Raw genomic sequence first — 461,373 nt, 5'->3', positions numbered from 1 at the left:
GCACGTCGTTTGTATGAAGAGCGGCAGAAGTATTTGCATGATGAAGCTTCGATGATTGAATGGGCTACGGAAAAGAGAATAGCTCAAGGAATAGAAAAGGGATTAGTAGAAGGGAAAATACGATTGAAATAGCAAGAAACATGCTTTCTCTAGGCATTGAAGTTTCTGTTATTGCAAAGGCAAGTGGCTTGCCGGAGTCTGAGGTAGAGTCGTTAAAAGATTAAAGTGAAGTTATAAGGTGTAGTAGGTTCACCAGATGAATTGTTACGGGTACACTAGCGTGATATGAGTGTGTCGGTTGTGAACAAAAGTATAAAGCAATCGTTTGTCCAAACATGGATGAACGGTTGTTTTTATTTTAATGAAGAAGCTTCAAACGATTTACAGTAAAACGCGGTTGCTCATTCGGGGCTGGGCCGTTAAACTAAAGGGAGCGGCGTTTGCTTGACGGACAAGTCATGAGAACGCCATTTTGTTGTCAAGGATGCGGCATATGAGCCGCTTTCGGATGTCAGAATCGGATCGGACCAAGCTGGTGGAAGAACACCGGTGATAAGTAAGGAGTCTTTACATGAGTGTGCAAACACCAACATTAGAAGAAGCGCAGGGTCTCCTGCAAAAATATTATGGCTACCCCGACTTCCGTGAGGGACAGAAAAAGATAGTAGCCAGCCTGCTCGAACGTGAAGATACGCTCGGAATTATGCCAACCGGGGGCGGTAAGTCGATCTGTTATCAGATCCCCGCCCTGTTATATTCGGGTCTGACACTTGTTGTCTCCCCGTTGATCTCATTGATGAAGGACCAGGTCGATGCGTTGACGACCGCCGGAATTGCTGCCGCGTATATTAATAGTACACTTAGCGGCAAAGAAGTGAATGATCGCATCCGCGCGGCGCAGCGCGGTGAGCTGAAGTTGCTCTATGTCGCGCCTGAGCGACTGGAGCTGGATTGGTTCCGCGAGGAGATGGGCTATTTGCCGATCTCTTGCGTTGCTGTGGATGAGGCCCACTGTGTATCGCAGTGGGGGCATGATTTTCGGACAAGCTACCTTGCGGTAGCGCCGTTTGTGGACAGTTTGCCGGAGCGGCCGGTGGTTGCGGCCTTCACGGCAACAGCGACGCCCGAGGTCATGGGCGATATTCTGCGGCTGCTGCGTTTGCAGGACCCGCAGACGTATGTGACCGGACTTGGGCGTGATAATTTGGCGTTTAGCGTGCTGCGCGGCGAGAGCAAGAAGGACTTTGTCCTTAATTATGCGCGCGAGCATGCCAGCGAGCCTGGGATTGTGTATGCCGCGACCCGTAAGGACGTGGACGATCTGCATCAGCGTTTGTTACAGGCGGGATTGCCCGCTGGGCGCTACCATGCCGGCATGACGGACGATGAACGGTCCCAGAGCCAGGAAGCTTTTTTGTACGATGATATCCGAGTGATGGTGGCAACGAATGCGTTCGGGATGGGGATTGATAAATCGAACGTGCGTTACGTTATTCATAACAGCATGCCGAAGAACATGGAGGCATATGTACAGGAAGCCGGACGTGCAGGCCGGGACGGAGAACCCAGTCAGTGCATTCTGCTATTCGGAGCACAGGACATTATCACCCAGAAGTTCCTGATCGAGCAGAATCCGATGGAGGGCGACCGCAAACAGAATGATTACCGGAAGCTGCAACAGATGGTGGATTACTGTTACACGACCCGCTGTCTGCGAAGTGCACAGCTGGACTATTTCGGTGAGGTTCATGACGATACACCTTGCGGTATTTGCAGTTCCTGTACGGACGACCGTGAGTTGGTAGACATGACGATTGATGCACAGAAAATATTCAGCTGCATTCACCGGATGCGTGAACGGTATGGTGTATCGCTGGTCGCTTCGGTGCTCAAAGGCTCCCGTGCCAAAAAGGTACTTGATTACGGCTTCAACTCTCTGCCAACCTACGGCGTGATGGGCAATCGGACAGAGCGCGAGATATCGGAGATCATCAACGTGATGGTATCCGAAGGATATTTGATGCTGTCTGAGGGACAGTATCCGGTTGTGCGTTTGCAGCCACTGGCGGTGGAAGTGCTGAAAGGTCAACGAGAAGTGATGCAACGTGTCGTTCGCAAAACAGCTGCAACGGCTTCGGGTACGAATTATGGCGGACGCCGCGGACGCGATGCAATGCCATCTGCGGTTAATGAGACGGTATTTGAACAGCTTCGTCTGATTCGGCGCGACTTGGCGGCGAAAGAGCATGTACCATCGTACATTATTTTCAATGATGCGACCCTGCGTGAGATGAGTGTGGTATGTCCACAGACAGAACGTGACATGCTGGATATCAAAGGGGTCGGTGAGGTCAAGTATCGCAAGTACGGACTGCCGTTCCTGGAGTTTTTCCAGAAGCAATCCGGCGAAGAAGTGGATACGGATGATGATGCGTTTTACGAGTATGAGTAAGTGTGAAATGAGTATGAGTAAATGTGAATTGAGTATGAATTGTTAATTTTCACTTCCGAATCTTTGAAGTTGGTTATGTCTCTGTAGAGTGGACAAATGGTGGCAAATTGTCTTTCAAAGGGTGGACATTGGCGTTAGGAATGGCTCACCTTATCGTATACAGCATGTAGTTTTATTATGTGTGTTTCATACTGTATGTTGTGGTTTGGGTTTGGCGAGGTGTATATGTCTTTTTGAAAAGAGTGTCCACTCTTTGAAAGACAAACGTTGGATATGTCCATGAGAGATGGAATGGCTAGTTCAAAAGAGGTTTAGATGAACAGCGTCCGGGGCAGGATGGCTGTGGAGCTTTACTTTTCCCAAAAAATATATGGTCTGGGTGTCCAGGCAAAGGTTGTGAACCATGAAGGTTATTCTTTCTACATTAAATGCAAAGTACATCCATACCTCCTTGGCCTTGCGTTGTCTGAAGGCGTACAGTGAGAAGGATTTTGATATTGACCTGGCGGAGTATACGATCAAGGATCCGGTGATGAACATTGTGTCTGATCTGTACCAGCGCGGGGCGGACGTGATTGGTTTCTCGTGTTACATCTGGAACATTGAAGAGACGATCAAGGTCATTGATAATCTGAAAAAGGTTATGCCTGACGTGAAAATTTTGCTGGGCGGGCCGGAGGTGTCCTACGACACGGAATATTGGATGAACCGGATTCCCAATGTCGATTTTATCGTGATGGGTGAAGGGGAAGAGACGCTTCATCAGCTGTTGACGGAGCTGGAAGGAAGCAAGAAGTTCCACTTTGTCTATGGACTGGCGTATCGCAAAGGGGAAGAGGTCATTCTCATGCCAGGTCGGCCAAAAGCAGATCTGAACGATCTGCCGTCACCGCACCGTTTTGAAGAGGATATCCCGGAGCTTGGGAAACGGGTTGTTTATTTTGAGACCAGCCGTGGCTGTCCGTTCAGTTGTCAGTTCTGTTTGTCCAGTATTGAGGTCGGTGTGCGGTATTACGATATTGAGCGGACGAAGTCGGACATTCTGTACCTGATTGAGAAGGGCGCGAAGCTGATCAAGTTCGTGGACCGGACGTTCAACATCAAGCGGGATTATGCGCTCGAAATGTTCAAATTCCTGATCGAGAATCATCAGGGGACGGTGTTCCAGTTTGAAATTACGGCAGACATTATGCGTCCCGAGGTACTTGATTATCTGGCAGAGAATGCGCCGCCGGGCACGTTCCGATTCGAGATCGGGGTTCAGTCCACGAATGATCCGACAAATGAACTAGTTAAACGCCGCCAGAACTTTACCAAGCTGAGCCGTACCGTGAACAAGGTGAAAGCCAGCGGTAAAATCGATCAGCATCTGGATCTCATCGCCGGACTGCCAGAGGAAGATTACAATACGTTCCGCAAGACGTTTAACGATGTATTTGCACTGGGGCCGGAAGAGCTTCAGCTCGGATTCCTCAAAATGCTGCGTGGTACAGGTCTGCGTCTGGATGCGGAAAAGTACAACTATACGTACATGGATCATGCGCCGTATGAGATTCTGGGCAGTGACGTGCTGCCGTTCAGTGACATCGTACGCTTGAAGCGGTTGGAAGATGTGTTGGAGAAGTACTGGAACGCACACCGGATGGACCATACGCTGAAGTATCTGATGGAGCAAGAGTTCAATTCGCCATTTGATTTCTTCCAGGCGTTCGGGGATTATTGGGAAGGTCAGGGCTGGCAAAAAATCGGTCACCAACTGGAGGATCTGTTTACTCGTCTGCACAGCTTCCTGGAGTCGCGGAATACGCCGCATATGGATATCGTGCTAGGTTTGATGAAGCTGGACTATTTCCTTGGCCACAAATACAAACCACGCAAAATCTGGTGGGAAGATCCGCTCCAGAAAGACCAGTGGGCGGGTTATATGAAAACGTTGGCTGAACGTCCGGAAGACGTTCGTCTGCCACGCGTTGCCGGCGCCGCAGGCACGGCATGGCTCGAAAGCAGCGGCACGGGTCCGAGTGCCGCTGTGGCAAGCTCGGCTGCTGCCGGGGAGAACTCTGCCGCAGATGCGGCGGGTGTGATCGGCAGCGATGCCGGGGGTGAAGCGTCGCTCACTTCGGGCGACGCAACAGGGTCCGCCGCGGATGGATCGGCGGACATGGTGGACGGCAACGCTACGCGTGCGTTGCCGATGACCTCGGCCATGACCGCACAGACGGTCATGGGTGCCCGTGCTTTCGCCGACCTTGGTCTCGGCGAAAAGGAACTGCAGAAGCACACCGTATTGGATGTGCTTCCGTTCCGGCTTGAGCGTGTGCTAGCTGGCGCCAGCCCGCTTGCCGCGAAAGGCCGGACGCTGCTGGTCGTAGTGTACCAGCAGCATGAAGGGCAGCAGGCGCAGTATTACACGCTGCCGCTGGGAGAAGAAGCCGCTGCCATGTAAATGCAGCAGCCTGAGAAAGCACCGCGATCATTGACGCGGTGCAACCCAGGGAAGTGCTGCACCCAGTGGGCGCAGCACCTCACACCCTTAACGCGGCTTGCCAATGTACAAGCCGCGTTAAGTTCCACCTTTTACAACGTCAGATATGTCCGAAAGCATCGGAAGGTCCTCTGATTCCCTATTTGGGATGAAGAAGGGCCTTCCATTTTTGTTTTTCAAAGTCACGCCAGAAGAACTGGAAGAAGTCAAACAAGAAATCAAGGCTCAGATGACCTACTACAACCACTACAGATACCAATGGAACTTAAAAAGGATGACCCCTGTAAAGTACAGGGCACTGAAAAAGTCCCCAGTTCAATTAAGCGAGCCCTACCTCGATAAATTAAGGTAGGGCTCGGTGTTTTTATTTTATAATAATTGTGGGAATTTATAGCAAAAAAATGCTTTTTTACATAGAGCATTGACATTTTGATATGACTATCATTATATTTAATTTATGGTAATAAAATCCACTTTTTTAAGGGGTGTTTACATGAAACATGTTAAGAAAGCATTATTACTATGCGGTCTAGCAGGAATGTTGTTTAGTAACTTACAAGCTTATGCGACTCCAGTAACGGGTTACTCTTGGGGAAGCAGAAACATAACTTATCAAAACAATGGAACCAATAATGTCTACACCAATATATGGACACATGCTAGAGATGAGTGGAATCTATCTACTGATGTCTTTCTAAAAGCTGGTACCAATTCTAAATTTACTGCAGGCAATAAATCTGACAGTAGTGTTACTTGGGACGGATTTGCACAGTGGACCACTAGTATTATAACCGGAAATTATTCCACCATGAAGACATGGGTTAATACATACTATACAGCACAAAGTCATTACACTACAGATCATGTAAAGGGCATCGCAACTCATGAATTTGGCCATGCTCTTGGGCTCGATCACGCTCCATTTGGTAACCCTACCGTTATGACTCCCAATACATTTGAACGTAATTCTTCTGGAACTTTAATTGACGGACGTCCAAACAAGTCGCCAACTTCATGGGACATTAATACCATTAATGCTATCTATAACTATAACTTTGCTAGCGTTCAGAGTGATGAACCTGTGTTAGATGTTCCCGATAATATTTTGGAAAAGGCTCAAACCACACAAAAAGAATTGAAAATAAATCATTATTCCTGGGCTATCGGCTATAGCAACCTTGAAGCTCGTGCACATGATGCCGATGTTATTGTGAGTGGAATTGTTAAAAACAAACTTAGTCCTCTCATCAAAAATGATGGTGAAACAGAAGAAGCATTTTACCAATCGGAGGTAGTTATAGAAAATGTCATCAAAGGAGAAGTTTTAGAGGGAGATCTAATTAATTTACGACAAATTGGTGGAGAAACGGATACGTCTATTATTTATCATGAGCATTCTACCGAACTCGAAGAAGGTACAGAAGTATTATTGTATCTAAAAAAGATTGATGATAATGTATTCATTCCTATTAACGAGGATGAAAGTATCTTTATTAAACAGGATGAAAAATCGTTTAGAGTGGATGAAAGCTCGTATAAAAACCTTTACGATAATCGTTTAGTTACTCTTGACGACGTTTCAACTTCAGCCTTAGGTAAATAAAAGTTCAAGGTCAAGGCCCTATTGGAACAGGGGCCTTAGTCTATCTTCTATGGAGGTAATATGAAAAGGAAATTGCTATTTATACCTGTCATTTCTTTGATTTTACTTTTGTTCGGGTGTTCATCGTCCTCTGGAAGTTTTGCTTCAGATAAAATGATAAAATTAAAGGAAGAAGTCTATATTACAAGCAATGACACTATTACAGAGGATGAATTAGATGAACAAATAGGTGAGATAGAAATATCCTCAACGAATGAGAGTGATCATGATGATGAGAACATTATAAGTTCCAACACATACAAAGTAGGTACAAAACTATTTAAAATTAAACACGAAAACAGTACTGATATGATTGCTGTAGAAGATTCTTCAACGAGATATCTCATCGCCTATAATAACAAGTATACAAAAAAATAGTATATTTGATAAACTGAAGGGCCCTGTAGTCTGAGATAAATAACACCTCCGAGAGAGTGCAACCCTATCGTAAGATGTGGAGCCTAATTTTGGAGGTGTTTTTACTTGTTAGAGGGTGAAGTAGGAAGAGTTTATCACAGGGGGAGCTATGGTTAATTTACGGATGATTTGTGCGGTATATGAGAACGGCGGAGTTAGTGAAGTAACTTCCGTCGCTTGAAATCACGATCAAAACATTTGCTATCGTCGCTTAGTTACACGATGCTTTATGGGGTTTATACTGAGCGCTCTTGTAATCGGAAATTAGCCCCTGCTCTTTCATAATTTTCCCAATGCGACGTCTGGAGACGGCGTCTCCTTGTTTGTGGATTGATCTTTACGGGGGCAATAGGCTTTACGATTATTGTAGAAAATTCGATAACCGCTAATACGGTTAGTTCATCCGATTTCGTTTGATTCTTACCCTCATAGGAGTAGGGTACTTTTTACAACAGCATATATGTTCCGAAAGCATCGGAAGGTCATCTGATTCCCTAGGGGATGAAGAAGGGCCTTCCTTTTATTTTTCCGAATTTGGTTCAACAACATAACCTTTCCAAATGAAGGAGAATTTCCTATGAGTAAATATGCTACTACTGAAAAGACGATTACCATAACTAAAGGTTCCGCTGAGTTACTACACCTCCATATCCCATATAACCCAGCATATATTGAACGGATTCGTCGGATTAAGGGCAGAACGTGGGAAGCCAAACAAAAAGTGTGGATCATCCCTTACACCGTAGCTGCTCTTCAGGAGTTCATGAATCAATTTGATCCTGCTGACGTTCTGATTACCCCAGAGTTGTGGGTGGAAAATGAGCATTTACAGCAATGGAAAGCTAGTAAGGGAAACCATCCATGGAGCAAAGAGCCGTTACAGAAGGCACTAAAGTTACGAGGATACAGCCGCAAAACGATTAAAGCGTATTGTAATCAGGTGGAACGTTTTCTGAGTAGCTTTCCCCTTAAAGATAATGAGGTGACTACTTCCAAAGTTCAGACGTATTGTTTGGGCTTACTTGAGCGGGGGATTTCCCATTCAAGCGTGAATCAGACCATTAGTGCTATCCGTTTCTATTGCAAACATGTACTCCATCACCCTACGGAAATCCAGTATATTCGTCCAAAGAAGCAAACTAAGCTGCCGCAAGTATTGTCCGAAAAGGAAGTCACTCAATTGCTCAAATCCGTAACCAACTCTAAACATAAGGCCATTTTGTTTCTAACCTATTCTGCTGGACTTCGTGTAAGTGAAGTTGTTCGTCTACAGTGCAGGGATCTGGATATTGAAAGGCAAACACTCATCGTGAGACAGGGGAAGGGGCAAAAGGATCGGAGAACGATCCTACCGAGCCTAGCGTGGGATATGGTGCAAAAATACATCACTGAATATAGGCCAAATCGTTGGCTCTTTCCAGGGCAATCTTCTGATCGGCATCTTACGGAGCGGAGTGTGCAGAAGGTTTTCGAAGAAGCTAGACAACGGGCAGGCATTGTGAAAAAGGTGAGTATTCATGTATTGAGACACTCTTTTGCTACTCATTTGTTGGAAAACGGAACAGACCTGCGCTATATTCAGGAGCTCCTTGGTCATACGAGTGCATGAACAACTCAGCGATATACGCATGTTAGTACGAAAAATATTCAGCGTATTCAGAGCCCGCTGGATCGTTTGGATCTTGGAGATTGAGTACTCCTATAAATCTACCTTTTTCACCAAATTCTTCTTCGCAAATACTACAGCATCGGTTATCATATACGTAGTTTACATATCAGAGAGGATCTGTGGTATTTACGAAGTGCATAAATAAGATGTTATCTGAAAGATCGGTAGACCTTTAAAAAGAGAAGAATTAAAAAAGGGGATAATAAAAATGGATGAAATCTACTTTTTAAGACATTACCTTTCGTCTCTCAAGTATCGATTTTCAAAAGCAATTTTAAATGCTCCAAGTAATTACCCGAATTATGAGCTCGGTAACGGTGTAAGAACTCCAATTGAAATTTTGGCACACATGTCTGATGTCATAAGATATGCCCAATCCGTTTTTGATGACCAAGTACAACTTAAGAAAGAATCAGGAAACTGGAATGACGAAGTACATACATTTTTTAATGAGCTGCATAACTTAGACAATTTAATGAAATCAAATGGAATACCCAACAAAGATAGAATTATTGAAAAACTGATTCAAGGACCATTATCAGATGCAATGACACATGTTGGTCAATTGTCAATGATAAGAAGAATGGCTGGAGATTCAATACCTGGAGAGAATTTCTTTATTGCTGAAGTAAATGTTGAATAGTGATTGATAGTAGTTCAAGCAGACCGATCCTTCAGATAACACAATATTCACGCTTCGGGCCATTCGGCCCTCGGTCCGCCAGAAGTTAGATGTGGATTCGGGGAGGCAATTGCAATAGCGGGGAAGCCTATTCAGCCGGACACATCCGCACCGACTAAGCGCATCGCGCCCGGCGACTTCGTCGCCTTAAGTCGGTGGGACGTCGTGAACACATTAACGTTATGAGAAAGGACTTGCATAGTGAATCTTAAAAAATACGAAAAACAATTATTAAACTCACTAGATAAATTCTTAGAGAAAGGGACAATGATAGTAAAATATTATGGAGTTCAAGATCCCCATGGGGATCACATAAACGATTTTGTTTATTTCTGTTTTTCGAAATCAACAAAATCGTTAAAATCAATAATTCTTTTAATTAGGAATGATCTACACGAAGATGCAATGAGCATAGTTAGAACAATCTATGAGAATTATTTATATGCAAAATATTGTTTGCAGTTCCCTCAATCTATAAATAATTTTGTTGTTTACTCATTAGGCAAGGACGCCGGAGTCTATTTTAGACCAAGTCGAGGGAAATTGCTTGATAGAGATGGACAACAAATAATGGACTATGTTGAGTTAACTGTGTCTGAGATGGCAAAGCAGTTAGGTGAAGGTTCGATACACACAAAAGTCTATAACTATTTAAGTGATTTTACTCATCCTAATTTTGTGTTGATTGATGCCTTTCTGGAGAATGGTATGTTTACAATTAACAAGGATTCTTACAAATACGATGTACTAATATACTCATTATATTGTTATCTTAAATTAACAGAAGTTGTAATGATATTAGAGGATTACGAAGAGGTAGCATTAACCAGATGGCTTCCATGGTTAATAAGTAAAACTAAAAAGCAGTTAATTGAAATTGTAAATACTGAAATAGCAAATATAGAACATGATATCTTACATACTTCTGATAAAGATGAAATGAAACACTATGAGGAAGTAATAACCTATTATTCAGATCTTATAAAGAACATAATCGAGCCAAATCAATGAAGGCAAGTCCCATCTCATAACATAATATTCACGCTACGGACATTCGTCCTTGGTCCGGCATTCGCCGGACACTCGACATGCGTCGAGTCGTGAATACAGGAACGTTAGGCGAAATCGTGAAGAGAAAGGAAGAAACTTTATGGAAAAGCATGTTAAAGAGCTTTTTACCTGGAAAGTGCTTAATGAGGCGGCTCAAAAGTTTAATATTGTTGAATCAAGTCTTAAAGACTTAGAAGGATTCCAAAACTTTGTTTATTTTGGGAAGTCAAATGAAACAAGTGTTGTCCTCCGGGTAACACATAAATCACATCGAAGTGAAGAAGAGATTTTATCTGAAATTGATTTTATTAATTACTTGTCTAAAAATAATGTATCTGTTTCAAAAGCTGTGATCTCTATTGATGGGGAATTTGTAGAGAAAATAGATAATGGGGAATTTTATGCAACTTCTTTTGAGTTTTCTAGTGGACGAAAGGCTAGAATCGCTGAAGAAAGCAATTTGTTCTATCAAAGAGTTGGTAATTATACAGGAAGAACGCATAAACTTTCAAAGAATTTAAATCCAATAGATGATTTAAACAGGAGACAATGGCATGAAAAAGAGTTCCTTATCAATATGAAAAAGTATTTACCTGCGGAACTTTCTTATGTAATTGACAAATACGAAATTCTAAAAAATGAACTCAGCCGGCTTCCAAAGAATACTGATTCGTATGGAATTATCCATGGAGATTTAAATCATGGGAATTATTTGAACGTAGACGATGATGTAGTCTTTATTGATTTTGATGAAGCCGAATACAGTTGGTTTGTTAGTGATATTGCTATTCCTTTATTCTATGAAATTCCGATCCCCTGGGTAGTAGATGGAAAACAAAGGTTAGAGATAACCAAGAGGTATTATTATAATTTCATGGATGGGTATGTAAAAGAAAATACAATTGATCATGCATGGTTAAAATTAATACCTGATTTTATTAATCTTAGACAGTTTGGAGTAGTTTCAGCGATTTATAGAAGTTATAATTTTCATAATTATGACAACTGGAGTGATTGGGACAAAGAAGCGTTGAAATTTTATTTGAACAATATCGAGAATGATATCCCTTATATTGAAATGGATTTTTGTAGGTAATTCAATGCGGCATCGCCTAACATTATATTCATGCTTCGGGGCTTACGCCCCTTGGTCGTCCAGATGTACAATCATAGGAGATAACTCGGACGACACACGAGCCGACCTAAGATAAGAGCTATCTAAGGTCGGCTCGCGTCGTGAATACAGAAACGTTATGTGAAACCAGCGAAAACTCTGATAAAGGAGTTTTATAATGAGTGAATACAACCTTATTACAACAAAGAATAGTGTTAAGCCGAATTATGATATTAGCAATAAAGATTTTTATTTTGAGATATATGTTAGCCCTGGTGAAGAAGTATGCCTATTGGGAAAAATAGATAATAACTATATTTGCTGGTGTTCGATAACCAAGGTCACACAATTAAATACTAATGAAGAAATAATCAATCACTTGCTATCACAATCCACTGAGCGACTGTATTCAAGCCACTATCAAGTGTTGGGATCTCGTTATGAAGAAATTCGAAAGTGGCACTCTTTTATTGTTACAAAGCATTGGCAAAAAGGTCAGTACTGGTATAGGTCTCCTGTAAGTAATTGCTTTTTCGGTACTCCTCCCTATAATAATGGTTCGTTTTTGGCGAGAGAAATACAGAAATTCTTCCTGATGGAGCTCAGTAAGTGTCAATATCGACTTATTGATAATGTTTATATAAAGGTACTTAGTAGATATAAAGATATCTTAATGAAGGAGAATAGCCCGGAATATTATCTTGAGATGTTACCCATCAAAGAGATCATAAATTCAGAAAGTTATCTAAAGTTATGCTCTAATGATGAAATCAGAATTTTATATCTGGAATGTTTTGACCAATGTACTAATTTATATAATTTGTATATGACTGCTTCACGTTAAACCCATAAGTAATTCGAGGAAGTCGTTGGAATCACATAACAACATGTTCACGCATCGGGGCATTCGCCCCTCGGTCCGGCAGATGTAGTTGGCAGGGAAGCAGTGGCAGCCGGACACACTCGACTTCGTCGAGTGTCGTGAATACGAGAACGTTAGGTGAAATTCCAGTGAGAGTTATAGGCTATGAGATGGTATAATATAAGCATCAAACAGAGGAGGGACAATGATGAAATGGCAAGAAGTTCAACAAATTTTTCCGAATCAATTCGTCAAATTCGAAGTTCTTCATTCTGAAGAAACCGACAATCAAGAGATCATTGATGATGTGGCTGTGATTGGCCCGATCAGTGATGAAGAAGCGACTCGTGAATTATTGAACAGTAGAGACAAGACTTTGGTTTATCATACTTCCAAAGATCAAATCGTTGTGAAAGTACGGAAAAATATAGGATTAAGGAGAAATCTTTAAATGAATATTGAATATAGAGACGGACTGTTATTTACGGAAATAACAGTCCATTTTAATAAGCAAAAGAAAGTAATATCGAACATTGTGATCGATACAGGAGCCAGTCACAGCTTGATTTCACAGGATGAAGTAGATGAGATTGGGATACAAGTGAGTATGGACGATGAAATCATAACCAGCTACGGGATTGGAGGTAAAGAGCATTCCTTCAGTAAGCGAATCGAGGAAATACAGGTAGGGGATTTTATTTTAAAGGATGTATACATAGATTTTACTTCATTTAAATATCACAACATTAACGGACTTTTGGGACTCGATATACTGACGGAAGGAGAATTTGCTATTGATCTAAAGGAATTTAAATTACTTCGTTCATAAGAGATAAAAGACGTATTGAATCTGAATCTATAAGAACGTTTACACTAGAAAGGAAGCCTGTACAATCATCAAGCCTCTAGGAGGCATTCGACCTTCTTCAAGGAAATTCACCACCATCATATCCACAAGATAAACGGGAATGAGCTGTAGACTAAGGGCCTTTTATTCCGTGCTACAGAAGTTCGTCGGTATTCTCAGTAACTTTGCGAATTACTTCTTGTGTAATATACTTAGTATATTAATATTATGATGTCAGGGTGGTTTTGTGGAATTGCATTTATACGAGCAGATATATAGCTATATTGTACAAGAGATTAAAGAAGGTCGTTTAAAAGAAGGTGACCGGGTCTCTTCTGAAAAAGAGTTGGCTGAACAATTTGGCGTCAGTCGTATTACATCTAAAAAGGCTCTGGAGAAATTGGCGGATTCTGGGGTTATTAAACGAATACAAGGAAAAGGTTCATATGTGGCCGATGGTATCATTGGAGGACAAGAACCGAAGCATTATTCAGAGGTAAGAACAACTTTGGTTCCTGAGGACGATAAGCGGTTGATCGGATTTATTATACCGAATTTTTCTGACGAGTTTGGCCTGCAACTTCTTAGATCGATGGAAAAGCGGAGTGCTGAGCATAATTATCAACTCATTATCAAGCGAACTTGCGGGGATCGGGATGAGGAAAAACGTGCGATTGACTTATTTATTGGTTTAGGCATCAAAGGATTAATCGTGACCCCCATTCATGGTCAACACTATAATTCTGAACTGCTTCGACTTGTATTAGATCGGTTTCCAATTGTTTTGGCCGATAGATATCTAAAAGGAATTCCGGTTTGTTCGGTATATACAGATAATAAGAAAGCAGCCATGGATCTTACGCGTCATCTGATTAGCAAAGGTCATAAAAAAATTGCCTTTTTATCTCCGCCGGAAGAGAACACTTCAACATTGGAGGAAAGGCTGCTCGGATATACGTTTGCCTTCACCCAGGAAGGAATGAATTTGAACAAAAACTATGTATTGACGAACTTGAAGGGCACCCTTCCCAAGAACATAAATGGAACAGCGATTGAAAGTGATAAAGAAACAGTAAAGCACTTTTTGAAGCAGCACCCTGATGTAAAGGCGTTTGTCGCATCGGAATTTCTAATAGCTACCATGCTGGCTCAAGTCATCAACTCGATGGGGAAATCTCTGGAGGAATTCGAAATCGTTTGTTTCGACTCCCTGAACGATTACCTGGGTCAACCCATCTTCACTCATATTAAGCAGGATGAGAAGCAGATGGGTGAATTGGCAGTGGATATGTTAATCTCTCAATTGCATGGAACAGCAGTTCCCGAGCTGAACATTATTAAACATCGTATGGTCGTGAAAAATAACGGGTAGGGTTTATACAAGTGCAGCTAAACAAAAGCAAGGATATTGTTCAAAGTGTCGAGAAGTCCCGAGGGGCTTATCGGCACTTTTTTTGATATCAGAAATATAAACTTCGAAGCAGGGGACCTTCCTGACCTGATATCCCAAGAAGACCCTCTTTTAGACGCGATCTGTCTTCTATGAAGTATGTCGATAGGCGGTTTTCTTATGGTAAAGCCTGTTTCACATCAGGGAATTGGTTAGGAGACCGGAGATTAACCAACCTTGAAACGCGATTTCTATATCTAAATTATAGCCATACATCATGAATAGTGATGTCGTAATATTGCAATTGACATGTTTTATGATGTCATATTAATATACTTAGTATAACTAGTGGGTTCTTATAACAAATTCACGGTGTTCATCATTTTCTGATTTTAATAGTTCATATCACCAGAGTTGTTAGCGCTTACATAAGTTGTGGATGATCAGAAAATGAAGTGGATCCTATAGGAATTCAAGTTAAACGAATTCATTTAACTTAAGGGGGACTTTGAATGAGGAGATCCAAAAGATTCGCATTTCCAATTCTTGTTTGCTTTCTGGTTATGTTACTACTTGTAACGGCTTGTTCAACGAAGGGAGGCTCTAGCGATCAGGCCGGAGAGGGGATTACAACGGTTACGATGTGGCATGGTCTTACCTCAATTGATTTAGATAATATGAATAAAGTCGTGAAGGCATTTGAAGAGAAAAACCCTACCATCAAAATGAATTTGGTTTATACAGAATCCAACGAGGGATCCGATCAGAAGCTGCTGACTGCAGTCGCAGGCGGCAATCCTCCTGACGTTGCACTTTTCGACCGTTTTAAGGTCGGTACTTGGGCTGCGCAAGGTTCTCTGACTGACTTATCCTCGATGGCAGCAGAATCCGGAATTCGTAAGGAAATGTATTATCCATTTGCATGGGAGGAGTCCAGTTATCAAGGAAAGCTTTATGCAATGCCGATGGATACGGACTCTCGCCTGCTATTTTACAATAAGGATCATTTCAAAGAAGTAGGGTTGGATCCCAACAAACCACCGCAAACGATCGCCGAGCTTGAAGCGGCCGCCGATAAGTTAACCATCAAGGAAGGTAAACGTTTCAAACGGATCGGGTTCATCCCATGGTATTCGCAAGGCTGGCTGTATACTTGGGGATGGGCATTTGGAGGAGAATTCCAGGATGCTGCCACCGGCAAAATTACCGCAAATGATCCTAAAGTCGTTGAAGCATTACAATGGATGACCGACTTCGGCCAAAAATACAATGTCGAGGATATTGCCGGATTCACAAGCGCAGCTGGCTCGGAGGAAATGGATCCGTTCATTTCAGGTCAAGTCAGCATGAAGATAAGTGGAAACTTCACGGTGAAGGGTATCGAAAAATTTAAGCCGGATTTAAACTACGGTGTTGCACCCATACCGACCCCAACAGGTACTAATTTTACGACATGGTCGGGAGGCGGGTCCGCTATTATCCCTAAAGGCGCCAAGAACGTCGCTGCTGCTTGGGAATTCCTCGAATTCTTAGGGAAAGAAGAGGGGCAAACGTTATTAAACGCTGACTCTCAAATTTCCGTTATCGATTCGGTTAACGACAAATACGGTTACAAGGACGATCCGATTATGAAGGAATTTATTAATATTTTGCCCAATTCACATAACCGCCCGGTTATTCCTGAAGGACAACTGCTGTGGAATGAGTTAGCTTCCGCTACGGAAAAGGCTACCCGCGGTAACGGTACTCCGAAAGAGAACCTGGATAGAGTAACAGAGACTGTTAATAAGGCTTTAGAAAAATACGACAAATAGGGTGCTCGGTAGGCAGGGAGCGAACTCTCTCCTTGCCTATTCATGAATGACAATTGGAAGGAGAATGTACATGGCGAAACTGGCCGATCCAGTTCAAGTAAAAGCAATTCCATCGGCAAGGAAACGAGCACTCCACAGAACTAACGTGATTGGGTGGCTGTTTGCTTCACCTTGGGCTATAGGGCTGCTATGCTTTTATGCAATTCCCATGCTAATGTCCATCTACTTCAGCTTCACTACTTACAGCATTCTGCAGCCTGGTGAATTTGTCGGAATGAATAATTATAAAGAGCTTTTTCATGATCCTTTGTTTTGGAAATCCATATACAACACGATTTATTTTACGGTATTTTTTGTTCCATTAAGTATATTTTTCGGTGTGGCACTCGCTATGATGTTGAATATGAAGGTCAAGGGAATGGCTATATTCAGAACGATCTTTTTCTTGCCTACTCTCGTGCCACAAGTGGCTCTGGCTGTTCTGTGGATGTGGCTGTTACATCCAAACTTCGGATTGGTGAACGGGATGTTAGCGAATATCGGTATCGATGGGCCCGCTTGGCTTGGTGGTGAGTCGTGGTCCAAGCCTTCTCTCATTCTGATGTCGCTTTGGGGTATTGGGCAAGCTGTCGTTATCTACCTTGCTGGATTAGGAGACATCCCTGAGGAGTACTATGAAGCGGCGCAAATCGATGGAGCTAACTGGTTTCAGAAAACGAGAAAGGTAACCCTGCCTTTGCTCACTCCCGTTATTTTCTACAACCTTGTCATGGGAATGATTGGTGCATTCCAACAGTTTACTCTTCCCTATACGTTGACCAAAGGGCAAGGAACTCCTGCAAATTCCATGACTTTTTACGTCATGTATTTATATGAGAACGGCTTTAGGTATTTCAAAATGGGTTATGCCTCCGCAATGGCCTGGATCTTATTTATTATCGTTATGGCATTAACCGGAATTATTTTTATTACGTCTAAACGCTGGGTTCATTATCAAGGGAAATAAGGAGGAAGTAAGGGATGAATCCTACCGCTATCAAAAGAATCAATCGTGCGTTAGCCTATGTATGTCTAATTGTTGCTTCTGCATTTTTCATGATTCCGTTCATTTGGCTGCTTTCGACTTCTCTTAAACCACTCACACAAATCTTTACATTCCCACCAGAGTGGATTCCGCGTCCAATTCTGTGGAGTAATTATTCCCGTGCTGTTGAGTACATCCCTTTCTGGACATATCTGAAAAACACGGCGATTATAACAATCGTTAGTACGCTTGGTGTAATCATATCCTGTCCCTTGGTTGCATATAGTTTTGCCAAGTTAGAGTACCGTGGGAGAGGTTTACTTTTCTTTGTTACCCTTGCTGTTATGATGATTCCCGGACAGGTGACCATGATTCCTCTATTCCTGTTGTTTACTAAATTAGGTTGGGTAGGAACACCTCTTCCACTGATTGTACCCCAATTTTTTGGAGTGCCCATTTACATTTTTCTGTTGCGGCAGTTTTTCATGGGACTGCCTGATGCCCTGCGCGAAGCGGCCCGCTTAGACGGCGCTAGTGAGTTCCGCATATATTTACAGATCATGTTTCCACTAGCCAAATCCGCCGTCTTAGCCGTGGCATTGTTTCAATTTATGGGGAGCTGGACTGATTTCATGGGCCCCTTGCTTTATTTAACCAATGAACCATCTTACACGGTTTCGCTCGGATTGCAGCAATTTCAGAGTCAAAAGGGATCCGAATGGGGCCTATTAATGGCCGTATCCACCTTAATGACATTACCTATTATTGTTTTGTTCTTTTTTCTTCAAAAGACGTTTATTAGCGGCATTACATTTAGCGGTATAAAGGGTTGAACAATCATTTGTATGAATTAAGCCCCAGCGAAGCGGAACCCCGGGGATGTTAGGACGGACCATTCCGCGACATGGATCGGCTGTTATGGACCCACAGGCATCAATGGCATTATTGATCAGATCGCTCAGGCTCTGTTGGCTTGAGAGGCAGCTTTTAGATGAGGAGAAACATCCAGCTCGTGGTCTGTTCCCTAAGTCGTAAATGATTAGCATAGCCCCATTGTTAAAATTGTAAAATCGAAAGAAAACGTTATGCTGCACCTATGGGACGCAGCAGCGTAACACAAGCTGCATGGCCGATTGGCATCATGCAGCAGGAGGAAGCGCCACGACGATGAGGTCGCGGCGCTTTTTTCGTGCATCACGGCGTAGCTATCGTGATGCACCAAGTGTTGCCATCATGGAAGTGTGCTCGTGATGGCAGCATGAGCACCGCGCTAATGCACGCGGTGCAACCCGATGAGGTGCTGCCCATTGGGCGCAGCACCTCATCCTGACGAGGCGTGCCATTGCACAAGCCGCGCGCCGTTTACCTTTTACCACATTAAAAGCATCATTTAAATCGGAGAAAGCAACATGATATAATCAAAGTAAAACGGATCAAGGCAGGAGAGTTAGAGAGCATGGATGATTTTACGAAGAAACGCATTCAAAAGATTATGGACCATTACACCAAGAATGCTGTACCCGAGCATGTGAAAAGTCAGATTAAGATTAGTTATAAAATCAGAGGGAAAAATGTGACGTTAATGGAAGAAAGACAAGCCTTTCAAAGTGATCAATGGGTACAGATGCCGGTAGCACAGTTCAGATTGGATGAGAAGAAATGGAAAGTGTATTGGCAGGACAGTAAAGGCAAATGGCATTTCATCGATGATATCGAACCGAACGAAAATTTTGAAACACAACTCAAGATCGTTGAACAAGGTCATAACGGAATGTTCTGGGGTTAATTTTTCATATGTCAAATCGGCAACTATTGAAGAGACGGAGGCCACAGAATGGACCCGAAGACATACCTGGCAGAGAATTTTCCAAACCTGACCCTAGAACCGCCCCTTTTTTATAATTGGGATGTTGCAATACGATTCGAACTTGGCGATCCTCTGATGTTTGGAATAAATGAAGAGCATTATATGGAACGAGTTTATCATCGATCGCTTGAATTATTTAAGGCTCTCCATGATCAAGAAGATGAAGTCCTATTCATAACTCAAGCTTATTTTGCAGATAAGCCTAAACACCAAGTGAAGAAGTTGAACCTATATAGTAAATATATCAAGAAGAAAGAGCCGATTAGAGCCTTGAGACTTGAGATATTTCCAGGTTTGGATTGTGAACCGGCTGAGCTCCCAGATCCAAGGAACAACATGTATAGGTACTGGACTAAATGTAGAATTGAGGACTTAAAATATTGTGAGTTAATCAAAGCCATATGTAATCATGATGTTGGAATAAAGCCAATGATTTATCATAGGGTGTATTTCATTAATATAAGTAAGAAAACGATATTTCATATCTATGATGATAGAGGCTGCGATGTTATTTCAGCATCAAGAGAAGAGCTAATGGATATTTATAAAGAATTTAATGATTGGATTTTAGATTATGATCGAGACAGAATTAACAATGTATTTCTAGGATAATGCAGGAAAACCTGAAATTAAATTGATCATAATCCCGAATGGAATGGATGATTGATGATCCCAGACAATTTTCTGATGTTGATCGAGCAGGGATAACGTATTATTTGAAACACTGGTTTGAAAAGAATTTTAAGAGTGTTCCGATGTAAGGAGTACGGATTATGGATAAAAAAGAAAAGAAGTTTATCATTGCTATGATTGTACTTGCTGTAGTTGTATTAGGAGTTATATGGTACCTAAAAGTAGGCTATCTATTAAAGAAACCGGAGATGCCCGAAGCAAATATTGCAATTCAGACCCAAATGGTCAATGGTGGTGCGATCAGTTTACGAAATGCTGATTACACGGAAAATCAAATCAAGATTGGATATGAGGTGAAAGGATTCAGTTTGGAGGAATATAATATTGCTTGTGAGCTTTATCATGACGGACATTTGATTTCAACTTCTGGCTCAGCAGGTGGGGGTTTGATAGAACTGGACGAAAAGCATTATTACTTCATCGGTTATGAGAATATAACTGAAATGATACTGCCTGAATCTATACATCTAGATGTGAAGATTAACGTGATACCCAATGATTTTAGACAAAAATCGATAACTTCATCCTTTGACGTAAGCCTTGATAAAGTCGTGCAATAGATTAAAGAGGGCAGCTATGTCCCACAAGGTCACCGTTGTTTGATGAAAACCTTAATTCAAATGGTACTTCTCCATAACGGAGTCACGGAAAGTTTCGTATTCTGATAACTCTTGTACAGTGGAGGATTGAGGTACACTATATTGAGTTATCCCTTCAAGGCTGAATTTGCCTAAGTTATCATTGATTAATCCATAATCACCAAAGGAGTTTTTCATCAAAAAGAGCACACTTGTATCACCCTTCTGCAATTCTACATAGTCATCAGCTGTATATTTAACGTCTCCTTCCAGGCTGACGGGCTCGATGATTGTTAATTCGTTCTGATCTGAAGGGAAATCGTCGGGTTTCTTTAATATCTTTTCAATCTTGATGTTTGTGTTGGTGTGAAAGGATTGCATGGTCCCATCCTCAAATGCAGTAATAACATGCTCTCGATCTCTGAAATCTTCTGTTGCATAACCAATAACGATCAGTTCAGCAAACGCATCCAGCTTATCTATTTCATGAAATATTAAAGAGTTGGCTGAAAGGTTGACGACTTTATGAATGGGCACGTCCGATTTCGATTGACCATTTACGTAAGCGATTGCACTAGCAGAGATAGCCAATATGAATAATATAGAGACTAGTACAACCTTCCTTTTGAAAAAAGACATGATCTCATCCTCTACGTTAGATTTAACTTCTTCTTTTAAAAGCATCTTGCTTCATTTCTACTATACACATATCTGAAAATTATTGTAAATTAAATGTCTAGCAGAATATCAATTCTGAATTCAGAATCTAAAATAAGCGTGACCATAAATTTTGATAGAAGAAATTCAAGGAGGGTCCTATGAAGACCATCGTTTATATGGTTAGACATGCGGAGTCACCGTATACAGAAGGAACGGAAAGAACGAGGGGGCTTACCCTGCAGGGCAAGATGAATGCAGAACGAATAACGGAAATATTAACGAATGAAGGAATACATTCCATCATCTCAAGTCCTTATGCCAGGGCTATTCTGACCTTAGAGGGTGTGGCAGCAGCGTTAGAATTAGATATTCAGATCATGGAGGATCTCCGAGAAAGACATTTTTCAGATGATATGATTGCGGATGAAGAGTTCGAGCCTGCTTCGAAGAAGATGTTTGATGACCCGGATTATGCATTGCCAGGAGGCGAGTCGAACACAGTTTGCCAGAATAGAGCAGTGGGCGTGTTGAAACAGATTTTAGAAGAATACAAGGGTAAAAAAGTGGCGATCGGCACACACGGACATGTAATGACGTTGATGATGAATTACTTTGATTCGAGTTACGGATTGGATTTTATGAATCAAACCAAGAAACCGGACATTTATCGATTACAATTTGAAGAGATAGAATTAGAGAACGTGACAAGGCTATGGGGCGAATAGGGTGAAAGTGAATAGGCGAGAACGCTTGTTCATAATTTTGGTTACAGGTAAAATACAGACATCATTATATATGGAAGGGATTGATTCTATTGACGTTACAAAACTTGTTTCATGAAAAACCAACGAAACTATGGAACGAGAGAATGGTTAAACACGGAGATGAGCTTTTCACAGAAGAGAGATTACTCATGTCTGATCAAGCCCTGGATACATACTTGCACCAATTAATAGCATTACAAGAAACGAAAGATTCTGAGCGCATGATGAAGGCTGTAGAAGAAGTTGTGGTTAGGTTTAATGAAATGAATGAGGCCAATGGTTACTTTATTGAAACGATGGAACGTGAAGAATTGGCTGATTTTATAGACAAGGCGGCTAGGCTGACTGGATTAGACATTGAAGAGGATGAAGATATTACGGAAGAATGGAGAGAATGGTAAACGGTGTAACAGAAGAGGAGATGGTACCGATTGAATCAACAGGAATATGGCCGCTATTTATTAGCGATGGGTGGAGAAGAATTCAAGCCAGCGGATGATGCTGAAGTTGAAGCAGACCATCTTTACGGATTTTTTCAGTGGTTTATGCCATCGGGAGCAGGCATTGAACGTGTGTTTGAGACTATTCCAGACGGTCAGCGTTTTTTGGATAGAATACGTCCGATCTATGAGATGTTGAATCCTGAGGACTTCGCCGGCGAATATGTGCCAGGATATTTCAACGGTGGAAATGAGCCTGCTTCTGAGGCAATGTTGCGTGGTCTGGGGGAGAAGCTGGTTCAAAATTTGAAGAGTCTTTTCTCCATGGTTCCGGAAGATGACGAAGCGGCTGACGTAGCAAATGAAGCATTACAAGATTTGGCAAGTCTTACGGAGGTCGTTGTATTACCTACAAGCGAAATTAACAAGCTGGAGCAAAGATTGATTCAAGGCACGGATGAAGAAGATGGAGAGGTCGTTTACGAAGCACTCGGAGAACTCCTCAGTTCGCGCAGTGATTATGATGAAACCATCGAGCTATTAAGCGAAGCGTACTATTCCATCGCTTGCGATTATTGGATATCCTACTACTTGCAGTGGCCCCGCTATCAAGGTCTACAGGAGGCGGAAGACTGCCTGCATCCTTACTTTGAGCTATACCGTTATGGCTATAATCTTCATTGGACTCAAAATAAGCTATTCATCGGCAGACGCTAAAGAATGTTGGGGTTTGAAACTAGTAGTCAAACAGTCATTAGTCAACAAGAGGACAAGGATAAGAAGAATGAAAGAGGAGTAGAAGAAGCAGAACTCCTGGGTAGACATTAGTTAAACGGAGAAATTCTAAGCGCTTAAGGTCAATTTGAATATTCTACCCAACAAGGAGTTACTGGTATGAAGATAGAACCGAATAAAGAGTTTGCTTGTAAGATGGGTATTATGCTCGATAGTAAATTAATCTGGTACAAACACTTTCATCCTTTTTGTAATGACATTATCCTTGAGTACACGAACCCGCCGTTCTGGATCATAGAACTAGCCACGGTGCGTTATCAAGGCAGCGCTATTGAAATCGTTAACAAATATATTCACTCAGAACCTTGTATTACTTACTACAATAGTAAACTTTTCGATCAATACATTGCTTGTTTGTACATAAAGTACGACAGAAGAGAAATATCCTGGGCCAGCTTTCTGCTGGAGTCTGGCCAGTATGCTGACAGTTGTGAAGCTGTGAAAGAGCCTTGTGAATATTTCTTTGAATTATTGACTGAATATGAAGCCGAAGAATTTAACATTGAGGTTGAACATAAACAAAGAGAAGAAATATGGGGTAAGTTTCGGGGCGAAATTCATGAAATGCAGGAGCTCTATGATGTGTTTAGGGAGTATTTTAAACAATATACTATGAAGGAAAGAGAAGCATCAAAATAAAATTTGCATTATGATTTCGTTGAAAAAGTGATTCATCGGACACGTAAATCACTGACAAGGAAGAAATAGAGACCTATTTATTCGATTTTGCTTCTAGGATGTATAACAGCTTATAAGGGAAGGCCTCATGACATGGGATCAAATGAGTTGAAATTTTTATTGTTATGTGATCTGAATTGCAGCACTAATTTTAATGATAAGGGTGATCGATATGGAACGAGGACTCATTATATTTTTAAACGGAACATCAAGTTCGGGGAAGACAAGCATTGCGATGGAAATGAAAAATCAGGGAGATATTCCATTTCATCATCTATCGGTAGATCAATTTTTGCATAATTATGATCAGTTTATCGACAATACATATCCAGATATGAAACCAACAAGAGAAGTGGAACACCATGTGATGACCGATATCCTGTTCGACCCCATCAATTCGTTGTACTGTGCAACCATTAAACTGTTTTCGGAGATGGGTCTGAATGTCATCGTGGATACGGTCATCAGCAATGACAAGTGGTTTAACGATTTTTATGAGTTACTATCGGATTATCCGATACTGTTTGTAGGCGTGCAGTGCTCGAAAGAAGAACTCACCAGAAGAGAGCAGAGCAGGGGAGATCGCGAGATTGGACTTGCCCATTCCCAGTTCGACTACATCTACTCTTATGATGAATATGATCTGGAAGTGAATACGGAAGAGCTTAGCTCAGCTGCATGTGCGGAAAAGATATTAAGCTATATGAAATCCGATCAGGAATACTCCGCATTTAAGAAATTAAGCAGAAGAGACTGAAGCTGATTGTGTCAGATCATATGATATCCATTCTAATGAAAGTTAGGCGTCCGGCCAAATCTTTTTCTTAGAGTTGCCAGGACCTAATAAGTAGATTTCATCAACATTCCCATAAGTATTAGAAAATGAAATTGTGAAGTCTTTACTACCACCGATAGGAAGTTTACTGCCTTTAATCTGAATGTAAAGTGAATTGTTATGATGTGAAAGGTAGTAGCCATGATATCTGCTAATACTGTCTGCAAATCCACCTTGTATAGTAATAAGCTCAGGAGAAACTTCAGTTCTCGTAACCATTGTCTCGTCAGGATCGATAACCTTGTTCAACATATAAAATCCAATGATAATAGGAACAAAGACAATAATAACTGCGCTAACAATAATGCCATACTTCATGCTTGGTCGCATACTCGTTATTCACCTCCATAATTAGAGGATAGGAATCGATGTCTCAATACTCAATGGGCATCGATTCCTTGTGTTCGATAAGAACAGAATTCTACGTTTAGCAATAGGAGGCTCATTTGAATAATATACTAATTCATTTTTTTGTATAGAGATAGGGGGAGGTTACGGATGGAAACTAAAGCTATGAATCCAGAAGACCATATCCAACATATGTTGCAGGTGATCATCGAAAAAACACAATCCATCATTAAGGATAGCAATAAACAATCCTTCGGCTCACTGGAATATTTCCTGGGACATATTGTAGACTATCGCGATGTAAAGCAATACCTGACAGATGAGTGGCATATCCGTACACCGCGCTGGTTAGGGGAGTATGGCAATACGCCAGAGGAAGAAGAGCTCCTTTCAGACATTTACCGACTGCAAGCATACATCACCGAAACATTAAAGGGTGGATAAGCGCTCATAATGTCGCATTAGTCCGGTTCAAATGTCGCAAAAGTACATGGTAACCCGATACGGAGATCGTATATACTCTCTTTATGTTTCGATAATGAAAATCATTATCAGTAATATACATAAGGGGGATTCATCATGAATCAAGGAACAAAGGGGCAAGTGGCTGGAAGTAAGGGCTATGCAGCTCACAAATCACGATTACTTATGGGCTTGATGCTGGCCCTTATTCTTGTATTGACGGCTTGCGGTGCCGCAACAGGTACAGATAGCGGTAAGCAATCTGCGGTAACACCAGCGGAGACACCTGCGAATGCGGAAACGCAGACGGACGGAGCTTTTCCTGTAACGATCAAGGGTATGAAGGGTGACATTACTCTAAACGAAAAACCACAGAAAATTGCAGTGCTTGATGTTAAGTTTCTGGATCAAATGTTAGCCGTTGGCGTGAAGCCGGCAGGCAGTGTTATCGCTGGAGGTAATACGGATTTTCCAGAATATTTAGGAGACCAACCGAATGGCGTAGAAGTTCTGGGTACACGGGACGAGCCTAACCTGGAAGCCATTGTTGCACTCGACCCGGATCTGATCATCATGACCGACTTTCAAGAGAAACAGTATGAGAGTGTAAGTAAAATTGCTCCTACCTTAGTACTTGATTTCTACGAAGACTGGCGTGATACGTTAGCTACGGTGGCCCAAGTTACAGACAAGCAGGACGAGGCAGAGAACGTGCGCACAGCGTATGAAGACAAAATTGCCGGGCTGAAAACAAAATTGTCAGAGAAGCTGGGCGATGAAACAGTGGCGATCATTCGTCCTCGAAAAGAAGGCATTCGTGTGCACGGAATTGAGCACCGCATTGGCGGTATTATGTATAATGACTTGGGACTGAAGATGCCTGCTTTGGTGCAGGAGATTAATGAAGATGGTTCCGTAGAAATTTCCATGGAGAAAGTTCCTGAGATTGGGGCAGATCGTTATTTTGTCCTGTCGGATGAGCTGTTTGCAGCAGAAGCAGAGGCTATGTTGACTAATCCAGTGTGGAAGTCCCTCGATGCTGTAAAAAATAACCTTACGTATGACATGAACTCAACACTTTGGATCGCTTATTATGGCCCGCTTGCGATTAATCTGATTGTAGATCAGGCAGCGGAAGCCTTGCTCGGATCGAACTAATATGAACCCATATCTCTCGACAGACTTATGGAAAGAGACGGTAGAGGATCATTCGATTTTGCTTGGTGAGCCGCCTGAACATAGTGTCCGTACCATTGCTTTGAGTGAGTTGCATGACGAAGATGCGTGTCGAGAGTATATCCGCTGGTTTCAGAACTATATCGATGCACCAGACATGAAAGTCGCAGCTTCTATGTTAGCCAAGCGGCTTGGCTATCTATGGACGACTCCGCTCGTGACCGCGATGACGTTTCATCATCAGCATGTTACTTTTCAGCTGGAAAACAGCTTTCTCTATCATCCGAAGCTCGAAGAGCATGAGGGCGGTACACGTTTTCCTTTTCTAGCGGTGAACGGGCTTCAGGCTGAAGAACTGTCTGGAGACAGGAACGTATGGCGGGAAAAAGCGGTCCAGGAGATGTTTGCAGTACAGCTGACACCTCTGTTAAAGGCTCTTGCTGCGATTGCACCTCTTTCAATGAGTATTCTCTGGGAGAATATCATGGTACGGATTGGCCGATTATTCGCTCCTGATGAAGGCGAGACGGAGCAGGAACGTAAGATCATTCGAGAGGACTTCTCCTATCTGACGCAGGTGGCATCCGGACAAGTGTTTGGTGAGAGGAAGAATCCGTTGACCCGCTTCACCGAGTGTAAGGACAATGTGCATGTTGCCAAAAGTGAGCGGATCACCTGTTGTTTCTATTACCAGATGTCAGGGGAATATTGTCTCAAATGTCCGAAAATTGACAATGAGAAAGAATCTCAATTAAAATGACAACAGCAACAATTTTACCATTGCTATTGTCAGGAGATGAGAGAAATGCCGCTGCAAGAACAGACAAGTCTATGGAGTGATACGACGATCAAGATGCTTGACGGGTATAGCGGTACTTTGCAGACAAGCAGTGTTCTTAGCGAAACCGAATTAACCTCGAATGTATTGCTGCTGGCAGTAGGCGGGGAAGGGGAGCTTGCAATGAATGGTGAAGTTTGCCACATTGGAGCTTCTTTTGCTTGTCATGTGTCGAAGGGAACATCCGTTACGCTGACGGCCAGATCAGACGAACTTTATTATATCGTGATTAGGTATAAGGCTTCTTCCATGGAAGGAGCCTCCCATGCGTTGCCCTCGTATCGCAAACACCCGCTGCAAACGTCGTTTATTCAGAACCCCGTTACGCAAGCGGAATGGATTCAGAATGCGGAAAAAATCGTTGCCAAATGGCGTCGCGGTGAAGGGCTGGAACGTTTTCATGCCAATGCATTGCTCCAGGGGATGATCTACGAACTGATCATGGAGTATGAACGTGGTCAAGGCGGAGCAGAGTCCGACATGGTGGATGTTGTCGTGTCCTATATATCATCGCATTATCGCCAGAATCTGGAGCTGAAAGAGCTGGCAGCCCTCGCTGGATGCAGCGTAAGGCAGTTGCAGCGACGTTTCAAACAAGAGAAACAGCTCGGGCCGATGGAGTACGTCATCCAGTTGCGGATGGAGAATGCATCGCGAATGCTGCATCATACGGATGCCTCCATTGGGGAGATTGCTGACAAAATGGGCTATCGCGACATGTATTATTTCAGCAGGGCGTTTAAGAAATATTATGGCGTTCCTCCGCTGCGTTATCGACTTGCTGCCGCTTCAGAATTAGATGAAAACTATGCTCAAGCCTTACTGCGGAATCGCACAGCTTCTTCGTACGAGTCGGCCCAAGGTCCGGTGATCTGCCATATGCGAGGTGAATATCAAGTTACTGAATCGCCACAACGTATCGCCGTATTGGATGTTCAATATGCCGACCATTTGCTCGCGCTTGGATTATCTCCAGCAGGAAGTGTAGGATCGGGAAGTGCGGTGGTTAATTTCCCTCAATACATCCGGGCAGGACTTCAAGGTACCGAATTACTTGGGACGTATGAGTACCCTGATCTGCTTGCTGTAGAACGATTGTCGCCGGATCTGATTATCTGTACCGAGGTACATGATCAACATGTTGAACGGTTAAGCCGAATTGCTCCAGTAATCATGTTTAAACGTAATGAGAGCTGGCAGACTATTCTGAGTCTGTTCGGTGAACTGACAGGCAAGCGAGAAGAGGCCAAGCGTATACTTGCGGATTATCATCGACGTACTGCGTTGCTGTCCGATGAACTGGCTCAGGTACTGGCAGGTAAAAGTGTGGCACTGATCCGTCCGCTGGACTCTCTCGTTCGTGTACATTCTGCCGCTCATCGTACAGGCGCTGTGCTGTACCGTGATCTGGGTCTGCCGGTTCCACTATTTGTAGCAGATACCGACGACACAGCCTATCATATCTCTGTTGATAGATTACCAGCTGTCCAAGCCAGCCACTACTTTCTGCTTAGCAATGAACTCATGCAGGAGGGAATATCCACGACAGAGCAACGTATTCGGGGGATGCTTGATAAGGATGAGCGACAGCAAATACATTCGGTAGATGCCGCGACATGGATCGGCTGTTATGGGCCGACAGGTATTAATGGGATTGTGGATCAGATTGAACAGGCGTTGTTGGCTTGAGCAGGTGGTTGCCGGCGCTAGCCCATTTGCAGCGAAAGACGGTACGCTCTACCTTTCAAAAAGTTGATATGTTCTGAAAGTATCGAAGGTCGTCTGATTCCCTATGGGATGAAGAAGGACCTTTTTGTTTGATTACTATAATAAAGGGTTCCACTGAATATTCGCGTCCTGTACAACCCTGCATATATTCAGCGTATTCAAAGCCCATTGGATCGATTGGATAAGGGTTTGAGAAAACTAATAAATCTCCCTTATTCGTCAATTTCCTTTCGCAATTGTAACAATATGGGTTATCATATACGTAGTTCAGGCACTATTAGGATGGAGTATGTTGTATGTGAGAAATACAAAAATTAATCATTGTATGAATTCAATTATAAGATTACGAGGTGATTCAATGAGAAAAAATACTGCAATAATCGTATTAATAGTTGGATTGATAATAAGCATGTACTTCAACTATCAATTCAAAGCGTACAAAGACAATCAAGAAGTGGATTACACGGTTAAACTGAATCATGGAACCGAAATTGGTATAAAAGAATCAATCTACAATTTAGATAATGTGATCAAAAGCTTAGAGGACAATTCTTCGAAGGAAACAGTCATACACGCATTAGGAAATGTGGCCGTATCTTTGAAAGTGGGTGAAGAATCATTCATCTTTTTGGATTCCGACTTCAGGGAAGATCAGTTATCGTCAACCAATTTAATCTATAATGTGTTTAGAGATATGTATACGTATATAAGTGTAGAAATCACAGACGACATTTTATCGAATAAGATATCGCTAGAAAAAGAATCGAGAAATCAACTGATTAAGGATATAGGAGTGTTTAAACAAGATTTGGAGTATATCGATAGTCAATTTAACGAGGATATTCTGAAAGAACAAAGTCCTAAGTGGATTGAAAATAAATGGAAAGAGTTAATTGGAGAGATTGTAAATCGAAATACGGATTCTAAGTTATATGAAAGAATTAAAATGAAATATAATCTATAAGTACTGATGAAAAGTATTAAAAAAACTTGGAGTATGCTAACCGTTAAGTGAAAGACTATAAGGAGGGATATAATGAAGCTTTTTCGTGGAAAAGAAGCTTTAATTCAAGATACTGATCTTATAAAACCTTCAATATATACGCCTCTTGGAACAATTGAACTTTCACTTGCTGTCACCAGCGAATTTTATCTTCCTACTCACTGTTCTCAGCTCAAACATGGCGGATCACTATACCAGTATTACTACGACTCGTTTGATTGCGAGTTAGTGCTCTGTAATCTGAACCATAATCTTTCTTCACCTCAGGAAGTAGAGGAATGCTGGGGAGCCGTATTTAGAATCAAACCCAATACACATCATCGAATAAGCACATGTAGCTTTTCTGCTTCGTGGAAAGAGGGATACAGCTGGGAAGATTACGGATCTGACACGGGAGAAAATCTTGAAGCTGTCGAATATGAGAATGAACAGTACCACTTACACATAGGAACCCAAGATGCACCCCTGATAATGGGGAAAAGAAACCAAAGCGATATGATTCCTAAATCTCTAGATTTAGACTCTGATTCTGAGAAGTATAGTTTTGTCTTACATTCTGATCAAGGCATTGAAGTATCTATGACAGAGATTGATTCCCACCAGATATGCCAAGTACATTTTTTAATAGCGTGGAAGAGAAAAATAGAAGAGGATATTTCTACTTGGTTAGCTGTAGACCAGCCCACCAAAGAAATCTTAAAGGAAGAAGATATTTGGTAAACTATAAACGAAAATAGTATATAAAGAACAAGAGATACATCCTTGATCAAGTATTGGGAGAAGTGTGGTACTTTACCTATATATATAGGGTATTTTTGATATACGTCCAAGGTAAAAGGAGAGAATGTAAATGAACAACATAAATTCTCATAATTGCAACCTAAATATAAGTTATGACCTGCCTGATGAGGTGTGGGATAAAGTTTCTAAAGTATATGAGTGTATGCCAGGGTGGATGGGTTATAAAAGTGGAATTCCATATTGGTTCGGGTCTGAAGAGGATGATGTTTTTATTGAAGCATCCGTTGAGCCTAGTGGATTATCATTTTATGCACAGATGAATAACGATGATTGGATATCTTGGATAGAGACATTTAAGTTGGAAGCGTCAAAAGTGTTGGGTTTTGATGTTGGTGAACCTGAAGATGGATATGTGTGATGAAAGAAGGAGGATCTAATGATGAGTGATTATGGTACATTACATGAGTCAAACGGTCGTTATGCTTTGAGGTTTGAACGATTTCTTCATCAAAATCCAGAAGATGTTTTCCTTGTGATCACGAAGTCTAGTTCCTTCGCCCGATGGTATCCTTTCGCAACAGGAGAGATGGATCTGAGAATTGGTGGCAGGATTGCCTTCGATGATGGTGAAGGAACGACATATGAGGGGACCATTACAGAGTTAGAAAAGCCATATGTATTTGGTTTCCGTGAAGTTGATGATCTGATTAACATTTCATTGCAGGCAGAAGATAAAGGGTGTCGAATGATCTTTACCCATACGTTTAACGATGATTCATGGGCAGTGAATACTGCCGCAGGATGGCATAGGTGTCTGGATGTATTGGTGCAAATCATCAATGGTAAACCCATTCAGTGGCATGATAACTCCACTAAGCTGCGTGAAATCTATAGTGAAGCATTTAATATGGAAGGTTAACAGAAGTGTGAATGTGGTGTAGTAACTTTCATTCTACACGAATCCGGCCTTAGGCGCTTTTTTATTTATTTACAGTAGGTGTCGCACTTCATAGTACAATCCGTCAGATCATAAAATCCCCTCCAAATAGTCTTAAAGGGGATAATAGTGAACTTTTCTATTTTTCATTACTAATTAGACCAGAGTTCTTTAATCTGCTCTACCAAGTTATTTAACGTTTTACCATCTGTTTGATTTGTGAAATTTTTCATTTCTTCAGATTTCCCTTGGTACGCAGACAAAACATAATCATCATCAACAACATAATAAGTGGCATACCTAGTGAAAGAATAACTGCCTTGTTGCTCTGGCGCTGTTCCTTTTTTCACTGAAGCAACAATCTTCATACCTGGTTCTAAATCTGGTTCAACCCCTATGAAATCAGCATTGTAGAACAAGTTAGTAGTTTCATCAACCTCTTCCCCCACAATCACCTCATCCACTTTTACTTCATATGAAACAAAAGTAGGTTTATACGGCTCAATACCTTGAGCTTTATCTTTCTCTGCGGCATCACCCTCTGGTGTTCCTGGTTCTGCAGTTAAGGTAGATTGAAAACTAGGGTTTTGCTTAACAACTTCAGCAATAATTACTGCATCTGACATTTCTAATATTTGTTCAAAGGGAACATCAACGGATTGGGCTAAACTAGCATTACCTTCTGAAAGAGGATATTCTTTGCGAAGTTCTAGAATTCTTTCATCCGAAAGACTTGAGGTAATTGGTTTATTACTTGAGCAACCCATTACAACTAATACTACACTTAAAAATAATATAGTTATCAAGATTTTCCTCATCTTAATCTCCTCCATCTTAGTATTTGTTGTTAATATCATTTAAATCGTGTTGTCTAGGTACATAATAACCCTCATATTGGCCACCAGATCTCATGATTGACTCAACACTTGTAGGATAGTAACTAACATTGGGATGACCTAAACCCAGAACATGGCCTATTTCATGGACTATAGTAGCAACCTTGTGATTGCCTGGGTTAGAACTGCTATAGTTAGCGACATATGGTGACATATATATTTGAGCTGACGAAATCCTTTTCGAAGATTGTTGCACAGTTGATGAATCTATAACAATTCCGTCTGTTGTCTTCAGATCTGCTATTCCTAGTGTCCCGGCTCCACCCACACCAAATCTATCTGACCAATATGCCTTTGTTCCTGTGGCGATGTCAACGTTTGAAGAGCCATAACCGACTTTATCAATTACAATCTTCTGAGAATATGTTGACCATAACGTAGCTGCTGTTGTGTAGGCGCTTGTATAGTCGGAGTTTAATCGATCTCCGTTCACCTTAAGATAAGGTTTCCCATTACTTAAGTTATTCCATTTAACAGGGATTGCTGTCCAATTTGGAGCTGACCCGGAATAATACATTTCATGGGCACTTAGACTCGGACTAATAGAGAATACTGAGATTACAGCAATTAGAAAGAACGCCATATACTTTTTCTTGAAATTCACAACCCTACACCTCTCTTTTATGGGATAGTTTTCTAGTCTTAGAGGTTTACGATACAATATGATAGATAATATGTCAATTATTGGTTTACCATATGACATATTGTAAAAAAAAAGTGCGACAGTTCCTCTGTAAAAAATTCGTGAGTCGTAGGAATAAACGAACCCTAAGGCTCATCAATATCGTATAACAAAGTGTTAATGATGTGGGAGGTTTCCTTTTTGCTGTAAATAGTGGTGTTTCCTTAAAGGAGGATTTTAAATAATGAGAAAAAGGCATTCTATTGATAAAGCGGAGTGGTCAGAAACAAGAGAGAACCAGTATCACAAAGAATGCAAGGGTATTGTATTTGCATATGGCGATAGACTCATCGAAGTGGATGGCACGGTTTATTTGAAGGGAAAATAAATCCAAATTAAGGTAATTAAACCTCTTAAACGAAAAACATTTTGGTATGAAACATGGCTGAAGATCAAAGAAATTTACAATGCATAGTCTAATATGAAATTTAACATGATCACTTAAGAGCAAATGAAGGTTGATTAATCATTTTATGAGTCATATCAGGAGGTAATATATTTCAATGACGATAATTTGTCTCGAAGGTGCCAGTTCTGTAGGTAAAAGTACGACTTGTCAGCAGTTCGCTACACAATATGATGCATTTATTGTTCCAGAAACAGGGATTCTTTTTGAAACTCCTCATCTTGAAGGTAAGGAACTTATGATGTGGTTGCTGGAGAGACAAATTGAAAGATGGCATATAGCATATGAGAAGAATCAACAACATGAGTATGTGATTTTGGATGGCGATATATTTAAGATTTGGTACAGCTGGATATATGGTTATGAGCACCTATCTTTAGATGAAACAGCAAACTTCTTTAGAAAGAAGTTATTGGAAAATGAAATATCATTACCGGATGCTTATGTACTATTCTGGGCTGAAGAAGATGAGCTGCGCAAGCGAAAGGAGATGGATCAGACAAGATCCAGAAGAAATTTTGATAAACACCTACGCATGATTGAACCTCAAATGAGATACTTCCATTATCTTAATGAACTGGTACCAGGATATGTGGGAATTCATAAAGCAGAGTCTATAGCAGATAATGTACATCATATTGTAAAGCATAGCGAGACATTACCGGACATAAAAAAACGAGAGGTTGAGATCTTTGATAGAGTCATTGATTTCTATAAAAGTAACACTCCTTAATCTTAGTGTGATTTTAATATCAGATACCAAAGCTACTCTAGCTGTGCCTTGGATAACTGACCAAATACTGTGATCAAAGAAAAAATAAATATGCGAGGTGAGTTATGGACGTAAGAAAAAAATATAAACGTAAAATCGTTCGATCCAATCGACTATTTTATTGTTATGTTGATCCGGATATTGACGATGAAGGGATAATCAAATTACATATTGTTTCTGAGGATAAGAAGTTAATCGTCACTTATGAAGTGGGACAACACAGTATTAAGCATAAGATCCCATTTATAGTCATCATCGGAGAAGAATTCGAAGGCTGGACAACAGAATATATAGGATACAGAAGAGTACTAACACCGAAATGGAGCGATGAGATCATCACGCCAAAATTGGAAGACTGATCAGGAATACTCGGCATTTAAGAAATGCAGTAAAAGAAAGAGATTAGTGTTTAATAGAAGGTGAATGTTTCAGATCACATCATACGCATAGGGACCATTGCCCATTTGGTCCTGAGCCAGGTTAGAAGTGAACTCAGAGATATGACTTCTGTTACATGGAAGAATTTCTTCTCGTACCTGCCGGTTGTCTATTCACTTTAAAAAGTAAATAATTCTGCACATGAATGTGTAAAAATTTACAATTCCAAAGACTTATTGATATTTATATGATATGACTCAAGATCAGCATTAATACCTAATTTAATATTGATTAATTCCTCCTATGGAAAAATAGTGTAAATTAATATATATTTAGAATATAAACTATAAGGAGGAATAATGTTGAAAAAGATTCTGGTAAAAGGATTCCTTTTATTAACATCTATGTTAGTAGTTTTAGGAATGCTTCCTGTGGGGCAACCTACGGCTAGTGCAGAGACACAATACACTACTCATGAGATATCATCGGAAGTGGAGGTCAGTGTGCCTGACTCGGTCTATGGGAATGATGAAGATTTAAGTGTTATTGAGGCAATTAAGGACGATGGTTTAATAGGGCCGCTTGCAGAGATTGGACCTACATATCCAGGTACTAATGTACCAATGAGAGTTGGAGATGTGTTGTACTCTACTAAAACAATTGGTGGTAGTTCACAATTTGTGGGTCATGTGGGTATTGTAAATTCAAATTTTAAGGTGGTACATGTGACCCTGCCTGTAAACGGTGGGACTGTAGATAACATGACTAATTACATGTGGAGACACGGAGAAGGGGAAACCATAAAAGTATATAGACCCAAAAATGGCCGTGGTGTAGGAGCTGCTAAATGGGCGGTGTACAATTACAAAAAGGCTACACAATACCTTATTCAAATCGATTCACCCCTAGATACACTTACTCCAAACTATTGTTCCAAATTTATGTGGCAAGCTTTTTACTATGGAGAGGGTATTGATATTACTGATAAAGGTAAGACCGGTGATACTAATTTTTTTGTAACCCCTTCAGCGTTTACTAAGTCTAACCATTTTGTTTATACAACCTCTTTTAAAGCTGTACGCAACTAATAATGTAATAAAAGTTACACAGAAACTCTGACTTTTTTAAAAGTTAAAGAGTTTCTTTTCTTTATAGATTAAAGTTGATTTGGTAGAATTAATGCTAATATTACAGTTAGGAGGTTTATATGAAGAAAACGGGAAGCATAAAAATGATTCTGAGTGGTGCTATAATTCTAATCATATTATTTATTGTCGGTTTTTATGTATTCTTACAGTTCAAATACAATTCTCTTGAAGCAAGCCTAAAAGAACACCTTATAAATGTCGAGGGATATAAAGAAGAAGAAATTGTTAGTATAGAAGCTAAGTTGAGTTCTATGCCTAAATATCCTGTATATGTTGTATTTTCAGATGATCCAGAAACTAAATATATTTTTACGGATGGAGATGGAGAGGTTCCGAAGTGGCATCAATTAGATCCTAAGACTCCTCAGCGTTTACAAAATAGCGAAGAATGATTCATATCTCCTTCAACCTAGCCATTAATTCTAAACGGCGACCTTTTTCCAGATTCAATTGGAAGAGGTCGCCGAGTTAGTCTTGGAACGTTTCTTGATTAATGTTCAGCGCATAAGATAGTGGAAATAGGGTGGATGAAGTCGTAGAATTGATTGAAAATTATTTGTAAGTGAAATTGAGGGTCAAGTCCATCGCATAACAATATATTCACGCTTCGGGGCCTGCGGCCCCTTGGTCCGCCAGATGGATTTCGAGGAAGTGAATCAGGCGGACACACCTGCGAGGCTAACTGCGCTGGCGCGCAGCCGGCTCCTGCGGAACCTTAAGCCTCTCGGCGTCGTGAATACGGTAACGTTATGTGAAACAACCACTCGAAAGCAAAGGGACGATCGAATGATAAAAATAAATGAAAATGAATTATCAAAACCTCTTAAAATCATAATGGGAGATAGTTTTAAGTCGAGAAAGATTAGAACCATTCTTGCAGAACATGTATGGGAGCATCTGTCTTATGAAGAAGGCGTTGAAGCAGCAAGAATTTGTTATGATTTTCTCGAACCACAAGGATACATTCGATGCGCAGTTCCCGATGCTTTTTTTAGGGATGGATGGTTCGTACATAACTATAAGACAATTACAAGCATGTTTGAAGAAGCAGGATTCACGATTAGATTACTGGAATATTGTGACGAAGGTGGAGAGTTTCATTATAACGACTGGAATCCTGAAGATGGTTTTATTCATAGATCATTTCGGTTCGATCACAGAAATAAGAATAATGAATTAGGATTTGTGTCGCTTATAGTAGATGCAATAAAAGAATTGTCTGAGTAACTGGAAGAAGTGAGTGGCATCACATAACATAAAATTCACGCTACGAGCGCCTTGGGTCCGGCATTTGCCGGACACCCGACATACGTCGGGTCGTGAATACAGGAACGTTATGTGAAATACCGGAAATCACTTATTTTAGAGGGGGGAGTTATGCAACAAGTGGATCTAACCATAACTCTTGAAGAGCTAGACGACGAAAAGTGGGATGAACCGAATTTTGCTTCTCGATTAGTTCTCCGAGTAAATGAATTAAGAAAGAAACCTCTTTGTGAATTGAATACTGAGGATTTAAGGCTTTTGATCGGGCAACAAATGAGTCTAGATCTTCTTTTACCTCTTGCTTTGGAGAAATTATTGGAGAACCCATTGAGATCAGGAGATTTGTACATGGGGGATTTATTTTGTTCGGTGCTCAAGGTAGAGCAGGAATATTGGGAAGAACATAGAGAACTGAAGAACGAATTAGATGAAGTAATTAGAACATATGAAGAGGCGAGAAAGACATTAGAAGAGTACATAAATAAATACAGAAGTGATCCTATTTAAGGGTATTCAAGGAGGCTAAGTACTTTAGTTAACATTATATTCATGCATCGGTCATAAGCCCTTGGTCCGACAGTTGCCGGTCACCCAGCATAAGCTGGGTCGTGAATACAGAATCGTTAGGTGAAAACCTGCTAGACATATAAATCGAGGAGATTCCAAGATGGAGAGAACAAATGTAAAAGTAGAGTTCAGTATATTTGGAGATCAATTTGACCTCAATATAATTACAAATACATTGTTAATTCCCCCCACAAGAACTTGGGTCAAAGGCGATCCTATACAGAGAGATCTATTTCGTAAGGAAACGTGTTGGGAGTTAGCTACAGAGTACGAAGGATCTTTGGATATCAATGATCAGATCGATAAGGTTAAGATTCTAATTCAGGATCGAAAAGATCAAGTTGTAAAATTAATTAGGCAGAACAATCTTGAATGTAAGTTTGAAGTCGTAATTAATATTGAGAATAATGAAAAGCCAGCAATGTATTTAAATAAAGATACCATAAAGTTCATTTATGATTTAGGGGCGGAAATTGATTTTGATTTATACATTTATAGCTAAGAATTGATAAGAAGATTCAAAGATGAGCAGGACACAACATAAAACATACTACTAGAAAGATGAAAGTTATGTTGCTTCATTAGGATGAAATAATAATTACTTTAGAGCAGGGATGCGGGAATTCTGAGAATATTTTTGAAGTCAATCTATTTGTTATCTGCTGTAGGAGTCGGCGTTGGATGCTTTTATTCATTCATATTTTTTATCTTTAATATTGGCGATGGTTTGATTAGTAATGATAACAAGCCTGCTGCTTTCGGGGTTGCTGCTTTGGCGGTAGTAGGAACAATCGTTTTTTTAATGCTTGGCAGACTCATTTACAATTCCAACTCCTATATTGGCCCAAGTATTGTAATCATTGTTGTTACCGCTATTCTGACTTTGCCAGTTGTCGATGTGGCTAATAATGTGATTGGTACTTATCAAACACACCGCGTGAAGCCTTATGTGGAAAGTTATATGAATGACTTAAAAACAAGTTTTGTTGAAAAAATAACACCATTGGAATTTGATTATACCGAAAGCAAGACTGAAACTCTACGTTACTGGAGTAATAATGGACATGATATTTGGATTAAATTAAGAAAGAAAAATGAAACACTGACATCATGGGATTTAAATAACGTAATTAATGCCTTACCTTCAGCTAAGTATGGAGTAAGAGTATTCATATATTATAAGAGCTTTAAAGAGTATCCAAACGATCAGTATTATATTGATTTTACGATTCAAAATAGCCAAACTGTTCAACCTTATTGTAATTCGGATGATTTTGAACATAATCTATGTGATTTTGTAAAAGGAAAATAAATAATGTCGAGAAAATATAAAAGTGAAATGTAGAACAAGGGTATTAGGAAGTCGAAGGCACTGGATAACTGATTCGTGCCATTCTTGCGAGACATTATGAAGTTATTAGGATTGAAGGGTAGTAAAACTGAAGAAGAAGAAGAAGGAGTTTCCAAATTGAAGAATCAAAAGCGTTTAAGATTTTGCTATTTCTTTTGATGATACTAGCCCTAAGTGGTTGTATTTCAATTAAAGGAGGATCTTAAATAATGAGAAAACGACATTCTACTGAAAAAGCGGAGTGGTCAGAAACAAGAGAGAACCAGTATCACAAAGAATGGAAGGATATGGTATTTGAATTTGGCGATAGACTCATTGAAGTGGATGGCACGGTTTATTTGAAACGAAAAGAAGTCGAGATTAAGGTAATAAAACCTCTTAAACGAAAAACATTTTGGTATGAAACATGGCTAAGGATCAAAGAAATCTACAATACATAGTCTAATATGAAATTCAACATGATCGCTTAAGAACCAGTGAAGGTTGAGTAATCATTTTGTGAGTAATATCTGGAGGTAATTGAATGACGATAATTTGTCTTGAAGGTGCCAGTTCTGTAGGTAAAAGTACCACTTGTCAGCAGTTCGCTAAACAATATGATGCATTTATTGTTCCAGAAACAGGGTTCCTTTTTGAATCTCCTCAACTTGAAGGTAAGGAACTTATGATGTGGTTGCTGGAGAGACAAATCGATAGATGGCATATAGCATATGAGAAGAATCGACAACATGAGTATGTGATTTTGGATGGCGATGTATTTAAGATATGGTACAGCTGGATATATCGTTATGAGCACCTATCTTTAGATGAAACAGCAAACTTCTTTAGAAAGAAGTTATTGGAGAATGAAATATCATTACCGGATGGTTATGTACTATTCTGGGCTGAAGAAGATGAACTGCGCAAGCGAATGGAGATGGATCAGACAAGATCCAGAAGAAATTTTGACAAACATCTGCGCATGATTGAACCTCAAATGAGATACTTCCATTATCTTAATGAACTGGTACCAGGATATGTGGGGATTTATAAAGCAGAGACTGTTGCAGATAATATACATCATATTGTAAAGCATTGCGAAACATTACCGGACATAAAAAAACGAGAGATTGAGATTTTTGATAGAGTAATTGATTTCTACAAAAGTACTACTCCTTAATCTTAGTGTGATTTTAATATCAGATACCACAACTACTCTAGCTGTGTCTTAGATAACTGACCAAATACTGCGAACAAAGAAAAAGAAATATGCGAGGTGAGTTATGGGCGTAAGAAAAAAGTATAAACGTAAAATCGTTCGCTCCAATCGATTATTTTATTGGTATGTTGAACCGGATATTGACGATGAGGAATAATCAAATTACATATCGCTCCTAAATGGAGTGTAATTGCATTGGAGAAATAACTTAGACACGTGTGGACTCTTTTGAAAACGTATACGTGGAAACAAGATTATGTAATCAATATTTAAATAAAGGGAGAGTAACTAATGCAGATGAAACGTGGATGTCATATGGTAAACAAAGTAATCGCTTGTGTTCTATCATTCATATTTATCATTATGGCAATAGCAGCACCTACCCACGCTGATGAGAAACAGGTTGAGACTACACCATCCAGGATTCCTTTATCCAATTTAGAGGAAACGATTGATGCTTATGTAGCCTCGTATGAGAAGTACACCGCTGCCGTTTCGGTTGTGGCTATTAAAGATGGTGAAACCATTGTGAACAAGGCATATGGTTACGCAGATATTGAGAATAAGCGAAAGGCGGATACCTCTACTGTGTTTGAATGGGCTTCCATCTCGAAACTGTTGGTCTATACGAGTGTGATGCAGCTTGTCGAACAAGGAAAGCTTGATTTGGAGACGGATATCCAGGAATATCTGCCAGAGGGATTTTTCAAAAAGCTGAAATACGATGATCCAATTACCCTCTTGAACCTGATGCATCACAATGCGGGTTGGGAAGATCAAACAGTGACGGAAGTGTACTATTACGACGAGAATGAAAATGTTGATTTAGGAGAAACGCTGCGTAAAAATGAGCCGAAACAGATCTATAAACCGAATAGCATAGTGGGTTATTCGAACTATGGCGTTGGTCTAGCCGGTTACATCGTGGAAGAGATAAGTGGCCAACCTTTTTATGAGTATGTCAATCAACATATATTTAAACCCCTTCATATGAACGACACTACGATTCATCCAACGGGGCAAGATCGTCCAGACCTCGTGCAAAGAAGGAATGAGATTGAAGGATATACGAAAGATTTGAAACTGATCCCTGAGAACAGAGTATTCGTTACGTTTTATCCGACAGGGGCAGCCATCGGGACAGCAGAAGATTTAGGCAAATTCCTTGCAGCGTTGATGCCTGTCGATGATAGCAATGTATTATTTGCAAAAAGGGATACGTTAGACGAAATGTTGTCAACAAGTCTATATTATGACGGGACTTCGATTCCTCGATTTGCGCATGGGTTCGTTGAGATGGAATATTGGGTACCTACACTGTTGCACGAGGGGAATCTGAAAGGATTTTCAAGCAAAGTTGTCTTTGATCCCAAATCTAAATTTGGGATGGTCGTCATGACAAACCAGTCTTTTGAGGAAATTTATTATTATGGGCTTATTAAAGAAATTTTCGGTGATAACGTCAATTCTAATATAGTTACTTCGGAGGGGGGAGGATATTTTCAATCCGCACGACGGGCGGCCTCTAGATTTACTAATTTATTTACAGCCCTTGATATAAGGAAATTCACAAAAGCTGAATTAAGTAGTTCTTATCATGTTGTCGAGCATAATGGTGTTGTTGATAAAATTTCCTTTACTCCTTATATTGATTACTTGCCTATATCGAATGTAAAGGTAAACTTGATAAAGATATCTTTTATTCCTGCTGTGCTTGCCGCCATTTTCAGTTTATGTGCTTTGCTCGGCTATGTAATCCGGATGCTTCTTAACAAACGAAATAAACGAGGAAAGCCTACCACCAATTTTAATAAATACCATCTTGCAATTAACTTTGCAGGTGTGGCACTCCTTCTTAATCTTTTCATCATACAAACGAAGTTAAGGTTTCCAAATTATCCTGCTTATTCTTCATTACGGATCAATTTAATGTTTAACCTACTTTATGTGGTTCTGGCAGTGGCGTATCTTGGCTTACTTATTTATAAACTACGGAAGAGTAGTTACAGTAAAAAGCAAAAGGTGATGTACATCGTGTCTGGCATCTCGGCTCTCATATTGGCTGCTTTTGTTGTGGGGTGGAATTTGTATGTTTAGCAGGGCAGAAGCTAAATGAGTAACTTAAGCATTATTGATAAATGCCATGATTAGACTTCGTAATTCCGATCTTAGCGTGTGAGATGTCAAAGGATAGATCAGAGATAAGGTGGTCACAGAATGGAAACTAAAATGCTGTTTGGCGTGGGGTTAGTCTTCGATACTCCGGAATTCGGAACCATCGTTATGGGGGCTAATGAAGAGTTGGATGAACTACTTCCTTCAACAATCAAAGAGATGATCGGTAAACAGATTATCATCAAAAAAACGGATGGGAAAGAGCAAATATTTGAAGTTGTTTCTACTCAAATTAACCATTCTATAGCCGGCAAAAAAAATATCGGTATATGTTTGGGTAAAAGTATATCCCCAGACGAAATACCTGCGGGTTCAATCGTCTACTGTTATTCATCAGGACAAATTGATCAATAGTGCAGCTTGGGTAAAGATGCTATGGAGTAGCGGTTTGTTATTGAATTTACTGTGCCCATCTCTACTTCATAATATCCTATATATTCCGAAAGCATCGAAAGTCGTCTGATTCCCTATGGGATGAAGAAGGGACTTCCTTTTTATTTAGATAGCTGTACAAGTTACTTAGGAAAAGAAATTCTACGCATTAAAAGTAATTGTATTAAGATTTACTTAGTCATTAGGAAAATTGTAATACCAAGCCTACACTTTTTGAACAATAAAAAGATTCAGCGCTACCAGTGCTAGCTGATTATTAAGTAGTTAGGGAATAAGAACTAATTTTAGTTCCTGAGACATAGGTGTTTTCCTTCGCATATACCACAATATGGGTTATTATGTATGTAGTCAGGTAAATACAGTATGTTTGTAAATTAGATGATCCACAACATAATTGAAAGGAATCATAACAAATGAATTTTGAAGAAACAGTATCTGATTTTTTGCTTCTTAAAGATGGCGAGAGTGCTTCGAGACCCAGAGGATATTATAAAGATCTCATTGTTTTTTATGCGTATCTAAAGTCCATTGATGTATCAGATAACAACATAACTGAATTTGTAAAGGGAATAAATACGGACACAATTATTAAAAGCATAGATTTTTACATTAAGCAAAATAACATAAAGAAAATGTCCACAGTTCAGAGGTACGTTTCGGCAGTGAAAGAGTATCTTTTATATGTTGTTACTACTGGATATGTCAGTAACACTGGATTTATTCAAGAGTTAGGAGCACCAGCTTACACAGAAGAATCCTTTAGAAATAAAGTTAACCTATACATAGCTGAATGTACTTTGCTTGATAAATCTGCATCTTATGATCCATTAACTTATCATGAAGTAAAAGATTTAATTGCAGAATGTAATCTAGCTTTAGATATTCTTACTACCGGAATAAAAAAAAGTAAGGAGATGAATATGACAACAGCAGCATTGATCATTAAGTTAATTTTATTAACTGGCATTCCTTATAGAGAAATTATAAAGATACCACACAACTCTTATAACAAAAGTTTGGGCTCTTTTTGCATTAATGGGATGACTATTAGATTACCAGAAGGCTTAATAAAACAATTTAATAGTTATATAAAATTGAGAGAAAAGATAACCCATGTGAAAGAATTATTTGTAACATATGATGGTCAGAAATTATCATCTAATACAGCTCAAGTTGTGTATTGGTTGAAACGATTATCAGGTAGACAAGATTTAACAGGAATCATAAAATTTGCGATTGTTCAAATGATGAAACTTGATGTTAACCAAGTTATTATAGAGAATTTCACAAAAGTTGGAATGAAAATTATTCAATCGTGTAAAGATCAGTTTCTGTTAGAGCAAGGGTTAACAATAGAAGTTGATTTAGATTCTAAACTAAGAAGATCGGAGATCTTTAATATTTTGTAGAGTAATCTAAGTTTGTTACATTCTTCACTACAGAGAAAGAGATTTCATTGAGCTTTGGTCACTGAATGAGGAGATAGAGAGGAATTTCGACATAAAACCAGTTGGATTTATGAACAGTTAGATTTACTACGGAGTTTATTCATGAAGGAGGAAGATCATGTGGGATTTCATTGATGGAATGATAAAAATTATGCCACTAATTGTTGCTGCATTTGCTATAGCAAGATTTATGATTACTACTATGAACAAATCAATTATTGAAATAATTCTAACACCAAATATTAAGAAACATTGGGAAGGGTTTTACGAACTTGTTGTGCTTTCATTTATAGTTACAGCGGGAATATCTGTTCCGGGATTTATTAAATCTCCTCTTTCGGATCAAGTCATCAATATTCTTTTTTTTATTGATTTAATTATAGTATTTGTTACAGGAATTACAGTATTTGCTTTGCTAATTATTAATATTTGGAAGGATATCAGTGGTAAAAAAAAATTAATTGATTTTATTGTTTTAGGAAACTTTATATCAATTGTATCGCTAATGGCTCTTAGTTTTACATTATACAAGGTAATGAATCAAGTATTAATTGATCATCAATATTCAGAACTTTTGTTTGTCTATATGGGTTGTACGTTTTTTATTTTTTCTCTCTTTCAACTATATAGTATTGTGTATAGAACTCTTACTAAACCGAAGAAAAAAATATATCAAATGGAGTCAATTGAGTCTTCCAAAATTAATGAAGAATTAAAATCCCTCAAATTTGAATTTATGTTGGATGATGAACGACATGTACTTAGTGGATTATCACTCAGATCTTCTTTAGATTTACCTTTATATATTTACTATCCTAAAGAAGAGAAATTGATTAAGTACTTTAGGATTGAGCGTTAAAACTGGTTCCTAATTACAATGCTGATATCAAGGTGAGTCCTAAAATTATAAAGATATTAACAGTAAAAGAAATACAATTAAAAGATGATTATATTATTCGAGGAGTTCACCTTATTATGAATAAATTAGAAGAAATCATTCAGTACTACGTTGACAACAAGGAAGACAAGAACGCCGAAAATGTGGAATTCCTACAAGAGAATGTGTTAGGTAAGTCTAGTAATGAAATAGCTACTTTAATATCAAAAATTTTACCCGAAGAAGTGGGAGGGATTGTTGCAATATCCGGATTTCATTATCAATTTTTAGTCGCGATTGAGTATATGATAGATATGCTCAATGGCAAATGGGATTACATATTTATAGAGCACCTCGATGACATTGTGGTTGGGAAAGATAATTTAATAAGATTCATTCAAGTTAAAACCAGCGAGAAAGTAATGATAGAGGCTACTTCTAGTCCTGCGTCCGGTTTGTACTATCGTACACCCATTGAAGGTAGAATTGAAAAGAAAAACAACAGTTGGATAGATAAGTTGTTTTCTAAAGCAGAACTGCTCCAACAGAAAGACGGGTACATCACACAGTTTCAATTATATTCAAGTTACCATTATATAAAAACTAAGGGTTTCGATTTGGATGTGTACACTGGAAACACTAATTACGATATGGATATTGTCAATACGGATCACTTGTTATTAAAACTCAGTGCCCCTGCTTGTGATAAAAATGGAGAACGTTATGATTATGAAATAAAATGTGGAGAGAAACCCGAGGAACTTTTAAGAAGATTTTATTTATATACGGGTATGAGTCTTCATAAGTTAGAGGTATTTGAGGATCATTTGTGTATGAGACTTAGTGAGTGGTTATTCCGTGATGTTGGGGATAGGGTGAGGATTCATCCCAACGATTTAAAGGTTTTAATTGGCCATTTATGCACGAGATGTACATATAGAGATAATACAGAAAGATTACTTATCACTAGGGAGAAATTGGAGGAGATTTTGGATGAAATTAGAGCAAGGTGCTTAGATTCGGTGGAACATACCTCTGAGATACATGGAAATATGTCAGCTGTTTCTAAAACTATTGATTCCATAGTGAGTGAAATTGAAACCTGCGCGCACGCATCTGTATTTAAAGATAAATTATATACCTATCGTGATTATCTAAAAAGATGGATTGATAACGGAGGAAATATCAGGGCTTTAATAGAGCGATATGTTGATGGCACAATTAAAAGTTCTGCTTATGCTAACTTACAGGAATTAAATAGGGAGCAAAAGATGCATGATTTTTTCAATATTGTTTTCATTATGATGATAGTCAAAGATTCCTTTCTTGAATTCACTGATTCGAATAGTCTATTAACAAAAAAATGTACAGTATCTAACCTGCTATTCTCTTTTTTAAGTTTGGAGTCAAGAAATAACTTACAAGCAGGTATACAGAAACTTGAATCTATCATTCAACAATTAGACACAAATGATCATCTAAATATGTTGGATAAAACGCTAAGAATAGTATTTCAAAATTATACAGATAGAAGATTTACAGGAACCGTTCGTCATGAAATAAAAAGCTCTTCAGACATTCAAATAGAAGGATTTGATGATGAGCAACCTCTTAATAAGGTTACGTATCTTGTTGACATCATTCCAGGAGTAGAGATGAAATTAGACTTTTCAGAAGCTTTAAATGAGCAAGATTTTTTTAGAGAAAAAATGCAAGAAATTTGGGAAAAGTACTGCGGTGAGGTGAGCTGATGGATATTTTTAATACAACACATAACCGATTGCTTGATAATGGTTTTGCCGTGTACTACAGTAAAGAAATTGAAGCTTTGGGTGCCTCATTTTATAAGTCAACTATAAATAATGTGGTGTTGAAAAAACTTCACTATGACGAAGAGCTAAGTTTAATAAGAACATTTTCGTGGGATTTAAGATCTATATTAATGGAAGGTAAGGAGAATATATGGAATACATATGTTTTATTCTGTGTAGATGATGAAATTGATTTCGAAACAATCTATAAGATCGAACGTGATACTAAGTCGTTACGCAAATATGCTATTTGTAGTGAATTAGATCTAAACCGGATACCTTTTTTAGACGAATATAGAGAGATAAAAAAGCCAACTAAGAATGATGTGGTTGTAGGAGATGGAAATGAGTATCTGAAAGAAATTATTCATTTTATTGAAGAGAGTGACGGAAGACAGAATAAATTGACTGTTGATCAGTTAAATGCGCTTATGAATAAAATAATAAATATGGTGGAGCTGCGCTATGAAAATAGACAAAATAACTCTTAAAAATTTTAGGAACTATTATGGAGAAGTTTCATTTGATTTGAGGAGAAAAATAACCATTCTGCACGGAGATAATGGATTTGGAAAAAGTTCTTTTTTTGATGCCATTGAATGGTGCTTTACAAGTAAAATTTCGCGTATGGATGGCACTGATGCAGAAATAAAAAGAGACATTTTTAATAAACGATGTAAATTCCAAGAGAATGAGGTTTTATCAGTTTCTATTGAATTTGATGGAAACACATTAACCCGTTGGTTCAGTGTTACTGGAGATGAACATGGAAATGACTATGGATATACGCAGGTTGCCTTAAATAGTAGTGATGGAAAATCTTATCGGGGGCAAGTGGACGTTGAATCATTCTTGAAGCAGGGAACTTTAGATCAGACAAGCTTTGGACGCGGCAGTTATGGACAACTTATTAAACAGACATTTATATTATCTCAAAGCCAGGTCGCAGATTTTGTTACATCGGAAGAACCTTCTGAACGATTCAGAGCGCTGGCGGATATTATGGGATTCAGGGCTTTACTTAATGAGTCAGATAATATGAAAAAAATACACACGTCTTTGATTAAGCAATCTGAGGCTATAAATAATCAAATTACATCACAGGAGAATTCAATTAAGGGAAAGGAGGAAGTTAAAAAGGAAGTTAATATTTTTGAGTTTAATAAGAAGTTACTCGATATTGGGTTTAAAGAGTTTGATAGTAATATAGATACTCAAATTAATGAATCTCACGAGCAGGCACTTTCAGATAAGGTTAATGCCGAGAAGTTTTTGGAGCTTTACAAAGAGATGAATTTAGAGCGTTTTGAAACTGTGAGAATTATTGTGAATCAAATTTCAGAAAAAGAAACAATTCATGAAAAATTGAAGACCCGAGGTGAAGAAGTAAAAGCATTATTGAAGAGAATAAATCAAAGAACTGATTCGCTTATAAAAGAAAGTGAGAATATTCAGAATTACAATCAAATGCGAAAAACCATTCAAGAAAAGGAACAAGAGTTAGCCTTATATGACATGAACTCCGTGGGCTTAGATAAGGTCAGGGAGAAACTAAATGTTACTAGACCGAAGGCCTCGTCCTTAGAATTTATGCTGTCTTTCCAACCTACAATTGAGCAAAATTTAGAGCAGCAAAAAAAACTACCGGCTAACAGGGAACTCTCTATAAAAATGGGAGCTACTCTTAGAAGAAGAAAAGAAAAGTTAGTGAATTTGACGGAAAAACTATCTTTGGTTATACAAGAAAACAAGGACAATTTACTTCTTCAACTTATTGCAAACATGAAAGATATACAAGGTTATGTCGCTGCAAATAACTTGGAGAGATGCCCGGTATGCTCTTCTACCCCCGAAGAAAACTTGGAGACTTGTATTGATCATAACATTCTTTCATATACAACAAAGTTAGAAGAGGATACTTCTTACGTTAGTAAAGCTATTTCATTAAGAAGTAAGATCTTGAATAAGTTGGCCAAAACGGATGATAGAATAAACGAAACGAGCAATAATATCACAAAATTGAATTTAGAATTGGAACGTTTGAAAGAGGAATATAATAATTACAGAAATAACGATTTGTTTTCTGAGGAGCTAAGTCAAGCTGCGGTTTCTGAATTAAACGATGAGTTAAACAAGGTAAGAGAAGAAATTATCTTGCAGCAAAAAATCATCGAATTGAAAATTTCATCTGAAAAACTAAAAGATGAATTGAAGGATTTTGGAAATGAAAATTCTTCAAAGATAATAAAAACGGAAAATGAGATAGAACAGTCGATTCAACGAATGAGAAGGGCGAGTGGCAGAATAGTAAAACATCAGAATCAAATTGAGAGCAATATTAAACAACTGTACTCTGATATTCAGGATAACCAAATTATTGTAAAGCGACTACATCCATTTTTAAAGCCAGAACAGTACGATATTCCACTCCAATCGTTAATTTCTAAAAATAAAGATTTGATTTTCAGTAATGAACGAAAAATAGGCAGATTGACAGAGGTAAGTCAAGTGCAATATACAATTAAGCACAATCAGGAAATCCAAAACCAAATTCAAGACGTCAAAAAAACAATTGAGGATCTTTATAACAAGAAAACTGAAATTGATCAGATTGCTGATTCTCTGAAGAAATATATTATGCAGTTATTTGACTTCTTCGATTCAGACACAAGGGATTATTTGAACGACAATAATTCTCCTATACAAAAGTACTACAGGTATTTGAATCCACTTCCATCTAACGATCTGATTCAGTTCGACGGAGCAGATGAAAAATTGTCTATTAAAGTTGTTTTTGAGGATAGTTTTGAAGAAAGTAATGCACAAAATATATTGAGTTCTGGGCAACTAAACGTCTTGGCAATCTCTATTTTTTTGGCAATTAATGAAGCTCAAAATATTATTGCTCTTGATTTTATTGCAATTGACGATCCTATTCAAAATATGGATGATGTAAATCAGTATTCTATTTGTGATGTGTTAGGTCAGTTGGATAAGCAAATTATATTTTCTACACATGATTTAGACTTTGTGAAACTATTCTTGAAAAAGAATGAACATAAAAAAGAAGATATGCAGGTGTTTAACTTTACAAGCCCATTCCTTGTTCAGAATAAAATTCAGCATATTCTTTATTAATGATATTAAAATACACATCTAACAAATCATATAAGTAGTGTTAGTAAATCCGTTGGATTTGGAGTCACACGATTTCATTAATTGATAAAAACGGCGGATCCACAGAACTTAGCCTTCATGATGTTTTTCTGAACACTTTATTTTAGACCAATTCACAATTTTATTAATTTGTGTGAGAGTCAAACAATTGAGGCATAGCCCGACTATTATATGCTTATAGAAGAAGCGCACTCAATGCCATTATCTAATTAATGTTTTTAGATTTTATTCGATATCCGCATTATAACGATAATATTTTATATTACAATTCGGATAAGAAGAGAAATGAACTTCCTGTCAGTAGCCATCGCCTTAAAGTGACCGTGTTTACCATTAACATGACATGGCGCAGTTTAGACCCATCAGAGAGGTGGATGTATGAGCCGGTTGCTTGACTTATTGGAAGAGGAACGGCGCAAGCTTAATCAGCTTGGAGAGGCATCCTTGAAGCAAGCGATTCCGTTGTGGGAGAATCTTGAGGTTCAGGAAAAGAGCCGAAGGGTGGATCAACTGGTGGCTCGAGTGGGTGAAATGAAGGCGAGTTATAACCGAGTTGTACGATGATGTGAGGTACATAATGCGTTGGGGGAGGAGAAGCAATGGATGTTCCACCGTGGTTACAACGAGCAATTCAGACTAGGCTGGATGAGGTATCTACCCGGATTGAGCATGATCCTGAACTGAGTCGTGTACGTGGGGAAACAGACGAAGCGTTCGAAGCTTTGTTTGGAGGTGAGGATGTCGAGCAGACACCTGAATATGCTGAGTGGGAGAATTGTTACATTGTCAGTAAAGGAATAGAGAATGAAAGGTTGTACATGCAGGGGCTAAGAGATGGCATTCAGCTCACAGTTTCCATACTGGGCCAGTCAATGCCGGAGGAGACCAATACGAAGGCTAATCAATTCACTAACGCGAACTCATAGTCAGGGGAAGCGGCCCCGCTCTTAACTTAAAAAACCCCAGCCGAAGCGGTATGTTACACGCTTCGGCTGGGTTTTTAACGCTCTACTTTTCCAAAATCCAATTCTTACTTCGCACTCACCGATTTAAACCAATCATTCACTTCTTGCGTGATCTGATCTCCGCCATTGGATTTCCAGTTGGCGACAAATTGGTCAAAGGCATCAATTGGCAGATTGCCGTAGATGATTTTGTTGAAGGTTTCCATCTCGGACTGGCGGAGCAGGTTCCATTTGGATACCATGGTTGGTGTTGCAGCGCCAGTAAAGTAGTTTTGTTTACGGATGTCGATCTGGGACATAACGACTTTACCTGCATACCAGTTTTCCGGTTTACGGAATTCGGCCATTTGTTTCTCGTACGGTGTTTCAGGCTTCTCGCCGTTGGCAAGCTTCACGAGTGTTTTCATGTACAGATCCGGGATACGTGCTGGGCCGGTCAGGAACGGGAATTCGTTGGAGAAGTCTTTGATCTTCTCTTTGTCACTGGTCGGTTGTCCGTCAATGATATCCCAGTCGTAACCTTTGGCGAAGCCGTATTCATACTCACTGCCCGCTTTCGGGTTCGCAAGGTTATCCAGCAGGTAGTTGTAATACAGGAAGATGGCTTCTGGATGCTTCGCATCCTTGTTAATCATGATACTTGCGTTGACACCAGAGTTCTGCCACTTCGTACCGATCTTGCCGTCTGGGCCAGCTGGAACAGGGTAAGCTTTATACTTAGAGCCAGGTACGTTCTTCAGCAGGTCAGGTGCAGGCCAGTCCGGTACCCAGTTTGCGCCAGGCAGAATGCCTGCTTTGCCAGCTGTCCAGCTTTCAGCGGATTTGCCTTCGTCCCACAGAGCGGAGTCAGCGTGGATATAACCTTTATCCATCCATTCAGCCAGCTTGGCAAGGGCTTGTTTGGCACCCGGGTTAACGGAGCCGTACTCGAGATTGCCGTTCGCGTCTTTGTTCCATTGCTCTTCGATTGTGCCGTATGCACCGAACAACCAGTCGAGCTGCCCCATCCAGGTGTTGGTGTTATTTTTCAGAGAGATCGCCAGAGGGAATACTTTGTCTGGAGACAGACCGTCCGGGTTCTCGTTTTTGAATTTGTCCATGATGTTCTCAAGGTCTGCGATGGTTTTCGGCGCTTCCAGGTTCAGCTTCTCCATCCAGTCCTCGCGGAGCCAGAGCAGTGTATCGTCGTTATCGGTGTACTCCATGATCGGCATGTTGTATTTCTTGCCGTCCTTGGTGAACGGATACCACAGTTCAGGATGTGCTGCTGCGTGATCTTTCAGGGTCTGACTCGCGTACTTGTCGAACAACTCATCGATGGCGATGAATTGACCGGAGTCGATCAGTTGATTGGTCAGTACCGCATTGGTGGGTACGGTGACGAAATCAGGGAGCTTCTCGCCAGAGGCGATTGCCAGTTGCAGCTTTTGTCTGTATTGATCGTCATTGGCTGGATACCATGTATCTTTATGCTTCATACCCAGCGTTTCGAGCATCCAGCGATCGTGCACGTTATTTTCTTTGGTATCTCCTTGCACGTATTTCTTCGGCATTAATACCGAGCTGAACTCGATCGGTGGATCATATTTTCCTTTAGCAAAAGCAGCTTCTGCTTCCGCTGAACCGACAGTTCCCGGCGTAGTATCGGTACCATTGTCACTGGCTGTCTCGCCACTGCCGCACGCAGTGATCGTGATGAGCGCGATAACCATGAGCAGTGACCACCATGTTTTAAATTTGATCATTGTTCAATCCCCCTACGGTGTATGATCTTTACAATGTAACTGTACCAATTTGGGCGGGAGGGCATCTATATGAGTTTGTTAGTTTTGATAGGACTCTATTAGTGAATGTTCCAAAAGAACGGTTTTCAGTCATGTTATTTATGCTGGTCTCTGTATTCCTGCGGCGTAACGCCAAACTGGCGCTTGAACACTTTGATAAAATAAGCCGGGTCCATATAACCAATCTCCATGCTGATTTCATACACTTTTTTGGTGGTCGTCACCAGCTTGTGGCAGGCCCGATCCATGCGCAGGCGCGAGATATAATCACTGATGCCTTCGCCCGTTTCGATCTTATAGATTTTGGACAAGTGGGTTGGGTGCAGGTTCACATGATCTGCAAGCACACGCAAAGATACATCCAGATGCAGGTTCTTATCTGTAAAATCCTGAATCTTCTTCACATAATCGGAACGAATATCCTTAATCTCGTTGGATGTGCCTTCCTTGAGTTTGCCGAGCACGCTGAGCGACCATTTCCGCAGTTTGCTGATGGTAGCGAAAACTTCGCCGCTTTGCAAATCCTCGACATCGTTTCCCATTAAAGTGGTCAGGGTCAGCTTGTTTCGGTGAGCAATATTAGTGAATGAAGCTGTAATAAGAAAACCTGCCTCCATGCAATGTTCCCAGGATTCCGACCATTTCTCATCCAACTCGGCGCAGACTGCGAGGATTTTCTCTTCGGCGGCATCCCACTGTCCGCTTTCCAACAGACTAATGAAGGTGGGCGGGGTGTACAGTACATCCAAAGGGCCTTGTGCCGCAGGTGTCTCGACATCGCTGACGCGCATGACAAATTCGCGTTCGTCGCCAACGATCTGCCGGAAATAGGCTGAAGCCTGACGGAAGCGATCGTAAATCTGTTCCGGGAAGGTGAACCACTCGGTGATAACGATGGAGAGGGAGCCTTTCAGAAACTGTTTTACTTTGGATTGAAGCTGAATCGATAGCTTCTCCAGCATGGTTTCTTTGCCAATATCGCCTTTCCGTTCTTTCAACTGAAGCAAAAACACCAGATATCCGTGCTCCTCCTTGACGCCCCACACTTCCATAAACTCACCCATTATCTCTTCCGCCATATTGATGATCGCATATTCGATCAGGGTCTGATCATTGCTGTCATAGTGTCCGAATTCTTCTTCCAAACGAACCAACATTAATGCGGCATCCCCGGTGTGAAAGGGTAGATCGTAATTGGCGAGCTTCCGCTCCCATTCGGCAGCGGCGATTCGTTGTCCCTGCAAAGCCCCAAGGAGCAGTCTTCCTCGCAAATGGGGGAGATTCTCTCGCAACGTAAACTGCGTTCGTGTCAGTGAACTGACCAGTTCCCATTCATTGTTCAATTGATCGATGGCTTTCTGCACAGCACCCATTAATTCATCGTCAGTGGGCGGCTTCAACAAATAGTCTACGGCTTCGAACTGGATGGCTTTTTTGGCGTAATCGAATTCGGAGTACCCGGATAACAGGATACATTTTATTTTTTTGTCCCGGATGCGAATGCGTTCAATCAGTTCAATGCCTGTCATTTCGGGCATCTGAATGTCCGAGATCACGATATCGATGGGGTGGGTGTCGATCATTTGTAGTGCTTCGTGTGCCGAGTAGGCTTTATGCACATGGTCAATCCCCAGCGTATGCCAGGGCTTGGTCATGGACAGATTATCGACCCAGTGTGCTTCATCGTCTACGATCATCATTTGCATTATAATGTCTCCCTTGGTGGTTGAACTAAGGTATATTTACACTTGCCACTCCGATGACAGAATAACCTTCCGATCGCTGTTATCCCCAGATTTATTGAATGAATTTTATAAGGTTTAAATCTGGGGATAGCTTATGCTTCCGATGTAGCTTTCTTTCAGAAAGCTTTCAGGCGAACACTTCGTTTCTTCAGGTTTTTTCTGTCCTCTGCGTTATCGTGTACATGATCTTGTTCAAAATTAAATCGTCAACTTATCGTTCGTATCGTATCAATTCGTATCGGTATTACCTTTATCGGAATCGGTGTCCTCTTTTGATATCTCCCAGATGATTTCGGTTCGGAATCCGCCAAGTGGGGATGGGCCGAATAGGAGGTAGGAATGGCTTCCGAATGTGTGCATGATTCGTTGATTCGTATTCCAGAGGCCGCAGCCCATTTCTTCCTGTAAAGGTTCCTGCATCTTCAAGTTCAGCGCTTCGTACTGTTCCGAGCTTAGGCCGGGGCCATCGTCGTCGATGTATATTCTGCCAAAACCATTCTTGCGCTCCCCGGTAATTCGGATTTCCCCGGATGAATAGGACTTCGCCACACCGTGTATGACAGAATTCTCGACCATCGGTTGAAGCATTAATCTCGGCACCGACTGGGCAAGCATATCCTCAGGGATATCGATGTGATATTCAATTCGGCCATTGCGCAGCTTCTGGATATCCAGATAGTTGATGAGCAGCTTGATCTCTTCCTGAAGCGAAGATGTCTCTTTTTCCATACGGGTGGTATAGCGGTAGTAGGCACTAAGGTTATGCGCCATGGAGACCACAGCTTGTTCGTCCTTCATCTGAGCCATGTTGATGATATAACCAAGACAATTATATAGGAAATGCGGATTGATCTGCGCTTGTAATTGCTTCAGCGTTGCTTCCTTGGCTCTAATCTTCTCATGGAACACATTCTCGATCAGATCCTGAATCTGATGGGACATATCGTTGAATCGGCGGAACAGGAATGAGAATTCATTCTGGTTTTTGCTATGCAGTCGAACGGAATAATCGCCCTGCTCTACGCGGCGTAAACCTTTGATCAGCTGTTTGATCGGATACTGGACATTCCGGTACAGCAGGATGGAAGCCGAGATGCCCACAACGAGTAGCAAAATCATACAGGTGTAGAACAGATTCTGACTGAGCGAGATGGGTTTCAAAATCTGATACAGCGGGATGACGTCAACCAGATGCCAATCTAGATAGGTGGACTTCACGGAGCTAACCAGATATTTCTTTCCGTTCAGTTCGACCACGTCCTGTGTGGTATCCTCTGGCGAGTGCGTATCCAGATACTGGGTGAGTGCTGCGGATAATTGCTTGTCCGCGCTGCGATTCAGAATGGGTTCATTTCCTTTGTGATATAAGAAAGGATCACCTTGTCCGCCTGCTTTATACGTATCCAGCATATTCTGAATGTTCTCATAGCTGAAGCTGGCTTCAATCACCAGATTGCTTCCAGTGAGCATTCCTGGTTGGGCAAGGGAGTCCGTATAGAACCAATAGAAGGATTTCATCTCATCCTGTGATTCCGCACTCTGGTCCCCATAGGTCCATTGTCCGCTCATATTTTTTTTCAAATACGCCTCATCATATCCTGTAGTTCGGTTGTAGTTGGCGATGACATCCTCATTCTGCTGTGAATACACCGCATATCGGGTAGGCCATATATCGGTAACACTCGTCTGGAGCATCATCTTCTCCTGAATGACATAACGGGTCTGCATCCGGTCATATCGATCATCCCACATGTTCAGGCCGTTGAAGGCTCTGACATTGGGATCGCGGGAGAGAATCAGGCTGAAATCCATCATCTGATTGATACGGGAGTCGATCTGACTGGACAGAAACGTGAGCTGTTTCGTGTTGGAGATCTGCAGTTCTTTGCTGACGACATCATAGGTGACGTTGTTCGAGTAGGTGTACATGATCAGAATGGGGATGAATAAGACCACAATTAACAGGTTTATTTTGGCAAACAGACTGAATCGGGATCTGGTTTTATTTTGAAAAGGCATTAAGCGCTTCCATATATGCATGAAAAGTCTCCTTCAAATTCGTGTGTAAACAACTTCTTCCTAGGATGGCCCTAACAAAACACTATCAAGCCTAACAATGTTATATAGCAGACCTCAGAATGGCTTGATACTATTTATATCAGAGAACCCCATCACACACAAAAACTTTTTTTGGGAACAGGAGCAGTGCTATGGAGGCTAAATTGGAGGGTAAGCGGGTCCCGCAGGCAAACGTTGGGAACAAGCTGGAAAAAAAGAGGAAAAAACGCTATAAACAGCCATGGATTCTGCACTTCATGGTGTTGCCGGCGGCCATTATGGTCTTTATATTTTCATACATTCCGATGTCCGGGATTTTGATGGCATTTCAGGATTATAAACCTGCACTGGGATTTTTCAATTCCGAATGGGTAGGACTGAAGCACTTCAGGTACATGTGGGAAAATGATTACTTCCTGCAAATTACATGGAACACGCTATTTTTTGCCTGCACGAAGATTGTCATGAATCTGATCATTCCGTTTGTCTTCGCCTTATTGCTCAACGAGGTACGGAAGATGGCGCTGAAAAGAACGATTCAAACGCTCGTGTATCTACCACACTTTCTGTCATGGGTAACGTTATCCGGTATCCTGATCGACATTCTGGCCCAGACGGGTATTGTCAATCAGTTCCTGGTCTCGGTATTCGGCATCAAGCCGATCTTCTTCCTGGGGGATGGCAGCTGGTTCCGATTCACGATTATTGCGAGTGATGTCTGGAAAGAGTTTGGATTCAACACGATCATCTTCCTCGCGGCATTGTCCGGCATTAACCCGGCACTGTATGAGGCGGCTGAAGTGGACGGCGCAGGACGCTGGAAGCAAACGATGTATATTACCATCCCGGCTCTTATTCCGATTGGGATCGTCATTGCAACCTTGGCACTGGGGAATGTGCTTAACGCCAACTTTGACCAGATCTTTAACTTATATAGTCCGTTGATTTACCAACAAGGCGATATTATCGATACGTTTGTGTATAGAGAGGGTCTGCTTAGTGGGCAGTTCAGTTTCGCTACCGCTGTGAATCTGTTCAAATCGGTCATCAGCCTGATCCTGATTGTGATCTCGTACCGACTGGCTTACCGATTCGCCGGATACCGAATTTTCTAGAGAGGAGGACGAACAAATGTATCATAAAACGATGCCTTACCGCATATTTAGCATATTCAACAATGTGTTCCTGACCATTCTTTCACTGCTCTGCTTGCTGCCTTTGTATCACTTGCTCATGGTATCCCTTAGCGCATCTGCACCTGCGAATGCTGGTCTCGTCACGTTCTGGCCGATTGGATTTACACTGGAGGCGTATGCGAAAACATTTGCCAATACCAACTTCCTCTCCTCCTTATGGGTATCCGTGGAGCGGACGGTACTGGGTACAGGACTTGCGTTAATCGTTAATACGATTGCAGCCTATGCGCTCTCCAAGGAGACGCGGGTGTTCCGTGCACGTAACATCTATCTGTGGTATTTTGTCATCACGATGCTGTTCAGCGGTGGCCTCATTCCGGGGTATATCCTGATTTTGAAGCTGGGACTGATGAACACATTGCTGGCTTTGATCTTGCCAGGATTGGTTGCGGTGTTCAACATCATTCTGTTACTGAATTTCTTCCGTACCGTTCCGAAGGATCTGGAGGAAGCTGCATTTATCGATGGCGCAGGACATTTCCAGACGTTTATCAAAATCTATCTGCCGGTCTCCGTACCTGTTATTGCAACGGTTTCACTCTTCATGATGGTTGGGCATTGGAACGCATACTTTGATGGGATTATCTACATCCGTGATGCGGAAAAGCTGCCACTTGCGACATTCATGCAGACGATCATCGTGCAGGCTGACATGTCGAAGCTTGATCCGGAAGCGGTGAAGAACCTATCCCAACGGACCATTCGGGCTTCGCAGATCTTTATCAGTGCACTTCCGATCTTGTTAGTGTATCCGTTCCTGCAACGTTATTTTGTAACGGGGATTGTGGTTGGTGCTGTTAAGGAGTAGTTGAATGTAGGGGTTAGTATAGGGTTGTGAAAAAGGAGTCACTGAACTGGGGAAGGCCAGGAAGGTGGCTTCTTTTCGGTTATGGAATAGAAGTATATTACCTTTAATTGAATAAAATGGTACTATGAGAGTTGATTAAGAGCATGAGTCATTTACCAATAGGAGGATGTGGACAAAGTGAAGAAGATTATGGTTGTTACCCTTGCTTTGACGTTTTTGAGCGTATTCATGACTTTTACAGCCACAAGCGCACCGAAAAAGATCAATATATTACTTAATGAAAAAGAACTAAAGACTCAAGCAGGCGCTGAAGCTCCCAAGAAATCAATTGAAGTTATGGTTAACTTGGAAACATTTCAATTAGTAGAGTCAAATGATTATATCATCTCTGACGGCCACATACTCGTTTCGCCAGCCTATATTACGAATGTACTAGATTTCGATGTGCCTGGTAAAGGGATATGGTGGGATAACGAAGCCAAAAGTGTAATATTTGCATATGTCGACAAAGATGATTATCCAAAACCAAGGTTAACCTTTAAGGTGGGGGAAAGCTCTTTTACCGAGTTCGACAAGCGAATTGAACTAAAGAGTAAAGTATTAATGGTAGATGGAAGAGTTTATTTGCCGTTAAGAGCAATTAGTGAAGCATATGGTAAGGAAGTTCAATGGGAATCCAATAACAGCAAGAACATGGTTCGAATAACTGCGAAGAATAACTTGCCATGATTTTTATGCAGAACAATAGGTTTTGAAGCAATTTCGTTAAACTGGAAACATCCAGGCTCGATCTCAAATATTCGTTGAAGGGTAGGAGAGTATATGGGTTCAAGAATAATGCATCTGGTAATTGCAAATAGAATTGCTGATAGCCTATCAATCAAAGATAAGACGCCTTTTTTACTTGGAAGTATCGCTCCGGATGCTGTTTCATCAAAAGATTCGTCACATTTCTTTGCTGGTGAAGTACAAGATTTTTCAAGGAACGTTGACTACAAAGGCTTTATACATAAATATAGATCGCAAGCAGAAGACTTATATGTACTTGGTTATTTTACACATTTGATTGCTGATGATATTTGGTTGAAAGGTTTCAATCTGCCTTGGTTAAAAAACAGAATGGATGCAGACGCTGGATTATATAAACTGTATCATAATGATTTCAGAATATTGAATGGGAAGTTATTAGAGCATTATGGATACACAGATGAATTAAGAAGGTCGCTGAATTACATTCCTACATTATCTGAATTAGATGAGGTTAAATCAAAAGATGTTGAAAAATTCGTTCCATATGTATTGGGTGATATGGAATATGATAACGCAATATTGAATGAAGATCTTAATGTTTTTACGTTTAACCAGATCGTTGGATACTTAGAGACATCAGTCGATATGGGATTATTGAATATGAGGTATGTAAAGATAAAGTATAATTTGTAGGCTATATTTCTGAAAAGTGGAGATCAGAACGAAGCCCGTTGCCCATACACTCCCAATCCTGTTATAATTCCGGTATATCTATCGTATTGGGGGTTATGACGTGGCAATATGGATGATGCCGGATTGCTCGTTCGCTAGAAAGCCTTACGCAAAGCCTGAATAGGGGCGGACTTTGTGTAGGGCGCGACAAAATGAGATCGTTTGCCCTGAAATCAACATCAAGATCATGGTTCAACCCGCAGGCTTTGCACCTTATTTGTTCTTCCAATAAAAATAAGGGGCTGAAAGCCATGAAAACACCATTTATTCACAATCATCAATTCAATTATATTCATAAACAAGCTGATTTCCTGCTCAAAACGCTGCGCTCGGTCGTGGACCCCAAGGTATTGGATACGGTCCGTTATACCGTCAGCACGAATGCCGTTGGCATCTTCAATGATCTGACGCCGGAACAAAAGCAACTGCTGGAGCAGTTATCCACGTATGAGAAGACACATGAGTTGCAGACCTATCTGAACCAGCTGGAAGAATATCTGATTCCATTTCCGCAAGTATCCGCGAAGCAGATTCAGAAGCTGTTTCCCAAGGTAAAGAAGCTCAAAGTGCCGGATCTGGAATCCATCGATTACGCACGTACAACTTATCTGAGATGGACCGACATTGCTACCGATCGCTTGTTCATCGTGTATCCGCACGAAGGCAGATTCCTCGGTATTGAGGGACGGCTTACAGCCACGAACAAGAAAGGGTACTGCATGTTCTGTCATCGTCATCAGGAGCTCGGATTTTTCAACGTGAAAACCAAGAGTTATACGCCGGACAACATTTCTTCCGTGGCCCAGTACGTATGCATGGATAACACAGCTTGCAACCATAGCATCACCGATACTAGTATGTTGGAGAAGTTTCTTCTCTCGACCGTAAAATAATTACATTTAAACAAACAGGGTCGCTCTTTGGAGCGACCTTTTTTGCTGTGTTTAAGCGGAATTGGGGCGTCAGGCGTCATATTAATGTAGCGCTATAATACCTTTATAGCGTCGAAGGATCGTTGGCATAATTCAGTCCCATGTGATGTGCATGGTTCAGCAGTGCCTCATAATGCTCAGGCTTGGATTCCAACGTTTCGTATAAAAACTCAACCCTGGAGTGGGACACGCCGCAATAATCGGCAATACCCACATTGAGCAGATTGGCGATCGATTGACCATAGTTGCGCTTCTGTACCTGTTCTTCCGTCACACCCGAAAGAGCGATCCACAATATCTGCTGATGAGGGAGCTTGTTCGCGCCGTAGGCAAATCCGTTGTTCATGACACGATCCACATAACCCTTCAACATGGCTGGCAGATGCCACCACCAGAGAGGAAACACAAAAGCCACAGCATCGTGTTTCTTCAATCGCTTCATCTCGGTTTCAACCTCAGGTGAGAACACTTGATTCTCTTGGGTATAGTCTGGTTCATCCATCTCTCGGAGAATTGGGTCAAATCCAATCCCATGCAAATCCAATATCTCATAACCGTGACCAGCCTCGGTAAGCCCTTCTGCAAAACGTTCAGCTACCTGGAAGGTCAAGGAATCTTTACGCGGGTGGGATACTACAACGAGTACGTTCATCTTAACGTTCACTACCTTTCTGGATTACGGTCTTGTAGCCATAAATCAATGGCTGATGCTATTATAAACAGGTATGAGAACATCTGGAAGTACGCACTTTGATGTTCTATAGGAAGAATGAAGTGCCATAGGAACATCAAAGTACCCTAAATGAACGCCTTGAAATAGACTTGAATAATGGGGGAAAATCAGCAAGAAGATTATATTTTTACCTTAGATACAGCCTGATTATGGAGGGGTTCAAAAATGACGGAACATGGAGAAACAAGTGCTCCAAAGAAATATAAAGTAGGCGTGGAAGCAGCCTTGGAAGTGATGGGTGGGAAGTGGAAGCCTTTGATTATTTATCACTTGATGACTGGACGGAAACGCACGTCAGAGCTTCGACGATTAATACCAGACATTACGCAGAAGATGCTGACAACACAGCTCAGAGGTCTGGAGAAGGACGAGATTGTGCAGCGCAAGGTATATTCCGAGGTTCCTCCCAAAGTGGAATATGAGTTAACGGACTACGGCTGGGGACTCAAGCCTGCCCTGGACCATTTATGTTATTGGGGAGAGGAGCATCTGGAGAAGGTGCACGGGGATAAGTTTAAGGTACTGGAGGACTTCGATGCTGAAGAGAAGGGGGCGGGAAGGTGAATGGTACAGAGCACGTGAAACAGGCAGTTCCCATTCGTTGTGAAGGCGTGGCTGTAGTTCTGTTGAAGAAAAGCCTCGATCAATACCGTGTACTGATGCTAAAGCGGGCTGGTCGTATGTTGCATAATGAGTGGTGTTATGTTGGTGGCGGTATAGAAGAGGGCGAGAAGGCATGGGAAGCTGCACTCAGAGAAGTTCATGAGGAAACAGGTATTACGGAAGTCCGGTTGTATTCTGCCAATCAATTCGAACAATATTATTCACCCATGGGGGAGTATATCTATACCGCTCCCGTATTCGTAGGATACGTGGATGAACGCCAGCCTGTCCGGTTAAATCATGAACATACCGCGTATCAATGGATGACGTTTGACGAAGCCAAAGAAAATGCGGCATTACCCGGAATTGAAGATATTTTGGATTTTGTTGAAAAGCATTTTGCCAGAAAAGCCCCTTCCAAGTGGCTTCGGATTAATGGAGAGAATGATTAGGAGGTGGAACTCATCACGTACAAGACGATTTATCCAAGAGCATGGTTGAGCCTACTATGTATGTTGGTCATTGAAGCTATACTTTTCAGGGATGGTATTTACGATGAAAATGGTATTCTGAAGTACTTGCTGATCGTTATATTGACCTTTATTCTCGGTTATATCGTTTTCCTGATCTGGCGTTTGTTTTTCACGAGACCCAGTATTACGCTGGAAAGCGATCATGTGATTTCTACGAAGCATCAGAGATATGATGCATCTCAGATTGAGTGTATTTATATGAATTACAGACGGATTGGCATCAAACTCTATGGTAAACGGTTAGTGCCGATGGATCTATGTTTTTATTTTCAACGAGGTCAGGAGTCTGCAGGCGTAGAAGCTGTGCATGAATGGGCGGCGCGAAATGACAAAGAGATTAAACATAAATTGTTTCAAACCGTGGGGTAGACCAGTTCGTTTGTTGAGTATAAGGAATCGTTAAGGCTGAAGGTTCTATGCTTCAATAGCAAAGTAGATTTAGATTTCTAAAAATTAGCAGGAGAGATGCATATGAGATATCGAACGAAAGAATGGTATGAGCTGTGTCAGCGGACAGGGCTTCATTTTGGGATGAGGGTACATAGAGGAGCTTACGAATTGGACGAAGCACTTTTCCTGCGACGTTATAAAAGAAAAGAAAAAGATTATATAGAGCTTCAGCGTGAGATGTACAATATAGATCCTCGTTTTTTGCTGAAGCAAAATGGCCATGTTTTTGTATCTGCCGAAAAGTTTCTTAGTGGGAATGAGATATCGGAAGACGATAAAAGAGTATACCAGATGCCTGCTGAAGAAAGAGAGCGAATCGAAAAATTAATCGCGGATTATGATGTGAGGCCTCCTTTTGACGAGCTACAGCATAGAATTGCATTTAAAGAGATGCAGGAATGGGATTACAAACACCAGAAAGAACGATTACCAAAGGAAATATATGAGCAAATTGCGGATATCCGTGTATTTACGTTGGGTTATTGCACGAGAGAAGTTATGCTCCAGCTGAAGAAACAGAGTGCAGAAAATAGGAGAGAGATGGAGCGTGTATCGAATGAATACAGGGAAGCCATTTTAGCGCAGGATATTCCCGATGAAATCCGTAGTCGGGTTCAATTTCATGATTGTACAGTGATGGAACTACTGACGGGAGATGAAGTGGTCATTCGTTTTGACACCCATGGGGGCTTCACCAATATAAATAAACTTACGCTGGTTGCACCAGAAATAATCAAGCAAGAAGGTAAGATTGTAGGCAGTTACTGGCTGTATCAAGAGCTGTATCGAATCGATAACGGATATGAGCTTCATGTTTTATTTGAGGGAGATAATATGCCCGAACTGATTGTTCGCTGTGCTGATATTCTCGTAGAGGAAGAATGAGAGAGTGCCCAAAAGGAGGATGGAGGGAATAGAGATGGAATGGACCACCAGCACCTTTGGTTATTTATCTACTCCCGTATTTATCGTGGGCGTTGCGTGTTACTTTTTTCCTGACCTTTTATACAAAGTATTTGTTCTGATGGGAGTTCGAAGATAACCCACCTCATAGTGATATTCCTAAACATATCGAAATTATATTAAAACTACTAGGCACCATTATGGTGATCCTGGGGTTGATATGGTTTTGGTTTTCAGAAGAGTTTTAAAATTTAGTTTTTTGACAGCAAGGAGTTGAGCAACAATGGGAGTTTTTCTGGGCTTTAATCATCTCAATGATAAGTATTATTGTGGTTCTTATCTTTGCGGCAATCATTCGTTATGCCGTAGATTCATCCAAAACATCCCAAAAGCTGGATCTACTCATCAAAGAAGTGCACTATCTGAAAACTGAAATTAAAAAACAGCAACGCCATAAGCAGCAAGATGACAGCAAGCATAACATCGATGAGAAAGTATAGGGAAATAATTAAAAGTCAAGGCGAGAGATACAATAATATGTTCTCGGAAAGGAACAGACCATGATGAAACCAAATGAGAATGTACAAGCTGTTTTTATAGACAGAGATGGAACCATCGGTGGTACAGGACATTTTATTCATCCGAGAGATTTCAGATTATACCCCAATGCTCAAGAAGCCATTATGCGTTTGAAGCGAGAAGGAATTATGGTACTGGCGTTTACGAATCAATATCGAATCTCACGTGGAGAAGCAAGTGTTCAGGATTTTGAAGAGCAATTTCGCGAGTATGGATTCGATCACTCCTATATATGTCCGCATGAGCAAGAATGCAGTTGCCGAAAGCCGAAACCCGGAATGTTACTACAAGCTTCAGGGGAGCACGGTCTGGATTTATCCAAATGCATAGTTATTTGAGATGTAGGAGACACAGACATGCTTGCTGCCCACGCCGTAGGAGCGACCAAGATCATGGTGCGAACAGGCTGGGGGGAATCTTCATTAACCGAATTCAGAAACAAATGGACGGAGACTGAACCTGATTATATCGCAGAGGATATTTGGGATGCCGTACAATGGATCCTTCATGGAAGGGAATTCAGAGAATAAAAGACAGGAGGTAACTGTGTATGGGCATGTCAGACTATTACAAAAACCTGAGGGACAAGATCGGCAACGAGCTTATTTTTATGCCGGGTGTGGCTGGGATTATCCGAAATGAACAAGGGAAGATCCTGTTCGGTCGTAAACATAACGAATCAACCTGGGGGCTGATAGCCGGAGCAATTGAGCTTGGTGAGACACCGGCCCAAGCGATGGTAAGAGAGGCACTGGAAGAGACAGGTCTGGTTGTTGAACCGGAGAAGATTATCGGAATATACGGGGGTGAAGCAAGAAGGTTTACATACAGCAATGGTCATCAGGTTGAATATTTGACTATCGTATTTGAATGCAGGATCAAATCTGGGCAACTCACGCCCGATAATGAAGAGATGAAGGATCTGCAGTTTTTCCCCGAGGATCAGCTTCCACCTATGGCAAACCAGTATCCAGAATATATTTTTAGCTCCAAGCAAGAAGAACGAGCCCATTTTGAAAGATAACCCACTGTGCAATTGGAATCTAACCTCACCTTATGTTTACCAAATAAATCAAGATCCTAGTTATATGAGGAGAACTATATGTTAAACAATCCAACGATAAATGAGATCAAAAACTTATTCAAGATGCATCATATCAACGAAGAAATATCTGAAATTATCGCAAGTGCCTTAGTTCAGACTAAACAAGAGGAGAGATATCACAAGTTGGATAACAAAAGTAGTTTGAATCGTCCGAATATTTGGACGACCTCCGATATACTTCATGGCGACTTACTTGCCAGTAAAGAACTTATCTATGACAAGTGTGGCTTTGGTTGCTCACAACCACATGAAGAAGCACAAAATGCTGAATACGGGGCGTATGTGTTCACCTTAAATTCTCTCTCCATTCGATTTCGCGTCGCCAAAACCACGCCAACCAAGATTGGACAATTTGTTACCCTGTGGCAGCGGAGTGAGGATGGATCGACACAGCCATATGATGTATCAGATCCAGCAGATATGTATGTGATTAGTACGCGAACAGGCAGCCACTTTGGTCAATTTATATTTCCGAAACATGTATTGTTACAGCGAGATATCCTATCGGATCAAGGCAAAGGTGGCAAGCGTGCCATACGTGTATATCCGCCTTGGGACAATCCAACAAGTATGCAGGCTCAAAAAACGCAGCAATGGCAGCTGGAATACTTCTTGGAAGTACCTTTTACCGAACAGTTAAACTGTGATCAAGCCCGGGCACTTTATGGCACCCAGCGATTAAAGTAAGCGAAACAGTAGCCAGCATCTCCAGGTTTTTCCTCCGATTTTCAGCTTTCACCGACCTTTTTGGCATATCTCCTCTAATCGTTACTTCCCAGTACTGAAGCGTGTGTTATGTCCTCCATTTGTTTAAAATAGTGATCAGCTAAATTATTTTTTTGAAATTTGTGCTTGCCTTAATGTGAACATTAAGCCTTAGGATGTAAAAGAACCGGCCAAATGCTTCCCAAAATGAATATAAAGGAGGAGTCAGCATTATGGCTTTTTCGATAAAAGAAGCTTCCGAGCGACTGGGTTGTCCTGCACATAAAATTCGTTATTACGAGAAGGAGGGACTGCTCCCTTACATTAGGCGGGATCAACATGGCAATCGGATGTTCGAGGAAGAACATTTGGATTGGATGAGATTGATGTCTTGTTTCCGGGCAACGGGTATGAAGGTATCTACACTGAAACATATGGTTAGTCTGGCGCTGGATGGTGATTCAACGATTCCACAACGGAAAGCGATACTTCACGAATATAAAGAGGAATTACATCGCCGCCAACTTGAAATTGCCGAAGCACTTGCAGCGGTGAATAACAAATTGACGATCTATGAAGACATAGAGACAGGAAAGCTTCCTTTAGAAAGCAAGCTGCTAGACCAGATGGAAAGCATTGCTAAAGACTAATATGAACGGATGGAGAGATGGAGAAATGAAACAAAGAGTGCTGGGAAATAGCGATATCGTCGTGTCTTCGATAGGATTGGGAATTATGGGCATGTCTCCGGGGATGTACGGGGAAACCAATGATGAGGAGTCAATGAAGACCATCCATCGTGCGCTGGAGATTGGCGTAACTATACTAGATACAGCTGACGTGTACGGTAATGGTCATAATGAAGAACTACTGGGGAAAGCGCTGAAAGGACGTCGGGATCGGGCCATTATTGCTACCAAATTCGCGTATACCCCAAACTATGAGACGTTGAATGGTCATCCGGATTACGTGAAAAAGGCTGTAGAAGCAAGTCTTCGCAGGCTGGACACCGACTATATTGATCTGTATTACCAACACAGGGTAGATCCTCAGATTCCGATTGAGGAAACGGTTGGCGCGATGGCTGACTTGGTTAAAGAGGGGAAAGTCCGCTGCCTTGGATTGTCGGAAGCATCGGCTTCCACTTTACGCCGGGCACACGCCGTTCATCCAATTTCTGCGTTGCAGAGCGAATATTCCCTGTGGAGCCGGGATATTGAGGACGAGATTCTACCAACTGCGAGAGAACTGAATATTACCCATATTGCATACAGTCCATTAAGCAGAGGGTTTATCTCAGGTGAGATACGGAAATTCGAAGATTTGGATGTTAATGATCTGCGCAGATATATGCCGAGGTTCCAAGGAGACAATTTCGCCAAAAATATAGAAGTTGTGGATAAAATCAAAGAGATCGCCATGGAGAAGAGTTGTACGCCTGCACAATTGGCTTTAGCTTGGACAATGGCTAATAACGCATTGCCGATTCCGGGAACGAAACGAATCAAATATTTGGAGGAAAACGCGAACGCTGCAACGATTGAACTGACACCTGATGACTTAGCTCGTATTGAAAATGTAAGTCCCCAAAATGAGGTCCATGGAACACGTTATATGAAAGAAATGATGACTCAGCTTAATGGGTAAATAATGTCCGTGTAACTTATTATTTAATGTGAAGTAGTTGCTCAGCAAAAATACAAATATGGAATACAAAAGAGACTCTCTTTTAGTGAAAGTCTCTATTTGTATTCATCCCAATCGAGTGACACGAACAGACAGGCAGGGGAGTCTAAAAGGCAAAAAAGGAAGTATGATTTAGTGGAATATCCTGTATAATTTAGAGAACAATCATGTTTGCATTTCTGTAGAGAATGAAGGATCTACGATTGGAATAAGGTATCCCTATTATGGGAGTGTTTCTACTGCCACTTTGAATAATGGAGTGTGGTCATGATCGTTTTAACGTCAGCAATCGTATTCACCGTCCTGATTCTAATCGTTATTCTGTTTCAGATTGCGTTGGCTGTAGGTGTGCCATGGGGAGAGTACGCCATGGGTGGGAAGTTTCCCGGGAAATACCCCGTATCCATGCGTTTTGCCTGCATAGTTCAGATCGCAATATTGGCATTCATGGGTATCATTGTTCTGAGTAAAGCAGGATTGCTTTGGCCTCACTGGTCTTCGTTCTCAGATATCGCAATTTGGTTTATCGTTGGGTATTTGGTGTTGGGGACCATATTAAATCTGATCACGAGAAGTGTATGGGAACGAAGAATTTGGGCGCCCGTAACGTTGTTGATGCTGATAACGAGTGTAATCATTGCCATTACATAACAATGAGCAACAAAGAAATATACAAAACTAGAGCCCTGGCATGTATGGCCAAAGGGCTCTATTAATCACTGCCGTTCCTCATTTATACTAATGATAGTTTAACCCTACATAGAGAAGATCAACGGAGAGGAGCGGTTTTATTATGCCGATCTACTACTACCTTGCAGCAGTTATATTAGTTGTAACAGCCTATTTGGTTCGACGTAAGCTCAAGATTTTCCGTCCAGCAGCAGGAAGACGCAGAAAACAGATGAAAGTTACATACCGACGAAAAAAAGCACCATTGAATCTTGGACTTCGAGAAGAAGTTTCCTATCAGCAAACCATTCTTCAATTGGAGAAGAGTTACAATAAGCATTTTGCAAACAAACTCAAGATCCGAATTCAACAGGAATATCCTCACATGAAAACGCTGGAGTATCGGTGGAAATTGATAGAGCTTAAGCGATATTTCATTATGGCTTCATTACTTAAGCAGGTGCCCATGTTCAGTGATGAAGTTGATGATTTGTGGCATGAGATGCTGATGTTTACGAAATCTTACGCTGATTTTTGTGCAGAATTCATGGGTTCCACGGTACACCATGAGCCGGCAATCACCCGCCGCGAAACGCCAGGAGCACGTGCATGGTTTGACTGGGTGTACTGTCAAATATTCGAATTCACCCCCTACAGTGCTGCAATCTGGGGTGATTTTTTCGCTTACCCATTATCCAGTGATGTACAGAAGCTGATCGCACAGGGAGATCAATCTGAACTGGTGAATGAACTGTTTCATGCAAGACGCATGCAGGAGGACCCTGAAGCTGCTCAGGTGATTACCTACCTGATTGATCAAATACGAAGATCCGCAACTCTAAGTGAAGAAGAGCTATCTCCAGCATCTTCCGGAAGTAGCGATGTAGCTCTCGTCATGGCTAGCGCCATGGTGTATTACTCCATGCATAATGAGGCGACATATGGACTACACATGGGCCGACTGGAGCAGGAAATTCTTCCACAAGAAAAGGCAGTCTCTGGTTCCTCGTCAATCAGTGGTTGCACAAGCGGTTCCAGCTGTTATACGGATCAATGTACTGATAGTGGTAGTTCCTCGGGAGGATCCGGATCATCCTCGGGATCATCTTCCGACTCTTCTTGCAGCTCATCCAGCTGTTCATCTTGTGGTGGTGGCGGAGATTAATGAAGTATGAAGCTAGCGAATGAATTGGAAAAAGAGAAGCTGTCGATGATACAGCGGAATAACCTGTCAGAAAAGAAGGCAGGGATGTGTTCATCAAGCCGTGGGATATACCCTAAAATTATAAAAATCAAAAACAGGGCTTTCCCAGTGATGGGAAAGCCCTGTTTTCATTTAGCAGTTATGCTTAGTATAACATTCAATGGTGATGATGCGCATGGGCATCTGGTGCGTCGCCTTTGACAGTGCATAGTACCGAGGTGTCATGCAGATGTTTCTCAGACTCCACTTGGAGCGTTACATGTTTGATTTCTTTATGCTCCAGCATATGTTCAATCTTCTTAACCAGGATCTCGGATGCATAGACATCCATCGTTCCATCTACCACGATATGTGCGGTCAGCGCGTTCAGGTTACTGGTAATGGACCAGACATGCACATCGTGTACACCTTTGACACCATCCACTTGTTTGATGGTCTGCACCAGGTCATTCACATCCACATTGGCCGGAGTACCTTCCATCAAGATATGCAGGGATGATTTGGTGACATAGAACCCACTACGCAATACTAGTGCCGCGACAATTACACTCGCCAGTGGATCGGCCCAACCCCAGCCAAAGAACATCATCAGCAATGCCGCAGCAATGGCTCCAACCGATCCCAGCATGTCACTGATGACATGCAGATAAGCACCGCGCATGTTCAAGTTATTCTCCGTATCGCTACCACGCATCATAATCCAGGCAACAAGAATGTTCACGAGCAGTCCAATGACGCTGATAATTAACATACCTACGGTTGCGACTTCTGGCGGGTGGATGAAACGACCAATCGCTTCGTAGAAAATGTAGAGTGCAATGGCGATTAATGTGATTCCATTTAACGTGGCAGCTAAAATCTCAAATCTTCTGTAGCCATACGTTTTGCCAGTATTCACTGCTTTTTCACCAAACGTGAACGCGAGCAAAGCGATCCCGAGTGCAATGGAATCGGACAACATATGACCTGCATCCGAGATGAGAGCAAGACTGTTGGTAATGAATCCGCCAATGGCTTCAACAATCATATAGACGGTAATAATAATGAAGGAAAACAACAATACTTTCTTGTTATTAGTGGTGTGAGCGTGGTTGTGCCCATGATCGTGCCCATGATTATGACTGTGTTGATGTCCGGACATATTAATCCTCTCCTCTGGAGCGAGGCTCCGTTATGTAATATGAATTCTAGTGTGACTATAAATGATCCTTAACAAGGTTTAACAGCCTACAAATGAATATATGAGCGGTTGTTCATATGTTATGGTTTTATTATAGTTGCGCCTCATAGTAGTGTCAACCAGATTTAAGGAAATGTAAACATACCAAGGTATCTCCGTGCACGTGCTGGCGAATGAGATTGTTTTTGTGCTACCATCTGTGCAGGATCATAGTGAGATGTTCTCGCTACATAGAAGGGCGGACAACGATATGAAACATCTGCTGCTGGCAGACGATGATGCGAATATTAGAGCACTCTTGCGGCATGTCATGACCAAGGAAGGCTATAGGGTACATGAAGCGCAGGATGGTGTAGAAGCGGTGAAACTGATGCAAGAAACGCCAATCGATCTGGCGATCCTCGATGTCATGATGCCAGGCATGGACGGTCTGGAGTTATGTGATTTCATTCGGCAGCATTACGACATTCCGATTATGTTGCTGACGGCACGAGATCAGCTATCTGACAAGAAAGAAGGTTATTTGAAAGGAACAGATGAGTATGTGACCAAGCCGTTTGAACCTGAAGAACTGGTCTACCGGGTAAAGGCATTATTTCGCCGCTACCATCGCACATCCAGTGATATCATCCGTATGAACCGGATCGTGATCGACCGGAACAATGTGGAGGTTACCGATGGGCAATCCATTCTCTTTTTGCCAATGAAAGAATTTGAATTACTCTCACAGCTTGCCCAGTTTCCGGGCCGTTTGTTCTCACGGGATGAGCTCATTCGGCTCGTATGGGGAGCGGATTACGAAGGAGATGACCGTACCGTTGATGTGCACATCAAGCGGCTGCGTGATCGTTTTGCCGATTATACCGACGATTTCGTCATTCAGACTGTGCGGGGCATTGGTTATAAGATGGAGGTGAAAGCACCTTGAGGACCTTGTACGTTCGGGTATTCCTCATTACGATTGCGGTGATTATGGTCAGCGGCATGCTCGGCTTTCTTTTGTCGAATATCTACTATCATGCAAAGCTCAAGGATTTTAATGATGAGAAGCTGGTGGGCATCGCGACGCAAATGAAGCAATTTGTGGAACAGCAACCCGGCACGATGGAGCAGTATTTGAACAATGCCGCCGCACTCGGGTACGAAATCTATGTGACGGATGGAAAAGGCAACGACCGATTCTTCGGCCGCGAATTCCGTGAGAAGGATCTGGACAAGCAAGCTGTAGAACTGGTGTTGAATGGTGAGGTATACCATGGCGTCGCCCAGTTTCCAAGCAAACCGTTCATTACCGGGTTCTTCGATAATCAATTAAGTAATACCGTGGGTGTTCATCTACAGCTTGGCAATGCGAATTATGCGCTCTTTATGCGTCCGGATGTAATCCTGCAATTCGGTGAGCTGCGGATCTTTTTTGCGCTGATTGGTGCACTCACGATAGGCATTAGTATCCTGATCTTTCTGATCAGTACCCGATATCTGGTCAATCCGATTGAACGTCTGTCCGAGGCGACCAAACGCATCGCACAAGGAAAATATAATCTGAAATTGCCTACTGCAAGACGGGATGAGATTGGACAATTAGCCCAGCATTTCATGACCATGAGCCGTGAATTGGAGAGGGTCGATCAGGCACGGCAACAGTTTGTATCGAACGTATCCCATGAGATTCAATCACCGCTGACCTCGATTCAGGGGTTTGCCCAATTGGTGGCGGATCGAGATCTACCCGAACAGGAACGAGAGCACTATGCATCGATCATTGAGGAGGAGAGTCGTCATCTCTCCCTACTCAGTAAACAACTGCTTCTCCTGTCCTCCCTTGAACAAGGCAACGAAGATCTGTCCAAAGTAAAGTTCTCTTTGCGAGATCAGTTCCGGCAAGCGGTTCAGGTGCTGCAATGGCAACTTGAAGAAAAAGAACTGCTGCTTCGGATATCGGTGCCCGAATCTATCCAGCTTGTCGGCAATGAAGTGCTGCTCATGCAAGTGTGGATGAATCTGCTGGGTAATGCAGTGAATCATCTGCCACAGGGAAGAAGCATCGAGATCCATGCCGAGCAGATAGATGACCAGTGTGTGGTTCAGATTCGGGATACAGGGGACGGGATTGCTGCGGAGCATCTGCCTTTCCTGTTCGATCGATTTTACCGGGTGGACCGTGCGCGGGAACGTTCTTCCGGACGAACCGGGCTTGGACTTGCCATCGTGCAGAAAATTATCCGAATTCATGACGGTACAATCGAGGTTTCCAGTTCACCTGAGGGTACAGTCTTTACCGTGACCCTTCCGCAGATGTAATCTGTTATTCATTTGCCGTTCATTTTCGTCTCCTATACTTGGGTTATCAAGAGGGAGGTCACAGAACATGTACTTGGCTATTCGGGAAATGAGGTATGCCAAAGGGCGGTATGCCTTAATTGCTACAATCATGGTACTGGTTTCATTTCTGGTACTGTTTGTTACAGGTCTTGCACAGGGGCTGGCTTATGATAACGCAGCTTCGGTCAAAAATATGGCAGCAACCCACTTTGTGCTGGAACAGGATTCGAATCATCGGTTTACCCGGTCACAAGTGGATCAGGATCAGCTTAATCAAGCTCGCTCCGTAGTGGGGCAAGAGAACGCTGAGCCGCTCGGTGTGAAAATGACAACGGTCAGTCCAATGGGCGACACGAAAAAGATCGATGTCACGTTGTTCATGGTGAATCCGGAAGGCTGGCTTGCTCCAGCGGTTACCGAAGGAACTCCGATTACGGATCAGACCAACGGGCAGGTTGTGGTGGATCATAAGTTAGCTGAATCCGGTGTGACGATTGGCACCGTTCTGGTCGATCAAGCTTCGGGAATGGAGTGGACCGTTGGCGGATTTGTACAAAATGAGTCTTTCAGTCACTCGCCGGTCGTGTTCCTGAATGAACAGGAATGGCTTACGCTTCAAGGAGATTCACGAACTACACAAGGTTCCGCCGACACCAATGCCAATTCTCCGATATACAATGCCATTGCGGTAAAGGACGCGGGTGAGCAGGTAGACGGACTAAGTGCTGCAATGCCTGATACGGAAGTCATCACGAAGTCGGATGCCGTAGCGGCTATTCCTGGATATAAGGAAGAGCAGGGATCGTTGCTTATGATGATCGCTTTTCTATATGTCATCTCAGCGTTTGTACTTGCGGTATTCTTCTATGTCATCACGATTCAGAAAACAAGTCAGTTTGGCATATTGAAAGCGATCGGAACGCGGAATGGATATCTGACGGGTAGCGTTTCGTTACAAGTATTCATTCTATCGGTTGGCAGTTTGGTGATTAGCTTACTGTTGGTTCGACTGTTCGAGTCCATCTTGCCAGCATCAATGCCATTTCAATTAGGTTTATCCACCCTCGCACTGACCTGTGTATTATTCATACTCATGTCTGTGGCGGGTTCGTTATTCTCGGTGTGGAAGGTTACCAAAATTGATGCACTTGATGCGATTGGGAGGACAGCAGCATGAGAAACCGATTGGTATTACAGGGAATTACACAGACCTTTGAAGATGGTGGCAGTAAACGGACGATTCTGGACAAGTTGGACCTTGAGGTTGCTGAAGGTGAACTTGTCGCTGTAATGGGGCCTTCCGGCTCGGGTAAAAGCACATTCCTGTCCATTGCTGGCGCACTGCTCGAACCGACCGAAGGGCAGGTTCTACTGGATGGGGCCTCTATTATGGGCAAAAGCAAACAGGATATATCCGATATGCGGCTTCAGCAGCTCGGCTTTATATTTCAAAGTGCCAACCTCATTCCTTATCTGAAAGTAGAAGAACAACTCATGGTCGTTGCAAAGCTCGCCGGAACGGATAAAAACAAGTCGGGGAAACGAGTGGATGAGCTGTTGAACACGGTGGGGCTAACCCATCGGCGGAAAGCGTATGCGGAGAAGCTGTCTGGCGGAGAACGTCAGCGGGTCGCCATTGCACGGGCGTTGATGAACGACCCGGCTGTCCTGCTCGCGGATGAACCGACAGCCAGCCTGGATGCGGAACGTGGACTGGATATTGTCGGCATGATTGCACGGCTCGTGAAAGAGCAGGGCAAGAGTGCAGTGATGGTTACGCATGATGAGCGGATCTTGCCGCTCTGTAGCCGGGTTCTTTTTTTGGAAAAGGGAAAACTGGTGCAGCATTAGAAGGAGAATGGTCTGAAAGTCTGGAGACAATATTGATCCAAGGCTTAAGGGTAGAGAGTGTAAGATGAGGGTCACGTATTCCCGGTGGGAAGGTGGCCTTCTTTCTTTGTTTGCGACTATAATTGGAAGAATAGTGAATTTTACATAGAGAGGAACAGATGTGGATGAGCAGCTTAAATGCAGAACAATTCCCGGCACTGAGTACGTCGATTCATTGGGGGATTATTGAGGCAGAGTTCAGATTAAACGACATCGTGGATGAAAAGCTGGTGAGTAATATTAGCATCATTCCATTTGTCGGGGATCAATGTGTTGTTTTCCAACTGGATAATGGAGACTGGGAGCTGCCTGGGGGCACGCTTGAAGCAGGTGAGCATTACATGGATGGACTGAAGCGCGAACTGATGGAGGAACTTGGGGCTGAAAAGCGTTCCTATCAGATTTTTGGCCAATTCCACTGCACATCCAGTGCGTTGGAACCGTATCGACCGCATATCCCGCATCCCCATTTTGTACGAATCATTGGATATGGAGATGTTGAACTTGTCGGTGATCCGCTGAATCCGGAGGATGGCGAGCAGGTGGTTGCAGTTGAAGTGGTAGAGATTGATGAAGCGATCCGAAGATTCCAGGAACAGAACAGACATGACATTGCAGAGATGTACAAACTGGCTTATGTACTGCGAGAAGAAGCTAAACAGTGAGAGGCAATGGTTAGGTATTCTAATTCCAGATAGCCTACGGAGGTAATGATGATTCGAGATAAAATTAACGAGCTGCTGGACACTTTACCCGAATTGGAATTGAACTGAGCATATTGGGGAATTGAGCGTATCCATCAGGAATATATGTTCAAGAAGAACTTGCAGGATAAAGGGGTTGTCTTGTCCGAACTGTACGAGGAATCCGAAGGGATTGTACAGCAATGGGACAGCGTATTTGCCAATAATATCGATGATGTGGTCAAAGAGTCTATCCATTATAGCCAGTACAAGTGGCATATGTTCAGTTATGAGCAACAGAAATGCCTGACACACGACCAAGCACGAGATGCTTTTAATGCCGAGCCGAAAGATGAAGTATATGTGATGTATGAAAGTGGTGGTTGGGTGCTTTTATACGAAAACGCGAAACGGATTATTGCAGCGGATTTTGATTCGGAGCAGGATATCTATATCTTCGACCGAGCGTTTACATGGACGTATGTGCATACGCACGAATCCATGTGTGGCCCTTATTTTTATAAAATAGAACAAGTATGAATTTTGAACAAAAAGGGATAGCATCGTATTCAATAAACTCTGACTTGGGAGTGATATCTTATGCAGGAACTTTTTAAGAAGATCATCAATACTGAAGTCAAACCCTTATTTGCCAAACACGGCTATTCCAAGAAAGATTTGAATTTCTACAAAGCGGATGGCAACCTCGTATACAAGTTCAACATTCAAAGAGCGAAGTATAATACCAGTAATCAGGTCCAGTTTTATGTTAATTGTGGTGTTCATTCCACCGAGCTTGCGGAGGGCAGTCTCTTGAACCGAGTGGAGCCATATTGGAGAACATATCTCATTTTACCTGCCGAATCAGAGAAATAGCCCCTGCGGCTCCGGCCCACTACACCTTAACGCCTGATATCGATCCAGACGCTTTATCGAAAGAACTGGTGTCACATTTGGAAGAGGGCATGTCATTCCTACACTCGCTAAAAGGGGCCAGAGATATAGTCCATTATTATATGGCCAAGACAGCGTTACATTTAAGCGAAGAAACCTTCCGCTTCCTGCTGCAAGCTGGTGATACGGAAGAAGCCAAGCAATATTTACAGCAACTGCATGCGAAATACGGAGCCGAAAAGCGCTGGGCGATATTAGAAAAGAAATATGCAACCGTTTTTGCCGAGTACGGATTGTGAGTTTATTCCAGACAAATAGCAAAAATGAAAGGGGATAACATATGAACGATACTCAATATACTTTAAATTTTGAGAAACTGTGTAATGAATTACAGCTTGGTGAATTGATCAGTTCGCCCAAACCTATTTCAGGTGGACTTCTTCATCGAATGTACGCTATTGAAACCACGCAAGCTAATTATGCAGTTAAGGCATTGAATCCCCAGATCATGATAAGACCTACTGCTGTGCAAAATTATATTGATTCAGAAAAAATAGCAAACGTGGCAGCTGAACATATCCATGCTCAACCTGCAAAAATGTTAAAGGTGCTTCTATGCATAACATTGATAATCAATTCTATCTAATATTTGATTGGATTGAGGGTCAACGTTTGGAACAAGATGAAGTTACGATCAATAACAGTTCTCTGATGGGAACGATCCTTGCAGATATCCATAAAACGGATTTTAGACAACTAGAATTGGATAGTTCACAGGCGACTAATTCTAAAAAAATAGATTGGATGTTTTATCTGAACAAAGGAAGAAATGAGAATTCGGAATGGATTAAAATTTTGGACGCCAATATGGATAAGCTGTATGAGTGGAGTATGAAAGCTAAGAATTCATTTTCAATGCTAGCATCCAATAATGTTATTAGTCACAGAGATCTGGAGCCTAAGAATGTGATGTGGAGACAAGACATACCTATTATTATAGATTGGGAATCGGCAGGTTATATTAATCCGATGCATGATCTGGTAGAAACAGCTGTGTATTGGTCAGTAGATAGCTCTGGAAGTATAAACGAGGAAAAGTTCTTGGCTTTTATAGCTGGATATAAGAAGCGAGTGGGGAGTCTAACAGCCAATTGGGAAGTGGTTCTGGATATTGGTTTTGCTGGAAAGTTGGACTGGCTCGAGTATAGCCTTAAACGGTCACTGTGGATTGAATGTACGGACATAGAGGAACAGTTATTAGGAACATCACAAGTCATTAGAACTTTAGAGGCTTTGAAACAATACGAGAATATGATTTCAGATATTAAGAACTGGTTGAATACTTAATCCAGGAGGGGATGCCCATATGGCAAACGATAAAGGAACACTCAGAACATGCGAACAAGGACATTCGTATTATAAAAAAAGTGATTGCCCAACCTGTCCAACGTGCGAAGCTGAACATAAACCGACAGATGGATTTCTAGCCTTGCTGTCAGCTCCCGCCAGACGTGCCTTGGAGAATGAAGGCATTGCGACACTACAGCAACTTGCAGAGTACACGGAAAAAGAGATCCTGAAGCTACATGGAATCGGGCCATCTGCTATGCCTAAATTGCGAGATGCTTTGGAAGAAGAGGGAATGTCTTTTAAGAAATAACCCTCTTCACGCTGTTCCACTAATCCAAACCAGAAGCGGAAGTAATCTCCTCCATCGTTACCCGATACAACAAGTTACCTTCACTGAGTAGCAGACGATGTTGGCGAAAATCCTGCCTTGCCTGCTTGAAGGGCTGACCATTTTCATTTAATAAATCAATCTTCTGCCCCTTGCTCAATCTTCCGGGCTTCTCCAATTTTTTTAAGCACAAACGTCCCATGTTTACCGTACCCGGCATCAAACAAAAAATGATAACCATCCGTACTGAAGCCGGAGGAACCGGAGATGTTTGGATTCATAAATGTAACGTTGGGTTCTCGGGTGCCCCCTGAGATACAACCAAGTTCAAAATCGGTATAGAAGTAGAACCAGACCTGCTTCTCATTCACACATTGAGTGCGTAACAATCCGCAATGTCAGCTTCATGATTTTCATATAGTTTATTCCCGTGCTCATCCCAGGCCAGCAGACCACATGATCCAATCGGATCGCTCCATCCGTAGTTACCAAAAACCCCTTCATCGAAGTAACTGGTCCAGATTGTTCCCTTCTCTGTAACCTGTGCACTTTGGATACCGTCTCCCAGCAGAAACTCGCGAATTGTATTTCCGTCTAAATCACACACTTTGGCGTTCAAATCAAACTGTTCATTCCTATAATTCGTACAGCGTGCTCCGACGAGCAGCAGGTGATCATGTAATGGTTGTACGTAATGATAATTGAACGTCTGTCCCCAGATGACAACTTCCTCGATATTTTGATCTGTCACAATGAGAACTTTGTACGTATAGCTTTGGTTCAATTTACTCTGAACGAACATACCTCGTTTTCTTTCGGGGATCTGATTCATCAGCAGCACATAGACAAGGCCATCACCGCCTCCCTGGGTGGAAACGATATCGAATCCCTCGACATAGTTCGAAATGTCGGCAAAAGGCAAAAGGTTTACTTTGGGATTGGACATATCCATATCCTCCTTTGTAAAATACTGAGTCACCATCTGCATCTGTATAAGAGGATTATGACGTACACGTACTAAACTGAACATGGCGGAAGTATAGCGAAGGTCTTCTTTGGCTTTCTTGACACACGGAGTACAATAAGGAAGTTGTGTAAAATTCTATATAAGAGGAGGATGGAGAGGTAGCTATAAGAAGAGTGTGAGAATACATACAACGCACGTGTAGTAAGGGGAAAGAAGTACCCGTAGATTTGATTTGTATGAGTACGATTACGTGGAAGACTCATCTCTGAAAAACTAAAATGTATAAGGAAGTGTTACAAGGTGGAACCAAATATTCCAGAGCAAAAGACAGACTACCGTCCACTAGGCGTATCGGGCTTGGGTGGTTGGCTGATTCTCGTCCAGATCGGATTATTTCTTACGTTGATTTTCCTGGCGCTCCAATTGGTCCTGTATTGTTTGCCCATGCTTACAACAGAGACTTGGGAGTTGCTAACTTCGGAGCAATCTGAATATTATCACCCGCTATGGGGACCGGTCGTTATTTTTGAAACGGTATATAACGCACTGTTTTTAGTGTTTAGCATATATACCATCATTGCTTTGTATAGTAAAAAATCGATCTTTCCTCGTCTTATGATCATGTTTTATAGTGTTAGTCTAGCCGTTAGTGTCATTGATTATTTATTGTTGCTTCAGATTCCGATGGCGAGAGAACTTGAGGATGGAAACTCGTTAAGAGATATTGGCAAGTCGGTACTTACTTGTGCGATCTGGATTCCTTACTTTATCAAATCAGAGCGAGTTCATAACACATTTGTAAGATAAATGGGTTGCAGGAAATGCCCGATCTCGGATAGAAGCTATCAGAGGTCGGGTTTATTTGTTACAAACGAAACCAGTCACATATATAGTTAACCTGTTCAAAGTGAAAAGGAGAAGAGATCTTGAAAATTTATCTGGTAAGGCATGGGATGGATGAGGAAGGGTATCGAGGCGGATGGAGCGATCGTGGACTTACGGAACAAGGAATCAATCAATCCAGGAAACTGGGAGAGCATTTGCATCATCATGCTGACGAGTACAACATACATACGATCATTAGCAGTGATCTTCCTCGTGCAGTACAGACTACACGGGAAATTGAGAAGAGATTAAACATGCAGGCTAGCTTAATGAAAGATTGGCGGGAGATGAATAACGGAGATTTGGCAGGCATGCTCCATAAGGATGCTGAAGAACATTACCCAGGGGTTTATTTCAACACCCTTGAGATGGATTCCCCTTTTCCGGGAGGAGAAAGTCCAAGGGATTTTTATAACCGGATAAGCACAGCTTTCCAGAATCTTTTCAAAGGTATGGAGGAGGAAACAGTCAAGTCCAATGTTCTGTTAATTACTCACGGCGGAGTGATTAATATTCTGTATTATCTGCTTGAAAATAGGGAGTGGAGCAATAAGTCCAGCTTTTATCCCATGGACAACACCAGTGTACATACCGTTGAAAAGGGAAGGTATGGTTGGAAACTTAGCAGCGCAAATGTGTTAAGTCATCTTGATTAAAAAATTGAAGACGGAGGCGATGATATGAGTAATCAATCCATAGAACTGCTACAACGTTTGAAGTCTTTATCCGGCCCATTTCCAACCTGGGATACGGGGCAGTTGCCGGAGCGGCCGGGGAAGCTATTTTTGGAGTGGTTGAGATTGGCGGTTGAGAATGAAGTGAAAGAAACCTCATGCCATGACGATCTCTACCGTGGATCAAGACGGTTATCCTGATGCGCGGGTGTTGATTTTGAAAAACGTAATTGACGAAACGTTCTATTTTGCCTCCAGTTCGGAGAGTCGAAAAGGGCAGCAGTTGAAGGAGAATTCTCATGTCGCTCTGACATTCTACTGGCCTTCACTTGGAAGACAGATTCGGATAAGGGGAATTGCCGAAGATTGTGGAGATGAAGCGGGCGCTGATGATTTCCGCAAACGTTCAGCTGGAGCAAGAGCAGTTGCTTTGACAGGGCATCAGAGTGAGGTTTTGGATAGCGAGGAAGTGCTGGATAGTTCCATTGAAGCTCAGAAGGAAAAGATAAGTCGTGATCCCAGTGTCGTTACACCTCATTGGAGATTATATGCAGTGAATGCACAAGAGGTGGAGTTCTGGCAGGGAGATTCGGAGCGTAAGCATGTACGAGTCCAATATGTGATGCAAGATGGACAATGGAAGACACTCAGATTGTGGCCTTGATTTTAGAAAAGATGAGTTAGGCAATAGTGACCAAACTGCTGTGTGTTTCTTTTTCCTAACAATCTGAGGGAGGATAAATCTATGAAAACGATTGAGAGCTTCTTCGAACCATTTCCCGTGTTGGAAACCGAACGGACGTTACTCCGACCTCTTACCTATGATGATCTGGAGGATATGTACAGTTACTGCGTTGTACCTGCTGTATCGGAGTTCACCACCTGGGATGCGCATCGGAGCAAAGAAGACACCAAAGCTTTTTTAGATTTTGTCATGAGTCGCTATGAAACGGATCTAATAGGCCCATGGGGGATTGAAGATAAACACACCAAGAGGCTGATTGGTAGTTGTAACTATCTAGGGTGTGACAGCGATAACAGAAGAGTTGAACTGGGATATGTGTTGTCTGATCAATTTTGGAATCAAGGCTACATGACCGAGGTAGTGAAACGAATCATCCAATTCGGATTTGACGAAGTGGGATTGGAACGAATCCAGGCTCAATGTTTAGTGAAGAACATGGGCTCCGCGAAAGTCATGGAAAAGGCCGGCATGCAATTTGAAGGTGTGCTGAGGAAATACATGAAGGTGAAAAATGAACTTCAGGATCTGAAGATGTATGCCATTGTAAAAGAAGACTTCTATTCTAACATTAAATAAAGAACGTTTTTTGGGAAAGGGCGAGCGAGGTTGAGCAAAGGAATCCTGTATCTTATGCTATTCATGACTTTTTTAAGTAGCTCAGAAGTGGCTTACAATCGTAATGCCGTTTCAAAAGAACCTCCTGCATCTTAATCGACTAAGATATTTACTGAGGATGAATTCCAATTTCAGATTAAATCCAAAGATATTACGATTAAATTAGGAAGTACTCGTGAAGTGGTTGAGCAGCAACTTGGACCCCACGTGGATTATTTCTACTATACGAATGTCTACCATTACAAACATATGAGAATTCATTACAAAGATGGCATTGTGGATGGCATCATAATTGATGACTCGGCAAAGTTCAAAACGTATAAAACGCCAAGCGGGATAGGTTATGGAAGTACAGTTCAAGAGGTCTTCCAACAATACGGCAAAAAAGCTTTTATAGATACTAAAAAGGGAAAAGTACAAAGTATTACATATGTTATGGAGAAAAATAAACAAGGCAATTACCATGTCATACCGTCCTTTGATCATGCAATATTGGAAGGAGGATTTGAGAACATGAAAGGGTTGTCCATGAATTTTGATCAAAAAGGGCGTGTGTCATTCATCATGCTGGCGAGCCACGAGTTTGCCTATAATCCTGAGTTCAACATGGATGACATACAATAGAGGATTATAGGGTTACCTTACATCACTCCCGATCGTTGGGGAAATTGATTTATGTTGTTTATAACAAGCAACGTACATAATGTCATATCATCAAACAAGTGCCTACCGATATAATCTTCAAGTTATCCAAACGTGGATTGAATGAAGGAACCAGGAGGTACAACGAATTGACGACCAAAAACAGATATAAATCACTCGAACTGGAAACACCCGGCGTATATGAGCTGGAAGGACTTGAGGTGGGAGTGACATCGAACTGCAATTATAAATGTGACTATTGCTGCGCCTACAATCGGGATGATGGAGCATGCATCGGTAGTCAGGAAATTATCCGTATTATTAGTGAGCTTCCTCGTCTCAAGCGCGTGCGATTGTCCGGGGGAGAAGTTACTTTGAAATACCAGGATTGCCTGGAGATCGTGACGTATTGTGCGGCACATGGCATCGATACACAATTGAACAGCAATGCCAGTCTGCTGACAGAAGAACGGATTCTTGCGTTGCGTGATGCGGGCTTGTCCAACATTCATATCTCGTTCAATTATACGGATGCGGAGTCCTATGCTGCGTATTATCGTGTGCATCCTCGCATGTATGAGAGACTGGAGCAGAATATCCGTTTGTGCACGGAAGCCGGTCTGGAGACGGTACTGGAAACGTTACTGTTTGAAGGTAATCAAGCGAACATGCAGGCCATTAGCGATAAGGTGTATGATCTGGGTGTGCGCATCCATGAGATCCAGAACAGCATTAAGATGCCGCATACGGATTGGAGTCAGGTTGTCTCTAAAGAGTCCCTTGTTCGATCTGTTACGGAATTAATTAAACATAAAAATCCAGATACAACGCTCTATTTCACTTGTATGGATAGGTTTGCTGAACAGTTGAATTTGCGTGAACAACCCGATGTGTATTTCTCGAATTGTGTGGATGGCACGAAACAGCTGCACTTGCACGGCAATGGGGATATTCTCATCTGTGAGTTATGCCATCCTGTTGTGATTGGCAACATCTATAATGGAACGTCGTTGAAGGATATCTATACCCAGCAGCCGCCAGCGTTAACAAAATTCCTGGAGAAGCTGCCTTGTCCTGCGTACGATGCCCTTTTTGCAGAGGCATAACAGGAAGCTCTGACGAAGATGTTTTGATCTGTAAGCTGAACGAAACATGTACACGATAACAGCGACATTTAAGGTTATATAGATTAAAAATAAAGGTGATCTGATTTCCTCAGTGGGAAAAAGGATCACCTTATTTTATTGAACTATTCATTCACACAATAACGGAGAGGACAGAAAAAACCTGAAAAAGCGAAGCGTTCGCCTTTATCCCCGGATTTTCCCCTCTAGAAAAGGAAATCAAAAAAATCTGGGGGTAACAGCGATTGGAAGGTTGTTCTGTCATCGTAGTGTCAGTGTGAATATTCTTTAGTTCAAGTTATTTAGTTTCAGATTCATTTAAGCTACCCGGCCTAATATGGCCTTAAGAACTTAGATGAAGAGGTGAGCTTCACATGATGAAGATCTATGAGAAACCAACCCGCAAAGAACCACATAAACGACCGATCTCCCCAAGAAAGCGCAGATGGCTCATCATCACACTTGTCATCGTGCTTGCGGTAGGTGGAATCCTGTACAGCTTGGCTGACCGTTACCTGATCCGGCATGTGCAGGTAGTTGTAGCGGATGAGAACACGGCAACGTCAACAGCAGGCAACACGAATGATTCCACCAGCACTTCGACCACTGCAACTGAAGTGAATGCAACGTCAGATGATTGGAATTATTCGAGTGATGATATGGAGGTCCATATAGAAAAGGTACAGACAGGCTCCGGCTCGGATCAGATTACGTATTATGTCGCTGATGTTCAGCTGACGGATGCAAGCAGTCTGCGAACCGCGCTGGCGGATAACAGTTTTGGAACAAACATTACAGAAAATACATCAGAGATTGCCGCAGCCAACAATGCGATCTTTGCCATTAACGGTGATTATTACGGATTCCGTGATGATGGTGTCATTATTCGAAATGGAACATTGTATCGGGACAGCCCAACACGGGATGCGCTTGCCCTGTTCAATGACGGTACGATGAAAACATATAACGAAGATGAAATTTCTTCCTCGGAATTACTGGCCGAAGGGGCAACCAATACGTTATCCTTTGGACCCATTCTGATTCAGGATGGCGAGATTGTTAGTGATTTTAGCAGTGTGAAAATTGACAACAACTTCGGTAACCGCTCCATCCAGGATGCGAATCCAAGAACTGCGATTGGCATGATTGCTCCGAATCATTACGTTTTCGTGGTAGTGGACGGACGGCAGGACAACAGCCGTGGCATGACCTTGGCAGAACTGGCCGATGTCATGAAAGGTCTCGGAGCAACTGAAGCCTACAACTTGGACGGCGGCGGTTCATCCACCATGTATTTTATGGGTCGAGTCGTTAATAACCCGCTGGGGCGTAACCAGGAACGTGGCGTAAGTGACATTTTATATCTGACGGAGGGACAAGGATCATGACAATATTAATTCCATCCTATGAACCCGATGTGCGTTTACTGAATCTCGTTCTGCGATTACAGACATTTAAACTTGGACCCATTGTGATTGTGGATGATGGCAGTGGCCCAGGGTACCGTGGGATTTTTGAAACGGCAGAAGCCTATGGCTGTACGGTCCTGACACATCCCGTCAATCTGGGTAAGGGCAGGGCGTTGAAGACAGGCTTTCAGCATATTAAGGAGTACGGACCTCAGGGCGGTGTAGTGTGCGCAGATAGTGACGGACAGCATCTGCCACATGATATTAAGCGTATCTTCGAAGTGCTGCTCACACAAACGAGACCCGGAATTGTACTCGGCAGCCGTCGCTTCAGTGGTAAAATTCCAGCACGTAGTCGTTTTGGCAACACCGTCACACGGGCGGTCTTTTCCCTCACGACAGGTACCAAAGTATATGACACGCAGACGGGTCTGCGCGGTTTTCCTTACTCCATGCTGGATTGGCTGAACCAGATTCCCGGGGATCGGTTTGAATACGAGATGAACATGTTGCTAACGGCATACAAGGAAGGGTATGAAATTACGGAAGAGTTTATCGATACGGTGTATCTGGATCACAATGAGTCCTCCCATTTCCGCCCGTTGGTTGATTCGTTCCGGATCTATATGCCAATCCTGATGTTCAGCACATCTTCGGTGCTATCCGCTCTGATTGATTTTGGACTATTATTCGTCATCCAGTATTTCACGCATAATCTGTTTCTGTCGGTTGTCGCAGCAAGGCTGTGCAGCTCTATCTTCAACTATACGATGAATCGGAAGTATGTGTTCTCCGCAGGACGAACCTCAAAGGTTCGACAGTCTTTGCCCAAATACTTCTCACTTGTCCTACTGGTGCTGTTATTAAACTACGGTTTATTGTATTTTTATAATGAAAAATTAATTATCCCACTGCTCGCAGCCAAGCTGTTGACCGAGGTGTCCATCTTCCTGTTCAGCTACTGGGCGCAGCGCAGATTTGTCTATTAACGCAGAGAGAGTGGGCATATAGCTTGCTCTCTTTTTTTCAATCAAAGCCGTTTCAAAAGAATATCCTGCGCTTCTTGGTTAACAAAAAAAGGTCGAGAACAGGGGGAAGCATACCCTTGTTCTCGGCCTTTTAAACTTACAGGAGGACGAGCGTTACATCAGCTTCTTAATCTCATCCTTCAGGATTTCGGACTGAGTGCCGAAGATGACCTGCACAGCTCCACCACCGAGCCTCATAACGCCGGAAGCGCCAAGCTGTTTGAGCGCCTGATCGTTGACGGCTTTGTCGTCCCTGACAACTAGCCGGAGGCGAGTGATGCAGGCGTCAATGCTCTCGATATTATCTGTTCCCCCGATCTCGGCGAGCACTTTGCCAGCCTTGGTATCGGCAGACGCCGCTGCCACGGCGGAAGTATCAGTGGGGGCATCGGCATCATAAGCGTCATTCTCGCGCCCCGGCGTTTTCAGGTTGAACTTGATAATCATGAACCGGAACAGGAAATAATAGACGACCGCAAATGCGAGTCCGACCGGGATCATGAGCAGCGGATTGGTCGACAGCTTCATGTTCACGAGGTAATCGATTAGACCTGCAGAGAAGGCGAAGCCCAGCTTAACATTCAGCAGGTACATGATTAGGGCCGCCGCACCAGTAAGAATAGCGTGAACCACATACAGTAGAGGCGCCGCGAACATGAAGGAGAACTCGAGCGGTTCGGTAATACCCGTTAAGAACGAAGCCACCGCTGCGCCGATAAAGATCGAAGCGACCATTTTGCGCTTTTCAGGCCGGGCTGTATGAATCAAGGCTAGCGCCGCCGCCGGAAGAGCGAACATCATAATCGGGAAGAAGCCAGACATGAACATGCCTGCCGTAGGGTCTCCGTTGAAGAAGCGGGTCAGGTCGCCGTGCACGACTTCCCCGGCTGCATTGGTATAATCTCCGATCTGGAACCAGGCAATGGAGTTGAGGACATGATGCAGACCGAGCGGGATGAGTAGGCGGTTGGCGATCATAAACACCATGGAGCCAACGCCGCCAAAACCTACAATCCAGGCGCCGAAAGCGCCGATGGCATCCTGAATCGGGCTCCAGACCATGCCGAACAGGATGGCCAACACCAGCATGGAGCCGGCGGTGGCCATCGGCACAAAGCGTTTGCCGGAGAAGAAGCCGAGCCAGTCAGGAAGCTTGATATTATGGTATTTTTTATACATATAGGCTGCAAGCAGTCCGGCAAATATCCCGCCCAATACGCCCATATCCAGCTTGACATCGTCAGGAATATAGCCGAATACACCTGGAACGGCTCCCAGAATCCGCGTCAGCACCATATAAGCGATCAGGGCGGAAAGCGCGGCGACCGCATCCCCCGCCAGTCCGATTGCCACCCCAATGGCGAAGATGAGCGCAAGGTTGCCGAAGATCGCCCCCGCTCCCTCATTCAGGAATGGAACTACATACTGATTAAGAAATCCCCCGATCACGGGACCGAGCGGAATGTCCTTTTCATAATTAAGAAGACCGAGGCCTTGAAGAATACCTGCCGCAGGCAGGGTTGCTACAGGAAGCATCAGGGATCTTCCCAGCTTTTGCAGTACTTTCAGCATATTGTTCTTCCTTTCTTTTTTTGATTTAGGTTATTTGGACAAGCTGACTTTCATGATAGTTCCCATGCCTGCTTCTACGCTGCCATACTCCGGGTGCGACTCCCACGGCTGTTCAGCCGCATTCGCAACGATGACAGGGGTGATGACCGGATAACCGGCGGAAGCGATCGCATTCAGGTCAAATTCAATCAGAGTCTGACCGATAGTGACTTGATCCCCGGTCTGCACTTGGGGTGTGAAACCCTGTCCTTTCAGGCTGACAGTATTCATACCGATATGCAGCAGTAGCTGCAGCCCGGAAGCATGCTCAATCATTACGGCATGGTGCGATTTGATCAGGTGCACCACAGTGCCGTCGATAGGGGCGACCAGCCTGCCTTCCTGGGGAATCATTGCGACTCCCGGTCCCATAAGTCCTTGCGCGAACGCTTCGTCAGGCACTTCTTCCAAACTGACGCAGGTTCCGGTGAGCGGGGAGGCGACGGATATTGTTTCAGATGTTTTGGCAGATTTATTGTTTTTCCATTTCCAGATCATTGTGTGTTGTCCTTTCTGTTGTTGGTTTTGGCATGGGTTTGAAAAAGCCGGTATAAATGCATTGCGAGAAAAGCCGTTTCTTCCTCGGGCACTTCTGTACCCAAATCCTCGGCCATTACAGCGCTCAGTTTTCTGGCCAGCTGGTATTCGGACGTATATTCATTTTTCACATATTGTGCGAAGGTGGGGGCCGTCATCGGCTGCTGATACAGGCGTTCCATGGAGAAGCGCAGGTGTATCATGAGTCTTGCCTGGCTAAGGCTGCCCTGATCAAAGCGAACGCCACCCTCCTCTTCAATAATCGACTGAAGTTTGCTGATCACATTGGATACCTTAACCAACTGTCCGACAGGGACGTGATTTACGGAGGAGTACACATGGTATGTCAGGAACCCGGCCTCATCCTCCGGTACCTCTACGCCAAAGGCCTCTCCGATCATGGCCGCCGCTTCCGAGGCGATTTCGAATTCTTTCGGAAAACTGAGCTTTGTCTCCGTAAGAAAAGGATTCAGAATCTCCATCCCGTTGCGGATACGATATAAGGTGAACTGAATATGACTCGGAAGAGCAAGGTAGATCTTGTCATTCAGCTTGCCGGGAAACTGATCAGCGATGAGACGGATAATTCGGTCAGAGATGTCGATGACATTGGGGTCCAAGTCCCTCATCAGCTCCTGCGCCTGCCCCCACTCCTCCCGGTCTTCCAGCCGGAATCTTTTCTCAATCCGCGGATCATCGGCCTGAACGGTGCTTTCCACCTTGAACGCAAATCCCAACCCTTTGCCAATCAGTACGTACTCCTTGGTATTCTGGTGCGACCGGGCCAGAACAATATTACTGCCGACGACCCGCTCCACCTGCAGAATCATTCCTTTACTCACGGTTCACCGCCTCCTCGTTTCTAAAGTTAACGCTTTCAGGCCTCCGGAACGCAAAAAGAGCCAAGAAGCGAGTATAGTCTCATGTTCGCTTCTTGGCTCATGCCCTCTGGGGTGGTAACACGCCAATTCATTTTATGTTTTCATCAGAACGTTCTTCCTACATAATATATAGCTGATCTGCCACCGTCAACCATAATTTTGTCATCCAACTGTTCGTCGTTTAATATAGGGAATGTGTAAACGAAAAGGTACCTGCCGTAGTTGGAGCCAAATCTAACATGAATAGGAGTATGCCTATGTATCTTCGAAGTGTGGAACTCCTGTCGGCCAAGATCGAGAATCGGGACCAATATCCTTTTGACATCCCCGCGATCCGGTCCTTGGAACGATTGGAGATCACGAATAACGTTACTTTTTTTGTAGGTGAAAATGGTTCAGGGAAATCTACGCTGCTGGAAGGCATCGCACATCAATGTGGCTTCAATACCGCAGGGGGTGGCAGGAATAATACCTATGAGACACATGCTTCGGAATCCTCGCTTGGGAATTATCTCAGGCTGGCCTGGTTGCCCAAAATAACGAATGGTTTCTTCATGCGCTCTGAATCGTTCTATCAATTCGCATCACATGTCGACGAGATGCCGGCGTCGCTTCAATATTATGGCGGGCGTTCATTACATGAACAATCACATGGGGAGTCTTTTCTCAGTCTGTTCGTCAACCGCTTTAGTTCCAAAGGCATCTATCTGCTCGACGAGCCCGAAGCCGCATTGTCCCCAGCAAGGCAGCTCTCTTTATTGCGGATTCTTCATGATCTGTCAGGCACTTCGCAGTTCATTATTGCGACGCATTCACCGATTTTGCTGGGATATCCGGGGGCAGAGATTTTAAGTTTTGACGATAGCCATATTCAAGAGGTAACCTATGAGGAGACCGATCACTATCAGATTACCCGCAGCTTTCTCGAGAACCGTGACCGGATGCTGAATGAATTGTTTAAAGACTAAATTGAATTTTGTGATACCAAGATTAAAACTACATTTTGTATGAGGAGAGATTGGATGAAAGTAGGATTCATAATCATTGATATGCAAGAGAGTATTGTGCGGAAAAAGATGGATCAGAGCTCGATAGACCATGCTTGCGAGTACATTAACCATGTAGCTAACGTGCTGCGCTCGAATGATCATGTGGTCGTTCACGTACAGGATGTGGAGGGCATGGAGGAGACACCACCGGAAGAATATCGTATTATTCCCGAGGTAGATGTGAATGAGAAGGATATCACAGTTACCAAAGAAGCTTCCAACGCTTTCTGGCAGACTAATCTGGAGCAGGTGTTGAAGAGTCACGGAATTGAATTGGTGATTATCGCAGGTTTTGCTGCAGAGGAATGTGTTCTATTCACCTACAACGGTGCGATGGAGCGAGGTTTCCGTCCGGTGATGTTGCAAAATGGAATTCTAAGCACCCATCACGAAGCGGTGATTTCAACGTACAGAGATCGCAATGTGATCTCATATCCTGTGGTTGATTATCTATATAGGTTCAACTAAAGAGGTTTACACTGAGCACTCCAATGACAGAACAACCTTCCGATCGCTGTTATCCCCAGATTTTTTTGATTCCCTTTTTAAAGGGGAAATCCGGTGATAAAGGCGAACGCTCCGCTTCTTCAGGTTATTTCTGTCCTCTCCGTTTTTATGTAAAAAGTTTAGTTGAACCCATATAATTCAATAATTATTAGCTAAGTGCTAATGGATACTTGGTGAAAAATAAAAATAAGACCAATAATCGGACTCTGTAAGGAGTCTTTTTTTGTTCAAATGTACATTTCCACTATGACAGTTAAGGTTACTCCATGGTTTAAACCAAACTTTGCCTATATCTGTTGTGGTTGAAAGGATATATTGAGAACAGGGCACAGCAAACGTGCTGTGGACATCGGAAAGGTTATGTATGGATTACTAACTAACTCATTAACTAAGGGAGATGTACAAAGAAAATGAATGTACACATTAAAAGTATTTTGGCAGAACAAAAGGAAATGTTCCTTAACCTGTACAACTTGTACTTATATGATCTGTCTGAATTTTCTGGCGAGGATCTACTTGAAGAGGGGAAATATGATCCAACGAACACCTATCTCTATCTGGAACGCGATGAATTACATCCGTTTTTGATTCAGTATGAAGGAAAGATTATTGGATTCGTCCTGGTGTGTTCACCTCCATATGTGCCAGAAGATGTGGATTATACCGTACAGGAGCTGTTCCTGGTCAAAAAGTATCGTGGACAGGGAATGGCAGCACAAGCGGTCGACTTGGTTTTTGCTCAGTTTCAGGGTAGATTCAAAGTAGGACAACTCGCTAACAATGCAGCAGCAGTTTCGTTCTGGAAAAAGTATTATGAGCAACATCAGATTGAATATACCGAGTCTGAATATAACATTGAGATTGACAACATCACTGGCAGCCACCGGATTTTGTCCCAGACTTTTGTGCGTGGAAGAGCGAAATAATATGTAACTTAGAAGGTGATTAGCTTGTTTATTATCGTAGCAAATAAGGGGAAGTTGAAGTGGATTTCTGGTGTGTTTCAGGCAGAAGAGGTAGCTAGACAGTACATGGATCTCATACCTGATGAGCTTAAGGTGTACCATGAATTCATTCAGATAGAGAACATCACATATCCTTTTTATATTATAGAGCGTCAGGCATCTCCATTTAGGTTTCTCGATAAAGATGAAGTGATTTCACTTTTCGATCATACGGATATATCAGAGGACGAAGATGAGGTGCACTTCAATATCTACACGGTGGATTCAGATTATAGACCGAAGAAACCTGGAACAGATTATATGGGAGCACTGAGGCATGATCATGTGACCAATGAATTTATAGAAATGTATCGTAAAGAGGGAACAGAGTTTCTGAGTAAACGTAAGGTTCTTTAAATGTTATGAATTTTTTAGGTCCGATTTGCTTCTCCTACTTGGGAAGTGGATAGGATCTTTTTCAATTTCCATTTACCAATACATGGGTTATGATGAATGAAGAGGAGTCTATGGGAATGACCGTGTAAGGGGGAGAAAGCAGGTATGCCAAAGCATCATTTTGTGATTGAAGCCAAATCGCAAGTAAACGAGAATATCTATACTTCCTACTCCTGGGATTCTCATGGCAACATACATAAAAGTGGGCTGAAGCCAGAGTTTTATGCGACCTTGGAAGACGAATTTATTGTATACATCTATGATTCCCTTTGCTGGTTGAATACATGGAATCCATCTACCTGTATGAGATGTAGTGGACTGAACAACTATGGAATAACCGTTATTGAAGAGCAGAATGTTTTGTTGAAATTTCATCAACTGATTCGGGCTTGGATTGATCTATTCAGCCATGCGGCGGATCCGATTGTGCTAACAGGGAATTATAGCATTGCTGGAGGCGAACAGAAGGGCTACTACGAGAAACTCGTGTACAACAAAGTTGAATTAATCAACGAATTAAACAAGCTTGCGAACATGGCAAAGTACGCTGAGGTAAATGGGAAATGCATTGTGCATTTTGGGATATGAATCGATAGAAAAGGTTCCTGATAAAAATCGTAAGCTGTTGAGAAGCAACCCGACAGAGAGGAGCGAGAGTAATGACTAGTCGTATTGTTGTTACGGGTGGAGCTATTATTCGAGATCATATGGGGAGAGTGCTGCTGCAAAAGAGATCAGATTATGGGGATTGGGGATTACCCGGTGGTGGTATGGAGCCAGGTGAACGAATTGAAGAAACCATGATTAGAGAAGTGAAAGAGGAAACAGGGCTTGAGGTGAGTTCTTATGAACTGGCCTCCATATACACGGGCGAGAGGATGCACTATACGTATCCGGATGGAAATAAAGTAGTATTTGTAATGTTTTTATTTGACGTTATTGCGGAGTTGGAAGGGAAACTCTGTGATGATCAGGTAACTCTTTTATTTGAAGATGAACAAAAGGAGTCATTACAGCTTGTTTTTAAAAGTCTGGATGAGATTGATATTTCGACAATTAACAATGTGCAGAAGCCTATATTTGTAGACTTGAAGCAAGGAGAGTCTAAATTGCTACGCGAGTGACAGCGTTAATAGAATAACTTGAGAAATGAATAGAGGTTAGATCATGATGAAAAATATGGAATTAATTCAACCATTTATTCCAGCATTTTCTGTTCAAAATTTGGAGTGGGTTGCCTGTATATAAAACAAGACAAATAGTATGAAAATATTTTGATAGCAGATATTACATTTTTAATGAAATTCTCAAATGTTACATATGAATTACTTTTTAGATTCACTAATATTGAAAATTTTCATTATAAGCCTCATGGTGTTCTAGTTCAGATAAGTGGGTTTAATATTAAAGATCTGAAAGACCATGGATATCATCCGATGAAATATTTCGTTGAGGACTACGAGGACGGAATATTAGGATTCTATTGTGAGGATATTGAATTGATACATGTACAAGAGAGTGAGCACTTAGCTTTGTAAATCATAGAACATCATAGTTTGAGCCTTTTAATAAAGAAAGGAGTTTTTATATTGCCTTGGCCGATGGTTCATTTTGCAATTGCATCCGAATTGATATCCAAGCCATCCCCTGAGTTGTTACTGGGAAGCCTCGCTCCTGATTCCATTCACGTAAGAACTAATCTTCGTACTGAGAAGGCAAAAACCCACCTCATGCCAGAGACAGGAAGGTTCGCAACAGACGAAGAACTTAAAGAATTTTTTGAGTCCAACAAGAAGTTAGCTTATAGGGATCCCAAATTCATGCAATATCTGTGCGGATACATCGCCCATATCTATACGGATCGCGTGTGGACTTTCGATATTTATCCTGCATATGAAGTCCACCCCAATGGAAGAAGCGTGTATACACAGGATGTCACGAAGCTTGAGTTTATGATTCTACAGAATTGGAACGGGGCCCTTGAATGGTTAAATGAGCTGAACGTGGGAAGCGCATTTGAGATAGGTGGATTACTGGAATCTGAGGTGTATCAATATAGGGAAGAGAAGCTTGAGTTTTTAGCTAATCCTGACAACGAAACCTTGGGTGACTTAAATATTTTATCCATGGAAGCTATGGACAAGTTCATACATACAACAGGATTAGCTCTAAAACAATTGTATACAAAATGGAATGTGTACGAGGATTTATGTGAAAGGAGGAGATCCATGCCCCCATTAGGCTTAGCTAAAGCGTCTGAATATGTGCCTTCGACAGGCAGGATGGAGACACCCAGACGCAGAATGGGCGGAGAGAATGACCCGGCAGTGGAAGCACCAGAGAATACTTAGGCGGTGAATAGAGAGGAGCATGTTATGAAGGCTAAATTACGATCAGAAGATATACATTCTAAGCAACTTACTTGGTTGTGCATTAAACCGATGCTTGTGTCTGTACGAGGCAGAGATATGGCAGCCAAAACAGAGATATACCGACAGTTACATGAAGGGCAACAAGCCTTATTTCTGTTTTATTCCTATCACAATCACACGAAAAGTCTGGCAGAATTTTATTGGTTTTCGGCCTATAACATCATCGAGATCAAGAGCTGGAACGGGATCAAGAACGGAATGCGCTATTTTAATCAAAATGAAATGGTAGATCTGCTGGACGACATCGAGCGTTTGATTACAAGTAAAAATAAAGTCGGAGACACCTGGCGTGAAGTCCTACCCACGGATCTGGAGAAGGACACGATCTTGCTTCAACGAACGGAGGAATTATACGCTAAATATCAATCCAAAGCTCAGGAAGTAATTTCGCACATGAACGAGATGATCCGGCAAAACCAGGAGATGTATCTGGAGATCATTGAAGATTAAATATGGATGGCATAGGGGACTACTCTCGCGGGAGTAGTTCTTTTTATCATGTACGAGTAGTGTCTCATTTAAGCCGGGAAATAAGCGTATATGCAACAAACTTACAAAATCATGCAACAAAACGCAATACAGTGGGATAGTCATAACTATGCTTGTAATATGAGTTGTGAGAGGAGGGCAACACGTGAAAGTCATTTTTGAAGAGAACACAGCAATTGAAAAAAGGGTGGTCAAAGTCGTTACTCATCCTGAAGAGAGGTCGAAGTGGGATCGTATTGAAAAAGCGATCGGCCAATCGGAAACCCAACTAACGGTCATCCATGCCAAGAATAATCGCAACGTACAGATTCAATTAAGCTCGGTGGTCGCTATTGAGTCAGAGGATCGGATGTGTTGTGTACGTGTGATTACAGGCGAGAGATACTTGCTTAACAAACGTTTGAAATTTGTGGAAGAAGACCTGGATGACGTTCATTTTGTGAAAATTAATAATCAAACGATCATCAACACACGGTATATCACCGCATTCTCTGCAACAGACCATGCTCGGATTAAGGTAGATCTGACCGATAGCTCCAGTTACTTTGTCAGTCGATTTTATATTAAAAACTTTAGGGGGAAATTATCATGATGATGCAGCTTAGGCTTTCCTTTTTTCAAGTATTCACCGTTACTTCACTCTGGGTGACCTTGCTATTGACCCTATTCTATAATGATCAACCCATCGAAATGGGCTATTTGTGGAATATTGCCGGCATTTCAGCAATTGCCGCTGTATTATTTGGTGTGATGTACAACGTACTTTGGAACTATTTTACGTTGAAACCGATGTGGAATATTGTTATATCTTCTACCTTTAGCATTACAGGAGGCATGGGGATCGTATGGTTATTCTCCACGGATATGTTCCATTTGATTGCTCCCTGGTTCCCCGGCATGTGGTTGTTATCCATTGTGCTGCACATCATCGCTTTCTATTTTTATGCTAGAATGGATAGCAGGAAAAAAGCGGAAGAGTTAAATAACATTCTCAAGTAGCTAAGGGGAGCAAGTATGAACGAGGAAGAACTGCTGCAGTTGTACGGATTGGAGCCTAATGGCATCCATCGAGAGTCGATCCGTGAACTGCTTCAACTAGAGATTGAGAACCGAAAGTCAGAGGATAACGAGGTTCTGAAATTGTTGTGCATCATGTTGTTCTGTATTGGAAATGTGGAGGACACCGGGCTTATCTGGCAGGCCAAACGAAAGAATCAGGACACGGGCAGTTATATTGATGTGCAGTTATTATGTGGTGCGGGATATGAAGAGACTTTATCCTATCTGGAAGATACGGACGGGGAACAGGCGCATGAGGAGTTGCAGTACCTTAGACAGTGCGAGCCATATGATTTTATTGATTTCTCCAAAGAGGGATGGGTCTCAGATTATAAACAATATTACGGTGTTTGATATATGAGCATACGGCATATGGGGATCTTTTCAACATATGATTACCTTTTTACGGATAATGAAAAAAGCGAGATCCAGATTGAAGCCATCGGTATAACGAACATGATATTTCATAGATAAATAGCTAGATTGATGTTAGACAGTTAAAAAAATTGGATGAAAGTTCAGCTCATATCCACGCGCTTTGCATGATGTACCTCGTGCAGGGCAGCGTGTTTTTTTTGTGAGAAGTATTATATAAACAGAGTGTCTTATTTCGTTTGTTCGCAAATCCTACATTATGGGTTATGATGGATTTGAAAGAAATAGATGGAATCAATCGTCCACGCAGCTCATGATTATGAGGGGATGGGAAGAGTAGATGAATGCTGATTGGAGGACGGAATATGAAGAAGCTAACGTTGTTTTCATTATTATTTCTACTTCTGGTGGCCTGTCAGAACCAGGAAAACACTGAAAATGTACAACAATCAATAGTCCAAGAGAAAGAAGACATCCCACCAGAGTATCTCAATGAAACAAACTATAATGGGGACAAATTGGAAATCGTCAAACTTATGAACGCCCGAATGCGTTATTTATACGAAAAGGACGAAAAGGGATATATGAATTTTTTTGATCCACAGTCTCCTATATCGGGCATGGGAAGATACAAAGTTCGCAAGATTACTTCCATAAGCGATATTATTATTCAAGAGCAAAAGAAGCTCTACCAGGGGGCAGTAACGATTACTGAATTAAGAGAGAACGACAAGGAATATATTAATACGATGGTGTTTTGGAAAAAGAAAGCGGATGGCGATAACGCGCAATGGGTTATTGCAGATATTGATTGATAACATAGTTTCTGATACATGGAAAATCCATAACATCACACATAATAAAGAATAAGGATGATGTAATGATGGCAAGGCGATTAATACTCATTGAAGGATTGCCAGGTTCGGGCAAGTCGACGACTGCCAAGATGGTATCCGAAATCCTGATAGGTCAAGGCAAGCAGGTACAACTATTTCGGGAAGGAAACCTGGATCACCCTGCTGATTACGAAGGCGTTGCTTTTTATCATGCTGAAGACTTCAAGGCCCTACTAACCACGTATGACGATTACAGAGAGATTCTGGAAAGTAATGCGATTGCCTATCATCAAGGTGTTCTGATCCCATACCGTAAGATGAAAGAACAACGGGGAATAGAGCTTCCCGATCAGGTGGTGGGGGATATTTAGCCGAGATATTTACGAAATTTCTTTTGCACAAAATGTAAAGCTGATCACCGAGAAGTGGCAGAATTTCACCAAGAACGTGTTAAGCACGAATGATGACTCCATCACGATATTTGAATGTTGTTTTATCCAGAATCCATTGACCATGGGTCTTATCAAATGTAATCAATCCAAAGAGCAGAACGTGCAGTATGTATTGGGACTGGGGCGTATCATTCATGCTCTGAATCCGCTTCTCATCTATATCGATCAGAAGGATATATCATATACCTTTGATAAGGCGATCAGTGAAAGACCAAAAGAATGGTCAGAGGGCTTCATTAATTATTATACGAATCAGGGCTTTGGGCAAGCGTAGGGTTATCAGGGTGTTCTGGGTACGGTACAGGTTTTGCAGGAAAGAAAGAAGCTGGAGTCCGAAATCTATGGCTTACTTGAGATGGATAAGGTATGGCTGGATAATTCGGATTATGACCTCGAGGTTTGTAGGCGCAAACTAGAAAAGATTCTGGAGTAACCTTAATGAAATACAAATACATACCGGAGGTCAGTTTTATGACATTTTATGGAGTAGCCTTAATTGCAACAACTGCAATCTTAATTATTATAGGTGTTCGAAGCAAACGGAAAGTAATTCTTAGATGGGGCATAGCCAGTTTGATTTTATTGCTCGTACTCATCATTCCGTCATTCATCATGGGATTCATGGATGGATTGTCCGATGGATGGTCAGCGAGATGAATAATTCAGAAAACAAAAATATATCGTATGAGCAGCAAAACAATAAATTCAACTTTCGTGTGGCAGGTATTGTGATAGACAAAGGAAGAGTTCTTTTGCATACGACTGAACAGGACGATTTCTGGAATCTGCCCGGGGGGCGGGTGGAATTGCACGAGACAACAGAAGCGGCTATTGTGCGAGAGATGGCGGAGGAACTGGGTGTTCATGTAGAAGCGCAAAGGCTCGCATTTGTTAGTGAAGATTTCTTTGAATATGATGGCCTGAAATATCATGAAGTTGGTTTTTATTATATCATCACATTGCCGGAAGCCCATAAGCTATATAGTGAAATTGAATTCAAAGGTCTAGAAGATAACGGTAAGTTAATTTTCAAATGGTTTTCTTTGGACGAACTAGAGCAGATGGAAGTTTATCCTGTGTTTTTGAAAAAGGAACTGAGTAACCTTCTTGATGCAAAAGGCATCAGACACTTCATTCAGAAATAGAGGGCTTATGAACATTACATTTATTCGTCATGGTCATGGTGAACACTTGATAGATTACCCTAACCAATTAAATTGCCTGCACCCTGGCCTCACTGAATTGGGAAAAAGTCAGGTTATAGCATTGCGTAAACAAGTCGTTTTTGCGCCTGAAGACGTCATTTTGGTTAGTCCAACGAAACGTACGATCGAAACAGCACTCCTTCTAATCCCTAACAAAAATCTTGCATTCTTCAGTCCGCTGGTTGGGCCAAGAATGTTTCCTCAGAATCCGGAGTTTGTTCCTTTCGTCTGCGATCAGATCTATACGAAGGAAGAACTCAGCAATCTGTATACTGACATAAGAATGGTTGAATTGGGATTGGACTGTTGGGAAGAAAGTATTAATCAGATGAATGCACAACGATTCGGGATATTAGCTGAACAGCTTCTTGAATGGTGCAGGAAACAGAGTGGCAATACGTTTATCATTTCACATGACGGTTCGATATCGAACTACAGGATTTTACTCGGAGAACAAGGGTTAACCAAAAGTGATTTTCTTGGTGAAGCAGGACAGTACACGATCAGGAACTTTTAATGATTAAAGGAGATCCCGTCATGACTCATTTTCCTAATGTAGAGACTGAACGATTGTACCTCAGAGAGTTAACCCTAGCGGATCGTCAGGTTGTTTTTGAGCATTTCGCTGAACCAGATGTAACCCGGTTTATGGATATTGAGCCTTGTCGTGACGTAAAAGAAGCAGAAGAAATCATACAATTCCACATCGATGATTCTGGATGCAGATATGGTCTATTCCATAAAACAGATGGCGAATTCATAGGCACAGCGGGGTTTCACTGTTGGAATCAGGAGTCACCATCGAAGGCAGAGATTGGCTTTGATTTATCTTCGTCCTATTGGGGACAAGGGTTGATGCAAGAAGCTTTAAGCGCAATTATCGAAATCGGCTGGAACAAGATGAATCTTGATTTTATTGAAGCGACAGTGGAGCAGGCAAATATTCAATCGCAGAGCTTGTTAGAAAAGTTGAACTTTTCGAAGTCCACGGAGTTAGTAGACAATCTCTTTTACTACACATTACACAAGGAATCTGTTTTGTAAGGAACTATAACTGTACTCAGGGGGACTTTCAATGAAGTTATCGGATTATGAATATTTAACTTTGGCTCTGGAAGAAGCAGAACAATCACTTGTTGAAGGCACGTATCCGATTGGTGCGATAATTGTGGATGTGGATGGGAATGTCGTGAGTAAAGGCCGGAACCGAGTCTTCTCGGATTGCGACCCCACCGCACATGCTGAGGTGGATGCCATTCGTCAGGTAGGAAAACATTTGCTGGATGTAGACAATAAGAAGAGATTTACGAAGAAAGACCTGACGCTCTATACTACCTGTGAGCCTTGTCCCATGTGTTCTTGTACCATATTAATGTCGGGGATTAAAAAGATTGTATGGGCAGCGGATGATGAAGAATATGGCGGGCTTCGACGTTTCAAGGAAGGGCCTCATTTTATTCATATGTTTGACACGCTATCTTGTGTTGCAGCACCCTTTCTTGATCTGGAAAATAAACAGAGAGCTTTGCTCGCCAAATGGAATATTGGTAGAGGTTTGCTTAATACAGAATGGGAGATTCCCAAGCAATGATCCTAATCCAAAGGGGATGAATTCACATGGAATTCGTGGGACAGAAAATTAAAATAACAACAGTCACAGAGCAAGACCTCGACTTCATATGTCAACTTGAATGTGACACAAGCATATGGAGCTTTGAGGAAACTGTTGAGACGGATGAGGAGAAGGTTCGCGAGAAATATCGGAGTCATTTTGCTGTTGCAGATGAGAAAAAATATGCCTATGATTTCGTCATACGCCGCTTGAGCGATCCGGAAGATACGCCCATTGGTATCGTTCAAATGTGGAGTTATGTGGATCACCGAAAAAGCTGGGAACTTGGATTCGCTGTACTTTCGGAATACGCAGGTAGAGGATACGGGAGTGAAGCTACCCGACTTTTGCTACAATTTGCATTCCAAGAGTTACAAGCTCATAAGGTCGTCGGCATGTGTAATTCACAAAACGTTCCCTCAGCAGCACTGATGCAGCATGTGGGAATGACACGGGAGGCCGTCTTCCAAGAAGAACTATGGTGGAACAATCAGTGGACAGACCAGTATTTTTTCTCGATTTTGGATAAAGAGTATAAGCCAGTCTAATAGGTACGGGAGGAAATAAGATGATCACGTTGATTCTGCTAAGTGATTTGGTATTCAAATCTAACAATAAATTGGATCAGAGAATACGAAGCTTATTTAACAGTGAACAGCCTTCCATCGGATATATCCCTTCGAGCTCCGACCCGGAGCGGAAGTATTTTGAACACACTAGACGTTACTATAATCAAATTAGAATAGATAACATTCAATATTACGATCTTGATCTGGAGTATGAGGAGAGCACATTTGGCGCTATTTTCGAATGTGATGCGATTCATCTATCCGGCGGAAATACGTTTTATTTTCTAAGTTTATTACAGAAGAGAAATGCGCTTGGTCTGTTACATTCCTATGTGAAGAGTGGCGGCATTCTTATTGGGGTCAGTGCAGGCAGTATTCTGACTACACCTACGATAGAGATAGCAGGGTATGGGGAAGATGCTGATGAAAACAATGTAGATCTCAAAGATATGGAAGCACTGGGACTCGTTGATTTAGAATTTGCACCGCATTGGGACGGTTCGGAAGACACTCTGAATTCATTAAGAGAGTATACACGCGTTAATCGTACGGCGGTTTATGCGTGCCAAGATGGTGGCGGGGTTGTAATTGATGGTGAAAGCGTAGAGTTATATGGAAATGTGCGTCGCTTAGATTACAGAGAGAGTGGGTCTAATCATGAGTGATGTTACGGTCTATCATTATGATGCTTTCTCTACAGTTCCCGGTCAAGGTAACCCTGCAGGAGTGGTTTTTGACGCTGATCATTTCAGTGAGACGGAGATGCAGCAGATCGCTTATAAGGTTGGTTTTAATGAGACAGTATTTGTGTTGAACTCTGAAGTAGCTGACGTCAGATTACGTTATTATACGCCGGGCCATGAGATTAATCTGTGTGGACATGCCACAATGGCATCACTGTATGGGTTGAAGACGCGTGGTATGTTGGGTGACAAAGAGTCAATCACGATTGAAACCAATGTGGGCATACTACCTATTCGATTTGAGCGAAATGACAACATCATTTACATGGAAATGAAACAGGATCAGCCGCAATTTATACCGTTCCAGGGGGATATCGAGAAGTTGGTAAGCGCCATAAACCTCACTTTGGATGATGTTGACCTTTCTACGCCAATCGTTTATGGAAGTACAGGAGCCTGGACATTATTAATCCCCATTCGTAATTTGAACTCTTTTATGAAAATGAAACCGGATTCTTCCCTGTTCCCGGGAATTTTAATTGAGAATCCGAAAGCTTCCCTACATCCTTTTTGTTTCGAAACCCGTGATTCCGATGCGATGATGCATGCCAGACATTTTTCATCACCTTACTCAGGTACGACGGAAGATCCAGTGACTGGAACAGCCTCCGGGGTGATGGGTGCTTATTATTTAACCTATGTGAAACCGGAGATTGATGAGGTACAGTTTGTGGTAGAGCAAGGGCATGAGATTGGAAGAGATGGAAAGGTTCAAGTGAGTGTGATTCGGGATGATGAGGATATGGATGTCAGAATAAAGGGGACAGCTGTATTTGTGCGTGAACTGAATATTGAATTGGACACCTGATCTATACATAAGGGAGTTGCTTCTGTTGAATGAAAAGACGGTTTTAGATAGCGTTACTCGTGTCTTGAAAGAAGAATTAACGAATGCCTTGGTGGGAATATATCTACACGGTTCCATGGCCATGGGATGCTTTCATCCAAATCAGAGTGATATTGATATATTGGTCGTTAGCCGGGAAAAGCGATCTGCCGACACCTATCGAAGGATTGCACAAAAGTTAATGCATATTGAAGATGAGATGCACATTACGAAAGGTTTTGAACTCAGTGTTGTACTGGAAACTGCGATTGTTGCCATGGCATACCCTACTCCTTTTGAATTTCATTATTCTGCTTATCACCGAGAGAAATATCGGACGGATGAGCAATATCTATGTGGTGGATATGAAGATCCAGATCTGGTAGCACATATGGCGGTCATCTATGATCGAGGCATTGTGCTGGATGGTAAACCCATTAAGGATCTGTTCCAACCGGAAAATCGTGAACATATGATTGCTTCAATTACATCGGACGCGAGTTCAGCTATAGAAGAAATTGTGGAGAACCCAGTCTACTATGTATTGAGTCTGTCCCGGGTCCTTTTATACGTGAGAGATTCAGTCATTCACTCCAAACGAGAAGCAGGAGAATGGGCACTTACAGACCTTCCTTCGAAATACACGGATGTCATCTCGCAATGCCTTGCGAAGTACAATGGTGATCTGGAGAATGTGAATTTGAGTGAAGCTTTACTTCTGGAGTATGCGGAATATATGTTGAATCAGATCCAAGCGAAGGGAGATTAACATGTTGCAAATTATTGATATTCGGCAGAAGCCGGACGTGCTGCAAGAAGCAGTGCAGTATTTCTGGAAACAATGGGGTTCGGAATCAAGCTTCCACTTCTATCGGGATTGTATAGAGCGTTCTGTGGAGACAGAGAGTGATGTACCAAGATTTTATGTGATGCTGGACGGAGACCGAATTATTGGTGGGTATGCTTTGTTACGAAGTGATCTGAATAGCAGGCAGGATCTCTTTCCCATGGTTTGCGTGTCTTCATATTGATCCAGAATATCGGGGCCAGAACCTGGGTGGACAACTTCAGACCCATGCATTGAATGAGGTGAAAACAAAAGGGTATGACAAGCTGTACCTATGTACTGATCTGAACGATTATTATGAAAAAAGTAATTGGACTTATATCGGTAAAGGATACCTGCTTGATGATGAAGAGACGAGAATCTATGAATATCAGATTTGATTGAGATCATCCATGCTGTAGGGCTCTATCTCGAATTTGAGAGGAATGAACCAATGATAACCGAGATTGATAAACATGACTTCCACAAAGTAAAGCATCTCACGGATTCGTGTCAGAATATTGAAGTTAAGGCTGTGGTATCTGGCCTGAATCCAGGACGGATCTATGTCGATGATGCAGAGAATATCACAGCAGCTCTAATTTGGGTACATGGACAATCTGGTTTTCAGTTGATCGGAGATTCTCGAAGTGGCCCCTTTCTGAATGAATTGAAAGAGTTCATGCATGAACGTATTGAACCTGAATTATTGAGCTTACATATTCATGCTGTTGAGATTAGTGTGATGGACGAAGCCTGGGAAGATGTTTTTCAGCATATCTCCGGGAAAAGAGAGATCTCCAGTGATATTCAACATGTATTCAAATTGAATCCAGATCCTATAAATCATCAAGTACCTATCGACATATATGCTTTTCAGGACGAGGAAGTCAGAATTCTCAGAATAGATCAAGTGCTATTAGGAGAGAAAAGTTATTACAATTCCTCTTTTCTGAAAGATAAAATCTCTCACTTTTGGACGACAATAGATGATTTTTTACAACATGGCTTTGGCTACATTGCAGTGCATAACGATGAAATCGCGAGTGTTTGCTTTTCGGCATTTATTGCAGATCAGACACATGCGGTTGATATTGAAACGGTTGAAGTCTACAGAAGAAGAAATTATGGTGGGATGGTGGCAAAAGCGTTTGTAGAAGAATGCAGTCGTGTAGACGTACATCCATATTGGGATTGTTCTCCGGACAATGCAGGCTCAATTCGTCTGGCACAGGGTGTGGGAATGTCACTGGACTTTAACTATAAAGTCTACTGGTATGACCTCTCTATATAGATTGGGTATCGGATATGAAGGAGGATGTACTGTTGAACGACTCATTACAGGATCAGATTCACTTTCTCATTGAAATTGATAAACTAAAAACGATTGAACGGAGAACAAGAATCATCCATGGGGATAGACTTGAAAATGATGCGGAGCATTCCTGGCATCTGGCGATGATGGCTTTGGTTCTACAGAGTCACGCCAACAAGGATGTGGATATCCTCAAAGTCATTAAGATGCTTCTTGTTCATGATCTGGTCGAGATTGATGCCGGAGATACATTCGCTTACGATACGGTGGGACACACGGATAAATATGATCGTGAAATCAAAGCGGCTCATCGGCTGTTTGGTATGTTGCCTAAGGAACAGGCTGAAGAACTACTCCATTTATGGTTGGAGTTTGAATCAAAGCAGACGCCTGAAGCACAATTTGCTTCATCTCTCGACCGGTTGCAGCATCTAATCCACAATCATCAGAATGAGGGAGATACATGGCAGAAATATAACATTACAAGTGATCAGGTATTAAACAGAAACCGTGAGATTGCGAACGGTTCCGAAACATTGTGGGAGTATGCGCAGCAACTTATTCAGAAATCTGTGGACCAGGGAATCTTGACCAAATCATAAAGATACGTTTTAACGTACGTACTTTGAAGATGGGGGAGAAGCATGTATGGGATATATCATGGAGCTAAGAAAACTGGTGGGCTCGCGTCCTCTAATTATGGCGGGTTCATGTGTACTCGTGTTCAATGAGGAAGGTCACCTGCTACTGCAAAAACGTACAGATAGCTTGGATTGGGGGGACACTTGGTGGATCAATGGAACCCGGGGAGTCTTTGGAGGAAGCAGCTGCGCGGGAATTGTATGAAGAAGCCGGACTGAGAGCGGAATCGTACAAACTCATTAGCGTTTTTTCAGGTGAGGACATGTACTATCAGTATCCGCATGGTGATGAAGTTTACAACGTCATGGCTGTTTATGAAGCAGCAGGCATCAAGGGCAGCCCAACCATTATGGATGATGAAGGGCTGGAACTCCGATATTTTGATCTGAACCAGCCAATCCCTGAGATCAATCCGTTTACGGAATATGTATTGAAGAAGGGATATATCAGAACTCACTAGTAAGAGGAGGGGATGTTATGACGCAGGACTTTTATTGTGATGAGGTGCTCAGTGGTAAAACGCAAGTCAAAGTTGTCATGGAAACAAATAACGTTATGGCTTATCATCACACTCGGCCTTACTACACGCATCACATTGTGGTGATTCCCAAGATTCATATCCAGTCCTTCATTTCAGAAGAAGCAGAGAATAATGATGAACTACTCTTAGAAATGATGCGTGTCATTAAAAAGATTGCTGCTGACATGGTGAACCAGACAGGCTCGTCGAAGATTATAACTAACTTGGGCAGTTATCAAGACTCGAAGCATCAACATTGGCATATAGTCAGTGGTGAACGAACTTAGGAAACTGTATATCTGATTATAAATCTTCCACCTTTCTAACGTTCACCATCTCATACTCGAACAGAATTATCATTTTTCTCTCAGTGTTTTATCTTTTCTATTCTAGTATGATTAACGCATCATCCCAGTAAAGAGAGGGTTAATAACATGGAAGCTTTTTTAGAGCAAATTAACGAGTTAAACGAGCTTCAAAAAGACTTGGTCAGCATACATCCGTTGTTTGCAGAACATTATCCAGTGGTTGTAGCCTATGAAGCTTTATTATATATCTATGATTATTCGTCCAAAACGCAGCAATATGAGTGGGTGAAGACGGTACCGGACGATTTATATATTCCAGATGAGTGCCTTGCCGCAATGCCGGTGCATCATATGAACGGACGAATGTGTGCGATTGTAACGGATGCAGCGTTCAAAGATCTGGAGCAGAAAGTCTATCTATTCCATGAATATGTTCATTGCTATGTATATGAGAAATATGATGAGCGGATCGTTAACCGTCTCCAGATTAAGCATAAAATGGACCAACTGAAGCGCGTAACATGGGAACTGGATTATGAGTTTCCGTATGAAGATGAAGTCGTTGTGGAACGGATTAACTCATTGTTGTCTGCTTTGAAGAGTAAGGACCTAACGGAAGTACAGACAGCTAGAAAGGCACTCTTCCGGTCATTAAATGAAGAACAAGCCGAGTATTGGAGCTGGTTGGAGTGGAACGAGGGTTACGCGCGTTATATTGAGAATCTGATTCGGGAAAAATTTGGGCAGGAAAGCAATCATTTTGGAGATACTGCTCCGTTTAATCGTCTAGTATTCTATGAATGTGGATCGGAATATATTAGTCTGCTTGTGAAGGAGCACCCGGAGCACCATACGGATCTGGAGCAATTGTTTGATCGAATGCAAGTGGAGAGAATTCAGGGATAATCACGCATCTACGATGAAAAAGGTGGAGATAGCAGAGTCTCACTATTCAAGTGATCTGTACGCTGCATCAGTAGATATTTCTTTTTTTCTAATTATTGTAGAATACTTCCCGATAAAAGGAGATCAACTCTATGCCGTTACCTATGGTTCATCTCAATATTGCTAATCGGATTGCAGACTCGCTGCAAATGCAGGCTGATCGAGGTTCATTCTATCTGGGGAATATCGCCCCGGATTCCATACATATGCGTGAAGGTACAACCAGAGATGATAAGGAGTACACCCATTTCAATCCAAAGGATGAAGGAGATTACACTGGACGACTCAAGGAACTCTACTCATCTTATATAAAACAACGTACCGATGAAGGATGGAAGTGGTTTGTTCGTGGGTACTTTATGCATGTGCTGACAGACTATTACTGGTTCCGGAGTGTGCATCCTGAATTCGTGGAACGGGTCAACAAGGTAGATCAACATACAGGCAGGAGCAGATCGAAGGATGAACTGGCGCGTTTATATTACCAGGAGACGGACCAGATCGATTTTAATCTCTATCAAGGTTCAAGTTGGAGCGAAGAGGTATGGCAGGTGCTCAACAGTTCACCGGGTTATGACATGACGGATCGTTTAACTGCCGATGAGATTGTACGCTGGCGGGACCGCACGTTTTCCTTTCTTAATGGGGAAGAACCGAGAATTACTCCTGAGTTCATCACGGGTGAGAGAGTTCAGGTATTTGTGGAAGAGACCGTAGAGCGACTGATCGCTATGTTGTCTTCATGGGACCCGGAGTTACGTAACTTGATATGAATATGGATAGTTAGTGAAGTTGAGTCATTTCATTATATACTGTATTTATTACTTCTCTACTCATTACTAGTTTATTAATACTAAGTCAGGGAGGCACGCAGTATGGTGAGATATGTAGGAGTGTTGCTCGTATTTGTCATTGCCACGTTCATTGCAGGGTGCAGTAAACCGAATGAATCGAACGCGGAAGAGGGACTTCCTCTGTTGATCACCTTAACCTGTAATCCAGACCTCACTTTGGAACCATGCCAAGATGTTGAGTTTAATCGATCTGATGAGATACGGATCATGATGGAGGCCATACATAAGGCTGAGCGTTTGCCCGGCATTCTCGATTATGGTACACAGTACGACATGAGCATAACAAATGCGGACAGCTCGATAACACGGTATGATTTTTCATTAGGAATGGATCCCAAGATGCAAGGCCTGTTAGTAAACCATGACGACACGAACACTGGATATAGCATATCCCTTGAGGATTCGAATCAACTAAGAAGGCTGATTCAGCGACGTACCGATTAAGAAGGTATATGGAACGGAGAAGAACCTGTGGATGACAAAATTACCATTGAACCTTTAACGCAATCAGATGCAGATGGAGCGTATCAGGTGTTCGAGACAACCATTCCCGCAGCATTTAATCAGGAGGGAATAGGCTCGCTTCTGGATGATATTCAGGATGAAATAACACACAAAAAAGCGATGATTTACACCGCATTGCAAGCAAAGGATAACATAGAAGCAAGTGTATTTTTCCTCGTCGCCAAAATGGGAGATGTTATTGTAGGCACAATCTCGTATGGACCTTGCGGTGAGGAGATTCGTGAATGTACAGAAGGCAGGCTGAACGATATCGGAGAGCTGGGCAGCCTATACGTCACACCGGATTTTCAAGGTCAGGGGATTGCTTCGGAACTCATTGTTGCACTGGTTACTGAGCTTCAGCGGCGTGGAATCAAACAATTCTGCCTGGATAGCGGCTATCGAATTGCACAGAAGAAGTGGCAGCGCAAATTCGGTGAACCCTATGTCGTAGCGAACAACTATTGGGGCGAAGGAACAGATCATATGGTTTGGCTGTGTGAAGTACAGGATTTTATAGTAAAATGAAATGAACAAAAGAGATGACGACCTGTAGTGTATAGGGGTCATCTCTTTATCTTTTTGCATCGATCGTGAACGATTGTTCGTACAGTGTATCATGTGTGTTTTTATGTACCCGAGGAAAAAAGGAGTGAACATATGTCAATACAGTGGAATACACCCGAGCAACGGCTGTCCCCTAATGCGGTAAACTTGTGGAGAATTAGCGCCATCATATGGAATGTAATAGGTTTCCTGATCCTTGCCGTACTGTTAATACTCGACTCCATCTATGGATGGAAGACGTGGATTGGTTGGATTTTGTGGGGGGTTACGGCCGTATCGGTGCTCTATGCGGTGTGGGATATTTTCATCCAGCCGTCATGGTTATACAAGCATTGGTTCTATGATGTGAATGAGGAGTTCCTGCAACTGAAGCGTGGGGCGCTAACCAAGGTACATCAGATCATCCCCATGGCGAAAGTGCAATCGGTTACAACAAATCAGGGACCTTTAATGCGAAAATATGGACTCTATTCCGTATCGGTTGGCACGATGGGTTCATCGCATGAAATCCCGGCATTGCCAGAGGAAGTCGCGCTTGCTCTCCGTCATCAGATTGCATCCTATGCACGGATTAATGAGGTGGATGAATGATTGATATGAAGCGACATCATCCATTAACCATGCTGTGGAGTCTGTGGAAACTGGTGAAGAATTCGTTTGCGATCATCTTGTTTTTGTTTGTCTTCCGCCAGGGCTCAGAGTCCCAATGGCTCTACTATGGAAGAATCGCTTTTTATGTAGGTGTCTCCATTAGCATCCTGTCCATTATCCTGAGGTGGTTCACCTCGCGTTATGCAGCAGACGATACAGCCTTTCATATCTATAGTGGTGTGTTTAACCGTACCCGAAGAACGATACCTTATACGAAGGTCCAGAATGTGAATCGTCATACAACGCTGTTTCATCGGTTGTTCAGGGTGACGTCGATTCGATTCGAGACCGGGATTAAGGGAGAAGATGCTACCTTTCAGTTACACGTTGTTTCACTTTCCGAAGCGGAACAGCTGGAGAAAATTGTAGCAGGTCATATGGCTGAAGAAGCAGAAACAGCAGGAGCAACAGAGGAACATGATACGTTGGATACAGTTCAGGCTATGGAAGAGGGAGAGGCGCAATCCGAACCTTTTATAACTGATGAAGTCATGTCTCTGCCCGCAAAAGAAAAACAGGAACGGGTTGTTAATTATCATTCCACCCGCAAGGACATATTCAAAGCATCCTTTACCTCGCTTAGTTTTCTCGTACTGATTCCGGTCCTGGCTACGCTGTATTCCTGGGTGAAGGACTTCTTCCCTGATGAAGAAGTAACGGAAAGTTTGTTATTAACCTGGCTTGATTCCTGGTGGATTGCTGGTTTGATGATTTTAGTTTTATTGATCATATCTATTGCTCTGGGCATAGTCAGAACCTTCGTAAAGTATGGCAATTTCCAGATCACCTCGGATGCCAAGCGGATCTATATCTCGAAGGGAATGATGGAGCAAACGTCATTTTCAATCCTGAAAGAGCGAGTCCAGGCCGTGAAAATTACACAGTCGCCAATGAAAAGGCTGCTTGGACTGGCGGAAGTAGAACTGACCACTGCAGGTAGTCTGGGAGAATCAGAGCAGGAGGTGAACTCGCTCTATCCCTTCTTGCCTGTGAAGCAAGCCTATACCCTGATTGAGGAGATTCTACCATCCTATCAGGTGACGCAGGAGATGGAAAAACTTCCGAGAATATCACTATGGCTGCGTCTGCTCAAACCAAGCTGGGGATGGATTATAATTACGGGTTTATTGTGGTATTTCAAACCATTTGTGTTAGGGCAGAAGCATGCCTGGTGGATGATTTCGGCTATTCTGCTTGTGTGGATTGCAACGAGCAGAGTGTTGGAATTTTTCCATACCAGATACATTTTACATCAGAATTTCATTCAACTTCGGACCGGTGCGCTCACTTCAATACTCTTCATCTCCAAACGTGAGAAAGTCATCGAAGTGCAGATCACCCGTAATGTGTTACAGCGTTGGTTCGGTGTGGCTTCCATTCATACCGTAAACCGTGCCAAACCAGTACTGCATCATCGGGCACATGACATTTCCCTGGATACGGCGAAATCATTTCAATTATGGTACATGGGACGTACCCAAGATGTTCAGACCCGTTAATTGCAAGAGCAAGCGCAGGAAGACCGCATCAGGTTATTCTGTGCTTGCTCTTTTTAATTGAAGACAGAGGAGGAAGGACAGTATGATTAAAGCTGTGTTCTTTGATGTGGACGGTACATTACTGAGCGAAATAGATCGGAGTTTATCACCGCGTACAGCTGAGTCGATCCGGGAGTTGATTCGTAAAGGCGTTCAAGTTGTACTCGTCACAGGCAGGCCCTATAATTTATGCGAAGAATTCAGAAATCTCGGAATCGATACGATCATTTCGGCTAATGGAGCATTGATCAAAGCATGTGATGAAGTGATACATAAGTCTGTACTTTCAGCACAGATGGTTAGAGCATTTAGTGAGTTTGCCGAGTTGCATGGGCACAGTATTTCATATTTTACAGAGTCATTTGAGACGAACGGGTTGTGTACTGGAGATGGTCGTGTTACTGACGCCTTAAGAGATACGCTTGGACACATGGATTCGCCGCAGAAAATCAGCACGTTGGAACAGGACGTATATTGCATCTGCTTATATGCGGATGAAGCGGAGACGGAGAAATTCCAATCCAGATTTCCTTCCCTACGATTCGTGAGATTCCATCCGTATGTAGTGAATGTGCTGGAAGCGAGCGAAGTCAGCAAATCTATAGCTGCAGAGAATGTTCTCGACTACCTGAAGATATCCAGAGAGGATACAATGGCCTTTGGCGATGGGGAGAATGACGTGGATCTGCTAGTGTATGCGGGAATCGGAATTGCGATGGGAAATGGCGGAGAACGGATTAAACAAAGCGCCGATTATGTCACCCTGCGGGCAAGTGAAGATGGGGTCACCCATGCATTGAAGCAATTTAAGATTTTATGAGAATGTACAGATGAAAAAGATGAAGGATATCCCAATTGTGGATTTTCATGTAGAATGATATAGCACGTATTAAACCCTAAAGCATAGGGTGTTGATCGAAGGGTGACTTATGAAAAAGGTTGTTATTTTAATCCTGTCGCTTGTCGTACTTGTTGGTGTATCCTCTTCCGCTTATGCTCATCCAGGCAGACTGGATAAGAACGGTGGACATAACTGTTCAGCCAAATCCAAACAAAAGGGTCTGTGCACGGGTTATCACTATCACAAAAAGAAAAAATGAGAATGAGCTTTACAAGATAAACCCGGCCATCATTCAATGTATGGTTGGGTTTGCATGTGTACCATTGATTTAAAATGATGGAGGCGGTTACACCATGCGGATACAGGAGATATCGGTATGGAATCATGAAGAGTTAGTGGCGATGCTGGCCGAAAGCTCCAGTGAGGGGTTCAGACATATCGAGCGATTAATCCATGAATATGAGACAGGAATTAATACATTCGAGCAAGAAGATGAAGCGCTTTTTGAATGCAGAATGCACGATAAGGTTGTTGGGATTTGCGGTTTGAACAGAGATCCTTATTCTGAAGTGACTGATACCGGAAGAATTCGCAGGTTTTATGTGATGAGAGAATTTCGAAGACATGGGGTTGGGCGCAGGCTGATGGATGCGGTTATTCAAAAAGCGGAAAATCATTACGCTCGACTGGTTCTGTACACGGATCAACTGGTTGCTGGATCTTTTTATCGCAACTTGGGATTTAGAGAAGTGACGAGTATGGAGAAGATAACGCATGCACTGAAATTGGGGGAGAAGGAAGATGGATCATATTAAAGCGGTTATTTTTGATTTGGACAATACAATTCTGAACAGAACGATGACCTTTGGCGGCTTCACGCAGCGTTTAATCAAGACCTATTTTGGTCACCTTGAGTCAACCGAAGATATAAGTAAACGAATTATTGAACTCGACCAGGATGGTTATAAGGACAAACCCTTTCTGTTCAACGAGTTGTTGCATGAACTGCCTTGGGCAGAGCATCCGCCACATGCAGAACTGATGGAGTTCTATGGCAGAGAGTATGTGCGAAGTTCAGTTCTGATGGAACAGGCGCGAGAAGTCGTTCAGCATCTGCGGGGGAAATACCAAACCGGGTTAATCACCAATGGGCAGACCGATATTCAGTATGGAAAAATCGATCAACTCGGTATCCGGGAGGATTACGACCATATTATTGTTTCAGAAGAGGCTGGAGTCAAGAAGCCCGATCCTCGGATCTTTCAGCTTGCACTCGATCATTTCGGTCTCACTCCCGAGGAGTGTATCTACATTGGCGATCATCCCGTGAACGATATTCAAGGAGCAGCAAATGTTGGCATGAGTACGATCTGGATGAAGGTCAATCAGCCTTGGCAGGACACCATTACGTCGGGTCCTTTACATACGATTGAATATCTAAGTGAGCTGAAGAAATTGCTTTAGAAACGGTTATATAAATTGAATATAACATTTACACCAAACGGAGAGGACAGAAAGAACCTGAAGAAGCGGAGCTAAAAGCTTTCTGAAAGAAAGCTACTTCGGAAGCACACCCTCACCTTTATCCCCGGATTTACCCTTTAGGAAAGGAATCAAAAAAATCTGGGGATAACAGTGATCGGAAGGTTGTTCTGTCATCGGAGTGTCTAGTGTAAATATTCTTTAGTTCAGTTTATATAGACAAGTAGATTCATATATTTACAGTTTGGAAAGCGAGGTACATATGGAGATTAGACAGATGGCTACAGCATTTTTGAGCAATGGCTCAGATATGCTGATGATGAAGAAGGCGGGTAGCAGATTGTTTGATTTTGAATTCTGGGGTGGCATTGGCGGACATTTGGAACAAGGGGAACTGAACACGCCCATGACCGCCAGCTATCGGGAGATTGAAGAAGAGACCGGATTCAAGCAAGCGGATGTCGAACACTTTCGGCTTCGATATATTCTGTTAGAGGTTAACGGTGGTGAGATTTGGCAGCAGTTTGTATATTTCGGAGAGACGAGTCATCGACGGTTTGTACCCTCGGATGAAGGGGAGTTGTTCTGGATACCGCTGGATGAGGTGCTGGATTTGCATGCGTCTATTCTGGTCAAAGCGACGCTCAGGCACTATTTACAACATCCGGGAGCAGAGGACATCTGTATTGGCAACGTTCAGAACAGAGCAGACCTAAAGGGTACTCCACAGGTAATATGGAACAGAATGCAAGAAACGATATCATTTGAGCCAAAGGGGTTTGTTGGTAATGTGGGAGTATAGAACTGGAATAAAAAAATTCAGATGGATAAATTACCTTATGCTCACTGTACTGATTGCTATAATTCTTCCGATTAATCATGTAGAGGCAGCAAGCACGATTACAGTGAAAACGAAGATCCAGTATTACAAAGGACAGCAATACATACATCTTTCAGGTGGAAAGAAATCTGTGACGGATAAGCTGAACAAGACATTTAAACTCCACGCAGTCAAGGCAGCTAGCCTGGACAAAGAAGACAAGAAATTAAACAAGAATTATTCCTTCACTACCATGGCCAGTGTAAAATACAATGCAAAAGAAAAGATATCTGTGGTGTATGAAGATCATATGTACGCTGGGGGAGCACATGGAATGGATGCGACAAGGTCATATAACTATGACTTAAGAACGGGGAAAGAACTGAAGCTAAGCGAGTATGTTAAAGATGATATACAGATAAAGAAGGTAGAGAAATCAATCTCAAATAGTCTATTAGCCATGTATAATGCAGGAGAGTCTATTTTTGAAGAAAATATTTATGATTTTCAGCTTGATCAAACATCTGAATTCTTTTTATATGATAAAGGGATTGTCATCCGATTCCACCCTTATGAGGTTGCACCCTACGCTAAAGGATTTGTAGATATCAAAGTCCCGTTCAGTAAATTCAACACATAGATCGTATGCAATAAAAGGCATGATTCAGTTTAAGGAGTCATGTCTTTTTTCTATATACAATCATTCAAAATATTTTAAATAATTCCAATAACTGCGGTTCTATGTGTCTACATACCGTGTAATAGCTCAACCCATTCCAAGATGCAGGTTTTGTTATGAAGTGTATTGGAAACATGTTTCAGGCCGACTGTAGTAGCGTGCACATGCTGCTACGGTCGGCCTGAACGGGCGAACCGTTTTAACTTAACAGAGGGCAGAGGCGGTTATTATGGGTTGCTGGAAGAAGCTGATTTCATCAGACTACGCTGTAATAATTCGATCTTTCGTTCGTCTGTTCCGATGTTCGATAGCCTCCTCATAATCCCCGATCAGTGTATCAAAAATTTGCTCCCACGACCGCTGCTCAGCCAGCTTTCTGCCTTCCAGTCCCATCATCCGCAATTGGTCCCCGTGATTTCCCCAGAGACATATCTCCCGAATCAGTGCATCAGCCTGACCTGGCTCGAACAATACACCATTGCGGTGGTGGGATACCAGATCCTTTACACCTCCGGCATTGGCCGCTACCACAGGAAGTCCTGAAGCCATCGCTTCCAGCACCACATTGCCAAATGTCTCCGTAGAGGAAGGAAACACAAACAGATCTGCCGAAGCATACATAACAGCAAGTTCTTCGCCATGCATATACCCTGTAAAGGTGACATTTGGTGGGGATTGCAGACGCATTTTGGGGAGAGAGGGACCGTCGCCAACGATAATCCAGTGTACACGGGACTGCATTTCCTGGGGCAACTGCTGCATGGTAGTGGTGAGCGTAGCGATATCTTTTTCCGGGGCAATGCGACCAACGTAGAGTAGAATAAGGGGAGCGGTGATCTGGTATCGTTCACGGATATCCAAGCTGCGTTTATCAGGGGAGTACAGGTTGCAATCAATCCCGCGAGACCAAAGTTTCAGACGCTGAATGCCTTGGGCTTGCAGGGTGTTTAACGTTTCCTGCGATGGAGTTAGGGTTGCTTCACAGGCACGGTGGAACCACTGGATATACTTCCAGTAGAGAGGAATCATGCTTTTCAACCGGTAGTATTCGAGATAACGATCGAAGTGGGTATGGTAGGAGACAACATGCGGAAGATGGTATTTGAGCGCATACCTCAGACCAAGCAATCCCATATTAAAAGGTGTGGCGATATGCAGCAGATCGGGTTGAAAGGTTTGTAGCTGCTTGTGAGTGTCTGCTCTGTTGGGTAGAGCAATGCGGCATTCGGGATACAGAAAAAAAGGGATGTTGACAACCGATCTGACTTGAGTCTCATGGCTTCCTTCAATGATGGAGTTCGGAGTAAACAGCAGATGTTCAATTCTTCTGCGGTTCAGATGGTTACTCAAGCGGTGGAGCGTGCCAGCAACACCATTGGTTTCCGGAAGATAGGTGTCTGTGAACAAGGCCAGGCGCATCATTACCCCTCCCAAGACTCGTGATGACAAGATCATAACAGCGGAACATTTTCCAGAGGTCAAGTGCACGTTAACTTGACGATATTCCCTGTAAAATGACTTCGGCACGAACATGTAAACTTCCATAAGTTCAACTTGTATAGCGTATTCTGCTATGATGTAATAACGTGTCGGCGTAGTTGAACTTGAAATTTACACGAAACGGAGAGGGCAGAAACAAACTGAAGAAGCGGAGCGTTCGCCTTTATCACCGGATTTTCCCCTTTAATAAAGGGATTGAAAAAATCTGGGGATAACAGCGATCGGAAGTTTATTCTGACCGCGTAGTGGTCCAGTGTAAAAACATTCGTTCAAACTATTCAGACAGAGAGATACAGGAGGCAGAGAAAGATGAACAAGTTACAAGAAGAATTGCAGGAGTTGTTACCACTCGATCAGCTTGAAGAGATGTCGGGTGAAGAAGTGGTGGGCAGTGTTGCCATGGACCTTTACCGGGCTGAATTTGCGACGATTCGAGAAAGTGGGCAGGAACTTCCGCAAGTATTGCGAGATATCATTCTGATCATCGATCTGGATACCGAGCTGTCCATGAACGGGATGACCGGTTTCCTTGAGAATGCCAGCGGACAGTATCTCGGTGAGACAATAGCAGCGATGGAGCGGATCGGCAATGATGCAGATGCCGTGATCCTGAAGAAAATAGAACAGATGTTGTCCGAGAGCGGCGTAACGCACGGGCAATTACGAGATAATGTGAATGGCTTGTCCGAAGACGATATCACGACAAGCCTGCAAATACACGGGGAACAGATTCATGAGGTATTACAGCAGATTGAACTGGAAGCCGCGAATTTGAGCATGCAATCGGATAACGAAGAAAGCTTTGACCTGCTGTATCAATATGTGGATGAAAATAAAGATCGTCTAAAGCACGTTTTGTCTAATTGAGTGGGAAGAGATCTTGTATAAAGAAATCCTTCACAACATTATTTGAGGAGGCAAAATGACAAGCATGAATAAACGATTAGCGATGGAATCCGTTCTGGTTACCTTGTTATTCATCATCGGTTTTGCAGCTTGGAATGTCGTCCAAGGCATGATTATGACCATGAATTACGTACCTGATCTGACAAACACCGCTTCTTCGGGTACCCCGTTGCAATCCAAGGTTGCTTTTGGAACTATTGTTCGGTGGGATACAACATCCATAATCATGGCTGTTGCCGGATTCGTTTTGCTCGCCGCAGTATATTACGGTCTTCGATCTGGAATGCAGCGCTGGACACAGCGTTCTTGAAGTATTGTCTTGTGAAACTGAACCAACCAAAAAACCGTCCTCCATCAGACGACTCATCTGATAGAGGACGTTTTTTTTCGTTTAAACAAACTATAGATTAAATATGTTTGGAAATGATTTCTTCCAGTCCTTGAGCGACAGAATGCGCCCCTCGCGCCAGATGTCTTTCATATAGATGCAGGCGGACAAAACTTTCATCCGTACCCATGGCTTCGGAGAATATTCCACTGAGCCCACGAGCGCGGCGGTCGATCTGTAATAGCAGTTCCAGCGAATCGCCCATCGGATAGAACAGCACTTCCAACTCATCCAGATGCCCACGGAATTTGTTTGTTGGTACAAATTCAAATTCCTGTACAAATGGCAGATTGCCGCCCAGCTTTGGTGCGTAGTCATTGGTCACTTCACGCAGTTTGAAACCAAGGATATCAATTGCATCGAGCACGGTGTTCATGTCTTTGCTAGGAACAACATGCAGTCTGTCCCGGTCTGAGGGGTCTACAGCACTTGAAATATCGAGGCCCGTCTCTACCCATACCTCTGCACGATGCAGTGTAATTGGCAGATTTTCTGGCAGGTCAAATGAGAAGTCTTTCTCCAATTTGGCTCCAGGCTGTAATGTGAAACCTTCGGTGAGCAGATATTTGGCTATAACGGCTGTTTCTTTTACTTTGCGATCATCGCGCTCCCGTATGTAATGGGTTTTGATTGAAAGATAGATTCGATCTACGTTCTGTTCCACATCTCCACCTTCAATGTACACAACCCCCGAGATGATTCCTCCAGGCGTGACCTCTGGTGTATGCAATTCTGTATTTACTTTGGCTGCTCCAACACCTACACTGGCTAACATTTTCTTGAAAAATGACATGCGCTCAACCTCCAGATCAGATGGTTTATTTTATGGGATACATACGGCTTCGACCTTAATACGGAAGCTGGAAGAGAAGCGTTTCATATTTTAGCAAAGATATATCGCATATCCAAACAGGAGAATCGACTTACCTATGTCGAATGTTTAAATAAAGGGATTTTTTGTCAGGAGATGAAGCCGATTGAACACAGAATTTTCAGAACAAAAATATGGTGAAACGGGTGTCAAAACCAGCTTCGAGCAGATGGAGAACGGGGAACAAAAATATAAAATGATAGCAGAAGATGGCAGTTATTATTGTAGAACCGTTGCTTCTTCCCAGGGAGCATGGCAAAACAGTCATGTACATATCAATCTAACGGAGTTTTATGTGGTGCAAACCGGATGGATTGCGTATGCCAGTTATGGAGACGATCAGATGTTTTCGATTCGAGTGATGCGTGCAGGAGAGCACATCATTGTCCAACCTGGAATCCACCATAATATATACATGTCTGCACATAGCGCGATACATACCATCAAGCATGGACTGAACACCTCCAGTGATTGGACGGCATCACCTGAGTTGGATAGGTTAACTCAATCTTTAACAGAGAAGGAGCTACTCCAGAAGTATGATTAACCAGATGGGAGGATCAGACAGATGCGTAAAAGTACAATATTTTGGATTACGGGAATAACGATAATCCTCTTGGTGACTCTGCTCATATACAGCTATGTTATTCCAAGTGTGAGTGCCCAAGATGTTGTGATGGCAGGCACAATCAGGCAGATTGATACGGATGTAGTTGAGGTAGAGTTAGAGATAACGCGAAAAAGAGAAGACAAGGATCAACACATGGTGTATCCGATTGTTCCTGGATGGGAAGGGGTGACATTCGCTGAAGAACAAGATGATGCGTGGTACATGCCTTCGTCTGTTGGCAGCTCCTATCTTGATCAAGTCATTCTGGAAAAGTATCTGAAGGCGCAGGGGAAAACCATGAAATCAGCTGATAATCTGATAGGATTTTCGATACCTGATGAGATAGGGAGCTACAAGTTGCGGTTAACGCTCAGATCTTCGGATGGAACGACTCAACCGCTTGAGAATCCCATGGTGTATTATGTTCACAACGAGCATTTGTTAGGGAAGGATCTGAGTTGGGTTACGGGTGAGAATCTGGAGATCAATAAGGAGTAATCAGAATGATGAATGTATATGAATCGAATGAAATCACCGTACGTTTCTTGGACACAGAAGATGAACAACATCTGGTGAAGTGGCTTTCAGACCCGGAAGTTCTTCAATACTATGAAGGGCGTGATCGGCCGCATGACCTGGAACAGGTGAGAGCGCATTTTTACAATCAGAAAGATGGTGCTACTCGTTGTATGGTTGAGTATGGAGGACATCCGATTGGATACATTCAGTTCTACGAGCTTGAGGAAGAAGAGCGAACGGAGTATGGTTATGGAGATACGGATGAGATCATCTATGGAACGGATCAGTTTATTGGTGAGGTAGACTACTGGAATAAAGGCATTGGTACACAGTTGATGCAATCCATGCTGGCTTATCTGATTAATGAAAAACAAGCAAGTAAAGTGGTTATGGACCCTCAATCCTGGAACTTGCGAGCGATATCCTGTTACGAGAAATGTGGATTCCAAAAGATTAAGCTGTTGGAGAAACATGAGCAGCATGAAGGACAGATGCGAGACTGTTGCCTTATGGAATATGCTCCTTAGATAATACTAAAAGTTATTTTGAATCATATAAACAAGGAGGAATGGTGGATGGATGAAAGATTTCCGATAGGACCATTTGTACACACGGGTGAAGTTACTTTGGCACAACGGGAGAAGTGGATTCAGGACATTGCTGAGTTGCCTGAACACGCACGAGAAGCGGTAAAGGGACTAAGTGAAGAGCAATTAAGTCTGCCGTATCGAGAAGGTGGATGGATGCTCAAACAGGTCATTCACCACATGGCAGACAGCCATATGAATAGTATGATTCGTTTCAAGTTGGCACTGACAGAGGATACACCAACGATTCGACCTTATTATGAAGAGCGCTGGGCTGAATTGAGTGATTCAAGAGACCTGGATGTTGAATTCTCGCTTCAGATTCTGGATGCGCTCCATCGTCGTTGGGTGTTTCTGTTGAACACGCTGACAGATGCAGATTATGCCAAACAATTTTATCATCCCTCATCAGAAGAAACGACAAGACTGGATTATAATCTGGGCATGTATGCTTGGCATGGCAAACACCATGTTGCTCACATCACATCGCTTCGGGATAGACTGGGAATATAGCAAGGAGAAATATCTTTTTAAGGAGGATTTATCATTGACTGTACATATCAGACTATTAAATGAGAGTGATCCTGTAATCATATCAAAGGCGTTCCAGGAGCAGGGGTGGGGGAGATACGCTGAGCAGTATATTCATTACTTGGCTGAACAACAGAATGGGGACCGTGTAACCTTGGTAGCCGAGTTAAATGGAGAATTTGCCTGATACGTGAATGTATTGTGGTATTCCAGCTACCCGTCTTTCAGGGAACAAGGCATTCCCGAAATTAACGATTTTAATGTGCTGATGAAGTTTCAGCGCCAAGGTGTTGGTTCACGGTTGATGGACCGAGCAGAGGAAGTTATTCTGGAACGAACGGATGTAGCAGGCATTGGTGTAGGTGTGTTTTCCGATTATGGCAAAGCGCAAGTTCTATACGCCCATCGCGGGTATATACCAGACGGTCACGGTGTACACAAGCATGATCATTACATTCAGCCGGGTGAAGAAACGATTATGGACGACGATGTTGTACTTTATCTTACGAAGAAGTTAAAAGCCACTCAATAAGTCTAATGTTTACTTAGTACTTGCAAAGAAAGATGATAAAAAAGCTGTCCAGCATGTTATACTCTATTGGAATTTGAGGAATGATAAGCAGGATGTTGAGAGATTAGATGATCAGAGGAGTGATTGATCCATGTTTAGCAAAGTCGGCCAAGTTATGTTGTATGTCAACAATCAAGATGAATCACTGGCATTTTGGACGGAAGTTGCGGGGTTCCACATTGTGGATGAAGTAAACCTTGACGAGGGCATGAGATGGATTGAGATCGCGCCTACCCCAGACTCCCAGACGAGCATTATTCTCCATGACAAAGAGACTGTGGAGCGGATGTCGGCGGGTGTAAATCTGGGCACACCTTCGTTAATGTTCTTCACCGAAAATCTGGATCAATTATATGCCGACTTGGCTAGTAAACATGTAACGGTTGGAGAGATTGTCGAGATGCCAACGGGGCGTGTTTTCAACTTTGCGGATAATGAAGGAAATTACTTTGCAGTCTTGGAACGGGCGAAGTAAATTACAACTCAAAACCGCTACGATTATAAGCGATCGATATTCATGTCGGTCGTTTTTTTGTTGGGAAAAAGCTTATGTTTTGGAGTAGAAAAGCACAAGAAAAATAGAGAACTACTGGGTGAAAATGTTATAATAGAGTGTGGCTGATTTATTGAAAATGATGAGGAATGAGTAGTCGGAAATGAAGGTTTGGATGGAGCATTGAAGGAGGAATGTGGTTGTGGAAAAGACGATTAAAAGTGTGCAGGATCTATATGATATGCTCGATGCGGACTTCAGATCTGCCAAGCAGTTTTGGGAACCTTTCTATGAGGATCGGAACAGACCTATTCCCTTTTTTCCAAACAAACCGGATGAGAATCTGGTAGCACATGTGAACGCAAGTTTGTTACGTGGTGGCAAAGCACTGGAACTGGGTTGTGGGCCGGGCAGAAATGCGCTGTATCTGACTCGCCAAGGATATCAGGTCGATGCTTATGATCTTTCGGAGACAGCTATTGCCTGGGCTAAGGAGAGGGCTGCAGAAGAGCAGCTGGACGTGCATTTTGAATGCCGCTCCGTGTTCGAACTGGCTCCGGAGCAAGAATATGATCTTGTCTACGACTCGGGTTGTCTGCACCATCTGCTACCACATCAGCGTATTCCCTACATAGAGATGATCCACAATGCACTCCGGCCTGGAGGATACTTTGGAATGACTTGTTTCGCTCCGGGTTTTGGTGATATTGGTGGGCCGGAGATCGTTATGAATGATTGGCAGGTGTATCAAGAGAAGTCGATGCGACGTGGTCTGGCATTCACGGAGGAGAAGCTTCGCTACATGCTGGAAGATGGCTTCGAATGTGTCGAGTTTCGTGCGATGAAGGCGATGGAGCAGCATGAACCGTATTTTGGTGTACCTTTTCTCTGGGCCACGTTGTGGAGAAAGAAAGATTCGTAAGCTTATATGGCGATATGATCGATTGTAAATAGAGGAGACGTGGTATTGGAATGGGAACAGGAAAAAGACACTTTATCATTACAGGTACATCGAAAGGAATCGGTCTACAGCTTGCAGAGTTGTTATTAGCCAAGGGTGAATGGGTCTACGGTATTTCACGCGGGAGCTCGGATCTGTTGGAATCAAGCGAGGAATGGAGCGGGCGTTATCAACATGTTCAGTACGATCTTGCCGACCTGACCGGGATTGACGATTTGATTACACGCATATTGGACCAAATACCGTCTCAGGAAGCTGAATTCATTGGACTCATTAATAATGCAGCGATGCTGGAGCCACTAAGACCTATAGATCAATGCAGTGCGGCAGAGATAAGTCAGAGTCTCAACATCAGTCTCGCAGCCCCAATGATATTAAGTTCCTCTTTTATTCAACACACGAATCACCTGTCCGCTAGACGTAAAATTGTTAATCTCTCTTCAGGTTCAGGAACTTATCCCGCGCCTTCCATGACAGTGTACTGTACATCCAAGGCAGGCATGAACATGTTCACTCAATGTGTATCCTTGGAGCAAACGGGAAAGCTGAATCCTGTTGAGATTATTGCTTTTGATCCGGGCATGGTCGACACAGAGTTACAGGCTGTTGCACGCGGAAAGAGTGCAGAGGAATTTGCGCTATCCGGGCTATTCAGTCAGGTATATGAGGCTGGCCAATTAAGATCGCCACAAGATGTAGCGAAGCAGTTGATCGAGCGGATCGACGAACACAGTGATGCAAGCCATGTTATACACTCCACCGAGAGTTAATATCGTATACTTCATTTTGCTCGTTTTCTTGTGGATTTCCCTGTACACTGGTAACAGCGATCGGAAGAATGATTCATAACGATAACGGTCACCCGTAATAACGGAGTCTAATGACTTATTCAACCTTAGAAGATCAGAAACGTAGGTGAAATCTTTTGTTTAAAATTATGCTCATTGAAGACGATGAATCGTTATTCAGTGAAATCAAGGAACGTTTGTCCCAATGGTCGTATGACGTGTATGGTGTGCAAGACTTTGGCAAGGTATTGCAGGAGTACAGCGTAATTCAGCCGCAACTGGTCATTATTGATATTCAGTTACCCCAATATGACGGGTTCCATTGGTGCCGGATCATTCGTTCGCACTCTAATGTGCCGATTATCTTTTTGTCCTCACGGGATCACCCTGCGGATATGGTCATGTCCATGCATTTGGGTGCAGACGATTTTATCCAGAAGCCTTTTCACTTCGATGTATTGATTGCCAAGATCCAAGCGACTTTGCGGAGGGTGTATAACTATAATACAGAGCATATTGAACTTCGAACCTGGCGCGGTGCTGCTATTGAATATGTGAAAAATACACTGACCTGCGGGGATGAATCTGTTCTGTTAACCAAAAATGAGATGTTCATCCTTAAAGTGCTGGTCGAGCACAAAAATCAGATTGTTACTCGTGAGGACCTCATCCGGAGCTTGTGGGATCATGAGCATTTTGTGAGTGACAATACGCTGACGGTTAACGTTAATCGGTTACGGAAGAAACTTGAATCCATCGGCTTGGAGCGTTACATTGAAACCAAAGTAGGTCAGGGGTACATGGCAACGGAAGAGGCAGAAGCATGATCGGAAAGTACATACGAGAAAGGGCTAGTTGGTTATGGCTACTGGTAAGCATGCAACTTATTATTTTATTGGTGGCCTACCTGGACTCGTCCATTCCATTCCAATCTGTGGTGTATATCGTAGGATTGAATGTGGTGGTATGTCTTGTTTTTATCTGGGCGAGATACCTGAAAGAGACCCGTTTCTATAAAAAATTGAGCATCTGGGATCATACCTATGATCTAAGAGAACTCGATATCGCCGAAAGTCCATATGAGCAGATTGTACATGAGGCGGTCAGTTCCCAGACACAGCGGTATCGTAAGGAGTCGTCACATCATTTTATCGCTCTGGAACAGGAGAAGGACGAGATGTTGTCCTGGATTCATGAGGTGAAGACCCCACTGACTGCGTTGCAACTGATGATCGAGCGCTTGCCAGATGACAAGTTACAGAGCCAAATGACATATGAATGGTTACGAATTCATCAGTTACTGGATCAGCAGCTTCATCAGAAGCGTATTCCGTTTATGCATAATGATCTGTTCATCGAAGAGACGGAACTTGAACCGGTATTGAATAGCGAGATACGAGCGCTGAAATCGTGGTGCATTTCCAAAGGCATTGGCTTTGATGTGTCCTTAATGGTATCGCGCGTGCTCACAGACAGCAAATGGTTAGGCTTCATCCTCCGGCAGTTGTTGAGCAATGCGGTGAAATATAGCGATTCATCGGACATCCTCATTGAAAGTCGGGAACAAGATGGACACATCATACTCATGATTCAGGATCACGGGCGAGGGATTGAGACTCAAGATCTGCCACGTATATTTGATAAAGGATTTACGTCCACCCGAGGCAGAATGGATGGGGCGGCTACCGGGATGGGACTATATTTGGTTCGTCAAGTGGTCCAGACGCTTCATATGAACATTCATGTAGAATCTTCTCTTGGCAAGGGCACAACCGTCACACTTACTTTTCCGCGAAAAAACGACATGGTGCATCTTGCAGGCGTGTGACAACAATGTCACATGCTTTTTGGTTTTGTTCGGTGAATCACACGATAACACTGCACATTCCGCCTATGATATAGACATGAGCATTTATCAGAAGATCTAAGAGGAGTGAGTGGGATATGTGGATACTGGAAGCCAAAAAAATTCATAAAGTCTATGGTAATAAACTGAATAAACAGGAAGTGCTGAAGGGGATTGATCTTGGGGTAAGCAAGGGAGAGTTTGTAGGTATTATGGGGCCTTCGGGTTCAGGCAAAACGACACTGCTTAACGTACTTTCCTCCATCGATCGGGTGAGCCAGGGCACGATTGATATTGAGGGCAAGGAATTCACCGGAATGAAGGAGAAACAGCTGGCTGAGTTCCGCAAACATCATCTGGGCTTTATTTTTCAGGAATACAATCTGCTGGATACCCTTACGGTAAAGGAAAATGTATTATTGCCGCTCTCGATCACGAGCATTCCAAAACAGGAGGCACACCGGAAGTTTGAACAGATTGCCCGTGAACTGGGAATCTACGAGTTGAAAGACAAGTATCCATCTGAGATTTCAGGGGGTCAGAAGCAGCGGACTTCGGCAGCACGAGCATTTGTCCACGAGCCGAGTATCATTTTTGCGGATGAGCCGACAGGAGCGCTGGATTCCAAGTCCGCTTCGGATCTGCTCGGCAAGTTAAGTGACATGAACAGCGCACGAAAGGCGACCATTATTATGGTTACCCATGATCCGGTTGCCGCAAGTTATTGCAGCAGAGTGATCTTCATTCGAGACGGTCAGATCTACACCCAGCTGAATAAAGGAGACGAGTCCCGGCAATCGTTTTTCAACGATATTATCAAAACCCAGGGCGTATTGGGTGGTGTACAGCAATGAGCTTGAATTATATTATCTTCCGTAATCTCAGGAAAAATCTGAAGAATTATTATCTCTATGTTTTTGCGCTTGTGTTCAGTGTGGCCTTATATTTTTCCTTTGTGACGTTACAGTATGATCCTTCCATGGATGAGGTAGCTGCTTCAACGAAAGGTGCGGCGGCTATAGGCGCATCTTCGGTACTGTTAATCGTCATTGTCGGTATTTTTTTGCTCTATGCCAATACAATCTTTATCAAGCGGCGCAGCAAAGAAATTGGATTATTTCAATTGATCGGACTGACGAAAGGCAGAATTTTTGGCATTTTGAGTGCGGAGAACAGTATTCTCTATTTTGGCTCCATGGCTATCGGTGTGTTAATTGGGTTTCTTGCGTCCAAGCTGGTATTGATGATACTGTTCAAAATTCTCAGTGTGGACGCGATTACGAAACTGTACTTCTCTCCGATGGCACTGATGCAAACGGTGATTGTCTTTACGATAATGTATTTGCTTATCATGCTGATGAACTACACTTTTATCAAGAGACAGAGCATTCTCTCACTCTTTCGCGTGTCGGCCACTTCGGAGCAGCAGGTGCAGAAGATGTCTGTCGGACAGATGATTGTTGGGGTCTTGGGCATTGCTCTGATTGTGTATGGATACTTCATGTCTGCACGGCTGTTCAGCGGTGAGGCAATGGATATGCAGCAGTTGATGTATACAATGATCCTGATTCTCTTCTCCGTCATACTGGGCACATACCTGTTCTATAAGGGTTCGGTAAGTTTTATTTTTAATCTGATTCGCAAAAGCAAAAACGGCTACCTTACCATTCATGAGGTGTTGTCTTTATCTTCAATCATGTTCCGCATGAAATCTAATGCATTGCTGCTTACGATTATTACAACCGTGTCGGCGCTTGCTATTGGCATGCTGTCGCTCAGTTACATTTCATATTATTCCGCAGAGACTCAGGCGAAGGAAAGTTTGCCGGAGGATTTCTCTTTTGCTCAGGCGGATGTGAAAAATCGCTTTGTGACGGAGTTGGAACACAAACAGATTCCATATGAAGAGAAGCACAGACAGCCCATTTACATTGAAATTGATGCTCATGAAGTGATGGATGAGTCCATGACGGAACAGTACCTGTTCAGTAGTGTGTTGAGTGACAAGATGGTAGATAACATTGATCTACAACCAGGCGAAGTGGTCTTCATGGGATATGGAAATGCCATTCAACAGTTAATTTCCATTCAGGAGAAAGGTCCAATCGTCTTGCACGGGTTGAAACATAGGCTGGCACAACAACTGATCGGAACAACCAAACAAGGCGTCCTTCCCGCGTACTATACTGGGGGCACGCCTGTAGCGGTCGTGGATGAGACGGTATATCAGCAACTGAAGCAGGACATCGATCCCGAGCTGCAGAAAGCCGAGTGGGATGACTACTATGGTGTACGTATTCTGAACGAGGGGCAGGCTGAAGAGGCATATGCCGTATATAAGGAGCAGCAGTTGGAAGCCCCAAGTTTCTCCCAGATTGAGTTCAGAAATAACCAACGTAACACGATGGGCCTAATTATGTTCATTGTTGGATTCCTAGGCTTGACGTTTTTAATTACATCGGGATGTATCCTGTACTTTAAACAAATGAATGAGAGTGAAGAGGAGAAGGGCGATTATACCATTCTGCGAAAGCTCGGATTTACGCAAGGCAATCTGTTGCGTGGCATTCAGATCAAGCAGTTGTTTAACTTCGGTATTCCGCTCATGGTAGGATTGAGCCATAGTTATTTTGCCGTAAAATCAGGGTGGTTCTTCTTTGGCACAGAGCTGGCGACACCTACGGTCATTGTCATGATAGTCTATACATTGTTATATTCGATTTTTGGTCTGTTGTCCGTGTGGTACTATAAACGGGTGATTAAGGAAGCTTTGTAGAATTGGGATCAGGAGTATGCTGATATAGCAAAATAGGTTGAGTAAAGGGCAGCTGTATTGTTTACAGACTGCTCTTTTTTCTTTTTCTAAGTATGATGCCTCATGAAAAAAAAGGATGATTATGGAATTGGGTCGAAATGATGATAGAGTCCATGCTTCTGATTCATGTATAACGGTGAAACGAGAGGAGTGGAGTAGCGTGCCTGGAATTCTATATGCCTCGAAGAAAGAGTTAAGTGAGACGATTCGACGCACCTATGAATTGTTTGAGGGTGAATTCAATGACATCCATGAGAGTGATAAAGATAAGTGGGTTGAAGGTGTAGATAAGACTCCTGCCCAGATGATCGCCTACCAGTTAGGATGGATGAACCTGGTGATGGATTGGGAGAAAGAAGAGCAGTTGGGAAATGAATGTCATATGCCTGCACCAGGATATAAATGGAACCAATTGGGGTCGTTAAATGAATCATTTTACGAAAAGTATTCAAGTTACACGCTGGAGGAGCTACGCTCATTGTTTGGGGAGACAGAACAACAATGGCAAAACTGGATTGACTCCCTGAGTGAAGAGGAGTTATTTGTACAAGGGATGAGACAGTGGACAGGAACGAAGCCCGGGTGGGCTATGGTGAAGTGGATCCAGATCAATTCGGTAGCCCCGTTTAAATCGTTTCGGACCCGAATTCGTAAATGGAAAAAAGGTCAGTTAGCCAACATGGATGAGAGGAGTGGAGATATCTAATGAACCTGGCAAATAAAATCACGTTGGCTAGAATCGCGTTGATTCCATTGTTTATGATCTGTTTTCTCCATCAGCAAAGCGTGATGATTGCACTAATTATTTTTGCGGTAGCGGCAGGTACGGATAAATTAGATGGATATGTGGCAAGAAAATATAATCAGATCACGAATCTGGGAAAGTTGCTTGATCCACTGGCGGATAAACTGTTGATTGCGGTAGCGCTGGTCATGATGGTGCAGGAGAATATGATCAGTTCATGGATTGCAGTAATCATTATAGGACGTGAGATTGTCATTACTGCATTACGAATGGTAGCCACAGAACAGGGTATTGCTCTTGCAGCCGATCGGTATGGAAAAATCAAAATGGTGCTTCAGGTGGCAGCGATCATTGCCATTTTGTTGAACAATGTTCTGTTTAGTTTGCTGACTGAGGTGCGAGTTGATGTAATTTTATTGTGGCTGGCAGCAGGAGTTACGCTGTTATCGGGATTGAATTATATTCTAGTAAACTATAAGTTGCTACAGACAGGAAGATAGAAAGCGTCGATTGGATCATGGCTTCACAACGCAAATGGTACCCTGCAATCAATTCAACGTGCAGGGTTTGTTTGTCGTTTGTTTCTGTTCAAAAATATGTGGGGCATAGTCATGGTTCCTTGTATACTTAGAGTATCTGAATGTACATATAATGAATCGGAAAAAAGTGCACCATGGTGCTGATTCGGGAGGATCTCATGCAACAGGAACATACCGCTGGTCTCCACGGGGACTGGCTTCAATTTATGATTTTAACAACCAAACTGGAACTTCCACCCTTACCAGCAGATACAATGGATCGTCCACGGCTAAGTTTGCAACGCAAAGAATTGTTCCAATCCAAAGTCACTTTGTTGACTGCCCCGGCGGGTTCAGGAAAATCAACACTGTTGGGCAGCTGGGTGAGAAGTGAAGCTGTTCATGCAGCCTGTGTCTGCCTGGATGATAAAGATCAGGACCCGCTTCAGTTTTGGCTCTACATTATTCATGCACTGAATCGAGTGATTAAGGAACTCTGCGGTGATGTACTGCCACATTTTTTGCAACGGTACCCGATTGACCCCAGGTCAGCATTGATATTATTGTTGAACCGTGTTGCCCAGACCAATCAACATACGCTGCTTATTCTGGATGACTATCATGCAGTAACCCAGCCGGAGATTCATGAACAGATGCAATACTTTATTGAAAATCTCCCCCTATCCATTCATCTAGTCCTGTCTAGTCGAACATATCCTCCATTCAAGCTTGAAAAGCTGCGTCTGAGAGGTGAATTGAAGCAATTTACGCTTCTGGAACTGGCATTTACGCCAGAAGAGGGCATTGAATTTTGCCAAGAGATTATGCAATTGGATATTGCCGGGGGAGATGCGCGTGGTTGGGTACAGCAGACGGAGGGGTGGGCTGCCGGATTGAAGCTGCTTGCTTTATCTCACGCATGGGGTGGAAACACGTTGGTCAGCCCTATGAATTCGGTATCGTCACCTCTCTCACGTGAAGATCATGGACCTACTGGCGAGAGGACGATTTCAGATTACCTGCTTGAAGAGGTATTCCAGCGCCAGTCACCGGAAATGCAGCAATTTCTGCTCCGGACAGCGATCACGAGAAGAATGAACAGCAGTTTATGTCAGGTATTAAGTGATATGCAGGAAGCCCCACAATTGTTAAGGCAATTGGAGAAGGAACATCTGTTTCTTGTTCCACTTGATCGGGAAGCGAACTGGTATCGTTATCATCATTTGTTCTCTGCATTTCTAAAGCGTGAGCTGGATCGTTGTGGTACTGAACAAGTAAATGAATTACATGCTCTTGCTGCACCTTGGTATGAACAACAAGGATACCCGGCTGAAGCGCTGGATCATTATATTCTCGGACAACACATGCAGGATGCAGCGAGACTGCTGGAAGAGTTGTTTGCCCATTTTATTATGGGAGAGTGGTGGACGCTCCGGCGATACTTTGATGTTGTGCCACTGGAGATCGTGAAATCACGTCCCAAATTATATATGTCTTACCTGTTCCTTGTTGCGCGTGAAATGCCTTATGGACAGATGGTGAAGCAGCTTGATGAACTGGAACAAGTGATCCGGGTGCATCTTCAAGGGCAGCTGGAACCTGAGATCACCGGTTATTTGTTGCAAGTTATATGTGTGATGCGAGCATACATGGCCTATTTGAATAGAGATTTAGATGGGCTGGCTCATTATTTGGTGTCCTACATCGATCAGGGCTATCCTGATGATATTGCCTTTCAGTATATGGACTATGATCGGAGAGAGAGCATGCGCCTGCGCAGCTTCCATGGGGTTAATGGCTACCTGAGGCGTGGTGAAGCTTGCTTCGGAGCGATTACGGAACGTTGGTATGTTGAACATGCCTATGTAACGTCCTACTACGGTGTTGGATATGGTGAGATTTTAATGGAACAGGATCGAGTTGTAGAAGCGATCGGTTATGCGGACCGAGCGCTTGAAGTGGCTTTGCAGTTCAAGGTGGCTGCGTTGCTTGTTCCAGCTTATGTACTCAAAGCCAGACTTGAACTTACACTGGGTCGACCTGAAGAAGGCTTGAAACTGCTCCAGCAGGTCTTAGGATTATTATCTGTGAAGGATATGGAGTACTGGCAGCCAGCACTGAAAGCACATCAATACCGAATTTTAATTGAAATGAGTCCGGTGGCATCGGCCCAAACCATTCTGGCTAAGTCTGCAAACGAAGGAGATGTGGCTGCTGAGATCAGCTGTGATCAGATTTTCCTTTCCATGATTCGCATACGTGCGATGATCGTTCTTGAACAGTATGATCATGCACGAGAGGAACTGAGACGAATCCGTAAACAGGCTGAAGAACGGGACTGGCTCACTGAACAGGTAGAGTGTGCTCTGCTAGAGTCAATCATGCTGCACAAGCAGGGATTCACAGATGCCAGTGTTGTGGCGTTATCCCGTGCTCTGGTGCTGGGAGGACCCGAAGGATATATCCGTTCATTTGTTGCTGAAGGTGAACAGATGAAACAGTTGCTGCAGGACTATCTCTATCTGCGTCGTACAAAGGCGATACATGATGATGGTGTGAAAATGGCTTATGTGAAGCAGCTATTATCTGTTTTTGCAAGAAACAAACGATTGAGAGGCCTCTCATCTGCAGGAGAGGCCAAGCTGGATACAAAGGAAGTGGGACTCAGCCCGATGGAGCAAAAAATATTTGGTCACATCGCTGAGGGCCTGACCAGCAAACAGATTGCTGCCGAGTTTGGCATCTCACCCGGAACTGTTAATACACACATTCGCCGAGTGTTTGCAAAGCTGGGTGCGAGCAGTCGTACTCATGCTGTACAAATTGCGGAGCAGCGGGGATTGTTATGATGTAGTGAAACAATGTCTACTCTTTTGTAGACTGTTTTCAAGTTAAGGTCTCTCCTACAATGAAGATAATCAAATAACCCTGACGAGTCTTTGCTGACACCAGAGTTATGTCACGTGGGAGGTAACGTTAAGAGATGTCAACACGAATATCCAAACGAAAAGTTCATACGAAAAATAAGATCCGTAAGGTCTCGCCTTATTGGGCAGCCCTTCTGTCTTTATCCGTCATTACGGTTCCCGGGACAGTGCATGCAGCGACCGATGCAGTAAGCATTCGCGATTTGCAGCAGGCAGCACCGTGGGCCAAGCAAGCCATTGAAAGGGCTGCCGAGCAACAGATGATTCTGGCGGATGAAGCAGGGAATTTCAACCCGAGCGCAACGTTAACAAGAGGGGACCTTGCATATACACTGGCTCAACTATTGGAATTGAACGTGCTGTCGTCAGTCCAGCTTCCAGATCAGTTATTCAGGGATCTGGATCGTAACGCTGAGAATGGTTCCTATATTCGTGCACTTCAATTGGCTGGAATTATGAATGGTTATCCCGATGGAACGTTTCGTCCTGCTGGTCTGGTAACAAGGGAAGAGCTGGCAACAACGATTATTCGGGCTCTGAAGGCTAAAGGATATGATGAAACATTAAATTTGACCAAAGAGTTGTCATTTAAGGATACTTCCGAAATTAGTGCCTGGGCTTTGCCAAGTGTACAACAGGCTGTTGAGTTGGGAATCTTGAAAGGGGACAATGGAAACTTTGCGCCGAAGCGTTCTACTTCCAGACAGGAAATGGCCGTGATCGCATTACGCGCAACTGAAGTCATTCAAGCTCTTGATGAAGCTGCGAGTCAAGAGGGCGCCAATTCGGAATCCAAACCTGATGAGCCAGGAAAGGTAACCGAGGTACAGGGTACAACTTCAGGAGGCAATAACGCAGGGAACGGTACAGGAAACGCAAACGGTAATTCCGGGGCGGCACCAGGGAATGGGAATGGAAATGGAAGCACCGGTGGTGGAGGTGGATCTGCGCCAACTACTCCAACGAATCCTTCCACTCCGTCCAATCCAGGTACGGGGAACAGGGCGCCACTGGTTATTAGTGGCGGTTTGCCTGATCAGGAACTTACACTAGATCATGCCGCATTGGACTTGAACGTCTCGACGTATTTTAGTGATCCAGATGGTGATGAATTGCAATTCAGTGTCATAACCGGAGATGCAACCCTTGTTTCCTCTACTGTCGTAGAAAAAGTGATTCGACTTGTTCCACAGGCTGCTGGAGAAACAACGCTGACGATCAAAGCAGTTGACGACCAGGGCGCAAGTGTTACGGCACAACTCAAGGTTAAGGTACAGGCCAATACGATAAGTCGCCAATTCCCTGATCCACATTTGGCTGGAGCTATTGCTTATTGGTTGCAAAAGGATGTGGATGATCCACTGACCAAAGATGAGTTGGTGGAAGCACTCATTCAGACCAATGGAGGGTTGTATGCGAGAAATGCGGGTATTTCCGATCTGACAGGAGTCGAGATATTCAAAGGATTGAATGTAACCGAAATTGATCTGTCCGGAAACGCCATAAGCAAAGCGGATGCCTCTGGATTCGATCACTTGAATTGGCTTGATTTATCCGGTAACGAACTGACGCAGATTAATGTTACAGGATTGAATCAGCTGGAGTATCTGAAACTCGCGAATAATCGACTTGCTTTATTGGATGTGAGCGGACTAGATTCCTTACAAGAACTGGATATGAACAGTAATGAGCTTGTTCATTTACCCGTTGGAATTGCTGAATTGTCTAGTCTGCAATACTTGGATGTGAGTAACAATTCCATAACCCTGAGAGAAGAGCCTGACTTCACACTGCATCACACGTTGCTGCAACGTTTGGATATGTATGATTTTGATGATGCTTCTCCTGTATTGGTAGAGGCACCTGCGGGTAATACCGCTTATGTTTATGGAGATGAGGTTGAGATTGACCTGTCCTTTATGTTTGAAGATGAAGATGACGTTAGATCAACTCTCACACTACAGGCTGACTCTCCTGATCCACAATTGGCAGATGTCAGAATGGATGGACAGAAACTATACGTTACTGCACTGGGGACGAGTAGTGAGCCTATTCGGGTTGAGGTGAAGGTTACGGACCCTCTGGGCAAAGTTGGTGTAGGTCACGTGTACGTTGATTTGAGAGAAATAGAGTAGCGCATTTTAAAACAGCATATGTGGACAAATGCAAGTTAAATCAACGTGCCTTCCGCTATGGAAGGTGCGTTGTTTTTATTTTGTATGGGAAAATTTTATGTTAAAATATGCAAGAAATGAATGAGGCTGTGAGTAATGACGATAGGGGGAGAAGAGGATGTCCGAAATAAATATCAATCCAAGTACTTCAGAGGATTCAGAGTATGTTCGCCAGCAACTTATCGCATTTAATGCTGCACATGTGAGCGAGGAATTAAGGCATCGTTACGAAGAATTGAATTTCAATATCAAAAATGAGACCGGCGAGATTGTTGCAGGTGTGCTTAGTACACTTTGCTGGAACTGGCTGGAGGTTGATATTCTTTGGGTGGATTCTGAACAACGGCATCGAGGATATGGTTCACGGTTGTTGCTTGAAGTTGAGCGAATTGCGCGAGAGAAATCTTGTGATTTTGTCATGTTGAACACTTTCTCCTATCAAGCACCGGAATTTTACAAGAAACATGGCTACGAATTAATCACAACGATCGAGAATGCACCGACTGGACACAGTCATTATTATTTTAAAAAGGATCTTACTTAAGACAAAGCATGCGAAATAGGACAAAATCAGGAGGGTTATGATGGTTACCATTAAAGGAATCGAACTTGAAGATTTACCAGCACTAAGCCAGCTATACAATGAGTTGATGGGAATGCCTACCAATGAACAGCAGATGAAAAAGATGTTCCAATACATACAGCAGAACGGTCATTATCATGTGCTTGGGGCATTTTACAATGGCAAACTGGTTGGGTCCGTTATGGGGATTGAGTGTATGGATCTGGTGGGGCCATGCAAACCGTTCATGGTTGTGGAGAATGTGATTGTATCGGATCAGATACGCAGGCAGGGCATTGGGCAGAGATTAATGCTCCAGATTGAGCGAATTGCCAAAGATCTGGGTTGTGGTTACATGATTCTGGTGTCTGGCGATCAGCGTAAGGAAGCACATATATTTTATGAGAAGTTAGGTTTCAAGGATGAGAAGGTTCAGGGTTACCGGAAGCATCTTTAACACGCACTTCAAGAGAGAATTTCTTACACAAGTGGAAGGATTACTTAAGGAACACGGCGAATAAGGCATAGTCTTAACAAAAGAAACGAATAAGAGGGAGGCACTCTCGTGTTCAAAAAATGGGCTAATGTTTTCATGGTTCTGAGCCTGGTATTCGCCGTATGTTCCCCAACCTCCTATGCTGCTGCCAAAAAGGTTAAGGTAACCGTGACGCTGGTGAGCGCAGAGCTTGTCGAGAATAACTCTGTCGGTAATGAATGGGCTATCGGAGCAAGTGTGAACGGCAAAGATCTGGAAGAAGGTTCATCAGTCACCTTGAATCTGAAGTCTACAGGTACGTTGAAACTGGAGGCCATCGCCGAAGAACAGGACAAAATTCCCGATTACGGGAGTAAAAGTACCAACGTCAAACTATCTTCGTTCTCCAAATCAACCAACAAGACGCTTTCCGTGGTGGTGACCGAGAATAGAGGCCGATATTCTGGTAACACAGCGACTTGGGCGTTCAAGTTTAAGATTAGCAAGAAGTGAATAGGAACCAACCGTGAGAAAAGGGAGCTGAGCTCTCTTTTTTTATGCGTAAATAATTGGTGATCTAAAGGAAGATGACGTTTCGAGCCACGTTGATCTTTGTTAAACTAATGAGAACAACAGTTTAGAAATAAAAGATGTATTTTCAAAAAAAGTACATAGGAGGTTAACACAATTATGCGTATCGTAGATAACATTAAAGTCTGGGGGGAGCCGCTGGAGAACGCCGTAAGTCAGGCGGTGACTTGCTCGAAATATGGAGATGTATTGGGTGTGGCTCTGATGGCCGACCATCACAAAGGTTACTCGCAACCCATCGGTGGTGTTGTCGCTTATCGGAATATGATCAGTCCGTCAGGTGTCGGATATGATATTGCCTGTGGCAACAAGGCTGTGCGTACAAATCTGATGTGGGAAGATATTCGGGATCAGATTGTAACGATCATGGATGACATCAATTCGACCATTTCTTTCGGCGTGGGTCGTAACAATCCAACACCCGTGGATCATGAACTGTTCGACGACGCGAGCTGGAAGCTGTTTGATACCATTGAACCGGGATTACAACATAAGCTGAAAACACTTGCACGCAACCAACTCGGAACCGTAGGCAGTGGCAATCATTTTGTGGATATTTTTGTAGAAGAGGCCACGGGAAAGGTGTGGATCGCGAATCATTTTGGCAGCCGCGGGTTCGGTCACAAAGTGGCGAGTGGGTTCCTTAACCTTGCCGCAGGGCGTCAGTTCAGTGGCAAAGCGCCGGGCGAGTCCATGGATCAACCCCCTACGTTGTTTGACCTGAACAGCGAGATGGGTGATATGTATTGGGATGGAATGACTTTGGCGGGCAGATACGCCTATGCAGGACGTGATTATGTCATTGAACAGGTACTCGGAATTCTCGGGGCAAGTGCTGAATACGCCGTTCATAACCATCACAATTTTGCCTGGAAGGAACAACACATGGGTGAAGAGGTAGTTGTGGTCCGCAAAGGTGCAACACCACTGGCACCCGGGCAACTCGGTTTTGTTGGAGGCAGTATGGGTGATATCTCGGTAATTGTGGAGGGGATCCACAGCGAGGAGAACACCGAGTCATTCCGCAGCACCGTACATGGGGCAGGGCGCACGATGAGCCGAACCCAAGCGGCTGGCAAAATGAATTACAAGCTGCGAACACGCATGGGTGGCGAGATTAGCGAAGCACAGATGCATGAGGCGATTCGTGCCTATGGTGTCGAGCTGCGGGGAGCGGGCACAGATGAAAGTCCGTTTGTGTATAAGAAACTGCAAGACGTACTGAATGCACATGCGAATACGCTGAAAATCAACCATGTGCTGCGTCCCGTTGGTGTCGCCATGGCCGGAGGTAATGAATTCGATCCATACAAGGATTAGTCATATATGTTCAACTGAACATTTACACGATAACGGAGAGGGCAGAAATAACTTGAAGAAGCGGAGCGTTCGCCTTTAGCACCGAATTCCCCTTTCAAAAAAAGGAATAAAAAAATCTGGGGATAACAGCGATCGGAAAGTTATTCTGCCATTGGAGTGCCAGTGTAAATATTCATTAGTGAACTATATATAGAGAGAGGGTGAACTTCATGAGAAATTGTGCGATATATAGCTCTCAGTTTGACCTGGATCAGCTGTTTGAAGTGGTTCAATCCATTTATCCAGAGGGTACGATTGAACGCCGGGAAGACAAGACCCATATTCAAGTGACTCAGAAAAAATGGCTCAGTAAGAAAACCAAAGGCTTTAATATCATGACCAGCCAGACACATCCTGAGGAATTTACGACAATGATTCAGGGGATGCTTGGATTTTTGAGTCAGATTAAAGGGCGCAATGCTTCGCTCCAGGAAAAGGTATTGATCAAATGTTCCACATTGAATATGGTGGTTGGTATTGAGACGGAAGAGGACATATCGGAAGAATTCTTCGGCGAGTTATTGCGGTTGGCTGATGCGCTGGATGCTGTTATCTTCTGGGGAGGTGGATCTCTGCTGAACGCACAAGGCCAGTTATTGCTGGATGTGAATGGAGAATCTGAGGTAGAGGATTACACGGTGACAGCGCACACCAGTTTCCTTGACGGTAACAGACCTCAGTCGGAGTCTGGCATTCAACGTAAAGCGCGTTCAGAGCAACTGTTGACTGAACAAGGCATTCCGTATAATGCAAACTTGCCCGCAAGGGCCGGAGACGAGCACACCACGATTCGGAGTAAAGAGGAAGTTGCGCGTCGTGCAGTTGCCCTATGTCTTGCCGCGCTTAAAGGTGAGTGTCTGGGAGCCGGCGAAAGTGCGGATGATACCGCAGCACTGGTTCAGGAAGTGATCGACAAGTATGGGGCTGAATCCTTTTTCTCACCCATAGAGAAGAGGTTTATCCACCAGCACGGAGCAGAGCAGCAGGAGATTATTTCCTTCTCTTGGGGATATGAAGCCTACCACGTAATGTTATGGGCGCTTGGTTATGTGAAGGAACTGGGTGCACCAACGGAGTTGTGTAACGTAGGGAAGGATGTCGGTTATTTGCAGCAGAAGGATAGTTTTACCGACTTTCTCTCCGATGCATCTCTGCGCAGCAAGAGCGAGATTCTGGATGAAGCAGATCTGATCTACCGTTACAACTGGGTGTGTGTGGATAGCCGTGTGAATGACAGAACACCTCCTGCAGGACTGAATGGTGGAGTGGCTTATGAACGTCACCGTGCATTGAATTGGCTGATCTGTTATCTGGATCAGGCGTGGGATGATGTGCGTACAGATACGTAGAACGGGATGATGTGACGACCTATTGTAAATAAACAATATACATTAATTACACATCATACAACAATACAAATACCCCTATAACCGCACGAATACGGTTATAGGGGTATTTGATATTCTGCCATATTACCCACTATGCCTGCCAAACTGTTCACGAATAATGACATCAGCAAGAATCAACTTTTTCTCGACGTTGCTCTCTGGATTCGCAATGCGCCATAACATCTGATCCACTGCACGCGCACCGAGCAACTCCTTGTTCACATTGACTGTAGCCAGTAATGGGATATTGTCGTATAGATTATCAAATCCCGTGACAACACACTGATCGGGTACACGAATACCCATACTCTCAAGGGCTTCTATGGTATATAGCCCATAAAAATCATTCGCACATACAAACACTTCAGGCAGGTTATCCTCACTGATCACCGAAGTGAACGTCTGGCGGAACTCATCCAATGCCTGATTACTCAACTCGGGAATCTGATGTATTTCCATCCCATGACCCATAAGCACAGAAGTGTATGCAATCCAGCGTTCATAGAAGCTATGAGCATCCCCGATATTGCCAACGAACTGGAATGTTTTGAAGCCCTTGCGGAGCAAATAGAGCATGATCTCGCGCATGGATGCAAAGTTATCGGTGAATATGCTGTCACTGTGAAAAACAGGGTCCAGATGATCCACCATCACAACCGGAATACTGAGACGCTTGATTTCAAGCAGAATCGGGGTCGAGATCGAGCCGACGGTAATGATTCCTCGAATGGCATCCGGGTTGAGCAGGGTAAATAGCTGGTCTGCTGAGGGTTCCGTCAAGGTCAGAATATTAATCCCTTTTTGGTTCAGCTTGGAAGAGATCCCGTTAAAGACGGGTCCCCAGTATACGGAGTCTTGATTTTGATACCGAACATTGGGAAACAAAATCAAGATCGTTCCGCTTGAACGTGTGTTCTTCGTTTCCTGAAGTTCATGGCTGTTATACAGTTCACCAGACAACATGCTGTTATCTTTGAAATATCCAAGTTTGCCAGCGGCCTTGAGAATGACATCCCTCGTTTGATCGCTAACTCCCGATTTTCCAGACAAAGCTCGTGACACCGCGAATTTCGACAAACCCGTAAAATGTGCAATCTCCTGAATTGTTACCTTCGTTTTCATCATACCATCCTTACACTCGTAGTTCTGCCGTATTCCTATTTGGAGCGATATCCAACTGATTCTAGTATAGCATGATGTATTTCTCTTAATCTAATAACGGATAGAGAATTCAAAATGTTAGTGATTCACAGCATTTTACGATAGCCATCCAACGTGAAGGTAAGCACATTTTCAGATAGTATGACGAATGTTGTCTTAATAATTATTATTTCGTTATTTAAATAAAATAACAAATGATTGAAATGTAGTGCTGATTATAACAAGTGTGTACTTAGGGAATGACCTGGTGAATAAGCTGTAATACAGCTAAAATATAGATTTATCAGCATTTTATCAGAATAAATAGAAAATGTTAACAACAAAAATGTTGACGCTTACATTTTGCTGTGTTAAATTTTGTTTGTCAAAAACAAACAAGAAAATAACAAATGGTGGTGGTCGTTTATTTTCGATTGGTTGATGAGCGGGGTTAATGATTTAGAGTGGACCATGATTGGCATACACATTCGGGGAGGTTGTTAAAATCATGATTAGAAGATGGAATGTTCTACCTCTGATGTTATTGGCTGTGATTCTTTTTGTATCCGCTTGCAGTGGTGGGGGAACAACGCAGACGGGGACGGATGCAGAGGGAACAACGAATTCAGGCAACAGCACCGAAGTCGCTGAAACAGAGAAAGAAGACGTAGCGGAAGAAGTTGTGGCGAATGTGCCTGATCTGGGTGGACGTGTCATCAAGGTTGCGGCCTGGTGGGATCTGAAACCGGCGGGAGAGACGGCCTCGGATAAGGCCAGACTCGATAAAATTGCAGAGGTAGAGAAGAAATACAACGTAAAACTGGAGTTCGTCAACGTACCTTTCGAAGAATACATGAACAAATTCACAACGTCTGCACTAGCCGGCGAACCATTCGCTGACATCGTTCAGATGGAATACAAATCCGCACTACCTGCCATCCTCAAAGGGCAATTGTTGCCCATCTCCGAATTCACTACACCTGAGAACAACATCAATCAAGAGGCAAACCTGATTGCTAAATTCCCTGCTATTGCGGGCAACGAGTACGCCTTCGAATCTCCAACCAGCATCGGTCTGGGACTTCACTATAATCGTGACTTGTTCAAAAAACTGTCATTACCTGATCCGCAGGAACTGTATAACCAAGGTGAATGGAATTGGGATAAATTCTTGGAACTCGCCAAACAGGCAACCAAAGATACGGATAATGACGGCAAAACTGACGTATACGGATTTTCTGGCTGGGCCCTTGATGTGGTTCGTCATTTTACCGCTGCCAATGGTGGAACGATCGTGGATGATACAAATAGCAAAGAAGGATTGTCCGATCCGAAAACGATTGAAGCTGCTGAATTCGTCAAACGCCTGTATAACGTGGAGAATGTCGTGAAGGTCAAAACCGGCGACAAAACCAACTGGGAGGAAAGCAATACGTTCAAGGATGGAGACGTAGCTCTGTTCACTGCTGCTGAATGGCAGTTGGGCGATCTCACCTTTGCTGTCGGCGTTGTACCGATTCCGAATGGGCCACAGGGTAGCAAAGAGGTAACGTATGCAAACAACGCGGCATCGGCGAAGTTCATTCCAAAAGGTGTGGAGGATCCAAAGATCGTCTACCAAATCTATGAAGAGACCTTCGACATCCCGCAGATTGAAGAGTATCCAGGTCAAGATTATCTGGAGAGTCGTTATACCGATGAGAAGGATATTGCGATCATTCGCGAGCACATCGCTGGAACGGGCCGCATTTTACTGGATGATGCTTACACGGGTTACCCATTTGGAGATTACGTGAACGATATCATCAAAAACAACGCTTCCGTGACAGCAACAGCCGAGAAATACAAAGCACAGGCACAAGCTGCCATTGATAAACTCGGCAAACAATAAAAACACTTATCACCAGCAAACGATTCAGGCAGGGGCTCGTGTCGGCAAGGTTGCACGGAGTCCCTTTTTCCTGAACCACCAAATCGGCATTGCTGGCATCAGCCTTGATGAGGAGGACTCGGAGGATGGCTGGAATTCTACAACGTAAGAAATGGATATTGTCCACAGTAATCATCGTGGTGGCAGCCTGCATCATTCTATATGTAACTTCCGGCGCTGATGTGAAGAGTGCAAACATTCCGCCTGGCAGTCTGCCTGCCATTGAAGTGGATGCAGTCTTGCAGCAGACCCGGCAGAAAAAGGGGTACGAACAGTATCGATCCGGAACGGATCAGGCTACACAGCCGAATGTGGACATCACCATTGAAGCAGGAGATTACATAAAAGCCGAAGGTGAGGACGTCCGCAAACTGACTAATTATGAGGGAATGGATGGTGTATCTCTCCATACCGGAGAGACCGGACAAGTCGATTGGACCATTAACGTGCCGGAGACCGGGCTGTATAACCTGTCCGCCACCTATTATCCCGTTGAAGGCAAGAGTTCAGCCATTGAGCGTGCATTGTACATTGATGGTGAACTTCCTTTTGCGGAAGCTGCCTATTTGCAGTTTGACCGGGTGTGGGCCAACGAGAAAGATGTTGTGGAGCAGGACAATCAAGGTAATGACCTACGCCCGAGACAAGTGGAGCAACCACGCTGGATGGAAGAAACGTTTCAGGACTCCGACGGGTACGAACAGACTCCATTCAAGTTTTATTTGGAAAAAGGGGAACACACGCTAACGCTAAAATCATCACGCGAACCCATGGTGATTCGGTCCATTCGTCTTTTCAATGAGAAGACAGCTGTTCCTTACGCGGAAACTGCAGGTGCACAACAGTCGGATTCCTCCGGGCAGCCGAAGGATGTACTTATTCGCATTGAAGGAGAAGCCGCGATTGCCAAATCTTCACCTACGTTATACCCGACCAGCGAAAGGTCAAGTTCTGCTGTATCTCCTTACAGCGCTTCCCAGGTACGCATTAATACGATTGGCGGCTTTAACTGGCGTCTGCCAGGACAATGGATCGAATGGGAAGTGGATGTGCCGGAGAGCGGACTTTATCATATCGGTTTTACCGCACAGCAGAATTTTGTCAAAGGCATCTATTCCACACGCAAACTGACCATCGATGGTGAAGTTCCATTTGCTGAGATGGCGCAAGCACCCTTCCGTTACCAAAGCGACTATCGCATTGACGTCATGGGAGGCAAGGAAGCATACAAGTTTCAATTGGACAAAGGAAAACATGTGCTGCGGCTGGAGAACAGCCTCGGAGATTTTGCACCTCTTATCCGCAATGTGGAGGACAGTCTGTACAACTTGAACTCCATGTACCGACGCATTCTGATGATTACAGGTACCAAGCCTGATGAATTCCGGGATTATCGGGTGGAGAAACAGATTCCGAACCTGCTGGAAGTGTTCAGCGGAGAAAGTAAAAGACTCAAAGACGTGGCCGCACAGCTTCGTCTTCTGTCAGGACAGTCCAGCGATCAGGAAGCACTGATTAAGACGATGGCGCTGCAACTGGACGAGATGATTGACAAGCCAGATACCATTCCAAGACGGCTTGCGGCTTACAAAACCAACACAGGTGGTCTCGGCACATGGGTACAGCAGGCACGAGAGCAGCCTCTTGAGATTGACGCACTGTACGTCACTTCGATTGACCGCGATATTCCTGGAACAGGCATGGGACCACTCGCAAAACTTGGTCATGAAGCAAAGATATTCTATCATTCGTTCTTCATTGATTATAACCAGATCGGGAATGTAGCTACATCTGAAGATCAGCGCACGGTAACGGTCTGGATTGGTAGCGGACGTGACCAGGCGAATACGATGAAAGCGATGATTGACAAAACCTTCACACCAGACAGTGGCATTAACGTGAATCTGAAGCTGGTCAACATGGGAACCTTGCTGCCAGCAACCTTGTCCGGTGAAGGTCCGGATGTAGCGATGCAGATCGGCAATGATCTGCCGGTGAACTTTGCGATGCGGAACTCGGCTGTAGATCTGACGCAATTCAGTGATTATAGCGCCGTGGAACAGGAGTTCAGGGAAAGTGCAATCGTGCCTTATGCCTATGATTCAGGCGTATATGCCCTGCCGGAAACACAAACCTTTAACATGCTGTTTTATCGTAAAGATGTGCTGGAAGAACTCGGGCTTGAAGTGCCTCAGAACTGGGAGGATGTCGAGGCTCTACTCGCGATTCTGAGCAAGAATCATATGGAATTTGGCATGCCGATTGTAACTCAGGCAAATATGCAGGGAGTCAATATTCCGCCGAACTCGCAGTATGCCACGATGCTGCTTCAGAACGGCGGCGCCTTCTATCGGAACGATGACAAGGAATCGGATCTGGATTCCCGGATCGGAATCGAGACCTTCAAGCGGTGGACCGAATTCTATACCGATTACAAGCTGGAGCGGGAATATGATTTTGCCAACCGTTTCCGGACAGGACAAATGCCTATTGGACTAACGGATTACACCATGTACAACCAGTTGTCTGTATTTGCACCGGAGATTCGCGGACTATGGGGATTCGTTCCAGTGCCGGGAACCGTTCAGGCGGATGGAACCTTGAATCGGGACGTACCGGGTGGAGGCAGCGCAGTCATGATGCTGGAGGGTGCCAAGGATCAGGACGCGGCGTGGGCGTTCATGAAGTGGTGGACCAGTACACCGATTCAGGCTGAATTCGGACGGGAGATGGAAGGACTGATGGGTGCCGCTGCCCGTTATCCAACGGCCAACATCAAGGCGTTGGATTCCCTGCCGTGGCCTGCGGAGGATTATGCGAATCTCAAAGCCCAATTCGAAACGGTGAAGGGTATTCCCGAAGTACCTGGTGGTTATTTTACAGGCCGCCATCTATTCAATGCATTTTACAAAACCGTTGTTGGCCAAGTGGAAGCCAGGGAATCCATCATGGATTATACCCAATATATTCAGGACGAGATTCGAGTCAAACGTAATGAATTTGGTCTTCCGTAAGCAGAGGGAGGGTTAATCGTGCCACAAATATCACTCCGAGACGGACAAAACAGTCCTCCTGAGAAAGCGTCAAGGATGGGCATGAAATCGTGGTGGAGCTGGAAGCTCCAGGAAATGAAGGCCAGCAAACATTCCTATGTCCTGCTTGCACCTTATATGCTCCTGTTCCTCATGTTTACCGTGATTCCAGTTGTCATCTCGATCATACTCAGCTTCACCTACTTTAATATGCTGGAATTCCCGCGTTTTATTGGCTGGCAGAACTATACTCGCCTGTTTCTGGAGGATGATGTATTCCTGATTGCGATCAAGAATACGCTGCTGTTTGCCATCATTACAGGACCGATCAGTTATATTGCCTGTTTTGTCTTCGCGTGGATCATTAATGAGTTAACACCGAAATGGAGAGCGTTCATGACGCTGATCTTCTACGCGCCTTCCATCTCGGGCAATGTTTATTTTATCTGGCTGATGATCTTCTCGGGAGATCGTTATGGTATTGCGAATGGGCTGTTGATCAAATGGGGTTTTCTGCTGGAGCCAATCCAATGGCTGAAGACGGAAGCCTACATTATGCCCATCCTCATTCTTGTACAGTTGTGGCTGAGTCTCGGAACCGGATTTCTGGCGTTTATCGCCGGTTTGCAGACGGTGGACCGGACATTGTACGAAGCGGGAGCGGTGGATGGGATCAAAAATCGCTGGCAGGAGCTATGGTACATTACCCTGCCTTCGATGCGTCCACAGTTGATGTTTGGCGCAGTCATTCAGCTGACAACCTCGTTTGCCGTGGCCGATGTGTCAATCGCACTGGCCGGGTTCCCAAGCGTGAACTATGCAGCAGAGACTGTGGTAACCCATTTGATCGACTTTGGTACTACGCGGTTTGAGATGGGATATGCATCAGCAATTGCCACCGTACTGTTCATGATTATGGTGGGCACCAACTTGCTGGTACAGAAACTGCTTCGAAGGGTGGGAGAATAGCTATGGCTGCAATTGCGACAGGCAAAAAGCGGGTGAATCGCTCGCTATCGGGAAGTCTCTCCCTGTTTGCCCTTCTGCTCGTATTTGGTGCCTTCATGGTGCTGCCGCTGATCTATGCAATCAACAATGCATTCAAACCATTGGATGAGATTTTCACCTTTCCACCAACGCTGTTTGTCAAAAATCCCACGTTCAGCAACTTTACAGATCTGCTGAATCTGCTGAGTGACTCGTGGGTGCCGTTCTCACGTTATATATTCAACACGGTATTTATTACAGGCATCGGTATCGTAGGCCATGTGCTTCTGGCTTCCGCAGCGGCCTACCCGCTTGCCAAGCACAAGTTTCCGGGCAAAGTATTCATGTTCCAAGTGGTCGTACTGTCACTGATGTTCACACCTGCGGTGACGGCCATTCCGAACTATATGATCATGTCCTGGCTCGGATGGATTGACACGTACTGGGCTGTTATCATCCCGGCATTTGCCTATTCACTCGGGTTGTACCTGATGAAACAGTTCATGGAGCAGATCCCGGATGCGCTGCTGGAAGCAGCCAAGATTGATGGTGCCAGTGAATACCGGATCTTCTGGTCCATTGTCATGCCCAATGTAAAACCAGCTTGGCTTACGTTGATCATTCTGCTGTTCCAGATGTTATGGGGCAGTGATGGTAATGGGTACATCTACAGCGAGCAGCTTAAGACCCTGCATTATGCAGCAGGTCAGATTATTCAAGGCGGAATATCCCGGGCAGGAGCCGGTGCTGCGGTAGCACTGATTTTGATGAGTGTGCCGATCACGCTATTTATTTTCTCTCAGAGTCGAATCATTGAGACGATGGCGAGCTCGGGCATGAAGGATTAAGGGGGAACGATATGGCACGCACAGTGAAAAGATGGCTTGTTCTCCTGGCGGCAGTATCTCTGCTGCTGGTGAATGCCGTGCCTGCGGCGGCCTCCCCGGCGCCGTATGAGAGTTATAACTACAACTACTGGAAAGAGGCTGTTCCTTCACCAGATGCCTATCTGCCCGAGCGCACCATTTCAGGCCGTGACCTCGGCATTAGTGAGTTCAAAGACCCCGGTGATGTGAACGTTTCACCCTCCGGGTTGATCTATATTTTGGATAGCGGCAACAATCGAATCATCGTATTGGAACCAGACTTTAAGCTGCTGAGTGTAATCGATGGATTCATGATGGAGGGCATCAAGGAGACCTTTAACCTTCCAGGTGGATTGTTTGTAGATGAAGAAGAACGCATATACGTCGCCGATACGGGTAACGGTCGTGTGGTTGTCCTGGATGGAGAGGGGGCGCTGATTCAAACCATTACGAAGCCCGAGTCGGATATCCTGTCGACCCAATTCCAGTTTCAGCCTTTGAAACTAACGGTGGACCATGTAGGCCGAGTGTACGTTGTGGCGCAAGGGGTCTACGAAGGGATTATGCAGTTTGACGAGAGTGGGAAATTTATCGGATACGTCGGTACCAACAAAGTGGAGCGGGACTACGGCGAATATATCTGGCGCATGTTATCCACCAAAGCCCAGCGCGCACAGATGGTCCTGTTTGTCCCGACGGAGTTCTCCAATGCGGATATTGACCACAAAGGATTTGTGTATGCAACGAATATTGATCCCGGCTCGAATGAACCGATCAAACGGCTGAATCCGTCTGGTGAAGATGTGCTGAAGCGGTTTGGTTATTACGACGTCAAAGGCGATATTCGGTTCCGTAACAATCCCGGTCCATCCAAACTGATCGATGTGAAAGTGCTGGGCGACGGCATGTACAGTGTACTGGATGCGACACAGAACCGGGTGTTCACGTACGACGATGAAGGTCATCTGCTCTACATGTACGGTGGCAAAGGAAATCAGGTGGGCACGCTCAAAACACCTGTCGCGATTGAACAATCGGGTGAGCATCACTTGGTTCTGGATCGGGGAAAGAACAACCTTGTCGTCTATGAGCCAACCCGTTTTGGTGCCCGTGTGAATGAAGCGGTGGCACTCCACTATCGGGGCGAGGACACGGAGGCCGTGAATATATGGAGAGAAGTGCTTAAGCTGAATGCCAACTATGATATTGCCTATATCGGCATCGGCAAGTCCTTATTAATGGAGAAGAAAAACGAGGAAGCGCTAGGTTATTTTGAACTTGGGATGGATCGCAAGAGTTATTCTGTGGCGTTTAAGAGGCATCGGCGGGAGATGATGAAGGAACATTTTGGTACATTCCTGACCGCTGCAATCGCGCTAATTGTCATTCTGATCCTGACCCGTGTGGCGGTTAAATGGAGACGGAGGAGGCAGGTTGATCGTGAAGCAGGATTTCATTAAGTTTCCGCTGCATCTCATTTTTCACCCCATTGATGCATTCTGGGACCTCAAGTCGGATAACCGGGGACGGCTGTTTGTTGCTTTTGCAGCACTCGCGCTTACCATTGTCATGATGATTTTGCAAAAGCAGTATGCAGGATTTCTCGTCAATTACATCGACCCTCGCACGATTAACAGCATCATTGAGATCGCCACAGTTGCGGTGCCTTTCTTTCTATGGTGTACGGCCAATTGGGCAGTAACAACCTTGATGGAAGGGGAAGGCAAGTTCAGGGAAATCGTTCTGGCAACAGGTTACTCGCTCATTCCGGTTATTCTGATCTATGCCCCGATGATCGTGATTAGCCGGTTCATGGTGCAGGAGGAGACTGCTTTTTATTATCTGTTCAATAGCATTGCGTTTTTCTGGTTTGTACTGCTTCTGTTCATTGGCATGATGACGGTACACCAGTACACGGTGGTTAAAACAATCGTTACAATGGTGCTGACACTCATTGTAATGGGCATTATTGTATTCCTTGGCGCACTGGTCTTCAGCATGCTGCAACAGTTGTACGAATTCGGTTATAACATCTACCGCGAGTTGATTTTTCGGACCTAAAGGAGGCGGCATCCGTGAATAAAAGGCAACGAATATATACGGTGCTGGCTGGTGGTGCAGCTGTAATCATGATTGCAGCCGGACTGCTGTATATAAACAACAGGGGCATTCCTGCCGTAGAAGCCGCGGCTTATCTGGATGCAACAACCAAAGCCATGCCCGTCACGGAGGAACCGTTGCAGTTTCTTGGTGACTCTTCGCAGGGTGTGCCTGGTATGCAGCTGGTCGCCGAAGATCAGGGCTTGGCCCTGTACTATAACGAGGAGACAACGGAAATTGCCGTTCGTGACGGTAAAAGTGGAGAGATCTGGTACAGCAACCCGAAAGAACGGGCTGAGGACAGCCTCGCTTCCGCATATGAGAAAGAAGTGCTGTCGTCCCAGTTGAACGTGTCTTTCCGGGATTCGATGGGCACACTGGAGAACTTTCCGAATTTCAGTTCGAGTATAAGCAACAAACAATTCACAGTGGGTCAGATCGATCAGGGGATTCGGGTGAACTATACGCTTGGTGATACATCACTTGGTATTGATGCGCTGCCTAAACTGATTAGCAAACAGCGCCTGGAGGAGAAAGTACTTTCCAAACTGGACGCTACTGTCGCAAGGTACACATCTGCCCGATATTATCCAACTAAGAACAATCCGGATATTCTGGAACGGCTGGATGGACAGATTTCGAAGCAGCTTGTGCTGAACAAGATGTTGGGAGCCTTTGAGACGGCGGGTTATACCGCGGATGATCTGGCTTATGACAATCAGGAGAATGGAGTCGAAGGCGGAGGCGTGTCTGATAAGCCAAGCTTTGTTATTTCTGTGGAATACCGACTGGAGCAGGGAGCGCTTGTTGTGAGCGTGCCCCTGAGTCAGATTCAGGAAAGTGGGCAATACCGCATTCGAAATATTGATTTGCTCGCTTATTTTGGTGCTGCGGATACGAAAGGTGAAGGCTACATGCTCGTACCTGACGGTTCGGGCAGCCTGATCCACCTGAACAACGGGAAAACCCAGGAAGAGCAGTATGTACAGCGTGTATATGGGGCAGACCCAAATGATAATTCACTCAGTCGTCCTCAGGTTAGTGAATCCGCGCATATGCCTGTGTTTGGTCTGAAAAACGGGGAGAATGCCTGGTTTGCAGTCATTGAAAAAGGGGATGGCATAGCCAGTATCTCCGCGGATATAGGAGGCAGGCAGAACAGTTACAATCACGTGCATGCGACCTTCTCCCTGCGGGGTGAGGATGAACTGGAGATGTACACCTCGCAGAAAATGCAGGAGATTCAGCTGCTTGGCGAAGAGCCTTCCCGCGGAGATATTCAGGTCCGCTATCATTTCCTTCATGGAGAAGATGCCAGTTACTCGGGTATGGCCCGCCTGTATCAACAGCAGTTAATAGAGCAGGGTGTACTGAAGCCGCTCCCAGAACAGACGGAGTTGCCGTTCTATCTGGATGTACTTGGTGCAGTGGACAAAAAGGCTTCGTTCCTGAGTGTGCCCTATCGGACCACCTTAGCCATGACGACGTACGAACAGGCCACCGAAATGGCGGCGAAGTTACAGCAGGAAGGTGTGAACCGCGTACAAATGCGTTATCAGGGATGGTTCGGTGGTGGCATCAGCCATCACACGCCAACCCAGGTGAAGTTGGACAGTGAAGTAGGCAGTCGTTCCGAACTGCAAGCGTTGTCCGCTAAGCTTGAGCAGTCGGGTGGAGCTTTGTTCCCGGATGTGGCTTTCCAGCACATTTATCACGATGATATGCGCTTTGCTCCTTCCTCGGATGCAGCGCGGTTTGTCACGAAGGAGACAGCAGAACTGTATCCGTACAATCCTGCACTTAATCGCATGGATCAGAGTAGGGACAGCTATTATTTGCTCTCAGCGGCCAAGCTTCCTTATGTGGTTAGTGAGTTTGCTGACAAATTCAATCAATTGGATCTCGGCGGGTTATCCCTTCGTGATCTTGGGCAGGTCCTGACTTCAGATTATCGGGATAGTCGGGTGATTCATCGGGAGACGGCGAAGCACATTGTGAAGGAGCAGCTGGGCAAGCTGGAACAGTCCTATCCGAACCTGATGGTATCCGCCGCAAATAGCTACGCTTGGGGTAGTGCACAACATGTTGTGAATGTACCCGCAGGGTCGAGTCGGTTCAATATTACCGATGAAGAAGTTCCTTTTTATGCGATGGTCATTCATGGGTACATGAACTACGCAGCATCTCCGATGAACACGTCGGGGGATCAGGATCTACGCAAACAGTTACTGCGCAGTCTGGAACTTGGGGCAGCTCCGTATTTTCAATGGACCTATGAACCATCATCCAAGCTGAAGCTGACGAATTATGATTCGGCCTACGCAACGGACTATTCATATTGGGTGGATGACGCTGTTGCCTTGTATAAGCAGGCCAATGAAGTGCTGGGAGAACTGGAGAATGAGCAGATCCTGAAGCATGAACGCATTCAGGATGGCGTGGTCCGGATCACCTATACTGGCGGTACATCCATCCTTGTGAATTACAATGCGGACGCAGTAACCGTGGATGGAACAACAGTTGACAGGATTGACTATGTGGTGGGAGGAGGGAACCGATGAGAACCATTCGATTATCGCTGAAGTCACGGAGAGCGCTGCTTGGACTTGCATTTATTTCCCCGTGGCTGCTCGGTTTCATCTTCCTATTTGCCACACCGCTCCTGCAATCGATTCGGTTCAGTCTGAGTAATCTGTCTGTTGCTCCGGGCGGGTACGTTCTGGACTTCGTTGGATTTAAAAATTTCAAGGATGCGCTTCTGGTTGACGCGACGTTCAACCGGATTCTGGTCGACTCGGTTGGAGCGATGCTGCTGAATGTGCCGATGATTCTGTTTTTCAGTCTGTTCACGGCGACACTGCTTAACCAGAAGTTCAGAGGTAGGACGATGGCACGTGCGATCTTCTTCCTGCCGGTTATTCTGGCTTCCAGTGCAGTCGCAGCAGCAGAGTCTGCGGGATTAATCAATCTGATGGGAGATGCAAGTGCTGTCGATGCGGCCGCTGATGGTGGTGCCTCGTTCAATGTGGTATCCATTGTGCGGATGCTGGCAGATGTGGGATTGCCGATGGCCTATGTGGATTACATTGTAGAAGCCATCATGCGGATCTATGAGATTATTAGCAGCTCAGGTGTTCAGATTTTGATCTTCCTCGCTGCGCTGCAATCGGTGCCGGGATCGATGTATGAGGTTGCGAAGATCGAAGGGGCGACAGCTTATGAATCATTCTGGAAAATTACATTTCCTATGGTCAGTCCGTTGATTCTGACAAATGTCATCTATACGATCATTGATTCATTTGCCGGGAGTCCGGTCACACAGGCCATCTACCAAACCGCATTCAAAACCCAGAACTTTGGCTTAAGCTCGGCGATGTCCTGGTTATATACCTTGGTGATTGGCCTTGTACTGATCGTAGTGGGCTGGGTGTTGTCACGGCGGGTTCATTACAACTGACGGTTAACATTAAGGGAGGATTCAGATTATGGCTGCATCAGGGACAGATCGCATGGTGGTAGTTCCGAAGCAGAATTATCACATGCATCGGGTGCGAAACAAAACATCGGACCTTCTCTATTCCATATTCAGATATGCTTTGGTCATTGGTATTTCATTTATTATTTTATATCCGTTATTTCTCAAAGTGTCAGTGGCGTTCAAGGACAAACAGGATATCTACAATCCAACGATCTATATGATTCCTCAGCACGTTACGCTGGATAATATTCGGCTAGCGGCGCAAGTGATGGATTACCTGCCTCTGCTGGCGAACACGTTATTGTTTGTTACCATTACAACGCTTCTGACAGCGATATCCTGTGCACTTGCCGGATATGGCTTCGCCCGGTTTTCGTTTCCGGGTAGTAATGTGCTCTTTGTACTGGTGATTCTTACGATTCTGGTGCCGACAAGTACGCTCATGGTGCCGATGTATCTGCATTTCCGCAGCTTTGATTTTATGGGCATGATCCAGTTGTTTACCGGAAAGAATGGCATCAATCTGCTGAATACGTATTGGCCTTCCATGATTACGGCCGCTACAGCGGGAGGGCTGAAGGCGGGGTTGTTCATCTATATCTTCCGGCAGTTCTTCAAGGGGATGCCGAAGGAAATCGAGGAGGCTGCACTGATTGACGGCGCAGGTGGATTCAAGACATTTGCCCGTATCATGTTACCCAATGCAATCTCACCGCTGATTACGGTCATTCTGTTCTCGTTTGTCTGGCAGTACAATGATACGTTTTATTCGGCACTGTTCATGAGCGAAAGTCCGCTGATTTCACTGAAAGTGGCTTCTTTACCGGCTCAGGCGAACCAATTGATTCCGCAACTGATGGGCTTTGGCTCGAACTCGGGCATCAAGGCCGATCCGAACTATGTGGCGATGATCGTGGATACAGGCATTTTGCTGGCTATTGCACCGCTGATTATTCTGTATCTGTTCGTGCAACGTTACTTCGTGGAGAGTATTGAACGTTCTGGTGTAGTGGGTTAACATGGTAAATCCAATTGGAGGTGTAGAGATGACAGTGCGTGAGATCAGCAGAGTTCCGATGAATAAAGCAGCGACACCCGAAGCAAAAGAACTGATGGCGTTCCTCGTCGAGCATTATCAAAAAGGGATGTTGTCAGGCCAGCAGGATTACAGCAATCTAAACTGGATTAATGAAAATACAGGCCGAAAGCCAGCTGTGATTGGCTTTGATCTCATGGAATATTCGCCATCATGAACAGAGCGCGGTGCGGTATCCCAGGAGATTCGGGATGCGATAGACTGGCACAAACAAGGCGGGATTGTGACGCTATGCTGGCACTGGAACGCACCGACGGATCTGATCGATGAACCGGGTAAAGAGTGGTGGCGGGGGTTCTATACGGATGCGACCACCTTTGATCTGAGTTCAGCGCTGGCTGATACTGAATCGGAAGCATATCAGTTATTGATCCGGGATATCGATGCGATTGCAGCCCACTTGCAAGAGTTGAAGGATGCTGGTGTACCTGTATTATTCCGACCACTTCATGAAGCAGAAGGTGGGTGGTTCTGGTGGGGAGCGAAAGGCCCCGAACCTGCCAAACAGTTGTATCGTTTGTTGTATGATCGATTGGTTCATGAACATCAGCTGCACAACCTTATCTGGGTCTGGAACTCGGAAAAACCGGAATGGTATCCGGGTGATGATATCGTGGATATTGTCAGTGTGGATGTGTACCCGGAAGCAGGAGACCACAGCCCGCTGGCTGCACGTTACACCAACCTGCGAGAGCTCGTGAAGGATAGCAAAATCATTGCACTGGCCGAGAACGGCTCCATTCCGGACCCCAAGCAAATGAAGGAACAGGATGTACACTGGAGTTGGTTCTGTACCTGGACAGGTGGATTCCTGAGAGACGGGACGCATAATGAACTAACGTTTTTGAAGGAATTGTACCATAGCAAAGAGGTCATTACGCTCGATCAGTTACCGAAGTGGAGTTGGTTATAAGAACCCCACTTCCAACTTGAATTGGAATCAATGAAGCGTTAGTTATTCGCTGTAAGAATTCAGGCGAATACTCACGCTTCTTTCTGGTGGCGTACATATGTAAATGGAGCTATTCCTTGGAGAAACATAAAAATCCGTTTCGAACCACAATCTAGTTTGCCGGTTGTAGCATATCTCGGATATTGGGATATAAATTCACACTGTTCGTGAATAAGATATATGATTGATTAACCGTACGGATCAGAATCCTCTCGCTTGTGCCATTAACCGGACCGATTCGAATGGCGGATGGTTCGCTGCCACCGTATGTATCATCCAGAGTGACCGATGTGATATGTACGATTGGAATTTCGATTTTGGAGAACTGCCAACGGATGACCAGTTGATCTTCCACTTTTTTCACGTTAACACCAAACATAGGTTGATCTCCTCCTGTTGTAATTCATATTATTGAAGTAATCTCGTATGTCCAGTTTATCATATTTTGGATAAAATTACCTTGTTAATAGTAAGGGGTGGCGATTTCTATCAACTCAATTTAAAAGTCCAAAATCTATCCTTTTCAAAGGAGGGGAATGTATGAACGACTGGAATGCCTATCATTATTTTGAACAAAGTCTTGGTCCTTTCAAAAATCTTTCCAGCCTGTCTGCGGATGAAGCAGAAACAGTTACCCAGAAGATCCGTCTTCAGGGACGGAACTTTGCCAGTCAGAGACCCGCAGATTACATGACAATTCGCAGAACACTTGAACAAAGGGCTTATGAGCAGTTTGTTGCCAAAGGTGGGAAGCCGGTACAATCATATCCACATTATCTGACGCTCGGTGCATGCGAATGGCTGTTGTCCTGGTATTCAGAACCCGATCATGTAATCATTCCATGGGATGACCTTCCAGATGCAGTTGTGAGTTTTACCTACGGGGACTTGTTTCCAACAATGAGGTTTGACGATGCTAAACCTTATCGTAAGCAGATCTATACCAAGCATGAAATCATGGAAGTTATTCAGTTCTATGGTTGGCCTCAGGAATGGAACCGTAAAGGTGATAAGGGGCCGGAACGATATATTGAGGTACAGGTCTGGGACGAACGTATTATCCAATCGTGCACACGTGACTGAGCCCGTTATGAAGAAATTTGATTTTATCATCGATCCTAAGAAGTGATCATGCGGAGATATCAGTGTACGATATTGAGGGTGGGATATTTGAGTAAAACCTACAGGATTAACCATCGTATATACCGAATACAAATAGAGAAATTAGTAAACTTATACTCCAACACAAAGGGTGTGCCACATGACGAATCTATTCGAACAATGTTCAGGTCAAACATTATCTGCCAATCTGGGATGGCTGAACGAGCCAACAGATTGGTCCATTGAAGACGGCAAAGTAACGATAACCGTTTCGCCGATCAGTGACTTTTTCATTGATCCGGGAGGTGAGCCGGTGAAAGCTTCAGCTCCATTTTTACATACAATAGTCAAGGGAGATTTCAGCATCGTCACTCAAGTACAGGTGGACATGAAAGAACAGTATGATTCGGGCTGCCTGATGGTGAGGGTGGACGATACGAATTGGGCTAAAGTCTGCTTTGAGTATTTTGAAGAACAGCCGTCTATTCTTAGTGTCGTTACTCGTGGTAACTCGGATGATTGTGTATCAGCACCTGTAGACGTCAGCAAGCCTTATTTACGTGTAGCCCGGGCAGGCAACAGCTTTGCATTCCATTATTCTCAGGATGGAGAGAAGTGGAAGCTAGTTCGTTATTTCGGCCTCGACTGCCCGGAAGAGATCAAAGTTGGTATTGTGGCCCAATCCCCCATTGGGCAAGGGACCACGGTTACTTTTACAGACGTACAGCTTCAACATGGAGTGACCGGAAGTGTTCGCCGGGTAAAATAACAGGGATCAGAAGGTTGTTCTGTCATTTATTTCACCCGAATTAACAATCCAAACAGGCCGAGTACAGCAAAGGCCAGAAATGCCGTTGTATTGGAAAACACTTCGATCGTGTAACCTGCCATGGATGAGCCAAGGAATTGCCCAACACCCAGCGCGAGAAAGGCAAGGCTAATTCCGATGGACACATTTGGACTGAACAGTCTCGTCGCCCAAACGATAAATACACTGGTCAGGAAAATATACGTGCTGCCAAATATGATCGCAGAGATGAGACTGGCAGTCATTGATGGAAGAAGGATTACCCCCAGTGAGATAGCCAATAAAAGTATGCCTATTCGGTAGGACCACCCAATCTCGATACGTTCAATAATACGACCAGCGCATCCACCGAGTATCCCCATAACCCCCATCACAATCCAGAACAACACGGCTTCCGAATCGGAGGCCCCTTTCTCGTCTGTGAGGAAGTTCCGGGCAAAGGTCCAGTAGATTGCAGAACTGAAACCTGTCAACAGACAAGCCATGAGCAGAGCAGACCCTGGTCTGGTAGGTTTCATACATGTCCAGAGAGACTTGGTACAAGGCATTGTCTTGGTTGCCGGAATAACACGTCTGTTCCACAAAAGAACCACAACACCGATTACAGCAAACAGGATGTAGGTTAGACGCCAGTAATCCGTGAACAGCCAGTAGAGTGGACCCGATATTACAATCCCGAAGCTGGTCCCTGTGTTAATCCAGCTGTTGCCTCTTGCTTGTAGCTCGGGAGCAAGCTCAGCATTAACCGTGTTACCGAGGGCTGGAGAGGCCCAGCCTGTACTCAAACCGGCTAGAAATATACTAAATGTAAGAACCCATGCATTCTGAGCTAGGGCGATGCCGGTTAATCCGAGCACTGCGCTGATTCCTGCCAATTGAATGACATAATGATGTCCCTTGCGATTAATCAACAGTGGTGCAGTTAGAAGGGACAGACAGTAGGCGATATACGTTCCTGAGTTAATCGCACCAGAGGCTGCATCATTCAATTGTAAGGCTTCCGAAATTTCCGGCATAAACAGTCCATAACTGAATCGCCCGAATGCATAACATACAGCGATTAGTGCAATGCCTGGAAAGATAATTTTTTTCATTAAATCCACCGCCTTTTAGATAGAACGATCATTATATTTCTCATTAAATAAAAAAGTGAGTTGAACTACTAACTCACCCGGAATAGCATTACTTGAAACTGTTCTGCGTCATATGGATCAGTTCACGGCAGACGTTATTTACATTTTCTGTCTCAGCAAGTGCCGTGGAACCCTCCAGCAGCAGGGAGAATTGCAATAGATCTCGATCACTTGCAGCAGGCGCCAATGTTTGAATTAATGTTCTCATATGTCTTTTATGCGCATTCACTGTCTGAACGATGATATGGTCTGTGTGACCTCCGAATTCTTCCTTGGCGCGTAAGAACAAGCACCCTCTTGATTCGTGTTCTTTTAGCCAAGTTGCATGCCCTTCAGCCAGATTGAGAAACATGGGTTGCTCTTTATTGTTTGCATATTGCCGGAGCTGTTCCAAATAACGCTGTTCGCGCCGCAGGAGTACTTGGACGATAAGGTCATCCTTGGATTCAAAGTGGTTATATAACGTCATGATGGCGATCCCGGCATCCGTGATAATTCGCTTTAAACCAATGGAATGGAAGCCGTGAAAGTAGAACAATTCTTCAGCCACGTTCAGAAGCATTTCTTTTTTGCTGCTCATAATCAGGAATGTCCTCCCTTAAAATAGGATAGAACGGTCATTATACCTTAAAGGTATAAAAAATGGCCCACACTGTCAAATCTTGTGAACCGTTTCAATCTCCAGTTGCTCCAGGGCCTCAACCCATTCTGTCGAACATCCGGAGTCTGTAATTACCATCGATATGTGATTCATGGGGGAGATCTGTGCAAACGTGGATCGACCAAATTTGGTGTGATCGGCTACCAAAATGGATTCTTCTGCTCGCTCCATCATTCTGCGGGAAACAAGTGCTTCTTCCAGCAAATAGTCCGTTACACCATCCATTAACGAAATGCCGCCGGCAGAGATGAATGCTTTGTTAACTTTGAATTGACTCAGCAATTCATGTGCGACAGGTCCGGTAGAAGCTTGTACCGCTGTATTGATTTCACCTCCGGCAAAAATGATTTTACCTGCGAAGTCTTCCAGCGCACAGGTGAGAATTGGAACGGAGTTGGTAATGACAGTCACCTGTGACCGATTTCTTAGTTGACGCATGATCTCGAGTGTTGTTGTGCCATTGTCCAGCATCACGGTTTCGCCATCTTCAATTAGAGAGGCGGCAGCTATGCCGATGCGCTGTTTCTCATTCATCTGAAGTTGCGCACGCTTTTGAAAAGGGGCTTCGATCATTCCTGAACGTACACGAACAGCACCGCCGTAGACTTTACGTAATTCGCCTTCCTTTTCAAGTCGATCCAGATCACGCCGTATGGTTTCTGTGGAAACCTGAAATAGATTTGCCAAAACCTGAACCTGAACCTTTCCTTGGGTAGCCAGACGGGTAAGGATGGTGTTTTTGCGCTCTTCATACGTTAGAGACATACGTTGTCGAACCTCCTGTATTGCGTATACATATGTATTTTAAATTTATGAGTTGTGTAGTCTTGTGGATTTATGTTGATTTATATAGTTTAAAAGGTCAAGCGAAGCTTGTCAATTTGCCAGGTGTTTACTTTGAATTGAAACAAACCTGTGTCATTTAAAATCTTGATTATTTCGTTATCCAATAATATGGAACAGAGATGTGATGATAAAATTAACGATGTATTGACAGTACTATCATGTGAAGATAAGATCATATGAAACAACATAATACCACACAAAACAACATACAGAGTGTAACGAGATCAGAATTAAATAACATGTATTTTTACTTACTACTAATGAGGGGGTCAAAAGAGTGAAGCGACAGCTGACTTTTCAAAAAAATGGAACGTTTAAAATTGTGCAGTTTACAGATCTGCACTGGAAAGACGGTCGTCCTGAAGATATCAGAACCCGGCAGTTAATGAATACTGTTGTTGAGGCGGAACAACCCGATCTGGTGGTGTTTACTGGTGATGTGATCTATACGGGGCCGGTGGATCAGGGGAAAAAGGCATGTGAGCATCCAGAGCAGGCTTTCCGTGAGGCCGTAGCAGTTGTGGAAGAGTGTGGCATTCCGTGGGCATTTGTGTACGGCAATCATGATACGGAAAATCGAATTACTCCCGATGGATTAATGGATGTCATTCAGGAACATAAGTACACAGTGACAGAGCCTGGTCCAAGCGAGATTGCAGGTATGAGCAATTACACGCTGGAGGTAGCCGATTCGGATGGGAGTCCGGCTGCAGTGTTATATTTCCTCGATTCAGGGAGTTATTCCACAGTTGAGTCTATTCCCGGCTATGACTGGATTCAGCCCAATCAGATCCAGTGGCTGATGTCTGAATCCATACGCGTCAATGCCAGCCAAAGCCGCGGAAATAAGCTCCCAGCCTTGGCGTTTTTCCATATCCCGATTCCTGAATATCAGGCCATGTGGGACACGCAGATCTGTTATGGCAGCAAATATGAACCTGTGTGTTGTGCCCAAGTGAACTCGGGGCTGTTCTCTGCACTACTGGAGATGGGCGATGTGATGGGGACCTTTTGCGGACATGACCATGTGAATGATTTTCAGGGGAATTACCACGGCATTCGTCTCTGCTACGGGCGTTCGAGTGGGCACAGTACATATGGAAGGGAAGGCATGCTGCGCGGAGGACGCGTCATTCAATTAAAGGCGGGACAACGCAGTTTTGATACCTGGCTTCGTCTGGAAGACGGTTCTGTTGTGAAGGAACAGCCAGAACACCAACCTGAGAGCTCTTCAGCACATTAGAGAATATAAAAGAGTAATGGAGTAGAGAGGAACGTTTTAATTATGATTTTACCTATAGTTCTGGTACTCGCTTCCGGGATGGCTCATGCCGTCTGGAGCATGTTTACCAAGCACAGTCTGAACAAAAGTGTGTTTTTGTGGTCCATTATGATGATTCCGACGGTTATATTGCTTCCTGTACTTATTATGGAGTTGGCACGTGAACCCTTATCCATTGCAGCCTATGCGCTGTTAATTCTGTCTATGGGCTTGCAGGCTTTGTACTCTTGGTTGTTGTCTCAGACCTACGAACTCGGCGACCTATCTCAGATCTATCCGATTATGCGGGGAACGAGCACCTTATTGGTGCCTCTAATTGGAGTTACTTTTCTTGGGGAAACCTTATCCTTGTACGGCTGGATCGGTATTGCGTGTATGCTGGGCGGATTTACGGTGCTCAGTGGCGTCGGAAGCAGAGATGTTACGACGGGCTCGCGTAGAACGGGATTGAAGCCCGTTCTTATGGCTTTATGTGTGGGTTTATGTACAACCAGTTACGTGTTCGTGGATAAACTGAATCTGGAACATATTTCACCCTTATCATTACTTGAAGTGACCAACATTGGTTTTGTCGCCGGATTAACGCCGGCGTTGCTGGCTTCTCGTCAATTGCGTCAGGAGTGGAAGGTGAATCGATCGACCATTATGCTTGGAGCATTACTGAATCCGGGCTCGTACCTGTTGTTTCTGTTTGCGTTACAGCAGGCACCGATGGCAAGATTGGGTCCCCTTCGGGAAGTAGGCACGATATTTGCCGCATTCCTTGGTATTTTGCTGCTGAAAGAACAGCAGGGGAAAAAGCGTATTCTCTGTTCCATCGTTATTTTTGTCGGCATTTTGTTGATTGGGATGTGGGGCTGACTAAAACCTCGAATCAGACTCTCGATGCAATCCCCTCAGGTGAAAGACCTTAAGATCCATCTGTTCAGATGAAACTTAGGGTGACCGCCTGAGGGGATTTGTTCATTTTATCGCAGACACCCAAACATGATATATTGGAAGTAAGCGCAGTGAAGCACGTAGAATAGATTGAGGGAGTGAGTAGAGCATCGGGAGTAAGGAGAAGGACCATTTTCTGCATGAGGAGAAATTCATCCGTGCAATTACGGAGCATGAGCAATTAATGTATGACCTGCGGAGAGTCCGAGGTCTCCATCTGCCACAATGTTACATAGGTGCAGGATATATTCGCAATTATATCTGGGATGTTCTTCATGGATATGATCTTCGTGAACTTCATAGCGATATTGATGTTGTCTATTATGATGCGCAAGACTTGCGTGAGGAGCGAGACATACGGTTGGAGTGTCAGCTTCGTGAGTTGACAGGCAATGCCAAGTGGTCTGTCAAAAATCAGGCGAGAATGCATCTGCGCAATGGCACAGTTCCTTATCATTCTACTGTAGATGCTCTTCACTATTGGCCAGAAGTTGTGACTGCTATAGGAGTACAGTTGGATGAAGAGGATCGGGTGAACATCTGTGCTCCGCATGGTTTGCATGATCTGTATCACCTTATAGTCCGCAAAAGTCCATTCTTCACGGATGCTGACTATTATAATCAGAGAGTACAGAAGAAGCGCTGGCAGGAACAATGGCCGAAACTAACGATAATAACAGCTTGAATAATAAGTGATTTGCGGAATAGTGGGTACAAGAAGGAGTGTCTACGGATTTGATAAAAAAGTTCTTACACAAAAATGGACTGATCATTGATCTTGTCCTGTTGGCATGTTTTGTGGCATTTCTGGCCTTCTGGGGCCAAAGGTTTGCAGTCATGTTTTTTGGAATGATCACGGTGGCTTTTATCGTGCTAAGACGGATTGACTATCAGAAGCATGTTATTCTGAAACGGATTATCCTTACCGGATTTGGCGTGGTTGCCGTCTCTTTTGTCATTATTGAAGCACTTGTATTCACACAGCTTGGTGCGAATGATCCGGAAGAAGCGGACTATGTCATTATTCTGGGTTCAGGCATCCGTGGAACGGAATTGTCATTGACCCTGAAACAAAGGTTAGATGCAAGTCTGAACTACATTCGTAGTCACCCTCAGACACCAGTCATTGTATCGGGTGGGCAGGGACCTGGAGAATCGATTCCTGAAGCGCTCGCCATGAAAAACTATCTGATTGAACAGGGGATTAACCCCGCCCAAGTGATTATGGAAGATCGCTCCACAAGTACACAGGAGAATTTGGCCTTTTCCAAAAAAATCATTCTTGAATCCGGGTTAGAGCACCCTGAGATCATGATTGTCACCAGTGACTATCATATGTTCCGTTCCAAATACATCGCTGCCAAGAATGGTTATGCAGCAGAATATGGCATATCGGCTCCGTCACCGGGTTATCTGAAACCCGTCAACATGATCCGTGAATATTTTGCTACGATCAAAACATTTATCTAATGCACATGACAGAAAAACGGAAACAGGACGAAGCGGAGATCTATGATCTATGCTTCGTCCTGTTTGCATATAAGGATGGTTATTACTCCTTAACAATAGGTTATTTTTCTGAAGGAGCAGGTACAGTTACTGAAACCTTATCCCCAGGGAGAGCTACCATTTCAGAAGATGAGGCAGGAGAAGGAACGGTTGCGGCCTCGGAAGCCTTGTCCTCGGAAGGAAGGGCTACCATCTCAGAAGGTCCAGCAGGAGAAGGAACTGTGGCTGATTCTACAACTTGAGCCTCAGAAGGTTCAGCAGTCGAAGGAGCTGGTACATTTTCTGAAACTTCATCCTCAGGGATAGCCACGATTTCAGGCGTTTCGGAAGCAGCGGGAGCAGTTACAGCTTCAGAAACTCCGGCTGTATCGGGAGAAGCTACGATCTTAGGAGTCTCAGATACGGAAGGAACAGGCACAGCTTCAGTAGCCTTGGCCTCTACTTTAACCGTATGGTTTGATGCCCATACTGCGGTGGACGTACTTACGCCTGTAATAAGCAGGAGGGCTCCCATACTTATCATCCAATGTTTCTTTTTCAGTTTCTTTACATTAAACATAATCATCAATCTCCTTTTTAATTGTTTGCCTTCACCCGATAGGGACGAACAAAATTGAGCAGGTATTTTCTTGGTTCCCGCCATCACATTTAAAATCGTCTCACCATATCGTCTTCGCTCTTCATGGGACATCTCTTTCACCACATCTTCATCACAGGCCAACTCGCTCCAGGTATGAATGTCCCGGCGAATCATATGAATCAGGGGATTGAACCAGTGCAGGGCACTAACGCCCAAGGTCACAGCCTTGACCCACAGATCTTTATGTTTCAGATGTACCAACTCATGATGAATCACCATGCTGATGTCCATTTTCACTGTATTTTCGGGTGGAAGATATATCGTTGGTTTAAACAAGCCAACCAGTATAGGGCTACGTACTAGGGTGCTGTGAGCAAGCGTAATATTGCGTTTGAGACCCAAAGCCTCTTTGATTAATGGGAGCTGTATAGCTGCCTCACTATGACGGAGGACTGGGGTACGTGTACGAGATAATTCATTCAGAAATCTCCGGTAACAGTACACCTGCCATGCAGAAAAACCAATGACTCCAGTGCCCCATACACATAACAAGAACCAGGCTGTGGTTACCGAAATGGTTTGTTCCGATATAAACGTTCCTGCAAGTAAGCCCGAAGCTGCTGCATTCTCCGTACCCGGTATAGTTGATGTCGTTTGGAATGCAATATCCAAAAGCCATGAAAGGCCAAGAGATACCGGGAACAGATAAAACAAGATAGCCATTTTACCGAATCTGTAGAGCCACTTGGTCGGAAAAACAGATATGGGTATAAGTCGTAGTGCCAAAATACAAACAGAAACGATACTTCCCGCCACGGTCAGGCTGCACAGAATTTCAAAAAAGATGTTCATCATCTGCACCTACTTTTCCGAAAGCCATTTTTTCAGTTCTGAAATGTCATCGTCTGAAAGTTTGTCACCGTCATACATGGCCGAAACCAAATTCTTGACTGAACCTTGATAGAGTCCATCAAGAACATGCTGCGTTTCCTGTAGTTTGTAATCTTCGGGCTGTAGAAGAGGTACATAATCATTGGTTCGTCCACGTCTCGTGACGGTAAGTGCCCCTTTATCCACCAACCGTGACAGAAAGGTAGACATGGTCTGCGCTTTCCACGCTTTCCCCTTATCAGCGAAGATGTCTAATAGTTCTGTCGAGGTGACGGGTGGATCGCATGACCATATAACAACCATTAACTCCATTTCTGTTTCGGATAATTTTTGAATCTGGTTCACAGTGAACACTCCTTAACATCGTTATGCGTCCATAACGATCGTATTACTACACTACGTAGTACGTATAAACTACTACAACTTGTAGTGGATAGTCAAGTTATCCTGATAGATGATTGCCAAACCATGTTATAATATAGGTCATTAATAGAAGAACGATGTAGGAGTGAATGATCATTACAGCATATCAATTACCTGCTCTTTATAAGCAGAAGCGAGTTTCAACGCAAGAGATGGAAGAGATTGTACGCCTGTTGGCCCAGACACCGCTATTATACGATGATGGACAGAGCATTCAGGTTCAGGATTACATGGGAGGCTTGGAGGTCGAACTTAAGCATGAGGTACGTCGTGCAGTGACCGAGTTGTACGAACTGGCTGTTCAGGCCTGCCGAGCCTTCGCCGATCCATTGGCGTACGAGCAATTTCAAGATGCGCTTGGGTTACAGGCCGAGTTGTGGCAGGAGGAAGTGCTTACTCTTGCAAATTGGATGAATTGGTTGAAGCAGATTAGTGAGGGAAAGAAAACACTGCCAGAGTACAACTTTACAGCGATGCTTGGGACTTTGCCGGACGGATTCATGATCCATGATTTTTATGATGAACTCCGATATCAGCTGGAACAAAACCCTGCAAACGAATGGGCTATCGACGAGCGGGATCGCTTGTACGCATCCCTGGGTGTGAATTAAATCAAACTAACGGGTCACCGGCGATGTTTAATCTAATATCTGCATTTTGCATGCATAGAAACATTCCAATCTATACCTTGCGAATTCTTTACCCAGTATGGGAAATGAGGGGATACCGTGAAGAAGGTTGTATTAGCTGGTGGAACGGGTTTTGTTGGACAGGATTTTGCCCAAAGATTCAGAAAGTTGGGTTATGAGGTGTTAATTATCTCGCGTCAGCCCGGTCATATTGCCTGGGAGGATCGTTCAGGAATTATAGGGGCACTGGAAGAAGCAGAAATGTTGATTAACCTGGCAGGTAAATCAGTGAACTGCCGTTATACGGAGGAGAATCGCAAAGTCATTCTGGAATCCAGAACCCGTACAACGCGCATTCTGGGCGAAGCCGTCCTGGCTTGTAATCATCCTCCCGAACTATGGATTAATTCGAGTACGGCGACCATATACAGACATGCTGAAGATCGTCCCATGACGGAAAAAGAGGGCGAGATTGGCTCTGGCTTCTCGGTCGACGTTGCCAAGGCATGGGAACAGGCTTTCTTTGAATTCAGTCTGCCGTCTACGCGTCAGATAGCACTGCGGATTGCAATTGTGCTGGGCGAGGGTGGCGTGATGGTGCCCATGACGAACCTCGTCCGTTTTGGCCTAGGAGGATCGCAAGGTGCAGGAACACAGCAGTTCAGCTGGATTCATATCGAGGATCTGTTCCGCATGGTAATCTATCTGCAAGAGCATCCACACTTGAGCGGTGTGTTTAATGCGTCCTCGCCGCATCCGGTGACGAATCGGGAGCTAATGGCGCGTCTGAGAGAACAGATGGGTGTTCGGATTGGACTGCCTTCTCCTCGCTGGATGCTTGAACTGGGCGCACGTTTTATTCAGACCGAGACGGAACTGGTTCTCAAAAGTCGTTGGGTGTTTCCTGAGCGATTGGAGAGGGAAGGATTCACTTTCACATACGGTACACTAGATGCCGCTCTTGCCGAGATTTTGAATAAGAAGAAATGACACTTTATACAAAAGAAAACACAACAGGAAGGGCAGAGGCATCTGCCCTTTATTATATATTTCAAGGCTTCTATCTGATGGCGTTTCGCCATTTGAGGTTAAGGATTCATTTCATAATCAGTCAGATGAACAGAAAGAGGTTGGGGAAATGCAACTTAGAAGAGTAAGGATCGCAGGAACAGGGAAGTACCTGCCTGAACAGAAAGTCACCGATGAGGAACTGGATCGCCGCTTGGACGTGCCTGCGGGCTGGGTTAGCAAAGCCACAGGCGTAGGTGTGCGACATTATGCTTCGGGTGAAGAAACCTCCTCTTTCATGGGTGCCAAGGCTGCCGAAGCTGCACTGGCGGATGCAGGATTACAATTCAGTGATATCGACTGTCTGGTGTGTACCAGTGGCACGAAGGAACAACCGTTGCCAAGTACGGCGGTATTTATCCAGCAGGCCATGGGGCAGCAAGATTCGGGCGTACCCGCCTTTGATATGGATGCAACCTGCCTGAGTTTCCTGAACGGACTGGATGTGATCTCCTATATGGTAGATGCCGGACGTTACCAGCGAGTACTGCTCGTAGCCACCGAGATTGCCTCAGCGGGACTAAATTGGTCGGATAAAGAGAGTACGGCCCTGTTCGGAGATGGAGCGGCCGCCGTTATTATTGAGCGTTCGCCTGAAGGGTCATCCTCACAGATTGTGCATGCTTCTCTTCGAACCTACAGCCGAGGTGCTCGCTTCTCGGAGATAGCAGGTGGAGGTACACGGCTGCATGCTTCAAATTATAATGCAGATCAGCCTGAACCTTACCTATTTCATATGGATGGACAGGCCATCTTCCGGATGGCTTCCAGACTTTTGCCCGACTTCATTAGTGATATGTTGCAGGCGACCGGGAACCGAATGGAGGATTTCCAATTGGTCATTCCCCATCAGGGAAGTGCGATGGCGATGAGACTGATTCGCAAGAAGCTTGGCATTGCTGAAGATCGGTTTATGGACATCACACGAAATCACGGCAATACGATTGCGGCATCGATCCCGATGGGTCTGCATGAAGCGATTAGACAACAGCGTATTCAGCGTGGAGATCGGGTGTTGATGATTGGCACGGCTGCCGGATTATCATTGGGAGGACTCATTTTTGACTACTAGATCTGGGGAAACCGGACATCGTACAGCTGCTTCTCTTCGTGTGCTCCTTACAGGCGGAAGGGCTCCTGTAACACTCGATCTGGCACGCATGCTTCATCGGGCAGGTCACCGGGTCTATGTTGCGGAGAGTGCCGTACGGCATCTGACCAGATTATCTCGTGCAGTGGAACAGTGTACTGTGGTCCCATCGCCACGTCATGACACAGGTGCGTATCTGGCGGAGTTGGAACGGTTGGTTCAGGATTGGCAGATTGACCTGCTGATTCCGATGTGTGAAGAAGTCTTCTATGTTGCTCAAGGGGCAGACAGACTGCGTGCATATTGCCGTGTGCTGGTTACAACTCTGGAGCAGCTGCATGAGCTGCACCATAAATATGACTTTATTCAGCTTGCAGGGTCACTCGGTCTTTCGGTTCCGGATACACGTATGATCCACAGTCGGCAGGAATGGATGGAAGCTCAGTCTGTTCTGGGAGAAACAGGAGATTGGGTGTGGAAACCGGTGTATTCCCGCTTCGCAGCCAAAGTTCGCATGCCCACACGTTTGATCGATGACGCTGGGGTAGGGAGGGATCAGGAAGGAAACGTAAGCGAAAAGAAACGTCGACATTTTCGTAACGACCCTCCGGAAGAAGGGGGATTATCCGTTGCTTCACCTTGGGTTGCACAGGCCTACATTCCTGGTCAGATGTTATGTACATACAGCATAGCGCATGAAGGGAAACTGGTTGCACATGCCACTTACGACAGCCGCTATCGTACAGGTAGCGTGGGAGCCAGTGTTTTTTTTGAACAGGTGGAACATGAAGGTGCCCTTGTGTGGGTGAGACAATTTGTTGAGGCAACGGGGTTTAGTGGACAGATTGGGTTTGATTTTATAGAAGGTCAGGATAGGCGAGTTTACGCGATTGAGTGTAATCCGAGGGCAACGAGTGGGATTCATCTGTTTCACCCCGGAGATGACTTGGTGCGTGCACTAACTGAACCGGAAACGTTGGTCAAGGAAGGAAGAATGATCACGCCCGCACGGGGCAGCAAAGCCATGCTCATGCTTCCCATGTTAGGAAGCGGAGTACAGCAGATCTTTGGCAAAGGGAAGCTCCGTGCATGGATATCTGCGTGGCGTGGAACCAGGGATGTCGTCTATGTAGGGCAGGATATCCAGCCTGTATTTGAACAATTCGGAGTGGTGCTGGCCGCATGGCGTCTGGCAAGATCGCAGAAGTGCTCGCTGACTGAAGCTTTGACTCATGACATAGAATGGAACGGTGAACAACAATGAATAGAGCATTGGTTACAGGAGCTACGGGATGTCTGGGCAGGCACCTGGCGATACGGCTTGCCAAAGAGGGATGGGAAGTCACTGGCATGGGCCGACAGCCTAGGATTGGTGCTGAACTTGAGTTGGCTGGAGTCCGATTCCTCAATGGAGATATACGGGATGAGGCAGCAGTAAACGAAGCGTGTGCGGGGCAGGATGTGGTGTTTCACTGTGCGGCACTATCCTCGCCATGGGGCCGATATCGTGACTTTTATAGCAGTAATGTAGAAGGCACACAAAACCTCATTGATGGCTGCCTGCATAATGAGGTGCAGCGATTCATACATGTCTCAACTCCGAGTATATATTTTAACTACAACCCGCGATATAACGTACATGAGAATGATCCGTTGCCATCCAAACCAGCCAATCACTATGCAGCCACGAAGCTTCTCGCTGAGCAGATTGTGATGGTGGGGCATGCGAAGGGACTTCCGTCGATCATGATTCGACCGCGAGCGATCTTTGGTCCGTATGATCAGACGTTATTTCCCAGAATTGTCGCAGCAAACGCAAAATCGGGCGTGCCAATGATCGGTGGTGGACAGGCATTAATCGATCTGACCTGTGTGGATAATGTGGTGGACGCCCTATTATTGTGCCGAGATGCCTCTGACGAAGCACTCGGCAGAGCCTACAATATCTCCAATGGCGATCCAAGGGCGTTTAATGAGTTGGTAAGCAGCCTGTTTGGCATGCTGAATATGCCCTTGCGTCGTCGAAACATTCCTTATCGGATGGCATATGGTGTGGCAGCGTTGCTGGAGCGAGTTCATGGCTATATTCCTGCGTTGGGTGAACCTCCGTTGACACGGTACACAGTCGGCTCCTTATCCATCCCACAGACATTGGATATTACGGATGCACGGGAGCAATTGGGATACATTCCTCGGGTGTCCATTGAAGAGGGATTGCAACAATTTGCAGACTGGTGGAGGGCTGAATCATGCTAACGACAACTGCGGTTGAACTATATTTGGGTGCGGCGGGTTACTGTACACATCCAGAGTTTCTGACGCTGCGTGGTGGTCGATTAAGCCCAGTACCTTTCCCCGCAGGATTTGCTTGCATCATTCATCCCGTACATGGACCGATCCTGCTGGATACGGGATATAGTTCCCGCTTTTTCGAGGAAACGGCTCATTTGCCTAATGCAATGTATCGTCATATTACACCAGTGGTTTATCGTGAAGAGGATAGTGCCGTTCATTTTTTGGCTGGAATTGGACTGAAAGTTTCGGATATTCGCTATATCATCCTCTCGCATTTTCACGGCGATCACATCGCAGGTGTACGTGATTTCCCGGAGGCACAATTCATCTATCTGCCAAGAGCCTATGATGCTGTGCGCTCACTCGGTCCAATTGCGGCTGTAAAGGCAGGTTTTCTTGCCGGGTTGTTGCCCGAGGATTTTAAGGCCAGATCATTGCCTGTTATGTGTCAGCCTGAGCGATGGACGAGAGCGGGGAAAGAGTTTCCTTTTGATGAAGTCTACGATATCTTCGGTGATGGCAGTCTGCTGGGGGTGGATGTATCCGGTCATGCGGAAGGTATGATGGGACTCCTGCTGCGTACAGAAGAACATGACTATTTTCTGTGCGCTGACGCGGTGTGGTCGAGTCGGGCTTTTCGTGAACAGCGCAGACCGAATATTCTTGCTGGGATCATTATGTCGAATCGACAGGAATACCACCGTAACTTTGACAAGCTGGTTCAGCTGCATCAGCAGTTTCCCCACATTCGGATTGTGCCGAGTCATTGTCGAGATGTGCTGGACGTTTGGGGGACAGGGGGGCCGAAACGATGAGTAATACCTTTCGTATAGTGGTTCATTATGCTCTCGCACGTGGGCTGAGAAAGTGGAAAACGCGAGAACAACTGGAGCGCTGGCAAGAACGCCGGATTATTCGGCATGTTCATCAGATTCGTGCCCGATCTTCATTTTACCGGAAGTGGTGGGGTAGCTTGAACGCATCCGACTGGAGAAGATTTCCGTTGATCGACAAATCAATCATGATGCAGCATTTCGATACACTGAACACGGTGGGCATTACCAAGGACGAAGCGTTGGCTCTTGCAGGTGAAAGCGAAGAAACACGTGACTTCAAACCCTCCATTCAGGGAGTGACGGTTGGACTGTCTTCGGGAACGTCAGGGAACCGGGGGATATTTCTGGTGAGTGATCGGGAACAGGATGCATGGACGGGTACGGTGCTGGCCAAGTTGCTGCCTAGTGGACTGTGGAAACCTGCGAAGATTGCATTTTTCCTGCGGGCCAACAGTAATCTGTATGAATCGGTGCAGCGTGGTAAGTTACAGTTTCAGTACTTTGATCTGCTGGAGCGTGTGGAGACCTTGGTCAATCGGCTGGAAACCTACCAACCTACCGTGTGGGTGGCTCCTCCATCCATGCTGCGTCTGTTGGCGGATGCCTATGTGGCAGGTCACCTGACCGCTGTACCCGATAAAATCATCTCTGTTGCCGAGGTGTTGGACCCTCTGGATCGCAAGGTACTGGAACAGGTCTTCGGACAGAACGTTCATCAAGTCTATCAGTGTACAGAAGGGTTCCTGGGAGCGACCTGTCGTTATGGCACACTGCATTTGAATGAGGATATCGTGCATATTGAAAAAGAGTTCATTGATCCCTCCACCCGACGGTTCGTGCCCATTATCACAGACTTCTCCAGAACATCACAGCCGATCATCCGGTATCGGCTGAATGATATTCTGACCGAGGCGGCGCTGCCATGTGCCTGTGGTTCCCCATTTACCGCCATTGAGCGGATTGAAGGCCGCTGTGATGACACGCTATATTTTTCACAACTACATACGGGTGAGGCGGTACCGGTCTTTCCGGACTTCGTCACTCGTTCGGTCATTGCGGCTTCGCCGGATATTGAACATTATCGTGTGGTGCAGCAAGGGGACGGAACAATGGAAGTATCTCTTCGGCTTGGCGGGGGCGCAGTGATGGAGCAGGTCGAGACGGATGTACGGAGTCAACTCATGAAGCTGGGAGAGCGGCTTGAATGTACCTTACCTGAGATTAGATTTGTTCCGTATACGTTTGAACCGGGACTTACGAAGCTGCGCAGGGTGGAGAGACGAGATAACGGAGTGGCGGATTAAGCAGCAGGGGCCGTGCGGTATAGGTAGGAACGGAAGTAAGTAATTTACCGAGGAAAGAAGGACACACCGTGACAGCAGAGGAACACTTAACAAAGGACGGCCAGGGACGCATTAACACGGGTCTTGATGCAGTGAAGAAGACAAAGGAGAGAGTGAACGCTCCGGTGGCCTTAATTACGGGTACATCCAGTGGTTTTGGTATGCTCACCGCAATCGGCCTTGCCAAGCAGGGATATCTTGTTGTTGCTACAATGCGTGATCTGAGTCGAAGAGAAGAATTGGTGAAACTGGCTGAACAGGCGGGGTTAGCTGAACGTTTGCAATATGTGCAACTGGACGTGACCGATGCTGAATCGGTGCAAAAAGCTGTGGAGTCCGTACTTCATAATAATGGCCGAATCGACATGCTGGTGAACAATGCAGGATTTGCGGTTGGCGGGTTCATTGAGGAAGTATCGATGGAGGATTGGCGGCGCCAGATGGAAACGAATCTATTTGGATTAATCGCCGTGACACGTGCGGTCCTGCCTGTAATGCGTGAACAGAAGCAGGGGTTGATTATTAACTTGTCCAGCGTAAGTGGGTTGTCCGGTTTTCCGGGGTATGCGCCCTATGCTGCCTCCAAATTCGCTGTGGAGGGATTCACGGAAAGTATGCGGCATGAGATGTCTTCGTTTGGCGTTCGGGTGGTATTGGTTGAACCAGGTGCTTATCGTACGCCGATCTGGAATAAAGGTTTGGGTGAGATTCACCGGAGCGAAAACTCTCCATATAAGCATAAGCTGGATGCGGTTCTTCGTTATTCCAAACATGCGAGTGAGACGGCACCTGATCCACAGGAGGTAGCTGATCTGATCTGCCGAATCGCACGGATGCGTGCACCAAGACTTCGATATGCGCTCGGAAAAGGTTCGCGTGTCCTCATCATAGGTAAAGCACTGTTACCGTGGAAGTGGCTGGAGCGGATTATCGCCCTTGGTTTAAAATAGAGATTGGCAGGAGCTAAAATTGTACCATTTGCGAATGGGAGGGGTTAGCCATATTCGAATTCATCGTCATTATTTTACTTCTTGCGATTGTGGGTCTGCTCTTTCATATCAATAGCAAGCTGCCAGCGCGTGACCGGGTGAAGGAAGCAATGGAACGGGATCGAAATCAGAAACATAATCAGGATGCTCCAAATTAAAACGCGGAGGTTACCAATGAAAATTGCATTCGTTTTGTTTGATGGACTGACTTTCCTTGATTTTGCAGGGTTTTATGATGTGATCAATCGGTTGAATTTCTTTGAACCTACCAAAGGAACGACGTGGGAAACCTGTGCCATGACAGATCAGGTCACGGATGAGTCTGGTCTAACGTTGAAGGTGGATCGAGTGAAGCCTGACCTGTCGGAATATGATCTCGTGTTTATCCCCGGAGGCATGGGAACGCGCAAGCTTCGATATGACGAGGCCTTTGTAGGTTGGCTGAAACAGGCTGAGTCTGTGCCTTTGAAGGTTTCCGTGTGTACAGGCTCTCTGCTACTGGGTGCAGCTGGTTTTTTATCCGGTAAAAAAGCAACAACACATCCACATGCATATAATTTGCTTGAGCCGTATGTCACTGAGGTGATTCAGAAGCGGATTGTAAAAGATGGAAATATAATTACAGCTGGTGGAGTAGCCACGTCCATTGATCTGGGGATTTATGTTGTTGGGTTGCTTGCAGGACAGGAAGCGGCAGCGAATGTAAAACTTCAGATCGATTATCCTTATGAGATGCAGGGAGTGGTCGAAGAATGAATGAAGGCGGAAAGCAAGAGACCTATACCATTCGCAATATTCAGCGGGATGAAGCAGACATTTACTGGTCTTTGCGACTGGAAGCACTGAAAACACATCCTGAAGCCTTCGGGGCTTCGTTTGAGTTGTCCATTCAACTCCCCATGAGTGAAGTGCAGGAGCGCATACATAATGAACCGGATGATTATATTCTGGGAGCATACACAGAAGAAGGAACCTTGGAGGGAATGATGGGTTTCAAAAGAGAGTTCGGCCTAAAGCTCAGGCACAAAGGCATGATCTGGGGCGTCTATGTAGCTCCGCCATATCGGGGAAGACATCTGGAGGGCATCAAGCAGATTAATCTGAGTGTAGTGACAACAAATGAATCAGCCCGACGTTTATACGAGCGATATGGGTTTGAAGTTTATGGCATCGAGCGTAACGCACTGGAAGTCTATGGTCAGGGATATGATGAGGCGCATATGAATTACTTTTATACGGAGCATTCTACATTGAATGAAAATATCACAGCAGGAGGGGTTCTATGACAGATCATATTGAACTTGAGATCGACGGTGTTTCCTTTGTCTTAAAAGAGTCTCATTCTTTCGATTGGGTACGGCCCTTGGGTACGGTCTTTCGCGTATTCGATCAGCAGGATTCAGGGAATCTCTCTTTTGGTATTGTGCAAAAGGATGGAAAGCGATTGTTCGTTAAATATGCGGGAGCACATACGATTCATGCGAATCATACGGGAAGTCCCCCGGAAGCCATTCGTAATCTGAAATCATCTGTTTCCGTATACGAAGATTTGGCGCATGACACGTTGATTCGACTAACGGATCATTTTGCAACGGATGAGGGTTATGCCTGTGTATTCGACTGGGTGGATGGGGAGTGTCTGCACTCCCATTGGTATTTCCCACCTCCGGCCAAGTATGAAGATCCGCGTTCGCCCTATTATCGGTTCAGACAGCTTCCAGTGGAGACACGCATTCGAGCGATGGAGGAGATTCTGGATTTTCATATCGAGGTGGAACGAAGAGGTTATGTGGCTGTAGATCTGTATGATGGCAGTCTGATCTATGACTTTGACAGAAACTTTATGAAAATTTGTGATATCGACTTGTATCGGAAGGGCTCTTTTACCAATACCATGGGGCGTATGTGGGGATCTTCCCGTTTTATGTCTCCCGAAGAGTTTGAGCTAGGCGCGCCCATAGATGTGGTTACCAATGTATTCAACATGGGGGCAACGGCTTTTGCGTTGTTCGGCGGGGAGAAAGATCGTTCCTATGAGAGATGGGATGCCGGAGAAGCATTGTATCAGGTTGTGATACGTGCAGTCAGTGCTGATCGGTCCCAGCGGTACGCAACGATTGCGGAACTTGGTGAGGCCTGGGAACAAGCTGCCGTGCAAGGGCAATGAGTGGAGCGGTGTAATTTTCGCAAATATGCAAAATCCATTCGTATGTGTGTTCGAAATCCCGTATAATGGAAATTATTAAGGGGGTGCAGACGATGTGCAGATATGCCATGTCAGGACCATATAAAGACATCTATGTTTGTTTCATTTGTCGCAAATCTTTTAAACAAGTTTCCAGACATGACCTGAGCCCTGAGGTGGTGGCACAACTTGAATATAAATGCCCGCAATGTGCCACGTCTATGGTTAGCATGGGACAGGATTTCCAGGCACCCAAGCAAAATGATACCAGACAATGGACCAAAGTGATGATGTTGTATCGTCATGGTTATACCTATCATAATTGCGGGTGCGGGGCTGGATATCGCCCGGCTGATTTACGTGAATTATCCGATTTTCTGGAGCAGCAAGAAGCTGGTAAAGGCAGTGAAGGCAAACGATTATTGCAAAGGTTAACTTCATAGTTATGGTTCCAAAATCCGACCTGTCGTCTATGGAAATGTTGAAAATACAGGCGAGCACGTTGTATACAATCAATGAGCAGCAGCGTCTATTAAGCATTAACGAGCCGGGGGGTGGGCAGGCTCCAGCCATTTTTATTGGCATGACTTCTGCTGGTTCACTGATCTATTATCATGAGCAGTTACCGCCGGATCTAATGGATGAGTTGGGTAAGGATTGCGAGCTTCCGTTGGATATTCCGAAACTGATTCGCAAGGTGGAAACCTTTGAGCCAGTTAACCATGTATGGATGGGACCCGCCTATGCTTTTCCTGAGTCATCTGACGAGTGGAATCATAAGGTTCAGTTGATTGGTCAGGAGCAGCATTATTTGCTGGCAGAGCATTTCCCTGAATTAACAGACCACTTGCATGAAAAAAGCCCTGTTGCCGCTTATATTATTGGGGATTCTGCTGTGGCAGTGTGCTGCTCCGCAAGACTCTCCGATCATGGGGCGGAAGCGAGTCTATATACGGCACCCGGTTATAGAGGACATGGATATGCAGCGGAGACGGTAAAGTGCTGGCAGTATTATGTCAAGGAGCGTGGACGCATGCCAATCTACAGTACATCTTGGGATAATCTCGCTTCACAGCAAGTTGCCCGTAAACTGGGATTAATTCAGTTCGGTGTGGATTTCAGTATCACAACTGTAGATTTGAGGAAGGACTGTGATGTCTGATGATCCGCACTTTCGTACAAAAGGATCTGCAGTATGTCATTGAAACGCATATTCGAATTTATCGAAATGAGTATAATTATGATCATAGCTTTGCTGAATTTATCACCCATGCGGTGGATTCGTTTGGACTTAAAGGCAATCATTCGAGGGAGATGTTATGGATTGTAGAGTTAGATCAGACAGCTTCCGGCTCCATAGGACTTACTCAGGTGAATGAAAATACGGCTCAACTTCGCTGGTTTCTGATCGAACCTGAAGCACGTGGTGCAGGATGGGGCGGGAAGCTTATCGAACAGGCAATTCTTTTTGCAAAAGAAAAGGACTACACATCCGTGATCCTGTGGACCAATGAGTCTTTGATCGGCGCGCGTAGATTATATCAATCTGTGGGCTTTGAAGTGAAGGAAGTCCGCAAGCAGATGTTGTCAGGTCAGGAGCTTACCGAAGAACAATGGGAACTTGTTCTGTAGTTGGCCGGGGGCTTGAGCATGAAAGCCGAATCTGTTGTCTTAACTCATTGTTGAAAGGAGTGGCACAGTGAATCGCAGAAGACTGATTCTGGGTTTGTTATCCGTATGCACAGCCTTGACGGTAGTAGCATGTTCGACTCGGACAGAAGACCAAGCATTATCAGCAACCATTGAAAGCAAGTTGCAGCAGATGGTTAGCGACCCTGTCCTCGTGACCAGCAGTAATCCCAATGATTATATTGGTGGTAACCGTGAGGCTTACGACGACATTTTGAATACGGGGGAGGCCGGACTGCTTTTCCTGCTGCAGCAACTCGAATCCAGTCCGGATAATGGTCTTAAGGAATGGATCATGGCTCAGGCCAGTACTGAACTGCTTGGAGAGCATAACCCCGTAGAGGCATGGCATAGTGGCAAGGACTGGCTCAGGCAGTATAAAATGAACGTAGAATAATGGGTCATCTTCTCTATAGTACCTGACTTAGCGGAAGTAATGGAGGGGGCGGAATCGATTCTGAAGAAGCGATAGCGTTCGCCTTTGTCTCCGAATTTATACATCTATAAGGTTATTCAAGAAAATTTGGAGACAACAGCGATCAGAAGAACGATCCGTAACCGGAATGGTTCCCGCAAGCCGTCAAGCACTGTAGTGTGTGATGAGCCGGAAGTACAAACCTCACCTCCAGTCAGCATGAGCAGCATTGAGAGGTTCTTGGAACCCGAAAGAATACATTATAGAGGTGAAATCCTTGAATAAGAAAATTGCTTTTTTTGATTCAGGCATTGGTGGTTTAACCGTTTTGCATCAGGCATTACAACAGTTTCCGGAAGAAAAATTTCTGTACTACGCGGATACCCTGCATGTCCCGTATGGAACCAAGTCTGCGGATGAGGTTAGAGGACATATTTTTGATTGTGTGGAAGCCATCGTTCAGGAGGATGTTCAAGCAATCGTGATTGCTTGTAATACAGCAACAAGTCTGGCTGTGAAGGATCTGCGCGCCAAGTACGATATCCCGATCATTGGCATGGAGCCTGCGGTGAAACCAGCCGTGGAGATGAATCGTGATAGTGGGAAGAGAGTGCTTGTATTTGCCACGGCCCTCACCTTGAGCCAAACCAAGTATAACGAACTGGTATCACGTGTTGATGATCACCACAGTGTGGATTCCATTGCGCTGCCGGAACTTGTGGAATGGTGTGAACAGCTGGATTTTGATCCGGGCAAAATCGCTGATTATTTCCGCTTCAAGCTGGCAGATCTCGATCTTCATGGGTATGGCACAGTGGTGCTTGGTTGCACGCATTATCCATTCTATACGTCCATTCTGCGCACGGTTCTGCCCGATCATATACAGATTATTGATGGCAGTACAGGTACGGTGAACCATCTCAAGCAGCGGCTTGGACTGGTGGCTCAACATGGAGACAGAACAGGGAAACAAGTCACTTTCCTCAGTTCATCAGGCCGACCGGAAGAGCAGGAGAAGATGTACAGTGCACTTCAATATCTTGAGAAGAACTCTATGTAGGTTACACCATAGGAGGTGATAGCTATGCAGTCCATTTATCTTATCCGTCACGCTAAGGCCACAGGGCAGGAACCCCATGCAGAGCTTACAGATGAAGGGATCAGGCAGGCTGAAAAACTTGCAGATATCTTGGCTCATCACTCCATAACGTATGTTGTCTCCAGTCCATGGAAAAGGGCCGTTCAGACGGCTATGCCACTGGGCATAGCAACGCTGCAACGTATACATACGGATGAACGTCTCCAGGAGAGGATACTTAGCTCTCTTGATCTGCCTAACTGGATGGATGTACTGAAACGTACATATGATGATTTGGATTGGGTGGAAGAAGGCGGGGAATCTTCGAGAAACGCGGCTGCAAGGGGGCTGGCACTACTGGAAGAGTTGTGGAGCAGACCGGAACAGCACGGAGCCGTATTTACACATGGGAACTTGTTATCACTGCTTATTCGTGAGTATGAACCATCCTTTGGTTATGAAGAGTGGGCCAAACTGTCTAACCCGGATGTGTATGTGCTGGAGAGACAACGACCGGATGCAGGGATGTCCACCATTCGGAGAATTTGGACAGATTAAACAGTAAAAGAGTGCTCCAGCGATATTATATCAGCCAGAACACTCTTTTACTGTTTATCCATGGGGCATATTTACAATGCGGCAATCATGATCATAACCCATCCAGCCAAAAATGCGACTCCGCCAAGTGGGGTAATGGCTCCCAATTTGCGAACACCCGTTACACTTAAAGCGTACAGGCTGCCAGAGAACAGGATGATCCCGGCGAACATCAGCCATCCGGCAAGCATGACGAGTGAAGAGGATTCGAGACGGTCTGCCAGCAGTCCGATCAGGATGATTCCTAGTCCGTGGATGAGGTGATATTGAACACCGGTTTCATAGATTTTGATCATGTCAGCGGATAGTTTGCGCTTGAGCGCGTGTGCGCCAAAAGCACCCAAAGCAACAGCCAGGAACATCATAATACTGCCGAGTATAATCAGGGTTTGCAATGTGTTTTTCTCTCCTTTTAAGGGTAATTAGTTATAACATCAAAGTGTACTGCACGAGTGTTGTCTACAGTTTACGCAATTGAATCTGCCCAATGGAGTGATCGGCTTCCTTTTTAAGAATCAGTCTGGCACGCCCTTTGGTTGGCAAAATGTTTTCATGCAGATTTTTGGCATTGATATCCTGCCAGATCTGGTTGGCCGTACGCACGGTTTCTTCTTCATCGATATTGGCGAATCGTTGATGGAAAAAGGAATCCGTGTTCTGGAAAGCTGTATTGCGGAGCAGCTTGAAACGCTCAACGTACCAGTGTCGTATATGCTCTTCTTCCGCATCAATGTAGATGGAAAAATCGAAGAAATCACTAACCAGCAAAGGCGTTTCCTTTTTGATCTGAAGTACATTGATGCCTTCAATAATGAGAATATCCGGTTGACAGATCTGCTTCTCTTCCCCTTGAATGACATCGTAGGCGAGGTGAGAGTAGACGGGTGCTTTCACTTCGGGTTTGCCTGACTTCACATCACCCATGAACTGAATCAGGGATTTGATATCATAGCTTTCCGGGAATCCCTTGCGGTTCATGATGCCCTTCTCTTGCAGCACCGCATTGGGATATAAGAAACCGTCGGTTGTGACAAGGTCAACCTTCGGGCTATTCTTACCTCTGGCGAGCAGTGCCTGTAGTAAGCGGGCCGCTGTACTTTTGCCCACGGCAACACTTCCCCCGATTCCAATGATGTAGGGGGTGGGGAGAGCTTCTTTTTTCATAAAGGAGGCCGTCAGTCGATTCAGCTCTCGTGAAACTCTTGCATATAGGTCAATAAAGTGGGTAAGAGGCAAATATATATCTTCGACTTCTTGAATCGATACCTCTTCATTCAATCCCTTTAACTGTTCTAATTCGGCTTCCGTCAGTGGAAGAGTGGTCTGATGTTCTTTAAGTTCAGCCCATTCCTTGCGGTTAAACTCGATGTAAGGAGAGTATAAATTCATGAGATCCCGCTTTCTGTATGTAATATAATTGTGGACACAACCTTTAGTGTATCAAATTTCAGGAAACTGACAACACCTTTACATTGTGCATTTCATAATGCCTTTCGTCAAAATGGAGCGAAAAACAACTTATAGGAAAGTTTAACCCAATTTATGTTAAAGTCAACGTATACCATGCGGAAGGGTGACAGCACATGATCGTATATGAGAGAGAGCATGATTTTGTTTTGACCGCACAGCATGAGCATGGACTAGTAGCCGGAGAGATGGCTTCCCACTGGAAAAATGAATTATTAGCCGATGCTGCGCATCGGGATGAATTGATTCTAGCGGCCAAGGAACATGACCGTGGCTGGATTGAACTGGATTCATCTCCGTTCTGGAATGATTACAGTCAATCGCCGTATTCATTTCGTGACTTTCCATTGCGTCCGCGTTTTGTATTCTACCATAAAGGGATTGAAGAAGTTCGTCAGAAAAACCTCTACGCCGGATTATTGTGTAGCTTGATGTACACGGAGCTGTTTCAGAAAAATCTGGGGGCCAATGCTCAGGATGATGATGACATCCGAGATTATCTGCAGCAAGAACACGAACGTCAGCTGGATTGGGAGAAACAGCTTGGTGGTGATGCTGAAGCACTGAAACAGAGGTTGCAAAGTGATGTGGAGATCATGCTTTTCTGTGATCAGCTCAGTCTGTTTCTCTGTATGGAGGAACCTGGAACACCTGCTGCGCGTTATGATTTTTTTGCAGAAGGGCTCAGTTGTACGTTTGATGCCTGTTCCAGACAACCGATTCAGGCAGAGTGGTTATCCAATGAAAAAGTAGGCCTGTCTTTTTTCCCGTTTGATGAGGAATTTACGATCGTTTTGCCTTATAAATCGGTGCCAAAGGCAAGTATCCGCAAATTTGGTATGCAACAGGCTTATCGCCGGGCTGAATGGAAGGAACGCCGGGTGTTGATTACGGAATTGAACTGAGAACTGGAAACTCCAGGCTTGAGGAAAGAGCAGCATAGAATATCACAAAACAGGCGGGCTTCTGATGTACAGGTGTACAGGGCGTCCGCCTTTCGTATGCATATATATCATCATAGACTATAGTATGAGACAGGTGAAAATACCAATGAATCAGAGTGGGAATAAAGAAGGAAAACACAGGTTATTCCCAGAAATGTTAGAGTACAGCAGAGAAGCGCACGTTAGCAGGAGGACGAATATGGATACTAGAATAGAGATATTAACGATGTGTATGGTATGGGACAAAATGAATGATCAGGTGTTGCTAATGAATCGGCCGGATCGCAAAGGATTTCCGGGATACATCGCTCCTGGGGGGAAGGTAGACTTTCCGGAGAGTATCGTGGATGGTGCCGTGCGGGAGGTTCTGGAGGAGACGGGGCTAGCGGTCAATGAGATTACGTATAAAGGGCTTGATGAGTTCTGTGATCCCGAACAAGGATTGCGGTACATGGTATTTAACTATTTGGCGACTTCATTCGAGGGTCAATTATTGCAAGATCCGCCCGAAGGCGAACTGTTATGGGTGCCTATGAAGCGGGTTTTTGAGCTGCCTATGCAGGATTGGTTTGCTGAACGTCTCCCGCGTTTTTTCCAAAAAGGCACTTTTGAGCGGAGCGTGATCTGGGAGAAGTCATCCGGACGTACGCTGCAAGAGACATTTATGGTGTATAGCGATTCGGTACTTGAACAGAGTGGGACCAGATAAAGTTAAAATGTCAGAAGGAGGAAAAATCATGGGATACCAGCATGCTCTGCAAGGATACATTGCGGCGACGAATACACATCAGTTTGATGAAGTCAGTAAATGGTTATCGCCACAAGCCGTATATTGGTTTACGGGAACGTCCTGTACTACCCCTAACGAAATTCGGGCTTATTTTGAGAACGCTTGGGAGACAGTCAAGGAAGAAGTGTATCGTGCTGAAGATGTTAAGTGGATTACGACTAGCAAAGAGCAGGCCGTTTGTATTTATACCTACCACTGGAAGGGAATTTATCAGGGAGAGCCGGCTTATGGCAAGGGTCGGGCCACGAATGTATTTGTTGCTGGGTTTGATGGGGAATGGAAATTAATCCATGAGCATTTAAGCTTGGGTTAGGATAAAAATAATGCCTCATAATGTATCATCCATATCTATATATTTATATCCAAATATTATGATATAATGAAGTTTACTATTTTTATAGGAGATGACTAGTCTGTGGGTAATAGTGTGTGATTAATAGATTGAGTAAACTAGTTTGGCGAAATGTAGAATGATATATTTGTGGATTTGCCATACATAGGCTTCTGCAAACAGGACGTAAATGAATATTGTACGATGAAAAGGTGGAGATTGGCATGAAATTGTCGTTCCGGATTTTGGACTGGGAAGAAGAGAGACCCTACGAACTTTTATTGATGGCTGATCCTTCAAAAGCAATTGTGGATGAGTACCTGAGTCGGGGTGTTTGTTTTATTGCCGAGTATGAAGGAGAGATGGTTGGGGAGTTCGTATTGTTGAAGACTCGCCCAGAGACTGCGGAGATTGTTAATATTGCCGTACAGGAAGAACTGCAGGGACAAGGTGTAGGCAAACACATGATTAAGGAAGCGATGGAAGCTGCACGGAGATTGGGCTGCCGGATTCTCGAGATTGGGACGGGCAACTCCAGCTTTCATCAATTGAAGTTATACCAACGTTGCGGTTTCCGCATTATCGGGGTTGATCGTGACTTCTTTGTGAGGCAATATGAGGAAGAGATTATAGAGGATGGTATCCGCTGTGTGGATATGATCCGTATGGCCATAGATTTGGATGCTGTTACAGAGGATGAAAACGAAAGGAAGAGCCCTTAAGTGAATCGGCATACACATATTGGGGTATATGGCTTGGTCGCTTGGGAGGAGCAATTCCTGTTGATTAATAAGGCACGCGGGGCATATCAGGGGCAATGGGATTTACCAGGCGGAAGGCTGGAATTTGGCGAGCAGCCAGAGACTGCTCTTCATCGTGAGATTGAAGAAGAGACGGGCCTGACCCATCTACAAGTGATGATTCGTTCTGCGGAGTCTACGGTACTGGAATGGGTGTATCAAGGTGAGCCGGAAGAGCTGCACCATATCGGGATGTTGTATGATGTTGTTTTGACCACAGCCAGTCAGCCGGATCATATCAAAAAAGAACCCGATGGTGAAGATTCGCTGGGCGCGGGCTGGTTTACACTGGAGCAGGTTAGAGATCTTTCCTTAACGCCGTTTGCGGAGTATATGATTAGTCAAAGTACGGCTTGATGCGCATCCTCAACTTTATTGTTAACTTAAATTTGCTGAATTCAAAGAAGCTGCTCGGATAATTTATGTCTGGGCGAGCTTTTTTCAGTTGGTCTCCTGAAGAAAACCCCAATTATTTGTTGATTGTGATGTCAATTGGTTAATGTTTAACTGGACGGTTTGTTTTTGAACATAATGGACCACAATTTAATTAAGGAGGTAAATGGGAGATCGTATGCCTATTTTGTTGTAATTAAGCGTTCGTTGCTCTATCCAAATTGCTCGATTTATTCGATTCATCTAATTTATGCATCAATTGAACTAAAAATAGGAAATGCTCCTGAGCGTAAAAGTTTATAGAATAGATATTAGAACATGGACTTCACTTGAAGAAGAGGAGAAAGTGTAACCTTCGAACGGATCAGGACAGTATTCGACATCTGTGCGACGGTATATACAATCATTGTTTTACTTTGATTTTGAAAACGCAGACAAACCTTGACGGGAGCGTCGGACTAACGTTACTACCACCAACAGCACGATTATTGGACTTCATGAAAAATTTCGCTTAAAATGTTGAACGAACGCAAATTACGGCTTAGTCAATGATTTCCGTCAAAAACTTATGACTAAATCAAGACGGAGGGAACGTCGATGACGATCGTGGAAGGCAACAAGAAGCCCTGGGAAAGTTACTATGGCCCCAATATGGGATACGTACAGGAACAATATGAATTATTCACTCAAGACCCTGGTTCGGTTACACCGGCTTATCGTGAACTATTTGAACAATGGGGTGCACCGCCGATGTCTGGCAGGGATGCACGCACAACCTTGAATTCCGGCAACGCCCAATCTGCTTCCGGAAGCGTAGACATTCAATTATTACAGAAAGCGGTTACAGCGGGTAAACTGGTATGGAACATCCGTACCTATGGTCATCTTGCTGCAGATATAGATCCGCTTGGAATCAGTGAAGATACAGACACATCTTTGCTGGAACCTCAGCATTTTGAATTAAACGAAGAAGATCTGAAAGCTTTGCCTGCTTCCCTGATCTGGGAAGGTGCAGATGGACAGACAGCAACCGGATGGGATGCAATCCAACGTTTGCGTCAGATATACACTGGGCCCATGGCCTACGAATTCAGTCATGTGCACGAAGTTCAAGAGCGTGAGTGGCTGAATCGTCGCGCGGAATCTCGGACATCACCGGCTCCGCTTACGTCGAAAGAACGTAAGGCTTTGCTGGAACGTTTGGTTGAAGTCGAGCAATTTGAAGATTATCTTCACAAAACATTTGTTGGGCAGAAGCGTTTCTCCATCGAAGGTAACGATGTGCTTGTGCCGATGCTGGATGAAGCTGTTCGCATCATGGCAGAAGCCGGATCAAGCCACATTCTGATGGGGATGGCTCACCGTGGACGGTTAAATGTACTGGCTCATGTTTTGGGCAAACCGTACAGCAAAATTTTCTCTGAATTTCATCATGCTCCGAACAAAGATTTGGTTCCATCGGAAGGTTCGACTGGAATCAACTACGGTTGGACGGGGGATGTCAAATATCATATGGGTGCCAACCGTTTTGTAAAAGACGGGGAAACTGTGCAGGCTCGCCTTACTCTGGCGAATAACCCGAGCCATCTGGAATACGTTAATCCGGTTGTACAAGGGTTTGCACGTGCGGCTCAGGATGACCGTCGTGACCCTGGATATCCGAAGCAGGACGTAACGAAGGCAGCTACCATTTTGATGCATGGTGATGCAGCATTCCCTGGAGAAGGGATTGTTGCAGAGACGCTTAACTTCAAAGCTCTGCCAGGATATCAGAATGGCGGAACCATCCATATTATCGTCAACAATCGTCTGGGTTTCACTACAGATAGCGGTGATTCCCGTTCAACGTATTACGCAAGTGACCTTGCTAAAGGGTACGAAATTCCGATTGTACACGTGAATGCGGACAATCCGGAAGCTTGTATTGCAGCCATTCGTATGGCAGCAGAGTATCGCAATCGTTTCAAAAAGGATTTCCTGATCGACTTGATTGGTTACCGTCGTTACGGCCATAATGAAACCGATGATCCAGAAACGACTCAACCTATCGTTTATGACAAGGTGAAAAACCATCCAACGGTAAGCCACTTGTATCAGGATCAGTTGAAGCAGGAATCGATTATCGATGATGCGTCCATTACGAGCATTCGCGATGGAGTAACGAACAAATTAAAAGAAGCTTATGACCAGATGAAGAAAAATGAAGTACATGAATATTACCAACGGAAAATCAGTGAGCCTGAAGCTGTTACGATTACGCCTACTGCCGTACCATTGGAGAATCTGCGCAGCATTAATGCGGACCTGCTGAAATGGCCTGAGAACTTCAATGTGTATCCAAAGTTACAGCGGATCTTGCAACGCCGGAGCACTTCCCTGAACGAAGGGGAAAAAGTGGATTGGAGCCTTGCGGAGACACTGGCATTTGCAACCATTCTGGCAGATGGCAAGCCAATTCGGATTAGTGGACAGGATGCCGAGCGTGCTACATTCGCTCATCGGAATCTGGTACTGCATGATTCGGAGAATGGAGCCAAGTTCTGCCCATTGCATCACTTGCCACAAGCAAGAGCATCCTTTGCAATCTATAACAGTCCGTTGTCTGAAGAATCCGTTGTTGGATTCGAATACGGATATAACGTATATTCACCCGATACACTGGTCATCTGGGAAGCTCAATTCGGAGATTTTGCCAACTGTGCACAGGTTATTTTTGACCAGTTTGTATCAGCGGGTCGTGCCAAGTGGTCTCAAAAATCCAGTTTGGTCATGTTGCTTCCACATGCGAATGAAGGTCAGGGACCTGAGCATACAAGTGCTCGTCTTGAACGCTTCCTGCAGCTTTGTGCAGAAGACAACATGACGGTTGCCAACTTGTCGAGTGCATCTCAGTACTTCCACTTGTTGCGTCGTCAAGCTTCGTTGACTGAAACGGAAGATGCTCGTCCACTTGTGATGATGTCACCAAAAAGTCTCATTCGGAATCCGCGTGTTGCTTCACCGGCAGTCGAATTTAGTGAAGGCAAGTTTGAGCTTGTGCTGGAGCAAGCTGGACTGGGGACACAGCCGGATCGCGTAGAGCGCATTATTTTGTGCAGTGGCAAGATTGCCATCGACCTGGAAGATGCTTTTGAAAAAGATAAAGCAGATTGGTCATGGCTTCACATCATTCGAGTGGAACAACTATATCCGTTCCCGGCAGAAGAGATCAAACGTATACTTGCACGTTTCAGCAATGTAAAAGAACTGGTATGGGTACAGGAAGAAAACAAAAACATGGGTGCCTGGACATACATGGAGCCTCGTCTTCGTGAAGTTGCCCCGGAAGGCACAACCGTTAGATACGAAGGTCGCCCGGAACACGCAAGTCCTTCCAGCGGTTATCAGCTTGTGCATAGTATGGAACAGCAACAGATTATTACATCTGCGTTGAAACAAACGACGAAGAATAATATTCCACTGGGGAGGTAACAGCTGTGAGTGAAATTAAAGTACCTGCAATGGGTGAGTCAATAACTGAGGGAACTGTATCCAGATGGATGGTTAAAGAAGGGGATACCGTTAATCAGGGTGATGTGCTTCTTGAACTGGAAACGGATAAAGTAAATATTGAGATCAGCGCAGAAGAAAGTGGCGTGCTGGAGAAGATCATACGTCAGGAAGGAGAGACGGTCGAGATCGGTGAAACGATCGGTACACTCTCAGCTGGTTCTGGAGGAGGAAGCGGTGCACCCGCTTCCGAACCAGCAGCTGAAGAGAAAAAGGCCGTTGCTCCTGCGCCTGAAGCTCCAACACCACCACCTGCACCTGTTGCGGCAGCACCGGAGTCATCCGATAGTGCGAAGACGGCTTCACCATCTGCTCGTAAGCTTGCACGTGAACGTGGTATCGAGTTGGATCAGGTTCAGAGCAAAGATCCGATTGGACGGGTATACCAGGATGATGTGAAGAGCCATAACAATCAGGCGCCTGCTCCTGCTGCTCCACCTGCGAGTAAAGCTCCAGCAGCACCAAGTGCTCCGGCAGCTGGAAGTTCTACCTATACCAAACCAGTGGAGCGTCAGCGGATGTCTCGCCGCCGTGCGACCATTGCCAAACGTCTGGTAGAGGCTCAGCAGACAGCAGCCATGTTGACTACGTTTAATGAAGTTGATATGACTGCGATCATGGATGTACGTAAACGCCGTAAGGACAAGTTCAAAGAGAAACATGAGATTAACCTGGGCTTCATGTCCTTCTTCACCAAAGCGGTTGTGGGGGCTCTGAAAAAATTCCCTACAATTAACGCAGAGATTGATGGCGAAGATGTTGTGCTCAAAAAGTATTATGATATCGGCATCGCCGTATCTGCGAAGGAAGGACTGGTTGTACCGGTTGTACGTGATGCCGATCGTCTGGGCTTTGCCGAGATCGAGAAGAGCATTGCGGACCTGGCATCCAAAGCTCGTTCCAACACGCTGGCGTTATCTGATCTGCAAGGTGGAACGTTCACCATCACCAATGGTGGAACATTTGGTTCCTTGTTGTCTACGCCAATTCTGAATACACCTCAAGTGGGTATTCTGGGGATGCATAAGATCCAGCTTCGTCCAGTCGCGATTGATGCAGAGCGGATGGAGAACCGTCCAATGATGTACATCGCGCTGTCCTACGATCACCGGATTATCGACGGTAGTGAGGCTGTTCGTTTCCTCGTGACCGTGAAAGAACTGCTTGAAGACCCGGAATCTCTGTTAATTGAAGGTTAATCCATAAAGCTTGTTTATAGCTATTATTCATATCGTTCAACAAGAAAACCCCTGAACTGGAGCGCAGCGTGAGCTGCACATCCGATCCAGGGGTTTCTTTTGCTGTTGATCATGGTATGTTGCCTCCGGCTCTATTAGATAGAGTCAGCCGTCTCAGTATGGTTCACCGGGCTAGGGTGTGTATTCGATCCAGGGGTATTCCGCTCTAGCCAGTTCACAACATGCTGAGCCACTTCTGTTCGGTTGATCTCATGCAGCATTTCATGGCGTCCATCCGGATACAGGCGATACTCAATATTCTCCAGCTGAAGCTTCTTATACTGCGAGACCAGATTAAGAACGCCTTTGCCATGAAGTCCGACAGGGTCCTTCTCACCTGAGAACAGGTATACGGGTTTGTGTTTGGGTATGCGCTCCATATTGTGTGGAAGATGGACTTCAAGCAGCAATTTGAAGAAGTCGCGGAAAAAGCCTGCTGTACAGATTGCTCCGCACAGGGGATCATCAATGAATCGCTGAACCTCTTGTGAGTCCCGGGACAACCAATCAAACGGTGTCGCGGCAGGGCGGAAAGAGCGGTTAAATCCACCAAACACAATCGCGTTGAGCAGCATGCTGGGATGAGTAGCCCCCTGAATGCCACATTGCAAAAAGGCGAGCTTCTCTCCAAACCGGAGCAGACCGCGTCTGCCGTTTGTACCGGATAAAATAAAGGCGTGGTACTGCTCATGACCAGCGTACATGAGATGTTGTACCAAGAATGAGCCCATGCTATGTCCCATGAGAAACAGGGGCACCCCAGGATTCTCCTTGGCGGCTACTTCGCCCAGATTGATCATATCACTCGCCATCCAGCGGAAGGCATCGATACCAGCATTACCAAGTAGCTTGGCATTCTCCACGGTTTTGCCATGACCCCGATGGTCATTGGCATAAACCGCATAGCCATTTTGGGTAAGAATGTCGGCAAATTCGGCGTATCGGGCTGCCGTCTCGCCCATGCCATGTGCAATTTGCACTACACCTTTAACGTTGCATTCCGGATCGGGAAGCCAGCGGTACACATGAATACGGGTACCTTCACTAGCGACCAAGGCAAAGGTAGATTCCTGCATCTCGTGTAATTCCTCCTTCACAGGTTACATATAAGCTTGATTTATGGCAGATAAGAGCGAAGAACAGTGGTATTTCCATCTAATGTATAAGAACCCAGATTGGCTGGCAAGAGATAACATTGTCCAGCTTTCAATTCAATGCTGTCTGATTCAGCATGTGCCCACTCCAAAGTTCCTTCTCCTTCACAGACAACGAGAATCGTGAAACTGTCAGGATTGGTGGAGAGTTCCCAACGTTTATTCACAACACCTTTTTCAACTACAAAATAAGGGCATTCCGCAAGCTTGAGCCATTCACCAGGAGTGGCGTTATTTGTTTTCATCGTTGAGGCACCAGCGCCCTCATAGGCGGTGACATTTAATGAGTCTTCAACATGCAACTCACGTGGTTTGCCATCCAGCCCTGGACGATTGTAATCGTATATCCGGTACGTCGTATCCGAGTTTTGCTGAATCTCAGCGACAACGACCCCTGCACAGAGCGCATGCACTGTTCCAGCAGGGATAAAGAACGTATCACCAGCTTCTACAGGCACCTGACGAAGGGTATCCATCACCGTGCCGTTTTCCAATGCTTCTTTTAATGTTGCCCGATCAACGCCTTCATTCAAGCCGTAGATGATGTGTGCGCCCGGTTTTGCGTCGAGTACATACCACATTTCTGTTTTGCCAAGCTCGCCAGGAGGCAGTGCCTCATACTCGTCTGTTGGATGAACCTGAACGGACAGGTCATCGTTGCAGTCAAGCAGCTTAATCAGAAGGGGGAAACGGCCGCCTTTTTCGGAAACGCCTTTGGTTCCAAGCCATTCGGTGCCCAGTTGTTCACGAACTTCATCCAGACCCTTGCCAGCAAGTGCTCCATTTAATACCTTGGTTGTACCGTTTGGATGATCCGCAATCATCCATCCTTCTCCGATATGTCCTTCAGGGGGCGTAAGGCCGAATTGCTCCAGCGCACGACCGCCCCACACACGTTCTTTGAATTCAGGTTGGAATTGTAATGGGTATGGCGTAGACATCAGTAATCTCTCCTCTAGTATATGAAGTGGTGGATCGCTTTAATCAGTCATGGGCATGTAGTCGCCATGAGCAAACAAGTGAATACGTTTGCATATGTAGATGTAGAACACAGATCGCAGTAAGAAAAAGCCGTTAATAGCTCGCCTTGCGATTGTGTCTAGTTTATTGTATTTGGTGAACAAAGGAAATTATTTTTTCTCGATTCCGATCAGAAAAGGAGAAGTTTCTCGCTGCAATTGGCGATACATCACAACCTGTGCCTGTTCCACCGGCAGGGCAGAGGACCATTCCAATACGGCTGATGCTTCCTGTGCGCCTCCGTCATGACCGGGGTAAAGCACAACCGTAATGATTCCGCGAGGACGTAATAAAGTGAGTGCAGCCTCGAGTGCAGCGATCGTGCTGTCAGTCTCGGTGATGATGGAGGAATCTGCACTTTCTGAAGGCAGGTACCCCAGATTGAACATGACTGCACCAACCGCACCAGGCCATGACTCAGGCACCGCTTCTGTCATTCGATCATGGCTTAGTTGAAGCATGGAAATGGAGCCAAGCTTGGCTTCGTCGTTTTGTTTTCGAATCCGGGCCTGTGCCAGTGTGAGGGCTTCACTTTGAATATCGAATCCAATGACTTGACCACGCCTGCCAACTTGTTGTGCCAAAAATAGTGTGTCTGCTCCTGTACCCACCGTTGCATCTATGGCCAGATCACCTGGCTGCAGACGGGAAGCAATCCACTGATGCGCACAGCTGAGAACTGAAAGAAAGCCCATCTATGCTCGCCTCCAATACTTACCTTGCCATGAATCCCGCCTCTCGCAACTCACGATCAATGGAGTTCAACACTTCCCATTTGTTCATGGACCACATCGGTCCAATCAGCAGATCACGCGGTGCGTCCCCTGTAAGACGGTGTACGATCATTTCCGGTGGAAGCATCTCCAGTGTATCTACGATCAGCTTGATGTACTCGTCCTGATCCAAAAAACGTAAAAGACCGGCTTCGTATTGCTTCACCATCGGCGTTTTGCGCATGAGATGTAACAGGTGAATCTTGATTCCCTGTACATCCATATTGGCAACTGCCCGTCCGGTGTCCAGCATCATCTCATGTGTCTCTTGAGGCAAACCATATATGATATGTGTACACACTCGTATATTCCGTTTGCGCAGTTTCTCAACCGCTTCTTCGTAACACTTCGTGTCGTGCGCCCGATTAATCAATGTTGATGTGGAATCATGGATCGTTTGAAGTCCCATCTCAACCCACAGATAGGTGCGCTCGTTCAGCTCAGCCAAATAATCAATAACGTCATCTGGCAAACAATCCGGGCGAGTGGCGATGGACAAACCAACAACACCGGGTTGCTCTAAAATTTCTTCGAAATATTCGCGTAGCTCCTCAACCGGAGCATACGTGTTCGTATAGGCTTGGAAGTAGCCAATATAATGGGCTGTAGGCCATTTCAGGTGTTGTTTATCTCGAATTGTATTGAACTGGGTGACCAGATCTTCACGTCTGCTGCCAGCAAAATCGCCTGATCCACGCGCACTGCAGAAGGTGCAACCACCTTTGGCAATGGACCCGTCACGGTTGGGACAGGTGAATCCAGCATCCAGCATCACTTTGAAAACCTTATTGTTAAATTGATCTCGCATCTCATAATTCCAGGTATGGAATCGTTTATCTCCCCACAACAGAGGGGACTGTAATGCAGGTGCATTCATCTTCAGGGTACTCCTTTGGCTGTCGAATTACAGTAATCATACGTGAACAAAAGAAGAAGTGCTATGCGATTTCCGTCATAGACGATGGATAGCGATTATAGGTGTCTTCATGAACTTTTATCATTGTATCAAAAAACTAAAAAAAAAGGGAATCGAAACGCAAAAATAGGCCGTAAAATCAAGGTTTTCTCCTTGCTATAGTTTACACCTTATGTTATATTTAAATCAGCGTCAGACACCATCTAGTGGGTATTATTCATCATAGCATTTGAATCAAGATTGACGTCATGGACCATACTATACCGTGAGGTGATATGAATGAATTCCCAAGTTAAAAACAATGAATTGAATCGTGTGTCTGTTGAATTGACGGCAGAAGAAGCACTGGCTTTAACAGGTGTTCGTTTTAATGGAAATCCGAAAGTGAAAGCGGCTGCAAGACAAAAAGTTCGCGATGCTTTCGAAAAGACATTTGATTTTTCACACCAAGATAAGGTAGACTATGAACTACTAAAGTAGTTGGACCCCAATTCCAAATAAATCGAAGAGGGAATCTTTGAGATTTGCCCAAAGTGGCAGATCCGAAGATTCCCTTTTCATTGCTCTTTACAATTTGCCAGTTCTTCGGCAAAATAAGTCTGAGACAAGTATGGGACAAACGGAGGAATAAAATGCGTTTACGTGGCAGAAAAGGGATAAGAGAAAATCTGGAGCAACAAGTTGATCTTGTTGTACTGGACCCCAAGCAACATAAAGGAAAATGGTCTGAACTGTTTGGCAATGATCACCCGATCTTCGTGGAATTTGGTATGGGTAAAGGTCAATTTATCAGCCAAATGAGTTATAAATATCCGGAATTTAATTTCATCGGTATTGATATGTATGATGAACTGGTGCGTCGTGCCAGTGAGAAAGCTCGTAATGCGTGGAGTCAGGCTGATGTGGAGACACCCCCTAACCTGAAGCTTGCGCTGGCAAATATCGAACAGATCGAGGAAGTTTTTGAACCGGAAGAACTGGAGCGCATTTATTTGAACTTCAGTGATCCTTGGCCAAAAGCAAAGCATGCACGTCGTCGTTTGACGCATCCGCGCTTCCTGAAGAAATACACGGAATTGCTTAATCCCAAAGGTCAGATTCATTTCAAAACCGATTCGGAGACGCTGTTTGATTTCTCACTCAATGCCATTGCCGACTTCGGCCTGCAAATGACCAATATTTCTTTGAATCTGCATCGTGATGGTTTGAATGAAGAACATGTGATGACGGAGTACGAGCAGAAATTCATGGGTAAAGGTATGAACATTCACCGGGTTGAAGTGATTGTTGGTGAAGAGGCCCTGCGTGAGTATCAGCAGACACGTCTGGACAAGTATAAAGTTCGTGAAGCTTCTGATGAGTCCGGCGAAGATCAGGAACAGGAATAAATCGAAATCTAACTTAAACTTATTAAAAAAGAGCGACACATGAGGTGAATGATTCATTCTCATAGGTCGCTCTTTTTTTTGCATTAACATCAATGTGCAATGCTCCATAAACTCAAGTCTGGTATGATTTCAAAAGTTCTCTGAATGAAACTCTTTGCGACGATAATCGTTTGGTGTAACACCATTGAACTTTTTGAACATGCGATAGAAGTATGAACTGTTGGTGAATCCAGTTCTCTCGGCAATGTCGGCAACGGAGTTCTCCGTTTCCACCAGCAGATGCTGGGCCTTGGCTATGCGGGTTTCGTTAATCACGTCCGTGAGCCCTTTCAGGGTGAGTTGTTTGTAGAGCCTGCTTACATAGATGGGCGACATGCCCAACTCATCTGCGATAGAAGTTAGACATAGATTGGGGTCCGCATAGTCCCGCTCAATAATGCCATTGATTTTACGAATCAACTCTTCGTGCTTAAGTGTACGTTTCTCCTCGACTTTGGAACCAAGCTCATCAAACATCCGATAGAAGTGTTCATGTACTTCACTGATGTCTTCAGCGTCTTTGACAGGCAGCATTAGACCATCCGAGACTGAATCAAGCGTGAGTTGATTATTCTTCTTGAGGGTATTTCGTACATGGTTCAGTGTCATCGTCAGATGGGATAAGGCTAGCTGGAAGACGGTAAATGGGTATGCGGCTGTTTCGCCGACGATGTCTGCATAGACTTGTTTTGCTTCTCGCGTCTTACCTGTCATTAGATGATCAACAAGTTGTCTTTCCTTACCTGCTGGAAATGCGTACTCCTTGGCGTGATAAGCCATGATGTCAGCGGTATAGATCAGACAACCCGGTCCCATGAACAAACGATGCAGTGAGGCTTCGGCTGATCTGGTGTAGGATGCAATACTGTCTTCCAATGAATCTTCTTCGGTACCTATAGTACAGGAGATGGAGCATTTCAAATGGGTCATTACAGCTGCCTGCATCATACGTAGCAGCTCTTCGATCCGGTTATGAGCAGGTTGCCCAGGTTCATGGCTTTCCGCTTTTTCATTGAAGATGAGTGTGATCAGATCACCGCCCATGTCCACAGCTTCCGCATTGTAGTGGAGATCGGCTGTCTCGGTGCATATGTTCATCATGGCGTATTTTACAAGCTGGGTCTCATCACGGTACGTTTCGCAGAATTCGGTAAAATGGTCAATACGCAGCAATACCAGTCTGGATGCATGGTGAACATCAATGGAGGAGCCGTAGAACTTCATCCGTTCTTCCAGCATACCTCCAGTTACTGTTTCGCGGCCCTGTAGGGCCCCTCGTAGAAAATCCTGCCGTAACAAATGAAGACTGCCACGTCGCTCTGCTTCCATCACACGTAAACGAACAAGCACCTTATCAATAGGGTGATATAGTTTTCGGGACACAAGGTAAGAGAGCAGTAACCCTGCGAAGAGAAGTCCAACACAAAACAGAACGGTATGTGTGCGCATACTCCGTATATCTGAGGTAATCAGATCATAAGGTGTTATTCTCACATAACGCCAACCCAGATCATCGGGAGCGGTATAGGTGATGAGAGATTTTTCTCCGTCGACCTTCTCGGTAAAGTAAGCTGACTGCTCCGTATCCTGCATAATTGGCTTTATAAAAGCTTCGCTGGAGAGGTTTTTCATCAATGCACGGTCGCCAAAGTCAGATAAAAGATCTCCATTCTCATTTACGATAAAGGTTTTGCCTGGTTGATCCACAGCATTCATATTTGGACTAAGCCAATCATCCTTAATATTAACGATGACAGCATAGTTTAGCTTCGCGTTATCATTAATCGTGTCATAACAGAGATAGGTGTAGCTGTTAACCTCTGTTGCTTCGGTAGAGCCGACCTGATATGTACGCGGGATGGGCACAAAAGGTTTATAGTCATGGAAGCGTTGGAGGATGCTTGTAATCCCCTGATCATCGATCTCCGAGATGGACTGCTGCCCATTGCGCACGTTGGAACTGATATAGAATTCATTACTTTTGGAGTTATATACATAGATGGATTCGATAAAGGGAAGGGACATACGGTAGTTGTCTAGCTGCTCCATCGCCGATGTGATCTCATAGATATTTGGTTTGGAATAAAGCAGTAATGAAGAGATGGTGTAGTCCTGATAGATCTGATATGACAATGATTTTGCAGTCTCGGTCATTTTCGCCACTTCACGGCTGGTTTGTGTAAGACTGTTCATATCTGTACGATACACCTGGCGAAGCGCAATCCGATTATAGTTGACGTACAAAATAGTAGAAGCCACAAGTAAGGTAGCGACGGTACTGATAATAATGCCGATCAGAATCCGTGTGAAGACCTTCTGACTGTCCTCTGAACGTTTACGCATTCATCTTCCCCCTCGAACCTCCTGTTTTGGGTGAACAACATAGAATTTCATATACATAAGTGAGGCTTCATATATGGATGAGCAGAAGAGCAAGAGTAACTTGAATTATATATTATGTATGCGTTTACATCAATGCTGGACAGGCCATTTTGCCTGTTTTCTCTACCTAAAGTTCAACTTTCGCTGGATTGTTCACTAGGTGTAGCCTATGCACGATATCAACATTTGTGAACGGATGTGTGTGGATGTCTGTTCATTTCATGGTTCGTTCATTTTGTTCATAGTTCATTTCGCAGAATCGTTCATTTTCTGATTGGAAGCTTCAGTATTCGTGAGTGAAGAGAGCATCTACAATAAAAAGAGAGCTCCACCACGCAGCACCGCAAGAAATTCGGGAGGGATCGAGCCATGCTCAAAGAATTGAACAAAAACAAAATCATGTTTCTGATGCTGTTGCCCACGCTGGTCTTTTTTCTGATTAACTCGTATTTTCCGATGATCGGCATCTATTATGCGTTCACCCGGTATGATTTTGAAGGCGGATTATTTGGTAGTCCATTTGTCGGTCTGGAGAACTTTAAGTTCCTATGGCAATCCGGAATGCTGCTGAAGCTCACAACCAACACTGTGGGTTACAATCTCGCCTTCATTATATTAGGTAACGGTCTGGCGATCTTCTGTGCGATCATGCTTAGCGAAATCCGGGGCAGGTTATTCAAAAAAATCACGCAATCCGTCATGTTCTTGCCGTATTTCATCTCATTTGTACTATTAAGTGTAATCGCTTACAACATGTTTAACTACGAGTCGGGTTTTGTGAACACGGTGCTCAAACGTTTTGAGGCCGGCCCGGTCGACATTTATAACACACCCTGGATCTGGGTGTTCCTGATCATCATCTTTTATCTGTGGAAAAATCTTGGATACAGCATGGTCATCTATCTGGCCGCCATAACAGGTATCAGTGACGAGTATTATGAAGCAGCCCGAATCGACGGGGCCAATATATTTCAGCGGATATGGTACATTACGGTACCGATGCTGAAGCCAACCTTTGTCATATTGTTGTTGTTCTCGCTCGGCAGCATTATGAAGGGGCAGTTTGACCTGTTCTATCAACTGATCGGCAACAACGGGGTGCTGTACAACGCTACAGATATTATTGATACGTACGTGTATCGTTCACTCAAAGTCACATTTGATATCGGGATGGCAACGGCTGCTGGTTTGTATCAATCGTTGTTTGGATTCATTTTGATCATGACCGTCAACTATATTATCCGCAAAGTAAATGAGGACTACGCCTTGTTCTAGAACGCCCGCAGGGCAGGAGGGAGAACGATCATGAACACGCCAATGAATACTCACACTCGTACGAATACTCGTCTCAGAGATTCGGAATTCACTTTCATGTTTCAACTGATTTCCTACAGCTTCATCATCATTTTATCAATCATGTGCTTGCTACCGTTTCTGCTGATCCTATCCGGTTCATTCAGCAGCAACGAGTCCATTGTGAGGGATGGTTATCACCTCTTTCCAACGGACTTTTCCCTGGAAGGTTACAAAATGGTGTTCAAATTCCCGACTCAGGTACTCAAAGCTTATGGGGTAACGGTCTTTACAACGGTGGTGGGGACTACGCTAGGGCTGTTCCTCATCACGATGGCCGGATTTGTGCTCCAGCGTAAGGACTTTAAATATCGGAATACGTTCTCGTTTTTTATCTACTTCACAACCCTGTTTGGTGGGGGACTTGTGCCTTGGTACATTATGCTGGCGAACTACTTCAATCTCACAGATACGTACACCGTACTTATTTTCCCGGGGTTGATGACGCCATTCCTCATTATCCTGATGAAAAACTTCATTCGCTCGGCAGTGCCGGATGAATTGATTGAATCCGCCAAAATTGATGGAGCGAATGACTTCCGCATCTATTTCAGCATTGTGTTGAAACTGGCGATGCCTGGTATCGCCACCGTAGGTCTGTTCCTGGCACTGGGTTACTGGAATGACTGGTTTACCTCATCCCTCTTCATTAACAACCCGGATATGTACCAACTGCAATTTTATCTCTACAACACGATGAACACGATTACATTCATTGACCAGATGGCGATTGGCACAGGGATCACACTCAGTCAGGATGTGCCTACGGAATCAACCAAGATGGCAATGGCTATCGTTGTAACGGGACCGATTTTGTTCCTGTATCCGTTTGTACAACGTTATTTTGTCAAAGGACTCACCATTGGTGCAGTGAAAGGTTAGAACGTGAACACGCTGTGGGTGTCAGGCTGCTGGCATCATTTCCGGTCTGAAACATGGCGAGTCTGCGCTAACATATAAAGGTTCACCACAAAAAGGGAGGATGCGTATGCGTAACAAAACAATTCGGCACCTGTCTCTGGTACTTGCCCTGATGTTGTTCGCCGGGGTACTTGCCGCATGTAATAACGGTTCGGGGGGATCGACGCAAGGAAGCGAGCAGGGAGGAACATCCGGGAACAAAGGCGAGAAAGTCACGCTTCAATTTTACATGCTTGGGGATGCTCCGAAAGATCTGCCTGTTATTGAATCCGAGATCAATAAGCTGGCGGAGGCTGATCTGAACGTCAATGTGAAATTCAACTACACCTCATGGACCGACTGGGATCAAAAATATAAACTGTTGCTGTCTTCCGGGCAGCCGATCGATCTGATCTTCACAGCGGATTGGACATTCTATCAGTCTTATGCGAAGAAGGGCGCGTTCCTGCCACTGGATGAAATGCTGCCTACAGCAGCGCCAGCACTGAAAGCCCATGTCCCTGACGACATGTGGAATGCAGTCAAAATCAATGACAAAATCTATACCGTTCCATCGACATGGATTGAGTATGTAACAGAGGGAATTGCATACCGCGAAGATTTGCGCGAGAAGTACAATCTTCCGAAGCCGGAATCGTTGGAGACACTCGAAGCGTATCTGGAAGGAATCAAAGCCAACGAACCGAATATGATTCCGATCGCAGACAGTAATGCCAACCACACCCACGGTATTCGTCAATTGACATCCAAGCTGGTGAATACAGCAGGTCAACTCCCATATGGACTGGATATTATGTATGACACGCCGTCCACTGTGACGTCTTATTGGGGATCGGCGCAACATCTCGAAGACCTGAAAACATACAAGCGGTGGATGGACAAAGGCTTTTTCCCGAAAAACGTACTGAATGTAAAAGATACATCCAACTCGTTGTTGCAAAATGGAAAAGCGGCTGTTGTTCTGTCTGGGGAAAACCCTAACAAATTTAATGCAGATGTAATCAAGGTGCAGTCTACGCATCCAGATTGGAAACTGGCTTATTTCCCTTACCCGAATGCAAAAGGGTTTGCACAACCGGTTCACCCGATCCACAATGGTTTTGCGATTCCGCGTAGCAGTAAAAACCCGGAAAAAGCATTGGCATTTTATGAGAAACTGGTGACAGACAAACGATATAACTGGTTGACTGAATACGGCGTTGAAGGCAAAAACTTCGAGGTAGATAATGGATACTACAAAATGGTCGGAGATGCACAAACCAACGGCTTCCCGCGTGAGGGCATGAATGGCTGGGCTTGGCGTAATCCGGAATTCATGCTCTATGATAAAACCTTTGATGACGTGCTGGCCATGTTTGAAGATCTCGACAAAATCAAAAAGCCGGATATCTTTACAGGATTTGCTGAAGACTGGACTCCGTACCAAGCCGAGAAGGCTGCATTGGAACAAGTGGAAAAACAATATTTGTATCCGCTTAATGTAGGTTTGGTGGCAGACGTAGAGGCTGGATTGAACACATTTATGGAGAAGGCTAAACAAGCAGGATTGGAAAAAATTCAGGCAGAATACACCAAGCAGTGGCAGGAGTACTTGAAGTCAACAGGCATTCAATAATTTGTACTTTCCTTCATAAAGAAAAGGTGCCTTCAAATCCGAAGGCACCTTTTCAATGTGGTTGCAGGCTTGTTTGAAGCCGTTGGTTAGAGGCATGATTGGACGAAGAATGCGGGAAGCAGCACCTTATTAGGATAAATTCATAAACGGGCCTCTTCTGCGGATGAAGGACGAACGTCCTCCAGCAGATCGATAATACTTTGAGCGCTCTGCATGGGATGAACCTTGGCGATTTCCGCCAGATGACGTTTGCGTTTACGTACAACATCCGGGTAGTGATGCAACAGCTTGTTCATCCATTTGACCACTACGTCGAGCGAAGTTATGGGTTCTCCCAACCCTCTTGCCGTAAAATAATGGACGTTTTCTTCTTCCTGACCAGGTATAGGGTTGTGGAACAACATTGGAATTCCTTTGGCCAAGCCTTCGCTGCATGTCATTCCTCCAGGTTTGGTGATCAGCAGGTCGGATACTTCCATCAATTTGTCCACTTCGTTGGTGTACCCCATAATATGAATGTTTTCTTTGCGATACATGGGGTTCTGTTCCATGCTGATCCGTGCTTTATCATTGCGACCCAGACAAAAAATGATCTGAATATCTTCATGCCAGCGTGTCAGCAGCGGATGGACCAGCTTGTCACTGAGCATTCCCCAGCCGCCACCCATCACCAGTACAGTAGGCATGTTCTTGAGGTTGAATCTGCTTCGAATCTCTTCTCGCCCGGGATGCTCCCAGAAATTTGGATGTACCGGAATGCCCGTGACTCGAATGTTGTCTGTAGGTACGCCGCGTAGCATTAGTTTGGACTTAACCTCATCTGAAGAAACCAGATAAAGGTCTACTTCACGGTTAATCCACGTCCCATGTGCATCATAGTCGGTGATGACTGTGCATAGGGGAACCTGTACACCCAGACGCTTCAGTCTGGATATGACAGCACTTGGAATCGGATGTGTACAGACGATTGCATCGGGACGTAACTGGCGCACAACGCTGCGTGTATGTGTATAGAACAGTTTATGCAGCGCCAGTGTTGTCAGCCTGTTTAATGATTTTTTATATTGGTGTCTGTATACGTATCCGACAAGTTTGGGTTGGTTGGTAACCGTTTTTTTGTATGCTGTTATAATCAGAGGTGCAACCTTGGGATTTAAGAAACTTCCCAGTTCAAGCACTTTTGTCTGCACGTCTGGCGAGAGCTTTCGCAAATTGCTGGACAGTGCATAGGCGGCTTGAGTATGACCCGTACCAAAGCCTTCAGATAATAGTAATACTCTTTTTTTCTCCACGCTTGCTTCACCTGTTCCTGCTAGGTTTTTCTGAGTCTAACATATCGGCTTTAAGACCAGAATGCAACTGTTGCAAGTGCGACTAAAGTACCTATTGTGGCACCTGCCAGAACATCGGAAGGATAGTGTAATCCCAGATAAATTCGAGAGAATCCGACAATAAGGGCCACAGGCAACAAAATTAGCAATAAGATCGGATCAGTGGTCATAAAGGGAACCGTGACCGAAAAAATGGCAGTTGTGTGCCCTGAAGGAAACGAGTGATCCGTCAGGGGATTACGGAACGTAATTGTATCCGGCAAGGCCAGATAAGGCCGAATGCGGGGATACAATTTTTTCGCGATGGCTACAGGGATGTGGCTGACCGCAAGGGCGATACATGCCTGGAGTCCTGTTGTGCTCCATGGAGCTGGAGCAAGCAGCCAGATTAACAAGGATATTGCAATAGATGAAGTTGCTCCACCCAGATGGGTGAAATAATACAGCCAAAAATTCATAAAACGATTATGAAGTCGGCCGTTGATCCACATAAAAACATTTCGATCATAATCTTGAAACTTTAAGAATAAACGGCTCATATTGGCCTCCTGCCAGTCAGGCCGCCCGTAATGGCGGCATTATTTCCGGTGATTTTCTGCATCCGGTTTCGTCCTGATTAGTATATAACCGTTTTTCATGAACTTGAGGTTATTTCAGGTATATGTTTATCATATTTTTAAATGTTGTCCTTTTCAAGAAGAACCCATGTAAAGAAAGTGAAATTCATGTTAAAGAGTGGATATATACCCATCTTAACTTTTTGACTTGGGTCAGCCAAAAAAGATACAATGATTCAACATGGCTGAAATGAGGTAAAAAAATGTGAGTTCTGTTTCAAACTTTTTGAGGTCTGTTTGCGTTATTTGTTATAGAGCCTCTGACGAAGAATAACATGCTGATGAAAAAAGCAGGGACTTTAGAAATAAAAATCAAGTAAACGGCTGAAAATAAGATATAACAGGCATGAATGCGAGGTTGTGGTATCACGAAGTGTCTATTCAGCGTTTAAAGATCACATTTCTGCTTCAGAAAGTGAAATTGGGGTTTTGACAAATGACTGAAAAGGATACAGAATCGATAAAGCAGCCAACTGATAGCAACCAAGCTTTGAAACATTGCCTGATATATTCACGTAGTACACAAAAGAACAGGGTCATATTCTGCAGATTAAAAAAAAATAAATTGCAGAATCAGGAAGAGAAATGCTTGAGTAAACTGGGTTTTGAAAAAAAGGGGGTAACAGAGAACGATGTTGGACGCTATATTCGTCACGATGCAGGTCATTCTGGCACTGCTAGCCGTGTACCAATTCACGTTTTCGCTGTTCGGTCTGATTAAGAAAAAGAAAAAGAAACATTATCCGGCGACAAAATCATTCGCTGTACTCGTCGCAGCACACAATGAGGAACAAGTCATTGGTGCCTTGATGGAGAACTTGAAACAACTTGATTATCCGAAAGATCTGTACGATGTGTTTGTCATCTGTGACAACTGTACGGATGGAACGGCTCAAATTGTCAGAGAACATGGATTAAACGCATGTGTACGTACTAATGCCGATTTAAGAGGTAAAGGGTACGCCATCGAATGGATGCTTAAGTACCTGTGGAAATTGCCGCGTCAGTATGACGCAGTTGTTATGTTTGACGCGGATAACCTGGTTGACCGTAACTTCTTGCTTGAGATGAATGATGACTTGAACAATGGTTCGCGTGTTATCCAAGGATACATTGATACGAAAAATCCGGAGGATTCCTGGATTACTGCAGCTTACGGAGTATCTTACTGGTACATCAACCGTTTGTGGCAGTTGTCTCGTCATAACTTGAATATGGCGAATTTCCTCGGAGGAACCGGAATGTGCTTCGAGACCAACCTGTTGAAGGAAATTGGTTGGGGTGCAACAAGTCTGGTTGAGGATCTGGAGTTTACGATGCGCAGTGTGCAACGTAATGTGTATCCTGTTTTCAACTATGACGCCAAAGTTTTTGATGAGAAGCCATTAACATTCAAAGCTTCAGCGAGACAACGTCTGCGCTGGATGCAAGGTCACTTTACAGTTGCGCGTAGATACTTCTTCCCGCTGCTCTGGCAGTCCATTAAGGAAAGAAGCTTGGTGAAATTTGACCTTGCTATCTATGGAGCCAATGTCTATGTGGTGTTGCTTACGTTCCTGATGACGGCTGTGATGTGGGTAGACATGGCCATATTCAGCGGTCCGCACATTGCTAATATTTATGGATACTTCCCGTTATGGGTTGGATTCTTGGCTATTGGTCTGAATATTCTGACGTTCCTGTTGTCCATGGCGCTGGAGAAGGTTACCTTTGCCAAAGTTTATCTATATCTGATCTTGTTCCCGATCTACCTGCTGTCTTGGTACCCGATTACGTTCTACGCTTTCTTTACGCAGAACAACAAACAGTGGAGCCACACTCAACATACCCGTGTTGTACGGTTGGATGAAGTGCAGAGCAAACAAGGGTAACGAACATGCATGCGATACTTTGTCGACATCTGATATAACAAATGTATAATTCACAAAAAAAAGTTGTGAAGATGTTGACAATGTGTTCTGTGGATGATATAGTATTTGAGTGCCTTAAAACGAATAGCAATGGAATCACAAGCAGAAGTCCGACTTCTCACCTGATCAACAAACATGTTGGCTGGTCAACGATCCCAATAATTTATGAAGTGTATACTCATGAAGAATTGTGTTGATTACAGGGATGTCGGTAGCTTGACCGGCATCCCTTTTATTTTTGTGTAACTGGATATTCAAAATGACCTGGAGGTGGACGATTATTAGTAAAGATCACATGATTAATGATGAGATTCGGGCGAAGGAAGTACGCCTTGTCGGAGCTGAAGGAGAACAAATTGGGATTACGCCCATTCGCGAAGCACTGCAAATGGCGATTGACCTGAATTTGGATTTGGTCAATGTGGCACCACAGGCTAAACCGCCGGTGTGTCGTATTATGGACTATGGCAAATTCCGCTATGAGCAACAAAAGAAAGATAAAGAAGCCCGTAAGAACCAGAAAATTGTTGATATTAAAGAAGTATGGTTCCGTTCCAATATTGAGGAGCACGATTATCAAACGAAGCTTCGTAATGTAGTTAAGTTTTTGAACGAAGGCGACAAAGTGAAATGTTCTGTTCGTTATCGCGGACGTGAAATTGCACATGCCGCGATTGGTCAACGGATTTTGGAGCGCGTTAAGGTAGAAGTTGCAGAACTTTGTACTGTTGAACGTCAACCAAAATTGGAAGGCCGCAGTATGATCATGATCTTGGCTCCTAAAGCCTGATAACATTGGAGGAGGAAACACAAAATGCCTAAAATGAAAACACACAGCAGTTTGAAAGGACGCTTCAAAATTACCGGTTCCGGTAAGGTCCTTCGTTACAAAGCTCACAAAAACCACTTGCTTTCCCACAAATCCAAACGTGCTAAGCGCGTTCTGAACGGTAACCCAGTTATGGCTGCCGGGGATGTTAGACGTTTGAAACAAGGCTTGGCTAACTTGAAAGGCTAATTCTAATTAGTACATTCCGTATGGGGGATCGGCTACGGCCGTACACATACCACGGATACATTTATATTTATTTGGGAGGTTCTTTAATATGGCAAGAGTAAAAGGCGGTTTTGTAGTACGTCGTCGTCATAAAAAGGTTTTGAAACTGGCAAGAGGTTATTTCGGTTCCAAACACCGTATTTTTAAAACAGCTAACGAGCAAGTAATGAAATCCCTGGTATACGCATACCGTGACCGTCGCAACACGAAACGTAACTTCCGCAGACTGTGGATCGTTCGTATCAATGCTGCAGCACGTATGAATGGTTTGTCTTACAACAAACTGATCCATGGTTTGAAACTTGCTGGAGTAGACATGAACCGCAAAATGTTGGCTGATCTGGCCGTTAACGACATCAATGCGTTCAACTCTTTGGCTACTGTAGCTAAAGGCAAAATCAACGCTTAAATTGTATGATACAAGCCGCCGTACCTATATGGCGGCTTTTTTTACGGCTTGGGAGAAATTCGAAGATGAATCTCTGAATGAGTAGAGCGAATAGGCTGTAGTCTGGAGGGGAACAATGAAACCAGATAACTGGTTGAATAACCGTCCATGAGAATACATAAAATACGAACGGTGAAATAATACAAATAAAAACAGGTAAATCCCACTCATCACTAAAGTTCGCGATATGTTTTTGTTATATAACATCACATCGTTGTAACGTTAGTGTGTTAAAACGCTAAATTATTAAGCGTTTTCAATAAAAAAAGAACAAAAATATGTGATATTTGGTGATGAAACATCTGGATTTTAACACTGGTTGATTGTATAATCACCTCTAGTAGGCTAGTCCTAGATTTTTCTCTCCATGTCATAATGTTCGGTTTTTCGACAGATGATAGGATGCCACAAGGGTGAAAATGCGCTTTTAATGTCGAAGAAACCATACATTCTGCATAAAAGTCATTTCTGCTATCTGTTAACCGTTCAATTGTAGGCTGGATTGGAATGAGGGATATATCATTAAGGGGGAAAAAGAGAAATGAAAAAGATGCTCAGCTTGTCTTTGGTAATGTTGCTGGCGGTATCGGTTATGCTCGCAGGTTGCGGTAGCAAACCGAAAGAAGAAACAAATGCCGGAGGAGATACAGGTGGAACTCCCACTGAAGCGAAATCCGATCTCAAAATCGGTATGGTTACTGACGTAGGTGGAGTTAATGACAAATCCTTTAACCAATCCGCTTGGGAAGCTCTGCAAGCGACTGAAACAGAAACAGGTGTAGCAGTTAAATACCTGCAAAGTAAATCCGATGAAGAGTACATTCCTAACTTGAATGAATTCGTCAAAGGTGGATTTGATCTGACTTGGGGTATCGGTTTCCAATTGGCTGATGCAATCAAGACTGTAGCTGAGCAAAACCCTGATTCCAAACTCGCGATCATCGACAGTGTTGTTGATGCTCCTAACGTTAAATCCGTAACATTTGCTGAAGAAGAAGGATCTTACCTGGTTGGTGTTGTGGCTGGTCTGACAACAAAATCCAACAAAATTGGTTTTGTAGGCGGTATGGAAAGCCCACTGATCAAAAAGTTTGAAGTAGGATTCAGAGAAGGCGTTAAAGCAGTTAACCCTGATGCTCAATTCATTTCTAACTACACAGGTGCATTTGATAAACCTGACTTGGGTAAAGCAGCAGCAGCAACACTTTACAATGAAGGCGTAGATATTATCTTCCACGCTTCTGGCGCAACAGGTAACGGTGTGTTTAACGAAGCAAGTGCTCGTAAGAAGCAAGGTCAAGATGTATGGGTTATCGGTGTTGACAAAGACCAATCTCTTGAGTTTGGTGATGAGATCACATTGACTTCCATGATCAAAAAAGTTGACGAAGCAGTTAAGCGCGTTAACAAAGAAGTAGTTGATGGTACATTCGCTGGCGGTTCCGAGAACCTGACTTTGAAAGAAAACGGCGTAGGTATTGCTGATACCTCTACTGCCAATGTATCTGCTGATACACTTGCAAAAGTGGAAGAGTACAAAGAAAAAATCATCAGCGGCGAAATCAAAGTTCCTACAGAGTAATTTTGATCTTAGTCGCAAATGAATAATCATTGGGGCCGGTCTTGACCGGCCTTATGATTGCAAGAACAGGAACATTTGATCAAGTCATCATAACAATTGTACAAGGTCACTGTGCACCAACGCTCCGGTAGGAGCTTTTCTTAAGATAATGGAATTGATATGTTCTTAATGAGCTGAACCATTCGATTATCGCAAGAAAAACTTCAGCTAAGCGCGGTCTGTCTTCTTTGAAAGTACGTCGATAGACGTTTTTTTTACGTTTGCGGAACCACACTATATCAGTTATAAGGGTGATTACATGGGTGCAGCAACCCCCGTCGTTGAGTTAAAACAAATTACGAAGCGTTTCCCAGGCATTGTTGCCAACGACGCCATCAGCCTTCAGCTTCGTAAAGGCGAGATCCATGCGCTACTGGGCGAAAACGGCGCTGGTAAGTCAACGTTGATGAATATTGTATTTGGTCTCTATCAGCCAGATGAAGGTTCCATTGAAGTGAATGGCAAGCCTGTCATCATCGACAGCCCTAACCGAGCGATCGATCTTGGCATAGGCATGGTGCATCAGCATTTTAAACTTGTACAGCCGTTCACGGTAACAGAGAACATTATTTTGGGATCTGAACCAACGAAGGGTCTCAATATTAACTATAAAAAAGCAGCCGCTGAAGTTCAGCGTCTTTCCGAACAGTATGGACTTAAAGTAAATCCTCATGCCAAAATTCATGATATTTCTGTCGGAATGCAGCAACGTGTAGAGATTGTTAAGACGTTGTATCGCGGTGCAGACATTCTGATATTTGACGAGCCTACAGCCGTATTGACTCCTCAAGAGATCAAAGAGCTGATGATCATCATGAAGAAACTTGTAGCTGAAGGAAAGTCCATTATTTTGATCACGCACAAACTGAAAGAAATCATGGAAATCTCCGATACGGTAACGATTATCCGTCGGGGTAAAGTGATTGATTCGGTCAAAACTTCGGAAACAAATCCGAATGAGCTGGCAGAGAAAATGGTGGGGCGGAATGTCACATTTAAAGTGGACAAAAAACCTGCTACACCTGGAGCCAATGTGCTCGAAGTCAGTAAATTAACGGCTAAGAATAAAGAAGGTATTTCGGTTCTGAACCAACTTAACCTGAACGTACGTGCAGGAGAGATTGTCGGAATCGCAGGCGTGGATGGTAACGGCCAAAGTGAACTGATTGAAGCCCTTACCGGACTTCGTAAAGTAGAGAGCGGTTCGATTCTTTTGGAGGGCAAGGAGCTGTCCAATCATTCTCCGCGCCATATCTCGGAGTCGGGTGTAGCCCACATTCCGGAAGATCGACATAAACACGGACTTGTACTTGATTTTTCAGTGAGTGAAAATATCGTTCTGGAATCGTATTATAAAGCACCATACACCCGTAAAGGGTTCCTTAACTTCGATGCCATCAAACAGCAGGCGAAGCGGCTTGTTGAGGCATTTGACGTGCGTACACCAAGTATTGAGACCAAAGCTCGGTCCTTGTCCGGAGGAAACCAGCAAAAGGCCATTATCGCCCGTGAGGTAGATAAAAACCCTGAACTGCTTATTGCTGCGCAACCAACGCGTGGTTTGGATGTAGGGGCTATTGAGTTCGTGCAAAAGCAACTGATTGCACAGCGCGATCAAGGGAAGGCTGTTCTGCTGATTTCATTTGAGCTTGATGAGATTATCAATGTATCTGACCGAATTGCTGTTATTTATGAAGGCCAGATCGTTGGCGAGGTGCTGCCGGAAGAAACCAATGACAGGGAGCTCGGCTTGATGATGGCGGGCAGCACCCAAAAGAGAGGTACTGCGCATGAATAACGTATTGAAATGGTTTACGCGAGATTCATTTATTTTGCCTGTAGTAGCTATTATTATGGGTCTTATTCTCGGTGGAGTTGTCATGCTGATTGGTGGCTACAATCCAATCGAAGCCTATGGTGCATTGTTCACCAAGGTATTTGGTGACATGTACAACTTTGGTGAAGCAGTACGGGAAATGACACCATTAATTATGACTGGACTTGCATTTGCATTTGCATCACGTGCAGGGTTGTTTAATATCGGGGGAGAAGGTCAATTTCTCGTCGGTATGACCGCTGCAACATTTGTTGGTGTTAAATTTGCAGGTTTGCCGATCTATCTTCATGCGCCACTGGCATTGATTGCAGGTGCATTGTTTGGTGGTCTGTGGGCTGCTATTGCTGGTTATCTGAAAGCGGCACGTGGGGTCAATGAAGTTATCAGTAGTATTATGTTGAACTGGATTGGTCTGTATCTGGCCAACCTTATCGTTCGCCAATTCTTGCTGTTGAAGGGCGAGAATCGTTCCGTGGATATCAGCGAATCGGCCTCGATTAGTTTGACATGGCTCTCTGAACTGATGGGTAACTCCCGTGTACACATGGGGACGTTGATTGCCCTTGTGATGGCTGTGCTATTTTATATCTATATGTGGAAAACAAAACAAGGTTATGAAATCCGCGCGGTAGGTTACAACCCTAATGCGGCTGAATATGCAGGTATGCATGTTAACCGGAATATCGTAAAAGCGATGTTTATCAGTGGTATGCTTGCCGGTCTTGGTGGTGCCTTCCAGGTTCTTGGTGTGTTCCATTACCAGACCGTAATGTCGGGTTCACCCGGTACAGGCTTTGACGGAATAGCGGTTGCCCTGATTGGTTTGAATCATCCGTTTGGGGTGTTATTGGGTGCAGTGTTATTCGGTACCCTCACGTATGGATCTGCAGGTATGAGTTTTGCTGCAGATGTTCCGCCTGAGATTATTCGGATTGTGATCGGTTCGATTATCTTCTTCATTGCGGCACAAGGCATCGTGCGCTGGATACTTAAACCGTTCTATTCGAAGCGTAAGAAAGAGAAGGTGTTGTAGATGGACTTGTTGACAATTGGGCAAATTATCAATACGACGCTTGTCTTTGCTACGGCATTGATTTTTGCATCACTCGGCGGAATTTTTTCGGAGAAATCAGGTGTAACCAACCTTGGGCTTGAAGGCTTTATGGTTTTTGGTGCCTTTGCAGCTGGAATCGGGGCGCATTATGCTCAAGAAGCGGGCATGGGTGGAACGACATCGGCCTGGATGGGGGTTTTGCTTGCGATTGTATTGGGCGTACTGGTATCGCTGATTCATGCCGTTGCGTCTATCACATTTAAGGCAGACCAGATTATCAGTGGTATCGTCATTAACTTTTTGGCAGCAGGAAGTACGTTGTACTTGGTTAAACTGTTGTTTGAAGGTTCTGGTGATTCACCGTTGGTTCAAGGCTTCAGCAAGTTTGATGTGCCATTGTTGAAAGACATTCCTTTGCTTGGAGAAGCCTTCTTCAAGAACGTATATCCAACGACATATCTGGCCATTCTGTTCGTATTCCTGACGTATTACATCATGTTCAAAACGCCATTTGGTCTGCGCCTTCGTTCTGTAGGTGAACATCCAAGTGCGGCAGATACGGTTGGTGTTAAAGTGCTTCGTTATCGCTATATTGGTGTTATGATCAGTGGTGCGCTTGCGGCCATTGGTGGAGCTGCGATTACGTTGACGACTACGGGTACATTCTCACACAATACGGTTTCCGGCCAAGGTTATATTGCCATTGCAGCTATGATCTTTGGTAAGTGGAATCCGATTGGTGCCTTTGGTGCGGCTGTCTTCTTTGGATTCTCACAAGCGATCCGAAACTATGTACAGTTGTTTGAATGGTCTCAAAGTATTCCCCAGGAAATTATTTTTATGTTGCCTTACCTGCTTACCATCATCGTTCTCGTTGCAGCGGTTGGACGTTCTTCGGCTCCGTCTGCACTCGGTGAAGCGTATGATCCGGGTAAAAGGTAAACTTGCAATATGTCAATTTACTATCCAAAAGCTTGATAAAAGGGTCCGCCTTGTGCGGGCCTTTTTTGTTTTCTTGAGTGTTGCCAAGCTACTTTTTGACGTTTACTTTAGTTCTCGTGCAGATACCCATATTTTCAGGTAGGGACAAAGAAACAGGCGAATTCAGTGATGGACGAATACACTGTTTTGAACGATCCGAGGAGGAGGGGAAAGTATGAAACAACAAGTTACGCGTGATGAAGCGATGAAATTAATAGGCAAAAATATTGTTGCAATCAAAAAAGACGGCACTCGGGTTACGGGAAAGCTGTTGAAAGTATCGGGCAACAAACTGGTACTCAAGCGTTTGAATGGCAAAAAAGTACGTACAAAAGCGATTCTGCCACTGGTATTGTTTGATCTGCTCGCTATTGCCACACTGCCTTATGCTTATGGAGGTGGTCCCGGCTTCGGTCCCGGATATGGACCTGGACCAAAACCCGGCCCCGGATATGGTCCAGGCTACGGACCGGGATATGGACCTGGAGGACCTGGTGGCGGATATGGACCTGGTCCTGGATTCGGCCCTTATGGTCCAGGTCCACGTCCACCAGGATTTTTCTAGGACATTCTATAATGTCTTTTCCAATTCGTAGCAGCGGCTTATCATGATGTATCGAATCGCGCTGTATCCATTTTTTTGATAAAACTGAAGCCCTTTGGTATTGCCCTCATCCACCATCACTTTAGATCTTCGACAACCCCGGGATGCCGCAAAGCTCTCTGCTTTGAGCAACAAAGTTTGCCCGTAACGTTTGCGTTGTTCTTTCGGACTAACGGCCATCATATCGACATAGAGCAATTCCCCATGCATGAGAAAATGGATGAATGCCACAGCAGCTTTGTCTGGCTCCGGCGAGACAACAAAGGTCATGCCCCTGTTCATTCGCAGGGGTATTTCTTTGCGGATTTTATTAATTTCCTTTTCGCTCATATGGGATAAAGGAACAAGTTGAGTGTCAATCAGCTTCATGATGGCGCCATCATCCAGCTTGGATGTGCGTTGCCGAATCACCATGCGGAGCCTCCTTTCAGGACCAGTCGTGCTGCTCGTATATCCTATGCCCGAAGCAAGATAAAAGGTGACTGAATGAAGCGCTGGGATTAGGGCAACCTTATAGGCTGAAGAGAGAGGGAGGAAGGTTCTCTGAATTTTTATGCAAAACAGGTATTGACTTATCGGTTGGAGGAATCATATAATGTTCCTAACATTTAACGAGAATATTTCATCGGCTATGAAGAGGACGAAGTTTTAAGGGCTCTTTTGCTCAGAGAGTGGCTGGAATTGCTGAAACCACCACCATTATCCCTTATATACGAGCTCACCTCGGAGCTGTTTTCCTGAAAAGCACTGGATGTCACTCCTTTCGCGTATTAGGGAAAATCGTATGTCTGCGTTACAGACAACAGGTATGGGAAACGACTATGTTCGTTTGAGCTATTCGTTTTGTTGTACCTGGTAAGGTCCGTTATTGCGAAATTTCGGGCAAAGTTGGGTGGTACCACGGAAGCGATAACCTTTCGTCCCTCGCAAGCATGAACTTGTTTGCAGGGATGGAAGGTTTTTTTTGTAACTTTAAATGTCAGAATGGTGTAAATTTCGAGAGGAGGATGACTGATGGGAGCTCAAATTCCAGAAGTACGGTCAACAGATGAATTACGTGAAAAATGGATGAAGCCGGAGGTCATTAGCGGATCCGAAATTCTGCTGAGAAGTTTGTTACTTGAAGGTGTCGAGTGCGTATTTGGTTACCCGGGCGGCGCAGTGTTGTACATTTACGATGCGATGTATGGTTTCGAGGATTTCAAACACGTTCTCACTCGTCACGAACAAGGTGCAATACATGCAGCTGACGGATATGCACGTGCCAGCGGCAAAGTTGGTGTCTGCATCGCTACTTCCGGACCAGGAGCAACGAATCTGGTTACGGGTATTGCAACAGCGTATATGGATTCAGTACCACTCGTAGTCATTACGGGGAACGTTATTTCGAGCCTGATCGGTTCAGATGCTTTCCAGGAAGCGGATATTACCGGGATTACAATGCCAATCACTAAACACAGTTACCTGGTGAAAGATGTAAAAGATCTGTCCAGCGTAATTCATGAGGCATTCCATATTGCCAATACTGGTCGTAAAGGTCCTGTACTGATCGACATCCCGAAAGATGTATCAGCGAACAAAACATTGTTTGAACCAACAACTGAACCTGTTATATTGAGAGGGTACAATCCACGGACAGTACCAAACAAACTGCAGGTTGACCGTTTAGCCCAAGCCATTCAGGAAGCAGAGCGTCCAATGATTCTCGCTGGTGGCGGTGTGGTATACTCGGGAGGACATGAAGAACTGTTCGAGTTTGTTGAGAAGACAGGCATTCCAATTACGACTACTCTCCTTGGTCTAGGCGCTTTCCCAAGCGGTCATGAATTATGGACGGGTATGCCAGGTATGCACGGAACGTACACTTCCAATCAGGCTATTCAAAAAGCGGACCTGCTGATTAATATCGGCGCTCGATTCGATGATCGGGTAACAGGCAAGCTGGATGGATTCGCTCCACATGCCAAGATCGTTCATATCGATATTGATCCGGCTGAGATTGGTAAAAACATTGCAACCGATATTCCAATCGTTGGTGATGTGAAGACCGTACTGGAAATAGCCAACAAAGAAGTTGGACGTGCAGAGCGTGCAGATGCATGGAGAGACCAGATCAAACAGTGGAAACAAGAGAAACCTTACAGCTATACGGATTCAGACGAAGTGCTGAAACCCCAGTGGGTTGTTGAAATGCTGAATGATACAACCAAAGGTGAAGCAATTGTAACTACGGATGTGGGACAACATCAGATGTGGGCAGCACAATATTATAAATTTAATCAACCGCGTTCATGGGTAACTTCGGGTGGTCTTGGAACGATGGGCTTTGGATTCCCTTCTGCCATAGGTGCTCAGATGGCCAATCCGGACAGACTCGTTATCTCCATTAACGGTGACGGCGGAATGCAGATGTGTTCCCAAGAACTCGCGATCTGTGCCATTAACAATATACCGGTAAAAATTGTGATCATTAACAATCAGGTACTCGGAATGGTTCGCCAATGGCAAGAGATCATCTATGAGAACCGTTACAGCCATATTGATCTGGCAGGAAGTCCGGATTTTGTAAAACTGGCTGAAGCTTATGGCGTAAAAGGTTTGCGTGCAACCAACAAGGAAGAAGCCCAGCGTGCTTGGCAGGAAGCCTTGGATACACCAGGACCGGTCGTTGTTGAATTCGTAGTACGCAAGGAAGAAAATGTATATCCAATGGTTCCGCAAGGAGCGACAATTGATCAAATGCTGATGGGGGATGCTGACGAATGATAAGACATACGATCTCGATACTGGTAAACGATCAGCCTGGCGTCCTTCAGCGGGTATCAGGGTTGTTCGGTCGACGCGGATTTAACATTGAGAGTATTACAGTAGGTCAATCGGAAGAACCTGGACTCTCCCGGATGGTTATTGTCACCATTGGCGACGATAAAACGCTGGAGCAGATTGAGAAACAATTATACAAAATCATCGATGTCATTAAAGTGGTTGATTTCAGCCTGAAACCGATGGTAGCCCGTGAACTCGCCCTGATCAAAGTGAAAGCAGAGCCTTCCGAGCGTCCTGAAATTCTGGGTGTGGTAGAAACATTCCGCGCATCCGTTGTAGATGTTGGTCCAGGCAGCCTGATTGTGCAGGTAGTCGGAGATACGGACAAAATTGATGCTATGATTGAATTGCTCAAGCCATATGGCATTCGCGAATTGTCCCGTACAGGCATAACTGCATTGGTACGAGGCAACGTATAAAGCTATAATGAATGAAGAGGGACGACGGTTAGCTAACATATACAGTTGATCTTATGTGAGTGTCAGTCCCTTAACAGTTGTAATTTAACATTTTAGTGATGTAACGCTTGAAAATATAGCTACATTCCCGCATTAATGGGCGGGTGTCTGAACGGATCGGATCAGACCAGAGAGGCTTTTGACACTCCAAGCGAGTCGGTCCCTTGAGACACCCGCTCATTAATGAAGGGTTCTTTACAATACAAAGGAGGACTTATAAACATGCCAGTAACTACTTATTATGAACAAGATGCAGAGCTTAACGTATTGAAAGGAAAAACGATCGCGGTAATCGGTTATGGTAGCCAGGGTCACGCCCAAGCTCAAAACCTTCGTGATAGCGGATTGAACGTAGTCATCGGACTTCGTGAAGGTAAATCCTTCGACACTGCAAAAAATGACGGATTTGAAGTTCTGTCCCCGGCTGAAGCAACAAGCCGCGCAGATGTAGTTCAAATCTTGCTGCCAGACGAAACTCAAGCTTCTGTATACAAAAATGAAATCGAACCAAACCTGAAAGAAGGCGCTGCATTGCTCTTCTCACACGGTTTCAACGTTCATTTCGGTCAAATCGTTGCTCCAAAAAACAGCGATGTATTGCTGGTAGCTCCTAAGTCCCCTGGTCACATGGTACGTCGTACTTATGTGGAAGGTTTTGGTGTACCGGGTCTGATCGCGATTGAGCAAGATGCAACGGGTAAAGCTAAAGAAATCGGTTTGGCTTATGCTAAAGGTATCGGTTGTACACGCGCAGGGGTTATCGAAACTTCCTTCCGTGAAGAAACAGAAACAGATCTGTTCGGTGAGCAAGCTGTTCTGTGTGGTGGCGTGAGTGCATTGGTAAAAGCTGGATTCGAAACATTGACAGAAGCGGGTTACGCTCCTGAAATGGCATACTTCGAATGTCTGCACGAACTGAAGCTGATCGTTGACATGATGTATGAAGGCGGACTTTCAAGCATGCGTGATTCCATCAGTAACACAGCTGAGTACGGTGACTATGTAACTGGACCTCGCGTTGTAACTGAAGATACGAAGAAAGCAATGAAAGAAGTCCTGACAGATATCCAACAAGGTAAATTCGCACGCGACTTCATTCTGGAAAACCAATCCGGACGTGCATTCTTGACAGCAACTCGTCGTAACGAAGCTGAACACCCAATCGAAGTGGTTGGCGGACAATTGCGTGAGATGATGCACTGGATCAAGAAGTAAGCATTAACTTCTAGAACATGCACTTTAAGGTATTCAAGTAAACTTAGAGCTTTAACTGGGAATAGCGGCCGTGCTTATGCGTGAGCCGCTATTGCTGGTTCAGAGAAACATATAATAACAAGTACAGGAGGTGCGAAGCGTGCGTAAAATCTATGTATTTGACACAACGCTGCGTGATGGAGAGCAATCCCCGGGAGTCAATCTGAACACTCGTGAAAAGGTGGAAATTGCCCATCAGCTCGAGCGGCTTGGCATTGACCGGATGGAAGCGGGTTTCCCGGCGGCATCTCCAGGTGATCTGGCAGCTGTCAATGCAGTAGCAAATGCGGTCAAAAATGTGACTGTAATTGGCTTGTCCCGTTCCAGAGAGCAAGACATTGATGCGGTAAAAGAAGCACTTAAAGGTGCACAGGACCCGTGTATTCACGTTTTCCTGGCAACTTCGCCTATTCACCGCCAACATAAATTGCGCATGGACAAAGCGCAGGTACTGGATACAGCTCGTTCCGCGATTCGTTATGCCAAGAAAACATTCTCGAAGATTGAATTCTCACTTGAGGATGCAGGTCGTACCGAGTATGATTTCCTCGTGGAAATGGTAAATATGGCTGTTGAAGAAGGTGCAGCGGTCGTGAATATCCCGGATACGGTTGGTTACCTGAGCCCATATGAATACGGAAACATTTTCAAACACCTCAAGGAGAATGTGCACGGCATTGAAAAGGTACAGCTGAGTGCCCACTGTCATAATGACTTGGGTATGGCGACGGCCAATACACTTGCTGCCATTCTCAACGGAGCCGATCAGATCGAAGGTACGATTAATGGCATCGGTGAACGTGCGGGGAACACGGCGATCGAGGAAATTGCTATGGCACTGGAGACACGTCAGGAATTTTTCCAGGCGAAAACATCGCTGCAGTTGTCTGAGATTGCACGGACCAGTCGTTTGGTTAGCCGTTTGACAGGTATGGTTGTGCCTGGAAACAAAGCCATTGTTGGGGCGAATGCCTTCGCACATGAATCCGGCATTCACCAGGATGGCATGTTGAAGGAAAAAACAACATATGAAATTATGACTCCAGAGTCCATCGGTCTGAAGGAAAGCAAACTTGTACTGGGTAAACATTCTGGTCGTCATGCCTTCCGTGAGCGGTTGATTGATCTGGGATATGAGCTGGAAGAAGAAGCATTGAATCGGGCTTTCGCCCAGTTCAAAGATCTGGCTGATAAGAAAAAAGAAGTTACTGACGAAGATCTGCTTGCCGTAATTGAAGAGAAATTGCAGGATGCACCTGAGGTGTATAAACTGGAATCCATCTTCGTAACGTACGGAGATGAATCGGTACCAACGGCCAAAGTCCGCATTGCAACGCTTGACGGGGATACGATTGAGAAGCAAGCAGAGGGTAACGGATCGGTAGATGCAATCTACAATGCGATTGACCAAGTGAGTGGGGAAGACGTAACGTTGTCTGACTATTCCATCAAATCGGTAACACATGGTAAGGATGCATTGGGTGAAGTACATGTTGTGCTGACTCAAAATCAGGTTTCGGTACAAGGACGTGGCGTAAGCACAGATATATTGGGTGCAAGTGCACGTGCCTATGTAGACGGCCTGAATCAATTGATTGAGAAGCGTAAAACATATACGAACCGTGTAAACGTTAACCTGTAGGCTCCGGTGCAGCAAGCACGAACCCTTCATTCAACTGAACTATAAGCTGGAACACATGTACGCTGCCAGGAAGATCTATCTTGATTTGAATTGATATCGTAGATCGTTAGGCTTGCTTTGTTACGTTTAGTGAGGTACGTAAAGAGTCTGACTCTCCTGTGGAGGGCCAGACTCTTTTGCTTGTATTTATATAATTATGGCAGTAAAACATATCACATTTTCTACGCTTACCTATTGTATCGGCTTACGCTATCAAGCTATTACCACGCGTATGCATTAGGGGCATGTCCACCTGGACCCGGGAAAATCTCATCCAGACGTTTGAGCACGGCTTCATCCAAAGTCAAGTCCAGACATTTGAGTGCGGTCTCAAACTGCTCCAGCGTACGCGGTCCGATAATCGGGGCGGTCACTGCCGGATTGGCTGCAACCCATGCCAAAGCCACCGTATCCTGTGGTTCACCGAGATCACGACACAGTGCGGCAAAGTCTTCAAGCTGAGTTTGCTGCTGCTCGATCCGTCCAGCGATGCCCCCGCTGCGTGTTCCTTCCAGCTTCTGCAGAGCGTTACGTCCCAATAAACCACCATCCAGTGGACTCCATGGAATGACGCCGAGGCCCAGCTCTTTGGCAGCGGGCAGTACTTCCAACTCTGGCAAACGACAGTTGAGACTATATTTATGTTGTTCGGAAACCAAGCCGAGGAAATGACGATTCTTGGCTTCGCTTTGAGCGATTGCAATCTGCCATGCAGCAAAGTTACTTGATCCTACATAACCGATTTTACCCTGATGAACGGCATTCTCGAACGAACCCCACAGCTCGTCCCACGATATGGCAGGGTCTACATGATGCATCTGGTATAGCTCGATATGATCGGTCTGTAAGCGGCGGAGGGAACCCTCGAGATGCCGTCTGATTTTGTAGGCGGAGAGGCCAGCTTCGTTGTTGGGGCCATCTGTATCATCATGCATGGAGCCATAGACTTTGGTGGCCAGAACTACTTTTTCACGTCTGCCCCCACCCTGGTTGAACCAGCGCCCGATAATTTCTTCGGTAAGACCGGAATTCTCACCCCAACCGTAGATGTTAGCGGTATCAAAAAAGTTCACTCCTGCATCGAGTGCTGCGTCCATAATGCGAAAAGCTTCTTTTTCATCTGTAGCAGGCCCGAAATTCATGGTACCGAGACAGATTCGGCTGACCTTGAGGCCTGATTTACCCAAATACGAATATTGCATGTTGCTAATCCCTCCTGCGTACCTAATTTGAATTCAGCTATATTTTAACCCAGCCGGGAGGTCAGAACAACTTGGAAAGGCTAATCTCTATTGGCTTATAGGTAAAATCTATTAAAGTCATAGATTGTATATCTTGGTCAAATGACCTTGGAATATGATACAAAAGAGAGAGTTAATATGAGACGTTACTTTATGAATAATTAATGAATGAAATATAAGGAGTGGACAACCCAATGGCAGACGTGAAAAAAATTGCAGTTATTGCAGGTGACGGAATCGGCCCTGAAGTCGTAGCTGAGGCTGAGAAAGTTCTTAAACGTACGGAGGAAGTATTCGGTTATCGTTTTGAGACAGAGCATGCGTTGTTTGGCGGAATCGCAATTGATGAGAAGGGAACACCTCTTCCTGAAGAAACACTGAGCGTATGTAAAAGTGCAGATGCAGTCCTGCTTGGAGCGGTTGGCGGTCCAAAATGGGATAATAACAGCAAGGAGCTTCGTCCGGAAACGGGTTTGCTGGGTATTCGCAAAGCCCTTGGATTATTCTCCAACCTGCGTCCGGCTGTCGTATTTGATTGCCTGAAGGATGCTTCAACTCTGAAGCCGGAAGTACTTGAAGGTACAGATCTGATGGTGGTACGTGAGTTGACAGGCGGTATCTACTTTGGAGAGAAGTTCAGACGTGAAAGTGCACAGGGTGAAGAGGCAGTAGATACTTGTGCATATAATGTAACAGAAGTGGAGCGGATCGTTCGTCAGGCATTCGAAATTGCGCAAGGTCGTCGCAAAAAGCTGGCTTCTGTAGACAAAGCCAACGTATTGGAAACTTCCCGTCTCTGGCGTGAAGTTGTGAACCGGGTAGCACCAGATTATCCGGATGTTGAACTGGAGCATGTACTGGTAGACAACTGCGCGATGCAATTGCTGCGTCGTCCGTCCAGCTTCGATGTCATCGTAACGGAAAACATGTTTGGAGATATCTTGAGTGATGAAGCAGCGATGTTGACAGGTTCCATCGGTATGCTCGCATCTGCATCACTGGGAGAGGGCAGCTTCGGACTCTATGAGCCGGTACACGGTTCTGCACCGGATATCGCAGGTCAAGGCCTCGCTAATCCGATTGCAACCATTCTCTCTTTGGCGTTGATGTTCCGCACAACCTTTGGTTATGCAGAAGGTGCGGATGCCATTGAAGCAGCTGTGTCGGATGTATTGAACGCAGGACACCGCACGAGTGATATTGCTGTAGACAAGAGCACAGCGATCAGCACGACCGAAATGGGCGATTTGATCGTGGCGGCTATTCAGAAACAAGCGTAATTATATTACCAACTACAGGCAGCCCTTTGTTTCCAGTTATGGAAGTACAGAGGGCTGTTCCTTTATCATTTTTGCCACGAAAAATCCTTATTTATAATGATTACAAAAAAATAATGTTTATAATCTTGACTTTGGGAAGTCCGGATGATAACATTTTACTTGTACTTGTTATCAAGTATCAAATCATTTTAATTACAGGAAAAGCGTACGCGTTTTTCTTGATGATGAGCAATCCGCAAGGTTGCTTACATAATCCCAAAGGAGGAATTTTTAGTTATGGCAGAACGTTTGGTAGGTAGACCAGCACCGGATTTCGCAATGGAAACAGTATCGGGAGACGGACAAGATTTCGGTTCCGTTAAACTGTCCGATTATCGTGGCAAATGGCTTGTATTCTTCTTTTATCCTTTGGACTTCACATTTGTGTGCCCAACTGAAATTACAGCTTTGAGCGTTGCTTCCGAGCAATTCAAAGCTTTGGATACAGAAATCCTTGGCGTGAGCGTAGACTCCGTACACAGCCACAAAGCATGGATTAACACACCAGTAGACAGCAATGGTCTGGGTCAATTGAACTTCCCGCTGGCTTCTGACATCACGAAGCAAGTGGCTAAAGATTACGGCGTTCTGATCGAAGAAGAAGGCGTAGCATTGCGCGGTCTTTTCATCATCGATCCAGAAGGCGAATTGAAATATCAAGTGGTTAACCACAACGATGTAGGCCGTAGTGTTGAAGAAACACTTCGCGTACTGCAAGCACTGCAATCCGGCGGATTGTGTGCAATGAACTGGAAACCAGGCGACACTAACCTGTAAGCCAGGTTAACTTGAACGGTTTTTGTTCAAGCCCTCATCCCGTTAGGGATTGAGGGCTTTTTGCACCCTTTTGCCGGAAGTTATCACGAAGTTAATTAAAAGTGTTTGAACAAGCAGCTAAGCGTGTTAATAATATATTAGAAGAAAGTCTTCTTTTTATCTGTTGAAAGAGGAATTGATGGCCTTTAAGGCGAATAGGGTATGGAAACCCGGTAAATATTCCGGTGCTCTGCATTTATAATCTGTACATGAATGTGATACACTGATGGAACTATTCCTTTTCGGAAGTGCTGGAAGTGTACGGGATGGCATTTTAACAAAAAGTCCCGGCACGTAATAAGGAGGGTGAACAAAAATGAGTTACTGTTGTGGGGCAAGTATGGTTGGAACGAAGGGCACGCTGAAGCATTACCGCACCCAGGTTCATAATGTTCCCCTGCTGTTTTGCCCGGTGTGTCATCGGGTTGAGGTGCATTATAAAGTGGAAAACGAATACGAAATTCTGGCTGAATATGCGCATGGAGACGGTGCATCCGAGATCGACTTTCAAGATTATGTTACAGAAGATGAGGATGCCATTTTCGAAAACTGTGTAAACCGTGAGAGCGAGGATGCCATGGTCATTGTGCAGCGCCAGATTGATATGGCTCTGGATTTGCTCAGGCTCGCCAAGGAAACCAAAGACGAGAAGTGGGAAAGCGAACTTAAACGTCGATTAGCTGTGATGAGTCAGCGCAGACTGAAAATTCAGCATAATAAGACCGGACTATAGATGATCTCGGATATATCACAATTTAAAGATATTAAAAACGAAGCTGATTTGCCCCTTGGGTGAAACGGCTTCGTTTTTGTGCTTTGTTTCTGGAACTAATTCGAGGTTTTTTTTAAAATAATTTCCATTCGACACTTTCTCCGATTGACTCTCTTCTATAAACTTGTCTATGATAAAAGCAGACTTGCAAAAGAGGCGGAGCAAAAAATGTTCGTGTTTGGGAATAGGAGAAGGTCAGAATGGAACAAACGTATATGATTTTCCGGATCGACTGTTGGTTACCGGGAATAGACCAGCTTGAGTTCCGGACATGCCATCCATATTTTCGGCGCTCAGCCCCCCAACGAAAGGGCACCGGTAATGAAAAATAAAATCGGCCCTTCCTGTTTCTGTGATGATATGATGTCCGAATGGCAAGTTTATCATTTACGTGAAAAGGAGGAACCTGACATGATTAGTGAATTTCAGGATACAGTGCCTCAACCAACGGATGGATTCCCGCCTGTGCATCTGGATAACAACAAGTACGAGAATGTACTGGAACATCTGGATAGCGGTATTATGTTGTTTGACAGTCACGGTGTATTGACGTTTATTAACGTTCAGATGGCAAAGTTGTTGGAACTTCCAAGAAGTCTGTTGAGCGGCTGCACCCTGATGCAAATGCTGCATCATCCGCAGATGAGCCGATTCAAGAAAAAGAAAATTTTACGTATTTATCGGGAAACCATTTTTCACCGTAAGCGCTATCATGAGTTGATCGATGAATACGGAAGGCATTGGCTGGTTACTGTGACGTACGGTGATCAGATGGATGGGGACTTTTTGTTCAGCGTCAAAGATGTATCTGATTATAAACAAATTGAACAGACCGCTTATCAAAATGACAAACTTGCGATGCTGGGGCGGATTTCAGCATCTATTGCTCATGAAATTCGTAATCCGTTGACTGCAATCCGTGGGTTCATCCAATTGCTCAGGCCCCATTTGCTACAGCTCGGCAAAGATGAGTACGCGCGGATCATACTGACGGAGATTGATCGGGCGAACGACATCATCTACGAATTTTTGAATTCTTCCAAACCGTCGGCTCCACAGAAGACCGTGATGTCCGTTGACTCTTTGCTCAAAGAGGTGGTCTTGCTGACGGAAAGCGAAGGTTTGATGAAAGGATGCGAGATCGTACTGGATGAAGGGGATGCCCCGCTGAATGTGTCCATTGATGTCAAACAGATTAAGCAGGTTATTTTGAATATGGTGAAAAATGCAATGGATGCCATTGAGGAAGTTGGCGAAGAACATACGGGTCTAATTCGAATATCTACCGCCACCGAAAACAAGTTCGTGCAGATCTCCATCGCGGATAACGGTCATGGGATGGACCATAACACGCTTGTACGTCTGTTTGATCCATTCTTCACGACCAAGGAGAGCGGAACGGGGCTTGGACTTTCGGTGAGTTACCGAATCATCAAGAACCATGGAGGTACCATCTCTGTGGATAGCAAAAAGGGCAAAGGTACGCGGTTTATGATTATGTTACCTTTGGTATATTGAGAAGAGCGGGGAGTCCAGGAGTTGGCCATTTGCCAACTCCTTTGTTTTATGTTGCCAATAAGGGTTATAGTTAGTAATGAATGCGAATACATAAGCTCCATAACGGAAGGATGAGATGCAGATGGAAATCCAAGGAATGGAACAAATGAATCAACAATTGATGGATCACGTGGGAAAAGTGATTGTGGGAAAAGAGCATACCATAGAGCTGGTGATGACAGCGATCATAGCGTCAGGACATGTGCTGCTGGAGGATGTACCGGGTACCGGGAAAACGATGCTTGCCAAATCGGTAGCCTCTACATTGGACTGCACATTCCAGCGGATACAGTTTACACCGGACTTGCTGCCCTCTGACTTAACAGGAATTCATTTTTTTAATCAAAAAGAAGGGGATTTTGAATTCCGACCAGGCCCCTTGTTTGCTAATCTCGTACTAGCTGATGAGATTAACCGTGCTACACCGCGTACACAATCAAGCTTGCTGGAGTGCATGGAAGAGCGCCAGATTAGTATCGACGGTTCAACGAGACAGCTGGAACGGCCATTTATCGTTATCGCCACCCAGAACCCTATAGATAACCAGGGAACTTTTCCGCTACCTGAAGCACAGATGGATCGTTTTATGATGAAAATTCGCATGGGTTATCCAAGCAGTGAAGAGAGTGTAGAAATTTTGAGACGTACGGTAGCCAGTCGTTCAGTTGATGATCTCTCGGCGGTGATCAGTCGTGAAGAACTTTTGAAGGCGCAGGATACGTATAAAACAGTGCAAATCAACGAAGATTTGCTGCGATATATCATTCAGTTAACCGAAGCGACAAGGCAACATCCCGAGCTCTCGCTTGGTGTAAGTCCACGAGGGGCTCAGGCATTACTCAAGGCAAGTCAGGCATGGGCTGCACTGCATGGCAGAGACTTTGTTTTGCCTGATGATATTAAAGTACTGGCGGAACCTGTGCTGGCCCACCGACTGGTATTCCGTAACCGGATCAGACAACAAGAGGGCTTGGCTGAGCGTATCATCCAGGAACTTCTGAATCAGACAGAAGTGCCTACGGAGAATCTCGCTACAAGCGGGCGTTAATCTTATGGCATTATTATGGCTTGTCCTTGTTGGAGGCATTGTCGTAGTTATACATGGTGTGTGGTTTGGACGACCTGCACTGCGAAAGCTCAAGTACAGCAGACAATTCAGCAAGCTGCGTTGTTACGCTGGAGATGAACTTGAGATGGTGGAGACGATATCAAATGAGAAACGAGTCTCCGTTCCGTGGCTCAGACTTGAATCGATGATGCCAGTGTCGTTTGTATTTCGTTCCGGTTCAGGTATGGATATTAGTCAAGGCGAAATCTATCAGAACCATAAGAGTATTTTTACGTTAAAACCGTTTACTCGTATTACGCGTAAGCATCCTTTTACATGTACTCAGCGTGGAATTTATCCATTAAATACAGCAACGATGACAGGTGGGGATCTCTTTGGCGTGTGGCGTTCCACCAAACCGATTCCTTTGCAAATGTCTATGATTGTGTATCCTTCATTAGTGAATGCAGAGGATCTTCCTGCAATTTATCAGGTATGGCAGGGAGAAGTTGAAGTATCACGATGGATCGTTGAAGATCCTTTCTTGATCCTGGGTGTTCGGCCTTATGGTGCAGGCGACCCCATGAATCGTATTCACTGGAAAGCGAGTGCACGTACAGGTGAATTACAAGTCTACAAGCAGGGATGGACGGCTGATCCGCAATCCTGGATTGTAGTCAACATTCAGGAATCTGCAGATATGTGGAGTGTTGTCACTCGACCGGAGAAGATTGAACGGGCACTTCGTTACGCTGCCACGGCTGCAGTGGATGCCATCGGTAGAGGGTTGCCGGCAGGTTTCGCCCATAATGGCTATCATGTGGGTGGTGGCCGAGATACACTTCGGATTGAGCCGGATTATGGCACGCCCCATCTGGAACGGTTACTGGAAGCTATGGCTGAGACAGAGTTGAAATGCATGGTGCCCATGGAGCAATTTCTGAACGATGAAGTAGGTCAGAATGAAGAAGCACAGCAAATCCGCAGCTATCTGCTGATTACATCCTATGTATCTGCCGCTATGGAGCACGAGATTGCACGTCTGCACGAACAAGGACATCGTGTAACGATTCTCCCGGTAGAGGACGTGAAGGGTAATACAAAGGCGGTGAGTGCATGAGGAACAGACCGGTAGCGACGACCACAGGACTCATAGCAATGCTTGCCGTCTTGATGGCTGGCATATACCTTTTTCCGATATTTACGCTTGCTTCATTCTACGCAATGGAACATTTGCCGTTCACATTATTCATCCTGGTCATTCTTGTAGGTTGGTTAGGACAGTTCATTCAGCATAAAATTCCAGGTTTTAGCGAGAAGAATACATTCATTCGTGGAGTAACGGCACTCGTTATAGGAATTCTCTTCGCACTCGTTGTTGGGATGAGCCTTATTCTCCCGTTGCCGGATATCATCACATTGGTACTGTGTGGAGTCATCTCGGCTTATGCAGGTCTGACCTTCCAACCAGTCTTTCATTCTGTGTTGTTATGGCGCTTGCAGATTATGGGTGTAATCAGTGCAATCGTGCTTATGATTGCTTCGAATTCGTTAGAATTCATGCAGCCGATACAAACCTATACCCTATGGATTTATATTGCGGGAGTGATCAGCTTTGCCTTTTGGCTGGTTGGACGATATATGCTGCAACTGGATCAGGCAATACTCAATGATGGCAAGAGAAGATTGGTATTAAGAGATTTTGCACGTGCGAATCATCAGCGGTTCATGTGGATGTTTATTGTTATCGTCGCGATTGGTGCTTTCCCAAGTCTGGCTGCCTGGCTGGGACCGCTGCGTGATCGCTTGCTCGCATGGATCAGGGGATGGTTTGGTCCGATTTCTGGCGAGGAGCCACGATTACCAATGGACAACCCCAATCAGCCACTAAATATACCGAATGACTGGAGAGAGCCGCCATCCGAGCCCTCAGTTCTCTGGAACATCCTCGGGTGGGTAGTGATGTGTGCTGTAGCAGGAGCTATCCTGTGGCTACTTATGAGGTTGGGACAAAAAACGATAAACAGACTTATGGATCGATTCAAGGGGATGTTACAACCAGGTGAAAAGAAGGCAGAACCACGGACGGAGTATATCGATGTCAGTGAGACGCTTGATGCGCCAGCAAAAGTCCGAAAGAATTGGTTTCGGAAGAAAGAAGCGCCACCTGCACAGGATGCTGAACGTGTTCGGTATTACTATCGGACTTGGATTGAAAGAGCCGCTCATCGAGGCGTGGTAATACAGGGGACGCACACTCCGCTGGAGGCTGCACAGACCATTATTCAGAATGATGTGAAGTTAGAAGAAGATGAGCTGTCTGCGAGACTGCCAGATACGTATAATGCCGTTCGTTATGGAGAGAAAGCTCCCGATCGTTCCGATATGGTTGAGATTGACCGAATCTGGAGATCTTATCGAAGTAAATAAGTCCGGAATCCCTTTACTTTTCTTGTCACGTTCAAGTATCATGAGAGGAATACACAAGTTGGTCAGAAAAGGAGCAGACATTAATGAAGACAAATCATTGCAAAATTGTAGATTGTACGATCCGTGATGGCGGATTGGTGAATAATTGGGACTTTAGCGTGGACTTTGTTCAACAGCTATATGCTGGATTGAATGAAGCTGGCGTTGATTATATGGAAATTGGATATAAGAACTCTCCGAAGTTGCTTAAAGGTGCCGAGGAAGCAGGACCATGGCGTTTCCTGAACGATGATTTCCTGCGTAAAGTTATTCCTCAAAAAGGCAATACCAAACTGTCTGCACTGGTTGACGTAGGTCGTGTGGACGAAAATGATATCTTGCCTCGCAGTGAGAGCATGCTGGATCTGATCCGGGTTGCCTGCTACAGCAAAGATGTGGACAAGGCACTTGCACTGGTTCAAACATTCCATGATCGTGGATATGAAACTACACTTAATATTATGGCACTCTCCAATGTTATGGAGAATGAATTGCTGGAAGCATTTGAATTGATCAAAGAAAGCGCTGTGGATGTTGTTTACATTGTAGACTCTTACGGTAGCTTGGACCATAATGATGTGAAATATCTGGTAGAGAAGTTCAAGACTCACTTGCCTAACAAGCGTCTTGGTGTTCACACACATAATAATATGCAACTTGCGTTTTCTAACACATTGGTTGCGGCAGAACTTGGCGTTGAGCTGCTTGATGCTTCTGTGTATGGTATGGGACGTGCGGCAGGAAACTGTCCAACCGAATTGCTCGTAGCTCATCTGAAAGGAACGAAATACAATCTGCGTCCAGTACTTGGTGTATTGGAACAGTTGATGGTTCCACTGAGAGAAAAAGAAGAATGGGGTTACATTCTGCCTTACATGATTACAGGTGCGTTGGACGAGCATCCACGTTCAGCGATGGCGATTCGCTCATCGGAAGACAAGGATAAGGTTGTTGATTTTTATGATAAATTAACAACACCAGAAGTGAATTTTGATAAGTAATATAGTCTGAAATACAGTTGTAAAATAGGAAAACATGGACTCTAAATGGAGATCCATGTTTTTTTAGTTCTTAATGCCTTGTTTTTCTCTATATTTATGAATAAATATTCCTAGGAGTAACTATTTTTTAGTTCACGTATACAAAATTAAATGTTATTATGTACCAGATAGCATGTGTATGCATGTGAATTGAACGTTGGTTAATATGTTTTTTGTCGAATCGTGTAGTAAGCTGTTAAGTTTGGTTAATGTAATTCAGGATAGGTGATCCCGGGAAGGAAAACACGGCATGAAGGTTAATCTGCAAGATCAGAGAAAAATAAGTTGGGTCGCTGTGTGCGGCTTATTGTGTTTCCTCGCAAGTCAATGGTTTCGTTCTTCTTCAAGCTCTGATCTGATCATTTCGGGTTACCCGGTTTTGACACTCTTGGGTGGATTCGCTGCGGCAGCGGCTTGTATCGGCATCTACAATCAAAGCTGGTTGTTTCGGACACAGAAGCTAACTCTTCGAAGGACATTATTGACAACACTCTTTTTATTGATTGGTCTGTTTGAACTGGTTCATATTGTTTCATTTGCAGAAGAGATTCCAAATGGAGCCATGATGGAATCGGAGTTCTCCTTAATGATGTCAACCATGGGATCTTTGGTATGTTCCGTAGGTTTACTGCTCGTGTATACCTTAAATGAGAAAGAAATTGCATTACCACGCAAATTCTTACTGTTCAGTGGGACATTGGGTACCTTTGTTATTTTGTACATACTGGCTATTCAGGAATGGAGCATGTTGCCAAGTATGCTTGATGGGGAAGTGCTTGGTGGTATCTTCACCCGAGTTCATCTTATGGTCGGATTGCTCTATGGCATTATTGCAGTTCTTTTGTTTGTTCAATGGAAAAAAACCAAAGACGGTGATTTACCAACCATTCTATGTGGCATTCTGTGTTTCTTTTTTGGTGAATGTTATTTTGTTTCAGCAACTGGGGTGAACGATCTCAATCTGTTATTAGGATTGCTGAGTAATTGTATGGCATATTTTTTTATTCAAAAAGGGCTGTATACGTCCGTAGTGGACACGCCTTTCCTGCAACAGCAGGTCGCGGAAGCCAAGATGAACTATATTGCTCATCATGATGATGTAACGGGACTTCCAAACCGTCGTCGCCTTTCACAGCGGTTGAAAAAGATGATGGATGATGCCGTGGTGCAGGAACAGCTTGTTGGTGTATTGGTCCTGAATATTAATCGGTTCAAAACCATTAATGATTCGCTTGGACAGCAAGCAGCTAACCGGGTTTTGCGTCAGGTAGGTCAACGACTGAAACATTTGTCACTTCCAGGAGAAGAAGTCTTTGGATTGGGAAGAGATGAGTTTGCATTAACGATGACAGATTTCAGTTCAACCGATACGGCGCTGCGCCGGACAAGATCCATTTTGCAACTTTTTGAGAAGCCCGTCTTGGTTGATGGCAACGAGTATCATCTTACACTTGGGATCGGGATGGCCATTTTCCCGCATGATGGGGAGTCACCACTGGAGATTATTCAGAATGCAGATACGGCTTTGCACAGTGCTAAGGAACAAGGAATGGAACTGAATCGTTTTGCCCATGCGATGCAGATGAAGGCACAGGAGCGTTTGCAGCTTGAGAATGATCTGCGCAAGGCGTTGGATCGAGGTCAGTTCTACCTGGTCTACCAGCCGCAGGTTAATCTGCAAAGTGGGCTAATCGTTGGCATGGAAGCCTTGGTGCGTTGGCAGCATCCGCAGCGAGGCTCGGTATCTCCGGCGGAATTTATTCCTCTGGCAGAAGAGAGTGGACTCATTGTGCCACTTGGCGAATGGGTGCTTCGTGAAGCGTGTGCACAGAACAAACAGTGGCAGGAAGCCGGTTATCGTAAACTGTGTGTTTCGGTGAATTTGTCGATGAGACAATTCAGGCACTCCCATTTGTTGGACAATATCAATGGCATTCTCAAAGAGACGGGACTAGAGCCTGTATGGCTTGAACTGGAGATTACAGAGAGCATGACATTTGATAAAGACCGGTCATTCGAACAATTGCGCAAAATCAAAGAAATTGGTGTGCATATCAGTATTGATGATTTTGGAACGGGATACAGCTCGTTGCACTATCTGAAGGACCTGCCGATTGATCGGCTCAAGATCGACCGTTCATTCGTTAATGAAGTCATGGAGGACAGTAATAACGCTGCGATCGTATCTACCATCACTTCAATGGCGCATCATTTACAACTGAAAGTCACAGCTGAGGGTGTGGAAAACGAAGATCAGATGGTCTTTCTTCGCAATCAACACTGTCACGAGGCACAGGGGTATTTCTTCAGCAAACCGATTAAAGCCGCTGAATTTGAAAAGCAGTTTTTGAGAGATGTGGATAAGCCTACAGGCTAGGGAACAGCGGGGGCGCGAGGGTGCTCCTGCTTTTTTTGATGGATGCGTAATGAAAAAAAATGGGAAATATGACTTGCATGCTATAGAGGATCATGGTATATTATTATTTGTGAAATCACTGTTAAATTCCTAAGGAACTTAACATTTAAATCTTCAATCATGCGGGTGTAGTTCAATGGTAGAACTTTAGCCTTCCAAGCTAATAGCGTGGGTTCGATTCCCATCACCCGCTTAACGAAGCAGTACCGGAGTCCTTGCGATGCAAGGGCTTTTTTTCTGTCTTAAAAGAAAATTGAGAATAAAAGTAATCAGAAGGTTGTTTTGTCATCGGAGTGTCGAGTAAGTAAGTATTCTTTAGTTTAATTTATATAACCTTTGCTTTTTTACAATGATCTGGTACAATAACGGAGAAATTGATACTACACATGAATGAGAGGTAACCATACGTCCCATGAAGTAAAACACATGAATTGAACCCCAGTTAACTGCAGACGGTTTTATGACGCAGTCAGCCAGAGCGGCTGAGCAATGAGGGGATTCGTGTGTCCAAATTCAGCTATGGGAAAAGGTATGGAACAAGTAAGCCTTGAAGGTTTACGTGTACCCTGTGTTTGGGGTTTCTTTATTCATGCCGTAGCTTACCTTAGATCTGTCTTTGAATGCTTGATCCAACCCTGAATTGCCAAACCGCCGGCTGATGCCAGCGGTTTTTTTTGTTCAGCAAAAAGGATGCAGGAAGGATGAGGCCTCATGATGACATTGGTACGCTTACATGAAGTATCAAAAGAGTGGAACGGTAATGAATTGTTTACAGGATTGAATTTGGAGATTAATGAGGGCGAACGACTCGCCATTCTGGGTCGAAACGGATGCGGCAAGACAACGTTGTTACGCATCATTTTGGGTGAGGAGCATGGTGGCGGAAGGATTGAACGTCATATCCCTCAGCAGGAATGGGGGTTCATGCGCCAGCGCTCGGAGATTGAGGCCGGGATGAATGTACTGGATGCGGTCCGGCGTGAGAGCGGTCAGATCTATGAAGTAAAACGGAACTTGGAAGAACTGGAACAACGTCTGAGCATCAGCACTGAAGCGGATGAAGAGCTGCTTGCAGCTTATACACAAGTGATGGAGCAATATGAACAGTTGAACGGTTATATGTGGGAGACTGAGGTAGAGAAAGTACTGACTCGCCTTGGATTATCCGCAGAGCATTGGAATAGACCCTATCATTCCTTGAGCGGTGGACAAAAAACAAAGGCTCGTTTGGCAGGACTGCTTGTCAGCAAACCCAATTTCCTGATTCTAGATGAACCGACGAATCATCTGGATGAGGGAAGCATGCGCTGGCTTGAAGAGTGGTTATCCTCATATGAAGGTACGCTGTTATTTGTATCACACGATCGTACGTTTATTGATCAGGTAGCAACAGGAGTCATTGAGTTCAGTCCAGATGCCCTGACCAAATACAAGGGCGGATACTCCGACTACAAGATCCACAAAGAGCGTGAATTACGCGAACAGGAAACGATCTACCGCAGGCAGGAATTGGAACGTAAGGCGCTGGAAGAAACGATTCGAAATTATCAGGAATGGTTCCATAAAGCGCATAATTCGGCAACTGATGTGGAGGTGAAGATCACCCAGAGCTTCTACAAGGCCAAAGCCAACAAAAATATTTCACGATACCATGCGAAACAAAAACAGCTGGAGCGTTTGGAGCGGGAACGGGTGGATAAACCTCGTGAAGCTGCAAAGTTGAACATGGAATTACAGATGAATCCACTCGCTGCACGCCAGCTTCTTGCACTAGAAGAGGTTACTTTCTCGTATACCGGTAACGAGGTATTGCTTCGCGATCTTCGAATCACGGTTGAACGTGGAGACCGTCTTGCCGTAAGAGGCCCCAATGGAACAGGAAAAACTACACTGTTGAAGCTGATGATTGGTGAGCTGGAACCTTCGCAAGGCAAGGTCACACGGCATCCACAGCTGAGAATCGGTTACTTTTCACAGGAACTGGAGGGACTTCCCGAGCATCTGACCCTGCTGGACAGCTTGCTTACCCTTCCATCCATGACACAAAGTGCGGCACGGACCATTCTGGGATGTTTTCTGTTTTCCAGAGATGATGTGTTCAAGCGCATTGGGGATTTGAGCATGGGGGAAAAGTGCAGAGTGGCATTTTTGAGATTGTATTTTGGCGGAGCAAATCTGCTAGTGCTGGACGAACCGACGAACTATCTGGACATTGATACCCAGGAAGTCATGGAGAATGTATTAAAACAGGCTTCAGGTGCTTTGGTGCTTGTATCCCATGACCGGATGCTGACAAAGACACTCGCGAATCGATTGTGCGATCTGGAGGCTGGAGGCACAGCAACTCTGTTTGAAGGAGGCGTGACGGATTGGGAGCAGTCCACCAAACTTCGGGAGGTGGCGCTGGAGACTCGGGAATCCGATGACGAGAGGTTGCGATTGGAGATGCGCCTGTCGGAGTTGCTGTCTCCTGTGAGCAATGCTGGAAAAGACATTCTGACACAGCGCGAGCAATCGAATGAGCGAGCAGTCGAGGCAGCTGAGATTCGCGAAATCCAGCAGCGCCTAAAACAATTGAAAGATAAGGGTGCAAGCATAAATTAGAACATGGACGGCTTGCTATTTCGATCTATTTTGCATATAATTATGAACGATCATCGATGATTATATCGATATAGGTAAGTGTTCAAAAAGATCGGTTTTCAGTACCAAGAAGATGGGATGAAGATAGAAATGGAGTAGCGGAGCGTAGGGAAAACTACGTGAGCAACGGACATTTCGGCTGAATGCCATATTCGACGCTGATGATGCCGCCAGGCATCATTCGTAATCAAAAGCGGACTTTTTGACAACCTCTAAAGGTTTAACTAACAAGTAAACGTGATGATGGAGATAAGTAAGCAGTGCCTCTGGACAGGGAGGAAGCGCCGTAGATTGAGAGCGTTTCTGTAGAACAAGGCTGCCGAAATTCACTCCGAAGCGGTTCCCTGAACCTGTTTGTGTGCAGTCACAGAGGCAACAGTAGGGGCAAACGGTTAACGGTCGTTATTCCGTACAAAGTGAGACAGAACCGGTTGCAGGCCAGAAGGGCCACGCAGCAATGGATGTCTAACAAGGGTGGTACCACGGTCTTTTCGTCCCTTCAGGGGAGAGAAGGCCTTTTTTTGTTGCAAAAACACCACAAAAAGGGGGCAATTACACATGAAAGAACGTTTAGAGGCATTGAAGATCGAAGCGCTGGAGCAGTTGTCTGGTGTGAATGATCCGCAGACGCTCGGTGATCTGCGTGTAAAGTATTTGGGGAAAAAGGGTGCATTAACTGAGATTTTGCGTGGTATGGGTGCGCTTAGTGCGGAGGAACGTCCAGTTATTGGTCAAGTAGCCAACGATGTTCGGGCTGCCATTGAGGAAGTCATCGACAGCAAGCAGGATCAGTTCCAGAAGGAAGAGACAGCGAAGCGTCTGCAATCCGAGAAAATTGATGTGACCCTGCCAGGACGTCGTGGACGTCAAGGCGGACTGCACCCACTGACCAAAGTGGTACAGGAGATCGAAGATATTTTCATCGGTATGGGATACCGCATTGCGGAAGGTCCTGAAGTCGAAATGGATTATTACAACTTTGAAGCATTGAATCTACCGAAGAATCACCCGGCGCGCGATATGCAGGATTCCTTCTATGTTACCGAAGACTTGTTGATGCGTACCCATACATCGCCGGTTCAAGTACGTACCATGCAGAGCATGAAGGGCGAAGTGCCTGTCAAAGTCATCTGCCCAGGTAAAGTATACCGCCGTGATGACGACGATGCGACGCACTCTTTCCAATTTAACCAGGTTGAAGGATTGGTCATTAGCGAAAACATTCGTATGAGCGATCTGAAAGGGACCCTGCTGCAATTCGTGCGCGAAATGTTCGGTTCCCACACGGAAATTCGTCTGCGTCCAAGTTTCTTCCCGTTCACAGAGCCAAGCGCGGAAGTGGATGTAACCTGTGTACAATGTGGCGGTAGCGGCTGTCGGGTATGTAAACAAACAGGCTGGCTCGAAATTTTGGGCGGCGGTATGGTTCACCCGAAAGTACTGGAAATGGGTGGTTATGATCCGGAGAAATACAGTGGTTTTGCATTCGGAATGGGCGTAGAGCGTATCGCCATGCTGAAGTATGGAGTCGATGATATCCGTCACTTCTACAACAGTGATCTGACCTTCCTGAAGCAATTCGGACGGCTGTAACTTTACAATAAATAGATCAACGTATATAGAGCAAGCGTTATGAACCGGGAACACCAATTTATAGATGAAGGAAGTGAACGTCCATGAGAGTATCGACAGATTGGCTGTCTGATTATATTTCCCTTGAAGGTGTGACGCCACAGGAATTGGCGGAGAAAATCACCCGTGCGGGTGTCGAAATTGATGTAGTGGAGAACCGCAACAAGGGCGTAAATAAAGTTGTTGTGGGATATGTGAAGAGCAAGGAGAAACACCCGGATGCAGACAAACTGAATGTATGTGTCATCGATGCCGGCCAGGAAGAAGATCTGCAGATCGTGTGTGGTGCGAAAAATGTGGATGCAGGCCAAAAAGTAGTCGTAGCCCTGGTTGGAGCGAAGCTCCCTGGTGGATTGGATATCAAAAAAGCCAAACTGCGCGGTGTTGTCTCCCTTGGCATGATCTGTTCCGCCAAAGAGCTGGGCATGAACGACAAATTGCTGCCAAAAGATCAGCAGGAAGGTATTCTCGTTCTGCCAGAACAAACGGAGGTTGGCACGCCAATCAGCCAGGTTCTTGGTCTCGACGATCATGTGCTTGAACTGGACCTGACACCGAACCGTTCCGACTGTCTCAGCATGCGTGGTGCTGCCTATGAGGTGGGTGCTATCTTGGGTCGTGAAGTGAAGCTGCCGAGTCCCAAAGACCAACTGGTTGAAGTTGGAGATGCAGCTGCGAATCATATCTCTGTAGAGATTAAGGCACAGGAGCAGTGCAGTCACTATGCAGCTCGTTATGTAACTGGCATTAAGCTGGGTGCTTCCCCGCTGTGGATGCAAAACCGTCTGATGGCTGCTGGTGTTCGTCCGATCAATAACATCGTTGATATCACGAACTATGTCATGCTGGAATACGGCCAACCGCTACATGCATTTGATGCGGATAAGCTGGAAAAAGGCCATATTGAAGTGCGGATGGCCAACGAAGGCGAAACGATTGTTACGTTGGATGGCCAAGAGCGTAAGCTGGAGCCACATATGTTGCTTATCACAGATGGCGTGAAACCAGTAGCCATCGCTGGGGTTATGGGTGGCGAGAATTCCGAGGTATCGGAAGGTACGGTGAATCTGTTGCTGGAATCCGCCAAGTTCGACGGCGGAACCGTTCGGAAAACGTCGCGCCAACTGGGGCTGCGTTCCGAAGCAAGCATGCGTTTTGAGAAGGAAGTAGACCCGGGTGCGGTGATTACGGCTTTGGATCGTGCGGCTGAACTGATTCAGCGTTATGCTGAAGGTGAAGTGCACCAAGGAATCGTGGAAGCTGGAGCAGAAGCTGCGGAGAAACGTGTAATTCAATTGTCGCTGGACCGACTGAATCGTTATCTGGGAACCGATCTGTCTTTGCTTGAGGTAAAAACGATCTTCGCTCGCTTGCACTTTGCATGTGGTGATGCTGATCAAGGATTGCTGGATGTGGAAGTGCCAACACGCAGAGGGGATATTACGCTCGATGTAGACTTGTTTGAAGAGATTGCACGCCTGTACGGATACGACAACATTCCAACCACATGGATTGAAGGACCGACGACTCCAGGGGCATATACACGCTCTCAAGCAATGCGCCGCACGATTCGTGGATTGCTCTCAGGCAGTGGCTGGCAGGAAATGATCAGTTACTCCTTTGTACACCCGGATAAAGCGACCCTGTTCCCGGCGTTGACACAAGGAAGAAAAGCCGTGAAACTCGCGATGCCTATGAGTGAGGACCGCAGTGTGCTTCGTACGAGTATTTTGCCGCAAATGCTGGATGCAGCGGTGTATAACATGAACCGTAAACAGGATTCACTGGCTGTATTTGAAGTGGGCAATGTGTTCTTCACCGAAGAAGATCAGTTGACCAAACAACCGCATGAAATCCCAGTACTGGGGCTGCTGCTCACCGGGAATCGTGCAAGCCAGCAGTGGAATGTTGGAGCGGAGAAAGTAGACTTCTTCGATCTGAAAGGTGCTCTTGAGCATCTGTTCGCCTATGTGGGGCTTGAACAACGCATTCGCTTGGTAGCAAACAGCCCTGAAGGATTCCATCCGGGACGTTCCGCATCGGTTTACCTGGAAGGTAAGGATGGCGGGGAAGGCACATTGATCGGTACATTGGGTCAATTGCATCCGGAACTGCAACAGCAGTATGATCTGAATGATGTGTACATCGCAGAGATTGCACTTGAATCAATCTACAACGAAGCAGACGCTGACATTCGTTATCGTGAGCTTCCGCGTTTCCCAGCCATGGAACGTGATATCGCGGTTGTTGTGAATGAGGATGTTGAAGCTGGAGATATGCTGCGCGCCATTCGTGAATCGGCGGGTGAATTGTTACAAAACGTACAGGTATTCGATGTGTTTACTGGCAGTAAACTGGGTGAAAACAAGAAGAGCGTGGCGATGGCACTGGTATACCGGAATCGTGAACGTACACTCACCGATGAGGAAGTTACTGAAGTTCATGCCCGTGTAGTGGCTCGTCTGGAAGAGCAATTCGGAGCGGAATTGCGTAAATAGGACAAAAGAAGATTTTTTGAACAAAGATTAGCAGGAATTGTTTGAAGTCACATCGAATCCTTAGCATTAGAGGATCGATGTGACTTTTTTGTGATTACAGCTTAGAATCAACATACAGACTTGAAGGAGGGCACAACTGTGACTACACCTGATCGTACACGCGTCACCGTAGAGATCTACGGGACTTCCTATAAACTGGTTGGCAGCAGTGCCGACTATATGAAACAAGTAGCTAACCTGGTAGATGAGCGTATGGGGGCAATCTCCAAGCAAAATTCCCGTCTGGATACTCCGCGTATTGCGGTACTGGCGGCTGTACATATGGCTGAACAGTCTCTTCAGACTCAGGAAATCCGTAATGAACTGAAGATGCTCACTGGAGAACGTACAGAACTGAGAAACGAATTGAATCGGTTAAACGCCATACAAAATGAACATCAACAAGAATTGGAACGGCGTGACCAGGCTCTTGCTGATTTGCAACAGCTGAAGATTGAAGCAGAGCAGGCGTTGCAAAAGTCCGAATCGGAAAAAAATTCAGAGATAGCCAAGTTGAATAAGCTGCTGGAGCAAGAACGCGCCCAAGCAACGGAGCGAGTGCAGAAATTGCAGGCCCAAGCGACGGCACAACTGAAGGAAGCAGAAGCCAAGGGAACGAAACAGCTGAAGGAAATGGAAGAGAAAGCGGCTAACCAGCTTAAAAATGCACAGGCACAGGCTGCTTCCCAGCTCAAAGAAGCTCAGAACCGTTCTGCAGCCGAATTGCAGCAGGCGCAGGCCAAAGCTGCGGCGCAATATAAAGAGTTGCAGAACAAGACTGCAGCTCAATTAAAAGAAGCCGAAAGCCGTGCCGTTGCAGAACGTCAACAGATTGAAGCCAAGGCTGCGCAGCAGGTTCAGACAGCCAAGGAAGAAGCCGAGTCGGCCATTTTGTCCGAGTTGGAGCAGGCAGAGAGTAATCTGAAGAAAGCTCAGGAAGAAGCAGCGCTGCAATATAACGAACTTCAGCAACAGATGGAACTTCGTCTTCAACAGGCTGAAGAAAAAGCGCTGCAACAGACACAAGAGCTCACGGATCAGGCGAATCAGGAACGGGCTGAATTGCAGGAACAAGCGGAGCAGAAGCGCCTGACTGAGATAAATCAGTTGAATGCGGAGTTCAAGGCGTTATCCGAGCAGTTGGAACTCGAATGGATGGAAAAAGAAGCAGCCCTCGAGGAACAATTGCAGCAAGCCAAGGAAGCAGCAGCGTCCCAGGCGAAAGAAGCCGCAGCGGCGGCAGAGGCCTTATTGCAAGAAGAACAGGGTAAGCTCAAACAGCAACTTGAGGAACAACGTAAACAGGCGGAGACTCGACTATTAGATGTCGAAGAGCAATTAGAAGAAGTGATGACCCAGCTCATCAGTGCACAGGACATGGTTGCAGAGCAAGAACAGCAGCTTCAGCACGAGCGTGGTCAATTGGAATCGTTACGTCATGAGCATGGGGTCCGTAAACAGGAGCAGGAAGTTCAGACTCGCCGAATTACGGAACTGGAGCAACAACTGGAGCAGTTGAAAGAGGACCGTTCCCAGTTGCAGGAGCTTCTGCGTGAAACGGAACAGGCTGCCCAGCAATCCCGTGATTCACAGGAACAATGGAAGCAGAAGTATAATGAAACTGTGGATAGAGAAACCTCTCTCACAGCACAGCTACGCAAACTTCAGGAGCAACATGCACAGCTTGAACAGGAAGCCCAAAAGCTTCGTGAGGCTGAAGTGAAGTCGGAAGAGGAACAGCGCAGACTGCAAAAAGTGCTTGAACAGGCTCATGCTGCAGTGCGTACATTGCAGAATGAGATCGGCACACTTACGGAACGTGAGCAGTCCTGGAAGGACCTTGCTGAGCAGCGATTGGCTGAGATTGGAGACCTGGAGAATCAGATTCTTGAAGTTGCTGAACAAAATGAAACGTTGGAGTCTGGGGTGCAATCCCTTCATGATGAATTGTCCGTGGTGAAGGAAGAGTCTCGCTTCAACCATGAAGAGGCTGTGCAATACCAGAAGGATGCAGAGCTTTTGGAAGAGAAACGCAATCAGCTTGAAGTTGAGCTAAATGTTGTTCGGGAAGAGCTGAACCGACTTCAGGATAACTATAAACAAATCCGTAATGATTACAGTGATGCATTACAACGGGAAGAGAATTACAGTTCCAAGCTGGATGAATTGAGCAAGGAGAAACAAGAGATTGTGAGCGTGCTTGAAGAAGCGAGACAGTCTTCAGCTAAACTTTCCGAGCGCTACTCGGAGCAAGAGAGCCGGCTAGCCCAGACTGAGGAAGAAGCGTTGGAGTGGCAGATCAAATACGAAGAACTGTCAGCCAAACAGACCGAGTTGGCATCCCGTCTGGAGCAGTTGACAAGACGTGAAGAAGAACTTCGCTCAAGCGTTGAACAAGCAGAGCAGAACGACCAGGTATGGCAACGCCGTGCAGATGAATGGGCGGCTCAGGAACAATCCTGGCAGGAACGCTGGGCTGCACTTGAGAATGAACTAACGGTTTGGAAGAGAGAAAGTGCGGCAAGTAGTGAGTTGCTGGAGGGACTGGAGCAAGAACGACAGCAGCTGGACAAATTACGTACAGAAGCGACCCAAGAGAAAGAGATCATGGAAACTGAACTGCTTGAGATGGGGGAGCGTTACGAACTAGCGGCCAATCAATTACGTTTGTTACAGGTTGAACGTGAAATGGAGCAGGAGAAGGCAGAGCAGCTGAACACGGAATATCGTCAGTTGCATGATGAATATACGAAATTGCAGACGGAATATAACGAATGGATTGAATTGATTGAACAGGACCAGACCTAGCGGAATGAATGCAGCAGAACTGGCTCGTGGGCAACGTACTCTGGTACAATTTGTTATACTAAAGAAGGAGCTCCCGTCGCTGCGGGGGCTCCTTGTCTTGAATACTATTCTTCAACGATAATTTTGGAGATCATGCTGCTGTGTCCTGAACCACAGAAGACAGAACAGGACATTTCAAACTCACCAACTTTGTCCGGGGTTATGACTTTGGAGCTATTTCTGGTATCCAGTTGAAGATTCAGCTCAGGCACAAGGATACCGTGATTTCCGTTTTCATTTTCATAAACAATGTTGACCGGAACGCCTTTTTTAAGATGGTACTCAGGTTGATCGAATTCATAGTTACTCGCCTTGATGACCAATTCTTCACTGGCTGTAACTCCAGCATCAGCATCGGATCCATTGCTGCCAGATTCTGCGGACTGTTTCGTCCCTCCACATGCAGTGAGGACCAGAATTAACATACAGGCAGCAAGCCATGTTATGCCTTTCTTCATCATGTGCCTCCTTAAAGCGTGATATGGATAAAATTTGAATGATTGCTCCAGTCATCATACCGCAATATGTGGATGCCTGTACACGCTACGTATGTCGTTTTTTTGAAAATAGAACGTGTACGGCAGAGCGTGCGTACTGCCCGAATGAAATAAACCCCTTCCGGCACAGGGCCTTCAGAGGTTTAGGAGAATTCATGGGGACGTTAAGTTGACGTGGAGATTAACTTTTGGAGCTTCGTCCGGCATCAAAAGGGGTGGATACCGGGATGAAGAGATCGATAATCCCGATGACCAACGCAGCGAGAATGGCACCGAGCAGGCTGACTTCAACATGATCTACAACATATTGACCAAGCCAAATCACCAGTGCGCTAACGATAAATCCGACAATACCGCGACCAAACGGGTTGACTCTTTTGCCGAAGATACCTTCAACGATCCAGCCGAGCAGGGCAATGACGAGAGCAAGCAGCAGGGCGCTCCAGAAGCCACCAACGGCGAATCCGGGAACGATCCAGCTAACCACCATTAATACAATTGCAGCGATGATAAATCGCACGACATGTCCCAGAAAATTCATGGTGTTTACCTCCTTTTATTCGGATTGAACTGAGCAGGGCAACTCCAAGGGGATGGAGAGGTTGCACAATCCTGACACCTGTAGTTTGTGGTGCTATGGTTGAAGTTATGTGTGGAAGGATTCGTTAAATAGCGTAAGAAAGTTTCTTTCGTTATAATACAGATATAGTTTGGAAGGAGTTGTACACTTGGACACGAAAATTTTACACACACTGGAATATCGCAAAATTTTAAATACATTGCTTAGCTTTGCTCAGACCACCATGGGAAAAAAGAAAGCGGAGCAACTTGAACCAAGCAGTGAACTTGAAGAAGTGAAGCGGTTGCTGCAGCAAACCGATGAAGCCTTCACATTTGATCGCCTGAAAGGCTCACCGTCGTTTGGGGGAATTGTAGATATTACGGCTTCCATCAAACGTGCTGAAATTGGAGGCACACTTAACCCTCACGAACTTTTGGGAATATCCAATACAACCTTTGCGGCGCGGCGATTGAAACGTCAGATTGGTACTTTGCATGAAGATGAGCCCATCGAATCTTTGTTCTATATCAGTGATCAACTGTCAGAGCAAAAAACGCTTGAGGATGCCATCAAAATCTGTATTGACGATAATGCAGAGGTTGCCGACAGTGCAAGCGTAACGTTGGCGCAGATTCGTCGTGAGCTGCGAGGCGGAGAAGCGCGGATTCGCGAAAAACTGGATTCGATGATTCGATCCTCTACCGTATCCAAGATGCTTCAGGATCAGCTCATCACCATCAGAGGAGACCGTTTTGTTATCCCGGTGAAAGCTGAATATCGTTCGTACTTTGGCGGGATTGTGCACGATCAATCCGGTTCGGGTGCGACATTGTTCATTGAGCCGGAATCCATTGTTGCCATGAACAACAAATTACGTGAAACCCGGATTCGGGAAGAACGCGAAATAGAAATTATTTTGCAGAAATTGACGGCACTTGTCAGTGAGCAGGGAGAGTGGTTGTTGTATGATGTCGACTTGCTGGGATCACTTGATTTTATCTTTGCCAAAGCACGTCTGGCTCGTGAACTGAAAGCAACATTGCCTCGCATGAATGACCGCGGGTTCCTGAAGCTCAAGAAAGGTCGGCATCCGCTGATTGCGATCGAAAACGTGGTTCCAATCGACATTGAGCTGGGCAATGATTACACATCCATTATCGTGACAGGTCCGAATACGGGTGGTAAAACGGTAACGCTCAAAACGATTGGATTGCTGAGCCTGATGGCAATGTCCGGTTTATTTGTTCCGGCTGAGGATGGCAGTCAGTTATGTGTATTTGATGCGATCTATGCAGACATTGGGGACGAGCAGAGTATCGAGCAGAATCTGAGTACTTTCTCCAGTCATATGACCAACATCATTCGCATTCTGAAAAACATGACGCCAAAAAGTTTGGTATTGCTCGATGAACTTGGAGCAGGGACAGACCCGGCTGAAGGTTCTGCACTGGCGATCTCCATGCTGGAGCATATGCACCGGACGGGATGTCGCATGGTTGCAACCACTCACTACAGTGAACTGAAAGCATACGCATATGAGCGTAAAGGTGTCATTAATGCCAGCATGGAATTTGACATCAATACACTGAGTCCAACCTATCGCCTTCTGGTGGGTGTACCTGGACGAAGTAATGCATTTGCCATTGCAGAGCGACTGGGACTGCCCGGCTACATTCTCGACTACGCCCGTGGCGAAGTGAAGGAAGAGGATCAACGGATTGAGCACATGATTGCTTCTCTTGAAGAGAACCGTCTTACGGCTGAACAAGAGCGTGAGAAGGCAGAGAGCTTGCGCCAGGATATGGAGAAATTACGCAGTCGTCATCAGACCGAACTGGAGAAGCTGGAACAGCAGCGTGATCGCCGGATTGAAAAAGCAGAAGAAGATGCACGCAGCATTGTGGACAAGGCTCGCGCGGAAGCGGAGAAGATTATAGCAGATCTTCGCCTGTTGGCTATGGAAGAAGGTGCTTCCGTGAAGGAGCACAAACTCATTGCTGCCCGCAAACAGCTGGACGAGGCTGAACCGGAGAAACGCAGAAAAACGGTCAAGAAGACGGCAACCGCGCCGAAGACTCGTGCCATCGGTCCTGGTGATGAAGTGCTTGTCTACAGTTTGAATCAAAAAGGCCATGTTGTAGAGATGTCGGGCAGCAAAGACGCTATGGTACAACTGGGGATTATGAAAATGAAAGTATCCCTGGATGACCTGGAACTGCAGCAATCGGCTCCCGCAACCAAACCGAAACAAAAACCGGTAACAGGTATGAAACGTACACGTGATGACAATGTGAAAAGTGAATTGGATCTGCGTGGTACCAACCTGGAAGAAGCCCTGATGGAGACAGATCGGTTCATTGATGAAGCTTTCCTTGCCAACCTGGGCCAAGTTTATATTATTCATGGTAAAGGTACAGGAATTTTACGTTCCGGTATTCAGGATTACCTGCGTAAGCATAAACATATTAAAAGCTACCGGCTGGGTAATTACGGAGAAGGCGGGAACGGTGTGACCGTCGCAGAATTGGAATAGCCGGTCCATGAATCAATGATATTCTGCGACCTTATTCATGAAGGTCGCAGATGGGGAGAGGGGAACGGTGCGTGATAGAAAGCATTGACCAATTGCTGTCTCATCCCTTGGGGATGGTACTCGGTTTTTTCTCGGTAGCGATTATGGAGCTGCTTGTATTTCTGGCTTGCTTCGAACTGGTGACCAAATATAAATGCTGGACAGAGATCAAGAAGGGCAATGTGGCGGTTGCCATGGCGACAGGAGGCAAGATCTTCGGGATCTGTAACGTACTGCGTTTCTGCATACAGGCTAAATCTTCGGTATATGAAGCCATGACGTGGTCGTTTGTTGGGTTCTTCCTTCTGCTCGTTGCCTATTTTTTGTTCGAATTCCTGACACCCGTGTTCTCCATTGATAAGGAGATCGAAGCGGATAACCGAGCTGTTGGATTGATATCCATGATTATTTCCGTCTCATTGTCGTTTGTAATTGGCGCGAGCATTATCTAGGGGGACCGGTCATGAAGATATTGATACGGATTCTGTTTGCGGCATCGATTGTGTTCTTTGCCATCGGTGTCATTTATGTAATGAATACATGATTATTTGAAAGAGAAAGGTTGATTCAATATGGAAACAACAGTATGCCCTTGGTGTCACACGGAGATTGTATGGGATGAGGAACTCGGTCCTGAAGAAGAGTGTCCATACTGCCACAATGAATTAAAGGGATATCGAACGCTCAACATTAACATCGGTGACGAAGAGAACGATGAAGCTGAGGACGACATCTATGATGTGGATGATGTAAAGGATGAGGAGCAGACTACGGATCTTTCAGATCTGTGGGGGGATGAAGTTGAACTCAAATTGCCGGAGTTGCGAACGTTGACCAAATATGCGGATGAAGGTAATGACCTCATTCAGTATGAACAAGGTGTCCAGAAGCAACTTGATCATCAGGAAGAAGTACCGGAGTGCCCGAATTGTCGGGAATTCATGATTCTCGCTGGCACTCAAGCTGCAACGCAGGATAACTTTACTCCAGTTGCTAACGCAGCTTCGGGTGAAGGCTCCCTACTGTCACCACCATTCACGGTACAAACTTATGTGTGTTCGGGATGTTTCCAAGTTCAGTATAGTCTGTCTGAGAATGACCGCTTGCGTCTGATTAAGAACCTGAGTGCGCATAAATAGATAGCATTCGGAAAATGCATACCAATTTCAAAGCAATCCTGAAGATTCATCATGTTTTCCTCCAGCTTGGGGCACGTTAACCCTAAGACCTACCTGTAAACAGTTCACTTCAGGTGGATGAAGGAGGAGCAGATGAAGATTACTTTAGGCCGACAATCCATTCTGCTTTTGGGCGTGAATGGATTGTTTGCGTTAGCCGGAGCGCTGTCGGGAACCTTTTTGAATGTGTTTCTGTGGAAAAGCCGTCCGGATTATGCCATGTTGGGTTGGTTCACAATCAGTCAGCAATTGGCCATTGGACTCACGTTCTGGCTTGCTGGCAAATGGGTCAAGGAACACAATAAAATGAGTGCTTTACGACTGGGTACTGCGCTGTCCGGCCTTTTCTATATGGTTGTCCTCTGGGCTGGTTCCAAAGCTGTAGACTGGATTTGGCCTCTGGGCATACTACTGGGTTGTTCTCTGGGGCTATTCTGGATCGCATTTAATGTCGTGTATTTTGAAATAACGGATCGGAAAAACAGAGATCTATTCAATGGCTGGGTCGGATTACTTGGCTCGATGACAGGAATTATAGGTCCATGGTTCTCCGGTCTGATTATTACCCGAATGGCGGACAATACAGGGTATCGACTCATATTTACGGTATCACTCGTCATTTATGTTATCGCGGTAGTCTTTAGTTTTTTTCTCAAAAAGAGAAAGGTAAGCGGAACATACCGCTGGTCCGAGCCTTGGATACAGTTATCCAAACCGGATAGTCCCTGGAGGACCTTGGCTTTGGGTTTGTTCGCTCAGGGTGCGCGTGAAGGTGTTTTTGCCTTTCTGATTGCACTGCTTGTATACGTGGCCACTGCACAGGAGTATAAGTTGGGACAGTTCTCACTCATCACTTCTGCCGTGGCATTAATAAGTTATTGGGCAGTAGGGAAATGGTCTAAACCACAGTATAGATCCAGAGGCATGTTCATCGGAGCTCTGATTCTGCTGATTGTGCTGATTCCTCTTCTGTGGAAAGTGACCTATGTTACGCTGTTAATCATGGGGATCGGAAGTGCAGTTGCGATGCCATTGTATATTTTACCTATGATATCAGCGGGATTCGACATGATGGGTACGAGTGGCGAAAATGTGGAGAAAAGGGTTGAACTTGTCGTATTGAGAGAGTTATGTCTGATGGGTGGCCGACTTTTCGGGTTGATTATATTTATTATAACGGTCATGAATAGTCCGTCCCTGCGCATGTTAACCTGGCTTATTATCGTTCTGGGTGCTTTTCCGCTGATCGGATGGTTTTTCATGCGTAAATTATTGAATCGGACGGAAGGTCTAGAGCCGTCGGGTTAGCAGCCTTTCAACATAAACAGGGTACAATGCAGGGGAAGAGAGAACTTTCCTCGTGCTGTACCCTGTTTGTATTTGTATTGGTTCATATAGTTGGTTATACAGGAGATGGTTTACTTGTACGTGTAAGTGAGAATAGATCCATATCAGGGTTCTGCTTGCCCGTAATGGCATCCACAATCAGAGAGGCAGCAATCATACTGTACACGGTACCGTTGCCTCCATACCCTTCAACAAAGTACGAATTCGGATAGTCTGGGTGTGGACCGATTAACGGAAGACCATCATGGGTGCTTCCAAAGACAGCTTCCCAAGCGTAATCGACTTCGAGATCAGGTAATGGGAAATACTCGGCAATCTTCTGTAACAAAATCTCACCTTTATGAACCGCCTTGATCGCCCGTTGCTCATCTCGAGGACTATGCTCATCAAGTCCACCAGCCATTATTCTTCCGTCTGGAGTCGTGCGCATATATAGATAAGGTCGTTCGGTCTCCCATATCATGCACTGCTTATACCAGCTGCTGAGATCCTGTATTGGCTTGGTAGCTATAGCATATGTGCTTTGCAGGTATGCGTCTCTATCCTTTTTGATTTCTTGTGTTTCATAGCCTGTTGAGAAAATAACATGTTTGGCATGTACAGTGCCATGAGGTGTGTAACATAGGACACTATTTCCATCGTAATCACAGTGGGTGAATTCACTATGAGCATAGACTTTAGCTCCTTGACGTGAGGCTGAGTGGAATAGTGAATGAACCAAACGATACGGATTAACCTCAGCATCCCCGCTTGTGTATAGTGCAGCGCGTCTGCTGAACGGGAACAGTGAACTGATTTTTTCCTGATTCCACAACTCTACATCAAATCCATAATGTTTCAGGTTACGATATTCTTCCTCCAGCAACGGTACATCTTCCTCGTGACTGGCGCAATACAGACTTGTGCGAGGCACAAACCAAGGATCAATCTCAAGCTTCGATGAAATTTTTTCGAGATGTTGCATGGCATCACGGCATAATTCGTAGAATCGAACACCGCGTTCTTCTCCAAATGTCTGGATACAAGAGGTGAGCGTTTTGTCGTTCGCATATTGGAGCAGGCCCATATTTGCCATGCTGCTGCCATGACCGATATCTCTTTTGTCAATAACAACGGTATCAATCCCCTGATCTATCAGAAGCTTGGCAGAGAGTGCGCCTCCTATTCCACCGCCGATGACTAGGCAATCACAGGACAGATTTTCTTTCAAAACAGGATAATGGGGATGAGAATCAAAGGTGGTTGGCCAGAACGTTTCCCCGTTAATAAGTTCCACAATTAATCACCTCTGTAGAATGTAGTTGAAGTATACTTTTTCAGGTTAGGGTAACAATAAATTCGCAATAACTTTAGGTTAAGGAGGTCAGACATACATGCAAAACTCACACATGCAAGCACTGAGCCCCAAGGAACTGAACTATATCGCGGATTCTATCTCCAATGAGGAAATGCTGATCAAACAATGTGCAGCTACAGCCTCCATCACACATAATCCGCAAATTCAACAGGCACTGAATCATTATGTTCGCTCACATGAACAGCATCTGAACACTCTTGTCAATACGTTACAGCAACATCAATCTCTTGCACCAGCGCAATCCCAGTAAAGCTCAAACAATGATAAGTTATTCCAAAGCAATAGGAGGAAAATACGTGTACACTCAATCTTTGTCATCTGGTGGGAATTTTATGCAAGAACAAGATTTGTTGAAGTCGATTCTTGCAGATTTAAGACGAACTTCACGTGAATATACAACAGCAACTACTGAATCTTCCTGCCCCACAACCCGGAGAATGTTCAATGATTTAACAAATGATACTTTAAGACTGCAAGGTGAACTGTTCAACCTGATGCAACAAAACAACATGTATTCCGCATCATCCAAAGCACTTCGTCAGGATGTGGACAAGCAAATTCAGTCCGCCCACCAGACCCAACAAAAGTGTCAACAGTTCATTCAGGAAAAGAATACGCAGAACAGTTCATATAGCCAAGCTCCTAATGTGCCGCAGCATCAACCGAATTACGGTAACCCTTATTACATGTAACCTTTGCAAAAAAGGTTTGAAGCACCTAACGATCCAGGACCATACCACCGCTTGCCTGAATTCAGGGCAGGCGGTCTTTTGTCTTTGCATCAACGTTAAATTCATGTAATATAAGTATTAATTCATTTTCAGGAACCTGGATGACGCTGGAGGGAAAACCATGAAAGATTTGAACGATCTGCAATTAAAAGTTCTGGATCTGCTAAAGGAAGACGCGAGAAGGACTCCCGCACTGCTGTCGACGCTGCTGGGGGAGTCGGAAGACAAGATCAAGAACGCCGTGGCACAGCTTGAACAAGACCACGTCATCGTGAAATACGCAACCGTCGTGAACTGGAGTAAAATAGATGATGAGAAAGTAACGGCCCTGATTGAGGTGCAGATTACGCCGGAGCGTGGTCGTGGCTTTGAAGGAATTGCTGAGCGCATTTATCTATACCCGCAAGTGAAGTCCGTATATCTCATGTCAGGCGCATACGATCTGCTCGTTGAAGTGGAAGGTGGCAACCTGCGTGAAGTCGCGAATTTCGTGTCGGAGAAACTGTCTCCGATTGACTCTGTACTTTCAACCAAAACGAATTTTATTCTTAAAAAATATAAGCAGGACGGGATTATCTTTGAAGACCATCAGGAAGACAACCGTCTCATGATCTCGCCGTAAAGGAAGATGTGTCATGATAGTGAATGAACAGACAACCGGGAACAACAAGAAAATGACATCTTATCTGGCACCCCTCGTGCAGCAGATACCTCCATCCGGAATTCGCAAATTTTTTGATCTGGTTGGAGACAACAAGGATATTATCACATTAGGTGTGGGTGAACCTGATTTTGTTACACCTTGGCATATGCGTGAAGCTTGTGTATACTCGCTGGAAAGAGGTATGACCAGCTACACATCCAACGCAGGTATGCCGAAGTTGAGAGAAGCCATCAGTGAATATCTGGATACTCAGTTTGATACCAAATACGATCCCAAGGATGAGATTATTGTTACCGTGGGGGGCAGTGAAGCGATTGACTTGGCTTTGCGAGCATTAATCGTACCTGGCGACGAGATTCTCATTCCTGAACCTTCGTACGTGGCCTATTCACCAATTGCTTCAATCGGTGGCGGTATACCGGTTGGTGTTGAAACCTATGCGAAAGATCAGTTCAAGCTAACGGCTGAAGCACTTGAAGCAGGCATCACTCCGAAGTCGAAAGTGGTTATTCTGTGTTATCCGAGTAATCCAACAGGGGCCATCATGACCTATGAAGAGTGGCTGCCGATTGCTGAAGTGATCAAAAAGCATGATCTGATCGTGATTGCGGATGAAATATATGCTGAATTGACCTATACGCAAAAGCATGTCAGCTTTGCTGCTATTCCTGATATGAAGGAGCGGACCATTCTGGTAAGCGGATTTTCCAAAGCTTTTGCAATGACAGGCTGGCGGATTGGGTATATGTGTGGTCACCCTGAACTTATTGCAGCCATGCTTAAAATCCATCAGTATACGGTAATGTGTGCACCGGCCATGGGCCAGGTTGCTGCACTTGAGGCATTGACGAATGGATTGGGTGAGAAAGACCGGATGGTAGAATCGTATAATCAACGCAGACGTTTGATTGTGCAGGGATTCCGAGATATTGGACTTGACTGTCACGAACCTCAGGGAGCATTCTATGCATTCCCGAGTATTCAAAAGACGGGTATGAGTTCCGACCTGTTTGCTGAACGATTGTTAACGGAGAATAAAGTGGCTGCTGTTCCTGGGAATGTTTTTGGTCCTCAGGGTGAAGGCTTCTTGCGTTGCTCGTATGCTACTTCCGTAACCCAATTGAATGAAGCGTTGGAACGAATCGGAAACTTTGTTTACAAACTGCAAAAAGAGGGTTAATACTAAATTAGAATCTTTTTACACAGATATACATTTTATCATTGTAAAAAAATAACTTTCTTTTACAAAATATTGTGATATAATTTCAATTTGAAATAAGTTTTCATAATTTGGAAACCATTTTTCCAAGGAGGGGTTGGCTTTGTTTTGTGTTGAATATGATTTACCGACTAATCGTGGGCACTATCTGGCAGAAGGCGATCATGGCGACCGATGGTCGGTGAAACCTGATCACGCATCTTTGCATGACATTTCCTTGGAAGATGAGATTCATATGCTTCGTCGCAAGATGGAACAGATCTTCCTTGAAGAGAAATCATTCACATCCGATATTGTAATTGAAATCAGCAGTTTGCTGGATCTAAAGATTAATGAATACATGAAGGCTAAACCGATTAAAGGGAAATAACGTTTTCGCTGGATTTGAAACGTTTCGTTAATGGAGTTAGAAAAGGAGACCTGAGAGGGTCTTCTTTTTTGTGTGTAGAGCAAAGGATATCCCCCGATAAGCCAGGTTATTTTTTTGCGTGGAACAATTGTGATATATTGGACGTAAGAGACTAAAGGGGGAACTGGAATGAAGAGATTTTGGGGGCTTACTGCGATCATTTCTGTTATTTTTTTGTTGGCTGGTTGTGGGGGGAAGGATGGATTTTCCGTTTTTATCATTGATAACCAAGGAAATCCATCTGTGATCTCGGAGCAGTTGCAGGCCAATCTGCAACAGAAACTGGGCGAGGAGCCCAAGGTGGAAGTGATCACCAGTGCGATGTATGATGTTCAGAAAATTATGGTAGAGTATGCGGCTGGGGGACATGATATCTTCATATTGCCTGAATCCGACATGAAACAATACGGAAGTAATGGTTCCAATGTTCCGCTTGATGATACCTTTGATCCCAAGAAGTATGAACGTGGTGTATTTGAGGGTGGAGTATTGGTAGAGAAGGGTGAAGGAGATGGAGGTTCAGATCTCAAGCAAGAATCACATCTTTACGGCATTCCACTCGAGGATATGAAAATGTTTAAAGATGTAGAATATGCTGCGAGCAATTTGTTCGCCACCATTCCAGTGTCATCTTCCAATGTCGAAGAATCCAAAAAAGTGCTGAAGGCGCTGACAGAGTAAAGAAAATTCAGAATGGCTATGGAAGGAGGGAAGCGGATTGCTGATTACGGTCACAGGCGGCATAGGTAGTGGTAAAACCCGGTTTGCCCTCAAGTACGCAGCCGGAATTAGCCGGGAGGGTGTATATTTATCCACCGGTGATCATGATCCCGTTATTCCCGAATTGCCATCCGCTCATTATCGTGCCATTCATGCCGGGAACGGTCAGCATCTGACAGAGGTGATCACCCAGATTAATCGGGAATCCAATCTGTTTTTGGCGGATCAGCGAATTGTAATTGTAGACAGTCTGACCTCCTGGATGGCTGCCGGTTTCAGGGCAACAGAGGATCTGGATCATCAGCGTTCAGAGACACAGCTTTTGCTTGATGCTTTATTGTCTTATCAGGGGAAGTTGCTTGTGATTACCAATGAAATGCATGGCACATTGCATCCTACCGAAGAAGAACGAATATTTACAGCGAGAATGGCTTCGGTTAACCGGATGCTGCAGATACATGCTGAAAAGATGTACATGCTTGTATCTGGTCTGGCTATCGATCTTAAGAGTCAGGGCATGCGAAATGAAGATGAACGATAGCGAGATGACATAAACGGGTGACATAAAGAAGCCTCCTTAACCACGAATTGGTGGCGAGGAGGCTTTATTTATTTATTTATCTGTCCTTTTTATTTCTGCTTTTTGCTACGTCTGATCCACCAGAAAATACATCCGATGACAATGATGGCCAGGATGACGTACACTACAATGGAATAGACGTCCATAAAGTGCAAAATGCTCTCCCATGATGCGCCAAGCGCAGCACCAACGCAGACCAGAATGACATTCCAGATCAATGTACCAATGGTTGTAAAGAGAAGGAATAAACCAAATTTCATATTGGACATGCCTGCGGGAATGGAGATAAGACTACGGACGAGGGGAACCATTCGGCAGAATAATACGGTCCACATGCCATATTTGTCAAACCATGCATCGACACGGTGGATATCCTCTTTTTTAATGCGCAGAACATGTCCCCAGCGTTCCACAATTTTTTCAAGGCGTTCGACGTCAATGAGTAGTCCAATACCATACAGGAGAACAGCACCAAGGACGGAGCCAATAGTTGCGGCGATAATAACTCCTGGAAGAGTGAGACTGGTATAGGTGGTCATGAATCCGCCAAACGGCAAGATGATTTCGGATGGAATCGGGGGAAATACGTTCTCAAGAGCAATAATGAGTGCAATGCCTATGTAGCCGTATTGTTCCATGAAATCGGTTATCCAGTTTTGCATAATCGTCTCCTTTACTTTTGGTTTCCTTCGATTTGTCGTATACTCGGCAGAGCACACCAATTCTTATATACGTGTAAAGCGATAGACGGGTTTCTGAAAAAATGGCATTCCCGTATTCATTATTATATTACCAATTGGAGGGATAACGATGGGCATATATACACGAACAGGTGACGAAGGACAGACTTCGGTCATCGGTGGACGCGTCATCAAGGATGATGACCGAGTTGAGGCTTATGGCACGATTGATGAGTTAAACTGTTTTGTAGGCCAGGCGATCAGCCTTATTGACTCTGCTCAAGGGAAATTTGAAGATCTGCGTGAGCATCTTCTGGAAGTTCAGCAGGAACTGTTTGATTGCGGGTCGGATCTGGCCTTTGTGAAGATAAGTGAGACCAAATATAAGGTGAGAGATGAAATGGTCACACGTCTGGAACAATGGATCGACCAGTATGATGCAGAGAATCCAAAAGTGGAACGATTCATTATTCCTGGTGGCAGTCAGCTGTCTTCTGCTCTTCATGTGTGCCGTACTGTATGTCGTCGCGCAGAGCGTCGCACGGTAACACTTGGACAACGTACAGATATTAATCCGTCTGTACGACGGTATCTAAACCGACTGTCTGATTACTTCTTCGTGGTTGCACGGACGGCCAACGCGAGACAACAGGTGGCGGATATTGAATATGTGCGGAGCAAAAAAGTCTTCCGCCGCAAAGAATGAGCCAATATTATTCGCCGATTGTCTACACGGTGACCGAACAAGAAGATGGCTGGCTGCTGAAGACCGTGCTTCAGCGCCGGTTGCTGGTGTCGCGTAAGCTTTTATCTAAAATTAAGCTGACGGAGCAAGGTGTCATGCTTAATGGAGAGCGCGTATACATTAGCGTCAAGGTAGCTGCGGGTGATGTCGTTGAAGTTCGGATGGAGCAAGAGGAATCGGATGATATTTTGCCTGAACCTATTCCCTTTACCGTTCTGTATGAAGATGAGCACTTGCTTATTGTCAACAAGGATGCGGGCATCATCGTTCATCCGACACATGGACATTACACGGGTACATTGGCAAATGGCGTTGTTCATTACTGGAAATCCAAGGGCGAGCGCTTCCGGTTCAGACCGATTCATCGACTTGATCAGGAAACGTCAGGTGTGCTGGCCATAGCCAAGAACCCTTATGTGCATCAGCATGTGTCCGAACAGATGATTGCAGGAACAGTGGATAAGAAATATATTGCACTTGTGCACGGCAGCCCTGTCCCAGAACAGGGGGCAGTAGATGGCCCGATTGATCGCGATCCTGAAGAGCCACACCGCCGAATCGTTACATCTGGTGGCTACGCTGCAAGAACGCTGTACACAACCTTAACACGCTGGGCAGAAGGCAGCGCCAGTGCGATAAGTCTCAAGCTGGAAAGTGGCAGAACCCATCAGATCAGGGTACATATGACGTCCATTGGTTGCCCATTGATCGGTGATCGAATGTACAAGACACTACCTGTACACGAGATCGATGAGCAGACCATGGCTGTTCGGGAAGTACGGGACAGCTGGATCGAACGCCAGGCATTACACGCTTGTGAATTGACGTTTGAACATCCCATTCTACAGGAACGCATAACGTTCCAGGCTCCTTTTCCAGCAGATATGGCCGCGCTGGAGCAGCGTTTGAATGATGAGGCAGCTCCAAGGGAGATGCTCTAAGAGAGAGCGTCGGAGCACTTCCCTAAGATATGAACCCTTTGCCGTAGCTTGTGCAAGGCCCGTCCTGTTTGGGGTTCAATGCTGTTTGCTAATCCTTGTGAGGGATGCTTCCTGCACCCGAACAGTATGCCGTAGGCTAATCTTTATGGTTTAATGTATTGATGTTTACCCATTTCATGTTAAATATTTCAAGAATTCAAATCTCAAAAGCTTTTAAGGATATAAAAGCTGTAAGATTTTGATCCGAAAAGATATAGCCGAATGTGTGTTTTTGATCTCATTCGCCAAAGTCAGTAAAATTACATGGCGATGGTATCGATTTGGAGCGACTTTTGGATTTGCGAAGCAAACCAAGGGAAGCGAGAAGTCGAAACCGGAGCCACATCGGAGCCACAGGAGGAAACATACGATGAGCAACTTAAAAGTATATCAGTATGCCAAATGCGGCACATGCCGCAAAGCTGTAAAATGGCTTGAAGCGCAAGGACATGAGCTGGAGTTAATCCCTATTTTCGACTCACCGCCATCAGAATCTGAACTAACAGAACTCATCCAAAAGTGTGGACTGGAAGTGAAAAAGTTCTTTAATACGAGCGGGGAAGTGTACAAAGAACAACAATTGAAGGACAAGCTTCCGGGCATGTCCGCTGATGAACAGATTCGTTTGTTGGCTTCCAATGGTCGGCTGATCAAACGTCCGATCGTTACGGATGGAGAAAAGGTGACGGTTGGATTCAAGGAAGAAACGTACGAGCAGGAATGGAACAACGCATAAACACGCTGAATATCAGCCTTGAATTGTTCAAAATTCAGGGCTTTTTTGGCTGAACGATGGTTGGCGGAACTATGCTATAATGATAGAATTAGTTTCGTATTTTATATGCTAGATTTAGATAGGAGAGAACAAATTCAAGTGAATCAACGTAATGAACCTACTTTGTTGCTGGTAGACGGTATGGCGGTGTTGTTCCGTGCTTTTTATGCGACATCTGCAAGCGGATATATCAGACGTACAAAGGCAGGATTGCCTACCAACGCAGTCTACGGATTTATCCGTTATTTCTGGGATGCGGTTCAGACTTTTGGGCCAAGTCATGTCGTATGTTGTTGGGATATGGGCGGTAAGACGTTCCGCGGTGAAGAATATGCAGCCTACAAAGGCAACCGGGCCGAAGCTCCGGATGACCTGATTCCCCAGTTTGCCCTGATTCGTGAAGTGATGGATAGCCTGGGTATTCCGAATATAGGTGCACAAGGATTCGAAGCCGACGATTGTATCGGGACGCTTGCGAAGTATTATACCGAAGAGACAGATATGAATGTTATGGTACTGACGGGTGACCACGACATGTTGCAACTGATCAATGACCGCACGAGTATCATTATTATGAAAAAAGGCCATGGCAACTACATGGTGTATAATCCTGAAACGCTCATGGCAGAGAAACAACTGACACCTCGTCAAGTGATTGACATGAAGGGTCTGATGGGAGATGCCAGCGACAATTATCCCGGAGTGCGGGGAATTGGTGAGAAAACAGCGTTGAAGCTTGTACAGGAATACGGCTCCATTGAAGGGATTTTGAGCAACATGGATAAACTGACCCCTTCGGTGCGTAACAAGATTGAGAATGATCTGGACATGCTTCATCTGTCCCGCAAACTGGCAGAGATTCATTGTGCTGTTCCGGTTGCCTGTGCGCTGGATATCTGTGAATTGCGTCTTGATCCGGATATGGTGATGGACAAGTTTGAACAACTTGAGATGAAGAGCCTTGGCTCTTGGATGGGAGTGGCAATAGGGTGAGCAACATGAAGAACGTACGAACAGGCAAAAAGTGGTGGACAGGGGCTATGGCCCTCGTCCTGGCCTTCCCCGTAATTCTTTCGGGAGCAGTAAGTGCACCACAGACAGTGGATGCCAAAGCAGCAATTAGCACCAAAGTACAGAAAGTAAAAGCAGCAGGACGTAATTTTACCGTACAGACCGTTTCGATTCCGAAGGGAACACCGGTTACCGTGGGACTCGCGAAGAAGCAAGTTGGCCAGACGGCAACATTGCCATCGATTGTGAAAGCCTATGGTGCACAAGCAGCCATTAACGGAGCATTTTTTGAAGCATACAACGGAGCACCAGATCCATATGGCATGTTAATAGCAAATGGTAAGGTCATACATATTGGAAGATACGGGACATCCATCGGATTTAAGGAAGACGGCTCGGCGATCATGGATTCACTTCAGGTGAGTTTGACAGGTAAAGTAACGGATACCAAAGGTAAATCACGCAGTTGGTATGCAACCTTTATTAATCGAACACCTTCAGCGAACGCAAGCATTACGATGCTGTATACCCCTGAACGAGGTGCCACAGTCGGGTTCAAAGGTGGCACTGCGGTTGTTATGGAGAAAGGTATCGTGACCAAAAAAGTGCCCAATACAAATGTAGCGATTCCTAAGAATGGCTCGGTATTGGTCTTCACAGGTAATCAGAAGTCTTCTTCGGACCGTTTTACAGTTGGTTCGACCGTAGAAATGAATTATAAGTATACGAACGCAGCAGGCAAAGAGATCCCTTGGCAAGATGTAGTGACTGCCGTGGGAGCAGGACCCCGTCTGGTGAAAGACGGCAAGGTAGCTGTCAATCCGACGAGCGAAGGTTTCAAGGATGCCAAGATTCTTAATGCTTCCGGAGCCAGAAGTGGTATCGCCATCATGGCGGATGGTTCCGTAATGCTGGCTACTGTTTCCGGAGCAACAATCAAGGAGTGGGCAGCGGTGATGCAGAAGCTTGGTGCCAAACAGGCCATGAATCTGGATGGCGGTGCTTCCTCGGGTTTGTATGCCGGGGGCAAAATGCTGACTTCTCCAGGCCGGCTCTTGAGTAATACACTCGTATTTGGCGGCTCTGTGCGTTAAAAGAAAGTGATTTTGGGAGGTATGACGCAAATGACACTCACATCTGATCGAAAGCCAGGGGAGGGCAATACAGCTGTTCTGGCCATTAATGTAGGACTGCCGCAGCCGCTCCCTGGGCAGAAGCGTGAAGTGCTGAGCGGCATTGTGAAACATCCTGTATCCGACGCGGTTTTCCTGTCATTCACTGGAATGACAGGGGACGCGCAGGCAGATATGGTGCATCATGGCGGCCCTGACAAAGCCATTTGTGTATACGATTACAGTCGTTATCCGGCGCTGGAACAACTGATGGATCGCAAGCTGGATTGGGGAGCTTGTGGAGAAAATCTGACGGTTGAAGGCTGTGCCGAAGAAGACGTCCGGATTGGTGATGTTTACGAGTTGGGCGAAGCCACAGTGCAGGTCAGTCAGCCCAGACAACCTTGCTTCAAGCTGGGTGCGAGGTATGACTATAAGGAGCTGCCTGTTTATTTTCAGGAGAGTGGATATACCGGCTTTTACTTTCGTGTACTGCAAGAAGGTGAGGTAGGCCCTTCATCGATATTTCGACGGATCAGCACCGATCCTGCATCAATGACGGTTCTTGAAGCCAATCGAATCATGCATCAGGAGAAAGAAAATGTCGAAGGTATTCAGGCGTTGCTGGCCATTCCTGCGCTGTCAGACAGCTGGAGGCAAACGTTAATGAAACGATTGTCCAAGCTGGAGAACAAGTAGCAGGGTAATTATAGTGTCATCAAGTAAAGTAATCCGAATTCCTTTTTAAACTAACTTGGGAGTGTGACTAACATGACGATCTTAGGCGCAATTGAAGCAGGCGGAACCAAATTTGTATGTGGTATTGGCACAGAAAACGGAGAAGTTTTGGAACGCGTAAGTTTTCCAACAACAACACCGGAAGAGACAATGGCTCAAGTGATTTCATTTTTTGAAGGCAAAGGCATTGAAGCTCTGGGCGTAGGTTCATTCGGTCCGATTGATCCGATTGAAGGAAGCCCAACATATGGATATATCACAACAACACCTAAACCACATTGGGGACAGTATAACGTGATTGGCAAGCTCAAGGAGCATTTTGATGTGCCGATGACATTTGATACGGATGTGAATGGTGCGGCACTTGGAGAAGCAACCTGGGGCGCTGCACAAGGCCTTGAGAGCTGTCTGTATATCACTGTGGGTACAGGTATTGGTGCAGGTGCTGTGGTTGGCGGTAAAATGGTCCATGGATTGTCACATCCAGAGATGGGACATATCATTGTACGCAGACATCCGGAGGATACATACGAGGGTTTCTGTCCGTATCATGGTGACTGCCTCGAAGGTCTTGCAGCAGGACCGGCCATTAACAAACGTTGGGAGCAACCGGCTTATGAACTGCCTGCAGATCATAAAGCTTGGGAGATCGAAGCACATTACCTGGCACATGCACTGATGAATTATGTTCTCATTCTTTCTCCGCAGAAAATCGTCATGGGTGGCGGAGTAATGAAGCAGGAGCACCTGTTCCCGATGGTGCGTAGCAAACTGCAGGAGTTGCTGGCTGGATACGTTCAGCATCCGGCACTTCAATCCGACATTGACCAGTATGTTGTTTCACCAGGACTTGGCGACAATGCAGGGCTGTGTGGTTCGCTGGCGCTTGCCAAGTTGGCATTGAATAGTAGGTCATTAAGGGATTGACGAATTTTACCATTGTGGTATGATATGGGCAACAGCATAGTACGGTTAATGAGGAAGCACCTCTCTTGCATGGATTTTGCAGGAGGGGTGTTTTTTTTTGTGCTGCCTATAGGTAGTATCTCTAACTCGTATAAGCTGAATATTCAAAGGGAGGGAACGAAAATGGAAGTCATTTTCATGAACAGATTGTCCAGAATGTCAGATCAGAATGCAGAGTATGCACAGTTATGGATTGGGGAAGAGGAAGATAGTTGGCAGCTGGGATGGAGTCGCTACGAGGAAGGAGAGCGTGAGGACAGCATCTGGTATGAAGGGACTTCTTGGGAGGAGCTGCTTCATATTTACCGTCATCAGCTTGCCATACAGATGAGTGAGGGGTACCGACCGCAGTTGCAGGGGTTATTTCATGAGAATGATGATCTGAAGTCACGCAGTTATGGTGGACAGCGGCTCCATTGTTACAGTGAGTTATACGGCAATGAGCAATTATATACGGATCTGTGCACATGGCGCAGGAAGAGAGCTGTGTCTGACCGGAAGGCACCGTATTTTATTGCAACAAATCGTTTGCTGCGTTTGATCAGTGCCTTTGTTCCGCAATCGCTGGATGAACTGATGCAACTGCCGGGCGTAGGAGAGAGCAAAGCAACTGAGTATGGTACGGAATGGATGGAGATTACAAACGGGTTGGAGCGTTCAACGACATTCCCGCTGGACTGGGTATACACGGCGCTGAAGGAAGAAGAGTATGAGAGTTGGTTATACAAGCAGAGAGAGCAGAAGTATAAGCAGGAACTTGATAAGTTCACCACGCGTAAGCAGGTGCTTGAAGGCATGAAGGAAGGGTATACGTTAGAGGAGATTGTTAATCGATCCGGATTATCCCGACGTGAGTTGGTTGAGCTGTTAGAGGCACTGGATCACGAAGGTTATGACACCGATTGTCTTCTTGATGTGGAGCTGGCAGTGATGCCAGAGAACGAACAAGAGGCCGTATGGAGTGCGTATGAGGAGCTGGGAGATACGTTCCTGAAGCCAGTATTACATAAGGTGTATGGAGGAGAGAAACCCGATGGAGGAAGTCTGGAGCAGGTCTATGAAAGACTGCGCATGATTCGAATCCGCTTTCGTCGGCACGCAGAGACAGAGAAGAATGTTGGTTAATGATTAGAAATGAAAAAAGACGAGGCGTTTTCTCCCGGAGGAGCGCTTCGTCTTTGTTATTTCATACGAGTTCATACCCAGTCTTTCTTGCGGAAAATGAAGAACATGCTCAGGCCCAGTGTAACCATCAGGCCAATCACAACAAAATAGCTGTATTTCCAGTTAAGCTCTGGCATATTCGTAAAGTTCATGCCGTATATACCGGTAATGACCGTCAGCGGCATAAAGACCGTGGTAATGGCGGTAAATACACGCATGATCTCATTCGCCCGGTTCGCAATACTGGATTGGTAGGCTTCTCGCAAGTTGCCCATCAGGTCGCGATAAGTCTCAAAGGTTTCAGATATTTTTACAGCATTCTCATAGATGTCACTGAAATACTTTTGCAGTTGATCATCAATGAGACGCAGATCTTTTTTGTTCAAGGTGTTAATGACCTCTTTCTGAGGTCCGAGCACTTTTTTCAGCCACAGAATCTCACTGCGTAGCCCGATAATTTCATTCAGATGTGACTTTTTGGTGTGCATCAGAATGTCTTCCTCAAGCTTCTCGATCCGTGCTTCAATTCGGTCACCTACGGTGAAATAATTATCAACAATCAAGTCAACCAGCAAATACAGCAGACGATCCGGTGTACTGATTTCCTGTTCCCACAGGATTGGTTTCAGTGTGCGCAATTCGCTGACCTTTTGCTTGGTAACACTAATAATGAAATGTCTGCCGAGGAATAAGTTCACCGCACGTAGAAATATCTCTTCATCATCGAAACGGATGCTATTAATCACAATAAAATAATGGTTCTCATAAATTTCAATCTTCGGACGTTGTTCTTCGTCACTAAGACAGTCTTCCACAGCCAGATCATGCATCAAGAACAGCGGCTGAAGTACCGACAAATCGTCTACGTCTGCATCAATCCAGTAAAATCCTTCCGCTGGTGGAGTCAGCGCCTGCTGAATGTCGTCCACCGGAATAAATACACCGTTGTTTACCAACCGGATTTTCATCGTTAATCTACTCCTTCTGCACCCGCCAACTTGGCGGATATTATCATTATGGGCGCAAAAAGAACAAATCAGCCGGTCGGCAGCGGAGCCTGGAGATCAGGGCTGCGTACACTATATAATCAAACGGAAGTCACGTCCCGCTGCCGGCATGCTGATGTCAATTCTCTATGCAGTTTGTCGGAATTCGGCTGCCAGTCAGGCCTCGGGTCGCCATCCATTTAATATGTCACCTCTCACATAAGGGTTTAGAACACCTTGTTTAGTATACCGCTGGTACAGGGTGCTTTCAAGCGCAAAAATGTGTCTATTTCGCGCCCTGAGGCAGTGTATGACAACGGATGATGAACGGTTCCGATCTGGGAAGCAGACATCGAACTGCATCTTGACGTGAGGGCATTAATGTAATAAAGTAGACGGTGAACCATATTAAATTACAATCTAATACAGCGAAATCTTATCAAGAGTAGGTGGAGGGACTGGCCCGATGAAACCCGGCAACCGGCGGTATACCGCACGGTGCTAATTCTTGCAGCGACTAAGTGTCAAGTGGCACTGTTGTAACTGAGAGATGAGAGAGGCGCATATCTATTTTACATATGACCTTTCTCGAAATCCGAGGAAGGTCTTTGTCATATGCCCCGACTTCTCAGCAGTGATTTTCGCTAAGGAACTTGAGGTTGTTTGTAACGTTGGATGAAAGAGCAATTCAATGTTTTTACAAGCTCGAGGCAGTCTATAACTGTATTGATGTGAAGACATCAAGCCAGGGGTGGCTGCATCTATCTATGCACAAGGAGGAGTTAGATTTACTATGCCAATCAAAATACCTGATACTCTACCAGCAAAAGAAGTACTTGAAGGAGAGAATATCTTCGTCATGGATGAAACTTCTGCATATCAGCAGGATATTCGTCCACTCCGTATCGCTATATTAAACCTGATGCCCACAAAGGAAACGACCGAAACACAATTGCTTCGTCTGGTGGGAAACACGCCTATTCAGGTGGATGTCGTTCTCGTACATCCCAAATCCCATACGTCAAAGAATACGTCTCAAGAGTATTTGGATTTGTTCTATAAAACCTTCGATGAGATTGAGCACCGCCGTTTCGATGGAATGATTATTACGGGTGCCCCGGTGGAACAGATGGATTTCGAAGACGTGAACTATTGGAATGAAATCCAGGAGATCTTCGAATGGACCAAAACCAATGTGACTTCAACCCTCCACATATGTTGGGCTTCCCAGGCAGGTTTATACCATCATTTTGACGTACCCAAGGTTGCACTTGATGAAAAGTGTTTTGGCGTTTTCCCACATACCATTAATAAACCACATGTTCCGTTGTTGCGTGGATTCGATGAAGTATTCAACGTTCCACATTCCCGTCATACGGAAGTGAGACGCGAAGATATTGAAAAGAATGAGAATTTAGAGATTTTGGCTGAATCCGAGGAAGCGGGGATCTTCCTGGTTGCTACCAAAGACGGCAAACAGATTTTTGCCACAGGACATGCCGAGTATGACCCATTCTCATTAAAGTGGGAGTATGACCGGGATGCAGCCAAAGGGTTGGATATCGCATTGCCTAGACATTATTATCCGGATGACGACCCTTCCCGTGTGCCACCGGCTACTTGGCGCGCTCATGCCAACTTATTATTCTCTAACTGGCTCAATTACTATGTGTATCAAGAAACACCTTACGATATTGGCCCGCAAATCTAATCGAGATTACAGGAGGATGCAGCAATGGAAGACAACAACAAGTTGAAAATCGAAAGCCGCTTAGCACAAATTGGGTCCATCAATGAACCGGTAACAGGCGCCATTAACTTTCCGATCTATCAATCCACTGCGTTTCGCCACCCGAAGCTTGGACAAAGCACGGGGTTTGATTATATCCGTACGACTAATCCAACCCGTAAAGTATTGGAAGAAGCCGCCGCAGCGCTGGAGTCCGGTGATGCAGGGTTTGCCTGTAGCTCGGGAATGGCCGCGCTGCAAACGATTTTTGCCATGTTTGGTCAAGGGGATCATCTGATTGTATCGCTGGATCTGTATGGTGGAACCTATCGTCTGCTGGAACGTATTCTGTCCCGTTTCGGCGTAACTGCAAGTTATGTGGACACGAATGACCTTGCAGCACTGGAGAAGGTTCGTCAGCCGAATACAAAAGCTGTATTTATTGAGACACCAACCAATCCACTGATGATGATCACAGATGTGGAAGCCGTTGCTTCCTGGGCGAAAAGTTACAACCTGTTGACCATTGTTGACAACACGTTGTTGACTCCATTTTTCCAACGTCCGATTGAACTGGGTGCCGATATCATCATTCATAGCGCTACCAAATATCTGGGTGGACACAATGATGTGCTCGCTGGACTAATTATTACCAAAGGTGAGGCGTTATCTGCAGAGATGGCGTTCTTGCATAATTCCATTGGAGCGGTATTGTCTCCAAGTGACTCCTACCAGTTGATGAAAGGTATGAAAACGCTGGCTCTTCGCATGGAGCGTCATGAGCACAATGCACTTACTATTGCTAAATACTTGCTTGAGCACCCAGCGGTGGTTGAAGTGTATCATCCAGGCCTATCCGATCATCCGGGGTATGAAATACAGAATAAACAATCCACCGGTAACACAGGTATCTTCTCTTTCAAAGTGAAGGATGCACGTTATGTTGAACCGTTGCTGCGTCATATCAAACTCATTGCTTTTGCCGAAAGTCTCGGCGGAGTCGAATCACTCATGACTTATCCGGCAGTACAGACTCATGCGGATATTCCGCTTGAAATTCGTGACGCCGTAGGTGTGGATGACCGTTTGCTCCGGTTCTCCGTAGGCATTGAACATGCGGATGATCTGATTGCAGATCTCGGCAATGCGCTGACAGCTGCACAACAGGAAGTGGAAGGAGGCGTGCACTCATGAGTGAGTCCAACAACAAGCCCAATTCCGAGTTAAAATTTGATACCAAATTGCTCCATTTTGGCGATGAGATTGACAAAACGACCGGAGCCTCCAGTGTACCGATCTATCAAGCATCAACCTTCCATCATTTTGATATCTTCAATCCGCCTCAACATGATTACAGTCGTTCGGGTAATCCGACACGCCAGGCTCTGGAAGATTACATCACACTGCTGGAGGGCGGCGCACGAGGTTTTGCCTATTCTTCGGGGATGGCTGCGATTTCAAGCGTGTTCATGATGTTCTCCGCAGGGGACCACATGATTGTAACGGAAGACGTATATGGAGGTACGTATCGTTTGCTTACTTCCATATTAAGCCGTATGCAGATCGAGACGACCTTTGTAGACATGACCAATATAGATGAAGTAAAAGCGGCACTCAAGCCAAACACCAAGGCAGTTTATATGGAAACACCGTCCAACCCTACACTGCGAATTACGGATATCGCTGCCGTAACTGACTGGTCGAAGGAACATGACCTGATCACGATACTGGATAACACTTTTATGACACCTTACTATCAGCGTCCAATTGAGCTTGGTGTGGACATCGTCGTACATAGTGCTACGAAGTTTCTCGGAGGTCACAGTGATGTACTGGCTGGGTTAGCTGTTGCTCGCACGGAATCACTTGGCGTACAACTGAAACAGTTGCAAAATGGACTTGGAACTGTACTCGGGGCACAAGAATCCTGGCTTCTGATGCGCGGGATGAAAACCTTGGGGGCTCGCATGGCTCATAGTGAACGGAGCACAGCCAAACTGGCGGCATGGCTTAATGAGCGCAGTGATATTACCGCTGTCTTTTATCCTGGATTGGAGGATCATCCGGGCCGTGAGGCACATGAGCGCCAGTCCACAGGATATGGAGCTGTCGTTTCATTTGACGTCGGTTCAGGTGATCGCGCAAAAGCAGTTCTTAACCGGGTGAAGCTACCTATTGTTGCTGTAAGCTTGGGAGCTGTGGAGAGTATTCTGTCCTACCCAGCTATGATGTCTCATGCGGCAATGCCGGCTGAGGTTCGCCGTGACCGTGGCATTACAGATGGGCTGCTGCGCTTCTCCGTAGGTCTGGAAGATATCGAAGATCTCATTGTAGATTTGGAGCAAGCACTTCAGGAATCCTAGTAAAAGTGGATGACCGAATACGCCGATGCGTATCACTTAATCTCGAATAAACTCCATTCCATATGTAAAAATTTTTACTTATTTTTAAAGCACCTGTACATAAGGTGCTTTTTTTCACATGTAACCTGTGTTACGATATGTGGAGTACAGAAATACGATGTTGCCACCAGAACTTGCTTCTCTTGAACAAGTTGGGACGGATCGTTATATAATTTCTCTTCATGAGGGAGGCTTTTTTACGATGAGTACGGTAGACCGTATCTTAGATAAAGCCCTTCGGGGCGAACGTTTGGACTTGGAAGACACGATTCAGTTATTTGAATCCAATGAAGTGGACAAAATCGGGGCAGCTGCTAATGTCATTATGAAACGCATGCACCCTGAACCATACAGAACATTTGTAATTGGGCGTAACGTCAACTACACAAACGTGTGTGATGTGTACTGCCGTTTTTGTGCTTTCTACCGCAGACCTGGTTCGGATGAAGGTTATGTGCTTCCAGACGAAGTTATTTTCCAAAAGATTCAGGAAACGGAAGATGTGAATGGTACCGAGATTTTGATGCAAGGTGGAACGAATCCAAACTTGCCTTTCAGTTATTATACAGACCTGTTAAAAGCCATCAAAGAGCGTTTCCCAAACATCACGATGCACTCTTTCTCACCCGCTGAGATTATGAAAATGGTTGAAGTATCCGATGGCCTTACATTGGAAGAGGTTGTTCGTGCCATTCACGAAGCTGGACTGGATTCCTTGCCTGGCGGCGGCGCTGAAATTCTGGATGACCGCACACGTCGGAAGATCAGCCGCTTGAAAGGTTCATGGCGGGATTGGATGGACGTTATGCAAACTGCACACCGCATCGGTATGAACACCACGGCAACAATGGTTATCGGCCTTGGTGAATCGATGGAAGAGCGTGCATTGCACTTGCTCCGTGTACGTGAAGCTCAGGACGAATGTATTGCCAACAAGTATGACTCCGAAGGTTTCCTGGCGTTCATTCCTTGGACTTTCCAACCGGACAATACAAACCTTAAGCTGGAGCGCCAGACTCCGGAAGAATACTTGAAGACCGTAGCCATCAGCCGACTGGTGCTGGATAATATCAAGAACATTCAATCCTCTTGGGTAACGATGGGTCCTGAGATCGGTAAGAAGTCGCTTGAATTTGGCTGTAATGACTTCGGTAGCACGATGATTGAAGAGAACGTTGTATCTGCTGCTGGTGCAACTTACAAAGTTAACATTGAATCCATTCTCCGTTTGATTCGGGAGTCCGGTTATATTCCGGCACAACGTAACACCCGATACGAGATTGTTCGCATGTTTGACGAAGAGAATTCCGTGCATGAAGATTTCGTAATGCAGAACTAATCCTGATTATTTGAATACTACTCCCATAAATGCTGATCGTTAGATAGTATTTATGAAGCCAAGCCCGCTGACTACTCCGTTTGGAGAGACGGCGGGCTTTTTGATTTCTTTCTAGCGGTTCGAGGTCATCAAACAGTACATGTTACGCAATTGGCGATATTTTATATTGAAATTGAACTGTTACAATGAAAGGGAACTTGTGTAGTCAGACACGCTGGAAGGGGTAAACCGATGAAGAGAAGAATACTTGGCAAGACGGAACTGAACGTACCTGTATTGAGCTTTGGAGCATCCTCACTCGGTTCTGTATTTCGTGACATTGACCGGGACGAAGGGATTCGCACTGTACATGCGGCCGTAGATGCGGGGATGAATTACATAGACGTTTCGCCTTACTACGGGCTGACAAAGGCGGAGACAGTGTTGGGTGAGGCCATTCGCAGCTTGCCGCGCAGTTCATATATGTTATCAACCAAAGCCGGACGGTATGGGGAAAATGAGTTTGATTTTTCACGTCAGCGAATTCTGAATAGTGTGCAAGAGAGCCTGGATCGACTGCATACAGACTATATCGACATTCTGTTCCTGCATGATATTGAATTTGTGCCAGCAGAGATTATTATCGAAGAAGCTTTTCCAACGTTGCTGCGTCTGAAAGAGCAGGGAGTTATACGACATGCGGGCATTTGTGGCTTACCCTTGCCTTTGTTCGAGAAGGTTCTGCCACAGATCGATGCGGATGCGATCATCTCGTATTGTCATTATTCATTGAATGATACCTCATTATTATCGTTATTGCCCTTGTTGGAAAAAAAAGAAATTGGCCTCGTCAATGCTTCGCCTCTTTCTATGGGCTTGTTGAGTACCCGAGGGGCTCCTGCCTGGCATCCGGCAGATGATCGGGTGAAAGAGCTCTGCTTGAAGGCTGCCCGCTTCTGTGCAGAACAAGGCAGTGACATTGCCAAGCTGGCCGTGCAATTCTCTACGTCGAATGAACGAATTCCGACAACACTGGTGAGCAGTGCCAGCCAGCGCAATATCCTCAATAATGCAGCCTGGATAGAGGAACCGATCGATCAGAGCCTGCTGGATGAAGTGCTGCGCATTCTGGCTCCATTGCATAACGAGACGTGGTCAAGCGGACGACCTGAATATAATACGAAGCCAAGCAACACAACAGCAGAAGCATCCAAGGGGGAACAACGATGAGAGCCATTGTATGTGAAGAAATAGATCAATTGAAGCTCCAGGACCTGCCTCAACCGGAACGAGCAGAAGGAGAGGCGTTGGTTGCCATTCGGCGGATTGGGATCTGTGGAACGGATCTGCATGCATACAAAGGCAACCAACCATTCTTTACCTATCCTCGTGTTCTGGGTCATGAACTGGCGGCTGTTATTGAAGAAATCGGTCCGAACGAGGCTGGGTTACAGCCTGGGGATCAGGTAAGTATTATTCCGTATCTGCACTGTGGTCACTGTATTGCATGTCGCAGTGGAAAAACCAATTGTTGTGCGTCCATGCAAGTCATGGGTGTGCACGTAGACGGAGGCATGAGAGAAAAAATCAGCGTGCCTGTCTCACATTTGCTCTCAGCAGAAGGTTTGACGCTGGATGAGACGGCAATGGTAGAACCATTAAGCATTGGAGCCCATGCCGTCAGAAGAGCAGGAATTAAACCTGGTGAGCATGTGGTTGTGATTGGAGCTGGCCCTATTGGATTGGGTGTGATGACATTTGCCAAACAGGCGGGGGCGCGTGTTATTGCCGTTGATCGTAATCTGGACAGGCTGGAGCTTAGCCGGACTTGGGCTGGAGCGGATGATTTGGTTCAGGCTAATGAACATACTGTACAACAAGTGGCTGAAATCACGGGAGGCGACTATGCTACGGCTGTCTTCGATGCAACCGGTAATGTGAATTCCATGAATGAGGCCATTCAATATGTTGCGCATAGTGGTCAACTCATTTTTGTTGGACTGGTGAAAGCGGATATTACCTTTCATGATCCTGAGTTTCACAAGCGGGAGATGAGCATCCTGGGCAGTCGAAACGCAACCCGTGAAGATTTTGAACAGGTCCTGTCAACCTTGCGTCAAAAGAAATTAAGTATGGATGGGTATATCACACATCGAGTGGAGTTTGATGAGTTACCTACTGCAATAGACCAATGGCTATTGCCAGATTCATATGTAGTCAAAGCCATCGTTGAGCTATAATAACAAGTAATTATAATAACAGAAAAAAACGCTCTCTTACCTTGTTGAACAAAATGGTTCATCCATAGGGTAAGAGAGTGTTTTTTGTTTTGCACAGATCCATTTTTATTTTTCCGGATTCGTCACAATGCCCGCATGTGGATCAATGTGACGCACAATGGACTTCAACCAGATCATCTCCAGCACATGTACCTCATAATAAAGTGCACCTGGGATCTGCCTGATCCATCCTTCAGCCATAGCAAGTTGTGTTGAGTCAGAAGTGGCTTCCAGCGTTCCAGGTTCACGGCGCAGCCGTTTGCGTACAGCTTTTTCAACTTGGGAGCTTTGTGTGGTCAAAATGCACACTTTGCGTTTGGAAGAGAAGCCCCTGAATGCAATGTACACCATTTCATAAGCAATAAGATAGGCGATTACGGAATACATCGCTTGGTCCCAGCCAAAGACAACACCGGCGGCTGTCAGTATCAACAAGTTAAGCAGCATGATTATTTTTTCGATAAGCATCCGTTTTCCGCTAAATACACGTTCAGGTGGGCGGGAAGACGGATCACCGATTTCCAGCGTATCCAGTGTCCCCCCATATCGCACAACGAGCCCAATTCCGAGTCCGAGGCATAATCCGCCAAACATGGCGGCAGCCAGCGGATGCTCTACAAGTGGCGGCATGGGATGAAGCACAATGGCACCGATCGAAAAGACAACCAGACCCAGAACAGTAACCAGTACAAATTTCTTCTGCACAATCTTGTAAGACAGAAATATAAACGGAACATTGAATAAAAATAGGAACAATCCAATCCTCATTTCGCTCCAGTGGGCGAAGAGTGAGGAAATGCCTGTAATGCCTCCAATAATAATCTTATTGGGGTGTAAGAACAATTCAAGTCCCACGGAGGCCAGAATTCCGCCCGCAATAACGAGAAACAGGTTTAACCAGCGGCGGGTAGACGATATCCTGGTCTTGGCGGTGTTTGGCACCGGATTAGCCGATATCAGAGGTGCTTTCATAGGTCATCCTCCTTAGTGCGGCTTTCGAGCCATTCTCCCTGGGTTAGTCACAGAAAGATCGGCGTAACAGCCGCGAAGTACGTTAGTATGTCTGTTCTGTACAGACATAGGGATTATCCTTCTTTCTGCAGAACCTTTGGTTCTTCTTTCTTTTTCCGAGGATCTTTGAACTTGAATATTTTATCCAATAAACGGAATACATGTTTGGACTCTTTGGTTAATAAGGGACCCAGAATGGCCAGAATTAGGACATACAGCGCGGCAAACGGTTGAATCATTGGCAACAGTCCCCCGGCTTTACCCATGTTGGCCAAGATGATGGAAAATTCACCCCGTGACACAATGGTTAATCCAATATTGGCCGATGCTTTGGGCGATAGTCCTGCACTTCGTCCGGCCATCATACCTGCCAGGAAGTTACCGAACAATGTAATAACAACTGCAATCAGAGCTAACCATACGGCTTCGCCACCCAAGGACAACGGATCAATGGACAATCCAAAGCTGAAGAAGAAGATTGCTCCGAAGAAGTCACGGAACGGTAGAATCAAGTGCTCAATCCGCTTCGCGTGTTCTGTTTCAGCAAGCACCAGACCAACCAGTAATGCACCAATTGCTTCGGCAACATGAATGGTTTCAGAGAAACCGGCTACCAGGAACAAGGCTCCGAATACAACGAGAGAGAATAGCTCATTCGATCGAATTTTAAGCAATTTGTTTAGTAGCGGTGTTGCTTTGCGTCCAAGAATAATCACGATAAGCATGAATCCGAGGGCAATAAGTGCGGACATGATGACGCCTCCGATGGAGGATGAATCACTAAGCACAAGTCCGGACAAGATCGAGATATATACAGCGAGGAATACATCTTCGAACATAATAATACCCAATATCATCTCTGTTTCCGGGTTAGCCGTTCGTTTCAAATCAACGAGTACCTTGGCCACAATTGCACTGGAAGAGATGGTAGTTATACCTGCGATAATAAGTGCTTCTGCAACTGGGAAACCGGACATAAAACCAAATATTAATCCCAGCGTAAAGTTAATGCCGATGTAGATCGAGCCGCCAACTGCAATAGAGCGACCCGATTTAATTAAACGACCTACCGAGAATTCAAGTCCAAGGTAGAAAAGAAGGAACAGGATACCGATCCGACCCATAAATTCAATAAAAGGCTGACTCTCAATAAAACGGAAGTCCAGATGCCAGATTTTCATGGCATGTGGCCCAACGGCCATCCCGATCAGAATATAAAACGGAACGACCGAAAATCTTAATTTTGCCGATAAAAGGCCGGCTGCTGCAATGAGCACAAGGGCCAGACCTACTTCGAATATCAAATGATCCATCTATTTACCCCCTTCCAGTCAGGAGGAGGGATTTAAACAGTTTCTGCTGATTGCGTTCGCCAACGGCTACCACCGTGGATTCTGCACTGATAACTACCTCCGGACCTGGGCTGATATGTTTTTTGTGATTTTTCTCTACAACGGCGATAACCGTTGCCCCAGAGTTTTGACGTACGTCCAATTCACCGATGGATTTGCCGATACTCCCAAAGGATGGTTCGATTTTGTACCACTCGATAATCAGGTCGTCAAACGTTACTTCAATATTTTCAAGCTGCTTTGGTTTGTAAGTTAATCCGCCAACAATAGCAGCAATCTGTCGTGCTTCGTAATCGTCAAGTGTGATCATGGAGATGCTTTGATCGGGATCATCATACTCGAAGTGGTACATTTCCCGGCGACCGTCATCGTGAATAATAATGACAATTTTATCACCGCTGCTTGTTTCAATCTGAAATTTTTTGCCGATTCCCGGCAAGTCTGTTTCGCGTACATCCATGGATTGTTGCCTCCTTATAATTAGGGGCTGGCCACAGAAGACAGGCTTATTTCCCGAAAATTATTAATCTGCTGCTCAAAGGAACATCAAAAGATGCGGGTAAACAGAGCCAGAAATTCCTGACACAGCCATATGATTTGAATTTGTCGGTGTGGGTACAACAAAAATAGGTACTGTCATAAACATGGGTTTATCTAACGTGTGCTAAAAGGGTTATAAGTTATGCACAAGCACACCGTCTTTAAATACAGAGGTGTCTCCATGCAAAGCAACCTGTAAATACGTCGTAACGGCTAGTGAAGAGCGTTCACGTATTTTTGTGCTATAGGGGTGAGGGATACATACATGCTGGTAAACTTAATAGGTAGCAGAAATAATCTGCGTTTAAACAGACAATACCACGGTTTAAAGGACAGACCCGTTGTAGGGATTCGCAGCATCAATAACAATGCGAGGACAAGAAAGACAGGCTTATTATGCGTAACCGCAATCAGCTTGGACATGACTTGTGGGTATTTGCGAATGACAGGTTTCTGCTGGGATTCGGGTATTTGCAACAGCACTTCCTTGTTGGAAGTTGCTTCTACAGACACCCCAACGGCAGATTCGGTCTGCATCGGAATAGGGAAGCACAAGGCTTGGAAAACGCACAAAATGATAATGATAGTGTAGTGGAGTATTCTAGGTTGTTGTCTCATTTTGGCTTCCCTCCTTTTCCGTGAAACATACTGTTATAAAAATAATAACACATTTTTGTCTTAACTCCAAACCTCTTCATAATATACTGAGAAATCATGACACGCTTTCCATCAATCCGCTTCGTATATCCCCATCGGCCTTGCCATATACTTTGAACAGGAAGGAAAGGAGTGATTCTTGTGGAACTGTTTGCTGTATGGACCGATGTATCGGGGCAAGAGGAAGCGGATCAATTTTATCGTTGTGTCAAGGAAAAAACCAAAGGTTTACATATAAGTAAAAGAGGATTCCGGCTCACCTTCAAACATAATGATGGAAGAGCAACCTGGGTGTGCAGAGGGAATGAGAATCACGAAGACTTCCAGCAATGGCTTCCCCGGATTAGTGATCTGCTCTCCCTTGGACTCGCCGACTTCATTATGGAGACACAAGAACGGAGCATGGTGGAGGATATGATCGCGAAGGCGTGTTCTGTCATGGATGAGCATGAGGTGGAAAAGGTCAATCGAATCTGCATGCCACTTCTATTAAATGGTGATCTGGATCAGCCCGGACTTCGGGAGCGCCGCCGTACTACGTTAGCCAGTGGCCTACGGCAGGATCTGGAGGATGTTCACTTTTTTCACCTTGAAGGCATTATCAATTTCCGTATACGGCCATATAAGCAGGAACTTCAGGAATTAGTGGAGTATGCGCTCGATGAGTTCTGGATGGATCGGCAGTATGAAGAGTTTATGGGGCTGTTAAAATATTTTGTGTTTTTTCAAGAAGCCAAAGTACCTCTGGTTCATCTTGTACACAAGGGAATGCATGAATTTCAGGTCCTGGATGCTGGACTTAATCTGTTACCCGTGCAAAAGGATGAACAGGTTGTTGTGGAAATGCCGGGTCTGGAACTGGAGATGGATATCGAAGATATGATTGTAAGTACACTCATCTCGATCTCTCCTGAGAAGGTCATGCTCCATACACGCACCCCGGATCTGCCAATCATCTCGACCATATGCCAGATCTTTGAAGACAAAGTGCAAATATGTCATCATTGCCCGGAATGCGAAGTGCTGCGCTCAGGATTATTGACAGGTCTTGACGCAAGTGATCTCGGCAATTATAATAACTGTTGATCCATGAATTTTTCATGTGAACCATTGAAACAAAAGCGTTGACAAAGACAACAACCACACGCAAGATCGGTGCAGAGAGAGGAACCTAGGCTGAAATTTCCTCCGGATATCACGTATGGTTTACCCCTTTGTAGCTGCAATTTTGAAAGTGGAGTTAGAAGATCGCCTTTATTGGGGATTATCCGCGAGTAAGGATCTGCCGGGTCATGCCCGTTATCGTCATGCCAATGAGGGCTGTATTTCCGAATATGGATGAATCAGCTGAATTAGGGTGGAACCACGAGTATATATCACTCGTCCCTTTGCCGGGACGGGTGTTTTTTGCGTTCCTTTGCAAAATGACTGGAATAGCAATAGATAATCAGTCCATAAATATCTGGACACGAAGGTTACATTAACAGGAGGAATGAGACAAATGGCAGTGAACATTAAATTACCGGATGGTTCGGTACGTGAGTACGCGGATGGCAGCAGCATTGAGGACGTAGCCGCTTCAATTAGCAGCGGATTACGTAAAAATGCCGTAGCCGGCAAGCTGGATGGTATCGTGGTGGACTTGTCCACAACACTTCATGAAGGAGCATTGGTGGAGATCGTAACTCTGGATTCACCAGAAGGACTTGAAGTGATGCGTCATAGTACAGCTCACTTGATGGCTCAAGCAGTGAAACGTTTATATGGTAACAAAGAGGTACGCCTCGGTATCGGCCCTGTCATCGAGGATGGTTTCTACTATGATATGGACCTCGAACATGCGCTCAATCCTGAAGATCTGCAAAAGATCGAGAAGGAAATGGAACGTATTGTGAACGAGAACTTGCCAATTGTACGTAAGGAAGTTAGCCGCGAGGACGCGATCAAAACGTTCGAAGAAGTGGGCGATCCTTACAAACTTGAGTTGATTCGTGATTTGCCAGCGGACAGCGTGATCACGATTTATGAGCAAGGTGAATTCTTCGACTTGTGTCGTGGCCCTCACGTACCATCAACTAGCAAAATCAAAGTGTTCAAACTGATGAATGTCGCGGGTGCTTACTGGCGTGGAGATAGCAAAAACAAAATGCTTCAACGAATCTATGGTACGGCTTTTGTGAAAAAAGCACAGCTGGACGAGCATCTGCACTTCCTCGAAGAAGCTCGCAAACGGGATCACCGTAAGTTGGGTAAAGAGCTGGAAATGTTCACATTCTCCCAACTGGTCGGTCAAGGCCTTCCAATCTGGTTGCCTAACGGTGCGAAGTTGCGCCGTACTCTGGAGCGTTATATTGTGGATCTGGAAGAAAGCCTTGGATACCAACATGTATACACACCGGTTCTGGGTAACGTGGAATTGTACAAAACATCTGGACACTGGGAGCACTACCAGGAAGATATGTTCCCGAAAATGGTTATGGATAATGAGGAACTCGTTCTCCGTCCAATGAACTGTCCTCACCATATGATGGTGTACAAGTCCAGCATGCACAGCTACCGTGATTTGCCAATCCGTATTGCAGAGCTTGGTATGATGCACCGTTATGAAATGTCGGGGGCATTAACAGGTCTGCACCGTGTACGTGCAATGACACTGAATGACTCACACATTTTTGCACGCCTGGATCAGATCAAAGAAGAGTTCGCTCGTGTTATCGAGTTGATTCAAACCGTGTACAAGGATTTCGGTATCAACGAATACCGTTTCCGTCTGTCCTATCGCGATCCGAAGGATACCGAGAAATACTTCCAGAACGACGAGATGTGGGAGATGTCCCAACGCATGCTGCGTGAAGTTGTGGAAGAGCTTGACCTTCCATTCTATGAAGCAGAAGGTGAAGCAGCGTTCTACGGTCCGAAACTGGATGTTCAGATCAAAACAGCCTTGGGCAAAGAAGAGACATTGTCTACGGTTCAACTGGACTTCCTGTTGCCTGAGCGCTTTGAACTTGAATATGTGGGAGATGACGGGCAGAAACATCGTCCGGTCGTTATTCACCGCGGTGTAATTAGTACAATGGAACGTTTCACAGCATTCTTGCTGGAGAACTTTGCAGGAGCTTTCCCGCTGTGGTTGTCTCCGGTTCAGGCAAAAGTGATCCCGGTATCCGGAAACTTCGACGATTATGCGCGTGAAGTGGAAGCGAAACTGAAACGTGCGGGAATCTCTGCTGAAGCCGATCTGCGGAATGAGAAGCTTGGATATAAAATCCGTGAGGCACAACTTGAAAAAATGCCTTATATGTTTGTTGTTGGTGAGAATGAGCGCAATGCAGAAGCAGTATCTGTGCGTAAGCGTGGAGAAGGCGATCTGGGCATGAAACCGGTCGATGAGATTATCGCTCAATTGAAAGAAGAAATTGCTACACGTTTGGTATAAATGAACAAATGATGTATTAGATAACCAGTGCATAAGTTGCGCTGATCACTCTGCATAACGCCTGAATAACATGGGATTGACCTATGTTATTCAGGCGTTTTTTCGTAGTGTTTGCAGTAAAAAGTATAGATTAATTGCTTTTTGGAAAACCTTTGCAGTGAGGGGGAGGTTATACAATGAAAAAGCAATTCTCAATTCAAAAGAAACATATACGGGGTTTATTGGTTGGCTGTGCGATGTTCGCCGGGATGATGATTAACCTGAATCAGGCGGATGCCTATACATTTGAAGAGGAAAGTACAGTACTGCATGTCGAGAATCAGAGCAGCAGCAGTGAAGGTCCGATTATTGAAACTTCGAGCATGTCTGATCAAGAATTTCCAGAACAGGTCAGCCATCAATACAGCGATGAAGCCCAGCTGACGACCATGGTGTATATGGCTTTATTGTGGTCACCACAACCAATGGTCATTCCAAGACCTGAACTTCCAGAAAAACAAGTGGCAGATCCGTCTATGCCGGTGCTTGCTCCGCGTTCAGAACAAATTCTGGGTACACAAAAGGTTACAGCAACTGGATATACGGCCGGTGTGGAGTCTACAGGAAAAGGACCCAAACATCCTCAATACGGAATTACGTATTCCGGTGTCAAAGTACGTCGTGATAAAGAAACAGTTTCCACGATTGCAGCTGATCCGAAGTTGTTCCCAATGGGTTCCATTCTGTATATTCCGGGCTATGGATACGGAATTGTTGCAGATACCGGTTCAGCGATCAAAGGTAATAAAATCGATCTGTATTTCCCGACAACCAAGCAAGTGTACAAAGAGTGGGGCAAAAAGGATGTGGAGGTACAGGTGATCAGGCAAGGCGCTGGAAAGTGTACAGAAAAGATGCTCAGCGAGTTGGCTGATGCGATCGATGTGTACAAATCTGTACCGGATTCCTGGCTGGACAAGGCCATTTAATTTACATGTGAACATGAATAACAGAAGTGCTCTCTCCACATAATATTGACTGGGGACGAACCCCGCGGTGCAGCAATGCATCGTAAATATGAAGAGAGAGGTGATTCGTTGTGGCTAAGAAATCACAAGGGTACCAAACGCCGAACGAGAAGTACAATGCAGAGTTTGGAGAAGAGAATGCAGCAGCTAAAGTGAAGCAATCCGCTCAAAACAAAGTTCAAGATAATTTCCAAACACCTGATGAAAAATTCAATGCCGAGTTCGGTGTAGAAAACACAGGCCAAACTGGCCAAGCGCAAGGCAAAGCAGGAAAATTCAAAAAATAATTGAAGATTCATTAATCTAATGATGATTCAGCACCCTGGAGCAGCAGCTCCGGGGTGTTTTACATATGCGAAGTTTTTTACATTAATATCCTCCCATCTCAGTCTCGAGACCGAGATGAATTCCATCTGCCGCCGCTGTTCTCATTGTCTTGTCTGAGTTACACTGGATACATAATACAGACAAAGGAGACATGAGCGATGAAACGATCGACGCGTGACCGCTGGTGGGTTGGCATACCTCTTATTGCTATTGGTGCGATGATCTTGTTCAGACAATTGGGATATGACATTGATGTAGGATATATTTTCAGAACATATTGGCCGTTATTTCTAATCTGGTGGGGGGCCAAAGGAATCTCCGAGATTCGTCGCAACGGGGGTTACGCCTTTATTGGACCCGTAATTGTACTGGCGATCGGTGGTTACTTTCTTGCCCGTAACCTGGGATGGATTGATTACTCTATGGGGGAGTTCATTCGTTATCTGATCCCGGTTATGCTGATTGGCGGAGGATTGTTTGTACTGATTGGACCACGATGTCGTGATCGGAAACATCATGACAAGATGCAACCACCTCCCGCACCTGAGCAACCTTATAAACCGTTAGCTCCGGAGGATCTGGAGATGCCGTCGTCGTTTGACGAACAGTTCGAGAAAACATTTGGCAAACCAAAACAGGAACAGAAGAACGATGCACATGGCCCTCATTTCACAGGGTCAACGGATTCATCATCACAAGGGCATCAATATAAGAAGAAACATCAATCGTTTAACTCTAACGATACCGGATATGGAGAACATTATGGTGATGGCTACGGAAATGGTTATGGGGATTATGGCAGTGGCAATACCATTAACAAATCGGCGTTCATCGGTGATCTGTACATGGGGCAGGAAGTATTCTCTTTAAAACCAATGAACATCTCGGCTTTTATCGGAGATACCGTAATTGATTTGACCAAGGCACAGATTCCATATGGGGAGACGAAGATTGTCATTTCTTCATTTATTGGGGATGTGAAAGTATTTGTACCAGAAGATATGGATCTGGGTGTGACAGTGACGACAAATTCCTTCATTGGAGATATGTCACTGTTGAACCAGAAACGCGGCGGATTCCTGAGTAGTGCCCAGGCTGAAACTGCCCATTACCATGAAGCAAGCAAAAAGGTACGGATTATTGTAAGTGTGTTTATCGGAGACGTCAAAGTGAATAAGGTGGGTTAACGCATGATTCGAACAATTCTCAAAGCTAATAAATGGGAACTGATGATGTATTTTGCGCTAACTGGTCTGATTACGCTGGGCGGATTCTATCTATTGTATGGAGAGGTGTTGATGGGGGCTGGTCGTCAGCGGGCATGGACCTATGTGGCCGTTGTTGTGCTGGCCACCGTTATCACCGGATATATCGCTGCATTACGACTTCAGCGCAAGATCGACCTGCTTGATCTCAACATGTTGAAAGTGTCCAAGGGTAATCTGGCGGTGCGCATGCCTGAAGCGGATGACGCTTCGTTTGGTCGTGTCTATCAGGAGTTCAATGTCATGATGGATTCGATTGAGAAAAAGATGAGACTGCTTCAGCGTCTCGGTGAGCAGGAAGTCATTGAGAAGGAGCAAGCCTCGGAGCAGGCTGTGCTTGAAGAGCGCAAACGAATGGCAAGGGACCTCCATGACACGGTTAGCCAGCAGCTGTTTGCCATGCATATGTCGGCTTCGTCTTTACCTCGTCTGCTGGAGATGAATCCGGAACATGGTGGTAAAGTACTGGACCAGTTAATCCAGATGTCACATATTGCACAGCGTCAGATGCGAGGACTGATTGCTCAGCTTCGACCGGTGGAGCTGGAAGGGCGTGACCTCACCGCAGCACTGGATAGCTGGTTTCCTGATTACTGCAGGCAGAATGGTCTTAAAGGTGTGAAAGAGCTGGAACTGGATGGCGGAATCTCGGATGCCATTGAGCACCAGCTGTTTCTTGTTATTCAGGAGGCAGTTGCCAATGTCGTGAAGCATGCAGAGGCAGGGGTGGTCAGTCTATCCATACGGGAAAGTGAACATCAGATTAGCATGAGCATCAGCGATGATGGTCAGGGATTTTTGCAGCAAGCGGAGCGTCCGGGTTCATACGGGTTATCTACCATGCGTGAACGGGCGGAGAAGCTTGGGGGGCAAGTTCAGATTATATCGAAACCGGGAGCGGGAACGACGGTACGGGTATTGATCCCGAAATTCCCGAACGTTCCTGAGTGAACCAGAGGGGGAGACGGAATGAGTGGTAAAGTAAACGTGATGATTGTGGATGACCATGATATGGTGCGCATGGGGTTGAAAACATATCTGATGTTGGAACCGACTTTTCATGTGATGGGAGAAGCGGGCCATGGGCAGGATGCGCTTGATCAGTTACGTAAGTTAAATGATAGTGAAATGCCGGACCTGATCCTGATGGATCTGATGATGCCGATAATGAATGGCGCTGAAGCAACAAAAGCCATCATGACTGAATTTCCAGGGATGAAAATTGTAATGCTCACCAGTTTCCTGGAGGATGATCTGGTTGTGCAAGCGATTGAAGCGGGTGCGGTAAGTTATGTACTGAAGACAGTCTCTGCTGAAGAACTGATCTATGCTCTCCAAGGGGCCTATAGAGGCATGCCTGTTATGACAGGTGATGTGTCGCAGGCGTTAACCAGGGGAATCAGACAACGTACAGCTAGAGAGAGTGAATCGGGTCTAACTGAACGGGAGAAGGAAGTGCTGCTGCTTATTGCAGAGGGAAAGACCAACAAAGACATTGGAGAAGAATTACATATCAGTATCAAAACCGTCAAAACACATGTGAGCAACCTGCTGATGAAATGTGAGATGGACGATCGTACACAATTGGCCATCTATGCGCATCGTCAGGGTTGGGTGAAAACGAAAGGGTAAAATGCTGTCATGACGGGGAAAAGAGTCTATTCTTACGTGCTTTTATCTCCTTTTTAATTGTTTTTAAGGTACGGTTAAGGTTTAAAGTACAAAATAAGGACAGTTAAAGAATATCTCTTGGGAATAAGAGATTGGGAGGTAGAGAGGCATGGACGAACGCAACTATAGATCGAACCGTCAAGACGAGGAAAACGAAACCAAACAAACGGAGAACCGCAATTCTTCCGGAACGGACGAATCCTCCTATTATTATTCTTATGGACCTTTTCAGTCCGTGAATCAGGAAGATACAGCAAATCACATGGGAAGCAATAATCAGCGTGAAGAAGGAAATGTAGAGATTACAAAACCTGATCCGGTGAGACCCGTACCTACTTACTATAATAGTGAATCATATGAACAAGAGAAAAGATCATCAGGGGGCGGTGGAAACGGCTCAGGTAACGGTGGAGATCAAGGGAATGGCGGCAAAGGCAACTGGAACTATAATAACCGCAAACCGCGTTCTTCCGTAAGATCACTTCTATTTTCCTTTATTGCCGGTATGCTGGTCATCACCGTTCTCATGTACACAGCTGACAGAACAAACATGTTCACACCGGAGACGGCACTTACGAACACGGACAATCAAAGTTCAGGACAGGAAGCATCAACAAACACAGGCGGAGGCAACAATGTGACAGCGTCGTTACTGCCAACAGGCAAAGAAGATGTTTCTTCCGTAGTGACGAGTACAAGTCCAGCAGTCGTCAAAATCGAAACACTCGCGAAGCAGTCCTCACGTACAGGATTGGGTCAGGGTGGATCAAACACAAGTGATCCGCTTTACCAATACTTCTTTGGTAATGGGGGCGGAACGGAAGGCAATCAAGGCCAAAGCCAGCAACCACAAAGTAGTAATCAGCTTGTACCTATGGGCATTGGTTCCGGGTTCGTTTTTGACAAAGAAGGATATATCCTGACGAATCAACACGTTGTTCAGGGTGCAGACGTAATCCAGGTAACCTTGGAGAATAACAGTAAACCTTATGAAGCTAAACTGCTGGGAAGCAGCTTTGATCTGGATTTGGCTGTATTGAAAATTGAGAAAAACAGTGGTGACGATGCGTTCCCTGTAGCTCCACTGGGTGATTCCAACAGTACTCAAGTCGGTGAATGGCTTGTAGCTATTGGTAACCCGGAAGGATTTGAACACACCGTTACAGCAGGTGTACTGAGTGCCAAAGAACGTACAATCAGCATTCCAGATGAAGAAACAGGAAAAACACGTGAGTACAGCCATTTGCTGCAAACCGATGCTTCGATTAATCCGGGTAACTCCGGTGGTCCGTTGCTTAACCTGAATGGGGAAGTTATCGGAATGAACGTTGCAGTAAGCGCAGATGCACAGGGAATTGGTTTTGCAATCCCATCGAGCGTCATCTCTGAAGCCGTTAAATATCTCAAAGAGAACAAAGAAGTTCCCAAAGAGCCAGTACCATTTATCGGTGCGTCTCTGATGGCTCTTACGCCTGAAGTTGCTAAACAAATGGGAACAGATGTTACCGAAGGTTCAGTAGTAGCCAGCACGATCTTCCAATCACCGGCTTACCAAGCAGATCTTCGTGCATATGACATCATCACAGGTGCAAACGGTACGCCGTACGCCACAAGTCAGGATCTGATTGATTTTATCAAGAAACAGGAAATCGGCAGTGAAGTTACACTGAACGTGGTTCGTGACGGTAAGAAAATGGATCTGAAAATCAAAATCGGCAACAAAAATGATTTTGATACTTCACAAACCACAGATATACAACAGCAGCAACCATAATATCAGGTAAGGATTGACGTAACGGAAGGGATTGAAGGCCCTTCCGTTTTTTTGCCCTGATTGAGTAAGGTTACAATGGACCAGTACGGATTGGAGACCGCCTACTTGAAGATGCAGATTGTGCTTCTGCCTGTTACAATGGGATAAAACGTTAGGATAAAGGAGAAAGACCATGCGCTCAACTATTTTGATTGTGGATGATGACGAAAAAATTGTATCCATGCTCCGCCGGGGGCTGGCTTTTGAAGGATATGAGGTACAGACGGCTTCCAATGGAGCCGAAGGCCTCAGCAAACTGATGGACAAAGAGCCGGACATCGTTGTGCTGGATGTGATGATGCCGCAGATTGACGGATTTGAGGTATGTCGCAGATTGAGAGAAGCAGGCAGCAAAGTGCCTGTGCTAATGCTGACGGCCAAGGATGAAGTACAGAGCCGGGTGACCGGACTGGACACAGGAGCCGATGACTATCTTGTAAAACCTTTTGCGCTGGAAGAATTATTGGCACGTGTCCGCGCATTGCTGCGCCGCAAGTCTGATAGTGGGGGTACGCCGGACAACCGCTTAATGTATGAAGATATCATTTTGGACAATGACTCACGTGAAGTTTTGCGAGATGGGCAGCGTCTGGAGCTGACTGCCAAGGAATTCGAACTGTTGAATCTGTTCATGCAAAATCCAAGACGGGTCCTATCTCGCGATCTGATTATGGATAAAATCTGGGGTTATGATTACAGCGGTGAGTCTAACGTGCTTGAAGTGTACATTGCCATGCTCAGACAGAAGACCGAAGAATACGGTGGCAAGCGTCTAATTCAGACCATCCGGGGAGCCGGCTATATCTTGAGAGGTGACTCCTGATATGTCCATCCGGTTAAGACTAACCGCATGGTATTCTGGCATTTTGGCGGCTGTTCTTATCTTTTGGGGCGTTGTAATCTATGCCTTTGTGTATTTTAACTCCTATCAGGAAGTCGAACAGCAATTGAAGGTGAAGAGTACCCGGATTACGGAGCAGATTGGTGTTAATCCTCTTTCACAGTCGTTGGATCTGGACCCATTTACAGAGAGTCAGCTTCAGGAGGCACAAATCTATATTCAACTCTGGGATTATCAGAGTCGCTCAGGCAGGATTTCAGGTAATATGGAGAAATTGCAGATTCAGTTTCCGGTATTAAAAGCCAATGAGATACTTAAAAAGCGAGGCATTTCCAAGATCTATGTGGATGGAACGCCGTTTTTGGTGAATCAGCTCCCCCTTTCTCTTCAGGGAACCAATGAAGTACGTGGAATTCTTCAGGTTGGTGCGAATGTAAGTTCACAAGAGCGCTTGCTGGAAGCGTTGCTTAATATTTTAGTTTTTGGCTGGCTGGTAGCGATGGCTTTGGCTATAACCTCAGGCCTTGTTCTGGCCCGCAAGTCGATGCGTCCGCTCGTGAATGTCATTGATGCTGCGAATCAGATCCAATCGGGAGATGACTTAAGTGTACGTATTCAATATGCGGGGCCTAAGGATGAGATCGGGCGTCTGATCGAAACGGTTAATAATATGCTTGAGCGTACAGAATTGTCATTCCGCGGTTTGGAGGAGACAAATGCTGCCCAGCGCCGCTTTGTATCCGATGCATCGCATGAACTGCGTACACCGCTGACCACCATTCGCGGGAACGTAGACTTCCTGAAGAAGCTGTGGGATCAAGAGGGTACCGACCGACCGAATCTGGATGAGGAGACCGTCAAACAAATGTCGCTGGAAGCCATTGAAGACATGGCGGACGAGGGAAAACGTATGAGCAGGCTGATCAGCGACATGTTATCGCTGGCGAGAGCGGATACGGGTCAGAAAATTGAACTGAATCCGATCCCGCTGCAGATTCTCGTACAGGAAGTGGCACGCAGAGCACAATTTCTGGATCGTCAGGCAGACTGGCTTCCAGGAAATCTTTCCATCCTTAACGGCATTTATGTGAACGGTAGCAAGGACTATCTGCAACAGATGTTATTTATTTTCATCGAAAATGCGTTTAAATACACACCTGAAGGCTCTGTGACGCTGGATGCCGTATTATACAAGGGCCAGGTGGGACTACGCATCAGCGACACCGGTATTGGGATGGATCGGGACGAAGTGCCGTTCATCTTTGATCGCTTCTATCGGGCAGATGAATCCCGCGGGGCTACACCGGGCATAGGTCTGGGACTTTCGATTGCGAAGTGGATTATTGAAGAACATCACGGATCGGTTGAGGTTGTGACCAGACGTGGAGAAGGAACCACCTTTATTATCTGGTTGCCGGTTGTCTTTGCTCCGCCTATCGAATAAAGGTATAATAGACAGGACTGCAATTACATCGGCAACGTTGCCGAGAAAGAAAGCGGGTGGCAACCAAGTGGAAGTACTACGAATTTCGCCGCGGGGATATTGTTACGGCGTTGTGGATGCGATGGTGCTCGCGCGTCAAGCGGCACGCAATCTGGATTTACCACGACCTATTTATATATTGGGTATGATTGTGCATAACCAACATGTGACGGATTCCTTTGAAGATGAAGGTATTATTACATTGGATGGTCCGAACCGGATGGATATTTTGAGCCAAGTGGAGAGTGGCACGATTATTTTCACAGCTCATGGTGTATCTCCTGAAGTGCGCAAGTTGGCACGGGACAAAGGATTGACAACAGTGGATGCAACATGCCCTGATGTCACCAAGACCCATGATCTCATTCGGGAGAAGACGGCAGAAGGTTATCAGATCATCTATATCGGCAAAAAGAATCACCCTGAACCAGAAGGTGCCGTAGGTGTTGCACCAGATCTCGTTCATCTGATCGAGAAGGAAGAAGAGATCGAAGAACTGAACGTACCTCCAGGCAAAATCCTTATTACGAATCAGACAACGATGAGCCAGTGGGATATCAAACACATTATGAGCCGTCTGCTGGAGAAGTTTCCGGGCGCAGAGATTCATAATGAGATTTGCCTTGCAACTCAGGTTCGTCAGGAAGCTGTTGCTGAACAGGCAGGTCAAGCGGACCTGGTTATCGTGGTGGGTGATCCTCGCAGCAATAACTCTAACCGTCTGGCACAAGTGTCGGAGGAGATTGCGGGTGTTACGGCCTACCGTGTATCCGATGTTTCCGAGATTCAGCAAGAATGGCTGAAAGGTGTAAATAAGGTGGCGGTTACTTCGGGTGCATCAACACCAACACCGATTACGAAGGAAGTCATCCTTTACCTGGAGCAGTATGAACATGACAAGCCGGAGACGTGGGAGATCAAACGTACCGTGAACATGAGCAAACTACTGCCTCCAGTTAGAGAAAAAACACGTACACCTTAGGGCACAGCTAATGTAAAAGTAAGTCTAAGTGTATGTGAATTGCAAACGAGACGTGAATGAGAAGAATCCTGTTACACAGATCCGAATGTCGGAGCCTGTGGAGCAGGGTTCTTTTTGTATATGGATAAGGAATGTGTACCTTGACGCAACAGGAGATCTATGGTATATTCACTTTAACGGATAAAAGCTTAAAAGCGAACAAGCGTTTAAGCGCGACAGAGTTTATATATTTAATCAGACGCACACTAAGAACTTATTGTGCTCTCATACAGGGAAGGATGGGAATTAATATGATCGTTATTGCAGGCAAAGCCACACCGGAGGAACAGATTCAGGATATCGTAGCAGTTATTGAAAAAGAAGGGCTTCAGGTGCATATCTCTCGCGGAGAGGATCGTACTATTATTGGGTTGATTGGCAAAGTTGAACCTAAAATGCAAGAGCATCTTCGCCAAATGAAAGGTGTCGAGAATGTCGTTAAAATCTCGAAGTCCTACAAGTTGGCAAGCCGCGACTTCCATCCGGAAGATACGGTGATCTCCATCAAAGGTGTAGATATCGGCGGAAAAGAACTTGTTGTTATGGGCGGACCATGTGCGGTTGAATCCGCTGCACAGATTGATGAGATTGCCGGGCTTGTGAAAGCTGCTGGTGGGCAAGTGTTACGTGGGGGTGCATTTAAGCCGCGTACAGGTCCTTACAGCTTCCAGGGAACGGGCGTAGAGGGATTGATCATGATGGCGGAGGCAGGCAAGAAACATGATCTGCTGACCATTACAGAAGTCATGACACCTGAGTATGTGGATATTTGCGCCGAGTACGCAGATATTCTGCAAGTAGGTACACGTAACATGCAGAACTTTGACCTGCTGCGCAAATTGGGCGAGTGTGGCAAACCGGTATTGTTGAAACGTGGCTTCAGTGCAACATATGATGAGTTGTTGAATGCGGCAGAATACATTCTTGCGGGTGGTAATCCAAATGTCATGCTGTGTGAACGTGGTATTCGTACGTTTGAATCTTACACACGTAATACGCTTGACCTGTCAGCGATCCCTGTTCTGCAGTCTCTGAGCCATTTGCCGGTTATTTCTGACCCGAGCCATGGTACTGGACGACGTGAACTGGTGGAGCCGATGACAAAAGCTTCCGTTGCTGCGGGTGCCAATGGCCTGATCATTGAAATGCATACCGATCCGGATAACTCCATGACAGGAGATGGTGTGCAATCCTTGTTCCCTGATCAATTCGCGAACCTGTTGCAGGATCTGGAGAAATTGGCACCAATCGTGGGTAAATCATTCAGTACAGCCAAACAACCGGCAGAATTTTTCCCGGCACGTGTAGGCGTGTAATAAGAATTTCATAGTCAAGGTCTGGATCATTATCCGGGCATCTCATCTGGTCTCGTTTATTGCGACGGAATCAGATAGATGCTCGGTTTTTTGCATATTTTGCAGTTTTGAACGTATTTATTAATCAATAGTGATAAGAAACATTTATGATGTGAAGTTTTTTCCATGATTTAGGATAAAAAAAGGTCGCTTTACCGCATTAAACCAGTTAAATGTATATCAAATATGTTGTTATGTGAATTTATGTTATTTATAAAATGTGAGTATAGCTAACATACTCGCAAAAAATACCTTACATAAGTATTGACGATGTCAGGTTTTAAAATTTATAATGACGACAGAAAAAAATTCGAATTTAGACATTTTCTTAGTGGGGTTGTTTAATGTTCGGAATATTTGGGAGGACGAATACATGTCGGTTGAAAACGTATTGAAATCAATTCAAGAGAACAACATCGAGTGGGTAGATTTTCGTTTTGTAGATTTAGCTGGTCGTGCACATCACATCTCGTTGCCAGCTTCGGCTGTTGATGCAGACACGTTCGTAAATGGAGTAGCTTTTGACGGTTCTTCTATCCAAGGTTTCCGCGGAATTGAAGAGTCCGATATGGTTATGATGCCAGACCCTGAAGCGACTTATGTCGATCCGTTCACTGCACACCCTACATTGAATGTTATGTGTGATATCTTCACTCCGGATGGCGAGCGTTATGAGCGTGACCCACGCAGCATCGCTGTTAAAGCAGAAGCTTATTTGCAAGAGAGCGGTGTAGGTACAGCGGCATTCTTCGCACCTGAATCCGAGTTCTTCATCTTCGACGATGTACGTTATGAGAGCGGCACGAACAGCTCTTCTTACTATGTAGATTCCGAAGAAGCTTCATGGAACACGAACCGCAAAGAAGAAGGCGGAAACCTGGGCTTCAAAGTTCGCACTAAAGGTGGATATGTTCCAGTAGCGCCAGTGGATACACAACAAGATATTCGTAGCGAAATGTGTCGCCTTTTGGAAGAAGCAGGCCTGTCGATTGAGCGTCATCACCATGAAGTGGCGACAGCGGGTCAAGCTGAAATCAACTTCCGTTTTGATACACTGAAGAAAACAGCAGATAACCTGCTTGCATACAAATACATCGTGCACAACACTGCACGTCAATATGGTAAAGTAGCAACATTCATGCCAAAACCATTGTTCGGTGATAATGGTAGCGGAATGCACGTTCACCAATCCATCTTTGATGGCGATTCCCCATTGTTCTATGACAAAGCGGGATATGCTAACCTGAGTGAAATGGCTCTGCACTACATCGGCGGTATCCTGTACCATGCTCCGGCACTGATCGCTTTGACTAACCCGAGTACAAACTCGTTCAAACGTCTTGTACCTGGTTACGAAGCACCAGTAAACCTGGTTTACTCCAAAGGTAACCGTTCCGCAGCAGTTCGTATCCCGGTTGCAGCTGTGACACCAAAAGGTTGTCGTATTGAGTTCCGTACACCAGACTCCACAGCTAACCCATACTTGGCATTCTCCGCAATGTTGATGGCTGGTCTGGATGGAATCAAACGTAAAATCAACCCAACTGAGCTTGGATATGGTCCGCTCGATAAAAACATCTATGACCTGTCTGATGCAGATAAAGAAAACATCCGCAGTGTGCCAGCTTCCCTCGAAGAAGCACTTGATGCATTGGCAGCTGATAACGAGTTCTTGACTGAAGGCGGCGTATTCACAAAAGAATTCATTGAAAACTACATCAACCTCAAACGTGATGAAGCGAAAGCAGTAGCGATCCGCATTCATCCGCACGAGTACAGCCTCTACTTCGACTGCTAATCGGTCGGGGTCGGAACAGTTCTTGTTCCAACTTAAAGCCTCCGGGACACGCTCTCGGAGGCTTTTCCTTGAATTAAACAATGTAGTGCTTTAACTTTGCAGGGTGATAAAGGAATTTGATGAGCTGAATTCAACACTTAAGTGCATATTGCCCTTGAAGCAGATAGAGAATACTGATATCATAGCGATAATATTCACTTTGAGTGCATTTTGCACAAATCCATAGAGCGACTTTCAATAAGTAAGATATAGATCAAAATGATTCAATTTGTCTATATCTTATACCCGTGAGCGATTCTAATCGAATTGTGCAAAATGCTGTTTGTATGTCAGAGTTACGGATGGAAAGGGCGGGGGATTTTGTGACAAAAAGAGCGTATAACTTTAATGCAGGACCTGCGGCGTTACCACTTGAGGTACTGGAGCGTGCACAGGCGGAATTTGTAGATTTTCGTAATACAGGCATGTCGATTATGGAGATGTCTCATCGTGGAGCGGTGTATGAGTCTGTACATAATGAAGCTCAGGAGCGGTTGTTGTCGCTTCTAGGCAATCCAAAAGGATACAAGGTTCTCTTTCTGCAGGGCGGTGCAAGCACTCAGTTCGCGATGTTGCCAATGAACCTGCTCGGTGCAGGGCAGACTGCAAGTTACGTGATGACTGGCAGCTGGGCCAAAAAGGCTCTGTCTGAGGCGAAGTTGATCGGCGAGACACATGTTGCTGCATCTTCAGAAGCAGAGAAGTTTATGAAATTGCCGGACGTTTCGAATCTGAGTTTGCCAGAACGTACGGCTTATGTACATCTGACTTCCAACGAAACGATCGAAGGTACGCAATTCAAGTCGTTCCCGGATACCGGTTCAGTACCTCTGATTGCGGACATGTCGAGTGATATTTTCTGTAAACCATTTGATCTTAATCAGTTTGGCATGATCTACGCGGGTGCACAGAAGAACCTGGGTCCATCCGGAATTACGGTTGTAATTGCTCGTGAGGAACTGGTGAGTGAATCGCCTAAAACGATTCCAACCATGCTTCGTTACAGCACACATGTAGATAACAACTCCCTGTACAATACGCCGCCATCTTTCTCGGTATATATGGTGAATGAAGTATTGAAATGGATTGAAGAACAGGGCGGACTGGCTGGTATTGAGCAAAAAAATACGAAAAAAGCGGAATTGCTCTATAACACAATTGACGCTTCCGGCGATTTCTACCGTGGTTGTGTGGAACCAGAAGATCGTTCCCTGATGAATGTAACCTTCCGTCTTGCTTCTGAGGAACTGGAGAAAAAGTTCATCAAGGCATCAGAGGAAGAAGGATTTGTAGGTCTGAAAGGACATCGCAGTGTGGGTGGTCTCCGTGCCTCCATTTATAATGCTGCTCCTTATGAGAGTGTTAAGGCACTGACAGACTTTATGAGCCACTTCCAGAAGACAAATGGATAATTAGTATAGGTACGGTGTAATGGACCTTCGTGTCTTGTCCTGTGCCTTACCAGAGCCTTCCACATTGACGTGTGGAGGGCTTTTCTTTAAGATTAGAGGGTTGTCGTCAACATGAAAATGAAAAGGAGATTGAACACATATGGCTTTACACATCGTTCTGGTTGAACCAGAAATTCCGGCGAACACAGGCAATATTTCGCGTACTTGTGCGGCAACCGGTACCCATCTGCATCTCGTACGTCCACTTGGATTTCGAACAGATGATGCTACATTGAAACGTGCAGGGCTGGATTACTGGCATGCTGTTCATATTGAATACCACGACTCATTTGCTGAGGTTCAGGAAAAATATTCGGAAGGTCGCTTCTTCTACGCAACTACGAAGGCCAAGAACCGATACAGTGATTTTAATTTTCAGGATGGAGATTTCCTCGTTTTTGGTAAAGAGACTAAAGGCCTGCCACCTGAATTAATTGCTGCGAATCCCGATACATGCATGAAAATGCCAATGACTGGTGACGTTAGATCATTAAATCTGTCCAATTCGGCAGCAATTATTGTATATGAAGCGTTGCGCCAGCTCAATTTCCCGGGGTTAGAAGGATAAATTGAGGTTATAAATGACGGCTAGAATTCGGTAAAAAAACATTTTTCAAAAAAAAGGACAAAAAATGTTTATTTCCAGCAGGATTCGACAAAATCTTGGCGAATCTATAAACATAGTACAAATGTACCTAGAAATTTAGAGTAAGATAGGAGAGGTGTGCCGTAGCTATGAAGCCAGCTGGAGTAGTTCGCAAAGTTGACCAATTAGGTAGGATCGTATTGCCTAAATCTTTGCGTAAAAGGTATCAAATGAATGAGGGAGATCCTGTAGAAATCTTAGTACAAGGGGACCATATTATCTTGGAGAGATATCGTCCAAAATGTATTTTCTGCGGATCCATCGAGGAAGTCAACGAGTTCAAAGAGCGTTACATATGCGCACAATGTTTAGATGAAATGACTCAGCTTCCACAACACGGATAAGAAGTAACGCCATGGGTTTATGACCCCCGTGGCGTTTTTTTTTGTTTTATTCTCAATCGGATGGCATAATTGCAATTTGAAAAAAAGATAAAATACGTAGACTAACGCTGGGTGTAAAGGGGTAAAACCTCATTCCAGACAGCATTCAGGATGCCCTGCATATTTTCTTCCTCACTATTAATACATATGACAGCTTCCTTTGAGGGAATTACGATACACAATTGACCATAGGCTCCATCGGCGCGATAAGCGCCATGAGAACACATCCAGAACTGATACCCGTAACCTTTTCCCCAATCTCCGTCTCCGGTCGTTTCGATCTGCTGGGACGTAGCCTGTCTGATCCAATCCGCAGGTACAAGCTGTGTGCCTTCCCAAAGGCCCTCCTGCAGCAGTAATTGTCCAAATCGACTCAATTCCTCATTACTTATCCAAAGACCTGCACAGCCAAGTGTTACCCCCAATGGAGAGGTTTCCCACTCTACATCATGAATGCCAAGTGGATCAAATAACCTTGGAGTCAGGTAATCTTTCACGGTTTGGCCGGTAGCAGCCTGTAGCATGGCTGAGATCATAAATGTATCCCCGCTGCTATATGTAAATTGTTCTCCAGGTACCTGGTCCAGAGGTAGCGACATGTAATATTTAGCCCAGTCCTTTTCGGTCAATGAAGCTCGTTCATCTGCCCAAAGAGGGGGAGAGTCATGGCCCGAAGACATTCGGAGAAGATCACGCAGTTTCAATTCCTGCGGCGATGGGAGATTGCGCTGTGCAACGTTTACATGATCATAAGAGAAATAATCACCAAGTGTCGCATCCAGATGTAACAGACCTTCTTCAAGCGCAAGACCAACGGCCATACACGTGAAGGATTTACTGATAGAATGTTGTACCCTGCGCTGATCCTTATCCCGGTCCCAATGGGCAAGCAGATGCCCTTTTTGTAATATGCGAATGGAAAAAACGTTCAATTGCTGCTCAGTAATCGTATGAATGAAACCTTTGAGTTGCTCAGACATATTAACCTCCCTAATATCAGGTGAAACCTGAGTGAAATCGGTTGGTGAAACGTTTCCGTAATTCGAATGCAAAATCAGAACCCATGTTAGTATAAACCTGGTTTGGTGTCAATTAAAGTTGTAATAGCACTGACTAAATTTTCATTTTTTCGTAATAATAGTGTCTTTCGACGCAAATTTAGACTTGAAAAAGCATTTTTTCGAGAAAAAAACGCGAAATTTGTAAAAAGGTTATTGACAGGATTTACTCATCGGGCTTATGATTTATTCGAAACGATTCGAAGAAATCGCTTCCACATAAAAAGTGTTGTAATGAAGTCCATGTGAATCAACGTTGGATATGTTTTGAAACGATTCGAGAAAATCGTTTCGATAACCCATCGTAATACAAGGGAATCTACAACAGCCTGCAATCCAACGCCAGAGAAACGAATGAGTAAAGACAGCAGGCGATGATGAGAGGGGTTACATTATGGCACATATAACGATCGAAACCGGATCGCCAACCTTATGCATGAACACCAGCATACATGTTGTGTCCAGTGACTCCGGAGAGACTTCAGGCGGTACACTATATCTGTTGCACGGGGCAGGCGATAATGCGAGTACCTGGCAGCGGTTAACCACAATTGAGATGTATGCAGCGCAATATGGCTGTACTATCATTATGCCGGAAGCGAATCGAAGCTATTACACCGATATGGAATACGGCCTGAATTACTTCCACTACATCACTCAGGAGTTACCTGAAGTATGCAAGCGTCTGCTCAATCTGAATCCTGATCCGGAGAAAACATACGTCGCCGGTTTATCCATGGGTGGATATGGTGCACTGAAATGTGGACTAACTTATCCGGAGCGATATCGCAAAGTAGTGTCTCTATCCGGCGTAACGGATATCCAGACACGACTTCATGATCCCCATATGCCAGCGACCATGATCAAGGAAATGAAAGCGGTTTTTGGAGAACGTTTACAGGTGAAAGCCGATCAGGATATTTACGCACTGTCGGCCAAGCTGCTGGAAAAGGGTGTTCCTTTACCGGATATCCTCAGTTGCTGTGGCGATAGTGACCCCTTCGTAGAGATGAATCGCGACTATGCGAAATACATGCAGGGGACTGCCTTTGATTTTCGGTATGTGGAGACGCCGGGGGCTCATGAATGGAGATTTTGGGAGCACCACCTGAGAACGATGTTTGATTTTCTGTACAACGACAAGACCATAGTAGAGTGAGGAGATGCAATGTGAAACCTGCAGCCGAAGGACCTAGCAAAAAGCTGAAGGGAAACGTGAAGGGCAATTCGCTCTGGACTGAAATCTGGAAGCACCGAATGACATACACCCTGCTTATTCCGGGGCTTGTCTGGCTAATTCTGTTTGCCTACATGCCGATGGGTGGCCTGTCTCTGGCATTCAAAGATTACAAGGCCAACCTGGGCATCTGGGGAAGTCCATGGAGCGGATTCGAGAACTTCAAATATGTTTTCCGTGATCCAACCTTTATCGACGCAGTATGGCGTACGCTGTACATCAATATTCTGAAACTGATTATTCAGTTCCCATTCCCGATCATTCTGGCGCTGTTGCTGAATGAATTGCGGATGCGCAGAGGGAAAAAATTATTCCAAACCGTTCTTACATTCCCGCACTTCCTGTCCTGGATCATCGTATCCGGGGTAGTCATCAATGTGCTGGCATATGACGGACTGGTAAACAGCGCGCTCGGATTACTCGGATTGCCAACGATTAACTTCCTGGGGTCTGAATCCAACTTTGTACCAATGTTGCTGTTGACTGATATTTGGAAATCAAGTGGATGGGGCGCGATTATATTCCTGGCTGCCATTTCCGGTATTGATCAGGATCAATATGAATCAGCACAGATTGACGGGGCTTCCCGTATGCAACAGATGTTCAAAATTACTTTACCGAACATCCTTCCAACCATCACAATCATGTTTATTCTGTCGGTTGGTGGATTGATGTCTTCCGGGTTTGACCAGATCTTTAACTTGGCAAATGCCGCTACCAAAAATGTATCGGAAGTACTCGATGTATATATCTATCGGATTACGTTCCAGTCATCAACCGATTTCTCATTCTCGACAGCGGTCAGCTTGTTCCGTTCCCTGGTGAATATGGCCTTGCTGCTTCTTGCTGACAGATTTGCCAAATGGCTTGGCGGAGACGGTTTGTTCCGATAAGAGAGGAGGAAAAATGAGATGAGCAAGAAAGCTAACAAAAAACCGAGAATTGGTACAGAAAAAATGACACTTCTCGATTACATTATTTTTGCCGTATTACTCGTGCTTGCCCTGATGATCCTGATTCCGTTCTGGAATGTCATCATGATCTCGTTTGCAACACAAAAAGAATATGCTGACAATCCATTTTTGATGTTCCCTAAACAATGGACATTGGATTCCTACAAGGCATTGTTCGCTGACGGAACGATTCTGTCGGGGTACAAAAATACAATTATATTGCTAGTCATCGGCTTGCCACTCAGCTTGTTCCTGACAACAAGCATGGCATATGGCCTTAGTCGCAACAAATTTCCGTTTAAGAAATTTCTCTTTTTCCTAGTACTGTTCACCATGATCTTTAATGGTGGTATCGTACCGCTGTATCTGATCATGAAATCTCTTCATCTTACAGGTACGCTGTGGTCTGTTATCCTGGCGGGAAGCTTCAGTGCTTTTAACATGATTCTGATGATGAACTACTTCTACACCTTGCCTGAATCACTCATGGAATCGGCGAGACTGGATGGAGCAGGAGAGTGGAGAATTTTGTTCTCCGTTGTTCTTCCGCTGGCTACACCAATTATGGCTACAATCACGTTGTTCTACGGTGTGGCTTACTGGAACAGTTGGTATGATGCGATGATATTCCTTCGAAAAGCGGATCAGTTACCGCTCCAGAATGTACTCCGAAATATTATCGTGACATCTACGACGAATGCATCCAATGCATCCAGTGTGGATGCTGCCCAGGCAAGCAACTTCTCAATGGGCATGAAGATGGCAGCCGTATTTGTCACCATGGTACCAATTATGTGTTTCTTCCCAATGCTGCAAAAACACTTTGCCAAAGGGGTATTAACAGGGGCAATCAAGACCTGATATACGTATAGGATTTTGCAATAAAATTCTACTAAAAAACATGGGGGTAAAACATGAAAACGAACAAAAAGTTGTCAGTAAGAGCTCTCTTTGCCATCACGCTTAGTGTAGTTATGCTGATGGTGACCGCTTGTTCCAGCCAAGGAGCTTCAGGTGGTAACGAAAAAGATGCAGAGGGAAATTACAAAGACAATCTGACCATCTCTGTAGCTAACCTGACAGAAATCAAAAACGGAAACCTGGATAATGACTTCCACAAGTTCTGGACAGACAAATTCAATGTAACTTGGGACTACAACTATATTGATTGGGATTCATGGGGCGAGAAGCTTCGTCTGTGGATCAACTCTGGCGACTTGCCGGATGTAGCAGTATGGAACTACGTACATGGCGATGCCATTAACAGCATTGAACAAGGTTTGTTCTACAAATTCCCGGATGACTGGAAAGAACGCTGGCCTAACGTGGCAGCAGCTTACAATTTGACGGGTCTTGGAGACAAGTTGGAAGAATTGACGGGTGGAACATATGTCCTGCCTAGACCAATCTACTTCGAGAACAAACCAGCTGACCCACTGACGAACCAAATTGGTGTCATTGCGCTTCGTAAAGACTGGGCTGAAGCGGTTGGTTTTGAACTGAAAGATGCTTATACAACGACCGAATTGAACGAATATGCTGCGCTAGTGAAAGAAAAAGATCCAGGCAAAGTGGGTAACAAACTTGTACCTCTGTCCTACAATGCGGCAGATGCCATGACAAACATGATTATGCCAAACAGTGTGCATGCCATGACTGACTCTCCGTTCTACAAAGGTGAAGATGGCCAATTCCACTGGGGACCAGCAGATCCTGAAACGCTGACAGGACTTAAATTGATGCAAAAAGCCTATAAAGATGGACTGCTCAATCCTGAGTTCTACACATGGAAAAACAATGAAGGTCAAAACAACTTCAAAGTAACAGGTACAGCTGCTGTAACAAGTCTGGGCGGACTGGCTTCGTACAGACAAGGTCTGGATTCCGATATGAAAAAAAATCTGGGTGTAGATAGTGATGAACTGGTACACACAGCAATCGTAGTAGGCGATGACGGGAAATACCGTAACATGGAGCAAGCCAACTTCTGGTCTGCATTGATCTTCAATCCGGACATCAGTGACGAGAAATTCGAACGGATCATGGATCTGATCGATTACTCTGCAACAAAAGAAGGACAGTTGCTCATCAACATGGGCTTTGAAGGAAAAGATTGGAAATATGATGAAAACAACGAACTCGTTAGCTTGTTGCCAGAAGGAACGGTATTGGAAGATAAATACCCAGCACGTTTCGAAGGTCTGTACCTGCTCGGTGACGACTTCAGTGTTGTAAACCCTGCAATCAAAAAAGATTACCGTGATAGAGCCGTGAAATTGTTCGAAGAAAAAGCAAAACTCGGTACAGAAGGCAAATCGCTTGCACCATACGATTGGGATGTCAACCTGTACGATTCCAAAGCTAAGAGTCAGGCTTCATTCGACTACCAGAATGAATATGCCAACTTGATCCTCAAAAACGGAGATCTGGAGGCAAACTGGAAAGAATGGGTAAACAGTAAAATGTCCCTGGTTCAACCTTATCTGGATGAGCTAAACGATAAATTCTAGTAATCATTCAGTAATTAATTTTGAACCCGGTGCGCGGTCTCTCCCCGAACGCAGCCGGGTTCTTTATTTCAACAACTTGTAGTGGAGGATACGATCAGATGAATAACGAGCAGTTGTTAGACCTGGTAAAACAGATGACGTTGGAGGAAAAAACAGCTCAGCTTCTTCAGTTGACTGCCAACTTTTATGAAGGAACAAATGTTGAAGGTCAGATCACAGGGCCGATGGAAGAGATGGGAATTACGGAGCAGTCCGTGGATGCCAGTGGGTCCATTTTGGGGTTGTCCGGTGCGCAGGCAATCATTGATGTACAGCAAGCTTATATGAAAAAAAGCCGTTTGGGCATTCCGCTTTTGTTCATGGCTGACGTAGTTCATGGATTCAAAACCATTTTCCCGATTCCATTGGCGATCGGTTGTTCATGGGACACAGAACTGGCGGAGAAAAGTGCTGAAATTGCAGCACGTGAATCAGCTGTATCCGGTTTGCATGTTACCTTTGCACCGATGGTGGATCTGGTTCGTGACCCGCGCTGGGGCCGTGTGATGGAAACGACAGGAGAAGATCCTTATCTGAACAGTTTGTTTGCGGCTGCGTTTGTACGTGGATATCAGGGCGATAGCTTGAAGGATGAGCCAGATCGTCTTGCAGCCTGTGTTAAACACTTTGCGGCATATGGAGCGGCTGAGGGTGGTCGGGATTACAATACGGTGGACATGTCTGAGCGTAACCTGCGTGAGTATTATTTGCCAGCGTACAAAGCAGCATTGGATGCGGGCGTGGAGATGGTTATGACTTCGTTCAATACGGTTGACGGTATTCCTGCAAGTGGCAATGAGAAGTTAATGCGCGGCATTTTGCGTGACGAGTGGGGCTTTGATGGTGTATTAATCTCGGATTGGGCTTCCATTCGCGAGATGATTGCGCATGGTGCTGCGGAAGATGATCGTGAAGCGGCATATCGTGCCATTCGCGCAGGAGTAGATATGGAGATGATGACACCTTGTTATGTACATCATTTGCCTGAGCTGATTGAGAGTGGTGAAGTGGAAGAGAAGTTCATTGATGAAGCCGTTCTGCGAATTCTGCAACTGAAAGAAAAGCTGGGATTGTTCGATAACCCACTTCGTGCAGCTGATCCGGAACGTGAACGTGAGATTGTATTCTCCAAAGAGCACCGTCAGGTATCGTATGAACTGGCAACCAAATCGGCTGTCCTGTTGAAGAATGATGACAGCGTGCTTCCACTTCAACCTGACGCTAATGTAGCCCTCATTGGTCCTTTTGCACAGAGTCCTGATATTCTGGGCTGGTGGTCCTGTGAAGGAGTTAAGGAAGATGCAGTTAAGTTGGGAACAGCTCTGCAAGAACGCCTGACAGGTGGGAAAGTTCAATTTGCTCAAGGCAGTAATGTTCATACGATTACAGCTGAGCAGATTGCTGAAGCCCTGGAAGTGGCAAGCAAAGCAGATCTGATTGTCCTTGCTCTTGGTGAAGACTCCGAGATGAGTGGAGAAGGTGGCTCGCGCACGGATATTCGTCTGCCAGCAGCCCAATTGGAATTGGTTAAACAGCTCAAAGCAGCGGGAAAACCTATTGCCAGCGTTATTTTCAACGGCCGTCCATTGGATCTGCATGGTGTAATCGATGAATCGGATGCTGTTCTTGAAGCCTGGTTCCCAGGTAGTGAAGGCGGGGCAGCGATCGCAGATGTTCTGACAGGTGTAGTGAATCCATCCGCACGTCTGACGATGTCCTTCCCGCAGTCCGTAGGTCAGATTCCGGTCTATTACAACCATTTCAATACAGGTCGTCCAATGAACCCGGAGAAGACGGAAGAACGTTACGTATCCAAATACATTGACAGCCCGAATGAACCTTTGCTTCCGTTCGGTCATGGTCTCTCATACACTTCGTTCTCTTATGGTGATCTTGAAGTGTCAAGTAACGAGATGACTGCCGAAGAGTCCCTAAGCATTCAAGTACGTGTAACGAACACGGGTGAGCGCGCAGGTGTGGAGACCGTTCAGTTGTACGTTCGTGATGTAACGGGTGAAGTCGTTCGTCCTATGCGTGAGCTGAAAGGATATGTGAAACTTGCACTGGCACCGGGCGAGAGTGGTACAGCCACGTTTACGTTAAATGAAGAACAGCTTCGTTATCACCATTCCGACTTAAGTCACCGCAGTGATCGGGGCGAGTTCCATATTCTTGTGGGTGCAAACAGTCGGGATACTCAGAAGAAATCATTCAGACTTGTTTAATCCGGTGAATGTAAAGAGTAATGTGTCAGGCCTTTTGTTATGGAAGGCCTGATAAACATAACAGGGGAGCGAAGAATGTGGTCAGTATCAAGGATATCGCCAAACAGGCGGGAGTTTCCATCTCTACTGTGTCATATGCGCTGAATGGCAGCAACAAAGTGACCGATGAGACGAGTTCCAAAATTTTGGCCATTGCCAAAGAGCTGAACTATGTTCCAAATGCCGCAGCAAGAACACTGAAGAAGAGGGAATCCAAAATTCTAGGTGTATTCTTGACCGATTTTAGAGGAGATGTGTATGGAGACTTGCTGAGTGGCATGAAAGCCGTATGTAATGCTCAAGGCTATGACCTGATCGTATGCAGTGGTAAACAATCCCATCGCATGCTTCCAGAGAGGATGATTGATGGTGCGATCATTCTGGATCATACGTTTGCAAGTGAGGAACTAATGCAGTATGCCGATCGTGGGCACAAAATCGTTGTATTGGACCGTGAGATGGATCATCCCAACATTAATCAGGTTCTGTTGGATAATAAGGCCGGGGCAACACTTGCGATGGAACATCTTATTGAACAGGGACATAAGAAAATCTACGTGGTGACAGGACCGGAAGGTTCATTTGACTCTGTGCAGCGGTTAAAGGCTGTGAGACAGGTTGCGGAACGTGAAGCCGATGTGGAATGGATTGAGATCACGGGAGATTTTGAGAAGAGTGGTGGAGAACAAGCCGCAGATCAGATTGTGCAGGTGTATGATGGACCCGCAGCGGTATTCTGCCTTAATGATGAGATGGCTATTGGCTTGTGTGATCGTCTGGCAGACAGTGCACTTGGCGTTGGTCAGGAGATTGATGTCATCGGATTCGACAATATTGAATTGAGCAAATACGTGCAGCCTAGATTGGCAAGCATTGATTATTCCAAACGCAAGTGGGGATCGCTTGCTGCTGAACAATTGATCAAAATTATTGCTGGAGAACCCGTTGATCATGAGCGAATTTATGTGACATTAGTTGAGGGTGGGTCGGTGAGTGGGCCTATTCCGTCTGATTCGGTTATAGCTATGCGGAATGACCGGGCGGTTAGCTATTGATCCCGAATACAGCAAGAGACAAGGCTTAGAAGAATCGAATCATTCTTTTAAGCCTTGTCTCTTGCTATTTCGAGGATGAAGCAATAGAAAAAGCCTCTCCGGAGAGAGGCTTGGCCTTTACAAGCCTTTTGTTTTGTCATTGTTGTAGGATGAAGTGAGAATGCCTGTAATGAAGAGAGTCAATACGATTGCAATAATCCAGAATGTCAGTGAAAATGACATACCCTTCGCACCTCCTGCACAAGCTCATTTTCTTCTATTATAACCATTATAGGTAGAAAAGAAATGCTTCACCCTATTATTTGTAAAATAAAAAGTGTGTGGGCACCGGTCTGAGGCTGCCATCTGAAGGGTTATTCACGACCCGATTATTCAGAATAAGCGATGATGATCCACCGCCATCCAGATTATAGGCGTCGATCACCCCAAGCTTGTACAACCGCCCTTGCAACTCTTCAAGGGTAGCACCGGAACTTCCGCCCTCATTATATCCGTCAACTACAATAATCAATAACTGATCATCCTTATAATTTCCAATGACTGTACGTGGTGCTCGTTTGGGTGATACTTTCCATTTTTCGGGAATTGCGGTTTTACGTCCATTCTGTAGCAGCACGGGTACAAACGTAGCCCCAAATTGTGGTTGCAGGCGATCCAGTGAGTTTTTGTCGAAGAACTTGCCTCCAACCAGTTTGCCGGCATCGTTAAGTCCTACAAAAAACAGATCTTTGAAACTGGCCTGGAAACCGTTCACGTATTTCCCGTCCATGACGGTTGTGCTAAGTGGATAACGTTTGCCGCCACTGTCAGCAAATCCACCTGCGTTGATTCCGGCAATTGCGCCGTTACGCTTCACAGCCTGCATGGTCGTCTCAGAACGCCCAGGTTCACTGTCTAGAGCCATCTGCATGGCCGTAGGGTCTTTTAGCTTGATCTTCATGGCATAGCCCTTATAGCTGCCAGGATTCACTCTGTACATTTCAATCGTTAGCCGGTCACTGTCTACCCGTTCAAATGGAACGCCAAGCTTGGATGAAATCCGTTTGTTGTAGATCGTTTCCGGACGATCCGCTTGGGCGGAAGCCTTCTGCACAAGTGTAGACATCGTACTTGTTGTTTTATTATAGAGCTGTGTCGTTCTTTTAATAGAAGAAGAAGTCTGGATAGCAGCATCTTTTGCCCCCGCAAGCTCTTGGCTAATTGCTTGGGTCCGGGGTGTAATCGTATCCTCTGACAGTTCGGTAGGCATCAAACCTCCGGGTTCAAGTGGAGGACGAAGCAGCAGCAGGCATAATATCAATCCAACAAAAGGAGCGAGTGCAAGCATAAAAAAACGATTAACCTGTTTGACGGGTGTAATCATTTGAGCAGGTCCATCTTTTTCTGGAGTGTCTCCAGTTGTTTTTTGACTTCGCTCAGCTGGGTATACAGTTTGTTGCTGTTATCCGTTTTGTCACTTGCATTATCCTTGGTGAAAGTCAGCAATTCATTGAAGGATTGAACCTGTCCCTGCAGGTCTTCTACTTCCTTTGATATCGTTGTTAGCTGATTTTCGTAGTCGGTTTTTAGCGCTGCAATCTGCTGCTGATTATGGGCTTGAAGCTGGTTAATCATCTGTTGCTGGAGATGGTTACTATAATAGTAGGTTCCAACGACTCCTAGTGCAATGAGAACAATCCACATTACCAGAAACAGCTTGATTGAAGATCCAGCCTTGCCTTTGGCGCTCCGGGTGTGATGGATGTCAGAGGACGGGGCAGATGGTTTCATATCATCACTCCTGGTCATTAATAGGTACAAAAAAATTTCCAGTCCTCATTCTATCATGCCCCTATTGATTACGCAAAAATGAAATTCTTTACTTAATAGAGTAAAAAGAGATTGCATCGGAAGGAAGTCCTAGGATACAATTTCTTATAGATGCAATAAGTAGGAACTTTGGGCAGGTTTTTCGACTTTTTTAGATAGAAATGCAGGAAATTTATACTATATTTTGACCTTTCCGGGGATGGGAAGATGGACGTCATGGTGTTTTTATAACAAAATACAGTGAAAATAGAGCTTTTTTATCGGCTGCCTCCTGTATTTTTCTGTTTTTCGACATAATCCGACCTATGCTTCTTCTATACTCGGACTGTCGCATAGACAATGGAATTATCATGACAGAAGCTAGAAGTTATTTGTCCAATACATAACAGGGGGAACAACAATGAAAAAAGTATGGCAGGTGGTCATCATAGATATCCACCCCACCAGCATGCTCGGTACAAAATTGATTTTGGAAGAGCAGCAAGATCTGACGGTACGTGGCATGACTTCGACCGGAACAGAAGGGCTCGATCTGGTGAATATTCACCAGCCTGATCTGATTCTCATGGATTATCGTCTTCCAGAGGGCCAGGCAGATCAATATATTGCCCAGATGAAGAATCTGTCAGCTCACAGTCACATCATCATTTTGACGGATGAAGATAATGTGAAGCTGTTTCGTCATCTGATGAGTCTTGGTGCAAGCGGCATGTTATCCAAACAGGCTTCCCCTAGCCAGCTGATTCATCTGATCTCTGGGTTACGTGAGGGCCATGTGTCCATTCCATTGTCGTGGTTAAACAGTGCGGAGTGGGCGCAACCTGTGGAGTCTCCGACAGAAGCGCGAGTCATTGAATTAACCGAAACCGAAACATTTATCATGGAAAGAATTGTTCAGGGTGTAACCTATGATAAAATAGCGAATGAGATCAACGTTAGCAGACGTTCCATTGATAATTACCTGCGTAAAATATACGTGAAGCTGGAAGTAAGCAGTAGAGCACAGGCCATTGAACGTTATGCCTTGCATGCAAGACAAGTGAAGACGGGATCCTGACGAAACAGGTTTGTTCTTCCCATGTCACAACAGTTCTGTATGCATCCGGTCATATTCGATGGCGAGCAGGAATAGGTTGTAGGGCTGCGGACTGCGAGTACAGTTTCGGAATAGGGACGAAAGGGGAACGGATCGATGAAATATTTCTTTGCTTCCCGTACCAACAGGCTTTTGTCATCACCACTGAGGGATATACGTGAGATGTCTGGCAGGGATTATTTCATTTCTCTGGCAGAAGAATTGCCTGCTGAGGAGTTGTTTCCTTTCAAATTGTTGGAAGAAGCAGCCGTGTCTGTCTTTAGTTCAGGCCCCTCCGCATTGCAATATGGAGAGCCAGCAGGCTACACACCCCTAAGAGAGTGGTTGAACAAAGACTGGAATGCACGCAAAGGCATACGAACGGTACCCGAGCAGATTCTGTTGACCACTGGTACCCAGCAGGCCATCGATCTGGTGATGCGTCTATTGCTTGAGCCAGGAGATTCTGTACTGGTTGAACATCCCACATCTCCAGGCTGTCTTGAGGTATTGGAGATGCAAGGAGCCAAGGTTGTGCCCGTAATGGGTGATCGGGACGGTATACTGCCAGACCTTTTGGAGCATCACATGCAGCAGGTTAGACCGAAGCTGCTTTTTGCTGCACCCAGTTTTTCGAATCCGACCGGTGCTTTGTGGAGTATGGAGCGGCGGGAGGCTGTCCTTGAGCTGTGTTCGCGCTATGGTGTACTGCTTGTGGAAGATGATTCTTACGGAGAGCTCCATTTCGATGGTCTTGAGCCAACGGAATTCTATCGTAAATATCCTTCACTTTTTGCACTGGATACTGCCGATCAGGGTGGACATGTTCTCTACATTGGTTCGTTCAGCAAAACGGTAGCGCCCGCTCTTCGAACCGGATGGGCTGCTGGACATCCTGCGCTGATTCAGGCAATGGCCTCGGTTAAACGAATTGCTGATGGTCAGTCCAGTCCGATGAATCAGCGGCTGTTGTATCAATTGCTTGCCCATTCCCCTTTTCGTTGGAGTGATCACTTATCCATGTTGAATCGGGAGTATAAGACAAGACTCAAACTGATGCTTGAACTGTTGAAAAGACCTGGCTGGAAAGGGTGTCAGTACAACATCCCTGAGGGCGGAATGTATCTGTGGGTACAGTTGCCGGAAGGACTGGATAGTGGCGCTCTGCTTAAGGCGGCTTTACCCAAAGGTGTATCTTTTCTTCCTGGATCACTATGCTCAACAGGTGTACAGGATCAACGTTACATCCGATTGAACTTTAGCCATCCGGGCCGGGATGAATTGCTGCTTGGCATGAACCTGATCAGTGAAGCCATTTCCGAATTTACGGCTCGTAGCTAAGTCAGATCAAAAATAGATTTTGTAGCAAAAATTAAAATTGGTTCATGACCAAAGTGATTACGTTATTGCATCCACTAACATTTTTATATATAATATGAATTAATGAGTTGTTGGTTTCTTTATATAAGCTGCAATGGTGGCCGGTTCAGAAAAAGCACTCATATATTTTATCTAACGGGGGAAAATTCAACATGTCTAATATTTTATTTGTTAAAGCAAATGACCGTCCTGCTGATCAAGCAGTCAGCGTTAAATTGTACGATGCATTCTTGAGCGCATACAAAGAGTCCCACCCAGGTGACACAGTTACTGAGTTGGATCTCTACAATACAGATATTCCTTACTATGGCAACACTGTAATTACTGGTGGCTACAAAGCTGCAAACGGAATTGAAGCAACTGCCGAAGAGCAAAAAGCTGCAGCACTGGCTGCACAATTGCAAGATCAATTCTTGGCAGCAGACAAAGTGGTATTTGCATTCCCGCTCTGGAACTTCACTGTTCCGGCTCCACTGGTGAACTATATTTCCTACCTGAGCCAAGCTGGTAAAATGTTTAAATACACAGCTGAAGGCCCTGTAGGTCTCGTAGGCGACAAAAAAGTGGCATTGCTGAATGCTCGTGGTGGCGTATATTCCGTAGAGCCAATGGCATCTGCTGAAATGTCCGTTAAATATGTAACTAACGTATTGAACTTCTGGGGCATTCAAAACCCTGAGCTTGTAATCGTTGAAGGTCACAACGCTGCTGCAGATCGTGCTGAAGAAATCGTTACTGCAGGTCTGAAATTGGCTTCCGAAGTAGCAGTAAACTTCTAATCGCAATCATTTATATATAACACATTAAAACACCTGTAGTCTCCAGTGGAGATTACGGGTGTTTTTTTGCATGCTCATTTTTTCGCATCCGTTACTCCAAGCGATTCCGTATCAGATATGGCCTGTATTTTTCAAGTACTGCTCCGCTGTTTCAGCGATGTGCGCAAGGTCGTTCTTATTCTCACCAGATACAGAATACGTTCCATCAAGTTCATTAATGGTTCGTTCAATCATATCATTATTCTCAAGCATGTGTGCATGCTCGGTTAACGCCTGCACTCCCTTAATTGTCAGAATATATTTTCCGCGGGAGAGGCGTTCAAACCAGCCATAATAATTTTTTTGCAGAATGGCCGCGGCAGAACCGACACCAGTCTGTCTGGCGAGGATGGCGGGAGAGGCTTCTCCGTTCGTTCGCAGAGCGGATGCGACCCGTAAGGCCTTCTCTCGATATGCCGTGACCAGCTGTCTGCGTGTGCTGCCTCCCGTATTGTAGTCTCCGCTGCGTTCGTCAAATTCCTTGAGCAAACGTTTCCGTCGAACACCGTTTTTGCGGGCAAGTTGATTGTGGCCAGTGAGGGGGATCCGTGCTGACGGTTCGCATAATACATCAATCAGGGGAGCTTTGGTTTTGTAAAATGTGACAGTTAGCAGCCCCAGACCAAGTTGTCTGCACAATGCAGTAAGTTCGCTCCAGCGCTGGTTCACGGCTCCGCGTTTGCTGCGATTGCGCTCGACGGCCAGATACACGAACGGGCTAAGCTTTAAGCGCTGCATACCCTGTAACAACAGGGAGAGGTTAAATGTTTTTTTCATCTCCACAATGAGTGGTTCGTCCTGGTCCGATCTGACCCCTACGAGGTCACAATGTCTGACTTCCGCTTTGACGTCGAAGCCACGTTGCTCGAAGAAAGCCTTCACAGGCGAATATAATTCGGTTTCGTATTTCACTGCCATCGTCCGTACTCCTTTACTGAAGTGGCCTGGGATCTGGCCATGCATTGTCCGGTTTCCTGAATTTAGAACCCTCATTATATCATATTCGTTCTTTTTTTTCTGAAGGCACAAGATGTCTGATAGAACAGGGAAAAGCCAAAATTCGAAGCGGTTGATTGAAAAAAAGAGGTCAACTTATCCGAATTGCCGCATAGGTATGTAATACACTTTTCACAACAAAACAAGACGTTTGGACAGAGGGTGGCGGGACTACACAGGACCGCAAGATTGGTATTCAAGCAGGAGCCGCAATTCTATTGATTTCTTCATACCATTCGGAATGGTTGACAATCACACTAAAGGAGCCATGGGAGGTACCAAGCATGAATATTTTTGAACGCGTTGCGGAACATCGGGCAGAGAGTGACCGTTTGACATGGAACGGAACATTTGAAGATTATATTGCACTGCTGAGAGAGGACCCGACTCCGGCAATGACGGCTCACGCCAGAGTGTATGAGATGATTGAATCGTTTGGCGTGGAAGAAGTAGGTGGGCATAAGCGGTACAAGTTTTTTGAACAGGAGATCTTTGGACTGGATCGTTCGATTGAAAAGCTGGTTGAAGAATACTTCCACTCGGCAGCACGTCGTCTGGATGTACGTAAACGGATCTTGCTCCTGATGGGTCCCGTAAGTGGAGGGAAATCGACGCTGGTGACGCTGCTGAAGCGGGGGCTTGAACAGTTCTCGCGGACAGAGAAAGGTGCCATATACGCCATTGATGGATGCCCGATGCATGAAGAACCGCTGCATCTGATTCCACTGGAGCTTCGTCCTGAAGTGGAAAAGGAAATTGGAGTCCGTATTGAGGGTAACCTTTGCCCATCCTGCCAGATGAGACTCCGTACCGAATATGGTGGTGATATCAGCAAGGTGCCGGTGGAACGCGTCATTGTTTCCGAAGATAATCGTGTGGGAATAGGAACGTTCAGTCCATCCGATCCGAAATCACAGGATATTGCCGATCTGACGGGTAGTATCGACTTCTCCACCATTACGGAGTTTGGTTCCGAATCCGATCCACGTGCCTATCGTTTTGATGGGGAGTTGAACAAGGCAAACCGTGGGTTAATGGAGTTCCAGGAGATGTTGAAATGTGATGAGAAATTCCTGTGGAATCTCCTGTCGCTCACGCAGGAAGGGAATTTCAAAGCAGGACGCTTCGCCTTAATCAGTGCGGATGAGATGATTGTGGCGCATACGAATGAATCGGAGTATAAGTCATTTATCTCCAACAAGAAAAATGAGGCACTGCAATCCCGGATGATTGTCATGCCGATTCCGTACAATCTGAAAGTGTCCGAGGAAGAGAAAATCTATGCCAAGCTCATTCAGCAAAGTGACATGAAGCATGTTCATATTGCACCGCATGCACTGCGGACTGCAGCCATTTTTTCCATACTTACCCGCTTGAAGGAAACGAAGAAACAAGGCATGGATCTCGTTAAAAAGATGCGCATGTATGATGGTGAAGAAGTGGAAGGATACAAAGAAGCCGATCTTCGCGAGATGCAAAATGAGTATTTGGATGAAGGGATGTCCGGCATTGATCCACGGTATGTCATTAACCGGATTTCCAGTGCTTTGATCAAGCAAAATCTTCAGTGCATTAACGCGCTGGACATTCTGCGGGCGATCAAGGATGGTCTGGACCAACATGCTTCGATTACAAAGGAAGAGCGGGAGCGTTATCTGAACTTCATTGCTCTTGCACGCAAGGAGTATGATGAACTGGCCAAGAAGGAAGTGCAGAAAGCATTTGTGTACTCATTCGAGGAGTCGGCAAGAACGTTATTCGAGAATTACCTGGATAACATTGAAGCATTCTGCAACTGGTCCAAGATTCGTGACCCGCTCACGGATGAAGAGATGGACCCGGATGAGCGTCTGATGCGATCCATTGAGGAACAGATCGGGATCTCCGAGAATGCAAAGAAAGCGTTCAGAGAAGAGATTCTGATCCGAATCTCGGCATACTCCCGCAAGGAGCGCAAGTTCGAATACAGCAGCCATGATCGTTTGCGTGAAGCGATTGAGAAGAAGTTGTTTACCGATCTGAAAGATATCGTCAAGATCACAACCTCAACCAAAACACCGGATGCAACCCAATTGAAACGTATGAATGAAGTCATTAAACGCTTAATTGAGGAACATGGATACACCGCAGCCAGTGCCAATGAACTGTTACGTTATGTAGGCAGTTTGCTTAATCGCTAATCGGCAACGAACCATTCCGGATCAGGCTCCTGATGCCTGTTGTGAGGCTCCTTCACAGCAGGGTCAGGGCCTTTTTAATTACATGAAGGTAATATTAATCTAAAAAGCTGACAAATAAGGTTAATTTTAAAGAGAATTAGTTCTAATGGTATATGTATATTTAGGTATTTTAGTCTATAATCAATACATATATTTACAATTTAAAGTAATTTAGTGTTTATTAAGGAGCTGACTGAACCAGATATGAGCAGTATTTCCGCAACAAGACAGAAGCAACTTGATTACATGGGTTTAACCGCAGGGGATCTAAAACTTCTTGCCGATCATCGGCCTGTTTTTAAAAAAGTCGTTAATGAAGTGGTAGATCATTTCTACAATCATGTGGGGAATTATCCTGAATTGGTAGATCTGATCGCTCGATTCTCTACCATTGATCGTCTAAAAGAAACACAGAAGATGTACTGGTTATCGATGACAGATGGAATCGTGGACGACGCATATATTGAGCAACGGATTGCGATTGGGCTTGTGCATTCCCGTATTGGCCTGTCGGAAGATTATTATCTGGGTACCTATATGGTATACCTTGATATTGCAACGAGCATATTCCAACAGGTTATCCCTGATTCCTGGCATCTTGTCATTCAGGCGCTCAGCAAAATGTTCAATCTGGATTCACAGCTTGTCCTTGAGGCATATGAGAAGAAAGAAAAAGAAAAGTTACATCAGCTTGCCGATGACCAACAACATACATTGCAGGCGATTACGCAGATTACTCAAGAGCTTACAGGCATGATTAGTGAATTAAATGAAAGTGCAATGGCTATATCGAATGTAGCCAAAGAAACAGCGGCTTCTCAGGATCAGGCTCAGGTTCTGCTCACGGAATTAACAGGGGAGATCCAGCAGATCGGAAAAATGGGTGAACTCATTCGCGAGATATCGGATCAGAGTCATCTTGTCGGTCTGAATGCAGCGATTGAAGCTGCTCATGCAGGAGAGTTCGGACGTGGCTTCGAAGTAGTTGCCAGTGAGGTGCGCAAGCTTGCAGCCAGTTCCCGGGATGCCCAGGGTAAAATTCAGTCTAATCTGGAGCAGATCATGAAGAAACTGAGCAGTGTGCAGCAGGAGTCGGATCATACGTCTCGCGGAGCACGTAGCCAAGCTTCACGCTCGGCTGAACTCGCTGTATTTGCAACAACAATGGAGAAACTGTCTCTGGATTTGAAGAATCTGGAACAGCAGGAATAGAGCTTAAAAGCATTAGGAACCTTCCATACCGTTTCAGGCTGTTTTAAGCTATAATGGGTAGACAAACCTGCCGATGTTATAGAAAATGCAGCCGGAGACAGGGGATTCGAAAGAGGTTGAGGTGATCAGATGGCTTCTATCCATGATGTAGCCAAGGAAGCGGGAGTATCTGTTGCAACCGTTTCCAAAGTGATAAACGATTATCCTGATGTAAGTGAAAAAACACGCAAAAAAGTCAATATAGCCATCGAATTATTGAAATATCAACCCAATGTGGTCGCACGTGGACTTGTCAAACGCCGTTCATGGACGGTGGGAGTACTGTTAACGGTTCCGTTTACGAACCCTTTTGTGTCGGAGTTGCTGGAAGGGATCAAGACAGCGCTGGAGAACAGTGGATATGATCTGGTCCGGTTGTCTACTCGATTCGATGATCCGGCGTACTCGTTCATCAAACATTGCCGTAGTCGTAATGTGGATGGCGTTGTGGTATTCGGGGAAGGCAGAGAAAACGCGAGTATTCAGGAACTGGTGGATGCAGAGATTCCAACGATGTTTGTTGATACGGACATGTTGGGCAAACGTGCCGGTTACATTACTACGGATAACGCGAACGGGATCTCAATGAGTGTCAAACATCTGTATGAGCTAGGACATCGCAAGATTGCCTATATCTCAGGGACACTTGGACCTGCCGTAGCCAATCTGCGATTGGAAGGATATCGGGAAGGGCTGCGAGAATGCGGCATCCCATATTCTACGGTATATCTGGAAGTCTGCGATTACTCATTCGACGGGGGAAGCAAGGCTGCCCGGAGATTGCTGGCACTTCAGGACCAACCAACGGGAATTGTCTGTGCTTCAGACATGTCTGCCTTTGGTGCGATTCATGAAATTGAAAAGCATGGACTGAGTGTACCAGAAGATATCTCGGTTGTCGGGTTCGATAACACGTATTATGCTGAGGTATTCAAACCGGGGTTGACCACGGTGAATCAGAATATCTATTCTATTGGCATTAAGTCCATCGAATATCTGATTGCCATGATCGAGAATCCATCTTATTCTCCTCCTGTGGTGACAGAACCTTCCAATCTGGTCGTCCGTCAGACGACAGCACCCTTAAAAGCCTAAAAACGTAAATAGTAAAGATGTTTACACGAAGCACAGCTAATAAGCTGTGCTTTTTGTCGTTCTATATCTCATTTGGAAACATATGGTTTATGGAGTGGTGCAAGTCCTATAGTTTAACGGGTAAACAAAGTTTACTGGCAATCGTATAATGAAAGTGCTTACAATTTTCTGTCCATTAGCATCTATCCAATCCTGCACAACGATCTTGTAAAGGGCTGGCGCATGACAGAACAAAGGTTACTCTTCACAAACAACCAACCAAGGAGGAGATCGGATGCATTTGAGAAAGTGGTGGAGCTTGTGCTTGTCGGCTGTATTGATCTTCAGTTTGTTCCCAAGTGTGGGAACAGGAGGGACACGTGCTGCGGCTGCGGACGTTAAGACTGGCGATGATGAAGTACTGTTCGAGGCTAATTTTGAAGATGGTGTGTTGGGACAATGGCGTCCACGTGCGAGTGAAAAGCTTGATATCGTAACGCAAGTAGGTCACGACAGTACACGCAGCCTGAGAACCTCTTCCCGTACCGAAACGTTCCATGGACCCTTAATTGAAGTAATAGACCATGTACAGAAGGGCAGCACGGTTCATATTTCGTTTTGGGCCATGTACGATGAAGGACCGGACAGTCAGGTCATTAACGGTTCACTGGAGAAAGAGTACAATAACGACGCTTCAAGTCGAGAATATGCTACGTTTGCCTCTGCAACTCTGAACAAGGGACAGTGGAAAAAAATCGAGGCAGATGTGGTGATCCCTGGAGAAAATAGCGGCATCACCGGATTCCGCATGTATGCAGAGACACCTTGGAAGACGTCAGCGGAAGTGACGCCGGCGGATACGATTACTTTTTACGTGGATGATGTACTGATCACGGAAGCCGAAAAAATTGAAATAGAGCCGAACATTCCGAATCTAGTGGATGTTGTGGGACAACACTATGCAATGGGAGCGGCAATCGACCAGTCTGCACTGGATGCGGAAGATCCGCATTCCCAGCTGCTGACGAAACATTTTAATAGTATTACAGCTGGAAACTTTATGAAAATGGATGCGATGCAGCCTCAGGAAGGACAGTTTGTCTGGTCAGAGACAGATCGCCTGGTGAAGTTTGCCGAAGCAAATGACATGGAAATCAGAGGTCATACGCTGTTATGGCATAGTCAGGTGCCGGATTGGTTCTTTACCGATCCGAATGATGCTTCCAAACCTGCCACGCGTGAACAGTTGCTTTCACGGATGAAAACCCATATTCAAACCATCGTGACCCGGTACAAAGGAAAGGTTCATACATGGGATGTCGTCAATGAAGTCATCTCAGACGGAGGCGGCTTGCGGAATGAGGCGAGTAATTCCAAGTGGAGAGATATTATTGGGGATGTAGATGGCGATGGAGATGACAGTGATTACATTGAGCTGGCTTTCCGATATGCACGTGAGGCTGACCCTGATGCTGTACTGGTGATTAATGACTATGGAATGGAGGGCAATGGAAACAAGGTGAATGATATGGTTAAGCTTGTAGAGAAGCTGCTTGCCAAAGGAACACCGATTGATGCGGTTGGATTCCAGATGCATGTGTCGATGTACGGACCGGATGTAAAGCTCATTCGTGAGGCTTTTGAGAAAGTGATTGCTCTTGGTGTGAATGTACAGGTTACAGAGCTGGACGTTTCGATCTATTCAAGTAATTCTGAACTGGAGATGCCTGTCACAGATGAATTAATGTTGCAACAAGCTTACCGTTATCGTGAACTGTTTGACCTGTTTGACGAGTTGGGAAAACGCGGCGTAATGGACAGTGTTACCGTATGGGGACTTGCGGATGATGGTACATGGCTTGACAACCATCCAGTCAAAGGACGCAAAGATGCACCATTGTTATTTGATCGTAAATTGAAAGCGAAACCGGCCTATTGGGCACTGGTGGATGCTACCACCCTTCCGATCTATCGTAATGAATGGACAGCATTGAAGGCCAGCCCTTCTTTCCCGAATCACAAAGGACAGGAAGATATTCTTTGGGGTGCTGTGAAAGGACTCGAAATTAATCATCAGGCAGATGGTACATCTGCGGTTACGGGTGAGGCTCGTATGATGTGGGATGCCAAAAAGGTGAATTTACGAGTGGAAGTGAAGGATACCACACGTCGCAAAGGGGATCAGGTGCAGGTTTTCCTCGCGGAAGAAGTCAAGGGGACAGGCGCTGCAACTTCTGAAGCTGATCTGTCTGTCAAGAAGAAAAATCCGCCGTCTGCAAATGGTCAATATACATTTAAACGGGATGGCGGTAAAGGCAAAGATAAAAATACTTACAACGTACAGGAGACAAAAACCGGTTATGTTGTATACGCATCACTTCCTATGTCAGCTGTTTTACTTACCGAAGGCCAGGTCTTGTCTCTGGATTTTCGGATTACGGATGAATATGCTGCTGGAAAGACAGCGACCATCGTTTGGAATGATATTTCCAATCAACAGCCCGAGAAACCAGCCAACCGGGGCAAACTGAAGCTCGGTTCTGTCTTGAAACAAACCAAGGTCACTTATGGCAAACCTGTAATTGATGCAGAAAAGGATAACGTCTGGAAAAAGGCTGCATCTGTTAAGACGGATGTCTGGGTGGTCGGAAACTCAGGTGCAACGGCGACTGCGCAACTGTTATGGGATGAGAAATACCTGTACGTATTGGCAGATGTGAAGGATCCTTTGCGAAGCAAATTAAGTTCTAATGCACATGAGCAGGATTCAATTGAAATTTTTATCGACCCGAGCAAAGATCAGACAACATTCTATCAGGAGGATGACGCCCAGTACCGGGTCAATTTTGATAATGAGACTTCTTTTGGTGGAAATGCACGGAAAGAAAGTTTCAAATCAGCTACCCGATTAACAAGCGGAGGGTATACAGTTGAAGTGGCAATCCCACTAGACAGCGTTCGTGCTGAAGGGCAAAGATGGATTGGATTTGATCTTCAAGTTAATGATGATGGCGCTGGGGATGGCAAGCGAAGCAGTGTGTCCATCTGGAGTGATTCATCAGGTAATTCTTATCAAGATACTTCCGGTTTTGGCAGTCTGTTACTGACTCGTAAATAGAATATTTAGTTGTGAATTAGAATATGAGAATGTTAGCTATTCAACATTGTATATCTGGAAATAAGTGTTGATTTTAAAGGCCGGGACGTTTAGACTATATACATTCAAATAAACGGGTTCCAATGTATGACAACGGCTTCAACTAAGTCTGTTGTCACGAGTCAAATGATGCGGAGGGAGTGCCTGTCATCCAGACAGCGCACTCGCTTCTTTTTTACATTTTTGCATACATATAAGGCATTTCCCGGTCGAAAGGACAGAGTGAGTGGAGCACCTACATGGCACGTACAACTTAGAACTTGTTATTTTATCCTATATTATTGCATCGTTAGCTTCATACGCTGCCCTTGACCTTGCAGGCCGTGTAAGTCAGGCTAACGGGATGGCGCGGAATGTATGGCTTACCTGCGGTGCAGTCTCGATGGGGCTGGGAATCTGGTCCATGCATTTCGTAGGTATGCTGGCTTTTGTTCTGCCTACGAAAGTCTCCTATTCCACCGGTAAGGTTGTTTTATCTGTTCTACTTGCTATTGTCGCGTCGGGGGTGGCCTTGAACATTGCGGGTAGACAATCGGGCAGGATAAGCAGACTCATGATTGCGGGAGTACTGATGACCGCGGGGATCAGCTCGATGCATTATGTGGGAATGGCAGCGATGTCAACTCCGGTTACGTATGAACCAGGCAGAGTGGCGTTATCCATTCTGATTGCAGCGCTTGCTTCATTTGCGGCATTGTGGCTCATGTTTTTCTTCCGTTATCATCAATCAAGACATACCTGGGTTTACAAGATGGGCAGCGGTCTCATTATGGGTATTGGAATCTCTGGCATGCATTATACCGGGATGTCAGCCGCACATTTCCATCATTCACATGGCACGATGGTAAGTTCAGGTATGCAGATTGAGCCAGGCTTTCTCGCCTACTTGATCGCATCCGGCACATTTATTGCTTTGGGCTTGACGTTGTTTGGCATATTTATCAATCAGCGAATGTCACAGAAAGATCGACGGATTCATGAGAATGAGCAATGGTATCAGGCCCTGTATCATAACCATTCGGATGCCATTATTTCAGTGAACAAGGAAGGTATTGTCAAAGGAATTAATGCTGCTGTTACAACAATCACCGGATATCCTGAAAAAGGGGTCATGGATCGTTCCATTGATGAGATCGCTGAGCAAATCGATATAGAGTGGATAAGTGAATTTGATTCCATCGATTGGGATGATCATGGGCTGGAGCAGGCGCACTACATGGCCAAAATGAGAGACATTCAGGGTAAACTTCTGGACCTTAGTATTGTTGTAGTTCCTGTTGTCATTGATGGCAGACATGTGGGAAGTCACATTTTGATCAAAGACGTTACGGAGGAGAAACAGGCTCAGGAGAAGATTCGTCACCAAGCTTTGCATGATCCGTTGACGGGGTTGCCCAATCGGCGCAAGTTGGATGATGTGCTGGCTTGTACGATTCACGATTCAGAAGAAAAAGGGAATTCTTTTGCCGTTATGGTGATGGATATAGATCGTTTCAAGATGATTAATGACTCGCTGGGACATTCCATTGGAGATGTATTTCTGAGAGAAGTCAGCAACCGGATCATGAAAGCCATAGAAGCTTCTGATCCCTTGGCCATGGAGAATGTCATGCTTGCCCGGATGGGCGGTGACGAGTTCACACTCGTTGTGACCCAGGATCAAGCGACAGAAGTACGAGTGGCAGAACTTGCAAAACAGATTGTTGAAGCCATTCAGTTACCTTATCGACTGAAGGAGAATGACTTTTACGTAACCGCCAGCATTGGAATTGCGATGTACCCGGATCATGGAGTTGGCGTGGATGCTTTGCTGAAACATGCGGACTCCGCCATGTATGAAGTGAAGAAAAACGGCAAAAATGGATTCCAATTCTACACTGCCCAACTGGATTCGGAACTTTATGAACGCATTGAGCTGGAGGGTTATCTTCGTAAAGCTTTGGAACGCAATGAGATGGTCCTGTACTATCAGCCACAGATTCGTACCGAGGATAGCCGCATGGTTGGTGTGGAGGCTCTTATACGTTGGAACCATCCACTCAAAGGGCTGCTCGCACCCAATGTGTTCATTCCGCTTGCAGAAGAGACAGGCATGATCTATGAGATTGGCAATTGGACGCTGCGGGAAGCATGCAGGCAGATGAAACTCTGGCATGCCAGTGGCGGACCACTCATTCCGGTATCGGTTAACTTGTCCAGCCAGCAGTTCCACCAATCCAACTTGGTAGAACAGGTCAAGAATGCACTCTTGGAAACAGGGCTGGATGCTCGATATCTGGAGCTGGAAATAACAGAGAGCATGATGATGGATGCAGCCGTATCCACGGCGATTCTTAATGAACTGACAGCACTGGGTGTCAAGATCAGCCTGGATGATTTCGGTACGGGATACAGCTCACTCAGTTATCTGAAGCATTTCCCGATTCACAAGCTCAAGATTGATCGTTCGTTTGTGACGGACATTACAGAGAGTCACAGCGATCAAGCTATTGTGGCGACCATTATATCGATGGCACAGAATCTCAAGATGGAAGTCATTGCGGAAGGCATTGAGACGAAAGGCCAACTGGATATTCTGATGCAGAATGATTGCCGGGAGATTCAGGGATATTATTTCAGTCACCCACTGCCGGCAAGTGAAGTGGAGCATGATTTTTTTGTACCGCTGCGATTGCAGGGTAATGGTACACCACCGGTACCATCCTAATTTTATGTATGCCAAGCGGCAAGTCCCCGTGTATGTCGGGGACTTGCCGCTTTTTTATGTCTTATCTTTTATTAATCATTAATCTCACTCATGATAAGAGCATTTATATTTTCGTTTCGAATAATGATAATCGAAAACCTCACAAAAACTTGCGGTGGTGTTTCTTGCCATCATACGTAAACCAGATCGGTTTATCCTCGACACGTGTCTCCACATGTACCGTACGCCCCCAGAGGCGATACAGATAAGGCATGGTGCGTTCCATATATTTCAGGTCCAACTCAATGCCTTCATATTGATGTTTCAGCACGAGTTCCCCTGTCCGCAGATAATCAGCATCTTGCACGACCAGATAAGGGGAGCCCCCGTTGACACGTGAAAATACGAGCTGATCCCGTATATTTTCCCAGGACTTGTCGGTGATTTTCCAGTCCGGGCCTTTTTTCTCAAATACGTAGAGGTCCAGATCCTCGGTTAATTGCTTGGTCATGTAATTGCGGATAAAGGAGGTATCGGAATCAAATTCACGTACCTCGAACATTTTGGCACGACCTTGCCCCGGTTTGCGGCCCCAACGTTCCTGTTCTTCCCGAGTTGGGTTATCCCAGCGCCGTTCAATATCCTCGAAAATCTTCAGTCCCAAATAATACGGATTCAGACTTTGTTTGGATGGTTGCACCACGGAGGAGTTGAGCTTCGCAAATTCGATTGTATCCTCACTGTTCAGATCGAGCTCACGGATAATGCGTTGATGCCAGTAGGATGCCCAGCCTTCGTTCATGATTTTGGTTTCCATCTGTGGCCAGAAATATAACATCTCTTCACGCATCATACTCATGATATCCCGCTGCCAGTCGGTCAATACTTCGGAGAATTCCTGAATAAACCACATGACATCCTTCTCCGGTTCAGGCGGAAAATGATGGACCTGAATACCTTCAGCGGGTGCTTCTTCCGTCTGCACGTCATCAAGTGACCATAGATCATCATAGCGACCTTCCGGCCGTGGTTTTTTCTCACCGCGCTGCTCCCGCATTTTCATCTCCATGTAGCGTTGTTTGTCCAAATGGCGGGGTTTAATCAGCTGCGGGTCTACATGCTCCTGAATTGCAATCACGGCATCGATAAATGCTTCAACGGCTTCCGTTCCGTACTCCATCTCATAATTGCTGATCCGATCCGCCGTAGCAGCCATGCTTTCGACCATATTACGGTTGGATTTGGAGAAGCGGGCATTGTTTTTGAAAAAATCGCAGTGTGCCAGGACGTGGGCTACGATCAATTTGTTCTGAATCAGGGAATTGCCATCCAGCAGGAAGGCATAACAAGGGTTGGAATTGATGACAAGCTCATAAATTTTGCTGAGTCCAAAATCGTATTGCATTTTCATCTTATGAAATGTTTTACCAAAGCTCCAGTGACTGAATCTGGTAGGCATGCCGTAGGCTCCAAATGTATAAATAATATCCGATGGGCAGATTTCGTACCGCATGGGGTAATAATCCAGGCCAAAACCATTGGCAATCTCCATAATCTCGGCAATAGCGTATTCTAGGTCGCGGATCTCATCTGTCATCCAACGCTGCCTCCTTCCCGTTTCTGGAAAAAGCTGCGCAAAGCTTTGTACACTTCGCCTTTTTCTTTGATCACATAATACATGAACTGATCCATTTTGATATGACGATAAGCCGACATCAGTGTGCTGCTGCGGTTGTACTGATTCACTTCGCCGTATCCAAACATATTGCTACGCTTCATTAACTCGCCGATCAGCTTCACACACCGTTCGTTATCCGAGGTCAGATTATCCCCGTCAGAGAAGTGGAAAGGGTAGATGTTGTAGCTTGAAGGAGGATAACGGCTGTCAATAATATCCAGTGCCTTCATATATACAGATGAGCAGATGGTGCCTCCGCTCTCGCCACGGGTAAAGAATTCTTCTTCGGTAACTTCCTTGGCTTCTGTATGGTGGGCGAGGAAAACAATCTCAACTTTCTCATACTGACGGCGTAGAAAACGGGTCATCCAGAAGAAAAAGCTGCGCGCGCAGTATTTCTCAAACGAACCCATGGACCCGGATGTATCCATCATGGCAATGATAACGGCATTGGATTGTGGAATGATTTTGTCTTCCCATGTCTTGTAGCGCAGGTCATCCGGACTGATGTGATGGATGCCTGGCGTACCCGTCGTTGCATTGCGACGCAGATTCTCCAAAATGGTACGTTTCTTGTCAATATTGGACTGCATGCCTTTTTTGCGAATATCGTTGAAAACTACCGTATGTGTCTCAATCAGGTCTTTGTCTTTCTGCTTCAGATCGGGTAATTCCAGCTCAGCGAAGAGCATATCTTCCAATTCCTCAATACTCACTTCGGCTTCCACAATATCATGACCAGGCTGATCGCCAGCTTTTTCGCCTTTACCGGGTTTCTGCGAAGCAGAGGGATCACGACCGATGACGTCTCCGACCTGACTGTCACCGTCTCCTTGACCAACATGTTTTTGCTTCTGGTAGTTATACACAAAACGGTACTCATCCAGACTGCGGATTGGTACCTTGATGATTTGTTTTCCATCAGACATGATGATGTTTTCTTCCGTAATCAGATCAGGCAGATTCTGTTTGATGACATCTTTCACCTTTTGCTGATGGCGTTGTTGGTCCTGGTACCCTTTGCGGTGAAGCGACCAATCTTCCTTCGACACGACGAACGAGTAAGGCTGGTGTGAATTTGACATGTAGGCACCCCCCATTGATTACGCGGCACAGTTTGGCCTGTCGGTAATTAAGTATATTCACGGGCGAGGACGATATGTGATGAGAGTGGATATAAAATGATACAATTACGCAAGTTCACCTCAAAGGTAAGGTGTGTCGCAGGGACAGAACTGTTCCATTTTTTACAGAAACAGTGAACATGTGTGATATCGTTCCTATACAATAGGAGAAAGAGATCGATCTGGCATCTAATAGAGGTTGTTTAAAAAGTCACTTAGACTTTTTAAACACGTACTAATATAGAGATGCATGTAAAGGAAGGATTCATGTGAATAAAAAGGCGATCAAGGCTTGGATTATGTATGATTGGGCCAATTCGGCTTATGCAACAACAGTACTGGCGGCAGTACTACCTGTATTCTATGCTTCGGTGGCTGCGGCAACGCTGGATACGGATACTGCCGCATCCTACCTGGCCTATACACACTCCATTGGCATGTTGTGCGTAGCTCTGCTAACGCCGCTACTTGGTACATTGGCTGATTTGTCAGGACGGAAGGGTGACTTCCTGCGTGTATTTGCAATCATTGGTGTCCTTGCCACATTGGGATTCAGCGCAATCGGAGAAGGGGACTGGATCCTTGCTTCCGCGTTGCTGGTCATATCTACGATCGGTTTTGCGGGTGGTAACACCTTTTACGATGCAATGCTGCCGGATCTGGTACCCGTGGAAAGAAGGGACATGATATCCTCCAAAGGTTATGCCTATGGTTATATTGGAGGAGGCTTGCTGCTTGCGGTGAACCTGCTGATGATTCAGCAACCGGGCTGGTTCGGGATGAGCAGTACACTGGCAGGCACAAGACTTGCGTTTATCTCCGTCTCGTTGTGGTGGTTGCTGTTCTCGATACCGATCTTTCGCCATGCTCCGAGACGGCCTGCATCACCGGATCTGCCCGGAACGTGGACAGGGTATGCTGCGGTGGGCGTGCGTAGACTGCGCCAAACCTTTCGTCAGATGCGGCGTTTTCCCCAGTTAATCCGCATGCTGGTGGCTTTCTGGTTTTTTAATGACGGCATTAATACCATTATTCTGATGGCTACAATCTATGGGACAAGTATAGGCATAGGCACAGCCGACCTGATGCTCGCGCTACTGTTAACCCAGTTCATCGGGTTCCCGTGTACATTGTTACTGGGAGCATGGGCACAGCGTTGGGGAGCAAAGCAGGTATTAATCGTTAGCTTATCGGTCTACATATGTATTGTGATTCTCGGTTATTTCATGACACAAGCGATCCACTTCTATGTGCTCGCCGGGTTGGTTGGTGTCGTGCAGGGTGTGAGTCAATCCACAGCTCGTTCTCTGTTTAGCAATCTGATGCCAGCTGGCAGAACAGGAGAGTATTTTGGTTTTGTGAATATTACAGGCAAATTCTCTTCAATTTTCGGTCCGTTTGTGTTTGGTTATGTTGGGCAGATCACGGGTTCCACGCGTTGGGGCATTCTGTCGCTAATCTTCTTTTTCGTCGCGGGCATTGCTGTATTGTTAACCATGAAGGTACAGAAGGGGATGCAGGATGCTACACTGGCAGATCAGGAAGAAGAGAGAAATAGGAGTTTCGGAGCTCCTGGAAAAAGTTCAAATGTAAAATTCACCTGATGATTGTCCAACGGTTTTCATAGTAAGCTCCTCAACGGATTACGTGTATGCTTCAGGCATTGTTCTTCATAGAACATGTCCGGAGCTTATTCGCGTTTGTGCAATCAGAAGATAATTGATCATGAATAAGTGCTTAAACGACAGACAGCAGAATACAGTGAAAGAGTAAGAATTTATGAAAAGGTGAAAATAAAAGATTGACATGATACATTTTGTATCATAGAGTAAAACTATAAATACATATTGTATCTGAGAGTTGTCGAATGTAACCATGTGTTTTGCTTCATTCCCGGGTGAACACCCGACGGAATATTGCAAAACGCTGACCTATAGCGTGCATATTACTCGTTTTGCCAAACACAAAGGTAGAGTCTGGTCTATCCCAGCTACATATTTATACTAATGAACAGAGGAGAGGCTGCCATTGATCGATACTCAAGGTAACGGACTTGTTTTCTTACTATGTGTTCCCCGCAGTGGTAGTTCCTTATCCACCGTAATGCTGCAAAATCATAGTCGTATATTTGCCACCCAGGAAATGTGGTTTCTGATGAATCTTGTCGATTTGAACAAGGCTGATTCACGTGCTTATGGTGGCAGCTCCATCATTCGTCAGTTCTACAATGCCATGGTATCCGAGGATGTCTTTGAAAAGGCGTGCAGGAGTTTTGCTCTTGAGATCTATAATGGATTCCTGGAAGGGAGCGGAGCAGACTTCATCGTTGATAAATCTCCACGATACTATTACATGCTGGAATGGCTGGATCGTCTGTTCCCTCAGTCCAAGCGCATTCATCTCCAGCGTAATCCTCTGGCCATAGCAGCATCATTCAAAAAGGTAAACCGCCACACAGGAGAAGGATTCGACCTGACTCATAGTCTGCAGAGCCCCAAATTAAATATGAAATCTGTAGATCTTACACTGGGTATGCTCCGATTGAATGAGTATTTTGCCGAACCACATTCCAATGCATATGAATTGCAATATGAACGATTGGTTTCCAATCCTCAGGAAGAACTTGAGAAACTATGCGCGTTTCTGGGAATTCGATATGAACAGGGTATGGAGCAGTATGGACAGTTTCTGGACAGTGCCAAGTCTGACATGTTCTACAGTATGGGCGTGGGTGATCCATTCCTCTCTTCGCATCAAGAGGCACATCAGGGTTCTGTTAACAACTGGAAAAACATATTAGAACCACATGAAGTTGAACTGTATTGCCGTGTGATGGGGGCAGATCTGTTCCACCGGATGGGATACAGTGAACAGTTGGCAGAAGCCGAACAATGGACGGGTGTACATTATGATGCAAGTCCGGATCAGGAGGTCATTGATCGAATCACGCATCAGTTGACAGCAGCGACCGGTTGCCAGTGGCAACCGCAATACCGAATGCAGCCGGCAGATTCTGTCGTACATGATCCGCTTAGGAATCTTAATGACCAAGTTGTCGAGGAACCGGAAAAGACAGACCCGACGCTAGCTGCACTGGTAACGATCAGACAGCTGCAAGCCGCATTACGGGCAGCAGATCATCGTCTGGAACGGGGTTACAGTGAGCGAGAGCGCTTGAAAGTCCAGCTGGCTTCTGCTCAAAGCAAAATACAGCGTATCAAATCATGGGTACCATTTGGCCATCAGATCAGCGCCTGGGCTTCACAGCGCAAGATTCTACGGGGAGGCAAGTCATGAGCGCCATAGCAGGAATTGTTCACAACGATGGTCAGCAGGCGTTATGGGAAGACAGCTGGCGTCTGTACGCAAGCCTGGGGCATGTCCCTGCGGATACAACAGGGGTGTGGAAAGGCAACGAGGCGTTCCTCAGCTGTCATGCCCAATGGATTACACCGGAATCGGTTAGCGAGAAGTTGCCTTTATATGATGAGGAAAGTGGTCTGACCATCACGGCAGATGCCATTCTGGATAACCGGGAACAACTGGCAGATCAATTACAGATATCCAGAGCTGAACTGGCGATGTTATCGGATAGTGAATTGATCCTGCGTGCCTATCAGCGCTGGGGAGACGATGTGGCTGTTCGATTGCTGGGCGATTTTGTATTCGCGATATGGGATGAGCGGAATCGAAAACTGTATGCAGCGAGAGACATTACAGGCATGAGAGCTTTTTATTACCGACATGATGGTTCACGTTTTGCTTTCTGCACACTCATGAATCCGTTGCTTGGACTTGAAGGGGTACATAAAGAACTTGATGAGACTTGGCTGTCCGAATTCCTTGCCATTCCTGACATGCATGATTCAGCAGATATCAACTCGACCGTATATCGGGGAATAAGCCAGCTACCTTCTGCACATACACTTGTCTTCCGGAACGGGAGACTGGAGCTGAAGCAATATCATCGGTGGAATGAAGTCGAACCTCTAAGGCTGAAATCCGATGGTGAGTATGTAGAAGCGTTTCGGGAGGTCTTTGGGCAGGCGGTTGGATCACGACTACGAACTCACAGGCAGGTGGCTGCTGCTTTAAGTGGCGGACTGGACTCGGGAGCCGTGGTTGGTTTTGCTTCCGGAACACTGAGAAGTCAGGGCAAACGACTGCAGGCCTACAGTTATGTTCCCGTACCGGATTTCACAGATTATACGTCGAAAACGTTGCTCGCAGACGAACGGCCCTTCATACGTTCAACCATTAATCACGTCGGCAATATCACAGAGAACTACCTTGATTTTGAAGGCAGAAGTCCACTCAGTGAAGTAGATACCTGGCTCGACATTATGGAAATGCCCTATAAATACTTTGAAAATTCATTCTGGATTCGCGGATTCTATGAAAAAGCGAGCCAGCAAGATGCAGGCATCCTGCTCACAGGCGCACGTGGTAATTTCACCATCTCCTGGGGGCCGGCTCTGGATTATTACGCCAGTCTACTGAAAAGTGGCCGCTGGTACCGCTGGTTCCGTGAGATGCAGCAGTATAGTGAACGAACGGGCATGCCCTTCTCCCGTATAGCCAAGATCACCGGGAAAAAGGCATATCCGGAATGGTTCAAGGCTCAGTCCAAAGGAGCAAGCCAGGCCGCGTCCGTGCAGTTGATCCATCCTGATTTTGCTCAAAGAACAGGTGTACTGGAAAGACTCAAATCCATTATTGTTCTGCAGGGCGGTGCCCAGGCTGATGCACTCAAAGTACGTGCCGAGAAATTCAATAACCTGGCCATTGCGAACAAAAACGGTGCTGTAGCTACAAAATGTTCTCTGCGTTACCGCGCTTGGGAACGTGATCCGACAAGTGATGCCAGAGTCATCCGGTTCTGTCTGTCCGTTCCGATTGAACAATATGTGAAACAAGGGACGGATCGTTCATTGATTCGCCGGGCTACTTCACCGGAGTTGCCTGACAAGGTCAGACTGAATCAACGGGTACGGGGTGTGCAACCTGCAGATTGGTTACATCGCATCATTCCGAATTGGGATGCCTTTACGGCTGAATTACGTGCTTTGTGTTCTGACAGCAAGGTTGCTGGCATATTAAACACGGAGCGTATCAAGTCTGCCCTGGCCAATTTTCCGAGTCCAAGACCTGAACTTGCTTCGCATCCAGATCTGCGATTGATGATGCATAGTCTGATCGTCTATCGGTTCATTCGGAAATTCTGAATGAGGGCATATGAAAGGAGGTGAATACGATGCAAATGGAAAAAAAGGAATGGCAAGCACCAGCTCTTGAAGTGTTGGAAGTCAATCAAACAATGGCCGGTACTGGCTACAGACAAATTGACTGGATCACGGTTCACGATGCGGATCTGTACGATCCAACTTCCTAAGTTATTTAGTTCCAAAACGTGTCATCATACTTAAAGGGCGGAAATGCAACAAATCCAGCTTTTCGCCTCCGCCCTTATATTGAGCAACATGAATATAAGGGCTTTTTTTACATTTTATTACGAAGGAGGCGTCGTTCATTGTTACCTGTGCATTATGTGGCGTATGGTCTGCGCTGGTCGAGCCAAATTCGAATGCCTGAACTACAGATTGCACCCAAGGATGCGGAGACTGATTTTGATGGCGTGGATGTGCACATCGAGTCTTCTGATCTGACCCCATTGTGGGAGGATTGGGATGTAGGCAACGACAACTTTGTGGCACGGGATGGCAGCCTTTTTTTCAAAATCGAAGATGCAGGCCTGTTTCTAATGGAGCATGGAAAGCGTATCATTGTATCCCCTCAGCCTGGAGCGGACGAGAAAAAGGTCAGATTATTCATCCTGGGCACATGTATGGCTGTCATTATGATGCAGCGTGGTATTCTTCCATTGCATGGCAGTGCTGTGGTTATTGATGGCTGGGCTTACGCATTTGTCGGACATTCGGGGGCAGGAAAATCGACGTTGTCGGCTGCACTGGCATCACGCGGGTATCCGCTTCTCACCGATGATGTTGTCGCACTGACCTGGGATGCCGGGGGAAGAGCCATCGTATCACCTGGTTATCCGCAGCAGAAATTGTGGCAGCCCAGTCTGGATGGTTTCGGCATGAAGGAACAGGATTATGCAACGGTTCACGCAGAGATTACGAAGTATGCGATACCTGTTCAGCACTATTTTCATGAGATGGCCGTACCACTTGGTGGAATATTCGAACTTGCTCCCCAACCGGAGGAAAACCATACATCTGTTCAACTGGTTGAAGTGACGGGGCTAGAACGACTGCATCTGTTATGCTCTCATACGTTCCGTGGTGGACTCGTTGCAAGACAGGGGCTGGCACAATGGTTGTTTGAGACGGCTTCAAGGCTTTCAGCAAGTGTGGAGATTGGCAGATTGGTCAGAACGGGTGCTGAGTTTACAGCATTTGAGATGGTGGATCGGATCACAGATCATATACGTAAAGGAGTGCATACAGGACAATGACAGCGACTACGCCGATGAATGTGGAAGACCGGGTAACCCGGAAGGAAGGCAATCTGGTCAGTGATATGGGCAGTGAGAAAGTCATGATGAGCATTAGCTCTGGAAAATACTACAATCTGGGGAGTACCGGTGGACGAATCTGGGACCTGATCGCAGAAGAACGCACGCTGGGTGAAGTTGTTGAGGTACTTGCTGCGGAGTACGAGATTGAGCCAGATGTATGTCGTGAGCAGGTGGTGCAATTCCTGGAACATCTGTCCCGTGAAGGTTTAATCGACGTTACTCGCGGAGTGTAGAATCATGTTGCGAAAAATAAAGGCTTATCTCTCGCTCCCGCGGTCAATGCGTCGACTGGTATGGGAGGCCTATATCCTCCTTGGCTGGGCACGCATACAGAAGGCTATGCCATTTGCCAAAATCGCGCCAGGGCTGGGTACGCCTATGGTAGAAACACCGATGACAGGACTTGATCGCAGCGAGGTCATTGCTATACGGAATATTTCCAAAGCGATTTCGCTCGCCAGCAAATATACGTTATGGGAAAGCCGCTGCCTTGTAATGGCGATTGCCGGGATGAAGATGCTTGAGCGACGTAAGATAGAGAGTACGTTATACATGGGGACTGCACGGAATAAGCAAGGACATATGATGGCTCATGCCTGGCTGCGAAGTGGTAAATTGATCGTGACCGGAGCTGATACTATGGACCAATATACGGTTGTCGGTGTGTTTGGCAAACGGTGTCCGGAGAAGGGATCTGGGGAGATTGTCTATGATACATGAAAGTGAACTCTATTCATCAGGGTTTCCAAAGGAGCTTAAGCTGATTTTGAGCATGATTAGAGGTGATCTGACGGCTCTATCCCCTGAAGAACTCAAGGCGGGTTTGCAAGGAACCGATTGGCAGCTTTTTCTGCGGCTTGTCTATCATCACCGCTTATACTCTGTCCTTTATTTGAAAATGAAAGAATTGAACTCTGCAATCATTCCTGCAGATGTTATGGAGAGTCTGAGACAACAATATACGGTCAATACGTTCCGTATGTTACATCTGACAGCTGAAATGGAGCAGGTGTGTGGAGCTTTTCGTGAACGCGGTATCCGCAATATTACACTAAAGGGACCAGCGCTCGCCCATGATCTTTATGGCGATGTATCCATGCGAACCTCCAAAGACCTGGATATCCTGATTCCGTTTGATGATGTGGAAGCAGCTGAAGGAATTCTGGCTACCCTCGGATACGTATCCAAGGAAGGGGAGCGGGCACCTACGGTGCGCAGCTGGAAATGGCGGGAACATCATATCTGTTACACCCATCCGGTCAAAAGGACTCAAGTGGAGATCCATTGGCGTCTGAACCCGGATTCGGGGAAAGAAACCGATTTTGAATTGCTGTGGAAACGCAGCCGGTTCAGTTCATACACACAGACACCTGTCCGTATGCTTGAACAAGAAGATCTATGGGCCTATCTCGTAACCCATGGTGCACGACACGGCTGGTTCAGACTGCGCTGGTTACTGGATATCGACCAGATGATCCGCAGCATGCCACTCGATGTGAAGAAAGTAGAGAGACGTCTGAAAGCGGAGGGACGTTTATCGATCGGTTCACAGGCTCTTTATCTGGCTTCGGAGCTGCTGAATACGCCGCTGGATGTAGAGTACAGGTCCTTGATGTCCTTAAGTGACCGTACAGGCAAGCGATTGGCCAGCGAAGGCGCAATGTTCATGAACGACATGCTGGAAAGTCCGGCTGACATGAAAAATTATCAATCGTATCTGTTTAAACTTCGAAGTACGAAACAAAAGTGGTTCTTTTTTATTGAACGTTTGTATCCAAGTACATGGGATGTGGATCAATTGCCGCTTCCACGTTCATTGTTTTTTCTGTACTTTCCGTTACGTCCGTTTCTCTGGTTCTGGCGGCGCATTAAAAGGTATACGGTGACGGAAAGGGGTAAAGTATGATCTCCGAATTAAAGTACTTCATGCGAAAGTTGCATCATGTCACGGGGCCCATTTTATATTGGAATCTGCTGGGGATGATCTGTATCAGTCTCATGGAAGGGATCGGCATCTACATGCTTGTTCCGATGCTGAGTCTGATTGGCGTATTTGAGATGGGCTCCACAGGCTTGAACATTCCCTGGATTGGAGAAGTGTTGAATCGTTTTTCTGAGAATAGCCAATTGTTACTCGTACTGTTCACCTTTGTGTTGATTGTCTCCGGACAGGCCTGGATGCAGCGTCTCCAGACGATCCGTAATACTCGAATCCAGCAGCAATTTGTGCGAACGCTGCGCATGGAAACCTATGGTGCCATTATTATGGCGCAATGGTCATTTTTTCTCCAAAAACGAAAATCCGATTTTAACCATATATTAACCACTGAACTTGCACGTGTGAGCCAGGGAACGAGCATTATGCTGCAAATGGCAGCCTCTCTGATCTTTACGGGTATTCAGATCGGTCTTGCTTTTTGGTTATCCGCCAAATTGACGGCACTTGTGCTGGTCTGTGGATTGTTATTATTTATCGTCTTACGAAAATTCGTCAAGCGGGCCAAGCAGATCGGGGACCAGACCTCTGAATTCTCGCAAAGTTATTATAACGGCATTACCGAGCATTTCAACGGCATTAAGGATATTAAGAGCAACATGCTCGAGCGTTCACACATGAACTGGTTTGAGCGCATGTGCAGACAGATAGAACGCAACGTCATTCAGTTTAGCCAATTGAACAGTGGGACACAGCTGATTCACCGGATGTCCGCGGCAATCATTATTGCGGCATTCATCTATCTTTCTCTTCGTGTAATGACGGTGCCACCCGCAAGTCTGCTGCTCATCATCCTTATCTTTTCCCGGTTATGGCCAAGGTTTACGGCGATTCAGTCCAATCTGGAGTACATCAGCTCCATGCTGCCTGCATTTCGGGTAGTCAGAGAACTGCAAGCGCAGACGGCGAAAAGTCGTGAGATTAGTGCAGAGATTGCTTCGGCAGGAGATGTTGGAACTGATGGGATTCAACCTATGGAACTGAAGGAATCTATCACCTGTGAGGATGTCTGCTATCGCTATGAGGGAAGTGATGCTTACTCATTGAGAAATGTGCAAGCTTCGATTCCAGCAAGGGGTATGACCGCAATTGTGGGGAAATCCGGAGCAGGAAAGAGCACGCTGATAGATCTGATTATGGGCCTCGTGAGGCCTGAATCTGGTCGTATTCTGATTGACGGAGTGCCTCTGTCAGAAGAACGATTATTGAGCTGGCGAAGTTCCATCGGATATGTCTCCCAGGACCCATTCCTGTTTCATACGAGTATTCGTGAGAATCTGCGTCTTGTTGATCCAAATGCAAGTGAAGAACAGATGTGGCAGGCTTTGCAATTTTCCTCCTCTGCGGCATTTGTACGGAAGTTGCCTCAGGGTCTGGATACGATCATTGGTGATCGGGGTATACGTCTATCCGGGGGTGAACGTCAGCGATTGGTGCTTGCCCGGGCTATGCTGCGTAATCCTTCTGTATTGGTACTGGATGAAGCAACGAGTGCGCTGGACAGTGAGAATGAACAGTACATTCATGAGGCGTTAGAACGGCTAAAAGGACATGTGACCATTATCGTGATTGCACACCGATTGTCCACGATTCGGACGGCAGATCGTGTAATTGTGCTTGATGAAGGTCGGGTGATTCAAGAAGGCGGGTACCAGCAGTTATCAACAGATCCGGTAGGGACATTCAGAAAGCTTCTTAATATGCAAGCGGGTGTCGTGGGGCAGTAAGTGAGTGAGTGGACATTAGAAGACGTTCAAACGCGATGGTAGAGCATGTGTATCTTCTTCTCTTTATTCATTTATCGATGGTATAACTGGTAATGGTATCACGTAAAGAGGCGCGCCACGATGGGCGCGCCTTTTATGTAGGTAGTATATTGAGGAAGGATTAATGAACAACAGCTGTTTTTGTAGGAAGCGGCAGTTGAAGAGCACCGATCTGCTCCAAATGCTGTACGATCTCTTGCACGGCTTCCTCAATGGACCATTGCTCTGTATCGATAATAAATGAAGGAGATTTTGGTACATCATAGGGGGCGGAAATGCCTGTGAAATGCGGGATGTCACCATTGCGGGCTTTTTTGTATAGACCCTTGGGATCACGACGCTCACATTCTTGAATTGAACAGCGCACATAGATTTCAATGAAATCATCTGGTTCAAATAACTGTCTAACCATCTCCCGATCCTGTTCATGAGGAGAGATAAAAGCCGAAAGTACAAACAACCCGGCATCTACCATTAACTTCGATACTTCTCCAATTCGCCGCAAATTTTCTTGACGATCCCCTGTTGTAAAACCGAGATCACGGTTCAGTCCATGACGTACATTATCCCCGTCTAGAACATAACAGCGTACGCCTTGGTCGTAAAGATACTGCTCCAGGGCAAATGCAAGGGATGACTTTCCTGCACCTGATAACCCGGTGAACCAGATGGCACGACTACGGTGCCCATTATGTTTCTCCCGGTCCTGTCTGTTGATGCTGGATGATTGCCAGGTTATATTGCGCTCTTCCTTCGACATGAGTATCCCGCCTTTTCCCTACCATGATATGTATAATATTTTAACATATTTACAAGATTATAGCACCTTACAGATTTCTTCAAAATAAGCGTGAATCGACAAAATATCGGGTATAGATGTAGTACATACATAAGCATTATGCATATATCCAAGGAGTTTTTTGCATGAAATGATGTAAAATGCTCACATCGCAGGAGGAACAATGTCATGAACGAAAACATACAAAACATACAAGTTGGATTCAAATGCCCGGATTGCCATCAGGAGGTTCGAGTGGAATTTATAGATGAACAGGTCAGCACAGTTCGTTGTAAAGGTTGTGACAGAGCGTACACCCTTTTGAAGCCAACCATTGGTGATGAAATTCTTCTGGATTGGGAACAGGAGGCGTTATATCACAAGCTGAGAGCAGAACGATCTGAACTGGATAATCACAATATGTCTGCCTTGATTATCAAAGTTATCGAGTTGCTTACATGGCGTGATCGGGGAGATGGACAAACTCGTGCCATACAGACCGTGAGGGAATGGCTTGCCTCCAGTGGCAAACCCCAGACCTTGCTTGAATTGTTCTATCAATCTCCGCCACAACCTGAAAATAAACGTTTTGATCGTTAAGGATTTACATACATTAGCTGTTCCTGTGGCATATTACCTGAAGGTGTTCGTGTGTGCAAACGACTAACCGAATTTTCAGGAACAGGAGCGGATGGAATGAAGCGAATGGTTCTATATATACTGGTGGCACTGTTATCTATCAGTATGGTACCGGCACAGACTGAAGCATCGCCGGTTACCGGAGCATATCACTTTGGCTTCAAAAAAAGTCAAAACGGTCAGCTGCCCTCCATTGATCAGGAAGGCTTCAAATCGATCTTACAACATAACGATGCCATTTTCCTGGGGGATACAAAGCAAAAGGAATTGTATCTCACGTTTGATAACGGGTATGAGAATGGATTCACACCTGCCATACTGGATGTTTTGCGTACCAAGAAGGTGCCAGCTGCTTTCTTTGTGACAGGTCATTATCTGAAAGATCAGCCTGAGTTGGTCAAACGTATGGCGGCTGAAGGTCATATTGTCGGTAATCATTCATGGAGTCATCCGGATATGACCCGCATCTCCAATGAAAAGCTTAGAGAGGAACTCGAGAAGGTCAAGTCGGAGGTCAATCGGCTGACGGGTCAACAAGCGACCTTTTTACGGCCACCGCGCGGGATCTTTAACAATCGTACGCTTGCAGAGAGTCATGCTCAGGGTTATGTGAATGTGTTCTGGTCTGTTGCTTATAAAGATTGGGATACCAATGTACAGCGTGGCGCACAATATGCTCATCAACAGGTGTTGAAACAACTCCATCCGGGTGCTGTTATTTTGCTTCATTCGGTATCCAAAGATAACACGGAAGCTCTGGGTTCCATCATTGATGAGGCTCGCAAGCAAGGATATGCATTCAAAAGCCTGGATGATCTGCGGACCAAAAGTTATTGATCCATTATCATAATGAGCAATGGACCAAGTGTAGGTTTCAAAAGTTTAGCAAAAATATTAAAGGGCATCCTGAGCGTTTAAGCTCGGAATGCCCTTTTTAGTTATATCAGTATGCCAGTCCAAGTATTGGATGTACCCACATACAGATCCAGAAGAAAGGATTGGATAATACGATACGATGTAACGTGTAATACTATAAAACAGTGTTATAGATGATTCCAATCGTTTTCGGGCCGCAGTGACTGCATATTACACACCCAGCAGTGGTTAGTTCCACTCGGGCACCCGTCTGTTCCTGCAAAGACTTCTGCAAGTCCAGCGCATCCTCTTCGGCCATGGTGTGCACAACGATCAGCAGGTCTGGATCGATCTGATCCTTCTGGCTAAGTGTATTATTCAGCATTTGTTCCAGCGCTTTCTCCCGTTTGCCGCGCACTTTATAGGCAGGTGCCATCTTGCCATCTGTTACCCGGATGACAGGGCGAATCTTGAGCAGGCTACCAATCAGGTTCTGCATGCCCGAACAGCGTCCGCCTTTATGCAGATACTCCAGTGTATCGATGACAAATTCGGTGCGTACATTTGGTTTCATCGCCTCAATCAGGTGTGTAATCTGAGTCAGGTTTTGTCCTTTATCGGCAGCATATACAGCTTTCATCACCATCAGCGCAATTCCTGATGAGAGATTCTGTGAGTCAATGACCGATATTCGACCTTCCGGGAATTCGGAACTCGCTAGTCGTGCATTTTGATAGGTAGAGGAAAGTTCAGAAGATAAGCTGATATATAAAATCTCATCCCCTTGATCTATGTAAGGTTGAAATGCCGTCATGAAATCAGCGGGGGAAGGTGCAGCTGTTTTGGGAAGACGCCCATCTTGGCTAACACGTTCATATAGCTGTTCAGGCTTAATCTCAGCACCGTCTTTCAGTGATTCTTCACCGAACACGACATATAAGGGGATGATTCCGATATCGTGCTGCTGGATCCATTCTGGAGCCAGATCACTTGTGCTGTCCGCAAAAATTTTGATTCGTGACATGTCAATCTCCTTTGAAAACAATGATTTTGGCAAAAAATATAGATTATACTTATGTGTAAACCCATTCATTTTAATTATAAGGAAACATGACGCTGATGCAAAGCGTTACATCAGCGTCATGCCTACCAAGATAAGTCCAACGAATAACAGAATCATGATCCCATTTAATATGGTTCCGATAATGGCAAAAACTTTCTTTCGATTCTTGAGGACAAGACCAATAATTCCGACGATGCCTCCGGCCAGATTGAGAATCAGGCAGACCAGGATGGCTAATGAAGCCAGAACCACTGCTGGATGCAAGGCTATCTCTTCTGTCTGCAACGGGGTAAGAACTCCTATGGACTCGTTTACAGCCATGGTGGCAATAAAGAATATCAGAATATAACCCAAGATTGCAACCAACCCAATGACAAAGCTGGCGATTCCAGGTCCGGAATGTTTCAGTGGTACCATTGGTTGCCTCTCATGATCTGACGGGTATGCTTCATACCCATTGTTATTGTATGGATCTGCATGGCCAGGATTCTGATCCGTGTTGTTATAACCTGAATTATAGGAATCGCGATTATCCATAATGTTGACTTGCCTCCCTTAATCATCGTACTGAGTGTTATTAACCTAATCGATGAGTAATTTCTAGCTTCATCCCATCTTCTCGGTACTAAAAACCAATCTTTTTGAACTTGCACTTAAAATACAACGATTACATACCTGTTTACTTTTCCATAATTATTGATAAAAATCAAGGATTTACGCCAGTTTTCTACGATATTTAGGGTAGAGATAGGTTTAGTAAGTATAAACAGACATATGATCTATGAAGCAACACCCCGACTGGTAAAGGAGGAGTGGATTCGCTACAATAATAGGAGTGAAGTGTAGTTGAATTAAGGGAGAGAACTTACATGCAACGAAGATGGATGATGCTTGGAGCTGTAATGACCATGCTGTCGGTGGCGATAGGTGCGTTTGGTGCTCACATGCTCAAGGATACGATTGGGCCGGCGGCCATAGCTACTTATGAGACGGGTGTGCAATATCACATGATTCATGCATTGGGCCTGCTCATTATTGGCTTGACGGCTGGTCAACTTGGAGCATCGACAAAACTGAAGTGGGCAGCGCGTCTGTTGTTTATCGGTATTATCGTGTTCTCGGGCAGCTTGTATGTGCTTAGTATTTCTGGCATCAAGATTCTGGGTGCCATCACACCGATTGGTGGGGTAGCCTTCATTGCCGGATGGTTGTTATTGGCATTAGATGTGTGGCAGCGAGGTAAGGATCGCTCCTGATCGGTCCAAACAAATCTCGGAGGGTTCAATCCTGCATGAACCATTGAACTAAAAAAGCAACTTGCGTTAGAATGTCCCGTCATTCTAACGCAAGTTGCTTTTTGTTTTAATCCGATGAAGTTAGTTACAGAAACTCATCGATTTCATTGGTTCGGAACGTATACACCTGTTTTTCATCGACATGATATATGCTCACAATACTGGTATCTCGATCAAAATTCAGAATACGGCAAGGAATGCTCTGATGTTTACCGTTTTTGTTATTGACAACAATACGGGTGAGTTTATTCTCTTTAATGAGTGTGTCAATCCACGCGTCAAACGAGTTTCCATCGGAAACATTGGATGTTTGGGTGGCAGGCTTTTTCTCGCTAACCGGTTTTTCTTGCTGATTCTGTGTTTTGACTGGAGCAGGTGAGGCAGGTGTCTGAACTGCAGTGGACGCCTTCTGTGCTGCGATGGCTTGTGATTTTTTGCGTTCGTTGTGAAGTGTGACGAAAGAGTCCTTCTTGGACTGGAGTGTCGCTTCAATAATTTTGCCTAGCTCTATGCCGGATTGAATCCGAAAGTCCGCAATTTGTTCTTCATTGTTTATGAACTCCAACAGGGACTGCAGTGCCAATGCATTTGAGCGGCTCTTAATAAGTATATCGACATTAAATAAAAAGCCGATGTCCTCTTGATTGGATAAGGTTTCTTTCATTCATCCCAGCCCCGTTAAAAAGTATGTCAGCTCAAAAAAACGCTTCAATTCACTATATCATTAAAAAGGAAATTATCATAGTACTAGAGATGCAGAAATATGCCAATTCGAAATGAATCTAGTCCCGGAGTGCCCCTTGATTTCTCTCCAGAATAGAACAAATATTCTTCTTTTTTCATCCCCTGATCGTCCTGTTTGCCTGCGCCAGTCGTGCGGGTCTAATCTATAATTTATTTAATCAGGACAGGAAGCAACAGGGGGAATCGGGAATGGGCAATGCATATCAGGATCGATTGAGATACGTTTATAAAATTACATCTTCCAGAATTAGAAAAGCGGATTATGATCTGCATCTTACTTATCAAGAAGCGACAGTAAATGGAGAAGTGGCATCTATTGGAAACCATCAGGTATTTCGTTTTATCGATCGTATGCGAGGCTATAAGGAGAGGGAACAAGATCTGGCTAGAATCAAGCTGGAAATAGAGCAATTAAAAGCTTTGAAAACCAATGCTGAACATAAAAGAGCAATGAAGAAATTGCATGAAGAACTGAAAAATCTGAAGTTTGCCGATGATTACTTGCTGGTGGTCATTGAAAATAATAAAGACTATGATCGGCTGAACTCATCAAAAGCTTTCTCCATCAACGGCAAGAAATACAAGCGGTTATTGGCTACGACAGGTGGAGCCAAAAGTTCGACGGTCATCTATGTGAGTGAGGATATTCATCCGTCTTTGGAGAAAAGATTGAATAACGGCAGAGATCCCAATAAAGAGCTGGTTCCTGCCAAACTGGAGGCATATAAGGCCTTGGCTTGCAGTACAAGCACGCCTGTGTCACATCCCGAGCGGGTATTGGTTGTTCATGATTGTATAACCGAATTTGGCGCAGACATTATTCAGATTGATGATACCGAGACAGAATACCCTCGCATTGAGAGTAGGAAAAATGAGCCTATTCATATGAATATGAGTGACGGATTTGGTCTGATCTCTCCTGCGCTTAGTGAACTCTGGGCAACCGAATTGGGGCATGAATATATCCCAAGTGGCTTCTGTATCCGTAATAGCTTCTGTAAAGGTATGGTCTTTACATTTGATTATCACGAATTTGCTGATCGTGTTGCAGGCAAGTATATGGTGGACGATGCCTGGGGGAATCCTGTGGATATTCGAGAGGTAGACCTGATCATCACAACGTCTATGCTCAAACTATGGAGTTCATACAACAGTATCGACGATTATCTGTTATGTTGCGGTTATTATGGCTACACGTTCAGCGTAACGAAGGTTACACCTGAAGAACTGGAGGATGAGCGTCATTTAAACTACCAGTTTATTCAGTCGCTCCAATTGGATGATAACGAGATTGGTGAACTTATTCGTCCCACGGTAGACTCGATTAAAGATGTGCTAGGTGAAGACTATCGAAAGGCACTGTTATTTCTCAAAGGAATTCACATCCATGAGAACGATTATAGAAATAGTCCAGATGATTATATTAAAGGGCTCATGGCAGACTCGCGACTTATAGATGATCCTTTTGTGCGCAACAAAATTCATACCTTAATACGTAAGCGAATGAATGAAGCCAAGATCGGAGTTCTAAGAGTGAAAGGCAATTTCAGCATTATATCTGGCGATCCCTATACATTGTGTCAGAGCATATTTGGCGTGCCTTTAACAGGATTACTGAGTTCAGGTGAGTTCTACTCCAGATATTGGAATGAACGCCATGTGGACCGTGTAGCTTGCTTCAGAGCTCCGATGACTTGTCATAACAATATCAAGGTGCTTCGTTTTCAAAATACAGATGAGATGCAGTATTGGTATCGCTATATGAACACGGTCACAATCTTAAATTCATGGGATACGACGACGCATTCACTAAATGGTGCAGATATGGATAGTGATCAGGTCTTAACTACAGACAACCACACGATTCTTGGGGCAATACAGGAGCTTGATGCGATTGTATGTGTACAGAAAACCTCAGCCAAAAAAATTCCGGATGAAAAGGATCTAATTCAGGCCAACAAAGACAGCTTTGGTGATCTGATCGGTTTTACAACGAACAAAATTACGTCGATGTTCGATATTTTAGCCAATTATGAGGAGCATAGTGCAGAATATCAGGAAATGATGTACCGAATTCAATGTGGTCAGCATTATCAACAAAATGCCATTGATCAGGCCAAAGGTATTGAATGCAAAAAAATGCCGAAGCACTGGTATGATATTCGCGCTGCGGTAACGGACGAGTCTGCCTTGAAAATGGTAGCACACAAGAAGCCTTATTTTTTCATATACAATGACCCGGAACAGAAAAAAGAATATACCAATTATGTAGAAAAAACGAGTCAAAAGTGCTTGCAGTTGTTTGGCATGACTGTGGATGAATTGTATTCGAAAAAGGAGCTATCTCCGGATCAGGAACAGTTCCTGGCACAGTATGAACAGAGAATGCCTGTATCCACGGCACCTTCTGTGATGAACCGGTTATGCCATCAAGTGGAAGACGAGTTCAACAAGTTAAAGCTAAAACAGACTGAGAGTCCGTTTGATCATACGATATTGAAGAGTACCAAGAAATACTCACAAGCTCGTTATAAAGAGATTCAACGTTTATATCAGATGCATAACGAAGAGCTACGTAGCTATATGACTAACTTGCACAAGAGTAAGGTGAAAAAGGAAGAAAGATCTGCCCGATGGCAGTTGTTTGTTTCACGTTTCAAGGAGCAGGCGCTGGAGATCTGCAATAACGAAGAAGATCTGTGCAATATGATTGTGGACATGTGTTATCGAAATGCAGAGAAATCAAAGCAATTTGTATGGGATGTCTCGGGGGATCAAATTATTCGCAATCTATTGCTCAGCAACGATCACATCATCCATTATCCGGTTAGAGATCCTGACGGCGATATTGAGTATGCCGGAAGAACCTTTAAAATGACCCAAATGCATGTGAAGGAGCAGCGCCCTTGAAAATCATTCTAAATGAACGTCATCATGCCGAGCAAGCAATTGCACATGGGAAAATTGATAAGAAGCCAACCAAAACGTTGATTTGTTTAGCTAAATACGGGCTTGAACAGGGGAAGAACGCCGAAGATGCATATGCGTTGTTAAATCAGTTTATGACCAAGTATTATCCAGACTACAATGCTGTCCAGTGGGATACATTTCTCAATCGTATCATTAAGCAGTCGCAGAAGTATATCAAGATAAGGGAGGAGGCAAGCAAGAGCACGCTAATCGAGATTGATCATGTACCTGTAACACTCGAAGAACTTCAAAAGATCAAACAACTTAAAAGTAAACGACTCGAGAAATTGGCCTTTGTTTTACTGGTCTACAGCAAGATTAATAATCGAATCAATGAAAATGATACGTACTGGATTAATAATGAATGGAAAGAAATCTACGGTGATGGTCAAATGGCCGTAAGCAAAAAAGATCAGGGGTTATTGGTACACAAACTTATTCAGTTAGGGTACCTCAAAGAAAGTCAACGCGTCGATTCAACTAACGTACAGGTTTTGTTCGCTGCGGAGCATGGTGAGGTTGCCTTCCAGTTAGTTCGCTTCGATGACTTTGTGTTGGAGTACTCTCGCTGGAAAGGAGAAAACATCAAAAATTGTACCGTATGCGGAAAACGGATGCTGGCAAAATCGAACCGAATGAAATACTGCAAGGAATGCAAGAAAGCCGGTAATTATCCCATTAGAAAACTTCTTTAAAGCTAGACACAGCAATGCTTTGCATGATTGTTCAAGAATTTCTTTAATGATAAGCCAGAGACAGGTTTCCTAGGTAAGGGGGAGGTATCAACTTGGAAACAGTCTTATAAAGAAAATATGCTACATAACGCTTAGGTAGGTGAATTATGTCAAATGGGATAACTTTAGCACATGTAGAGTCATTAATTAGAGAAGCGGTGAAACATAGCAGTCCGGGACAGCCTGGGGACACTGGCGAAACTGAACTCGCCATCAAGCGTGCACTGGAGGCAGCTAGCGAAGCCTTGCAAGCTGCCGGAAAAGCAAAAGAGGCTTATCAAACGACTCGACTTGTGTACCAGAGTCCAGTTGCTGATTTTGAGGAGTTAAGTGTGCAGTACCCTTCTCCTGAAATAGGCTGGACGGTACAGACGTATAAGGATGGCAAGAGATATCGATATGACGGTAAGGCATGGGTAGAGATTGATGTATTTGGTCAAAACCTTCAGGTGGTTAATTCCGATATGGATGGGCTCATGAGCACAGCTGAACACCTGAAATTAAATGAGATTCCGTTGGAAGTACAGGATCGTGTTATGGTCTTTTGCAAAGAATCACGGGTGTACCCGGAAGTCCTGGGGATTTTAGCCCCCTTTCCATTCGAAGGCGAGATTTTACATGTAAAGGGCTACTGTGGAGTATCTGGAGATACCGCAACTGAAATAAGAATTGAGCGATCCAAGGATCTGATTCATTGGCAGGATGTGATGGGAAGTTCACTGAAGTTTGAGGCACTTCAACACCAAGATGATGGTAAGGCTACATTTGAGATGAAAAAAGTGGAGGCTGGAGATATTTTCAGAATCAACATCATCGAAGCAGGTTCAAATATTCAACACCTTACGATTCAATTAACGATCAGAACATAAATAAAAGGAGATGGAATATAATGACACAACCGATTATTACATGGATGGACGCAACACACAGCAAGGAGATTGTAGCACCGTTTGATTATGGTGTTATTGATGCAGATACCAAAAGTGAAATTCGTATTTTTAATGTGTGGAACAATAAGAATGGTGCTTCGGACGTATCTAAAATGGAAGATTGCACGATTACAACGCGAGATATGACTGGTGGTACTGGAGATACGGAGGCTCATGATGTAGAAGTGGTGAAGAATAACTGGTTCCACGTTCAGGTTGATTCCTTGGGGGAGACAGATTTGGAAGAAGAAAGTTCTCGTATCGGCAGGGATTTTTCCAAACCCATCGGAACAACAGGCAAGACAACCAAAGATTATACAGGAACCGCTTATGCAACACCATTTGCACCGGGACCGAAAGAAATCCTGGGCGTTAGTAACAATGGAAATCCTCAAGATGCGGCTGGTAACTATGTGACCCTGTCCATTCAATGTGTAGTACCGCTGAATGCAAAAAGTGGAAAGCAACAGTTCAAGAAACGTATCTCCTATCGTTACGTGTAAAAAGAAACAATTATGGGACAGGCTATTGCAGCCTGTCTTTTTTATTAAAAGGGGGGAAGTTCTGTGATTCTAGGTAATACACAATTTACGCGCTCACCTGTATCTCAAGCTTATATATGGATTGCTGATTACTATGATGGTACTTATTTAAGCGAATTCGATTTGCAGACACAACAATCAAACAGTTTTTATAGAATTAACAAGGAAAACTTGGTCTCTTTTGGATTGATGGGGCAAGGATCTCACGTGTATCACAATGTTGCCAACGGTGTGTTTCATATTAATGCGGATAGGTACTCTGTATCTTACGTATGTGACGATCAAGAATACCCGTTAACGGGTAGGACCTTTCTATACAGTGACATCATTCAATTCAAGAATGTTTCTTCAGATGTGAATATGAGTGGACATTCAGGTCCTGGGAGTTCGGGGGCTTTCCATAATACGATTGAATGTTTTAACTTCGGGTACAAAAAAATGATGAATCTGAACGATGTGCAGATTAACTTTCAATGTGTGTGTTCCCTGCCGTTGAGCGGAACTGCTTTTCTCCAAATTAAAATCACCTCAGACCAGGACCTGTCAGGGGAATTGGTTATTCGTAAAAATGGATTTGTTATAGATCAAATCATAGCTCCTCTGAAGGCAAATCATGCAGGAATCATAAACTGGGACATTCGTTGAGTTGGATTTTGAGATGAGATAGGTGGTGAGCGTATGGCGATTCAAGAAATTGGATTAGATATAGATGTATCTGTAGGTATTTTTCAAGATACGATATATGAGGATGAGAGAAATTGAAGTTAAGAGAGTTGAGTCAGGATGCGGACGGGAATTCCATCTATCCTGCTAATGGATCTTGGGAGTCCACGCCCATACGGATTCAGGACAAAATCGCTTCATTTAAAGGTGTGGCTGCAAGTGTAGACGCATTGGGAGGAGCATCATACAAAATCTACTGGAGTACATCTGAGGATGGCTTTAAGTGGGGGGCGTATGAGGAAATTCAAGCAGATGTGACTGCTCCTAAACCTCCTGCAAAGTATGCGAAGGTGAAAATTGAGATTTTTGCTGAGAAAGAATATTCGAATTTCTACATAGACGATTTTAATCAGAAGGGGAAATACAATAATCCCTTTATTGAAAGTGAATCTGGTTCACTAGGCTTAAAGAAAATATATCAATTGAACATGGAACGAGCATCGGACACTCCAACAGGGATGGTGTTACGTCAGAAGGTTGAAAATACGAAATTCAAGAAAGTGGATAGAATTAGAGTGAGTAAGGGGTGAATTTATGGCAGTTCCAGCAACGACGGGGCAATTGAGAGAAAAGCTTTCTGATATGGAAATTGGAGATTATATTGTTTGGAAATACGATAATACAATAACTGGATATATTTTCGGAGGAAGTACGACGGGTTATACAGAAATTCCGCTAACAGGAAATCCATTAGCCAGTATGCCTTTAAAATATTTCTGGTATGCCGTCAAAGTGGACAAAGGATTACTAATAGCAGATAGAGTTGTAAGTAACACGATAACATGGGATTGGTTAAATTCAAATAAATTCGTTGAAGGTTCGCCACGCAGTATAAGTGGAATATCAGGTGTTGTTCGTTGCCCAAGTGGTGGGGTTGCGTATGCCGATGCAAGTGGAAATAAAGTTTTAACTTCAACCAATACAGGGTACGGGGCTTGGCCTACGATTAATGAGTGGGATACACATGTTGTTAATTTTCCTGGGAATAAGATCCTTTCTGGTAAATCATTGAATGATGTTTGGAACTTTATGTGCATGACATGGTGTAAAGAAACGACAGTACCGCTTTCTGGAACAGTACCCGGAGGTTGGACAACGGGGGGCAGAACAGTTCGTTCTGAAAATATAACAAACAGCAAAGATAGATTTTGGAGTACAGCTTCTAACTACTCCAATGTAGCAGTGGGCTTTCGTCCGGTATTTGAATATAAGGAGGTGTAATGAATGGCAGCTGTAGGAGATCAATTAACAACACCGGAAAGTGGGTGGAGACGCTATGATGATACACATGTTGGCTTAAAGTATACGGGAAGTTGGACTACCCCATCCCCATCCAATATAGGTTATTATGGTGGCAGTATAAGAGTAACTAGCCGAGCTGTCGACAATAACTATGTTACATTTTCATTTTACGGAACAAAACTTAGGATAATCTCCGACTTTTATGAGCATAGGCATTCTAATAACGCTATCACGATAGATGGTGTAACAGAGACGTATAGTGCCTTTCGTGCAGTAGGCTCCCCTAGCCTTCAGCAATCCATAGTGTATGAAAAGACTGGATTACCTCTTGCATTTCACACAGTTACCATTGCAACAGGTCATAATCGTATAAATTTCACTTTAGATGCTATAGATATTGATGAAACAGGGTATCTGAGTGGGTATGCTTTAACGGCGACAGAATCTGGATGGAAAAGGTATGATGATAGTCATCCATTTGTGGTTCCCAGTGGGAACTTTGCACGAAATTCAACAGATACTAATTTTCACAACACATCCGCGATATTTATTCAAGATGCTACAGGCGAAATAAAAATAAATTTCTATGGAACAAGGTTTAGACTGATCGGAGCTAAAAACACAAATCGGTCAACTAATGTAGAGGTGTTAATTGATGGAGTTTTGGATCAATCATTCTCTCAAAATGGAGCTCTATTGTATAAATCACTTGATTATGAAAGGTCAGGGCTTTCATTAGGCAACCATAGTATCATAATCAAAGGCAATGGATTATATGGATTTGATGCTATTGACATTGATGATAATGGACAACTTATAGCTAGTATTGGTTCCCGATTACCAACTCCAGATGAGTGGTGGAAGAGGTATGATGATAATAATTCGGCTATTAATTATGAAGGAGTAGGTTGGATTTCCGCTACAGGTGATCCTAATACTTATGCAGGGACAGCCCACTATACTTCGTTGAATGGAGCATCATCTAATAGGATCAAATTCAATTTTTATGGAACAAAATTAAGGATCATTGATCTATACTGGACTAATAGAGTGAATAACGTAACTATAGAGATTGATGGAAAATTCTCCACATGGAATCCCAACAATTCAGCGAATAAGTATCAAGTATTGGTTTTTGAAGTATCAGGTTTGACAAAGGGTTTACACGAAGTGAAATTATCGACAACTAGTTCGAGTGGAACATTTTCTCTTGATGCTATAGACATTGACCTTGATGGTCGGTTGTTCCATCCAGATGAAGTAACAAGTGTTACTGAACTTGAGATTGGTAAGCGTATCAGATGTCATTACCAGACTTCAGTAGCGAACAACGTTGGATTGTTTAGCGGATTAGGAGAGCAATCTTCTGATCTTATTCCTGTATCAAGTTCTGCAACACCGAATGGTGATTTTTACTTCATTATGGTAGAAGATGGGGAAGGTCGCAAGTTGTTGGTCGCTGATCGAAATATTCAACACAGCATAAGTTGGGACTCTATAAATGCAAATGGAATGGCTAGTGGTGGCGGTGCACCAATTTCATTATTGAAGACAAAAGAGATTGCAACCTCAATTCGACTTCTCACAGGCGGTATCAACGCAACGGATAAGGATAATGAATGGGATAAATATATTGTTAACTCTACACTAAATGGAGAGATCAGTGCTGGTAGCAATTTTGTATGGAATTGGAGCGGAGCCGCATCATGGGCTTCTACAACAAATACTGGTGGGTCAGCAAACAGAACTGGACGAGGTGGCACAGGCGGAAATGTAGGAGCGAGTGGATATAATCCAACGTCTTATGTGGGGGCGGCCACTGCAACTGGCTTTAGACCATTAATGGAAATTGAAATTCTCCCAATGTTTAGATCATTAATTAAGCATAACGCTGAATACAAACGCTTTAAATTGGGGAGTTCTAAAGTGGATAAAACTCTAATCATTACTCCTTTAATGACATCCAATACTACTCCATCAGGTGTAACAAGTGCAAGTAGCATATATAATTCCAGTTATGAAGCGTGGAGAGCATTTAATGGTGGAGCAACAGGTACAGAAGATTGTTGGGCTTCAAGTGCTGGCAGTCCTAGTGGGCATCTAGCATATAAATTTAATGATATAACCACATTAAGTATGTATTCCATAACGTCAAGAGACGCATCAGATTTAGGTTCAGCACCTAAAGATTGGACATTTCAAGGATCTAACGATGGGATTAACTGGAGTGTAATTCACACGGTTAGCAACTCAACAGGATGGAGTCAGAAAGAAACAAGGCAGTTTGTTTTAGATAAAGAATATTCATACTTCAATTATAGACTAAATATTACATCTAATAACGGACTGAACTATACTACAGTAGGAGAATTGGAATTAATTAAGAAGAGTATAATTGATGCAATTCCATCTGAATGGAGTATAATTTCAGTAACTTTACCATCAGAAAGCAGTTTTATTAATGATGGAATGGATGATCTGTCTGTATTTGATAGAAAAAAAGAAGATTTAATTCAGATTATGAATGCCAATGGATCACTAGGATCAGGAAAATTGTTTAAAGGAAGCATTGACCTGAAGAAGTATATTGAAATAACAAATGTGAGTGTGAAGTAGAGTATGTATGCTCTACTTCTTTTTTTATTTTTATATGAAAGGAGATAGATTTATGACAGGTGTAATTTGGCAACAACTACCTGGTATCACATTGTCGGATGGTGATCTAACTGCAACATCACTAAACCATAATTATGCTGCAGTTGCTACAATAGGTAGGAGTTCGGGTAAGTGGTATTGGGAAGTGGGTTTGTCGGACAATTTAGCAATGATTGGTGTTACTAGTGTCACAACTGGTGTGAAAGTATGGAATACAGTTAATCATAGGGGATATTTCTCTGACGGTAAGAAATGGAGTGGTGCTTCAGGAGTAGCTTATGCGAACACTTTCATTATAGGAGATACAATAAGTATATTGATGGATTTGGATAATGGCACATTGGAGTTCTGGAAAAATGGGGTATCACAAGGAGTTGCATTTAATGACTTAAAGACTCTTGGAATGATTTATCCAACTCATGGTAGCGGAGCAGCATCAACAGCATCAACTGTAACTGCAAATTTTGGAAAAAAAACCTTTAGATACAAAATGCCTTCTGGATACGAGAGATATCAGGGATATGAAAATAAAATCTTACTTTCATCAGGCGATAAAGCATATTCACTAATGAAGAAGTTTTCAGATAATTTGATAGCAATCATGACATCTAACACCACTCCATCTGGAAAAGCATCTGCAAGTAGCATCTACAGTAATAATTATGGGGCGTGGAAGGCGTTTGACAGATTAGATGATCAATTTCCTTGGGCATCAACATCTAAAATTGGCTGGCTAGCATATGAGTTCTTTAAACCTGTAGTCATTGCTAAATATACTTTACTGGCAAATAGCGCAGAGTTAACTCAAGCACCTAAAAACTGGACATTTGAGGGTTCTAACGATGGTGTTAATTGGACTGTTTTAGATGCACAAACCAATCAGGTTGGATGGCAATCAGGAGTGAAAAGAGAATTTGCAATTATTAATAAAAAGTCTTTCATTCAATACAGGGTAAACGTAATGGATAATAACGGAAGTAGTCTGTTATCTATCAGAGGTTTTGAAATGTATAATTATGAAATTAATCCAGATAAATTGGCTATCATCTCTAATAAATCAGAACAAACTTTTATTAGATATGGTATGGACTTATCACTTGGTATTTACATATTTAATGGAGTCCAGTCCGTTGAAACCAAAGATAATGTATTAAGTTCAGGCAAAGCCTATGAGCACACAATTGATATGTCAAAACGCCGAGTAGATAAAATTACACTTGGCTAAATTTTTAAGAACACATCTATATGGGTGTGTTCTATTTATTATGAAAGGAGATGATTTAATGGTAGCATACACAGAAAATTTGATCCCTATCATGACATCAGATACCTCTCCAAGAGGTAGGGCTTTTGCAAGTAGTTCTAATCTGAATGGTGCATTTATGGCATTTGATAAGTCTGATACCTATGGATTTGTGAGTGGGAATGGTAGTATTGGACATCTTGGATATGAATTTGTGAACCCTGTTAGAATTGGCAAGTACGTTGTTAGGAGTTTATCCTCAACTTACTTTGCCCATATGCCTAAATCATGGACATTCGAAAGCTCTAATGATGGTGTTAGTTGGAATATTCTAGATACACAGTCTAATCAGATGTGGACAACTGCAAATACAGATAAAGAATATATTATTGATTACAATAAAGCTAAAAGATACAAAATATATAGGTTAAACTGGACAGCCAACAATGGGGGACCACAAGTAGTAATAAATGAATTAAAAATGTTTGGAGTCGGTTATTTTGATAAATTTTTGATTTCATCTGAAGACACTACATATTCATTGTACAGAAAGATCGGCAAACCTCTAATTCCTTTGATGGATGGATATGAGAATACAATTGGTAGCGTTATTGGATCAGCAAGTTATTCGACAGGTTACACTTGGAAAGCCTTTGATAGTGATGATACTACCGCTTATGGGACTAACTTCATACCAGATTCGTCAAAACCAATTTATGTAGGCTTCAGATTCAATGATCCTGTGTGTGTAAAAAGATATTCTTTTTTAGCGGGCCTGAGAACATTTAAATTCATGGCATCTAATAATGGTACTACCTGGGATACCCTTGACACCCAAACGTCACTAGTATCGAATACTTCAACAATACAGACGTTTGATATACAGAACGATAAGCTTTATAACTATTACAAACTAGAAGCGACATTAGCGACTAGTGGAAATGCTTGGGTGAGCATTTTTTCTGTTCAGTTTTATGGATTGATGCCTTCTATTCTATTAGAATGTCCTTCTAGCGAGGAAAGTTATATTCAGAATGGTATAGATAAAGGATTTCAAATCGATACAGTTGAAGAGTTGAATGTTAAACAACATATTAAAGAAGATTCAGTTCCGCTAGGCTCAGGCAAAGTATTTAAGCAAAAAATCGATACAACTAAAACACGAATAAAGAAAGCATCGATCACATAAGTAAATATAATTATTTTTCCATTTATCTTTAGAAAGGAGATGCCCATTTATGAAAGTATCTAATGTTTCAGCAGTTCCTAAGATGACGTCGAACACTGCGCCATTTGGAACTGTGAGATCAAGCACTGCATACAACGCCAACGCTGGGTGGCGAGCTTTTGACGGTACAGACTCTCTGTGGTTTGAGGGGAATAGTCAGTATAGTGTATGGGTGAGTTATCAATTCTTGGAGCCGATCACTATTAAAGGTTATGCTCTAAGTAAAGGCAACAGAGGAGCTAACTGGAACCCTAACGGTTGGCGATTAGAAGGATCAAATGACAATACTAGCTGGACTATCCTTCACTCCGTTAGCTCCATTACAGCCGCATCATGGAATGCAGAACCAAGAAAAGTGTATGAATTTAATAATGATGTTGAGTATCTCTACTACAGATTATTTTTGATTACAACAACAGGCCCTGCTACTACAATGGCGATAGGTGAAATCGAACTATTCTCACTTGCTTATGATTATAAATGTTTAGTGAAAAATAATGACAAATACTTCTATCTATATAATAATCAATGGACTCATCTTCAAACACAAATTCCCACAGATCAAGACTATTTAACTTATGGCATGGATGACATATCTATTATTCCAGAATCGACATGGGCTGAGCTTAAGGGAGATGTTGAGCTTTATTATTTCACCGACGATCCAACCAAAACAGAAGCATCCTTCAACATTGAAACTGATCCCTTCACCCTAGCCGAAGAATGGAAAGACAAAGAGATCAAAATCATTGAATACACCGATGACCCAAACCAAACTGAATCAACGATTACAATCGAAACCGAACCTTTTACAATATACGACGAGTTGGGTGATAGTGTAGACGTTTTATATTACACGGACGATCCAACCAAAACATCAGCGGAACTAAATATCACGGCTAACTACTCCCCATTGGATGAGCTTGAGGGAGATTTTGACGTGGTTACGTGGACGAATGATGAAGAGGTTATTGCCGGTAATCGGGACATGATGCTGACGTATGACGCGCTACCGTTTGAACAGTTAATTGTGCAAGCAACAGACATAACACTCGATGGAGATCTGAAAAAGGTTGTCGCTACGAAAGTAACGGAGAACAGCCCGGAAGGTATATTAAGAATGGCTGCTTCGTTCGACTCGGGGCTCACATGGAAGACATACCGTTTCAACAAGTGGTTCGATCTGGATATTCAGAATACAACCCTATTCAAAAGAAAAGGAATGAATCTGGACACACTCAACGCCATCCCTGAAAAGGATCTAATAGCTTTAACACGAATCGCCTATTACTTCGATAGCAGTAAGCATTATGAAAACAGCTATTCGCTGGACGATGTGAAGATGATCGTTGATGCACCGCGTAATGCGTTGGAGTTTAGAGATATGTCACTGCAACTGTTAAACACCACTGCCACAATCGACCTGACCTTCTCTGGTAACAAACTTACAGGTGTGCTTGATGATGCAGATCAAGGCAAAGTTAAGTACCGCGTGTTGTTGAACGGTAAAACGTATTATCCGGCGGATGGCAATTTTACGCGACTAGCAGCTTCTCCAATCGATATTGAACTCAATATCGACGAGCGAAGTGTTAATTTTGGCGTAGAGAATACCTTGAAGGTTGAATTTCAGGACTATTGGGGTGCCGTAGATTCCTGGGAAACCAAATTTATCGGATCGTATTCAGGATTAATGTTTATGGATGAGTCTGGAGACTTTCTGTCAGATACCTTTGGCGGAATTTTGAAACAACTCGATTATGGGGTGATCATTGCCGGACAGACGACGTTAACGAAGAAAGTCAGAATCAAAAACATGCTCGGATATGCTGTGGATCATGTATACCTGGAGATGGATAAGAAATTCGAAACGGACGGTGTTAACGTCCAATTATCCAGACTGGCCGACCCGTTTCTTCCGATCGATTATCTGACCTATGGTCTGATTCAACCGGAGGACAGCATCGATTTTTATATTCGTATCGCAACAGATATTCATGCCAAGCCGAACCCGAATGGTAATTTTGAAATGAAGGTCACAGCAGACCGGGTGTAGCTCTCAATACAATGAGACAGGAAGTGAGTGAAATTAATAACGGGGAGACTCCATTAGATAGTTATATACATATTAAAAGTCCGGCAAATCGCTTTGCAGCAAAGTATATTCTGTACAATCAAGTGGATGACGAACTGTCTTCGACCCTAATAGCTGCTACAAGAAAAGTGTCCGAGATCGTCTCCAGTGTATCCGTACGTGTCAGACGGTCACAGGAATTGAGCAATTCGCTATATGTGATGTACAGGTCGCAAGGAGAACTGAACGCAACCATTCAAGCGGCATCCAAAGTTGATCTCGAAGGCATGTTGTACGTTCGGCCACATAACCGTGCACACGGCAAATATGAATTACTGGAAGCACCGCGTGTAACTGTTAATCTTAAGCCTGTTGCTGATGCAACCACGCGAAGTTCAACTCACTTACAGACGATCAACTTTGGTGATACACAGCGTATGATGATCGGTAGAGACGAGATAGAGCAATTCGAATCATTTATACATTTCGGTGATTTGGATACCAGAATACCTGATCTGTTATATTTGGAAGACGCTAAATTGAGGTTATATTACACAGGAACCCTGGCACCAGGATCACACATTGAGCTGCATCAGCCTGATACGTTGTGGCGTGAGTACGGGATTACGTATGCGAACAGACCTCAGTCCATTCAGCTCTTATCGTCCAATTATGTCATTGATACGACTGAACGTTATGTTGAGTTTGATATGATGGCATTACTCCAAATGTGGAGAGAAGGTATTCTTTCAAATGTTGGAATGATTATTCAGTCTAGTGGTAACACGCCGATATATTTCAACACTCGTGAGTCTTCCAAACCACCTGTTTTGCAGATTAGATATATCACTTCTCAAATCTATTCCATCGGTCGAACCGAAATTGAAAGTGAAGTTTTTATTTATGGTGCAGGTCGCAAAGATATAGCTTCATCGTTAGTTGTACACAGTGATATTGGGCTAGATTGGCTCAAATCTCAGTTGTACGTCCACCGCTATGAGGATCACATGCATCAGGATATACCTCAAGTAATCGCGGTCAGCCGTCCAGATCTGGATATAGATCTGACAATAGCTAAACGTATAGATGCGGAACTGGTTTCGAACATTTCTATTGCTGAAAGTAGGACAGAAGAGAAGGAAACATGGGTTGCTGTTTCTAAACCCGAGCTTCATTCGCAGTTCATTACTGCTATACGAACAACTAAGGATACAGACGGTAATCTTGCCATTAGAACAGGTCTGGACGACGAAAAAACTGTAGAAATCGCAGTGTCTCATCCTGACTTGCCTTCAGTTATTACGGTAGATAGACAAATGTCTCTGGTCAGTACGTTAACGATATCACAGTTGTTCGATGATGGACGGGATACCAGTTTAATTGTATCCATACCTGATCTTCATGCTTCATTGGAAGTCTCCAGTTATGTAAAAGTAACTTCAACGTTGGAGTCTTTACTAACGGTCATGTACGACGGTGATTCGACTGTGATTTCGAAGATTATGGTTAATAAGCCTGATCTGAATAGTGTTCTTCAAGTCAGAGCATTAGATCATGATGAGAGGGCAGGCAGTCTTGAGATTCCTTATTTGGAAGAACAGCGTGGGCAATTATATATCTCCAGACCTGATGTGCTTTCCAGTATTGAGGTCAAGTATATGGATGTTTTGGATGGCCACATTAGTATTAAGGAAAGAGAATACTTGGATGGCTATCTTCAGGTACGAGAGTGGAAGGATATGCAGTCTACGGTAGATGTGAGACAGATTGTGGATATGGCTACTGAAATGACAATTTCCAAGCCTGATCTGGCCGCGTATGTCCTACCAAGAGTTATTGCGAATGAAGAGTTAGATTCGATCACAAGTATCCGTAAACGGGATGCCAGTGATTTAGTAACTACAGTGATTGTGAAGAGTCCAGGGAATCAAGCGTATTTTTACATTTTATAAAATAAGTTAACTATCAAAGAGGGCATTGGCCCTCTTTTTTTGCGTTTAGGTTTGCCCAACTCTAAGCATCTGTACTTTATTGTGTAACAGTCGTCTTCTCGTTATGATACAATGTGTTCATCACATATTAAGGAATGAAGACCATGCGTCAAGAGGACAGCGTATTTGAACAGATTATGAAGCAGAAGAGGTTGAAGCCGATTAAGCCTGAAACCAATAGACTTCAATTCAAATCAATACATAAAAAGAAACTAGCTCAGGAGCAATTAAGTGAAATGGATGTCCAATTCCAAAAGTCGGTAGCTGAATCAATAGACCGCAGTGTACTTCATAGACGTGTACTGGGAATTAGAAGAGAGTTAACGGAGATAAGGAAATTAAAGAATGATGAGCATATGTTTTAAGGTATACCCAATTTGACTCACCTTGGGCAATACTTTATTCCGTTTCCATATGGTGTGAATTGGATTTATATTCTATTATAACCAGTTAAATTTATGATAGCAAAGACGTAGAAAAAGATATAGTTGCAGGTGCGGTTGCTTTGGAATCTAATTGCGTGAGGGTCAAAAAATAAACATTTCCACCTCTTGAACAGAGTTAGTTGATTGATCATAGTGGTGATTATACACTTGGGCCCTCTGTATTTTATTTTCTTGCGACATATCAATTTATTGATTATTTCTAATAGCTTTATCTGAAAGTGGAGAAGAACGAACGACAGTTTCTCTATTACTACTACAGTCTCTTTTCGGTGATTTCTTTTTGTTGTTTTCTACATCCACAACCATGTTTAGGATTGGTCTTCGTGTTCGTACTTAAAGTTGTTAGAGGAGAGTCTGCCTGAATCTTATAATAATAGTTATATGGTTCAAATGAGATAGACGTAAAGAAACAAATAGAATGTAAAATGAAAGATTAATTTTATGATGATATTTAAGTCCTATTTCAAGCAGGGTGAAATGGTAATTATTCAAAGACATTAGTCATTATTTACTATATAATTAGCAATGTAAATAGTACATTAGGAGGTAGTGTTTTGAAGTTGTTAAGAATTTTAGCTTGGTTATTTGTTCCTTTCATTATGATTTTTGTGTCATGGAAGAAGCTTGGCAAGGTTGCGAAAATCGGCGGTGCTATATGGGCTGGCTTTATTTTATTGATAATTGTGATACCAACTGAGGAAAAGCCAAACGTGACAGCAACGGCAGAAACAGATGCAGTGGCCTTACAGGAAAAAGCACCAAAAGTGGAAAAGGCAGTTGCTGTGGTTGATACAAAAACCGAGAAAAAAGATGATCAAAAGGCTAAAGAAGAGGCTAAGCTGAAAGACGCAACTGACGCTGCTGCTAAAAAAGCCAATCAAAAAGAAGTATTAGAATTTGAAAAATCTGTTTATGCATTAGAAGAGACTATGTCTCCAATTATGAATACATATCAAGAAGCTATGACAGGTTTGGGAAATGGTACGGTTGACATCTATACTGTCTATGAAGCAACAGAAAATGCACAGAAGGCCGCTAAACACTTGCAGAGCAAATTCTATAATTTAGATGTTCCAGAAAATCTCCCTAAAGATGTGAAACAAATGCTGAATGCAACGGCTTCGAACTTGAGTACGGCCTATTATTCTAAAGGTAAAGCATTCGATGCAGTTCTTGAGTTCTTGGACGATCAGAAGCCCAGCCATATGTCCAAATTTAAAGAAGAAATCTCTATGGCAGATTCATTTGTAATGAAGGGTATTTTGAAATTAATGGAAGCAAAAACTGCTGTTGGATTAGAGGTAGATTCCAAATAGTTTAATATTAGAATAAGAATGAGATGCCCGTTATAGGGCATTTTTTCTTTTTATTGTGAAAAACTATATAAAAGATTAATTTTAACAATAACTAAGCAGTCCTAATAGATTGCTTTATTTATTTTATGAGAGAATGAAAAGACGTCCACTTCGTACTATATCGCATTTTTTATCCTGTTAGAAAGTTGCCTCGTCTCTGAGGTGGCTTTTTATATTCCAATGAAAGCATAGTTCTACTAACTAAGTCTGCGAGGGGAATTACCAACAACATATTTGAACTGTAAGTACCTACATTTTCTCAAACACGGCAGGTGTCCACACGACAATCCAGAATGAAGCATACAATTATCGTGACCTGTGGAAGAGGAGGTGGATCGGGAAATTATGGTGACGATGGAGCCCATTGTAGTTGGAGAGCATGTATTGGTAGGGGTAGAAGTCAAGCTGCCCAAAACAACATTGTTGACCATTAACACATCCAAAGGATATATCATGTGCGGAGCACTCGACGTGGGATTACTTAATGAGAAGCTCGGGGATCGCAAAATTATTGCGGCTCGGGCGGTTGGTGTGCGTACACTGGAGCAATTGTTGCATGCACCTATGGAGTCGGTGACAACAGAAGCCGAGGCCATGGGCATTACGGTTGGAATGACGGGTGTAGAGGCTTTGTTGAAAATGATCTAAGACGCTAAAGAAGGGCTCCCCATATGGGAAGCCCTTCTTTAGCGTCTTAGCGTTCTAATACAGAGCCGGGCACATCAGTAGCCACTAGCTCTACACACGAACTTTTTTCTTGAATACTCTTATTAAATTAAGCTTCTTCCTTCGCGAACAAGGCAGCCAGATTTTCTTGGAAAGGTGCGCGAACAACGCCTTTCTCCGTGATAATAGCTGTTACATATTCGTTAGGCGTTACGTCAAATGCTGGATTGAATACCTTGATACCTTGCGGTGCGGTACGTTTGCCAAATCCTTCAGTCACTTCCTCCGCAGCCCGTTCCTCAATCGGAATAAGATCTCCGGATGGAGTAGACAAATCGATGGTTGACAATGGGCTCGCTACATAAAACGGAATATTGTGAGCCTTGGCAAGCACGGCTACGCTGTAGGTTCCGATTTTGTTAGCCACATCCCCATTCGCAGCAACACGATCTGTTCCGACGATAACGGCTTGAATCCAGCCTTTGGACATCACCATGCCTGCCATGTTATCACAGAGCAGCGTAACGTCAATGCCGGCTTGCTGTAACTCAAATGCAGTCAGGCGTGCACCCTGAAGTACGGGACGAGTTTCATCTGCAAATACCTTTAGGTGAATGCCACGTTCCTGTGCGAGATACATTGGAGCAGTTGCCGTACCGTATTTCGCCGTAGCCAGTCCACCTGCATTACAGTGAGTGAGCACACCCATACCATCTTCGAATAAAGGCAGTGCATTCTCGCCGATCATGCGGCATACTTCTTCGTCTTCCTTCTGAATTAACAGAGCTTCTACTTCAAGAGCATCATTGCCCTCATCCAGGCTCAGGCCGGATTCAACGACCTCATTTGCTTTTTGCATCATGCGATCCAGTGCCCAGAACAGGTTCACCGCTGTTGGACGGGAAGTAGCCAGATGAGCACATATGGATTTTACGTGGTCCAACCAACCTTGAATGGTCGTTCCGTCATATGATTTGGCACCCAATACAACACCAAATGCAGCAGCAATACCAATCGCCGGAGCACCGCGTACTTTCATGGAGTGGATGGATTCCCATACTTCCTCGGGTGTATACAGTTTCAACATGAGGATCGTTTCGGGCAGCAGACGCTGGTCAAGCATTTCAAGCTTGTCCTTTTTCCAGATGAGAGAGGACAGAGGCTGATATTCAGGGGTTGTCATGGGTGGTACCTCCGTTCCTTATGTTAAACCTTAGTAGTAGTAACAGCTGTGGATACAATATCCATTACTTCGCCGATGGTATTCAAGCGACGATTGTTCTTGATCAATGCTTTACCAATGGACAACGCTTTACGCTGAGCATGTTCACGTTCAGTCGCATTTGGAATGGTATCTATATCCGCCACGTGAGCGAGTCCCACGATACGACGAACCATTTTGGCACCTGCGAAGCCGATCGAATCTCTGAACAATTGTTGCACATACAGATTCTGATAGCCTGGCGTTTTTGCCATCGGATCAACGAGGTCGTTAACCCAGAGGGCACGGAAACGAGATTCGAATTCAGTCCATACATCACGAACCATATTCAGCATAAGCGTCTCACGCTCACGCAAAGCAGTCTCATCCTGAATCCATCCTGGCAGGGATGCGTAATTCAAGAGCAGGTTCGCGAGGACTGCACCGACATCGAATCCCATGGGGCCGTAATATGCAAATTCGGGATCGATGACCTTTGTTGATTCAGGTGTAACAAAAATACTGCCTGTATGCAGATCTCCATGAAGCAGTGCCTGCCCATGTGTCAGGAATTTTTCCCGTAGTAATGCCACTTCAAGGTGAAGCTCTCCATCTGTGCGAAGGGCTTCGGCCTCGTCTTCAATGGAAGCATCATAATTATTTTTCTCGGCGATCCGATAGGGTTCATCAAAGATCAGATCCTCCGTTATTTTGCATTGGTCCGGATTAATGAATCTGCCCTGTTTTTCCTTCTTCAATTGCTGATCCATGCCCAAGTCGGATGTGAAAAACAGCGTTCTTGCCATGAATTCCCCAATATGCTGTGCAAAAAGAGGATAGGAAACACCTTCGATCAGGCCTTTGCGCATGATCACATGATCACTCAGATCTTCCATAACCGTTAACGCGAGGTCGTCATCGTAATGATACACTTCGGGTACCATCCCTGGACACAGACGATATTCCTCCTGAAGAATTTCACGTTCAATGCGGGCACGTACCAGAGAGAGCGGCCATGATTCTCCAACCACTTTCGCATAAGGAAGCGCCTGTTTGATAATGATACTTTTATCGGAGTTCTGATCCGTGATGTGGAATACCAAATTCAGATTGCCGTCGCCGATCTCGTGACAATCCAGATTTGCATCTGCCGCAAATGGACCCGGTAATGTTTTGGCCAGTTCAATTGCATCCTGGGGGGTAAATGGGCGATATTGGGACAAAGGTGCCACCTCCATATATATGAAGAAACAGGAAAACCCACTTCTTTGCTTGGTGTATGTCAGTATATCGGAAATAGCGCGGTTTTTGAACTTTTTTTTGAGACAAGTCAAGTTGATCCTGATTCGAACTTCCGGTTCAAGGGTAAAAACAAATAGGCCGGACGGTTGAGAGAAACGCCGTTAGCAAGCCTCTCCGCTACGTGCGGTGAAACATTATTAACTCTCTGTTATGCATTGCGGGACAACCTGCTTACCACGGTATGACAGACTAATTTTAAATAAAGGATGGGATTAATATGGCTACAAAAAACAAAACAGATCAAGCAAAATCGGTGGAACAAGTACTTAATCGTCAGGTAGCTAACCTGAACGTATTGTATGTTAAAATCCATAACTATCACTGGTACGTTAAAGGACCTAACTTCTTCACGTTGCATGTGAAATTCGAAGAGTTCTACAACGAAGTTACAGTACAAATGGATGAAATCGCAGAGCGTATCCTTACGCTGAAAGGTAGCCCAGCGGCTACAATGAAAGAGTATCTGGAGCTTTCTTCTATCCAGGAAGCAGCAGGCGGAGAAGACGCGAAGACGATGGTGCAAAACTTGATCGAGGACTTCGCTACACTTTCGAATGAATATCAGGAAGGTATCGAAGTTGCAGATGCAGCTGAAGATCAACCAACATCCGATATGCTGACAGGCTTCAAAGCCGACCTTGAGAAACACATGTGGATGCTTCGCTCTTTCCTGGGTTAATATAGCCAAGATTTTGCCTAATACAAGTGGTTCTCTTACGTAAGCTTTCTGAGCTCGGATCTTTGTTGTCAGAAACGCCATGAGCGTCTATACTGCTGACAAGAACGATAGGGGAGGGAACCACTTATGTTAGAACCAACGATACCGGCTTTAAAAGAATGGGCTTCTGCAATCAAAGCACTGGAAACGGGTCGCCAAATTATGGTGATGCGCAAGGGTGGTATTGTCGAGGAAACCCGACATTTTGAGCTGAAAAGTCCGGCGTTTTACCTGTATCCGACTTATGAACATCAGCGTAAAGAACTGATTAAGTCCTCGGATCAATCCTATGTTGAAGAATCACTGGCCGAATGGGTGCCCGAAGCTTCGACAATCCGTATTACTGCATATGCCGAAGTAACGCAGGATCTGGAGATACGAGATCAGGAGATGCTGGATCGACTTCTTGACTTTCATATGTGGACAGCGGATTTTGCCGAAGACCGTTTGAAATGGAAACGGAAAGATCCGCTCCATGTATTGATTTTACGTGTGTACCTTTTGAAAGAACCGATGGAAATCCCCGTACTGCCTGAATATAACGGTTGTCGTTCATGGATTTCTATTCCGAATGGTCCGGTGCCGCGCGAAATGACGCCGGTGGTGGACGTTGCGGATTTTGACGAACAGGTACAGAAGATTAATGAGATGCTCAAATTGTAATATTATTTGTAATATTATTAATGAAGGGGCTTGTCCATAATATGGATAAGTCCTTTTTTTAGATTAGTGTATAGCAGATACGATAAAAGCTTGATTTTCTGTGATTTTTCTCACTGTCTATCTCGGCGGGAGATGTTTTCTCATTTGATTCAATCTGGTATTTATTATAGAATCAGAAAGAATAATGTTTCCTGCAAGGAATATACACTCTGAGGAAATAGCTTGATTATCATTGAGAATCAGTTTAGAATTATTCTAAAGTGTTCTTGCTTTAAGGAATCGAGTACAAGAGAAATTCAGGGGAAGCCCTGTTCAGATATAATAGGTGCTTTTTCGTTTTCGACAGTAAACATCAATTTAATCAATGGAGGGAAACAATACACATGGCTACGAATTTCGTCATTGAAGGTCTGAAAGCGACGATCGAAGGTAAGGAAATCCTGAAAGGCATCAACCTGGAAATGAAAGGTGGAGAAATCCACGCAATCATGGGTCCAAACGGAACAGGTAAATCAACTCTGGCTTCTGCATTGATGGGCCATCCGAAATATGAAGTAACTGACGGTACAATTACACTTGATGGTGAAGATGTATTGGATATGGCTGTAGATGAGCGTGCACGTGCAGGTCTTTTCCTGGCTATGCAATACCCAAGTGAAATTGCAGGTGTTACAAACTCCGACTTCTTGCGTAGTGCAATTAACGCACGTCGTGGCGAAGGTAACGAGATTTCCCTGATCAAGTTCATTCGTCAAATGGAAGGTAAAATGAAAGAGCTCGACATGAACCCTGAGTTCGCTCACCGTTACCTGAATGAAGGTTTCTCCGGTGGTGAGAAAAAACGTAACGAGATTCTGCAAATGATGCTGCTTGATCCGAAAATCGTAGTACTTGATGAAATTGACTCCGGTCTGGACATCGATGCTCTGAAAATCGTAGCAAACGGTGTAAATGCAATGAAGAGCGAAGATCGTGGTTTCTTGATCATCACTCACTATCAACGCCTGCTTAACTACATTACTCCTGACTACGTACACGTTATGATGCAAGGTCGTATCGTGAAATCCGGCGGACCTGAACTGGCACACCGTCTGGAAGCTGAAGGATATGACTGGGTTAAGGAAGAGCTGGGAATTACAGACGAAACTGTAGGTCAAGAAGCGTAAAGACAAAACGGAGGAGGATTAATTAATGACTACACAAACAATTCTTCCGGTTGAATCTGAAGCGCTTCGCGCCTTGTCGGAAAGCAACAATGAACCCGGCTGGTTGACCGAACAGCGGCTCGAAGCTTTAAAGCTTGCGAGCGGGCTTGCGCTTCCTAAACTGGAAAAACAAAAAATCGAACGCTGGAATGTCAGCGAGTACGGAACATATAAAACAAGTGAAGCTATTTCTTCTTTGACAGAAGTACCTGCTTCTATCAAAGATCTGGTTCAGGATCAAGCTGAAGGCAGTCTGGTTATCCAGCGCAATTCCGGTACGGTATACTCCAAGGTGTCTGCTGATCTGGCAGCAAAAGGAGTTATCTTTACGGATCTGGCTACAGCGGTTCGCGAACATGGCGATCTGGTAAAACCATATCTGAACACAGCGGTGAAAGCGGATGAGCATTCTCTCGCTGCATTGCATGCGGCACTTTGGAATGGCGGGGTCTTCCTGTATGTTCCGAAAAATGTCGAAATCGAAGTACCACTGCAAGCAGTGTTGCTTACGGATGACGCTTCTGCAACGTTTGCACCTCACGTGCTTGTAGTTGCAGAAGCAAACAGTTCAGTAACTTATGTTGATAACTATGTATCTGGCGAATTGTCCGCACCTGTTTTCCATAATGGTGTTGTGGAAGTATTCGCAAAATCTGGTGCTAAAGTACGTTTTGCATCGGTTCATCAACTGAGTGTGAATGTAACTGATGTTTCATTCCGTCGTGCAGTGTTGGAGAATGATGCTTCCATCGAGTGGATCGTTGGTGAAATGAACAATGGCGATACAGCGAGCAACACGATGACCGTACTGAAAGGCAATGGATCAAGTTCTGATTCCAAAGTCATCGCTGTAGGTTCCGGTTCGCAGAAAATCAACTACACCACAGAAGCTCGTCACTTCGGCAAGAATACACCAAGTCAGATGATTACACGTGCAGTTATGCGTGAAGAAGCTTCTGCAATCATCAACGGGATCACGAAGATTGAGAAAGGCGCTACCAAAGCCGATGGACAGCAGACAGAGAAAGTGTTGATGCTGAGCCCTAAAGCACGTGGAGACGCCAACCCAATCCTCCTTATTGATGAGGATGATGTAACAGCAGGTCACGCGGCTTCTGTTGGTCAAGTCAATGCCGAGCAGATTCATTACTTGATGTCGCGCGGAATTAACCGTACGGATGCCGAACGCCTGATCATCTATGGCTTCCTGGCTCCGGTGGTGGCGGATATTCCTCTGGAAGCACTGCGCACCCAATTGCAGTCCCTGATTGAGAAGAAGCTGGGACAATGAACCCGTCCATTCGCGAGCAGTTCCCGATCCTCCACCAGGAAATTAACGGACACCCGCTCGTATATTTAGATAGTGCTGCGACTTCACAGAAGCCTCATGCTGTGATCGAAGCAGTCAAACATTATTATGAGTATGAGAACTCCAACGTACATCGCGGTGTTCATACCCTTGGAAGCCGTGCAACCGATGCTTACGAAGGCGCACGTGAGAAGGTAGCCAAGTTTATCAATGCCCGTAGTACACAGGAGATTATCTTTACTCGCGGGACAACGACAGCCCTGAATCTGGTGGCTTCATCATATGCCCGCGCCAATTGCAAAGAAGGCGATGAAATTGTTATCACGCAAATGGAGCACCATAGTAATCTGATTCCTTGGCAGCAGGTTGCCAAGGAGACAGGTGCAACATTGAAATACATTCCACTTCAGCCTGACGGTCATATTGAATTGGCTGATGTCGAGAAGACGATTACGAACAATACTAAAATTGTAGCAATCGCTTATGTATCCAATGTTATGGGTCTGATCCATCCTGTGAAACAAATTGCTGAAATTGCACACCGCAATGGTGCTGTCATCGTTGTTGATGGCGCACAAAGTACACCTCACATGAAGGTGGACGTTCAGGATCTGGACTGTGATTTCTATGCATTATCCGGTCATAAAATGTGCGGACCAACCGGAATCGGTGCACTCTACGGCAAAAAGGCGCTGCTGGAGTCCATGGAACCAATTGAGTTCGGCGGTGAAATGATTGATGATGTGGGTCTGTACGAATCCAACTGGAAAGAACTTCCCTGGAAGTTCGAAGGTGGAACCCCAATTATCGCAGGTGCGGTAGGATTGGGAGCTGCCATTGATTTTCTGGAACAGATTGGTATGGATGAGATCGCACATCATGAGAGTGTGCTGGCAGCTTATGCAACAGAACGACTGGCCGAGATCGATGGGTTAACCATCTATGGCCCAGCGAAGCGGCATGTGGGTGTTGTTACCTTTAATCTGGGGGATGTTCATCCGCATGATGTGGCAACCGTGCTGGATGCGAGTGGCGTAGCCATTCGTGCCGGACACCATTGCTGTCAACCGCTAATGCGCTGGCTTGAAGTTAGCTCAACAGCTCGTGCCAGCTTCTATCTATACAATAACGAACAAGATGTAGATCGGCTTGTCAGCGCCTTAATCCAGACAAAGGAGTATTTTGGCGATGCAACTTGATGATCTGTACAGACGTGTTATAATGGACCACTACAAAAACCCGCGTAACCGCGGAACATTTGATAATGACGCTGTCACGGTGAATTTGAACAATCCAACGTGCGGCGACCGGATTTCACTGCAAATTTTGCTGAAAGACGGAATCGTTCAGGAAGCCAAATATACGGGTGAAGGCTGCTCCATCAGCATGTCCTCTGCATCGATGATGACGGAGGCTGTCAAAGGCAAAACGATGGAACAGGCACTCGATATCGCTAACCGTTTTTCCTCACTGATGAAAGGTGAAGAAGTCGATTTCGACGATTATGAAGATCTCGAAGCCCTATCCGGTGTGAACAAGTTCCCTGCACGCATCAAATGTGCCACTCTGGCCTGGAATGCATTACGCAAAGGGATTGACGAAGAGAACAAAGTACAATAACGATAGGGAGGTAGAGCAAGATGGCTAAAAAAGCACCAGAAATGGAAGAGTACAAATATGGTTTTCGCGACGAGCACAAATCCATCTTTCAAACCGGTAAAGGTCTGACTGCAGAAGTGGTTACCGAGATTTCCAAGATTAAGAATGAACCGGAATGGATGTTGGAATTCCGTTTGAAATCCTTGAAACAATTTGAAAAGATGCCAATGCCGAAATGGGGCGGAGATCTCGACGGATTGGATTTCAATGAAATTCAGTATTATGTACGTGCTTCTGAAAAACAAGGTAAAACATGGGAGGAAGTTCCTTCCGAAATCAAGGAAACCTTTGATAAATTGGGTATCCCTGAAGCTGAGCAAAAGTTCCTTGCAGGTGTATCGGCTCAGTATGAATCCGAGGTTGTATACCACAACATGCAAAAGGAATTGGAAGACCAAGGTGTAATCTTCATGGACACGGATACGGCTCTCAGAGAGCATCCGGAAATCCTGCGTGAATATTTTGCTACAGTTATTCCGCCAGCAGATAACAAATTTGCTGCATTGAATAGTGCGGTATGGTCCGGAGGAAGCTTTATCTACGTGCCTAAGGGCGTTAAATGTGAAGTGCCTCTGCAAGCCTACTTCCGGATTAACTCCGAGAATATGGGACAATTCGAGCGTACACTCATCATTGCGGACGAAGACAGCTTCGTTCACTATGTAGAGGGCTGTACAGCTCCAATCTACAGCACGAACTCACTGCATAGTGCGGTCGTTGAGATCATCTGTAAGAAAAATGCCCGTGTTCGTTACACAACGATTCAAAACTGGGCACCAAACATCTACAACCTCGTTACGAAACGTGCGGTTGCAGAAGAAAATGCAACAATGGAATGGGTCGATGGTAACATCGGTTCCAAACTGACAATGAAATATCCAGCGGTTGTACTGAAAGGCCGTGGAGCTAAAGGTTCCGTACTCTCCATCGCTGTAGCTGGTAAAAACCAGCATCAGGATGCAGGTGCGAAAATGATCCACTTGGCTCCGGATACAACATCTACGATCGTATCCAAGTCCATCAGTAAACATGGTGGTAAAGTAACGTACCGTGGTTTGGCTTCCTTTGGACGTCAAGCTGAGGGCGCGAAATCCAACATCAAGTGTGATACACTCATTCTTGATAATGAGTCCACATCGGATACAATTCCTTACAATGAAATCATGAATGATAACATCATGCTGGAGCATGAAGCTACAGTATCCAAAGTGTCTGAGGATCAGCTCTTCTACCTGATGAGCCGTGGTCTGACTGATGCAGAAGCAACACAGATGATTATCATGGGCTTCATTGAGCCATTCACGAAGGAATTGCCAATGGAATACGCCGTTGAGATGAATAGATTGATTAAATTCGAAATGGAAGGCTCCATTGGTTAATCCAATGCAGCGCCTTTCGAGCCGTGAAGCTGAAGCTAGCTGCTGATGTTAAGCGGTAGATATAATTTCATGTGATCGCTTATGAATAAAAGATCAAGGGAGATACTCCCTTGATCTTTTTTTGTTGCCCAAACAAGACGATGAGTAAGTGGTATGTGGGATCAATGGGTCAGATATTTCTGACTGAAATCCAGAGCTACCGTTTGGAAAATCAAACGTTTGTTGACCCGAGTGGGAAGCAACTCTCTGATCATTATCCGATTACAGCGGAATTTGTGTACAGCACATCTTCTCAGTACCAACTAAGTTCAACAATCGGAGGGTCTGGAGGAACTGGGTTTAATGATCTAAATCATATTCCGGAGTCCAGACCTAGCTCAGTGGTGCTTAACTCGGGCAATCGTGTAGACGGCATTTCAACGCTGTACAGGGATGGAACGAACCTGGCACATGGTGGTCAATCCAACATTGCCACACTGAACTTGGCAGACGGAGAGTACTTAACCGAGGCAACAATTGGTCAGGGGACACGTAATGGAGATAAACGGATCTTTTACGTGGAGTTGTCCACCAATCTTGGAAACAAAGTTGAAGGCGGACAAAAGACATCGGATCAAATTATACTTGAGGCACCAGCAGGGTGGTATATAGCCGGATTTTATGGAAGAGCAGGACAGGAATTGGATCAGCTAGGGGTCATATACAGACCTCTCAATTAGGAGTGTGTAGTGGTTAAAATAAAAACGTAGTATATGTAACTGATAGAAGAATTATATTAGTACAGCGCCGCTTGGAATATACGTTGGAGAGACCATAAGGTTTCCCTAATGATATTCTGAGTGGTATTTTTGTGGAATAAAATAAGACCAATAGCACAAGCCATTTCATAGATTTAAGCATTTAATGATAGAAAAGGATGTGAGTGTATGAGCGTAAACCCTTTCGAGGGCTATCGGATTACAAGTTCATTCGGCTATCGAATTCATCCTATTCATGGTGGACAGACATTTCACCGCGGGATTGATCTCGTGACAGAGCCTTGGAATGGCCCCGTCTATGCCTTTATGGAAGGTAGGGTACGTTTTGCTTCCGAAGGAGTTACAGGCTCCGGATTCGGCGGTTACGGGCTTACAGTTGCCCTTCAAGATCATCGTGGCTACTTGCATTGTTATGCTCACCTTTCACGTATTGCTGTAAGTGTTGGACAGCAGGTGAAGCGAGGCCAGCTTGTCGGTAATCAGGGGAGCACGGGTCAGAGTACTGGTCCGCATGTACATTATGAGATTCGTAAAACAAGTGCACCATCTTACGGATATACAGCCAGCGAAGATGGTGTGACGGAACCGGGTGCGTATTTACAGTCCGAATACGGAACTGCATCTCAGGAACAGGAGGCTCCGCCGATGACCACTGAGCAGAAGAAAATGTTTGAAGCCATACAGAAAACGCTGGAGATTCAAGGGGGATGGATTCAGCAACAGGAGCAACTATCCAATATGGATTGTCCCGCATGGGCGCAGCAAGCATTTGATTATTATCGACCGTTTATTATGAACGACAAAGGCAGTTATGAATTTTGGAGATTACTTGTTATCATGTACCGCAAGGAAAAAGGCATCCAGGTTCATTCGGATTCCGACACATAGATTCCTGCAAAGAACAAGGGAGTAGCAGAAGGCTGATCCACTCAGGTAGATGCAGACAGACAACCCTTTATCGAATGTTGCCTGTTCGCCCGGTTCATTCCACCGGAAACGTCATATGTTAGGGTATACCTGATGAAGAGGAGGCAATCACATGAGCGAAGTAGGATATGGCTGTGGTGGCAACGTAGGCGGAGTAGGCGGCGTTGGCGGGTACAATATGTTCACAAACACTGGTGCAATCTTGGTACTGTTCATTCTGTTGGTTATCATCACAAAAGCATTCTGCGTGTAATCCAACATGATTGAATCGGAATAGACAAAAGGGAAGCCGATTACGGCTTCCCTTTTGTCATATGCCAACCTATGAGTTGGTTATTTCAGTTACCTATGGGCTTCTTCGTATACATGCTCTGTACAATGAACAGTTACTGTACATAGATCTCAACGATAGCAATATCTCTTTCTTTCGCTAAATCGATAAAGGCCGTAGAGGTCTGAACGAGTGGTCGGAAATAATCCGCAGGATTATTCATGACAATGAGTCCCGTCTGACCCGTGGTGAGCAGAACCCTTTTACCGATAAAATTAGGCAGCATATGCTTGATCAGTTCCTGCGTTGCTTCAGCATTTAACTGACCAAAGCTGAGGCTGTACAGTTCACATAGAACAGAGATCAGTTCCTGTTTGGTCTGGTACACCCGATTCGTCGTCATGGCGCTGTAAACGTCTGCTACAGCCGTTATACGGGCATATGGGTGGATCTCGTCTCCTCGCAGTCCATGAGGATAACCACTACCATCCTCGCGCTCATGATGCTGAAGTGCAACCGTTGCCAGAATTTCATCCTGCGTGGATTCTTTAATGATATCGTACCCATAGAATGTGTGTTTCTTCATTTCGTCAAATTCTTCCGTGGTCAATTTACCAGGTTTATGTAACATTTCAGAAGGAATCTTGGACTTGCCGATATCATGAAGATATCCTGCTTTGGCTACCGTTAGACATTCCTCGGGGTTGTAACCCATCCAGCCGGCGATATAAAAAGCGAGCATTCCGACTTGCAATGAATGGTTGTACGTATAATCGCTATCCCCGTCCAGCATAAGCAACAAGGAGACAACATCCTTTTGTTTTTCCAACTGTTCTGTTAGGGTAAACAAAATCTCATCGACCTGTGTCTCATCAATAAAACCCTTCTCCATCGCTTGTTGAAATAGAGATTCAGTACCTTTGATCGTATCGTTAAACAAGTTAGTTAACAGACGGGTTTGATCGGAAGGTAAGGTTTGTGCATCAGAGTGTAGGTCGGATGTTGTGTGTTCTACATCTGCGTACTCGATTCCATGTTGCAACAGTTTGGATAAGTCATCTTCACTGAGGGTGGAACCTTTCATCAGCATGTGGAGACCCGAACTGTTGTATACATCATTTTTTAACAGGTCACCCGGTTTAAGATCAGTAACATGCACTCTCACGTATAAACCACCTTTTCTCGACTAATATCGACACATATAATTATAATAACAAGAAAAAAATGGGTTGACAACGACTTATTTACTATTAACCCACTCGGTCTAAAGGTGTAAAGGCTCATTGTTTAGTTCTCCATGGGGTTCCATGGTCCTAATTGATGTCCCTTCCATTCAGATCCATCTTCCCAAATTTCCTTTTTCCAGATCGGAACGGTCTGTTTGAGTCTCTCTATGGCGTAACGGCTTGCATCATAACAGTCGTTGCGATGAGGCGAGGAAACGGCAATGACTACACTAATCTCTGCCACATCTACTTTCCCAATTCGGTGACTGATTGCACATAACACACCAGGCCAGCGATCGGAGATTTCCACACCAATGGCCGCCATTTGAGAAAGAGCCATCGGCACATAGGCCTCATATTCAAGATGAACGGTGCGCTGTTCACCGGTCATTTCACGAGTCGTACCTACAAAAGTAAGAGCTGCCCCGTGATTCGGGGTAATCACTAGCGCCGTTGTTGCTTCCACGGACAAGGTGGACTCTGTGATCAGAAATAAGCCATCTTCAGTCCGATGCTCTGGGATGGCAGAGCGAAGTTTTTCATCAGATATATCCGTACCATCGCCTCCAGAGACGGGAGGGATCAACGCAAGTTCATCTTCTGAGCTAAGTATAGTATCGGCAGGAGCGTACTGCTGGTTAACTGCCAAAAAGGATGTCCTTATCTGAGAAGCTGCCTCTGGGTAGGCCAGACTCAGTTTTTCTTTTAAATCGGCAGCGGTTGGAATGTCTCCAATGTACTCAAACTCCAGAAGGGATGTATTTAAACGTTCTGCAATGCCTGCAAATAGTTGAATTGTCAATTTCATAGATATGACTCACCTCTTTTTGATCTCTAAACCCTTTAAATATATCATAACGACGCGGAAAATGTTATGCTTATCCATTAGAAGAATGAACGTTTATTGAAGAGCAGGGGAGGCGGTGTGATGAGCACCAGGGAGAAGCAAACGTTAACGATTCTACACACCAATGACATCCATAGCCACTTCGGCTCCATGAGCACCATCGCCGCTATGATCAATGAGGAACGTGACCACGGTGGCAACTTCCTTGTATTGGATATCGGCGATCATATGGACCGGATGGCCGTTGAAACAGAAGGAACACTGGGTACGGCTAATGTTGATGTTATTAACCTGACGGGCTACGATGCCATTACAATCGGTAACAACGAAGGTCTAACCTTTACGCCAGATCAGCTCTCGCAGTCCTACGCTGGACTTCTGTGTCCTGTGGTATGCGGCAATGTTGTGGAGCAAGATACTGGCCTTCCGCCAGTGTGGATGAAACCTTCTCTGATTGTGGAGAAAGGTCCATTTCGCGTTGGTCTGCTGGGGGCAACTGCCCCTTTTACCACGTTTTACGAACTGCTTGGGTGGGATGTTCTGGACCCTGTGGAGTCACTAAGAGCTCAAGTGGAAGCATTACGTGATGAAGTGGATGTGGTGGTTGTTCTTTCACATCTGGGACTTTCGACAGATCGGAGACTGGCGGAGCAGATTACTGGAATTGATGTTATTCTCGGTGGACATACCCATCATGTTCTCGAAGAACCATTAGTCATTGGTCAGACCGTGCTGGGTGCAGCCGGGAAATTTGGTCAATGGCTTGGGAAAGTGGTACTCGAACGAACAAGCGTGGGAGAACCTCTCCAACTGATAAGTAGCGGTTGTATGGCTGCCAAGAGTATATTACTGGATGATCAGGTCGCTCTGGCAATCGCTACAAATCGTACGGAAGCCGAAAGGACACTCAATCAGACGGCAGTGATAACGGATCGGGTGCTGCCCATCGCGTATGACCGGGAATCCCCGTTTGCAACATTGCTTGCACAAGCTGTTCGTCATTTCACGGGGGCACAGCTGTCTCTGGTGAATGCAGGTCAGCTTCTCGGAGATCTTCCACAAGGTAATATTACAAAAGGAATGTTGCATTCCCTATGTCCATCTCCTATAAATGCTTGTACAATATGCTTGAGTGGAAGTCATATTCGTGAAGCACTTGAGCAGTCCTTGTTGGACGAGTTTTCAGGTAAGCCCATTGTGGGATTTGGTTTTCGTGGTCATATTCTAGGCACGTTATGTATGGACGGAGTGGAAGTTCAATACAATCCACATGCGCCAGCCTATGAGAAGATTCAGACCATATCCATCAATGGGGAGCCTATGGACGAACAATGTGAGTATATTGTTGGGACACTGGACATGTTTACGTTCAATGTGGGGTATCCTCCTCTGGCTCATGGAACCCGTACGCTCTATCATCTTCCGGAATTCATACGCGATTTGCTGGAAACGGAAATAAAACGACTAGGGGCTCTGGACGACAGCCTGCGAGCCCGCTGGCATCAAAGCTAAATTAAAGTACTTGCCTTCTGCTGAAGCGGCGGCTAGTGGTAATTACATCTACGGAGCGGGAGAGGATAGGCTGTGCGTTTAGTACATATAAACTTATTGCAGCCTGGCATGAAGCTGGGAAAACGTATTTATAGTGAAGAAGGCCTTGTATTACTTAGTGAGGATGTAGAGCTAACCAGTCGATTGATTGGACGCCTTAAGGATCTCGGGGTCGGTTATGTGTATATTAAAGATGCTGCGACAGAGGACATCATCGTTCCTGAAATGTTGCAGGAAGAGACCCGAAGGAAAGCACTGGTCGAGATCAAACAGCAATTTCAGAGTATGTCAGGACTGAAAACCAAAAATCAGATTCCTCATTTCGGTAAAGCGCTTAGTGGTGTGATGAATGCGATTCTGGAAGACATCGGCAGTCAGAAGGAAGCCATGATTATGCTGATGGACATGAACTCCAGCGATTTTGACCTGTATAACCATTCTCTGAATGTATGTGTGTACACGCTGGTTCTTGGTGTTGCTTCGGGTTACACACGCCAGCAATTAATGGAGATTGGTCTGGGCGCTTTGTTGCATGATATCGGCAAAACACAGATTGCACCAGAAATTTTGCATAAACCCTCCAGATTGAGTGACGAGGAATTCAAAATCATTCAGCAGCACACTACATATGGACACCGTATTCTCAAAGATGAACCAGGTATACCGCTTCTATCCGCGCATTGTGCATTGCAGCACCATGAACGAATTGATGGCAGTGGATATCCCTTTGGTTTGAAAGACAAGGAAATTCATGAATATGCCAAATGGATTGCGCTTGCTGATTCGTATGATGCCATGACAACGAATCGGGTGTACAAGCAAGCCTTGCTGCCGCATCAGGCAGTAGAGGTGTTGTATACAGGTTCAGGAACCCTCTATGAACAACGGATGTTGGAAAAGTTCAGGGATTGTGTTGCGATATACCCAGTAGGAATTTCAGTCAAGCTCAGCACGGGAGAGGTTGGAGTAGTTGCATCAATTCATTCACGTGTTCCTCAACGTCCGCTTATCCGTGTTCTAAAAGATGCGGACGGCCAGACTTTATCTTCGCCTTATGAAATTAACCTGCTGACAGCTCTGTCTGTGATGATCACAGGTGTAGAGGGTGTGGAGGATACACCTTCAGCGGCTCAAAGTGAACAGGTGGAAAGCTGAACAACTTGAAAGATGATTAGCGCTCATGTCGTAATATCCGGGCCGTTTCGTAATTCGGTCCAGAGTTGCCTGAGCGTTCTTTGTCATGTAATGGACAGGGTCTGCGTATGCCGGAGCATTCAAAATTGTGCTATGATAAAAGATAACTCCAAAAAGAAAAACACAAGGTATGATGTAAATAAAACTTTTTAGGTTAATAAAAGGAATAAGGTGAGGAACAATGACCATGCTAAACTCAGGATCGGTACAACCGATGCCTTTATCGCCAACGAATGATCCGTGGGATCCGATCGGCTCTCTGCGTACATATGGACGCCATGTGCTGACCAGTGTAGAAATGACCGTGACACATCTGTGCAATATGAGGTGTGAGCATTGTGCCGTGGGAGATATGCTCACGATGCGTGAAGCGCCGGCTCTCCCGCTTCCTCTGATGCTGAAACGATTGGATGAAGTGGAGCATCTGCAGACAATTAGTCTGACGGGTGGCGAGCCAAGCTTTAGCCAGAAAACAGTGGATGAGATGATTATCCCGCTGCTCAAATATGCCAAGGAACGTGGAATTCGTTCCCAGATCAATTCGAATTTAACACTGGATATCAGCCGGTATGAGCAACTTTTACCTTATCTGGACGTTATGCATATCTCATTCAACTATCTGAATGCTGACGATTTCCATCAAGTTGGATTTGCCAATAGTGGCAGACCTGTGAAACGTGAAGTAGCGGTGAAGATGTATGAGAAAATGATTGAAAATTCACGCAAACTGAGTGAAGCAGGCATGTTTATCTCTGCGGAATCGATGATTAACTTCCGTACGCACGACAAGCTGGATGGTATTCACCAATTGATTCGTGAGATGGGCTGTGTCCGTCATGAAGTGCATCCGATGTATAATTCGAACTTTGCTTCGTCACTGCCCGTGTTATCACTGGATCATATGAGAGCAGCGATTCATCGTTTGCTTGATGTGCGTGACAAAGATATGTGGATGTTATTCGGGACCCTGCCATTCTTCGCGTGCAGTGCAGCAGAGCAGGATCGGGAACTGATCAACCGTTTATACAGCGAACCAAATGTGACGGTACGTAACGATCCGGACGGACGCAACCGCGTTAACGTTAACATGTTCACGGGTAATGTGTATGTGACGGATTTTGCGGATATCCCGGCGTTTGGTAACATTCGTGATCGTAAACTGGATGAAGTGTTCCATGAATGGTCAGCTGAACATCCGTTGAATCAAACGGTCAATTGCCATTGCGATATTGCATCCTGTTGCGGACCAAACCTGCTAGTGGCAGATATGTATTACAAGGGTGTAGATTTCAAATCTAGAAAGGCAATCACACGTTGATATTCCAGGTGTATTCCTGAAATAGATAGAAAAGGGGAGTTTCAACTTGGATATTCATACCGAATTTCATCTTGGACAGCTGGTATTTAATCTGGTCTGTGTCTTTTTGCTCGTATTTTTGAATGGCGTATTTGTTGCAGCGGAATTTTCCCTTGTGAAAGTAAGACAGACACGTTTAACTCAATTGCAGAGTGAAGGAAACCGTTTGGCTGGTTATGCACTGAAGGTGAATAGTAAACTGGATTCCTATCTATCGGCAACTCAGTTCGGGATTACATTGACATCGCTTGGGCTCGGGTGGCTGGGAGAACCAGCCATCTCTGAATTGCTCGTTGAGCCTCTCATGTTTAAGCTCGGTGTAGGAGATACAGGGCTTATATCGACCGTGTCCGTCATTATCGGTTTCTGTATCATTACGTTTCTGCATATTGTGTTGGGTGAGCTTGCGCCCAAATCGTTGGCAATTCAAAAAACAGACGGAGTGGCATTGTTCCTATCTGCGCCCTTGCTGTTGTTCTACAAAATCTTCTTCCCGTTCATCTGGGTACTGAATGTATCGGCTAATGCATTGCTGCGTCTGGCGGGTATCGAACCTGCCAGTGAAGGAGAAGCTCACTCGGAAGATGAACTTCGAATTCTGATGAAGCAGAGTGCCAAAAGTGGTGTCATCGATAAAGATGAGATCAAACTGATGGACAACATCTTTGATTTCTCCGATATGCTGGCACGTGAAGTGATGCTGCCACGTACAGACATGGATTGTCTGTACACGCATATGTCTTTGGAAGAGAACCTGGAGATCATTAATGCAACCAAACATTCCCGGTATCCCGTAGCAGTAGAAGACAAGGATGAGATCATTGGATTTATACACATCACCGATCTGTTGCTGGCTAAACCGGAGCAACAACATGATCTGGCTTCACTCGTCCGACCAATCTTAAACGTTCCTGAATCCATGGAAATCAGCCATGTGCTGCGTCTGATGCAGAAGAAACATTCTCAGATGACGCTGGTTGTGGATGAATATGGCGGCACAGCTGGATTGCTGACTGCGGAAGAAATTCTGGAAGAGATCGTTGGAGACTTGTATGACGAGTTTGAGGATGAGCGTCCGCATATGGAACGCAGTGGAGATTCCTTTTCCATTGATGGTCGTTCGCTTATTGAAGAAGTTCATAAGTGGACCGGAGCCATCATTGAGGATGAAGAAGTGGATACCATTGGCGGATGGCTTTTTAAAGAGCTTGGAGGTAGTCCAGCCAAGGGCAAAACTCGGGAGCTGAATGGATACGTCTTTGAAGTGGAAGAGTCTTCTCGTTTGCGAATTACTCGGGTTCGAGTGTACAAGCAATCTGTTCCTCAAGACATGAATTCGGAAGATCAGTCTACACAATAAACAGACCTCAAAAAGACCTCTGAAAGTACCGCCATTGTGGTGGGGCTTTCAGAGGTTTTTTTTGATGTGTGAGCTAAAAGGGGATTAACTTACCGATTTGAAACATATGGATATAGAGACGGGAAGCAATCGTTTGAAATGTATGTTGGATGCATGCAAGCATTGAGAAAGGAGAGTTGTTCTGTGAAAGATCCGCAGCTTCGTGCTTACGCCCCGTTTGTGGGGCCGTTTGACCCTTGTCCGCCTGTAGAGATTCGAACGTATCTGGTTCCTCCGCAATTATTTATTCCATTTCAACCTATGGGCTGGCCGCAATACAGTCCGGCAGAAGCGTTAAGACTGGGAACATTATGGCCTGCATTATACAGCCCTTATACACCAGCAAGATCGAAAGGGAGGAAGGTGGAATTGGATGGAGCCTGAAGTGCCCAAAGCCTGTGATGCAAGGTATTATGAGCTGTTAGAGGAGCTCCAGGCACTGGACTTTGTATTAGTTGAGCTGAACCTATATCTGGACACTCATCCGGGTGACTTTCAGAGTATTGAACAGTACAACAAATTCAGTCAGGAGCGCATGAGAGTTGCACATGAATTTCAACAATTGTACGGACCGCTGATGAACTTTGGTCATGCATTCTCCAAATATCCATGGGAATGGTCACAGACACCGTGGCCATGGCAAGTGTGAAACAATCTCCTCGGGTTTCCGTGCAAAATTGCCACGCCGGGGACTCGGGGAATATGCCAGCAATTTCAAATTCATTCTAAAAGGAGGGCTCTGCATGTGGGTGTATGAGAAAAAATTGCAGTATCCTGTTCGGGTTAGCAAATGTGATCCTCATATGGCAAAATTGCTGGCTGAACAATATGGAGGAGCCGATGGTGAGCTGGCGGCAGCTCTGCGGTATTTGAACCAGCGGTATACCATTCCGGATAAAATTATCGGGTTATTAAATGATATCGGCACAGAGGAATTCGCTCACTTGGAAATGATTGCTACCATGATCTACAAGTTGACCAAGGACGCGTCGGTAGAGCAACTGGAAGAAGCGGGACTCGGGCCTAACTATGCTCAGCGTGATTCTGCTTTATTTTACACGAATTCCTCAGGTGTACCTTTTACTGCAGCATACATTGCTTCGAAGGGAGATCCGATCGCGGATTTGTACGAGGATATTGCAGCAGAAGAGAAAGCCCGGGCTACATATCAATGGTTAATCGATCTGACCGATGACGTGGATCTGCAGGATAGTCTGAAGTTTCTGCGGGAACGGGAGATCGTGCATTCCTTACGTTTCCGGGAGGCCGTGGAGATTCTGAAAGACGATCGCGATACAAAGAAGATTTTTTGAACAGGTGAAAAATAGGAACCTGGCAGTCCGGTGAGGGCTGCTTTTTGCTTTGAAGAAATGGAGAGGCTGGAAGAAGTGTATGTGCTGAAATGTGGATTGCTTACATATAAAAAGACGATCCTCTTTGGAAGAAAGAGAACCGTCCTGTTTATTATATTTTGGCGAAGTAAGGCCTAATATTCAACCACCATGGCAACATTTTGCCACCCGGCTCCAACGGTCCAGAACAGAACTTTGTCACCACGCTGAATCTGACCAGTAGTAATCGCTCGATGTAATGCAATGAACGGACTGCTGGTTGAAGTATATCCGAACTCATCTCCGATATAGACGGCAATATCGTTACCAATGCCGATGTTTTCGGATACAGCCCGAATGTTACTAATAGATAGTTGGGAGAAGCAGGCGGCTCTGATCTCATCTGGTCCAATCTCGTTACGTGTCAGCAAAGTACGAATGGACTCGGAAGCGGCATCCACACAGATGGAATCATCAAATGGGATGAATTTCACATGAAAGGCACCCGCATCCACACCTGTTTTGCCGAGCTTTGCCAAGCCTTCTGCAGGAAAAAGAGAATTACCATACACACAGGTATCCGTCTGATAGATGGAATCAATGAAACCGACAGCATGTTCATCCCGCTCTACAATAACCGCCGCTGCTGCATCACCGAAATTGGCGAAGTATACGGGATCATCGGGACTGGCGTGAGGAGCCACGTAATCCGAGCCGATGATTAATGCCCGGCGAATTCGAGGATTGCCCAGCATCTGCCGGCTAACCTGTTCGAAAGCAGCGGTCATGCCTGCACAGTTCGCGTTACTGTCAATACAGATCGTGTGAGAAGCTCCGTTAATCAGGCGATGGATCATCAGGGAATTCGTAGGAAAGATGTATTCTGGCGTTTGGCTTGCATAAGCAATCAGATCAATATCTGCACCGGTGAGTCCGGTTTTTTCCAGTAGGTTACTGGCTGCCTCAAAGGCCATGCTTAGTGAATTTTCGTCATCGTTGTCAATTTTATAACGTGTATCACGACCAAGTGCCTGTAACAATCCACGAATATCTACACCTCTTACATCAAAATGTTCAATATAAAAATCATTGTGCACCTTGGTTGCTGGATGATAGATATCGATATCTACAATACGAATTCCGGCCATCTTCATTCTCCTCTTGAGCGGAAGGGTGAATTCACAGCTTGTCCGCCTGGTTTATTAAGTGGTAACGGTAGATATGATTTCGAGATTGTCCAGACCGACTGACCGGCCGAGCCGGGACAATTGCATTTTTAGAATCGCGTTGTTCTCGAGGGTCAACACGACTTTTTTATATTCATCTTTTTTGAACAATTGAAGACAGCCTTCCAGAAGAGGAACAATCTCCGGAGCAGTAACATTCAGCTTTTTGCAATCGATGTTCAGGTCATACTCCTTGGTGTTAATAGGAGCGATCGTATCCTGATAGGCCGAGATGGAACGCAAACCGTCTTCTTGAGAGAATGAACCCTCCAGTTCAATGTTTAACACCTTGTTCGGAACGTCAGTCTTAAGAATGAAATTTCCCATGTTTGATCTCTCTCCTTTAAATGAGTTAAGGCTATCCTGTTAATGGATATACAGCTCCATAGGACCTTTGCTGAAAGCTTCTAAGATGAGAGCTGATTCGAAGGATAATTTAACCATATTATAAAGGTAGGAATGTAAAAAGATCAATAAAAAAGTCGAATCATGTATAAAAATGTAGAAAAGTGAATTATTGTATTTCGTCCAAGGTGGCAAGCAAAATATTAAATGCACTTATAATGCGTGGAGCACCCACACATGGCGCCAGATGTAGCAATATTCCCTTGAGCTGATCCACCGTCACTCCCACGCTTAGAGCCATCGTGTAATGTACGCCCAATTGTTCATACTGTCCTTGGGTGATCAACGAAGAGATGATAGCAACTTCCTTCCATTGATCCGTAATCGTGGTGCGCTGAAAAATGTCCCCGTATGCCGTCCCCATAATAAATTCCGATAATTCGGGAAAATGTTCTTTGATGGGTGCGAGGGCTCTTGCGCCGTACTCCCCCGAAAGTTTTGCGAAACGGTCTAGTCCCTGAGCTACATGTTCACTCATGATATGCTCCTCCTAATTCAAAGTTACGGTGCGGTGAGCCGTGGGTGGAATTTCATCTCGATCGGTCAGAAGCTCAATTACAGTTACCTGATTTAACGTCTGGGCTGTGTTCAGCGCAGATGAGAATTCAGCAAGAGTTTCTGCTCGAAACGCAACCGCACCGAGAGATTCGGCGAATTTGGCTGCATCCATAGGAACTTCATATAATGTGCCATCGATTCTGCCTGTTGTTTTTTCCATCCCTTTGAGTGCCATGTCCAGTTGTTTGTTGTTAACAACAATGAAGATGACGTTCAGGTTGTTGCATACCGCGGTATTGATCTCCGTCCCCAGCATCATGAAACATCCGTCACCGGTGATACATACAACGGTCTCTTCAGGTGAAGCGGCCTTTGCACCTATCGCCATACCAATGGCGTTCCCCATACAGGCAAAGTACGCGTCAAACACAAAGCTGCCTGGTTTCTTGACTTTATATCGCTGGACCGCATGAAATCCATGGCTGCCATCATCAACAAACAGCTTATGATCGTACGGAAGCAGATCGCTCATTCCGTCCAGCACAGAAGCCAGAGACAGTTGGGGGAGATCTGGTAAAGGGACAGTGTAATCCATGGGTGCAGTGGTTCTCACAGGAGTAGGGAGGTCTTTTAATGTGCCCAGCAAATATTGCAGGTTGTCCTTCAAATCACCGGTGATATGTAAGGTTTGAGCGCTCAGAATCTTGCCTACAAACGTAGGATCAGCGTCAAATTGAATGAGGTGTACCGGATGATGTTCAGGCTTCAGATTGCAGAGGGTCATGTCACTCAGACGTGAACCGAGTACGATATAAAGGTCACTTTGGTTCAACGTGTCGTCTGCATGCGGGAAACCTCCAACACCACAAGGTCCATGGTACAGGGGATGGTCCCACGCAATCGCTCCTTTTCCACCAGGAGTAGTAATGACGGGAATGTTGAACGATTCAGCCAATTGAAGCAATTCATCATGGGCTCTGGCGCGACTTACACCTTTACCAGCAATAATTAAAGGGCGGTTGGATTGTTGAATGAGAGGAAGAATGCGATTCAGATTAGATACGCTAAGCAGAGGTTCCGGTTCGGGAATGACAATCCGGCATTGGGATAACAGCTCGGTCTGTACGTCAAAAGGAATACAGAGGTGAACAGGGCCTTTATTAGGGCCGAGTGCAATGGAAAGGGCATGATTCAGCAGTGTGCCGAAGTGATCTCCACGCTCAACCAGTTTACTGAATAGCGTAGCAGGCTTGAACATCTCGGCCAGATCAGCCAGATAGGAAGAAGAATCCTGACACTGGGGGAGCCCCAGTTCCTGAATGGATTGATGACCCGTAATAAACAGTACTGGCAGATTGTTGGCCTTTGCATGGGCTGCTGCAGTAAGCAGATTGGTTCCGCCTGGACCGGATGTGGCAAAGGCAACGCCGAGTTTACCTGTCTGTAATGCATAACCGGATGCGGCAAAACCTGAGCTGGATTCATGACGGCCTGGAATGAACTCTAATCCGTAATCCACCATTTTCAGTACAGCAGGACAGATGGATTTACCAATAATACCAAAGACATGAGTAACGCCTAGATTACGCAGAGTTTCTGCCAAATAGTCCGCAACTGTTCTCATGCGGGACACCTCGCTTCATGAAATAGGTTATTAGAACCATACGCATATTCCATTTGTTGAATGCAAGTTACTATCTAAGGTTGTAAGAGGAAATATTCATTGTTATTAGGAAGAGTATCTTTTTTTGTGGTTTTTTGTCAACCTGTTTTTGTGAGTCTAAATTCCTGATTCTTAAGTTGGTAACGCTTTAAGTGTTGCTGGATAAAGTAAAAATAATTGGTTATATATCCCTGCAACGAATTACCCAATATTTACGAGGTTACAAATAATGTAAAAATATGACTCCAAATGATGAATTTCAGTCTCTAATAGCGACTTGAAAGCTAGAGATTTATCTTTTTTCGTATCAACGCATCGCATTCGCAATTCTTTGCTTTCTGCTATACTGGAAAGGAATTGGGAGGGGATGGAATGACAGTCATCAAGATGGCTCTGATTGGGCTGGGTAAAATGGGATTACATATGGTTCATCTAATCGAGAATACAAAGATGGACACGGAGATTGAGATTGTAGCGGTATGTGATGCGAATGAGGAAGGTTTGGCATCTTTTGCAGCTTCTCATCGGGGAGTTAGGACGTATACGGATTATAAGCAATTGATGAATGAACATCAGATTGATCTGCTGTATATTGCAGTTCCGCCGAAGTTTCATTATCCGGTTGTCATGGAAGCGCTGGAGCGCAAAATTCATGTGTTCTGCGAGAAACCACTTGCCAATAGTGTAGAAGAAGCCAAAAAAATGCTGGATGCAGCGGAGCAGGCGGGCGTTGTTCATGCCATCCACTTCTCTATGCCGCATGAACCTTCTGTGCTGAAGTTGCAAGAGATGATTGAGCAGGGTACTGTGGGGGCCATTCGCAAAATAGATCTGATTCTGCAATTCCCGCAGTGGCCACGATCATGGCAACAGAATGCATGGATTACGAGCCGGGAACAGGGTGGATTTATTCTTGAAGTGGGGATTCACTGGATTCATATGATTCAAAAGGTGTTTGGTGCCATCCGGGTAGTGAACACTCAGGTTCAATATCCTGAGAATGGTGACTGTGAACTAGAAGTACAGGCTGCAATGGAATTGGAAGACGGGACCCGAATTCAGCTAAACGGGATCTCTCAATTTGCGGGGGAAGAACGAGTATCCATGGTGGTGTACGGCACAGAAGGCACGATTGCCCTGGAAAATTGGGAAGATTTGAAGACGGGTCTGGTGGGGCAGCCGCTTTCTCCTGTGGAAGTGCTGGAATCCACCAGTGAATTGCCGGTTCTTAAACATGTCATTGCCCGTATACAAGGCAAACCTGCTAAGATATATGATTTTAACGATGGGTATCAGGCACAATTGATACTGGAAGCGCTACGGAACACGGAACAATCAGGATAAGAAAAGGAGTGTCAGGTTTTTTCATTTCGAAGTGCCTGCCGTACCTCTAAATGTATCAGCTCTCCTTAACACCAAGAAGCATCGCAGTGGCCCAGGTGTGCCAGTCTGCGATGCTTCTTTCTTTTGTTTTGGCGCAGGATAGAGCATATATACATTCTATCGGTATGTTGAATCAGGTCACGCCAGCTTGAATCGCTTAACCAGCTGATCAAGTGCATCCGACATTTCATTCAACTGCTTGGACGTGTCAGACATTTCCTGCAGAGAAGCAAGTTGTTCCTCCGTCATCGCAGATACTTCTTCTGTAGCTGATGCAGTATCTTCCACAACAGCCGATACTTCATTGATGGACCTCATCACAGCCTCACTACCGGAAGTTAACTCCTCGACAACAGCAGATACCTCCAGAACTTCACCACTGAGGTTATGAATATGCTGAGTAATAGTTGAAAAAGCATTACCTGCATCCTCAATGGTCCGCAACCCTTCATTCACATGTAGAGTACTCTCATCAACCACCTGCACCGTACTTTGAACACCTGTTACCACGGTTTCCAATATACTTGTAATCTCTTTGGCTGATGTTGCACTTTGGTCTGCAAGATTGCGGATTTCCGCGGCAACGACAGCGAAGCCGCGTCCATTTTCCCCAGCGCGGGCCGCTTCGATTCCGGCGTTAAGTGCAAGCAGATTGGTTTGTCTCGCAATACCCGACATTGAATCTGCAATGTTGATCACTTGATCAGACATCTTCGAAATTTCATTAATGGCTTCCTGTACAGAGAAGAAGGATTGCTCAATGGAACTCATTTTACCTACAGCATTATCAATGCGCTGTTGCCCATCCACGGCAATGGATTCGGTACGAACTGCACGGCCTGCCACGTCACTTGCTGATGAGGCGACGCGATTAAGGCCATTGAGGGATTGCTGCATCGCAGCTACCATGGTTTGCGTAAGAGCAACCTGTTCATCAGCGCCTTCAGCGACGCGTTCCATGGCAGTAGCAACCTCTTTTCCTGCAAGATGGCTATCGGCAACCCCTTTATCCAATCGATCCGAAGCTGTGCTCAGAATCATGGCATTGCTCTGAACGTCCAGCATCATTTGCTGCAAACCAGTGAGCATTGTATTGGCTGCCTCCGCGAGTTCACGAGTTTCGTCTTTCATTGGCGTAGCGATTCTCAGTGTCAGGTCACCATTGGAAGAACCGATGTCATTTAACGCCTGCTTTACGGTACGAATGTTTCTAACAATGGCACGTGACAGGACCAAAGCAGTGATGAACGAGATAATGGCGACAACGATAAGTGCCCCATACAGTTCCAAGTTCAGTAGTGTGTTTTTCTGCTTCAGTGCTTCTGTACGGTTATCGGTTAACGTATGCTCGTTGGTTCGAAACGTATCGAGAGCAGTGCGAATCTGGTCCATGTCTCTTTTACCTGGATCATCTGCGAAAAAATCTCGAATGGCCTGTGTATTATTGACTTGGCGAAGGGCGACCATAGGTTCACCAGCGACCTGGACCCAGTTCTCCATATTAGTATGTATGTCTTCCAAAAGTGCAAGCTGAGCCGGATTATCCGAAATTAAAGCAGCAAGTTCATCTCTGAGTGTAATAAGTTGCGCTTTTCCCTGGGTGTAGGGATCGAGATAATTGTCCTGACCAGTGATGATGTAACCGCGTTGACCTGTTTCCATATCTACCATGTTTCTTTCGAGTTCATAGGTGAGGGCGTGTACCCTCATATCATGATCGACCAGAAAATCCAGTTCCCGTTGGAGCTGACTTGTGCTGTTCTGAATCAGCAGGATGCAACCAGCCAGTACAGCCAGTACAAGTAAATATCCTAATCCGATCTTATAAAAAATCTTAAAGGTCTTTCGCTTTTTCATGTTTGTTATTCCTCTCTATGGGGTATATGTAGTTGTCGAAAAAACCGGAAATGTGATAATTATAGGTCTTTAGATTAGGTGTCTAAAGCACTATTTTTTAGTATTATACGTAAAGAAACTTCTTTTGTATATAGTTTGTTTAACTACAATATAATGTTTGGTTGATGTTGTATAAGGTTGGGGTTGATGATGTTTTCCAATCGTTGGTTTACACGTTCAAACGTTATGTTTATCATGGGAAGGGAACGATTCCAATTACATATACAATATCCCAATCCGAAAGGAACATTGGACATGAATAAAGAGAAGGTATTGCTCAAACCGGAAGCGATGATTTTTGACATGGATGGTACGCTGTTCCAGACAGAGACCCTGTTGTTGCCAGCTTACCAGCAACTATTTGATACATTGCGTGCCGAAGGGCACTTTGAAGGAGAAACTCCACCCGAGGAACGGATGCTGGGAAGTTTGGGCATGTTGCTCGAAGATATATGGAAAGTGGTTATGCCTGAGGCGTCGGAAGCGGCACATCGCCGTGCAGACGAACTGTTGCTTCAACTGGAGATTGAGGGGCTTGATCAAGGAAGTTCTCAATTGTATCCTGGGGTGAAGGAAACGTTGCAAGCATTAAAACAACAAGGAGTGCGTCTTTTTGTCGCAAGTAATGGGCTGGAGGACTATGTGAAGGGTGTGGCGTTTGCACACGAGATTATGCCTTTCTTTGAAGGGGTATACAGTGCAGGCCAGTACAAGACTCCTTCCAAGATTAATCTGGTGCAGATCCTGCTTGAGAAACATCGTATTCAGGACGCATGGATGGTAGGGGATCGCTCTTCCGATGTGGAAGCGGGTAAAATGAACGGTCAGGCGGTCATCGGCTGTGCCTATGCCGGGTTCGGACGTGATGAGGAGCTTGCAGGCTCGGATGTGCTCATCTCTGATTTTACAGAACTGCTGCGTCTGTATGATGAAGCAGAGTAGCCTCTACGCTGTATACGTATACTGAGATTTAAGATTACGAACCACATGATATGAACCTGTAGACTCAACGGAAATTCGTTGAATACAGGTTTTTTTGTATGATCATGCAGTCACATTCTCCCCTGTAGAAAGTTGATTTCCCTATCCCGCTTTCCTTCATATTCCCTCTATACTTCATTCAAAAGCTATAGGGGGTCCGATTCTGGTGAAACCATCCAAAATACATGCCTATATGTTCATCTTTCCAAGTCTTTTTCTAACTGTTGTATTTGGGATCTATCCGCTGTTATGGGCGCTGCGTTACATGTTCTATGATTATCAAGGCATCGGGACGCCGGTCTTTATCGGGCTTGATAATTTTGGACGCATTTTGCGTGACGGGCAATTCTGGGATTCTGTAGGCAACACGGGTGTGTATGCCCTGGGCAAACTCGTCGTTACGATTCCACTGTCGTTAACTTTGGCGATTATTCTGAATCGCAAATGGAGAGGGCGATCCCTCTTTAGGGCGATCTATTATCTTCCCACTATTTTCAGCGCTTCGGTCATGGCGATTGTATTTTTTATTATTTTCAACTCCTATAACGGAATATTGAACCAATTGCTGCTTAAGTATCATGTGATCTCCGAATCCATTAGCTGGCTGGGGGCTGAACATGCCATGTTAACAACCATCATCATCGCTATCTGGGGGGCTGTGGGCAACTATATGTTGTTGTTCATTGCGGGTCTTCAGAGCATTCCTGAAGAGCTTTATGAGGCGGCATCGTTGGATGGAGCGAGTGAATTTCAGAAACTGCGGAATGTAACGATTCCGTTGCTGGGTCCTGTCTTGCAGATGATCATCATGCTGGCAATTACCACGGCGCTGAAAGGTTACGAGAGCATTATGGTGCTTACCGAAGGGGGGCCGTATGGCAAAACAGAGGTGATGTATCTGTATTTGTTCAAACTGTTGTTTCCCGTGTCGGCTGACACACAATCACTCCAGCAGCTCGGTTATGGGAGTGCAGTCGGTTTCACAACGGCTCTCATCGTAGGGGCTGTGACGCTCATTTATTTCCGGATATCCAAAAAGCTCAATGATGTCTATTAATCCCAATCAGGAGGAAACGATGATGACTCAAAACGTGCTTGCGCCCTCAGGGTCTCCCCAACTCATTCGCTGGACCAAACGAACGGTACTTTGGTTGTTTTTGATCGCAATCGCTCTGCTGTCGCTTTTCCCCATCATACTTGTATTGCTCGGTTCCTTCAAAACGAACCAGGAATTGACCGGAGGAGCTACCATCTGGCCGAAGATTTGGCAGTTCTCCAACTATGCTCAGGCTTGGAAAACCGCCAATTTTTCGGGTTTTACGATTAACAGCGTGTTTGTTAGCATCAGTACAACAGTTGGCACGTTGCTGGTAGCTTCGATGTCAGCCTACGCTGTGGATCGAGTGAATTTCAAAGGGAAAAAGGGGTACACCCTGCTCATGGCATCTACTCTGTTTATTTCCATAGGCGCAGTTGTGCTGCGTCCGCAATTTGACCTCATGGTTAAGCTGGGGCTAAATACCACGTTGTGGGGCGTTATTATTATACTGATCAGCGCACACGCTGCCACATACTTTATTCTGATTGGATTCTTCAAGAGCATCCCGCGCGAACTGGATGAAGCGGCGATGATTGATGGCTGCAATTTCTTCACCACATACTGGCGAATTATTCTTCCACTTCTGCGGCCCGGACTCGCCGTTGCAGGTCTGGGTGTATTCCAGAGTTCTTGGAATGAATATATTCTTCCTTTTGTGTTCACCATGAGCAATCCGGACTTGCAGACTTTGCCGGTTGGACTGGCTAATCTGCGATATGGCATCGGAGCTGCGGCTGAGGTCCAACTGATGATGGCCGGAGCCTGTCTGTCCATTTTGCCGCTGCTCATCGTTTATATTTTTGCCAACAAATCATTCATGCAGGTGACCTTGGGAGCTGTGAAAGGATAGGCGTGAGCACAATCATGGAAACGGTTTTACGGGTAATTCCACTGTGCTATACTCATTTTAATTCACAGCGGACGGGCCAAGCCGTGTTCAAGGAGCGAGCGCCGATGATATTCGACTTTTATAAAATGTCCCTGAAAAAAAGAATACAGCTGCTGTACATTTTTCTCGTTGTCTTGTGCATCAGTGTGACCGGGATATGCTCTTATCTCTTTGCTGCACGAAGCATTGAGCAGAATGCACTTGAACTGAAACAAAGCATTCTGAACAAATCAGTGCAGGTTATGGATGAACATCTGAGGCACATTGTTGTATCCTCTTTTTCTTTTATGCTTAATGAAACGTTCACCCAGGTCATGAAGGACGTGGGAAAAAATAAAACATCTCATTATTATCAGAATCTCTCGTTGCTGCAAACGTCGTTTGCGCAATTGAAGCTCGTAGAGCCACTGATTGATACCGCATATCTGACAACACCCATCGGTGATTTTTTCTCGACCAAAGATTTTCCGAATCGCAATAACTCGTTCGACAGGGAATACGGACGCTACGTGAAGCTGCAAGGCTGGAATACGATGTGGTTTGGTTCACATCAGAGTCAGTTATTCCAATCCCAAGGAAATGTGTTATCTCTGTTGCTCAAACCCATTGTGATCGATAATCATACCTATTCCAATGTCTATATGGTCGTCAATATGAAGGAAGAGGCGATGCGAGACATTCTGACGCAGGATCTCATGAATAACCAGATTCAACTGTTTTTGCTGCACAAAAACGGAAATGAAGTCATTCGGCCCAGGTCCCGAAATTACGATTTCATTATGGAGCCTGACTTTACCCAACAGTTTAGCCTTGACGATGCTGGGAATTTCATCTACAGGAACGATCAGGGAGAGGACATGCTTGTTAACTATTCGGCATTGTCGATGAACGAGGATTGGGTCATGGTAAGTGTACAGTCCAAGGCTGACTTGTTGTCTCCCCTACAAAAGATACGCTGGCTGATTATCCTGATTATGTTGTTTTGCATTTTACTCGCACTCGGGTTGTCCAGGCTGCTGGCCTCCGCTCTGTTGAAGCCATTGAACAAACTGCGACGCCTGATGGTTGAGGTGGAGTCCAATGATCTGGATGTACGGTTTCGCAGCAAGTATGACGATGAAGTCAGCGCCGTAGGGCATCGTTTCAATCGGATGTTGGACCAGATTCAGATTCTGTTTGAAGAAGTACGGACAACGGAGCAAGACAAACGGCGATTTGAAGTCAAGGCGCTTCAGGCGCAGGTTGATCCTCATTTCCTCTACAATACGCTTAATACGATGTTCTGGAAAAGTGAGAGCGGAGAGAAGAAGGATGTAAGTGAGATGATCGTCTCCTTATCCTTATTATTCCGTCTGGGACTTAATGATGGGAAAGACATTACCAGTGTGGAGCAGGAGATCAAACATGTCGAACAATACATGCAGCTTCAGCAAAAATGTTATGAGGATCTGTTCGTTTATCGGATTGAGGTGGGGGACCCGTCTTGTTACGCTGTCAATATTTTAAAAATATTACTCCAGCCCTTGGTCGAGAATTCCATCCTGCATGGATTCAATGACAAAGAAGATTTGGGCGTTATCCTGATCCGCATTGATCGTCAGGGTGACACACTACGGCTGGAGGTGGCTGACAATGGATGTGGGATGGATGTAGCCAGTATCTATGCTGAGGATGTTCCTGACGGGGGACGCAAAGGTTATGCCCTATCCAATCTCCATGGCAGATTAAGCCTGCACTATGGGGATGTGGCCTCGATTGTATTTCATAGCAGTACAGATGTAGGGACAACAGTTGTTATCACGATTCCGATCACCTGAGGAGGGGCAGTATGGGCCAATTGACGATGTGTGTTATGGATGATATCCAGGCAGTTGTAAAGGGCATATCTTCAACTATTCCGTGGGAAGATCATCAGGTTCGGATTGTAGGCACGGCGAATAATGGAGAGCGCGGTTGGTCCTTGTTGCTGGAGCAGCAACCCGACATCGTGATTAGTGATATCAGGATGCCCAAGTTGAGCGGGCTGGAGCTAATGAAGCGGGCATTGGATGCCGGACTGCGAGCCAAATTTATTTTCATCAGTGGTTATTCGGATTTCCAATATGCACAGGAGGCCATCAAGCTGGGTGCATCCGACTATTTGCTCAAGCCGTTTACCCCTGAAGAAATACTCGGTGCGGTGTTGAAGGTAAGACAGGTGATTAAGGAAGAGCAGGCACAGTGCAAACAGTTGGAACAGTTGGAGCAGAAGGTGGAGAGCAGCAACCAGTACGAGCGTCACAGCTATCTCTTGGGCTTGTTGCGTCATGAAATCGGGGGTTTCCTGAATGAAAGTCGCTGGCACGAGCTGCATATTGATCTCGATTCCTCCAATCTTCTCGTGATGGTCATCGAGGTGGATGGTTATACGCGATATGGATACACGATGCATCTGGATGCCGAAATCGTTCCTTTTGCGGTCCAAAATATTGTGGGAGAAACCTTGAACCGTTATACCAAAGGCGTTGTTTTACGGGAAAATCGATACCGGCTTGCCGCGATATTTAACACACCAAGCCAGATCGACGTCTCCGAGCTGCTGGAGCAATGTCGCCAAAATGTGGAGCGATTCAGCAAAAAAACAGTCTCGATTGGTGTTGGTACGATTGCACGCAGACCACAGGAAATCTGGACGTCCTACGCACATGCAGATCAGGCGATATCCTATCGTTTTTACAGAGAAGGAAATTGCATCCTCAAGTATGCTGAACTGGAGAATCAGGCCTGTGTGGCTCCGGTGTATCCTTTGGAGAAGGAGAAAGAGCTTTTTTACGCACTCAAATGTGGTAATGAGAGCACCTGTCACCGCATCATTGATGAAATTCTCGAAGAATGGCAGGTCTCCGAAGGTTTTCCCGAGCCGCTCACGATGATTCGTTTGCTGTCTGGACTGGCTTTTGCCATCTACCGTGCCTTTTGTGATGAGATTACAGCAGAGGAACGCTTGCGTCTGGAGGCAGACCTGGCAGTGCTTGAAGCGATGCGCTCCTTGACGTTTGAGGGCTGGAGGGGATACATCAAGCATTTTAGCAGTATGGGTTGCGAGATTATGGACAAAAAACGACTCACCGATGTCAAACAGGCGATTAGCAAGGCACAGGAATATATCAGTCTGAATCTTGCAGAAAATCTGACGCTGCATGCCTGTGCCCAATCCGTACATTTAAGTCCGAGTTACTTTGCCAATGCCTTCAAAAAGGAAACGGGCATAACGCCGATTCAATATATTACTAAGATGAGGATGGAAAAGGCCAAAGAGTTGCTGGTTGCAGGTGTACAGGTGCAAGAGATCTGCCAGAGGCTGGGTTATGAGGACAGGCCTTATTTCAGCGGTTTGTTCAAGAAATATTGCGGTATGACGCCAACCTGCTTCCGGCAAATGTATGAGAATTGAAACCGATACGGATCGTCATTTTTCCCACCATGCAAAGTCAGAATGTCCCTCACCTCCATGAAAGCGTAGCGATTATCATTACGTTAACGGATAACCAAACGGGTTGTCCAGACAAGCATAAGGGGGCATATCAATGGTTAAAAAGTGGATGGTGACTACGCTAAGTGCATTGCTGGCGCTAAGTTTGGCAGGTTGTTCTGCTGACAGTGGTACTTCGGCAAATAGCGAATCGGGGACCAGCGGGGAGAATGCCGGAGGGAAAACCAAAATCATATATTGGACACCGGACCGCCATGATGCTGATTTTATGAAATCCAAGATCGATGAGTTCAACCAGACGAACAAGGACAACATTGAAGTGGAGATGACCGTGATGGGGGACAACTATCCACAGGCGGTCGATATTGCTTTTGCCAGCAAGCAGGCACCCGATGTGCTGCAAGTTAATGATTTTCAGACATATTATCAGAAGGGGTATCTCGCCCCGATCGATGGATATATGAGTGATGAGATGAAGGCCGTGTTTAAAGACAGCTTGATTGAAAATAAAAACACGATTGATGGAAAAATATATTCCCTCCCCAATACAGGGCAGGTCTGGCGGCTTGTGTATAACAAGGATATTTTTAAAAAGGCAGGGATCGAGAGTCCGCCAAAAACGTTGGCTGAGATGGTTGCGGATGCCAAAAAAATTACCGAAGTTGGTAAAAGTGAAGGCATTTATGGCTTTGCCAGTCCGTTCAAGAGCAGCAGCGGTTTCTGGAGAGCAGCCAATACAATTGCAGGTGCAAGCAATAATGTTGGTATTGATGGTTACAACTACAAGACAGGCCAATTTGATTTTGGGATGTACAAGGATATCGCAATGGCGCTTCGTCAGATGAATCAGGATGGCAGCATGCTGCCAGGGGTTGAAAGTCTGGACATCGATCCGCTCAGAGCCCAGTTTGCTCAAGGTAAAATCGGAATGTACATTAACCACTCCGGTGAACCAGGTGTATATAAAGATCAGTTTCCTACAAAAGAAAATTGGGCAGCGGCTCCTGTGCCAACAAATGATGGAACGATCAAGGGCGCTTCACAAGTCATCGGGGGCTCCTACATCGGCATCAATGCAGATTCTGCCAAAAAGGAAGCGGCATGGAAGTTTATGGAGTATGTGTACAGCACAGATCTTCAGAGTGAGTATTACGAAAAAGGATACGGAATCTCACTGATTCCTGCTGTATTAAGCTCTGACAAAAAACCAAGCATTCCGGGCATTGAAGGTTTCCTGCCCAAACGTTATGATGCCATTTTCCCGGCAAATCCAAGTGTGGTAACCGAGAGTTCACTGGAAGGCACCAAATGGAGTGAGGCTTTTTCAATCTTTGTATTCACGGGTGGCGATCTCGATGCTGTGATCAAGGATCTGGATATAAGGTACAATGCAGCTCTGGAGAAAACCAAAGCAGCAGGACTGACCAACATAACTGCTGATCCATCGTTTGATTCTTCCAAACTTCAGGGTAAATTGTCCACAGAAGACTAATAAACGTTCATAGCGGCCGTGGTTTAACTACTTCGGTCGCTTATTCACAAGGAAAGGGGAAAAGAAAAATGATTATTAATCATGCGTCTATCGATGCACATATCGTGAACGAAACGAGTTCCCGCAAGATCTTGGGTATGGGCGGTACATTAATGATGGTGGAGGTTACCTTTGCTAAGGGTGGTATTGGAGAAGTTCACTCTCATGATGCGCACGAGCAGGTCAGTTATATCGTCAAAGGCAGCTTTGAGGTTCAGGTCGGTAAAGAAACTCGCATCTTAAAAGCAGGAGACAGCTTTTATGCCGGTTTTAACGTCCCGCATGGGGTCAAGGCACTGGAGGACTCCGTCATTCTGGATGTGTTTACCCCGTTCCGTCAGGATTTCCTTGAGGCATCCCAATGAGCGATTTTTACCTTTCGGCAACGGATCTGCAACGGGCTGCCCAATATTATGAAAAACATTTTCCGGAAGAAGCCCGAAATTCGCTCACGATTGCCAATCGTGCCATCCTGAATGAATTTATCGTTCCTTATACCAACGATCTGAATCGCTGGATTCCGATGGGGACACCTGTGGACTGGCTTCACAACCCGACCAATGATCTGGAGTTCACATGGGGCATCAATCGACACTGGCATATGCTCGATCTGGGCAAGGCGTATCTGATGAAGGGCAATCCGCTATATGTAACAGCATTTATTGACCACTTCCGTAGCTGGAGACAGCAAAACCCGGTACCTGTAAATCTGGTTTACGACGAGGCTGTGTTCTTTCAAAAACCCGGTCCGTGGCGCCTGCTGGAGACGGGACTACGTGTACAGTCCTGGATATCGGCATATAAATATATGGAAGCGAGTTCACTGATAGACGAAGGCTTTCAGGCGGAGTTTCGACAAGGTCTGGACGAGCACGCCGAGTTTTTGACCCGTTACCTCGGCAGCACGGAAATCAATCATGCCATTATGCATATGCAAGGGTTATTCATGATTGCTACGTTCTACCACCAGCACCCGCGAAGTCCATACTGGCGTCAAGTGGCGATGGAACGTCTTGAGCTGTGTTTGCTGCATCAGTTGGGTGAAGAAGGAATACAGGTTGAACTGACAACACATTACCACAATGCCAGCATCGAGATGTTTGGCACGCCTTATCGGTTGGGCGAGATTTCAGGGCATCCTTTCTCGGCATGGTATGCCCGCTGTCTGCGCCAAATGACTGCATTCACCGAGGCGCTGATCCGACCAGATCATCAGTCTACCGGTATTGGTGATTCGGATTGGATTGGCGATGGACGACAACGACTGACCTTGCTTGGCGCGATCCTGGACGATGCTGATTTGATGGCTCGCGGAACGGAAAGCTCGGAGTGTCTCTGGTTGCTGGGTGTGGAGAAATATGAGCGATGTCTCCGACTACAGGCTTCTTCTTCTCCGGCGTTGTCGACCCGAGCTTTCCCGCAGACAGGATATTATGTCATGAGGGACAAGTATCAATATCTTTTTTTTGATGCGGCTGCCATGGGCGGAGCACACGGACATGCGGATGCGCTGAATGTGGAGTGGATGTGGAAGAACCAGCTTTTCTTCACGGACACCGGACGTTATACGTATGAAGAAGGGAAATGGCGTCGGTACTTCAAAAGTACGCGGGCGCACAATACCGTCACGGTGGATGGTCTGGATCAGACACCTTATCTCTCCACACAGCAATGGGGTGAACCGGAGGCTCAGGTCACAACGTTACGTTGGGAGAGCAATGACAGCTATCACTTCATTGATGCTTCGCAGGATGGTTATACGCATTTGTCAGATCCAGTTACACATCGTCGGTGGATGCTGGCAGGGGTGGAAACCCCTATACTACTAATTGTGGATTGGCTGGAGGCAGAAGCAGAGCATACTTTGGAGCAACGTTTTCACCTGCATCCGCAAGCGGATATTGTGTTGAGGATCAATGAAGCTGGAGAAATGATGGCGGATATGAGCTATGAGGCATCTTCCATAACGCTGACGATGCAATGGGTTACGGCAGGCATAGGGAAGGGAGCCTTCGCGTTGACGGAGCAGCCCGGCTGGGTATCTGAGGTGTATGGTTCCAAGTCGGAAACATCGGTCATCCAGGGCAAGACTGATTTCTCGGGTAAAGTGGGTATTCTGACGTTGTGCCTGCCCGCGGATCATACAGACCAGGTTACACGTGTTACCACATGCCAACTGGAACCTGACCTGATGAGATTGGCATTATCTTATGTGCAAGGTGAGGAAAAAGGGTATATTGTGATTGACAACGAAACACTGCAATGGACGAAAGAACAGAAATAAAAAACAGTGAAGCAGGAGCAGATGCTCGCACTTGGCGAACATACACTCCTGCTTTGTCTTATCCATTCATTTGACTTTCCTTTTTCTTTTTACTCTGGCGGATTTTTGCGAAGCGGGCCTAGGAATGGCTGGCTTTCTGGACGTTCCGGGAGGTCTGTTACGATATATCCATAAGGCGTACTCCAGCGGTTGAGTGATGGCTTTATAATAGATGTCCCGCTCACCGATGCGAGCGAATACTTCACGCGCAGGTTTGGGATTAACTTCAAGCAGGTAGATACGTCCGCTTCTGTCAATCGCCAAATCCAGCGCCAGCTCACATAGGTCCCCATACGTATCTTCCAGAAACGAAGCAACATCAATGCCAAACGTTTCTGCAGTTGTGTTAATTTCTGCCCGGAGGTCGTCATCTTCGATCCATTGCTTCATGAGTCGGTTCATCGCTATTGCCTGACCGCCGCCATGCAGATTGGAGGTCACGCTTTTTTCTGCACCCATGCGTCCAGCACATCCAGTAAGCTCCCATTGTCCTTCACCGTTCTTCTGAACGAGCATGCGATAATCATGCACACGTCCATTCGGAAGCTGAAGTTGAATGCCCTTTTGTACAAGATACTTGTCTTTCATGTTCCAGTGCTGGAGCAACGCGCCAAGTCGTGATAAATGAACTTTACGTGGAGTGATGATACGACGCTTCTGATCCCGCCCCTGAACAAGCACCGTATTAGCCTCGCTACTGCTGCGTTCAATGCGCAGAATACCACGTCCGCCTGTTCCATTAATGGGTTTGAGATAGACCAGAGAAGAAACTTTGAGCATCCGGTTTACATCGGACATATCCTGAAATAGAGCGGTTTCCGGCAGGTGTTCACGAAAGTTTGCTTTTTGTAAAAGGGTCTGGTGGATGGTCCATTTATTGCGCAGTGGCCTGTTCAGAAAGAGCAGATGCCCATATTTCTCACGAAAAGCAAGCAATTGCTGGAACCTTCGGTTACGCTGAATCCGGCAGCGATCAAAGATCAGGTCCGGGAATGATCGCCACTCCCTGGACCAGCCTTTTCCCTCATGAAAAACCATGGCTTCAATTTGTTTGCCGCCGGGGTGTACGTCGGCTGGTGTGAATACATAGATATCGAGTCCCCGCTTGCGCCCTTCAAGAATCATTCTGCGATAGACGCTTCGTTCTTCAAGAGCGCGATGTTCATTTAAGTACAACGTCATAATGCCCAGAACAGGTGAGGACACAAACAATCACCTTCTTTTTGCAGTATTCCTGTCTATCATCGTTTGGACTGACGGGCAAGATAAGCGCTGTAGTGAAATATACGTTCCAATGACCGCCGTCTGATCTGTGGTTCATCAAACTTCATGGGCTTTGCGTTGGCTTCGAAGAACCAGAGTTCCCCCAGGTCATCAATGCCCAGATCCATGGACATTTCTCCGAGCGTGTAACCTGATCCCCGTTCTACCTGTCTTGCGATCATTAATGAAGTGGATTTCACACGTTTCATCAGGGTTGTTGACATTTCTTCGCCAAAAAGCTCGGTCAGCAGCTTCTCAGGGTCTTCTACGCTCCCGCCGCGCGGTACATGCGTTGTAATGCTGCGGGAGCCAGCAAGTCTCGCTCCTACACCGGTTACGCTCCATTGGCCCTTGGTGTTCTTTTGTACAAGAACACGCAGATCGAAGGGGCGTTTACGAGAGGAGGCCAATTCAATGCCTTGTTGCATGATATAGGGCGTATGTCCGGTTTCTTTGCGAATTCGTGCCCATAACTTGGCAAGTGTAGATGTTTTATAGGTCGTGCTTCTACGTGTGGTTTGTATTTTGAGTCGATAGGGAAGCCGTTCTTTTTCCTGGAATTTAAGCATCATGATTCCTTTGCCAGCTTTGCCGCTCTCGGGCTTAAGGTACAGATAGGGATACGCCCGTAGAACGGCACCCAGAGAAGAAGCACTTCGCATCCGCCGAGTATAAGGGATCAGTTGCTGAGTCGATTTGGACTTCTTAAGCCATTCGAACAGATCCCATTTGTTGAAAAAGAATGGGTTATACAGTTCGATTCCTGATTGCATGCATTCGTCAATTTTGCGCTGAACGGAAGGTTTTCTTTCGTCTTCCCGGTTGGGAATACGATTGTACAGAACATGGGGAAGGGGGAAAGGTTGTGAAACCCACTTTCCACTCCCCTTGTTGTACGTATATCCTTTCACGGTGGGACCACTCACGTTCAGATCCCTTACAGTCACAATGTACACCACGTATCCCATGCTCTCGCCTGTCTGTAAGATATCCTGAAAATTTTGATGATTTCCCCTGAACATGCGCTGTTTATCATGCATGGTCAAAACAGCAATGACAGGTTTGAAATCATCATGAAGGCTCATCAAATTTCTTCCTTCTTCCGGAACTTGCTCAAATACAGGCAGTGTTCCAAGATGTGCTCCACCGACGATTTGCCCTCCACCCGGAGTGAAGGGTGACGGAAAATGGAGCGCCCGGGTTTGGGCGTTCGCTTCGAACATCCATACATGTTCCTCCTGATCAATGCCCAGATCAAAGCCAATCTCACCAATCAGATGCTGGTGCTGGGTTTCAATCGCCTGGGCCAGTGTAATAGCGACGGATTTGGCATGCTGAAGAACTTCTCCCGCACGATCGCCGAAGTTGCGACTGAGCGCCTGCTCAGGAGTCATTAGGGAGCCGCCATTTTTGATGTGTGTTGTGACGCTGCCACGTCCTGCCTTTTTGGCTCCAATCCCGACAACAACCCATTGATTGTTACCATTTTTGTGCATGTGAAAACGGAAATCAATTGGACATTCATCAATCTCAATTAGACGTATTCCCTGCTGAACTACATATCCGCGTAGCTGTTTGCCATGTCTTCCCTGAAGCATGCGCATCAGACTGTTGAAGGACCCAAAACGCAGGAGTGCATTACCGCCTTTTTTGCGATAACGTGCGAAATATCCACGTTTGGGCGAATAAGTCAGGCGATAGATCCCGTTCCCCAGACTTCCTGCAGTAGGCTTATAGTAGACGAACTGATGGCGTTCCAACATTTCCTTCATCTGTTCAACGGACGGATTGGTAATTGATTCAGGGATATACCTTCCGGCTGTTGGTTCATTCTCCAGCAATGTATAGATATCCGATTTGTTGAAGAAGCTCCAGTTGAAAAAAGGAATTTTCCGACGGATAAATCGTTCCCGCAGTTGGTTAATGGCTGGTGAGAAATCTGAACGACGGCTTGGTAACCGGTTGTAGACGACATCGGGCAGAGGTACCGTTTTGCGGGTAAAGCTTCCGTTATCATTCAGAAAAAAACCGGATACCGTCTCATTCTGCCAATTGATATCCCGGGGAGTAAAGGCATAAATATAGGATTTTCGGCTGCCCTCACGGAGTAACTGTTTAATGAAACCAGTACGGGAACCGAATGGATTCGTGCTCGTCGCAGGCCCATCAGAGAGTACGCCGATCAGTGGACCTAACTGGACCTCATCATTTTGCAAATTCCGGAGATAAATACTGCCCCGTTTGGGAACGTTCATCATATTACGGATACCTGAAGCGAGATACAGATGTTTACCTGCTTTTTTGATTGGTTTGATCGTTGCAGGTACCCGGTCACGCCCGAAGCGAAGGTGCACCGTTTTTTTGCCGGACAGGTTGAGGCTCTTCATTAAAGCGTTGGATACATAAACCACTTTATCCGGTTGCTTGGTGAAATGCAGATTGCAAAAGGTCAAACTCATGATTTATCCTCCTATCCTGAAAAGATCCTTGGGCTCCATGGCAAGCGGGCGCTGCGGGCCTCAGCCGCCGTGAATCGGGATGGGTTTCAGGCCAGCTTTGCTGGATGTATTCGGCAATTTCATTGGACGAATGACGTCCGTGAGAACATGTTGTTGCAACAGATAACGGGCATAGGCAAGCGGCCGGGTATAAGTCAGGGTATGCATGCGTCGGTCGCCCGCTTCTGCGAATGAGGTGCGGCCTGGTTTGGAGTTGACTTCAATTAGCCAGAGTTGGCCCTCTGCATCTGCTCCGAAATCAAGCCCCAATTCGGCTAACCTGCCGAAACGGCTTTCCAGCAGGGTGGGGATAAGAGTAGCAGTCTGCCGGATGCTCTTCAGCAGAGTTTCCGTGCGGATCGTTCCATATCGCTGGAGCAGATATGCGTGGGCAGGATATGCTTTACCCCCACCGTGAAGATTGGACGTGAGTGAACCTTCGGGTCCTTCCCGTACCATACATCCGGTAAGAGTCCAGCGACCTTGCCCATTCTTTTGCATTAGAGCCCGTATGTCGAATGCTCTTCCATGATGGCTAAGCTCCAGATATGGCTGCACGATCATCTTACGCTCAGCCTGATGTAATGCTAGCCAGGAAGATACAGCCTGGGTATGGTTGAATGTAAGAAAAAAGGGTTCATTGTCCTCGTTACGCCCTTCCACGATCCATGTTGATGGAGTCGTGCCCTGAGACAGGCGAAAGGTATTTTTGCCATGAGTCCCGGATACCGGTTTGAAGAACAGTCCTTTGGGCCAACGGTCCAGCCATGTTTCCCAAGGAATATGCGATCCTATCCGGGTTGTGGGAGCAAGCTGTGACCTCAATTCAGGATTTCGGGACAACACACGATGTACCTCCCATTTTCCTGGAAGGGAAGCAGACCAATAACGGTGTTGATCTGTGCCGTTGGTTGGTATCCATTCCTTAAGCTGTTGTCTGACGTACCTGGAGATAGGGCGAAGACAACGATCCATAATGAGATCGACTGCAGGAACAGGTACCGAATTCCACTTCCCTTGATGGTAGGCATATCCCCATTGAAGAGGGAGATGGACTGCATCATTCGATATTGGGATCACAATAATCTGAAGGGCGTATCGCATACTCCCCAAACTGAGACGACGGCAGAAAAGTTCATCTGTAAAGGGAGGTGAGCCTTCGGTTGCACGTACCAGAATGGCCAATGTCTTGGTCTGAGATGATGGAAACATTACGCTGCACCTCTCCTCTATCAGATTTGTTCCAATAAGGAACAACTTTTCAAAAACCCGCCAGGTACGTAGAATATTCAAGCATGGCTTTGACGGAAGGGCGGATTTTGCTCTCACTCAGTGGTGTATTATCATTCTTGGATGGTTTGGAGTTGACTTCGAGCAGCCATACGCGCCCAGTGGTGTCCAGAGCCAGATCAATACCAAGTTCACCAAAATGAGCAGGGATGGCACTCTCGATCCCTTTTGCGATATCCAGTGCTGCGGTGTGCAATCCTGCATACGCGGAAGCTTTGGCTGATCCAGACAACTGTGTTTTGGCAACAGCATCCTTGACGGTGCTGAGACTTCCACCCCGTGCCAGATTGGATACGTAGTGACTCCCGCCTGCAATCCGGGCGACGATGGAGGTTACACTCCATTTACCTGTACGGTTTTTTTGCACGAGCGCACGGAAATCCACGGGTCTGCCACTGTTGTCAATGAGAGTCAGCCCTTGTTGGATCTGATAACGCGTTGTTTTCATTTTCCCAGACATACTGGCATACAGTTTATCCAGAGAAGTATACGTTTGTTTCCGGGTACCCCCGACGCCAGTCGCCAGAGTCAGGAAGCTTCCGTCCGTCTGACGTGAGACCCGGATGATCCCTTTGCCCAAAGAACCGCGTACGGGCTTCAGAAATACAACCGGATGTCGGTTGCACATCGTCTTGAGCATGGCGGACGTCTTGAGTAAATGAGACTCGGGAAGAACTCGTTTAAGCGTTGAAATGGACTTGAGTGCGTCAAACACTTCGTTTTTGTCCAGAAACTTTTCATTGAAGGTTTGCGTGCCGTAGAGCGATTTTACTTCTTTCATAAAATGCTGTACGCTAGGTTTGTTCTCAAGCTTGCGGGACGTTAGCCGGTTATTGACGACGTCTGCTACAGGCAGAACAGTCTTTTTCCACCCGTCATCATACACCCAGCCTTTCATATAACCCGTTACCGCTCCAATATCCTCCGGTGTGAAAAAGGATACATAGGCGCCTTGCTTACGGCAGGCGTTCACCAGTTCTTGACAGAACATCGTGATGGAGCCAAAGGGCCGATCGGGCTGATCGGGATAATCCTGGCTAACCAGTACACTGATGTAGGGGCCAAGGCGAAGCGTACGGCTGGCTGAACGATAGGATACCCTCAGGACCGAACGTGGAACGAGACCGGTCTTGCTGGCAACTGTCTGATTGATGCGCAGTCCGTCATACCTTGGTACCGGAATAACAGTGACTTCGCGGCGGAAAGAGCCAAATTGCAGCTGAAGCGGCCTTCCTGAAGGGATTTTAAGCGCCTTAAGCACCCCTTCGCCCAGCATGATGACGTCGTCCTGCAGGATGCCCGAGCCGGTAACCTGAATCGTTACTTTTTTAGTGGACATCACGGATCTCCTTCCGGGCGGCAACTTGATGTCTGATCTCGAAGTTGAACGGCATCTGAACATGGCATGTGCTTCATCATATGAGGACATATAACCCTTGGTGATTGACCCATATGGATTAAATGCATTGATTTCGAGGCAGGTTATGGATGGCCTGTTTCAGATCGCCCTTGTTTGACAGCGAAGAAAAGCGTGTATTAACACGGATGAACAAACCAATCTGAGGAGGAATAATAGTGAACATTTATGACAAAGCCAATGATTTGGCCAAAGCACTGAGAGAAAGCAGCGAGGTGGAAGAGATTACTTCCGCGATGAAGCTGATTGAAGCTGATCCGGATGCAAAAGCAATGCTGGATAACTTCCGTGATCAACAAATGGAATTGCAACAACGTATGATGAGCGGGGATATGCCAGCTCCGGATGAGATGGAGAAAATGGAGAAACTGTTTGAAGTACTGAGTTTGAATCTGAACATCCGTCGCTTGTTTGATGCGGAGCGTCGCCTCAGTGTCATCATTGAAGACGTGAACAAAATTATTGCTGATAGTCTGGGTCATCTGTACGGTGGCGCTGAAGCGTAAAAAGGTAGTTCAAAAAGTCCACTTTTGATTACGAATGGTGCCTAGCGGCATCATCAGCATCGAATATGAAATTCAGCCGAAATAAGTGTGGGCTTACGAAGGTTGTTTCCTGCGGAAACATTGCGGTTGCTCACGTAGTTGTCCTACGCTCCGCTACTCCATTTCTAGCTTCATTCCATCTTCTCGGTACTGAAAACTGATCTTTTTGAACACGTACTAAAAGGTTGTCTTGTTTTTTTACCTGAACCTTTCATATTAGCTCCTTATCGTTCATAGACTAGACATATAGAGTCGATCAAGAACGAAGGAGCTGTGAATGGTGAAGAGGTTGAAAAAAGCAAAACATGTGATCTATCTGCTTATTGCGTTGTCGATGCTGGTCATTGCACTGCCGCGGATTTCCTTTGCTGGAGGAATGGACTGGGTTAATATTTTTGGCATCGTATGGGTGCTGTTCTCTTTATTAATCGTTGGTGCACATCTGCATTTTATTCTCGGTGTAGATGAAGAGAAGAAGCGTGCACTGGAAGCCGTTCGCCGGGCGAAGCTGCGGCAGTGGGAGATGAAACTGCTGGACAAGCAGGAGCGGAGCGAGTCTGTATAAGGTACAGTATGAGATCCAACATGGAAGACCGGAATCCCTTAACACAAGGGGGCCGGTCTTTTTTGGTACATACAGAATTAGAGGTTAATCAGATGATTAAATTCAGATGGCGAACTTGCCTATGAGAATGGGGGAGGGGTGGGGTTATTTTCCTAAAGCCGTGTTATAATAGATACAGTATAGTACAGATGCATCTTCGGGGGTGGTACAGTTGGACGGACAGGAAGAGAACGTAACGAAGCATGAACAGTTACTTCAACATATTGAACAACTGAAGGTTGGCAGCAAAATATCAGTACGTGGACTTGCGCGGGAGCTGGGTGTAAGTGAAGGGACAGCATATCGTGCGGTGAAAGAGGCGGAGAACTTCGGGCTGGTCGTGACCAAGGAACGAATTGGAACGGTGCGGATCGAGAAGAGACCTCGGGGCATGTCGGAACAGTTGACCTTTGCTGATGTTGTGACCATTGTGGAAGGCCATGTGCTGGGGGGGAACGAAGGTCTCGCCAAACCGCTGCACAAGTATGTGATTGGTGCGATGAAAGAACAGGCAATGGCCCGTTATATTGACGCTGGGAGTCTACTGATTGTAGGTAACCGTGAAGATGCTCACTCGCTTGCCCTCGAACAGGGAGCGGGCGTGTTGATTACGGGTGGTTTTGGGACAAGTCGTGAAGTAAGAATTATGGCTGACGAGCTTGGGCTACCGATTATTTCATCCAGACATGATACATTCACAGTTGCTTCAATGATTAACCGTGCGATCTTCGATCGGCTGATTAAGAAAAAAATTATGCTTGTTGAGGATATCATTGGTCAGAAACCTCGCTTGCAGGTATTGAAGGTCACCAGTTCAGCCGCAGATTTTCATATGTTGGTTTCGGAGACGGGTGAACACCGCTTCCCGGTGGTGGATGAATGGAACCGGGTCATCGGCATTGTGAGTCTGAAGGATGTCAGTGAGCTGAAAGAAGATCAAAGTATTGAGAAATGTGTGATACGCCGCCCGATTACGGCCTCATTGCAGACATCTCTTGCTTCTGCTGCCCAGATTATGACTTGGGAAGGCATCGATTTTCTGCCAATCGTGGATCGGAACCGCAAACTGATTGCGTCCGTCACACGCAAGGAAGTGCTTCAGGCCATGCGGGATGCACAGAAGCAGCCACAACTGGGAGAGACGTTTGATCATCTGATCTGGAACGGGTTTGCCGAGGAGCGCGGTGAGCAGAACGAACTGTTATTTCACGGATTCATCATTCCTCAGATGGCAACGGATCTGGGTACGATCTCCGAAGGTGTTCTGTTGAATGTGATGACACAGGCTGGCCGGCGGGCAGCGTGGGATGTTACAGGGAACGACCATGTGGTGGATAATGTAACGACGTATTTTGTTCGACCGGTACAGATTGAGGATCAAATCCTGGTTCGACCGTTAATTCTGGAAACCAGTCGTCGAACGTGCAAAATGGACATTGTGGTTACCCGTGAAGGCAGTGTGGTATGCAAAGCGGTAATGACATTGCAGTCGATTGACCATGCCTAGCAGGGTACGTTGACTCGGGCATAAACAAAGAGAGTACTCCCTGATCGAGAAGCTCTGCCAGGTTGCGCTGTCGCGCGGTTCTGGCAGAGCTTAACGAAGGGGAAGTACTCTCTTTTTGCAAACACAACCATAGCGCTTCAACAAATCATGCAGATTGTCCGGAAGTTTTTCCTGATCCATTACTGGATCGTTGTTGAAGCCGGGCATAATAACTGCGGTTACGTATTCCGGCAAATACATTATACGCACCCATAATCAGAAATAGCGCTTCCACAACCACAGATAAAGTGGAACCCGTGAAGACAAACATCAGGATCAGCGCAAGCACAACAAGCATGCCACCCATCCAGATATTTGTCCACGAACGGTACAGACCGGCGCTGGCAGCATCCGAGCTTCTGTGTGAACGAATACTGTTCAACGCTGCAAAAACCATGGCAACAGCAAAGATGGCAATTAGAGCATATTTGAGTACATCAATGAACACAAAGACGCAGCTCCTTTTCTGGAAAGCATTTACTGCCCTTATTGTACCATGGAGAGATGCAGACAAGGGCAGATTTTTGCTGTTACGCAGGAACGTGCATGCGAATCTGTACCCAAACTTGCAGTACGCCTTCCATAACCAGCATCGTTTTGACCTGAACGGTGTACTCCTTTTCCCTGACCGAGTACACTTTCTGATTCAGCATGATTCTCGTCATTTTGCTATACTCATCGATATTGAATACATCTCTGCCCCGAAGTACCTCAAGTTCGTCTCCGAGCTTCTGTAACATCACTTTCAGAGAAGCCTCATCTGGCCCCTTATCCGATTCTTCTGCACGGACCTTGATTTCCTTGATAACGGTTTGGCGTTTACTGTATTTTTTCAGCGTTTTGATATCCTCCTCATTCTGATGCAGCTGAAGCTGCAGCTCCTGATTGTTCAGCCACAACGCATTGTAACTCAGGTGAAATACGCCGTTGTAGACGACACATCCAGCGATCATTCCCAGAACAAACACAGCGGTCATTCGCATCAGCGGGCGGTAACGGGAAAATGGCGGAATTCTCATGAACGCTGTTCCTGTCTCATATTAGCTCCGGCCTCCGCCGCACACCCATTTCACCAGCTCGGTTCCCATATGCGCGCCCATAAAAGCAGAGATCAGATACAGGATTTGTTTGACCGCCGGAGACAGGTTACCATCCAGGAAATTGCTCTCGATGACACGCATGGGATCTATTGTCCCGCCAACAGCGGCTGCGAGTGCCCATATCTTTATTTTTCCAGAAATATCGAGCATCGTCTGTGTCGGAGGCTGAAGAGAGATCACTGCTCCAATACCTCCGATCATCGCGCCGCCCAGCACGATTCCAAACGCAATAAAGAAATCAAGAATGGCTTTGGACAAAAATGTGCTCACTGGCAACACCCCTTTCAGACCTAGCAGCACACCTCCTGTCTTCGGTCTGTCACAGGGGGAGCGGCTTGTACTTCTATTGTATGGGCGTGCCCCCGAACGTTATGATAAAATAGAATAATAAAGTCTCCTTTTAAGAGGTTGTCACGAAATCTAATAAGGAGATTCCATTTTTTATTTATTTAATTCATATATATATGAGATAGATAGGGTAGCAGACGGATCAGAAGATCGATGCTGCGACTATCTGCGGCGAAAGGAAGAAAAAAAACATGAGTTCTTTTGTGCATTTGCACGTTCACAGCGAATACAGTTTGCTGGACGGCGCTGCGCGTATTCCGGATCTCGTGAATAAGGCTGCAGATCTCGGAATGACGACACTTGCGCTGACCGACCATGGCGTGATGTATGGTGCAATTCCTTTTTATAAAGCATGCATGGAGCGAGGCATCAAGCCGATTATAGGGTGCGAGGCATACATGACAGCAGGGTCCCGCAAAGAGCGGGGAAGCCGCAAGGATCAACCGATTCATCATTTGATTTTGCTGGCCAAAAATATGACGGGTTACCGTAATCTGATGAAATTGTGCTCGATTGGACATCTCGAGGGTTTTCATTACAAACCCCGTGTAGATATGGAAAGTCTGGCTGCCCATCACGAGGGCATTATCTGCCTCAGCGCGTGTCTGGGTGGTGAAGTACCACAACATTTGCTGCATGGGCGAGAAGAAGAGGCAAGACGTGCGGCGTTACGCTACAAAAATATTTTTGGTGCTGACTTTTATCTGGAACTTCAGGATCACGGGCTTTCCGAGCAAAAAAGGGTAAATCCGCAGTTGATCAAACTGGCGGCTGAACTTGAGATTCCGCTTGTAGCGACCAATGATGCGCATTATCTTTCGGAAGAGGATGCTGAGCTTCAGGACGTGCTAATCTGTATCGGAACGGGCAAGACCGTGGATGATGAGAATCGACTCCGAATTGGAACCAATCAGCTCTATCTGAAAAGTGAAGAAGAGATGGCTCGTTTGTTTCCTCATGTGCCCGAGGCTCTGGCCAACACCGTCCGCATTGCGGAATCTTGTGAGTTGAAACTGGAATTTGGCAAATCGATTTTGCCTGAATATAGACCTCTTCCCGATGGACTCAGTCCTTCGAAGTATCTGCGTCAACTGTGCGAAGAAGGAATGGAGGAGCGTTACGCGCAGTCCACACGTTGGACAGATGCGGAGCTTCGATCCGAACTCGAACAACGATTGGCGTATGAGCTCGGTGTGATCGACAGCATGGGGTTCTCGGATTATTTCCTGATTGTTTGGGATTTTATCGCCTATGCGCATAAGCAAGGCATTGTTACTGGACCGGGCCGGGGCTCCTCGGCAGGTAGTCTGGTAGCGTATACGCTGCATATTACCGATGTTGATCCGATGAAATACAACCTGCTCTTCGAACGGTTCCTGAATCCCGAGCGGATCTCCATGCCGGATATTGATATTGACTTCAGTGATGAGCGGCGGGATGAGGTCATTGATTATGTCGCGCATAAATATGGCAAAGCCCATGTCGCCCAGATTATTACGTTTGGAACAATGGCTGCCCGTGCAGCTGTACGTGATGTGGGGCGTGCACTGAATGTGCCTTATGGCGAAGTGGACAAGGCTGCAAAGCTGATTCCGGCGCAGCTCGGCATTAACATTGAGCGGGCCATGGAAGCTACACCTGAACTGAAGGCGCTGTATGAAACCAAGCCTAAGACACGTGAGCTGCTGGATATGGCGATGAAGGTCGAAGGTATGCCACGTCATGCTTCGACGCATGCAGCGGGAGTGGTCATCTCCCGTGATCCACTGACGGATGCGGTGCCACTTCAGGAGGGCAGTGAAGGAACAGCGTTAACCCAGTATTCCATGGAAAATCTGGAGTCGATCGGGTTGCTTAAGATGGACTTTCTTGGTTTACGTACCCTCTCGATCATTGAGCGGTGTGTACGCTGGATTGGAGAACATGGAGAAATTCCGGACTTCCGTCTTATCCCCGATGATGATGCGTTAACGTACGAGATGCTTGGGCGAGGGGACACGATGGGCATATTCCAACTGGAGTCTGCCGGGGTACGCCGTGTGCTTAAAGAGATGAGGCCCAGTAGTTTTGAAGATGTAATCTCTGTACTTGCCTTGTACCGTCCGGGTCCGATGGAGTTCATATCCAAATACATCCAGGGCAAGCATGGACAGATTGAAGTGGATTACCCCCATGTGGATCTGGAGCCTATCCTGAAAGATACGTACGGCATCATCGTGTATCAGGAACAGATCATGCAGATAGCCTCCCGGATGGCGGGTTTCTCGCTGGGTGAGGCAGATTTGCTCCGCAGAGCGGTCTCCAAGAAGAAACGGGAAGTGCTGGATCTGGAGCGTGGACACTTTGTACAAGGCAGCCTGAAACAAGGGTATAGCGAAGAAGAGGCAGACCTGGTCTATGATATGATCGTCAAGTTTGCCAACTATGGCTTCCCGCGTGCTCATGCCGCGGCATATGGTGTGCTTGCGTTCCAGACGGCGTATCTGAAGGCGCATTATCCTGTTCATTTTATGGCATCCATGTTAACAGCCGTAATGGGCAGTCATCGGAAAGTGGCAGAGTATGTGGTGGAATGTCGGCGTATGGACATGGAGGTGCTTCCTCCGGATGTGAATGAGAGCGGAATTCTGTTTACACCTGTATTTGTGCCGTCCGGCAGCGCAGGAGCCGGAGATCAGAGTAAGGCATCGCAGCAGACTACGGGAGCAGATGCAGAGAGTGACGCCGGAAGCCCTGCCGAAGAACATGCCGCGAATGGTAACGGGAGTTCCTTCAGGGAAGATCGCGTTCATGAGGATGATGGGCATTCAGGACAAGCAGAATATGGTGAAGCACCTCTGCCGGATGATCCCGGTCCTGGACCGGAAGAGGACAGTGGTGAATATGAGTGGCAGGCAGCAACATCCATACCTGAGGCATCCGACAACCGGAAGGAACCGGGATTGGTGACGGCTTCTTCAATGGAAAATGGTAACAACGAAGGACAAGAGGTGTCTTCTTCGCACAATGAGCAAGGTGAACTGTCCTCTGTGAAGAAAAACGATGCAGTGTCTAATGCAAATGCGGATGAAGATGAGGAAAAATTAACGGGTGCAATACGATTTGGTCTGGCCGCTGTGAAAAATGTCGGTACCCAGGCAATGGAAAGCATTATGATCGTAAGGCAGGAGAGACCGTTCGACAGTTTGCTCGATTTTTGTCGTCGTGTGGATCTGCGTGTATGCAACAAACGTGTGATTGAATCGCTGATTCAGGCCGGAGCTTTTGACACATTACCTGGGCACCGGGCCCAATTGCTGGCGATGCTGGATGAGACTGTTGAGGCGGCTCTGAAATGGCGCAAGGAACGTGAGGATCTGCAGATTCAATTGTTCGACTTTGTTGAGACGCCAAACTGGGAGATTGAATACCCGGAAATTCCTCCTTATTCCTCAGGGCAGCAACTGGAGCTGGAGCGTGAGTTGTTAGGTTTGTATCTCTCCGGGCATCCGCTGGATGACTATGAAGATGTGCTGGAATCGAGTGGGGCTGACCGGATCATGGAGCTGACCGAGGCTGCAGACGACACGATGACCGTCGCCGCGGGTATGGTGGTGTCCGTGAAGTCGATCACGACGAAACAGGGCAAGGCGATGGCGTTCATGGAGCTGGAAGACCAGATTGAACGCTGTGAAGTGGTTCTCTTTCCCGAGGTATGGCGGCGTAGCCAGCAACATGTCGGGAAAGGTGAACTGCTCGTCGTGCGTGCCAAAGTGCAGCAGCAGGACGAAGGGTTTAAGCTGCTGGCTGAGGAAGTGGTGCCGTTGTCACCGGCGGCACTGGAGCAGCAGCTGCGCAGCCGCGACCGGCGCGGCAAGCCCGGTAGCGCTAGCTCCTCGCGCCCGGCGCAGGCGGCTTCGCCGCGGCGGCCAGCGGGCGCAGGAGCCGAAGCGCAGCGCAGCAGCGCAGGCGGGGATGCTTCCGCTGTGCGTAGCAGCGGGAGCCAAGGCTCGGCAGCGACGCGCAGCGATGCGGCGGGTAATGGCGCAGCCACGGCGGCGGCTTCCCGGCCTGGCGGTGCCGCTGAGGCGGCCGGCAGCCCGGCGCAGAGCCGCGAACCGCGGGCCGTGGAGCAGCGGGTGTTCGTGAAGATTGCCCCGCATGCGGAGAAGCCTGAGCTTCTGGCACGACTGAAGCAACTGCTTCAGGAGCATCCCGGACCTGTGGCGACAGTGCTCTTCTATGAGCAGCAGCAGAAGCTGCTTGCGCTGAGTGATGCCTACCGGATTAAGCCATCACCAACCTTGTTCTCCGATATGGAGAAGATGCTAGGTGAAGGTACAGTCAAAATTAAATAAGAGGCTGTCCCGTAAGTGATAGCACTTATCCATAGTATGAAACCTGTTTGGCTCAATGCTGAACAGGTTTTTTTGTGATTATTTTAGCGCGGTTGCTGATTTCAACCATCCGTACATTTTATGAACATTTTAACAGGTTGCTGCATACACTTGAGAACACCGAAGGACCTCGCGGTCCTCGGGGGATTGATGCGGGAGGTCGAGATATGTCATATGAAATCGTAGAAGCCATGCTGGCCCGGCGGGGTGTACGGATTGATGCAATCGCAGCAATTGTATACCGTCTGCAAAAAGGGTACCACCCCGAACTGACCTTGGACGACTGTGTAACCAGCGTGAAATCCGTTCTGCAGAAACGAGAGGTGCAATATACGCTCTATACGGGTATTGCTCTCGACGAACTTGCGGAGAAAAAACTCTTGCCCCAACCGTTACAGGCTATTATGGAAGCGGATGAATCCCTGTATGGAGTGGACGAGACTCTGGCCCTCGGCATTACTCATGTGTATGGTATGATCGGTTTAACCAGCTTTGGTTACCTGGATAAAGAAAAAATAGGTGTAATTCATGATTTGAACGAACACACAACAGCCATTCATGTCTTTTTGGATGATCTGGTCGCAGGGGTGGCCGCTGCGGCTTCTGCCCGGATTGCACACAAAAATATTAAAGCCAAAAAATACCCCTCAGACCTTTAACCCCCTGTATTTCCATGCTTGTCTGTTATGGTCAATCTAATGGCTCATATGAAGGTCTTCAAGGGCGGCTGACGCTGCCCTGATAAGCTTGCGGCTGCTTATGGAAGAGGTAAGAACAAGAAGATTTCGTCAACCATATGAGTTATTCGTGGGGGACTAATGTCCCTCATGATCCCAAATTCTCCCCAAAGGTCCCGAACCCTTTCTTGCAGAAAAAAAGTGAGGTATGTTATCATTAGTCCAATATACGGGCTCTGAACATTAGCTTAGGGGGCGGACAAGGCATGTGGACGGTGATTTACATTGCACCGACAGCAAAGGTTGCGGACAAGATCAAGACCAAGCTTTCGGAAGAAGGTTTTCTGGTACAGACCCGTCCCATCAGTTTATCCAAGCAGCAATTTGAGATTCGCGTCCCTTCTGGGGAATTGGAAGAGGTCCAGGAAGTGCTGAATTCCATTCTGCATTCCTGATTTGTTCGACATCGACGTGCCTTGGCAGATGAAGAAGTACCATCGGTACATAAGGGACTAATCGCGTAAGCGGAGAGAGGAATCGACTTGCATGTATTGTATGCTGCTGTCCTTCCTTCTTTTTTTGTTAGGACAAGGACCGACCTGGTTGCTCCCGGAGACCCTACCAAGATAGATTCAAACATCGGCGCAACAATCTTTCGGTTTTTGCAGGTAACATCAATCGTGCTGACAGAAGCCGGTGATCCTTGCCCTATACCGGCGGATTTTTTTGTTGTGAATGCTGGACAAGGCCCATGGCAGCGTGTGGGTCGTAAGCGGTTTACCGTAGCACGCGGATGAAGCTGCCACAAGCAGCGCTCTGCAGGTTGCGGCCATCAAATCAACGGCTGGAGAGGTGTAGTTGTGTTCAAAGATATATTCCAGAAGAAACGGAAGTACGCTACCATACCTTCCGAGCGTGCACTTCCCGGCGAAGGCCAGGAAGTCCTAGAACGCCCAAAACGTGAAATACCTGAAGGGCTTATGAACAAGTGCAGCAAATGCGGCACCATTCAATATAGCAAGGAATTGGAGAAAAATCTGAAAGTATGTCCTGCCTGCGGTTACCATATGCGTCTTAACGCTATGGAGCGCATTGCTATGGTACTTGATGATCAAGGATTTGTTGAGTTTGATGCTGATATGATATCGGTTGATCCACTTGGCTTTCCTGGATATAGCAACAAATTGGAACAACAACGCCTGAAATCAGGTCTTAAGGAAGCTGTAATTACGGGGGAAGGAAGCATTGATGGCCTGCCTGTAGTTGTGGCTGTCATGAGCTTTGATTTCTTCACAGGCAGCATGGGTTCTGTTGTAGGGGAGAAAATTACCCGTGCCATTGAGCATGCCACAGAGAAACGGTTACCATTGATTATTTTCTCAACATCAGGTGGTGCCCGGATGCAGGAGAGTATTCTCAGCCTCATGCAAATGGCCAAAACAAGCGCAGCTTTATCCCGTTTGGATGAACAGGGCGGGCTGTACATTTCGGTCATTACGGACCCAACGACAGGTGGAGTCTCGGCAAGTTTTGCGAGCCTGGGCGATATTAATATTGCCGAACCTGGCGCTGTATTTGGTTTTGCCGGCAGAATCGTTATCGAACAGACCATCCGTCAGAAGTTACCTGATGATTTCCAGACGGCTGAATTTAATATGCAGCACGGTCAGTTGGACATGGTTGTCCACCGGAAAGAGCTTCGGGCCACTCTTGGCAAGCTTTTGGATATGCATAGTGAAAAAGGAGGGGTCTAAATGGCGGGTGAGTTGCCATATGAAGCGCCTCTGGTTGAGATGCGCAAAAAGATTGATGAACTCGTACAGTTTGGACAGGAAAAAGGCATCGACTTTACGGACGAGATTGCCCGCCTGGAAGAACGTTACCATAGACTTGAAGAAGAGATCTACACTGGCATAACAGCAGCTCAAAAAATGCATCTGGCCCGTCATCAGCAGCGCCCAACGGCGCTGGACCTGATCCAGCTGATATTTACAGACTTCATTGAGCTGCATGGTGACCGCATGTTCGGAGACGATCTTGCGGTTGTTGGTGGGCTTGCCAAGTTGAATGGAAAGACAGTAACGGTAATCGGACAACAGCGGGGGAAAGACACGAAGGATAATATCGCCCGCTTTTTCGGTAGTGCTCATCCAGAAGGATTCCGAAAAGGACTTCGTCTGATGAAACAAGCAAACAAATTTGGCCGTCCTATTATTACGTTTATTGATACTAAAGGGGCGTATCCGGGTAATACTGCAGAAGAGAGAGGTCAATCGGAAGCGATTGCTCGCAACCTGATGGAGATGGCGAAGCTATCGGTTCCTGTTATTGTTGTTGTCATCGGCGAAGGTGGAAGCGGCGGTGCCCTCGCTATGGCTGTGGGTAATCGTGTGTTAATGCTGGAACATGCGATCTATTCTGCAATCTCTCCGAACGGCGCTGCTTCGATTCTCTGGAAGGATGCATCCAAGGCAGATCAGGCGGCTGAAGCAATGAAGATAACAGCCAAAGACCTGCTGGAGATGGAAGTCATTGAAGAGATTGTCCCTGAGCCACGCGGCGGTGCTCATCGGGATTATGAAGCGTCTGCTGCTTTCATCAGTGAAGCTTTGGTCCGTCATCTCGACGATATGAAGGGTTGGAGCGGTGAGCAGCTGAAACAGGATCGTTATGAGAAATTCCGTAAAATTGGATCGGTCACGTTTGAACCTCAAGCATCCATTGAAGCCCCTCAAGAGCTTGTAGAAGTCGATGTTGCGAGTAATTTGTCGGGAAATGCTGAATAATGTGACGAATTTCCTATACAAATGAGCAAAAGTATAGTAAATTTAATAGTTGGAAAAAGAAAAATAGATAAAGAGTAATACCTTTAAAATCGGAGGAAACCCAAAATGCGTAAAACGAAAATTGTATGTACCATTGGTCCATCCAGTGAATCTCTGGAGAACACCAAAAAATTGATTATGGCCGGTATGAATGTGGCCCGTCTGAACTTCTCCCACGGTGATTTCGATGAGCACGGCGGACGGATCATTGCGATTCGCCAAGCATGCGAAGAGTTGAACAAAACAGTAGCGATCCTGCTGGACACCAAAGGACCGGAAATTCGGACAGGTAAACTCGAAGTTGAACCAATCGAATTGGTTCAAGACGAGTACATCACTTTGACAACAGAAGAAATTCTGGGAACCAAAGAACGTCTTTCCATTACGTATACAGATCTTCCGAATGATGTTGAACCGGGATCTACAATTCTGATCGACGACGGTCTGATCGGACTGACTGTGGTGGAAGTGCAAGGCACCGAGATCAAATGTCGTATCGTTAACGGCGGATCGATCAAAAGCAAAAAAGGTGTTAACGTTCCGGGCGTTGCCATTTCTCTGCCGGGTATCACCGAAAAAGACGCTAACGATATCGTATTTGGTATCGAACAAGGTGTCGATTTCATCGCGGCTTCTTTTGTACGTAAAGCAAGTGACGTACTTGAGATTCGTGAATTGCTTGAAAAACACAATGCTGGACATATCCAAATCATCTCCAAAATCGAAAACCAACAAGGTGTCGATAACCTCGACGAAATCCTTGAAGTGTCTGACGGCCTGATGGTTGCTCGTGGAGACCTGGGTGTTGAGATTCCTGCGGAAGAAGTACCATTGGTACAAAAACGCATGATCCAAAAATGTAATGTTGCAGGTAAACCGGTTATCACAGCTACACAAATGCTGGATTCCATGCAGCGTAACCCGCGTCCAACACGTGCGGAAGCAAGTGACGTGGCGAATGCGATCTTCGACGGTACGGACGCAATCATGTTGTCCGGTGAGACAGCTGCGGGTAAATACCCAGTTGAATCTGTTCTGACTATGTCCCGTATTGCTGAAAAAGCAGAATCTGCTCTGCCTTACCAAGAGTTGTACCTGAAACAACGTGTTGCTCAACAAACAACAGTTACAGAAGCAATCAGCCAATCGGTTGCTCTCCAAGCTCAAGATTTGAACGCAAAAGCGATCATCACTTCGACTGAATCAGGACACACTGCACGCATGATTTCCAAGTATCGTCCAGAATCTCCAATCATCGCTGTGACAACGGAAGACAGAACTTCCCGTCGTTTGGCTCTGGCTTGGGGTGTAACTCCTGTCAAAGGAAGACTGGTTGATTCCACGGATGCTTTGTTCGAAAACGCAATTGAAGGCGGCGTAAAATCCGGGCTTGTTAAAGAAGGAGACCTGGTTGTGATCACAGCAGGTGTACCTTTGGGTCGTTCCGGTTCTACCAACCTGATTAAAGTAAGCCAAATTCCAAACAACGCTTAATCGCGTCTTGGATGGAGAAGCAACAGGAAAGAAGCAATGGGGCGTTCTTGTCCCGTTGCTTTTTTTCCATCTTATTGACACTTTACAACCATGTAACACGTATGAATGATAGAACGAAGGAGGCCGATAACGTGCGAGAACAGAGCAATGGTAGCTGGTATGCGGCACGTCTTCGTGTACGCTATCAAGAAAGTGACCAGATGGGCGTGGTCTACCACGCGAACTATTTGAATTGGTTTGAAATCGGTCGAACTGAGATGATTCGCCAAATGGGGTATACATATCGTAAAATAGAGGAACAGGGGTTACTGCTTCCCGTAACCGGACTGGATGTGAAGTATCACAAGCCTGCCCGATATGATGATGAGATTATCATTTTCACCCGTATTGCTGCATTTAGTGGTCTGCGACTGAATTATGAGTATGACGTAAGACGCATGTCTGAAGAACCTGATGAGCATATGGCGATTGGAGAACGGGTATGGTCAACTGATGAATCGCTCCCCGGAGAACGGCTAGTTACAGGTTCTACCCAGCATGTGTGGGTAAATGGAGACTGGAAGCCAGTTCGGCTGGATAAGGCAGCCTCTGAGCTATACAGCGCGCTTGAAAAGGTGTGGCTTTCGGGAAAGGGGTAATACGTCAATGCGAAAATGGATGTGGGCTTTACTCTTAATCATTCCGGTGATTGAATTATTTGGTTTTATTCTGATGAGTGACTGGATCGGAGCCGGAAAGACATTGCTTCTCATGATTCTCACGTCCTTGATTGGTATAGCAATGTTGCAGTTTGAAGGGCGAAAAGTACTTGTAGACGCCAAATCCGAGATGGAGCGTGGCAAGGTACCTGGAAGAAAAATGGTCGATGGTCTTTTTATTTTTGTCGGTGGTTTCCTGCTCTTGATTCCAGGTTTTGTGACGGATCTGATCGGGTTTACACTGGTATTTCCATTAACACGTCCGGTTTACCGTCTGTTCTTCCTGGGATGGTTGGAGAAAAAAATGAAAAGTGGAAAAATTACGTTTTATCGTCGCCCGAAATGAAACACCAGTTGTTATGCATAATGGAAAAGGCTCCGCTCAGCAGATGATTTCTGTTGAACGAAGCCTTTTTCTATTTTACCTGTGTGCTCATAAGATGATGCCTCATCGGACACGTCCGTTGATGATATACGTTCTAAGGTCACGTAATACGTTAGCCCGATTGAACGCATCAAGAATCACGAGACTGACAGGGCCAATGATCAAGCCCAGAACACCGAACAACTTCAAACCCACAAACATGCCAACCAGGGTGGCGAGTGGGTCGAGCCCTACACTACTTGCAAGTACCTTCGGTTCAATAATCTGACGGGCGATCAATAAGATCAGATAGATAATACTAATGCCAATACCCAGATACAGATCCCCATTCATAAAGAGGTATGCTGCCCAGGGCACCATGACCAGACCAACACCCAGATAAGGAAGCAGATCGACCAAACCAATCATCAGAGCGATGGTGAAGGCTGAATTGACTTGCAATATAAGCAGTCCAATCATGACAAATAGTGCTGTGATCGAGATCATAATCAATTGTGCTCTTGCGTATCCGAACAGTGCCTTTTTAAGATCAGTCCATATGTCGGATATCGGCTTGCGAATGGAAGAGGGCACCCAGCCCGATACGGTAATGCTATGCCGGGTCCAGCTTTTGCTAATGAAGAATGTAGACAATAACACAACGATTAATACCGCGCCCATGTTAGGCAGTGATGTCAGCAGACTCAGAATCATGTTGAAAAATCCGGTGACCAGATCTGTCACGGCTGTACCCACCGTTTCAGTTGTTTTACTAATATTGCTGTTGATGGTTTCCTGATAGTTGGGATTTTCCTTGTAAAATTCATTGATCTGCGCAGTCAAACTTTGAATGGTGTCATTCTGGGTCCAGCGTACAAACGTGTCCTTGATCTCATCAACATGAAGATCAAAGCTTGTCGTAAGTGAAATAACTTCTTTTACCATGCGGGTAATCGCCGCAGACAGCACCACCGCAATGGCTCCAAAATAAAGGATCAGTGAAAGAGTCACAGCCAGCCAGCGCGGGAATCGTGCTCGATGCTGAAGCAGTTTCACTAAAGGATTCATGGCATATGCGATAATCCAGGCAATCGCAAAAGGGTACAAAAGCGGGAACAGCAAGTATATGGCAACGGCGATCAGAACGGTCGCAATGATAACCCATAAGCCCCGGAGCAGGCGTTTCATTATTATTCTATCCAAGCATCAACTCTCCTTATTTCAATTAAGCCGACCTATGTATGATCCGATCCATGAAGCAGTATTAGAAATAGATGGCTATCTTAATTAATATAGAGCATTTACAAGGTTTTGAAACGCCGGGATGTTGCCAGAACTTGTTCAAAAGCGGACTTTTGAACAAGATCTACGAGGATTCTTTCTTTTGCCTAGAGTATGCCTTAGTATTACAGAATATAGCAATAGAAAGTTCTTCATACGACAGGATTGGTTAAAAAACATTAAATGTCAACCTTGTTTTTGTAAAGGCTTTCAAAAATGCTTTATCAGTCCGATAAAGAAGTTTGATGTGCGAATGAACTCTCATCATGTTCACATAAACGACAAAATCCAGTATGATGTTATAAGTAAATACCGATTGACAGATAGGAAAACCGTATTTTGAAATATTTGTTAATTTTAAAATGAAAATGTTTACAAAAAGAGAATAGGTGCATTTTGGCACTTATATGACACTCTGGAATGGTTCCTGATTTCGCTTATTAAAGGAGAGATGTATATGACAGCTACCAAAGGTCTGGAAGGCATCGTTGCAACAACCTCTTCGATCAGTTCTATTGTAGACGGTGTGCTTACATACCGTGGTTACGATATCGACGATTTGGCTGAACATGCCAGCTTTGAAGAAGTTGCCTATTTGTTGTGGTTTGGTAAATTGCCAACAACGGATGAACTGAAATCCCTTCGTAAAAGCCTGAGCGATTACGCGCCGATTCCGAGCGAGTTGATTGCACAAATCCAATTGTATCCGAAAAACGTCAGTACCATGGCAGCACTTCGTTCCGCTGTCTCTGCACTTGCACTGTACGATGAGCAAGCGGATGAGATGACAACGGAAGCGAATGAGAACAAAGCGGTTAAGTTGCAAGCACAGTTGCCAACGATTGTGGCAGCCATCGCCCGTATCCGTCAGGGCAAAGAACCTGTGGCTCCAAAAGAAGGCGCTTCCATCGCAGAGAACTTTTTATATATGATGACTGGTGAAGAACCATCCGAGACCGCAGTGAAAGCATTGGATCAAGCCCTTGTCCTGCATGCGGATCACGAGTTAAACGCTTCGACATTTGCAGCCCGTGTAACGGTTGCTACGCTGTCAGATATCTATTCCGGTGTAACTTCCGCCATTGGCGCACTGAAGGGACCACTGCATGGCGGTGCTAATGAAGCCGTTATGAAAATGTTGAATGAGATCGGTACGCCTGATCGTCTTGAAGCGGCAATTCAGGAAAAACTGAATAATCGTGAAAAAATCATGGGCTTTGGACATCGGGTGTACAAAAACGGTGATCCACGCGCCAAACATCTACAGAAGATGTCCAAGGAACTTGGCGAGATGAACAATGATACGCGTTTGTATGATATGTCTGTGAAGATCGAGGAACTGGTAACAGGACAAAAAGGACTGAAGCCTAACGTAGACTTCTATTCTGCTTCTGTGTATACCCAACTGGAGATCGAACAGGAATTGTTCACTCCGATCTTTGCGATCAGCCGGGTTTCTGGATGGACTGCTCATATTTTGGAACAGCTTGCGGACAATCGCATTATTCGTCCACGTGCGGAGTACACTGGCCCTACAGAACAGAAATACGTTTCTATTGAACTTCGCTAATAGCCGCAAAAACAGTATAATAATATAGACGAGGTGAAGGGTTGGAAAGCAGAGGCGTTATTGGCTTGAGCTCGTCAGGACCCTTCTCTCAACAAGACTAGTGGTATGATGAATACTGCATATACGAAACCTAGGAGGAATTTTAACTATGAAATTAGAAAAATTTGCTCACCCAACTGAAGGCGAAAAAATTCAAATTGATAACGGTACACTTCAAGTACCTAGTAACCCAATCATTCCATTTATCGAAGGTGACGGTACAGGCCGTGATATCTGGAAAGCTTCCAAACGTGTATTGGATGCAGCTGTTGAAAAAGCTTATGATGGCAACAAAAAAATCGCATGGTATGAAGTGTTTGCTGGACAAAAAGCATTCGATACATACGGTGAGTGGTTGCCGAATGATACACTGGAAGCCATTCGTGAGTATATCGTAGCGATCAAAGGACCATTGACTACGCCAATCGGTGGCGGTATTCGTTCCCTGAACGTAGCCCTGCGTCAAGAGCTTGACCTGTACACATGCTTGCGTCCTGTTCGTTATTTCGACGGTGTACCTTCTCCGGTTAAACGTCCTGAGCTGGTAGACATGGTCATTTTCCGTGAGAATACGGAAGATATCTATGCAGGAATCGAGTATGCTGAAGGTTCTGAAGAAGTGAAAAAAGTGATCCAATTCCTGCAACAGGAAATGGGTGCTAACAAAATCCGTTTCCCTGAGACTTCCGGTATTGGTATCAAACCAGTTTCTTCTGAAGGTTCGAAACGTTTGGTACGTGCAGCAATTCAATACGCAATTGATCATAACCGTAAGAGTGTTACATTGGTACACAAAGGTAATATCATGAAATTTACCGAAGGTGCCTTCAAAAACTGGGGATACGAAGTGGCTGAAGAAGAGTTCGCTGACAAAGTATTCACTTGGGCACAATATGACATCATCAAAGATAACGAAGGTACAGATGCAGCGAATGCAGCACAAAAAGCCGCTGAAGATGCTGGTAAAATCATCGTAAAAGATGCGATTGCCGATATCGCTCTGCAACAAGTATTGACTCGTCCAGGCGAATTTGATGTTATCGCAACATTGAACCTGAACGGTGACTATCTGTCCGATGCACTTGCAGCGCAAGTTGGCGGAATTGGTATTGCTCCTGGAGCGAACATCAACTACGTAACAGGACATGCTATCTTCGAAGCAACTCACGGTACTGCACCTAAATACGCGGACAAAGATGTCGTGAACCCTGGTTCCGTTATTCTGTCCGGAGTAATGTTGCTTGAGCACTTGGGATGGCAAGAAGCAGCTAACCTGATCTACAAAGGTATGGAAACATCCATTAACAATAAAACAGTAACGTATGACTTTGCACGTCTGATGGACGGCGCTACTGAAGTGAAATGTTCTGAATTCGCGGATCAAATCATTAAAAACCTGTAAGGGGAGATGTGAATCTTGACTATTCAGCGCAAAAAAATCACAGTAGTCGGCGCCGGTTTTACCGGTGCTACGACCGCATTAATGCTTGCCCAAAAAGAACTCGGGGATGTTGTGCTGGTTGATATTCCTCAACTGGAGAACCCGACGAAGGGGAAAGCACTCGATATGATGGAAGCAAGTCCTGTTCAAGGATTTGACAGTCATATCGTCGGTACTTCCAACTACGAAGATACTGCAGGTTCTGAGATTGTAATCATTACCGCTGGTATCGCCCGTAAACCGGGTATGAGCCGCGACGATCTGGTCAATACAAATGCGGGTATCGTGAAGTCCGTTTGTGAAAATGTGAAAAAATATTGCCCTGATTCCATCGTCATTATTCTAAGCAACCCGGTGGATGCGATGACTTATGCTGCTTATCAGACCCTTGGTTTTCCTAAAAACCGTGTTATCGGTCAGTCAGGTGTTCTGGATACAGCACGTTATTGTACCTTCATTGCGCAAGAGCTGAACGTATCTGTTGAAGATGTTCGTGGATTCGTTCTTGGCGGTCACGGAGACGATATGGTACCCCTCGTTCGTTATTCGAGCGTGGGAGGCATTCCGATCGATACGCTGATTCCGGCTGACCGGATCGAATCCATCGTGCAGCGCACCCGTGTTGGCGGTGGTGAGATTGTGAATCTGCTCGGTAACGGCAGTGCATATTACGCACCGGCGGCTTCACTTGTTCAGATGACCGAAGCGATTTTGAAGGACAAGAAACGTATCATTCCAGTCATTGCTTATCTTGAAGGTGAATATGGCTATCATGATCTGTTCCTCGGTGTACCAACCATTCTGGGTGGTAACGGCATTGAGAAAATATTCGAACTTGACCTGACAACGGAAGAAAAAGCAGGATTGGATAAATCTGCTGATTCGGTTCGCAATGTCATCTCGGTAGTAAACTTGTAAGTTTGAAAACTTTTTGAACAGAAGCTAAAAGAAAACCTCCGGTAAACCCGGAGGTTTTCTTTTCTTTGGATAAGATCCCCAGTATAATGGGATGTGATGTATAGCACACCGAAAATGTTGAGGAGGATGAAAATTTTGACAATGATTATGTATCTGCTCCATATTATTGGAGCACTGGCGATGGGATTCTATTTGATTCTGCCATTTGTGGTCGGTAAGATCCGTACCTTGAATGCTGCAGCACAAGAGGGAGCCTTTGCATCGCTTCGTTCTTTGAACAAAGTCGCGCAGTATGGACTTGTAATCCAACTTCTTACTGGTGGTTACCTGATGACCAAAGGTGAGTATTCTCATGTCTGGATGGCTGTCGTTGTTGTTCTGCTCTTGGCTATTGCGGCTATTGGAGGAATTATGGGTAAACCGCTCCGACTCGCTGCAGAAGGTGTGAAAAACAAGCGTGATGTGGGTCCTGAGCAAAGCAAGATCCGTATGTTCAGTACACTTCTGGCTGTATTCTTGCTAATCATGGTGTACCTGATGGTGAATAATCAGGTGATCTAAGTGCGTTGTGGACGGTTAATCCACCCTACAAAGATGTATTGTTAGTCGTTGGTTAAGCGTTTGCAGAAGTAATTAGTACAAGCCAGATGATATGTAAGATGGTGTTTCGTTGAAACAAACAAAAAATAGACAGCCTTATTGGCTGTCTATTTTTTGTTATTACCAAGATGATGAAATTAGCAGTCCTCGGTTTATTTGAACTGGAACTATAGAGGGATCACTATCATACATAACAGCATGCATATTCCATCAGACACGGTCTACATTGGTTAGGTTGTACTCACAGTATACGCACGCACTGCATTTCGACCATTGCGCTTGGATTCGTACAAGGCAGTATCAGCGTCGCGTAACAAGGACTCCAGCGAATCTGACCCTCCATTGTACTGGGCAATACCAAAGCTTGAGGTCAGTGTAATAGGCACTCCCTTAACATCCAGGGGGTCATTCAACAAGGCAACTCTCAGTTGTTCGGCAAGTTTCTCGGCTTCTTGAAGTGAGGTATTCGGAAGAGCGATCACAAACTCTTCTCCTCCATAACGGGCAAATAACATCTCAGGGCTTAAATATCGATTACAAACAGAGACCACATGAATGATGGCCTGATCGCCAACATCATGCCCGTAGGTATCGTTGATGCGTTTAAAGTAATCAATATCAAATAAAATAAATGAAACAGGTTGCGGATTAAGCTGAGCTTCACTCAAAATTTCCCGTCCTCTATGCAAAAATTGAGTGCGATTATAGATTTTGGTCAGACCATCAAAATAAGCCAGTTGTTTGAGTTGTTCTTGCAAGAAGCGTTGTTCCGTTATATCGATTAACATAATTAGACTGCCGACAGTCTGTGCATCCTTGTTATACACGTAAGATGTCCTGACCTGATAACAGACGGTCTCTCCATTTAACTGCCAGTACAGATCGGTTTGCAGTCCTTCTCTTCCGTATTCAACGGGAAACGTCTTTCCAGCAAGATTAAGCCAGATATCATCCAAGGGTTGACCTATCATGGTTGTATTAAGCTCTGGCAACATGTCACGCAGAGATCTGTTGTAATCGACCAGTCGATTGAAACTATCCAGTACAATAACACCTTCACGCATGCTCTCGAAAATACTGTCTTTGGCGATGGGTACGATGGTCAGGAGACGAGAGGATAGAATGGCCCAAATATACATGGCAGAGGTAATACACATGAGTACGGGTACGGGGTCCATCCCGCCAGGAGTCAAACCAAGCAAATACAGAAAAGCTGCGACCATAGGAATAATCTGTGAAGTAATCAGTGTAAGTAATTGACGACGGTACATCTTCTTGGTGTGTTTCCAGTGTCCGATTAGAATGAGGCAGGCACACAACAGACAAGAGAACGTGAATGCGCCGTGTACAACATACCATTGACCCACTGCGATATCCATCAGAGGTACGGGACTATTTTCTCTCAGCCATACTTTTTTATAAAAAAGATGATGAAAGTCATTGGTTGCTACCATACATAGTGTAATGGAAGGGATTACAAACAATGCGGCAGTTACCTTTTTGGATAACGTTTTTCCTGTATACTTTATCATCAACATGAGGCCAAGAGATGCGGAGAAGGGCATGCCTACATACTCCACGGTGGTCCAAAACTTCATCTGCTCCAGCGTGTTGCTGGCCAGCTCAATTGCATATCCAAAAGTGTATATGGAGAGTGCGGCTGTGTAGAGAATGAATATTTTGGAACTGGGGATCTCGGATCTTCTGAAATAGGTATATAAACACAAAAAGACATTCAGCACGGCTGAAGTGGCTACGAGTGTTATATATGAATTAATATGCGATTCCATTGTCAGGTCTCCATGTTAGGTTAGGATGATTAAACCAGTAAAAATGATATTTAAAGCACATCTGTATACTGTACATTGTACATCAGCCCAACCAGCATAGGAATACACTTTGTATCATGAAACAGTCTAATTTCGAATAAATTTCGAATTTTCTGTATAACAAGTAATGATGGAAAAAGGTTGTTTGATATCCAAAGAGAGTGGTAAATAACGAATAGAGACAGCACACTGAGACTTGAGTTGCTGTTGATCGCAGAAGAATAATCTGGACAGTTACTGCCATCCTACAGAATGAGACTTTTTTCAGAGAACGAAAGACAAGGAAGTGTGCAGTTATGTCCATGTCTTCTGTAATCCAAATATATTCACATTTTGAGAGGAGAATGTTAGATGTCAACCACACCACAAAATCAAAAAACAATGCCGGCACAGCACCAGGATCAACGCCCCGGAATCGAATCAGAGATGCATCCCAGACCGGAATTTGAGAAGCCTGAATACAAGGCGGCAGGTAAACTGACGGGTAAGGTGGCGCTTATTACAGGGGGTGACAGCGGAATTGGACGTGCTGTTGCTGTTACGTATGCCAAGGAAGGCGCGGATGTCGCCATTGTATACCTGAGCGAGCACGAAGATGCCAAAGAAACGAAGCGTCAGGTTGAACAGGAAGGACGCAAGTGCATCTTGATTGCAGGTGACATTGGTGATGATGCCTTTGCGAAGAAATCGGTTCAGCAGACAGTAGATGAACTGGGCAAACTGGACATTGTCGTGAATAACGCAGCAGAACAGCATCCACAGCAGAATCTGGAGGATATTACGCCAGAACAGCTGGAGCGAACATTCCGTACCAATATCTTCGGCATGTTCTATGTGACGCAGGCAGCCCTGCCACATCTGAAGAAAGGCAGTACGATTATTAATACAACCTCCATCACAGCCTATCGCGGAAGCCCGACCCTGCTTGACTATTCATCTACCAAAGGAGCAATCACTTCGTTCACTCGTTCGCTATCGATGAATGTGATTGAGAAGGGGATTCGTGTTAATGCCGTTGCACCAGGGCCGATCTGGACACCGCTCATTCCATCCACATTTGATGAGAAAAAAGTAAGTGAGTTTGGTGCAACCCAGCCGATGAAACGTCCGGGGCAACCGGATGAACTGGCTCCCGCCTATGTATATCTAGCTTCAGATGATTCTTCGTATGTAAGCGGACAGGTAATGCATGTGAACGGCGGTGAAGTGGTAAACGGGTAATTCTTTAAGATGCTTTCGGAATTCGTATAGGATTGAATATATAGAGAGACGTATCGCATTCAGCATGGCTGAGCGGTGCGTCTTTTTTATATCAGGGAGAATGTGCAAGTTTAAGAAGCGGTTAGCAGCTGTTTACAAAAGTCTGCATCTGCGTTGATACATATATGATATTGTACGAATAGCCTTGCTGACTGGAATCTCCCTAATCTGTGATATGATAGATCGAGCAATTATACTCGGAGGGATAAGTCATATGAAAATGAGCAAACAGAATGCAGCGCATTATATATGGGGTGGACAGTGCGATGGCTGGCACCTTGTTCAAAACGATAAATTGAGCATCATTCATGAGCGAATGCCTGCAGGAACGGCTGAAACACGACATTACCATTCGGTAAGCCGTCAGTTTTTTTTCATCCTCAGCGGTGAAGCATGTATGGAACTTAATGGTGAAATGTTCGTGCTGGAAACCCATGAAGGAATAGAGATTGCCCCCGGAATGCCGCATCAGATGATGAATCGCAGCAACGAAGAAGTGGAGTTTCTCGTTATTTCCAATCCAGGCACCCGTGGGGACCGAATTGAACTGGATTCAAGGTAGAGCAAGACATAAGATGTTAATCTGATTATAAAGGAAGAGATAGATGAGACCGTTTCGAATTCGCCTTGCCATCATTATGATGGTGCTGATCGGTGTATCCGTCATTGTGGCTGGCTATACGATGGGCAGAGTGTTTAAGACTACGCATATAACCGCATTAGAGCAAACCATGGTGCGCGAGATTAATTTGCTCAAAGCAACTTTTCCATTCCATGATGCAAGTGATCCAACCTCGGAAGCCACACGAAAGTATTATTCAGATCGAGCGCTGGAACTGGATCGACTGACGGATTCCCGTGTAACCTTCATCAATAAAGACGGCATGGTCATTGGAGATTCCGAGAGTGATCCGGCATCCATGGATAATCACTTGAACCGTGAGGAGATTAAGGGTGCCGTCGGAGATGGATACGGGCAATCCATACGTTACAGTGAGACATTGGGACAAGACATGCTGTATGTAGCGCTACCTGTGAATTCGGATCAAAGTGACATGATTGAAATGCCCAGCGGCAAATTTGATGGCTACATCCGCCTTTCGATGAGTCTGCATGCGGTAGATCAGGGCCTCCAGCGTGGTTGGATGATTATGTTTGCTGCACTTGGACTACTGTTCTTAATTGTCGCGTTTGTCAGTTATCGGGTTGCGCGCGGACTAACCTCCCCGATCGAGCATATTACAAAAGTGGCTCATCGTATCACCAAGCTGGAATACGATGCCAGAGTTGATGTAACGCGTAGAGATGAGATCGGACAGTTGGGGCTTGCGATCAACGGAATGGCAGACAGCTTGCAGTCCCAGCTGAAGACGATTCGTGACAATGAAGCGTTGCTACAGAGTGTCCTTGCTAACATGACTGGAGGCATTGTCATGATCGATGCAGGACAGTCCATTGCATTGGTTAATCGGGAAGCGGAGCGTATGCTTGGTATTCAGGCAGGAAAGGTTACGAGTAAGCCTTATACTGAATTGAAGAGACACTACGAATTAACACGTACCATTGAAGAGAGTGTTGCATTGAAAGAACGGATGCATGAAGAAGTGAGTGTGTTCAACCCTGAGGAAAAACTGATTCGTATTGATGGCGTACCGATGTCCGAAGATGATGGTGGATATCGAGGCATGTTGTTCCTGTTGCAGGACGTGACAGCAATCCGCCGACTGGAATCAATGCGCAGTGAGTTTGTTGCAAATGTCTCTCATGAGCTTAAGACACCAGTCGCTGCGGTCAAGGGCTTTGCCGAAACGTTGCTCAGTGGCGGGGTACAGGATAAGGAAACAGAGCGATCATTCCTGAAAATCATCTATGATGAAGGAGATCGACTTAACCGATTAATTGGGGATATCCTGGAGTTATCCAAAATTGAATCGAAACGGGCACCATTGCAATGCTCTCCTGTTCATGTACACTCTTTCTTCGAAAATGGTGCTGGGCACCTTGTCCAAGGTGGCGGAGAAAAAACAGATTCGTCTGGAAATGCATGTTCCGGAGGAGTTGTACATTGAAGCAGATGAGGACAAGATGAAGCAGATATTTATCAATCTGTTATCCAACGGAATCAATTATACCCCCGATGGTGGACGAGTGAAGTTACAGGTGACGATGGATAACGATGACGAAGTTGTCTTTGCAGTGTCGGATACAGGAATTGGCATACCGAAAAAAGATTTGCCGCGAATTTTCGAACGGTTCTATCGTGTTGATAAAGGCAGATCCCGTAATTCAGGGGGCACGGGCCTTGGGCTTTCCATCGTTAAACATCTGGTGGAATTGCATCATGGCAAATTGGCTGTAGAGAGTGAACTGGGCATGGGGACAACGTTCCGTGTGATCCTTCCATTCATTCAGGAAGAAGAGATGTAGGCGTCTGGTATCAAAATGTAAAAAGGTTGTATTGTTTTACACCGCGTTAACAAATTAGTGCTATGATAGAAAAAGTGTTGTGGCAACAGACAACCTATGAAGAGAGAAGGGGTATCATGGCACAGCGTTTACTAGTTATTGAAGATGAACCTACATTATCAAGATTACTCACGTATAACCTGACACAGGAAGGTTACGACGTTACGGCAGAGGATCACGGATCTGCAGGATATGATCGGGCCTTTTCCCAGGAATTTGATCTCATTTTGCTGGATCTGATGCTTCCGGGTATGAATGGTCTGGACATTCTGAACAAGTTAAGAATACAGGGTGTCAGTACACCTGTTATCATTCTGACGGCCAAGAACGGTGAAGCTGAGGTTGTACAGGGACTGAAATCGGGTGCGGATGATTATATTACCAAACCGTTTGGTGTATCAGAGTTATTAGCCCGAGTGGATGCGGTATTAAGACGTTATTCCAATGGCGAAGATTTACCACAGCTTGAGGACAAAGATGGCTCACGAATTATTCTGGGAGAGCTGGAGATTTACCCTTTGCAAATATGAAGTGACACTGGGTGGACAATCCATCAGTCTGCGTCCGAAAGAGTTCGAAGTACTTCTATATTTGGCTAAAAAGCCGGGTGTGGTACTGACAAGGGATGATCTGATGAACGCTGTGTGGGGCTTTGATTATATTGGAGGTCAACGAACCGTGGATGTTCACGTCAGCTCATTACGTAAAAAGCTGGAGCTGGACCCGGAATCGGTTCATATTGATTCCATTCGTGGTGTAGGTTATAAATTGGTTGTCAAAAGAAAAACTCCCCATCATTCAAGTTAGCAATGATCGGGGAGTTTTATTTTACGTTCTTTTAACATAAAGGAAGATTTTTCTTTACGTAGAGGGAGTAGCATGGACTTATCTGAGTGATACTTTGTACCTACATAACCCGCCTCAAGACGGAGGTATTACGTAAAGGAGAATGCGCATTTATGCCCATGTTGCTCGAAGTGAAACCTGACCAGCCTCATGTTGTTTTACATAATGAAGAAATAGCGACACCCGAACAGCAGCATCATGAAGTAAAGGTGGGTGCTGAAGAACCTGTAATCCATTTGCATGACTATTATCGTCAGGTACCTGTCGCCGGGGTCCATACGACCTGTGGAGAAGCTGCTACGATGATGAATCAAGATCAGGAGCACCCATGTATCGTATTGTGTGATGAGCAGATGAAACCTACTGGATTGTTAATGCGAGAGACGTTATATCGGATGTTAAATGGCCGTTTTGCCGCAGATCTATTCTACCGTAAGCCGGTCATACAAGTAGTGAATACATCTCCGGTTATAGCAGATATTCATATGGAAGCCTCAACAATTATTGATATCGCACTTGGACGGGATGAACAGCATTTCTACGATTGTCTGCTGGTTACGGAACAAGGCAGACTGCTTGGTGTGCTGACGATGCGTGACGTAATGTCGCTCTCCCGCAGATTGCAACAGGCTTCTTCGGCAGAACGGGTACGTACGGTGTCCGAGAGCAGGCAGGAGATATCCAGAATCAACGAGGCGGTCAACAAGCTGGTTCATGCTGCTAATGAGACCGTTCAAGAGGCCCGTGAGATCATGGCATTGTCCAAGCAGGGCGAAGAGAGTTTGAAACACGTTGATGCTTCCTATAACCGGGTACATCAGCATATGGAGAGTCAAGGTCAACATGCGGATCACATGCTGAATTCGATCAAAACAGGCTCAGGCATGGCACAATCCATTCGCTCCCTGGCAGATCAGAGTGGTCTCCTTGCCCTGAATGCTTCCATCGAAGCAGCTCATGCCGGTGAATATGGACGAGGTTTTCAGATTGTTGCAGGCGAGATTCGAGCGCTCGCAAAACAGACCCGTGAGGTTGCGGGGAACATGTCTTCATTGTTAGAGAATGTTGGTGGATTGACCCTTCAGACTGTTGAACTGGTTAAGGCAAGCGGAGCGGAGATTGACGACAGTTCGGTGCATGTCACCGCAGGGGGAGCAACGTTCCGACAATTGAACAGTGCAGTGAGAGAGTTGTCTCGTATAGCAGAAGAGATCGCCATGGAAGGCGGGAAAGCTGGAGAAGTGGCAGAGCACATTCGTACGAAGCTGGATGAGATGGTTTCGAATGGTGAGTAAACTATAAGGTAGTCAATAAGGCAGGCATCAGCAATCAGATTGATCCATCAAGCAGATCATGAAGGTTAAGGATGTCTTTTTTACATTCCGTTAACATGAAAGTGATACTGTTTTTACAATGAAAGGGTAGGATATTAAAGATGGCCGAGCAGCGATGAAAGATTATCAGTATCGGTCTCAACGTAAAGGGAGTTACCGTGTCCCTGCAGCGAAGGAGAAGTGAACATCCATGAAGGACCTCATTCACATTGAAAATCTTAATTTATATTATGATACGCATCACGCGCTTAAAAATATATCGATGGATCTGCCGGAAAAAACCGTTACTGCGTTCATCGGGCCGTCAGGTTGTGGTAAATCGACATTGCTTCGCACGTTAAAACCGGATGAATGACATGATTCCGGGTGTTCGTGTGGAAGGACAGGTTATGCTGAGTGGCTCCGATATCTACAGTAACGAGATTGAAGTGGAGACACTGCGTAAACGAGTTGGCATGGTGTTCCAACAGCCGAATCCTTTTCCAAAATCCATATACGATAACGTGGCTTATGGACCGCGCTTGCACGGGGTAACCCAAAAGGCTGAACTGGATCAGTTGGTGGAACAAAGTCTTGTCCATGCTGCCCTATGGGATGAAGTGAAGGATGTATTGAAAAAGTCGGCACTTAGTTTGTCTGGCGGACAACAACAGCGTCTCTGTATTGCGCGGGCGCTGGCTGTACAGCCTGACGTTCTGCTGATGGATGAAGCAACTTCTGCACTCGACCCGATCTCCACATTGAAGATTGAGGAGCTGGTGAAGGAATTGCATCACAAGTATACGATCGTTATGGTTACCCACAATATGCACCAGGCGGCACGGGTATCTGGACGCACGGTATTTTTCCTGAATGGTGAAGTGGTGGAGGCAGCTGATACGGAGACGTTATTCTCCACACCGCAAGATTCCCGGACCGAAGATTATATATCTGGAAGGTTCGGTTAAGCGAGCTGAATTGGAATGATCCCGGCATACCCGGAGATGATGGATAAGGAGGACATGAAATCTATGATTCGCAGAAAAGAATTTGATCAGGAGCTTGAAGAGCTGCGTACCTTGCTCAAACAAATGGGTGAACATGTAGGAGCAGCATTGGATGGTGCTATTGAGAGTTTACAAACGATGAACGCGGAGAAAGCTCAGGTCATCATCAAGAATGATGCGAATCTGAATGCCCTTGAAGACAAAATTATGGAACTTGGCTCCAAACTGATCATCACACAACAGCCGGTGGCGAAGGATCTCAGACGTATTATCGTGGCATTCAAAATTTCCAGTGATCTGGAGCGTATGGGAGATCTTGCGCTCGATGTGGCAAAGGTGACACTCCGGATGGATGGACAGAAGCTGATTAAACCTCTGGTGGATATCCCGCAAATGGCAGAAATCGTGAAATCCATGATTGATGAATCCATCGAATCTTTCCTGAAAGAAAACACAGATCTGGCCTATAAAATGGCTCAAACGGACGATCAGGTCGATCAACTGTACAGCCACATGATCAGTGATCTCTACACGTTAATGACAGAGCATCCTAATCAGGCTTCACAGGCTATGCTGCTGATGATGGTTGGACGTTACATTGAACGAATTGGCGATCATGCAACCAATATTGGTGAGAGCACGGTGTACCTGGTGACAGGTAAACGTCCGGATCTGAATCAATAGAAGAGCATTACTTTGGAATTGGGGAATCAGTGTGATTAAGTAATGCAATCATATGAATGGAAAAGGACTTTCTCTCAGGTAGGCTGTGTACAGCTGTCTGTGGAGAAGGTTCTTTTTGCGATTAAATGTGAAGTGAAAGAGGCTATTCTTTTTGATGTGACAGGTGGGTATGGTATCATGAGAGTAGATGTAATTTGAAGAGGTTGACCATATAATACGCGAGGTGCTGGAATGGACAAGTTTATTCTCATAGATGGAAATAGCATTATTTACAGGGCGTTTTTTGCAATGCCGCCTTTGACCAACTCGAAAGGTTTGCATACCAATGCGGTATATGGCTTCACCACGATGCTGCTGAGACTGCTTGAAGAGCATAAGCCTACACATGTCATGGTTGCATTTGATGCAGGCAAAATCACGTTCCGCCACGAAGGGTATCAGGAATACAAGGGTGGACGGGAGAAAACACCACCAGAGTTGTCAGAGCAATTCCCTTTGCTCAAAGAACTGCTGAAAGGACTTGGCATCGCTCAGTTTGAGCTGGCTGGATTCGAAGCGGATGACATCATCGGAACGTTAACCAAACGCGCAGATGAAGCGGGCAGACAGGTGCTCGTTGTATCGGGTGACAAAGATATGTTGCAGCTTGCCTCCGAAAATGTACATATCGGTCTGACGCGCAAAGGGGTAACCGATATTGAGCTGTATGATCCTGCTCAGATTAAAGAGCGTTATGGTCTGACGCCGCTGCAAATCATTGATCTCAAGGGCCTGATGGGCGATGCGTCCGATAATATTCCGGGTATTCCCGGGGTCGGAGAGAAAACAGCGTTGAAGCTGCTGCACCAGTTCGGATCGGTAGAAGATGTGCTGAATGGCACAAGTGAGCTGAAAGGCAAGATGAAAGAAAAGATCGAGGCCCATGCCGAAGATGCTCGGATGAGCAAACAACTCGCGACGATTCACCGGGAAGTTCCGCTGGAGCAGACGTGGGAGGATATGCAATTTGCGGGATTAAAAGAAGAACATGCTGGCCCTGCATTGGCGAAGCTGGAATTCAAATCCTTGCTCGAACGCCTGTCGTTCAGTGGCAGCATTGGTTCTGAACAGGAAGCGGTCCCTGCTGCCGAGGTGGAGTCTTCCATTGCAACAGAGGACAACATCAGTGAGCTGTTCAGTTCACTGGATTCCATTGATGTCCTCCACGTGGAGACACATGGGGATAACCCTCACCAAGCGAAATTGATTGGACTAGCAGTGGGTTCCGCTGGAACATATACGTTCATATCTCCCGAATTGCTTCATTCTGAAGCTGCGGCTCCGGTGCGGGCATGGCTTGGTAATTCAGACCAGCCAAAGCGCGGGTATGATCTTCATCGTGTTGACCTAGCCCTGCATGCGCATGGCATTGAATTTGCTGGTGCGTCATTTGATGTACAACTGGCGGCCTATTTGCTTGATCCAACGGAATCCAACCAGACGATTAGTGGACTCACGACCAAGTATGGTCTGCCGTCACTTGTGGAGGATGACACAGTACTGGGTAAAGGAGCCAAGTATAAGGTACCGGAAGCAGCTGTGCTGGGCGAGTTCCTCTGCCGGAAAGCTGCTGCCGTGGCAGCGATTATTCCACTTCAGGAACAGGCGCTGGAGGGCGATGAGATGAACTCACTTTTCCACGAGCTGGAGATGCCGTTGTCGCGTATTCTGGCAGATATGGAGAAGCAGGGGATTAAGGCTAACACAGCCGATCTGCAGGCGCTGGGAAGTGAATTTGAAGAGCATATCAGCAGACTCATGGCTGAAATCTACAAGTTGTCAGGGACAGAATTCAATCTGAATTCACCGAAGCAACTGGGTGAGATTTTATTTGATAGACTAGGCTTGCCAGTGGTGAAAAAAACAAAAACGGGTTATTCCACAGATGCTGAAGTATTGGAGAAATTGGCTCCTTATAATGATGTGGTCAAGCATATTCTGCAATATCGTCAGCTTGCCAAGCTGCAATCCACTTATGTGGAAGGATTACTCAAAGAGATATCCGATCGGGATGGCAAGGTGCATACGTATTATCGTCAGACCATTGCTGCAACGGGACGACTTAGCAGTCAATTCCCGAACTTGCAGAACATTCCGATTCGGATGGAAGAAGGTCGCAAAATCCGGAAGGTATTTGTTCCTTCCGAACCCGGATGGTCCATTTTGGCAGCAGACTATTCCCAGATTGAACTGCGTGTTCTGGCACATATTTCGGATGATGAGCGCTTGAAGGAAGCATTTGTCAACGATATGGATATTCATACAAAGACCGCTTCGGATGTATTTGGCGTGAAGCCTGAATATGTGGATGGGGATATGCGTCGTTCCGCCAAGGCAGTTAACTTTGGTATCGTGTATGGAATAAGTGATTATGGTTTATCACAGAACCTGCATATTACACGTAAAGAGGCTGCGCAGTTTATTGATCAGTATTTTGAAGTATTCCAGGGTGTCCGCCGATATATGGATGACATTGTGAAGGAAGCTCGTCAGGATGGTTACGTCAAAACGCTGTTGGAACGACGTCGTTACCTGCCAGAGATTAATGCCAGTAACTTCAATCTGCGTTCCTTCGCAGAGCGTACGGCGATGAATACACCGATTCAGGGAACAGCGGCAGATATCATCAAGCTGGCCATGGTACAGATGGATGAAGCGCTGCGGGAACGCAAGTTGAAGAGCCGTATGTTGCTTCAGGTGCACGATGAACTTGTATTCGAAGTGCCTGCAGATGAATTGGAACTGATGAAAGAGTTAGTGCCTTCTGTTATGGAAAAAGCATTGGAACTGTCGGTTCCGCTGAAAGCAGAAGTCAGCTTCGGTGATAACTGGTACGAAGCGAAATAAATCAAGCGCCGCGCGGTTTTTCCGGTATTTTACAAAAGGCCTTTCCATGTTTGAGATATAAGAAAAGGGTCCCGCTGAGCGCCATCTTCCGTTATAATATAGGGGAGGTGAGAACATCATGCCGGAATTACCGGAAGTCGAAACAGTCAGAAGAACATTGAATCAACTTATTGTGGGCAAAACGATTGATCATGTTACCGTTAGCTTGCCGCGGATTATTCAGCGGCCGGACGACATAGATGCATTTGCAATGGAACTCGCAGGACATACCGTCATTGGGGTGGAGCGCCGCGGCAAGTTTTTGCGTATTTTGCTGGACGGGCTGGTGCTTGTCTCCCATCTGCGGATGGAAGGAAGGTACGGTGTGTACGAGCAGCATGAAGATGTGGAGAAACATACACATGTGATCTTCCATTTTAATGATGGTACGGAATTGCGTTATAAGGACGTGCGTCAGTTCGGTACGATGCATCTGTTTAATGCAGGTGAGGAACTGGCGTCCAAACCTTTGCTGAAGCTGGGACTGGAGCCACTTGATCCAGCCTTTACGGTATCTGCATTCCGCGAGGCGGTTGGCAAGCGTACAACCAAAATCAAGGCTGTACTTTTAAATCAGGCATATGTGGTCGGTATCGGGAATATTTATGTGGACGAGGCTCTATTTCGCGCAGGTATCCATCCCGAGACCATCGCCAAGACACTGACTGAAGCTCAGTTAACGGTGCTCCATGAAGCGATTGTGGCTACGTTGCAAGATGCAGTGAATGCAGGTGGATCGTCCATTAAGTCCTATGTGAATGGACAGGGTGAGATGGGGATGTTCCAGCATCAACTGAAAATCTATGGACGCAAATCAGAACCTTGTACCACTTGTGGTACGTTAATTGAAAAAACGGTGGTTGGTGGCCGTGGCACGCATTTTTGTCCGAACTGTCAGCTGCTGTAACATGAACTGAATGAACGAAATGATGAAATCATAGCACCCTTGGATTCCTCCCTCCATATACTGATATGGCAGAAATAAGCGGGCGTATACCCATACTGGCATCTTCAGTTGGCACGAGTACCGCACAGAGGAGGAGTCCGGGGTGCTGCATCATTTTATTTCATTGCTGGCGCTTGCTTTGGCGCTTAGTTTAGATGGTTTTGGAGTCGGGATTACATATGGGTTACGGAGGACTAAGATTCCCCTGTTATCTATCGCTGTTATTTCGATCTGTTCGGGATTGGTTATTGCCTTGTCAATGCAAGTAGGTGTGTTGTTGTCCCATGTGGTGTCACCGGATATCGCTTCGATCGTGGGAGCCGTCATATTGATAGGTATTGGTGCATGGTCACTGTTGCAACTTATTCGAAAGCAAGGCAAAGAACAGCTGGAAACAGACACTGGAACGGGTGAGGAAACAGAAGCAACGGTAACTGGGGTGAGAGAAGCACAAGAGAGACGGTCGGATTCCAAGGGCAGAAATCAGGTACTTGCACTGGATCTGGAGCAATCGGCTTCGGGTGATTCTCTCGAACGAATGGTATTTACACTGGAGCTTCGTAAGCTGGGGGTCGTCATTCAGATCCTTCGGAGTCCCTCAAAGGCGGATATGGATAACTCGGGGAGTATATCTGCCCAAGAAGCGATGTGGCTTGGTATTGCCCTGTCTCTGGATGCGTTTGGAGCAGGTTTGGGAGCGGCACTTCTGGGATTCCCTACACTATGGACAGCACTCATTATTGCACTGTTTAGTGGGGCGTTTCTGTCACTCGGCATGAAGGTTGGCCTACGATTCTCAGCTCTGCGCTGGATGCGAAGACTGTCTGTATTGCCAGCGCTATTGTTAATGATTATGGGAATAATGAAGTTGTTATGAGGTGAAACGATGAATATAGGCTTAACCGGCGGGATCGCGACAGGCAAAAGCAGTGTTTCCGCCTATCTCGCCAGTAAGGGAGCGTTGCTCATCGATGCAGACGTTATTGCCCGGGAAGTTATGATGCCCGGGCATCCCGTGTTGGCCGCCGCTGTTAAGCGGTTTGGACAAGCCATACTGAACGAAGATGGAACACTGGATCGGAAAAAGCTTGGAAGTATTGTTTTTCAACAACCTGAGGAACGAAAGGCACTTGAGGCTATTACACATCCGGCGATCCGAAGAGAGATGCGCGAACGGGCTGCTGCATACGAATTGCAACATCCGGATAAACTTGTGGTGTCTGATATTCCTTTGCTTTACGAATCGGGTCTGGAAGATGGTTTCGAGGAAGTCATGGTAGTATATGTCCCGAGATCGGTGCAACGAGATCGCTTGATGAGTCGGGATGGAATGACTGCAGCACAGGCTGAGGCTCGAATGGATGTACAGATGGATATTGAGCGCAAAAAACAGCTGGCAGATATTGTCATCGATAACAGCGGCTTATGGCCTGCGACGGAGCAGCAAATTGACTCATATCTACAGCGTAAGGGTTTGTTATGAAAATATTGCGTAAGAAACGTGTACTGCTGTTGATGTTTGTGTCCTTTGTACTGGTGTTATTTCTGAATACAAACTGGATGGCATGGTTCTATCCCATACATTATAAGGAAGAGATCCGTGCCCAATCTCAGAGTTATGAGGTTGATCCGTTTCTGATTGCTTCCATTATCAAGGTGGAGACCAATTTCAAGACAAGCAAGGAATCCAAACGAGGTGCCATTGGGCTCATGCAACTGATGCCGGACACGGCGAATTGGATACTGGAACAAGCCAAAATTCCCGACACTTCGCTGGAGGAATTGAAGCACGAGCCTGAACGCAATATTCAGTTAGGTACATGGTATCTGCGGAATCTGTCCGATCAATTCGATGGCAATGAAGCGGTCATGATCGCTGCCTATAATGCGGGTCCAGGCAAAGTGAACAGTTGGCTTAGAGATGGTGTATGGGATGGCTCGTTCGATACGGTGAAAGATATTCCGTTTGGTGAGACGCGTCACTATGTACAAAGGGTCATTTACTATTATAATCAGTATGTAAAGATCTATAATACGTTCTGAGTATATATAAGTAGAAGCACAGAGCAGGCCGGTTATTCACCGGCCGCTCTATGCTCCTCTGTGTAACGTATTACGATGCAGATATTATTGGTATTGACCTGCCAATTGCTGTTCTGCAATTGTTACCAGACGCTTCGTGATGTATCCACCGATCGAACCGTTCTCGTAAGAAGTCATGTTACCTTGGTATCCGTCTTGTGGGATGCTGATTCCGAGTTCTTGAGCAACTTCATATTTCATTTGCTCGAGTGCTGCGGAAGCTTTAGTTACCACCAGGTTGTTGGAGTTACCGTTGCTTTGTGCCATTGCTGTTCACCTCCTCGTGAGTTGGTAAAAGTATTATGTCTCGGCAATGCATTTTTCATTACAAAATCAAGACAGGGAATATGTGGTAAAAAGTAAAACGTGGGAAGTGATCTGATTTGAAGTGTCCTTATTGCGGTTATATGGGTACCAAAGTGCTTGATTCGCGTCCGGCCAACGAAGCGAAATCCATTCGTCGTCGCCGGGAGTGTGAGCAGTGTGCCCGAAGATTTACAACGTTTGAGATGATTGAGGAGACTCCACTGATCGTCATTAAGAAAGATGGCAGCCGGGAAGAGTTCAGCCGGGATAAAATTCTCCGCGGGCTTATTCGTGCCTGTGAGAAACGTCCAGTCTCCGTTGAGACGCTGGAGATGATGGTATCTGAAGTGGAGAAATCGCTCCGTAATACAGCTGATGCTGAAGTGGAGAGTCGCCAGATTGGTGAGTTATTGATGGAACAGTTGTTTCCAGTCGATGAAGTGGCATATGTCCGTTTTGCGTCGGTATACCGCCAGTTCAAAGATATCAATATGTTCATGAAAGAACTGAAATCCCTGTTGTCCAAAGACGATCTGGAGGATTAGTGAAGTGGGAAAGGGAGAAGAGCAGTCTGGAGTTCCAGTCCGTGTGTACCAGAGTAATGGGTTGTTCTTCTCCAATCACTTTGGACCATGAAAAAGTGATTGACAGTGAAAGCTGGATTTTATATGATATAGAAGTCGCCTGCGGAACGTTGCAGTGCTGGACAAGTTATCTATTTCATATCCCGGGGCCTTAGCTCAGCTGGGAGAGCGCATCGCTGGCAGCGATGAGGTCAGGGGTTCGATCCCCCTAGGCTCCATACTCGTAGAGAATCCGCTAATATAGCGGTTTTTTTCGTTTGTCTAGACGTTGACTGTTAACGTGGACACCCCGCAGATATGCGCTCCACACATCGCAGATATACGCGCCTAATCCCTCGTTTTCTTACCGTACTTATTATCGAAGGAGACGATATGGAATGGATAAACGAAAAGGAAGAACAATTAAGATTGAGCGCACATCAACACGCTTACAACATTCGTTAGACTATTTGTTCGATTATTACTACCAAGCGAAGAAGTCGGAAGGTCGAGCGGAGAATACGCTAAATACATACGTACAAAATTACAATTACTTCTGCGAATTTTTGGAAGAGCGTAAGATCATTCGTGACATCCGGAATATCAACGTTGAAGTTGGGCGTGATTACATAATTTGGTTACGCGATGAAAAACGGAGGTTTAGTGATAACTGCAATGTTCCGGAATCTGTCCGTACCGTTGGTCTGCTACCGAAGTCAATTAACACGCGGATTAAGAACATGAAAACGATGTTTAAGTTTCTAAAAGAAGAGGAAGTAATTGAAGCAGACCCGTTTACGTATTTAAAGAACGTACAGGACATTGGGAAGGATATTGAGGTACTTACCGCGAAGGAAATGAACGACCTCCTCAAAGCGCCAAACCAGCGCAAGTACAGCGACTTTCGAGATTTCGTTGTAATAAATCTCCTAATTGATGGGATGTTACGCGTAGACGAGGCGTTAACATTACGAAAGACTGACGTAGACTTCACCGCATGTTGTGCAACTTTACGACGCGAAGTGACCAAGACGCGTAAGCCTCGAATTGTGCCGATCACAAAACGAACTGCTAAGCTGATGCAAGAGTTAATCCGCGAATCAACGGAGTTTGGAAGTGAAAATATATTCCTTTATAATTACGGGGAACGGTTGGTTCCGAATCACTTCCGCCATCAATTGAAGAAGTACGCGGATCGAGCCGGAATTGCGAAACGCGTGTATCCGCTCAGGGGCGACGCTGTTACTAGAGGAAGGCGATCGCAACGCCACCTGCAGGTCATTCTCGGACATGCTGACGGCCGTATGACCGCTCACTATACGCATTTATACGATAAGAACGTAAAGAAGAACCACGACGAGTTCTCTCCGTTAAACGCGGTGATTGGGAAACTGGAAAAGCCGTGCAATACGAACCGACAGTCTTAGTGAGCCACAAGGCGCGCAACCGAGTATAAAATGAGGCGTAGTTCTCGCGGATTAATTTCCGTTGAGGGCTGCGTCTTTTGTCGTTTATATATAGTATAATTTCCCTGTATATAGTAGAATAGAACTATAAAAACGCAGGGGAGAAGGTACATAATGGACGAATTAACTTTATCAGAAAGCAAGCCAAAGCAGCGCATAAATGTATTATCTGCAGTTGCGTTGGGGATTTCGGCTTTAGCAGTCGCCGCATCAATTTATTTATTTGTTCAGAATTCAGAACTATCAAGCAAGACTGATAAACTTTCCGAACAGATTGTGTCAATTTCGAAAAAGAATGATGAATTACAAAAAACTGCAGACGCGCAAGCAGTTATTAATGAGGAGCAAGATACATATCGCAAGCTAACTTATCTAACAGCGTTGGCCCACGATATCGAAGACGGAATTGTTACGGATGATTTCGTTGTAAATAAAATTAGGTTCAGTTGGGGCGATGACGGTAATTTAAGCGATGTTGTTATAGACGTCGAAAATCAACCTGCTCTCTCATTATTGTACAAAAATAAGGGAGCCTACGAACTGTCTGATCGTGAGCTACGCGCTAAATCTGACGCAATCATCAAAGCAGTGAGCGAATACTATACTAAATCTCCTAACGCGCCAGCCTGGAACGATTCTACTTTCGTACAGCTCACGGTTCAAAATTATAACATTGGTGAGTCGACGGGTGGAACGTTTAAGCTCGTAGGTGAGACGAAGTAATAGGCGTAAGGAGGTCCCGCGCAGGGTATGATTCCGCAAGTAGACTGAAAAAGACGCAGCTTTGGAGTAGACTGCGTCTTCAAAGGGTATTGCGTGTGTTGGCGGTAAGGTTTATGATTATTACATAAAGTAGATCGCGGTAGCAGCTCTTGGCGGGGAGGCTATCGCTTTTTTTGTGTCAGGGAAAGTAGACCAATAATAACTAATCCAAACTGCAACATGATCGTGAGGGCTTCGTATGTACTCATTTAAATCACCTCCCATTTCTATTCTAAAATTATACAGTAGATTCTATGTTGGTCAATTGTTCGCATAAAAAGGAGAACGAAATATATGATAACGGTGCTTCTACTAACTCGTTGATACCTCCGTAGTATAAGTGGACTAGCGTAATTTGGTAAAACGTCATATTCGGCGATTTTGATTTAGTGGGGAGTACAATTACCCTAATAAGAATAATCCTCTAATTTAAAGGATTTTTAGCGAATACGGTCTAGCCCCATTTTTGCAATGTACTCCTACGAAAACTCGTATATACTTCGTATTTCTCATTCTCATGCTGTTTTTCACTATTCGAAAATTATCCCGCGTTCACTCCTTCGATTTTGACGCCGAACAATAGCAGGAAATTTGCGCCAATTTGTCGAAGTATATACTTAACCCACAACGAAAGGACTACTTCTATATGCGCAAGAAATCGCAATTCATGCGTCCGCTAACTTCTGATATCCAACTTTATACCGCGCAAATGGACCAGATGCCAATCGTTATATTTACCGACGCAGAGCTCGTTGGCAGCGGCGTGATCGAGGATATAACGGAGATGAGTGTTATGCGCGGAGTCTGTACGTTTAAATATGCGGAGGGAAAATATGATTATTGAAGAGGAGTGTGTGTGAATGTTTAAAGAGATAGGCCAAGCTACTGCTGAAGTATCTAAAGACGTACTTTCTCCTCCTGCACAAGAGTTGGGAAGAGTTCTTGGTGATATGGTTACTGTAAGCTTTGGTTGGCTAGAGAAAATCAAGATCAAACAAGAGCACAATATCAAACTATTTAAAGAAGAGCTACAAAATGGGTTAAATAAGATAGCGCCTGGTAACCTTGTTCTACCTCCTCTTCATATTGTAGGACCTGCAATTGAGGCGTCCAAATATTACATAGAATCAACTGAGTTGAGACAATTATTTATTAACTTACTTCTTTCTTCTTCAGACAAGACAAAACAATCTAATGTGCACCCTTCCTTCATTGAGATTATCAAACAAATGTCTCCGGATGATGCTGAGTGCTTTAGATACCTTTCTGAATTTAAAGGCAGTATTGGAGCATGTACTCTTCATTTATTTGAAGAAAAGTATGGAGATTCTTTCAAACCTTTAAGGTATATTTTAGATTTCCCTGGACTAGATGCTGAGAATTTTGTACATTATATGACCATAGCTAACAACCTAACTAGACTTGGACTTATTGAATGTTTAGACAATTCTGTGTCTTATGATAAGGAAAGCTGTGCAAATCTTAGGAGTATCGATTTTGAATCTGTATTAAAGGAGGATTTTGGCGAAAATGTAACTGTAGAGTTTCATGAGGCTTTTTGGAACTTTACAGCATTGGGACTGGCATTCCAAAACACTGTTATAGTAGGGATATCTGAGTAAAAGCAACTGACAAGCCGATCCATAAAACCTAGATTAACAAAAGAACCGCAGCCCATATGCAGGGTTAGCGGTTCTTTCGCGTTTTCTTCGTCAAATCCCCGTACATTTAGCGCGGCAAGCCCTTCCAGGTACGTTCCCCTTACAGGAGTCCTAACGCGCTGATTCCACGGTAAAACTACGCAAAAAAAGACGCAGTATCAATTGCTGCGTCTAAATAATATTTCTATGTAACTTTATTTTCTATAATCTGTCCTATAGTTTTTTGGTATTCATAAGTACTAAATAAAAAAGAGGAGAGAGTTTTGGCGGAATTTACTGCTAAAATAGCATGATGCGCGCTTGGTTCGTAAACTCTGGAGTGGGAGTCTCCTACAGCATTTCGCAGTGAGCCTAAACCTTGGACGACACTTGCTAGTCCGGTTATTATTTGTTTTAAAGGAAGAATAATTTCTGGTTTTGAGGAGGCTAGATTTAATAGATTGCGAGCCTCATTGTGAAGTTTTACTAAATCATTCTTGGGGTCCGGATGATTCCCACTGACTTGATATACAATTTCTTTCAGTACTCCTTCAAGTTTCGATCGCATTTCTCAATCTCTTCGTAATTATGCCTGTAAGTTAAATTTTCAGGAGGGTCAAATTCTACAGGAATAAATTGAACCATGACTGATTTACTTTTTAAAATATTTATAAATGGGTTAACGTAGCCTGGATAAAAAGTAACGATTCTGAGTTTTCTCTTATCCCATCGTAAGCATATGTTAAAAATTCGTCTGGGTCCAGACAGCTTTCCAATATATCGGGTACATTGAGCCCGTCCTCATTGCATAACTTTGTGATGATAGATCTACTCTTATCGAAGTCCTCAGTCGAAATTTCATCTAGCCTATCATGATTCCCTACACACTTTTTTAAACCATCCTTAACTCTAGTTAATATCTCGTGTGGATACTCAGCCATTATCTTTCCTCCTTCAGAAAATATAAGCTTTTTAGATATTAGTATCCTCAATGAACTCAATAACATCCTCAATACGACAATCAAGATCCTCGCAGATACGCGAAATTACACTCAATGCTACAAACTCCGTTTGACATCTTAGCAATAGTGGATGGTGAAATGTCGAGCTGTGACGTAGACCAAATTGCGCAGAGATACGCTTCTAATCGGTATAATGAAGGTATCGGTAAGGTAATAGCACTGGGTAGTTCGTGGTCTGTACGATGGATAATACGCTATTTTGCGGGGTTTATAGTCTAACGTTGACTGAACGTAGGACAGAGCGGAGACAATTGCGAGCTGGCAGCGATGAGGTCAGGGGTTCGATCCCCCTAGGCTCCACCAAACTTAAAATCGTCGAAACCCTTGTCTAACAAGGGTTTTTTTGTTGTTGTATAAATCAGAACATACATTAAATAAGTAGAATTTTTGGACTTGGGGAAAGCTTGGGGACGAATATTCTAGATGCAAAAATCGAGGGTTTAAATTCCTGACCGTGGAGTTGTCAAAAAAGTGCAGTTTGAAAACAAGTAGACCCTTCCGGCTGGATATTGTCCAACCGGAAGGGTCTGCATTTATCTGTATACGCTTTCACTTAGCCAGATATTCAACGAACCTTACAAAGATCGTGGCTACTTCGGCGCGGGTGGCGGTAGCTTTGGGAGCAAAAAAGTTGTCCGTCTTGCCTAATACAATGCCGATGCCCTGCAGCGCCTGAACGGCCTCCAATGCCCAGGAGCTGATCTCACTCTGATCCGTGAAGGACATAGAGTTGCTTTCAGGTATCTCATAGCCCTTGTACTTCATGTAATTGTAAAGTATCACCAGCATCTGCTCGCGCGTCATCGGTGAATTGGGGTCAAACAGGTCTGCGTTTGTACCGTTGACTATGCCTTTTTCGGCTGCCCACTCGGCTGCCGCCGTGTACCACTGTCCGTCCGTCACGTCGCTAAAGCGGGAACTCGTGTGGCTGGAGAGGTTTACGTTCTCAAGATTGGCCAGTACCTGCACGAACATTGCACGCGTCATTGCAGTGCCTGGTGAGAACGTCGTGGACGTCGTGCCGTTGAAAAGATCGTAAGTGTAGACGGAATTTATATCGTTGTAGAACCATTCGTCCATGTTGGCATCCGTGAAAGGATTGCCTGATATCACGAGGAAACCCAGTGGGGTGGCGTCATCAAACGCCAGCTCCGTACCCTCACGGATGTTCAGCGATATGCCGTTGTCTAAGCCGACTCTTGCGCCGCTTGGTCCTACCACAACTGCTCCGCCGCTCCGTATCTTCGATCCGCCGTGGAAATACACCTGGTTGCCGTTTGATAGGTTCACATGCGCGTCTTTGCCGCCAATTGTGACCGTACCGTCGCTCGCGATCGTCGAGCCACCCGAAATGGTCACTGTACTGTTGCCGCCGGGTAGTGTCACTTCGGCGCTCTTGTCTGCTGGAATAGTTACCTTCCCGTTTGAGTCTATCGTTGTGCCTTCGGGTACCTTGATCTTCGTCCCGCCTTTGGTCGCAATCTCGCCGCCACCTGGCAGGGTGGTGTTGCCGTTTTTGTCTGTGACCGCGGGTTTATCCTTCGGTGTATTCACTGTGTAGGTCGACTTCGACGTTCCAGCGTCTGTCCCGGTGCCCGTATTGTTCGTGTTGTGTGTATTACCACTGTTGTATGTATTACCGGTGTTGCCCGTATTGCCGCCAGAATCAGGCACAGTGGGAGTCGTCGTCTTCATTGGTGTTGCCGTAGCACTGATCTCCGCGCCGTCGCCCTTCGCGTTCACCGCGATGATGGTGAAGTTGTAGCCTTGGCCGTTTGTCAGATTGTTGAAGGTATATTTGGTCTCCGCCGCATCCAATGCAACCGGTGTTACATTGCCATACCATACCTTGTAGCCCAATATCGCGCTGCCACCATCGTCAGCAGGAGCATTCCAGCTCAATGTGACCTGTCCGTCACCCGCTGTCGTCTTGAAGTCACTCGGAGCACCGGGTACGACCGGTTTTCTCTGCGCGAACATCCAATCAAAGACATCTGTGTAGTTGTTATTCCAAGCTGGCAAGTTAGAGGACTGCGCCGTAGGTGCTATACTCCAAGTTCCCATAGTGATCTGGTTATAAAGAACCGCCGCTTCAACTTCATGCGCTATATAATCAGCCAGAACAGGTGTGTTGGCCGGATTCGGCCTCAGATTCGGCTGATCAAACTGATTGTAGGGCCACGTAAGTGCCTCATTACTCTCAAAGCGCGAAGCCCTCGCGTTGATCATTTTTGGCATATTGTTATTGATAAAGTTATTGAGGTTAGTCTGGTAGCCTCCGACATTATGAGCATTTAAAAACATCCAATAGGCCAGGTTGTTGTGAGCGTCATTGTCCTTAGCGTTCGGTGAACCGCTTACCGGGGCCATAGGTGCGGCGGCAGCGAAGAAGCCAGGGTAGCTGTTAACTAAGTTGTTCGTATACTGGCCGCCCCAGGAGAAGCCTGCTGCGTAAACACGGTTAGGGTCTACTTCGCCGCTGGCAATCAGGGCGTCTATGACCTTCTTAACATTCTCTGTGGAGGGAACAGATACGCCATTATAGGAAATATTCAGAACATGGCTGGCGTACTTATCGGGATTTTGCTCCATCTTTTTCATTAGAGCGACTGAGCCGTTGGCTGATTTCATGGCCGCTTTTTGGTCTGTCGCAGCGCTTGTACCGCCGCGTGACATGCCGTGGGTATAGACATAAAGGGGCAATCCGTTCATCACGTTACCGTCTTCATTCTTGTGAAGGTAGAGCGAACGATTGACCGAATTGTCCGTGAATGTTGTAAATTTATCAAGGATTGGATTCACAACTTTTTCCTGTTCAAAAACCACATTGTGAAGCGGATTCCCTTCTTTCAGTACGATTTGGCCCTTTTGAACAAGAGTGTAGACCTGCTTTGTCGAGTTACTGTTGCCATCCAGCGTTGTACTGCCGCCGCTCTCTGAATAAAACTCAGACTCAACAACGATGTAACGACCGCTCGCCAGTCCGTCCTGATAATCTGGTGAATGGCTTATCGGCCCCACATAGCCGCGTACCTTCGGTTCATCATTAGCATACACTCTTGTGATCTTGCGTGGTCCTTCAAAGGTCACTGCTTCTCCGTTCAGGGTCGTGTTCCTAGCCGATAAGGCAAATAAGTCCGGATTAAGCGCGGAGCCTAACGCTGCCTTCCCCGCGCCTAAATCAATGATAACAGCCGTTGTGTACTCGCCACTGGCGAAGTTGTCATTCCATACGATAAAGGGAAGTATCCCCGCGTCCGGATCGTTTTTGAATGTCACATGAATGGTATGATCAGCCTCAATATTCGTAAAGGTATAAGTGCTAGCAGATAGAGTCACAGTCTCGCCGTCTACCATTACGGTATCCACAATTTTGCCGTAATCGGGGGTAAACGTAATTTCTTTGTCAGAGCCCCGATCTACTCTCAGAACATCGCCGGGTGGGTTCGACATGATTGAGCCGCCCGATCCCGCAGTGGCGGTGATTGAAAATCTGGTGTCCACTTCATTGGCTGAAATGAGCTGCAGGCTGTCTGTAAATGAATCAGAGCTGGTATAAGCCGCGTCCGGAACTCCAAAACAGGAAACGACTTCATAGCGGTCAGCGCCTTTTTCTGTCGAGTTATTGATATAGACCTCAAAGGTAAGCTTCCCCTCCTGTAAGGTCAGAGTTCTTTTTGGTATTCTCATTTCCACGATGTATCCGGTTTCCGTGATCTGGGTCCATGCAGCTCTGCCTGGAGCGGCCTGCCCTGAAAACACGCCCGTCGAGCTGACGCGCCATTGATTCGAGCCTCCGGTTCCGGTACCAACATAAAACTCCAGGCTGTCATACCGGTGATCTGCGCCAGCTCCCTGATATAGATGACTGTCATTCACAACTACGCGGGCATACAGGTAGTCATGATCCCAAAGAATTCTGGCTGTACCCATGGCATGGGGTCTGGGGTCGGTGGGTACCGTGCTTTTGTTGATGTGATGCTCCATGGTTTGGTCCCAGAGGGGATCGTTTGACCCGAGTTCGGGAGTTCCAAAAATGGCGGTGGGTGTTTCATTCGCTTCTGCGTTCTCGATGTTGTCAGTGGCGGCGGCATAACTGGTAGGCATTAGCGACGCCACCATTACCAAGCAACAGAGGAACGCGAGCATTCTGCTAAATCGTTTTGGCATAAATGAAAATCCTCCTTATTTTTCGATCCGGTGCGCCCGCGGCTTACCGCATCGTATTCGGACACGTTGTCCATATGACAAGCGCCCAACTATATATATTATGTTTATCTGGGGTTCAATCCTTTAATTTACACATAAACCATACGTAAACATCTAGAACGGCAGAGATGCCGTTTTATTGTTTTGATAATCTTGTACGCATCTGTGCATGTAGATTGCTTCATATGAATGGTGTTGCAGTCTGCATTCATTTCAAATTGCAATAAAAAAATCCACCTTATTAACAAGAAACTACATTGAATTGGAATGGTGGAAGACGTAATATGAGAAGAAATGTAAGCGCATTCATTTGAGGGTGTTTCTTTAACTCCTTGAACGAGTTGGTCTTGTTCTAAAGCTGGAATAAGGATTACGTGCTTTTGAATATTAAACGAGGGGAAGAATGCTATGCTAAAGCGGATTTCAATCATAATGTTAGCTTTACTATTGACCTTCAGTAACTGTTTGAGTCTTGTTCTGCCATTTAACAATCAAGCTTCAGCGGACCCCATAACACCAAAGATGTTGGCACATTATCCACTGCTTGAGGATGTACAGGATACATCCGGTAATGGCAAACATGGAACGGCTGTAGGCAACATTACGTATGCCGATGGTCTTACTCTACCTGGAGGAACAGATAGTAACACGAACTACGTGCAGCTTCCTACGGGCTTGTTCGATCATCAAGAAAATACAACGATTTCTGTATGGATCAAAAGTAACACGGGAAGCGGGAATTACGCAGCATTATTCTACGGTACGCCAGCAGCTGAAAATAAATTACCAACGAACTATTGGCTGTTTAATCCATCGAATCCAAGTGGTGATTTTAAGTCCGTATTTACGGATCGCAATAATATTGACCAGCCTTGGACGACAGAGGTAGGAGTATCAGGCACTTCTACGTCACAGTACGAAGGTCAATGGGTTCACTATACAACGGTCATTACAGAACGCTCTATTACAGGTTACATTAACGGTGTAAGTATCGGCACGGCCGCCAAAGAGAAAACAACAGCAAGCTTTGGTACGGATTTGCAAGCTTACCTCGGTCGCTCCAATTATCTAGGGGATGCTACTTTTGCAGGTAGCTTTCAAGATTTAAGAATTTACGGAGAGGCACTAAGTAGTGAATATATCGCTGAAGTATATGAACAATCATTTAATGAAAAGCAAGTACAACAAGGCAAATTAGAGCTAACGTTAGGTGATGTATCTGCCGTGACAGAATCTCTTGAACTTCCTTCTGCCAATAAGTATGGCGCATTGATATCATGGACTTCCAGTGATGAAAGTGCGATTAGTCCAACCGGGGAAGTGTTCTTACGAGAAATGGAGCAACAAGTGACGTTAACTGCAACCATTTCTTTAGGTGGAAGCCAGGCAACGAAGGAGTTCGTGGTTACCTTACCACCTAAGGATGACTCTACTCAGCAGATTGCCGTTAAAGGTGTTTCGCTTAATGAATCTACACTTCGTTTATCCGTGGGGGACAGCGAGACATTACTGGCTACGATTTCACCTTCAAATTCAACCAATAAAAGAGTCATCTGGACATCTAGTGACTCTGGTGTAGCAATTGTTAATTCAACGGGGAAAGTAACAGCGGTTAGTGGAGGTACTGCCACCATTACGGTACAGACTGAGGATGGAGAGTATGTAGCTGCATCGGATATTACCGTTCAAGAAAAGTTGCTAAAAGATGATCTGCTTCTTCATTACGACATGAAAACGACTGCAGAAGTAGACGGTCAACTCGTACTAAAGGATGTTGCCAACAAGGAAGTTACATTCGACGGGGTATTTAAAAATCCAAACAATGGACAATTCATTTCAAATAGTGAAGTTGGCTTTATTTCCTTCAATGGTGGAAGCTCTACATCGAACAGTGGATATGTTGAGATTCCTAAGGGCTCCAATGGACTAGATTTATTACAAGGTCTGAATGAAATTACCGTATCTTCCATCGTAAACTGGACGAATGATGGTACGAATCGCTGGATTTTTGGTTTGGGTACGGTGTTAACGCCTGAAACGAACAAATATTTTTTTGTAACCCCACGTCACGGTAGTGGATCAGGCAATATGATTGCTACAGGTATATCTAAAAATGGCTGGCCGAACGAAGCATTAGTTACAGGTAGCGCAAACTCCAACCTGATCGGTGGACAGTGGAAGCATGTAACAGTTTCCTTCTCCGAAGCTAGCAACAAGATGACATTATTCGTGGATGGAGCTAAGGTTGCTTCAGGTAATACGAAGGGACTAAAGCTGTCAGACATTATTAATCCGGATGCTACGTTCTCTGGCTTTATCGGTAAGTCCATCTTCGCCAACGATCCATATCTTCAAGGTAGCATGGCTGATTTCCAAGTATATGATCGTGCGTTGACGGAGCAAGAAATGAGCGAATTATATCAACAAGAAGCAGCAACTCACATCTCCAAAATACGTCAGCTCACTGTTGATGATGCAGCGAATCAACTTGACATCGGTCATTACTTAGACGAGGCAGATCAGAGTGCTGACAAGATAACGAGAAACGTTAATTTACCAACAAGTGGTAAAAATGGCGTAAACATCACTTGGAGTTCTAGTCATCCTACTGTCATTTCTAACAGTGGCGCTGTGCAACGTCCGGCTGTTCAAGCAGGTGATGTTCAAGCAGAGCTTACGGCTACTTTAACGTATCAAGGCGTATCTACAACTGCTGTATTCCCTGTTACGATCTTGAAGCAATTCGATGATCAGCAGAAGGTTGATCTGGACGCTGAACAATTAGAGATCTACAATGCGGACAATGTTAAAGGGAACTTACGTCTTGTCACTACAGGTGAACAAGGCTCCACCATTACATGGACATCCAGCAGGCCGGCGATTGTTAAAGGAACGGCTGAAGCGGCTGGTAACGCTACACAATTAGGCTGGGTGAGCCGTCAAGCTACGGATATACCCGTTACGCTAATGGCTACTATTACGAATGGTACAGCTTCTAAAGAGCTAACGTTTAACGTTACAATTAAAAAAGCAGCTGCGCCAGTAAAGCCCGATGCGTACTTCTTTGCGTACTTTACAGGTGAATATGAGGGCGGTGAAGAGATCTCCTTCGCTACAGCCGAAGATCCATTGTTCTGGAAAGCGCTGAATAATGGAAAGTCGATCCTGCAATCGAATATGGGGGAAAAGGGACTTCGTGATCCATTCGTTATTCGGTCAGCAGAAGGTGATAAGTTCTATATGCTGGCAACCGATTTGAAAATGGGTGAAAGTACAAATTTCGATCAAGCTCAAATGACAGGCAGTCATTACATGATGGTTTGGGAGTCAGAGGATCTCGTGAACTGGAGCGAGCAGCGAATGATCAAGGTGGCTCCTAAAACGGGAGGAAATACGTGGGCGCCAGAAGCGATCTATGATCCGGTAACTGGAGAGTATATTGTATTCTGGGCATCATCGATGAAAAACACAGAGACATATGGTGATTATAACGGAAGACCAGAAGGTCAGTATAATGTGATGTACTACGCAACAACACGAGATTTCTACAACTTTTCAGAGCCAAAGGTCATGATTGATGAGTCACTTCCAACCATTGATACAATGTTTATTGAGCATGATCAGATGTTGTATCGTTTCACCAAATCAGAAGTGAATACGAAAGTGTATGTGGAGAAGGCACCAACGTTCTATTATGACAAGGACGGTATTGCAGCAAATGGCCTTCAATACAACGCTGTTCCAGGGACAGCGGGATAATAAACTTGGCTTGATCGGGAAAAGTGGAAACAACGAAGGACAAACGATATTTAAGGATATTCATGAAGACAAATGGTATCTGTTCCTTGATTCATGGCCATATCATGTACGTTATACAACAGATCTGGACAGTAGCACGCAATATATAAACAATGTGTTAAGTAGTGATCAATATGCACTTCCGCCAGGACCACGACACGGAACGGTGATTCCAATCTCACGTGCGGAGTATGATGCTTTGCAAGAGAAGTATGCATGGAAAGGTCCAGAACCATCAACAGACCCGGTTGTACATTACTCATTTGATGCAAATACAGTGAATGGTACAACGTTGAATGACATTTCTGGTAATGGTCATCACGCAACACTCGTAGGTGGAGCAACGATTAATGAAGAGGATCGCATCGGTAAAACGGGTGGTGCATTAGAGCTTAATGGATCAACAGAATATGTGAAGCTGCCAGATCACTTGATTCAATCCTTGAATCTGGAGAAGGCTACGTTCTCTACATGGGTTCAAATGGACAAAAATCAGGCCAATCAAAGAATATTTGATTTTGCTTCCGAAACAGGCAGACAGGTTAACCGCAACACCATGTACTTGAGTACACAAGGGGATACAGGTAGTCTGGAGTTCGCTGTCGTAACCCCTTTTACAGAGAAATTTAGCAATGACAGCACGAAACTAGGATTAGATTATAAATATGCAGTGAGAAATGCTGGACTATTACCAACGAAGACTTGGCAGCATGTTGCTATTACAATGGATGAATTTGATGCCGTTTTGTACATGAATGGTCAAGAGGTTAAACGCAGCTCGACATTTAACGTGGAACCGAGAATGTTACTGGAAACAACGATGAATTATATTGGTAAATCGAGAAACAGCTCTCATAATCTATTTGATGGTAAACTGGATGATTTCCGTATTTATAATCGTGCATTATCTGTTGAAGAGATTGCAACTTTAGCTAATGATGACGTTACTCCTCCAGTAGAGCAGCCGTCTGGGGCAGAACTCATTCTCCACTACGATATGAATGATATCGATGGTGCGAAGGTTATTGACCAAACAGGAAACTTTAACGGAAAATGGATGAATCCGTCTAAAGCAGAATGGATTAGTACACAAGATGCTGGTGTACTAAGCTTCACTGGTGGCACAACTAACTCTTATGTAGAACTTCCACAAGGAGTTCTCGATGGATTAACGGATATCACCGTTTCATCCATTGTGAACTGGAGCGGTAAAAACGCTGCGGAGTGGTTATATGCATTAGGAAGACCAAACAATAATACGCACTATACGTATTTCACACCACGTTATAACGCTAACGGTCTAGCTCGCCTAGGTATCGCGACGAATGCTTGGAATAACGAGTCTTCAACTTCTACCACGGGCTTAAAGAATAATGAATGGAAAGTAGTTACGACTGTTGTTTCAGGCACGAATGGTACACTAACGCTTTATATCGATGGTGTTGTTGTTGCATCAGGCTCAACGAATGGAATGACACTAGAACAAATTAAAAATACTTCAGGCAGTAGTGGATATATCGGTAAGTCATTCTATACAGCTGATCCATACTTCGGCGGGTTGATTGCAGACTTCCAAATCTATGACGGTGCTATGACTGCGGCAGACATTACATCACTTAAGGCTCATGCAGATCAGAAGATTGCTTTGATGGAGGGCATGCTTGTATCGGCTGCAACAGAGAAATTAACGATTAATGATCTTCTTGCTTCTAATGCATCAAAAGATGCGATTATAAGCAATGTAACGTTGCCAACATCAGGTGCTTATGGCACAACAATAAGCTGGACTTCAGATAAGGGGAATGTCATCTCAACTAAAGGTGCCGTAACCAGACCAGCTAACGCAACGGGCGATCAAGTTGTAACATTAACAGCAGTATTTACAGATGGTACAGAGACAGCTCACAAAACCTTTACGTTGATGGTTAAGGCATTGCCAAGCGATGCCACTTCTGTAAATGAAGCAAAAGCAGCACTAGTCGTTCATAACATTAGTGATGTTAGAGGTCATCTCTCATTACCGGAATCTGGACTGTATGGAACAACGGTTACTTGGGCTTCTGCTCAACCAAACGTCGTTTCAGTGACTGGTGAAGTACAACGTCCGGCGTACGGTAGTGGAGATGTAGACGTGAAGCTTACAGCTACGATTACATTAAATTCAGCATCCACTACAAAGGAATTTATGGCGAAGGTGAAGGAACGGCCTGCTGATGAAAAATATGCGGGATACTTCTTCACATATTTCACTGGAGAAGGTAGCTCAACAGGCGAGCAAGTTCACTTTGCACTAAGTAACGGTAATGATCCATTGAACTGGCGAGAATTGAATAATGGTAAACCTGTATTGACCTCTACCTTAGGGGAGAAGGGAGTACGTGATCCATTCATTGTTCGTTCGCCTGAAGGTGACAAGTTCTACATGATCGCTACCGATCTGAAAATTAACGGCAATGGTAACTGGGGCAGAGCACAGACATGGGGCAGTCGTTCCATTATGGTGTGGGAATCGAATGATCTGGTCAACTGGACAGATCAACGCATGGTAGAGGTTGCACCGGAAGAAGCGGGTAATACATGGGCACCAGAAATTATGTACGACAAAACAACTGGTGAATATATCGTATTCTGGGCTTCAAGAATGTTTGATGATGCATCCCATACAGGCAGTGCATATCAAAAAATGATGTATAGCAAGACAAGAGATTTCTATACGTTTACTGAACCGAAAGTATATTTGGATTATGGATATTCCATCATTGACACAACGATGATTGAGCATGATGGAAAAGTGTATCGTTTTACGAAGGATGAGCAAGACAACGGAACTGCTGCTCCATTTGGCAAGATGGTCTTCCAAGAGGTTGGTAACTCGATCTTGGATCCAGCCTTCAAGATGATTAATCAAGGTGTGGGTAACATGAAATGGGTTGAGGGTCCAACGATCTTCAAATCAAATACAGATGAAAAATGGTATTTATTCGTGGATGAGTTTGGCGGAAGAGGTTATGTTCCATTCGAGACAACCAATCTTGCATCAGGTGTCTGGTCATTATCTTCTAACTACAACTTACCCGCTAGTCCGCGTCACGGAACGGTAATTCCCATTACACAAAGTGAGTATGATGCACTCAGTGGGAAGAACGTACCCGTTAGCGGAATTAGCTTGGACAAAACGACGTTGTCCATCGTAGAAGGTCAATCAGGGCAATTGACAGCTACCGTATTACCAGCTAATGCAACGAAAAAAGCAGTAACCTGGAGCTCTAACAATCCAGCTGTAGCCACTGTAAGTGCGACAGGTCAAGTAACAGCTGTGGCACCAGGAACAGCAAGCATTACAGTAACTACAGTAGATGGTGGGTTATCATCCAGCGCTACGGTAACGGTAACACCATCGGTTGAACCGACTGCACCAGGAGAAGTGACAAGACCAAGTGTAACAGCAGGTAATCAGAAGCTGACTTTGAAATGGAGTAATCCTGCAGACAGCGATCTGGTTGCCATTAAGATTACAGGTCTTGGAAATACAGAGTTTAAGACAGTAACGCTGAATCATGCGACTAGCAGTTATGAAGTCACAGGACTTGCGAATGGTACGCGTTATGAATTCCGCATTACTACGGTAACCGCAGCAGGAAATGAATCCGCAGGGGTTGTGGTATCAGGAACACCACGAGCACCAAGCAGTGGTGATGGAAATGGTGGCGGTAATATCCCTGCACCTACAGTACCGCAAGCTACAGGTGGAAGTGAGCCAGTAGTCATGGACAACGGTCAAATAAACATTAAGCCAATCGCAAGTGAGAACGGTGCTTCTAACGTGAAGTTAAGTGCAGATACAGTGAAGCGTGCGCTTGATCAAACAACAGGCAGTAAGCTACAGGTGCGAGTTGAAGGTGATCAAACCTTGAACGGGCTAACGATTGAGCTGGCAGTAGATGCGCGCTTAACAAATGGATCTTCTACGGTAGATCGCATCGAGATCAACACAGGCTCTGCAGTCGTAACCGTGGCAACCAAACTGCTCGGAACAGGAGCAAGTGCGGGGAAAACGTTAGGATTGTCGATTAAGAAAATAACAGCTAATCAATTGTCAGCTAGTGCACAAGCTCAGCTGAACGGTGAGATCGTATACGATATCGTGTTAACGATTGATGGTAAGAAGCTTACAGCGTTTGATGGCAGAGATGATCTCGTGATTGCATTGCCATACACCCTAAAAGCTGCCGAAAATCCAAACAACGTCATCGTATACGATGTGAAGGACAACGGAGAGCTAAGAGTGGTGACGAACGGTAAATACAATGCAGTGACAGGAAAAGTAGAGTTCAAGCCAACGTATCCAAGCAAGTATACGGTAGCGTATGTTGCAACGAGCTTTAAGGATGTGACCCAAGACTGGGCGAAGGATGCGATCTCGGGATTGGGAGCAAGAGGCATTGTGAAGGGTGTAGGCGACGGCGAGTTTAATCCGAAGGGTCAAGTAACAAGAGCAGAATTCATCACCATGCTGATGAATATGTTGGAGTTATCGGATGAGAGCGCAACGACAAGTTTTAGTGATGTGAAGCAAGGAGAATGGTACCATGGAAATATCGCAACCGCGCAGAAGCTGGGGATTGTGAACGGAAAACCAAATGGAAGATTTGGAGTTCATGAGAACATTACACGAGAAGATATGGCGGTTATGGTATACAAGGCGATCCAAATGAAGCAACTAGCGTTAGCAAGTGGTGAAGCTACAGCCTTCAAGGATGAAGCAAACATCGCAAGTTATGCGAAGCAAGCGGTAGAGGCAATACGAGGAGCAGGCATAATAAACGGTGTAGGTAACGATGAGTTTGCACCAAAGAAGAGTGCTAGCCGTGCAGAAGCAGCAGTGATGATCTATAATTTGTTGGGTTTGATGTAGACACGTTAAGTATAGGGAGTTCTATTGATTCAATCAGATAATAAAGTTGGGCGGAAGAACTTGTTCCGTCCACTTTATTGTCTGTTTAATCAGTGGTTTTTTTTGAAAGCGCTTTAAAATTGCTGTAGACAACAGCCATGTCGGATGATATATTGTTTCTGCAAGAAACAATATTATTTTTTCAAGAAAAATAAAATTAATAAGCGTGTCCATGGTGGGGCGGAGGAAATGAACTCTCGGAGCTTAAGCTTGGACATCACAAAAAGGACGGGGAAAAGATGACTAAAATCGAGACAACAATTCAATCCTTTGACGGCACACAGCTTTATTTCAGCAAGGATACAGTGGAAAATGCCAAAGCCGCTGTCGTTATTGTGCACGGATTAGCGGAACATACCGGTCGCTATGATTATGTGACAGAGAAGCTGAGTCAGCGTGGGTTTAACGTATATCGGTTTGACCATCGCGGTCATGCCAGATCCGAAGGACAGCGTACGTTCTACAGTGATTTTCACCAGATCATAGAGGATGTCAACGTTGTGGTGGAGACTGCGTTGCAAGAGAGCGGCGATCTTCCGCTGTTTGTTATCGGACATAGCATGGGCGGCTTCGCAACCTCGTCTTTTGGAACGAAATATCCAGGCAAGGTTAAAGGTATCGTGTTATCCGGAGCGCTCACTCGTTACAATACAAAAGTTGCGGGAGAATTGCCGATGGATCTGCCTACAGGCACGTTTTTCCCGAATGAGCTGGGCAGCGGCGTATGTAGTGATCCCGCAGTTGTATCCGCTTACGCGAATGACCCACTAGTTGAAAAGCAAATCTCTGTAGATTTGTTTAACAGTCTGGGAAATGGCATAACATGGCTGAAGGAGAACGCTGAGCAGTTTATAGATCCCGTACTTGTTCTGCATGGGGCGAATGACGGGCTGGTCAGCGAAAAGGATTCTCGTGATTTTTACGGAGATATCGCTTCAACCGATAAAACACTCAAAATTTATGCTCATCTGATGCATGAGATATTTAATGAACCAACCCGTGATGACGTTATTGAAGAAGCGATTGCATGGATTGAAAAACGGATCTGATTTCAGTAGAGTAAGAGAGAGAATCTGAATGATGAAAGGGATTATCCATGAAATTAGATTGGATGGGCGACCATCGGGAACTGATTGAGAAAATTATCAAATACGGTAATGCGTACTCGAACACCTATAAGCTGCAGCGAAGTTATGGTACAGACATGATGTTCTCGGCTTCACAGATTCAGACGCTGGAATACATTCTGGAAGCCGAGGACAAAGAAGAGAAGATGTCGGAAATGGCCGCACGCCTGGGCGTAAGCCGCAGTACATTTTCCAAGAACGTGAAGAATCTGACGGAAAAAGGTCTGCTCGAAAAATTTCATTTAAGCGGCAATCGCAAAGACATATACGTCAAACCTTCGACGAAAGGTCGCGAGGTATATGCGAAGTATACCGAATTTGTAAGGGAGCTTTGCTTTGATGAGATTTTCAAGTATGCAGATCAGATTTCAGAAGCGGATAAGCAGAACTTTGTTCGCATCATGGATCTGTTTGCCGACGTGCTCGTCTGGTATGGTGAAAAGGAACAGGAAGCGCGCAAGTTAATCAGAATTGATTCCGATTAGGGCAGCGACTAGTTTCGAGATAAAAGGGATTTTTCTCAGGGCTGTTCTGTGGCCGGAAAGGAAAATTCCTTTTTGCTTGCTCTGAAACACGAACCTTGAAATTAAGGGCACCAGCCCATTCCCTCCGCGAATGTCCGTCATACAGTATAAAGTGCTTGATGCAGCAGAGGCTGTAGGACAATTATTCAGCAGGGAGTGGGACGTGTGAAATCATCAACAAAGCTTACCGGACGGGTTATTTATAAAGGAGATCCGGGATATGAGGCCGCCCGAAAAAACTGGGACCCGCATACGGACAGATTTCCTAAAGTTTTTGTTTTTGCTCAGAAAACAAAAGATGTCTCCAATGCCATCCGATGGGCTCGTGAGAATGATGTGCCGATCAGGCCGCGGAGTGGCAGACATGCGCTTGAAGTCAACCTTTCACAGGTTAACGGCGGAATTGTGATTGATGTGAGTGATCTTAATTCCATCAAGCTTGATAAAAAAAATGGAACGGTTGTTGTTGGAACAGGAAACCGAGTGGGAAGAATTGCGAATACCCTTGCCAAGCAAGGTTTCATAGCTCCTTTTGGTGACAGCCCTACTGTAGGGATCGGTGGAATTACATTAGGTGGGGGAATTGGGCCTCTCCAGCGTACCATCGGTCTCATCAGTGATAACTTGCTTGAGGTAGAGATGGTAGACGCCAAAGGAAAAGTGATTCGGGCCAATAAAAATCATAATGCAGATCTCTTTTGGGCCTCGCGGGGAGGCGGCGGTGGTAACTTCGGAGTATATACCCGCTACAAATTCAAAGTGCGCCGTGCTCCAGCGAAGGCGACTGTATTTAAAATCACCTGGCCATGGGCTCAATTCGAAAAGGTGCTCAAAGTATGGCAGAGGTGGGCTCCCTCTGTTGATACAAGATTGGGCAGCGAGTTATCCATCGGACCCAAAAAGGGTGGCAATGTCGTCATGGAGGGGCTGTTCCTAGGGTCAAAAACAGAGGCACTCCGTCTATTACAGCCGATTACGAGTGTTGGCACACCGTCAAGTTCCATTGTTCGATTGTTACCTTACACGGAAGTTGTGAAGTTTTTATTGCTTCCTGATCCGATTGAAACGCAAAGGTACAGTAACCAGTTCTCATCCGGTTTTGGACAAAAACCATTTCCCGATAAAGCCATCAAATCGATGCGCGCATTTTTGGAGAACTTGGAAGAGGGACCAGGCGGTTTCTATTTCCTCAACTGGGGCGGAGCAGTAAGTCGCAAATCGCCTAGATCAACCGCGTTTTTCTGGCGAAAAGAGAAGTTCTATGTGGAATGGACCAGTACGTGGATCAAACCATCCCATGCCGCTAAAAATATTGCACTCGCTCGTAATACTCGCAAGAAATTGCAACCATACATTGTCGGTTCCTATATCAATGTTCCGGATCAAGGGATCAAAAATTCCGGTTTAGTGTATTATGGAGCCAACTATGCCAGACTGCGGAGAGTCAAAGCCAAGTATGACCCGAAAAATGTGTTTAACAATCCACAAAGTATTACGCCAGCTCGTAGAGCGTAAAGGTAGAGCCATTTATTTTTATCAGCAGCTTGTGTTAATCAGAAGTTGAATTCATCTAAGTACTCATACTAATAACAGTAAAGACACGTCTTTTATGGCGTGTCTTTTTGATTTTTATGGTAGTATAGATGCCAAAACGATATTTGAAACAATACAGTTGCTGTTGGTGATCCTTGAATGGAGGTATGGCTCATGTATGTACCGATCTTATTCACGAAATTATCCATTCCAGTTCAGCGCTCCCATGTAGTCGATCGTCCACGCCTGATTGTCCGTTTGGACAAGGGAATGTACGCCAAACTCATACTGGTCTCTGCTCCTGCCGGATCAGGCAAAACCCTACTAGTTAATCAATGGGTTAAGTCTTCTTCAATACCTACGGCTTGGCTCTCGCTGGAAGAAGCGGATAACGATCTTTCGTGCTTTTTGACATATCTATGTGCTTCGTTACAGACGATTTTCCCCAAACTTGCAGAAGGCATCGTAGGATTTGTTCAAACTTCGGACCCGCCACCTGTTGAGACTATAATTACATATCTCCTGAATGAAATTTCTGATGTATCCGATCATTTTGTGCTTGTTCTGGATGATTATCATCTCATGACTTCAGAAGTTATCAATCAAGCACTTGTCTACTTACTGAGGCACATACCCCCGCATATGCATATCGTCATGACTACGCGTCAGCAACCCAAGTTACCTTTGGCTCGACTGCGGGCAAAGGGGGAATTGATTGAATTACGTGGTAGTGATCTGCGTTTTACTTCTGCCGAAAGCAGTGAGTTTTTGGATCGGGTCATGGGATTGAAACTTTCAGAGGAACATGTTGCTCTCCTTGAAAAGCGAACAGAAGGCTGGGTTGCCGGGTTGCAATTAGCCGCCTTATCCATGCAGGGTTCTTCTGATCCGAATTACTTTATGGAAACGTTCAGTGGCAGGGACCCATTTGTACTGGACTATCTAATGGAAGAAATATTACAAGGTCTAACCGAACAGGTACAGAACTTTTTGTTGAAAACGTGCATGTTGGATCGATTATGCGGTTCATTGTGTGATGCGATCTTTGATATAGGTGAACCAAAGGAACATGAATCCGTTGATTTTACCGGACAGGACATGTTGGAGTGGCTGGAGCAAGCCAATCTTTTCATCGTTCCCCTGGATAATGAGAGGCGATGGTATCGTTACCATCATCTGTTTGCAGATTTATTGCGTAAAAGAGTACACCAGAATTCAAATTACGCCGGCACAGCTGAGACCGATCTGTCTGTTACTGAGATACATAAGCGAGCGAGCTTCTGGTATGAGAAGCATCAAATGGAGCTGGAGGCTTTCAATCATGCTGTAGCTGCGGCAGATACTCATCGGGCATCGGATCTGTTGGAAGGTAAAGGTATGCCACTTCTTTTTCGCGGGGGTGCTGTTCCTGCCTTGCAATGGTTGAATTCACTATCCTCAGCAGAAATGGATTCAATACCTTCCCTATGGGTGATGCATGCGGCTGCGTTATTAGTATCAGGACATATGATAGACGTGGAACCTAAATTGCAGTCTGCTGAACAAGCGTTACAAAATATGGAACCTGAAAAGATCAATTCTGATCTCATCGGACATATCGCTTCCATCCGAGCCACGCTGGCTGTCAGCCGGCACGATGCGGATACGATTATTACGGAGTCACTTCGAGCACTCAAATATTTGCATCCTCATAATCTGCCCATTCGTGCAGCAACAGCTTGGACATTAGGATATGCATATCAGCTTCAGGGAAAACGTGTGGAAGCCGAATTGTCCTACGAGGAATCATTATCGAACAGTACCAGGATCGGACATCATATCATCACGATGATGGCGACACTGGGCGTGGGGAATATGCAGGAATTCAACAATCAGCTACACCTGGCGACTGAAGCCTATCAGCAGGTGGTACATATGGCAGGTAAGCCACCGCTACCCATTGCTTGTGAAGCCCATTTGGGTCTGGCGCGAGTTCATTATGAATGGAATAACCTTGATGTGGCGATGTTGCACGCTCAACAGAGTGTGCAGTTGGCACATCAATTTGTCCAAACGGACAGGGTTGTTGCAAGTGAGTTATGGCTCGCCCGAGTGACGCTTGCGAAGGCGGATCTTCATAAAGCCGCTATCATGTTAGATAGAATCAACGAAACGGCCCAACGGTTAAATTTTACAAAGGCGATCCCTGATATTACTGCTGCATACGTTCTTGTGCTCCTTCGTCAGGGCGATCTGAAAAAAGCAATGCGATTATCATGGGACAGAAATCATGCGCTTAGTCAGGCCAGAGTATTGCTGAAGCAGGGGAACACCTTGAAGGCACGTGGTATTATGGAATCCTGTCTTCGCTTGGCCATAACCAAAGGCTTCAAGGATGAACAGCTCAAGGCAACAATCCTTCTGGCGGCTATCCATGAGGAACATGGAAATAGAACACAAGCTATCGAGTTCCTGACTGAGGCCATGACGATGGCAGAGCCAGCAGGCTTCATTCGTGTATTTGTAGACGAAGGTGTTGTTGTGCACAGCCTTTTGAAGAGGATAACAGCACGCGGTGACTCACATTTATATCTGCTTCAATTACTGGCTGCATTTGATGAAGCTGAGAATATTAGAAGGGAAATTGTTGTGGAAGAGTCCAACATACATCCTTGCGTTTCCAAATTACCGATTGACCCGTTAAGTGCGCGCGAGCTGGAGGTATTACATCTCATTGCACAAGGGAGGTCTAATCGGGAGATTAGTGAGATACTTCATATTGCACTGCCTACCGTGAAAGGACATAACCGGATTATTTTTGACAAAATGCAGGTGAAGCGACGAACCGAAGCAGTGGCAAAAGCGCGTGAATGGAAGCTCCTGTAACTTGTTATTCACGAACGATACTTTAGTATCTAGGGGCCCAACCCACTTCCCGATATACTGTTGGCAAACAGGAATATGTGGAGGGAAAGATATGAGAGCTATCATATGTACAAAGTATGGATCACCAGATGTGTTGCAGCTTAAAGACATAGCGAAGCCATCACCCAAAGATCATGAGATTCAGATTAAAATACATGCAACAACTGTAACATCCGGGGACTGCAGAGTTCGTGGTTCCAATGTTCCGTTTCTGTACTGGGTACCGATGCGTCTTTTTTTGGGATTCCGAAAACCTCGAAATTCGGTCCTAGGCGTAGAGTTGTCAGGAGAAGTTACGGCGATTGGCAAGGAAGTAAAGCAATTTAAGTTAGGTGATCAGGTGTATGCCATCAATGGATTGTCTTTTGGTGCCCATGCTCAGTATATATGTCTCTCCGAAGAGGATCCAGTTGCTCTGAAACCAGTTAACGCAACGTATGAGGAAGCAGCAGCGATTCCTTTTGGTGGAACCACGGCCTTACATTTCCTGCGCAAAGGAAACATTAAACGGGGAATGAAAGTGCTCATCTATGGAGCTTCGGGAGCCGTAGGAACTGCTGCTGTACAGCTTGCGAAATATTTTGGAGCAGAAGTGACGGGGGTATGCAGTACAACGAATGTGGAGTTCGCGAAGTCACTTGGTGCCGAGCATGTTATAGATTATATGAAGGAAGACTTTACAAAAACAAGTCAGCGGTATGATCTGATATTGGATGCAGTTGGCAAAGTCTCCAAAGGTCAGTGTCGGCACCTATTGGCACCTAACGGCACATATGTCACTGTTGAGGGGCAAGGCATCGCAAGGGTCACTGCAAAGGATCTGATACTTCTTAAAGAGTTGATGGAGGCTGGTGAGATGCAAGCGGTGATTGACAGACGTTATCCGTTGGAGCAAATTCAGGAAGCTTATCGTTATGTGGAAACAGGGCGAAAGAGGGGAAATGTCGTGATTTCGGTCAAACATGAGAATTAATTGGCAGTGTGTCCTTTTTGAGTTGGAACGGAACCTAACGTCGCACAATTAGCCAACCTATTGCAAACAGTCCTTATGAGATACACGAGGCCACAAAGTAACTGTGAATCTGAAGTGAACTTACTTTTCAAAGGAATGAAAAAGCTGCCCTCGGTCATATGACCAAGAGCAGTTTTTTCACATGTTAGATACGCATGGCAGTTAATGAGCTATTAAGCTTTAACTTGTTCTCCAGCAAATACTTCAACGTTCATTGGAGCGGCCATGAATGCTGCTGCTTGTTGAACAAAAGCTTGGAAATGCGCGCTTGTGTTGTGGGAAGCTGTAGCA

General features: G+C 45.0%; 444 protein-coding genes, 2 tRNA genes, 11 pseudogenes and 1 riboswitch (2 of these 458 running past the window's edge). Of the genes and pseudogenes, 378 read left to right on the top strand and 79 right to left on the bottom strand.

The window, feature by feature from the left end; all coding sequences use genetic code 11:
• The 20 genes and pseudogenes from QF049_RS15855 to QF049_RS15760 form a co-directional block, all read left to right on the top strand.
• Positions 1-224: pseudogene (locus QF049_RS15855) on the top strand (Rpn family recombination-promoting nuclease/putative transposase) (its annotated part extends 63 nt beyond the left edge of the window); the annotation flags it as partial.
• Positions 225-571: 347 nt separating this feature from the next.
• A complete protein-coding gene (gene recQ, locus QF049_RS15850) occupies positions 572-2,452 on the top strand; it encodes a DNA helicase RecQ (RefSeq protein ID WP_307538748.1) in 1,881 nt (626 codons plus the stop codon).
• A gap of 403 nt (positions 2,453-2,855) precedes the next feature.
• The gene (locus tag QF049_RS15845) at positions 2,856-4,898 is read left to right on the top strand and encodes a B12-binding domain-containing radical SAM protein (RefSeq protein WP_307538745.1); all 2,043 of its coding nucleotides are present in this window, start codon (positions 2,856-2,858) and stop codon (positions 4,896-4,898) included.
• A gap of 229 nt (positions 4,899-5,127) precedes the next feature.
• Positions 5,128-5,289, top strand: a pseudogene (locus tag QF049_RS15840) (IS3 family transposase); the annotation flags it as partial.
• A 141-nt stretch (positions 5,290-5,430) separates the two neighbouring features.
• The gene (locus QF049_RS15835; protein ID WP_307538741.1) at positions 5,431-6,540 is read left to right on the top strand and encodes a matrixin family metalloprotease; all 1,110 of its coding nucleotides are present in this window, start codon (positions 5,431-5,433) and stop codon (positions 6,538-6,540) included.
• Between the two features lie 60 nt (positions 6,541-6,600).
• Positions 6,601-6,957 carry a hypothetical protein gene (locus QF049_RS15830; protein ID WP_307538739.1) on the top strand — a complete coding sequence of 119 codons (357 nt, stop codon included), beginning with the start codon at positions 6,601-6,603 and terminating at the stop codon, positions 6,955-6,957.
• A 616-nt stretch (positions 6,958-7,573) separates the two neighbouring features.
• Positions 7,574-8,605 carry a tyrosine-type recombinase/integrase gene (locus tag QF049_RS15825; RefSeq protein WP_307538737.1) on the top strand — a complete coding sequence of 344 codons (1,032 nt, stop codon included), beginning with the start codon at positions 7,574-7,576 and terminating at the stop codon, positions 8,603-8,605.
• A 268-nt stretch (positions 8,606-8,873) separates the two neighbouring features.
• Entirely contained in the window at positions 8,874-9,308 is a 435-nt protein-coding gene (locus QF049_RS15820; RefSeq protein WP_307538734.1) for a hypothetical protein, read from the top strand.
• A gap of 240 nt (positions 9,309-9,548) precedes the next feature.
• Complete coding sequence (locus QF049_RS15815) at positions 9,549-10,358, top strand: DUF5677 domain-containing protein (RefSeq protein WP_307538733.1); 810 nt, start codon at positions 9,549-9,551, stop codon at positions 10,356-10,358.
• A gap of 139 nt (positions 10,359-10,497) precedes the next feature.
• The gene (locus QF049_RS15810) at positions 10,498-11,493 is read left to right on the top strand and encodes a phosphotransferase enzyme family protein (RefSeq protein WP_307538730.1); all 996 of its coding nucleotides are present in this window, start codon (positions 10,498-10,500) and stop codon (positions 11,491-11,493) included.
• A 196-nt stretch (positions 11,494-11,689) separates the two neighbouring features.
• Positions 11,690-12,355 (top strand): hypothetical protein, encoded by a 666-nt coding sequence (locus tag QF049_RS15805; RefSeq protein WP_307538728.1) that lies wholly within the window; start codon positions 11,690-11,692, stop codon positions 12,353-12,355.
• Positions 12,356-12,581: 226 nt separating this feature from the next.
• Positions 12,582-12,824, top strand: coding sequence for a hypothetical protein (locus tag QF049_RS15800; RefSeq protein WP_062326752.1), 243 nt, complete (start codon positions 12,582-12,584; stop codon positions 12,822-12,824).
• On the top strand, positions 12,825-13,202 hold the full coding sequence (locus tag QF049_RS15795) for a retropepsin-like aspartic protease (RefSeq protein ID WP_124113507.1): 378 nt from the start codon (positions 12,825-12,827) through the stop codon (positions 13,200-13,202). It abuts the gene before it with no gap.
• Between the two features lie 265 nt (positions 13,203-13,467).
• Positions 13,468-14,592 carry a GntR family transcriptional regulator gene (locus tag QF049_RS15790; RefSeq protein ID WP_307538725.1) on the top strand — a complete coding sequence of 375 codons (1,125 nt, stop codon included), beginning with the start codon at positions 13,468-13,470 and terminating at the stop codon, positions 14,590-14,592.
• 530 nt (positions 14,593-15,122) lie between these two features.
• Complete coding sequence (locus QF049_RS15785; protein ID WP_307538723.1) at positions 15,123-16,424, top strand: ABC transporter substrate-binding protein; 1,302 nt, start codon at positions 15,123-15,125, stop codon at positions 16,422-16,424.
• Positions 16,425-16,494: 70 nt separating this feature from the next.
• Positions 16,495-17,430: a carbohydrate ABC transporter permease gene (locus tag QF049_RS15780; RefSeq protein WP_307538721.1), complete on the top strand. Its 936-nt coding sequence runs from the start codon at positions 16,495-16,497 to the stop codon at positions 17,428-17,430.
• A 14-nt stretch (positions 17,431-17,444) separates the two neighbouring features.
• Positions 17,445-18,281, top strand: coding sequence for a carbohydrate ABC transporter permease (locus tag QF049_RS15775; RefSeq protein WP_091015157.1), 837 nt, complete (start codon positions 17,445-17,447; stop codon positions 18,279-18,281).
• 623 nt (positions 18,282-18,904) lie between these two features.
• Positions 18,905-19,234 (top strand): DUF3024 domain-containing protein, encoded by a 330-nt coding sequence (locus QF049_RS15770; RefSeq protein ID WP_307538718.1) that lies wholly within the window; start codon positions 18,905-18,907, stop codon positions 19,232-19,234.
• Positions 19,235-19,282: 48 nt separating this feature from the next.
• Positions 19,283-19,927 carry a DUF3885 domain-containing protein gene (locus QF049_RS15765; RefSeq protein WP_307538716.1) on the top strand — a complete coding sequence of 215 codons (645 nt, stop codon included), beginning with the start codon at positions 19,283-19,285 and terminating at the stop codon, positions 19,925-19,927.
• Positions 19,928-20,088: 161 nt separating this feature from the next.
• Positions 20,089-20,568 (top strand): hypothetical protein, encoded by a 480-nt coding sequence (locus tag QF049_RS15760; protein ID WP_307538714.1) that lies wholly within the window; start codon positions 20,089-20,091, stop codon positions 20,566-20,568.
• 51 nt (positions 20,569-20,619) lie between these two features.
• Here the strand turns inward: QF049_RS15760 and QF049_RS15755 are convergent, their stop codons facing one another.
• Entirely contained in the window at positions 20,620-21,177 is a 558-nt protein-coding gene (locus QF049_RS15755; RefSeq protein ID WP_307538712.1) for a hypothetical protein, read from the bottom strand.
• Positions 21,178-21,404: 227 nt separating this feature from the next.
• On the opposite strand from QF049_RS15755, the gene QF049_RS15750 reads away from it, so the two are divergent.
• From QF049_RS15750 to QF049_RS15730, 5 genes are all read left to right on the top strand, one after another.
• The gene (locus tag QF049_RS15750; RefSeq protein WP_307538710.1) at positions 21,405-21,971 is read left to right on the top strand and encodes a histidine phosphatase family protein; all 567 of its coding nucleotides are present in this window, start codon (positions 21,405-21,407) and stop codon (positions 21,969-21,971) included.
• A 188-nt stretch (positions 21,972-22,159) separates the two neighbouring features.
• Positions 22,160-22,411 (top strand): hypothetical protein, encoded by a 252-nt coding sequence (locus QF049_RS15745; protein WP_307538708.1) that lies wholly within the window; start codon positions 22,160-22,162, stop codon positions 22,409-22,411.
• 30 nt (positions 22,412-22,441) lie between these two features.
• On the top strand, positions 22,442-23,167 hold the full coding sequence (locus QF049_RS15740; protein WP_307538706.1) for a hypothetical protein: 726 nt from the start codon (positions 22,442-22,444) through the stop codon (positions 23,165-23,167).
• A 177-nt stretch (positions 23,168-23,344) separates the two neighbouring features.
• A complete protein-coding gene (locus QF049_RS15735; protein WP_307538704.1) occupies positions 23,345-23,884 on the top strand; it encodes a hypothetical protein in 540 nt (179 codons plus the stop codon).
• A gap of 211 nt (positions 23,885-24,095) precedes the next feature.
• A complete protein-coding gene (locus tag QF049_RS15730; protein WP_307538703.1) occupies positions 24,096-24,680 on the top strand; it encodes a chloramphenicol phosphotransferase CPT family protein in 585 nt (194 codons plus the stop codon).
• Between the two features lie 42 nt (positions 24,681-24,722).
• On the opposite strand, the gene QF049_RS15725 is transcribed toward QF049_RS15730, so the two are convergent.
• Positions 24,723-25,088: a hypothetical protein gene (locus QF049_RS15725; protein WP_307538700.1), complete on the bottom strand. Its 366-nt coding sequence runs from the start codon at positions 25,086-25,088 to the stop codon at positions 24,723-24,725.
• A gap of 168 nt (positions 25,089-25,256) precedes the next feature.
• On the opposite strand from QF049_RS15725, the gene QF049_RS15720 reads away from it, so the two are divergent.
• The 8 genes from QF049_RS15720 to QF049_RS15685 all read left to right on the top strand — a co-directional run bounded on the left by QF049_RS15720 (position 25,257) and on the right by QF049_RS15685 (position 31,973).
• A complete protein-coding gene (locus tag QF049_RS15720; protein WP_307538698.1) occupies positions 25,257-25,550 on the top strand; it encodes a hypothetical protein in 294 nt (97 codons plus the stop codon).
• A 135-nt stretch (positions 25,551-25,685) separates the two neighbouring features.
• Positions 25,686-26,726 (top strand): ABC transporter substrate-binding protein, encoded by a 1,041-nt coding sequence (locus QF049_RS15715; protein WP_307538697.1) that lies wholly within the window; start codon positions 25,686-25,688, stop codon positions 26,724-26,726.
• A 1-nt stretch (position 26,727) separates the two neighbouring features.
• Positions 26,728-27,504 (top strand): (2Fe-2S)-binding protein, encoded by a 777-nt coding sequence (locus QF049_RS15710; protein ID WP_307538694.1) that lies wholly within the window; start codon positions 26,728-26,730, stop codon positions 27,502-27,504.
• Positions 27,505-27,549: 45 nt separating this feature from the next.
• Positions 27,550-29,271, top strand: a complete 1,722-nt coding sequence (locus tag QF049_RS15705; protein WP_307538692.1) for an AraC family transcriptional regulator — start codon at positions 27,550-27,552, stop codon at positions 29,269-29,271.
• Positions 29,272-29,668: 397 nt separating this feature from the next.
• A complete protein-coding gene (locus tag QF049_RS15700) occupies positions 29,669-30,274 on the top strand; it encodes an oxidoreductase (RefSeq protein WP_307538690.1) in 606 nt (201 codons plus the stop codon).
• Between the two features lie 72 nt (positions 30,275-30,346).
• Positions 30,347-31,033, top strand: a complete 687-nt coding sequence (locus QF049_RS15695) for a hypothetical protein (RefSeq protein WP_307538687.1) — start codon at positions 30,347-30,349, stop codon at positions 31,031-31,033.
• A 130-nt stretch (positions 31,034-31,163) separates the two neighbouring features.
• Positions 31,164-31,472, top strand: a complete 309-nt coding sequence (locus QF049_RS15690; RefSeq protein ID WP_188310533.1) for a hypothetical protein — start codon at positions 31,164-31,166, stop codon at positions 31,470-31,472.
• An 18-nt stretch (positions 31,473-31,490) separates the two neighbouring features.
• Positions 31,491-31,973 (top strand): SRPBCC family protein, encoded by a 483-nt coding sequence (locus QF049_RS15685; protein ID WP_307538684.1) that lies wholly within the window; start codon positions 31,491-31,493, stop codon positions 31,971-31,973.
• Positions 31,974-32,143: 170 nt separating this feature from the next.
• Here the strand turns inward: QF049_RS15685 and QF049_RS15680 are convergent, their stop codons facing one another.
• Together QF049_RS15680 and QF049_RS15675 are read right to left on the bottom strand one after the other, a co-directional pair.
• Complete coding sequence (locus QF049_RS15680) at positions 32,144-32,809, bottom strand: outer membrane protein assembly factor BamD (RefSeq protein ID WP_307538682.1); 666 nt, start codon at positions 32,807-32,809, stop codon at positions 32,144-32,146.
• A gap of 16 nt (positions 32,810-32,825) precedes the next feature.
• A complete protein-coding gene (locus tag QF049_RS15675; protein WP_307538680.1) occupies positions 32,826-33,590 on the bottom strand; it encodes a zinc-dependent metalloprotease family protein in 765 nt (254 codons plus the stop codon).
• A gap of 163 nt (positions 33,591-33,753) precedes the next feature.
• Between QF049_RS15675 and QF049_RS15670 the strand changes: the two genes are divergently transcribed.
• From QF049_RS15670 to QF049_RS15575, 20 genes are all read left to right on the top strand, one after another.
• Complete coding sequence (locus QF049_RS15670) at positions 33,754-33,897, top strand: hypothetical protein (RefSeq protein WP_307538678.1); 144 nt, start codon at positions 33,754-33,756, stop codon at positions 33,895-33,897.
• Between the two features lie 175 nt (positions 33,898-34,072).
• Positions 34,073-34,708: an AAA family ATPase gene (locus tag QF049_RS15665; RefSeq protein ID WP_307538676.1), complete on the top strand. Its 636-nt coding sequence runs from the start codon at positions 34,073-34,075 to the stop codon at positions 34,706-34,708.
• 104 nt (positions 34,709-34,812) lie between these two features.
• Positions 34,813-35,106: a hypothetical protein gene (locus QF049_RS15660; RefSeq protein ID WP_307538673.1), complete on the top strand. Its 294-nt coding sequence runs from the start codon at positions 34,813-34,815 to the stop codon at positions 35,104-35,106.
• 378 nt (positions 35,107-35,484) lie between these two features.
• A complete protein-coding gene (locus QF049_RS15655; protein ID WP_307538671.1) occupies positions 35,485-36,213 on the top strand; it encodes a C40 family peptidase in 729 nt (242 codons plus the stop codon).
• A 119-nt stretch (positions 36,214-36,332) separates the two neighbouring features.
• Positions 36,333-36,665: a DUF3139 domain-containing protein gene (locus tag QF049_RS15650; RefSeq protein ID WP_307538669.1), complete on the top strand. Its 333-nt coding sequence runs from the start codon at positions 36,333-36,335 to the stop codon at positions 36,663-36,665.
• Between the two features lie 340 nt (positions 36,666-37,005).
• The gene (locus tag QF049_RS15645) at positions 37,006-37,500 is read left to right on the top strand and encodes a class I SAM-dependent methyltransferase (RefSeq protein WP_373428258.1); all 495 of its coding nucleotides are present in this window, start codon (positions 37,006-37,008) and stop codon (positions 37,498-37,500) included.
• A 150-nt stretch (positions 37,501-37,650) separates the two neighbouring features.
• Entirely contained in the window at positions 37,651-38,046 is a 396-nt protein-coding gene (locus QF049_RS15640) for a contact-dependent growth inhibition system immunity protein (protein WP_307538667.1), read from the top strand.
• A 160-nt stretch (positions 38,047-38,206) separates the two neighbouring features.
• Entirely contained in the window at positions 38,207-38,608 is a 402-nt protein-coding gene (locus QF049_RS15635) for a DUF4279 domain-containing protein (protein ID WP_307538665.1), read from the top strand.
• Positions 38,609-38,743: 135 nt separating this feature from the next.
• Positions 38,744-39,418, top strand: coding sequence for a hypothetical protein (locus tag QF049_RS15630; RefSeq protein WP_307538663.1), 675 nt, complete (start codon positions 38,744-38,746; stop codon positions 39,416-39,418).
• A gap of 248 nt (positions 39,419-39,666) precedes the next feature.
• Positions 39,667-39,897 carry a hypothetical protein gene (locus QF049_RS15625; protein WP_307538660.1) on the top strand — a complete coding sequence of 77 codons (231 nt, stop codon included), beginning with the start codon at positions 39,667-39,669 and terminating at the stop codon, positions 39,895-39,897.
• A gap of 83 nt (positions 39,898-39,980) precedes the next feature.
• Entirely contained in the window at positions 39,981-40,616 is a 636-nt protein-coding gene (locus tag QF049_RS15620) for a P-loop NTPase family protein (protein ID WP_307538658.1), read from the top strand.
• Between the two features lie 330 nt (positions 40,617-40,946).
• On the top strand, positions 40,947-42,752 hold the full coding sequence (locus tag QF049_RS15615) for a serine hydrolase domain-containing protein (RefSeq protein ID WP_307538656.1): 1,806 nt from the start codon (positions 40,947-40,949) through the stop codon (positions 42,750-42,752).
• A gap of 120 nt (positions 42,753-42,872) precedes the next feature.
• Positions 42,873-43,184 carry a hypothetical protein gene (locus QF049_RS15610; protein WP_307538654.1) on the top strand — a complete coding sequence of 104 codons (312 nt, stop codon included), beginning with the start codon at positions 42,873-42,875 and terminating at the stop codon, positions 43,182-43,184.
• A gap of 452 nt (positions 43,185-43,636) precedes the next feature.
• The gene (locus QF049_RS15605) at positions 43,637-44,632 is read left to right on the top strand and encodes a hypothetical protein (protein WP_307538652.1); all 996 of its coding nucleotides are present in this window, start codon (positions 43,637-43,639) and stop codon (positions 44,630-44,632) included.
• Between the two features lie 157 nt (positions 44,633-44,789).
• Complete coding sequence (locus tag QF049_RS15600; protein ID WP_307538650.1) at positions 44,790-45,530, top strand: hypothetical protein; 741 nt, start codon at positions 44,790-44,792, stop codon at positions 45,528-45,530.
• Positions 45,531-45,646: 116 nt separating this feature from the next.
• Positions 45,647-47,299: a dsDNA nuclease domain-containing protein gene (locus QF049_RS15595; RefSeq protein WP_307538648.1), complete on the top strand. Its 1,653-nt coding sequence runs from the start codon at positions 45,647-45,649 to the stop codon at positions 47,297-47,299.
• On the top strand, positions 47,299-47,850 hold the full coding sequence (locus QF049_RS15590; RefSeq protein ID WP_307538646.1) for an ABC-three component system middle component 1: 552 nt from the start codon (positions 47,299-47,301) through the stop codon (positions 47,848-47,850). The genes QF049_RS15595 and QF049_RS15590 overlap by 1 nt, the downstream gene beginning before the upstream one ends.
• The gene (locus QF049_RS15585; RefSeq protein WP_307538644.1) at positions 47,825-50,497 is read left to right on the top strand and encodes an AAA family ATPase; all 2,673 of its coding nucleotides are present in this window, start codon (positions 47,825-47,827) and stop codon (positions 50,495-50,497) included. The genes QF049_RS15590 and QF049_RS15585 overlap by 26 nt, the downstream gene beginning before the upstream one ends.
• Before the next feature lie 417 nt (positions 50,498-50,914).
• Positions 50,915-51,100, top strand: a complete 186-nt coding sequence (locus tag QF049_RS15580) for an aspartyl-phosphate phosphatase Spo0E family protein (RefSeq protein ID WP_307538642.1) — start codon at positions 50,915-50,917, stop codon at positions 51,098-51,100.
• Positions 51,101-51,135: 35 nt separating this feature from the next.
• Entirely contained in the window at positions 51,136-51,462 is a 327-nt protein-coding gene (locus QF049_RS15575) for a hypothetical protein (protein ID WP_307538640.1), read from the top strand.
• Positions 51,463-51,566: 104 nt separating this feature from the next.
• Here the strand turns inward: QF049_RS15575 and QF049_RS15570 are convergent, their stop codons facing one another.
• The 3 genes from QF049_RS15570 to QF049_RS15560 all read right to left on the bottom strand — a co-directional run bounded on the left by QF049_RS15570 (position 51,567) and on the right by QF049_RS15560 (position 57,070).
• On the bottom strand, positions 51,567-53,246 hold the full coding sequence (locus QF049_RS15570) for a type 2 periplasmic-binding domain-containing protein (protein ID WP_105597812.1): 1,680 nt from the start codon (positions 53,244-53,246) through the stop codon (positions 51,567-51,569).
• A 134-nt stretch (positions 53,247-53,380) separates the two neighbouring features.
• The gene (locus QF049_RS15565; protein ID WP_307538637.1) at positions 53,381-54,991 is read right to left on the bottom strand and encodes a response regulator transcription factor; all 1,611 of its coding nucleotides are present in this window, start codon (positions 54,989-54,991) and stop codon (positions 53,381-53,383) included.
• A gap of 267 nt (positions 54,992-55,258) precedes the next feature.
• Entirely contained in the window at positions 55,259-57,070 is a 1,812-nt protein-coding gene (locus tag QF049_RS15560; RefSeq protein WP_307538635.1) for a sensor histidine kinase, read from the bottom strand.
• A 275-nt stretch (positions 57,071-57,345) separates the two neighbouring features.
• Between QF049_RS15560 and QF049_RS15555 the strand changes: the two genes are divergently transcribed.
• The 5 genes from QF049_RS15555 (at position 57,346) to QF049_RS15535 (ending at position 61,467) form a co-directional block, all read left to right on the top strand.
• Positions 57,346-58,203 carry an ABC transporter permease gene (locus QF049_RS15555; protein WP_179086446.1) on the top strand — a complete coding sequence of 286 codons (858 nt, stop codon included), beginning with the start codon at positions 57,346-57,348 and terminating at the stop codon, positions 58,201-58,203.
• Positions 58,204-58,219: 16 nt separating this feature from the next.
• The gene (locus QF049_RS15550) at positions 58,220-59,092 is read left to right on the top strand and encodes a carbohydrate ABC transporter permease (protein WP_264930476.1); all 873 of its coding nucleotides are present in this window, start codon (positions 58,220-58,222) and stop codon (positions 59,090-59,092) included.
• A 177-nt stretch (positions 59,093-59,269) separates the two neighbouring features.
• Positions 59,270-59,821, top strand: a complete 552-nt coding sequence (locus QF049_RS15545) for a stalk domain-containing protein (protein WP_307538630.1) — start codon at positions 59,270-59,272, stop codon at positions 59,819-59,821.
• Between the two features lie 93 nt (positions 59,822-59,914).
• Positions 59,915-60,535: a zinc dependent phospholipase C family protein gene (locus QF049_RS15540; RefSeq protein ID WP_307538628.1), complete on the top strand. Its 621-nt coding sequence runs from the start codon at positions 59,915-59,917 to the stop codon at positions 60,533-60,535.
• Between the two features lie 290 nt (positions 60,536-60,825).
• Positions 60,826-61,467, top strand: a complete 642-nt coding sequence (locus QF049_RS15535) for a FusB/FusC family EF-G-binding protein (RefSeq protein ID WP_307538626.1) — start codon at positions 60,826-60,828, stop codon at positions 61,465-61,467.
• Positions 61,468-61,570: 103 nt separating this feature from the next.
• Here QF049_RS15535 and QF049_RS15530 read toward each other — a convergent pair whose 3' ends face one another.
• On the bottom strand, positions 61,571-62,158 hold the full coding sequence (locus QF049_RS15530) for an NAD(P)H oxidoreductase (RefSeq protein WP_307538624.1): 588 nt from the start codon (positions 62,156-62,158) through the stop codon (positions 61,571-61,573).
• Between the two features lie 246 nt (positions 62,159-62,404).
• Between QF049_RS15530 and QF049_RS15525 the strand changes: the two genes are divergently transcribed.
• The 12 genes and pseudogenes from QF049_RS15525 (at position 62,405) to QF049_RS15470 (ending at position 70,637) form a co-directional block, all read left to right on the top strand.
• Positions 62,405-62,803 (top strand): winged helix-turn-helix transcriptional regulator, encoded by a 399-nt coding sequence (locus tag QF049_RS15525; protein WP_307538622.1) that lies wholly within the window; start codon positions 62,405-62,407, stop codon positions 62,801-62,803.
• Positions 62,800-63,294 (top strand): NUDIX hydrolase, encoded by a 495-nt coding sequence (locus tag QF049_RS15520; RefSeq protein WP_307538620.1) that lies wholly within the window; start codon positions 62,800-62,802, stop codon positions 63,292-63,294. The genes QF049_RS15525 and QF049_RS15520 overlap by 4 nt, the downstream gene beginning before the upstream one ends.
• Before the next feature lie 60 nt (positions 63,295-63,354).
• The gene (locus QF049_RS15515; RefSeq protein ID WP_307538618.1) at positions 63,355-63,744 is read left to right on the top strand and encodes a hypothetical protein; all 390 of its coding nucleotides are present in this window, start codon (positions 63,355-63,357) and stop codon (positions 63,742-63,744) included.
• A 102-nt stretch (positions 63,745-63,846) separates the two neighbouring features.
• A complete protein-coding gene (locus tag QF049_RS15510; protein ID WP_307538617.1) occupies positions 63,847-64,710 on the top strand; it encodes a DUF4085 family protein in 864 nt (287 codons plus the stop codon).
• A gap of 332 nt (positions 64,711-65,042) precedes the next feature.
• Positions 65,043-65,228, top strand: coding sequence for a hypothetical protein (locus tag QF049_RS15505; protein ID WP_307538616.1), 186 nt, complete (start codon positions 65,043-65,045; stop codon positions 65,226-65,228).
• Between the two features lie 60 nt (positions 65,229-65,288).
• Positions 65,289-65,837, top strand: a pseudogene (locus QF049_RS15500) (HAD-IIIA family hydrolase).
• Positions 65,838-65,857: 20 nt separating this feature from the next.
• Entirely contained in the window at positions 65,858-66,331 is a 474-nt protein-coding gene (locus QF049_RS15495) for an NUDIX domain-containing protein (protein WP_307538614.1), read from the top strand.
• A 78-nt stretch (positions 66,332-66,409) separates the two neighbouring features.
• Positions 66,410-67,099 carry a MepB family protein gene (locus QF049_RS15490; protein ID WP_307538612.1) on the top strand — a complete coding sequence of 230 codons (690 nt, stop codon included), beginning with the start codon at positions 66,410-66,412 and terminating at the stop codon, positions 67,097-67,099.
• Between the two features lie 251 nt (positions 67,100-67,350).
• A complete protein-coding gene (locus QF049_RS15485; RefSeq protein WP_307538610.1) occupies positions 67,351-67,767 on the top strand; it encodes a MerR family transcriptional regulator in 417 nt (138 codons plus the stop codon).
• Positions 67,768-67,792: 25 nt separating this feature from the next.
• Positions 67,793-68,764 carry an aldo/keto reductase gene (locus QF049_RS15480; protein ID WP_307538608.1) on the top strand — a complete coding sequence of 324 codons (972 nt, stop codon included), beginning with the start codon at positions 67,793-67,795 and terminating at the stop codon, positions 68,762-68,764.
• 306 nt (positions 68,765-69,070) lie between these two features.
• Positions 69,071-69,454, top strand: a complete 384-nt coding sequence (locus QF049_RS15475; protein ID WP_307538606.1) for a hypothetical protein — start codon at positions 69,071-69,073, stop codon at positions 69,452-69,454.
• 142 nt (positions 69,455-69,596) lie between these two features.
• Complete coding sequence (locus QF049_RS15470; RefSeq protein ID WP_307538604.1) at positions 69,597-70,637, top strand: glycine-rich domain-containing protein; 1,041 nt, start codon at positions 69,597-69,599, stop codon at positions 70,635-70,637.
• Positions 70,638-70,833: 196 nt separating this feature from the next.
• Here QF049_RS15470 and QF049_RS15465 read toward each other — a convergent pair whose 3' ends face one another.
• The gene (locus tag QF049_RS15465; protein WP_307538602.1) at positions 70,834-71,817 is read right to left on the bottom strand and encodes a cation diffusion facilitator family transporter; all 984 of its coding nucleotides are present in this window, start codon (positions 71,815-71,817) and stop codon (positions 70,834-70,836) included.
• 289 nt (positions 71,818-72,106) lie between these two features.
• Here QF049_RS15465 and QF049_RS15460 point away from each other — a divergent pair, with 289 nt between their 5' ends.
• From QF049_RS15460 to QF049_RS15410, 11 genes are all read left to right on the top strand, one after another.
• Complete coding sequence (locus tag QF049_RS15460) at positions 72,107-72,784, top strand: response regulator transcription factor (protein WP_307538600.1); 678 nt, start codon at positions 72,107-72,109, stop codon at positions 72,782-72,784.
• A complete protein-coding gene (locus QF049_RS15455) occupies positions 72,781-74,157 on the top strand; it encodes a sensor histidine kinase (RefSeq protein ID WP_307538598.1) in 1,377 nt (458 codons plus the stop codon). The genes QF049_RS15460 and QF049_RS15455 overlap by 4 nt, the downstream gene beginning before the upstream one ends.
• Before the next feature lie 67 nt (positions 74,158-74,224).
• Positions 74,225-75,355 carry an ABC transporter permease gene (locus tag QF049_RS15450; RefSeq protein ID WP_307538596.1) on the top strand — a complete coding sequence of 377 codons (1,131 nt, stop codon included), beginning with the start codon at positions 74,225-74,227 and terminating at the stop codon, positions 75,353-75,355.
• Positions 75,352-76,029: an ABC transporter ATP-binding protein gene (locus QF049_RS15445; RefSeq protein ID WP_307538594.1), complete on the top strand. Its 678-nt coding sequence runs from the start codon at positions 75,352-75,354 to the stop codon at positions 76,027-76,029. The genes QF049_RS15450 and QF049_RS15445 overlap by 4 nt, the downstream gene beginning before the upstream one ends.
• 164 nt (positions 76,030-76,193) lie before the next feature.
• On the top strand, positions 76,194-76,733 hold the full coding sequence (locus QF049_RS15440) for an NUDIX hydrolase (protein ID WP_307538592.1): 540 nt from the start codon (positions 76,194-76,196) through the stop codon (positions 76,731-76,733).
• A 144-nt stretch (positions 76,734-76,877) separates the two neighbouring features.
• Entirely contained in the window at positions 76,878-77,291 is a 414-nt protein-coding gene (locus tag QF049_RS15435; protein WP_307538590.1) for a DUF4275 family protein, read from the top strand.
• 60 nt (positions 77,292-77,351) lie between these two features.
• Positions 77,352-77,627, top strand: coding sequence for a DUF4304 domain-containing protein (locus QF049_RS15430; RefSeq protein ID WP_307538588.1), 276 nt, complete (start codon positions 77,352-77,354; stop codon positions 77,625-77,627).
• Positions 77,585-77,944, top strand: a complete 360-nt coding sequence (locus QF049_RS15425; protein ID WP_307538586.1) for a hypothetical protein — start codon at positions 77,585-77,587, stop codon at positions 77,942-77,944. Before QF049_RS15430 ends, QF049_RS15425 begins: the two co-directional genes overlap by 43 nt.
• A 41-nt stretch (positions 77,945-77,985) precedes the next feature.
• A complete protein-coding gene (locus tag QF049_RS15420) occupies positions 77,986-78,291 on the top strand; it encodes a hypothetical protein (RefSeq protein WP_307538584.1) in 306 nt (101 codons plus the stop codon).
• A 26-nt stretch (positions 78,292-78,317) separates the two neighbouring features.
• Positions 78,318-78,992 (top strand): phosphotransferase family protein, encoded by a 675-nt coding sequence (locus QF049_RS15415; RefSeq protein WP_307538582.1) that lies wholly within the window; start codon positions 78,318-78,320, stop codon positions 78,990-78,992.
• A gap of 19 nt (positions 78,993-79,011) precedes the next feature.
• The gene (locus QF049_RS15410; RefSeq protein ID WP_307538580.1) at positions 79,012-79,305 is read left to right on the top strand and encodes an RNA polymerase alpha subunit C-terminal domain-containing protein; all 294 of its coding nucleotides are present in this window, start codon (positions 79,012-79,014) and stop codon (positions 79,303-79,305) included.
• A 19-nt stretch (positions 79,306-79,324) separates the two neighbouring features.
• Here the strand turns inward: QF049_RS15410 and QF049_RS15405 are convergent, their stop codons facing one another.
• Genes QF049_RS15405 through QF049_RS15395 form a run of 3 tightly spaced genes read right to left on the bottom strand, consistent with a single transcriptional unit; the run spans position 79,325 to position 80,269 of the window.
• Positions 79,325-79,483 carry a hypothetical protein gene (locus tag QF049_RS15405; RefSeq protein WP_307538579.1) on the bottom strand — a complete coding sequence of 53 codons (159 nt, stop codon included), beginning with the start codon at positions 79,481-79,483 and terminating at the stop codon, positions 79,325-79,327.
• Entirely contained in the window at positions 79,461-79,694 is a 234-nt protein-coding gene (locus QF049_RS15400) for a hypothetical protein (protein ID WP_307538578.1), read from the bottom strand. The genes QF049_RS15405 and QF049_RS15400 overlap by 23 nt, the downstream gene beginning before the upstream one ends.
• Positions 79,691-80,269: a hypothetical protein gene (locus QF049_RS15395; protein WP_307538575.1), complete on the bottom strand. Its 579-nt coding sequence runs from the start codon at positions 80,267-80,269 to the stop codon at positions 79,691-79,693. The genes QF049_RS15400 and QF049_RS15395 overlap by 4 nt, the downstream gene beginning before the upstream one ends.
• Positions 80,270-80,590: 321 nt before the next feature.
• On the opposite strand from QF049_RS15395, the gene QF049_RS15390 reads away from it, so the two are divergent.
• The 9 genes from QF049_RS15390 (at position 80,591) to QF049_RS15350 (ending at position 87,373) form a co-directional block, all read left to right on the top strand.
• Positions 80,591-81,097: a DUF2569 domain-containing protein gene (locus QF049_RS15390; protein WP_307538573.1), complete on the top strand. Its 507-nt coding sequence runs from the start codon at positions 80,591-80,593 to the stop codon at positions 81,095-81,097.
• 119 nt (positions 81,098-81,216) lie between these two features.
• Entirely contained in the window at positions 81,217-81,831 is a 615-nt protein-coding gene (locus QF049_RS15385) for a histidine phosphatase family protein (protein WP_307538571.1), read from the top strand.
• 24 nt (positions 81,832-81,855) lie between these two features.
• Positions 81,856-82,050 (top strand): hypothetical protein, encoded by a 195-nt coding sequence (locus QF049_RS15380; protein WP_307538569.1) that lies wholly within the window; start codon positions 81,856-81,858, stop codon positions 82,048-82,050.
• Positions 82,013-82,513, top strand: a complete 501-nt coding sequence (locus QF049_RS15375; protein WP_307538567.1) for a pyridoxine/pyridoxamine 5'-phosphate oxidase — start codon at positions 82,013-82,015, stop codon at positions 82,511-82,513. The genes QF049_RS15380 and QF049_RS15375 overlap by 38 nt, the downstream gene beginning before the upstream one ends.
• Positions 82,514-82,594: 81 nt before the next feature.
• Complete coding sequence (locus QF049_RS15370; RefSeq protein WP_307538565.1) at positions 82,595-83,170, top strand: GNAT family N-acetyltransferase; 576 nt, start codon at positions 82,595-82,597, stop codon at positions 83,168-83,170.
• 219 nt (positions 83,171-83,389) lie between these two features.
• Positions 83,390-83,833, top strand: coding sequence for a hypothetical protein (locus tag QF049_RS15365; RefSeq protein WP_307538563.1), 444 nt, complete (start codon positions 83,390-83,392; stop codon positions 83,831-83,833).
• 167 nt (positions 83,834-84,000) lie between these two features.
• A complete protein-coding gene (locus QF049_RS15360; RefSeq protein ID WP_307538561.1) occupies positions 84,001-84,957 on the top strand; it encodes a radical SAM protein in 957 nt (318 codons plus the stop codon).
• 392 nt (positions 84,958-85,349) lie between these two features.
• Positions 85,350-86,363, top strand: coding sequence for a phosphodiester glycosidase family protein (locus tag QF049_RS15355; protein WP_307538558.1), 1,014 nt, complete (start codon positions 85,350-85,352; stop codon positions 86,361-86,363).
• Positions 86,360-87,373, top strand: a complete 1,014-nt coding sequence (locus QF049_RS15350) for a bifunctional glycosyltransferase family 2/GtrA family protein (protein ID WP_307538556.1) — start codon at positions 86,360-86,362, stop codon at positions 87,371-87,373. Before QF049_RS15355 ends, QF049_RS15350 begins: the two co-directional genes overlap by 4 nt.
• A 153-nt stretch (positions 87,374-87,526) precedes the next feature.
• Here QF049_RS15350 and QF049_RS15345 read toward each other — a convergent pair whose 3' ends face one another.
• Genes QF049_RS15345 through QF049_RS15335 form a run of 3 tightly spaced genes read right to left on the bottom strand, consistent with a single transcriptional unit; the run spans position 87,527 to position 90,402 of the window.
• Positions 87,527-88,984, bottom strand: a complete 1,458-nt coding sequence (locus QF049_RS15345; RefSeq protein WP_307538555.1) for a PTS transporter subunit EIIC — start codon at positions 88,982-88,984, stop codon at positions 87,527-87,529.
• 30 nt (positions 88,985-89,014) lie between these two features.
• The gene (locus tag QF049_RS15340; protein ID WP_221822677.1) at positions 89,015-89,521 is read right to left on the bottom strand and encodes a PTS sugar transporter subunit IIA; all 507 of its coding nucleotides are present in this window, start codon (positions 89,519-89,521) and stop codon (positions 89,015-89,017) included.
• Positions 89,518-90,402, bottom strand: coding sequence for a PRD domain-containing protein (locus tag QF049_RS15335; RefSeq protein WP_307538551.1), 885 nt, complete (start codon positions 90,400-90,402; stop codon positions 89,518-89,520). Before QF049_RS15335 ends, QF049_RS15340 begins: the two co-directional genes overlap by 4 nt.
• 296 nt (positions 90,403-90,698) lie before the next feature.
• On the opposite strand from QF049_RS15335, the gene QF049_RS15330 reads away from it, so the two are divergent.
• From QF049_RS15330 to QF049_RS15130, 42 genes and pseudogenes are all read left to right on the top strand, one after another.
• The gene (locus QF049_RS15330) at positions 90,699-91,409 is read left to right on the top strand and encodes an AAA family ATPase (protein WP_307538549.1); all 711 of its coding nucleotides are present in this window, start codon (positions 90,699-90,701) and stop codon (positions 91,407-91,409) included.
• A gap of 54 nt (positions 91,410-91,463) precedes the next feature.
• Positions 91,464-91,958 (top strand): cysteine hydrolase family protein, encoded by a 495-nt coding sequence (locus QF049_RS15325; protein ID WP_307538548.1) that lies wholly within the window; start codon positions 91,464-91,466, stop codon positions 91,956-91,958.
• 449 nt (positions 91,959-92,407) lie between these two features.
• Positions 92,408-92,923 carry a GNAT family N-acetyltransferase gene (locus QF049_RS15320; RefSeq protein WP_307538546.1) on the top strand — a complete coding sequence of 172 codons (516 nt, stop codon included), beginning with the start codon at positions 92,408-92,410 and terminating at the stop codon, positions 92,921-92,923.
• Positions 92,924-92,947: 24 nt separating this feature from the next.
• The gene (locus QF049_RS15315; protein ID WP_307538544.1) at positions 92,948-93,358 is read left to right on the top strand and encodes a hypothetical protein; all 411 of its coding nucleotides are present in this window, start codon (positions 92,948-92,950) and stop codon (positions 93,356-93,358) included.
• A gap of 144 nt (positions 93,359-93,502) precedes the next feature.
• Positions 93,503-93,985, top strand: a complete 483-nt coding sequence (locus tag QF049_RS15310; protein ID WP_307538542.1) for a hypothetical protein — start codon at positions 93,503-93,505, stop codon at positions 93,983-93,985.
• A gap of 71 nt (positions 93,986-94,056) precedes the next feature.
• Positions 94,057-94,521 (top strand): NUDIX domain-containing protein, encoded by a 465-nt coding sequence (locus QF049_RS15305; protein ID WP_307538540.1) that lies wholly within the window; start codon positions 94,057-94,059, stop codon positions 94,519-94,521.
• Between the two features lie 432 nt (positions 94,522-94,953).
• Positions 94,954-95,748 (top strand): zinc dependent phospholipase C family protein, encoded by a 795-nt coding sequence (locus QF049_RS15300; RefSeq protein WP_307538538.1) that lies wholly within the window; start codon positions 94,954-94,956, stop codon positions 95,746-95,748.
• Positions 95,749-95,865: 117 nt separating this feature from the next.
• Positions 95,866-96,279, top strand: coding sequence for a hypothetical protein (locus tag QF049_RS15295; protein WP_307538535.1), 414 nt, complete (start codon positions 95,866-95,868; stop codon positions 96,277-96,279).
• Positions 96,280-96,463: 184 nt separating this feature from the next.
• Positions 96,464-96,910: a LytTR family DNA-binding domain-containing protein gene (locus tag QF049_RS15290; RefSeq protein WP_307538533.1), complete on the top strand. Its 447-nt coding sequence runs from the start codon at positions 96,464-96,466 to the stop codon at positions 96,908-96,910.
• Complete coding sequence (locus QF049_RS15285; protein WP_145320067.1) at positions 96,907-97,317, top strand: hypothetical protein; 411 nt, start codon at positions 96,907-96,909, stop codon at positions 97,315-97,317. The genes QF049_RS15290 and QF049_RS15285 overlap by 4 nt, the downstream gene beginning before the upstream one ends.
• 15 nt (positions 97,318-97,332) lie before the next feature.
• A complete protein-coding gene (locus QF049_RS15280; RefSeq protein ID WP_145320065.1) occupies positions 97,333-97,731 on the top strand; it encodes a hypothetical protein in 399 nt (132 codons plus the stop codon).
• Between the two features lie 386 nt (positions 97,732-98,117).
• Positions 98,118-98,567 (top strand): hypothetical protein, encoded by a 450-nt coding sequence (locus QF049_RS15275; RefSeq protein ID WP_307538528.1) that lies wholly within the window; start codon positions 98,118-98,120, stop codon positions 98,565-98,567.
• A gap of 68 nt (positions 98,568-98,635) precedes the next feature.
• Positions 98,636-98,959 (top strand): P-loop NTPase family protein, encoded by a 324-nt coding sequence (locus tag QF049_RS15270; RefSeq protein WP_307538526.1) that lies wholly within the window; start codon positions 98,636-98,638, stop codon positions 98,957-98,959.
• 76 nt (positions 98,960-99,035) lie between these two features.
• Positions 99,036-99,314 (top strand): P-loop NTPase family protein, encoded by a 279-nt coding sequence (locus tag QF049_RS15265; protein ID WP_307538524.1) that lies wholly within the window; start codon positions 99,036-99,038, stop codon positions 99,312-99,314.
• Between the two features lie 197 nt (positions 99,315-99,511).
• Positions 99,512-99,697 (top strand): hypothetical protein, encoded by a 186-nt coding sequence (locus tag QF049_RS15260; protein WP_307538522.1) that lies wholly within the window; start codon positions 99,512-99,514, stop codon positions 99,695-99,697.
• Entirely contained in the window at positions 99,682-100,185 is a 504-nt protein-coding gene (locus tag QF049_RS15255; protein ID WP_307538520.1) for an NUDIX hydrolase, read from the top strand. The genes QF049_RS15260 and QF049_RS15255 overlap by 16 nt, the downstream gene beginning before the upstream one ends.
• Before the next feature lie 7 nt (positions 100,186-100,192).
• On the top strand, positions 100,193-100,762 hold the full coding sequence (locus QF049_RS15250; RefSeq protein ID WP_307538518.1) for a phosphoglycerate mutase family protein: 570 nt from the start codon (positions 100,193-100,195) through the stop codon (positions 100,760-100,762).
• A gap of 20 nt (positions 100,763-100,782) precedes the next feature.
• Positions 100,783-101,289, top strand: a complete 507-nt coding sequence (locus QF049_RS15245; RefSeq protein WP_307538516.1) for a GNAT family N-acetyltransferase — start codon at positions 100,783-100,785, stop codon at positions 101,287-101,289.
• Between the two features lie 31 nt (positions 101,290-101,320).
• Positions 101,321-101,836, top strand: coding sequence for a nucleoside deaminase (locus tag QF049_RS15240; RefSeq protein ID WP_307538514.1), 516 nt, complete (start codon positions 101,321-101,323; stop codon positions 101,834-101,836).
• Positions 101,837-101,862: 26 nt separating this feature from the next.
• Entirely contained in the window at positions 101,863-102,405 is a 543-nt protein-coding gene (locus tag QF049_RS15235) for a GNAT family N-acetyltransferase (RefSeq protein WP_307538512.1), read from the top strand.
• A gap of 20 nt (positions 102,406-102,425) precedes the next feature.
• Positions 102,426-103,091, top strand: a complete 666-nt coding sequence (locus QF049_RS15230; protein WP_307538510.1) for a Type 1 glutamine amidotransferase-like domain-containing protein — start codon at positions 102,426-102,428, stop codon at positions 103,089-103,091.
• Entirely contained in the window at positions 103,084-103,977 is an 894-nt protein-coding gene (locus tag QF049_RS15225; protein WP_307538508.1) for a PhzF family phenazine biosynthesis isomerase, read from the top strand. The genes QF049_RS15230 and QF049_RS15225 overlap by 8 nt, the downstream gene beginning before the upstream one ends.
• A 64-nt stretch (positions 103,978-104,041) precedes the next feature.
• The gene (locus tag QF049_RS15220; RefSeq protein ID WP_307538506.1) at positions 104,042-104,764 is read left to right on the top strand and encodes an aminoglycoside adenylyltransferase domain-containing protein; all 723 of its coding nucleotides are present in this window, start codon (positions 104,042-104,044) and stop codon (positions 104,762-104,764) included.
• Between the two features lies 1 nt (position 104,765).
• Positions 104,766-105,026 carry a hypothetical protein gene (locus QF049_RS15215; protein ID WP_307538504.1) on the top strand — a complete coding sequence of 87 codons (261 nt, stop codon included), beginning with the start codon at positions 104,766-104,768 and terminating at the stop codon, positions 105,024-105,026.
• Positions 104,980-105,075 (top strand): annotated as a pseudogene (locus QF049_RS31395) (hypothetical protein); the annotation flags it as partial. The gene QF049_RS15215 and the pseudogene QF049_RS31395, both read left to right, overlap by 47 nt.
• Complete coding sequence (locus QF049_RS15210) at positions 105,076-105,222, top strand: hypothetical protein (protein ID WP_307538502.1); 147 nt, start codon at positions 105,076-105,078, stop codon at positions 105,220-105,222.
• Between the two features lie 53 nt (positions 105,223-105,275).
• Entirely contained in the window at positions 105,276-106,115 is an 840-nt protein-coding gene (locus QF049_RS15205; RefSeq protein ID WP_307538500.1) for a GNAT family N-acetyltransferase, read from the top strand.
• Positions 106,116-106,147: 32 nt separating this feature from the next.
• Positions 106,148-106,738, top strand: a complete 591-nt coding sequence (locus QF049_RS15200) for an HD domain-containing protein (protein ID WP_307538498.1) — start codon at positions 106,148-106,150, stop codon at positions 106,736-106,738.
• Positions 106,739-106,784: 46 nt separating this feature from the next.
• Positions 106,785-107,238 (top strand): annotated as a pseudogene (locus QF049_RS15195) (NUDIX hydrolase).
• Between the two features lie 17 nt (positions 107,239-107,255).
• Positions 107,256-107,585 carry an HIT family protein gene (locus QF049_RS15190; protein WP_307538496.1) on the top strand — a complete coding sequence of 110 codons (330 nt, stop codon included), beginning with the start codon at positions 107,256-107,258 and terminating at the stop codon, positions 107,583-107,585.
• Between the two features lie 147 nt (positions 107,586-107,732).
• The gene (locus QF049_RS15185; protein WP_307538494.1) at positions 107,733-108,512 is read left to right on the top strand and encodes a hypothetical protein; all 780 of its coding nucleotides are present in this window, start codon (positions 107,733-107,735) and stop codon (positions 108,510-108,512) included.
• Positions 108,513-108,643: 131 nt separating this feature from the next.
• Entirely contained in the window at positions 108,644-109,324 is a 681-nt protein-coding gene (locus QF049_RS15180) for a zinc dependent phospholipase C family protein (protein ID WP_307538491.1), read from the top strand.
• A 102-nt stretch (positions 109,325-109,426) separates the two neighbouring features.
• Positions 109,427-109,849, top strand: coding sequence for a YhfM domain-containing protein (locus tag QF049_RS15175; RefSeq protein WP_307538489.1), 423 nt, complete (start codon positions 109,427-109,429; stop codon positions 109,847-109,849).
• A gap of 27 nt (positions 109,850-109,876) precedes the next feature.
• Positions 109,877-110,437 carry a GNAT family N-acetyltransferase gene (locus QF049_RS15170; RefSeq protein WP_307538487.1) on the top strand — a complete coding sequence of 187 codons (561 nt, stop codon included), beginning with the start codon at positions 109,877-109,879 and terminating at the stop codon, positions 110,435-110,437.
• A gap of 132 nt (positions 110,438-110,569) precedes the next feature.
• Positions 110,570-111,067, top strand: a complete 498-nt coding sequence (locus tag QF049_RS15165; RefSeq protein WP_307538485.1) for a PH domain-containing protein — start codon at positions 110,570-110,572, stop codon at positions 111,065-111,067.
• Positions 111,064-112,626: a PH domain-containing protein gene (locus tag QF049_RS15160; protein WP_307538483.1), complete on the top strand. Its 1,563-nt coding sequence runs from the start codon at positions 111,064-111,066 to the stop codon at positions 112,624-112,626. The genes QF049_RS15165 and QF049_RS15160 overlap by 4 nt, the downstream gene beginning before the upstream one ends.
• Before the next feature lie 82 nt (positions 112,627-112,708).
• A complete protein-coding gene (locus QF049_RS15155) occupies positions 112,709-113,485 on the top strand; it encodes a Cof-type HAD-IIB family hydrolase (RefSeq protein WP_307538481.1) in 777 nt (258 codons plus the stop codon).
• A 109-nt stretch (positions 113,486-113,594) separates the two neighbouring features.
• Entirely contained in the window at positions 113,595-113,765 is a 171-nt protein-coding gene (locus QF049_RS15150) for a YHYH domain-containing protein (RefSeq protein ID WP_307538478.1), read from the top strand.
• A gap of 94 nt (positions 113,766-113,859) precedes the next feature.
• Positions 113,860-114,321, top strand: a complete 462-nt coding sequence (locus QF049_RS15145; RefSeq protein WP_307538476.1) for a GNAT family N-acetyltransferase — start codon at positions 113,860-113,862, stop codon at positions 114,319-114,321.
• Positions 114,308-114,970, top strand: a complete 663-nt coding sequence (locus tag QF049_RS15140; RefSeq protein WP_307538473.1) for an HAD family hydrolase — start codon at positions 114,308-114,310, stop codon at positions 114,968-114,970. Before QF049_RS15145 ends, QF049_RS15140 begins: the two co-directional genes overlap by 14 nt.
• Positions 114,971-115,265: 295 nt before the next feature.
• Entirely contained in the window at positions 115,266-115,790 is a 525-nt protein-coding gene (locus tag QF049_RS15135; protein ID WP_145320016.1) for an NUDIX domain-containing protein, read from the top strand.
• Positions 115,777-116,448 carry a DUF3298 and DUF4163 domain-containing protein gene (locus tag QF049_RS15130; RefSeq protein WP_307538470.1) on the top strand — a complete coding sequence of 224 codons (672 nt, stop codon included), beginning with the start codon at positions 115,777-115,779 and terminating at the stop codon, positions 116,446-116,448. Before QF049_RS15135 ends, QF049_RS15130 begins: the two co-directional genes overlap by 14 nt.
• 300 nt (positions 116,449-116,748) lie before the next feature.
• On the opposite strand, the gene QF049_RS15125 is transcribed toward QF049_RS15130, so the two are convergent.
• Complete coding sequence (locus QF049_RS15125) at positions 116,749-117,909, bottom strand: glycosyltransferase family 4 protein (protein ID WP_307538468.1); 1,161 nt, start codon at positions 117,907-117,909, stop codon at positions 116,749-116,751.
• 387 nt (positions 117,910-118,296) lie between these two features.
• On the opposite strand from QF049_RS15125, the gene QF049_RS15120 reads away from it, so the two are divergent.
• Together QF049_RS15120 and QF049_RS15115 are read left to right on the top strand one after the other, a co-directional pair.
• Positions 118,297-118,854: a DMP19 family protein gene (locus QF049_RS15120; RefSeq protein ID WP_307538466.1), complete on the top strand. Its 558-nt coding sequence runs from the start codon at positions 118,297-118,299 to the stop codon at positions 118,852-118,854.
• 64 nt (positions 118,855-118,918) lie between these two features.
• On the top strand, positions 118,919-119,203 hold the full coding sequence (locus tag QF049_RS15115) for a hypothetical protein (RefSeq protein ID WP_307538464.1): 285 nt from the start codon (positions 118,919-118,921) through the stop codon (positions 119,201-119,203).
• A 97-nt stretch (positions 119,204-119,300) separates the two neighbouring features.
• Here QF049_RS15115 and QF049_RS15110 read toward each other — a convergent pair whose 3' ends face one another.
• Complete coding sequence (locus QF049_RS15110; RefSeq protein ID WP_124113621.1) at positions 119,301-120,074, bottom strand: sporulation protein; 774 nt, start codon at positions 120,072-120,074, stop codon at positions 119,301-119,303.
• Positions 120,075-120,258: 184 nt separating this feature from the next.
• On the opposite strand from QF049_RS15110, the gene QF049_RS15105 reads away from it, so the two are divergent.
• From QF049_RS15105 to QF049_RS15000, 22 genes are all read left to right on the top strand, one after another.
• Positions 120,259-120,699 carry a hypothetical protein gene (locus QF049_RS15105; protein ID WP_307538462.1) on the top strand — a complete coding sequence of 147 codons (441 nt, stop codon included), beginning with the start codon at positions 120,259-120,261 and terminating at the stop codon, positions 120,697-120,699.
• Between the two features lie 21 nt (positions 120,700-120,720).
• Positions 120,721-121,260, top strand: a complete 540-nt coding sequence (locus tag QF049_RS15100) for a hypothetical protein (protein WP_307538460.1) — start codon at positions 120,721-120,723, stop codon at positions 121,258-121,260.
• Positions 121,261-121,268: 8 nt separating this feature from the next.
• Positions 121,269-121,808 (top strand): GNAT family N-acetyltransferase, encoded by a 540-nt coding sequence (locus QF049_RS15095; protein ID WP_307543261.1) that lies wholly within the window; start codon positions 121,269-121,271, stop codon positions 121,806-121,808.
• A 48-nt stretch (positions 121,809-121,856) separates the two neighbouring features.
• Positions 121,857-122,381: a YfiT family bacillithiol transferase gene (locus QF049_RS15090; RefSeq protein ID WP_307538458.1), complete on the top strand. Its 525-nt coding sequence runs from the start codon at positions 121,857-121,859 to the stop codon at positions 122,379-122,381.
• Positions 122,382-122,415: 34 nt separating this feature from the next.
• On the top strand, positions 122,416-122,586 hold the full coding sequence (locus tag QF049_RS15085) for a hypothetical protein (protein WP_307538456.1): 171 nt from the start codon (positions 122,416-122,418) through the stop codon (positions 122,584-122,586).
• A gap of 3 nt (positions 122,587-122,589) precedes the next feature.
• Positions 122,590-122,931 carry a GNAT family N-acetyltransferase gene (locus tag QF049_RS15080; protein ID WP_307538454.1) on the top strand — a complete coding sequence of 114 codons (342 nt, stop codon included), beginning with the start codon at positions 122,590-122,592 and terminating at the stop codon, positions 122,929-122,931.
• Positions 122,932-123,061: 130 nt separating this feature from the next.
• Complete coding sequence (locus tag QF049_RS15075) at positions 123,062-123,445, top strand: VOC family protein (RefSeq protein ID WP_124113626.1); 384 nt, start codon at positions 123,062-123,064, stop codon at positions 123,443-123,445.
• A 220-nt stretch (positions 123,446-123,665) separates the two neighbouring features.
• Positions 123,666-124,385: a class I SAM-dependent methyltransferase gene (locus tag QF049_RS15070; protein ID WP_307538450.1), complete on the top strand. Its 720-nt coding sequence runs from the start codon at positions 123,666-123,668 to the stop codon at positions 124,383-124,385.
• A 50-nt stretch (positions 124,386-124,435) separates the two neighbouring features.
• Positions 124,436-125,194, top strand: coding sequence for an SDR family NAD(P)-dependent oxidoreductase (locus QF049_RS15065; protein ID WP_307538448.1), 759 nt, complete (start codon positions 124,436-124,438; stop codon positions 125,192-125,194).
• A 155-nt stretch (positions 125,195-125,349) separates the two neighbouring features.
• A complete protein-coding gene (locus QF049_RS15060) occupies positions 125,350-126,039 on the top strand; it encodes a response regulator transcription factor (RefSeq protein WP_307538446.1) in 690 nt (229 codons plus the stop codon).
• Positions 126,036-127,040 carry a sensor histidine kinase gene (locus QF049_RS15055; protein ID WP_307538443.1) on the top strand — a complete coding sequence of 335 codons (1,005 nt, stop codon included), beginning with the start codon at positions 126,036-126,038 and terminating at the stop codon, positions 127,038-127,040. Before QF049_RS15060 ends, QF049_RS15055 begins: the two co-directional genes overlap by 4 nt.
• A 116-nt stretch (positions 127,041-127,156) precedes the next feature.
• The gene (locus tag QF049_RS15050; RefSeq protein ID WP_036610294.1) at positions 127,157-127,912 is read left to right on the top strand and encodes an ABC transporter ATP-binding protein; all 756 of its coding nucleotides are present in this window, start codon (positions 127,157-127,159) and stop codon (positions 127,910-127,912) included.
• Positions 127,909-129,834 carry an FtsX-like permease family protein gene (locus QF049_RS15045; protein ID WP_307538440.1) on the top strand — a complete coding sequence of 642 codons (1,926 nt, stop codon included), beginning with the start codon at positions 127,909-127,911 and terminating at the stop codon, positions 129,832-129,834. Before QF049_RS15050 ends, QF049_RS15045 begins: the two co-directional genes overlap by 4 nt.
• Positions 129,835-130,033: 199 nt before the next feature.
• Complete coding sequence (locus QF049_RS15040; protein WP_307538438.1) at positions 130,034-130,579, top strand: ClbS/DfsB family four-helix bundle protein; 546 nt, start codon at positions 130,034-130,036, stop codon at positions 130,577-130,579.
• Positions 130,579-131,118, top strand: coding sequence for a CDP-diacylglycerol--glycerol-3-phosphate 3-phosphatidyltransferase (gene pgsA / locus QF049_RS15035; protein ID WP_307538436.1), 540 nt, complete (start codon positions 130,579-130,581; stop codon positions 131,116-131,118). The genes QF049_RS15040 and pgsA overlap by 1 nt, the downstream gene beginning before the upstream one ends.
• 197 nt (positions 131,119-131,315) lie before the next feature.
• Positions 131,316-133,985 carry a winged helix-turn-helix domain-containing protein gene (locus tag QF049_RS15030; RefSeq protein ID WP_307538434.1) on the top strand — a complete coding sequence of 890 codons (2,670 nt, stop codon included), beginning with the start codon at positions 131,316-131,318 and terminating at the stop codon, positions 133,983-133,985.
• Between the two features lie 134 nt (positions 133,986-134,119).
• Entirely contained in the window at positions 134,120-136,198 is a 2,079-nt protein-coding gene (locus QF049_RS15025; protein WP_307538431.1) for an S-layer homology domain-containing protein, read from the top strand.
• A 157-nt stretch (positions 136,199-136,355) separates the two neighbouring features.
• Entirely contained in the window at positions 136,356-136,781 is a 426-nt protein-coding gene (locus QF049_RS15020; RefSeq protein ID WP_307538429.1) for a GNAT family N-acetyltransferase, read from the top strand.
• Between the two features lie 40 nt (positions 136,782-136,821).
• Positions 136,822-137,256: a GNAT family N-acetyltransferase gene (locus QF049_RS15015; protein WP_307538427.1), complete on the top strand. Its 435-nt coding sequence runs from the start codon at positions 136,822-136,824 to the stop codon at positions 137,254-137,256.
• A 108-nt stretch (positions 137,257-137,364) separates the two neighbouring features.
• Entirely contained in the window at positions 137,365-137,787 is a 423-nt protein-coding gene (locus tag QF049_RS15010; protein WP_307538425.1) for a hypothetical protein, read from the top strand.
• 177 nt (positions 137,788-137,964) lie between these two features.
• Positions 137,965-139,185 (top strand): RtcB family protein, encoded by a 1,221-nt coding sequence (locus QF049_RS15005; protein WP_307538423.1) that lies wholly within the window; start codon positions 137,965-137,967, stop codon positions 139,183-139,185.
• A gap of 209 nt (positions 139,186-139,394) precedes the next feature.
• The gene (locus QF049_RS15000; protein ID WP_307538420.1) at positions 139,395-140,573 is read left to right on the top strand and encodes a DUF4272 domain-containing protein; all 1,179 of its coding nucleotides are present in this window, start codon (positions 139,395-139,397) and stop codon (positions 140,571-140,573) included.
• A gap of 123 nt (positions 140,574-140,696) precedes the next feature.
• Here the strand turns inward: QF049_RS15000 and QF049_RS14995 are convergent, their stop codons facing one another.
• Entirely contained in the window at positions 140,697-141,737 is a 1,041-nt protein-coding gene (locus tag QF049_RS14995; RefSeq protein ID WP_307538418.1) for a LacI family DNA-binding transcriptional regulator, read from the bottom strand.
• A 523-nt stretch (positions 141,738-142,260) separates the two neighbouring features.
• On the opposite strand from QF049_RS14995, the gene QF049_RS14990 reads away from it, so the two are divergent.
• From QF049_RS14990 to QF049_RS14945, 10 genes and pseudogenes are all read left to right on the top strand, one after another.
• Positions 142,261-143,643: an ABC transporter substrate-binding protein gene (locus tag QF049_RS14990; RefSeq protein ID WP_307538416.1), complete on the top strand. Its 1,383-nt coding sequence runs from the start codon at positions 142,261-142,263 to the stop codon at positions 143,641-143,643.
• Between the two features lie 125 nt (positions 143,644-143,768).
• Positions 143,769-146,696, top strand: coding sequence for an extracellular solute-binding protein (locus QF049_RS14985; RefSeq protein ID WP_307538413.1), 2,928 nt, complete (start codon positions 143,769-143,771; stop codon positions 146,694-146,696).
• Between the two features lie 75 nt (positions 146,697-146,771).
• Positions 146,772-147,683 (top strand): carbohydrate ABC transporter permease, encoded by a 912-nt coding sequence (locus QF049_RS14980; RefSeq protein ID WP_047842211.1) that lies wholly within the window; start codon positions 146,772-146,774, stop codon positions 147,681-147,683.
• Between the two features lie 2 nt (positions 147,684-147,685).
• Positions 147,686-148,549, top strand: coding sequence for a carbohydrate ABC transporter permease (locus QF049_RS14975; protein ID WP_017689719.1), 864 nt, complete (start codon positions 147,686-147,688; stop codon positions 148,547-148,549).
• Between the two features lie 11 nt (positions 148,550-148,560).
• Entirely contained in the window at positions 148,561-150,027 is a 1,467-nt protein-coding gene (locus QF049_RS14970; RefSeq protein ID WP_307538412.1) for an NHL repeat-containing protein, read from the top strand.
• Positions 150,008-150,628 carry a YIP1 family protein gene (locus QF049_RS14965; protein ID WP_307538410.1) on the top strand — a complete coding sequence of 207 codons (621 nt, stop codon included), beginning with the start codon at positions 150,008-150,010 and terminating at the stop codon, positions 150,626-150,628. Before QF049_RS14970 ends, QF049_RS14965 begins: the two co-directional genes overlap by 20 nt.
• A gap of 14 nt (positions 150,629-150,642) precedes the next feature.
• The gene (locus QF049_RS14960) at positions 150,643-153,228 is read left to right on the top strand and encodes a DUF5696 domain-containing protein (protein WP_307538408.1); all 2,586 of its coding nucleotides are present in this window, start codon (positions 150,643-150,645) and stop codon (positions 153,226-153,228) included.
• A complete protein-coding gene (locus QF049_RS14955; protein ID WP_124113644.1) occupies positions 153,225-154,124 on the top strand; it encodes a carbohydrate ABC transporter permease in 900 nt (299 codons plus the stop codon). The genes QF049_RS14960 and QF049_RS14955 overlap by 4 nt, the downstream gene beginning before the upstream one ends.
• A 28-nt stretch (positions 154,125-154,152) precedes the next feature.
• The gene (locus QF049_RS14950) at positions 154,153-155,163 is read left to right on the top strand and encodes a carbohydrate ABC transporter permease (RefSeq protein WP_307538405.1); all 1,011 of its coding nucleotides are present in this window, start codon (positions 154,153-154,155) and stop codon (positions 155,161-155,163) included.
• Position 155,164: 1 nt separating this feature from the next.
• Positions 155,165-156,154 (top strand): annotated as a pseudogene (locus QF049_RS14945) (glycosyl hydrolase).
• Between the two features lie 151 nt (positions 156,155-156,305).
• Here the strand turns inward: QF049_RS14945 and QF049_RS14940 are convergent.
• Positions 156,306-156,572: a SunI/YnzG family protein gene (locus tag QF049_RS14940; RefSeq protein ID WP_307538402.1), complete on the bottom strand. Its 267-nt coding sequence runs from the start codon at positions 156,570-156,572 to the stop codon at positions 156,306-156,308.
• A gap of 161 nt (positions 156,573-156,733) precedes the next feature.
• Here QF049_RS14940 and QF049_RS14935 point away from each other — a divergent pair, with 161 nt between their 5' ends.
• Both QF049_RS14935 and QF049_RS14930 read left to right on the top strand, forming a co-directional pair.
• Complete coding sequence (locus QF049_RS14935) at positions 156,734-157,276, top strand: hypothetical protein (RefSeq protein ID WP_307538400.1); 543 nt, start codon at positions 156,734-156,736, stop codon at positions 157,274-157,276.
• Positions 157,277-157,454: 178 nt separating this feature from the next.
• Positions 157,455-158,063: a DUF1349 domain-containing protein gene (locus QF049_RS14930; RefSeq protein ID WP_307538399.1), complete on the top strand. Its 609-nt coding sequence runs from the start codon at positions 157,455-157,457 to the stop codon at positions 158,061-158,063.
• 26 nt (positions 158,064-158,089) lie between these two features.
• Here the strand turns inward: QF049_RS14930 and QF049_RS14925 are convergent, their stop codons facing one another.
• From QF049_RS14925 to QF049_RS14915, 3 genes are all read right to left on the bottom strand, one after another.
• Positions 158,090-159,196, bottom strand: a complete 1,107-nt coding sequence (locus QF049_RS14925) for an MFS transporter (protein WP_307538397.1) — start codon at positions 159,194-159,196, stop codon at positions 158,090-158,092.
• An 88-nt stretch (positions 159,197-159,284) separates the two neighbouring features.
• The gene (locus QF049_RS14920; protein WP_307538395.1) at positions 159,285-159,815 is read right to left on the bottom strand and encodes a TetR/AcrR family transcriptional regulator; all 531 of its coding nucleotides are present in this window, start codon (positions 159,813-159,815) and stop codon (positions 159,285-159,287) included.
• Positions 159,816-159,890: 75 nt separating this feature from the next.
• On the bottom strand, positions 159,891-160,661 hold the full coding sequence (locus QF049_RS14915; RefSeq protein WP_307538393.1) for a DeoR/GlpR family DNA-binding transcription regulator: 771 nt from the start codon (positions 160,659-160,661) through the stop codon (positions 159,891-159,893).
• Between the two features lie 358 nt (positions 160,662-161,019).
• Between QF049_RS14915 and QF049_RS14910 the strand changes: the two genes are divergently transcribed.
• From QF049_RS14910 to QF049_RS14895, 4 genes are all read left to right on the top strand, one after another.
• Positions 161,020-161,985, top strand: a complete 966-nt coding sequence (locus tag QF049_RS14910) for a metallophosphoesterase family protein (RefSeq protein ID WP_307538391.1) — start codon at positions 161,020-161,022, stop codon at positions 161,983-161,985.
• 42 nt (positions 161,986-162,027) lie between these two features.
• Positions 162,028-162,885 carry a DMT family transporter gene (locus tag QF049_RS14905; RefSeq protein ID WP_307538388.1) on the top strand — a complete coding sequence of 286 codons (858 nt, stop codon included), beginning with the start codon at positions 162,028-162,030 and terminating at the stop codon, positions 162,883-162,885.
• Between the two features lie 262 nt (positions 162,886-163,147).
• Entirely contained in the window at positions 163,148-163,648 is a 501-nt protein-coding gene (locus tag QF049_RS14900) for a nucleotidyltransferase family protein (protein ID WP_307538386.1), read from the top strand.
• 50 nt (positions 163,649-163,698) lie between these two features.
• Entirely contained in the window at positions 163,699-164,433 is a 735-nt protein-coding gene (locus QF049_RS14895; protein ID WP_105597912.1) for a YdcF family protein, read from the top strand.
• A 100-nt stretch (positions 164,434-164,533) separates the two neighbouring features.
• Here QF049_RS14895 and QF049_RS14890 read toward each other — a convergent pair whose 3' ends face one another.
• Both QF049_RS14890 and QF049_RS14885 read right to left on the bottom strand, forming a co-directional pair.
• Complete coding sequence (locus QF049_RS14890; protein ID WP_307538383.1) at positions 164,534-165,907, bottom strand: M56 family metallopeptidase; 1,374 nt, start codon at positions 165,905-165,907, stop codon at positions 164,534-164,536.
• A 6-nt stretch (positions 165,908-165,913) separates the two neighbouring features.
• Positions 165,914-166,288, bottom strand: coding sequence for a BlaI/MecI/CopY family transcriptional regulator (locus tag QF049_RS14885; RefSeq protein ID WP_133384094.1), 375 nt, complete (start codon positions 166,286-166,288; stop codon positions 165,914-165,916).
• 167 nt (positions 166,289-166,455) lie between these two features.
• Here QF049_RS14885 and QF049_RS14880 point away from each other — a divergent pair, with 167 nt between their 5' ends.
• The 17 genes from QF049_RS14880 (at position 166,456) to QF049_RS14800 (ending at position 180,541) form a co-directional block, all read left to right on the top strand.
• Positions 166,456-166,977, top strand: a complete 522-nt coding sequence (locus QF049_RS14880; RefSeq protein WP_307538380.1) for a hypothetical protein — start codon at positions 166,456-166,458, stop codon at positions 166,975-166,977.
• Between the two features lie 117 nt (positions 166,978-167,094).
• The gene (locus QF049_RS14875; RefSeq protein WP_307538378.1) at positions 167,095-167,985 is read left to right on the top strand and encodes a TIGR01777 family oxidoreductase; all 891 of its coding nucleotides are present in this window, start codon (positions 167,095-167,097) and stop codon (positions 167,983-167,985) included.
• A gap of 148 nt (positions 167,986-168,133) precedes the next feature.
• Positions 168,134-169,135 (top strand): beta-ketoacyl-ACP synthase III, encoded by a 1,002-nt coding sequence (locus QF049_RS14870; protein WP_307538376.1) that lies wholly within the window; start codon positions 168,134-168,136, stop codon positions 169,133-169,135.
• Positions 169,125-170,417, top strand: coding sequence for an ATP-grasp domain-containing protein (locus tag QF049_RS14865; RefSeq protein ID WP_307538374.1), 1,293 nt, complete (start codon positions 169,125-169,127; stop codon positions 170,415-170,417). The genes QF049_RS14870 and QF049_RS14865 overlap by 11 nt, the downstream gene beginning before the upstream one ends.
• Entirely contained in the window at positions 170,414-171,409 is a 996-nt protein-coding gene (locus tag QF049_RS14860; RefSeq protein ID WP_307538372.1) for an NAD-dependent epimerase/dehydratase family protein, read from the top strand. The genes QF049_RS14865 and QF049_RS14860 overlap by 4 nt, the downstream gene beginning before the upstream one ends.
• Complete coding sequence (locus QF049_RS14855; protein WP_307538370.1) at positions 171,403-172,263, top strand: MBL fold metallo-hydrolase; 861 nt, start codon at positions 171,403-171,405, stop codon at positions 172,261-172,263. Before QF049_RS14860 ends, QF049_RS14855 begins: the two co-directional genes overlap by 7 nt.
• The gene (locus tag QF049_RS14850) at positions 172,260-173,588 is read left to right on the top strand and encodes a F390 synthetase-related protein (protein ID WP_307538368.1); all 1,329 of its coding nucleotides are present in this window, start codon (positions 172,260-172,262) and stop codon (positions 173,586-173,588) included. The genes QF049_RS14855 and QF049_RS14850 overlap by 4 nt, the downstream gene beginning before the upstream one ends.
• Positions 173,589-173,656: 68 nt before the next feature.
• Positions 173,657-174,577 carry an SDR family oxidoreductase gene (locus QF049_RS14845; protein WP_307538366.1) on the top strand — a complete coding sequence of 307 codons (921 nt, stop codon included), beginning with the start codon at positions 173,657-173,659 and terminating at the stop codon, positions 174,575-174,577.
• 213 nt (positions 174,578-174,790) lie between these two features.
• Complete coding sequence (locus QF049_RS14840; RefSeq protein ID WP_307538364.1) at positions 174,791-175,372, top strand: DJ-1/PfpI family protein; 582 nt, start codon at positions 174,791-174,793, stop codon at positions 175,370-175,372.
• Positions 175,369-175,902, top strand: coding sequence for a GNAT family N-acetyltransferase (locus tag QF049_RS14835; RefSeq protein ID WP_307538362.1), 534 nt, complete (start codon positions 175,369-175,371; stop codon positions 175,900-175,902). Before QF049_RS14840 ends, QF049_RS14835 begins: the two co-directional genes overlap by 4 nt.
• Complete coding sequence (locus tag QF049_RS14830) at positions 175,899-176,783, top strand: serine/threonine-protein kinase (protein WP_307538360.1); 885 nt, start codon at positions 175,899-175,901, stop codon at positions 176,781-176,783. The genes QF049_RS14835 and QF049_RS14830 overlap by 4 nt, the downstream gene beginning before the upstream one ends.
• Before the next feature lie 65 nt (positions 176,784-176,848).
• Entirely contained in the window at positions 176,849-177,244 is a 396-nt protein-coding gene (locus QF049_RS14825) for a hypothetical protein (protein ID WP_307538358.1), read from the top strand.
• Positions 177,245-177,246: 2 nt separating this feature from the next.
• Positions 177,247-177,963 (top strand): GNAT family N-acetyltransferase, encoded by a 717-nt coding sequence (locus QF049_RS14820; protein ID WP_307538356.1) that lies wholly within the window; start codon positions 177,247-177,249, stop codon positions 177,961-177,963.
• Complete coding sequence (locus QF049_RS14815) at positions 177,963-178,433, top strand: GNAT family N-acetyltransferase (protein WP_307538354.1); 471 nt, start codon at positions 177,963-177,965, stop codon at positions 178,431-178,433. The genes QF049_RS14820 and QF049_RS14815 overlap by 1 nt, the downstream gene beginning before the upstream one ends.
• Before the next feature lie 67 nt (positions 178,434-178,500).
• Positions 178,501-178,887 (top strand): hypothetical protein, encoded by a 387-nt coding sequence (locus QF049_RS14810; RefSeq protein WP_124113667.1) that lies wholly within the window; start codon positions 178,501-178,503, stop codon positions 178,885-178,887.
• Between the two features lie 295 nt (positions 178,888-179,182).
• On the top strand, positions 179,183-179,965 hold the full coding sequence (murI, locus tag QF049_RS14805; RefSeq protein ID WP_124113668.1) for a glutamate racemase: 783 nt from the start codon (positions 179,183-179,185) through the stop codon (positions 179,963-179,965).
• 24 nt (positions 179,966-179,989) lie between these two features.
• The gene (locus QF049_RS14800) at positions 179,990-180,541 is read left to right on the top strand and encodes a histidine phosphatase family protein (protein WP_307538350.1); all 552 of its coding nucleotides are present in this window, start codon (positions 179,990-179,992) and stop codon (positions 180,539-180,541) included.
• 71 nt (positions 180,542-180,612) lie between these two features.
• Here the strand turns inward: QF049_RS14800 and QF049_RS14795 are convergent, their stop codons facing one another.
• Positions 180,613-180,975, bottom strand: a complete 363-nt coding sequence (locus QF049_RS14795; RefSeq protein ID WP_307538348.1) for a DUF423 domain-containing protein — start codon at positions 180,973-180,975, stop codon at positions 180,613-180,615.
• A gap of 64 nt (positions 180,976-181,039) precedes the next feature.
• Positions 181,040-181,969: a type I pantothenate kinase gene (gene coaA / locus QF049_RS14790; protein WP_062833405.1), complete on the bottom strand. Its 930-nt coding sequence runs from the start codon at positions 181,967-181,969 to the stop codon at positions 181,040-181,042.
• 194 nt (positions 181,970-182,163) lie between these two features.
• Here coaA and QF049_RS14785 point away from each other — a divergent pair, with 194 nt between their 5' ends.
• The 7 genes from QF049_RS14785 to odhB all read left to right on the top strand — a co-directional run bounded on the left by QF049_RS14785 (position 182,164) and on the right by odhB (position 190,053).
• Positions 182,164-182,952 (top strand): DUF3891 family protein, encoded by a 789-nt coding sequence (locus QF049_RS14785; RefSeq protein WP_307538346.1) that lies wholly within the window; start codon positions 182,164-182,166, stop codon positions 182,950-182,952.
• A gap of 238 nt (positions 182,953-183,190) precedes the next feature.
• On the top strand, positions 183,191-183,700 hold the full coding sequence (locus tag QF049_RS14780; protein ID WP_150364831.1) for an 8-oxo-dGTP diphosphatase: 510 nt from the start codon (positions 183,191-183,193) through the stop codon (positions 183,698-183,700).
• Positions 183,701-183,728: 28 nt separating this feature from the next.
• The gene (locus tag QF049_RS14775; RefSeq protein WP_133384111.1) at positions 183,729-184,094 is read left to right on the top strand and encodes a YybH family protein; all 366 of its coding nucleotides are present in this window, start codon (positions 183,729-183,731) and stop codon (positions 184,092-184,094) included.
• A gap of 242 nt (positions 184,095-184,336) precedes the next feature.
• Positions 184,337-184,834 carry a GNAT family N-acetyltransferase gene (locus QF049_RS14770; protein ID WP_307538342.1) on the top strand — a complete coding sequence of 166 codons (498 nt, stop codon included), beginning with the start codon at positions 184,337-184,339 and terminating at the stop codon, positions 184,832-184,834.
• Positions 184,835-185,269, top strand: coding sequence for an NUDIX domain-containing protein (locus tag QF049_RS14765; RefSeq protein ID WP_307538340.1), 435 nt, complete (start codon positions 184,835-184,837; stop codon positions 185,267-185,269).
• Between the two features lie 633 nt (positions 185,270-185,902).
• Positions 185,903-188,776 carry a 2-oxoglutarate dehydrogenase E1 component gene (locus QF049_RS14760; protein ID WP_307538338.1) on the top strand — a complete coding sequence of 958 codons (2,874 nt, stop codon included), beginning with the start codon at positions 185,903-185,905 and terminating at the stop codon, positions 188,774-188,776.
• Between the two features lie 5 nt (positions 188,777-188,781).
• Positions 188,782-190,053: a 2-oxoglutarate dehydrogenase complex dihydrolipoyllysine-residue succinyltransferase gene (gene odhB / locus QF049_RS14755; protein WP_307538336.1), complete on the top strand. Its 1,272-nt coding sequence runs from the start codon at positions 188,782-188,784 to the stop codon at positions 190,051-190,053.
• Positions 190,054-190,187: 134 nt separating this feature from the next.
• On the opposite strand, the gene QF049_RS14750 is transcribed toward odhB, so the two are convergent.
• The 4 genes and pseudogenes from QF049_RS14750 to mnmL all read right to left on the bottom strand — a co-directional run bounded on the left by QF049_RS14750 (position 190,188) and on the right by mnmL (position 193,916).
• Positions 190,188-191,168, bottom strand: a complete 981-nt coding sequence (locus QF049_RS14750; RefSeq protein ID WP_307538334.1) for an alpha/beta fold hydrolase — start codon at positions 191,166-191,168, stop codon at positions 190,188-190,190.
• A gap of 41 nt (positions 191,169-191,209) precedes the next feature.
• Entirely contained in the window at positions 191,210-192,187 is a 978-nt protein-coding gene (locus QF049_RS14745; RefSeq protein WP_307538333.1) for a type I phosphomannose isomerase catalytic subunit, read from the bottom strand.
• A 189-nt stretch (positions 192,188-192,376) separates the two neighbouring features.
• Positions 192,377-192,961: a tRNA 5-(aminomethyl)-2-thiouridylate-methyltransferase MnmM gene (mnmM, locus tag QF049_RS14740; protein WP_307538331.1), complete on the bottom strand. Its 585-nt coding sequence runs from the start codon at positions 192,959-192,961 to the stop codon at positions 192,377-192,379.
• A pseudogene (gene mnmL / locus QF049_RS14735) lies at positions 192,962-193,916 on the bottom strand (tRNA modification radical SAM protein MnmL/YtqA). It abuts the gene before it with no gap.
• A gap of 318 nt (positions 193,917-194,234) precedes the next feature.
• Between mnmL and QF049_RS14730 the strand changes: the two are divergent.
• Positions 194,235-194,435 (top strand): hypothetical protein, encoded by a 201-nt coding sequence (locus QF049_RS14730; RefSeq protein ID WP_105597935.1) that lies wholly within the window; start codon positions 194,235-194,237, stop codon positions 194,433-194,435.
• A 152-nt stretch (positions 194,436-194,587) separates the two neighbouring features.
• Positions 194,588-195,343: a tRNA (guanosine(46)-N7)-methyltransferase TrmB gene (trmB, locus tag QF049_RS14725; protein WP_076252463.1), complete on the top strand. Its 756-nt coding sequence runs from the start codon at positions 194,588-194,590 to the stop codon at positions 195,341-195,343.
• A gap of 129 nt (positions 195,344-195,472) precedes the next feature.
• Here trmB and QF049_RS14720 read toward each other — a convergent pair whose 3' ends face one another.
• A complete protein-coding gene (locus tag QF049_RS14720) occupies positions 195,473-197,725 on the bottom strand; it encodes an AraC family transcriptional regulator (protein WP_307538327.1) in 2,253 nt (750 codons plus the stop codon).
• 408 nt (positions 197,726-198,133) lie between these two features.
• On the opposite strand from QF049_RS14720, the gene QF049_RS14715 reads away from it, so the two are divergent.
• The 3 genes from QF049_RS14715 to QF049_RS14705 all read left to right on the top strand — a co-directional run bounded on the left by QF049_RS14715 (position 198,134) and on the right by QF049_RS14705 (position 201,653).
• A complete protein-coding gene (locus tag QF049_RS14715; RefSeq protein ID WP_307538325.1) occupies positions 198,134-199,039 on the top strand; it encodes an ABC transporter permease in 906 nt (301 codons plus the stop codon).
• Between the two features lie 96 nt (positions 199,040-199,135).
• The gene (locus QF049_RS14710; protein ID WP_370511436.1) at positions 199,136-199,999 is read left to right on the top strand and encodes a carbohydrate ABC transporter permease; all 864 of its coding nucleotides are present in this window, start codon (positions 199,136-199,138) and stop codon (positions 199,997-199,999) included.
• Between the two features lie 100 nt (positions 200,000-200,099).
• Complete coding sequence (locus tag QF049_RS14705; RefSeq protein WP_373428252.1) at positions 200,100-201,653, top strand: ABC transporter substrate-binding protein; 1,554 nt, start codon at positions 200,100-200,102, stop codon at positions 201,651-201,653.
• Between the two features lie 140 nt (positions 201,654-201,793).
• On the opposite strand, the gene QF049_RS14700 is transcribed toward QF049_RS14705, so the two are convergent.
• Positions 201,794-202,945, bottom strand: a complete 1,152-nt coding sequence (locus QF049_RS14700; RefSeq protein ID WP_091032863.1) for an MGDG synthase family glycosyltransferase — start codon at positions 202,943-202,945, stop codon at positions 201,794-201,796.
• Positions 202,946-202,995: 50 nt separating this feature from the next.
• Positions 202,996-203,523 carry a phosphatase PAP2 family protein gene (locus QF049_RS14695; RefSeq protein ID WP_017689668.1) on the bottom strand — a complete coding sequence of 176 codons (528 nt, stop codon included), beginning with the start codon at positions 203,521-203,523 and terminating at the stop codon, positions 202,996-202,998.
• 710 nt (positions 203,524-204,233) lie between these two features.
• Here QF049_RS14695 and QF049_RS14690 point away from each other — a divergent pair.
• The 9 genes from QF049_RS14690 (at position 204,234) to QF049_RS14650 (ending at position 213,074) form a co-directional block, all read left to right on the top strand.
• Positions 204,234-205,472, top strand: a complete 1,239-nt coding sequence (locus tag QF049_RS14690) for a glycosyltransferase family 2 protein (RefSeq protein ID WP_307538321.1) — start codon at positions 204,234-204,236, stop codon at positions 205,470-205,472.
• Between the two features lie 334 nt (positions 205,473-205,806).
• Entirely contained in the window at positions 205,807-206,301 is a 495-nt protein-coding gene (infC, locus tag QF049_RS14685) for a translation initiation factor IF-3 (protein WP_017689666.1), read from the top strand.
• Between the two features lie 24 nt (positions 206,302-206,325).
• The gene (gene rpmI, locus QF049_RS14680; protein WP_017689665.1) at positions 206,326-206,529 is read left to right on the top strand and encodes a 50S ribosomal protein L35; all 204 of its coding nucleotides are present in this window, start codon (positions 206,326-206,328) and stop codon (positions 206,527-206,529) included.
• Between the two features lie 88 nt (positions 206,530-206,617).
• Complete coding sequence (gene rplT, locus QF049_RS14675; protein ID WP_017689664.1) at positions 206,618-206,977, top strand: 50S ribosomal protein L20; 360 nt, start codon at positions 206,618-206,620, stop codon at positions 206,975-206,977.
• 580 nt (positions 206,978-207,557) lie between these two features.
• Entirely contained in the window at positions 207,558-208,598 is a 1,041-nt protein-coding gene (locus tag QF049_RS14670) for a BMP family lipoprotein (protein ID WP_307538319.1), read from the top strand.
• A 298-nt stretch (positions 208,599-208,896) separates the two neighbouring features.
• Positions 208,897-210,435, top strand: coding sequence for an ABC transporter ATP-binding protein (locus tag QF049_RS14665; protein ID WP_036610171.1), 1,539 nt, complete (start codon positions 208,897-208,899; stop codon positions 210,433-210,435).
• On the top strand, positions 210,428-211,507 hold the full coding sequence (locus tag QF049_RS14660) for an ABC transporter permease (protein ID WP_074094292.1): 1,080 nt from the start codon (positions 210,428-210,430) through the stop codon (positions 211,505-211,507). The genes QF049_RS14665 and QF049_RS14660 overlap by 8 nt, the downstream gene beginning before the upstream one ends.
• A complete protein-coding gene (locus QF049_RS14655; RefSeq protein WP_091014847.1) occupies positions 211,508-212,470 on the top strand; it encodes an ABC transporter permease in 963 nt (320 codons plus the stop codon).
• Positions 212,471-212,684: 214 nt separating this feature from the next.
• The gene (locus QF049_RS14650; protein ID WP_047842246.1) at positions 212,685-213,074 is read left to right on the top strand and encodes a hypothetical protein; all 390 of its coding nucleotides are present in this window, start codon (positions 212,685-212,687) and stop codon (positions 213,072-213,074) included.
• Positions 213,075-213,080: 6 nt separating this feature from the next.
• On the opposite strand, the gene QF049_RS14645 is transcribed toward QF049_RS14650, so the two are convergent.
• The gene (locus tag QF049_RS14645; protein WP_237176231.1) at positions 213,081-213,524 is read right to left on the bottom strand and encodes a GNAT family N-acetyltransferase; all 444 of its coding nucleotides are present in this window, start codon (positions 213,522-213,524) and stop codon (positions 213,081-213,083) included.
• 603 nt (positions 213,525-214,127) lie between these two features.
• On the opposite strand from QF049_RS14645, the gene ilvB reads away from it, so the two are divergent.
• The 4 genes from ilvB to QF049_RS14625 all read left to right on the top strand — a co-directional run bounded on the left by ilvB (position 214,128) and on the right by QF049_RS14625 (position 219,293).
• Entirely contained in the window at positions 214,128-215,879 is a 1,752-nt protein-coding gene (ilvB, locus tag QF049_RS14640) for a biosynthetic-type acetolactate synthase large subunit (RefSeq protein WP_091032851.1), read from the top strand.
• Entirely contained in the window at positions 215,876-216,358 is a 483-nt protein-coding gene (ilvN, locus tag QF049_RS14635; RefSeq protein ID WP_024628317.1) for an acetolactate synthase small subunit, read from the top strand. Before ilvB ends, ilvN begins: the two co-directional genes overlap by 4 nt.
• Positions 216,359-216,619: 261 nt before the next feature.
• Entirely contained in the window at positions 216,620-217,612 is a 993-nt protein-coding gene (ilvC, locus tag QF049_RS14630) for a ketol-acid reductoisomerase (protein ID WP_036669754.1), read from the top strand.
• 139 nt (positions 217,613-217,751) lie between these two features.
• A complete protein-coding gene (locus QF049_RS14625) occupies positions 217,752-219,293 on the top strand; it encodes a 2-isopropylmalate synthase (RefSeq protein ID WP_036610154.1) in 1,542 nt (513 codons plus the stop codon).
• A 260-nt stretch (positions 219,294-219,553) separates the two neighbouring features.
• Here the strand turns inward: QF049_RS14625 and QF049_RS14620 are convergent, their stop codons facing one another.
• Positions 219,554-220,534: an aldo/keto reductase gene (locus QF049_RS14620; protein ID WP_307538311.1), complete on the bottom strand. Its 981-nt coding sequence runs from the start codon at positions 220,532-220,534 to the stop codon at positions 219,554-219,556.
• A gap of 233 nt (positions 220,535-220,767) precedes the next feature.
• Between QF049_RS14620 and leuB the strand changes: the two genes are divergently transcribed.
• From leuB to QF049_RS14550, 14 genes are all read left to right on the top strand, one after another.
• Complete coding sequence (leuB, locus tag QF049_RS14615; RefSeq protein ID WP_017689651.1) at positions 220,768-221,853, top strand: 3-isopropylmalate dehydrogenase; 1,086 nt, start codon at positions 220,768-220,770, stop codon at positions 221,851-221,853.
• Positions 221,854-222,129: 276 nt separating this feature from the next.
• Positions 222,130-222,669, top strand: coding sequence for a peroxiredoxin (locus QF049_RS14610; protein ID WP_036610146.1), 540 nt, complete (start codon positions 222,130-222,132; stop codon positions 222,667-222,669).
• Between the two features lie 355 nt (positions 222,670-223,024).
• Positions 223,025-223,441, top strand: coding sequence for a hypothetical protein (locus QF049_RS14605; protein ID WP_017689649.1), 417 nt, complete (start codon positions 223,025-223,027; stop codon positions 223,439-223,441).
• A 450-nt stretch (positions 223,442-223,891) separates the two neighbouring features.
• Positions 223,892-224,998, top strand: a complete 1,107-nt coding sequence (locus QF049_RS14600; protein ID WP_307538308.1) for a PAS domain-containing sensor histidine kinase — start codon at positions 223,892-223,894, stop codon at positions 224,996-224,998.
• A 121-nt stretch (positions 224,999-225,119) separates the two neighbouring features.
• Complete coding sequence (locus QF049_RS14595) at positions 225,120-226,085, top strand: AAA family ATPase (RefSeq protein WP_124113686.1); 966 nt, start codon at positions 225,120-225,122, stop codon at positions 226,083-226,085.
• A gap of 4 nt (positions 226,086-226,089) precedes the next feature.
• Positions 226,090-227,205: a DUF58 domain-containing protein gene (locus tag QF049_RS14590; RefSeq protein WP_307538305.1), complete on the top strand. Its 1,116-nt coding sequence runs from the start codon at positions 226,090-226,092 to the stop codon at positions 227,203-227,205.
• Positions 227,202-228,515 (top strand): DUF4129 domain-containing protein, encoded by a 1,314-nt coding sequence (locus tag QF049_RS14585; protein WP_307538303.1) that lies wholly within the window; start codon positions 227,202-227,204, stop codon positions 228,513-228,515. Before QF049_RS14590 ends, QF049_RS14585 begins: the two co-directional genes overlap by 4 nt.
• A gap of 83 nt (positions 228,516-228,598) precedes the next feature.
• Positions 228,599-229,555: an aldolase catalytic domain-containing protein gene (locus QF049_RS14580; RefSeq protein WP_047842252.1), complete on the top strand. Its 957-nt coding sequence runs from the start codon at positions 228,599-228,601 to the stop codon at positions 229,553-229,555.
• A gap of 289 nt (positions 229,556-229,844) precedes the next feature.
• On the top strand, positions 229,845-231,971 hold the full coding sequence (locus QF049_RS14575; RefSeq protein WP_307538300.1) for a bifunctional diguanylate cyclase/phosphodiesterase: 2,127 nt from the start codon (positions 229,845-229,847) through the stop codon (positions 231,969-231,971).
• 161 nt (positions 231,972-232,132) lie between these two features.
• Positions 232,133-232,203 (top strand) — tRNA-Gly (locus QF049_RS14570).
• Between the two features lie 518 nt (positions 232,204-232,721).
• On the top strand, positions 232,722-234,614 hold the full coding sequence (gene abc-f, locus QF049_RS14565; protein WP_307538298.1) for a ribosomal protection-like ABC-F family protein: 1,893 nt from the start codon (positions 232,722-232,724) through the stop codon (positions 234,612-234,614).
• A gap of 597 nt (positions 234,615-235,211) precedes the next feature.
• On the top strand, positions 235,212-236,246 hold the full coding sequence (gene pheS / locus QF049_RS14560; protein WP_124113690.1) for a phenylalanine--tRNA ligase subunit alpha: 1,035 nt from the start codon (positions 235,212-235,214) through the stop codon (positions 236,244-236,246).
• Positions 236,247-236,329: 83 nt separating this feature from the next.
• Complete coding sequence (gene pheT, locus QF049_RS14555) at positions 236,330-238,783, top strand: phenylalanine--tRNA ligase subunit beta (RefSeq protein ID WP_307538295.1); 2,454 nt, start codon at positions 236,330-236,332, stop codon at positions 238,781-238,783.
• 138 nt (positions 238,784-238,921) lie between these two features.
• Entirely contained in the window at positions 238,922-241,630 is a 2,709-nt protein-coding gene (locus QF049_RS14550; RefSeq protein WP_307538293.1) for a cell division protein ZapA, read from the top strand.
• Positions 241,631-241,734: 104 nt separating this feature from the next.
• Here the strand turns inward: QF049_RS14550 and QF049_RS14545 are convergent, their stop codons facing one another.
• Together QF049_RS14545 and QF049_RS14540 are read right to left on the bottom strand one after the other, a co-directional pair.
• Positions 241,735-242,127: a cupredoxin domain-containing protein gene (locus tag QF049_RS14545; protein ID WP_124113693.1), complete on the bottom strand. Its 393-nt coding sequence runs from the start codon at positions 242,125-242,127 to the stop codon at positions 241,735-241,737.
• A 220-nt stretch (positions 242,128-242,347) separates the two neighbouring features.
• Positions 242,348-242,707 carry a phage holin family protein gene (locus QF049_RS14540; RefSeq protein ID WP_017689637.1) on the bottom strand — a complete coding sequence of 120 codons (360 nt, stop codon included), beginning with the start codon at positions 242,705-242,707 and terminating at the stop codon, positions 242,348-242,350.
• A 187-nt stretch (positions 242,708-242,894) separates the two neighbouring features.
• Between QF049_RS14540 and QF049_RS14535 the strand changes: the two genes are divergently transcribed.
• From QF049_RS14535 to QF049_RS14520, 4 genes are all read left to right on the top strand, one after another.
• Positions 242,895-245,261, top strand: coding sequence for an endonuclease MutS2 (locus QF049_RS14535; protein WP_307538290.1), 2,367 nt, complete (start codon positions 242,895-242,897; stop codon positions 245,259-245,261).
• A 71-nt stretch (positions 245,262-245,332) separates the two neighbouring features.
• On the top strand, positions 245,333-245,752 hold the full coding sequence (locus QF049_RS14530; protein ID WP_307538287.1) for a DUF350 domain-containing protein: 420 nt from the start codon (positions 245,333-245,335) through the stop codon (positions 245,750-245,752).
• A gap of 120 nt (positions 245,753-245,872) precedes the next feature.
• Positions 245,873-246,439: a hypothetical protein gene (locus QF049_RS14525; protein WP_307538285.1), complete on the top strand. Its 567-nt coding sequence runs from the start codon at positions 245,873-245,875 to the stop codon at positions 246,437-246,439.
• A gap of 132 nt (positions 246,440-246,571) precedes the next feature.
• Positions 246,572-247,786 (top strand): MFS transporter, encoded by a 1,215-nt coding sequence (locus QF049_RS14520; protein WP_307538282.1) that lies wholly within the window; start codon positions 246,572-246,574, stop codon positions 247,784-247,786.
• Positions 247,787-247,880: 94 nt separating this feature from the next.
• Here QF049_RS14520 and QF049_RS14515 read toward each other — a convergent pair whose 3' ends face one another.
• The gene (locus QF049_RS14515) at positions 247,881-249,101 is read right to left on the bottom strand and encodes an NAD(P)/FAD-dependent oxidoreductase (RefSeq protein ID WP_307538280.1); all 1,221 of its coding nucleotides are present in this window, start codon (positions 249,099-249,101) and stop codon (positions 247,881-247,883) included.
• A 97-nt stretch (positions 249,102-249,198) separates the two neighbouring features.
• On the opposite strand from QF049_RS14515, the gene QF049_RS14510 reads away from it, so the two are divergent.
• From QF049_RS14510 to QF049_RS14480, 7 genes are all read left to right on the top strand, one after another.
• Positions 249,199-249,432, top strand: a complete 234-nt coding sequence (locus QF049_RS14510) for a hypothetical protein (protein WP_307538278.1) — start codon at positions 249,199-249,201, stop codon at positions 249,430-249,432.
• 46 nt (positions 249,433-249,478) lie between these two features.
• Complete coding sequence (locus tag QF049_RS14505; RefSeq protein ID WP_124113698.1) at positions 249,479-249,874, top strand: spore coat protein; 396 nt, start codon at positions 249,479-249,481, stop codon at positions 249,872-249,874.
• Positions 249,875-250,034: 160 nt separating this feature from the next.
• Positions 250,035-250,535 (top strand): Lrp/AsnC family transcriptional regulator, encoded by a 501-nt coding sequence (locus QF049_RS14500; RefSeq protein ID WP_024628343.1) that lies wholly within the window; start codon positions 250,035-250,037, stop codon positions 250,533-250,535.
• Positions 250,536-250,548: 13 nt separating this feature from the next.
• Positions 250,549-251,757, top strand: coding sequence for an aminotransferase class I/II-fold pyridoxal phosphate-dependent enzyme (locus QF049_RS14495; protein WP_036610094.1), 1,209 nt, complete (start codon positions 250,549-250,551; stop codon positions 251,755-251,757).
• Between the two features lie 187 nt (positions 251,758-251,944).
• Entirely contained in the window at positions 251,945-252,166 is a 222-nt protein-coding gene (locus QF049_RS14490) for an aspartyl-phosphate phosphatase Spo0E family protein (RefSeq protein ID WP_307543258.1), read from the top strand.
• A 168-nt stretch (positions 252,167-252,334) separates the two neighbouring features.
• The gene (locus tag QF049_RS14485; protein ID WP_307538276.1) at positions 252,335-252,886 is read left to right on the top strand and encodes a type 2 periplasmic-binding domain-containing protein; all 552 of its coding nucleotides are present in this window, start codon (positions 252,335-252,337) and stop codon (positions 252,884-252,886) included.
• A gap of 37 nt (positions 252,887-252,923) precedes the next feature.
• Positions 252,924-253,466, top strand: coding sequence for a bifunctional adenosylcobinamide kinase/adenosylcobinamide-phosphate guanylyltransferase (locus tag QF049_RS14480; RefSeq protein ID WP_076209196.1), 543 nt, complete (start codon positions 252,924-252,926; stop codon positions 253,464-253,466).
• Positions 253,467-253,555: 89 nt separating this feature from the next.
• Here the strand turns inward: QF049_RS14480 and QF049_RS14475 are convergent, their stop codons facing one another.
• Positions 253,556-254,167 carry a DedA family protein gene (locus tag QF049_RS14475; protein WP_307538274.1) on the bottom strand — a complete coding sequence of 204 codons (612 nt, stop codon included), beginning with the start codon at positions 254,165-254,167 and terminating at the stop codon, positions 253,556-253,558.
• Positions 254,168-254,315: 148 nt separating this feature from the next.
• On the opposite strand from QF049_RS14475, the gene QF049_RS14470 reads away from it, so the two are divergent.
• From QF049_RS14470 to QF049_RS14435, 8 genes are all read left to right on the top strand, one after another.
• The gene (locus QF049_RS14470; protein WP_307538272.1) at positions 254,316-254,891 is read left to right on the top strand and encodes a cob(I)yrinic acid a,c-diamide adenosyltransferase; all 576 of its coding nucleotides are present in this window, start codon (positions 254,316-254,318) and stop codon (positions 254,889-254,891) included.
• Positions 254,888-255,871, top strand: a complete 984-nt coding sequence (locus QF049_RS14465) for an RluA family pseudouridine synthase (protein WP_307538270.1) — start codon at positions 254,888-254,890, stop codon at positions 255,869-255,871. Before QF049_RS14470 ends, QF049_RS14465 begins: the two co-directional genes overlap by 4 nt.
• A gap of 409 nt (positions 255,872-256,280) precedes the next feature.
• The gene (locus QF049_RS14460) at positions 256,281-256,646 is read left to right on the top strand and encodes an arsenate reductase family protein (RefSeq protein ID WP_307538268.1); all 366 of its coding nucleotides are present in this window, start codon (positions 256,281-256,283) and stop codon (positions 256,644-256,646) included.
• Positions 256,647-256,784: 138 nt separating this feature from the next.
• Positions 256,785-257,678, top strand: a complete 894-nt coding sequence (locus QF049_RS14455; RefSeq protein ID WP_017689620.1) for a 5'-3' exonuclease — start codon at positions 256,785-256,787, stop codon at positions 257,676-257,678.
• 5 nt (positions 257,679-257,683) lie between these two features.
• Positions 257,684-258,790, top strand: a complete 1,107-nt coding sequence (locus tag QF049_RS14450) for a phosphodiester glycosidase family protein (RefSeq protein WP_307538266.1) — start codon at positions 257,684-257,686, stop codon at positions 258,788-258,790.
• Positions 258,791-258,820: 30 nt separating this feature from the next.
• Complete coding sequence (locus tag QF049_RS14445) at positions 258,821-259,507, top strand: MOSC domain-containing protein (protein ID WP_307538264.1); 687 nt, start codon at positions 258,821-258,823, stop codon at positions 259,505-259,507.
• Positions 259,508-259,579: 72 nt separating this feature from the next.
• The gene (locus tag QF049_RS14440) at positions 259,580-260,473 is read left to right on the top strand and encodes an ROK family protein (RefSeq protein ID WP_307538262.1); all 894 of its coding nucleotides are present in this window, start codon (positions 259,580-259,582) and stop codon (positions 260,471-260,473) included.
• Positions 260,474-260,635: 162 nt separating this feature from the next.
• A complete protein-coding gene (locus QF049_RS14435) occupies positions 260,636-261,637 on the top strand; it encodes an HRDC domain-containing protein (RefSeq protein ID WP_047844208.1) in 1,002 nt (333 codons plus the stop codon).
• A gap of 71 nt (positions 261,638-261,708) precedes the next feature.
• Here QF049_RS14435 and corA read toward each other — a convergent pair whose 3' ends face one another.
• Positions 261,709-262,644 carry a magnesium/cobalt transporter CorA gene (gene corA / locus QF049_RS14430; RefSeq protein ID WP_307538259.1) on the bottom strand — a complete coding sequence of 312 codons (936 nt, stop codon included), beginning with the start codon at positions 262,642-262,644 and terminating at the stop codon, positions 261,709-261,711.
• A 451-nt stretch (positions 262,645-263,095) separates the two neighbouring features.
• Positions 263,096-263,219, top strand: a riboswitch (SAM riboswitch).
• Positions 263,220-263,455: 236 nt separating this feature from the next.
• On the opposite strand from corA, the gene metA reads away from it, so the two are divergent.
• The 6 genes from metA (at position 263,456) to QF049_RS14400 (ending at position 270,351) form a co-directional block, all read left to right on the top strand.
• Positions 263,456-264,373, top strand: coding sequence for a homoserine O-acetyltransferase MetA (metA, locus tag QF049_RS14425; RefSeq protein WP_307538257.1), 918 nt, complete (start codon positions 263,456-263,458; stop codon positions 264,371-264,373).
• 24 nt (positions 264,374-264,397) lie between these two features.
• A complete protein-coding gene (locus QF049_RS14420) occupies positions 264,398-265,585 on the top strand; it encodes a PLP-dependent transferase (RefSeq protein ID WP_091032745.1) in 1,188 nt (395 codons plus the stop codon).
• On the top strand, positions 265,582-266,754 hold the full coding sequence (locus QF049_RS14415; protein WP_036669808.1) for a trans-sulfuration enzyme family protein: 1,173 nt from the start codon (positions 265,582-265,584) through the stop codon (positions 266,752-266,754). The genes QF049_RS14420 and QF049_RS14415 overlap by 4 nt, the downstream gene beginning before the upstream one ends.
• 241 nt (positions 266,755-266,995) lie before the next feature.
• Complete coding sequence (gene mqnC, locus QF049_RS14410; RefSeq protein WP_215076942.1) at positions 266,996-268,132, top strand: cyclic dehypoxanthinyl futalosine synthase; 1,137 nt, start codon at positions 266,996-266,998, stop codon at positions 268,130-268,132.
• A gap of 231 nt (positions 268,133-268,363) precedes the next feature.
• Entirely contained in the window at positions 268,364-269,341 is a 978-nt protein-coding gene (locus QF049_RS14405) for an aldo/keto reductase (RefSeq protein WP_307538253.1), read from the top strand.
• Positions 269,338-270,351 (top strand): zinc-binding alcohol dehydrogenase family protein, encoded by a 1,014-nt coding sequence (locus tag QF049_RS14400; protein WP_307538250.1) that lies wholly within the window; start codon positions 269,338-269,340, stop codon positions 270,349-270,351. The genes QF049_RS14405 and QF049_RS14400 overlap by 4 nt, the downstream gene beginning before the upstream one ends.
• Positions 270,352-270,456: 105 nt before the next feature.
• Here QF049_RS14400 and QF049_RS14395 read toward each other — a convergent pair whose 3' ends face one another.
• The 4 genes from QF049_RS14395 to QF049_RS14380 form a co-directional block, all read right to left on the bottom strand.
• Positions 270,457-271,362: a YitT family protein gene (locus QF049_RS14395; protein ID WP_307538248.1), complete on the bottom strand. Its 906-nt coding sequence runs from the start codon at positions 271,360-271,362 to the stop codon at positions 270,457-270,459.
• 113 nt (positions 271,363-271,475) lie between these two features.
• Entirely contained in the window at positions 271,476-272,714 is a 1,239-nt protein-coding gene (locus QF049_RS14390) for a cation:proton antiporter (protein ID WP_076289901.1), read from the bottom strand.
• 4 nt (positions 272,715-272,718) lie between these two features.
• Positions 272,719-273,213 carry a cation:proton antiporter regulatory subunit gene (locus QF049_RS14385; protein WP_036610059.1) on the bottom strand — a complete coding sequence of 165 codons (495 nt, stop codon included), beginning with the start codon at positions 273,211-273,213 and terminating at the stop codon, positions 272,719-272,721.
• A gap of 293 nt (positions 273,214-273,506) precedes the next feature.
• Positions 273,507-273,911 carry a hypothetical protein gene (locus QF049_RS14380; protein WP_307538246.1) on the bottom strand — a complete coding sequence of 135 codons (405 nt, stop codon included), beginning with the start codon at positions 273,909-273,911 and terminating at the stop codon, positions 273,507-273,509.
• Positions 273,912-274,082: 171 nt separating this feature from the next.
• On the opposite strand from QF049_RS14380, the gene QF049_RS14375 reads away from it, so the two are divergent.
• The 17 genes from QF049_RS14375 to QF049_RS14295 all read left to right on the top strand — a co-directional run bounded on the left by QF049_RS14375 (position 274,083) and on the right by QF049_RS14295 (position 292,450).
• Entirely contained in the window at positions 274,083-275,036 is a 954-nt protein-coding gene (locus QF049_RS14375) for a putative sporulation protein YtxC (protein ID WP_051447153.1), read from the top strand.
• A gap of 115 nt (positions 275,037-275,151) precedes the next feature.
• Positions 275,152-275,292 carry a hypothetical protein gene (locus tag QF049_RS14370; RefSeq protein WP_307538244.1) on the top strand — a complete coding sequence of 47 codons (141 nt, stop codon included), beginning with the start codon at positions 275,152-275,154 and terminating at the stop codon, positions 275,290-275,292.
• 159 nt (positions 275,293-275,451) lie between these two features.
• Entirely contained in the window at positions 275,452-277,389 is a 1,938-nt protein-coding gene (thrS, locus tag QF049_RS14365) for a threonine--tRNA ligase (RefSeq protein ID WP_307538241.1), read from the top strand.
• Between the two features lie 428 nt (positions 277,390-277,817).
• Positions 277,818-278,357, top strand: coding sequence for a 3D domain-containing protein (locus QF049_RS14360; protein WP_081595013.1), 540 nt, complete (start codon positions 277,818-277,820; stop codon positions 278,355-278,357).
• A gap of 110 nt (positions 278,358-278,467) precedes the next feature.
• Positions 278,468-278,683 (top strand): hypothetical protein, encoded by a 216-nt coding sequence (locus QF049_RS14355; RefSeq protein WP_124113715.1) that lies wholly within the window; start codon positions 278,468-278,470, stop codon positions 278,681-278,683.
• 198 nt (positions 278,684-278,881) lie between these two features.
• Positions 278,882-279,910: a cell wall-active antibiotics response protein LiaF gene (liaF, locus tag QF049_RS14350; RefSeq protein ID WP_307538237.1), complete on the top strand. Its 1,029-nt coding sequence runs from the start codon at positions 278,882-278,884 to the stop codon at positions 279,908-279,910.
• A gap of 3 nt (positions 279,911-279,913) precedes the next feature.
• On the top strand, positions 279,914-280,939 hold the full coding sequence (locus tag QF049_RS14345) for a HAMP domain-containing sensor histidine kinase (protein ID WP_091014695.1): 1,026 nt from the start codon (positions 279,914-279,916) through the stop codon (positions 280,937-280,939).
• An 18-nt stretch (positions 280,940-280,957) separates the two neighbouring features.
• Complete coding sequence (locus QF049_RS14340; protein ID WP_091014686.1) at positions 280,958-281,620, top strand: response regulator; 663 nt, start codon at positions 280,958-280,960, stop codon at positions 281,618-281,620.
• Positions 281,621-281,768: 148 nt separating this feature from the next.
• Positions 281,769-283,433, top strand: a complete 1,665-nt coding sequence (locus QF049_RS14335) for a S1C family serine protease (RefSeq protein ID WP_307538233.1) — start codon at positions 281,769-281,771, stop codon at positions 283,431-283,433.
• A 172-nt stretch (positions 283,434-283,605) separates the two neighbouring features.
• Entirely contained in the window at positions 283,606-284,295 is a 690-nt protein-coding gene (locus QF049_RS14330; protein WP_091014684.1) for a response regulator transcription factor, read from the top strand.
• Position 284,296: 1 nt separating this feature from the next.
• Positions 284,297-285,757, top strand: coding sequence for a sensor histidine kinase (locus tag QF049_RS14325; protein WP_307538231.1), 1,461 nt, complete (start codon positions 284,297-284,299; stop codon positions 285,755-285,757).
• 67 nt (positions 285,758-285,824) lie between these two features.
• Positions 285,825-286,778: a 4-hydroxy-3-methylbut-2-enyl diphosphate reductase gene (locus tag QF049_RS14320; RefSeq protein ID WP_124115489.1), complete on the top strand. Its 954-nt coding sequence runs from the start codon at positions 285,825-285,827 to the stop codon at positions 286,776-286,778.
• Positions 286,779-287,068: 290 nt separating this feature from the next.
• Positions 287,069-288,133, top strand: coding sequence for a 3-deoxy-7-phosphoheptulonate synthase (gene aroF, locus QF049_RS14315; protein WP_036610039.1), 1,065 nt, complete (start codon positions 287,069-287,071; stop codon positions 288,131-288,133).
• 412 nt (positions 288,134-288,545) lie between these two features.
• Positions 288,546-289,970, top strand: a complete 1,425-nt coding sequence (gene glnA, locus QF049_RS14310; protein ID WP_074094318.1) for a type I glutamate--ammonia ligase — start codon at positions 288,546-288,548, stop codon at positions 289,968-289,970.
• A 341-nt stretch (positions 289,971-290,311) separates the two neighbouring features.
• Positions 290,312-291,421, top strand: a complete 1,110-nt coding sequence (serC, locus tag QF049_RS14305) for a 3-phosphoserine/phosphohydroxythreonine transaminase (RefSeq protein WP_301290306.1) — start codon at positions 290,312-290,314, stop codon at positions 291,419-291,421.
• Between the two features lie 139 nt (positions 291,422-291,560).
• Positions 291,561-292,028 (top strand): tRNA (uridine(34)/cytosine(34)/5-carboxymethylaminomethyluridine(34)-2'-O)-methyltransferase TrmL, encoded by a 468-nt coding sequence (gene trmL, locus QF049_RS14300; protein WP_211081130.1) that lies wholly within the window; start codon positions 291,561-291,563, stop codon positions 292,026-292,028.
• A 167-nt stretch (positions 292,029-292,195) separates the two neighbouring features.
• Positions 292,196-292,450 (top strand): AbrB/MazE/SpoVT family DNA-binding domain-containing protein, encoded by a 255-nt coding sequence (locus QF049_RS14295; protein WP_036610032.1) that lies wholly within the window; start codon positions 292,196-292,198, stop codon positions 292,448-292,450.
• A 101-nt stretch (positions 292,451-292,551) separates the two neighbouring features.
• On the opposite strand, the gene QF049_RS14290 is transcribed toward QF049_RS14295, so the two are convergent.
• Positions 292,552-293,469 carry a serine hydrolase domain-containing protein gene (locus QF049_RS14290; RefSeq protein WP_307538227.1) on the bottom strand — a complete coding sequence of 306 codons (918 nt, stop codon included), beginning with the start codon at positions 293,467-293,469 and terminating at the stop codon, positions 292,552-292,554.
• Positions 293,470-293,941: 472 nt separating this feature from the next.
• On the opposite strand from QF049_RS14290, the gene QF049_RS14285 reads away from it, so the two are divergent.
• The 6 genes from QF049_RS14285 (at position 293,942) to QF049_RS14260 (ending at position 301,605) form a co-directional block, all read left to right on the top strand.
• A complete protein-coding gene (locus QF049_RS14285) occupies positions 293,942-294,706 on the top strand; it encodes an alpha/beta hydrolase (RefSeq protein WP_307538225.1) in 765 nt (254 codons plus the stop codon).
• A gap of 11 nt (positions 294,707-294,717) precedes the next feature.
• Positions 294,718-295,677, top strand: a complete 960-nt coding sequence (locus tag QF049_RS14280) for an ABC transporter permease (protein WP_017689585.1) — start codon at positions 294,718-294,720, stop codon at positions 295,675-295,677.
• Positions 295,678-295,695: 18 nt separating this feature from the next.
• Positions 295,696-296,598, top strand: a complete 903-nt coding sequence (locus QF049_RS14275) for a carbohydrate ABC transporter permease (protein ID WP_124113723.1) — start codon at positions 295,696-295,698, stop codon at positions 296,596-296,598.
• Positions 296,599-296,651: 53 nt separating this feature from the next.
• Positions 296,652-298,247 carry a type 2 periplasmic-binding domain-containing protein gene (locus tag QF049_RS14270; protein ID WP_307538221.1) on the top strand — a complete coding sequence of 532 codons (1,596 nt, stop codon included), beginning with the start codon at positions 296,652-296,654 and terminating at the stop codon, positions 298,245-298,247.
• A gap of 98 nt (positions 298,248-298,345) precedes the next feature.
• Positions 298,346-300,511 carry a beta-glucosidase BglX gene (gene bglX / locus QF049_RS14265; protein ID WP_307538219.1) on the top strand — a complete coding sequence of 722 codons (2,166 nt, stop codon included), beginning with the start codon at positions 298,346-298,348 and terminating at the stop codon, positions 300,509-300,511.
• 77 nt (positions 300,512-300,588) lie between these two features.
• Positions 300,589-301,605, top strand: a complete 1,017-nt coding sequence (locus QF049_RS14260; protein ID WP_307538218.1) for a LacI family DNA-binding transcriptional regulator — start codon at positions 300,589-300,591, stop codon at positions 301,603-301,605.
• 298 nt (positions 301,606-301,903) lie between these two features.
• On the opposite strand, the gene QF049_RS14255 is transcribed toward QF049_RS14260, so the two are convergent.
• Positions 301,904-302,968: a phosphodiester glycosidase family protein gene (locus QF049_RS14255; RefSeq protein ID WP_307538216.1), complete on the bottom strand. Its 1,065-nt coding sequence runs from the start codon at positions 302,966-302,968 to the stop codon at positions 301,904-301,906.
• A complete protein-coding gene (locus QF049_RS14250; RefSeq protein ID WP_017689578.1) occupies positions 302,965-303,375 on the bottom strand; it encodes a uroporphyrinogen-III C-methyltransferase in 411 nt (136 codons plus the stop codon). Before QF049_RS14250 ends, QF049_RS14255 begins: the two co-directional genes overlap by 4 nt.
• Before the next feature lie 439 nt (positions 303,376-303,814).
• Here QF049_RS14250 and QF049_RS14245 point away from each other — a divergent pair, with 439 nt between their 5' ends.
• The 3 genes from QF049_RS14245 to QF049_RS14235 all read left to right on the top strand — a co-directional run bounded on the left by QF049_RS14245 (position 303,815) and on the right by QF049_RS14235 (position 306,648).
• Entirely contained in the window at positions 303,815-304,471 is a 657-nt protein-coding gene (locus QF049_RS14245; protein ID WP_017689577.1) for a response regulator transcription factor, read from the top strand.
• 135 nt (positions 304,472-304,606) lie between these two features.
• Positions 304,607-305,830, top strand: a complete 1,224-nt coding sequence (locus QF049_RS14240; RefSeq protein WP_307538213.1) for an aminotransferase-like domain-containing protein — start codon at positions 304,607-304,609, stop codon at positions 305,828-305,830.
• Between the two features lie 191 nt (positions 305,831-306,021).
• Positions 306,022-306,648 (top strand): FMN-dependent NADH-azoreductase, encoded by a 627-nt coding sequence (locus QF049_RS14235; protein ID WP_307538211.1) that lies wholly within the window; start codon positions 306,022-306,024, stop codon positions 306,646-306,648.
• A 111-nt stretch (positions 306,649-306,759) separates the two neighbouring features.
• Here the strand turns inward: QF049_RS14235 and QF049_RS14230 are convergent, their stop codons facing one another.
• Positions 306,760-307,605, bottom strand: a complete 846-nt coding sequence (locus tag QF049_RS14230; protein ID WP_307538209.1) for a DUF2161 domain-containing phosphodiesterase — start codon at positions 307,603-307,605, stop codon at positions 306,760-306,762.
• A gap of 362 nt (positions 307,606-307,967) precedes the next feature.
• Here QF049_RS14230 and QF049_RS14225 point away from each other — a divergent pair, with 362 nt between their 5' ends.
• The 5 genes from QF049_RS14225 (at position 307,968) to QF049_RS14205 (ending at position 318,091) form a co-directional block, all read left to right on the top strand.
• The gene (locus QF049_RS14225; protein ID WP_036610009.1) at positions 307,968-309,863 is read left to right on the top strand and encodes a PrkA family serine protein kinase; all 1,896 of its coding nucleotides are present in this window, start codon (positions 307,968-307,970) and stop codon (positions 309,861-309,863) included.
• Positions 309,864-310,106: 243 nt separating this feature from the next.
• On the top strand, positions 310,107-311,114 hold the full coding sequence (locus tag QF049_RS14220; RefSeq protein ID WP_307538207.1) for a globin-coupled sensor protein: 1,008 nt from the start codon (positions 310,107-310,109) through the stop codon (positions 311,112-311,114).
• A 129-nt stretch (positions 311,115-311,243) separates the two neighbouring features.
• Entirely contained in the window at positions 311,244-312,248 is a 1,005-nt protein-coding gene (locus QF049_RS14215) for a LacI family DNA-binding transcriptional regulator (protein WP_307538205.1), read from the top strand.
• Between the two features lie 274 nt (positions 312,249-312,522).
• On the top strand, positions 312,523-315,345 hold the full coding sequence (locus QF049_RS14210; RefSeq protein ID WP_307538203.1) for an endo-1,4-beta-xylanase: 2,823 nt from the start codon (positions 312,523-312,525) through the stop codon (positions 315,343-315,345).
• 265 nt (positions 315,346-315,610) lie between these two features.
• The gene (locus tag QF049_RS14205; protein ID WP_307538201.1) at positions 315,611-318,091 is read left to right on the top strand and encodes an EAL domain-containing protein; all 2,481 of its coding nucleotides are present in this window, start codon (positions 315,611-315,613) and stop codon (positions 318,089-318,091) included.
• A gap of 139 nt (positions 318,092-318,230) precedes the next feature.
• Here QF049_RS14205 and QF049_RS14200 read toward each other — a convergent pair whose 3' ends face one another.
• Positions 318,231-319,667: a SpoVR family protein gene (locus QF049_RS14200; RefSeq protein WP_307538199.1), complete on the bottom strand. Its 1,437-nt coding sequence runs from the start codon at positions 319,665-319,667 to the stop codon at positions 318,231-318,233.
• On the bottom strand, positions 319,664-320,833 hold the full coding sequence (yhbH, locus tag QF049_RS14195; protein ID WP_307538197.1) for a sporulation protein YhbH: 1,170 nt from the start codon (positions 320,831-320,833) through the stop codon (positions 319,664-319,666). Before yhbH ends, QF049_RS14200 begins: the two co-directional genes overlap by 4 nt.
• A gap of 308 nt (positions 320,834-321,141) precedes the next feature.
• Here yhbH and QF049_RS14190 point away from each other — a divergent pair, with 308 nt between their 5' ends.
• The 9 genes from QF049_RS14190 (at position 321,142) to QF049_RS14150 (ending at position 331,136) form a co-directional block, all read left to right on the top strand.
• Entirely contained in the window at positions 321,142-322,476 is a 1,335-nt protein-coding gene (locus QF049_RS14190) for an MFS transporter (protein ID WP_307538195.1), read from the top strand.
• Positions 322,477-322,900: 424 nt separating this feature from the next.
• Positions 322,901-324,169 carry a sulfotransferase family protein gene (locus QF049_RS14185; protein WP_307538193.1) on the top strand — a complete coding sequence of 423 codons (1,269 nt, stop codon included), beginning with the start codon at positions 322,901-322,903 and terminating at the stop codon, positions 324,167-324,169.
• Positions 324,166-326,097, top strand: coding sequence for an asparagine synthase-related protein (locus QF049_RS14180; RefSeq protein ID WP_307538191.1), 1,932 nt, complete (start codon positions 324,166-324,168; stop codon positions 326,095-326,097). Before QF049_RS14185 ends, QF049_RS14180 begins: the two co-directional genes overlap by 4 nt.
• A 29-nt stretch (positions 326,098-326,126) precedes the next feature.
• Positions 326,127-326,264, top strand: coding sequence for a paeninodin family lasso peptide (locus QF049_RS14175; RefSeq protein ID WP_174806426.1), 138 nt, complete (start codon positions 326,127-326,129; stop codon positions 326,262-326,264).
• Positions 326,265-326,402: 138 nt separating this feature from the next.
• Entirely contained in the window at positions 326,403-327,350 is a 948-nt protein-coding gene (locus QF049_RS14170) for an aldolase (RefSeq protein WP_150365755.1), read from the top strand.
• Positions 327,347-327,646, top strand: a complete 300-nt coding sequence (locus QF049_RS14165; protein ID WP_017689560.1) for a lasso peptide biosynthesis PqqD family chaperone — start codon at positions 327,347-327,349, stop codon at positions 327,644-327,646. The genes QF049_RS14170 and QF049_RS14165 overlap by 4 nt, the downstream gene beginning before the upstream one ends.
• 4 nt (positions 327,647-327,650) lie before the next feature.
• On the top strand, positions 327,651-328,133 hold the full coding sequence (locus QF049_RS14160) for a lasso peptide biosynthesis B2 protein (protein WP_124113739.1): 483 nt from the start codon (positions 327,651-327,653) through the stop codon (positions 328,131-328,133).
• Positions 328,134-328,185: 52 nt separating this feature from the next.
• The gene (locus tag QF049_RS14155) at positions 328,186-329,319 is read left to right on the top strand and encodes a nucleotidyltransferase domain-containing protein (RefSeq protein ID WP_307543256.1); all 1,134 of its coding nucleotides are present in this window, start codon (positions 328,186-328,188) and stop codon (positions 329,317-329,319) included.
• The gene (locus QF049_RS14150) at positions 329,319-331,136 is read left to right on the top strand and encodes an ABC transporter ATP-binding protein (protein ID WP_307543254.1); all 1,818 of its coding nucleotides are present in this window, start codon (positions 329,319-329,321) and stop codon (positions 331,134-331,136) included. The genes QF049_RS14155 and QF049_RS14150 overlap by 1 nt, the downstream gene beginning before the upstream one ends.
• 160 nt (positions 331,137-331,296) lie before the next feature.
• Here QF049_RS14150 and cysC read toward each other — a convergent pair whose 3' ends face one another.
• Positions 331,297-331,935 carry an adenylyl-sulfate kinase gene (gene cysC, locus QF049_RS14145; protein ID WP_210107619.1) on the bottom strand — a complete coding sequence of 213 codons (639 nt, stop codon included), beginning with the start codon at positions 331,933-331,935 and terminating at the stop codon, positions 331,297-331,299.
• Between the two features lie 207 nt (positions 331,936-332,142).
• Between cysC and QF049_RS14140 the strand changes: the two genes are divergently transcribed.
• Both QF049_RS14140 and pdaA read left to right on the top strand, forming a co-directional pair.
• Positions 332,143-332,553 carry a hypothetical protein gene (locus QF049_RS14140; protein ID WP_091014632.1) on the top strand — a complete coding sequence of 137 codons (411 nt, stop codon included), beginning with the start codon at positions 332,143-332,145 and terminating at the stop codon, positions 332,551-332,553.
• Positions 332,554-332,649: 96 nt separating this feature from the next.
• Positions 332,650-333,429 carry a delta-lactam-biosynthetic de-N-acetylase gene (gene pdaA, locus QF049_RS14135; protein ID WP_124113744.1) on the top strand — a complete coding sequence of 260 codons (780 nt, stop codon included), beginning with the start codon at positions 332,650-332,652 and terminating at the stop codon, positions 333,427-333,429.
• A 193-nt stretch (positions 333,430-333,622) separates the two neighbouring features.
• Here the strand turns inward: pdaA and QF049_RS14130 are convergent, their stop codons facing one another.
• Together QF049_RS14130 and QF049_RS14125 are read right to left on the bottom strand one after the other, a co-directional pair.
• Positions 333,623-334,471, bottom strand: coding sequence for a DegV family protein (locus tag QF049_RS14130; RefSeq protein WP_307538184.1), 849 nt, complete (start codon positions 334,469-334,471; stop codon positions 333,623-333,625).
• Between the two features lie 105 nt (positions 334,472-334,576).
• On the bottom strand, positions 334,577-335,047 hold the full coding sequence (locus QF049_RS14125; RefSeq protein WP_124113746.1) for a hypothetical protein: 471 nt from the start codon (positions 335,045-335,047) through the stop codon (positions 334,577-334,579).
• Between the two features lie 332 nt (positions 335,048-335,379).
• Here QF049_RS14125 and QF049_RS14120 point away from each other — a divergent pair, with 332 nt between their 5' ends.
• Positions 335,380-335,766, top strand: coding sequence for a DUF423 domain-containing protein (locus QF049_RS14120; RefSeq protein ID WP_091032639.1), 387 nt, complete (start codon positions 335,380-335,382; stop codon positions 335,764-335,766).
• Positions 335,767-335,890: 124 nt separating this feature from the next.
• Here the strand turns inward: QF049_RS14120 and QF049_RS14115 are convergent, their stop codons facing one another.
• Positions 335,891-336,469 carry a hypothetical protein gene (locus QF049_RS14115; RefSeq protein WP_307538182.1) on the bottom strand — a complete coding sequence of 193 codons (579 nt, stop codon included), beginning with the start codon at positions 336,467-336,469 and terminating at the stop codon, positions 335,891-335,893.
• Between the two features lie 269 nt (positions 336,470-336,738).
• On the opposite strand from QF049_RS14115, the gene QF049_RS14110 reads away from it, so the two are divergent.
• From QF049_RS14110 to QF049_RS14040, 15 genes are all read left to right on the top strand, one after another.
• Positions 336,739-339,459 (top strand): hypothetical protein, encoded by a 2,721-nt coding sequence (locus QF049_RS14110; RefSeq protein WP_307538180.1) that lies wholly within the window; start codon positions 336,739-336,741, stop codon positions 339,457-339,459.
• The gene (locus QF049_RS14105) at positions 339,456-340,214 is read left to right on the top strand and encodes a hypothetical protein (RefSeq protein WP_307538177.1); all 759 of its coding nucleotides are present in this window, start codon (positions 339,456-339,458) and stop codon (positions 340,212-340,214) included. Before QF049_RS14110 ends, QF049_RS14105 begins: the two co-directional genes overlap by 4 nt.
• A 146-nt stretch (positions 340,215-340,360) precedes the next feature.
• Positions 340,361-341,122, top strand: coding sequence for a hypothetical protein (locus QF049_RS14100; RefSeq protein WP_307538175.1), 762 nt, complete (start codon positions 340,361-340,363; stop codon positions 341,120-341,122).
• A gap of 20 nt (positions 341,123-341,142) precedes the next feature.
• Positions 341,143-341,685, top strand: coding sequence for a hypothetical protein (locus tag QF049_RS14095; RefSeq protein ID WP_192134724.1), 543 nt, complete (start codon positions 341,143-341,145; stop codon positions 341,683-341,685).
• A 63-nt stretch (positions 341,686-341,748) separates the two neighbouring features.
• The gene (locus tag QF049_RS14090) at positions 341,749-342,369 is read left to right on the top strand and encodes a hypothetical protein (protein ID WP_307538171.1); all 621 of its coding nucleotides are present in this window, start codon (positions 341,749-341,751) and stop codon (positions 342,367-342,369) included.
• A 113-nt stretch (positions 342,370-342,482) separates the two neighbouring features.
• Positions 342,483-342,977, top strand: a complete 495-nt coding sequence (locus QF049_RS14085; protein ID WP_307538169.1) for a hypothetical protein — start codon at positions 342,483-342,485, stop codon at positions 342,975-342,977.
• A gap of 4 nt (positions 342,978-342,981) precedes the next feature.
• Positions 342,982-343,668 (top strand): hypothetical protein, encoded by a 687-nt coding sequence (locus QF049_RS14080; protein ID WP_307538167.1) that lies wholly within the window; start codon positions 342,982-342,984, stop codon positions 343,666-343,668.
• Between the two features lie 3 nt (positions 343,669-343,671).
• Complete coding sequence (locus tag QF049_RS14075; RefSeq protein ID WP_307538165.1) at positions 343,672-346,305, top strand: discoidin domain-containing protein; 2,634 nt, start codon at positions 343,672-343,674, stop codon at positions 346,303-346,305.
• Between the two features lie 52 nt (positions 346,306-346,357).
• Entirely contained in the window at positions 346,358-347,569 is a 1,212-nt protein-coding gene (locus QF049_RS14070; protein WP_307538163.1) for an SPRY domain-containing protein, read from the top strand.
• A 58-nt stretch (positions 347,570-347,627) separates the two neighbouring features.
• Positions 347,628-348,776, top strand: a complete 1,149-nt coding sequence (locus tag QF049_RS14065) for a hypothetical protein (RefSeq protein WP_307538161.1) — start codon at positions 347,628-347,630, stop codon at positions 348,774-348,776.
• A gap of 49 nt (positions 348,777-348,825) precedes the next feature.
• Complete coding sequence (locus QF049_RS14060; protein ID WP_307538159.1) at positions 348,826-350,871, top strand: discoidin domain-containing protein; 2,046 nt, start codon at positions 348,826-348,828, stop codon at positions 350,869-350,871.
• A 23-nt stretch (positions 350,872-350,894) separates the two neighbouring features.
• Positions 350,895-352,841 (top strand): DNRLRE domain-containing protein, encoded by a 1,947-nt coding sequence (locus QF049_RS14055; RefSeq protein ID WP_307538156.1) that lies wholly within the window; start codon positions 350,895-350,897, stop codon positions 352,839-352,841.
• A 134-nt stretch (positions 352,842-352,975) separates the two neighbouring features.
• Positions 352,976-353,245, top strand: coding sequence for a hypothetical protein (locus QF049_RS14050; protein WP_307538155.1), 270 nt, complete (start codon positions 352,976-352,978; stop codon positions 353,243-353,245).
• 635 nt (positions 353,246-353,880) lie between these two features.
• Positions 353,881-354,642, top strand: a complete 762-nt coding sequence (locus QF049_RS14045) for a hypothetical protein (RefSeq protein WP_307538153.1) — start codon at positions 353,881-353,883, stop codon at positions 354,640-354,642.
• 384 nt (positions 354,643-355,026) lie between these two features.
• Positions 355,027-355,329 (top strand): YunC family protein, encoded by a 303-nt coding sequence (locus QF049_RS14040; RefSeq protein WP_017689545.1) that lies wholly within the window; start codon positions 355,027-355,029, stop codon positions 355,327-355,329.
• Between the two features lie 127 nt (positions 355,330-355,456).
• On the opposite strand, the gene mtnA is transcribed toward QF049_RS14040, so the two are convergent.
• Together mtnA and mtnK are read right to left on the bottom strand one after the other, a co-directional pair.
• Complete coding sequence (mtnA, locus tag QF049_RS14035) at positions 355,457-356,530, bottom strand: S-methyl-5-thioribose-1-phosphate isomerase (RefSeq protein WP_307538151.1); 1,074 nt, start codon at positions 356,528-356,530, stop codon at positions 355,457-355,459.
• A gap of 23 nt (positions 356,531-356,553) precedes the next feature.
• Entirely contained in the window at positions 356,554-357,771 is a 1,218-nt protein-coding gene (gene mtnK / locus QF049_RS14030) for an S-methyl-5-thioribose kinase (protein ID WP_307543252.1), read from the bottom strand.
• 296 nt (positions 357,772-358,067) lie between these two features.
• Here mtnK and QF049_RS14025 point away from each other — a divergent pair, with 296 nt between their 5' ends.
• The 10 genes from QF049_RS14025 (at position 358,068) to QF049_RS13980 (ending at position 366,721) form a co-directional block, all read left to right on the top strand.
• Positions 358,068-358,529, top strand: coding sequence for a Dps family protein (locus QF049_RS14025; RefSeq protein ID WP_017689542.1), 462 nt, complete (start codon positions 358,068-358,070; stop codon positions 358,527-358,529).
• Positions 358,530-358,655: 126 nt separating this feature from the next.
• Positions 358,656-359,231, top strand: coding sequence for a DUF1802 family protein (locus tag QF049_RS14020; protein WP_017689541.1), 576 nt, complete (start codon positions 358,656-358,658; stop codon positions 359,229-359,231).
• Positions 359,232-359,614: 383 nt separating this feature from the next.
• On the top strand, positions 359,615-360,397 hold the full coding sequence (gene sufC / locus QF049_RS14015) for a Fe-S cluster assembly ATPase SufC (protein WP_062833524.1): 783 nt from the start codon (positions 359,615-359,617) through the stop codon (positions 360,395-360,397).
• A gap of 25 nt (positions 360,398-360,422) precedes the next feature.
• Positions 360,423-361,727: a Fe-S cluster assembly protein SufD gene (gene sufD, locus QF049_RS14010; RefSeq protein ID WP_091032628.1), complete on the top strand. Its 1,305-nt coding sequence runs from the start codon at positions 360,423-360,425 to the stop codon at positions 361,725-361,727.
• The gene (locus QF049_RS14005) at positions 361,724-362,944 is read left to right on the top strand and encodes a cysteine desulfurase (RefSeq protein WP_047842300.1); all 1,221 of its coding nucleotides are present in this window, start codon (positions 361,724-361,726) and stop codon (positions 362,942-362,944) included. The genes sufD and QF049_RS14005 overlap by 4 nt, the downstream gene beginning before the upstream one ends.
• Positions 362,934-363,365, top strand: coding sequence for a Fe-S cluster assembly sulfur transfer protein SufU (gene sufU / locus QF049_RS14000; RefSeq protein WP_017689537.1), 432 nt, complete (start codon positions 362,934-362,936; stop codon positions 363,363-363,365). The genes QF049_RS14005 and sufU overlap by 11 nt, the downstream gene beginning before the upstream one ends.
• A 20-nt stretch (positions 363,366-363,385) precedes the next feature.
• A complete protein-coding gene (sufB, locus tag QF049_RS13995) occupies positions 363,386-364,783 on the top strand; it encodes a Fe-S cluster assembly protein SufB (RefSeq protein ID WP_036669904.1) in 1,398 nt (465 codons plus the stop codon).
• Positions 364,784-364,947: 164 nt separating this feature from the next.
• Positions 364,948-365,502, top strand: coding sequence for a jacalin-like lectin (locus QF049_RS13990; protein WP_307538145.1), 555 nt, complete (start codon positions 364,948-364,950; stop codon positions 365,500-365,502).
• A 207-nt stretch (positions 365,503-365,709) separates the two neighbouring features.
• Positions 365,710-366,429 (top strand): M23 family metallopeptidase, encoded by a 720-nt coding sequence (locus QF049_RS13985; RefSeq protein ID WP_307538143.1) that lies wholly within the window; start codon positions 365,710-365,712, stop codon positions 366,427-366,429.
• A gap of 151 nt (positions 366,430-366,580) precedes the next feature.
• A complete protein-coding gene (locus tag QF049_RS13980; RefSeq protein WP_017689533.1) occupies positions 366,581-366,721 on the top strand; it encodes a hypothetical protein in 141 nt (46 codons plus the stop codon).
• 133 nt (positions 366,722-366,854) lie between these two features.
• Here QF049_RS13980 and QF049_RS13975 read toward each other — a convergent pair whose 3' ends face one another.
• Together QF049_RS13975 and QF049_RS13970 are read right to left on the bottom strand one after the other, a co-directional pair.
• Positions 366,855-367,904 (bottom strand): HD-GYP domain-containing protein, encoded by a 1,050-nt coding sequence (locus QF049_RS13975; protein WP_091032616.1) that lies wholly within the window; start codon positions 367,902-367,904, stop codon positions 366,855-366,857.
• 122 nt (positions 367,905-368,026) lie between these two features.
• Entirely contained in the window at positions 368,027-368,773 is a 747-nt protein-coding gene (locus QF049_RS13970) for a molybdenum cofactor biosynthesis protein (RefSeq protein WP_307538139.1), read from the bottom strand.
• Positions 368,774-368,893: 120 nt separating this feature from the next.
• Here QF049_RS13970 and QF049_RS13965 point away from each other — a divergent pair, with 120 nt between their 5' ends.
• The 7 genes from QF049_RS13965 to QF049_RS13935 all read left to right on the top strand — a co-directional run bounded on the left by QF049_RS13965 (position 368,894) and on the right by QF049_RS13935 (position 375,626).
• Entirely contained in the window at positions 368,894-370,324 is a 1,431-nt protein-coding gene (locus QF049_RS13965; protein ID WP_307538137.1) for a bifunctional metallophosphatase/5'-nucleotidase, read from the top strand.
• A 108-nt stretch (positions 370,325-370,432) separates the two neighbouring features.
• On the top strand, positions 370,433-371,518 hold the full coding sequence (locus tag QF049_RS13960; protein WP_307538135.1) for an HD-GYP domain-containing protein: 1,086 nt from the start codon (positions 370,433-370,435) through the stop codon (positions 371,516-371,518).
• 220 nt (positions 371,519-371,738) lie between these two features.
• The gene (gene yfkAB / locus QF049_RS13955) at positions 371,739-372,875 is read left to right on the top strand and encodes a radical SAM/CxCxxxxC motif protein YfkAB (protein WP_091014610.1); all 1,137 of its coding nucleotides are present in this window, start codon (positions 371,739-371,741) and stop codon (positions 372,873-372,875) included.
• 46 nt (positions 372,876-372,921) lie between these two features.
• Positions 372,922-374,274, top strand: a complete 1,353-nt coding sequence (locus tag QF049_RS13950; protein WP_124113810.1) for a hemolysin family protein — start codon at positions 372,922-372,924, stop codon at positions 374,272-374,274.
• Positions 374,275-374,457: 183 nt separating this feature from the next.
• Complete coding sequence (locus QF049_RS13945; RefSeq protein WP_307543249.1) at positions 374,458-374,697, top strand: spore coat associated protein CotJA; 240 nt, start codon at positions 374,458-374,460, stop codon at positions 374,695-374,697.
• Positions 374,687-374,962, top strand: coding sequence for a spore coat protein CotJB (locus tag QF049_RS13940; protein WP_091014607.1), 276 nt, complete (start codon positions 374,687-374,689; stop codon positions 374,960-374,962). The genes QF049_RS13945 and QF049_RS13940 overlap by 11 nt, the downstream gene beginning before the upstream one ends.
• Before the next feature lie 94 nt (positions 374,963-375,056).
• On the top strand, positions 375,057-375,626 hold the full coding sequence (locus tag QF049_RS13935) for a manganese catalase family protein (protein WP_091014606.1): 570 nt from the start codon (positions 375,057-375,059) through the stop codon (positions 375,624-375,626).
• A gap of 173 nt (positions 375,627-375,799) precedes the next feature.
• Here the strand turns inward: QF049_RS13935 and QF049_RS13930 are convergent, their stop codons facing one another.
• The 4 genes from QF049_RS13930 to QF049_RS13915 form a co-directional block, all read right to left on the bottom strand.
• Positions 375,800-376,798 carry a 3-oxoacyl-[acyl-carrier-protein] synthase III C-terminal domain-containing protein gene (locus tag QF049_RS13930; protein WP_307538130.1) on the bottom strand — a complete coding sequence of 333 codons (999 nt, stop codon included), beginning with the start codon at positions 376,796-376,798 and terminating at the stop codon, positions 375,800-375,802.
• Between the two features lie 48 nt (positions 376,799-376,846).
• Positions 376,847-377,197, bottom strand: coding sequence for a hypothetical protein (locus QF049_RS13925; protein ID WP_124113814.1), 351 nt, complete (start codon positions 377,195-377,197; stop codon positions 376,847-376,849).
• A gap of 187 nt (positions 377,198-377,384) precedes the next feature.
• Complete coding sequence (locus tag QF049_RS13920; RefSeq protein ID WP_017689521.1) at positions 377,385-377,753, bottom strand: carboxymuconolactone decarboxylase family protein; 369 nt, start codon at positions 377,751-377,753, stop codon at positions 377,385-377,387.
• 12 nt (positions 377,754-377,765) lie between these two features.
• Entirely contained in the window at positions 377,766-379,397 is a 1,632-nt protein-coding gene (locus QF049_RS13915) for a thiamine pyrophosphate-binding protein (protein ID WP_307538129.1), read from the bottom strand.
• 411 nt (positions 379,398-379,808) lie between these two features.
• Between QF049_RS13915 and QF049_RS13910 the strand changes: the two genes are divergently transcribed.
• The gene (locus tag QF049_RS13910) at positions 379,809-380,780 is read left to right on the top strand and encodes a Gfo/Idh/MocA family protein (RefSeq protein ID WP_307538127.1); all 972 of its coding nucleotides are present in this window, start codon (positions 379,809-379,811) and stop codon (positions 380,778-380,780) included.
• Between the two features lie 177 nt (positions 380,781-380,957).
• On the opposite strand, the gene QF049_RS13905 is transcribed toward QF049_RS13910, so the two are convergent.
• Positions 380,958-382,676 (bottom strand): methyl-accepting chemotaxis protein, encoded by a 1,719-nt coding sequence (locus QF049_RS13905; protein ID WP_307538125.1) that lies wholly within the window; start codon positions 382,674-382,676, stop codon positions 380,958-380,960.
• A gap of 294 nt (positions 382,677-382,970) precedes the next feature.
• Between QF049_RS13905 and QF049_RS13900 the strand changes: the two genes are divergently transcribed.
• The 8 genes from QF049_RS13900 to QF049_RS13865 all read left to right on the top strand — a co-directional run bounded on the left by QF049_RS13900 (position 382,971) and on the right by QF049_RS13865 (position 392,971).
• Positions 382,971-383,657 (top strand): HAD family hydrolase, encoded by a 687-nt coding sequence (locus tag QF049_RS13900; protein ID WP_047844222.1) that lies wholly within the window; start codon positions 382,971-382,973, stop codon positions 383,655-383,657.
• 205 nt (positions 383,658-383,862) lie between these two features.
• The gene (locus tag QF049_RS13895) at positions 383,863-384,753 is read left to right on the top strand and encodes a carbohydrate ABC transporter permease (RefSeq protein WP_091014599.1); all 891 of its coding nucleotides are present in this window, start codon (positions 383,863-383,865) and stop codon (positions 384,751-384,753) included.
• A gap of 22 nt (positions 384,754-384,775) precedes the next feature.
• A complete protein-coding gene (locus QF049_RS13890; RefSeq protein ID WP_051447142.1) occupies positions 384,776-385,645 on the top strand; it encodes a carbohydrate ABC transporter permease in 870 nt (289 codons plus the stop codon).
• Between the two features lie 104 nt (positions 385,646-385,749).
• A complete protein-coding gene (locus tag QF049_RS13885; protein ID WP_307538122.1) occupies positions 385,750-387,501 on the top strand; it encodes a sensor histidine kinase in 1,752 nt (583 codons plus the stop codon).
• 11 nt (positions 387,502-387,512) lie between these two features.
• Positions 387,513-389,117, top strand: a complete 1,605-nt coding sequence (locus tag QF049_RS13880) for a helix-turn-helix domain-containing protein (protein WP_307538120.1) — start codon at positions 387,513-387,515, stop codon at positions 389,115-389,117.
• Between the two features lie 133 nt (positions 389,118-389,250).
• The gene (locus QF049_RS13875) at positions 389,251-390,648 is read left to right on the top strand and encodes an ABC transporter substrate-binding protein (RefSeq protein WP_307538117.1); all 1,398 of its coding nucleotides are present in this window, start codon (positions 389,251-389,253) and stop codon (positions 390,646-390,648) included.
• Between the two features lie 68 nt (positions 390,649-390,716).
• On the top strand, positions 390,717-391,052 hold the full coding sequence (locus tag QF049_RS13870) for a cupin domain-containing protein (protein WP_307538115.1): 336 nt from the start codon (positions 390,717-390,719) through the stop codon (positions 391,050-391,052).
• Positions 391,049-392,971 (top strand): alginate lyase family protein, encoded by a 1,923-nt coding sequence (locus QF049_RS13865; RefSeq protein WP_307538113.1) that lies wholly within the window; start codon positions 391,049-391,051, stop codon positions 392,969-392,971. Before QF049_RS13870 ends, QF049_RS13865 begins: the two co-directional genes overlap by 4 nt.
• Positions 392,972-393,037: 66 nt before the next feature.
• Here the strand turns inward: QF049_RS13865 and QF049_RS13860 are convergent, their stop codons facing one another.
• From QF049_RS13860 to QF049_RS13840, 5 genes and pseudogenes are all read right to left on the bottom strand, one after another.
• Positions 393,038-394,216, bottom strand: coding sequence for a YheC/YheD family endospore coat-associated protein (locus tag QF049_RS13860; RefSeq protein ID WP_307538110.1), 1,179 nt, complete (start codon positions 394,214-394,216; stop codon positions 393,038-393,040).
• 35 nt (positions 394,217-394,251) lie between these two features.
• On the bottom strand, positions 394,252-395,358 hold the full coding sequence (locus tag QF049_RS13855; protein WP_307538108.1) for a YheC/YheD family endospore coat-associated protein: 1,107 nt from the start codon (positions 395,356-395,358) through the stop codon (positions 394,252-394,254).
• A pseudogene (locus QF049_RS13850) lies at positions 395,358-396,732 on the bottom strand (YheC/YheD family endospore coat-associated protein). Before QF049_RS13850 ends, QF049_RS13855 begins: the two are co-directional and overlap by 1 nt.
• 60 nt (positions 396,733-396,792) lie before the next feature.
• Positions 396,793-397,983 (bottom strand): YheC/YheD family endospore coat-associated protein, encoded by a 1,191-nt coding sequence (locus tag QF049_RS13845; RefSeq protein WP_307538106.1) that lies wholly within the window; start codon positions 397,981-397,983, stop codon positions 396,793-396,795.
• A 49-nt stretch (positions 397,984-398,032) separates the two neighbouring features.
• Positions 398,033-399,400, bottom strand: coding sequence for a YheC/YheD family endospore coat-associated protein (locus tag QF049_RS13840; protein ID WP_074094376.1), 1,368 nt, complete (start codon positions 399,398-399,400; stop codon positions 398,033-398,035).
• Between the two features lie 236 nt (positions 399,401-399,636).
• On the opposite strand from QF049_RS13840, the gene QF049_RS13835 reads away from it, so the two are divergent.
• From QF049_RS13835 to QF049_RS13825, 3 genes are all read left to right on the top strand, one after another.
• Positions 399,637-399,984 (top strand): YlbF/YmcA family competence regulator, encoded by a 348-nt coding sequence (locus QF049_RS13835; RefSeq protein WP_036609862.1) that lies wholly within the window; start codon positions 399,637-399,639, stop codon positions 399,982-399,984.
• A gap of 319 nt (positions 399,985-400,303) precedes the next feature.
• A complete protein-coding gene (locus QF049_RS13830) occupies positions 400,304-400,588 on the top strand; it encodes a hypothetical protein (protein ID WP_085981456.1) in 285 nt (94 codons plus the stop codon).
• Positions 400,589-400,799: 211 nt separating this feature from the next.
• Positions 400,800-402,134, top strand: coding sequence for a DRTGG domain-containing protein (locus tag QF049_RS13825; RefSeq protein ID WP_036609860.1), 1,335 nt, complete (start codon positions 400,800-400,802; stop codon positions 402,132-402,134).
• A gap of 145 nt (positions 402,135-402,279) precedes the next feature.
• On the opposite strand, the gene QF049_RS13820 is transcribed toward QF049_RS13825, so the two are convergent.
• The 3 genes from QF049_RS13820 to QF049_RS13810 all read right to left on the bottom strand — a co-directional run bounded on the left by QF049_RS13820 (position 402,280) and on the right by QF049_RS13810 (position 403,543).
• Positions 402,280-402,621, bottom strand: coding sequence for a YtpI family protein (locus tag QF049_RS13820; RefSeq protein WP_150365730.1), 342 nt, complete (start codon positions 402,619-402,621; stop codon positions 402,280-402,282).
• Positions 402,622-402,703: 82 nt separating this feature from the next.
• Positions 402,704-403,192, bottom strand: coding sequence for a sporulation membrane protein YtrI (locus tag QF049_RS13815; RefSeq protein WP_017689500.1), 489 nt, complete (start codon positions 403,190-403,192; stop codon positions 402,704-402,706).
• 21 nt (positions 403,193-403,213) lie between these two features.
• Positions 403,214-403,543 carry a YtrH family sporulation protein gene (locus QF049_RS13810; protein WP_026081169.1) on the bottom strand — a complete coding sequence of 110 codons (330 nt, stop codon included), beginning with the start codon at positions 403,541-403,543 and terminating at the stop codon, positions 403,214-403,216.
• A gap of 269 nt (positions 403,544-403,812) precedes the next feature.
• Here QF049_RS13810 and QF049_RS13805 point away from each other — a divergent pair, with 269 nt between their 5' ends.
• From QF049_RS13805 to QF049_RS13765, 9 genes are all read left to right on the top strand, one after another.
• Positions 403,813-407,958 (top strand): DNA polymerase III subunit alpha, encoded by a 4,146-nt coding sequence (locus tag QF049_RS13805; protein WP_307538101.1) that lies wholly within the window; start codon positions 403,813-403,815, stop codon positions 407,956-407,958.
• 206 nt (positions 407,959-408,164) lie between these two features.
• Positions 408,165-408,656 carry a phosphatidylglycerophosphatase A family protein gene (locus QF049_RS13800; RefSeq protein ID WP_036609851.1) on the top strand — a complete coding sequence of 164 codons (492 nt, stop codon included), beginning with the start codon at positions 408,165-408,167 and terminating at the stop codon, positions 408,654-408,656.
• A 284-nt stretch (positions 408,657-408,940) separates the two neighbouring features.
• A complete protein-coding gene (locus QF049_RS13795) occupies positions 408,941-409,129 on the top strand; it encodes a hypothetical protein (protein ID WP_017689496.1) in 189 nt (62 codons plus the stop codon).
• 207 nt (positions 409,130-409,336) lie between these two features.
• Positions 409,337-409,471: a hypothetical protein gene (locus QF049_RS13790; protein WP_263364222.1), complete on the top strand. Its 135-nt coding sequence runs from the start codon at positions 409,337-409,339 to the stop codon at positions 409,469-409,471.
• A 63-nt stretch (positions 409,472-409,534) separates the two neighbouring features.
• On the top strand, positions 409,535-410,428 hold the full coding sequence (gene accD, locus QF049_RS13785) for an acetyl-CoA carboxylase, carboxyltransferase subunit beta (RefSeq protein WP_307538098.1): 894 nt from the start codon (positions 409,535-409,537) through the stop codon (positions 410,426-410,428).
• Positions 410,429-411,460 carry an acetyl-CoA carboxylase carboxyltransferase subunit alpha gene (locus tag QF049_RS13780; protein WP_307538095.1) on the top strand — a complete coding sequence of 344 codons (1,032 nt, stop codon included), beginning with the start codon at positions 410,429-410,431 and terminating at the stop codon, positions 411,458-411,460.
• Positions 411,461-411,565: 105 nt separating this feature from the next.
• Positions 411,566-412,993 carry a pyruvate kinase gene (pyk, locus tag QF049_RS13775; RefSeq protein WP_017689492.1) on the top strand — a complete coding sequence of 476 codons (1,428 nt, stop codon included), beginning with the start codon at positions 411,566-411,568 and terminating at the stop codon, positions 412,991-412,993.
• A gap of 131 nt (positions 412,994-413,124) precedes the next feature.
• Positions 413,125-413,631, top strand: a complete 507-nt coding sequence (locus QF049_RS13770) for an acyl-CoA thioesterase (RefSeq protein WP_307538092.1) — start codon at positions 413,125-413,127, stop codon at positions 413,629-413,631.
• A 7-nt stretch (positions 413,632-413,638) separates the two neighbouring features.
• On the top strand, positions 413,639-414,037 hold the full coding sequence (locus QF049_RS13765; RefSeq protein ID WP_036609835.1) for an FxsA family protein: 399 nt from the start codon (positions 413,639-413,641) through the stop codon (positions 414,035-414,037).
• A 102-nt stretch (positions 414,038-414,139) separates the two neighbouring features.
• Here QF049_RS13765 and ytvI read toward each other — a convergent pair whose 3' ends face one another.
• Positions 414,140-415,258 (bottom strand): sporulation integral membrane protein YtvI, encoded by a 1,119-nt coding sequence (gene ytvI, locus QF049_RS13760; protein ID WP_307538089.1) that lies wholly within the window; start codon positions 415,256-415,258, stop codon positions 414,140-414,142.
• Positions 415,259-415,793: 535 nt separating this feature from the next.
• On the opposite strand from ytvI, the gene citZ reads away from it, so the two are divergent.
• The 4 genes from citZ to QF049_RS13740 all read left to right on the top strand — a co-directional run bounded on the left by citZ (position 415,794) and on the right by QF049_RS13740 (position 419,865).
• Positions 415,794-416,906, top strand: a complete 1,113-nt coding sequence (gene citZ / locus QF049_RS13755; RefSeq protein ID WP_017689488.1) for a citrate synthase — start codon at positions 415,794-415,796, stop codon at positions 416,904-416,906.
• 148 nt (positions 416,907-417,054) lie between these two features.
• Positions 417,055-418,347, top strand: a complete 1,293-nt coding sequence (gene icd, locus QF049_RS13750) for an NADP-dependent isocitrate dehydrogenase (protein WP_076330335.1) — start codon at positions 417,055-417,057, stop codon at positions 418,345-418,347.
• Positions 418,348-418,362: 15 nt separating this feature from the next.
• Positions 418,363-419,304, top strand: a complete 942-nt coding sequence (gene mdh / locus QF049_RS13745; RefSeq protein WP_150365727.1) for a malate dehydrogenase — start codon at positions 418,363-418,365, stop codon at positions 419,302-419,304.
• A gap of 135 nt (positions 419,305-419,439) precedes the next feature.
• Positions 419,440-419,865 carry a hypothetical protein gene (locus QF049_RS13740; RefSeq protein WP_124113831.1) on the top strand — a complete coding sequence of 142 codons (426 nt, stop codon included), beginning with the start codon at positions 419,440-419,442 and terminating at the stop codon, positions 419,863-419,865.
• Between the two features lie 269 nt (positions 419,866-420,134).
• On the opposite strand, the gene QF049_RS13735 is transcribed toward QF049_RS13740, so the two are convergent.
• The gene (locus QF049_RS13735; protein WP_307538086.1) at positions 420,135-421,694 is read right to left on the bottom strand and encodes a histidine kinase N-terminal 7TM domain-containing diguanylate cyclase; all 1,560 of its coding nucleotides are present in this window, start codon (positions 421,692-421,694) and stop codon (positions 420,135-420,137) included.
• Between the two features lie 390 nt (positions 421,695-422,084).
• Between QF049_RS13735 and QF049_RS13730 the strand changes: the two genes are divergently transcribed.
• The 12 genes and pseudogenes from QF049_RS13730 (at position 422,085) to QF049_RS13675 (ending at position 435,223) form a co-directional block, all read left to right on the top strand.
• Positions 422,085-422,954, top strand: coding sequence for an SDR family oxidoreductase (locus QF049_RS13730; protein ID WP_307538084.1), 870 nt, complete (start codon positions 422,085-422,087; stop codon positions 422,952-422,954).
• Positions 422,955-423,207: 253 nt separating this feature from the next.
• Positions 423,208-423,555: a cupin domain-containing protein gene (locus tag QF049_RS13725; protein ID WP_307538081.1), complete on the top strand. Its 348-nt coding sequence runs from the start codon at positions 423,208-423,210 to the stop codon at positions 423,553-423,555.
• A 43-nt stretch (positions 423,556-423,598) separates the two neighbouring features.
• Positions 423,599-425,420 (top strand): annotated as a pseudogene (gene pnpS / locus QF049_RS13720) (two-component system histidine kinase PnpS).
• A 116-nt stretch (positions 425,421-425,536) separates the two neighbouring features.
• Positions 425,537-426,266 (top strand): annotated as a pseudogene (locus QF049_RS13715) (response regulator transcription factor).
• A gap of 152 nt (positions 426,267-426,418) precedes the next feature.
• Positions 426,419-427,600, top strand: coding sequence for a methyl-accepting chemotaxis protein (locus QF049_RS13710; RefSeq protein WP_307538079.1), 1,182 nt, complete (start codon positions 426,419-426,421; stop codon positions 427,598-427,600).
• A gap of 229 nt (positions 427,601-427,829) precedes the next feature.
• Positions 427,830-428,586: pseudogene (pstB, locus tag QF049_RS13705) on the top strand (phosphate ABC transporter ATP-binding protein PstB).
• A 63-nt stretch (positions 428,587-428,649) separates the two neighbouring features.
• Complete coding sequence (gene phoU, locus QF049_RS13700; protein WP_017689478.1) at positions 428,650-429,309, top strand: phosphate signaling complex protein PhoU; 660 nt, start codon at positions 428,650-428,652, stop codon at positions 429,307-429,309.
• Positions 429,310-429,540: 231 nt separating this feature from the next.
• Positions 429,541-432,195, top strand: a complete 2,655-nt coding sequence (gene polA / locus QF049_RS13695) for a DNA polymerase I (protein ID WP_307538077.1) — start codon at positions 429,541-429,543, stop codon at positions 432,193-432,195.
• Between the two features lie 118 nt (positions 432,196-432,313).
• On the top strand, positions 432,314-433,141 hold the full coding sequence (gene mutM, locus QF049_RS13690) for a DNA-formamidopyrimidine glycosylase (RefSeq protein WP_307538075.1): 828 nt from the start codon (positions 432,314-432,316) through the stop codon (positions 433,139-433,141).
• A gap of 142 nt (positions 433,142-433,283) precedes the next feature.
• On the top strand, positions 433,284-434,057 hold the full coding sequence (locus tag QF049_RS13685; protein ID WP_373428249.1) for an MntP/YtaF family protein: 774 nt from the start codon (positions 433,284-433,286) through the stop codon (positions 434,055-434,057).
• A gap of 9 nt (positions 434,058-434,066) precedes the next feature.
• Positions 434,067-434,663, top strand: a complete 597-nt coding sequence (gene coaE / locus QF049_RS13680; protein ID WP_133384196.1) for a dephospho-CoA kinase — start codon at positions 434,067-434,069, stop codon at positions 434,661-434,663.
• A complete protein-coding gene (locus QF049_RS13675; protein ID WP_062833563.1) occupies positions 434,660-435,223 on the top strand; it encodes a lytic transglycosylase domain-containing protein in 564 nt (187 codons plus the stop codon). The genes coaE and QF049_RS13675 overlap by 4 nt, the downstream gene beginning before the upstream one ends.
• A gap of 84 nt (positions 435,224-435,307) precedes the next feature.
• Here QF049_RS13675 and QF049_RS13670 read toward each other — a convergent pair whose 3' ends face one another.
• Positions 435,308-435,529 (bottom strand): alpha/beta-type small acid-soluble spore protein, encoded by a 222-nt coding sequence (locus tag QF049_RS13670; protein ID WP_017689472.1) that lies wholly within the window; start codon positions 435,527-435,529, stop codon positions 435,308-435,310.
• Between the two features lie 116 nt (positions 435,530-435,645).
• On the opposite strand from QF049_RS13670, the gene nrdR reads away from it, so the two are divergent.
• The 4 genes from nrdR to QF049_RS13650 all read left to right on the top strand — a co-directional run bounded on the left by nrdR (position 435,646) and on the right by QF049_RS13650 (position 438,320).
• Positions 435,646-436,113, top strand: coding sequence for a transcriptional regulator NrdR (gene nrdR / locus QF049_RS13665; protein WP_036609807.1), 468 nt, complete (start codon positions 435,646-435,648; stop codon positions 436,111-436,113).
• A gap of 184 nt (positions 436,114-436,297) precedes the next feature.
• Positions 436,298-436,370 (top strand) — tRNA-Ala (locus QF049_RS13660).
• A 159-nt stretch (positions 436,371-436,529) separates the two neighbouring features.
• On the top strand, positions 436,530-437,558 hold the full coding sequence (locus QF049_RS13655) for a tyrosine-type recombinase/integrase (protein WP_307538072.1): 1,029 nt from the start codon (positions 436,530-436,532) through the stop codon (positions 437,556-437,558).
• Between the two features lie 153 nt (positions 437,559-437,711).
• Positions 437,712-438,320: a hypothetical protein gene (locus QF049_RS13650; protein WP_307414001.1), complete on the top strand. Its 609-nt coding sequence runs from the start codon at positions 437,712-437,714 to the stop codon at positions 438,318-438,320.
• Positions 438,321-438,481: 161 nt separating this feature from the next.
• Here the strand turns inward: QF049_RS13650 and QF049_RS31390 are convergent, their stop codons facing one another.
• Positions 438,482-438,568 carry a putative holin-like toxin gene (locus tag QF049_RS31390; protein WP_371121677.1) on the bottom strand — a complete coding sequence of 29 codons (87 nt, stop codon included), beginning with the start codon at positions 438,566-438,568 and terminating at the stop codon, positions 438,482-438,484.
• Positions 438,569-439,005: 437 nt separating this feature from the next.
• On the opposite strand from QF049_RS31390, the gene QF049_RS13645 reads away from it, so the two are divergent.
• Complete coding sequence (locus QF049_RS13645) at positions 439,006-439,203, top strand: hypothetical protein (RefSeq protein WP_307538070.1); 198 nt, start codon at positions 439,006-439,008, stop codon at positions 439,201-439,203.
• A gap of 16 nt (positions 439,204-439,219) precedes the next feature.
• The gene (locus QF049_RS13640) at positions 439,220-439,981 is read left to right on the top strand and encodes a DUF4393 domain-containing protein (RefSeq protein ID WP_307538068.1); all 762 of its coding nucleotides are present in this window, start codon (positions 439,220-439,222) and stop codon (positions 439,979-439,981) included.
• Positions 439,982-440,204: 223 nt separating this feature from the next.
• On the opposite strand, the gene QF049_RS13635 is transcribed toward QF049_RS13640, so the two are convergent.
• The 3 genes from QF049_RS13635 to QF049_RS13625 form a co-directional block, all read right to left on the bottom strand.
• Positions 440,205-440,567 (bottom strand): abortive infection family protein, encoded by a 363-nt coding sequence (locus QF049_RS13635; RefSeq protein WP_307538066.1) that lies wholly within the window; start codon positions 440,565-440,567, stop codon positions 440,205-440,207.
• A 404-nt stretch (positions 440,568-440,971) separates the two neighbouring features.
• Positions 440,972-441,055, bottom strand: coding sequence for a helix-turn-helix domain-containing protein (locus QF049_RS13630; protein ID WP_307543244.1), 84 nt, complete (start codon positions 441,053-441,055; stop codon positions 440,972-440,974).
• A gap of 515 nt (positions 441,056-441,570) precedes the next feature.
• Entirely contained in the window at positions 441,571-445,191 is a 3,621-nt protein-coding gene (locus QF049_RS13625; RefSeq protein ID WP_307538064.1) for an S-layer homology domain-containing protein, read from the bottom strand.
• 471 nt (positions 445,192-445,662) lie between these two features.
• Between QF049_RS13625 and QF049_RS13620 the strand changes: the two genes are divergently transcribed.
• The 7 genes from QF049_RS13620 to QF049_RS13590 all read left to right on the top strand — a co-directional run bounded on the left by QF049_RS13620 (position 445,663) and on the right by QF049_RS13590 (position 461,043).
• Positions 445,663-448,989 (top strand): immunoglobulin-like domain-containing protein, encoded by a 3,327-nt coding sequence (locus tag QF049_RS13620; protein ID WP_307538062.1) that lies wholly within the window; start codon positions 445,663-445,665, stop codon positions 448,987-448,989.
• Positions 448,925-453,943 carry an immunoglobulin-like domain-containing protein gene (locus QF049_RS13615; protein WP_307538060.1) on the top strand — a complete coding sequence of 1,673 codons (5,019 nt, stop codon included), beginning with the start codon at positions 448,925-448,927 and terminating at the stop codon, positions 453,941-453,943. The genes QF049_RS13620 and QF049_RS13615 overlap by 65 nt, the downstream gene beginning before the upstream one ends.
• Before the next feature lie 278 nt (positions 453,944-454,221).
• Positions 454,222-455,031 carry an alpha/beta hydrolase gene (locus QF049_RS13610; protein ID WP_307538058.1) on the top strand — a complete coding sequence of 270 codons (810 nt, stop codon included), beginning with the start codon at positions 454,222-454,224 and terminating at the stop codon, positions 455,029-455,031.
• A 47-nt stretch (positions 455,032-455,078) separates the two neighbouring features.
• Positions 455,079-455,594: a MarR family winged helix-turn-helix transcriptional regulator gene (locus QF049_RS13605; protein WP_150365545.1), complete on the top strand. Its 516-nt coding sequence runs from the start codon at positions 455,079-455,081 to the stop codon at positions 455,592-455,594.
• 204 nt (positions 455,595-455,798) lie between these two features.
• Positions 455,799-457,148 (top strand): FAD-binding oxidoreductase, encoded by a 1,350-nt coding sequence (locus tag QF049_RS13600; protein WP_307538056.1) that lies wholly within the window; start codon positions 455,799-455,801, stop codon positions 457,146-457,148.
• Between the two features lie 192 nt (positions 457,149-457,340).
• Positions 457,341-460,031 (top strand): winged helix-turn-helix domain-containing protein, encoded by a 2,691-nt coding sequence (locus QF049_RS13595; protein ID WP_307538054.1) that lies wholly within the window; start codon positions 457,341-457,343, stop codon positions 460,029-460,031.
• Positions 460,032-460,122: 91 nt separating this feature from the next.
• Complete coding sequence (locus tag QF049_RS13590) at positions 460,123-461,043, top strand: NAD(P)-dependent alcohol dehydrogenase (protein WP_307538052.1); 921 nt, start codon at positions 460,123-460,125, stop codon at positions 461,041-461,043.
• Between the two features lie 212 nt (positions 461,044-461,255).
• On the opposite strand, the gene QF049_RS13585 is transcribed toward QF049_RS13590, so the two are convergent.
• Positions 461,256-461,373, bottom strand: the 3' end of a protein-coding gene (locus tag QF049_RS13585; protein ID WP_307538049.1) for a putative quinol monooxygenase. It continues 179 nt past the right edge of the window; only the last 118 of its 297 coding nucleotides appear in the window; its start codon lies beyond the right edge, outside the window; its stop codon occupies positions 461,256-461,258.

Source organism: Paenibacillus sp. W4I10 (assembly GCF_030816325.1).
Lineage (GTDB): Bacteria > Bacillota > Bacilli > Paenibacillales > Paenibacillaceae > Paenibacillus > Paenibacillus amylolyticus_B.
The sequence above is the reverse complement of the archived record's forward strand: the minus strand, read 5'-3'. Positions and strand labels throughout refer to the sequence as shown.

Excerpts from the sequence above, each read along its gene's own strand:
- recQ (WP_307538748.1), top strand. The coding sequence starts at position 572 with ATGAGTGTGCAAACACCAACATTAGAAGAAGCGCAGGGTCTCCTGCAA.
- QF049_RS15845 (WP_307538745.1), top strand. The coding sequence starts at position 2,856 with ATGAAGGTTATTCTTTCTACATTAAATGCAAAGTACATCCATACCTCC.
- QF049_RS15835 (WP_307538741.1), top strand. The coding sequence starts at position 5,431 with ATGAAACATGTTAAGAAAGCATTATTACTATGCGGTCTAGCAGGAATG.
- QF049_RS15830 (WP_307538739.1), top strand. The coding sequence starts at position 6,601 with ATGAAAAGGAAATTGCTATTTATACCTGTCATTTCTTTGATTTTACTT.
- QF049_RS15825 (WP_307538737.1), top strand. The coding sequence starts at position 7,574 with ATGAGTAAATATGCTACTACTGAAAAGACGATTACCATAACTAAAGGT.
- QF049_RS15820 (WP_307538734.1), top strand. The coding sequence starts at position 8,874 with ATGGATGAAATCTACTTTTTAAGACATTACCTTTCGTCTCTCAAGTAT.
- QF049_RS15810 (WP_307538730.1), top strand. The coding sequence starts at position 10,498 with ATGGAAAAGCATGTTAAAGAGCTTTTTACCTGGAAAGTGCTTAATGAG.
- QF049_RS15805 (WP_307538728.1), top strand. The coding sequence starts at position 11,690 with ATGAGTGAATACAACCTTATTACAACAAAGAATAGTGTTAAGCCGAAT.
- QF049_RS15800 (WP_062326752.1), top strand. The coding sequence starts at position 12,582 with ATGAAATGGCAAGAAGTTCAACAAATTTTTCCGAATCAATTCGTCAAA.
- QF049_RS15795 (WP_124113507.1), top strand. The coding sequence starts at position 12,825 with ATGAATATTGAATATAGAGACGGACTGTTATTTACGGAAATAACAGTC.
- QF049_RS15785 (WP_307538723.1), top strand. The coding sequence starts at position 15,123 with ATGAGGAGATCCAAAAGATTCGCATTTCCAATTCTTGTTTGCTTTCTG.
- QF049_RS15780 (WP_307538721.1), top strand. The coding sequence starts at position 16,495 with ATGGCGAAACTGGCCGATCCAGTTCAAGTAAAAGCAATTCCATCGGCA.
- QF049_RS15775 (WP_091015157.1), top strand. The coding sequence starts at position 17,445 with ATGAATCCTACCGCTATCAAAAGAATCAATCGTGCGTTAGCCTATGTA.
- QF049_RS15770 (WP_307538718.1), top strand. The coding sequence starts at position 18,905 with ATGGATGATTTTACGAAGAAACGCATTCAAAAGATTATGGACCATTAC.
- QF049_RS15765 (WP_307538716.1), top strand. The coding sequence starts at position 19,283 with ATGGACCCGAAGACATACCTGGCAGAGAATTTTCCAAACCTGACCCTA.
- QF049_RS15760 (WP_307538714.1), top strand. The coding sequence starts at position 20,089 with ATGGATAAAAAAGAAAAGAAGTTTATCATTGCTATGATTGTACTTGCT.
- QF049_RS15750 (WP_307538710.1), top strand. The coding sequence starts at position 21,405 with ATGAAGACCATCGTTTATATGGTTAGACATGCGGAGTCACCGTATACA.
- QF049_RS15745 (WP_307538708.1), top strand. The coding sequence starts at position 22,160 with ATGTCTGATCAAGCCCTGGATACATACTTGCACCAATTAATAGCATTA.
- QF049_RS15735 (WP_307538704.1), top strand. The coding sequence starts at position 23,345 with ATGAAGATAGAACCGAATAAAGAGTTTGCTTGTAAGATGGGTATTATG.
- QF049_RS15730 (WP_307538703.1), top strand. The coding sequence starts at position 24,096 with ATGGAACGAGGACTCATTATATTTTTAAACGGAACATCAAGTTCGGGG.
- QF049_RS15725 (WP_307538700.1), bottom strand. The coding sequence starts at position 25,088 with ATGCGACCAAGCATGAAGTATGGCATTATTGTTAGCGCAGTTATTATT.
- QF049_RS15720 (WP_307538698.1), top strand. The coding sequence starts at position 25,257 with ATGGAAACTAAAGCTATGAATCCAGAAGACCATATCCAACATATGTTG.
- QF049_RS15715 (WP_307538697.1), top strand. The coding sequence starts at position 25,686 with ATGAATCAAGGAACAAAGGGGCAAGTGGCTGGAAGTAAGGGCTATGCA.
- QF049_RS15710 (WP_307538694.1), top strand. The coding sequence starts at position 26,728 with ATGAACCCATATCTCTCGACAGACTTATGGAAAGAGACGGTAGAGGAT.
- QF049_RS15705 (WP_307538692.1), top strand. The coding sequence starts at position 27,550 with ATGCCGCTGCAAGAACAGACAAGTCTATGGAGTGATACGACGATCAAG.
- QF049_RS15700 (WP_307538690.1), top strand. The coding sequence starts at position 29,669 with ATGAGAAAAAATACTGCAATAATCGTATTAATAGTTGGATTGATAATA.
- QF049_RS15695 (WP_307538687.1), top strand. The coding sequence starts at position 30,347 with ATGAAGCTTTTTCGTGGAAAAGAAGCTTTAATTCAAGATACTGATCTT.
- QF049_RS15690 (WP_188310533.1), top strand. The coding sequence starts at position 31,164 with ATGAACAACATAAATTCTCATAATTGCAACCTAAATATAAGTTATGAC.
- QF049_RS15685 (WP_307538684.1), top strand. The coding sequence starts at position 31,491 with ATGATGAGTGATTATGGTACATTACATGAGTCAAACGGTCGTTATGCT.
- QF049_RS15680 (WP_307538682.1), bottom strand. The coding sequence starts at position 32,809 with ATGAGGAAAATCTTGATAACTATATTATTTTTAAGTGTAGTATTAGTT.
- QF049_RS15675 (WP_307538680.1), bottom strand. The coding sequence starts at position 33,590 with ATGTCATATGGTAAACCAATAATTGACATATTATCTATCATATTGTAT.
- QF049_RS15670 (WP_307538678.1), top strand. The coding sequence starts at position 33,754 with ATGAGAAAAAGGCATTCTATTGATAAAGCGGAGTGGTCAGAAACAAGA.
- QF049_RS15665 (WP_307538676.1), top strand. The coding sequence starts at position 34,073 with ATGACGATAATTTGTCTCGAAGGTGCCAGTTCTGTAGGTAAAAGTACG.
- QF049_RS15660 (WP_307538673.1), top strand. The coding sequence starts at position 34,813 with ATGGACGTAAGAAAAAAATATAAACGTAAAATCGTTCGATCCAATCGA.
- QF049_RS15655 (WP_307538671.1), top strand. The coding sequence starts at position 35,485 with ATGTTGAAAAAGATTCTGGTAAAAGGATTCCTTTTATTAACATCTATG.
- QF049_RS15650 (WP_307538669.1), top strand. The coding sequence starts at position 36,333 with ATGAAGAAAACGGGAAGCATAAAAATGATTCTGAGTGGTGCTATAATT.
- QF049_RS15640 (WP_307538667.1), top strand. The coding sequence starts at position 37,651 with ATGCAACAAGTGGATCTAACCATAACTCTTGAAGAGCTAGACGACGAA.
- QF049_RS15635 (WP_307538665.1), top strand. The coding sequence starts at position 38,207 with ATGGAGAGAACAAATGTAAAAGTAGAGTTCAGTATATTTGGAGATCAA.
- QF049_RS15625 (WP_307538660.1), top strand. The coding sequence starts at position 39,667 with ATGAGAAAACGACATTCTACTGAAAAAGCGGAGTGGTCAGAAACAAGA.
- QF049_RS15620 (WP_307538658.1), top strand. The coding sequence starts at position 39,981 with ATGACGATAATTTGTCTTGAAGGTGCCAGTTCTGTAGGTAAAAGTACC.
- QF049_RS15615 (WP_307538656.1), top strand. The coding sequence starts at position 40,947 with ATGCAGATGAAACGTGGATGTCATATGGTAAACAAAGTAATCGCTTGT.
- QF049_RS15610 (WP_307538654.1), top strand. The coding sequence starts at position 42,873 with ATGGAAACTAAAATGCTGTTTGGCGTGGGGTTAGTCTTCGATACTCCG.
- QF049_RS15605 (WP_307538652.1), top strand. The coding sequence starts at position 43,637 with ATGAATTTTGAAGAAACAGTATCTGATTTTTTGCTTCTTAAAGATGGC.
- QF049_RS15600 (WP_307538650.1), top strand. The coding sequence starts at position 44,790 with ATGTGGGATTTCATTGATGGAATGATAAAAATTATGCCACTAATTGTT.
- QF049_RS15595 (WP_307538648.1), top strand. The coding sequence starts at position 45,647 with ATGAATAAATTAGAAGAAATCATTCAGTACTACGTTGACAACAAGGAA.
- QF049_RS15590 (WP_307538646.1), top strand. The coding sequence starts at position 47,299 with ATGGATATTTTTAATACAACACATAACCGATTGCTTGATAATGGTTTT.
- QF049_RS15585 (WP_307538644.1), top strand. The coding sequence starts at position 47,825 with ATGAAAATAGACAAAATAACTCTTAAAAATTTTAGGAACTATTATGGA.
- QF049_RS15580 (WP_307538642.1), top strand. The coding sequence starts at position 50,915 with ATGAGCCGGTTGCTTGACTTATTGGAAGAGGAACGGCGCAAGCTTAAT.
- QF049_RS15575 (WP_307538640.1), top strand. The coding sequence starts at position 51,136 with ATGGATGTTCCACCGTGGTTACAACGAGCAATTCAGACTAGGCTGGAT.
- QF049_RS15570 (WP_105597812.1), bottom strand. The coding sequence starts at position 53,246 with ATGATCAAATTTAAAACATGGTGGTCACTGCTCATGGTTATCGCGCTC.
- QF049_RS15565 (WP_307538637.1), bottom strand. The coding sequence starts at position 54,991 with ATGCAAATGATGATCGTAGACGATGAAGCACACTGGGTCGATAATCTG.
- QF049_RS15560 (WP_307538635.1), bottom strand. The coding sequence starts at position 57,070 with ATGCATATATGGAAGCGCTTAATGCCTTTTCAAAATAAAACCAGATCC.
- QF049_RS15555 (WP_179086446.1), top strand. The coding sequence starts at position 57,346 with ATGGTGTTGCCGGCGGCCATTATGGTCTTTATATTTTCATACATTCCG.
- QF049_RS15550 (WP_264930476.1), top strand. The coding sequence starts at position 58,220 with ATGTATCATAAAACGATGCCTTACCGCATATTTAGCATATTCAACAAT.
- QF049_RS15540 (WP_307538628.1), top strand. The coding sequence starts at position 59,915 with ATGGGTTCAAGAATAATGCATCTGGTAATTGCAAATAGAATTGCTGAT.
- QF049_RS15535 (WP_307538626.1), top strand. The coding sequence starts at position 60,826 with ATGAAAACACCATTTATTCACAATCATCAATTCAATTATATTCATAAA.
- QF049_RS15530 (WP_307538624.1), bottom strand. The coding sequence starts at position 62,158 with ATGAACGTACTCGTTGTAGTATCCCACCCGCGTAAAGATTCCTTGACC.
- QF049_RS15525 (WP_307538622.1), top strand. The coding sequence starts at position 62,405 with ATGACGGAACATGGAGAAACAAGTGCTCCAAAGAAATATAAAGTAGGC.
- QF049_RS15515 (WP_307538618.1), top strand. The coding sequence starts at position 63,355 with ATGTTGGTCATTGAAGCTATACTTTTCAGGGATGGTATTTACGATGAA.
- QF049_RS15510 (WP_307538617.1), top strand. The coding sequence starts at position 63,847 with ATGAGATATCGAACGAAAGAATGGTATGAGCTGTGTCAGCGGACAGGG.
- QF049_RS15505 (WP_307538616.1), top strand. The coding sequence starts at position 65,043 with ATGATAAGTATTATTGTGGTTCTTATCTTTGCGGCAATCATTCGTTAT.
- QF049_RS15495 (WP_307538614.1), top strand. The coding sequence starts at position 65,858 with ATGGGCATGTCAGACTATTACAAAAACCTGAGGGACAAGATCGGCAAC.
- QF049_RS15490 (WP_307538612.1), top strand. The coding sequence starts at position 66,410 with ATGTTAAACAATCCAACGATAAATGAGATCAAAAACTTATTCAAGATG.
- QF049_RS15485 (WP_307538610.1), top strand. The coding sequence starts at position 67,351 with ATGGCTTTTTCGATAAAAGAAGCTTCCGAGCGACTGGGTTGTCCTGCA.
- QF049_RS15480 (WP_307538608.1), top strand. The coding sequence starts at position 67,793 with ATGAAACAAAGAGTGCTGGGAAATAGCGATATCGTCGTGTCTTCGATA.
- QF049_RS15475 (WP_307538606.1), top strand. The coding sequence starts at position 69,071 with ATGATCGTTTTAACGTCAGCAATCGTATTCACCGTCCTGATTCTAATC.
- QF049_RS15470 (WP_307538604.1), top strand. The coding sequence starts at position 69,597 with ATGCCGATCTACTACTACCTTGCAGCAGTTATATTAGTTGTAACAGCC.
- QF049_RS15465 (WP_307538602.1), bottom strand. The coding sequence starts at position 71,817 with ATGTCCGGACATCAACACAGTCATAATCATGGGCACGATCATGGGCAC.
- QF049_RS15460 (WP_307538600.1), top strand. The coding sequence starts at position 72,107 with ATGAAACATCTGCTGCTGGCAGACGATGATGCGAATATTAGAGCACTC.
- QF049_RS15450 (WP_307538596.1), top strand. The coding sequence starts at position 74,225 with ATGTACTTGGCTATTCGGGAAATGAGGTATGCCAAAGGGCGGTATGCC.
- QF049_RS15445 (WP_307538594.1), top strand. The coding sequence starts at position 75,352 with ATGAGAAACCGATTGGTATTACAGGGAATTACACAGACCTTTGAAGAT.
- QF049_RS15440 (WP_307538592.1), top strand. The coding sequence starts at position 76,194 with ATGAGCAGCTTAAATGCAGAACAATTCCCGGCACTGAGTACGTCGATT.
- QF049_RS15435 (WP_307538590.1), top strand. The coding sequence starts at position 76,878 with ATGTTCAAGAAGAACTTGCAGGATAAAGGGGTTGTCTTGTCCGAACTG.
- QF049_RS15430 (WP_307538588.1), top strand. The coding sequence starts at position 77,352 with ATGCAGGAACTTTTTAAGAAGATCATCAATACTGAAGTCAAACCCTTA.
- QF049_RS15420 (WP_307538584.1), top strand. The coding sequence starts at position 77,986 with ATGAACGATACTCAATATACTTTAAATTTTGAGAAACTGTGTAATGAA.
- QF049_RS15410 (WP_307538580.1), top strand. The coding sequence starts at position 79,012 with ATGGCAAACGATAAAGGAACACTCAGAACATGCGAACAAGGACATTCG.
- QF049_RS15395 (WP_307538575.1), bottom strand. The coding sequence starts at position 80,269 with ATGTCCAATCCCAAAGTAAACCTTTTGCCTTTTGCCGACATTTCGAAC.
- QF049_RS15380 (WP_307538569.1), top strand. The coding sequence starts at position 81,856 with ATGAGTAATCAATCCATAGAACTGCTACAACGTTTGAAGTCTTTATCC.
- QF049_RS15375 (WP_307538567.1), top strand. The coding sequence starts at position 82,013 with ATGACGATCTCTACCGTGGATCAAGACGGTTATCCTGATGCGCGGGTG.
- QF049_RS15370 (WP_307538565.1), top strand. The coding sequence starts at position 82,595 with ATGAAAACGATTGAGAGCTTCTTCGAACCATTTCCCGTGTTGGAAACC.
- QF049_RS15355 (WP_307538558.1), top strand. The coding sequence starts at position 85,350 with ATGATGAAGATCTATGAGAAACCAACCCGCAAAGAACCACATAAACGA.
- QF049_RS15350 (WP_307538556.1), top strand. The coding sequence starts at position 86,360 with ATGACAATATTAATTCCATCCTATGAACCCGATGTGCGTTTACTGAAT.
- QF049_RS15345 (WP_307538555.1), bottom strand. The coding sequence starts at position 88,984 with ATGCTGAAAGTACTGCAAAAGCTGGGAAGATCCCTGATGCTTCCTGTA.
- QF049_RS15340 (WP_221822677.1), bottom strand. The coding sequence starts at position 89,521 with ATGATCTGGAAATGGAAAAACAATAAATCTGCCAAAACATCTGAAACA.
- QF049_RS15330 (WP_307538549.1), top strand. The coding sequence starts at position 90,699 with ATGTATCTTCGAAGTGTGGAACTCCTGTCGGCCAAGATCGAGAATCGG.
- QF049_RS15325 (WP_307538548.1), top strand. The coding sequence starts at position 91,464 with ATGAAAGTAGGATTCATAATCATTGATATGCAAGAGAGTATTGTGCGG.
- QF049_RS15320 (WP_307538546.1), top strand. The coding sequence starts at position 92,408 with ATGAATGTACACATTAAAAGTATTTTGGCAGAACAAAAGGAAATGTTC.
- QF049_RS15310 (WP_307538542.1), top strand. The coding sequence starts at position 93,503 with ATGCCAAAGCATCATTTTGTGATTGAAGCCAAATCGCAAGTAAACGAG.
- QF049_RS15305 (WP_307538540.1), top strand. The coding sequence starts at position 94,057 with ATGACTAGTCGTATTGTTGTTACGGGTGGAGCTATTATTCGAGATCAT.
- QF049_RS15295 (WP_307538535.1), top strand. The coding sequence starts at position 95,866 with ATGGCAGCCAAAACAGAGATATACCGACAGTTACATGAAGGGCAACAA.
- QF049_RS15285 (WP_145320067.1), top strand. The coding sequence starts at position 96,907 with ATGATGATGCAGCTTAGGCTTTCCTTTTTTCAAGTATTCACCGTTACT.
- QF049_RS15280 (WP_145320065.1), top strand. The coding sequence starts at position 97,333 with ATGAACGAGGAAGAACTGCTGCAGTTGTACGGATTGGAGCCTAATGGC.
- QF049_RS15275 (WP_307538528.1), top strand. The coding sequence starts at position 98,118 with ATGAAGAAGCTAACGTTGTTTTCATTATTATTTCTACTTCTGGTGGCC.
- QF049_RS15270 (WP_307538526.1), top strand. The coding sequence starts at position 98,636 with ATGGCAAGGCGATTAATACTCATTGAAGGATTGCCAGGTTCGGGCAAG.
- QF049_RS15260 (WP_307538522.1), top strand. The coding sequence starts at position 99,512 with ATGACATTTTATGGAGTAGCCTTAATTGCAACAACTGCAATCTTAATT.
- QF049_RS15255 (WP_307538520.1), top strand. The coding sequence starts at position 99,682 with ATGGTCAGCGAGATGAATAATTCAGAAAACAAAAATATATCGTATGAG.
- QF049_RS15250 (WP_307538518.1), top strand. The coding sequence starts at position 100,193 with ATGAACATTACATTTATTCGTCATGGTCATGGTGAACACTTGATAGAT.
- QF049_RS15245 (WP_307538516.1), top strand. The coding sequence starts at position 100,783 with ATGACTCATTTTCCTAATGTAGAGACTGAACGATTGTACCTCAGAGAG.
- QF049_RS15240 (WP_307538514.1), top strand. The coding sequence starts at position 101,321 with ATGAAGTTATCGGATTATGAATATTTAACTTTGGCTCTGGAAGAAGCA.
- QF049_RS15235 (WP_307538512.1), top strand. The coding sequence starts at position 101,863 with ATGGAATTCGTGGGACAGAAAATTAAAATAACAACAGTCACAGAGCAA.
- QF049_RS15230 (WP_307538510.1), top strand. The coding sequence starts at position 102,426 with ATGATCACGTTGATTCTGCTAAGTGATTTGGTATTCAAATCTAACAAT.
- QF049_RS15225 (WP_307538508.1), top strand. The coding sequence starts at position 103,084 with ATGAGTGATGTTACGGTCTATCATTATGATGCTTTCTCTACAGTTCCC.
- QF049_RS15215 (WP_307538504.1), top strand. The coding sequence starts at position 104,766 with ATGTTGCAAATTATTGATATTCGGCAGAAGCCGGACGTGCTGCAAGAA.
- QF049_RS15205 (WP_307538500.1), top strand. The coding sequence starts at position 105,276 with ATGATAACCGAGATTGATAAACATGACTTCCACAAAGTAAAGCATCTC.
- QF049_RS15190 (WP_307538496.1), top strand. The coding sequence starts at position 107,256 with ATGACGCAGGACTTTTATTGTGATGAGGTGCTCAGTGGTAAAACGCAA.
- QF049_RS15185 (WP_307538494.1), top strand. The coding sequence starts at position 107,733 with ATGGAAGCTTTTTTAGAGCAAATTAACGAGTTAAACGAGCTTCAAAAA.
- QF049_RS15180 (WP_307538491.1), top strand. The coding sequence starts at position 108,644 with ATGCCGTTACCTATGGTTCATCTCAATATTGCTAATCGGATTGCAGAC.
- QF049_RS15175 (WP_307538489.1), top strand. The coding sequence starts at position 109,427 with ATGGTGAGATATGTAGGAGTGTTGCTCGTATTTGTCATTGCCACGTTC.
- QF049_RS15165 (WP_307538485.1), top strand. The coding sequence starts at position 110,570 with ATGTCAATACAGTGGAATACACCCGAGCAACGGCTGTCCCCTAATGCG.
- QF049_RS15160 (WP_307538483.1), top strand. The coding sequence starts at position 111,064 with ATGATTGATATGAAGCGACATCATCCATTAACCATGCTGTGGAGTCTG.
- QF049_RS15155 (WP_307538481.1), top strand. The coding sequence starts at position 112,709 with ATGATTAAAGCTGTGTTCTTTGATGTGGACGGTACATTACTGAGCGAA.
- QF049_RS15150 (WP_307538478.1), top strand. The coding sequence starts at position 113,595 with ATGAAAAAGGTTGTTATTTTAATCCTGTCGCTTGTCGTACTTGTTGGT.
- QF049_RS15145 (WP_307538476.1), top strand. The coding sequence starts at position 113,860 with ATGCGGATACAGGAGATATCGGTATGGAATCATGAAGAGTTAGTGGCG.
- QF049_RS15140 (WP_307538473.1), top strand. The coding sequence starts at position 114,308 with ATGGATCATATTAAAGCGGTTATTTTTGATTTGGACAATACAATTCTG.
- QF049_RS15135 (WP_145320016.1), top strand. The coding sequence starts at position 115,266 with ATGGCTACAGCATTTTTGAGCAATGGCTCAGATATGCTGATGATGAAG.
- QF049_RS15130 (WP_307538470.1), top strand. The coding sequence starts at position 115,777 with ATGTGGGAGTATAGAACTGGAATAAAAAAATTCAGATGGATAAATTAC.
- QF049_RS15125 (WP_307538468.1), bottom strand. The coding sequence starts at position 117,909 with ATGATGCGCCTGGCCTTGTTCACAGACACCTATCTTCCGGAAACCAAT.
- QF049_RS15120 (WP_307538466.1), top strand. The coding sequence starts at position 118,297 with ATGAACAAGTTACAAGAAGAATTGCAGGAGTTGTTACCACTCGATCAG.
- QF049_RS15115 (WP_307538464.1), top strand. The coding sequence starts at position 118,919 with ATGAATAAACGATTAGCGATGGAATCCGTTCTGGTTACCTTGTTATTC.
- QF049_RS15110 (WP_124113621.1), bottom strand. The coding sequence starts at position 120,074 with ATGTCATTTTTCAAGAAAATGTTAGCCAGTGTAGGTGTTGGAGCAGCC.
- QF049_RS15100 (WP_307538460.1), top strand. The coding sequence starts at position 120,721 with ATGCGTAAAAGTACAATATTTTGGATTACGGGAATAACGATAATCCTC.
- QF049_RS15095 (WP_307543261.1), top strand. The coding sequence starts at position 121,269 with ATGAATGTATATGAATCGAATGAAATCACCGTACGTTTCTTGGACACA.
- QF049_RS15090 (WP_307538458.1), top strand. The coding sequence starts at position 121,857 with ATGGATGAAAGATTTCCGATAGGACCATTTGTACACACGGGTGAAGTT.
- QF049_RS15075 (WP_124113626.1), top strand. The coding sequence starts at position 123,062 with ATGTTTAGCAAAGTCGGCCAAGTTATGTTGTATGTCAACAATCAAGAT.
- QF049_RS15065 (WP_307538448.1), top strand. The coding sequence starts at position 124,436 with ATGGGAACAGGAAAAAGACACTTTATCATTACAGGTACATCGAAAGGA.
- QF049_RS15055 (WP_307538443.1), top strand. The coding sequence starts at position 126,036 with ATGATCGGAAAGTACATACGAGAAAGGGCTAGTTGGTTATGGCTACTG.
- QF049_RS15050 (WP_036610294.1), top strand. The coding sequence starts at position 127,157 with ATGTGGATACTGGAAGCCAAAAAAATTCATAAAGTCTATGGTAATAAA.
- QF049_RS15045 (WP_307538440.1), top strand. The coding sequence starts at position 127,909 with ATGAGCTTGAATTATATTATCTTCCGTAATCTCAGGAAAAATCTGAAG.
- pgsA (WP_307538436.1), top strand. The coding sequence starts at position 130,579 with ATGAACCTGGCAAATAAAATCACGTTGGCTAGAATCGCGTTGATTCCA.
- QF049_RS15030 (WP_307538434.1), top strand. The coding sequence starts at position 131,316 with ATGCAACAGGAACATACCGCTGGTCTCCACGGGGACTGGCTTCAATTT.
- QF049_RS15025 (WP_307538431.1), top strand. The coding sequence starts at position 134,120 with ATGTCAACACGAATATCCAAACGAAAAGTTCATACGAAAAATAAGATC.
- QF049_RS15020 (WP_307538429.1), top strand. The coding sequence starts at position 136,356 with ATGTCCGAAATAAATATCAATCCAAGTACTTCAGAGGATTCAGAGTAT.
- QF049_RS15015 (WP_307538427.1), top strand. The coding sequence starts at position 136,822 with ATGGTTACCATTAAAGGAATCGAACTTGAAGATTTACCAGCACTAAGC.
- QF049_RS15005 (WP_307538423.1), top strand. The coding sequence starts at position 137,965 with ATGCGTATCGTAGATAACATTAAAGTCTGGGGGGAGCCGCTGGAGAAC.
- QF049_RS15000 (WP_307538420.1), top strand. The coding sequence starts at position 139,395 with ATGAGAAATTGTGCGATATATAGCTCTCAGTTTGACCTGGATCAGCTG.
- QF049_RS14995 (WP_307538418.1), bottom strand. The coding sequence starts at position 141,737 with ATGATGAAAACGAAGGTAACAATTCAGGAGATTGCACATTTTACGGGT.
- QF049_RS14990 (WP_307538416.1), top strand. The coding sequence starts at position 142,261 with ATGATTAGAAGATGGAATGTTCTACCTCTGATGTTATTGGCTGTGATT.
- QF049_RS14985 (WP_307538413.1), top strand. The coding sequence starts at position 143,769 with ATGGCTGGAATTCTACAACGTAAGAAATGGATATTGTCCACAGTAATC.
- QF049_RS14980 (WP_047842211.1), top strand. The coding sequence starts at position 146,772 with ATGGGCATGAAATCGTGGTGGAGCTGGAAGCTCCAGGAAATGAAGGCC.
- QF049_RS14975 (WP_017689719.1), top strand. The coding sequence starts at position 147,686 with ATGGCTGCAATTGCGACAGGCAAAAAGCGGGTGAATCGCTCGCTATCG.
- QF049_RS14970 (WP_307538412.1), top strand. The coding sequence starts at position 148,561 with ATGGCACGCACAGTGAAAAGATGGCTTGTTCTCCTGGCGGCAGTATCT.
- QF049_RS14955 (WP_124113644.1), top strand. The coding sequence starts at position 153,225 with ATGAGAACCATTCGATTATCGCTGAAGTCACGGAGAGCGCTGCTTGGA.
- QF049_RS14950 (WP_307538405.1), top strand. The coding sequence starts at position 154,153 with ATGGCTGCATCAGGGACAGATCGCATGGTGGTAGTTCCGAAGCAGAAT.
- QF049_RS14940 (WP_307538402.1), bottom strand. The coding sequence starts at position 156,572 with ATGTTTGGTGTTAACGTGAAAAAAGTGGAAGATCAACTGGTCATCCGT.
- QF049_RS14935 (WP_307538400.1), top strand. The coding sequence starts at position 156,734 with ATGAACGACTGGAATGCCTATCATTATTTTGAACAAAGTCTTGGTCCT.
- QF049_RS14930 (WP_307538399.1), top strand. The coding sequence starts at position 157,455 with ATGACGAATCTATTCGAACAATGTTCAGGTCAAACATTATCTGCCAAT.
- QF049_RS14925 (WP_307538397.1), bottom strand. The coding sequence starts at position 159,196 with ATGAAAAAAATTATCTTTCCAGGCATTGCACTAATCGCTGTATGTTAT.
- QF049_RS14920 (WP_307538395.1), bottom strand. The coding sequence starts at position 159,815 with ATGAGCAGCAAAAAAGAAATGCTTCTGAACGTGGCTGAAGAATTGTTC.
- QF049_RS14915 (WP_307538393.1), bottom strand. The coding sequence starts at position 160,661 with ATGTCTCTAACGTATGAAGAGCGCAAAAACACCATCCTTACCCGTCTG.
- QF049_RS14905 (WP_307538388.1), top strand. The coding sequence starts at position 162,028 with ATGATTTTACCTATAGTTCTGGTACTCGCTTCCGGGATGGCTCATGCC.
- QF049_RS14900 (WP_307538386.1), top strand. The coding sequence starts at position 163,148 with ATGTATGACCTGCGGAGAGTCCGAGGTCTCCATCTGCCACAATGTTAC.
- QF049_RS14890 (WP_307538383.1), bottom strand. The coding sequence starts at position 165,907 with ATGATGAACATCTTTTTTGAAATTCTGTGCAGCCTGACCGTGGCGGGA.
- QF049_RS14880 (WP_307538380.1), top strand. The coding sequence starts at position 166,456 with ATGATCATTACAGCATATCAATTACCTGCTCTTTATAAGCAGAAGCGA.
- QF049_RS14870 (WP_307538376.1), top strand. The coding sequence starts at position 168,134 with ATGCAACTTAGAAGAGTAAGGATCGCAGGAACAGGGAAGTACCTGCCT.
- QF049_RS14860 (WP_307538372.1), top strand. The coding sequence starts at position 170,414 with ATGAATAGAGCATTGGTTACAGGAGCTACGGGATGTCTGGGCAGGCAC.
- QF049_RS14855 (WP_307538370.1), top strand. The coding sequence starts at position 171,403 with ATGCTAACGACAACTGCGGTTGAACTATATTTGGGTGCGGCGGGTTAC.
- QF049_RS14850 (WP_307538368.1), top strand. The coding sequence starts at position 172,260 with ATGAGTAATACCTTTCGTATAGTGGTTCATTATGCTCTCGCACGTGGG.
- QF049_RS14840 (WP_307538364.1), top strand. The coding sequence starts at position 174,791 with ATGAAAATTGCATTCGTTTTGTTTGATGGACTGACTTTCCTTGATTTT.
- QF049_RS14835 (WP_307538362.1), top strand. The coding sequence starts at position 175,369 with ATGAATGAAGGCGGAAAGCAAGAGACCTATACCATTCGCAATATTCAG.
- QF049_RS14830 (WP_307538360.1), top strand. The coding sequence starts at position 175,899 with ATGACAGATCATATTGAACTTGAGATCGACGGTGTTTCCTTTGTCTTA.
- QF049_RS14825 (WP_307538358.1), top strand. The coding sequence starts at position 176,849 with ATGGAAATTATTAAGGGGGTGCAGACGATGTGCAGATATGCCATGTCA.
- QF049_RS14820 (WP_307538356.1), top strand. The coding sequence starts at position 177,247 with ATGGTTCCAAAATCCGACCTGTCGTCTATGGAAATGTTGAAAATACAG.
- QF049_RS14815 (WP_307538354.1), top strand. The coding sequence starts at position 177,963 with ATGATCCGCACTTTCGTACAAAAGGATCTGCAGTATGTCATTGAAACG.
- QF049_RS14800 (WP_307538350.1), top strand. The coding sequence starts at position 179,990 with ATGCAGTCCATTTATCTTATCCGTCACGCTAAGGCCACAGGGCAGGAA.
- coaA (WP_062833405.1), bottom strand. The coding sequence starts at position 181,969 with ATGAATTTATACTCTCCTTACATCGAGTTTAACCGCAAGGAATGGGCT.
- QF049_RS14785 (WP_307538346.1), top strand. The coding sequence starts at position 182,164 with ATGATCGTATATGAGAGAGAGCATGATTTTGTTTTGACCGCACAGCAT.
- QF049_RS14780 (WP_150364831.1), top strand. The coding sequence starts at position 183,191 with ATGGATACTAGAATAGAGATATTAACGATGTGTATGGTATGGGACAAA.
- QF049_RS14775 (WP_133384111.1), top strand. The coding sequence starts at position 183,729 with ATGGGATACCAGCATGCTCTGCAAGGATACATTGCGGCGACGAATACA.
- QF049_RS14770 (WP_307538342.1), top strand. The coding sequence starts at position 184,337 with ATGAAATTGTCGTTCCGGATTTTGGACTGGGAAGAAGAGAGACCCTAC.
- QF049_RS14760 (WP_307538338.1), top strand. The coding sequence starts at position 185,903 with ATGACGATCGTGGAAGGCAACAAGAAGCCCTGGGAAAGTTACTATGGC.
- QF049_RS14750 (WP_307538334.1), bottom strand. The coding sequence starts at position 191,168 with ATGCAGGAATCTACCTTTGCCTTGGTCGCTAGTGAAGGTACCCGTATT.
- QF049_RS14745 (WP_307538333.1), bottom strand. The coding sequence starts at position 192,187 with ATGTCTACGCCATACCCATTACAATTCCAACCTGAATTCAAAGAACGT.
- mnmM (WP_307538331.1), bottom strand. The coding sequence starts at position 192,961 with ATGGGCTTTCTTTCAGTTCTCAGCTGTGCGCATCAGTGGATTGCTTCC.
- QF049_RS14730 (WP_105597935.1), top strand. The coding sequence starts at position 194,235 with ATGAATTCCCAAGTTAAAAACAATGAATTGAATCGTGTGTCTGTTGAA.
- trmB (WP_076252463.1), top strand. The coding sequence starts at position 194,588 with ATGCGTTTACGTGGCAGAAAAGGGATAAGAGAAAATCTGGAGCAACAA.
- QF049_RS14720 (WP_307538327.1), bottom strand. The coding sequence starts at position 197,725 with ATGCGTAAACGTTCAGAGGACAGTCAGAAGGTCTTCACACGGATTCTG.
- QF049_RS14715 (WP_307538325.1), top strand. The coding sequence starts at position 198,134 with ATGCTCAAAGAATTGAACAAAAACAAAATCATGTTTCTGATGCTGTTG.
- QF049_RS14710 (WP_370511436.1), top strand. The coding sequence starts at position 199,136 with ATGTTTCAACTGATTTCCTACAGCTTCATCATCATTTTATCAATCATG.
- QF049_RS14705 (WP_373428252.1), top strand. The coding sequence starts at position 200,100 with ATGCGTATGCGTAACAAAACAATTCGGCACCTGTCTCTGGTACTTGCC.
- QF049_RS14695 (WP_017689668.1), bottom strand. The coding sequence starts at position 203,523 with ATGAGCCGTTTATTCTTAAAGTTTCAAGATTATGATCGAAATGTTTTT.
- QF049_RS14690 (WP_307538321.1), top strand. The coding sequence starts at position 204,234 with ATGTTGGACGCTATATTCGTCACGATGCAGGTCATTCTGGCACTGCTA.
- infC (WP_017689666.1), top strand. The coding sequence starts at position 205,807 with ATGATTAATGATGAGATTCGGGCGAAGGAAGTACGCCTTGTCGGAGCT.
- rpmI (WP_017689665.1), top strand. The coding sequence starts at position 206,326 with ATGCCTAAAATGAAAACACACAGCAGTTTGAAAGGACGCTTCAAAATT.
- rplT (WP_017689664.1), top strand. The coding sequence starts at position 206,618 with ATGGCAAGAGTAAAAGGCGGTTTTGTAGTACGTCGTCGTCATAAAAAG.
- QF049_RS14670 (WP_307538319.1), top strand. The coding sequence starts at position 207,558 with ATGAAAAAGATGCTCAGCTTGTCTTTGGTAATGTTGCTGGCGGTATCG.
- QF049_RS14665 (WP_036610171.1), top strand. The coding sequence starts at position 208,897 with ATGGGTGCAGCAACCCCCGTCGTTGAGTTAAAACAAATTACGAAGCGT.
- QF049_RS14660 (WP_074094292.1), top strand. The coding sequence starts at position 210,428 with ATGAATAACGTATTGAAATGGTTTACGCGAGATTCATTTATTTTGCCT.
- QF049_RS14655 (WP_091014847.1), top strand. The coding sequence starts at position 211,508 with ATGGACTTGTTGACAATTGGGCAAATTATCAATACGACGCTTGTCTTT.
- QF049_RS14650 (WP_047842246.1), top strand. The coding sequence starts at position 212,685 with ATGAAACAACAAGTTACGCGTGATGAAGCGATGAAATTAATAGGCAAA.
- ilvB (WP_091032851.1), top strand. The coding sequence starts at position 214,128 with ATGGGAGCTCAAATTCCAGAAGTACGGTCAACAGATGAATTACGTGAA.
- ilvN (WP_024628317.1), top strand. The coding sequence starts at position 215,876 with ATGATAAGACATACGATCTCGATACTGGTAAACGATCAGCCTGGCGTC.
- ilvC (WP_036669754.1), top strand. The coding sequence starts at position 216,620 with ATGCCAGTAACTACTTATTATGAACAAGATGCAGAGCTTAACGTATTG.
- QF049_RS14620 (WP_307538311.1), bottom strand. The coding sequence starts at position 220,534 with ATGCAATATTCGTATTTGGGTAAATCAGGCCTCAAGGTCAGCCGAATC.
- leuB (WP_017689651.1), top strand. The coding sequence starts at position 220,768 with ATGGCAGACGTGAAAAAAATTGCAGTTATTGCAGGTGACGGAATCGGC.
- QF049_RS14610 (WP_036610146.1), top strand. The coding sequence starts at position 222,130 with ATGGCAGAACGTTTGGTAGGTAGACCAGCACCGGATTTCGCAATGGAA.
- QF049_RS14605 (WP_017689649.1), top strand. The coding sequence starts at position 223,025 with ATGAGTTACTGTTGTGGGGCAAGTATGGTTGGAACGAAGGGCACGCTG.
- QF049_RS14600 (WP_307538308.1), top strand. The coding sequence starts at position 223,892 with ATGATTAGTGAATTTCAGGATACAGTGCCTCAACCAACGGATGGATTC.
- QF049_RS14595 (WP_124113686.1), top strand. The coding sequence starts at position 225,120 with ATGGAAATCCAAGGAATGGAACAAATGAATCAACAATTGATGGATCAC.
- QF049_RS14590 (WP_307538305.1), top strand. The coding sequence starts at position 226,090 with ATGGCATTATTATGGCTTGTCCTTGTTGGAGGCATTGTCGTAGTTATA.
- QF049_RS14585 (WP_307538303.1), top strand. The coding sequence starts at position 227,202 with ATGAGGAACAGACCGGTAGCGACGACCACAGGACTCATAGCAATGCTT.
- QF049_RS14580 (WP_047842252.1), top strand. The coding sequence starts at position 228,599 with ATGAAGACAAATCATTGCAAAATTGTAGATTGTACGATCCGTGATGGC.
- QF049_RS14575 (WP_307538300.1), top strand. The coding sequence starts at position 229,845 with ATGAAGGTTAATCTGCAAGATCAGAGAAAAATAAGTTGGGTCGCTGTG.
- abc-f (WP_307538298.1), top strand. The coding sequence starts at position 232,722 with ATGATGACATTGGTACGCTTACATGAAGTATCAAAAGAGTGGAACGGT.
- pheS (WP_124113690.1), top strand. The coding sequence starts at position 235,212 with ATGAAAGAACGTTTAGAGGCATTGAAGATCGAAGCGCTGGAGCAGTTG.
- pheT (WP_307538295.1), top strand. The coding sequence starts at position 236,330 with ATGAGAGTATCGACAGATTGGCTGTCTGATTATATTTCCCTTGAAGGT.
- QF049_RS14545 (WP_124113693.1), bottom strand. The coding sequence starts at position 242,127 with ATGAAGAAAGGCATAACATGGCTTGCTGCCTGTATGTTAATTCTGGTC.
- QF049_RS14540 (WP_017689637.1), bottom strand. The coding sequence starts at position 242,707 with ATGAATTTTCTGGGACATGTCGTGCGATTTATCATCGCTGCAATTGTA.
- QF049_RS14525 (WP_307538285.1), top strand. The coding sequence starts at position 245,873 with ATGGAAACAACAGTATGCCCTTGGTGTCACACGGAGATTGTATGGGAT.
- QF049_RS14520 (WP_307538282.1), top strand. The coding sequence starts at position 246,572 with ATGAAGATTACTTTAGGCCGACAATCCATTCTGCTTTTGGGCGTGAAT.
- QF049_RS14510 (WP_307538278.1), top strand. The coding sequence starts at position 249,199 with ATGCAAAACTCACACATGCAAGCACTGAGCCCCAAGGAACTGAACTAT.
- QF049_RS14500 (WP_024628343.1), top strand. The coding sequence starts at position 250,035 with ATGAAAGATTTGAACGATCTGCAATTAAAAGTTCTGGATCTGCTAAAG.
- QF049_RS14495 (WP_036610094.1), top strand. The coding sequence starts at position 250,549 with ATGATAGTGAATGAACAGACAACCGGGAACAACAAGAAAATGACATCT.
- QF049_RS14485 (WP_307538276.1), top strand. The coding sequence starts at position 252,335 with ATGAAGAGATTTTGGGGGCTTACTGCGATCATTTCTGTTATTTTTTTG.
- QF049_RS14475 (WP_307538274.1), bottom strand. The coding sequence starts at position 254,167 with ATGCAAAACTGGATAACCGATTTCATGGAACAATACGGCTACATAGGC.
- QF049_RS14470 (WP_307538272.1), top strand. The coding sequence starts at position 254,316 with ATGGGCATATATACACGAACAGGTGACGAAGGACAGACTTCGGTCATC.
- QF049_RS14465 (WP_307538270.1), top strand. The coding sequence starts at position 254,888 with ATGAGCCAATATTATTCGCCGATTGTCTACACGGTGACCGAACAAGAA.
- QF049_RS14460 (WP_307538268.1), top strand. The coding sequence starts at position 256,281 with ATGAGCAACTTAAAAGTATATCAGTATGCCAAATGCGGCACATGCCGC.
- QF049_RS14450 (WP_307538266.1), top strand. The coding sequence starts at position 257,684 with ATGAAGAACGTACGAACAGGCAAAAAGTGGTGGACAGGGGCTATGGCC.
- QF049_RS14445 (WP_307538264.1), top strand. The coding sequence starts at position 258,821 with ATGACACTCACATCTGATCGAAAGCCAGGGGAGGGCAATACAGCTGTT.
- QF049_RS14440 (WP_307538262.1), top strand. The coding sequence starts at position 259,580 with ATGACGATCTTAGGCGCAATTGAAGCAGGCGGAACCAAATTTGTATGT.
- QF049_RS14435 (WP_047844208.1), top strand. The coding sequence starts at position 260,636 with ATGGAAGTCATTTTCATGAACAGATTGTCCAGAATGTCAGATCAGAAT.
- corA (WP_307538259.1), bottom strand. The coding sequence starts at position 262,644 with ATGAAAATCCGGTTGGTAAACAACGGTGTATTTATTCCGGTGGACGAC.
- metA (WP_307538257.1), top strand. The coding sequence starts at position 263,456 with ATGCCAATCAAAATACCTGATACTCTACCAGCAAAAGAAGTACTTGAA.
- QF049_RS14420 (WP_091032745.1), top strand. The coding sequence starts at position 264,398 with ATGGAAGACAACAACAAGTTGAAAATCGAAAGCCGCTTAGCACAAATT.
- QF049_RS14415 (WP_036669808.1), top strand. The coding sequence starts at position 265,582 with ATGAGTGAGTCCAACAACAAGCCCAATTCCGAGTTAAAATTTGATACC.
- mqnC (WP_215076942.1), top strand. The coding sequence starts at position 266,996 with ATGAGTACGGTAGACCGTATCTTAGATAAAGCCCTTCGGGGCGAACGT.
- QF049_RS14405 (WP_307538253.1), top strand. The coding sequence starts at position 268,364 with ATGAAGAGAAGAATACTTGGCAAGACGGAACTGAACGTACCTGTATTG.
- QF049_RS14400 (WP_307538250.1), top strand. The coding sequence starts at position 269,338 with ATGAGAGCCATTGTATGTGAAGAAATAGATCAATTGAAGCTCCAGGAC.
- QF049_RS14395 (WP_307538248.1), bottom strand. The coding sequence starts at position 271,362 with ATGAAAGCACCTCTGATATCGGCTAATCCGGTGCCAAACACCGCCAAG.
- QF049_RS14390 (WP_076289901.1), bottom strand. The coding sequence starts at position 272,714 with ATGGATCATTTGATATTCGAAGTAGGTCTGGCCCTTGTGCTCATTGCA.
- QF049_RS14385 (WP_036610059.1), bottom strand. The coding sequence starts at position 273,213 with ATGGATGTACGCGAAACAGACTTGCCGGGAATCGGCAAAAAATTTCAG.
- QF049_RS14380 (WP_307538246.1), bottom strand. The coding sequence starts at position 273,911 with ATGAGACAACAACCTAGAATACTCCACTACACTATCATTATCATTTTG.
- QF049_RS14370 (WP_307538244.1), top strand. The coding sequence starts at position 275,152 with ATGGTTTACCCCTTTGTAGCTGCAATTTTGAAAGTGGAGTTAGAAGAT.
- thrS (WP_307538241.1), top strand. The coding sequence starts at position 275,452 with ATGGCAGTGAACATTAAATTACCGGATGGTTCGGTACGTGAGTACGCG.
- QF049_RS14360 (WP_081595013.1), top strand. The coding sequence starts at position 277,818 with ATGGTGTATATGGCTTTATTGTGGTCACCACAACCAATGGTCATTCCA.
- liaF (WP_307538237.1), top strand. The coding sequence starts at position 278,882 with ATGAAACGATCGACGCGTGACCGCTGGTGGGTTGGCATACCTCTTATT.
- QF049_RS14345 (WP_091014695.1), top strand. The coding sequence starts at position 279,914 with ATGATTCGAACAATTCTCAAAGCTAATAAATGGGAACTGATGATGTAT.
- QF049_RS14340 (WP_091014686.1), top strand. The coding sequence starts at position 280,958 with ATGAGTGGTAAAGTAAACGTGATGATTGTGGATGACCATGATATGGTG.
- QF049_RS14335 (WP_307538233.1), top strand. The coding sequence starts at position 281,769 with ATGGACGAACGCAACTATAGATCGAACCGTCAAGACGAGGAAAACGAA.
- QF049_RS14330 (WP_091014684.1), top strand. The coding sequence starts at position 283,606 with ATGCGCTCAACTATTTTGATTGTGGATGATGACGAAAAAATTGTATCC.
- QF049_RS14325 (WP_307538231.1), top strand. The coding sequence starts at position 284,297 with ATGTCCATCCGGTTAAGACTAACCGCATGGTATTCTGGCATTTTGGCG.
- aroF (WP_036610039.1), top strand. The coding sequence starts at position 287,069 with ATGATCGTTATTGCAGGCAAAGCCACACCGGAGGAACAGATTCAGGAT.
- glnA (WP_074094318.1), top strand. The coding sequence starts at position 288,546 with ATGTCGGTTGAAAACGTATTGAAATCAATTCAAGAGAACAACATCGAG.
- serC (WP_301290306.1), top strand. The coding sequence starts at position 290,312 with ATGGAAAGGGCGGGGGATTTTGTGACAAAAAGAGCGTATAACTTTAAT.
- trmL (WP_211081130.1), top strand. The coding sequence starts at position 291,561 with ATGGCTTTACACATCGTTCTGGTTGAACCAGAAATTCCGGCGAACACA.
- QF049_RS14295 (WP_036610032.1), top strand. The coding sequence starts at position 292,196 with ATGAAGCCAGCTGGAGTAGTTCGCAAAGTTGACCAATTAGGTAGGATC.
- QF049_RS14290 (WP_307538227.1), bottom strand. The coding sequence starts at position 293,469 with ATGTCTGAGCAACTCAAAGGTTTCATTCATACGATTACTGAGCAGCAA.
- QF049_RS14285 (WP_307538225.1), top strand. The coding sequence starts at position 293,942 with ATGGCACATATAACGATCGAAACCGGATCGCCAACCTTATGCATGAAC.
- QF049_RS14275 (WP_124113723.1), top strand. The coding sequence starts at position 295,696 with ATGAGCAAGAAAGCTAACAAAAAACCGAGAATTGGTACAGAAAAAATG.
- QF049_RS14270 (WP_307538221.1), top strand. The coding sequence starts at position 296,652 with ATGAAAACGAACAAAAAGTTGTCAGTAAGAGCTCTCTTTGCCATCACG.
- bglX (WP_307538219.1), top strand. The coding sequence starts at position 298,346 with ATGAATAACGAGCAGTTGTTAGACCTGGTAAAACAGATGACGTTGGAG.
- QF049_RS14255 (WP_307538216.1), bottom strand. The coding sequence starts at position 302,968 with ATGATTACACCCGTCAAACAGGTTAATCGTTTTTTTATGCTTGCACTC.
- QF049_RS14250 (WP_017689578.1), bottom strand. The coding sequence starts at position 303,375 with ATGAAACCATCTGCCCCGTCCTCTGACATCCATCACACCCGGAGCGCC.
- QF049_RS14245 (WP_017689577.1), top strand. The coding sequence starts at position 303,815 with ATGAAAAAAGTATGGCAGGTGGTCATCATAGATATCCACCCCACCAGC.
- QF049_RS14240 (WP_307538213.1), top strand. The coding sequence starts at position 304,607 with ATGAAATATTTCTTTGCTTCCCGTACCAACAGGCTTTTGTCATCACCA.
- QF049_RS14235 (WP_307538211.1), top strand. The coding sequence starts at position 306,022 with ATGTCTAATATTTTATTTGTTAAAGCAAATGACCGTCCTGCTGATCAA.
- QF049_RS14230 (WP_307538209.1), bottom strand. The coding sequence starts at position 307,605 with ATGGCAGTGAAATACGAAACCGAATTATATTCGCCTGTGAAGGCTTTC.
- QF049_RS14225 (WP_036610009.1), top strand. The coding sequence starts at position 307,968 with ATGAATATTTTTGAACGCGTTGCGGAACATCGGGCAGAGAGTGACCGT.
- QF049_RS14220 (WP_307538207.1), top strand. The coding sequence starts at position 310,107 with ATGAGCAGTATTTCCGCAACAAGACAGAAGCAACTTGATTACATGGGT.
- QF049_RS14215 (WP_307538205.1), top strand. The coding sequence starts at position 311,244 with ATGGCTTCTATCCATGATGTAGCCAAGGAAGCGGGAGTATCTGTTGCA.
- QF049_RS14210 (WP_307538203.1), top strand. The coding sequence starts at position 312,523 with ATGCATTTGAGAAAGTGGTGGAGCTTGTGCTTGTCGGCTGTATTGATC.
- QF049_RS14200 (WP_307538199.1), bottom strand. The coding sequence starts at position 319,667 with ATGACAGATGAGATCCGCGACCTAGAATACGCTATTGCCGAGATTATG.
- yhbH (WP_307538197.1), bottom strand. The coding sequence starts at position 320,833 with ATGTCAAATTCACACCAGCCTTACTCGTTCGTCGTGTCGAAGGAAGAT.
- QF049_RS14180 (WP_307538191.1), top strand. The coding sequence starts at position 324,166 with ATGAGCGCCATAGCAGGAATTGTTCACAACGATGGTCAGCAGGCGTTA.
- QF049_RS14175 (WP_174806426.1), top strand. The coding sequence starts at position 326,127 with ATGCAAATGGAAAAAAAGGAATGGCAAGCACCAGCTCTTGAAGTGTTG.
- QF049_RS14165 (WP_017689560.1), top strand. The coding sequence starts at position 327,347 with ATGACAGCGACTACGCCGATGAATGTGGAAGACCGGGTAACCCGGAAG.
- QF049_RS14160 (WP_124113739.1), top strand. The coding sequence starts at position 327,651 with ATGTTGCGAAAAATAAAGGCTTATCTCTCGCTCCCGCGGTCAATGCGT.
- QF049_RS14155 (WP_307543256.1), top strand. The coding sequence starts at position 328,186 with ATGATTAGAGGTGATCTGACGGCTCTATCCCCTGAAGAACTCAAGGCG.
- cysC (WP_210107619.1), bottom strand. The coding sequence starts at position 331,935 with ATGTCGAAGGAAGAGCGCAATATAACCTGGCAATCATCCAGCATCAAC.
- QF049_RS14140 (WP_091014632.1), top strand. The coding sequence starts at position 332,143 with ATGAACGAAAACATACAAAACATACAAGTTGGATTCAAATGCCCGGAT.
- pdaA (WP_124113744.1), top strand. The coding sequence starts at position 332,650 with ATGAAGCGAATGGTTCTATATATACTGGTGGCACTGTTATCTATCAGT.
- QF049_RS14130 (WP_307538184.1), bottom strand. The coding sequence starts at position 334,471 with ATGTCACGAATCAAAATTTTTGCGGACAGCACAAGTGATCTGGCTCCA.
- QF049_RS14125 (WP_124113746.1), bottom strand. The coding sequence starts at position 335,047 with ATGGATAATCGCGATTCCTATAATTCAGGTTATAACAACACGGATCAG.
- QF049_RS14120 (WP_091032639.1), top strand. The coding sequence starts at position 335,380 with ATGCAACGAAGATGGATGATGCTTGGAGCTGTAATGACCATGCTGTCG.
- QF049_RS14115 (WP_307538182.1), bottom strand. The coding sequence starts at position 336,469 with ATGAAAGAAACCTTATCCAATCAAGAGGACATCGGCTTTTTATTTAAT.
- QF049_RS14110 (WP_307538180.1), top strand. The coding sequence starts at position 336,739 with ATGGGCAATGCATATCAGGATCGATTGAGATACGTTTATAAAATTACA.
- QF049_RS14100 (WP_307538175.1), top strand. The coding sequence starts at position 340,361 with ATGTCAAATGGGATAACTTTAGCACATGTAGAGTCATTAATTAGAGAA.
- QF049_RS14095 (WP_192134724.1), top strand. The coding sequence starts at position 341,143 with ATGACACAACCGATTATTACATGGATGGACGCAACACACAGCAAGGAG.
- QF049_RS14080 (WP_307538167.1), top strand. The coding sequence starts at position 342,982 with ATGGCAGTTCCAGCAACGACGGGGCAATTGAGAGAAAAGCTTTCTGAT.
- QF049_RS14075 (WP_307538165.1), top strand. The coding sequence starts at position 343,672 with ATGGCAGCTGTAGGAGATCAATTAACAACACCGGAAAGTGGGTGGAGA.
- QF049_RS14070 (WP_307538163.1), top strand. The coding sequence starts at position 346,358 with ATGACAGGTGTAATTTGGCAACAACTACCTGGTATCACATTGTCGGAT.
- QF049_RS14065 (WP_307538161.1), top strand. The coding sequence starts at position 347,628 with ATGGTAGCATACACAGAAAATTTGATCCCTATCATGACATCAGATACC.
- QF049_RS14060 (WP_307538159.1), top strand. The coding sequence starts at position 348,826 with ATGAAAGTATCTAATGTTTCAGCAGTTCCTAAGATGACGTCGAACACT.
- QF049_RS14050 (WP_307538155.1), top strand. The coding sequence starts at position 352,976 with ATGAAGACCATGCGTCAAGAGGACAGCGTATTTGAACAGATTATGAAG.
- QF049_RS14040 (WP_017689545.1), top strand. The coding sequence starts at position 355,027 with ATGGTGACGATGGAGCCCATTGTAGTTGGAGAGCATGTATTGGTAGGG.
- mtnA (WP_307538151.1), bottom strand. The coding sequence starts at position 356,530 with ATGACAACCCCTGAATATCAGCCTCTGTCCTCTCTCATCTGGAAAAAG.
- QF049_RS14025 (WP_017689542.1), top strand. The coding sequence starts at position 358,068 with ATGGCTACAAAAAACAAAACAGATCAAGCAAAATCGGTGGAACAAGTA.
- QF049_RS14020 (WP_017689541.1), top strand. The coding sequence starts at position 358,656 with ATGTTAGAACCAACGATACCGGCTTTAAAAGAATGGGCTTCTGCAATC.
- sufC (WP_062833524.1), top strand. The coding sequence starts at position 359,615 with ATGGCTACGAATTTCGTCATTGAAGGTCTGAAAGCGACGATCGAAGGT.
- sufD (WP_091032628.1), top strand. The coding sequence starts at position 360,423 with ATGACTACACAAACAATTCTTCCGGTTGAATCTGAAGCGCTTCGCGCC.
- QF049_RS14005 (WP_047842300.1), top strand. The coding sequence starts at position 361,724 with ATGAACCCGTCCATTCGCGAGCAGTTCCCGATCCTCCACCAGGAAATT.
- sufU (WP_017689537.1), top strand. The coding sequence starts at position 362,934 with ATGCAACTTGATGATCTGTACAGACGTGTTATAATGGACCACTACAAA.
- sufB (WP_036669904.1), top strand. The coding sequence starts at position 363,386 with ATGGCTAAAAAAGCACCAGAAATGGAAGAGTACAAATATGGTTTTCGC.
- QF049_RS13990 (WP_307538145.1), top strand. The coding sequence starts at position 364,948 with ATGGGTCAGATATTTCTGACTGAAATCCAGAGCTACCGTTTGGAAAAT.
- QF049_RS13985 (WP_307538143.1), top strand. The coding sequence starts at position 365,710 with ATGAGCGTAAACCCTTTCGAGGGCTATCGGATTACAAGTTCATTCGGC.
- QF049_RS13980 (WP_017689533.1), top strand. The coding sequence starts at position 366,581 with ATGAGCGAAGTAGGATATGGCTGTGGTGGCAACGTAGGCGGAGTAGGC.
- QF049_RS13970 (WP_307538139.1), bottom strand. The coding sequence starts at position 368,773 with ATGAAATTGACAATTCAACTATTTGCAGGCATTGCAGAACGTTTAAAT.
- QF049_RS13965 (WP_307538137.1), top strand. The coding sequence starts at position 368,894 with ATGAGCACCAGGGAGAAGCAAACGTTAACGATTCTACACACCAATGAC.
- QF049_RS13960 (WP_307538135.1), top strand. The coding sequence starts at position 370,433 with ATGAAGCTGGGAAAACGTATTTATAGTGAAGAAGGCCTTGTATTACTT.
- yfkAB (WP_091014610.1), top strand. The coding sequence starts at position 371,739 with ATGACCATGCTAAACTCAGGATCGGTACAACCGATGCCTTTATCGCCA.
- QF049_RS13940 (WP_091014607.1), top strand. The coding sequence starts at position 374,687 with ATGGAGCCTGAAGTGCCCAAAGCCTGTGATGCAAGGTATTATGAGCTG.
- QF049_RS13935 (WP_091014606.1), top strand. The coding sequence starts at position 375,057 with ATGTGGGTGTATGAGAAAAAATTGCAGTATCCTGTTCGGGTTAGCAAA.
- QF049_RS13930 (WP_307538130.1), bottom strand. The coding sequence starts at position 376,798 with ATGAAGATGGCCGGAATTCGTATTGTAGATATCGATATCTATCATCCA.
- QF049_RS13925 (WP_124113814.1), bottom strand. The coding sequence starts at position 377,197 with ATGGGAAATTTCATTCTTAAGACTGACGTTCCGAACAAGGTGTTAAAC.
- QF049_RS13920 (WP_017689521.1), bottom strand. The coding sequence starts at position 377,753 with ATGAGTGAACATGTAGCTCAGGGACTAGACCGTTTCGCAAAACTTTCG.
- QF049_RS13915 (WP_307538129.1), bottom strand. The coding sequence starts at position 379,397 with ATGAGAACAGTTGCGGACTATTTGGCAGAAACTCTGCGTAATCTAGGC.
- QF049_RS13910 (WP_307538127.1), top strand. The coding sequence starts at position 379,809 with ATGACAGTCATCAAGATGGCTCTGATTGGGCTGGGTAAAATGGGATTA.
- QF049_RS13905 (WP_307538125.1), bottom strand. The coding sequence starts at position 382,676 with ATGAAAAAGCGAAAGACCTTTAAGATTTTTTATAAGATCGGATTAGGA.
- QF049_RS13900 (WP_047844222.1), top strand. The coding sequence starts at position 382,971 with ATGAATAAAGAGAAGGTATTGCTCAAACCGGAAGCGATGATTTTTGAC.
- QF049_RS13890 (WP_051447142.1), top strand. The coding sequence starts at position 384,776 with ATGACTCAAAACGTGCTTGCGCCCTCAGGGTCTCCCCAACTCATTCGC.
- QF049_RS13885 (WP_307538122.1), top strand. The coding sequence starts at position 385,750 with ATGATATTCGACTTTTATAAAATGTCCCTGAAAAAAAGAATACAGCTG.
- QF049_RS13880 (WP_307538120.1), top strand. The coding sequence starts at position 387,513 with ATGGGCCAATTGACGATGTGTGTTATGGATGATATCCAGGCAGTTGTA.
- QF049_RS13875 (WP_307538117.1), top strand. The coding sequence starts at position 389,251 with ATGGTTAAAAAGTGGATGGTGACTACGCTAAGTGCATTGCTGGCGCTA.
- QF049_RS13870 (WP_307538115.1), top strand. The coding sequence starts at position 390,717 with ATGATTATTAATCATGCGTCTATCGATGCACATATCGTGAACGAAACG.
- QF049_RS13865 (WP_307538113.1), top strand. The coding sequence starts at position 391,049 with ATGAGCGATTTTTACCTTTCGGCAACGGATCTGCAACGGGCTGCCCAA.
- QF049_RS13855 (WP_307538108.1), bottom strand. The coding sequence starts at position 395,358 with ATGAGCCTTCATGATGATTTCAAACCTGTCATTGCTGTTTTGACCATG.
- QF049_RS13845 (WP_307538106.1), bottom strand. The coding sequence starts at position 397,983 with ATGTTTCCATCATCTCAGACCAAGACATTGGCCATTCTGGTACGTGCA.
- QF049_RS13840 (WP_074094376.1), bottom strand. The coding sequence starts at position 399,400 with ATGTCCACTAAAAAAGTAACGATTCAGGTTACCGGCTCGGGCATCCTG.
- QF049_RS13815 (WP_017689500.1), bottom strand. The coding sequence starts at position 403,192 with ATGAGAATTCCGCCATTTTCCCGTTACCGCCCGCTGATGCGAATGACC.
- QF049_RS13805 (WP_307538101.1), top strand. The coding sequence starts at position 403,813 with ATGAGTTCTTTTGTGCATTTGCACGTTCACAGCGAATACAGTTTGCTG.
- QF049_RS13800 (WP_036609851.1), top strand. The coding sequence starts at position 408,165 with ATGTCATATGAAATCGTAGAAGCCATGCTGGCCCGGCGGGGTGTACGG.
- QF049_RS13795 (WP_017689496.1), top strand. The coding sequence starts at position 408,941 with ATGTGGACGGTGATTTACATTGCACCGACAGCAAAGGTTGCGGACAAG.
- QF049_RS13780 (WP_307538095.1), top strand. The coding sequence starts at position 410,429 with ATGGCGGGTGAGTTGCCATATGAAGCGCCTCTGGTTGAGATGCGCAAA.
- pyk (WP_017689492.1), top strand. The coding sequence starts at position 411,566 with ATGCGTAAAACGAAAATTGTATGTACCATTGGTCCATCCAGTGAATCT.
- QF049_RS13765 (WP_036609835.1), top strand. The coding sequence starts at position 413,639 with ATGCGAAAATGGATGTGGGCTTTACTCTTAATCATTCCGGTGATTGAA.
- citZ (WP_017689488.1), top strand. The coding sequence starts at position 415,794 with ATGACAGCTACCAAAGGTCTGGAAGGCATCGTTGCAACAACCTCTTCG.
- icd (WP_076330335.1), top strand. The coding sequence starts at position 417,055 with ATGAAATTAGAAAAATTTGCTCACCCAACTGAAGGCGAAAAAATTCAA.
- QF049_RS13735 (WP_307538086.1), bottom strand. The coding sequence starts at position 421,694 with ATGGAATCGCATATTAATTCATATATAACACTCGTAGCCACTTCAGCC.
- QF049_RS13730 (WP_307538084.1), top strand. The coding sequence starts at position 422,085 with ATGTCAACCACACCACAAAATCAAAAAACAATGCCGGCACAGCACCAG.
- QF049_RS13725 (WP_307538081.1), top strand. The coding sequence starts at position 423,208 with ATGAAAATGAGCAAACAGAATGCAGCGCATTATATATGGGGTGGACAG.
- QF049_RS13710 (WP_307538079.1), top strand. The coding sequence starts at position 426,419 with ATGCCCATGTTGCTCGAAGTGAAACCTGACCAGCCTCATGTTGTTTTA.
- phoU (WP_017689478.1), top strand. The coding sequence starts at position 428,650 with ATGATTCGCAGAAAAGAATTTGATCAGGAGCTTGAAGAGCTGCGTACC.
- polA (WP_307538077.1), top strand. The coding sequence starts at position 429,541 with ATGGACAAGTTTATTCTCATAGATGGAAATAGCATTATTTACAGGGCG.
- mutM (WP_307538075.1), top strand. The coding sequence starts at position 432,314 with ATGCCGGAATTACCGGAAGTCGAAACAGTCAGAAGAACATTGAATCAA.
- coaE (WP_133384196.1), top strand. The coding sequence starts at position 434,067 with ATGAATATAGGCTTAACCGGCGGGATCGCGACAGGCAAAAGCAGTGTT.
- QF049_RS13675 (WP_062833563.1), top strand. The coding sequence starts at position 434,660 with ATGAAAATATTGCGTAAGAAACGTGTACTGCTGTTGATGTTTGTGTCC.
- QF049_RS13670 (WP_017689472.1), bottom strand. The coding sequence starts at position 435,529 with ATGGCACAAAGCAACGGTAACTCCAACAACCTGGTGGTAACTAAAGCT.
- QF049_RS13655 (WP_307538072.1), top strand. The coding sequence starts at position 436,530 with ATGGATAAACGAAAAGGAAGAACAATTAAGATTGAGCGCACATCAACA.
- QF049_RS13650 (WP_307414001.1), top strand. The coding sequence starts at position 437,712 with ATGGACGAATTAACTTTATCAGAAAGCAAGCCAAAGCAGCGCATAAAT.
- QF049_RS31390 (WP_371121677.1), bottom strand. The coding sequence starts at position 438,568 with ATGAGTACATACGAAGCCCTCACGATCATGTTGCAGTTTGGATTAGTT.
- QF049_RS13645 (WP_307538070.1), top strand. The coding sequence starts at position 439,006 with ATGCGCAAGAAATCGCAATTCATGCGTCCGCTAACTTCTGATATCCAA.
- QF049_RS13640 (WP_307538068.1), top strand. The coding sequence starts at position 439,220 with ATGTTTAAAGAGATAGGCCAAGCTACTGCTGAAGTATCTAAAGACGTA.
- QF049_RS13635 (WP_307538066.1), bottom strand. The coding sequence starts at position 440,567 with ATGCGATCGAAACTTGAAGGAGTACTGAAAGAAATTGTATATCAAGTC.
- QF049_RS13625 (WP_307538064.1), bottom strand. The coding sequence starts at position 445,191 with ATGCCAAAACGATTTAGCAGAATGCTCGCGTTCCTCTGTTGCTTGGTA.
- QF049_RS13620 (WP_307538062.1), top strand. The coding sequence starts at position 445,663 with ATGTTAGCTTTACTATTGACCTTCAGTAACTGTTTGAGTCTTGTTCTG.
- QF049_RS13615 (WP_307538060.1), top strand. The coding sequence starts at position 448,925 with ATGACAAGGACGGTATTGCAGCAAATGGCCTTCAATACAACGCTGTTC.
- QF049_RS13610 (WP_307538058.1), top strand. The coding sequence starts at position 454,222 with ATGACTAAAATCGAGACAACAATTCAATCCTTTGACGGCACACAGCTT.
- QF049_RS13605 (WP_150365545.1), top strand. The coding sequence starts at position 455,079 with ATGAAATTAGATTGGATGGGCGACCATCGGGAACTGATTGAGAAAATT.
- QF049_RS13595 (WP_307538054.1), top strand. The coding sequence starts at position 457,341 with ATGTATGTACCGATCTTATTCACGAAATTATCCATTCCAGTTCAGCGC.
- QF049_RS13590 (WP_307538052.1), top strand. The coding sequence starts at position 460,123 with ATGAGAGCTATCATATGTACAAAGTATGGATCACCAGATGTGTTGCAG.